Consider the following 454988-nt stretch of genomic DNA (forward strand, 5'->3'; position numbering starts at 1 on the left):
TTCGCGTCGGACTCGCGGGTGCCGGGGAACCAGCCGGCCGCGCCGGACATGGTCATCGACGAGATCCAGCACTCCCCCACCGCCGGTGACGACGCCGAGTTCGTCGAGCTCTACAACCCCGGCAACCAGGCCATCGACCTGTCCGGCTGGAACCTGGCCGGCGGCATCGCCCTGACCATCCAGCCCGGCACCGTGATCCTGCCGCACGCCACGATGACCTTCATCAGCGACGACCCGACCTTCCGCAGCACCTACGGCTCCACCGTCTTCGTCGGCGACCGCTACGACAACAACCTCGCCCCCAGCGGCACCCTGACCCTGACCCGCCCCGACGGCACCACCGCCGACACCGTCAGCTACGGCGGCACCGGCTGGCCGACCTCCACCACCGGCCAGTCCCTGGAGCTGACCAACCTCACCGCCGACAACAACGACCCCGCCAACTGGCAGCTCTCCACCGGCTCCGGCACCCCCGGCTCCACCACCGGCGCCCCCACGGTCACCGCCCCCGGCACCCCCACCATCGGCACCGCCACCGCCGGCAGCGCCTCGGCCACCGTCCGCTGGACCGCCCCGACCGACGACGGCGGCTCGGCCATCACCGGCTACTCGGTCAAGGTCCTCAACAGCGCCGAGCAGCAGGTCGGCGTCCTGCGCCCCACCGGCGGCAGCGCCACCAGCCTGACCGTCACCGGCCTCACCAACGGCACCGCCTACCACTTCCAGGTCGCCGCCACCAACAGCGCCGGCACCGGCACCTACTCCAGCTCCTCCAACACCGTCACCCCGGCCGCCACCACCGTCCCCAGCGCCCCGATCATCGGCACCCCCAGCCAGGGCGCCGCCGGCGGCTCCCTGACCGCCATCGCCCGATGGTCCGCCCCGACCAGCACCGGCGGCTCACCCATCACCGGCTACCAGGTCTACGCCCTGCGCATGAGCTCCTCCGCCGCCGACGCCACCGTCGTGTCCACCACGACCTCACCCATCCTCGGCGCCAGCGTCCGGCAACGCTCCTTCACCCTCACCGCCGGCAACTACCGCTTCGAAGTCGTCGCCATCAACGCCGTCGGCACCAGCCCACGATCCGCCCGCTCCACCAACATCGTCCCCCGCTGACGCCAGGCCGACCGGGCCGGGACTCCGGCCCGGCGGTCAGGCGCAGCGGGGGTCGGCCAGCGTGTCGCGGAACGCGGCGAGCCGGTCGCCGCTGAGCGTCCAGCCCCGGCCCCCGGTCGAGTTCCACACGCAGCCGAACCACACGTTCCGCGTCGCCAGGAGCGCCTCGCCCATGTCCGCGATCGACCGGGCGCTGTAGCCGTTGTACTCGGCGACACCGAGGGGCATCCTCCGGTGGCCGCGCGCAGCCAGGTAGTCCGATAGCGCGGCGACGCGCTCGGCAGGCTTCCGGTCGCCGGGACTCGTCCGGGTACCCGACTCGTAGGTGTCGATGCCGAACCAGTCCCAGAGGTGGAACAGGTCGTCGGGGCAGTACGACGCGAACACGCCCTTCTGGTTGTCCAGCAACCAGCCGTTGAGGATCGGCCCGACCTTGAGCCGGCCCCGCCGGAAGGCGGGCAGCAGCTGCTTGCTGGCGGCGGCGTACTCGGCGCCGGTCAGGTCGCCGTACGGCTCGTGCCAGAACGACACGGCCGTCGCCAGGTCGTACGACGCCAGTCGGGCCGCGGCGCGCTCGGCCACGGCGTTGTACCTGCCGCTCACCGCCCCCGCGGCGTCACCGCCGACCTTGTAGGAGATGACCGGGAGCAGGCCGGCGTCGTGGGCCTGCTCGACGAGCTTGAGCTGGCTGTCCGCACCGTCCGCGAGGTCGGCGTAGATCCGCCGGGCACCGAGGCCGTGGCCGACCTCCCGGACCCGCCGGTGCCAGGCATCGGCCGGTGCACTCATCCCGATGAGGGTCGTCCCGGACCGGATGACAGGCCGGGGACCGAGTCGGCGCGGCCGGCCCTGCCGCTGCCGGGTGGCGGTCGCCGCCGCCGCCGGGGGCAGCGGTCTGGACGTCGTCGCGGCGGTCAGCGTGCCGGCGGCGCCCAGGAGGGCGCCGAGGCGAAGGGCGTTGCGGCGGTCGAGGGGGCTCCGAGAAATCGTCTCCACGGGCGCTCACCGTAGCGAAGTCGGCTCCGCGGACGTCGGAGGGTCGCCCCGGCGTGTGACGTGGCGCACGGTGCGGGCACTGACGAGGGGCCGCGGCCGGTCGGCCGCGACCCCTCGCGCGCGCGTTCCCTCAGGTCACCGTCACCTGCCGGGTGGCCGAGCTCGTCCGGCCCCAGTTGTCGGTCACGACGAGCGTGATCGTGTAGGTCCCGGCGGCGGTGTAGCTGTGCGACGACGTGGTGCCGGTGCCGACCGTGTCGGCCGACCCGTCACCCCACTTCCAGGTGTAGCTGCGGATGCCGCCGTCGCTGTCGGTCGTGCCCGCGGCGCTCACCGAGCAGGTGCGCCCGGTGCAGGTCGGCGTCGCGAACACCACCGTCGGCGGGTTGTTGCCGGCCGGCTCGGCCAGCGTCGTCACGCTCTGCGTGACCGGCGCACTGCTCCGGCCCCACTTGTCGAGCACCTTCAGCGTCACCGTGTAGGTGCCCGCGACGGGGAAGACGTGCGACTGGCTGGCCGACGTACCCGTCGTGTCGGCGGTGCCGTCGCTCCAGCTCCACACGTAGTTGCGGATGCCGTCGCCCGTGTCGGGGTCGCTGCTCCCGGTGGCGCTCATCACGCAGGTGGTGAGGGTCGAGCACGTCCCCGAGGCGATGACCGCGGTCGGCGCGTTGTTGCTCGCCGGCTCGGTGATGGTCACGTCGTGCGACACCGTGGTGGCCTTGCCCCACACGTCGGTGACGGTGAGGGCGACCGTGTAGGTCCCCGCCGTCGCGTAGGTGTGGGCCGGGCTCGCCGTGGTGGTCGGCGTCGTGCCGTCTCCCCAGTTCCAGGAGTACGTGATCGCATCGCCCTCGGCGTCCGCGGTCCCCGAGCTGTTCATCTGGCACACGGTGAACGACGTGCAGCTCGTCGTGAACTCCACGTGCGGCGCGCTGTTGCCCGCCGGCTCGGAGAGGGTGAAGGTCTTCGAGGTGGACGCGGCCTTGCCCCAGCCGTCCGTCGTCGTCAGCGTGATCGTGTAGGTACCGGCGCCGGCGTAGACGTGCGCGGCCGGCGAGGCGCCGGTGCTCGGCGTCGTGTTGTCACCCCAGTTCCACGAGTAGTTGATGACGTCGCCGGTGTTCGGGTCCGTGGTGCCCTGGCTGCTCACCGCGCAGGTGAGGCCCTGGCAGCTCTGGGCGAACGTCGGCACCGGAGCGCTGTTGCCCGAGGGCTCGGTGATCGTGACGTTCTGCGCCGCCGAGGTGTTGGTCGCCTTCCACTCGTCGGTCACGGTGAGGGTGACCGGGAAGGTGCCCGGGGCGGTGAACGTCTTGGTCGGGAGCGGCCCGGTGGCGGTCCCCTGGGAGCCGAAGTTCCAGGAGTACGTCAGTGACGCGGTGTTCTCGTCCGTCGACCCGCGGCCGTCGAACGTGCACACGTTCTTGTTGCAGGTGTAGGTGAAGCTGGCCACCGGCGGGTTGTTCGAGGGCTGGCTGACCACGATCCCGGTGGAGATCCGCTCCGTGCCGATCTGGTTGTGGACGTCGACCGGGCGGACCCGCACCGTGTAGGTGCCGGCCGGGATGACCGGCGTCGTGTACGAGTAGTTCGACCCGGCGCTGCCCGGGCTGTTGAGGAACGCGGTGCGGTAGCTCGCGGTCGTGCTGGTGAACGTGCCCGTCGAGCTCATCCACTGGCCGGCGGCGTTCACGACGCCGACCTGGACCGACGCGATGCTCGCGTAGGCGTCCGCCGCGTCCTCCGCCCGGCCGGTGACCACGATCGTGCCGCTGTTGAAGGTCGCGCCGCTCTGCGGCTGCCCGAGCGTGTCGCTCAGCGCGGGAGCACCGTCGTTCGGGTAGGCCGCGTAGGTCGCGGTGGCGCCGGTGGTCGACGGGTCCTGCTGGCCGGCCGAGTCGACGGCCACGGCCGTGAACGTCCAGTTGCCCTGGGTGGGCAGGGTCCGGGCGAGCGTCCAGCTGGTGCTGGTCGCACCCGGGTTCGCCAGGGTCGCGTTGAGCGACGCCACAGCTGCGGCCATGGATCCGTCCGGCTGCAGGTAGCGACCGGTGTCGCGGTCCTGCAGGGACACCTTGACGCTGGCCACGCCCCTGTCGTCGGTGGCGGTGCCCGAGAGGCTGATTCCCAGGGACTCGTCGGTCGGCGCGGTGAACGCCATGGTCGTGTCCGGGGGCAGGTCACCGGAGATCTGGGCGTTGACCGTCAGCCTGCCCTGGTTCGCCGAGGCCGTCGTGAGGTCGCTGTCGTCGGTCGCCCGCACGGTGAACGAGTAGCTGCCCGGCGACAGGTTGAACGGCGTCGTGTAGCTCCAGTTGTACGTCGAGCCACTGATGTCCACCGGCGAGATGCGGTAGCTGCCGGCCGTGACCGACGTGCCCCACGTCCCGTCGTTGCTCAGCCGCTCGCCGGTGCTGTTGTTGCGCAGCGTGATCTCGACGTTCTTCAGCCCCTCGTCGTCGGCGGCCGTGCCGGCGAAGGTGAGCTTGCCGCCGGGCTCGACCGTCACGGGCGGGACCGTGAACGGCGGGGTCATCGCCGCCGGCTGGTTGATCGTCACGCTCGGGGCGACGGCGTTGGAGTCGACGGTCCAGTCACGGGTCGCGCTGCGCAGGTCGGACTGTCCCGTCGTGTCGATCGCGGTCGCGCTGCCACGCCAGACGCCCTCGTGCGGCAGCGTCACCTCGTAGGACCACGTCGCGTTGGTCGCCCCGATCACGTCCGGCGTGCCGCGGAAGGTGTTGTAGATCGGGCTCACGGTCCCGTCGTCCTGGAGGTAGCGCTCCTGGTCGTCGCGGAACCAGTACGTCAGCGAGTTGACGCCCTTGTCGTCGACCGCGGTGCCGGTCACGGTGAAGGTGGTCGACGTCTGGACACCCGACGGTCCGGTGATGTTGGTGGTCGGGGTCTGGTCGTCGACACCGAACGACTCGAACTTCTTGGTCGCCTTCGTGCTGTCGCCCGTGCCGCCAGTCGCCGCGGTGAACGCCTGCGCGGAGACCAGCATGTTGCGGTTGGTCGTCACGAGCCGGTTGTCGAGGTGCCAGCTCCGGGTCGTGCCGGTGCCCGGGTCGAGCGTGGCGTTGACCGTGGTCGCCGTCCTGGTCCAGGTGTTGTCCGCCGCGAGGTACTGGCTGCTGTCCCGGTCCTGGATCTGGACCTGGACGCGACCGACCGTGCCGCTGGTCACCCGGGCGGTGCCGGTGATGGTGAACGGCGTGTTGTTGGCGACGACACGTCCCTCGATCGGCGCCGTGATGGTGGTGTCCGGCAGTGCCGGCGGGTACGTCACGCTGTTGAAGTCGTAGAAGCCCACCCGGCCGGTGCGGACGCCGCCCTGGAACATGCCGTCACCGCCGATGAACAGGCCGCGCGGCGTGGCCTCCATGGCCTTGTTGCCCTCGAACGAGTTCGACCCGCCGGTGGGGTTCCACTCGAGCGCCCGACCCGTGGCGGGCGAGACAGCGGCGATGTGGTCCCGCCGTACGACCTGGTCGCCGAGCCCGTAGCCGGCCAGCCCCTGGCCGGTGCCGTAGCCGACGTTCTGCAGACCCGGGTACGGCAGGTCCGCCGACGGGGAGTCGATGAACTGGAAGTGCCCGCCGAGGTAGACGGCCTGCTCGGTGATCGCCACCGAGTAGATGCTGTCGAAGTGCCGGGCGATCCAGAGCGGTTGCACGTCGGAGTTCTGCAGCGCGCTGCCCGTGAGCGGGAAGGCGATCGCCGTGTCGCTGATCGGCGGCGCGTCACCTCCGGACCCGCTGGTCACCACGAAGTAGGAGTCGTCCGGCGAGATGTCGCCGTTGTAGATGCGCGTGACGCCACCCACTCGAGCCAGGTTGTCGTCCCACAGGCGGCTGCGCCAGGGCAGCAGCTGCTTGGTCGCGGTGTCGATGATGCCCATGCCGTAGCGGTCCTGGCCGTTGATCTGTCGGCCGGTGTGCACGACGAGCAGCTTGCTGCCGTCATGGGTGAGCTTGAGCTGGGGCACGCCGAGGGCCCCGTTGACGCCGATCCCCCCGGTGATGTCGTTGGTGAATACGGTGTCGACCGCGCCCGAGGCCGTGTTGACCGCCGCGAGCGCGCTCTTGACCGCGCCGTTGATGCGGGTGAACCGGCCGCCGACGTACAGCGTCGAGTTGCTGGCGGCCAGGGCGGTGACCTGGTTGTTCGTGTTCTTGGTGAAGTCGAAGCTCGCGAGGGGCGCACCCGTCGTCAGGTTGAGGCTGGCCACCTTCTGCGCGGCCGCGCCACCGACGGTGTTGAAGTCGCCGCCCACGAACAGCTTGCTGCCGTCCGGCGTCGCCTCGACCGCGGCGACGCCGCCGTTGAACGTCGGGCGGAACGACGCGTCGACCAGGCCGGTCTGGTAGTTGTAGCTCGCCAGACCCGCCTGGTTGTACGTCTGGGTGTTGGTCCCCGAGTTGTTCTGGATGGACGTGAAGCTGCCGGCGATGAAGACCCGGTTCAGGCTCGGCACGACCTCGATGTCCCAGATCTCGCCGTTGCCGATGATCGGCGTGTTGGTGCGGGGCTTGTCCGGGACCAGGTGGGTGTGTCCCGGGACGCCCGTGCTCGTCGACGCGGTGACCGTGACCGTGTGGCTCACCGTGGTCGACTGCGCGCCCTGGTCGTCGGTGACCACGAGGGAGATCGTCTGGGTGCCCGAGGTGGCGTAGGTGTGCGTCGTCGTCCGGCCGGTGCCCGTCGCGCCGTCACCGAAGTCCCACGCGTAGGAGGCGATGGTGCCGGGAGCGGTGTCCGTGGAGGTGGACGCGTCGACCGTGCACGTGGCCTGGGGGCAGCTGGTGGTGAAGGCGGCGACCGGCGCCACGTTCGGGTCGGCGTTCGGGTCCGGCCGCAGCACGACCGTCCACATGGTCGCCTTGGCGCTGGCGACGGCGGCGGTCGCGGTGACCCCGGCGCTCGACCCGACAGCCGAGGGAGCGCCCGGGTCGGTCGTCATCGAGGTGATCCGGCCGGCGCCGGTGCCGAGGGCGATGCTGCGCTGGGTCTGGCCGGAGGGGGTCGTCCAGCCGGTGGTGAGCGAGGACGACTTGTCCGCCCAGTACGACACGACGTAGGAGCCGGCCGAGGCGACCGACCCGCCGGGCGTGGTGTGCGTCGCCCGGCTGACGGTCTCCGCCGCGGACGCGAAGGCCGGTGACTCGGGGGCGGCACCGTCGTACGCGACCAGGCTGATCGCCGACTTGGTGGTCGCCGAGAAGGCGACGGCGGCGTTCTTGCCGGCGTCGTTCGCCACGGCGACCCGGGTGTAGAGGATCGTCTCGGTGTCCGTGCTGGCGAGCCTGGTCCCCAGCCGGGTCCAGCCGGCGGGGTCCGTCGTGACCGACGCCAGCGCCTTGTTGCTGGTGACGAAGAGCAGCATGACGTCGCCCTCCCGCACGGTCGCCGGGATCGTCACCCGGGCCGTGGGCTGGTTGAACGTCGCCTGGGTCCCCGCGCGGAACGAGATGGTGTCCACCGCCGTCGCGGGGGCGGCTGCGAAGCCGACCACCAGGAGGGCGGCGGTCACGGCGAGCGCGACCAGGGCCGCGATCCTGCTCCGGATCCGGCGGCTGCTTGTTGAACCCATCATCACTGCGCTCCCTCGGGACGTGCTCGTGGCGCGCTCCCCGTCCGGGGGGTGGCGCCTGTGGCCTGCGATGGAACCTAGGCAACTTCGCGGAGGGGTTCGGGGGTTGTCGGCGGGCTATCCCCGAATTCGGGGAATTGCCCCGGAGGCCCACGGTGAGCGCCCGCCCGACGGGTCTGATGGCGTCCGATCCGGCCGGACGGCCGGGGAGACGGGAGGCAGCCATGGGAGACGTAGCCACGACCTCCGGCGCCGTGCTCGCGGCCGGCTTCCTGGTCGGCGTCGTCGTCGGGCTCACCGGCATGGGCGGCGGCGCCCTGATGACGCCGGCGCTGATCTTCCTCGGCGTCGGCAACGCTCCGACGGTGGTGACGGCCGACCTCACGGCCGCCGCGCTCTACAAGACCGGCGGCGCCGTCGTCCACCACCGGACGGGGTCGCCCGACCTGGCCCTGGCGGGCTGGCTCGTGCTCGGCTCGGTCCCGATGGCGCTCGCCGGGCCGTTCCTCATCAATTGGGCGGCGCCGCCGGGCGAGCTGGACCGGGTGCTCAAGCTCTGCATCGGGTTCGCGCTGCTCCTCGCGGCGCTGACCTACGCGCTGCGCCTCTACCTCAACCTGCGACAGATCCGCAGCGGACGAAGCGTCGCCACGGCGGCCCCGCGGCCCCGGCCGCTCCCCACCGTGCTGGTCGGCGCCGCCGGCGGCCTGCTGGTCGGCATCACGAGCGTCGGCTCCGGCTCCGTCATCATGATCGCGCTCCTGATGCTGTACCCGGGACTGTCCGCGGTCCGCCTGGTCGGGACCGACCTCGTCCAGGCGGTGCCCCTGGTCATGGCCGCCGCGATCTCGAACATCGCGCTGCACGGCCTCACGTGGAGCATCACGATCCCGCTGGTCCTGGGATCCGTGCCCGGCACCGTGCTCGGCAGCCTCATCGCACCACGGGTGCCGCAGTCACTGATCCGGCGCGGCATCGTCGTCGTGCTGACGATGTCGGGCGTCGCCCTGCTGGACAAGGCGGGCTGGGCACCGCTGGGCGCCGGCGAGGACGACACCCACCCGGTCGCCGTGGTGGTCGTCGGCGCCCTGGTCGCACTCGCCCTCCCGGTCGTCTGGGGCGCCCTGCGGCGGTCGACCGGGCTGCCGGCGTTCGGGTCGCCGACGGCCGAGCAGGTGGCGGACCCGGCGTACCGGCCGGGCGGCTGGCGGGCACCCCGAGGTCCGCTGGCCGCCCTCACCGAGGCCCCGGACATCCCCAAAGTCGGGGCAGTCCGGCTCGTGGAGCCCCCGACAGAGGGCGAAGCGGTCTGAGATGTCAGGAAGTCGCCGTCCGCGTCAACTGGGAGTCACCATGCGTTCACGCACCGTTCTCGTCCTCGTCGCTGCCTTCGCGCTCGCCCTGTCGATCTGCTCGATCGGCGTGCGCCCGGCCGACGCGGCGACGGCACGGGTGGCGCCTGCAGCGACGGCCGCCGCGGCGACGGCGGCACCGTCCGCCGACCGGATGCCGGGCGACGTTCCCACCAAGAAGACGCCCTGGGTGCTCGACGGCGAGGTCACCAAGATCGTCCAGGTCGGGACCACGATGGTCGCCGGCGGCCTGTTCACGCAGGTGACCGACCCGATGAACGGCACGCCGTACACGCGGCAGAACCTCTTCGCGTTCGATGCCACCACCGGACTCGTCAGCCAGACCTTCAACCCGACCGTGGACGGCCAGGTCCAGCAGCTGCTGCCCGGACCCACCGACTCCACCGTGTACGTCGCGGGCGACTTCGACAAGATCAACGGCAAGGGTCCCAGCCACCTCCAGCTGCTCGACATCAACACCGGCCAGGCCGTGTCGACCTTCAAGCCGCCGAGCACGAACGGCGGCATCGAGACGATGGAGCTGCTCCCCGGCAACCGGCTGTTCATCGGCGGGTTCTTCAACCGGATCGGCGGCGTGGCCCACGGACAGCTGGCGACCCTGAGCGCGACCACGGGCGCCTTCGACCCGTTCCTGGACATCGCGGTGGCCGGCCACCACAACAACTCCGGATCCGGCGCGCAGGCACCGGTCGGTCCTCGCGAGTCGGGTGTCACCCCGGCGGGCGACCGGTTGATCGTCGTCGGAAACTTCCGGACGGTCGGCGGGCTGGCCCGCGACCAGGTGGTCATGATCGACCTGACCGGCGCCACGGCCGCGGTGTCGGCGACCTGGAACACGACGCTCTACACCCCCATCTGCTCTCCGTCGGCCTTCGACAGCTACGTGCGCGACGTGGAGATGTCACCGGACGGGTCCTTCTTCGTGATCGCAGCGACCGGCGGGCCCCACAGCGGCACCCTGTGCGACACCGCCGCGCGGTTCGAGACCTACGCGAGCGGCACCGCGCTCACCCCGACGTGGACCGACACCTCAGGCGGCGACACGCTCTGGGGCGTCGAGGTGACCCAGTCGGCGGTGTACGTCGGTGGGCACGAGCGCTGGATGAACAACCCCAACGGCTCCGACAGGGCCGCACAGGGCGCCGTTCCCCGGCCCGGCCTCGTGGCGCTGGACCCGCAGACCGGGATCCCGCTGCGGTGGAACCCGGGCCGCAACCCGCGCGGCGAGGCGGCGTACGAGATCTACGAGACCGACGCCGGCGTGTGGATCGTGAGCGACACCGACTGGGTCGGGAACCGCCGCTACCAGCGCCCGCGCTTGGCCTTCTTCCCCTACAGCGAGGGGTACAACACCGCGTCGAAGAGCACGGGCACGCTGCCCGGCAACGTGTACGTCGGCGCCCCCCTGGCGTCCAGCAACGTGCTCTACCGGGTCGACGCCGGCGGCGCAGCGATCGCCTCGACCGACAACGGGCCGGACTGGAGCGCGGACACGACCGCGGCCCCCAGCTCGCTCCACAACACCGGCAGCACGGCGGCGACGCAGACCGCGCTGACCGCCGCGAGCCTGGTCAACGTCCCGGCGTCGACGCCCCTGGGGATCTGGACGTCCGAGCGGAACGACCCAACGGGCGGCAACGAGATGCAGTGGAGCTTCCCGGTCGCCGCAGGGACGAGCACGCAGGTGCACCTGTTCTTCGCCAGCCGGTCGAGCGCCACCCGCCGGTTCAACGTCCTGATCGACGGGGTCACCAAGCTCGCGAACTACGACCCGAACGCCGACCCCGGCGTCAACAAGGGCACCATGAAGTCGTTCGACATCACCAGCGACGGCACGGTGAACGTCGACTTCACCCACGTCACGGGCAACCCCGTGGTCAACGCGATCGAGATCGTCAACACCACGGCCGGGTCCAACGCGACCCGGGCCAGCGTGGTCGACTTCGACGGGACCACGGTGCGGTCGCGCGGCGACGTCAGCACCGGCACCTTCGACTGGAGCAACGTGCGCAACGCCGCGATGATCGGCCGCACGCTGTACTACGGCCAGACCGACGGGATGCTCTACCGGCGGTCGTTCAACGGCACCAGCTTCGGCGACCCGACACCGGTGAACCCGTACATCGACCCGTTGTGGAACACCGTCGAGACGGGCAGCGGGCCGGCCGGCCAGACCTACACCGGCGTGCTGCCCACCTGGTACACCCAGCTCAGCAGCGTCACCGGGATGTTCTACGCCAACGGCCGGATGTACTACACCCGGAGCGGCCAGAACTCGCTGTTCTGGCGGTGGTTCTCGCCCGACAGCGGCATCGTCGGCGGCATCGAGAACACCGTCTCCGGCGGCAACATCACCTGGAGCAGCGCGAAGGGGATGTTCCTCGACGGCAGCACGCTGTACGTGGTCAACGGCACCAACGGACAGCTGCTCCGGATCCCCTTCACCTCCGGCGCACCGAGCGGGACGTCCTCGGTCGCGAACGCGACGACCGACTGGCGTGGCCGGGCGACGTTCCTCGCGTCGGTGCTCCCGAACGTGGCGCCCTCGGCCGCCTTCACCTCGAGCTGCGCCGCGCTGTCGTGCACGTTCGACGCCGGCGGCTCGCGCGACGGCGACGGCACGATCACGTCGTACGAGTGGACGTTCGGCGACGGCGGGGAGGGCGGCGGGCCGAGCCCGCAGGAGGACTTCCCGGCCACCGGCTCGTACGACGTGACGCTCACCGTCACCGACGACGGTGGCCTGACCTCCTCGGTCACCCACCAGGTGTCGGTCGTCAAGCCCAACGAGCCGCCGACGGCCGCCTTCACGACCCACTGCGACTACCTCGACTGCCACGTCGACGCATCCTCATCGAGCGACGTCGACGGCACCGTGACCGACTATGCCTGGGACTTCGGCGACGGGACGACCGGGACCAGCAGCACGGCGGACCACCGCTACGCCGTGCCCGGCACGTACACCATCACGCTCGTGGTCACCGACGACCAGCACGCGACGGACGACGCGTCGTCGCGCCAGGACGTCGTCGCCGCCCCCGAAGCCAGCACCGTCTCGTACGTCGGCGGAGCGGTCACCCAGGGCAACACCACCACCCCGAACGTCACGACCCCGGCGGCGACCGCCGCCGGCGACCGACTCGTGGTGGTGCTGTCCCTCAACGCGAGCAACCGGGTCCTGGCGGCGCCCACCGGCGTGACGGACTGGACGGTGCTCGGCACCACGACGTCGGGCAGCATGCAGACGCGCGTCTACACGAAGATCGCGACGGCCGGCGACGCCGCGAAGAAGGTCACCGTCGGGCTCGACCTCGCCGCCAAGTACACGATGACGGTGGCCGACTACTCCGGCGTCCGGCCCGGTGCGCTGGTCCACGCCGACCTCGCCGAGACCGTGAACCGGGCCTCCCACACCACCCCGACGGTCGACGCACCGGCGGGCTCGTGGGTGCTGTCGTACTGGGCGGACAAGTCCGCGGCGACCACCGGCTTCATCCTGCCTGCCGGGGTGACCCCCCGCAACGCCGGCTGTGGAACGTCCTCCGGGCACATCTGCAGCACGTTCGCCGACTCCGGAGGCGCCGTGCCCACCGGGTCGTACGGCGGTCTCACGGCGACCGCGGACACCGCGAACGCCACCGCGACGACCTGGTCGATCGTGCTCCGGACGGTCGCCCCCGACCAGGCACCGACCGCCGCCTGGACCTCCAGCTGCGACGGCACCGTCTGCGACTTCGACGGCCGGACGTCGGCGGACCCGGACGGCTCGATCGTCTCCTACCACTGGGACTTCGGCGATGGACAGGCAGCGGACGGGTCGACCGCCACGCACGACTTCGGAACCTCGGGGTCGCGCGACGTCGTCCTCACCGTCACCGACGACGAGGGCGTCACCGGGTCGTCGACCCGCACGGTGGTGGTGGTGCGGAACAACGCCGCGCCCACCGCGGCGTTCACCGTGGACTGCACGTTCGTCCGGTGCCACTTCGACGCGAGCGGGTCGTCCGACAGTGACGGGACCCTGTCGTCCTACGCCTGGGACTTCGGTGATGGTGCGACCGACGTCAGCGGTGCCTCGGTCGACCACGCCTACGCGGCGGGGGGAAGCGTCACCGTGACGCTCACCGTGACCGACAACGACGGAGGCCAGGGGTCCGCGACCCGGGCGGTCGCGCCGGTCGCGGCCAGACCGATCGCTGCCGTGGGGTCGACCGCCAACCAGGGCAACGTCTCCACGCCGAACGCCGTCGTGCCTGCCGGGACCCAGGCGGGCGACCGTCTCCTGATGGTCCTGAGCCTGAACGACGCGACGCGGGTCGTGGGGGATCCGAGCGGCGTGACCGGCTGGACCCTGGTCGACGGCGTGACCTCGGGGACGATGCGGACGCTGATGTACTCCCGGACCGCACAGGCCGGCGACGCGGGGCGGACCGTCCGGTTCTCGATGGACGCCGCGGCCAAGTACACGCTGACGGTGGCTGCCTACTCGGGCGACACCCTGGAGCCCAGGATCGCCCGGACGGCCGAGACGACGGTCCGTAATGCTCACACCACGCCCGAACTCGATGCGGCCGCCGGCGACTGGGTGGTGTCGTACTGGGCGGACAAGTCCTCGGCGACCACGACCTTCGCGCTGCCGTCGACGGTCACGTCGCGCCAGACCTCGTGCGGAGCCAATGCCGGGCACGTCTGCAGCGTGCTGGCCGACTCCGCGGGTCCGGTGCCGGGCGGGACCTACGCCGGCGTGACCGCGACCGCGGACGCGGCGTCGGGCGCCGCGACCATGTGGACGATCGTGCTGCGGCAGGCGTCCTGATCCATCGACCCGGGAACCAGAGAGAGGCGGACACCCGTGCCACAACAGATCGTGCTCATCGCCTGCGACGTCGTCGCCATCGTCCTCGTGACGACGATGTACTTCCGACGACACCAACGCCGGGACCTCGTGCTGGCCTACCTCGCGCTGAACGTCGGGATCCTCAGCGTGACGACGACCTTGACGTCCGCCTCGGTCGGTGCAGGTCTCGGCCTCGGGCTGTTCGGCATCCTCTCCATCATCCGGCTGCGCTCGGACAGCATCACCCAGGAGGAGATCGCGTACTACTTCGTGGCACTGGCGCTCGGCCTCCTCGCGGGCGTCCCGACGAGCCCGTCCTACGTGGCACCGCTCCTCATCGGGCTCCTCGTCCTCGTCATGTACGTCGCGGACCACCCTCGGCTCCTCCCCCGCAGTCGGCGCCAGCTGCTGACGCTGGACTCGGCCATCGCCGACGAGGCCGTCCTGCGGGCCCATATCGAGACCCGGCTGGGGTACGACGTGCGCCACCTCATCGTGCAGGAGGTCGACCTCGTGCGGGACGTCACCCTCGTCGACGTCCGCTACCGGCCGGGTGGCCACCACGCGGCGGTCAGGAACGGGGTGGCCACGTTGATCACCCCCGACCACGTCGGGACGACGCTCTCCGGCGAGCGACGGTGACGGGCATGTCCACGCGGGGCGGCGTGGAGGAGACCCTCGCGCGGCTGGCCCCCGTCACCCTCGAGGAGGTGCTGGCCAGCGCGGCGCTGCAGACACGCGTCGACCGCAAGTACCTGGTCCCGCTCGACGTGTTCGCGGCGGTGCTCGAGCAGGTGGCCGGCCACTTCTCGGTGCTCGAGATCGGAGGGCGTCGCCTGTTCCGGTACGAGTCGATCTACTTCGACACGCCGGACCGGGCGACGTACCACCAGCACGCGCACGACCGGCCCGGACGGGTGAAGGTGCGCACCCGGGCCTACCTGGACACCGGCGACTGCCAGCTGGAGTTCAAGCGCGTCGGCAGGCGCGGCGAGACCGTGAAGGAGCGCTACCCGTACCCCCTCGACGACCGTCACCGTCTGGATCGCTCTGCCCGGTTGCTGGCCGGCGACTGGGTCGGCGAGGCCGTCAGCGCGGCACTCCTGGAACCGGTGCTGACGACGACCTACCTCCGGACGACGCTGGTCGACGGCGACGCGCGGATGACCTGCGACCTCGACCTGCGCTTCGAGGATCGACGCGGATGTTCCTACGGTCCGCTGGACCGGCTGGTGGTCGTGGAGTCGAAGACCCGCGGCGCGCTGTCCCGGCTCGACCGCTTGCTCATCGCCGAAGGACGCCGCCCGGTACGGCTCAGCAAGTACTGCGTCGGCATGGCGGTGCTGGATCCCGCACTGCCGGCGAACCGCTGGAACCGCGAGCTGCGCACCTGGTTCGACTGGACGCCCCGGCGGCCCTGGGAGTCCGCCCCGCCGGTCTGCCCGGCGCCGCCGCCCCGCCCGCGGTGGGCCCGGCTGCACGGCGGAGCGTCCGCAACGCAACCCGCGCTCCCGGGTGGTGGTGTGCAGCAGGCGGAGATCGCCGGCGGCAGGCTGAGGACCAGGCTCAGTGCCCCTCACCGGCCTGCCGGAGCTCCCTGAGGGCCGCGACGGCCGCCAGCTGGGAGTCGACGCCGAGCTTGCGGAGCACGGCCCGCACCTGGCTGCGCACGGTGGTCTCGGAGACGGCGAGGCGACCGGCGATCTCACTGACGGTCGTGCCTTCGTAGAGCATCCCCAGCACCTGTTCCTCGCGAGGACTGAGACTCTGCAGCCGATCACGCAGATCGTGGCGCCGCTCGTCCAGCCTGCGCCAGCTGTGGACGAGGTCGGCGCGCTTCCGGGCGGTGAGCGGCGTTCCTCCACGGGCCACGACCTGGAGCGCCTCCACCATGCCGGCCAACGAGGTCGAGCCCGGGAGCACGGCGCGCGCACCGGCTTCGAGGGCGCCGCCCCACTCCGGCCCCTCGGCCGCGTCGGACATCACCACCCACGGCCGCCGACAGGCGGGCCCCAGCTCGCGCATGTCGCGCAGCACGGACCCCGAGGCGAGGTCGCCGATGAGCAGGACGACGTCGGCACGCCGGAGCAGCGCGGGGTCCACGAGGTCGTTCCTGCCGGTGCGCAGCGAAGCCGCGAGCATCCACCACGGGACCGACGTGGTCGGGACGCCGCGATGCCCCAGGGCGGCGGCGACCGTCTGCGCGACGAGCGTGAGCTCGCAGGTGACCACGACCGACGGCGCGGCCGAGGGCGCGGCCGACCGCCCCGAGCGGTGGTCGCGAGTGCGCACGGCTCCGGGTGAGGCTGACGTGGGGCGCCCGTCGGGGCGCCCTTCTGACTGGACCATCGAGGTGGATCGTGACGGTGAATCGACATCCGATGCGTTCCGGGGCGCTAATCCGCCCATAATTGGGGATCCGACCCGGCAAACGGGCGGACTGCATTCGTCTTTAATTGCCTCCTCCACCCTTTCGGCGGCGCCTCATACTTTCGGGTGAAGTCCATCCCCCCGCTATCCCGGGAATGCAGTTCTTTTGGAGTTTCGAGCCCCTGACCTCGGGGAACTGCGAGACTAAGGGGACATGGACGTCGCACGAATGCCGGGATCACAGTCATGTCATTAACTCGACAATTCAACTCTTCCGGACGATTCGGTCCGGATTCTCCCTCACCAAATTGGGGTAAAGAACCCCGAACTGCCCAGACGGTCGCGGTGGGCGCAAAATACTCCGGCTGTGGGTATGGGACGAATCTCGACAAGTGCGCAAGGCCAGGGTCCGGGGGTAAGGCTCGGGGCCTCGGCGGCCGCTGAGCAGGGCTGGGAGCGATCGGGGCGTCGTCGCGCCGAGGCGCCGCGTCGGCAGGACGTACGCATGCAGGGCCGTCGCCCGTGGGGGGCTCGGGACAAGGGGGAGCGGGGAAGTATGGAGCGTGGTTGGCGGTTGCGGTTCGTCCGGGGGGGCGAGTGGTTCGCCCCCGCGCTTGCGACGGTGGTGACACCACTGCTGGTCCTCCCCCTGGTGGTGGGGGGCTACCAGGACGCGAGCGACTTCGCCGCGGCGGCGGTGGTCGTCACCGCGGCCGTGGAGGTGCTCGCCGCGCTCCTCCTCTACCTGCACTGGAGGCTGACCGGCGGCCGAGCGAGCTGGCTGGTCCTGGCGCTCGTCGCCGTCGCCGTCCAGTCCCTCGCTCTGGCAGGCTCGATCGTGGCGCACCCGAAGGTGGTCGAGAGCCACCCGGTCCGGCTCCTCCTCAGCCAGGTCCTGCTCGCGGCGATCCTGCTCGCGGTCGCGCTCCTCGCCCGCCACCACCGGCTCCGCGTGGATCCCCTGCTCGCCGGGACGGTGCTGGGCGGCGTGGTCGTCGTGACCCGCTACGTGCTGGTCAACTACACGGCGCCCGCGCACCTCTCGCCCACGGCGGTCAACGCCCTCACCGCCGTCGTGCTGGTCGTGGACGTGGCGATCGTGGTGGCGGTCTTCACCCTGGCCGTCGCGCCCCGGTGGGTGCGGGTCCGGCTGACCATCGCGCTGACACTCCTGGGCGTGGGTCACGTCGCCGCCTACCCTGCCCCGCGCGGCGTGGTCGAGAGCAGCGTCGCCATCTTCGCGACCCTGCTCGGCGCGACCACCCTGCTGACGCTGGCCCTCGCGCTGCTCCGGTCCTCGTGGTCGGACAACCGCGCGGCGCTCGAGACGCTCCGGAGCAAGCTCGAGGAGGCCGAGGCCGGCGCCCGCGTCGAGCAGGCTCGGCTGCACGAGCTGCGCGCCACGATCTCCGGCCTGGGAGCCGCCTCCCGGCTCCTCCATCACGAGTCGTCGGTGTCGCCGACCCATCGGCGCAAGCTCGAGAGCATGGTCGACGCCGAGATGGGACGCCTGCAACGACTCCTCACCGACGGTGCCACGGGCCCAGTCGCGCCTGTGGACATCGATGCGACGATCGAACCCATCGTGCTGCGCCACCGGACCCGCGGATACCCGATCCGGTGGAGTCCGGGCGGCGACCGGGCGATCGCCCGCTCCGACCAGGTCGCAGAGGTGGTCAACGTCCTTCTCGAGAACGCCATCCAGCACGCGGGCGGCGCGGGCGCGTCCGTCGAGACGCGTCGTGTCGACCACGTCATCGAGGTCGTGGTCTCCGACACCGGACCGGGGGTGTCGAGCGCGGTCCGCTCCCGGATCTTCGAGTGGGGGGCGCGTGGTCAGGGATCGCACGGCCAGGGGATCGGCCTGAACGTCGCCCAGCAGCTGATCCAGGACCTGGGCGGCTACCTCAGGCTGATCGACTCCGAAGCCCCCGGCGCGACGTTCGTGCTGGGCCTGCCCGCGGAGGAGCGGTCGTGACGCAGACGATGGCACGCAGCGAGGTCCGCGTCCTGATCATCGACGACCACGCCCTGTTCGCGGAGTCGATGGAGCTCGCCCTCTCCCTGGAGGGGTACGACGTGCGACGCCTGCCCCAGCCGCAGACAGCGGGATCGCTCAACGGGCTGCTGGCAGCGGCGATCAGGACCCGGCCGCGGATCGTGCTGCTCGACCTGGACCTCGGCGAGCACAACGACGGGACCCGGTTGATCGCGCCGCTGGCGACCGCCGGCGCCCAGGTGGTGGTCGTCACCGGGTCCGCTGACCGGTCGCGCTGGGGCGAGTGCCTGCGGTACGGAGCGCGCAAGGCGATGCCGAAGACGATGGCGCTCAACGACGTCCTGTCGGTCGTCCGCCGCATCAACCAGGGCCTTCCCGTGATGGACAGGACCGAGCGCGAGGAGCTGCTCCGGCTCTGGCACGATCAGCGGCAGGAGCGCGAGGCGATGGTCGCCCGGCTGATGTTGCTGACCAAGCGCGAGCAGGAGGTCCTCGTGCACCTGATGAAGGGTCGTCAGGTGCGCGAGATCGCGGCGCTGAGCGTCGTCTCGGAGGCGACCGTGCGCACCCAGGTCAAGTCGATCCTCGCCAAGCTGGAGGTGTCCTCGCAGCTGGCAGCGGTGGGCCTGGCGAACCGCGTGGGATGGCACGCCGTCTCGCGACTGTCGGCCTGACGGCCCCGGCCGGCTCCTCGCCGCCTCCGCGATCGGCCACCGAATCGCGAACTGCTCGTGGACGTGCCTCATTTCAGGCATGTAGAACCCCCTGCGTCCCTCCTAGTTTGGGCTCATCCCGGAGCCAAGGAGCGCCGCATCGTGACGACCACCGCACCTCTCGCAGATCCACTCCTCGCTGCCCCTCTCGAGCTTCTCGAGTCGGCGCCGGACACTGCCTTCCGGCCCACGGAGATCCGGCGGCGAGCGAGTAGGTCCAAGGTCGTCCCGTTGTGCGCGCTCGCCCTCCTGGACAGCGTCTCGGTCGCCATCGCGGTCCTGATCGTCGGCCCGAGCGGCCCTCTCCCTTCCACCGGCCGGGAGGCCGGAAACGTGGTGACGCTCGGCCTGCTGTGGCTCATCCTGCTGATGTGTTGCGCGGCCTACGCGCAGTCCCGGGGGCATCGCGGCCCGGCCGTCGTGCGCGCCGGCGTCGTCCTCGCCCTCCTGTGCTGGTCGCTTCCCACGGTGGTCGCGGTGACGGCAACCCCCGAGCAGCTGATCGTGCTCACGGCGCTCCTGACGCTGTTCGGCCTGGTGACCAGGTCGGTCGCCGACGCGCCGTGGAGTCGCGCGCTCCTGTCGTCCGCCGGAGCCCGGGTCGTGGTCGCCGGCGAGCCGGACGAGGTCGACCGGGCCGTCTCGGAGCTGCGCCGGGTTCCGGGCGAGCGCTGGGACGTCGTGGGCACCTGCGTCGTCGGACCGTCCGCGTCGCCTTGCGACGATGATGGGGGTGGCGGCCTGGGGCTGCCCGCCCCGGACAACATCGTGCGGGCGATCGTCGCCGCGGACGCGGATGCCGTCGTCGTCCTCCCGTGCCGCGAGCTGGACCCCGCTCGGCTGCGCCGGCTGGGGTGGCAGCTCGAGGCCACCGGCACCCGCGTCTACGTGGGCACCGGACTCCTCGACGTCGCTCCGTCCCGCGCGGCGCTCGTCTCGGCGGGCGACCTCAGCCTCCTGCAGCTGCGGGCGCCGTCCGGACGACTGGCGCGGCTGGTGAAGGCCACCATGGACCGGGCGGGTGCCGCGCTGCTGGTCGTCCTCCTCGGCCCGCTCCTGCTGTGTGTCGCGGCGGCCGTGCGCCTGGACAGTGCCGGGCCCGCCATCTTCCGTCAGGTCAGGGTGGGCCGCGACGGACGCGAGTTCACGTTGTACAAGTTCCGCACGATGACCGTCGGCGCCGACGCCGTCGTCGACGAGCTCGCCGAGCGCAACGAGTCCGAGGGCGCGGTGCTGTTCAAGATCCGCCAGGACCCGCGGATCACCCGCACCGGCCGCCTCCTCCGCCGCTACTCGATCGACGAGCTGCCCCAGCTGGCCAACGTGCTGCGCGGCCAGATGGCGCTCGTCGGGCCGCGTCCGGCACTTCCGGGGGAGGTGGCGCGCTACGACATCGATCCACGCCGGCGGCTCGCCGTCCGCCCCGGGCTCACCGGTCTCTGGCAGGTCTCCGGCCGCTCGGACCTGTCCTGGGAGGACACCGTCCGGCTCGATCTCCACTACGTGGACAACTGGTCCCTCGGGACCGATCTCCGGATCCTGCGCCGCACGCTGCACGCGGTCTTGGCCCACGACGGCGCGTACTAGCGCCTGGTGCCTTCCGGGCGCGGCCACGGGCAGCTGACGTCACCGGCGACCGCGGCATGCTCCACGGCGTCGTGCAGCGCATCCGCGAGCTCGGCGAGCCGGACCGAGGCGGGCAGCACCCGCACGTGGACCGGGGCGAACCCCTCGAGCCACGTCGCGGGCGGAGGCGTCGCGGTGACGACCACCCACGGCATGGCGGAACCGGCCAGCACGCCGTCGGCGTACGCACGGCAGTCGGGACTGGCCAGGTCGGTCACCAACAGGCCGGCGTGGGCGTCCGGGGCCACGGGATCTGCGCCCTGATGCCAGCTCACGAGCTCGAGGCCGAAGTCGCCGAGCGACGCGCACAGGACGTCCGCGACGAGGGTCTGGTCCGATGCGACGACGATCCGGGGCACGGACGGCTCGTTCACCACGCGATCACCTGTTCAAGCAAGAGGGCGGTCGCGACCAACCCGGGCGAATGACCCCGATCTTGATGATGCCCGCGTCCCCGTCGCTCGACCATCGTAGTTCAAGAAGATCCAGATTGCGCCCCCCGAGAACCGCTCACCAGCCGCTGCACGCTCCTGGGAGGGAGCGGGCGGTTCCTCCACCTGGGAATGTCCCCCGTCCCGGCTGGACACCGCCCGGAGCTCGAACGCCGGTCCAACGACCGGCCTCGTGGCCCGCTGCGGCTGGTGAGCCTCGGCGCTCGTCGTCGGCGTGCAGGAATGATTGACGTTTCGACGGGGCACGCACAGGGTGTCGCTCGGCGGCGAGCGACGCGTGCCTCGGACGTCCTGACCCGGTCGTTCTGCCCAGGAGGCCTCGAGTCCCGGAAGGAGCGAGCCCCCATGACCGACGCGTGCGACAGACGGCTCCCGGTCGCGCCGCGACCATGACCAGCCGCGGTCGACCACTCCGCGTGCTCGTGATCGACGACCACGAGCTGTTCGCCGAGGCCCTCCGCAAGGCGCTGGAGTCCGAGAGCCCCACGGTGCACCGGCTCCTGCCCACCGACATCGCGAAGATGATGGCGGCAGCTCCCGCCGACGTCCGTCGGACCGGCGGCGACTACGACCTCGCCCTGCTCGACGTCGACCTGGACGGGTTCGGGGACGGCTCGAGGCTCATCGCACCGCTGGCCGAGGCGGGCACCGTGGTGGTGGTCCTGACGGGATCCGCCGACCGGGCCCGCTGGGGTGAGAGCGTTCACCTCGGCGCAGCGAAGGTGATCTCGAAGTCCGCATCGCTCGACGAGGTCAACGCCATCGTGCGTGGAGTCCGCGACGGCGCCCCCTTGGCGACTCGGTCCGAGCACGAACAGCTGCTGCGGGCCTGGTACGAACGCAAGCTGCGCGAGGAGCAACTCTGCCCGCGGCTCGAGAAGCTCTCGCCAGCCGAACGCGACCTGCTGCGCCAGCTCACGCTCGGCCGGACCTTCAGCGAGATCGCCGCGGCTCAGGACCTGTCGCCCGCGAGCGTGCGGACGCAGCTGAACGCCATCCTCAGCAAGCTGGAGGTCTCCTCGCAGATCGCGGCCGCGGGCCTCCGCAACGGGGCGGTACGGCGTCGGACCTGACTCCCCCGGGGTCCCAGGGTCGGGTCCACGGTCCTACTCGTCGGTCTCCACGCCGCCGGCGTCCTCGTTGCACTCGATCTGCGGTGGCTCCTCGCCGGGGAAGGCGAACACGCTCATCGCGCGAAAATGGTCGCCCGCGGACCCTCGGGGAGCCGGGCGGTGTCGGGTGTGGGCTGGTAGTCCCTGGCGAAAATGTCGTGATTCCGCCCCGCGATGCGCAGAAACGTCAGGGACTACCCGGCCGTGCGGTCCGCGTAGGCCTTCGCGGCGGTGTAGACCGAGTCCACGTAGGACTGGGCGTGGTTGTAGGAGAACACCGCGTCGGCCCATCCCGAGCCGGTGGTCAGGTCGTGGCCGTCGGCGCAGAGGTAGAGGACGGCGGCGTACGCCGCGTCGTCGAGGTCGTTCGGGTCGGCGGCGCCGTCCCCGTCGCCGTCGGCGCCCCAGGTCTCCCAGGTCGAGGGGATGAACTGCAGCGGTCCGACCGCGTGGTCCCAGTGCGGGTCGCCGTGCCAGGCGGTCGTCTCGGGCGTGGCCGGGATCGCGGCGTACCGGTGGCCGTCGAGCGCGGGGCCGAGGATCGGCGTGGACGAGTGCCCGTCGTCGCCCAGGGTGCGGCCGCCGATGGTGCCGTGCTGCGACTCCACCCAGCCGATGCCGGCCAGCGTCGTCCAGCCGACGTCGCAGCCGCGCGGCTCGGCGAGCTGTGCGTTCGCATAGGAGCGTACGGCGGTTGCCGGGATGCCCGCACGGGCGGCGGTGTCGGCCACCCACTGCGGGTCGACCCGCTGCGGCCCGACCGGCTTGCCCGGCTGCACCTCACCGTGGGCCTGCGCCGCCGGAACGGGTGCTTGGACGTACTGCCGGTCGGACACCACGTACGACGGCGCGGACAGCACGGTCTGCGAAGCGAGGTACCCGAGTCCCGCGACGACCACCAGACCGGTCGACAGGGACGCGATGGTGCGGGCAGGACTCATCCGAAGCGGCCGTGCACGTAGTCGCTCGTCCGGGGGTCCCGCGGGCTCTGGAGCATCGCACCAGTATCCCCGTGCTCGACGATGGTGCCGGGGGTGCCCTGCGATGCGAGATGACGATGACGATCGAGGTGCCGGGACGCCACGAGCCCGACTCCGTCCGCACACCTTCGCGTGCACACTAGGGTCGGAGGGCAGGCGGCATGGGGATCGGAGGACCGGTTCCACGGTGGTCCCGGGCGTGGAAGGCTCGCTGACGGACAGCGGGGCCGGAGAGGTGGCGATGACCGAGCAGCGACCGGCGGAGCCCGCCCGCGAAGGGACCGAGCTGACCCTGCTCCGGCTGACTGCGGACATCGCCGAGGAGCTGGTCGGGATCGACGGGCTGGACCGGGCAGCGCAGCACACGGCGGACCTCGTCGCGCGCCGCGGCGTCGCTGACGTCGTCGGGCTCTCGGTCCACTCCCGTCACGGCCCGGCGCGCCGACTCGGGTCCAGCGACGCCGGCCTCGCTGCCCTCGACCGTGTCGCATCCGCGTCCCTGATGACTCCCCGGGACGTGCTCCTGGCCGACGGCGAGGTGCTCGTCCTCCCGGCCACCCGCGAGGAGGCGCGATGGCCGGAGTGGGCGGCGGCAACGGCCACCGCCGGCCTGCACTCGGCGCTCTTCGTCGGCATGCCCCCAGCAAGGACCGACGTGACGGTGCTGGAGCTGTACGGGCGCCGGCCCGGGGCGTTTCCCCCCGCCGCCACGAGGGCGGCGAGCCACCTCGCCCACCAGATCGGCCTCCTGCTCCGACACGTCGATCGCGCCACGAACCTGACGGTCGCGCTGAACTCGCGCGGCGTGGTCGGGCAGGCCCAGGGCATGCTGATGGAGAGGTACGAGCTGGACGGCGACCAGGCGATGGCCGTGCTGCGCCGACACTCCCAGGAGACGCAGCTGAAGCTGCACACCGTGGCCGAGCTGGTCGTCGCCGGTCGCCGGCTCCACGCCGGGCGCGCCGACGACCCGTCCGCACCGCCACGCTGACGACGGATTCCACAGCAGATCAAGGGTCAGCCAGCGATCCCGGTAGCGCCGTTGCGGGGAACGCCTGATTTGACGCGCCTTTCACGATTTTTTTGCACAGGGGTGGCGTCATGGACCCGACCAAGGGAGCACTCGATGCACGCTCAGGCCACGATGCCGACGACGCTCCACGCCGCGGTCGCCGCGCGACGCGCGCTGCGGTCCCTTCTCCGCCCTCGCTGGGGAGCCCCAGCCGTCGCCGGGCTCATGGCCGGGTGGCCCCTCGGAACCGTCGGTGGAGCCGCCTTCACGCTCACCCCGTCCGCCGCCGACGAGGGAGCACGACCGTGCCTGGCGATGCCGGACTGATCCGGATCGCGCTGGTGGAGGACCAGCCGCTGTTCGCGGAGGCCTTCGACATCGTCCTGACGCACGCAGGCCATGTCGTGCGCCGGGTGTCGCCGAGGTCGTCCTCGGTCGACCGCGTCGCCGCCGAGGTGCTGCGCCAGAAGCCACACGTCGCGCTGCTCGACCTGCCCCTGGAGCCCACGGACGGCGCGCACCTCGTCTGTCCCCTGGCGCTCGCCGGTGTCGCCGTGATCGTCGTGACCGCCACCACCGACCCGGCGCGGCACGGCGAGTGCCTCCACCTCGGCGCGCGGGCGGTCGTGACCAAGTCCGCGCACCTGGAGACGGTCCTGAGCCGGATCCGCGACGTCGGGGCGGGTCGGCCGGCAGTGTCGCACGAGCAGCGCACGACCCTGCTCACCTGCTACCGGAACGAGCAGGCTCGCGACGCGAGGTCAGCCGCGCTGCTCCAGACGCTGAGCCCTCGCGAGAGCGAGGTCCTCGGGGAACTGATGCGAGGCACCAGTGTCGTGGAGATCGCCCGGGCTGCGTTCGTGGCCGAGGCCACGGTCCGGGCGCAGGTCCGCGCGATCCGGGTGAAGCTCGGCGTGCCTTCCCAGCTCGGAGCCGTCGGTCTCGCGTTCCGGGCCGGATGGCGACCGCCAGGACCCTCGCACCCATGGCCCGCGTCCGCACATCCGTGACCCGGCACGGGTCGGTCGCGTCTGCCGGGCCTGCCGGTGGGGCCACGGATCCGCTACGGTGTGGCGGGAACCCCTGAGCGTCGCGGATGGCAGCCACCTCAGCGGAGGGAACGCCGGAGTGCACGGTCGCCGGCCGAGCTGAGGAAGCATCATGGAGCGGTGCGGCGCGAACGTCGGTCCGTCGGCACGTGGTCCGCGATCGACCTCGTTCCGGATGTCGCCGTGACGCCCGCCGCCGAGATCCTGATCTCGCTCATGGACGAGGTCAGGTCCGAGCTGAGCCTGCCGGAGCTGCTGTGCCGGGATGCGTGCCGGCGCCTCCCCATCTCGGCAGCGGGTATCGCTCTGATGAACCGCGACGGCGTCATCGAGCTCGTCGTGGGTTCCGACGAGCGGGCCACCGAGCTCGAGGATCTCCAGCTCACCCTGGGTGAGGGTCCGTGCGTCGACTCCTTCGCGACAGGACGCCTCGTGCTGCATGCAGACCTGTCGGCCCCGGGTTCCGACCGGTGGCCGGCCTACACCCCCGCTGCCCTCCAGAAGGGGGTCCGCGGGCTGTTCTCGTACCCGCTGCGGATCGGTGGCATCCGCCTCGGCGTGCTCGACCTGTACCGCGACCAGCCCGGCCTGCTCGACGATGCCGACCTGAGCCTCGCGCTGCACTACGCAGACGCCGCGGTCATGCTCGTGCTCTACCTCCAGACCGGGGACCACGACGGCACCGGCGGCGAGCCGGACGCCCTGGCGATCGGCCGGCTGGAAGTGGAGTTCGAAGGACATCCCGAGGTCCACCAGGCGACCGGCATGGTGTCGGTGCAGGCAGGCGTCGGGTTGACCGAGGCGCTCCTGCTGCTCCGCGCGCGAGCCTTCGCCGACGGCCGATCGGTCGCCGAGACCGCTCGCGGTGTCGTCGACAGAGTGATTGTCTTCTACTGAGCAAACCGTCGGCCACCACCGACACGGAGAGGAGAACGCGTTGTCCCGAGAACAGCTGTTGGCCGCGACGTTCGTCGAGCTGGCGGACACGATCGGCGACGACTTCGAGGTCCTGGACTTCCTCCAGAACCTGGCGACCAGATGCACCGAGATCCTGGGCGCCACGGCTGTCGGGGTGATCCTGGCCGACCAGCGCGGCACCTTGCAGTTGGTCGCGTCGACCACCCACACCTCCCAGGTGCTGGAGCTGGTCGCGATCGCGATCTCGGAGGGGCCGTGCCTGGATGCCTGGCGCTCGGGTGCTCCGGTCGTCAACGTGGGCTCCGAGGAGGCGGCGCTGCGCTGGCCCCGCTTCACCCGGGAGGCTCGCAGCCTGGGGTTCGCGTCCGCCCAGGTGGTGCCGATGCGGATGCGGTCAGACGTGCTGGGCGCCCTGAACCTGCTGTACCACGAGCCGACCGTGTTGGGCCCCGACGACGTGGCGGTCGCGCAGGCGCTGGCAGGGGTGGCCACGATCGGCCTGCTCCAGGAGCGGACGCCACGGCAGAAGGAGATCCTCGCCGAGCAGCTCCAGACGGCCCTGGCCCTGCGGGTGGTGGTCGAGCAGGCCAAGGGTGTGGTGGCCGAGCGCACCGGCCTCTCCGTCGAGGACAGCTTCGACCGCCTCGCAGTGCTCGCGCGGCGGCAGGGACGACCGTTGAGCGACGTCGCCACCGACGTGCTGGCCGGGCTCGTGGAGGTCCTCGCCCTGGACGAGGAGCGCAATTGACTCCTCCGTCGAGCCCGCGGTGACGGGCCGGCCGGGCTGCCGCGCGTTATCCTGAACGAGCGGTCAGAGAGGTGCTGCGCCCGGGTTTTGTCGAGCAAGGGGGCCCAGGCCAACGCATGACGCAGCATCGAGAGGTCTCCATCAGCCTGCTGGGCGAGCTCGAGGTGGTCCGCCTCGACGGCACCACCGTCCCGGCTGACGAGTGGCGCACCGGCAAGACCATGGACCTGCTCCGGCTGCTCGCTCTCAGCAATGCGCGGCCCGTACGCGTCGACAGCCTGATCGGCAAGCTCTGGCCCGACGCCGCGCCCGAGCGGGCCGGCGCGAGCCTGCGCACCGCATCCAGCCAGATCCGACGCGCGATCCAGCACCAGTGCATCGAACGCTCACCGGACGGCCTCGTGCTGCGCGACGCGTGGGTCGACGTCGGGGCGTTCGAGGAGGCCGCCCAGCGCGTCAAGGCCGCGGACCACCTCGGTCAGCACGCCCGGGTCCTCGAGGAGGCGCGGGTCGCTGAGCGCCTCTACCGCGCGGACTTCCACGCCAACGACGACGACAGCGACTGGGCGCGCGCCGAGCGGGAGCACCTGGTCCTGATCCGGCTGGAGCTCGTCGCTGACGCTGCGGCGGCCGCGATCGAGCTGGGCTCGTTCCGCGAGGCGCTGGAGCTGGCCGGGACGGCCGCGCGGATCGACCGGGTGTCGGAGTCCGCCCACCGGACCCTCATGCGTGCGTACGCCGAGCTCGGTGACATCGGCAGCGCCCTACGCGTGTTCGAGACCTACCGCGCCTACCTGGCCGACGAGTTCGGCGCGGATCCGTCGTACCAGACCCGCGACCTGCACCTGAGGTTGCTGCGGGGCGGCACCTCCTGACCACGACGACCCCGCCGACGGGTGTCTCGCGGCCCGGGCGTCGTGCTCACCGGGGCCCGACACGCCCGTCAGGCAGGACCGTCACGACGCCGTGACCTCCGCATCCGACCTCAGGATGCAGAACTCGTTGCCCTCCGGGTCTGCGAGCGTGACCCAGCCGGACCCGGGCCCGTGGATCCCGCGGTGGTCCTCCACGACCGAGGCGCCGTGGCCGACCAGGGTCTCGAGCTCCTCGTCCCGGGTGGCGGCGCGCGGGCGGAGGTCGAGGTGCAGCCTGTTCTTCACCGACTTCTGGTCCGGCACCTCGATGAAGAGCAGCCGGTGACCGGTCTCGGGGTCGCGGATCATGCACTCCACGTGACCGGGCAGGTTCGGGTCCCCCTCGAGGTCGACGTAGCCGAGCACCGGCTTCCACCACTCCGAGAGCTCGTAGGCGTTGCGACAGTCGATGGTCGTGTGCGCGATGAAGGTCGTCATGCCGCCAGCCTCGCGGTGACCGCGGCTCGCCTCAACCGGTTTGGGGCGCGACCTACCGCCTCGTCCTCGACCGCCGCAGCAGGAACGGCGGCACCATCACCGTGAGCGCCAGCGCGATCGCGGCGACCCAGGCCGCCGCGGTCGCCTGGCCGGAACGCCCACCGGTCAGCTGCAACGGTGTCGCCGTCGCGCCAGCTGCCGTGCCCGTCGCAGGATCGACGGCACCACCCGTCGTACCGCCGGTCAGTGGATCGATCGCGCCGGGCGCGTCACCACCGGCCCCGGTGCCGCCACTCCCCCCGGTCGCACCGGGTCCGCCTGCTCCTCCGGTGCCGCCGCTGGTGCCGGTCCCCCCGCTCGCGCCGGTGCCGCCCCCGCTGTTGGTGGTGGTGCAGTCCGACCCGATCCTGTCGCACTTGCTCGGCATGGGCGCCGACTGGAGGATGTCGAGCGCCGGGTTGTCGCAGTCGCTGATCGACGGCGACCTCACCGCTCCCGGGATCCGCTTCACCTGGTCGAACCCGGCCAGCACCAGGTTCTTGGGAAGCGGCGAGTAGCCCAGGATGTCGGCCTTCTGCTGCCCCGCACACAGGAAGTAGTTGATGAACGTCGAGAGGGTCTTGCCCTTGTCGGCGTTGAACGGCGAGTCCGTCGACGTCGGCACGACCATGTAGCTGTAGCTCGACATCGGGTACGTGCGCGGGTCCCGGTTCGTGTACACCGACTCGAGGTTCTGGGTCAGGTCGCTGTTGATCTTCGCGCCGGTGAGCGCGACCGCGACGTTGCCGGCCGTGGGCTGCGAGTAGTAGCCCGCCTTGTTCAGCAGCGACACGACGGGGAAGTCGATGCGCTTGGCGTAGGCGTACTCGACGTACCCGATCGAGCCGGCGCCGTACGACGCGGAGACGTAGTTCGCGACGCCGTTCGAGCCGACCTGGGCCTTGGAGCTGCCGAACGACGGGTAGAACGACACGCTCGGGCAGTCGCTGCCCGACAGGTGCAGCTCGGACCGGATGAACGGGCAGTAGATGCTGTTGGCCTGGCTGCGCATGTACAGCGAGAACTGCGCGGACGCGCCGGCGCCGTCCGACCGCACGACCGGAATGATCGGGATGTCGGGCAGCGGCTTGCCGTAGTCCTTCTCGATGGCCGGGTCGCTCCACCGCGTGATCGCTCCGGTGAAGATCTTGGCGAGGGTGGTGCCCGACAGCCGCAGGTCGCGGACCCGCTGGCCGCCGACCGTCAGGTTGTACATGAACGAGGTGCCGCCGGCGACGATCGGCAGGTAGGCGAAGTCGCGGCTGGGCACCTCGGCCTGCTGCCCCGGCTCGGGCGGGTTCTGGAACGGGATCTCGGTGTTGGCGAAGTCCACGGTGCCCTGGATGAACTGCGACCGGCCGTCGGTCGACCCGGTGCCGGCGAAGTTCACGACGACGCCGGAGGCGCGGACGTCGGCGCGCCAGGCGTCGACGGCGACCTGGCTCCAGGTCGAGCCGGCGCCGGAGATCGGCACGTAGCTCTCGGACGCCTGGGCGGGCACGGGGGCGAGGAGCGCGCCGACGAACAGCACGACGGCGATGATGCGCTTCACGACATGTCTCCTTCGAGGGAACCGACGTTCACGGCGTTCGGCGCGGGTGCGAGCCCCGCGGTGACGGCCAGGCGGCGCTGCTGGCGCCGACTCAGGTGGCCCGGCGGCTTGCCGCCGATGACGCGGGCGAGGCCGAACAGCACGACGACCAGCACCAGCAGGACGACGGCGGCGCCGAACGCCCGGGCGATGGCCTGGTCCAGCGGCAGCCGCATCTCGTTGAACACGAACAGCGGCAGCGAGACCTGCGGCCCGTGGAAGGCGTCGTAGTTGAGCTCGGAGGTCGACCCGGCCACCAGCAGCACCGGCGACGTCTCCCCGATCACCCGCGCGACGCCCAACAGCACCGCGGTGACGAGTCCCGACCGCGCGGTGGGGAGGACGACGCGGCGCACCGTCTGCCACTGGGTGGTGCCGAGGGCGAGCGACGCTTCCCGCAGGCCTCCCGGCACCAGCCGGAGCACGACCTCGGCGGTCGTGACGACGACCGGGATCATGCTGACGCATAGCGCGAGCGAGGCGGCGAAGCCGCTGCGCTCCTGGCCGAACTTGAGGATCAGCATCGAGTAGATGAACAGGCCGGCGACGATCGTCGGCACCGCACTCATCGCCTCGACCACGGTCCGGACCACCCGGGCGAGCCGGCCGCGCACCTCGCTGAGGTAGACCGCGGTCGCGATCCCGAGCGGCACGCTGGCGATCATCGAGATCGCGACCTGCTCGAGGGTCCCGACCATCGCGGCCCAGATGCCGCCCTGGTCGAGCGACGCGTCCGGGCCGATGTACGCCGTCGTGTCGTGGTAGAAGTTCACGTGCTTCAGGGCCGTCCAGCCCCGCACCGCCGTGAACACCACGATGCCGGCCAGGCAGGCGACCAGGATCGCGCCCGCCGTCGTGACCAGCGCCCCGACGATCCGGTCGACGACCGCGATCCGGTCCAAGGTGGTCGCGCTCGCGGCGGCGAGCAGGACGAGGAAGACGGCGTACCAGCTGAGCCAGAAGCCGATGGTCCCCGTGATCGGGAGCAGCTGCTGGTACATCAGCCACACCAGCGCGAGGGCGCCGAACGCGGCCGAGCCGACGTGCAGCACCAGCTCGGTCGAGACGCCGCCGACCTTGACCTTGCGGGGAGCCGTGGCAGCCATCAGATCTCCGTCGCCGAGCCGGAGCGGGACCGGCTCACCACGATGCCGGCGAGCGTGTTGATCACCAGGGTGAACAGGAACAGCACGAGGCCGGCGCCGAGCAGGCCGGACAGCGCGACGCCGCCGGACTCGGAGTAGCGCGACGCGATGTGCGAGGCGATCGTGTTGGTGCCGCTCTGCAGCGGGTGCGTGGTGAACTCGAACATCGGCGAGATCACGGCGTACACGACGATCGTCTCGCCGAGCGCCCGCCCCAGGCCGAGCATGATGCCGCCGACGATGCCGCTGCGGCCGAACGGGATCACGACGGTCCGGATCATCCCCCACCGGGTGGCGCCCAGGGCGATGGCGCCCTCGCGCTCGCCGATCGGCGCCTGCGCGAAGACCTCGCGCATGATCGAGGTGACCGTGGGCAGCACGACCACGCCGACGGCGATGCCCGCGATGAACGCCGAGGACGTGTACGACGACGGCGAGTCCGGGGTGTTCACGCGCAGGAACGGCAGGACGGGACCGAAGTGCACCGAGATCCACTGCGCCACCGTCAGCAGGTGCGCCTGGAGGAAGAACAGCGCCCACATCGCGTAGATGATCGACGGCACCGCGGCCATCAGGTCGACCAGTGTGATGAGCGAGCCCTTGATCGAGCGGGGTGCGTACTCACTGATGAACAGCGCGGCGCCGAAGCCGACCGGCACGGCGACCACGAGGGCGAACAGGCCGATCAGGAATGTGCCCCACAGCAACGACGCGATGCCGAACGTGCCGGCCTCCGGCAGCCACTGCCACTCGGTGATGAACGAGAGGCCCTGCTGGTGCAACGCCGGCCAGGCGCCGATCAGCAGGAACAGTCCGATCAGACCCATGACGACGAGCGTCGAGATCGCGGCCGAGCGCGCCGCCACGACGAACGTGACGTCCTGGGGCGTCGGGCGCGCCGAGATGACGCGGCGGGTGGCTGCCGTCCGGACCGGCGGGTCGACTGAGATCGTCATCCGAAACGGCCGTTCACGTAGTCGGAGGTCCGCTCGTCCTGGGGCCGCTCGAAGATGTCCTCGGTCCGGCCCTGCTCGACGATGTAGCCGGGCTTGCCCTCGGCCGCCAGGAAGAACGCGCAGTGGTCGGAGACCCGGTGCGCCTGCTGCATGTTGTGCGTGACGATCACGACCGTCACCTCGCCCGCGATCGAGCGGATCGTCTCCTCGACGCGACGGGTGGAGGTGGGGTCGAGCGCCGAGCACGGCTCGTCCATGAGCAGCACGTCGGGGCGTACGGCGAGGGCGCGCGCGATGCACAGCCGCTGCTGCTGTCCCCCGGAGAGCGAGGAGCCCGGCGTACCCAGGCGGTTCTTGACCTCCTCCCAGAGACCGGCACTGCGCAGGCTGCGCTCGACCAGGTCGTCCGAGGTGCTTCGCCGGGTCCTGCGGCCGGTGAGCCTGAGCCCGGCGAGCACGTTGTCGTGGACAGACATGGTCGGGAACGGGTTGGCCTTCTGGAACACCATCCCGATCCGGCGCCGACTCTCGATCGGCCGCAGCTCCGGGTCGTAGATGTCGTGGCCGTCGAGGAGCACCTGCCCCGCCAGGCTCGCCCCCGGGACCAGCTCGTGCATCCGGTTGAGGATGCGCAGGAATGTCGACTTGCCGCACCCGGACGGGCCGATCAGCGCGGTCACCTCACCGGCGGCCATCGCCAGGTCGACGTCCTCGAGCACCTGGTGATCGCCGAACCAGGCGCTCACCCGCTCGGCGACCAGGGCCGCGGGCAGGCGCGGCTGCGCTGCCGGAAGGACCAGCGTCGCGTCGTCCGTCATGGTCATGGATTCGCCTTTCGTCACAAGGTGTTGGGGAGCAGGACGGCGAGGTTCTCGAAGACGTTCCAGAGGATCGCCAGGAGCACGGGGACGGCGCCGATCCAGACCGCGCGGACGTCGAACCTCAACGCCCCCCAGGTCACGAGCGCGGTCACGAGCAGCAGCAGCTGGGCCCACAGCAGGAGCGCCACACCGCGGCCGGAGCTGCCGGCTCCCGGGGCGTCGTCCGCCGTGGCGGCCGTCCCCGTCGACGCCGGCTGTGCCGTGCCGTCGAGCTGCGCTGTGACGGTGAGGCTGCGGCTGGGGGTGATCGCCGGGTCGGACGTGATCAGCGTCAGTCGGGCGGGAACCTGCTCGATCTCGGTCGCCGGGGCGTCGGTGGTGCGCACCAGGTCGACGACGTAGGTGAACTGGCCCTGGCCGGTGGTGACCAGGATCCGGTCACCCGGCTCGAGCTGGTCGAGGTTCCGGAACGGCGCGCCGAACGTCGCCCGCCGCCCCACCAGGACCGAGACACCGGTCTGGCCGGGCAGCACCGAGTCGGGCTCGAGGCCGGGACCGCCGATGGTCTGCTCGGACGCGCTGCCCTCGACGAAGACCTGCTCGACCCCGATCCGCGGGATCTCGACGATGCCGAGCGGGGTGCCGTCGGGGATCACGCCCGCGACCGGGACCGTCGCCTGCGCCAGCGTCTCGTCGAGCTGCTGGTACAGGACGTCCTGGCTCCGGTTGGCGGCGAGGCCCGACCCGACGAACAGGTACAGGCCGAACGCCGCGAGCAGCAGGGTCAGCGTGATCAGCCCGAACGCCACCACCGTCGCGCCCGTCACCTCGAACGGCTTGCGCGGCGGACGCGCCTTGCGGGGCCGGCGCGGAGCACTCATCCCCCGGCGCGGCTTCGGGGCACGACCCTGCTGGACCTCCTCGCTCAGCGTCGCAGCCACTGCGGCCCCCGGCCGGTCCGGCTCAACCAGAGCACCAGCGGTCCGGTCGCCAGCGCGACGAGCGCGACCAGCCCGAGCACCGGCAGCGTGAGCATCCGGCCGCCGGCGGCCTGCGGACCGACCGTCAGCATCGTCGGGCCGAGGTCGCCGTCGGCGGTCTTCGGACCGGTCGTGCTGCCCGTGGGCTCGTCCGACCTGGGGGCGGGCCCTGCCGTGATCGGCGGGGCGCCGCCCCCTCCACCGGGGGGTGCACCCGGCGGGTCTGTGGAGTCACCACCGTCGCCGCTCCCGTCGCCGCCGCCGTCGTCGCCGAGGTCTGTCCATCCGGCGAGGACGGCCTTGCGGGCCTCGGCGACCTGGGCGACCAGGTCCTGGGAGAGGGGCGCGTGGCCGGGCGGCAGCATGCCGACCTGCTCACCGGGCTGCTGGCCGGCCCGGGCGACGTACGCCAGCAGGTCGGCCATCTCCTGGCGCTCGTCCTTCGGCGCCCTGGTCGAGAAGGCGCCGGAGATCTGCAGGGACAACGGGTAGCTGCCCGCAGTGTCGTCCGTCGGGTCGACGGCCCGGGTCACACCGTCCGCGCCGACGGTGCCGTGCTTGATCGCGGTCAGCATCGCGGCGTCGGTCGGCTTCACGTACCGGCCGTCCGCGTTCTCGAGCGCCGCGGTCGAGAGCTGGAACCGCGCCGCCGACGCAGCGTCGATGATGCCGATCACCTCGCGTCGGCCCGGGTTCTGCCGGGGTGGCTTGGTGACGACGTTGACGCCGCCCTCCTGGGTCACGATCGCGCCGGGGAACTGCGCGAGCGAGAGCTGGCGCGAGAGCGTGTCGAGCTCCTGGATCGGCGCGTACGTCTCCGACATCAACGGGTCGAGCAGCGGGAAGCTCGCGAACGGCAGCGCGACCTTCCGGTAGTTGGCGTTGACCGTCATGCCCCACGGGTCGGGCTTGCCGGCGATGAACTCGCGGGCATCCTTGTCCGCCTCGATCCAGCGGGTCAGGGCGAGCGTGGTGTCCGACAGGTCGCCCAGGATCAACGGGTGGTTGCCGGGCGCACCGCCCGGCCAGGCGACGCCCGGATTGAGCTCCTTGAACTCGGGGTCACGGAAGAGGTTGACCGGGTTGTCGATCACGGCCGGGTTGCCGCCGGACCGGTAGGAGCCGGTGATCAGCTTGGCGACCAGGCGCGGGTTGAGCTTCATGTCCGTGACCGGCTTGCCGTTCGCGTCGTCGATCTGGAACGCGACCACCATGCCGGTGACCGAGAGCGGCGCGTAGACCACCCCGCGGCCGTCGGCCGCATCAGCGTCGAGGGGGTCGATGACGAGGCCCGCGTCCGTCGTACCGGAGGCGACGTCGGAGCGGGTCTGCGGCTCACCGATCGCGGTGTAGTCCACGAGCACCTTGTCGCTGGCGAGGGTGCAGGTCTTCGCCCGCCAGCTCGCCATCGCGCGCGCAGCGACGGGGCTGCCCTCGACCCGCAGGGAGGCGCCAGTGAGCGGGCACGCGTCGTCGACCGGCAGGAACGTCAGCGGTACGACGGTGCGCCGCTCCCATGCCCAGGGCGCGTCCATCAGGTCCTCGGTGGCACCCTGCGGGCGGCCGTAGTTGGGGACCACGACGATCGAGCACGGCGCGGTCACGTCGCAGCCGAGGCCCGCCGACTCGCGCTTGGTGAACAGCTGGATGGAGACCTGGCCGGTCCCGTCGGCCGCAGTGACGTTGTCCTGCCAGTTGGCGGGGCCGTCGGGTGTCGCGTCGTAGGGATCGGTCTGCCCGGGGTAGGTGAACGGCAGGACCGTCGGCACTGCCGGGTTGGAGTCCGTGGCGTCGACGCCACGGAAGCCCGGCGATCCGTAGCAGTCGCTCGAGCTCGCGGGGTCGGATCCGCGGCACTCGTAGACCCGCACCGGGTTCTCGGTGTTCACGTCGAGGGAGTCGCCGGAGTTCTGCAAGCGGTCCGACGAGCTCGGGAGGAAGCCCGCCCACGACACGACCACCGTCTGGTTCACGAGGTCGGTGGTCCTGGTCACGGTGACGGTCGCGCCGTCACCTCCCCCCGGCGCCGGCACGGTCACCGGCCCGGGCTCCTCCCGCGTCGGCGCCGGCGGCGCCGCGGCCCATCCCGGGACGACCGGGAGGAGAGCCGCGACGGCAAGCACCGCAGGGATGGCTCGGATGCACCCAATCCGCATGGTCGTCTGCTTTTCCTTCTCGTGGTGGGCATCGCGGGGTGGCGGCGAGGACCGCCACCCCGCGATGCCGGGTCAGCTCCGTCGGTCAGCTGGGCTGACCGCAGTAGCGCGACGCCGAGGTGTCGTCACCGAGGGGCGTGTTGCCGAACGGGATGAGCAGCTCGTCCGCGTGCTGGCAGAGGAAGCCACCAGCCTTGAAGATCGACTTCAGCCCGTCCGGCGCGTCGTTGCGCACGGCGTTGAAGAAGATCCGGCCGAAGGACGCGCTCCCGCCGGTCGTGAACGCCGGGTTCAGCACCTGGTAGGTGACACCGTTCAGCGTCGATGTCGTGGTCGGGGCGGTCATGGTGTTGACGAACCCGATGTGGGCGCCACCCCGCAGGTCCTGGATGCCCGGCGGCTCGTTGACCTGGGCGGCCCACTTGGTCACCGCGTAGGGCAGGATCCCCTGGGGGTCGCCCGCCATGCTCTCACCGTCGTTCTGCTGGCCGTCGAACACCGTGGGCAGCCCGGCGCAGCCGGCCTGCACGTTGTTGAGGTTGGTGCCGATCGCCTGGAGGAAGAAGGTCAGCGTCGCCGCGGACGCCGGCGGCAGGTAGACGTGGATGTCGCCGGCCTGGCCGCCCACCTCGCTCCAGTCGGTGGTCGTGCACTCGAAGATGTCCTTGAGCTGCGTCGTGGTCAGGGGGGTGGTCGGCGCGTACGCGTTGCCGATCACGCCGTAGCTGACCGCGTCGCGGCTCTGGGCGTAGAACGTCAGGTTCGCCTCGGCGGCGGCCGTGCCCTTTGCCCGGCTCGAGCGGACGAAGTCGACGCAGTACTCGCTCGGGTCGACCGTGCTCTTCTGGTTGAGCGTGATCGCCGTGACGCCGGCGTTCGCGCCGTTCGGACGGGCCACGGTGCAGCCCGGCTTGGTGGTGATGTTCTCGCCGGCAGCACCCGTCACCGGGTTGATCGCGTCGTAGGACGCGATCACCCGCGTCGGAGCCGGAGACTGCGCGTTGTACTTGTCGGCGAGGTTGTTCGTCAGCTCGGCGAACGCGTCGGCGCCGACGGCGGAGTAGATCTGCGCTGCGGTCTTGCCCGCCGGCGGCGTTCCCGGCTGGCCGGGCACCGGGTCGGCGGTCGCGGCGCCGGTGCCGGCCAGCGCGAGCGAGGCGGCCGCGCCGGCCACCGCGAGGACGGAGACGAGACGTCGGTTCATCGGGAGTCCTGTTCTGGAGGAGGATCGGGTACGGCGGCTCATCACTTCACCTGCAGCAGGGCCAGCGAGACGCGCCTCGCGCTCAGCACCTTCACCGAGACCGTGTGCGAATCGGCGGCACCGAGGGCGAGCTTCTTCACGATCGTCCCGGTCTTCGCCGCCTTCGTGTTGAAGGTGGTCTTCTTGCCATCGACCACGACCTGGGCCTTGCCGGCCTTCGGTCCGGTGCTGAAGGTGATGACGACGTGGTCGCCGACGACGGTCACCGTCGCGGAGGAGCCCTTCTTCGTGCTCGCGATGCCCTTCTTGCCCGGCGCCTTGGCGAACGCGTAGGTCTTCCAGCTGCCGGACTTGGTGACCCGCTTGTCGGTCCAGCCGTACTTGCCGGCCTCGAGCGCACCGTCGGGCACGTCCAGGCGGCCTGTCGGAGCGAGCGCCACACCGCGGAACTCGGTGTTCGCGTCGGCGGTCGCCAGCACCGTGGGGTTGCTCGGGTCGAAGGCGTTGCCGGCGCCGTTCGGGTCGGTCAGCGCCAGCAGCTCGGTCGGCGTGGTGACGGCCAGGCTGACCTGGCCGCCGGAGACGTCCGCCACCAGGCCGGTCGCGCCCTCGACGTCCACGTGGCCGGCGCTGGCCCACCTCGAGCCGTTGTACCGGTACTTGTCGACGGTGCCGCCCCGCTCCGAGGAGTTCGCGAGGTAGAGCGTGTCCAGCTCGGTCCCCGCGAAGTCCGCCGACGTCAGGTTGAGGAACGCGTAGCCGTAGGTCAGGAGATCCTCCGGCAGGCCGGTGAGGTCGGTGAGCGTCGCCGAGCCCTTCGGTGTGCCGGTTCCGACCGCGGCGAGCCGGTTCGCCAGGATGCCGCTGGCGAACAGCTGGCCGCCCTGGACGGTCAGCGCGCCGAGGTTCGCGGTCGCGCCACCGGCGATGGAGGTGACCGTCCCGGAGCCGATCGCGGTGGTCAGCACGCCGCCGTCGCCGCCGGCCGCCCAGACCTGCTTGCCGTTGGTCACGGCGGAGCGGATGATCGCCGGCCCGCCGGAACCCAGGGTGGTGCTGGTGTCGAGCTCGCCGTCGGCGTCGACCACGCCGACGACGCGGGCGACCGAGGCGGGGTCCGACGCCGTCAGCGACATCCCACCGGGACCGGTCGTGCCCGGTGCCGCGGCGTACCCGGTCAGCGCGAGGAGCCTGCCGTCCGGGGAGTTCGTGATCAGGCCCTCGGACCGGGACTGGCCGGCCGCGGTGAGCGGCTTGTTCGCGCCGGCGGCGGCGGTCGGGAGCGCCACGCTCGAGACCGCGTCACCGTCGGGGGTGAACTCGTCGAGGAACACCGGCGCCGCGGCGTTGCTCAGCGCGGAGGCACCGTCGCCGACGCGGTAGACGACCAGGTTGCCGCCGGTGAACTTCGCAGCCTGGGCCTGGGTGGACGACAGCAGCGGGACGGCGGCCACGGCGAGGGACAACGCCGCGGTGACACCGAGGATGCGCAGGGGTGTGCGCATGGAGACCTCACTTCGACAGAGGGACCGGACACCCGAGAGAAACCCAGTAAATACACTGGATTGGTCGAAATAATGTGGTTAACAGGCCCGACGGTCAAGCGACTCGTCGAAAAAGTCCACGTCCGGCGGGGCGAGGGGACGAGAAAGGCCCGGACGGTCTACTCGAGGTAGTCCGTCCGGGCCATGCCGGTGCTCGGGTCGGTGCTACTCGGCGCCGTGCGCCGCGATGAACGCGAGGATCCGCTCGGCCAGCTCGGGCCGGCACACGACGACGTCGGGGAGGTAGACGTCCTCCTGGTTGTACGCCAGGGGTGAGCCGTCGACGCGCGAGGTGAACAGGCCGGCCGCGCGGGCAACCGCGACCGGCGCGGCGGAGTCCCACTCGTACTGACCGCCGGCGTGCACGTAGGCGTCGGTGACGTCGCGGGTCACGGAGATCATCTTCACGCCGGCCGAGCCCATCGGGACCAGCTCCGCGTCGAGATCCTCCGCCAGGGCGTGCACGAACGCCGGCGGCCGGCTGCGCGAGACCGCGATCCGCGGGCGGTCCGAGGTCGAGGGCGGCACCACGGGCGGCGTACCGGTGTTGAACGTCTCCCCGAGCACGGGCTGCGCCACGGCTCCGGCGACCAGGTCCCCGTCCTGCCAGAGCGCGACGTGCACGGCCCAGTCGTCGCGCGGCACCTCGGAGAACTCGCGGGTGCCGTCCAGCGGGTCGACGATCCAGACCCGGCTGCTGGTGAGCCGCACCTTGTCGTCCTTGCCCTCCTCGGAGAGCACGGCGTCGTCCGGGCGGTGCCGGGCGAGCAGGTCCATCAGCAGCTCGTGCGCGGCGCGGTCGCCGGCGTCCTTCAGCTCGCGTCCCTCGAGGCCCTCGCCGCGGACCTCGAGCAGCCGCTCCCCCGCGACGGTCGCGAGCCAGGTCGCGAGCACGTGGTCGTCGGTAGCGGCTTCGGCGGGCGGGTTTCCGGGTTCGAACGTCATGCGGGCACCTTACGAGTTGAAGCTCTGCTGGGTGCGCTCGAGACCATCGGTCACCAGCGACTCGACGGCGTCCGCCGCCTTGTCCACCTGGAACGGCAGGATCTTCTTCTCGCTCGACGAGTAGCTGGACAGCACGAAGTCGGCGACGTCCTGGCGACCCGGCGGCCGGCCGATGCCGACCCGGACCCGGGCGAAGTCGCCGGTGCCGAGCGAGGAGCGCATCGAGCGGAGCCCGTTGTGGCCGTTGTCGCCGCCGCCGACCTTCACGCGCATGGTGTCGAAGGGGATGTCCAGCTCGTCGTGGACGGCCACGATCCGCTCCGGCGGCACCTTGTAGAACGTCGCGAGCTGCTTGACCGGCCCGCCCGACTCGTTCATGTACGACCGCGCCTTCATGAGGACGACGCGCGGGCCGGGCGTACCCGGGGCGCCGAGCCGTCCCTCGACGACCTCGGCCCGTCCGGACTTGTGCGAGCGGAAGGGCGCGCCCATCCGCTGGGCCAGCTCGTCGACGACGAGGTAGCCCACGTTGTGGCGGTGGCCGGCGTAGGAAGGGCCGGGATTCCCCAGCCCGACCACCAGCCACACCGGCGTGGAGTCGGCCACGGAGTCCCGGCCCTTTCTCGTGAACAGGCGGAGGATCACCCCTCCGACGCGGCCTCGCCCTCGGCAGGAGCGTCGCCCTCGGCGCCGACCTCGTCGACGTCGTTGTCGGACTCGTCGCGCTCGATGCCGGCCTCGGCCTCGGCCTCCTCGAGCTCGGCCTCCAGGGCCTCCTGCGACTGCTGCTCGGTGATGTTCACGACCAGCGCCTCGGGGTCCAGGAGCAGGGTGCTGCCGGACGGCAACTTGAGGTCGGAGGCGTGGATCTGGGTGCCTGCGGCGGCGCCCTCGATGTCGACCTCGATGAACTCGGGGATGTGGGTCGCCTCGGCCTCGATCTGGATCGTGGCGTTCTCGGTGACGACCAGCGTCTCGCGGACGGCCTCGCCCACCAGGTGGATCGGCACGTCGACGGTGACCTTCTCGCCCTTGACCACGGCGACGAAGTCGATGTGCTCGAGGTGGCGCTTGATCGGGTCGATCTGGACCTGCTTGGTCAGCGCCAGCTGGGTCTTGCCGTCAATGTCGAGCTCGAGCAGCGCGTTCGCGCCGCCGTGCTTGAGCGCCATCATGGTGTCGTGGCCGGGCAGGGTCACGTGGATGGGGTCGTTCCCGTGGCCGTAGATGACGGCGGGAACCTTGTCCTCGCGACGGATCCGGCGGGCGGCGCCCTTGCCGAACTCGGTGCGGGACTCGGCCTTGATCTTCTCGGACATGGGGTGCGGCTCCTCGTGCGTCTTCGTGCGGACTGAGTGGTGGCGGTCTCGGGGCCTCGGCACGATCGTGGGGGCGCATCCGGAGATTCGGCCAGCCCTGTCGATCACGGAGCTCTCACTCCCTCGCCGAGGCAACCGCACAAGACTAACGGCCCGGCGCGCGACGCGCGAATCCCGACGCCCGCATCCGCCGTAGGGTTCGGACCGTGAGCCTGACCCTCGCCGAGGCCCGGGAGCGGGCCGCCGTCGTCTCCGCCGTGTCGTACGACGTCGACCTCGATCTCACCGATCCCGCGGCGGACCGCTTCGGGTGCCGCACCACGGTCCGCTTCACCTGCTCGGCGCCCACCACCTTCCTGGAGCTCACCGCAGCCACCGACCTCGCGGTGCTGCTCGACGGCCGCGCCGTCGAGCCGGCGTACGACGGTCGCCGGCTGCACCTGACCGGCCTCCACGGCCGCCACGAGCTGACCGTCGCGGCGTGGCTGCCGTTCGTCACCGACGGCGAGGGGATGCACCGCACCGTCGACCCGGCCGACGGCGAGACCTACCTGGGCGCCTACCTGGGCCTGGACGTCGCCCAGCGGCTCTTCTGCTGCTTCGACCAGAACGACCTCAAGGCGCCGGTGGCCATCAGCGTCTCCGCCGACCCGGCGTGGACCGTGCTCGCCAACGGCCGATCGGTGCGCGAGGCGGGCGGGCGCTGGGAGTTCGCGGCCACGCCCCCGATCCCGGTCGCGCTGGTCTGCGTGGTCGCCGGGCCGTTGAAGTCGGTGCGGTGGAGCCACGCCGGGCTCCCCTTCGGCTGGCACGCCCGCGCGTCGCTGGCCGACGAGCTCGACCGCGACGTAGCCGAGCTGCGCTCGGTGACCGAGGCGTGCTTCGACCACTACGCCCGGATCTTCGAGGAGCCGTACCCCTTCGACTCCTACGACCAGGTCTTCGTCCCCGGCCTGAACTGGGGCGCCCAGGAGCAGCCGGGCTGCGTGATCTACCGCGACGAGCTGCTGCCGGCCGGCCGGCTGTCCGAGGAGAGCCGGCTGCTGCGCGCCTCGGTGATCGCCCACGAGATGGCCCACATGTGGTTCGGCGACCTCGTCACGATGACCTGGTGGGAGGACTCCTGGCTGCAGGAGTCCTTCGCCGACTACCTCGGCTACCGGGTCGCGGGTGAGGCGGCGGGGTACGCCGGGGCACTGCTCGGGCACGAGGCGAGCCGCAAGCCCGCGGCGTACGACGCCGACGAGCGCCGGTCGACGCACCCGGTTGCGGCCGATCCCGACGACGTGCCGGACGTCGCGGCTGCGGCCACCATCTTCGACGCGATCTCCTACGCCAAGGGCAACTCGGTGCTGCGCCAGCTGGTGACCTGGCTCGGCGACGAGACGTTCCTGCGCGGCGTGAACACGTACCTGACCCGTCACCGCTTCGCGAACGCCACGCTGGCCGACTTCGTCGCGGCCCTCGACCAGGCGTCCGACCGCGACGTCCGCACCTGGGTCGAGGTCTGGCTGCGGCGGACCGGGTTCGACACGCTCCGGGTCGAACGGGACGGCGACGTCCCGGTCGTGCACCGCGACGGGGTGCGGCCGCACCGGGTCCGGGTCACGGCGTACGACGACACCGGGGTCGAGACCGCGAGCCGGTACGTCGACCTGGGCGACGAGCCGGTGCCGCTCCCGGACCTGGCGGGCCGGGTGGTCGTCCCCAACAGCCACGGCGAGACGTTCGCCAGGATCGTCCTGGACGAGCACTCGTGGCGCGCGGTCACGACCGGCCTGTGCCGCATCGACGACGACCTGGTGCGGGCCGTCCTGTGGACCATGCTGTTCGACCGCGTGCACACCCGCCATCTGGCGCCGCTCCCCTTCGTGGACGTCGTCGAGCGGCAGCTGCCCGGCGAGAGCAGTGCCACCCTGGTCGCCGCCGTGCTCGCGCGCACGCTCGGCCGGGTGCTGCCGCTGCGGGTCCCGGCCGCGTCGGCCGCCGGGACGCTCGAGTCGCTCGCGAGCGCCTGCGCGACCGGGCTGATGCACGCGACGAGCCAGGACCTGGCCGAGGCGTTCGCCGACGGCTTCGCCGCCACCACCCACGACGCGGCCACGCTGGCCGGGTGGCTCGACGCCGGCGCGATCGGGGAGCTGCAGCTGACGCCGGCGGTCCGCTGGCGGGTCGTCCGGCGGCTGGCCGGGCTGGGCGCGGCCGACGCGGCCCTCATCGAGGCCGAGCGACGGCGCGCACCGGGCCTCGACGCCGAGCTCGGGGCCGCCGCCGCGCGGGCGGCGCGACCGACGGCGGAGGCGAAGGCCGAGGCCTGGGCGGTCGTCACCGACCCCGCCGTCGGCAACCGGGTGCTCACCGCGGTGCTGGGCGGCCTCTGGTCGCCCGAGCAGGCCGGCCTGGTGGCACCGTACGTCGACCGCTACCTGCGGGAGGCGCCCGGCTGGAGCGAGCGCGGCGCAGGCTTCGCGCAGGTGGTCGGGCAGGCGCGTCCGGCGCTGCCGCTCACCGCGGCGCAGCGGGAGCTGCTGCACGAGCAGCTGGCCGGCGACGTGCCGACCGTGCTACGTCGGTCCTGGTCGGACTGGGCCGACGACCTGGGCTGAGCGCCCGACCGGGCCCTACGTGTTGCCGTCGAACATCGAGGTGACCGAGCCGTCCTCGAACACCTCACGGATCGCGCGGGAGACCAGCGGAGCGATCGACAGGCAGGTGAGCTTGTCGAAGATGCGGTCCGGCGAGATCGGCAGCGTGTTGGTGACGACGACCTCGGCGGCCGGGCTGTTCTTGAGCCGGTCGACCGCCGGGTCGGAGAGGATCGCGTGGGTCGCGGCGATGATCACCCCGGCCGCACCCTCGGCCATCAGGGCGTCCGCGGCCTTCACGATGGTGCCGCCGGTGTCGATCATGTCGTCGACCAGCACGCACATCCGGCCGCTGACGTCACCGACCACGCGGTTCGCGACGGTCTCGTTGGGGCGGTCGATGCGGCGGCTCTTGTGGATGAAGGCCAGCGGAGCCCCGCCGAGGCGGGACGACCAGCGCTCGGCGACCTTGATCCGGCCGGCGTCCGGCGAGACCACCGCGAGCGGCTGGTCGCCGTACTTGTCCCGGACGTAGTCGGCGAGGATCGGCAGCGCCATCAGGTGGTCAACCGGCCCGTCGAAGAAGCCCTGGATCTGGTCCGCGTGCAGGTCGACGGTGATCAGCCGGTCGGCGCCCGCGGTCTTGAACAGGTCGGCCATCAGCCGGGCCGAGATCGGCTCACGGCCCTTGTGCTTCTTGTCCTGGCGCGCGTACCCGTAGAACGGCATCACGACGGTGATCCGCTTGGCCGACGCGCGCTTGAGGGCGTCGACCATGATCAGGTGCTCCATGATCCACTCGTTGATCGGAGCCGTGTGGCTCTGGATCACGAAGGCGTCGCAGCCGCGGACGGACTCCTCGTACCGGACGTAGATCTCGGAGTTCGCGAACTCGTACGCCGACTGCGGGACCAGGTCGGTGCCCAGGAGGTCCGCGACCTCGTCGGCGAGGTCGGGATGTGCCCGACCGCTGAAGACCATGAGGTTCTTCTCGGTGGTCTTCTTGTATCCGGTCACGGTTGGGGCTCCCTCGATCGCCGGCGCAGTCCACTCAGGATTCTGCCACGCCCTGTTCAGCGTCCCCACGGTCGGCCAGTGCTGCCTCGGCCGCCTCGGCCTGGGGAGTTCCGGCCCGCCTGTCCAGCGCCCAGCCCTCGATGTTGCGCTGCGGGCCGCTGGACACCGCGAGCGCGCCCGGCGGCACGTCCTGCCGGACGACGGTGCCCGCGCCGGTCGCGGCGCCGTCCCCGATCTCCACCGGGGCGACGAAGGTGTTGTTCGAGGCGGTCCGGGCCTGCCGGCCGACCCTGGTGCGGTGCTTCCGCACCCCGTCATAGTTGGCGAAGATCGTGCCGGCCCCGATGTTCGTGCCCTCGCCGATCTCGGCGTCGCCGACGTACGAGAGGTGCGGGACCTTGGCGCCGTCGCCGATCGAGGCGTTCTTGGTCTCGACGAACCCGCCGATCTTGCCGCCGGCCCCCAACGTGGTGCCGGGGCGCAGGTAGGAGAACGGGCCGACGGCGGCCCCGGCGCCGATCACGGCCAGCTCGCCGTGCGTGCGCACGACGCGGGCGCCCGGCCCGATCTCGCAGTCCTTGAGCGTGCAGTCCGGGCCGACGACCGCGTCCTCGGCGACGCTCGTCGCGCCCAGGAGCTGGACGCCGGGCAGCACCGTGACGTCGCGTTCGAGCGTCACGTCCGCGTCGATCCAGGTGGTGGCGGGGTCCATCACGGTCACGCCGTCGCGCATCCAGCGGCCCACGATCCGGCGGTTCATCTCGGCGCCCAGCCGGGCCAGCTGGGCCCGGTCGTTGACACCCTCGGTCTGCATGACGTCGTCGATGGGGTAGGCCCCGACGGTGAGCCCGTCCTCCCGCGCGATCCCGATCGCGTCGGTCAGGTAGTACTCGCCCTTGGCGTTGTCGTTCCCGATCCGCGGCAGCGCCTCGAGCAGGAACTCCGCGTCGAACGCGAGGATCCCGGAGTTGATCTCGCGCACCTCGCGCTGCGCGGGCGTGGCGTCCTTCTCCTCGACGATCGCCTCGACGTCGCCCTCCGCGTTGCGCAGCACCCGCCCGTAGCCGAAGGGGTTGTCGACGATGCCGCTCAGGATGCTCACCGCGCCCTGCGATGCCTCGTGCTCGGCGGCGAACCAGCGCAGCGACGCACCCTCGAGCAGCGGCGTGTCGCCGTACGCCACCAGGACGGTGCCGCTCACGTCACCCACCGCCTCGACGGCCATGCGTACGGCGTGGCCGGTCCCGAGCTGCTCGTCCTGCACGGCCAGGACGGCGTCGGGCTCGAGCTCGCGGATGTGGCCAGCGACCTGCTCGCGCTGGTGCCCGACCACCGCGACGATCCGCTCCGGCTGCATCTCCCGCGCGGCCACGAGCACGTGGCCGATCATGGTGCGGCCCGCGATCGGGTGCAGGACCTTCATGGTCTTGGACCTCATCCGGGTGCCGCCGCCAGCGGCGAGGACGACGACGGTCAGGTTGTTACCCACGCAGCTTTCCCCTCAGAGTCCGGTCGACCCACTCTAGGGGAGGTCACGCGCCCAGGTCTGGCCGACCAGGTCGTGGCCGAAGCTGTGGTGGGGCTCCTCGGCGACCACTCGAAGCCGGCCGCCTCGTAGATCCGTCGCGCGGTCACCAGGACGCTGTTGGTCCACAGCGAGATCCGGCTGGAAGGCGCATGTCGGCTGGTAGCCGGTGTCGCGGGCGCGGCGCACCGGTCCACGAGCGCGGCGCCGACGCCGTGGCCGCGACGGGCCGGCAGCGCCGTGCGCGCCGCGACCGCTCTGCTCCCCGGGTAGGAGTCGAACCTACGTCGCTAGTCCTGATTCAAAGTCAGGCGGGCCCTGCCGGCAGACCAACCGGGGATCGCTTCCCCAGACGGCCCGGCCGGGCGGAGCCCGGCAGACCAACCGGGGTCGGCTGGCAACAGGCTAGGCCAGCGGTGCCCCAGCCACCTTCTTGGCCGGTGATTCGGTCGCCCAGCCACCGCCGGCCCGGGCCGCGCACGGCCAGCGGTGCCCCAGCCACCTCTTCGCCAGCAGATTCGGTGGCTCAGCCACCGCCGGCCCGGGCCGCGCACGGCCAGCGGTGCGTCAGCCACCTTTTCCCCCGCAGATTCGGTGGCTCCGCCACCGCCAGCCCACCGCCAGCCCGCGGCCGGCCCGGTCACTCCGGCCCGACGCGACTAGCCTCGGAGCGTGGACCTCCCCGTCATGCCACCCGTTCAGCCGATGCTCGCGAAGTCGGTCAAGGGCATCCCCGACCCCGGGAAGTTCGGCGGCCTGAGCTTCGAGCCGAAGTGGGACGGCTTCCGCTGCCTGGTGTTCAAGGACGGCGACGAGGTCGAGCTGGCCAGCCGCAACACCAAGCCGCTGACCCGCTACTTCCCCGAGGTCGTGACGGCGATGCAGGAGCAGCTGCCCGAGCGGTGCGTGCTGGACGGCGAGCTCTTCGTCGCGATCGGCGAGAAGCTCGAGTTCGAGGTGCTCCAGGAGCGCATCCACCCCGCGAAGTCCCGCATCGACATGCTCGCCGAGAAGACGCCGGCGTCGTACGTCGCGTTCGACCTGCTCGCGCTGGGCGACGAGTCCTACACCGACCGGCCGTTCGCCGAGCGCCGCGCGGCGCTCGAGGATGCGCTCGGGGCGCTGCCCGGCCCGTGCTACCTGACTCGCACCACCACCGACCCGGCGCGGGCCGAGAAGTGGTTCCACCAGTTCGAGGGGGCGGGCCTGGACGGCGTGGTGGCCAAGCCGCTGGGGACGGCATACCAGCCCAACGCCCGGAGCATGCTCAAGATCAAGCACGAGCGCACGGCCGACGTGGTGGTCGCCGGCTACCGCGAGCACAAGACCAGCACCCCGGAGCGGCCGCTGCTCGGGAGCCTGCTGCTCGGGCTCTACAGCGACGGCGAGCTCCAGCACGTCGGCGTCAGCGCCAGCTTCACCGAGAAGCGGCGGGCGGAGCTGATCGAGGAGCTCCAGCCGCTCGTGGTCCCGATCGAGGAGCACCCCTGGGGGCGCTGGCAGGAGTTCCTGACCGCGAACCCGGACCGGGTGCCGGGCACCCAGAGCCGCTGGAGCCAGGGCAAGGACCTGTCGTTCACGCCGTTGCGGCCCGAGCGGGTGCTCGAGGTGGCGTACGACCACATGGAGGGCCGGCGCTTCCGGCACACCGCCCAGTTCCGCCGCTGGCGGACCGACCGCGACCCGGAGTCGTGCGGCTACGACCAGCTCGAGGAGCCGGTCTCCTACGATCTGGCTAGGATCCTCGGCGTCGACCAGGGAGGTCTGTGATGTCCGAGAACAGCAACACCGAGCGCTACGACGTCGTCCTCCTGATCGAGCAGGCGCTGTCCGCGCAGGACGCGGCGCAGGTGCACTCGCTCCACGAGGGGCTGGACCAGCCCGTGACCTACCACGTGCTGCTCCCCCTCGAGGACGCCGCGGCCCGGATCGAGTCCGCGATGGGCTCCCTGACCGCCGGGGACATGCTCGCCTCCCCGACGATGCCGATGAGCGAGGTGGACCTCGAGGCGGTCCGCAAGGACTGCGAGGACCGCTCGCACACCGAGCTCGCCCAGAGCCTCGAGGCGCTCCGCGCCAGCGGCGCCGTCGCGCGCGGCCAGGTCGTCGGCGACCCGCCGATCGACGCGCTGGCGGCGAAGGTCGCCGAGGTCGACGGCCGGGAGGCGATCATCCTGACCCGGCCGCACGTCGTCTCCGAGTTCTTCCACCTCGACTGGACCTCCAAGGCCCGGCGTCGGCTCGGCGTCCCGATCCTCCACCTCCTGGAGCACGAGACCTTCGACGAGCAGGCCGAGGGGTACGGCGACGAGGGCGTCACCGGGCTCTGAGGGGTTCAACCCCGCCGTTACGATCGCGGAGTTGCCCGCGGACGGAGGATCGGTGAAGTTCACCCAACGACTCGAGGACGGCGCGCGCGCGATCGCCCGGGCGAAGCAGGCCATCGGCCGCGACCTCGCCGCGGACGGACCCGAGGTCGCCTACGCCCGTGTCCTGGACGGCGAGCACCTCTGGGTGGCGGTCCGCGCCGGCGACGGCCGGCCCGCGCTCCAGGACCCCGACACCGGCGACCTGACGACGGCCGAGCCGCTGCACGGTGAGGACCCGGCGTACTCCTCCGCGCGCTGGCGGCTCGGCGACGTCCTGCCCGAGACCGACGCCGCCGAGGCACGGCTCGTGGTCGTCCGCGAGTCCGGAGGCAAGCCCGCGCCGCTGCGAGCGGGGCCACCTCCCCCGGACAGCAGCCTGCGCATCCCGCCGACGCCGGACGGTCGCTGGCGGTTCCTGGTCGTCACCGACGACCACGGCCTCCTCCGGGTACGCCGGACCCGCGCCGCTCGCGTCGCCCGGCTGCTCGATGTCGCCACCGACGGCATGTCCGTCCGCCTCCGGATCAGTCCCCCGGAGCCGGGCCCCGAGCCGTTGCTGCACTTCGTGCGCACGGACGGCTCGGTCGCGCACTCCGTGGCGATCGAGGCCGACGGTGACGAGCTCGTGGCGACGCTGGCCGCGTCCGACGTCCCCGCCCAGCAGGGCGGCTACCGGATCGCGGTCGGAGCCACCGAGGACCCGGTCACCGTGGCCCGACTGACCAACGACCTGACCGTCAACGACCCGGCCGTCGTGCTGCTGCCCTTCCTCCTCGATCCGGACTCCGACCTGGTCGCCGGGCGGTTCCTCTTCTCCGACCAGGGCGTCCTGCGGTTCGGGCGCAAGGTCACGCTGCAGGGGGAGTCCGCGTGAAGATCACCTTCCTGGTCCTCAACCTCGACGGCGGCGGCGGCACCGAGCGGTCCGTGGTGACCCAGGCGAACGCGCTCGCGGCGCTCGGCCAGGACGTCACGATCCTGAGCGCGCTCCAGGTCAGCGACAGCCCGCACTACGCGGTCGACCCGGCGGTCTCCATCCGCCGGCTCGTCGACCTCCGCGACCCCGAGGCTCCCCGCACGGAGGACGACGCGGTCGACGCCGGGCTCGCCCGGTCGACGGGTGAACGCGGCTCGCTGCTGGTGCCGGATCGCTGGGACGCGCAGTTCAGCGCGTTGACCGACGCGATGTACGAGCACGCGCTGCCGGAGCTCGACAGCGACGTGGTCGTCAGCGTGACCCCGGGCCTGCTCGCAATCGCCGTCCAGCTGCTGCCGAGTCACGTCGCGGTCGTCCACCAGGAGCACCGATCGTCGTCGGACCGTACGTCCGGGCTCGAGCCGCTGCTCACGTTCGCGCCCCGCGCGGACGTCGTGGCGCTGCTCACCCGCAGCGCACGCGACTGGCTCCTCGACACCCTCGGGCCGGTCGCGCCCGATACCGTCGTCGTGCCGAACCCACTCCCTCAGGGCTTCAAGCCCCGGGCCACGCTCGAGTCCCGGCTGATCGTCGCGGCGGGGCGCTTCGTCGCCGAGAAGCAGCTGACCAAGCTCGTGGAGGCGTTCGGCGAGATCTCCGATCGGGTGCCCGGCTGGCGGCTGCGGATCCTCGGGTCCGGCCCCCAACGCCTGGACCTGATCCGGCTGGTGCGGCGCCTCGGGCTCTGGGACCGCGTCGAGCTGCCCGGGCAGAGCGCGGACATGCCCTCGGAGTGGGCGGCGGCCAGCATCTCCGCCCTGCCGTCCCGCAGCGAGGGCCTGCCCCTGGTCGTCCAGGAGGCGATGGCGGCGGGCGTCCCCGTCATCGCCTTCGACCACCCGTCGGGGTCCCGGGCGGTGATCCGGCACGAGGTCAACGGCCTGCTGGTCGGCCCGGGCGCCCTGTCGGGGCTCGCCACCGCGCTGCTCCGGCTGGCCACCGACGACGCCCTGCGACACCGGCTCGGCGAGAGCGCGATCGAGAGTTCCCAGCAGTACGCCGCCGAGACGATCGCGCGGCGGTGGCTCTCGATCTTCGAGGGCGCGGTCGGCCGCCGGGCCCGGGACCCGCGACGGATCCACCAGCGCGTGACCGAGCTCGCCGGCGTGCCCTCGACCGTCGCCGACCGCCCCGCGGCGGCGACCGACCTCACCCCCGGTGAGGCGCGGGCCATGGCGGTCACGTGGGCCGTCCAGTGCGCCGAGCGCGCCGCCCGACGCTGGTTCGCCGTCCCCGCCCACGGCGACGAGCCCACGACGGTCGTCGTGCCGATGGCCGCGCGGTCCGCGTACCTGGCCGAGCTCGGTGGACCCGGGGCGCCCGCCTGGCTGAGCCTGGTCGACAGCGCCGGCCACGGCTGGCCGGAGCGCCGCGGCCGCATCGCCGAGCTCGCCGCCGACCTCGCGCCGGAGCGCACCGGCCGGGTCAGCCTGGAGCCGTGGCCGATGCTGGACGACGGGTGGCCCGGCGTGCTGTCCAGCGGTTGCCGTATCGACGTCGAGTTCTGGGAGGAGGCCCCGGACGGCGGCCTGATCTCGGCCGGCCCCAACGCCTACGCGAACCGGCTCCCGGCCGACTTCGAGACCGTCGAGTCCGAGATCGAGGGCGTGCGCGCACGCACGCTGCCGCTGATGGCGCAGCCCACGGTCCGCGACTGCACGTTCCCGATCGACGCGGTCTACACCTGGGTCGACGGCGACGACCCGGAGTGGAACGCCGCCCGGGAGGCGCGGCTCGCGGAGGCGACGGGGGCGGCCCTCGAGCGCACCTCGAGCGGGCGCGCCCGGTTCGTCAGCCGCGACGAGCTGCGCTACTCGCTGCGCAGCGTGCACCTGTTCGCGCCCTGGGTCCGCACGATCCACCTGGTGACCGCCGGGCAGGTGCCTGCGTGGCTGGCCGACCACCCGCGGATCAACGTCGTGCACCACCGCGAGATCCTGCCGCCCGAGGCGCTCCCGACGTTCAACTCCCACGCCATCGAGAGCAGCATCCACAAGATCCCGGGCCTGGCCGAGCACTTCGTCTACCTCAACGACGACTTCCTGATCGGCCGGCCGCAGCCGCCGCAGCGGTTCTTCGACCCCTCGGGCCACACGGCGGTGTTCTTCTCCAACCACAACCTCGGCATCGAGGGCGACCCGGACGCCGCGCCGTGGCTGAAGGCGGCGTGGAACAACCGGCGGCTGCTGCGCGAGACCTTCGGTGTCGTCAGCACCCACAGCCTCGCGCACGCGCCGTACGCGCACCGCCGGTCGGTCCTCGAGGAGATCGAGGCGCGGTTCCCCGAGGAGATCGGCCGGACCGCGCGCTCGCCGTTCCGCGCCGGGGACAACGTCTCGCTGCTGTCCTCGTTCGCCCAGCACTACGGCCTGGTCACCGGGACCGCCGTGGTGGGCGACGCCAGCAACTCCTACGTCGACATCAGCGCCAACGACGTCGTCCGGAAGCTGCGCCGGCTCAAGGACCGCGAGCAGGACTTCATCTGCCTGGGTGACCACCACGACCACGCCCTGGCGCCGGGCACGCTCCAGGAGGTCCTGGACGAGTTCTTCACCTTCTACCTGCCGGTGCGCGCGCCGTGGGAAAGGCCGGACTGAGAGGCTCCGGCAGCTAGAGCACGAACCGGCTGCTCGGCCACAGCTCGGCGAGATCCGCGTCGGGGAACCGGGCCGCGGCCGCTCGGTAGGTGTCGGCGAAGTGGGTCGCCACCCGACGCACGACGTCGTCGGGCAGCGCCGACACCGCCTTGCCGGAGGAGACGTTGGACTTCTTCTCGAAGTCCGGCGCGCGGAACGCGATGCCGACCAGGTCGCAGATCGCCCGCACCCCCTCCTCGCAGAACAGCTGCTCGTAGAGGCCGTAGTGGATCTCGTCGTCGCCCCACACGGACTCGAGGTTCCGCATCGTCACCTCGTACCGCGAGAACTGCTCGTACCGGGGGTCGTCGAAGAGCCGCTCGACCATCTTGTCGGCGGACGCCGGGAAGCGCGCCGGCCGCCGGCCCTCCTGCATCCGGATCTGCGACCAGATCCGGTCGACCGGGTCGCGCATCAGGAAGAGCGCGACGGTGCGCACGCCGCGGGTCGCGAACCCGTCCCGGATCGAGGCCAGCCGCTCGGCGGGCAGCGCGGCGTACTCCGGGGTGACGTCCGCCGTGGCGCGGAAGCGCGGCCGACTGTGCAGCAGGCCGGCGAAGTAGTCGAAGTAGAACTTCGGGTCCGCGATCATCGCGGCGCGGTGCAGGTGCACCGGGTCGGCCGGCTCCCCGCTGCGCAGCTTGTCGAGCTCGGCCTGCGCCATGTCGAGGTTGCGCCCGAGCCACGGGTCGTCGGCGAGGTCGCTGCTGTCGAAGACGTGGTACTCCTTGCGGTATCCGCGCACGAACTGCGGTGACCGGGCGAGGTAATGGTGCACCCACGTCGTGCCGGCCTTCTGCGCCCCGACGCCCAGCAGGAACGTCGTCGGGCGGCGGTCGGCCTTCACCGCTTCCAGGGAAGCCGGGAGCCGCCCGGGCCCGACTTCTCGACCTCGCCCCGGAGCCGCTCCACCTCGTTGCGGCGGCGGTTCAGGCGCTTGCGCAGGTCGGCGTTCCTTGCCTGCAGGTCGCGCCGTCCGACCGCGACGGCCCGGTTGGTGTGGTCGAGCGCGATCGCCTCGGCGTACTGGTGGAGGACGACGTACCGCTGGTGCACGTCCTCCAGGGTGGCGATCGCGCCGTCGTCGTACGGCGCGTCGACGAGCGTGTTGCACGCGTCCCAGGCCGAGGTCGCCTGCTCCCGCAGCTCGGGGATGGTGTCCACGTCGTCCCAGCTGATCTTGCTGCGGTACAGCTTCGCGTCGATGAAGTCGTCGACGTCGTGGTGGTCCGAGCCGGACAGGTCGGCGTTGAAGCTCATCCCGAGGTGCCGCTGGGCCTGCCCCATCGCCGTGCGCCAGTCCTCGAGCAGGTCGGTGTAGCGCACGAACGTGCGCTTGCGCGATCGCGTCGCCACCTCGGTCTCGTACGCCGAGTTGACCCAGCCGGCGAGGTTGGCGGTCTGGCGGGTGCGCCGGAACTCGTCGGTCTGGTTCGACAGGTAGTAGGTCTCGCGCGACTGCAGGACCTCGGTCGGGTGCCGGAGCATCGTCAGGTACGACAGCTCGATGCCGAGCTCGTCGGCGACGCCCGTCCAGAGCTCGTGGGCCCAGAACGCGCGCGGATCCTTGATGACCAGCTGCCCGCCGGGCCCGACCTCGGCGACATGCTCGGCCAGCCAGGTGCGGAGCTCCTCGCGCACCTCCGGGGCGGCCGCTGCCTCGGCGACGTCGGCGGCGGCCCGGGGCCGGGCGTCGTTGGTGCGCGCCGGGATGCTGTTGAGCAGCCGCTTGTGGAAGTCAACCACCCAGATGGGCTCGTAGAAGCCGCGCGGGTTCGTCTCGTCGGCGGGCATCTCCGGCTGCGGCACGTGCAGGCCGAGTCGCTTCAGGGCGCCGGCGACGGTGCTGGTGCCACTCCGGCCGGAGCCGGTGACGACGACGAGACGGACACGGCTCTCCGGTGGTGCTTCGGACACTGGATTCCTCGCGACTCAGGTGGGACGACGCCCCAGCCTAGATCAGCCGAGACCCCGGAAGGACAACGCGTGCCAGCGCGGGCCGACAGGAGCGATCTCGACCCGCCGCGGGTCGAGGCCGTCGTGTGGGGCGTCGCCCCGGACGATCGCGACCTCGAGGCGCGACTCGGACAGGCCCTCGGCCAGCCCCTCGCCCCACTCGACCACGGTCACGGCGTCGTCGAGGGACGTGTCGAGGTCCAGGTCGTCCAGCTCGTCGAGACCGCCCAGGCGGTAGGCGTCGACGTGCACGAGGTCCGGGCCGCCGATCAGCGACGGGTGCACGCGGGCGATCACGAACGTCGGCGAGGTGACGTCACCCCGCACGCCCAGCCCCGCGCCCAGGCCCTGGGTGAACGTGGTCTTCCCGGCGCCCAGCTCGCCGCTGAGCACGATCAGGTCGCCCTTCGTGAGCTGGCCGGCCAGCGAGCGGCCGAGGGCGCGCATCGCGTCGGCGTCGGGGACCTGGAAGGCGTGCGTGCGCAGCGGGCGGCGCAGCTCGACGAACGGCTGCTCCCGGCGGATCTCGCGGAAGCCCTGCCGCTCCCAGAAGCGGATCGTGGCCGGGAGCTCCTCGCGCGCGACCACCGTGAGGTCCTCGGCGTCGCCCGCCGCCTCGACCGCGGCCTCGATCAGCGCGGCGGCGACACCGTGCCCCTGCGCGTCGGGGTGCACGCCGAAGCGGCGGAGGTACGTCGTGCTGCCGACCGGGTCCAGCACCAGCGCACCGACCGGCTCGCCGTCGAGGCAGGCCAGCAGCCCGCCGTTCGCCGCCAGCCTCCGCGCGATCGAGTCCTCGGTCTCGGACAGGGCGGCCGCCGGCGGGTCCAGCTCGGGGCGGGCGGCGAAGGCCGCCCGCACGACCGCCAGCACCTGCGCCGCCGACTCCGGGCCGACGCGGCGAACCTCGAGCGTCACGCGCCGACCCCCGCCGCCGCGAGCAGCTTGTCGAGCTCGCCGTCCACCTCGTCGTACCGCTCGAGGATCACCATGTGCCCGGCGCCGTGGCACTCCAGGAGCGTGGAGCCGTCGATCCGGCCGTGCAGCTTGCGGCTGTGGCCGATCGAGGTGAGCTTGTCCTCGGTGCCGCAGATGATCGTGGTGGGCACGTTCGCGAGGACGCCGACGTGGTCGAACTTGTCGAGCTGGCCGAAGCCCGGGAAGAACTCCGCGACCACCTCGAACGGCGTGGCCGCGAGCATGCTGTCGACGAACTCGACGTACGACGCCGGCACGTGGTCGCCGAACGCCAGCTGGTCGGTCGCCACCAGCGCGACGTTGCGCCCGAGCCGGCGCAGGCCGTCGACGGCGCGATGGCCGCGAGCCAGGGTCGCCACCCCGCGGTGCATCGCCCCGGAGCCGGCCCAGGTCGGCATCATCGGGAACAGGATGCGGCTCGGGTCGAGTCCACCCGCGGTCGTGGAGATCAGCGAGGTGCCGACGATCCGGTCGCCGAAGAGCTCCGGGTGCTGCTGGGCCAGCGCGACGATCGTCATGCCCCCCATCGAGTGGCCGACGAGCACGACCGGGCCGTCGGGCACGACCTCTTCGAGGATCCTCACCAGGTCCTGGCCCAGCTGGTCGATGGTGGCGTGGCCGATCGGGGACCGGCCGGAGCGGCCGTGCGACCGCTGGTCGTAGTAGACCGACCGGATCCGGCCGCGGTAGTGCTCCCGCTGGAAGTGCCAGCAGTCGAGGTTCAGCGAGTAGCCGTGGCAGAACACCAGCGTAACCGCCGAGTCGGCCTCGTCGACCTCGACGTGCAGCGGGGTGCCGTCCTCGGCGACGACCGTCACCGGGTCGGCGCGCAGGCTGCCGAACGCCGGTCGCTCGCCGGGCGAGCGCCGGGCGATCCGGCGGCGCTGCTGGGCGGCGACGCCGGCGCCCGCGGCCGCCAGGCCGAGAGCGGTCGCCGTAGCGCCGATCAGGTGGGTGCGGGTCCTCACTGGTCCGTGTACCTCCGGGTCGGTCGGCCGCCGATCCGCGTGACGATCTCGTAGGAGATGGTGCCGGCGGCCTCGGCCCAGTCCTGGGCGGTCGGCTCGCCGTGGGTGCCGGGGCCGAAGAGGACGACGTCGCTGCCGGCCTCGGGGGTGTCGCCGTCGAGGTCGACCACGAACTGGTCCATGCAGACCCGGCCGCGCATCGCCCGCTGCTTGCCGTCGACGAGCACGTGGGCGGCGTTGCTGGCGTGCCGCGGGATGCCGTCGCCGTACCCGACGGGCACGAGGCCGACGGTGGTGTCGGTGTCCGCGATCCAGGTGTGGCCGTAGGACACCCCATCACCGGCGTGGATCTGCTTGGTCATCGCGAGGGTGGCGCGCGCGGTCATCGCCGGCACCAGGCCGAGGTCCGGCGTCCGGCCGGGCGCGGGGTCGAGACCGTAGGACGCGAGGCCGAACCGCACCAGGTCGAACCGGCTCTCCGGGCGCAGGATGCCCGCGGCGGAGTTGGCGAGGTGACGGACCTCGGGGGTGAGGTCCGCGGCCAGCTCCAGGGCTTGCTCGAAGGCTCGCTGCTGGGCGTCGTTCGCGGGGTGGTCGGGCTCGTCGCTGGCGGCGAAGTGCGACCAGAGGCCGGTGATCCGCCAGCTGCCGTCCGCTTCGCCCTGCTGCGCGCGCCGTACGACGTCGGGCCAGTCGGCGAGCGCGGCGCCGCCGCGGGAGAGCCCGGTGTCGACCTTCAGCTGGACCCGGGCGGGCCGGCCGGTGGCGGCGATCTCGTCGAGCTCGGCCACGCCGTAGGCGGTGACGTCGATGCCGGCGTCGATCGCGGCCGCCCAGTCCTCGCCCGGGACCGTGAGCCAGCAGAGGATCGGCCCCCGGTCGCCGGCGCTCCTGAGCGCGAGCGCCTCGTCGATGGTGGCCACGCCGAGCCACTCCGAGCCCGCCGCGCGCGCGGCCCGCGCCACCTCGAGCATCCCGTGGCCGTAGCCGTCCGCCTTGACGACGGTCATCGACGGCACGCCGGTCAGCTCGCGGAGGGTGCGGACGTTGTGCCGGATCGCGGCGAGATCGACGACGATCTCTGCACGCGCGACCGGGCTCATGGCCCCGATTCTCCCATCACCGGGTCGGCAGGCCCCGCACGGCGTCCGGGATCGCGTGTGCGACGTCGCTCGCCACCAGCGGTCCGCCCCGGCTCGCCAGGGTCGCGGCGGCACCGTGCAGCCAGGACCCGACCGAGGCGGCGTCGTACGGCGAGAGCCCGGTGGCGAGCAGCGCCCCGACCAGCCCGCCGAGCACGTCGCCCGCACCCGCGGTCGCGAGCCAGGCGGTGCCGGTCGTGGTGACCCGGGTCCGGCCGTCCGGGTGGCTGACGAGGGTGTGCCGGCCCTTGAGGAGGACCGTGCAGCCGTACTCCTCGGCCGCCCGCCGCGCGTGGTGCAGCGGCCGGGCCTCGATCTCGTCGCGGTCGACGTGCAGCATCGCGGCCAGCTCGCCGGCGTGGGGGGTGAGGACGGCGTCGGGGGGCGGAGCGGTCAGGTGGCGGAGGGCGTCGGCGTCGATGACGAGCGGGACGCCGTCCCCGAGCGCCACGGCCAGCTCCTCCTTCGCGTCCTCTCCGCCGCCGGAGCCCACCACCCAGGCCTGCACGCGTCCGGCGCCGACCACCTCGGGGTGGACCTCCCGGACGGTGTCGGCGGCCTCCCCGACGTACCGGACCATGCCGCAGAGACCACTGGTGGCGCCGGCCACGCTGAGGAGGGCGGCGCCCGGGTACTGCGCGCTGCCCGCGCGGATCCCGACCACGCCCCGGGTGTACTTGTGCGCGTCCGGCGTGGGCCGCGGGAGCAGCCGCGCGACGTCGCCGGGCTGGAGCGCCTCGACCTGCGCCTCCGGGAGCTCGAGGCCGAGGTCGACGAGGTGGACGACACCGCAGGCGGCGGCGGCCGGGTCGACGAGGTGCGCGACCTTGTGGGTGCCGAACGTGACGGTCACGTCGGCGCGGACGTGCGCACCGTCGAGCTCGCCGCTGTCGACGTCGACGCCGCTCGGCGTGTCGACCGCGACCACCGGGACGCCCTCGACTGATCGCAACGCCTCCTGCGCGTCGTCCCCGAGCCCCGGCCGACCGCCGATCCCGACGATCCCGTCGATCACGAGATCGGGTCGTCCGCCTCTCGCACCTGTATGCGCCGCCGTGGGGCGGACGACCCGGCCGCCGGCGGCCCCCAGCGCCCGGACCCCCTGCTCGTGCGCCCGATCCGACAGCAGCCACGCCTCGACCTGCACGCCCCGGCGGGCGAGCAGCGACCCGGCGTACAGCGCGTCGCCGCCGTTGTCCCCGGACCCGACCAGCAGCAGCACCCGTCGGCCGTACGCCGTCCCGAGCAGGTCGATCACGGCGTACGCCAGCCCGGCCGCGGCCCGCTGCATCAGCGCGCCCTCCGGCAGCGTGCGCATCAGCGCCGCCTCGGCCGCCCGCACCTGCTCGACCGTGTGCGCGCTCCTCATGGGCCCGACGTTAGCCGCGATCAGGCGGACTCGAGCACGACCACGGCGCTGGCGATGCCGGCGTCGTGCGACAGCGAGAGGTGCACGGCGGCGACGCCGAGCTCGGCGGCGCTGGCGGCGACGGACCCGCGGAGCGAGAACAGCGGCCGACCGGAGGACTCCGACACCACCTCGGCGTCGTGCCAGGCGAGGCCGGCGGGGGCGCCGAGGGCCTTGGCGAGCGCCTCCTTGGCGGCGAACCGCGCGGCGAGCGAGGCCAGCGGGCGTTTGGCCTCGGACTCGGTGAACAGCCGGGCCGACAGCCCCGGGGTCCGCGTCAGGGACTCCCCGAAGCGCTCGATGTCGACGACGTCGATCCCTACGCCGATGATCACTACTCGACCGTGACGGACTTGGCGAGGTTGCGGGGCTGGTCGACGTCGTGGCCCATCACCGTCGCGAGCTCGCACGCGAACAGCTGCAGGGGTACGACGGCGACCAGGGGCTGCAGCAGCACCGGGACCCGCGGCAGCCGGATCACGACGTCGGCGTACGGCGTGATCGCGTCGTCGCCCTCCTCGACCAGGCAGATGGTGCGGGCGCCGCGGGCGCGCACCTCCTGGATGCCGCTCACCATCTTGTCGCGCAGCTGGTCCCGGCCGGCCGGCGGCACGACGCAGAGCACCGGCAGCCCGTCCTCGACCAGCGCGATCGGGCCGTGCTTGAGCTCGCCGGCCGCGAAGCCCTCCGCGTGCAGGTACGCCAGCTCCTTCAGCTTGAGCGCGCCCTCGAGCGCGACCGGGTAGCCGGCGTGCCGGCCGAGGAACAGCACCGACCGGGTGTCCACGTGCTCGCGGGCCAGCGAGTAGATCGACGGCGCCGACGACAGCACCGAGGCGATGTGGTCCGGCATCGCCTCCAGCTGGCGCATCACCTGCGAGATCTCGTCGCCGTACCGGGTGCCCTTGACCTGCGCGAGGTACAGCGCGAGCAGGTAGCACGCGACCAGCTGGGTCAGGAAGCCCTTGGTCGAGGCGACCCCGATCTCCGGTCCGGCGTGGGTGTAGATGACCGCGTCGGACTCACGCGGGATCGTGGAGCCGTTGGTGTTGCAGATCGCGAGCACCTTCGACCGCTGCTCCCGCGCGTGCCGGATCGCCTGCAGGGTGTCCGCGGTCTCGCCGGACTGGCTGATCGCGACGACCAGCGTGGAGTAGTCGAGGATCGGGTCGCGGTACCGGAACTCCGAGGCCAGCTCGACCTCGACCGGGATCCGGCACCAGTGCTCGATGGCGTACTTGGCCACCATGCCCGCGTAGAACGACGTGCCGCACGCGATGATGATGATCTTGTCGACGTCGCGGAGCTCCTGGTCCGAGAGCCGCATCTCGTCCAGCTGCAGGTGGCCCTCGGGAGTACGACGGCCCAGCAGGGAGTCGGCCACGGCGCGCGGCTGCTCGAAGATCTCCTTGCGCATGAACCAGTCGTGGCCGTCCTTCTCGGCCGCCGACAGGTCCCAGTCGACGTGGTAGCGGCGCCCCTCGGAGGGCGAGCCGTCGAAGTTGCGCACGTCGACCGCGGTGCGGGTGATCGTCACGACCTGGTCCTGGCCGAGCTCCATCGCCTCGCGGGTGTGCTCGATGAACGCCGCGACGTCGGAGCCCAGGAAGTTCTCGCCCTCGCCGATCCCCACGACCAGCGGCGAGTTGCGTCGCGCCGCCACCACCCGCGACGGGTCGAGCGCGTCGACCGCCACCAGCGTGAAGGCTCCCTCGAGGCGGCGTACCAGCGCGAGCATCGCCTCGGTCAGGTCCGCGCCGCCGAGCACCTCGAGCTCCAGCAGCTGCGCGGCGACCTCGGTGTCGGTCTCCGACAGCAGGTGGTGGTCGCCGGCCTCGAGCTCGGCGCGCAGCTCGGCGAAGTTCTCGATGATGCCGTTGTGCACCAGCGCGACCCGGCGCTGCGGCCCCGCGTGCGGGTGCGCGTTGACGTCGTTGGGCGCGCCGTGCGTGGCCCAGCGGGTGTGCCCCATGCCGATCGTGGTCGCGGGGAGCGCGTCATCGGCGATCGCCTTCTCGAGGTTCGCGAGCTTGCCGGCCCGCTTCTCGGTCGCGAGCGCCCCGTCCACGACCAGCGCGATCCCGGCGGAGTCGTAGCCCCGGTACTCCAGGCGCCGGAGCCCCTCGACCACCACCTCCTGGGCGCCCTTGTGACCCACGTAACCCACGATCCCGCACATGGGCCTCACTGTATCGACGGCCCCCTGCAAGAATCGCGGCCATGTCTCCGAACGGCGGTGCGCACGAGGAGTCATCGCCGTACCTCGAGCTCGACCGCTCCGCTTGGGCGGCACTGGCCGCCGAGGTGGAGAACCCGCTCACCGCGGAGGAGATCCGTCAGCTGCGCGGCCTCGGCGAGCAGCTCGACCTCGACGAGGTCCAGCAGATCTACCTGCCGATGTCCCGACTGCTGAGCATGTACGTCGAGTCCGCGGGCCGGCTCTACCGCCGGCAGGAGGAGTTCCTGCACCAGGTGCAGCCGCAGCGGACACCGTTCGTCATCGGTCTCGCGGGGTCGGTCGCGGTCGGCAAGTCCACGACCGCGCGCGTGCTGCAGCAGATGCTCGCCCACTGGCCCGAGCACCCCAACGTCGCGCTCGTGACCACCGACGGCTTCCTCTACCCGAACGCCGAGCTCGAGCGCCGCGGGCTGCTCCAGCGCAAGGGCTTCCCGGAGTCCTACGACCGCCGCGCCCTGCTCCGCTTCGTGGTCGACATCAAGTCCGGCAGGGACGAGGTCGAGGCCCCGGTCTACTCGCACCTCACCTACGACGTGCTCCCCGACGAGAAGGTCGTCGTGAAGCGGCCGGACATCGTCATCATCGAGGGGCTCAACGTCCTCCAGCCGACCCGGGTGCGCGAGGACGGCCGCGCCGGCCTCACGCTGAGCGACTTCTTCGACTTCTCGGTGTACGTCGACGCCGGCACCCGCCACATCCGGAACTGGTACGTCGACCGGTTCCTGCGGCTGCGCGAGACCGCGTTCCGTGACCCGGAGTCCTACTTCTCCAAGTACGCCGCCCTGTCGCACGACGGTGCGGTCGACGAGGCCACCCGGATCTGGGACACCATCAACGGGCCCAACCTCTCGCAGAACATCCTGCCGACCCGGTCGCGCGCCACGCTGGTGCTGCGCAAGGACCGCGACCACTCGGTGCGCTACGTCCGGCTCCGGAAGCTCTGAGCGCCAGATCGAGGCCACCCTCGGTGGTCGAGTAGCGAGCGCCAGCGAGCGTATCGAGACCCGGTGACCCGGCAGCCCGCCCGCGAGTCTCGACACGCCGCCGCTCGTCCGTCGCGACGGCTACTCGACCGACGAACAAGCCCGCAGCCCGGTAGCGACCGACGAGCGCCGCTCGGCTCAGAGCGCGAGCTGGCTCCTCACGACCTCGGCGAGGCGGTCGGCGACCGACTGCGCCTCGTCCTGGGTCGGCGCCTCGACCATCACCCGCACCAGCGCCTCGGTGCCGGACGGTCGCAGCAGGATCCGGCCGGTCTCACCGAGCGCGGCCTCCTCCTCGGCCACCGCGGCCGCCAGCACGGCGTCGTCGTCCGCGCGCGCCTTGTCGACGCCGGGGACGTTCACCAGCACCTGCGGCATCCGGGTCATCACCGACGCGAGCGAGGCCATCGACTCGCCGGTCGCGGCCATCCGCTCCAGCACGTGCAGGGCGGTGAGGATGCCGTCGCCGGTGGTGGCGTACTCGCTCATGATCACGTGGCCCGACTGCTCGCCGCCGAGGGAGTAGCCGGACACCTTCATCGCCTCGAGCACGTAGCGGTCGCCGACCTTGGTCTGGCGTACGCCGATGCCGGCCGCCCGCATGGCCTGGACGAAGCCGAGGTTGCTCATCACCGTGGCGACGACGGTGTTCTTCGCCAGGTGCCCGGTCTCGGCCATGCCGAGCGCGAGGATCGCCATGATCTGGTCGCCATCCACGTCGTTGCCCGCGTGGTCGACCGCGAGGCAGCGGTCCGCGTCGCCGTCCAGGGCGAAGCCGACGTCGGCGCCGTGCTCCAGCACCGCCGCCCGCAGCGGCCCGAGGTGGGTCGACCCGCAGCCGTCGTTGATGTTGAGGCCGTCGGGCTCGATGCCGATGGCGATCACCTCCGCGCCCGCGGCAAGCAGCGCGGCCGGACCCGCCCGGTACGCCGCGCCGTGGGCGCAGTCGAGCACGACCTTGATCCCGGTGAGGGGCTTGTCGATGGTCGAGACGAGGTGCTCGACGTACTCCTCGACGGGAGTGGCGTACGGCGTCACCCGGCCGATGTCGCCGCCGAGCGGGCGCTCCCACGGCTCGTCGAGGTGCTGCTCGATCTCACGCTCGACGGCGTCGTCGAGCTTGTGCCCGCCGCGGGCCAGGAACTTGATGCCGTTGTCCGGCATCGGGTTGTGCGAGGCGCTGATGACCACGCCGAGGTCGGCACCGAGCGCCTGCGTCATGTACGCGACGGCCGGGGTGGGCAGCACCCGCAGCCGGACTGCGTCCACGCCGGCCGACGCCAGGCCGGCGACCACGGCGTGCTCGAGGAACTGTCCCGAGATGCGCGTGTCCCGGCCGACCACGGCGAGCGGGCGATGGCCCTCGAACTCGCCCCGGCTGGCCAGGACCCGGGCAGCGGCAACGGAAAGGTCCAGGGCCAGCTCCGCGGTCAGCTGACCGTTCGCCAGGCCCCGGACCCCGTCCGTGCCGAAGATGCGCGGCATGCGCGTCGTACTTAGCGCTTCGAGAACTGAGGCGCCTTGCGGGCCTTCTTGAGACCAGCCTTCTTGCGCTCGATGACGCGGGCGTCACGGGTGAGCAGGCCGGCCTTCTTGAGCGACGGGCGGTTGGCCTCCACGTCGATCGCGTTCAGGCAGCGAGCCACGCCGAGGCGCAGCGCACCGGCCTGACCGGTGATGCCACCGCCGTGGATGCGGGCGATGACGTCGAAGCGGCCCTCGAGCTGCAGCGCGGCGAACGGCTCGTTCACGACCTGCTGGTGCAGCTTGTTCGGGAAGTAGGAGTCCAGCGCCCGGCCGTTGACGGTCCACTGGCCGGTGCCGGGGACGATGCGAACGCGCGCGACGGCCTCCTTGCGGCGGCCGGTGGCCGCGGCGGGGGCGATGGTCGCCGGACGGGCGGGGGTGTCAGCGGAAGGAGAGCTCTCCGAGCTGTAGGCGATGCCCTGCTCGTCGGTCTCGTAGGTCTCTTCGACCTCGGTGGTGTCGGCCACGATGTTCCTCACTCAGAATTTCTCGACGAATCAGACGATTACTGGGAGATCTGCTTGATCTCGAACGGAATGGCCTTCTGGGCCTGGTGCGGGTGGTTGGGCCCGGAGTAGACCTTCAGCTTCTTCAGCATCTGACGGCCGAGCTTGTTCTTCGGCAGCATGCCCCACACGGCCTTCTCGATGGCCTTGCGAGCGTCCTTCTCCAGGATCTCACCGATCGGGGTCGAGGACAGACCGCCCGGGTAACCGGAGTGGCGGTACGCCATCTTGGTGGTCTTCTTGTCGCCGGACAGGGCGACCTTCTCCGCGTTGACGATGATGACGAAGTCACCGGTGTCGGCGTGCGGGGCGAAGATCGGCTTGTGCTTGCCGCGCAGGAGGTTGGCGGTCTGCACCGCGAGGCGGCCGAGGACGACGTCGGTGGCGTCGATGACGAGCCACTCGCGCGTGATGTCGCCGGGCTTGGGGCTGTACGTGCGCACGGAGGAACTTCCTTCGTTCGTAGGGCCCGGGCGACCCTGTGCCGTCCGGGTGGTGGTGCGACGCCTTCTGACGAACACTGCCCGGCTGGTCCTGTGTGACGAGGAGTCCGGGTCTGCACCCCGATCCCGTGGCGGGTCGGAGCGCGGCAGGGGCGCGACTGACAAGAGTACGGGGGCGCGTCCGCGCAGGTCAAAACCGCAGTGCGCGGTCCGGGACGGGCCGAGGTTTCGAGACGCGGTTTCGCCAGCCGTTGAGTCGCAGTCTAAGTTGAGAGGGTGACTGAATCTCTCACCGTCCGCGACAACCGCACCGGACAGGAGTACGAGGTCCCGATCACCGACGGCACCATCAAGGCCGCGGATCTGGGACAGATCAGGACCGACGGCGACACGCCGGGGCTGGCCGTCTACGACCCGGGCTTCGTCAACACCGCGTCCTGCCGGAGCTCCGTCACCTACATCGACGGCGACAAGGGCATCCTCGAGTACCGCGGCTACCCGATCGAGCAGCTCGCCGAGAAGTCCTCGTTCCTGGAGGTCGCGTACCTCCTCGTCCACGGATCCCTCCCCACCAAGGAGGAGTACGAGTCGTGGGTGCACGAGATCACCTACCACACGTTCGTGCACGAGAACGTCAAGGAGTTCATGCAGGGCTTCCGCTACGACGCGCACCCGATGGGGATGCTGATGGCGTCGGTGGGCGCTCTCTCGACGTTCTACCCCGACGCGCGCAACATCAGCGACGCCGACAACCGGCACATGCAGATCGTGCGGATGATCGCGAAGATGCCGACCCTCGGCGCCTGGTCGTTCCGCCACGCGCAGGGCAAGCCGTTCGTCTACCCGGACAACGAGCTCAGCTACACCGCCAACTTCCTGTCGATGCTGTTCAAGATGAGCGAGCAGAAGTTCGACGCCGACGAGCGCCTGGTCAAGGCCCTCGACGTGCTGTTCATCCTGCACGCCGACCACGAGCAGAACTGCTCGACCAACGCGGTCCGCTCCGTCGGCTCCTCGCAGGTCGACCCGTACTCCGCGGTCGCGGCGGGTGTCGGCGCCCTCTTCGGCCCCTTGCACGGCGGTGCCAACGAGGCCGTGCTCCGGATGCTCAAGCGGATCGGCAGCAAGGAGAACATCCCCGCCTTCATCCAGGGCGTGAAGGACGGCAACGAGCGGCTGATGGGCTTCGGCCACCGCGTCTACAAGAACTACGACCCGCGCGCGAAGATCATCAAGAAGGCCTGCGACGACGTCTTCGAGGTGACCGGGGTCAACCCGCTCCTCGAGATCGCCCAGGAGCTGGAGAAGATCGCGCTCGAGGACGAGTACTTCGTCAAGCGCAAGCTCTACCCCAACGTGGACTTCTACTCGGGCCTGATCTACGAGGCCTTCCAGTTCCCGCCGGAGATGTTCACGGTCCTGTTCGCGATCGGCCGCACCCCGGGCTGGCTGTCCCAGTGGTCCGAGCTGGTCCAGGACAAGGAGCAGAAGATCGCGCGCCCCAAGCAGATCTACACCGGCGCCCGCACGCTGGAGTTCGTGCCCGCGTCGGAACGGTGGTCCTGAGCGAAGCGAAGTACCAACGGCCCGACGGGTCAGGGCCGGCGGTCGCTGCTGACCTCGCTAGCGTGAGGTCGGTGAACAAGCCTCCCGCCGGTGTGGTGCTCGACCTCGGCAACGTCCTCATCAGCTGGCAACCGGCCCTCGCCATCGCGGCGGGGGTCGGTGCCGACGAGGCCCGGCGGTTCCTGGACGCCGAGGACTTCGACTTCATGGCCTGGAACCACGAGCAGGACAGCGGCCGGCGGTGGGCCGACGGCGTCGCCGAGGTGCGCCGCACCCACCCGCACTGGTTCGAGCATGCGGAGGCCTACCTCACGCACTTCCCGGCCTCGCTCAGCGAGGTGCCGGGCTCGCTCGACGTGGTGCGCGACCTGAAGGTCGCCGGCGTCCCGGTGGTCGGCCTCACGAACTGGTCCGACGAGCTCTACTACCCGTACGCCGCCGAGCAGTTCGCGGTGCTCCGGCTGCTCGACGCCGTGGTCGTCTCCGGTGAGGTGAAGGTCGCGAAGCCCGACCCCCGTGCCTTCGAGATCGCCGCCGAGCGGGCGGGTCTGTCGCTGGACCGCCTCGCCTTCGTCGACGACAGCCCCCGCAACGTCGAGGCGGCCGCGGCGCTCGGCATGGACGCGATCCTGTTCACCGGGGCGCCCGGGCTGCGCACCGAGCTGCGCAGCCGCGGCCTCCCCGTCTGAGGCCCACGACCGGACCTACGACAGGACGCTGACCGTCCTCGACACGGGCCGGCCGCGGGACGGGTCGACGGTGATCCTGACCCGGTCCAGCTTCGCCAGGTGCCGCCTGGCCGCGGCGCTCAGATGCAGGGAGGCCGTGGCCGACCGCCCCGGCTTCAGCCCCACCGAGCCACGGGCGAGCAGCGTGCCGCCCGACCGCACCGTCAGCGCGCCCCGGCCGGGCATCGAGGAGACGATCCGCATCGAGAACGACGACCCCGAGACCCGGCCGGCGCCGACAAAGCCGGCGGTGTCCGCGCCGGGCTTCACGGTCACCGTCGCGCCGGCGCTGTTGTTGGCCGGGTTCGCGTCGGCCGAGGTCGACGTCACCGTGGCGACGTTCTCGACCGTCACCGGCTCGGTCGTGCCCATCCGCTCCGTGGTCGTCCGGTCGTGCAGGCACACCAGGTCGAGGGTGGCGTTCTGGGCGGACCCGCTCCGGTTGAAGAGCCGGAAGGCGCGCTCCTTGAGCCGCGGGTCGTTGCCCCAGTGCTGCACGCCCGGGGGCAGGTCGAAGGTCGCGACCACGCCCTTGGCGTCGTCGGGGCAGGTCACCTTGAACTGGTTGCCCTCGGCAGCGGTGTCGCCCGGCACCGAGACGGTGTCGACGACGTGGGTGAACCGCAGCTCGTGGGTGTGGCCGAGCACCGGACCGACGGTGGTGTGCAGGCAGCGCGCCGAGACCGTGGCGGTCACCGGCGAGGCGGCGTCGAAGGTGAACGTCCAGGTCCGGGCGTCCTGGTCGGTCTCCGACCCGACGAGGACGGCGGCGCCCGACGAGAGGTCGTAGCCCGGCGCGACCGGCACCGTCCCGGCACCGCAGGTCAGGGTCACCGAGGTACGGCCGGCGGGCAGCGCCTGGGTGGCGGTGGCCGGCGCCGCGTCGGCGAGCAGCGGGTGCCGGTGGCTGTCGCCGTGCCCGGTCTGGCGGTCGGCGGCCTCGGTCTGTCCCGGCAGGCAGACGATGAACGCCTTGGCCTGGACCCGGCCGGTCGCGTCGTTGCGGATCACGCCCTTCCAGGTGCTGATGCCGGTGCTCTGCGAGCTGAGGACCGTGACGTCCGAGAACGTGCCCGTGCCCTGGTCGACGTGGTCGATCCGGAAGTCGCCGTCGCTCAGGATGTCACCGGGGTTGCAGGCGAGCGTGACGCTCCGCTGCTGGCCGGGGTCCAGGTCCACCTGCACCTCCGGGTGGTACGGCGTCAGCCAGTGGTAGGCCTGCGGCTGCGAGGACGGGCCGGCGCCGGCGATGGGATTCGCGGTCACCGTCACGGTCATCGTGGTCGAGGCGCCGGCGGCGAGGTTGCCGACGCTGCACGTCACGACACCGGCCGCCTGCGTGCACGGGGCCGAGGCCGACACGAACGTCACGCCGCTGGGGAGCGCGTCGTGCACGACGACCCCGGTGGCGTCGTCGTTCCCGACGTTCCGGGCGGTCAGCGTGTAGGTGAAGGTGTCACCGCCGTGCGGCGTCGCGGTCGACGCCGACTTGGTGATCGTGACGTCCGGGGTGCCCGGCGTCGGGGGCGGCGTCGGCACGCAGGAGCTGCTCGGCAGCAGGTTCTGGTGCGTCTCGAAGCCCGACGCGAAGCTCTTGGCGATGACCTGGCCGATCGTGTGGCCGACCGAGCTGACCGTGAACGCCGCGTTCGGCGCCAGGATGTGGCCGCCCCAGGCGGACCCGTAGCTCATCGTCAGCGTCGTGGCGTCCGGGAAGTTCCAGATGATGCCGGGGTACGACGCCATCACGGTGTCGTTGACCTGGCTCGCGCCCGCCGAGACGTCCCACATCTGGCCGGCGAGGCTCACCGACGTGCCGGGCACGTTGATGATCGTGGTCGCGCTCCCGGGCACGTGGTAGCCGACGTGCTTGCCGGCCGCGAGGTCGGCGGCCTGGGCGGGTGTCAGGTCGAACACGTTCAGCGAGCTGTCCGTGCCGGTGAGGACCAGCGCCGGGTTGCCGCCCGCGGTGCCGTTGGTCACGGTGCCGGTCGCGGTCGCGGCGCCCCAGGCGGTCGACAGCGCGCGCAGCTGGCTGAACGCGGTGCCGAAGTCGACCGGGTTGCTGGCGAGGTAGCCGGCGCCGGCACCCCCGTTGAAGTTCACTCCCGACTGCGGCGTGACGTAGGCGCTGCCCTTCTGGAGGTTGTAGCTGCCGTGGCTGCCGGCGATCACCAGCGCGGCGGAGCCGGCCGGGAACGCCGACGCGAGCCGGGTCCCCACGGTCATGCCGCCGGCGCTGTGGTTGCCGCCGTACGCGATGGCGCCCTCGGACTCGGAACCGCGGGTTCCGCTCCCCTCGACGAACTCCGTCCATCCCGTCGCCGGGCCGAACGCGTTCGCGACAGTCGTGCACGAGACAGGCGTGCGCGCGTCCGCACCGCCCTCGCTGAGCTGCAGCACGGCGAGCGAGCCGAGGCAGCAGGCGAGAGCGGCCGCGAGAGCCGGAAGACGGAGCGCGCGAGGCGCGCGCGTGGACCCAGACATACGCATCGTGTCTACCCCCCAGTAGGTCAGCACCGACGACGGTGCCAGCCGCCGGGGCGGACTGCGGCCGGTTCGGGCAAACAGTCCCGCACCGGACTGGACCGGTCAGGAGCGCTGCAGGCGGCGTACGTCGGGGGAGAGCAGCGCGAGCAGGGACGAGCAGCCCATCACCAGGCCGATCACCACGAGCCAGGTGTCGAAGCCCACGACCGCCGCGATCGGCCCGACCAGCACCAGACCGAGAGGGCGCGCCACGAACGACCCGACCATGTCGAAGGAGTAGACCCGGGCGAGCTTCTCCTCGGGGATGTTCTGCTGGATCGCGACCTGCCACTGGACGTCGAAGACCTGCAGCCCGAAGCCGTGCAGGAACGCGCCCACCAGGATCGGCAGCAGGTGGTCGCTGAACGCCATCGCGAGCGGGAACGCCGCGGTCAACGAGAGCAGCGCGGTGCCGACGAAGAGGCTGCGGCGCGGCTCCCAGCGCAGGCACAGGAGGCCGCCGGCCACGAACCCGGCCATCAGCGTCCCGAGGGCGAGGCCCCACGACGACCGGCCGAACTGGTCCCCGATCACGATCGGGCCGAGCACGGACTGCGCGCCGCCGTAGAAGAGGTGGTAGAGCAGCGCCTGCCCGATCAGCAGCCACAGCCAGGTGTGCCGCAGGACCTCGCGGAGGCCGTCACCGAGGTCGTTCAGGAACGTCGGACGCGCGCCCTCCTGGCGGGTGTGCGGGACGTCGAGCCGGGAGAAGCAGTACGCCGCGATCGCGAACGTCGCGGCGTCGACGCCGATCGCCCAGCCGGAGCCGACCCCTGCGACGAGCACGCCGCCCACCGCGAACCCGACCACGCCGGCGCTGGTCTGGAGCAGCGCCCGCTGCGCCACGGCCTTCGCGACCAGCCCGGCCGGGACCGTGACCCGGGTCATCGCCGAGGCCGACGGCTGGCTCAGCGCGCCGAGGCAGCCGTTGAGCACCCCCATCGCGCCGAGCAGGGGGATCGTCGCCCACCCGCCGATCAGCAGCGCCGCGACCACACCCTGCGTGACCGCGCACGCCGCGGACGAGCCCTCGAGCATGAGCTGGCGCGGGACCCGGTCGCCGAGCACACCGCCGAACAGCACGGTGACCACGTCGGCAAGGGCGTACAGCGCGACGACGAGACCGAGGTCGGAGGCGGAGCCACCGAGGTCGAGCACCGCGAACGCCAGCGCCACCGGGGTGATGGTGTTGCCGAGCGTGCTGGTCGCGGTACCCGTGACCAGCAGCCGGAAGTTGCGGTGCCGCAGCGGCCGGTCCGTGCCCGCCGGTGCCGCGTCCAGGGTGCTCACCGGGACATGATGCTTCGCTGACGAACTATTCGTCAACGAACTAACGCCTAGGATGGCGCCATGGAGGGGGCCACCGAGGACTGGGCCGACCGGCACGTCGCGCGCTGGCGCGACCACTGGATCGACGTCCACTTCGAGGACGACGTCGAGGCGATCGTGGTGCGGATCGGACGCCTGACCAAGCACTTCCGGGCGGTCAAGCAGGAGGCCCTGATCGAGACCGGGCTGCAGGACTTCGAGTACGACACCCTGCACCTGCTGATGATCCGGGACACCCCGGGCCACGCGAGCCCGTCGGCCCTCGCCGCCGACCTGGAGATCAGCAACGCCGGCATGACCGGTCGCCTCGATGCGCTGGAGAACGCCGGCTGGATCCAGCGCCGGGCCGCCGAGGAGGACCGGCGCCGGGTCGACGTCGAGGTGACCCGGAAGGGCGCCCAGGTCTGGCGGCGGGCGATGGAGCTGCGCGGAGCGGGCGAGGACGAGGTCGTCCACGTGCTGACCCCCGACGAGCGCGCGACGCTCGCCATGCTGCTCAAGAAGATGACGCTGAGCGTCGAGGCCGACGAGTAGTTCTTCGGACGAGCCCAGCGACGTCTCAGGGTGGTCACAGCCTGGCCCCACACAGTTGAGACATGAACGACCAGCCCACCACCCCCCCGCCGGGCCAGAACCCCTACTTCTCGCACGACGTCCCGCTGGGACCGCCCCCGGAGGGTCCCCCGGCGATGACGCAGACCGCGCCGCTGCCCGCCCAGCGCCGGCCGCGACGCGCGGGCCTGGCGGCCACGGTCATCGCCACCGCCGTCGTCGTGGGCGGCGTGGCGGGTGTCGGCGGTGCCGCCGCCTGGAACGCCCTCGACGACAACGGGACGGCGAACGCGGGCAGCGCGGCGACCCCCACCACCTCGCAGGTCGTGGACACCCCGGACTCCCCTGCGCCCAGCGGCTCGGTCGAGGCGGTGGCGGCCAAGGTGCTCCCCTCCGTCGTGAAGATCGACGTCTCCGGCTCGCAGGGATCGGGCTCCGGGTCGGGCATCATCCTCAGCTCGGACGGCGAGATCCTCACCAACAACCACGTGGTCGCGCTCGCCGGCGACGGCGGCTCCCTCGTCGTCTCCTTCAACGACGGCTCGACTGCGAAGGCCGACGTCCTCGGCACGGACCCGCTGACCGACACCGCGGTGATCAAGGCCCAGGGTGTCTCCGGCCTCACGCCCGCGACCATCGGCAAGTCCTCCGACCTCAAGGTCGGGGAGAGCGTCGTGGCGATCGGCTCGCCGTTCGGCCTCGACTCCACCGTCACCAGTGGCATCGTCAGCGCGCTCGACCGCCCGGTCGACGTGGGCTCGGACGGCCAGGGCAACAGCACGACGTACCCCGCCATCCAGACCGACGCGGCGATCAACCCCGGCAACAGCGGCGGCGCCCTCGTCGACCTGGACGGCAACGTCGTCGGCATCAACGCCTCGATCCGCACCGCGACCTCCTCGGAGAGCGAGGCCGGCTCGATCGGCCTCGGCTTCGCGATCCCGATGGACGAGGTGATGCCGGTCGTCGACCAGATGGCCAAGGGCGAGACCCCGACCCACGCCCGCCTGGGCATCCAGGTCTCCACCGCCGCCAGCCAGTCCGGTGCCCTGCTCACCGACGGCGCGGAGGTCCAGGACGTCACCGCCGGCTCCACCGCGGCCGACGCGGGCCTCACCAAGGGCGACGTGATCACCAAGGTCGACGACCACCTGATCACCAGCGCCGACTCCCTGGTCGCCACCGTCCGGTCCTACCGGCCGGGCGACAAGGTCACCGTCACCTACGAGCACGCCGGCGACACCAAGACCGTGACGCTCACCCTCGACTCGGACGCCGGGACGTCCAACTCCTAGGAACCCCCGAGCTCTTCTCTCCCCCGAGAAGGGAACAAGCGCCCCACCGGCATGCAGGTCCGTCTCCCGTCATGCCGGTGGGGCTCTTCCTCACGTCAGCAGGCGCTGGAACTCACCCATCCGCGCGACCGGCACGAAGCCGATCCCCTCGTTGACACCGACCATGGGCGCGTTCACCTCGGCGTTGTAGGTCGAGAGCAGCCGGATGCCGGGCGCCTCGGCCTCGAGGAGGCGCAGGTTGGCGACCTTCACCGCGATCCCGAGCCGGCGGCCGCGGGCGGCCCGCTCGACGAGCGTTCCCCACTGGTAGGCCCGCCCCGGCTCGTGCACGGTCGTCACGACCTGGGTGAACGCGACCATCCGGCCGTCCGGTCCCAGCGCCACCGAGTGGTACGACGTCCGTCCCTGTGCCGCGAGCATCGCCTCGGCCTCGCGGACCACGGCCGGGTCGGTGGTCGCGGGCTCGAGCGTGAGGTCGCCCGTCGGCGCCTCCGTCTCCACGAGCGCGTCGAGACGGGCCCAGTCGGCCAGCAGCTCGTCCGGGACCGGGCCGACCCACGACCGCAGCTCGTGGTCGCGGTGGTGCGGCGCCGCCTCGGCGGCGAGCCGCTCGAGGACGCCGTCGGCCACCGGCAGGCGCAGCACCCGCTTGACGTCGCCGAGCGCCAGGTCGTAGCCCGCACCGCGGGCGAGCTCCCGCCCCGGTGACCCGGCGCCGTCCGGCCCGAGGACGTACGGCCAGCAGGCGTTGCCGGTCAGCACGGAGCGGCCGCGCTCGCGGGCCACCTGCTCCAGGTGGGCGAGCATCGCGGTCGCGTACCCCTGCCGGGTGCGTCCCGGGGCCGTGTGCACACTGAGCTCGGCGCGGTCGAGGTTGTCGAGCATCGGCGTGCGGATCCAGCCCGCGCAGACGAGCTCCCCGTCGACGCGGCCCGAGAAGCCGGCCGACCACGCGCGGGTGCCCGGGCCCTGCATCAGCACGCGCACCTCCTCCAGCTGCCACGGCGCGCCGACGTCGTCGCCGGTCGCGTGCTCCGCGGCCAGGTAGACCGCGTGCCAGGCGTCCAGCTCGGCCCGGTCGCCGGCGTCCAGCGGCGTGACCACCAGGCCGCTCATCGGGTTCGCTGCACCCGGCCCTCGTCCCACACCGGTCCGTCCGACTCGTACACCTCGCCACCGGCGCCGTACACGAGGAACCGGTCGAAGCCGCGGGCGAACCACCGGTCGTGGGTGACCGCGAGGACCGTGCCCTCGAAGGCCTCCAGGCCGTCCTCGAGCGCCTCGGCGGACTGCACGTCGAGGTTGTCGGTCGGCTCGTCGAGCAGGAGCAGCGTGGCGCCGGACAGCTCCAGCAGCAGGATCTGGAAGCGCGCCTGCTGACCGCCGCTGAGGGACTCGAACCGCTGGTCGGCCTGGGCGCTGAGCTCGTAGCGGTCCAGGACCCGGCTGGCCTGCTCGCGGCCCATGCCGTCGCGGCGCTCGTCGCCGCGGTGCAGGATCTCCAGCAGCGTCCGGCCGATCAGCTCGGGGTGCTCGTGGGTCTGCACGAACCAGCCCGGGCGGACCCGGGCGCCGAGCCGGGCCATGCCCCGGTGCTGCACGGGCTCGATCACCGCGTCCCCGACCGGCTCGTGCTCCTTGTCGGGCCGGGTGCCGCCGGCGGCCAGCAGCCGCAGGAAGTGGGACTTGCCCGAGCCGTTGGAGCCGAGGACCGCAACGCGCTCGCCGTACCAGACCTCGAGGTCGAAGGGCCGCATCAGCCCGGTGAGCTCGAGGTTCTCGCAGACCACCGCCCGCTTGCCGGTGCGGCCGCCCTTGAGCCGCATCTTCACCTGCTGCTCGCGCGGCTGCTCGGTCGGCGGACCGGCCTCCTCGAACCGGCGCAGCCGGGTCTGGGCGGCCTGGTAGCGGCTTGCCATGTCGGCGTTGTACGCCGCCTTCTGCTTGTACATCAGCATCAGCGCACGGAGCTTCGCGTGCTCCTCGTCCCAGCGCTTGCGCAGCTCCTCGAAGCGGGCGAACCGCTCGCGGCGCGCCTCGTGGTACGACGCGAACCCGCCCGGGTGCGTCCACACGCGGTTGCCCGCGCTCCCGAGCTCGACGGTCACCACGCGGGTGGCGGTGTTGTTGAGCAGCTCGCGGTCGTGGCTGATCATCAGGACGGTCTTGTCCGACTCGCGGATCCGCTCCTCGAGCCAGATCTTGCCGGGCACGTCGAGGTAGTTGTCGGGCTCGTCCAGCAGCAGCACCTCGTCCGGCCCGCGGAGCAGGAACTCGAGCACGAGCCGCTTCTGCTCGCCCCCGGACAGCGTGCGGAGCTCGCGGTACTTCGCCCGGTCGTAGGAGACCCCAAGCGCGGCCGTCGCGCACACGTCCCAGGTGACCTCGAGGTCGTAGCCGCCGGCGTCGGCGTACTCCGCGAGCGCCGCGGCGTACCGCATCTGGGTCTTCTCGTCGTCGGTGTCCATCAGCGCGCGCTCGCACGCGTCGACGTCGTGTGCGGCGGCCCGGATCCGCGGCGGGGAGACGCTCAGCAGCAGGTCGGCCACGGTCGGGTCCTCACCGAGGGCGGCGCCGACGGCCTGGCGCATCACGCCGAGCCCGCCGGAGCGGGTCACGACCCCGGCGTGCGGCTGCAGGTCGCCGGTGATGATCCGCAGCAGCGTCGTCTTCCCGGCGCCGTTGGCGCCCACGAGCGCGACCTTGGCGCCCTCGCCCACCCGGAACGACACGTCGTCCAGCAGCCCTCTCCCGTCAGGGAGCTCATAGCGCACCCCGGCCACGTCCACGTGTCCCACGGGATCGATTGTCCGCGACCGGGCGCCGTCCGGCACCCCGTTTTGCCACGACGGCGCTCCTCCGGGTCTAGGTTGCGGCCGTGAGCCCGCGCATCGTCCTCGCCGCCGCCGTGGTCGTCGCCTCGATCGGCCTGGCCGCCCCCGCTCCTGCCGCCCCGGCTCCCGCGGCGCTCGTCGTCGGCCCCACCACGTTCACCGAGCCCGGCCCGTACGCCGTCGGCGAGCGGACCGCGAAGCTGCCCTCGGGCATCCCCGTCGAGATCTGGTACCCCGCCCGGGCCGCCGACGTCGCCGGGAAGCCGATGGGCAGCTACGACCTCGTCGACTGGCTGCCGCCGTTCCTCCAAGCACTGCTGCCGCCCGGCGCCTCGGTCGCCCATCCGTCCGGCGGGGTGCGCGGTGCGCTCGACGTGCCGGTCGCGCGGGGCTCGTTCCCGCTCGTCGTGTTCAGCCACGGGTACGCCGGGTTCCGGGACCAGTCGACGTTCCTGACGGCGGCGCTCGCGTCGTGGGGGTTCGTGGTCGCCGCCCCGGACCACCCGAGCCGCGACCTGACGCGCGTGCTCGGCGGTCCCGCCGGCGCCACCACGGACGTGCAGGACCTGCGGGCGACGATCACGCTGATGGCGGGCAAGGCGGCGAGGCGGTCGAGCGCCTTCCGCGACCGCGTCGACCTCACCCGGGTCGCCGCCCTCGGCCACTCGGCCGGCGGCAGCGCCGTCGAGAAGCTCGCCGCGATCGACCAGCGCGTCGACACCTTCATCGGCATGGCCGGCGCGTCGGTCGGCGCGCTCGACCAGAGCGCCACGGTCCCGCACAAGCCGGGGCTGCTGATCACCGGCAGCGCGGACACGGTCGTGCCGCTCGACGAGATGCTGACGGCGTACGCCGCGATGCACTCGCCGAAGCGGTTCGTGGTGCTCGACAACGCCGGGCACCTGGTCTTCAGCGACATCTGCGAGATCGGCGCGGACCAGGGCGGCCTGCTGTCGCTCGCCGCCCTGCTCGGCGTCCCGATCCCGGACAGCCTCAGGCCGCTCGCGACCGACGGCTGCTTCGCCCCCGACCTGCCGCCGACCGAGGCGTGGCCGGCGGTCGAGCAGGTCGTCATCGCGCAGCTGCGCAACGTCCTCGGCATCGACGCGACGGACGCCGGGCTGACCGGGCTGCCGGAGGCGTTCCCGGGCATCGTGTCCGAGACTGTGGCTACTACTCCTCGGTCTGCTTCGCCCAGAGGTTGATGCCGGCCTCGACCGCGTGCTCGTCGATCCGGCGCAGCTCGTCGTCGCTGAGCGCCGGGAAGGCCAGCGCGTCGAGGTTGGCGTCCAGCTGTTCGACCGAGCTGGCGCCGATCACCGCCGACGTGACGCGGCCGTCGCGGACGGCCCACTGGAGCGCGAGCTGGGCGAGCGACTGGCCGCGCTCCTGCGCGATCTCGTTGAGCCGGCGCACGTGCGTGAGGGTCGCGTCGTCGAGGTGGTCGCCGGGCAGCGTGGACTGGTGCCGCGCGGCCCGCGAGTCCTCCGGGACGCCGTCGAGGTAGCGGTCGGTCAGCAGGCCCTGGGCCAGCGGGCTGAACACGATGCAGCCCATCCCCTGCTGCTCGAGCTCGTCGAGCAGGTCCTCCTCGATCCAGCGGTTGAGCATCGAGTAGGACGGCTGGTGGATGAGCAGCGGCGTCCCGAGCTCGCGGGCGATCGACGCGGCCTCGCCGGTCTTCGCGGCGGAGTACGACGAGATCCCGGCGTACAGCGCCTTGCCCTGCCGGACCGCGTGGTCGAGCGCCATCATCGTCTCCTCGACGGGCGTCTCGGGGTCGAAGCGGTGGCTGTAGAAGATGTCGACGTACTCGAGCCCGAGCCGCCCCAGCGACTGGTCGAGCGAGGCGAGCATGTACTTCCGCGAGCCGCCGCCGCGGCCGTACGGCCCCGGCCACATGTCCCAGCCGGCCTTGGTGGAGATCACCAGCTCGTCACGCAGCCCGCTGAAGTCGTCGCGCAGGTAGCGCCCGAAGTTCTCCTCCGCCCTGCCGTACGGCGGGCCGTAGTTGTTCGCGAGGTCGAAGTGCGTGACGCCGCGGTCGAACGCCCGGCGCAGGATCGCGCGCTGGGTCTCCTCCGGCCGGTCGGTCCCGAAGTTCTGCCAGAGCCCGAGCGAGATCACCGGCAGCTTCAGCCCGCTCCGCCCCGTGAAGCGGTACTCCATCCCGGTCGCGTCGGTGTCGTACCTGTTCTCAGCCGGCTCGTAGGTCATGGCGCAGATGTTGCCACTGGGCTCAGGTTCCAAGCATGCGGAGGGCGAGCAGGCGGTAGTGGGCGGCGACCTCGTCGGGCGTCCACCGGCCCTCGTCGCGGTACCAGCGGGCCACGTCGATGCCGAGGGAGAGGATCGCGAGCGACGTCATGTGCGGGTCGGGCGTGCTGAACACCCCGGCCTCGACGCCCCGCTCGACGACCTCGCGGAGCACCAGGTCGATCTCGTGGCGGACGGCGAGGATCTCGCTGCGGTGCTCCTCGCTCAGCGCGGCGAGCTCGTAGTTGATCACCCGGGCACCGGTGTGCGAGACGGCGTGGTCGCGGACGAAGTCCTCGACGAGATCGCCGGCCTGGGTGAGCGGGTCCCCGGAGCGGGCGACCGATGAGCGCACCAGCTCCAGCACCCGCAGGTGCCCGGCGTGCGCGAGCTCGAAGAGCAGCTCCTCCTTGGAGCGGTGGTGCACGTAGAGCGCCGCCGGGCTCATGCCGGCCGTGGTGGAGATGTCCCGGGTGGTGGTGCCGTGGAAGCCGCGGGCGGCGAACGCGTCGACGGCGGCCCGGGCCAGCCGGGTCCGGGCATCGGGCAGAGGGGTGGACGCGCTCATCCCGGCCATGGTAAGCAAGCGCTTAGTCACACCGCAACCACAGGAGGACACGTGCAGGGACTCGGGGGCAAGGTCGCCGTCGTGACCGGAGCCAGCCGCGGGATCGGCCTGGCGGTCGCCCACCGCCTCATCGACGAGGGCGCCCAGGTCTGCGTGACCGCGCGGAAGCCGGACACGCTGGCGGAGGCGGTCGAGGCCCTCGGCGGCCCGCGGTACGCCATCGGCGTCGCCGGCAAGGCCGACGACGCCGCGCACCAGGAGGACGTCGTGCGCCGCGCGGTCGAGGCGTTCGGCAGCCTGGACCTGCTGGTCAACAACGCCGGCATCAACCCGGTCGCGGCGCCGCTGATCGAGTCCGACCTCGGCGCGGCCCGCAAGATGCTCGAGGTGAACGCCCTCGGTGCGCTCGCCTGGACGCAGGCGGCGTACCGCGGCTGGATGCGGGAGCACGGCGGCGCCGTCGTGAACATCTCCTCGGTGTCCGGCGTGAAGCCCGCCCCGATGATCGGGATGTACGGCGCGTCCAAGGCGATGCTGATCAGCCTCACCGAGACGCTCGCGGTCGAGCTCGGCCCGTCGATCCGCGTCAACGCCGTGGCGCCGGCGATCGTCAAGACGGCGTTCGCGACGCCACTGTTCGAGGGCCGCGAGGACGAGGTCGCCGCGCGCTACCCGCTGCGCCGGCTCGGCGTGCCGGAGGACGTCGCGGGCGCGGTCGCCTTCCTGCTCTCCGACGACGCCGCGTGGCTGACCGGCCAGACGATCACCCTGGACGGCGGCGTCACGCTCGCCGGCGGCCACTGATGGGCGCGCTCGCCGGCCGGGGCGTCGTCGTCACCGGCGCCGGCCGCGGCATCGGCCGCGCGCTCGCCGTCCGGGGCGCCCAGGAGGGCGCGCGGGTCGTCGTCAACGACCTGGACGCCGACAACGCCCGCGCGGTCGCCGACGAGATCGGCGGCACCGCGATCCCCGGAGACGTCACCGCACCGGACGCCCTCGTCGACGCCGCGATCGAGGCCCTCGGCCGGGTCGACGTCTTCTTCGCGAACGCCGGCATCGACGGGTCCGGTGGGCCGGACAGCCTCCAGGCTCCCGACGACGTCTGGGACCGGGTCATCGACGTCAACGTGATGGCGCACGTCCGCGCGGCCCGCGCGCTGGTCCCGCGCTGGCTCGCGGACGGGCAGGGCGGCCGGTTCGTCGTGACCGCGTCGGCGGCCGGGCTGCTGACGATGATCGGCAGCGCGCCGTACTCCGTCACCAAGCACGCCGCGGTCGCCTTCGCCGAGTGGCTCTCGGTCACGTACGGCGCCCGCGGCGTCGACGTGCACGCGATCTGCCCGCAGGGCGTGAAGACGCAGATGCTCGAGGACGCGGGCGGCCTGCAGGCGCTGCTCTCGCGCGACTCCGCGCTCGAGCCCGAGCAGGTCGCCGAAGCCGCCGTGCAGGCGATCGAGGAGGGCCGGTTCCTGGTCCTCCCGCACCCGGAGGTCGCGGGCTACTACGCCGTGCGCGCCTCCGACACCGAGAAGTGGCTGGCCGGCATGCGCCGGCTCCAGCAGAAGGTCGACGAGGCAGGAGCGTGGGGCTGATGACAGGGCCGACCGAGGAGACCCCGGGGCTGGACCTGGGCGCGTTCCGGGCTTGGTACGACGAGCAGCGACCCGGCGAGATCGCGGGCGACCTCTCGGGATCGGTGATCGCGGGCGGGCGCTCGAACCTCACCTACGAGCTCACCGACGGCGCCTCGTGGTGGATCGTCCGGCGCCCACCGCTCGGCCACGTGCAGGCCACCGCGCACGACATGAACCGTGAGTACACCGCGATGTCGGCGCTCGCCGGCACCGACGTCCCCGTGCCCGCGACGTACGCGCACTGCCCCGACCCGGACGTGATCGGGGCACCGTTCTACGTCATGGAGCGGGTGCTCGGCACGGCGTACCGCTCCTCCGAGCAGCTGGCGGCGCTCGGCGAGGAGCGCACCGCCCGCATCGCGGGCGAGATGGTCGACGTGCTCGCCCGGCTGCACACCGTCGATCCCGCAGCGGTCGGGCTGGCCGGGTTCGGCCGGCCGGCCGGGTTCCTGGAGCGCCAGGTCCGCCGCTGGGGTCAGCAGCTCGAGGGCTCGAGGACGACCGACCGGCCGGACGCCGAGGAGCTGCACCGGCGGCTCACCGCCCGGGTGCCCGTCGACGACGGACGGTGGGTCGGGATCGTGCACGGCGACTACCGGCTCGACAACCTGCTCACCGGCGACGACGACCACGTCAAGGCCGTCGTGGACTGGGAGATGGCGACCCTCGGCGACGTCCGCACGGACCTCGCCCTCCTGCTGGTCTATGACCGGCTGGCCTCGCTGCCGGCGGCCGGGCTGGTCTCCGACGTCGCCAACGCGCCCGGGTACCCGTCGGGCGAGGAGCACCTGGCGCGGTACGCCGCCGCCCGCGGGCGCGACCTCGGGGACATCGGCCAGGAGTTCGGCTGGCACCTCGGGCTGGCGTACTTCAAGCTCGCCGTGATCCTCGAGGGGATCCAGTTCCGCTTCCTGCAGGGCGCCACGGTCGGCGAGGGGTTCGACCAGATCGGCGCCGGCTTCGACCCACTGATCACCGCGGGGCTCGAAGCCCTCGGAGAGGACCACTGATGGACTTCAGCCACGACGCCCGGACGCAGGAGCGCATCGAGACGCTCGAGCGCTTCCTCGCCGAGCGCATCGCGCCCTCCGAGGCGACGTTCCACGAGCAGCTCGCCGAGCAGGACGACCGCTGGGAGTGGTCGACGGTCCCGGTGCTCGAGCAGCTCCGGCAGGAGGCCCGCGACCTCGGGCTCTGGAACGTCTTCCTGCCCCGGGAGCACGCCGACTCCCCCGGCCTCTCGAACCTCGAGTACGCCCCGCTCGCCGAGATCACCGGGCGCTCGCTGCACCTCGCGCCGCCGGCGCTCAACTGCGCGGCACCGGACACCGGGAACATGGAGGTGCTCTCGCTGTTCGGCACGCCCGAGCAGAAGGAGCGCTGGCTCAGGCCGCTGCTGGACGCCGAGATCCGATCGGCGTTCGCGATGACCGAGCCCGACGTCGCGTCCTCCGACGCCACCAACATCGCCACCCGCATCGAGCGGGACGGCGACGAGTACGTCGTCAACGGCCGCAAGTGGTGGATCACCGGCGCGATGAACCCGAACTGCCAGATCTTCATCGTGATGGGCAAGACCGACCCCGACGCCGCGCGGCACCGCCAGCAGTCGATGGTCCTGGTCCCGCGCGACACCCCGGGACTGACGATCAGGCGCGGGATGGAGGTCTTCGGGTACGACGACCACGAGCACGGCGGCCACGCGGAGCTGGTGCTCGAGGACGTGCGGGTCCCGGCGTCGAACCTGATCGGCGAGGAGGGGGCCGGCTTCGCGATCGCGCAGGCCCGCCTCGGGCCCGGCCGGATCCACCACTGCATGCGCTCGATCGGCGTGGCCGAGGCCGCGATCGACCTGATGTGCCGGCGGGCGGACAGCCGGGTCGCGTTCGGCCGGCCGATCTCCGCCCAGGGCGTGGTCCGCGACTGGATCGCGGAGTCCCGCGTCCGGATCGAGCAGCTCCGGCTGCTGGTCCTCAAGACCGCGTGGCTGATGGACACCGCCGGCAACCGCGGCGCGCACACCGAGATCCAGGCGATCAAGATCGCCACCCCGCAGACCGTGCAGTGGATCCTCGACAAGGCGATCCAGGTGCACGGCGCCGGCGGGCTCTCGCAGGACTTCCCCCTGGCCGCGGCGTACGCCGGCATCCGCACCCTGCGCTTCGCCGACGGCCCGGACGAGGTGCACAAGAACTCGCTGGCCAAGGCGGAGATCGCCCGGCACACGACGGGGCGCACGACCGATGGATGAGCAGGCACTGCTCGAGCGCGTCGCCGCGCTGCTCGCGGAGCACCCGCCCGCCTCGACCGAGACGATGGACTTCCTGCACGCACGGTTCGACGCCGGCCTCGCGTGGGTGCACTTCCCGGAGGGCCTCGGCGGGCTGGGCCTGCCGCGGTCGCTCCAGCCGGTCGTCGAGAAGGCGCTGCACGCCGCGGGGGCACCGGACAACGACCCGCGACGGATCGGCATCGGGCTCGGCATGGCCGCGCCCACGATCCTCGCGTTCGGCACCGACGAGCAGAAGCACCGCTACCTGCGCCCGCTCTGGTGCGGCGAGGAGGTGTGGTGCCAGCTGTTCTCCGAGCCGGGGGCGGGCTCGGACCTCGCGGGTCTGGCGACCCGAGCCGTGCTCGACGGCGACACCTGGATCGTCAACGGTCAGAAGGTGTGGACGTCCTCGGCCCACATCGCGGACCGGGCGATCATCATCGTGCGCACCGACCCCGACCAGCCCAAGCACGCGGGGCTGTCGTACTTCGTGCTCGACATGCACGACCCCGGGGTGGAGGTGCGACCGCTGCGCCAGATCACCGGTGAGGCGGAGTTCAACGAGGTCTTCCTGACCGACGCCCGGATCCCCGACGCCGACCGGCTCGGCGAGGTCGGCGAGGGCTGGAAGGTCGCGAACGCGACGCTCTCCAGCGAGCGGGTCGCGATCGGCGGCAGCGCCTTCCCACGCGAGTTCGGCATGGTGATGAAGGTCGCGGAGACCTGGCGGACCCGGCCGGAGCTGCGCACGGCCGAGACGCACGAGCGGCTGCTGCGCGGCTGGATCGACACCGAGGTCGCGCGCATCACGGCCACCCGGCTGCGGCAGAAGCTGGCCGCCGGCGTACCCGGCCCCGAGGGCTCCGCGATGAAGCTGTCCTTCGCGCGGATCAACCAGCAGCTCTCGGCGCTCGAGGTCGACCTGCTCGGCGACGACGGGCTGCGGTACGACAGCTGGGAGATGCGCCGCCCCACGCACGTGGACTTCTTCGGCAAGGACGCCGGCTACCGCTACCTGCGCGCCAAGGGCAACTCGATCGAGGGCGGGACGTCGGAGGTGCTGCGCAACGTCGTCGCCGAACGTGTACTCGGGCTGCCGACGGAGCACCGTGTCGACAAGGACGTGCCCTGGAAGGACCTGCCGCGATGACGACCACCTCCCCCGCGAGCGTCGACCTGCTGGCCGACGACGTCGAGCAGGACCTGCGCGCGTCGGTGCGGAAGGCGCTGGAGCGGCACGCGCCGGTCGAGCGGCTGAACGCCCTCTACGACGGCGCCGACGAGGTGACGGCGCCGCTGTGGTCGGCGTTCGTCGGGCTCGGCCTGCCCGGGCTCCTGGTGCCCGAGGAGCTCGGCGGCGCCGGCGCATCGGCCCGTGAGGCCGCGGCGGTGCTGGAGGAGCTCGGCCGGGCCGCGGCCCCCTCGCCGTTCCTGACCTCCTCGGTCGTGGCGACCACGGCGTTGGTCGCCCTGGGCGACACGACGATCCTGCCGGCGCTCGCGTCGGGCGAGCAGACCGCCGCGCTCCTGGTGCGGCCGACCGCGCGGCGGCACGGACCGGCGGCGCTCACCACGGTGGGCCTGCCCGCGGACGTCCTCCTGCTCCCCGACGGCGACGCGCTGTACGCCGTCCGCGGTGCGGGCGTCACGCCGGTCGGGTCGCTCGACATGACCCGCCCGCTCGCCGAGGTCGACCTCGCGGGAGCCGAGCGGACGCTGGTGTCCCCGGACGCCGCCGCGGCGATCGACCGGGCGCTGCTCACCGGCGCGGGACTGCTCGCCGCCGAGCAGGTCGGCGTCGCCCGCTGGGCGCTCGAGACCACGGTCGCCTACCTCAAGGAGCGGCGGCAGTTCGGCCGGGTCGTCGGCGGCTTCCAGGCGATCAAGCACCGGCTCGCCGACCTGTACGCCGAGGTCGAGCAGGCCGACGCCGCGGCCCGGTACGCCGCCGCGACGCTCGCCACCGACGACCCCGACGCACCCGTGGCGGTCGCCGTCGCGGCCGCCTTCTGCGGCGAGGCCGCGACGCACGCGGCCGAGGAGGCGGTGCAGTTGCACGGCGGTCTCGGCATGACCTGGGAGCACCCCGCGCACCTGCACCTCAAGCGGGCCAAGGCCGACGAGCTGCTGCAAGGCACGCCGGAGGCGCACCGCGCGGCGCTCGCCGTACTCGTGAACCTGCCCGGACCGGAGGCCTGACGTGGACCTGACCCTGACCGACGAGCAGCAGGCGTTCCGCGACCTCGCCCGCGACTTCCTCGACCACGAGGCGGTGCCGCACCGCACCCAGTGGGACCGCGACGAGTCCGTCGACCTGGAGATCATCGCGAAGATGGCGGAGATCGGGTTCTTCGGGCTCACCATCCCCGAGGAGTACGGCGGCCTCGGCGGCGACTACCTGACCTACGTGCTCGGCATGGAGGAGCTCGGCCGCGCCGACTCGGCGCTCCGCGGCATCGTCTCGGTCTCGAACGGGCTGTTCGGCAAGTCCGTGCTCGGGTTCGGCACCGAGGAGCAGAAGCAGGAGTGGCTGCCGCGGATCGCGTCGGGCACGTCCCTCGGCTGCTTCGGGCTGACGGAGCCGGACACCGGCTCCGACGCGGGCAACCTCACCTCGCGGGCGCGGCGCGACGGTGACGACTACGTCCTCAACGGGCAGAAGCTGTTCATCACCAACGGCACCTGGGCCGACGTGGCGCTCGTCTTCGCGCGCACCAGCGACGACGGACCCCGCGGTGTCACGGCGTTCCTCGTGCCGACCGACGCGGCGGGCTTCGAGGCCCGTGAGGTCAAGGGCAAGCTCGGCCTGCGCGGGCAGGCCACCGCGGAGCTGTTCCTGTCCGACGTGCGGGTGCCGTCCTCGGCCCGCCTCGGCGAGGAGGGCCAGGGCTTCAAGATCGCGATGACGAGCCTCGACAAGGGCCGCGTCTCGGTCGCCGCCGGCTGCGTGGGCATCGTGCAGGGCTGCCTGGAGACGTCGGTGTCGTACGCGACCTCGCGGACCCAGTTCGGCAAGCAGCTGGCCGGCTTCCAGCTCGTCCAGGCCCTGATCGCCGACATGTCCGTGGACGCGGACGCGGCCCGGCTGCTGGTCTGGCGGTGCGCCGACCTGATCGACCGCGGGGAGCCGTTCGGCACCGCCGCCTCGAAGGCCAAGCTGTTCGCGTCCGAGGCCGCCGTACGCGCCGCCAACAACGCGATCCAGGTGTACGGCGGCGCCGGGTACGTCGACGAGCACCCCGCCGAGAAGTACCTGCGCGATGCCCGCGTGATGACGCTCTACGAGGGCACCAGCCAGATCCAGAAGCTGCTCATCGGCCGCGCCGAGACCGGCGTGAACGCCTTCGTCTGACAGGAGAGAGCCGTGCCCCTCGACCCCGAGCTCGCCGTACTGCTCCAGCTGATCGCCGGCGCCGGGCACCCGCCGATGTCCCAGCAGACGCCCGAGGAGGCCCGTCGCGGCTTCCGGGCGCTGACGGTCGACATGCGCGACCCCGCATCGCTGCCCGCCGTCGCGTCGGTCGAGGAGACGACGGTCCCGGGTGGGTCCGGCGGCCGCCGGGCGCGCATCTACCGTCCCGACCTCGCCGGCCCGCTGCCGACCGTCGTGATGTTCCACGGCGGCGGATTCGTGATCGGCGACCTCGACACCCACGAGCTCAACGCCCGGACGCTGGCCACCGGCTGCGAGGCCGTGGTCGTGGCCGTCGACTACCGCCTCGCGCCGGAGGACCCGTTCCCGGCCGCTGTCGAGGACGCGGTCGCCGCCACCCGATGGGCCGCTACGCGCGTCGCCGAGCTCGGCGGCTCCGACCGGCTCGCCGTCGCGGGCGACAGCGCCGGCGGCAACCTGGCCGCCGTCGCCGCCCAGGCGATGCGGGACGAGGGGGTGGCGCTCGCCGGCCAGCTGCTGATGTACCCCGTGACCGACATGTACGGCCGGTACCCGTCGCAGACCGAGAACGCCGAGGGCTACTTCCTCGACCTCGACGCGATGATCTGGTTCGACCAGCAGTACGCCGGCCACCTCGCCCAGGCCGCCCGCGACGACCCGCGGCTGGCACCGCTGCACGGCCGCCTCGAGGGCCTGCCGCCCGCCGTCGTGGTGGTCGCCGAGTTCGACCCGCTGCGCGACGACGGCCTCGCGTACGCCGCCGCGCTCGCCGACGCCGGCGTACCGGTCGAGGTCCGCAGGTTCGCCGGACTCATCCACGGCTTCTTCGACATGAGCGCGCACTCCGCCGCGGCGCGCGCGGCAGCCGACGAGACCACCGCACTGTTCCGCAGGGTGCTGCACGGGTAGCCGATCGCTCGGTCCGGGCGACGGGTGGCCGGACTCCCTCGACGTTCCCAGATGCTCATCTCGCGCCCATGATGAGTGGTGGACGAGTGATGCTGGATCGGAGGGATTCCTGCGATGCGCGTATCAAGCACTTCCGCCGGGATCTTGGCTCTGGCGGCGGCCGTCGGCGTCGCCGCACCGGTGTCGGCGGACATCATCGGCACTCCCCATGACGACCGGATCCGCGGTACCGCGCATCACGACTGGATCGAGGGCCGCGCCGGAGACGACGTCATCCGTGGCCTCGGGGGGGCCGGACTTCCTGTTCGGCGATCCGGGCAACAACACCTTGCGGGGAGGTTCGGGGCTGGACTTTCCTCAACGGGTCGGGTGGCGACGACGCGCTTCACTTCGGTCGTGGTGGCGACTACGGCCTCGGGCTGAGTGGGTCAGACCGGATGTGGGGTGGTCCCGGCGGCGAACGGCCTCTGCAGGGAGGTCCGGGCCCGGACAGGATCTGGGGCAGGTCGGGCAACGATCGCCTGTTCGGCGATGCGGACAGCGACAGGATCTGGCCCGGTCGGGGCGCCGACAAGACCGATGCCGGCTTCGGCGATGACCGGATCGTCGTCCGCGCGGACGGCGACCCGGACGCGATCGAGTGCGGGCCGGGACATGACGTCGTGGTCTACCGCGTGCGATCGGAGGCGACCGACGAGCTGAGTGGCTGCGAGCACGTCATCGTGAGGCCGTGAGCGGCAGGTCATGGATCGAGCGCCCTGCTCGGCGTACCCGACGAGAGTGCCTTCTGCCGTGCGCCGGCACCCGGTGGGATGACGCAGATCGGCGCGCGGATCTCGGCCCGAGCGGATGCTCGGATCGCGACTGCAGATCCGTGCTGGCGGACGCGCACACGACGGCGTTCGAGTGCGGTCAGCGCACGGTGATCGTCCGGTCAACGCGAATGGTCTGCGTTCCTTGTTGGTAGAAGTGGTCGGCCGAACGTTGGTAGTCGACATCGACCGCCTTGAGGTGAGCAACGCCCCGTCGGGTCGGCGTCAGCGTGACGAAGAGGTAGTCACTGTGCGGTGCCACCCCGTAGTCGAAACGCATGGGTGGCTTGAACGCCTCGATGGTGCTGCAAACCGAGCCTGGGTCGTGCACCGAACCGATCGGCTCCTCGCCCCCAGCCATATGGCAGAGCCAGAACGTGGCATCAGCCTTGGCGGTATTGCTAGAGAACGTCGCGTCGAGCCCGTCAATCGTGACTTGCTCAGGGGAGCCGCTGGCCTGAGGGAAGATGACGGTCGTCGAGAGAGCCGCACCAGACAGAGGGAGCGGGTCAGAGCTGTAGGAGTCGCCGAGGCCACTGAATGCCGACGGGTGCGTCCACCAGCGCCACGCCATCGCGCCCGCCGCTACTAGTACGACTGCGACCATGGCCGCCAGGACGAGGTTGCGACGACGGCGCGCCCGGGCCGCAGGGTCCGAGGTTGCAGGCACACCCGTGGTGACAGACACGCACCGATCCTGTCATCGACCCACCCCGATCCCCGTGACGTCGTTGATTCCGACGACACCCGACCATCGGCGGATCCGCATCCTTCGAGACCGTGCCCGGATGCCGCCAGCGCTCCAGCAGCGAGCTCGGCTGGGACGTCGGGCCGCCGATGGTTGCCCTCGCGGGGTCGGCCGGATGGACTCGAAGCCAGGCGATCGTGACCAGTTCGGTCTCGTCGCGGCGGGTGGTCGCCGCCGGCTCCCGGCTTTCGGGTCCTGGCCCCGTGTCCGTGGCTTCCTGGCCGTGGGTGGTTGCGACCGACAGGGCAGCTACGGGAAGGGTGGGTGGGTGGTCGTCGCCGGTTCCCGGCTTTCCTGCGTGCGGTCCCGGGGGGTCGCGCCGGCTGTGGAAGCGGCTCGGAATCGTGACCTGTTCGTTACCCAGGACCCTGTGGAGCAAGGGGTTCTGGGCCTCTCGATGTCGGTGGCCGGTGCTTGAGTAGCACCATGACAGCGATGGCCACACCCCGGCACCGGGTCTCGGTCGCGGTCGCGCAGATGCGCGACCTGGCCGGCTCGGTGACCGATGCGTCGGTGTGGTCCATGGACGCCGCCGAGACCACCGCGACCCTCGTGGCGATCACCCGGCTGAAGGCGCAGGTCGCCGAGCTCGAGGCCCGGGTGGCCGAGCACGCCGACGACGAGACGGTGGACGCGTGGGCGCACCGGACCCGGCAGACCAAGCCCGTGGTGCTGGGCCAAGTGCGGCTCGGCCAGGCGCTGGTCACCCGGGGCCATGTCCGCGACGCGCTGGCCGCGGGTGACCTGGTGGTCGAGCAGGCCCGGGTGATCGTCGCCGCGCTCGACCAGCTGCCCGGCGACCTCGACACCGCCCTGGTGGGTCGGGCCGAGCGGCACCTGGTGGCCGCCGGCCGCGAGCACACCGCCCCGACACTGCGGATCCTCGGCAAGCGACTGATGGACGTGGTCGCCCCCGACCTGGCCGATGAGTACGAAGCGAAGCAGCTCGCCCGCGAAGAGGCCGACGCCATGCTGGCCACCAGGCTGGAGATGTGGGACGACGGGCACGGCAAGTGCCACGGCCGGTTCACGGTCCCGTCCTTCCACGGTGCCGCGCTGAAGAAGATGCTGCTCGCGATCGCCGCCCCCAAACGACAGGAACGGCCAGAACCCGGGGTTCCGCTGCGCCCCGGACCCGAACGCCGGGGCCGGGCGTTCTGCGAGCTCCTCGAGCGCTACCCCGCCCACCAGCTCCCCCAGACCGGCGGCGTATCCGCCACCATCGTGGTCACCATGACCCTCGACAGCCTGCTCGGGAAGCTCGAGCAGGCCGCACTCCTGGACACCGGGGAGAAGATCACCGCCTCGCAGGCCCGCCGGCTGGCCTGCGAGGCCGGGATCATCCCCGCCGTCCTCGGCGGCAACTCCGAGGTCCTCGACCTCGGCCGCACCCGCCGGTTCCACACCAAGTCCCAACGGACCGCGATCGCGATCCGGGACCAGCACTGCACCGAACCCGGCTGCGATTGGCCACCGGCGATGTGCCACGCCCATCACGACATCCCGTGGAGCCGCGGCGGACCCACCGACGTCGAGCACGGCCGACTCCTCTGCCCCAAGCACCACGCCAGGTTCCACCGACGGAACTAGACCGACCGGTCGGACGAAGCACCACCACAGACCGGCCGGCGGGCCGTCGTGCCCGCGAGCACCCAACGCCGCGAACCGCGCGAAGAGCTACGGATCCGGATGCGGAGTCCTCACCGAACCGGAGTCAGGTGCCGCCGCCACCAGTGCCGCCGCCCAGCCCGCGCTGATTGGAGTGAGGGCCATGCCTGTCCGCTGACCGTGAACCGAGGCGGTTGCGCCTGTCCAGTCGCCAGGCCGCGATGAGGACCAGGACAACCACAACGACGAGCACTATCCACAGCATGACGAACCTCCGCGTCCTGACCTCATCAGGGTGCTCCGTGAAGCGGCACCATGTCGATGGGCGGTTGCCCGGTCTTCGGCATCGTGGGCGCTGGCCGCTGACGTCAGCTACCTACGCGGAATCGCCGAGCGAGTTCGGCGCGAAGGCGCTCGACCAGCACTTCTGCCCGCGCCTCCATGACCTCGTCGACCCGGACCTTCTCGGAGAGTTCCATCGCCACCCAGACTCCATCGTCGAGACGACACTTCTCCCGACCCCGGTCGGTCAACGCGGCGATGAGGTCGTCTCGCGACGGTGTGACGCACCTCGGAACCGCGCTCGTCGCGGGCGATCCGGGCGCAGCAAGTCGCTCTCCTGACGACGCCGTGCAGCCGGTGTCGATCGCCCGGCTGTCGAGGGGTCTCAGATCGGGGCGCTCATCTCGTGCTGTCGCGCTGCTCCACGGAGTCGGTGAGGTGGGGGTAGGACCTGAAGGATGCTGAGGAAGGCGAAGACGAGGGTGTTGAACCCGACCCAGTAGGCGAGGGCGATGTACCAGTCGCTTGTCAGGACCGATGCTGGCAAGACGATCCCCCAGGCCAGCAACCACGGGGCCAGAAGGCCCGTGACGACTGGGCGCGGGACGTAGTTCCAGTCTGGCTTTCGTCCGCGGAGGATCTGCCCGATCGAGGTCACGAAGCATGCCTGGAGGAACGCCGCGTACCCGAGCTCCGGGAACATCGGTGCGGCCAGTGCCCGGCCCCGCCACCCAGCTCGCCACACTGTCACCAGGCGCTCGACGACGAAGATCATCCCGATGGCGAGCCAGAACGGCGACCACCGGAGGCTGTCGGCGGCCAGCAGACTCACCGCCATCAGCACGAGGTAGGACTGGAGCGCGAGCACGCCGTAGGCCAGGCCGAGCTGCTGACCCCAGTACATAGCCGTTGCCCGAGTCAGCCCGTACGCCGCAATGTTCTCCAGGGCGCCGCGGTGCCACCGCAGTCGCTGACGCCACAGGTCGCGCCAGGTCGTCATGATCTCGGTGGTCACCCGGCACTCCGGGGGGCAGGTCATCCGCGCTCCCAAGGTCTTCAGCGACAGGGTCAGCTCGTTGTCCTCGGTGAGCGCTTGGGTGTCGTAGACCTTCCCCGCCGGTCCGGGTAGCAGCGGACCTCGGCTCTCGGCGACCGCCCGTAACGCGTAGGCGCGGATCACTGAGGCCGTGCCGGTCAACACGAACACCCGGCCGAGCTTGCGACCGACGACGCGCTGGTAGCGGGTGTACTCGTTGCGCTGGTACTGGCCCAGGAGGCGCCCGCCGCGCTCGCCGTAGAACAGCCCGCCCACAGCGACGAGGTTCGGGTCGGCCTCGAGTCGCGCGAGCGCGCTCTCGAGGAACACCGGGGCGATGGTGGAGTCCGCGTCCATCACCAGCACCACGTCGCGTGGCTCCGCGTGCGGCAGGATGCGAGCCAGCTCCTGGTTCAGCGCTCCGGCCTTCTTCTCGGTGTTGCCGACGGTCTCGATGAACTCGACGCCGTGCTGTCGGGCGATCTCCACGGTGGCGTCGGTGCAGTTGTCGGCGATCACCACAACCCGGTCCGGAGGACGTGTCTGCGCGGCCAGGGACTCCAGCGTCAGCCCCAGGATCGCCTCCTCGTCGTGAGCCGGTATCAACACCGTGCACCGCACCGGTCTCCCGGCTGGCAGCTCCTCCGATGTCGGCAGTGCGGTCGGCGGCAGCGCGCTGGCCAGCCGCTCCGCGCTGACCAGCTGCTGAGCTAGAGGCCCCAGCATCATCCCGCGAACGCGGCGGACAGCCTTCGGGGGCGGGGGCGGGATGTGCCGGTCGGGGTCGAGCACCCGCATCACCGCGGCGGTCTGCAGCGCGGCCAGGCCGAAGAACGACGCCAGTGCCAGCAACGCTGCGGCCACCAGCACTGCGGCCCCCGGGTTGGCGAGCTCGACGTCCAGCGGCAACAACACCTGTCCCGGGTCGGCGTCGGCGTCCAGGTTGGCCGTCAGCAGCACCGCCACCGTGAGCAGACCCACGGCGAGAGCCGCCAGCCCGGTCGTCAGCCAACCGAACTGTGCCACGCGCCGCCGCAGGTTCGACTCGTCCACCGTCGCCAACCGCACGCAGTCCTCCTCTCCCGGGCCACCGTCGATCTTCGCCCGTCACCACCCCGCGACGGGTGACCTGAATCGGGTGACCTTGACCTGGATCGGCCAGATGTCCCGGGATCGTTGTCTCCGGAGAGAGCTGCTGGTGACCGCGCCGACAGGCGGCGAAGTGCTCGCCCCGCCAGGGCAACCACCGCTCACGTCCGCCGGTGGAACTGGACCTTGCCGGCGGCGAGGTAGGCGGTGCGGTCACGGGTGTCATGGACATTCGCGGGGTGCCGGGGCAGAGCAGCACGCCGTCGCGGACGCTGGTCTCGCAACGACCTCGACGGCCGATGTCGAGAACCGTGTCCCGGCTCCGTCCCAGGGACGTGCCACCACAATGGGGCGCACGAACCCGAGGGGAGAACCCACGATGAAGTACCTGCTTCTCAAGCACTACCGCGGCGCGAAGCCGATCGACTGCGCGCCGATGGACGAGTGGACGCCGCAGGAGGTCTCGGACCACATCGCCTTCATGCGCCACGTCGCCGACGAGCTCCGGGAGCGCGGCGAGTTCGTGGACGCCCAGGGGCTGTCGCCGGAGGGCACCTTCGTGCGGTACGACGGCGAGGGCCGGCCGCCGGTCACCGACGGGCCGTTCGCGGAGACCAAGGACCTGATCGCCGGCTGGATGGTGATCGACGTCGACTCCGTGGAGCGCGCGCACGAGGCGGCGGCCTTCCTGTCCTCGGCGCCGGGACCCGGCGGCGTGCCGATCCGGGAGTGGATCGAGGTGCGGCCCTTCATGGAGGAGCCGCCGATCGTCACCGAGTGATGGACGAGCTGGTCCGGGACCTGGCGCCCCAGGTCCTCGGTGTCCTCGTCCGGCGCGGAGCTGACTTCGCGGCGGCCGAGGACGCCGTCCAGGAAGCCCTCGTCGAGGCGGTACGCCGCTGGCCGGACGCCCCGCCCGACGACCCGAAGCCATGGCTGATCACCGTCGCCTGGCGGAAGTTCCTCGACGCGACCCGGTCCGACACCGCCCGGCGCACCCGGGAGGAGCGGCTGCACGAGGAGCCGGCGCCGGGTCCGGCCGAGGACCAGGACGACACGCTGGAGCTACTGTTCCTGTGCTGCCACCCGTCGCTGACGCCGACGTCGGCGGTCGCCCTGACGCTGCGCGCGGTCGGTGGCCTGACGACCGGGCAGATCGCGGAGGCGTACCTCGTCCCCGAGACGACCATGGGCCAGCGGATCAGCCGCGCCAAGCGCACCGTCGCGACCGCGGGCGTCGGCGCACCCGGCGACCTGGGCCGGGTGCTCAAGGTGCTCTACCTCATCTTCAACGAGGGCTACTCCGGTGACGTCGACCTCGCGGCGGAGGCGATCCGGCTGACCCGGATGCTGTCCCACGCCAGTCCGGAGCCGGAGGTCGGCGGCCTGCTCGCCCTGATGCTGCTCCACCACGCCCGCCGCGCCGCCCGCTGGGGCGCCGACGGCGCGCTCGTCCCGCTCGCGGACCAGGACCGCTCCGCCTGGGACACCACGCTGGTCGCCGAGGGCGTCGAGATCCTCCAGGCCGCGCTCGCGCAGGACCGCCTCGGCGAGTACCAATGCCAGGCCGCCATCGCGGCCCTGCACTGCGACGCCCGCTCGGCGGCCGAGACCGACTGGACGCAGGTCCTCGAGTGGTACGACGAGCTGCTGGCCCTCACCGACTCCCCCGTGGTCGCGCTGAACCGGGCCGTCGCGGTCGGTGAGGCCGACGGGCCGCTGGCGGGACTCCGCGAGCTGACGAAGGTGCCGGCCGACGTACCACGGCGTACCGCCGTCAACGCGTGGCTCCACGAGCGCGCCGGCGACCTCACCACGGCCGCGACCCTCTACGCCGAGGCTGCGGGCCTCGCGACGAACGCCGCCGAGCGCGACCACCTCACCCGGCAGGCCGCCCGGTTGCGGCACCCGGGCTAGGGACGAGTCGCCTGCACGAACGTGACCGGTCCGAAGCGGTGGTCGAGCCGGGCGACCTCGCGGGCGTCCTCGAACCCCGCCTCGGCGAGGAGCAGGGGGATGCCGTCGTCGAGGTTGGGCGCCACGAGCTCGGCCGGCACCACCCGCGAGCGGAGCGGGCCGGTGAGGTGCCGCAGCGCATGGCCGCGGCCGTGCCCGTGCCCGCCCGTGCCGTGGTCGTCGCCGGCGCCGTGCCCCGCACCGCCGAAGTCGAGGATCGTGAGCCGTCCACCCGGCCGGAGGACGCGGAACGCCTCCCGGGCGAAGCCGCGACGCCCGTCCTCGTCGACGTGGTGCAGCGCGAGGGACGAGACCACGTGGTCGAGCGAGGCGTCCGCGGCCGGGAGCCGGTCGGCGTAGCCCTGGCCGAGGTCGAGGGAGACCCGGCGCCGTCGGGCCTTGCGCGCCGCCCTGCGCAGGGCGGCACCGTCGGGGTCCAGCCCGCTCACCCGGGCGGTCGGCTCGGCCGCGAGCACGGCGAAGGACAGGTTGCCGGTGCCGCAGCCGACGTCCAGGACGGCCTGGCCCGGCCCGATGCCCGCGATCTCGGCAACTCGCCGGTGCAGTGGACGGACGGCGGCGGCGCGGGTGAGGACGTCGTAGAACGGGAGCAGCCAGCCCCGCCCGGCACCGGGCAGGAAGCTGCGCCCGCGCTCCTCGGGGGTGCGGTGGTCGACGACCCGGACCTCGTGCGGGGATGTCATCGGTACTCCTGTGATAGGACTGGAGGGATCTCTGCAGTCTTGGACATCTTGCGGTTCACCGGCATCACAAAGGTGGGAAGTGGTGGGACATTCTTCGGTCGGCGGCGCACGGCCGAACGCCAGCCTGCGCACGGTGCGCCCGGACGGGACGCCGGTCTACCGCCACGACCACCACCCGGGCCGGCCGCCGGTCGCGGTCGTGCGCGTGGACGACCCCGCGCACGGCGGCTGGCAGCCACCGGAGCGTCCGCACGCCCACGACTTCCTGTCCCTGATGTACGTCGAGTCCGGCCGGGGGTCGATCACCGTCGACGGCGCCGAGCGGCCACTGCGTCCGGGAGAGGTGCACGCGCTGTCCCCGGGCCAGGTCGTCGGACTCACACCGGCCGCCGAGCTCGTGGAGTGCCGGGCCTGGTCGGTCGCGTTCACCCCCGACGCCGTGCCGGCGCTGGCGACCGTGTCCCCGCTGACCTGGGCGAACCACCCCGTGCTGGCGCTGTTCGCGGCCGGCGCGGGGCACGGCGTGGTCCCGGCGGCGGACCGCACCGCCTGGACGGCGCGGTTCATCGAGCTGGCCGACGAGCTCGACCACCCCGAGCGGCTGGCCGCCCGGGAGGCCGTCGCCGGCCTGCTCACCCGGATCCTGGTCGCGGCCGCGCGACTCGCCCCGGCCGGGTCGCACGCCCCGGACCCGCTCGTCGAGCGCGTCTTCGACGAGATCGAGGCACAGTTCCGCGAGCCCGTCTCCGCCGCGGACGTCGCCCGCGCCCTCGGCTACACGCCCGGGCACCTCACCACGATCGTGCGCGAACGGACCGGCCGGCCGCTGCTGGAGTGGATCACCGAGCGGCGGATGACCGAGGTGCGGCGGCTGCTGCGCGAGACCGACCTGCCGCTCGGGGTCGTGGCGAGCCGGACCGGGTTGCGCGACGCGAGCTACCTGGTCCGGCGGTTCCGGGCTCGCTACGGCACGACCCCCGAGCGGTGGCGGCGCAGCCAGCGAGTCCGCTGACCCCGCCGGCTCACCCGGTGAGCAACACGACCGCCGCACCGGTGACGGCCGCGGCGACGAGCAACCCGGTGGCGAACGACCGCCAGCCCGGCGCCCCGGCGAGCACGGCGGCCACCAGGCCCGCGAACACGAAGGTGACCGCGAGCGCGACGTCCCAGGCGCCGTACCACCAGATCCAGCTGAGCAGCAGGCCCGTGGCCACGCCGATCAGCGCACCCGGCAGCCAGCTCGGTCGGGGTCGTTCCGGGACGTTGAGCTCGCGCACGACTCGATCATCCGTCACCCGGCCGCGCGTGTCTCCAGCACCCGGAAGCCCTTCGCGCTGGCGAGCCGCTCGGTCGGGAAGCCCTGGTCGGTGAGCCAGCGCTGCAACGAGTCCGCGCCGAGGTTCTTGCCCACCACCAGCACGGCGCGGCCGCCGGGCACCAGCCGCGGCAGCCAGGTGAGCAGCAGCTCGTGCAGCGCGTCCTTGCCGATCCGGATGGGCGGATTCGACCAGATCTCGTCGTACGTCGCGTCCGCGGGCACTCCCCCGGGGGTCGAGGCGGTGTAGCGGTCGGCGAGACCCAGCGTGGCGGCGTTCTCGTTCGCGAGCAGCACCGCCCGCTCGTTGACGTCGACGCCGGTCACCGAGGACCCGGGCACCGCGGCCGCGATGGCGAGCCCGATCACGCCATACCCGCAGCCGAGGTCGAGGATCCGGCCGGGCGCGGGCGGCTCGGTCTCGCGGAACAGGATCGACGTACCGATGTCCACGCGTCCCTGGGCGAAGACCCCCGACCCGCTGGTGAGCGGGAGCTCGTGGCCCCACACGGACGCGGAGACCGGGGCGCGCCGGAACGCGACCGAGGGGTCGGCGCTGAAGTAGTGCTCGTCATCCACCGGCGACCCGCTTCGCCCTGGTCTGCTCGGCCCGCGCCGCCAGCTCCTCGTCGGCCGGGTAGGCCACCTCCTCGAGCGTCAGGCCGTGCGCGTGCACGACCGCGACCGCGGGGTCCCGCGTCTGCGCGCGCAGGATCTCGCCGGCCCAGGCGACCGGCTTGCGGCCCTCGGCGACCGCGATCATGCAGCCGACCAGCGAGCGGACCATGCTGTGGCAGAACGCGTCGGCTCGGACCGTGCCGACGACGACCCCGGCGCCGTCGCGCGCCCAGGACAGCTCCTCCAGCGTGCGGATCGTCGTCGCGCCCTCGCGCTGCTTGCAGAACGACGCGAAGTCGTGCCGGCCGACCAGCAGCGCGGACGCCGCGTTCATCGCGTCCACGTCGAGCGGCCGCGGCCAGGCGAGCACGTGGGAGCGGACGAGCGGGTCGACCACGGCGGGCCGGTCCGCGATCCGGTAGGCGTACCTCCGCCACAGCGCACCGAAGCGCGCGTCGAAGTGCGCCGGCGCCTCCACCGCGGCCCGGATCCGTACGTCGGGCGGCAGGATGCCGTTGAGCCGGCGCACCAGCAGCTCGGGAGCCGGCGGGTCGTCGAGGTCGGTGTGCACCACCTGGCCGCGCGCGTGCACGCCGGCGTCGGTGCGACCCGCGCACACCACGGCGATCGACGGCACCCGGAGCACGGTGGCGAGCGCGCGGGTCAGCTCGTCCTGCACGGTCCGCAGCCCCGGCTGGGCTGCCCAGCCGTGGAAGTCGGTGCCGTCGTAGGCGAGGTCGAGCCGGATGCGCACGACAGCCGATCCTAGAGGCGTCAACGCCGCACGTGATGCCGCCAGGCGGTCGTGGCGGCGAACAGGAGCGCCCACGCGACGAGGGCCGGGCCCCAGGGCGTCCCGATGCTCCCGGCGTGGTCCGGGTACACCGCGGACACGACCCCGAACCATCCGGTGGTGAGCACCACGCACGCCGCGCTCAGCCCGGCGCCGGGCCACCGGCCACGGACTCCGGCGGCCACCGCCGCTGACACGAGGACCACGGCCAACGCCAGCGCCGCCTGGGTCGGCCAGTGGTCGATGCCCCACGTGTCGTCGTCGGTCGGCGGCCGCCCGGACCGGTAGCCGTCGACCATGTCGACGGCGAAGACCGCGGCCGGGACGAGCAGCACGGCCGTGAGGACCGTCAGCGCCGGGTCGAGTCGCACCGGTCCGGCAGGCAGGCGCAGGCCCGCCAGGCGCAGGACCGCGTAGGCGTTGCCGACCAGCAGCACGGCCGGCACCAGCTGCACGAGGGAGCCGCTCGCCACCGCCGTCACGCCCAGGGCCAGGCCGACCAGCCCCACCTGGACCGCCGGGAGGACCAGCACCGGCCGGACCACGAGCGCGGCGAAGGCCGCCCCGACGAGGAACGTGTAGAGGACGCCCCACCCGGTCTCGAGCAGGTAGCTCTCGTAGAACCCCGGGGTCTTGTCCAGGGGGACCGACAGGTCGATCAGGCCGAAGAACACGAAGGCCCAGAGGACCGCCGACACGGCGGCGAGCAGGCGTGCAGGGATCACGAGCCGGAATGCTAGAGGCGCTCCCCCGCCACCCACACCCCGGCGACGTCGGCGGGCGTGCCCAGCGCGAAGACCTTGGCCAGCGCGTCCTCGGGCGAGGCCGCGTGCCGCAGGCCGACGTCGAGCGGGTTGCCGGGCCCCGGCGCGATCCACACCGCGTCGAACTCCCTTCCCACGCCCAGGTCGCCGACCTCGAGGCCGAGCGCGAGCGCCCCGGCGCGGGTGGCGAGGAAGAGTAGGTGGGCCGGGGTCAGGAGCAGTCCGTCGGGCCCGAGCAGCGCCTGCATGAACGAGGCCTGCAGCCCCTCCTTGAGCATCGAGAAGCCGGTGCCGGCGCCGACGTCGGACCCGAGCGCCACGCGCACGCCGTGCTCGACGTGCCGGCGCAGCGGGAACAGCCCGCTGCCGAGCGCGGAGTTGCTGCTGGGGCAGTGCGCGACGGCGGCGTCCCGGCCGGCCAGGAGGACGAGCTCGTCGTCGGTGGCGTGCACGTTGTGGGCGAGCACCGAGCGCTCGGTGACCAGCCCGTGCGCATCGTACGTCCCGACGTAATGCAGGGCGTCGGCGAACAGGGCGTTGACGGCGGCGACCTCGGCCGGGTTCTCGTTCACGTGCGAGGTGAACCAGGTGCCCGGCTCGTCCTTGAGCACGGCGGCGCAGGCGTCGAGGGTCGCCTCGGAGGTCGAGTACGAGAAGCGCGGCGTCACGGCGTACCGGGTGCGGCCCTCGCCGTGCCACCGGGCCGCGAGGGCACGCGCCTCCTCGTAGGCACGGTCCGGCGTGGTGAGCAGCGGCTCGGGAAGCGCGCGGTCGCTGACGACGAGCCCGGAGGTGACCCGCAGCCCGACCCGGCTGACCTCCGCGAAGAGGGTGTCCACGGCGGGCGCGAAGTGCGAGCCGAACACCAGCGCGGACGTCGTGCCCGCGGCGACCAGGCCGCCGACGAACTCGCGGGCCACGGCCTCGGCGTACGACGGCTCGGCCAGCCGGCACTCCTCGGGGAGCGCACAGCGCTCCAGCCACTCCAGCAGCGGCAGCCCGAGCGACCCGATCACCCGGACCTGGGGGTAGTGGACGTGGGTGTCCACGAAGCCCGGCAGCAGCACGCCGCCGCGCAGGTCGAGCACCTCCTCGTCCGGGAACGTCGCCCGCAGCGACCCGTAGGCCCCGCGGGCCGTGATCACGCCCTCGGTGACCAGCAGTCCGGCGTCCTCGCCGTGCCGCAGCGTGCCCCCGGTGAACGGGTCCTCCGGGGTGTCCATCACCCGGGCGCGGACCAGGGTCATGGCGCCACGAGCGCGAGCTCGCGCAGCATCGCCCCGGCCACGGAGAGCGCCACGACCGCGGGCTCCTTGCCGGGCAGCGACGGGTCGCCGATCGGGCACGTGATGGCGTCCACGACTGCGGCGTCGTGTCCCTCGACCAGCAACCCGGACCGGAACCGGGACCACTTCGCCGCCGACCCGATCAGCCCGATCGGGCCGAGGTGCCCGCACCGCAGCGCGGCGTCGCAGATCGCGAAGTCCTCGGCGTGGTCGTGCGACATCACCAGCACGTGGGCGCCGCCGGGCACCGACCCGAGGACCAGCTCCGGGACCGGCGAGTGGTGCACGTGCACCGACGCCACCGCGTCGGACAGGCAGCCGAGCCGGTCGTCGGTGAGCTGGTCGCGGCGCGAGTCGACGAGGTGCAGCTCCAGGTCGTGGCGGGCCAGGATCCGCGCGAGCTCGAGCCCGACGTGGCCGACTCCGAAGACCGCCACGGCGGGTACGACGGGCAGCGGCTCGAGCAGCAGCGTGACCTCGCCGCCGCAGCACTGGCGGCCGTGCTCCGTGCGCGCCTTGTCGCTGAGCGAGATCGTCATCGTCTCGGGCGCGGCCCCGGCGGTCCCGGCCAGCATCGTCCGCGCCCGCGCGATCGCCGTCTCCTCGAGGTTGCCGCCGCCGACCGTGCCCCACGTGGCGTCCGGCGAGACGACCATCTTCGCGCCGGCGTCGCGGGGCGCGTGGCCGCGCGCGGACACCACCGTCACCAGGACGCCCGGGACCCGCTCGCGGCGCAGTCTCGCCACCGCGTCCAGCCAGCTCATCGGACCAGAACCTCGGCGGACGACCGGGCCCGCTCGAGGGCCCAGTAGACCGCCTCGGGGGTCGCCGGGGACGCCAGCTCAACGCTGGTGCCGGGCGGACCGAACGCGGCCGCCGCCTGGCGCAGCGCCTCGCGCACCGAGAACGCGAGCATCAGCGGCGGCTCGCCGACGGCCTTGGAGCCGTAGACGGCACCGTCCTCGTGCGCCATCGGCAGCAGCGTGACGTGCAGCTCCGGCGGCATCTCGCTGAAGCTCGGCAGCTTGTAGGTGCTCGCCGCCTGGGTCAGCAGCCGGCCGTCGGCGTCGTCCCAGCGCAGGTCCTCCAGCGTCAGCCAGCCGGCGCCCTGCACGAAGCCGCCCTCGATCTGCCCGACGTCGACGAGCGGCGAGAGGCTGTCGCCGACGTCGTGCACGATGTCGACCCTGCGGGTGGTGTACGCGCCGGTGAAGCCGTCGACCTCGACCTCTGCCGCGGCCGCGCCGTACGCGAAGTACTTGAACGGGTGCCCGGACATCAGGGCGGCGTCCCAGTGGATGCCCTCGGTCCGGTAGAAGCCGGCGGCCCAGAGCTGGATCCGCTGGAGGTACGCCGAGCGCACCCGCTCCTCCCACGTGTCGCCCGCGACGCCCTCGAGCCGCGCGAGGATCTGGTCGCACGCGTCCTTCACCGCGCCGCCGTTGAGGTCGGCGCTCGAGCTGGCGGCGGTCGCGGACGTGTTGGGCACCTTGTCGGTGCGGGTCGGCGCGAGCCGCACCCGCTCGAGCGGTACGCCGAGCGCGGTGGCGGCGACCTGGATCATCTTGGTGTGCAGGCCCTGGCCCATCTCGGTGCCGCCGTGGTTGATCAGCACCGAGCCGTCCTTGTAGACGTGCACGAGCGCCCCGGCCTGGTTGAACGCGGTGAAGTTGAACGAGATGCCGAACTTCACCGGCGTGACCGCCAGGCCGCGCTTGGTGTGCGGGTGCGCGGCGTTGAACGCCTCGACCTCCGCGAGCCGCTCCCGCACCCGGCCCTCGACGACGACCTGGTCCCAGGCCAGGCCGGCCCGCTCGGGGTGCCGGACCGGCTGGCCGTACGGCGTGCTCTGGCCCTCGACGTAGAAGTTCCGGCGGCGCAGCTCCATCGGGTCGACCCCGAGCCGGGGCGCGCAGCGGCCCAGGATGTCCTCGATCACGAGCATCCCCTGCGGTCCGCCGAAGCCACGGAACGCGGTCTGCGAGGTCTTGTGGGTGCGGGCGACCCGGCCGTGCGCACGGACGTGCGGGATCCAGTAGGCGTTGTCCACGTGGCAGAGCGCCCGCGCCAGCACCGGCTCGCTGAGGTCGAGCGACCAGCCGCCGTCGGAGGTGAGCGTGACGTCCAGCGCCTGGAGGCACCCGCCCTCGTCGAAGCCCACCTGCCAGGTGGCGTGGAACCCGTGCCGCTTCCCGGTCATCGTGATGTCCTGCTGGCGGGTCAGGCGGAGCCGCACCGGGCGGCCGGTGAGGGTCGCGCCGAGCGCCGCGACCGCGGCGAACCCGTGCGGCTGCATCTCCTTGCCGCCGAAGCCGCCGCCCATCCGCAGGCACTGCACGGTGACGTCGTGGCTGTGCCGGCCCAGGACGTGCGCCACGATCTCCTGGGTCTCGGTCGGGTGCTGCGTGCTGGACTGGACGAACACCTGCCCGGCCTCGTCGACCAGGGCGAGGGAGGCATGGGTCTCCAGGTAGAAGTGCTCCTGCCCGGCCATCTCGGTGACGCCGGAGAAGACGTGCGCGGCGCTCGCCAGCGCCGCCTCGACGTCGCCGCGCTCGACCGTGGGCCGGGCGCCCTGGAAGCTCTCCGCCGTGATTGCGTCGGTCACGCTGACGATCGCCGGCAGCACGTCGTAGTCGGCCTGCACCGCCGCGGCGCCGAGCCGCGCGGCCTCGAGGGTCTCGCCGAGCACCCAGCAGACGGCGTGCCCGCGGTACATCACCTCGTCGGGGAACAGCGGCTCGTCCTGCTTGATCCCCGCGTCGTTGACGCCCGGCACGTCGGCCGCGGTGAGCACCCGCACCACGCCCGGCACGTCGTACGCCGGCGCCACGTCGAGCCGGGTGACCCGGGCGTGCGCGTGCGGAGCCTGGACCGGGTGGGCGTGCAGCAGCCGCGGTGTGCGCAGCACCAGGTCGTCGGTGAAGAGCGCGGCCCCGGTGACGTGCAGCGCGGCGCTCTCGTGCGTCAGCGGCAGGCCCACGCTCGCCCTCATGCCGCGACCTCCGCCCACAGCTTGCGGAGCGACTGGCCGAGCATCGCGGCGCGGTACGCCGCGCTCGCGCGGTGGTCGTCCATCGGCGTCCCCTCGCCGGCGAGCACTGCGGCCGCGTCGTCGGCCGTCGCCTCGGTCCAGGGCCGGCCCTCGAGCGCGGCCTCGGTCGCCCGCGCGCGGATCGGTGTCGCGGCGACCCCGCCCAGGCCGATCCGGGCCCGGGTGACGACGCCGTCGGTGACGTCCAGCGCGACGGCGACGGCCACGCTGGAGATGTCGTCGTACCGGCGCTTGGAGATCTTGTGGAAGGCCGTCAGGCCCGCGAGCGGCCGCGGCACTCGCACCGAGCGGATCAGCTCGCCCGGCCGCAGCAGGGTCTCGCGGTAGCCGGTGAAGTAGCCCGCCAGCGGCACCTCACGGTCGCCGTCGGCCGAGCTGAGCACGAGGGTGGCCTCGAGGGCGAGCAGCGCCGGCGGGAGGTCGCCGATCGGCGAGGCGGTCCCGAGGTTGCCGCCGATCGTCGCGCCGTTGCGGATCAGCCGCGACGCGAACTGCGGCCACACCCGGTCGAGCAGCGGCACCGCGCCGTCGAGCGCCCGCTCGACCTCGCTGAGCGTGAGGGCGGCGCCGATCTGGATCGGGTCGAGGCTGACCGCCCGCAGCTCGGGCAGCCGGTCGACCGCGACGACGTACGCCGGCCGGGCGCCGCGCAGGTTGACCTCGACGCCGACGTCGGTGGCGCCGGCGAGGACGGTCGCGTCCGGGTGCCCGGCGAGCAGGCCGAGCGCCTCCGCGAGCGACGCCGGCCGGACGAACTCGCCCACGCCGTCCGCGAGCCGGGTGGCGGCCGGAGCGGGCGCCGGGGAGGTCCGGCGGACGGCGAGCGGGTCGGCGACGTCGGGGTCGCCGAGCGCCCAGGCGGCGTCGCGGATCGGCCGGTAGCCGGTGCAGCGGCACAGGTTGCCGCTCAGCGCGTGGAGGTCGAAGCCGTTGGGGCCGTGCTCGTGGTCGGCACGGCCGTTCGCCCGGCGGCCGGCCCGGTAGTACTCGGCGGCCATACTGCAGACGAAGCCCGGCGTGCAGTAGCCGCACTGCGACCCGCCGCGGTCGGCGAGCTCGCGCTGCACCGGGTGCAGGTCGCCCGGGTCGCCGAGCCCCTCGGCGGTGACGACCTCCTGGCCGTCGAGCGCCGCGGCGGGGACCAGGCAGGAGTTGAGGGCGGTCCACGCGCTGCCTGCGCCGTCGCGGCCGTCGGGGCGGGCGACCAGGACCGAGCAGGCGCCGCACTCACCCTCGGCGCAGCCCTCCTTCGCGCCGGTCAGCCCGAGGCCGCGCAGGAAGTCCAGCGCCGTGCAGTGCACGGGCGTGCCCGCCAGGGGTCGGGTCGTGCCGTTGACGGTGACCTCGGCCATCTCGCCTCCCACGCGCGTCGACGTCCGCATGGTTTCGAGTCACCACGGCCCGCCGGTTGTCCATGCCGAACGACGATCCGCCGGTACCCACTCTACGTGACCGGGGTCACATGTGCAGCGATGCGTGCCGGTTGACGTCCTTGTAGAGCAGGTACCGGAAGCGTCCCGGGCCGCCGGCGTAGCAGGCCTGCGGGCAGAACGCGCGCAGCCACATGAAGTCGCCCTCCTGGACCTCGACCCAGTCCTTGTTGAGCAGGTAGACCGCCTTGCCCTCGAGCACGTACAGGCCGTGCTCCATCACGTGCGTCTCCGGGAACGGGATGGCGCCGCCGGGCTCGAAGCTGACGATGTTCACGTGCATGTCGTGGCGCACGTCGTCGGGATCGACGAAGCGCTGGGTCCCCCACGCGCCGTCGGTGCCCGGCATCGGCTGGACCGGCACGTCGCTCTCGTGCGTCACGAAGGCATCCGGCAGGGCGACCCCGTCGACGCGCTCGTAGGCCTTGCGGATCCAGTGGAACGTCGCATTCGCCTCCGCGTCGTTGCGCAGCGCCCAGTCGGTGCCCGGCGGCAGGAACGCGTAGCCGCCGGACTCCACGCGGTGCAGCACCCCGTCCAGCGTCAGCGAGACGGTGCCGCCGACGACGAACAGCACGCCCTCGGCGCCGGTGTCCGGCTCCGGCGCCGCGCTGCCGCCCCCGGGGGCGACCTCGACGACGTACCAGCTGAACGTCTCGGCGAAGCCCGACAACGGCCGGGCGATCACCCACAGCCGGGTGTTCTCCCAGTGCGGCAGCCGGCTGGTGACGATGTCGCGCATGGTGCCGCGCGGCAGCACGGCGTACGCCTCGGTGAAGGCCGCGCGGTCGGTGGTGAGCTCGGTCTGGCCGGGCAGTCCGCCGGTCGGCACGTAGTACGTCATGCGCCCCTCCTCAGCAGCCGGCCGCGCGGGTCGGCCGCCAGGTCGATCGGTGTGCCGCGCAGCCAGGTCTGCCGGACGGTGCCGGTGAGCGTACGCCCGTCGTACGGCGAGACCGGGTTCTTGTGCTGGAGGGCGGAGGCGTCGACGCGGAACGCCTCGTCGGGCGCGAGCACGCAGAAGTCGGCGTCGTACCCGACCGCGATCTCGCCCTTGCCGGCGAGCTCGACCCGGCGTGCGGGCGCCGTGGACATCCAGCCCACCACGTCGGCCAGCCCGTGCCCGCGCTCCCGCGCCGCGGTCCACACCAACGGCAGCGACAGCTGGAGCGATGCGATGCCGCCCCACGCCGCGCCGAAGTCGCCGCGCTTGAGGTCGGCCGTGCAGGGCGAGTGGTCGGACACCACGAAGTCGATCTCGCCGGTGGCCAGCGCCGCCCACAGCCGCTCCCGGTTGGACGCTCTCCGGACCGGCGGGCAGCACTTGAACTCCGTGGCCCCGTCCGGCACGTCCTCGGCCGCGAGGACGAGGTAGTGCGGGCAGGTCTCCACCGAGACGCCGCTCCCGCGCAGCGACGGCAGCGCGTCGGCTGCGCTCAGGTGCACGACGTGGGCGCGGCCGCCCGTCGCGCGTGCGGTGGACACGACCAGCTCGACCGCACTCCGTTCGGCCTCCGGCGGGCGGGAGGTCAGGAACCCCTCGTACGGCAGCCCGGACGCCTCCCGCACCAGGGCACCGTCCTCGGCGTGCACGATCATCAGCGTCCCGAGGCGGGCGGTCTCCGCCATCGCCGCGAGCAGCTGCGAGGGGTCGAGTGGCGGGAACTCCGCGACCCCGGAGTCCAGGAGGAAGCACTTGAAGCCGTACACGCCGGCCTCGTGCAGGGCGGCGAGGTCTCCGACGTTGCCGGGCACCGCGCCGCCCCAGAAGCCGACGTCGACGTGCACCTGGTCGCGCGCGACGTCCTGCTTCACCGCGAGCGCGGCGACGGTCGTCGTCGCCGGGATGCTGTTGAGCGGCATGTCGACGATCGTCGTGACGCCCCCGGCAGCCGCGGCGCGGGTGGCGGTCGCGAAGCCCTCCCACTCGGTGCGGCCGGGCTCGTTGACGTGCACGTGGGTGTCGACCAGGCCGGGCAGCAGCACCTCGTCGTCGGCCAGCACGACGGTGTCCGGCGCCGAGAGCTCGTCGTACGCCGCCACCTCGGCGATCCGGCCGTCCCGGATCCCGATCGCCGCCGCCCGCTCCGCACCACCGACGACCGCGCGCCGGGCCCGGACGACGGTGTGGAGCTCAGCTGCCACGGTAGGTGGAGTAGCCGAACGGGTTGAGGAGCAGCGGCACGTGGTAGTGCTCGTCGCCGCCGACGCGGAACGCGACCGCGACCTCGGGGTAGAACGCGTCGGCGCCCAGGTAGCTGCCGGTGTCGAAGACGAGGGTGTAGTCCCCCGGCGGCAGGTCCGCGGCCAGGCTCGCGACCCGTCCGTCGCCGTCGGTGACGCCCGCTCCGAGGAACGCGCCGCCGGACTCGAGCCGGACGGCGACGCCGGCGGCGGGGCGACCGCGGCTGGTGTCGAGGACGTGCGTGCTCAGGCTGGCCATCAGAGGATCTCTCCCAGTCTCAGCAGGGCGATCTGCCGCAGCTGCTCGACGGTCTCGGCGCGCTCGGTGGCGTCGTCGTTGCCGAGCCGGCGCTCCAGCTCGGCGAGGATCTCGCGGGAGTCGCGGCCCGCCGCGCGGATCAGGAAGACCCGGTCGAACCGCTCCTCGTAGGCGCGGTTCCCGTCCGCCAGCCGCTGCAGCACCTCGGCGTCCGAGTGGTCGACGCCGGACTGCTCGCGCTCGGAGCGCGCCGCGTCGTGGCCGGCGCCGGCGCGCTCGCCGATGCGCGGATGGCGGGCCAGCGCCGCCTCGAGCTCGGCGTCGGTCAGGCTCGCCGCCGACGCGGAGGCCAGCGCCAGCGCGGCATCCCGGTCGCCGTACGGGCGCCCGGCCAGCATCTCGTCGAGCCAGCGGGGCACGTCGAGACAGGCGGTCAGCGCCGCCCGCGCCTCGTCCTCGGTCAGCTCGTCGAACCTCATCGGTCGTCCCGGGTGACGGTGGCCTCGATCAGGCCGTACGGCCGGTCCGCCGCGACGAAGACCTCGCCGGGGTTGTCCAGCCCGAAGGGGCTGAGGTCCACCAGGAAGTGGTGCTTGTTGGGCGCCGCGAACGAGACCTCCGCGATCCCGTCGTGGGCCTCGAGCACCGCGCGGCCCATCGCGTACAGCGTCTCCTGGAGCGCGTGGCTGTACGTGGTCGCGAAGGTCGACGTGATCAGGCCCCGCACCTCGTCGTACGACGCGTCCCAGTCGGCGGGGTCCGTGCGGTGCCGCCAGGTCGCGTCGAGGGAGGTGGCGAGGATGCGGTCGTCGGCCTCGGGAAGCGTCGTGTAGTCGTCGCGCAGGAAGCCCTTGAACTCCGAGCCGGTCGACTTCAGGATCACCAGCCCGCCCAGTCCGGAGGCGACCACCACACCGTCACGGGTGCGGTCGACCACCGCCAGCCGGGTCTCCTGGCCGCGGCGGACGAACGTGTGGTCGTGGCCCTGCCCGTCGACCTCGACCCGGTCCCACGCGTACTCCTCGACCGAGACCCGCGCCCCGCTCGCCACCGGCGTCGCGTCCAGCAGCCGCTCCGACAGCGCGAGCGCGTAGTCCTCGGGCGAGGAGACGCCGTGCTTCCTCGCATACGCGAACGCGGTGTTCTTCTGGGTGTCGGTGGGCAGCACGTCCGACTGGTCGCCGGCCACGTGGGCGGCGGCGAAGTCACCGCGCAGGGAGGTCGAGACGTTGAGGTCCCGGATCTCGTGGCGCGGGGTGTCGCGGATGATCCGGACCACGCGGGACTCCGCCTTGCCGTACTGGTTGGCGCCGAGCACGATCCCCATCGCTCATCCCTCCCCTGTGTCGTCGGCGTCGTCGAACGCCCCGCACGCGCGGCCGCGCCGGAGGAAGTCCGCCAGCGCCCGGTCGGTCGCCGGCTCCTCGAGCCGTGAGCCGGCCGGGCGCCCCGCGCGGTAGAACGCGAAGGTGGCGGCGTACCGGGTCGGCAGCTGGGCGGGGTGCAGGTCCCAGCCCTGGTAGAAGCCGCGCTCGAGCGACCGGCGGACCAGGCGCAGGTGGGTCTCCCAGCCGAGGCGCACGGCGTCCGCGTCGCCGATCGGGAGGATGTTGGTCGACCCGTCCGAGAGCCGGACGCCGGTGCCGGCGGCCGCCGCCTGCATGACCGCCTTCGCGTGGTCGGCCGCTGGGTGGTCGAGCGCCTGGTGGGCCGCGGCGATCCCGACGTACGCGCTGTAGTCGTAGGTCCCGTAGTGCAGGCCGGTGCACCGTCCGTCGGCCGCGTGGATCATCCGGGCGACCAGGGCGGTCCCGTCCGTGCCGAGGATCGACTGCGGGGTCTCGACCTGGATCTCGAAGCGCAGGCTGCCGGGCTCGAGGGCGAGCCCGGTCTCCAGGTGCCCGGCGGCGTGGACCATCGCCTCGACCTGGTCGACCGAGGTCACCTTCGGCAGCGTCACGACGAACCCCGCGGGGAGCGGACCGCCGCCGGTCAGGGCGTCCACGAAGCCCGCCAGCGTGCGCAGGCCGCGGTGCCGGGTCGGCCGCTCCAGGCTCTTGAACCGGATGCCGTACGACGGCGGCGCGGTGCCCGCCGCGATCGCGGTCCGGAGCGCCGTCGCGGCGGCGCCGACGGCGGCGTCCTCCGCGTCGTCGGGCCGCGTGCCGTAGCCGTCCTCGAAGTCGATCCGGAGGTCGTCGACCGGCCGGGTCCGCAGTCGCCAGCGAACCCGTTCCAGCAGGCGGCGGTCGTCGCCGATCAGCTCGAGGAAGAGGTCCTCGTGCTCCGCGAGCGTGGCGAGTGCCTGCTCGCCGTACGACACCGCCGTGCTGGCGTCGAACCGGTCGGCCGGCACGTAGACGGTGTGCACCGGCTGCGGCACCCCGGTGCCGCCGGGGTAGCAGCGGACGAGCTCGGCGTCCGCCCGCTCGAGCCGGGCGTCGAGCTCGTCGGTGAGCCGCGCGAGCTCCAGGGGCGCCATGAGCGCACCCTAGTCCGTTGCACTGCTGCCTAGGCTGATGTCGTGAGCACCCCCGCGATCGTGCTGATCGGCGCCGAGCACCCCCACGACCTGCGCGGCGCGTTCGGCCGCTACGAGCAGGAGTACGACGTCCGGCTCGCGCGGTCCTGCAAGGAAGCCCTGCTGGAGACCCACGACGTCCTGAGCTCCGGCGGGACGGTGGCGATGTACGTCTCCGAGTCGGCGGTCCCCGACGCGGAGACCGTCCTGCACGCCTTCCACAAGCTGCGGGAGAAGGTGCCGACCGCCCGCCGGGTGATCGCGGCGCACTGGGACCGTTTCCTCACCGACGCCCCCGGACTCCGGCCGGGCATGGCGACGGGCAAGTACGACGCGTTCCTGCTGATGCCCCGCGGCGTGCGCGACGAGGAGTTCCACAACGCGATCACCGACCTGCTCTCGGACTGGGGCTCGACGGTCCCCGACCCCGAGGTCGTGTCGGTCAAGATCGTCTCGCCGGTCCACGACGGGCTCACGCTCGCGATCCGCGACTTCCTCGACCGGATGGGCATGCCGAGCGCGGTGTACCCGCCCGACTCCGGCGGCGGCCGCTACGTGCTGGGGATGTGGGAGGGCGAGCCGGCGTACCCGCTCGTGTTCGCCCTCAACCGGCCGGTGGTGGCGGCGACCTCGGTCCGCGACGTCGCGATCGCGCTGTACGGCGCCCCGACCGAGCTCGACCTCGACCACGTCGTCGACGTCGCGGTCGTCGGTGGCGGCCCGGCCGGCCTCGCGGCCGCGGTGTACGCCGCGTCCGAGGGCCTCTCGACGGTGATCCTGGAGGCCGAGGCGATCGGCGGTCAGGCGGGGACCAGCTCGATGATCCGCAACTACCTCGGCTTCCCGCGCGGCATCTCGGGCATGCGGCTGGCCCAGCGTGCCCGCAACCAGGCGCTGCGCTTCGGCGCCCGGTTCTTCACCGGCCAAGTGGTCGACGAGCTCCGGCCCGGCCACGACCGCGAGCCGCACGTCCTCTGCACCGAGTCCGGCGAGGTCCGCGCCCGGTCCGTGGTGATCGCGAGCGGTGTCGCGTACCGCAAGCTGCGCGTCGACCCGATCGAGGAGCTGGTGGGGATGGGCGTCTACTACGGCGCCGCGATGACCGCGGCCCGCGAGATGGAGGGGCAGGACGTCTTCGTGGTCGGCGGCGGCAACTCGGCCGGGCAGGCCGCGATGCACCTGGCACGCTTCGCCCGTTCGGTCACGATCCTGGTCCGCCGGCCGGCGCTGGCGGAGACGATGTCGGCGTACCTGGTCGGCGAGATCACCTACAACAGCCGGATCTCGGTCCGCACCTGCACGGCCGTGGTCGACGGTGGCGGCGACGGGCGGCTCGAGTGGCTCCAGCTCGAGGACGTCAGGACCGGCGAGCGCGAGCGGGTCGCGGCGTACGGGCTGTTCCTCCTGCTCGGCGCCGAGCCGCACTGCGACTGGATCCCGCCCGGCATCGCCCGCGACCCGCGCGGCTTCGTGCTCACCGGCCGCGACGTCCCGCGCGAGCACTGGGCCGACGGGCTGCCGCCGGCGGAGCTCGCCACCACGGTGCCGGGCGTCTTCTGCGCCGGTGACGTCCGCGCGGGCTCGATGAAACGGGTGGCCTCCGCGAGCGGCGAGGGCGCGTCCGTCGTACCTCTCGTGCACGCGTGGCTGTCGCCCGAGCCCGCCTGACAATCCCTCACATTGGGGTATTCCTAAACCCGCCCCGGCGGGTCGATAGTCGAGAGGTCCTTGCGACTCGCCTCCCCTGTCCCTCCGACCGTCGCGAAGCGGGCCGCGCCTCACTCACCCGCATGGAGGCGCTGTGCATCCCCTCCCCCGGCTCCGAACCGTCGTCATCTTCACGAGCCTGGTTCTCGCCACCGCGTCGTTCCAGACCTCTGCTGCCCGTGCCGTGCTTCCCCCGTCCGCCGACACGCTCGTGTCGGTCGGCAGCCCGGACGGCCCGTTCTCGGCCAACAAGCAGAACGAGCCCGCCATCACGCACGACCCGACCGACCCGACCGTCCTCGTCGCCGGCGCCAACGACAACATCGACATGGAGGCCTGCAATGCCGGGCCCGATGACGACTGCCCGTTCACGCCTGGCGTGGGAGTGTCGGGCGTCTACTTCTCCTTCGACTCCGGCTCCTCGTGGCAGCAGCCGACGTACCAGGGCCTGACCGCCCGCGGGTGCACCGGCGAGCCCGGCGACGACGACCCCGAGTGCACCCCGGAGGCCGGCGACATCGGGACGCTCCCGAACTACGCCGAGCACGGCCTGGCCTCCGACGGCGACCCCGCGTTGGCGTTCGGGCCGAAGCCCGCGACCGGCGGTGGCTTCAGCTACGCCCACGGCGCCCGGCTGTACTACGCGAACCTCACCTCCGCCGTTCCGGGAGCGGCGCCGTTCAAGGGCTTCGAGGCGATCGCGGTGTCGCACAGCGACGACACCCGCGCGGCGGCGTCCGGCAGCAACGCCGCCTGGAGCGACCCGGTCATCGCCAGCAAGCAGAACAGCGCGCTGTTCTCCGACAAGGAGCAGATCTGGGCGGACAACGCGGCCACGAGCCCACACTTCGGCAACGTCTACGTCTGCTACGCCGGCTTCCGCTCGGTGCCGGGCGCGAGCCAGCCGCTGTTCGTGCTGACCTCACGGGATGGCGGGTCCAGCTGGACACAGAAGCAGGTCAGCTCGGCCGCCAACAACACCCACAGCCAGCAGGGCTTCGGGCGCAGCGGCTGCACTGTACGTACCGACTCTCACGGCGTCGTCTACGTCTTCAGCTACGCGTTCGGCGTCGGCTCGCCCGGCCTGGGACGCATTCAGATGGTCCGCTCGACCGACGGTGGCCACACCTGGACCCGGCCGACGACGGTCCAGACCGCCTACGACACCTGCTCGGAGGTCGAGCCCTCCATCGGCCGCTGTGTCGAGGACGGCGTCGCCGGTGCCCGCGACGACCTCTCCCCGTCGCCGTCGGTCGACATCGCCAACGGCGCTCCGTCGGGTCAGGGCGCGACCGACCGCATCGTGATGAGCTGGGTCGACGGCCGGACGCTGAACCACGAGCAGGTCATGTTCGCGTCCTCTGACAACGGCGGGGGCCGCTGGTCGCCCGCGCGGCCCATCGGGTTGCCCGGCCAGCGCGGGTACTACTCGGCGCCGGCGATCTCGCCGGACGGCATGGAGGTCTGGGTCGTCTACAACGCCTGGCTCGAGCCGTTCAAGGACAGCGCTGTCGGACCGCAGAACGACCGTCCGCTCGTGGGCGTGATGCTGCACGCCGACTCCACAGCGTCCGGTGTCGGGTCCTTCAGCCTGGTGCACCAGGGCCGGGACGGCGACGCCCGCGGCTCCAGCCAGAACAACCTGGCGGCCGAGTTCCTCGGCGACTACGTGTACGCCACCGCGACCAACACCTACGGCGCAGCGGTCTGGAACGACGTGCGCAACGCCGCAGACTGCCCGGAGATCGACGCCTACCGTCAGGAGCTGCACGACATCGCCGTGTCGACCGGCGCGCAGACGTCGGAGGCCGAGGAGCCTCGAGGCGAGGCGGCGCGCGAGCGTACGCAGGAGAGGGAGTTCGGCCAGCCGCCGGACGTGCAGATGCAGTGCGACCCGCGGTTCGGCAACACCGACATCTACGGAGGTGCCTGGTCCAACCCCTAGGAGCCCAGCTCCGAGCGGTACGGCGGGTCCGCGCCGGGTCGTGACACGGTCACCGCCGCGGCGCGGGCGGCGTGCGCGAGGACCTCCTCGATCTCGGCGGTGCCGAGCCCGGCCGGCGACCGGTCCCACAGCGCATCGATGACCGCCGCGCCGAAGGTGTCGCCGGCGCCGATCGTGTCCGCGACCTCGACCGGGAGCGACGCGACCTCCACCGTCCGGTCCGCGCCCACCCAGGTCGCGCCCTCGCCACCGCGAGTCACCACCACGGCCGCCGGGCCGAGCGCGAGCAGGTGCCGCGCCGCGGTCTCGATGTCGAGCTGCGGGTACAGCGCCGCCAGGTCCTCGTCGGAGGCCTTCACCAGGTCGGCGACGGCGGCCATCCGCTCGACCCGCCCGACCAGGTCGGGCCCGGTGCCGGTGATCGCGGGCCGGGCGTTGACGTCGTAGCTGATCGTCGACCTCCCGTGCAGCCCGGTCAGCAGGGCCAGCACCTGGCTGGCGCCGGGTTCGAGCACGGCGCCGATCGAGCAGACGTGCACCGCGACCGGCTGCCCGGGCTCGACCTCCCCGATCCGCCAGTCCAGGTCGAACTCGTACGACGCCGCGCCGTCGGCACCGATCGTGGCCGCGGCGGTCGCGGTCCGGTCCAGGACCAGCGGGTCGCCCGCGAGCTCCACGCCCGCCCCCGCCAGGTGGTCGGCCAGCAACCGGCCACGGGGGTCGTCGGCCCAGGCGGTCACGAAGCGCACCTCCCGCCCGAGCCGGCTCAGCGCCACCGCGACGTTCGCGGCGCTGCCGCCGGCGTACTCCGTGGTCGACCCGTCGGCCGCGTGCACGATGTCCACCAGGGACTCCCCCACCACCAGCACGTCACGGTCCATGGGCATGTCTCTACCATGCGGGACATGCAGGTCTTCGCGCTCGACGACGCCTCGGGCGTCCCGCCGTACGAGCAGCTGCGGGTCCAGGTCGCCTCGCGCGCGGCGTCCGGCGAGCTCCCGGCCGGCACCCGGCTGCCGACGGTCCGCGCGCTGGCCGCGGAGCTGCACCTGGCCGTGAACACCGTCGCCAAGGCCTACCGGGCCCTCGAGACCGACGGCGTGATCACCACCGAGGGCCGCCGCGGCACCTTCATCGCCTCCGCGCACGACTCCGCCGCAGCACACGACGCCGCGGCGACGTACGCCGCCCTCGCCCGCCACCAGGGCCTCACCCTCCCCGAGGCCCTGAACCTCGTCGAGCGGAGCTGGTGACCGGTCCCCCGGTCGAAATGACACCGGCCCGCCAGAGCAGGTGCTCTGACGGGCCGGTGGGTGAGTACGGCGAGAGGGCTCAGGCCTTCTCGTCCTCCTCGGTGCTCTCCTCGACTGCCGGGGCCTCGTCCGCGACGGGCTCCTCCTCGGCGACGACGCTCTCCTCGGGCGACGCCTCCTCGGTGAGCTCGGTCGGAGCGTCGGCCGCGGTGTCCTCGGCGACGGTCTCGTCGACCACGGTGTCCTCGACGAGGGCGTCCTCGGCGACGGTCGACGTGGCGGTCTCGGCCGGAGCCGGGGCAGCCTCCGCGGTCTTCTTCGCCTTCGGGGCCGACGGCTTGTACGCCTCGGTCACCAGCTCGATCACGGCCATCGGCGCGTTGTCGCCCTTGCGGGGACCGATCTTGGTGATCCGGGTGTAGCCACCGGGACGCTCCGAGAACGTCGGCGCGATGTCCGTGAAGAGCGTGTGCACGACCGACTTGTCGCGGATGGTCTTGAGGACCTCGCGACGGTTGTGCAGGTCGCCCTTCTTCGCCTTGGTGATCAGCTTCTCGGCGTGCGGGCGCAGCGCGCGAGCCTTGGCCTCGGTGGTGGTGATCCGGCCGTGCTCGAAGAGCTGGGTGGCCAGGTTCGCGAGGATCAGGCGCTGGTGGGACGGGCTACCGCCGAGGCGGGGACCCTTGGTGGGCTTGGGCATTGCGTCTCTCTCATCTCTCCGGCCGTGTCAGGTACCGGGGTAGACGACCCGCGGGTGCGGGTCGATTTGGGATCAGTACTGCTCGTCCTCGACGAAGGCGTCGTCGTCGTCATCGCCGTACGCCGCGAGCGCGGCGTGCGGGTCGAAGCCGGGCGCGCTGTCCTTGAGGGACAGGCCCATCTCGACCAGCTTGGCCTTGACCTCGTCGATCGACTTCGCACCGAAGTTGCGGATGTCGAGCAGGTCCTGCTCCGAGCGGCTGATGAGCTCACCCACGGTGTGGATGCCCTCGCGCTTGAGGCAGTTGTAGGAGCGGACGGTGAGCTGCAGGTCCTCGACCGGGAGGGCGAGGTCGGCCGCGAGCTGCTCGTCGACGGGCGACGGACCGATGTCGATGCCCTCGGCCTCGACGTTGAGCTCACGGGCCAGGCCGAACAGCTCGACCAGGGTCTTGCCGGCAGAGGCGATCGCGTCGCGGGGCCGGATCGACGGCTTGGTCTCGACGTCGATGACCAGCTTGTCGAAGTCCGTGCGCTGCTCGACACGGGTGGCCTCGACCTTGTAGGTGACCTTGAGGACCGGGCTGTAGATCGAGTCGACCGGCATCCGGCCGATCTCGTTGTCCGCGCCCTTGTTCTGGACGGCGGACACGTAGCCGCGGCCACGCTCCACGACCAGCTCCATCTCCAGCTTGCCCTTGTCGGACAGGGTGGCGATCTTCAGCTCGGGGTTGTGGACCTCGACACCGGCCGGCGGCGCGATGTCCGCGGCGGTGACGTCACCGGCACCGGACTTGCGCAGGTACATGGTGACCGGCTCGTCGTGCTCCGAGGAGACGACCAGGCCCTTCAGGTTGAGGATGACCTCGGTGACGTCCTCCTTGACGCCCTCGATGGTCGAGAACTCGTGGAGGACGTTGTCGATCTTGATGCTCGTGACCGAGGCACCGGGGATCGAGCTGAGCAGGGTACGGCGGAGCGAGTTGCCCAGCGTGTAGCCGAAGCCGGGCTCCAGCGGCTCGATCACGAACCGCGAGCGGAACTCGTCGACGGACTCTTCCGACAGGGTGGGGCGCTGTGCGATGAGCACTTGTTCTTTCCTTTCCGGACCCACCCGCTATTTGACGGGCCCGAACATGCTGACGACGGAAGGTGGGTGGGGGTGCCCCGCCGAGCCGGGACACCCTCCTGTGTCACTTCTTCGAGTAGTACTCGACGATGAGCTGCTCCTGGACCGGGAGGTCGATCTGGGCCCGGACCGGGAGCTGGTGGACGAGGATGCGCATCCGCGACGGGATGGCCTCGAGCCATGCCGGGACGACGCGCTCGCCGTGGGTCTCGCGAGCCACGATGAACGGGGTCATCTCCAGCGACTTCTCACGCACGTCGATCACGTCGTGAGCGGCAACCTGGTACGACGGGATGTCGACCTTCTTGCCGTTCACCTTGAAGTGACCGTGCACGACGAGCTGGCGGGCGTGGCGACGGGTCCGGGCGAAGCCGGCGCGGTACACCACGTTGTCGAGGCGGCACTCCAGCAGCTGGAGCAGGTTGTCGCCGGTCTTGCCGGAGCGACGCGAGGCCTCGGTGTAGTAGTTGTGGAACTGCTTCTCCATCACACCGTAGGTGAAGCGCGCCTTCTGCTTCTCACGAAGCTGGAGGAGGTACTCGCTCTCCTTGATGCGGCCGCGGCCGTGCTGGCCGGGGGGGTACGGGCGACGCTCGTAGGACGAGTCGCCACCGACGAGGTCGACGCCGAGACGGCGCGACTTCCGGGTCATGGGGCCGATGTAACGGGCCATTTCTACAAGTCTCCTGTTCTCGGTCGCGGGTCAGACGCGGCGACGCTTGGGCGGGCGGCAGCCGTTGTGGGGCGTGGGCGTGACGTCCTGGATGGTGCCGACCTCGAGGCCGATCGCACCCAGGGATCGGATCGCCGTCTCGCGGCCCGAGCCCGGGCCCTTCACGAAGACGTCGATCTTCTTCATGCCGTGCTCCATCGCCCGGCGGCCCGCGGCCTCCGCGGCCATCTGCGCTGCGAACGGGGTGGACTTGCGGGAGCCCTTGAAGCCGACGGTGCCGGCCGAGGCCCACGAGATCACCGCACCGGTCGGGTCGGTGATCGTGACGATCGTGTTGTTGAACGTGCTCTTGATGTGGGCTTCGCCCGTCGCGACGTTCTTCTTCTCCTTGCGGCGCACCTTCTTGGCGCCGGCCGCGGTGCGGCTCTTGGGAGGCATGCAGTTATCTCCTGAAGTAGCTGGTCTGGTGGTTGATCAGACGGCGTTCGGTGGTCGAGTAGCAGTTCGCGAGGTACGAGCGAACGGCGTATCGAGACCTACTTGGCCTTCTTCTTGCCGGCAACCGTGCGCTTCGGACCCTTGCGGGTGCGAGCGTTGGTCTTGGTGCGCTGACCGCGGACCGGGAGGCCCTGGCGGTGACGGCGACCCTGGTAGCTGCCGATCTCGATCTTGCGACGGATGTCGGCCTGGACCTCACGACGGAGGTCACCCTCGATCTTGAAGTTGCCCTCGATCTCGTCACGGAGCTTGACCAGCTCTTCGTCACCCAGCTGGTGGACGCGCAGGTCCGGGTTCACACCGGTGGCCTGCAGGACCTGCTGGGCGCGAGTACGGCCGATGCCGTAGATGTAGGTGAGTGCGATCTCGATGCGCTTGTCGCGCGGGAGGTCGACACCAACGAGGCGTGCCATGTGGCGGTTTCCAATCGGTTGTTCGCAGCGGTTTCGGTCGTGTCGCGCCCCGGCCTCGTGTGTCCGGGCTCCGGCCGTCTGCTCCGGAGGTGTTTCGCACCGTCGTACGACGGGCTAGCGATCACGTTGTGGTGTTCAGTTGTGCTGTTCAAACATGTGTGACCCCGCTTCGCGGGCTCACACGGCGCGCTCCCCTTCGGGCATCCCTGACTTCGTCAGGTCTGCCCTCGTGGAGCTTCAGCCCTGGCGCTGCTTGTGGCGCGGGTTCTCGCAGATCACCATGACGCGGCCGTGGCGACGGATCACCTTGCACTTGTCACAGATCGGCTTGACGCTCGGCTTGACCTTCACTGTCAGGCCCTTTCGTTCGGCTGCGGATGTGCTTACTTGTAGCGGTAGACGATCCGACCCCGGGTGAGGTCGTACGGCGAGAGCTCCACCACCACGCGGTCCTCGGGGAGGATCCGGATGTAGTGCTGGCGCATCTTGCCGCTGATGTGGGCGAGAACCTTGTGACCGTTGCTCAGCTCGACGCGGAACATGGCATTCGGAAGGGCCTCCACGACGGTGCCCTCGATCTCGATCACGCCTTCTTTCTTCGGCATGTCCTCCACAATCTGTTGATCGGTTGTCTACCGTGACCCGGGAACCTCCGCCCCCTGGTGGGACGGTGGACCTCGTGAAGCCGCCAGTGGACCTCATCCCCGGGCACGCGCACGAGCCACTCCGAGGAGTGATTCGGTTGGTGTTCCGGGCAGCCGCGAGGCACCACGAAGCAGACCCACGTTGGGCCGACATGCCAGTCTAGTCGCAAACGGCGGCGAAACTCTAATCCGCCGGGGTCACGCCAGCAGGCGCAGCGTGTGCTCGCGAGCGGGGCTCGCACCCGGCTCGGTCCCGGTGAACGCACCGGCCACCGGGTGCACCATCACCTCGTCGACGCCGTACGTCGCGGCGAGCTCCTCGATCCGGGCCCGTGCGCGGTCGGGGGCGCCGATCACCCAGCGCTCGGCCATCGTCTCGAGCAGCTCGAGGTGCGCCTGCGGGAGCTCGACCTTCTCGGCCTCCTCCACGAGGCGCTGCGGGAGCAGCTCCTGGCCGGTGCGCAGGGCCAGCATGGCCTGGAGCTGCGGCAGCGCGAGCCGGGCCGCCTCCTCCTCGGTCTCCGCGACCACGGCGTTCACGGTCAGGAAGGTCTGTGGCTGCGCCAGCTCCGGCGACGGCCGGAAGCTGTCGCGGTAGAGCGCGAGCGCCTCGGCCGTGCCGCTGCCGGAGAAGTGGTGCGCGAAGACGTACGGCATCCCCTTCTCCGCGGCGAGCCGCGCCGAGTAGTCGGAGGAGCCGAGCAGCCAGATCGCGGGCACGGACGTCGCGCGCGGCGTCGCGCGCAGCGGGTAGGTCCGTCCCTGGATGCCGAGCCCGACGCCCGAGGGCTCCATCATCGCGAGCACGTTGTCGACGTACTCGGGGAACCGGTTGACCGCCTCGTCGCTCACGCCGCCGGCACCGTGGCGGAGGGCGTACGACGTGACCGGGTCGCTGCCGGGGGCCCGGCCGATGCCGAGGTCGATCCGGCCCGGGAACGCCGCCTCGAGCAGCGCGAACTGCTCGGCGACCACCAGCGGGGCGTGGTTCGGCAGCATCACGCCGCCCGAGCCGACCCGGATGCCGGACGTGGCACCGGCCACCAGCCCGATCAGCACCGGCGGGTTCGTCGCGGCGACCGCGGGCATGTTGTGGTGCTCGGCCAGCCAGTAGCGGCGGTACCCGAGCTCGTCGGCCGTCCGCGCCAGCGACAGCGTCGCCGAGACCGCGTCGGCCGTGGTCTGGTCGCTGCGGACCGGGACCAGGTCGAGCACGGACAGGACAGGACGGCGTTCGCTCACTCCTGGGCAACCGCGGCGGGAGGGCCTGCTATTCCGGCCCGGCCTCGTCCGGCGACCGCAGCGAGCTGGTGCGCTCGGCGATCTCGTCGGCCGACATGTTCCGCGACCGGGCCAGGCTGGCGATCGCCGTGACGGCCAGGGTCACCACGATCACGCCGAGGCTGGCCAGCGCGGAGATCTCGGGCACGTCGAGGGGCTCGCCCCCGTTGATGAACGGCAGCTCGTTGGTGTGCAGCGCGTGCAGGACCAGCTTCACCCCGATGAACGCGAGCACGAACGCGAGCCCCAGCGACAGGTAGATGAGCCGCTTCAGCAGTCCGCCGAGGAGGAAGTAGAGCTGGCGCAGGCCCATCAGCGCGAAGACGTTCGCGGTGAACACCAGGTAGGGCTCCTGGGTGATGCCGAAGATCGCCGGGATCGAGTCGAGCGCGAACAGCAGGTCGGTGGTGCCCAGCGCGATGATCACGATCAGCATCGGCGACACGAAGCGGGCGCCGTCGACCCGGTAGAACAGCTTGAGCCCGCGGTACTCCTCGCCGACGTTGAGGTGGCGCTGGGCGAACCTCACCACCCGGTTGTTCTCCGGGTGCTCGTCCTCGTGGCTGCGGTAGCTCCGCACCAGGGTGACGGCCGTGTAGACCAGGAACGCGCCGAACACGTAGAACACCCACGCGAAGTTCTCGATCAGCTGGTAGCCGAGCGCGATGAAGATGCCGCGGAAGACCAGCGCCAGGATGATGCCCACCATCAGGGCCTCCTGCTGGTACTCGCGGGGCACCCGCAGCGCGGCCATCAGCACGATGAACACGAACAGGTTGTCGATGGACAGCGAGTACTCGGTCAGCCAGCCGGCGTAGAACTGCACCCCGAGGTCGTGGCCGTGGGAGATCCAGATCCAGGCGCCGAACACGACGGCGGCGCCGATGTAGACGCTGAGCGCGACGATGCACTCGCGGAACGACGGCTCGTGCGGATCGCGGGCGATGACGACGACGTCGAACAGCAGCACCGCGCAGGTGACGCCGATCGTGACGGCCCATTCGATGGTGGAGATCTCCACGGTTGTGCTCCTGAGGCAGGGGACGAGTGAACGTCAGGAGTCTCTTCCGCCGTCAGCCGACGACCCACGGACCCGGAGCATGCTCGTGTTGACGAGTCCGCAGCGAAGGAATACTCCCCCCTGCGGTACCCATCCTGACACAGCTAACCGCGGCCGCCGTACTCGACGCCCAGCGCGGACAGCGCCGCCTCGCCCCCGTCGAGGGCCGTCAGCACCCAGGTGCCGGTGCTGGTCAGCGTGAAGGTGTGCTCGAAGTGGGCGGCCCAGCTGCCATCGTCGGTGACCACGGTCCAGTCGTCCTCGAGGAGCGTGGTCTCCTTGGTGCCGAGGGTGACCATCGGCTCCACGGCGAGCGCCAGGCCCTCGACCAGCTTCGGTCCCCTGCCGGGCCGGCCGTAGTTGGGCACGTTCGGCGGCTGGTGCATGGCCGTGCCGATGCCGTGGCCCGTGTAGTCCTCGAGGATGCCGTAGCGGCCCTGGCCGCGGACGTGGCGCTCGACGGCGTGGGAGATGTCGGTGACCCGGCCGCCGAGGTGCGCGGCCGCGATGCCGCGCCACATGGCCTCCTCGGTGACCCGCATCAGCTCGGTCACCTCGGCGGGCACCGCTCCGATCGCGACGGTGATCGCCGCGTCGCCGTGCCAGCCCTGGCCGGCGTCGTCGGCGACGATCGCACCGCAGTCGATCGAGATCACGTCGCCGTCGGCCAGCACCCGGCCGCCCGGGATGCCGTGCACGACCTCGTCGTTGACCGACGCGCAGATGGAGGCGGGGAAGCCGTGGTAGCCCTGGAAGGACGGGACCGCTCCGGACGAGCGGATGTTGTCCTCCGCGAGGGCGTCCAGCTCGGCGGTCGTGACACCGGCGCGGACCTGGCCGCGCAGCAGCTCGAGCGTCCGGCCGACCACGAGACCGGCCCGTCGCATCGCGTCGATCTGCTCCGGCGTCTTGATCTCGACACCACGGTCGAAGAGGGTCATCGCTGCCTCACCTCCCCCCTGGGTCTGGGCACGCCCGCCGCGGCTCGCTCGACCACCATCGGCGGGTCCGCCCCCGGGTCCCGGCTCAGGACTCCGGGACGACGTCGAGGGCGTCGAAGACTCGGGCGGTGACCTCGTCGACCTCACCCATGCCGTCGATCTCGACGACGATGCCGCGCTTCTTGTAGACCTCGATCAGCGGCTCGGTCTGCTCGAGGTAGACCTCCTGGCGGCGACGGATGACGTCCTCGGTGTCGTCCGCGCGACCCTCGACCTGCGCCCGCTGGAGCAGCCGGCTGACGATCTCGTCCTGGTCGACGGTCAGGCAGACGACCGCGTCGAGCTGGTGCCCGGTGAAGCGGATCATCCCGTCGAGCTCCTCGACCTGGGCGAGGGTGCGCGGGTAGCCGTCGAGCAGGAACCCGTTGACGGCGTCCGGGTCGTCGATGCGGTTGCGGACCATCAGGTTGGTGACCTCGTCGGGGACGTACTCGCCGGCGTCCATGTACCGCTTGGCCTGGATCCCGAGCTCGGTGCCCTCCGAGACGTTGGCGCGGAAGATGTCGCCGGTCGAGATCGCCGGGATCTTGAAGTGATCGGCGATGAACTTGGCCTGCGTTCCCTTCCCCGCACCCGGGGGGCCCATGATGATCAGTCGCATGTCAGCGCAGGAATCCTTCGTAGTTGCGCTGCTGGAGCTGGCTCTCGATCTGCTTCACCGTGTCGAGGGCGACGCCGACCATGATCAGGATGCTGGTGCCACCGAACGGGAAGTTCTGGTTGGCGCCGATCACGGCGAAGGCGATGAGCGGGATCAGGGCGATGAGACCGAGGTACAGCGCACCCGGCAGCGTGATGCGGGACAGGACGTAGGACAGGTAGTCCTCGGTCGGCTTGCCCGCCCGGATCCCGGGGATGAAGCCGCCGTACTTCTTCATGTTGTCCGCGACTTCCTGCGGGTTGAAGGTGATCGAGACGTAGAAGTAGGTGAAGAAGACGATCAGGGCGAAGAAGGTCAGCATGTACAGCGGGTGGTCGCCGCGCACGAGGTAGTCGTTGATCCAGGTCGCCCACTTGTTGTTGGGGTCGTTGTTGAACGACGCGAGCATCGCCGGCAGGTACAGCAGCGACGAGGCGAAGATGACCGGGATGACGCCGGCCTGGTTCACCTTCAGCGGGATGTAGGTCGAGGAGCCGCCGAACATCTTGCGGCCCACCATCCGGCGGGCGTACTGCACCGGGATCCGGCGCTGGGCCTGTTCCACGAAGATGACGGCGGCGATGATCACCAGTCCGATGACCAGCACGATGCCGAGGGTCCAGTAGCCCTTCGACTTCTGCACGGCCCACAGGGAGGCGGGGAAGCCGGAGACGACCTGGGTGAAGATCAGCAGCGACATGCCGTTGCCGATGCCGCGCTCGGTGATCAGCTCGCCGAGCCACATGATCACGGCGGTGCCGGCGGTCATCGTGACGACCATGACGAGGAACGTCGCGGTGCTGTCGTCGTGGAGGAGGTTCTCGTTGCAGCCCTGGAGCAGGGCGCCGGAGCGCGCGAGGGCCACGATGCCCGTCGCCTGGAGGACCGCGAGGCCCAGCGTCAGGTAGCGGGTGTACTGGGTGATCTTCGTCTGGCCGGACTGGCCCTCCTTCTTGAGGGCCTCGAGGCGCGGGATCACCACGACCAGGAGCTGCAGGATGATGCTCGCGGTGATGTACGGCATGATGCCGAGCGCGAAGATCGTCAGCTTGAGCAGCGCGCCGCCGGAGAACAGGTTGACCAGGCTGTACAGGCTGGCGTTGGAGCCACTGTTCGCGAGGTCGATGCAGGACTTGACGTTGGCGACGTCGACGCCAGGGGTCGGGATCTGGGATCCGAGCCGGAAGATCGTGATGATCAGCAGGACGAACAGCAGCTTCCGCCGCAGGTCCGGGGTCCGGAAAGCGTTCGCGAACGCGCTCAGCACGAGTTCCTCTTTCTCCAAGCGTGAAGCGGCCCCCGCGACTCACTCACGAGGACCCGGGGAAGCCTAACAGGACGCTGGGCGTCCCCCGAATGCGCGTCGGGCGCGACGCCCCTGTGCTTGCACAGGACCGTCGCGCCCTCAACGTTGGAACGGGTCACCCGCGGCTCACACCGTGGTGACGGTGCCGCCGGCGGCTTCGATCTTCTCCTTGGCGGAGCCGGAGAACGCCTGGGCGCTCACCTGGACGGCCACGGACAGGTCGCCCTGACCCAGGACCTTGACCGGGTGGCCGTCGCGGACGGCACCCTTGGCCACGAGGTCGTCGACCGTGACGGTGCCGCCCTCGGGGAAGAGCTCGCCCAGGCGGTCCAGGTTCACGACCTGGAACTCGACCTTGAACGGGTTCTTGAAGCCCTTGAGCTTCGGCAGCCGCATGTGGATGGGCATCTGGCCGCCCTCGAAGGCGGACGGGACCTGGTAGCGGGCCTTGGTGCCCTTGGTACCGCGGCCCGCGGTCTTGCCCTTCGAGCCCTCACCGCGACCCACGCGGGTCTTGGCGGTCTTGGCTCCGGGGGCCGGACGCAGGTGGTGGAGCTTGAGCGTCATGTCAGTCGACCTCCTCGACCGTCACCAGGTGACGGACGGTCTGGACCATGCCGCGGATCTCCGGGCGGTCCTCCTTGACGACCACGTCGCCGATCCGCTTGAGACCGAGCGTGCGCAGCGTCTCGCGCTGGTTCTTCTTGAGGCCCACGAGGCCCCGGTCCTGGCGGACCTTGAGCTGAGCCATCAGGAGGACACCTCCTCGGAGACGCCCGCGGGCACCTCGGCGCGCGCCTTCAGCAGCGCGGCGGGGGTGACCTGCTCGACCGTGAGGCCACGGCGGGCCGCGACGGCCTCGGGCTGCTCGAGCATCTTCAGGGCCTCGACCGTCGCGTGGACGATGTTGATCTGGTTGGACGAACCGAGCGACTTGCTCAGGACGTCGTGGATGCCGGCGCACTCGAGCACCGCACGCACCGGGCCACCCGCGATCACACCGGTACCGGGAGCGGCCGGACGGAGCAGGACCACGCCCGCCGCCTTCTCGCCCTGGACCGGGTGCGGGATGGTGCCCTGGATGCGCGGGACCTTGAAGAAGTGCTTCTTGGCCTCCTCGACACCCTTGGCGATCGCCGCCGGGACTTCCTTCGCCTTGCCGTAGCCGACGCCGACGAGACCGTCGCCGTCGCCCACGATCACGAGGGCGGTGAAGCTGAAGCGACGACCACCCTTCACGACCTTGGCGACACGGTTGATCGCAACGACGCGCTCGATGTAGGCGGTCTTCTCCGCGCCCTGGCCACGACGATCGTCGCGTCCGCCACGGCGCTCGCCACCGCGCTGTCCGCGCTGGGCTCCGCTCATGAGACTGTTCCTCTTCTCTTCCAAGCTTGAAGTACGGGGTACACGGGGTGTCCCCGTGCGTGTGCGATCAGAAGCTCAGGCCGCCCTCACGGGCGCCGTCCGCCAGGGCCGCGATGCGACCGTGGTACTTGTTGCCGGCCCGGTCGAAGACCACGCCGTCGATCCCGGCCGACTTGGCCCGCTCGGCCACCAGCTCGCCGACCTTCTTGGCCTTGGCGGTCTTGTCGCCGTCGAAGCCGCGCAGGTCCGACTCCATGGTGGACGCCGACGCGATGGTCTTGCCCACCAGGTCGTCGACGACCTGGACGGTGATGTGCTTCGACGAGCGCGTCACGACGAGGCGCGGACGCTCCGCCGTACCCGCGATCTTCTTGCGACCACGGACCTGACGACGCAGGCGCGACCTGACGCGCGACGCGGTGTGCTTGTTGTTCGAAAGCGAGATCGCCATGGTCACTTACCAGCCTTTCCGACCTTGCGGCGGATGTGCTCGCCGGCGTACCGAACGCCCTTGCCCTTGTACGGCTCGGGCTTGCGCAGCTTGCGGATGTTCGCGGCAACCTCGCCGACGAGCTGCTTGTCGATCCCCTGGACGCCGAGCCGGGTCGGGCCGTCCACCGTGAAGGTGATGCCGTCCGGGGCGTTGAAGGTGATCGAGTGGGAGTACCCGAGCTGGAACTCCAGCTGGGTGGGGCCCTTCGACAGGACGCGGTAGCCCACGCCCACGATCTCGAGCTTCTTCTCGTAGCCCTCGGTGACACCGACGACCATGTTGTTGACCAGGGTGCGGGTCAGGCCGTGGAGGGCCTTGCTCTCCCGCTCGTCGTCGGGGCGCTTGACGTCGAGGACGCCCTCACCCTGCTCGACGATGATCGGTGCCGCCACGGTGTGGGACAGGGTGCCCTTGGGGCCCTTGACCGTCACCTGCGGGCCATCGATCGCGACGTCCACGCCAGACGGGACCGCGATCGGAAGCTTGCCAATGCGCGACATGCTCTTCTACTCCTTCGCAGTTCTCGTCGTCACCAGACGTAGGCGAGGACTTCCCCACCCACGCCCTTCTGGTTGGCCTGGCGGTCGGTCAGCAGGCCCTGGCTCGTCGAGATGATCGCGACGCCCAGGCCGCCGAGCACCTTCGGGAGACCCGTGTGCTTGGCGTAGACCCGGAGACCGGGCTTGCTGATCCGGCGGACGCCCGCAATGGAGCGCTCGCGGTTGCGGCCGTACTTGAGGGTGATGGTGAGCGTCTTGCCCACCTGGCCCTCGGCCGGGTCCTTCACCTCGAACGAGGTGATGTAGCCCTCCTGCTGGAGGATCTCCGCGACGCCCTGCTTCAGCTTGCTGTACGGCATGGTCACCGCGTCGTGGTACGCCTGGTTGGCGTTGCGCAGACGGGTCAGCATGTCTGCGATCGGGTCAGTCATCGTCATGATGGAGTTTCTTTCTCGTCGTGGTTTCGCCCACCGCGCCCATCTCCTGGGCTGTCCGGGCGACCTTCAACGTGTGTGAGGTGATTACCAGGAGGACTTGGTGACGCCGGGAAGCTCGCCACGGTGTGCCATCTCCCGGAGGCAGATGCGGCACAGGCCGAACTTGCGGTAGACGGCCTTGGGCCGGCCGCAGCGCTGGCAGCGGGTGTAGCCGCGCACCGCGAACTTCGGCTTGCGAGCGGCCTTGACCCTGAGAGCGGTCTTCGCCATGTCAGTTCTCCTTGCTCTGCTGGAAGTTCAATCCAGCCTGAAAGCTCGACTTCGTCATCGCCTCAGGCCTCCTTGAACGGGAAGCCGAGCTGCTTCAGCAGCGCGCGACCCTGCTCGTCGTTGGTGGCGGTGGTGACGATCGTGATGTCCATGCCCCGCGAGCGGTCGATCCGGTCCTGGTCGATCTCGTGGAACATGACCTGCTCGGTGAGACCGAACGTGTAGTTGCCCCGGCCGTCGAACTGGTTCGGGTTCAGGCCGCGGAAGTCGCGGATGCGCGGGAGCGCGAGCGAGAGCAGCCGGTCCAGGAACTCCCACATCCGGTCGCCGCGCAGCGTGGTGTGCGCACCGATCGGCATGCCCTCGCGCAGCTTGAACTGCGCGATGGACTTGCGGGCCTTGGTCACGAGCGGCTTCTGCCCGGTGATCGCGGTGAGGTCCTTGACCGCACCCTCGATCAGCTTCGAGTCACGAGCCGCCTCGCCGACGCCCATGTTGACCACGATCTTGGTCAGCCCGGGCACCTGCATGACGTTCGCGATGTCGAACTCCGAGCGCAGCGCGGGCAGGATCTCCTCGCGGTACCGCGTCTTGAGACGCGGCGTGACCGCGGCAGAAGCGGTGGTCTGGGTCTCGGTCATCAGATTTCCTTGCCGGTCTTGCGGGAGATGCGCACGGAGCGCTCCGCCTCGTACGTCGAGCCGTCGGGACGACGCTTGGTGACCTTGTCGCGGCGGAAGCCGATGCGGGTCACGCCGTCGCCGTCGACGAGCATCACGTTGGACACGTGGATCGGGGCCTCGGCGGTGATGATGCCGCCGGTGGTGCCGGCGCGGCCGCCCTGGTTGACGACCTTGGTGTGCCGCTTGATGCGGTTGACACCCTCGACGATCACCCGCTGCTCCTCACGGAGCACCTGGATGACCTTGCCCTCGGCGCCCTTGTCCTTGCCGGCGATCACCTTGACGGTGTCGCCCTTCTTGATGTTCACGGTCTTCTTGGCCATGGCTCAGAGCACCTCCGGCGCGAGCGAGATGATCTTCATGAACTTCTTCTCGCGCAGCTCGCGACCCACCGGGCCGAAGATGCGGGTGCCGCGCGGCTCGCCGTCGCTCTTGAGGATGACGGCGGCGTTCTCGTCGAAGCGGATGTACGAACCGTCCGGACGACGACGCTCCTTGACGGTGCGCACGACGACCGCCTTGACGACGTCACCCTTCTTCACGTTGCCACCGGGGATCGCGTCCTTGACGGTGGCGACGATGACGTCACCGATACCGGCGTAGCGGCGACCCGAGCCACCGAGAACACGGATGCAGAGGATCTCCTTCGCACCGGTGTTGTCGGCGACCTTGAGTCGCGACTCCTGCTGAATCATTTCTTCTCCTATGTCGTGCCGGTTCTCAGTGCCTCAACGGCAGTGAGCCTGGCCGAACCCTGGGTTGAATTCCGGGCTGCGCCCGGGGGGATTACTTGGCCTTCTCGAGGATCTCGACGACGCGCCAGCGCTTGGTGGCGGACAGCGGGCGGGTCTCCATGAGGAGCACGCGGTCGCCGATGCCGCACTCGTTGTTCTCGTCGTGCGCCTTGTACTTGCTGGTCCGGCGAAGGACCTTGCCGTACATGGCGTGCTTGACGCGGTCCTCGACGGACACGACGACGGTCTTGTCCATCTTGTCGCTGACGACCAGGCCCTCGCGGACCTTGCGGGCGTGGCGGTCAGTTGCCTGAGCCTGCTCGCTCATGCGGCACCATCCTCGTTGCTGTCCTGACCCGGAGCGGTCCGGATGCCGAGCTCGCGCTCACGCACCACGGTGTAGATCCGGGCGATGTCCTTCTTGACCGTGCGGAGCCGGCCATGGCTCTCCAGCTGGCCGGTGGCCGCCTGGAAGCGGAGGTTGAAGAGCTCCTCCTTGGCCTCGCGCAGCTTGGCCTCCAGGTCGACGGCGTTCAGCTCGTCGAGCTCGTGCGACTTGGTCGCCATCAGAATTCACCTGCCTCACGGGAGACGAAGCGGCACTTCATCGGGAGCTTGTGCATCGCGCGGCGCATCGCCTCGCGGGCAGTTCCCTCATCCACACCGGAGAGTTCGAACATGACACGGCCGGGCTTCACGTTGGCGATCCACCATTCCGGGGAACCCTTGCCGGAACCCATCCGGGTCTCGGCAGGCTTCTTGGTCAGCGGGCGGTCCGGGTAGATGTTGATCCACACCTTGCCGCCGCGCTTGATGTGACGGGTCATCGCGATACGGGCCGACTCGATCTGGCGGTTGGTCACGTAGTGACCCTCGACCGCCTGGATCCCGAAGTCGCCGAACGCGAGGCGGGTGCCGCCCTTGGCCGCACCGGTCCGCTTGGGGTGGTGCTGCTTGCGGTGCTTCACACGACGGGGCATCAGCATGTCGTCAGCCCTCCTGGGTCTCGGCCGGGGTGGTGGCCTGCGCGGTGTCGCCACCGGCCGGCGCCTCGGTCACGGCAGGAGCGTCGCCGCCGCGGTCCGCACGCGTCGGACGGTCGCCGCGCGAGCCACGGCTCGGACGGTCGCCGCCACGCTCGCCACCACGCTGGGGACGGCCACCGCGGCCGGGAACACCGGCGCGGGCGGCAGCCTGGGCCTGGCGCTCGGCACGGGTGCCGGCGACCTCGCCCTTGTAGATCCAGACCTTCACGCCGATCCGGCCGAAGGTCGTGCGGGCCTCGTAGAAGCCGTAGTCGATGTCGGCGCGCAGCGTGTGCAGCGGGACGCGGCCCTCGCGGTAGAACTCGGTGCGCGACATCTCGGCGCCGTTGAGGCGGCCGGAGCACTGGATCCGGATGCCCTTGGCACCCGAGCGCATCGAGGTCTGCATGGCCTTGCGCATCGCGCGGCGGAACTGCACGCGGCCGCTGAGCTGCTCGGCCACACCCTGGGCGACCAGCTGCGCATCGATCTCGGGGTTCTTGACCTCGAGGATGTTGAGCTGGACCTGCTTGCCGGTGAGCTTCTCGAGCTCACCGCGGATGCGGTCGGCCTCGGCGCCGCGGCGTCCGATCACGATGCCCGGACGAGCGGTGTGGATGTCCACCCGCACCCGGTCCCGGGTGCGCTCGATCTCCACCTTGGCGATGCCGGCCCGCTCCATGCCCTTGGAGAGCAGCTTGCGGATGGCGACGTCCTCGCCGACGTACGACTTGTAGAGCTTGTCGGCGTACCAACGGCTCTTGTGGTCGGTCGAGATGCCGAGGCGGAAGCCGTTCGGGTTGATCTTCTGGCCCATCAGGCCTTCCGTCCCTTCTTCTCTGCCACGACCGCCGCCGGCTGGACGGCCAGCGTGATGTGGCTGGTGCGCTTGTTGATGCGCGTCGCTCGGCCCTGGGCGCGCGGGCGCCAGCGCTTCATCGTCGGGCCCTCGTCCACCTGGGCGACGGAGACGATCAGGTCACCGCGGTCGAGACCCTCGGTGGTCTCGGCGTTGGCGATCGCGCTCTCGAGGACCTTGTAGACGGTCTCGGAGGCGGCCTGCGGCGCGAACTGCAGCAGCGACAGGGCATCGTCGACGGGCAGGCCGCGGACCATGTCGACGACACGGCGGGCCTTCATCGGGGTGATCCGCGTGTAACGCGCGCTGGCGAACGCGCCCGGCTGGTCGCCGAGCAGCGACTCGCGGCGCGAGCTGACGCGCTGGCGGTCGGTGGTGCTCATCGACGGCGCCCCTTCCGGTCTTCCTTGACGTGCCCGCGGTAGGTGCGGGTGGGAGCGAACTCCCCGAGCTTGTGGCCGACCATCGCGTCGGTCACGAACACCGGGACGTGCTTGCGACCGTCGTGCACGGCGATCGTGTGACCGATCATGTCGGGCACGATCATCGACCGGCGCGACCAGGTCTTGATGACGTTGTGCGAGCCCTTCTCGTTCTCGGCGTCCACCTTCTTCTGCAGGTGGTCGTCGACGAAGGGGCCCTTCTTCAGGCTGCGAGGCATCTCAGTTACTTCCTACCCTTGCCGGACTTGCGACGGCGGATGATCTGGGAGTCGGAGGCCTTGCGCTTGCGCGTACGGCCCTCGGGCTTGCCCCAGGGCGAGACCGGGTGGCGGCCACCGGAGGTCTTGCCCTCACCACCACCGTGCGGGTGGTCGACCGGGTTCATGACCACACCACGGACGGTCGGGCGCTTGCCCTTCCACCGCATGCGGCCGGCCTTGCCCCAGTTGATGTTCGACTGCTCGGCGTTGCCGACCTCGCCGACCGTGGCGCGGCAGCGGACGTCGACGAAGCGCATCTCGCCCGAAGGCATGCGCAGCGTCGCGCGGCTGCCCTCACGGGCGACCAGCTGGGCGCTGTTGCCGGCGGAGCGGGCGATCTTCGCACCGCCACCGGGCCGCAGCTCCACGCAGTGGATCGTGGTGCCGACCGGGATGTTGCGCAGCGGCAGGTTGTTGCCGGGCTTGATGTCGGCGTTCGTGCCCGACTCGATCCGGGTGCCCTGCGCCAGGTCCTTCGGCGCGATGATGTAGCGCTTCTCGCCGTCGGCGTAGTGCAGCAGCGCGATGCGCGCGGTGCGGTTCGGGTCGTACTCGATGTGCGCGACCTTCGCCGGGACACCGTCCTTGTCGTAGCGACGGAAGTCGATGATGCGGTACGCGCGCTTGTGACCGCCGCCCTGGTGCCGGGTGGTGATCCGGCCCTGGTTGTTGCGGCCGCCCTTCTTGGGCAGCGGACGCGTCAGCGACTTCTCCGGAGTGGTCCGGGTGATCTCGACGAAGTCGGCGACCGACGAGCCGCGACGGCCCGGGGTAGTCGGCTTGTACTTGCGGATAGCCATGTGTCTTCAGTCCTCGTTCCAGCGCCCGGTCAGGAGACCGGACCTCCGAAGATGTCGATGCGGTCGCCCTCGGCGAGGCTGACGATCGCGCGCTTGGTGTCCTTGCGCTTGCCGAGGCCGTTGCGGGTACGGCGCGTCTTGCCGGCGCGGTTGATCGTGTTGACCGACGTCACCTTGACGTTGAACACCTTCTCGACCGCGATCTTGATCTCGGTCTTGTTCGCGTCCGGGTGCACCAGGAAGGTGTACTTGTTCGCGTCGAGGAGGCCGTAGCTCTTCTCGGACACGACCGGCGCGAGCAGGATGTCGCGGTGGTCCTTGTGCAGGGTGCTCACTTGGCAGCCTCCTCAGTGGCCTTGGTCGCGCCGCCCACGAAGGCGTCGAACGCGGCCTTCGTGAAGACGACGTCGTCGGAGGCCAGCACGTCGTAGGTGTTCAGCTGGTCGACCGCGACGATGTGCACCTCGGGCGCGTTGCGCAGCGACAGCCAGGTGACGGTGTCGGCGCGGTCCAGCACCACGAGGAAGTTGCCGCGCTCCGAGACCGACGCCAGCGCCTTGAGCGCCGCCTTGGTCGACGGGGCGTCGGCGCTGATCAGCGAGTCCACGACGTGGATGCGGTCGTTGCGCGCCCGGTCGGACAGGGCACCGCGCAGGGCGGCGGCCTTCATCTTCTTGGGGGTGCGCTGGTCGTACTTGCGCGGCTGCGGTCCGTGGACGGTGCCACCGCCGGCGAACTGCGGGGCGCGGGTCGAGCCCTGGCGGGCGCGGCCGGTGCCCTTCTGCTTGTAGGGCTTGCGGCCACCGCCGCGGACCTCGCCGCGGGTCTTGGTGGCGTGCGTGCCCTGGCGCGCAGCGGCCTGCTGGGCCACGACGACCTGGTGGATCAGCGGGACGTTCAGCTCGACGTCGAAGATCTCCGCGGGCAGGTCGACCTTGGCCTTCTTCGGGGCGGCGGTCTTCTTGGCGGCGGTCTTCTTCGCTGCCGGCTTCTCGGTGGCCGTGTTGTCAGAGTTCGGCATGCTCAGGCCTCCTTGCCAGAAGTGACGGAGTTCTTGGCGGCCGAGCGGAGGACCACGAGTCCACCCTTGGGGCCGGGGACCGCGCCCTTGAGGAGGATCAGGCCCCTCTCGGTGTCGACGGCGTGCACGGTGACGTTCTGGGTGGTGACGGTGTCGCTACCCATCCGGCCGGCCATGCGGACGCCCTTGAACACACGACCCGGGGTGGCGCAGGCGCCGATCGAGCCCGGCTTGCGGTGGTTGCGGTGGGCACCGTGCGAGGCGGACACGCCGTGGAAGCCGTGCCGCTTCATGACGCCGGCGAAGCCCTTGCCCTTGCTGGTGCCGGTCACGTCGATCTCCTCGCCGGCGGCGAAGGTGTCGACGGCCAGCTCCTGGCCGACGGTGTACTCCGTGGCGAGGGCGGTGCGGATCTCCACCACGTGGCGGCGCGGGGTGACCCCGGCCTTGCCGAAGTGGCCCGCCTTGGGCTTGGTCACCTTGCGGCCGTCGATCTCGCCGTACCCGACCTGGACGGCGTTGTAGCCGTCGGTCTCGGGCGTACGAACCTGGGTGACCACGTTCGTGCTGGCGGCGATGACGGTCACGGGGACGACGCGGTTGTTCTCGTCCCAGACCTGGGTCATGCCGAGCTTCTCGCCCAGCAGGCCCTTCACGTTGCGTTCGAAAGTCATGTCGTCGAACCTCAGAGCTTGATCTCGATGTCGACGCCGGCAGGCAGGTCGAGGCGCATCAGCGAGTCGACGGTCTTCGGCGTGGGGTCGATGATGTCGATGAGGCGCTTGTGGGTGCGCATCTCGAAGTGCTCGCGGGAGTCCTTGTACTTGTGCGGCGAGCGGATGACGCAGTACACGTTCTTCTCGGTCGGCAGCGGCACCGGGCCGGCGACCTTGGCACCCGTGCGGGTGACGGTGTCCACGATCTTGCGCGCCGAGGTGTCGATCACCTCGTGGTCATAGGCCTTGAGCCTGATGCGGATCTTCTGTCCCGCCATAGGTCTCTCTCGTCCTCACTCGTTCAGTACCGCGTGCGTTGTGTCCGGGACGTCCTCCGGCTTGAGTCGGTCCCCGTTCCTTCTTCTCCCACCGCTCCCCCTCCGACCCCCGCGGTCGGGCGTGTCGTCCTCGTGGAGCGCGACACGAGACCGGGATCTCGAGTTGGTGGGTGGTGGTGCCCGGCCAAGCCGGACGAATCGGGTCTCCAGGTTCGGTGCGGCGCACGCCAGACCACTGTGCCTGTGATGGCAGAACCATCGGGAGACGCGATTCAGTAGTCAAGCTGTGTGCCGTACCCCGGCAACCCGCCGAAGCAACCGGACCATCTTGACAGAGATCGCGCAGCAGGCCAAATCCGGCGACGAAGACTCGGACGGAAGCTAGAACGCGTTCCAGAAACCGGGCTATCGTGCCGCATGATCATCGACCTGCCGGAGGGCGTGGACCCCATCATGCACGTCTGGGGCGACATGGTCCCGCACATCGGCGTCGCCGCCTCGCGGTTCTCGATGAGCGTCTACGAGCACACCACGCTCGGTCTCCGCGAGTTCGAGGCGGCGCGGCTGCGGATCGCCCAGGTCAACGGGTGCCTGTTCTGCCAGGACTGGCACACCGAGCGCGACGGCGTGACGGTCGAGGACACCTTCCCCGCGGCCGTCGAGGGCTGGCGGACCAGCCGGGACCTCGACGACCGGGCCCGGCTCGCGGCCGAGTACGCCGAGCGGTACGCGCTGGACCACCACGGGCTCGATGACGCGTTCTGGACCCGGATGAAGGCCCACTACAGCGACCGGGAGATCGTCGAGCTCTCGATGTGCCTGGGGTCCTGGCTGGCCTTCGGGCGGCTCAACCGCGTCCTCGGGCTCGACGCCGAGTGCGTGCTGCCGAGCGGCTTCGCCCACCGCTAGGCCGGCCCCGACCACTAGGTTGATCCCGTGTCGGGGGATCGGTCCTACCCACCGCCGGGCAGTCCGCCGCCCGGCGGGCCGCCCCCGCCCGGATGGATGCCACCGCCCGCGCCGCCGCGCCAGGTCTGGGCGCCGTCCCCGCCGAGCGGGTCACCCGGCGTTCCTCGCGGGATGCTCGGCGCCGCGCACAAGCCCGGCGCGATCCCGTTGCGACCGCTGAACCTCGGGGACATGTACGACGCGGCGTTCCGCATCATCCGGTTCAACCCCCGGGCCACCGTCGGCTCGAGCGTGCTGGTCGCGGCGGTCTCCATGGCGCTGCCGGTGCTGCTGACCGCGATCCTGACGTTCGCCGTGGACCTCACCTCCGACGGCTCGGGCGACCTCTCGACCGGTGAGGCGATCGCGATCGCAGGCACCACCGGCTCGTTGCTGCTCGGCAGCGTGCTCCAGTCGATCGGCCTGCTGCTGGTCACCGGGATGGTCGCCCACGTGGTGTCGGCGGCCGCGATCGGTCGCCGGCTGACCCTGGGTGAGGCCTGGGCCGCGACGCACGGCTCGCGATGGCGACTGGTCGGCCTGACCCTGCTGCTGGGCCTGATGGTGCTCGGCCTGCTGGCCGCGTACGGCGCGGTCTGGGTGGTGCTCGCCCTGGTCGCCCCCACCTGGTTCCTCGTCGTCTTCGGCGTCGTCACCGCGCCGGCGTTCCTCGCCTTCCTCGTGTGGTGGTGGGTGCGCGTGTACTACCTGCCCGTCCCGCCGCTGATGATCGAGCGGATCGGGATCACCGCCGCGATCGGCCGGGCGTTCCGGCTGACCCGCAGGCAGTTCTGGCGGACGCTCGGGATCGGCCTCCTGACGCTGGTCGTCGCCGGGATCGCCGGCAGCCTGCTGGCCCTACCGTTCACGATCGCCGCCCAGATCGTGCCCCTGGCGATGTCCGGCAGCCAGTACTTCGCGATCGTGACCGTGGTGCTCACCGCGCTCGGCACCGTCGTGCAGGCGGCGTTCGTGACGCCGTTCAGCGCCGCGGTCACCTCGCTGCAGTACCTGGACCAGCGGATGCGCAAGGAGGCGTACGACGTCGAGCTGATCGCCCGGGCCGGCATCACGTGACCATCGAGCCGCCCCTCGATCCCTCCGCCGACGAGGCCCGCCACCTGCTCGAGCGCGAGCTCGTGCACCCGGAGTACCACCGGCACGACGTGCTCGGACAGCTCCTGGACTGGCTCGACCGGTTCGTCGCCGGCACCGTCGACGCGGCCTCGGCCGCACCCCCGCTGTCGACGTTCCTGGCGATGGTGGCCTTCCTGCTCCTCGCGCTCGCGCTCGGGTGGCTGCTCTCGCGGGCCCGGCGAACCGCGCGCGCCGAGCGGACCGGCGCGGTCGTCGCGTCCGACGAGGTCCTGAGCGCTGCCGAGCTGCGCCGCCGCGCCGAGCTGGCGCTGGCGGCGGGCCGGAACGCGGAGGCGGTGGTCGAGGGGTTCCGGGCGCTCGCCGTGCGCCAGGTCGAGCGCGGGTGGCTCGACGACCTGCCCGGCGCCACCGCGCACGAGGTCGCAGCTGCGGTGGGCACCGCGCACCCGGAGGCACGCGCCCGGGTCGACCGGACCGCGGCGCTCTTCGACGAGGTCCGGTACGGCGACCGCCCCGCCTCCCGCGACCAGGCGGCCGACGTGCTCGCCCTCGACGACGCACTGGCGGGCCGCTCGTGAGCTGGGTGCGCCGGCACCGCGCGCTGCTCCTCGTCCTGACCGGCCTCGTCGTGGCGGTGGCGATCGTGGCCGTCACCGACGCCCGCACCACCAGCGGTGGCCGGCTCGACCCGGACAACCCCGACCCGGCCGGCGCCCAGGCGGTGGTCCGGGTGCTCGCCGACCAGGGGGTCGACGTGACCGTCGTGCGCGACGCGGACGCACTCGACCGGACGGCGGTGGACGCGGACACGACCGTGGTGGTCACCTCGACCGACCAGCTCGGGCGCAGCACGATCCGGCGGCTGCGGACCCACACCGCGGACGCGACCCTGGTGCTGGTCGAGCCCGGCCCCGGCACCACACGTGCCCTCGGGGTGAAGGCGCCGCCCTCCGCGGTCACGATGACCGAGGCGCGGCCCGCGGACTGCGACGAGCCGCGCTACGACGGCCTGGACGTCGTGGTCGACCGCGGCGTGGAGTACCCCGTCGACGGCAGCTGCTTCGGCGGCCTCCTGGCCGAGCCCGCCGCGGGGACCGTGCTCCTCGGCGCAGGCGACGCCCTGTCCAACGACCAGGTGCTGCGCGCCGGGAACGCCGCGGTCGCCCTGCGCCTGCTCGGTGAGCACCCGCGCCTGGTCTGGTACGTGCCGAGCCTCGACGACCTGGTGGCCGATGACGGGGTCAGCCTCGCGACGCTGCTGCCCGACTGGCTCCGGCCGGCGCTGTGGCTGGGGCTGCTGACCGTGATCGCCCTGATGCTGTGGCGGGGCCGCCGGTTCGGCGCCCTCGCCACGGAGCCGCTGCCGGTGGTCGTCAAGGCGATCGAGACGACCCGGAGCCGCGGCCGGCTGTACCGGAAGGCCGGCGACCGCGGGCACGCGGCCGCCGCCCTGCGTGCCGCGGCCCGCGAACGCGCCGCGACCCGGCTGCGCCTCGGCGCCCACCCCGACCCGGCGGTGCTGGTGCGCGAGCTCGCCCGCCAGACCGGCCGTCCGGCCGAGGACATCGAGCGGCTGCTCGGACCGACCGCGCCGGCACCCACCACCGACCACGACCTGATCACCCTGGCCAGCAGCCTGGCCGAGCTCGACCGAGAGGTACGCCGACCATGACCGAGATCTCCTCCGGTGACGCCCGTGAGCGGCTGGCCGCCGTACGCGCCGAGGTCGCCAAGGCCGTCGTCGGCCAGGACGCCGCGGTGTCCGGGCTCCTCGTCGCCCTGCTGTGCGGCGGGCACGTGCTCATGGAGGGCGTGCCGGGCGTCGCGAAGACGCTGCTCGTGCGCACGCTCGCCGCGGCGCTCTCGGTGGACACCCGTCGGGTGCAGTTCACCCCGGACCTGATGCCGGGCGACATCACCGGCTCGATGGTGATCGACAGCAACTGCGGCGAGCTGAGCTTCCGCGAGGGCCCGATCTTCACGAACCTGCTGCTCGCCGACGAGATCAACCGGACGCCGCCCAAGACGCAGTCCGCCCTCCTGGAGGCGATGGAGGAGGGCCAGGTGTCGGTCGACGGCGTCTCCCGGCAGCTGCCCCGGCCCTTCCTGGTGGCGGCGACCCAGAATCCGGTCGAGTACGAGGGCACCTACCCGCTGCCCGAGGCCCAGCTGGACAGGTTCCTGCTCAAGGTGGTGCTGCCGATCCCCGACCGCGAGGCCGAGCTGGAGATCCTGCACCGGCACGCGTCCGGGTTCGACCCGCGCGACGTCGCGGGCGCCGGTGTGACAGCCGTCGCCGGGGCCGACGACATCGACGCCGGACGCCGGGCGGTCGCTGCGGTGCAGGTCTCCCCCGAGGTGACCGGCTACATCGTCGACATCGCCCGGGCGACCCGGGAGTCGCCGTCGCTGAGCCTGGGCGTGAGCCCGCGCGGTGCCACCGCGCTGCTGCGCTCGGCGCGGGCCTGGGCCTGGCTGACGGGTCGCGACTTCGTGACGCCAGACGACGTCAAGGCGCTCGCCCACGCGACGCTGGTGCACCGGCTCGGCCTGCGGCCCGAGGCCGAGCTCGAGGGCGTCGACGTCGCCCAGGTCCTCGCGTCCGCCCTCGGCTCGGTGCCGGTGCCGCGGTGATGGCGGGCTAGTGGCGATCACCGGCCGGGTCCCGCTGCTGCTGCTCCTCGGAGTGGTGGCGGTCGCGCTGCGCCCTTCGCAGGGCACCGTGTGGCTCTGGGTGCTCGCCGTGGCGCTGCTGGTGGGCGCGGACCTGCTGCTCGCGCCGTCGACGTCCGCCCTGTCGATGGTCCGGCCGCCGGTCGGGACGGTCCGGCTCGGCCACCCGGCCGAGACGCGGTTGCTGGTGGTGAACGAGTCCGGGCGCCGGGTCCGCGGGCGCCTGCGCGACGCGTGGCAGCCGACCGCAGGAGCGTCGGGCAACCGGCACCGCCTGGCCCTCGACGCCGGCGACCGCGCGGTGCTGCGGACTCCGCTGCTGCCCCGCCGGCGCGGTGACCTGCGCGCAGTCGGGGTGACGGTGCGGCTGCGCGGCCCGCTCGGCCTGGCGTACCGGCAGCGCACCCGGGTGGTCGAGGGCGCGGTGCGCTCGCTGCCGCCGTTCGAGTCGCGCAAGCACCTGCCTAGCCGGCTGGCCCGGCTCCGCGACCTGGACGGGCGCGCCGCCGTCCGCGTGCGGGGGCAGGGCACCGAGTTCGACTCGTTGCGCGAGTACGTCCGCGGCGACGACGTCCGCTCGATCGACTGGCGGGCCAGCGCGCGGAACCGCAACGTGGTCGTGCGCACGTGGCAGCCGGAGCGCGACCGGCGGGTCGTGCTGGTGCTCGACACGTCGCGTACGTCGGCGGGCCGGGTCGGCGACGTGCCCCGGCTCGACTCCGCGATGGACGCCGCGCTGCTGCTCGCCGCTCTGGCCGCCCGCGCCGGTGACCGGATCGACTTCGTGGCCGGCGACCGCCGGGTGCGCAGCCTGCTGCGCTCGGCCGGCGCGCGCGACGTCGCCGCGAACCTCCAGGAGGCGATGGCCGACCTCGAGCCGGAGATCGCCGAGGCCGCCTGGGGCCAGCTCGCCGGCGCGGTCACCGGGCTCGGCCGCCAACGCGCGCTCGTCGTGCTCCTCACGCCGCTGGAGCCCGCCGCCGTCGAGGAGGGCCTGCTGCCGGTGCTGCCCGCGCTGACCCGTCATCACCGGGTAGTGCTCGCCTCGGTGCGCGACCCCGCGCTCGAGGAGCTCGCCGCGGGACACGCGTCGCTCGACGAGGTGTACGACGCCGCCGCGGCCGAGCAGGCGATCGGCCGGCGGCGCTGGACGGCCGACCTGCTGCGCGCCCTCGGCGTCGACGTGATCGACGCCGACGCCGAGCGACTGCCGCCGGCGCTCGCCGACCACTACCTCGCCTTGAAGGCGCGGCGCCTGCTCTAGACCTGGGTCGCCACCCGGTCCTCCAACAGCGTCGCGTCGAGGTCGCCGGTCTGGCCGCGGTGGAAGGCCTGGCGGCCGAGCACGAAGACGTACGCAAGGAAGACGCACTCGGCGAGGACCCCGATGCCGATTCGGGCCCAGGTGGGCAGTCCCGACGGGGTCACGAACGCCTCGATGCAGCCGCTGACGAACAGCACCGCGACCAGCCCCAGGGCGACGGTGCCGGCCGTCCGGCCCTCACGCGCCAGGGACTGGGTGCGGGTCAGCCCACCGGGCTCGACCCACGACCAGAAGAGCCGGAGACCGACACCACCGGCCACGAAGACGGCCGTCAGCTCGAGGATGCCGTGCGGGAGGATCAGTCCCCAGAAGTGACCCGCATGGCCGTGCCGGATCATGATCGAGCCGATGATCGCGAGGTTCGCGATGTTGTTGAAGAGCAGGTAGACCACCGGCAGCCCGAGCACCCCCAGCGCCAGGCAGAGCGCGGTGACCCACGCGTTGTTGACCCAGACCTGCGCCGCGAAGTGACTGGCGGCGTACTCGCTGTAGTAGTCCTCGAAGTCGTGCGAGACAAGCTGGTCGACCTCGTCCGGCGACAGCAGGCTCTGCTCGACGTTCGGGTGGTGCAGCAGCCAGAGCATCATCACCGCGGTCACGGCGACGCTGCCGGCGATCGTGCCCAGCCACCACCACCGGAGCCGGTAGAGAGCGGCGGGGAACCGCTCCGCGAAGAACGTGCGTACGCCGGCCCAGGTGCTGGCGCGCGAGCCCGCGGCCCGGTTGCGCGCCCGGGAGAGCAGCGAGGACAGGTGCGCGACCAGCGAGGGGTCCGGCGCGGAGGTGCGGACCACGGAGAGATGGGTCGCGACCTGCTGGTACCGCTCGACCAGCTCGTCGGCCTCGGCACCGGACAGCCGGCGCCGCCCGGTCAGCTCCTCGAGGCGGTGCCACTCGGACGAGTGCGCGGCGACGTACGCGTCCAGGTCCATGCGGGGAGCCTAGGCCGCACGCACCCCCGAGAGGCAGGCGCCGCACTCCTAGACTGACCGCGTGGCGGCCCACGAGTTCGCGACCCTCACGACCGACGACCTGGTCACGGGCGAGGCGGTCGCGCTCGACCTGCCCCCGGCCAGTCTGGGCTCGCGGATCGGATCGGGCCTGATCGACGTCGTCGTCACGTTCACGCTGCTGGTCGCGCTGGTCGTCGGCCTGGCGATCGCGGCGATCCACACCGACGACGCCCTGGTCGAGGTCGCGTCGCTGGCGGCGGTGATCGTCTCCTTCCTGGTCTTCCCGACCGCGCTGGAGACCCTGACCCGCGGCAAGTCGCTGGGCAAGATGGCCTTCGGACTGCGCGCGGTCCGCGACGACGCCGGCCCGATCTCCTTCCACCACGCGTTCGTCCGCGCCCTGGTCGGTGTCGTCGAGATCTACGTGTTCTTCGGGAGCCCGGCGTTCTTCTCGGCACTGCTCAGCCCGCGCGGCAAGCGCCTCGGCGACTACGCGGCCGGCACGTACGTCGTCCGCGAGCGGGTCCGGCTGCGCCTCGTCCCGCCCGCCGCGATGCCGCCCCAGCTGGCGTCGTGGGCGCGTTCCGCGGACCTCGCCGCGCTGCCCACCGGGCTCGCGCTCGCCGTGCGCCAGTTCCTCGGGCGGCTGCCCACGATCGACCCGGCCTCGCGGGCCGCGATCGGTGGCCGGCTCGCCGAGGCGGTCGCCGAGCACGTCGCACCGCCACCGCCTCCCGGGACCCCGGCCGACGTGTTCCTCGCCGCGGTGATCGCCGCCCGCCGGGAGCGGGACACCGCCCGGCTCGCACGCGAGGCGGACCTGCGCCGACGGCTCACCACGCGTCGATGACGGAGGGGACGACGAGGGCGTTCCGGCACGTACTCGCGCACCTGCGCCCACCGGTCCAGACGGCTGAGCGAGACCATCTTGTGACGTGCCCGGGCTGGACAGCGTCCTTCCCGTCGTGGGAGCGTTCCCACTGAAATGTGACGTGCGTTACGTAAACGTTACGGCCCGTCCTTGACGGGCCCGGACGTAAACGTTTGCATCGTCTCCGACGGAGAGCGGGTTCCGGGCACAACGCGGACCCAACGACGGACCTGCTGAGAAACGCAGAAGGGAATGCACGCATGCGATCACGCAACACGCGCCGGGGGTTGGCAGTCGCTGCCGCTCTCGCGACGGGACTGGTTCTCGCCGGCTGCGCCAGTAGCGACAGCGGCGGCGGCGACGCCGTCAGCGGCACCTGGCCGGGTGACGGCAAGGCCGAGTGCAAGGGCCTCGAGCAGCTCGCCGACTTCGGGGACCTCTCGGGCAAGGAGATCTCGGTCTACACCTCGATCGTCGCTCCCGAGGACAAGCCCCACATCGACTCGTGGAAGCTCTTCACGACGTGCACCGGCGCCACGCCGAAGTACGAGGGCTCCAAGGAGTTCGAGACGCAGCTGAAGGTGCGCGTCCAGGCCGGCAACCCGCCGGACATCGCGTACGTCCCGCAGCCGGGCCTGCTGCAGACCCTGGTCGGCACCGGCAAGGTCGTCGAGGCGCCCTCGCAGGTCTCGGACAACACCGACAAGTGGTTCGGCGAGGACTGGAAGGCGTACGGCAGCGTGGACGGCAAGTTCTACGCCGCCCCGCTGGGCGCCAACGTCAAGTCGTTCGTCTGGTACTCCCCCAAGATGTTCTCCGACAACGGCTGGGACGTCCCCAAGACGTGGGACGACATGCTCGCGCTGTCGGACAAGATCGCGGCCACCGGCATCAAGCCGTGGTGCGCCGGCATCGAGTCCGGCGAGGCGACGGGCTGGCCGGCCACCGACTGGCTCGAGGACGTGCTGCTGCGCTCCGCCGGCCCGGACGTCTACGACCAGTGGGTCAGCCACGACATCCCGTTCAACGACCCGAAGGTCGCCGACGCGCTCGACGAGGTGGGCGGCATCCTGAAGAACGACAAGTACGTCAACGGCGGCATCGGTGACGTCTCGTCGATCGCCACGACGGCGTTCCAGGACGGCGGCCTGCCGATCCTCGACGGCAAGTGCGCGATGCACCGCCAGGCGTCGTTCTACGCGGCCAACTGGCCGGAGGGCACCGACGTGTCGGAGAACGGCGACGTCTTCGCGTTCTACCTCCCGACCATGAGCGAGGAGTTCGGCAACCCGGTCCTCGGCGGTGGCGAGTTCGTCACCGCGTTCTCCGACCGTCCCGAGGTGCAGGCCTTCCAGACCTACCTCTCGACCGACGTGTGGGCGAACGAGAAGGCCAAGGCCTCCCCGAACGGCGGCTGGGTCAGCGCCAACAAGGGTCTCGACATCAACAACCTGGCCAGCCCGATCGACCAGCTGTCCGGCGAGATCCTGCAGGACCCGAACGCGGTCTTCCGCTTCGACGGCTCCGACCAGATGCCGGCCGAGGTGGGCGCGGGCTCCTTCTGGAAGGAGATGACGAACTGGATCACCGGCGAGAGCACCAAGGACGCCCTCGACAACATCGAGTCGTCCTGGCCGTCGTGATCGACGCGTGACCACGGCCGGGTCGCGAGCGCAGACGTGCTCGCGGCCCGGCCCCCGTCGTACCGCCATCATCCGGATCCACCCGGCCGCTGAGCCGCCGCTCGCCGGCCCGTAGCCATCGGGAGTGCCTGTATGTCGACAGGTGAGAAGTTCGCCCAGATGTTCATCGCGATCGCCCTGTTCTTCGTGGTCGTCGCGGTGATCCTCCTGCTGACCCAACGGATGCGGAGTCGGACCGGAGAGGTCGTCCAGGCTGCCGCGTTCGTGCTGCCCGCTGTGGCGCTGATCCTCCTCGGCCTGCTCTACCCGGCGGTCACCAGCATCTACCAGTCGCTCTTCGACCAGACCGGCAGCAACTTCATCGGGCTGGACAACTACAAGACCGTCTTCACCGACTCCGAGCAGCTGACGGTGCTGCGCAACACCGCGGCCTGGGTGATCCTGGTGCCGCTCTTCTCCACCGCCATCGGGCTGATCTATGCGGTGCTCGTCGACCGGTCCCGCTTCGAGAAGTTCGCCAGGGCCCTGATCTTCCTGCCGATGGCGATCTCGCTCGTCGGCGCGTCGATCATCTGGAAGTTCGTGTACGACTACAAGGACTCGAGCCAGACCCAGATCGGGATCGCGAACGCCGTCCTCAAGGGCCTCGGCCTCGACACCTACAAGTTCATCCTCAACGACCCGTGGAACACGCTGTTCCTCATCATCGTGCTGATCTGGGTCCAGACCGGGTTCGCGATGACGATCCTGTCGGCCTCCATCAAGGCGATCCCCGACGACATCGTCGAGGCGGCCCGGCTCGACGGGGTGGGCGGCGTCAAGATGTTCCGCTACATCACGATCCCGAGCATCCGGCCGGCGCTGATCGTCGTGCTCACGACGATCTGCATCACGACCCTGAAGGCCTTCGACATCGTCCGCACGATGACCGGCGGCAACTTCAACACCAGCGTGCTCTCCTACCAGTTCTACCGGGAGTACTTCATCTCCACGAACCAGGGCCTGGCCACGGCGATCGCCACCGTGATCTTCCTGCTCGTGATGCCGATCGTCGTCTACAACGTCCGTCAGATGCGCAAGCTGGAGGCACGATGACCGCCACGAACCCCGACGTCGCCGAGCTCGGCGCTCAGGGAGCTGCTCCCGGGCCGGAGCCGGTCTCCACCAGCGCCCGCAAGGCGCTCAGCTCCCCGTGGGCCTCCCTGGCAGCGATCGTCATCGCGGTCGTCTGGACGATCCCGACCCTCGGCCTGTTCATCACGTCGTTCCGCCCGGAGAGCGACATCACCTCCAGCGGCTGGTGGACCTTCTTCACCAACCCGACCGTGACGTGGTCCAACTACGACGAGGTGCTGCACGGCAGCGACACCAACCTGGTGACGTACTTCGTCAACTCGCTGGTGATCACGATCCCCGCCGTGATCATCCCGATCAGCCTCGCCACCCTCGCGGCGTACGCGTTCGTGTGGATGAAGTTCCCCGGACGCGACTTCCTGTTCGTGGCGATCTTCGCCCTGCAGATCGTGCCGATCCAGGTGACGCTGATCCCGCTGCTCAAGCTCTACGTGCACCCGCCGCTGAACCTGGTCCCGCTGGCCGGGCCGGACGCTCCCGGCGGGGGCTTCTACACGCTGTGGCTCTCCCACACGATCTTCGCGCTGCCGCTGGCGATCTACCTGCTGCACAACTTCATGAGCCAGATCCCCGGCGAGCTCATCGAGTCCGCCCGGGTCGACGGCGCGGGCCACGTGCAGATCTTCACCCGGATCATGCTGCCGCTGATGGCGCCGGCGATCGCGGCGTTCGGCATCCTGCAGTTCCTCTGGGTGTGGAACGACCTGCTGGTGGCGATCACGTTCGGCGGCCCCAACACCTTCCCGCTGACCGCACGGCTCGCCGAGCTGTCCGGGACGCGCGGGTCGGACTGGTTCCTGCTGTCGGCGGGTGCCTTCGTCGCGCTGGTCGTGCCGCTGATCGTCTTCGTGTCGCTCCAGCGCTACTTCGTGCGCGGGCTGCTGGCCGGAAGCGTCAAGGGCTGACCGGGGCGTCAGGTCGTCGAACCCGACCCGGACGCGATGTGCTCCGCGAGCCAGTGGTAGGACGCCTTCGGCGTCCGGGTCAGGTCCGAGGGGTCGATGTGCACGATGCCGAAGGTCTTGGTGTAGCCCTCGGCCCACTCGAAGTTGTCCAGGAGCGTCCAGACGATGTACGCCCGCACGTCCGCACCGGCCGCCCGCGCCCGCTCCGTGGCGGCGATGTGGTCACGCAGGTAGCCGATCCGGTCCTGGTCGTCCAGGCTGGCGTCCGGGTAGGCCGCGCCGTTCTCGGTGACCAGCACCGGGAGCCCGGTGCGCCGGTGGGTGTCGACCAGCAGCTCCTCGAGCCCGATGGCGTCGACCTCCCAGCCGATGTCGGTGCGCGGCTCCCGGACGACGAACGAGACCGGGGTCGCGCCGGGGTACGCCTCGACCTCGGGGTGCCGGGCGAGCGACGGATCGGCCAGGGTGGGGCGGAACGGCGTGTAGTAGTTGACCCCGATCCAGTCGGCCGAGCCGCGGACCAGGGCCAGGTCGCCGTCGCGCACGAGCCGCGGGTCGGCGAGCTCGGGGGCCACGCGCAGCAGGCCCTCGTCGTACGCACCGTCGACGAGGGGGCCGACCCAGACCCGGTTGCGGACCGCGTCGAGCTCGTCCGCCGCCTGCGCGGCCTCCGCGGTCTCGGGCCAGTACGGCGCGAGGTTGTGCACGATGCCCAGGTCGGACACCCCGGCGTCGTGGAGACGGGCGGCGGCGAGACCGTGCGCGAGGTTCAGGTGGTGGGCCGCACGGTGGCCGGCGCCACCCTCCTTGCGCCCCGGCGCGTGCACGCCGGCGGAGTAGCCGAGGTACGCCGCGCACCACGGCTCGTTGTGGGTCGCCCAGACGCGCACGCGGTCGCCGAGCCGGTCGTGGACGACGCTCGCGTAGTCGGCGAACGCCTCGGCGGTGTCGCGGTTCAGCCAGCCGTCCCGGTCCTCCAGCTCCTGCGGGAGGTCCCAGTGGTAGAGCGTCGCGGTCGGGCTGATGCCCCGTGCCAGGGCCGCGTCGACCAGCCGGTCGTAGTGGTCCAGGCCGCGCTGCTCGACCCGGCCGGTGCCCTCGGGCACGATCCGCGGCCAGGCCACCGAGAAGCGGTACCACTGGGCCCCGGAGCCCGCGACCAGGTCGAGGTCCTCGGCGTACCGGTGGTAGGAGTCGCAGGCCACCGAGCCGTCCCGCCCGTCCCGGACCGCGCCCGGGCGGGCGGCGAAGGTGTCCCAGATCGAGGCGCCCCGCCCGTCCTCGGCGGTGGCCCCCTCAATCTGGTACGCCGCGGTCGCGACGCCGTAGGACAGCCGGGAACCGTCGGGGAGGTGCTGGGTCATGCGCTTCACCCTAGTGGCTCGGCGGTCTTTTTGGGAGCGCTCCCAGCATGACCGGCATCAAGGACGTCGCCCGCGAGGTCGAGATGTCGACGGCCACCGTCTCCCGCGCGCTGAGGGGCCTGCCCGGCGTGTCCGAGGAGACCCGGACCCGGGTGATGGAGACCGCGCGCCGGCTCGGCTACGTGCCGTCGCCGAGCGCCGCGGGCCTGGCCAGCGGGCAGACCCGGACCGTGGCGGTGATCGTCCCGTGGGTGACCCGCTGGTTCTTCGCCGCGGTCGTGCAGGGAGCCGAGGAGGTGCTCCGCGAGCACGGCTACGACCTGCTGCTCTACAACCTGGCCGGCGACGAGTCCGCCCGGCACCGGGTCTTCGAGACCAGCCTGCTGACCAAGCGCGTGGACGCGGTCCTGGTGCTGAGCCTGAAGCCCAGCCTCGACGAGCTGGGCCGCCTGGACAAGCTCGGGCGGCCGGTGACGATCGTCGGCGCCGACGTGCCGGGCTGGGCGACGGTGCGGATCGACGACGAGCAGGCAGCGCGCACCGCGACCCAGCACCTGCTCGGCCTCGGCCACTCGCGGATCGCCTACGTCGGCGGTGCGCTCGAGGGCGTCCTCGACTTCACCGCCCCGGCTGCGCGACTGTCCGGCTACCGGTCGGCGCTCGCGGAGGCCGGCCTGCGGCACGACCCCGCGCTCGAGGCCGACGGCGAGTTCAGCGTGGCCGGCGGCTCCCGTGCGGCCCACGACCTGCTGGAGCGTGCGGACCGGCCGACGGCGATCTTCGCGGCGTCCGACGAGATGGCCTTCGGGGTCCTCCGGACCGCCCGCGAGGTCGGGCTGCGGGTGCCCGAGGATCTCTCGGTGATCGGGATCGACGACCACGAGATGGCGGAGATCTTCGACCTGACGACGGTGGCGCAGCCGGTGCACGAGCAGGGCCGCGTGGCCGCGCAGCAGGTGCTCACCGCGCTCGAGGGCGCGCACTGGCTCCCCGAGCAGGTCCTGCTGCCCACCCGGCTCGTGGTCCGGCGTACTACCCGGGCACCCGGGAGTAGCGCAGGTCGGTGATGTCGCGGCCGGCCGCGAGGCCCTTCCGCTCGAACTTGGTCACCGGGCGCTCGGACCAGCGCTCGGTGACGCCGCCCTCGAGCAGCGGCTCGGCGTCCAGCACCTCGACCATCTGCTCGGCGTAGTCGCCCCAGTCGGTGGCCAGCCGCCACTCGGCTCCGGGCGCGAGCCGGGTCGCGGCGAGGCGGGCGAACGCCGGCGTCACGAGTCGCCGCTTGTGGTGCTTCTTCTTGTGCCAGGGGTCCGGGAAGAAGGTCCACAGCCCGGCGAGGCTCTCCGCCTCGACCAGGTGCTCCATCGACCAGACCGCGTCGACACTGAGCATCCGGACGTTCTCCAGCGCGGCCTCGCCGATCCGGGCGAGCGTGTCCGCGACGCCGGGGCGCCAGACCTCGAAGGCGACGACGTCGTGGTCGGGACGGGCGGCCGCGAGCGCGACCGTCGACTCGCCGATCCCCGAGCCGATCTCGACGACGAGCGGCGCCGTACGCCCGAACATCCCCGCCAGCGTGAAGCCGGGGTCGTCCACCGCCTCGTCGGGCAGCCACCACCGCTCGGCGTACGCCGCCCACGCCTGCGCCTGCCGCGGGGTGAACCGGGCGCCGCGCCGCGAGTAGGTCAGCACCTCGCGCATCGTCCGACCGTCGTCGGTCAGCTTGTGGTGCGGGCGTGCGGGTCGGACGCGCTGTTCGGCCATGTCGTCTATCTTCCCCACCATGATCGATCGCGCCCGCATCGCCGCCCTCCGCGCCACCGAGGAGGACCGGTTCGCCGACCTCCATCCCCGCTCCGCCGCGCTCGCGGAGGAGGCCCGCGGCCCCCTGCTCGCCGGGGTGCCGATGCCCTGGATGACCCGGTGGCCGGGCCGGTTCCCGCTGTTCTTCGACACCGCGGCCGGGGCGCGGCTCGTGGACGTCGACGGCATCGAGTACGTCGACCTCTGCCTCGGGGACACCGGCGCCATGACCGGCCACGCGCTGCCCCAGGTCACCGACGCGATCGCCGCCCGCGCGGCCCGCGGCATCACCACGATGCTGCCGTCCGCGGACGCGGTCTGGGTCGGCGAGGAGCTCGTGCGCCGGTTCGGGCTGCCCTCCTGGCAGCTGGCGATGTCGGCGACCGACGCGAACCGCTTCGTGCTGCGCTTCGCCCGCCACCTCACCGGCCGGCCGCGGGTCGCGGTCATGGACTGGTGCTACCACGGCACCGTCGACGAGACCCTGGCCGTGCTCGACGGCGACGCGGTGGTGGCGCGGCCGGGCGCGCTCGGCCCGCAGGTGCCGGTGTCCGAGACGACCGCGGTGGTGCCGTTCAACGACGCCGACGCGCTCGACCGGCGGCTCGCGGTCGGCGACGTCGCGTGCCTGCTGATGGAGCCGGCACTGACGAACATCGGCATCGTGCTGCCCGAGCCCGGCTACCTCGACGCGGTCCGCGAGATCACCCGCCGGTACGGCGTGCTGCTGGTGGTCGACGAGACGCACACGCTCTGCGCGGGTCCCGGTGGCGCCACCGCTGCCTGGGGACTCGAGCCCGACCTGCTGGTGGTCGGGAAGCCGATCGGCGGCGGGGTCCCGTGCGCGGCCTACGGCATGAGCGCCGAGGTGGCGGGCCGGCTCTCGGGCCCGATGCTCGGCCACGAGATCGACGTCGCCGGCGTGGGCGGCACGCTGACCGGCAACGCGCTGGCGCTGGCGGCCATCAGGGCGACCCTGTCGACCTGCCTGCGCGAGGAGGACTTCGCGGTCGCCGTACCCCTGGCGGAGCGGTTCGCGGACGGCGTGGCCGGCGTGATCGCGGACGCCGGCCTGCCGTGGCACGTGCAGCGGCTCGGCTGCCGCGCGGAGTACTGGTTCTGCCCGCCTCCTCGCGACGGCGCCGCGGCCGCGGCCGCGGTCGACGAGGAGCTCGAGGGCCTCCTGCACCTGTGGTGCCTGAACCGGGGCGTGCTGCTGACGCCGTTCCACAACATGGCGCTGTTCAGCCCGCACCACACCCCCGCCGACGTGGACCGGCACACCGAGGCCTTCGCCGAGGCACTCGCTGCCCTGCTCTGCTGACGCCGAGTCGGCGCAGTCTCAGCTGAGACTGCGCCGACTCGGCGGGCATCCGGACACACAGAAGGGCCCCGACCGCCTTGCGGCGGCCGGGGCCCTTCTGGTCAGTGCTGGATCAAGCCGGGTGGGTCTGGATCACTTGGTGATCTTGGTGACCCGGCCGGCGCCGACGGTGCGGCCACCCTCGCGGATCGCGAAGCGCAGGCCCTCGTCCATGGCGATCGGCTGGATCAGCTCGACGGCCATCTCGGTGTTGTCGCCCGGCATGACCATCTCGGTGCCCTCGGGCAGCGTGACGACGCCGGTGACGTCCGTGGTCCGGAAGTAGAACTGCGGACGGTAGTTGTTGAAGAACGGCGTGTGGCGGCCGCCCTCCTCCTTCGAGAGGATGTAGACCGAGGCCTCGAAGTTGGTGTGCGGGGTCGTGGTGCCCGGCTTGATGACGACCATGCCGCGCTCGACGTCCTCGCGCTTGGTGCCACGGAGCAGCAGACCGACGTTCTCACCGGCCTGGCCCTCGTCGAGCAGCTTGCGGAACATCTCGACACCGGTGACGGTGCTCTTCTGCGAGCCCTCGCGGATGCCGACGATCTCGACGTCCTCGCCGACCTTGACGATGCCGCGCTCGATACGACCGGTGATGACGGTGCCACGACCGGTGATCGTGAAGACGTCCTCGACCGGCATGAGGAACGGCTTGTCCGTCTCACGCTCGGGGGTCGGGATCGACTCGTCGACGGCGTTCATCAGCTCCATGATCGACTCGCCCCACTTGGCGTCGCCCTGCAGCGCCGGGAAGGCGGCAACGCGCACGACCGGGATGTCGTCGCCCGGGAACTCGTACTCCGAGAGGAGCTCGCGCACCTCCATCTCGACGAGCTCGATGAGCTCCTCGTCGTCGACCATGTCGCACTTGTTGAGCGCCACGACCAGGGCCGGCACGCCGACCTGGCGGGCGAGCAGCACGTGCTCACGCGTCTGCGGCATCGGGCCGTCGGTGGCGGCGACCACGAGGATCGCGCCGTCCATCTGGGCCGCGCCGGTGATCATGTTCTTGATGTAGTCGGCGTGACCAGGGCAGTCGACGTGCGCGTAGTGGCGCGCCTCGGTCTGGTACTCGACGTGCGCGATCGAGATCGTGATGCCGCGCTGACGCTCCTCGGGAGCCTTGTCGATCTCGTCGAACGCCGAAGCAGCGTTGAGATCGGGGTACTTGTCATGCAGCACCTTGGTAATCGCCGCGGTCAGCGTCGTCTTACCGTGGTCGATGTGACCGATGGTGCCGATGTTGACGTGCGGCTTGGTCCGCTCGAACTTCGCCTTAGCCACTGGGGCTCCTCCTGTGTGGGTTGTTACTTGACTCGTACAAGTTGTTGCAGCCGAGGGTCCTGACGAGGGTTACTCGCCGCGGACCTTCTTGATGATCTCGTCGGCGATGTTCGTGGGAACCTCGGCGTACGAGTCGAACTCCATCGAGTACGAAGCCTGGCCGGAGGTCTTGGACCTCAGGTCGCCAACGTACCCGAACATCTCGGACAGCGGCACGAGGGCGTTGATGACCATGTCACCGTGACGCTCCTCCTGTGCCTGGATCTGGCCGCGTCGGCTGTTGATGTCGCCGATGACCGTGCCGAGGAAGGTCTCCGGCGTGGTCACCTCCACGGCGAACATCGGCTCGAGCAGCACGGGCTTCGCCATGCGGGCGGCCTCCTTGAAGGCCTGGTTGCCGGCGATCTTGAAGGCCAGCTCGGAGGAGTCGACGTCGTGGTAGGCGCCGTCCTCGAGCGTGAACTTCACGTCGACCATCGGGTATCCGGCGAGCACGCCGAACTCCATGGCCTCCTGGCCACCCTGGTCGACCGACGGGATGTACTCCTTCGGCACGCGGCCACCGGAGACGTTGTTGACGAACTCGTAGCCCGCACCGGTGCCGGTCTCGGGGTCGATGTTCGGACCGAGCGAGATGACGACCTTCGCGAACTGACCCGAACCACCGGTCTGCTTCTTGTGCGTGTAGCTGTGGCTCTTGACCTCCTTGCGGAGGGTCTCGCGGTAGGCCACCTGCGGCTTGCCGACGGTCGCCTCGACGCGGAACTCGCGCTTCATCCGGTCGACGAGGATCTCCAGGTGGAGCTCGCCCATGCCGGCGATGATCGTCTGACCGGTCTCCTCGTCGGACTTGACCGTGAAGGTCGGGTCCTCGTCTGAGAGGCGCTGGATCGCGGTGCCCAGCTTCTCCTGGTCGCTCTTCGTCTTGGGCTCGATCGCGACCTCGATCACCGGGGCCGGGAACGTCATCGACTCGAGGACGACCTGGTTCTGCGGGTCGGACAGCGTGTGACCGGTCTTGGTGTCCTTCAGGCCCATGACGGCGACGATCTGGCCGGCGCCGACCGACGCGATCTCCTCACGCTTGTTCGCGTGCATCTGGTAGACCTTGCCGATCCGCTCCTTGCGGCCGTTGACCGAGTTGACCACGGTCGAGCCGGCCTCGAGCTTGCCGGAGTAGACCCGGACGTAGATCAGCTTGCCGAGGTGCGGGTCGGACGCGATCTTGTAGGCCAGGCCGGAGAACGGCTCGTCGTCGGACGGCTTGCGGGAGATCTGCTCCGCCTCGTCCTTGACGGAGTGGCCGATGATCTCGCCGATGTCGAGCGGCGAGGGCAGGTACTTCACGACCGCGTCGAGCAGGGGCTGGACGCCCTTGTTCTTGAACGCCGTGCCGCAGAGGACCGGGTTGAGCTTGTCGGCGAGGGTCGCGCGACGGATCGCGGCCTCGAGCTCCTCGACGGTGAACTCGCCCTCCTCGAGGAACTTCTCCATGATCGCGTCGTCCGCGTCGGCGAGCGTCTCGAGCAGCTTCTCGCGGTACTCGGCGGCCTGCTCGGCCAGCTCGGCGGGGATCTCCTCGACGGTGTAGTCCTCACCCATCGTGGTCTCGCCGCGCCAGGTGAGCGCGCGCATGCCGACCAGGTCGACGACGCCGAGGAAGTCGGACTCGGCGCCGATCGGGAGCTGGAGGACCAGCGGAGTGGAGTTGAGGCGCTCGACCATCATGTCGACGCAGCGGAAGAAGTCCGCACCGGTGCGGTCGAGCTTGTTGACGAAGCACATCCGCGGCACGGCGTACTTGTTCGCCTGGCGCCACACCGTCATGGTCTGGGGCTCGACACCAGCGACACCGTCGAAGACCGCGACCGCGCCGTCGAGGACGCGCAGCGAGCGCTCGACCTCGGCGGTGAAGTCCACGTGGCCGGGGGTGTCGATGATGTTGATCTGGTGGTTCTTCCACCAGCAGGTCGTCGCGGCGGACGTGATGGTGATGCCGCGCTCCTGCTCCTGCTCCATCCAGTCCATCGTGGCAGCGCCCTCGTGGACCTCACCGATCTTGTAGGTGATGCCGGTGTAGAAGAGGATGCGCTCGGTGGTGGTGGTCTTGCCGGCGTCGATGTGCGCCATGATGCCGATGTTGCGGACCTTGTTGAGGTCCGTGGTGATGTCGACAGCCACTGTCTGTGCGTTCCTTAGAAAGTAGGAAGTGCCGGTGGGCGGGAGCGACGTACGCCGCTCCCGCGCAGATCACCAGCGGTAGTGCGCGAAGGCCTTGTTGGACTCGGCCATCTTGTGGGTGTCCTCGCGCTTCTTCACAGCGGCACCGAGGCCGTTGGAGGCGTCGAGGATCTCGTTCATCAGTCGCTCGTGCATGGTCTTCTCGCGACGGTCAGCCGCGTAGCCGACGAGCCAGCGCAGCGCGAGCGTGGTGCCGCGCGTGCCCTTGACCTCGATCGGGACCTGGTAGGTCGCGCCGCCGACGCGGCGGGACTTGACCTCGATGGCCGGCTTGACGTTGTCGAGCGCACGCTTCAGCGTGACGACCGGGTCGGTGCCGGTCTTCTCGCGGCAGCCCTCGAGCGCGGTGTAGACGATCCGCTGAGCGACCTGCTTCTTGCCGTCCTGCAGCACCTTGGAGACGAGCTGGGTGACCAGCTGCGACCCGTAGACCGGGTCGACGTCGATCGGCCGCTTCGGAGCGGGACCCTTGCGCGGCATATCAGCTCTTCTCCTTCTTGGCGCCGTAGCGGCTGCGAGCCTGCTTGCGGTTCTTGACGCCCTGGGTGTCGAGGGTGCCGCGGATGATCTTGTAGCGGACGCCGGGGAGGTCCTTCACCCGGCCGCCGCGGACGAGCACGATCGAGTGCTCCTGGAGGTTGTGACCGACACCCGGGATGTAGGCGGTGACCTCGACGCCGCTGGACAGGCGCACGCGGGCGACCTTGCGCAGGGCGGAGTTCGGCTTCTTCGGGGTGGTCGTGTAGACGCGCGTGCAGACGCCTCGGCGCTGCGGCGATCCCTTCAGGGCAGGCGTCTTGTTCTTCGACACCTTGTCCTGGCGGCCCTTGCGGACCAGCTGATTGATGGTGGGCACCTGTGTGGTTCCCCTTCTTTTCGGCTCTCAGTACGAACGCTCTGCTCGCACGGTGTGCTGCTGCGTGTCCGGGTGGTGCGATCCCAACCGGCGCCGCTCTACCCCCGAGGTCGGGCGTGTCGCCCGGCCCCACGTTCAGCGAGAACTCGCGGTCTCGCCAACGGGGATTTCCGTGCCGGAGTCGGGAACCTGTCCTCCCGACTGCCTCCGGGCACGCGCAACGGCCTGGTTGTCCCAGACACGAGGAAAAAGACTACCTGTGGGCTCAACCGCATGCAAAACGCTGCGAGCACCCCCGCGGAGCCGCGCGTAGACGGCCAGCGCCAAGAGTACTCCCGCGACGGTGAGGGCGCCGCCGATCATCAGGCTCCAGCGCGCCCCGAGGTGCTGCCCGACCCAGCCGATGATCGGCGAGCCGAGCGGCGTACCGCCCATCACGATCGTCATGTACAGCGCCATCACCCGGCCCCGGATGGCCGGGTCGGACTCGAGCTGGAGCGTCGCGTTCGCGGAGTTGAGCAGGGTCAGCGTGCAGAACCCGATCACCGGGCAGAACAATGCGAACGCGAGGTACGTCGGAAGCACGCCGGCGACCATCTCCGCGACGCCGAAGCCGAGCGCGGCCACGACCAGCAGCCGCAACCGGATCCGGACCCGGCGGGCGGCCATCAGCGCACCGGTCAGCGACCCGACCGCCATCGCGGAGCCCAGGATGCCGAACTCACCCGCACCCTTGCCGAACACCTCGGTGGCCATCAGCGCGGAGGTGATCTGGAAGTTCATCCCGAAGGTGCCCGCGAAGAACACCATGATCAGGATCATCACCATCTTGGGCTGGCTGCGGATGTAGCGGACCCCCTCGATCAGCATCCCCGGCGTCCGGGCGCGGAGCTCGGGGGTGTTGAGCAGCGCAATGTTCATCCGCTGCAGCTGGGCGATCACCGCGAGGTAGGACACCGCGTTGATGAGGATCACCCAGCCGGTCGCCTCCGCTCCCCCGCCGAGCGCACCGATCATCAGGCCCGCGAGACCGGGCCCGAGGATCCGGGCGGCGTTGAAGCTCGCCGAGTTGAGCCCGACGGCGTTGGTGAGGTCGTCCTGGCCGACCATCTCCGAGACGAACGACTGGCGCGCCGGCGCGTCGAACGCGGCGCCGATGCCGAACAGCAGCGCGATCGCGTAGACGTGCCACGTCTGGGCCACGCCGAGCACGGCGATCACGCCGAGGACGAGCGCCGCGACCGCCATCGTCGCCTGGGTCAGCTGGAGGAGGCGACGCTTCGGGAAGCGGTCGGCCACCACGCCGGCGTACGGGCTCAGCAGCAGGACCGGGAGGAACTGGAGCCCGGTCGTGATGCCGAGCTCGGTGCCGCTGTTGCCGGGGAGACTGAGCACCAGCCAGTCCTGCGCCACCCGCTGCATCCAGGTACCGGTGTTCGACACCGCACTACCGGCCAGGTACAGCCGGTAGTTGGGGTTGCGGAGGGCGCGGAACGTCGGGCTCGTCGCTATCAGTCCTTCCGGGCGATGTTCTCGATGATGGGGGCGGCCTTGCGGAGGACGGCGCGCTCCTCGGGCGTCAGCTCGCGGAGCCGCTGCGAGAGCCAGGCGTCCCGCCGGTCGCGGTCGGCCAGCAGCCGGGCCCGGCCGGTGTCGGTGATGGCCACGACCACCTGTCGGCCGTCGGTCTCGTGCGGCCGGCGTTCGACGTCGCCGCTCTGCTCGAGGCAGTTGACCGTGCGGGTCATGGACGGGGGCTGGACCCGCTCGCTGCTCGCGAGCTCGCCGATGGTCAGCGCGCCGCCGTTGCGGAACAGGCAGCCGAGCACCGCCATCTGGTTGAGACTCAGCTCGTTGTCGGGGTGGCGCTCGTTCGCGAGTCGCCGCCGCAGGCGCATCACGCTGAGCCTGAGCTCCGAGGCGAGCCCGCCGTCGGTGCGCGCGGCCTTCTCCACTGTCGGCATATCGTTAGCATAACTCATTACCTGTGCTAAGTATTCCGGTCCGGGGTGGTAGGTCCGGCCTGGAGGGTGGGCGGCGGCGTGGGCCGCTCGCTGTCGGCCCCCGAGGTCACGGCTTCACCAGGGGATGCGGTCGAACCCGCCCTTCCATGGCCTTCCCACCGTGGGAAGTGCAGGCTTCCCTGCTGACCATGGTGAAGCTGCGACACCGGGGACCGGCCGGCGACACCAGCTGCGATCACTCCGCAACGCACGAGCCGGCGCACGCCGCGGGTGGTGGCGTACGCCGGCTCGGCGGCGGTGGGTGAGCTGGGGTCAGGTGAGCCAGCTGGTGATCGGGTGGATGAAGAAGTAGAGGACGAACATGGCGGCGACGACCCACATCAGCGGGTGGATGCCGGCGGCCTTGCCGCGGACCAGCTTGATGAACACGTAGGCGATGAAGCCGGCGCCGATGCCGACCGTGATGGAGTACGTGAACGGCATCAGCACGATGGTGAGGAACGCCGGGATGGCGATCTCGAGGTCCTCCCAGTCGATGCCCCTCACCTGCTGCATCATCAGGAAGCCGACCAGGACCAGGGCGGGGACCGCGGCCTCGGAGGGGATGATCGCGACCAGCGGCGCCAGGAAGATCGCGAGCAGGAACAGGATGCCGGTCACGACCGAGGCGAGGCCGGTGCGCGCGCCCTCACCGACGCCCGACGCGGACTCGATGTAGGACGTGTTCGACGAGACGCCGGCGGCACCACCGGCGGCCGCGGCGATCGAGTCGACGACCAGGATCCGCTGGGTGTTCGGGGGCGTGCCGTCGGGCTGGAGCAGGCCGGCCTCGGCGCCGATCGCGGTCATCGTGCCCATCGTGTCGAAGAAGTCGGCGAGCATCAGCGTGAACACGAACAGCAGCGCGGTGACCACGCCGGCGTTCTGGAACGAGCCGAGCAGGCTGAAGTGGCCCACGGTCCCGAAGTCCGGCGTGTCGAAGATCTTGTCCGGCCAGGCGGGAGTGGTGAGGCTCCACGCCTTCGGCTCGCCGATCGCCTCGACGATGATCGCGAGGATCGTGGTCGCGACGATCGAGATCAGGATCGCGCCCTTGACGTGGCGCACCCACAGCGCGATCACGAGCAGCAGGCCGACGGCGAAGACGAGCACCGGCCAGCCGGAGAGCTGCCCGGTCTCACCGAGCTGGACCGGGACCGTGGTCTGCGCGGCGTCCGGGATGCGGTGCACGAAGCCGGCGTCGACGAAGCCGATCAGTGCGATGAACAGGCCGATGCCGACCGAGATCGCCACCTTGAGCTGGGCGGGTACGGCGTGGAACACCGCCTCCCGGAACCCGGTCAGGACCAGGACCAGGATGACGAGGCCCTCGATCACGACCAGTCCCATCGCGTCCGCCCAGGTCATCTGGCTGGCGATCGCGAACGCCACGAACGCGTTCAGGCCCAGACCGGTGGCGAGCGCGAGGGGGTAGTTCGCGACCACGCCCATGAGGATCGTCATCAGACCCGCGACCAGCGCCGTACCGGCGGCGATCATCGCGAGGTTCGGGACGGTGCCGCCGCCCAGGAGGTTGCCGTCCTGGTCCGGCGCGTAGCCGAGGATGAGCGGATTCAGCACGATGATGTAGGCCATCGTGAAGAACGTGACCAGCCCGCCCCGGACCTCACGGCCGACGGTCGAGCCCCGCTCAGTGATCTTGAAGTAGCGATCGATGCCGCCGCCGGCGGCCAGGGTCTGGTTGCTCACGGGCCGCAGCATCCCAGAATCGGAGCCCGTCGACTAGCGTGGCGCGCGTGGAGTTCGACGAGGAGCAGCCGAGGACGCACGAGTTCGGCAACCGGACGTTCTTCGTGGCCGACGTCGAGCCCCTCGACGTCGACGGCGTCCGGACCGTCGAGGTCGGTACGGCGCTCTGGCTGATCGGCTTCCTCGCCCTGCTGCCGTTCTACGGCCGGCTCGAGGACTCCGGCAACGAGTGGTGGCTGTGGACCTGCCTGGCCGGCTTCGGCCTCGGCCTGTTCGGCCTGGAGTTCTGCCGCCGGCGGCGCAAGGCACGCACCGAGGTGCGCGACGCCGAGACCGCCTAGCAGAGGCCTAGAAGAGCTCGATCTCGTCGGTGCTGACGGTGTCGAAGACCGGCTCCGGGAGCGGCACCGGCTCGTGCTTCTTGGCGAGCCGCACCTCGCTGTGCGCACCGCAGCCGTGGTCGAAGGAGACGATCCGGCCGTCGTCGTTCGCATCGCCGTTCGCGCAGACCCCGAACGTCTCGGCGAGCGGACCGGCGATCCGCATCAGGAAGCCGCAGGTCGTGCACGAGTCCGGGGCGGAGCGGGCCACCGGGGCCTCGGGGCCACCGTCACCGTCGTACCAGCGCTGGGCGGCGAGGTCGCGGCCCTCCGGTGACAGCGTCCGGACCCGGCCCAGGCCGAGGTCCTTGGCGACCGCCCGGACCTGCGCCTTGTCGTCGGCGTCGAGCGGGTCGTCGCCGAAGGAGTACGCCGGGACCAGGCGCGGGTCGTCGTCGTCGACCGGCAGCAGGTCGCCCGGGGAGAGGTCACCGGGCTTGATCCGCTCGCGGTAGGGCACCCACGCCGGAGCGACGATCGCCTCGTCGCCGGGGATCAGCACGACCTCGTCGACGGTCACCGCCTTCTGGCGGGGTGCGCGGGCCACGGTGACGGACCAGCGCCAGCCGATGTATCCCGGCCGCTCGCAGGCGAACAGGTGGGTCACCACTCGCTCGTCCTCGACCAGGTGGCCGAGGTGCTCACCGACGTCCTCGGCCGGGACGTTCTCGAGGAGCGCGGCGCGGGCGGCGTCGACCGCCGCCACCGTGGCGGAGTCGGGCTTGGCGCGCGCGATCGTGGTCACAGACGAAATCATGACCCATGGGGGATGGCGATGTCAGGTCGGGTGGCCACCGACCGGGCAGGATGGACTCATGACGGACCTGCCGGACCCCACGGCGCCCGCCGGCTCGAAGGTCGCGCGGGGTCTCGGCGCCACGGCCCGGGCGACCCGTCGGGCGGGCCGCTTCACCATGCGAACGGCGAAGCGCGCGGCCGACGCCCAGGGCGCCGGCGAGTCCGGCCTGTCGCGGCTGATCCAGATGCACTTCTTCAACACCGCCGGCGACGCCGCCGTCGCGATCGCGCTGGCCGGGACACTCTTCTTCACGGTGCCCTCGGGCGAGGCGCGCGGCCAGGTGGCGCTGTTCCTGGGCCTGACGATGCTGCCGTTCGCCATCGTGGCGCCGCTGATCGGGCCGTTCCTCGACCGGTTCGCGCACGGCCGCCGCTGGGCGATCGGCGCGACCATGGCGATCCGCTGCTTCCTGTGCTGGGTGCTCGCCGGCGCCGTGCACACCGACTCCAGATGGCTGTTCCCCGCGGCGCTCGGGGTCCTCGTCGCGTCCAAGGCGTACGGCGTGACCCGCGCGGCCGCCGTACCCCGCCTGCTGCCGCGGGACTTCACCCTGGTCAAGGCGAACGGCCGGGTGTCGATGTCCGGCATCGTCGCCGTCGCGATCTCCGCGCCGATCGCCGGGCTGGCGTCGCTGGCCGGGCCGGAATGGGTCCTCCGCTACGCCTTCCTGCTGTTCCTGGTCGCCACCGTCACCGCCATCCGGCTGCCGAGCCGCGTCGACTCGAGCGCGGGCGAGGGCGACCTGGTGCTGCGCGGCGACGCCGGCAGCGCCCGGACCGGCAGCATGCGGATCCCCCCGGCCGTGTCGTACGCGCTGCGCGCGAACTGCGGGCCGCGGTGGATGTCGGGATTCCTGATCATGTTCATGGCGTTCCAGCTGCGGGAGAACCCGATCGACGGCTGGAGCACCGAGGTCCTGACCGCGGTCGTGGTGGGCGGCGCCGCGACGGGCAACTTCCTCGGCGTCGTCGCGGCGTCCGTGCTCAAGCAGATCAACCCGGCGGTCACGGTCTCGGCCGTCCTCGTGGCCGACCTCGCCGTCGTCGTCTTCGGCTTCCTCCTGTACGGCGTGCTCGCGCTGCTGCTGCTCGGCCTGGTGGCCGGGCTGGGACAGGCGCTCGCCAAGTTCTCCCTGGACGCGACGATCCAGCGCGACGTGCCGCACCGCGTCCAGGCCAGTGCGTTCGCCCGGAGCGACACCACGCTGCAGCTGGCGTGGGTCATCGGCGGGTTCGTCGGCATCGCGATGCCGATCGACCCGCCCCGGCTCGGCCTCGGCGTCGCGGTCGCCGTGCTCGCGGCGTGGGTCCTGTTCGTCCTGACCCGCCACTCGCCGCGGCTCCGCCGCGAGATGGCCACCGGGAGCTAGAGCTCGAGCTCGTCGGCGAGCGCGCGGAGCAGCTTGGCGGTCGGCTTCGCCGTCTTGGGGTCCGGGTACCGGCCGTGGCGGTACGCCTCGCCGGCGCCGTCGAGCAGCCGGATCAGGTCCTCGACGATGGTCGCCATCTCGTCGGGCTTCTTGCGCTTGGCGTCCCGCTGGTTGCGGCTCACCGAGGCGGGCCGGTCGAGGACCCGCACCTGGAGCGCCTGCTCGCCGCGCCGGCCCTGGGCGATGCCGAACTCGACGCGGGTGCCGGGCTTGAGGGTGTCGATGCCGTCGGGCAACGCGTCGGCGTGGACGTAGACGTCCGGGCCGTCCTCCTGCGACAGGAAGCCGAACCCCTTGTCGGTGTCGAACCACTTCACCTTGCCAGTGGGCACGGGTCTGTCCTCTTCCTGCGTACGGGGGATGCTGCTGCAGCGACCGAGTCTAGAGGCGTTCGTTCATCGATCCCGAACGGAATCCGCGGGGATCGACGCCGGCCTCGTCGAAGCCGGCGGCGCGCACGCCCGCGAGCAGCCGCTCCTCGACGTCGGGGGCGAGCGGGAGCAGCCCGGCGTCGATCTCGACCGACGCCCGGGCGCCGAGGTCGCGGACCCTCAGGTCGACCGGCCCGGCACCCAGTGCGGACCGTACGGCGGCCTCGGCGCGCTCCACCCGGCCGAGGCGGTACGGCGTCACCTCGACGCCGTACGCGACCCGGGACGACAGGCACGCGGCCGCGGGCTTGTCCCAGGTCGGCAGGTCCCAGCGCCGGGACGCCTCCCGGACCTGGGCCTTGGTCAGCCCGGCGTCGCGCAGCGGAGCGATCGCGCCCCGCTCGGCGGCGGCCCGGATGCCCGGCCGGAACCCGGCCACGGCGTCGTCGGCGTTCGTCCCCGTGGCGACGTGGGCGAGCCCGCGGTCGGCGGCGATCGGCCCCAGCACCTCGATCAGCTCGGCCTTGCAGAAGTAGCAGCGGTCCGCACCGTTGGCGCGGTAGCCCTCGCGCTCCATCTCGTGGGTCTGCGGGGTGAGCACCTCGACACCGAGCGAGGTCGCGAACTCCCGCGCCGGGTCGCGCTCCACCTGCGGCAGCGAGTGGGAGTAGCCGGTCGCGGCGACGACGTGCTGCGGCCCGAGCGCCCGGACCGCGGCCGCGAGCAGGAAGGCGCTGTCCGCGCCGCCGCTGTAGGCGACCAGCACGGAGCCACGCTCCCGCAGGTCGGCCTCGAGGGCGTCGAGCCGCAGCTGCAGGAGGTGGTCCTCGAGCCAGGCCGGGAACGCGCCGAGGTCGTCGAGCACGACGTGCGTGCCGGCCGCCAGCAGCTCCTCACGGGTGCAGCCGCCGGTGAGCACGGAGACGCTCAGCGCCCCGGCGGCCAGCGCCCCCTCGACGTCGTGGACGTGGTCGCCCACGTAGATCGTGGCTCCCTCGCGGCGCAGCACGTCGGCCTTGCCGACACCCCACACCCAGCCCTCGAGGTGGTCCACGTCCAGGGCGAGGTGGTCGAGGTGGAGCCGGGCGTTGGCGGGGTACTTCCCGGTCACGACCAGCACCCGGCCCGCGTGCCGGCGTACCGCCTCGATGGCCTCGTGCGCGCCCGGGAGCACGGGCGTGCCCGTGATCGCGTGGTCGGGGTAGAGCGCGCGGAACCGGTCGCCCGCCGCCGCGATCGCGTCGGGCGCGAGATACGGCTCGAGCAGGAGGTCGAGGGGCGGCCCGAGCTTCGCGGTCATCTCGGCGACCGGGAACTCCACGCCCAGCTCTGCGCCGAGGGCGTGCAGCACCTCCGCGAACCCCGGTGCGGTGTCGATCAGCGTCATGTCGAGGTCGAAACCGACGACGAGGGGCGCTGACTGCATGTCCCCAGCCTAGGGAACGAGGTGTTGAGTTCCGAAACGCCTGTCACAATGAGTGGCTCACGTGACAGCAGTGTTCGAGGGGGAACCGTGCGAGCGAGGGCCGCGACCGGTGCAGCTGCGCTGGCGGTCGCCCTCGGCGTCTTGGTCCCGGCGCACCCGGCCACCGCCGCGCGCGGCGAGGAGCTCTACCTGGTCACGCTCGAGGGACCCGGCGCCAGCGGGCTGCTGGGCAGCCTCTCGCTGAGCGCCGAGCAGGACCGGGTGCTCACCGCCGTCGGCGCTCCCGAGCCGGTCTACCGGTGGACCACCGCGCTCAACGGCGTCGCCGTACGCCTCACCGCCGGGCAGGCCGCTGACCTCCGGCGGAACGCCGAGGTGGCGCTCGTGGAGAAGGACGAGGTGCGCCCGCTCGCCGGGCGGACCGGCCGGGCCGGGCTCGTGCCGGGGCTGCCGTCGCGCGACCGGGGCGGCGCGGGCGCGGTGATCGGCGTCGTCGACACCGGGATCGCGCCGGAGAGCCCGGTGTTCTCGACCGTGTCCGGCCTCGGGCGGGCACCGCGCGACTTCCACGGTGCCTGCCAGCCCGGCGACGGGTGGGCGACCGACACCTGCACCCGCAAGCTGGTCGGCGCCCGCTGGTTCGTCGACGGCTTCGGCGCCGACCGGGTGCGCTCGTCGGAGTCGCTGTCTGCGCGCGACGACGACGGCCACGGCACCCAGGTCGCCTCCATCGCCGCCGGCGACTCCGACGTGCCCGCGCGGGTCGCGGACCAGCACCTCGGCACGTACGCCGGGGTGGCGCCGCAGGCCCGCCTCGCGATCTACAAGGCCTGCTGGACCGCCCCCGACCCGCGTGACGACGGCTGCTCCACCGCCGACCTGGTGAGCGCGATCGACGCGGCCACCCGGGACGGAGTCGACGTGCTGAACCTCTCGGTGGGCGGGCCGGCCGGCTTCGACACCGTCGAGCGCGCGCTGCTCGGCGCGGCCGAGCACGACGTCGTGGTCGTCGGTGCGGCCGGGAACTCCCCCGACCGGGTCGCCGCCCACGGGTCGCCGTGGGTGACGACGGCCGGCGCGACCACCGGGCCGGTGCGCGAGGGCCGCGTGGTGCTGTCCGACGGGAGGTCGTTCACCGGCGCGATGGCCTCCGCGGACCGGGTCTCCGGCAGGCTGGTGATCGGCGCCGACGCCGCCGCCGAGGACTCGACGAGGAGTGCGGCCCGGGTCTGCACCCCCGGCAGCCTGGACGCCTCGGAGGTCGCGGGCCGGGTGGTCCTGTGCGACCGCGGCGCGATCGGCCGGGTCGACAAGTCTGCCGCGGTCGCGCAGGCGGACGGCGCCGGCATGGTGCTCGCCAACCGCGGCCCGGGATCCGAGGTCGCCGACTTCCACACCGTCCCGACGGTCCACGTCGACGCAGTCGCCGGCCGTGCCCTGCGCCGGTACGACGGAGCTGTGCGGCTGGTCCCGCTCGGCGCGGAGCGGACCCCTCCGCACGTCGCCCGCTGGTCGAGCACCGGCGACCCGTCCGGACCGGTCCTCAAGCCCGACCTGGTCGCGAACGGCACCGGGGTCCTCGGCGCGGTGCCCGGCGATGACGCGTGGGACCTGGCGTCCGGGACCTCGGTCGCCTCCGCCGTCACCAGCGGGGCGGCCGCCCTGCTGGTCGCCCGGCATCCCGACTGGGCGGCCGCGACGGTCCGGTCGGCCCTGGTGACCACCGCCCGCCGGGTCCCGGGCACCGCCGTGCTGAGTGCCGGTGCAGGCCGGGTGGTCGCCGACCCCGCGCTCCGCCCCGGCCTGGCGTACCAGGTCGCACCCGGCGACTACCGCGCCTGGCTGACCGGCACGCTGACCGGAGACCTGAACACCCCGTCGATCCTGCTCACCGGGAGCGCGGACACCGCCGTTCGCACGATCACGAACGTGACCGGCCGGCGGCTCTACTTCTCGTCGCGGGCGACCGGGTTCGTCCACCACCGGGTGCGCGTCACCCCGGCGGCGGTCCGGCTCGGCCCGGGCGAGAGCGCGAGGTTCACCGTCACGGTCGGCCGCACCTCCGTGCCGCAGCCGGACGACGACGGCTGGATCACGTGGCGCGGCGCGACCGGGACCGTGACCCGGATCCCCGTCGTGATCTCGCGCTGACCAGCAGCACCCCGGCCGGGCGGTCGCGCCAATTGACCGTCGAGTGACGCGAACTGGCTGGAATCCGGGCCGGATCACGACCAGTTCCCGTCACTCGACGGGAGATGACCGGCCTCAGGACAGGCCGAGGGCCCGCGCGGACTCCTCGCGCATCTGGACCTTGCGGATCTTGCCGGTCACGGTCATCGGGAACTCGTCGACGACCATCACGTAGCGCGGGATCTTGTAGTGCGCGAGCCGGCCGTCGACGAAGGCACGGACGGCGTCCGCGTCGAGCGGCTCGGCGCCGTCGCGCAACTTGATCCAGGCGCAGAGCTCCTCGCCGTACTTCTCGTCCGGTACGCCGACGACCTGGACGTCCTCGACGTCGGGGTGCTGGTAGAGGAACTCCTCGATCTCGCGGGGGTAGATGTTCTCCCCACCGCGGATCACCATGTCCTTGATCCGGCCCACGATGGTGCAGTAGCCGTCCTCGCGCATCTCGGCGAGGTCGCCGGTGTGCATCCAGCCGTCGGCGTCGATCGCCTCGGCGGTCTTCTCGGGGTCGTCCCAGTAGCCGAGCATCACCGAGTAGCCGCGGGTGCACAGCTCACCCGTCTCCCCGCGCTCCACCGTCGCCCCGGACACCGGGTCGACGATCTTCACCTCGACGTGCGGGTGGACCCGGCCGATCGTGGCGGTACGCCGCTCCAGGTCGTCGTCGGAGCGGGTCTGGCAGGAGACCGGCGACGTCTCGGTCATGCCGTACGCGATCGACACCTCCGCCATGTGCATGTCGTTGACGCAGCGCTTCATCACCTCGACCGGGCAGATCGAGCCGGCCATGATGCCGGTGCGCAGCGACGACAGGTCGTGCTCGGCGAACGTCGGGTGGTTCTGCATCGCGATGAACATCGTCGGCACGCCGTACACGCCGGTGCAGCGCTCCTCGGCGATCGTGCGCAGGGTGATCTCGGGGTCGAAGCCCGGCGCGGGGATCACCATCGTGGCGCCGTGGCTGGTGCAGCCGAGGTTGCCCATCACCATCCCGAAGCAGTGGTAGAACGGCACCGGGATGCACAGGCGGTCCTGCTCGGTGAAGCCGATCAGCTCGGTCGTGAAGTAGCCGTTGTTGAGGATGTTGCGGTGGCTGAGCGTCGCGCCCTTGGGGTAGCCGGTCGTGCCGGACGTGTACTGGATGTTGATCGGGTCGTGCGGCGACAGGGTCCAGGTCACCACGTCGGCGAGCGACCCCTGCGCCGAGGCCAGGGCGTCCCACTCCGGCGAGCCGAGGTAGACGACCTGCTCGACCGGGGTCTGGTCGACGACCTCGGTGACCATCGCGCGGTAGTCGCTGGTCTTGAACGAGGGCGCCGAGACGAGCAGCCTCGTGCCCGACTGGTTCAGCGCGTACGACAGCTCGTGGGTCCGGTACGCCGGGTTGAGGTTGACCAGGATCGCGCCGATCCTGGCGGTCGCGTACTGGGTCAGGGTCCACTCGGCGCAGTTGGGCGACCAGATGCCGACCCGGTCGCCCTTGCCGATCCCGGCGCGGACGATCCCGACGGCGAGTGCGTCGACGTCGCGGTCCAGCTCCGCCCAGGTCCACCGCCGGCCGGACGCCACGTCGACGAGGGCCTCGCGCTCGCCGTACGCCGCGACCGTGCGCTCGAGGTTCGCGCCGATCGTCTCCTCGAGGAGCGGCGGCTGGGTCTCTCCGGCGGCGTAGGACTCCATGGAGGCGAAACTACGCCTGCCTCCTGAAGACCTGGTACTGCACGCCGTTGGAGAACGCGGTGCTCTCGGCCAGGGTCAGCTTCACCTTGTCCTCGGCGTCGTCCGGGAACAGCCGGCGGCCGCTGCCGAGGATGACCGGGAAGACCGTGAGCCGCAGCTCGTCGACCAGCCCGGCCACCAGCAGGCTCTGCGTGAGGGCGATGCTGCCGGTCACGTTGATCGGCCCGCCGTCGCCCTCCTTGAGCGCCGCGACGTCGTCGAACGAGATGACCGTGGAGTTGTTCCACTCGGGGTCGGTGACGGTCGAGGACACGACGTACTTGGGCATCGCGTTGAACTTCGCGAAGTAGTCCATCGTGGGCCAGACGGCCGCGAACGCCTCGTAGGAGCGGGCGCCCAGCAGGAGGGCCGCTGCCTCCTCCTGCTCGCGGGCCTTGGCCTCGTAGACGGCCGGGTCGGGCTCGACGTCGAGCGTCCAGCCGGTGTGCCGGTAGCCGGGCTCCCCGCCGGGCGCCTCGGCGACGCCGTCGAGGGAGACGAAGTGGGTGGTGACCAGGGTGCGCATCGGAGTTCCTCCCGTGGGTATGGATCTGTCAGCAACTCCACGAACGGGTGTGCCCCGGTACGACAGGTCGGGTCAGGACTTCTGCTCGGCCATCCGGACCAGGGCCTCGAGCGCCTTCGGGGTGTCACCCGTGACGATCGGCCCGACGTCGGCGGCACCGGGCCCGGAGAGGTGCGTGCGCACGGTGACCTCCGAGCCCGTGTCGGTGGCCTTGACCTCGTGGTCGATGTGGATGACCAGGTCACCCATCGTGACCCGGTCCAGGAACCGGCTGTTCGGCTCGACGATCTCGAGGACGAACGGCGCCTCGAGGCCACCGACGAGGGTCATCGTCCCCGCGGCGCCCTCGGCGAAGTGGCCCTCCATGCAGACCTGCTGCACGGACGGGTCCCAACAGTGCCAGCTGCCGACGTCCGACCACAGGTGCCAGACGTCCTTCGGAGATGCGCTCGTCGTGACGGTGCCCTCGTACTCGAAGCTCATAGAGGCACGCTACGCATCCGCCTCCGTCGCGGGAAGGCCGCGGGAACCACCGGGTCGAGATAGTTCTGGACGCCGTGGTCGGCCGCACACGAAGCGATGGGCCCCGCCGATCCCTGGGGATCGACGGGGCCCATCACGTCATCCGCGTGTCAGCTGGCCTTCGGGGTGTGGACCCGAACGATCATCACGCCGTTCCTCTTGACCTTGAGCACCGTGATCGTGGTCCCGGTCTTCGGCGGGTTCACGCCGATCCAGCCCGGCTTGTACGAGCCGGGGTGGTCGGCCGCACCGTGCTTGTCGCGCGAGTGCCACCAGGTCTGGGTGTCGTCGAACTTCGACACGGCCTTGCGGGCGGGGAGGTTGACCTTCTCGCCGTTCAGCCAGACCGTCTGGGCGTCGGTCTTCCTGACCCCGAACGTGGAGTCCAGCGTCTGGACCTTCGTCCGGAGCAGCTGGTCGCCCAGGTGCACCAGACCCGGGTGGGCGTCGACCGGGAGGATCTGGCCCTCGCCGGGGTGGTCACCCACGTTGTTGTCGCTGTACTCGGTGTTCCAGTACGAGATCAGCGCGCCCGGCTGGAACTTCAAGAAGTCCACCCAGTTCGACATCTTCAGGCTGTGCACGTTGCGGAAGTTGTAGACGTGCGACAGCAGGTTGTCGTTGCCGACGTACTGGCGGTTGTCGACGATGTAGGCGTTCATGAACGACTGCATCTCGTGACCGGTGGTGGTACGGAAGCCGTCGAGCGTCCAACCCTCGTCGGTCTCGGCGGTGCCCAGGGTGGTGCCGTCGAGCGCCACGTTGTCGACCCGCAGGCCGGTGCCGGCGACAGCCGGGTCCGTGACGTAGTGGAACCGGACGCCGGTCGCGTCGGCCGGGATGTCGGCGGTCAGGTCGGCCCACTCGCCGTCCGTGGTGCCCGACGTGCCGTTGTTGTCAGCGGCGTCACTGAGGTTCGTCGGGACCGGCGCCCAGTCCGAGCTGGCGGTCTTCGACTCGACGTACCAGTAGTCGTAGTCCTTCTCGGTGTCGTAGCTGACCTCGGCGGTCAGCTGGCCACCAGCGGCGACGTCGTGGGCCATCGAGGTGCTGATCTCGTTGCCCTTGTCGCTGTAGAAGTACTTCGTCCCGCCGTCAGCGGCCGGGTCGCCCAGGTCCAGCGGGACCTGGCGGTTCGGCAGCATGACGAGCGCGGCCTTCTTGCCGGCGCTGTCGGACGAGTTCGGGTTGATCCGGAACGTCTCGTTCTTGCCGAGGCCGACCTTGCGGTAGTTCAGCCAGCCGAGCTGCAGCTTCTCCCAGGCGCCGAAGGACTGCGGCCGGTCGCCGATGCCCTGGTCGCGCTTGGCGGTGCCGCGGGACTGCGACATCAGCGACCAGTGCTCGACGGTGTTCGAGGCGCCACCGGTGTTGCCGGAGGTGTCGTACAGGTCCGGCAGGCCGAGGTCGTGGCCGAACTCGTGCGCGAAGACGCTCAGGCCGCCGTTCTCGGGCTGGATGGTGTAGTTGCCGACCCACACTCCGGTCGGGTTGTTCGGGATGTCGACCTTCGCGCCGTTCGGGTCGGACAGACCGCCCTCACCGACGTTGACGCCACCGAACTTGCCGCCGTCCGTCGGGCCGGTGCCGTAGGGCTCGATCTGCGCGAAGGACTTGTGGCTCCAGATGGCGTCGTTGCCGTACAGCGGGTCGCCGTCGGCCTCGTCGCCGCCCGCGTGGACGATCTGGAAGTGGTCGATGTAGCCGTCCGGCTCGTTGAAGTTGCCGTCCCCGTCGTAGTCGTACCGGTCCTGCTGGTCGAACGACTTGAGGTAGGCGGTGATCTCGTCCATGGTCTTGCCGGCCCGGAGCTGATCGTCGACCCAGATGGCGAGGGCGTCACGGATGAGGAAGTACGTGCTGCTGCACACGATGTCGCCGCAGTAGTCGCGTCCGTAGCGGGCCTCGTTGAACGGGACCTTCACCCAGTCGGTGACCGTGCCGTCGATCGAGTAGTGGCCCGAGGACTGCTGCTGGTAGAACTCCTTCATCCGGTTGAAGTAGAGGTTCTGGTAGTGCGACTGGTCGTAGTCGGGCTGCCAGTTGGTGGAGTTGTCCACCTTGCGGTCCGGCTTCGGGATCTGGTTGTGCAGCGGGCCGTCGACGCGCTGGGCATCGTCCGACTGGCCGGGGTACGCCGAGTGCTGGGTGTTCCCGAACTCGGCGAGCACGACGAAGATCTTGTCGGTCTGCTCGGGGGTGCCGACGCGGCCGTACTTGCCCTTGCCGAGCTTGACCGAGTCACCGGTGCCGCCGGTGCGGATCTGCTTCTCGAGCGCGGCCCGGTTGCGCTCGTCGTACTTCTTCTCCCACGGCTGGTCGAAGACGTCCGAGACGACCTTGCCGAGGGCGGGTGCCCCCGGGTCGGCGTACCGGTCCGTGTCGGACGGCGCCGCGCCGGCCTGCGGGGTGGTGAGCGACAGCGCTGTTGCCGCCGCGATGAGGGTTGCGGTCGCCGAGGCGGCGACGCGGGTCCTTCGCAAGAGATGCCTCCTGAGGTGTCGGGGCGTGGTCCGCCCGGGATTCCTGGCAGAGTCCGACACCGGATCGCAGTGCCGAGTCACTGGTCAGGGGGGAGCAGTTGACACGGCCGGACGCGCCGAGCGGAAGAGCCGGGCCCGTTCGTTATCGGACCGTGACCAAAACCGGGAGATGTCCCGCTCAGGGCTCCCGCGCGACCGACATGATCCGGTCACCGAACCGGACGTGGTCGCCGTCGAGCAGCGTCGTCGGCCGCCCGGCGGTGAGATCGCGCGCGACGCCCTGGCGCAGCAGCACCGATCCGTTCGTGGATCCGCGGTCCATCACCACCAGCACGCCGTCCGCAACGACCTGCAGCTGCGCGTGGGTCTTCGAGAGCGACATGTCCTCCGAGCGCAGCGCGACGAGGTGCCCGGGCCTCTCCCCGGACCGCGGCTCGGGCTTGCGGCCGACCAGGGTCAGACCCTCGACGACGAACGACTCGCCCGAGTCGAAGCTGACCCGCCACCGCGCGACCGGTCCCGGAGCGTCGGGCACCAGCGGGTAGCCCAGCTGCTGCTTCGGCGGGACCGCCTCCCGCACGGCGGCGCGGTGCTGCGGCGCGGCCGCAGGGGCCGGCCCGGGCGGAGTCACCGGCGGAGCCGGCGGAGGAGTCGCCGGTGGGGGCACCAGTCGCATCGCGGTGAGGTTCACGACGTGCCGAGGCCCCACCTCGACCTCCTCCGGCTCCTCGGGCGCCGGGCGTACGTCGAGCACCTCCGAGCCGCACACCCGATCGTGCCAGCCGTGCCGGCGCCCGCTCGGGTCCATCGCCGCGGTCCAGGCGAGGGTCGCGGTCCCGAGGCCGAAGGTCGGCAGCGTGGCGAGCCCCAGGACCAGCTGGCGCAGCAGCGCGGGACCGGCGCCGATCGGGCCGCCGGTGCCGACGCCGAGGACCCGGATGCCGACCACGGCGTTGCCCGGGGAGCTGCCGGTGAGACCGAGCACGACGGCGAACCCGGCGTACACCACCAGCACGACGGCCGCGACGGTGGCGACGCCCGCGACGACCCGGCCGTCGTCGACGAGGTAGCGCCACGCGAGGTACGCCGCGACCGCATCGATCGTCCACGCGACCAGCCGGTCGACCGCGAACGCGTAGAACCGGCGGTCCAGGTCGGCCGGTTCGTCGGGCCGGGGGCTCACGGGTTGACGACCTGGATGCTCACTCCGTCCCCGAGGTCGAGCACGGCGCCGGGGATCAGCTGGACGGCGACCCCGGCCTTGAGGTCCTCGGGCGGCAGCCCCGGCTGGACGAGGAGGGTGCCGTTCGTGGAGCCGAGGTCGGTGACGACGGCGGAGCCGTGGTCGGCACCCGACCCGGGACGGATCTCGAGGTGGGTCGCGGAGATCTCCTGGTGCGGGCTGTCCACGCGGACCTGGCGCGACTCGTCGCCGGCGCCGGCGCGGGTCTCCGGCGCCCGACCGACCAGGACGACGCGGTCGACGTCGACGGCGTGGCCGCCGGAGAACAACAGCCGGGCGACCGGCCGGGCCGTGACGGCGGGGGCCGGGGGCTGGCCGGGGATGCCGGGCAGCGCCCGCTCGGGGGTCGGGGTGCCACCCTGGGTGAGGCCGTCGTGGTCGACGTCGATGCGGGCGTCCTCGTCCTGCCACTCGGCGGACGCGATCCGCACCAGGCCACCGGACAGCACCAGGTCCTCGGCGCCGTGCTCACCGGACACCTCGAGGTGGATCCGGTTGACACCGGCGATGGTGCGCTCCACCCAGGTCGTCGCGGAGTCGCCGTCGACGTGCACGACCTCGTCGCCGGCGGCGAAGTGCGCGTACGCAGCGCCCCGGAGCACCACCCGGGTCTCGGCGCCGTCGCGGCTGACGAGCACGAAGCCCGGCAGGTCGCGCAGCCCGGCGGAGATCAGCGCGTCGAGGGTCTCGTCGAAGCCGGCACCGTCGTCGACGAGCTCCCAGACGCCCGCCACCCGTGCCTTCTCCGACGGCGGCAGCACGACGACGGCGTTCTCGCCGAAGATGCCGAACCAGTCGCCGCCGCGGTAGGACCAGCTCACGAGCCGCCCCCCAGCTTCTCCTCGAGGCTGGCGCGCTGGCGCTCGGCGTCGTAGGCCTCGTCGGCGCCCTCGGCGGAGATGCCGACGACGTCGACGACGACGGCGGTGGCGTTGTCCTCGCCGCCGGCGACGACCGCGGCCGCGACCAGCCGGTCGGCGGCGTCCCGCGGGTCGGCCGCCTCCCCGAGGATGGTGGCGATCGTGTCGTCGTCGAGCATGCCGCTGACGCCGTCGCTGCAGAGGACGATGCGCTCCGCCTCGGCCAGGGGTACGACGAAGTAGTCGGCCTGCACGCCCACGTCGTCGCCGAGGGCCCGGGTGATGACGTTCCGGTCCGGGTGGGTCGCGACCTGCCCGGGGGTGATCTGCCCGGCCTCGACGAGCTCCTGGACCAGGCTGTGGTCGGTGCTGACCTGGTCGAGCCGGCCGTCGCCGAACCGGTACACGCGTGAGTCGCCGAGGTTCGCGAGCAGCCAGGCCGGGCCGCCGGCCTCCTCGACGAGGAGCGCCGCGACCACGGTGGTCCCCGCGCTGCGGCGCCGTTCGATGCCGTGGCGCTCCTGCTCGTCGGCGAACTCCAGGATCCGGCGCTGCGCCGCGTCGAGAGCGCCGGCCACGGCGTCCCGGCCGCGGGTCGGGTCGTAGCCGGCCTCGGCCATCCGGCCGAACTCCTCGACCGCGATCGCGCTGGCGACGTCACCGCCCGCGTGGCCACCCATGCCGTCCGCGACGACGTACACAGGCGGTACGGCGAGGTAGGCGTCCTCATTGACCTCGCGGACCCGCCCGACGTCGGTCGCAGCACCGTGGTGCAGCTCGACCTGCCTCATCCCGCGCACCCTGCCGGTAATTTGGGAGGGATGTCCACGGGATACCGCTCTCTCGCCGACCAGCTGCGCAGCTGGCCGGACGACCGGCTGTCCCGCCTGCTCATCGACCGTCCCGATCTCGCCACACCGGCCCCTCACGACTCAGGCCAGCTGGCGTCACGTGCGGCCACCCGGTCCTCGCTGCTGCGCGCGCTCGACCAGCTGACACACGCCGAGCTCAGTGTCCTAGATGCCCTCGTGGTCGCCGGCCAAACCACCGGACCCGCGCTCGCGGCGCTCGTCGACGCCGCCCCGGCCTCGGTGGAGGCCGCGGTGGACCGGTTGCTCGGGCTCGCGCTCGCGTGGGAGACACCGCAGGGTCTCCGGGCGCTGAGCGGGGTCGCCGACGCGCTGTCACTCAGCGGGCTGCGGCCGTTCTCCGCCGAGGCGCCGGCGCAGGAAGAGGTGCGCCGACGGCTCGGCGAGCTGTCGGAGCCGGCCCGGGCGCTGCTGGAGCACGTGCTGGCGTCGGGCGGCGAGGCGACGACCGGCACCTCGCGGCACACGGTGCTCCCCGAGGACGCGGAGACGCCCGCGGAGGAGCTGCTCGCGCGCCGGCTGCTGGTGCCCCGCGGAGGCGGCGTCGTGGTGCTGCCGGGCGAGGTCGGTGTGGCGCTGCGGGGTGGCCGGACCACCACCGAGCGCGTCGACGACGTGCCGGAGCCGGCCACCTCGGAGCGGGCGGAGTCGCTGGTCGACCGGGCCGGTGCGGGCGCGGCGTTCGAGGCGGTCCGCCGCGTCGAGCTGCTGCTCGACCACTGGGGGCTCCACCCGCCGGCCGCGCTGCGCAGCGGGGGCCTGGGCGTCCGCGACCTCAAGGCGACCGCTGCCGAGCTGCACGTCGACGAGCCGACCGCGGCGACGCTGATCGAGACGGCGTACGCCGCGGGGCTGCTCGCGACCGCCGCCGACCCGGACGGCAACCCGGTCTGGATCCCCACCGACCTGTACGACCAGTGGGTCCAGCGGCCGGTCGTGGAGCGCTGGGCGACGCTGGTCGCCGCGTGGCTGGAGAGCCCGCGGATGCCGGGACTGGTCGGGGGGCGCGACCCGGCCGGCAAGGTGTGGAACGCGCTCGCGCCCGAGCTGGCCGGGGTGCACCAGGCCGAGAGCCGGCGGATGGCGCTCGCGGAGCTGGCCGCGCTGCCGCCGGGGACCGTGCTGGCGGCCGGCACCGGCGTCCCGTCCCTGGTCAAGCGGGTCGCGTGGGTGCGCCCGCGCCGGCCGCGCACCCGCGCCGACCAGGTCGTGTGGTCGCTGGAGGAGGCGGCGGTGCTCGGGCTGGTCTCGCTCAACGGGTTGACGTCGTACGGCCGCGCGTTCCTGGCCGGCGACCGCCCGGTCGCGGAGAAGTCGCTGGCCGCGCTGCTGCCCGAGCCGGTCGATCACGTGCTGCTCCAGGCGGACCTCACGGCGGTGGCCCCCGGGCCGCTGGAGTCGCAGCTGGCCCGCAAGCTGCAGCTGGTCGCCGACGTCGAGTCCCGCGGCGGGGCGACCGTCTACCGGTTCACGCCCGGGTCGGTGCGGCGCGCCCTCGACATGGGCTGGTCGGCCGCGGAGGTGCACGAGTTCGTCGCGTCGGTCTCCCGGACCCCGGTCCCCCAGCCGCTGTCGTACCTCGTCGACGACACCGCCCGGACCTTCGGCACCGTGCGGGTCGGCCACGCCGAGGCGTTCCTGCGCTCCGACGACGAGGCCGCGCTGACCGAGCTGCTGCACCACCCCCGTGCCGGGACCCTCGGGCTGCGACGGCTGGCGCCGACCGTCCTGGTCGCCTCGACGCCGTTGGACGTGCTGCTCCCCCGGCTCCGCGACCTCGGCGCCGCTCCCGTGGTCGAGGCCGCGGACGGCACCGTCCACGTCGCCCGGCCCGACGCCCTGCGCGCGCGGACACCGAGGGAGCACCGCGGCCGCGCCGTCCGCTCCGCGCGGGACGCCGCCCACGTCTCGCACGCCGTGACCGCGATCCGGGCCGGGGACCGCGCGGAGTCCGCCCGCCCCGAGGCGCCCGCGGCGTCGCTGTCGCCCAGCGGCTCCATGGCCGCGCTGCGCGAGGCGGTCGAGTCGCGGTCGACGGTGCTGATCGGGTACGTCGACAACCACGGCACCACCTCCGAGCGGCTCGTCGACCCGCTCCGCGTCGAGGGCGGCTCGCTGACCGCGCACGACCACCGCAGCGACGACGTGCGAACCTTTGCCGTGCACCGCATCACGACGGTGCGGCCGGTAGACGCCTGATCCGTACGATTGAACAGTGGACTTCCTCAAGTACGCCGAGGCCTCGGCCGCGCTGCTGAACGCCGACCTGTCGCAGGTCGACGGCCTGACGGCGTACCTCGAGGGCCGCGACCGGCTCCGCGAGCGGGCGACCGACCGCGACTGCATGCTGCTGCGGAAGTTCCAGCGCGAGCTGCGGCCGGTGTTCGAGGCCGGCCAGGCGGACCGCGTCTCCGAGGTCGTCGGCGGCCTCAACGAGCTGATGTCCCGGCACCCCATCACGCCGCGGATCTCCGACCACGAGCACGGCGACCTGCACCTGCACGTCGCGACCGACAACGCCACCGTCGCCGACCTGGTGGTCGGTGAGTCCCTGCTCGGCCTGGCCACGCTGGTGTGCGACCTCGGCCCCGACCGCCTCGGGGTCTGCTCGGCCGCGCCGTGCACCCACGTCTTCGTGGACACCTCGCCCAACCGGTCCCGCCGCTACTGCTCCGAGCGGTGCTCCTCCCGTGCCAACGTCGCCGCGTTCCGTGCGCGGCAGAAGGCGGGCGTCGTCTCGTGACCCACGACGGTCCCCTCATCGTCCAGTCCGACAAGACCCTGCTCCTCGAGGTCGACCACGAGCGCGCGGCCGACTGCCGCAAGGCGATCGCGCCGTTCGCGGAGCTGGAGCGGTCGCCCGAGCACGTGCACACCTACCGGCTGACGCCGCTCGGGCTCTGGAACGCGCGCGCCGCGGGGCACGACGCCGAGCAGGTCGTCGACACGCTGCTGGAGTACAGCCGGTACGCCGTACCGCACGCGCTGCTCGTCGACGTCGCCGAGACGATGGCGCGCTACGGGCGGCTGCGGCTCGAGAAGCACCCCACGCACGGCCTGGTGCTGGTGTCGAACGACCGGCCCGTGCTCGAGGAGGTGCTGCGCGCCAAGAAGGTCGCCGGGATGGTCGGGGCGCGGCTCGACGACGACACCGTGGTCGTGCACGCGTCCGAGCGCGGCAACCTCAAGCAGGCGCTGCTCAAGATCGGCTGGCCGGCCGAGGACTTCGCGGGGTACGTCGACGGCGAGGCCCACCCGATCGCGCTCGACGAGTCCGAGTGGCACCTGCGCACCTACCAGCGCGAGGCGGCGGAGTCCTTCTGGCACGGGGGATCCGGCGTCGTCGTGCTCCCGTGCGGCGCCGGCAAGACCCTGGTCGGCGCGGCCGCGATGGCGGAGGCGAGGGCGACGACGCTGATCCTCGTGACGAACACCGTGTCCGCGCGGCAGTGGAAGGACGAGCTGGTCCGGCGTACCTCCCTGACGGAGGACGAGATCGGCGAGTACTCCGGCGCCGTCAAGGAGGTGCGCCCGGTCACGATCGCGACGTACCAGGTGCTGACGACGAAGCGGAAGGGCGTCTACCCGCACCTCGAGCTCCTGGACGCCCGCGACTGGGGCCTGATCGTGTACGACGAGGTGCACCTGCTCCCGGCGCCGATCTTCCGGATGACCGCGAACCTCCAGGCCCGGCGGCGGCTCGGCCTGACCGCGACGCTGGTGCGCGAGGACGGCCGCGAGGGCGACGTGTTCTCGCTGATCGGCCCCAAGCGCTACGACGCGCCGTGGAAGGACATCGAGGCGCAGGGCTGGATCGCACCGGCGGACTGCGTCGAGGTGCGGGTGTCGCTGCCCTCGTCGGAGCGGCTGGTCTACGCGACCGCCGAGCCCGAGGAGCGCTACCGGCTGGCGTCCTGCACGCACCACAAGATCGACGTGGTGCGCCAGCTCGTCTCGTCGCATGCCGGCCAGCCGACGCTGGTGATCGGGCAGTACATCGAGCAGCTCGACGAGCTCGCCGCCTCCCTGGACGCGCCGGTGATCAAGGGCGAGACCCCGGTGCGCGAGCGCCAGCGGCTCTTCGACGCGTTCCGCTCCGGTGAGGTGGGGCTGCTCGTGGTCTCGAAGGTCGCGAACTTCTCGATCGACCTGCCCTCCGCCGAGGTCGCGATCCAGGTGTCCGGCTCGTTCGGCTCCCGGCAGGAGGAGGCCCAGCGCCTCGGCCGGCTGCTGCGGCCCAAGACCGAGGGCCGGTCCGCGCACTTCTACACGATCGTCTCCCGCGACACCGTCGACGCCGACTTCGCCCAGAACCGGCAGCGGTTCCTCGCCGAGCAGGGGTACGCGTACCGGATCGTCGACGCCGAGGACCTGCCTGCCTGAGTCCGGCCCGGCCCCGGATTCCTGCACCGTCGGAGCCCGGCGGGCCCTACGCTGCGCGCATGTCCCAGCAGCAGGCGCCGCAGCCGACGGGGTGGATCCGGCTGACCGTCGCGGGCAACTCCCTGACGAGCAACATGATCCGGCCCGCGATCAGGTTCAACGGCTACCCCGTGCACGCCGGGTACGGCGAGTCGACGCACCCGGTCCCGCCCGGCCGCTGGCACGTCGACGCCCGCTGCCAGTGGCTGCGCGAGTACGGCCAGGCCGAGCTCGACGTCGACGTCGCCGAGGGGCAGGCCGTGGACGTCTTCTACGCGCCCCCGTGGCACCAGTTCTCGCGGGGACGGATCGGGCTGGCCCACCAGCAGCGCCCGGGGCTCTGGGTGTTCGTGGTGACGATGCTGTTCGTGCTCCTGATCGTCGTCGGAGCGATCCTCCTCAGCCTCTGACGAAGACCGTCCGCTCGAACCGCGACCTGCCCAGCTTGAGCTTGAGCGTCAGGGCCTCGCGGCCCTCGGCCACGGCGTCCTTGCGGGTCGGGATCCGGAGCGCGACCTGGGTCCGGCCGGCCTTGAGCTCGTCGAACACGTAGGGGTGGTAGGACCACAGCGGCTTGGTGAGGTCGAGGTCCTCGCCGAGGTGCGAGCGGAGCCAGGTGCGGGACACGTCGCCCGCCGCCGCGTTCGGCGCCGGTCCGCGAACCACCCGGCCGGTGACGAACAGGTCGTAGTCGACCGGCCGCGAGAGCGTGACCTGCCACTCCGCGCGATCGCCCTCGGCGACCGTCCGCTCGACCGGGCGGACGGTGATCCGCGGCGTCGGGTCGTCGTCGAGGACGGTGAGGTCGCCGACGTACGCGTCGGTCATCATGTTGCGCACCGCCCACGTCGAGACCTGCGTGATCAGCTTCGCGAAGTCGTCGCGCCGGTCGGCCTGGTAGCTGATCGGGATGCTGCCCGAGGTCTGCCCCGGCGCCAGGTCGATCGTGAACCGCTGGATGTCGCCGACCTGCTGGCCGACGGTGACCACGGAGAACCGGGCCGGGCGGGTGACCGCGCCGCTCACCGTGAACGGCAGGTGCGCGGTGGCCGTGCCCGGGCCGTCGCCCTCGGGGATGCGGACCCGGCCGACGTCGATGGTCGGCAGCCGCTGCTCGGGTACGTCGGCCAGCGCGGCCGGCGCCGTGCCGAGGTCGGCCACCCACACGCGGCCGCCGTCACTTGCGCTGACCAGGTCGACCTGGGTGATGCGGGTCAGGTCGACGCCGGTCGCGCCGGAGGGGTCGACCATCAGGGTCTGCGCCCAGAGCTTCTCGGTGCCGAGGCCCTGGCCGAGCCCCGGCAGGGTGCCGCCGCCGACGGGGGTCAGTACGGCGGCGTCGCCGTCCGCGTCGGTGACCCGGGCCCGCAGGTCGACGTCCCCCGCTTCCGGGTCCACGATCGTGCGCAGCGCGAGCCGGCTCGTGCTCAGGTCGAGGGGGTCGTCGAGGACCATGCCGCCGGACTGGCCCGCCGCCGTCCAGCTCATCTCGAAGAACTCGCGGGGCACCAGCCGCTCGTACTGCTCCGGCCAGTGCGGGTGCACCCCGGCCCAGTCGATGCCGTAGGTGCAGGACGAGCGCTTCGTGGAGTCGTTGACGCCCTGGCACATCCGGGTGCTCGCGCCGTCGGCGAGGTCGAGCGGGGCCGTGCCACCTGGGGTGCGCACGTCGCGGCCGCCCCCGACCGCCTCGCTGAGGACCTGGGCGTCACCGATCGAGGGCACGGTCGCGCGGGAGCCGTCGAACAGCGGCAGCACGGCCTGGTCGTCGTCCGCGAACAGGTGGACCGCGCCGGCGACGTACGCCGTCCCGACCGACTGCTGCTCCGCCGGCGTGAGACGGTCGGGGTTCTTGGTGCCGCACTCGTCGCGCTTCGCGCCGTACCAGTCGTCCCAGGCCGGCGCCTGGGCGAGGCCCGGCGTCCACTCGGTGTTGAAGTAGTTGTGGTTCGCGCCCATCACCAGGACCGAGCTCTTCAGGGACGTGTCGCCCGTCGTGAGATCACGGGAGACGTCGGTGAACCGCTGGCCCTGCAGGTCGCTCACGTCGCCGTCGCAGAACGGCAGGAGCGTCACCGTCGGGACGAACGGCGCGGTCTGGGTGCCGAAGTTCGTCGGCGCGATCAGCACCTGGCCGACGATGCGGTACGGCGCGGTCAGCGGGATCTGGATCGAGGCCCGGTCGACGCCCTCGCCGCCGCGGCTGTGCCCGACGAGCACCACGCGGCTGAGGTCGACCTGGTGGTCGGCGGCGAGGCCGACCCAGTGGTCGAGGTGCCGCTCGACGATCTGGGCGCGCGCGTCGGCGCCACCGTCGGGGAGGCGGTAGTCCTGTGCGTTGATGCCGTTCACGCGGATCGACACGGTCGCGTAGCCCTGGGATGCCAGCACCCGCTGGATGTAGTCGTACCCGAGCTGGCTCGGGATCTCCTTCATCGGCGGCTGGCACGGCCACGAGCCCTCGTCGCCGGAGTCGCCGGGGTCGTAGCAGACGCTGTGGCGGCCGTGCAGGAACAGCACCAGCGGTCGCGGGCCGGTCGGGGCGTCGGCCGCCGGCTCGACGACGTGGCCGACCATCTCGATCGGCTCGGGCATCCCGGCGAGCTTGACCGGGTCGAGCTGGTAGTCGCTGGTGGCCACGGCGTACGGGCCCGGGCTCGCGGGGTCGTCCGCGAGTGTGACCGTGCCCGGGAGGTCGAGCGCCTTGCCCGTCGGCGTGCTCCGGGAGGTGACGCGGGCGCGGTCGTCGCCCGGGTCGTCCAGCCGGTCGCCGGAGAGCAGCACGTCGAGGTCCGCCGGGTCGGGGCGGGTCGCCGAGGTGACGACCGCCTGGACGGTGCGCCCGTCCGCGGCGATGGTCGGGGCCCCGAGGAGCATCCCGGCCGGCCCGACGATGGTCGGCCTGTCGCTGCTCAGCGGGAACCGGCCCGGTGAGCGCCAGGCGACCTGATACCGGTCGCCGCCCAGGGACTGGACCTGCCAGCTCCCCCGGTCACCGGCCACCGTGGCCCGGTCAGGGGCCGCGGCACCCCCGGTGGCGGCGACCGTCGAGGCCGTCGGCGCCAGGATGGTGGTGAGGGCCGCGGCGAACGCGACCAGAACGGCGCCGGTGCGCCTGCGTGCTCCCATGCCGTGCATCATGCCGGTCTCCGCCCTCCACGTCCTGCTGATGATGCACGTACGACGCGCCACGCGCGGATCCGGTTGCAGTCCGCGCCGGCGTCGGCCGGTTTCCGGGTTCCGCCACGACGGCCGGCAGAGCGGTGTCTCCTGGGTGTATGAGCATCCGTACCTTCGTCGCGACCCTCGCGATCGTGCTCGCCGGCCTCGTCTCGGTGCCGGCGCACGCGGCACCGCCGACCGACGTCAGCCTCCGGCTCACCCACCCCTGCACGCGCACCTCGAGCGGCAGCTGCATCCGCGGCGGCGCGTTCTGCCCCCAGGCGAGCTACGGCCACAGCGGCTGGGACGCCCGCGGCCGGCGGTACGTCTGCAAGGGCGACCACACCCACCCGCACTGGATGAGGCCCTGACGCCGCGTCCCAGCGTTCGGCGGCGTTTCGGCCGCACGCCGGGTCCGACCTAGGCTGGCTGACCGTGAAGGTGTTGTTGCTGGAGAACATCCACCCGGTCGCCGTCGAGATCCTCGAGGCGCGCGGCTTCGACGTGGAGCTGCGGACCGGGTCCCTGTCCGAGGACGAGCTGATCGGCGCGCTGCCCGGGGTCCAGCTCCTCGGGATCCGGTCCAACACCCACCTGACCCCGCGGGTGCTCGACGCGGCCTCGGACCTGCTGGCGGTCGGCTGCTTCTGCATCGGCACCAACCAGGTCGACCTGGTCGCGGCCGCCGAGCGCGGCATCGCGGTGTTCAACGCGCCGTACTCCAACACCCGCAGCGTCGTGGAGCTCGTGATCGGCGAGATCATCGTGCTGGCCCGGCGGCTGGCCGAGAAGACCGAGAAGATGCACGCCGGGGTGTGGGACAAGTCCGCCAAGGGCAGCCACGAGATCCGCGGGCGCACACTCGGCATCGTCGGCTACGGCAACATCGGGACCCAGCTGTCGAACCTGGCCGAGGCGATGGGCCTGCGGGTGATCTTCTTCGACACCGCGGACCGGCTCGCGCACGGCAACGCCCGCCGGGTGACCAGCCTCGACGAGCTGCTCGCCGAGGCCGACGTCGTGAGCATCCACGTGGACGGCAGGCCCGGCAACGCCGGGATGTTCGGCGCCGAGCAGTTCGCCAGGATGCGGCCGCGGAGCCTGTTCATCAACGCCTCGCGCGGCATGGTCGTCGACGACGTCGCGCTGCGCGAGAACATCCTGTCCGGCCACATCGCCGGCGCCGCGCTCGACGTCTTCCCGGTCGAGCCCAAGGCGCAGGGCGACCCGTTCGAGTCCGCGCTGCGCGGCCTCGACAACGTGATCCTCACCCCGCACGTCGGCGGCTCCACCCAGGAGGCCCAGGAGGAGATCGGCTACTTCGTGGCGGGCAAGCTCGGCGGCTTCGCGCTGGAGGGCCGCACGGAGCTCTCCGTCAACGTCCCCGCCGTCCAGGCCCCGCAGCTCACCGCCGGCCACCGGATCGGCTTCCTGCACGTCAACGTCCCGGGCGTGCTCGCCAGCGTGAACGGCGTGCTGGCCGACGCCGGCGCGAACGTCACCGGGCAGTACCTCTCCACGCGCGGCGAGCAGGGGTACGTCGTGACCGACACGCTCGACCCGCTGCCCTCCGACGCCCTCGCCAAGCTCGCCGAGGCCGAGCACGCCATCTGGCTCCGGACCTGGGACGCGTGAGCTGCCCGGGTCCGAGCCTGCGAGGACCCGGAACAACAGCCAGGTCGAGGGTGTGCGTCCACAGCTCGACCGTTGCGGCCCGACGTACTGTCGTGGCGTGAGGGCGGTACGAGAGAGGCTGGGCCAGCAGCTGTTCCTGCGCGTCGCGGGACCGGACGGCGCGGCGCACGCCCAGCGGATCCACGGCACGCCCGGGCCGCGGTGGTTCGAGCCGGACAGCCCGATCGCCCGGGTGCACGGCGACGCGGCGATGTTCATCGGCGGGATCCGCGCCGTGCTGCTGCAGACCCTCCACCCGGCCGCGATGCGCGGCGTCGCGGAGCACTCCGGCTACCGCGGCGACATGTGGGGGCGGCTGGCCCGCACCAGCCGGTTCATCGCGGTCACCACGTTCGGGACCGTCGAGGACGCCGAGCAGTCGGTCGCGATCGTGCGCGCCATCCACGACCGGGTCACCGGCACGATGCCCGACGGGTCGACGTACTCCGCAAGCGACCCGCACCTGCTGGGCTGGGTGCACGCGGCCGAGGTGGACAGCTTCCTGCGGGCGCACGACGTGTACGGCGTGGAGCCGCTCGTCGGCGCCGAGCGGGACACCTACGTGGCCCAGAGCGCGGAGATCGCCGCCCGGCTCGGCGTGGTCGACCCGCCGACGACCGAGGCGGAGCTGGCCGAGGTGCTGGCGGCGTACCGGCCGGAGCTGCGCGGCACGCCCGAGGCGCGCGAGGCGGTCGCGTACCTGGTGCTGCACCCGGACCTGCCACTGCTCGCGCGGGCGCCGTACGGCGTGCTCATCGCGGCCGCCGTGGGCCTGATGCCGCGGTGGACCCGGCGGCCGCTGCGGCTGCCCTGGCTGCCGGTCTCGGAGCGGACCGTGGTGCGGGTGCTCGGGGGGCTCGCCACCGGGACGATCCGGTGGGCGATGACTCCCGGCCGGGACGAGCGCGTCTTGAGGAAAGCCTGAACCTTCCTTGCACGGCGGTCCGGACGGGGCTCCCTACGATGAGGCCCATGCGCTCCCCCGCTCGCCGCGTCCGCGCCGTCCTGGTGCTGCTCGTCGCGCTCGTCGCGACGCTGGCCGCCGCCGGTGCCGGCACGCCGGCGCAGGCCGCGGGCGACAAGGGCATCGTCAACGGGGGCATCACCTGTCCGCCCAAGCACTCGAAGTGCCCGGGTCTGAAGCTCCTGTGGTTCGACAGGAACTGGACCTATCTCGGCCAACGAAAGCTCGGCACCGGAGCGCACGGCTACTCCCTGACGCTTCCGGCCGGCACCTACCACCTGCAGTTCGTCGATCAGCGGCCGGCGTACGACGTGACGAAGTACGCGCCGACCGACACCCAGGTGACGGTTCGCCCGAACGACCTCACTGTCCGGAACGTGACGATGCAGGCGGGCGCCGTCATCACCGGCACAGCCAGGAACGGCCACGGTAGGCCGCTGGGCGGTGCCACGATCGTCGCGGCCAGCAAGGGCCAGCAGTCCTTCTCCACCCAGGCCAACGGCAAGGGCCAGTTCGCCATCGGCGGTCTCCCGCAGGGCCAGTACTCCGTCTTCACCTTCGACAGGTCGAAGACCTGGGTGGGCAAGAGCAGCTGGGCTGGAGCGGTGAAGCCGGGCTCGCCCAAGAACATGACCATCACGCTCACCAAACGGGCGGGGCAGATGACCGTCTACCTCTTCTCGCCGAAGGGTCTCCTGAAGCAGAAGACGACCCTCACCGTGACCAGCAAGCAGACCGGCCAGTGGTGGTCGGCGACGTCCGGCAACGGCACCTTCGTGTTCAAGGGGTTGTACGCAGGGGGCTACAACGCCGAGTTCAAGGGGGCGGGTCCGTGGCTCGCGAAGACCGGCGCGGTGCAGAAGGCCGACGTGAAGCCCAACGGCTTCACGTCCGGCAAGTTCAACGTCACGCGGCACGGGGCCTGGGTCGAGGGCAATGTCGTCGACGCATCCCAGACCGGTCGAACCCTCCAGGGCGCGAGGGTGCAGGTCTGGTCGAGCACGGGGAGCGAGCTGGGTGATGCCACCACTGACCAGAACGGCTACTTCCAGGTCACCGGACTCATCTACACGCAGTCGGATGTGACCATCATCGTGCAGCCCGGACCCGATTCCGACTATCTCGGGACGGAGCCGAACCGCTGCCAGTACGTCAGGACCGAGCACGCCGACTTCGACGTCACCGAGAACGAGCACAGCTTTGTCGGCGACCTCGGCATCGATCGCCTGTCTCCGCAGACCAAGCCGGGTTGTGAGGCCTAACCGATGACCATGTCGTCGTCGCCCCAGTAGGCGCGCATCGACGTGATCTTCCCGTCGTCGTCGAAGGCCATCACGTCGAACGGCGCAAGGGTGTAGGTGACCCCGTCCGCGAACGTCTGGACCTCGAAGTGGAACGCCGCACCCCCGCCCGCGACCCGCAGCGTGATCAGCCGGGTCTTCTGCTCCAGGCCCTCGAGGCCGGAGTAGAAGGCGGTGATCGCCTCGGCGCCGGTGAGCACGTCGGACCCGACCGGGTCCTCGACCGTCGCACCCTCGGCGTACAGCGCGGCGATCTCGGCGGCGGTGCCGGTCGCGACCAGGCGTACGTACTCGTCCACGACCTCGCGGATCCGCTCCTTGCTCGCGGTCATCGGTTCCCCCTGATTTCTGCAACACGTTCTATTGGTCTGGCACACCGTAGCGCCCCGGGTGCCGACCCTGCTTCCATGTCCGTCGTGGACCTCCTGCCGGCCTGGCCGCTGCCCGGCGCCCGCGAGCTCGGCGCGCAGCTCGTGGCGTCGTACGCGCACCCCGACCGCGGCTACCACGACTCCCGCCACCTCGCGGAGGTGCTGGAGCGGATCCACGAGCTGGCGAGCCATGACGAGGACTTCGACCGGATGGCGGTCGTGCTCGCGGCGTGGTTCCACGACAGCGTGTACGACGCCCAGCCGGACGCGGAGAAGCGCTCGGCCGCCTGGGCCGCGGAGGCGCTGCCGACGATCGTCGACCCGGCGACCGTGGCCGAGGTGGTCCGGCTGGTGCTGGTCACCGAGCACCACCGCCCCGCCGACGACGACCGCAACGGCTGCACGCTCTCCGACGCCGACCTGGCGATCCTGGCGGCGCCGCGGGACCGGTACGACGAGTACGTCGCCTCGGTGCGCCGCGAATGGGCGCACCTCTCCGACACCGACTTCGCGGCCGGCCGTGCGGCGATCCTCCGGGACCTGCTCGACAAACCGCACCTGTTCCAGACCGCGTACGCCCGGGCCACCTGGGAGGTCACCGCCCGGGCGAACGTGGCGGCGGAGCTCGGCGCGCTGGTCGGGTAGTCCCTGCCCGAAATGTCCTCCAACCGGCCTGCGAACGACATTTTCGTCAGGGACTACCGGTCTTGCGACGCCGGAGGCCGGCCTCGCTGAGCAGCCGCACCAGCTCCCGGGACGAGATTGCGGTGGCGCCGGCGGCCACCACCTGGTCGTACGACTCGGCGGGCACGTCGTAGTGGTCGCGGTCGAAGCCGCGCTCGGGGATGCCGATCACGCGGGCGAACGCGTGCAGCTCGTCGTACGACACGTCGCTGGCCAGGTGCGACCAGAGCCGGCCGTGCCCGGCGGCGTTCGGCGGGTCGATGTAGATCATCCGGCAGTGCGCTGCGCGCGCTCCGTCGCGTCGTCGAGCAGCAGCCGCCACGAGCGGACCAGGCCGGCGTCGACGTAGGACCGGTACGACGCGCCGGTGCGCGCCTGGCGCTCGAGCCGGAACTGGCGGACGCCGGCCCGGACGAACCACGGCACCTGCTCGGCGACCAGGCCGCCGCCGGGCATCAGGGTGCGGGCCACCAGGGGGTCGCCGGCGACCAGCGCGAGGAGCTCGTCGTACCCCGCCTCCAGGCCGCGCGGCGAGCCCGCCGAGCAGACCGCGACCAGGTCGGGCAGGTCCGCGAGCCGGCGCCAGGAGCGGCGCAGGTCGAGGGTGTCGTCGACGGCCCGGCCGAAGGTCCACGGGACGTTCGGCAGCTGGCCGGCGAGGTAGCCGCACACCTCGGCGTCGACCTCGAGGTCGGCGTCCAGGAACTCGAAGGACACCCCGGTGGCGCCGGATCCCAGGTAGTCCTCGGCCAGCCCGACCAGCCGGGTGAGCTCGCCCCCGGTGGTGCTCCAGGTGTCGTTCAGGCGCAGCACCACGAAGACCGGGAGGTCGGTCTCGCGGCAGGCGGCCGACACGGTCGCGGGCTCGGGCGACATGCCCTCCGGTGTCGCGAGGTGCAGCCGGTCGGCGCCGCCCTCCTGCGCGCCGGGGACGTCACGCGGGTCCAGGACGGCGACCTCGAGGAGCGAGGTGTCCATGCGGGCATCGTAGGTCCGCCGGCCGGGCCACGGACGGAGCCGCGCTGGCCCGGTCGCCTTTCCGGCGAGGGGCATGATGGGGGGATGGACAACACCCTGCTGTTCGACGCGCGCGCCCGCGTGCTGGCCGACCTGCAGGCCCGTCAACAGGCGACCGCTCCGGCGGTGTCGGCGCTCGAGGACGCGGTGTCCCAGCGCAAGTGGTGGGCGGAGCAGTGGCCGGAGGGTGCGCAGTACGTCGCCGGGCTGGTCGCCCAGGACGTCCAGGACGCCCTGTTCGAGACCGTCGGCCGCTGGCCGCTGTGCCTGGACTGCGGTGACCGCGCCCCCGTGCACGCGCTGTACATCCAGCCCGACCTCGGCGGCCCCGACCCGGTGTGGGTCTGCGAGGAGACCGGCGACGTCGTCGCCCCCCTGGGCGGGCTGTGAGGGTCTATCCCTCCGAGCCCACCTGGATCCACATCGTGTAGCGGTCCGCCCGGTACACCGTCCGCGACACCTCGACGACCTTCTCGCCCGAGAGCCCGCGACGCGAGTGCCGCAGCACCGGGCCGCCCGTCTCCATCTCGAGCAGCTTGGCCTCCTCGTCGCCGGCGACGTCGGCGTTCACCGAGTCCTCGGCCCAGGTCGGCCGCAGGCCGCGCGACTCGAGCGCGTCGTACAGGCTGGTCGGCATGCCGCTCTGCAGGAAGCCCGGGATCAGCACCTCGTTGAGGTAGGCGTCCTCGACGCACATCGGCTGGCCGTCGGCGCGGCGCAGGCGCCGCCAGTGGATGACGGCGTCGCCCTCGGTCACGTTCAGCGCACGGGCGACACCGGGTCCGGCCTGCTCGCGGCGGGCCAGGAGGGTCTGTGACTCGCCCAGCAGGCCGCGGCGCGCCATCTCCTCGGTGTAGCTCGTCAGCCGGCTCGCGGCCCGACGGGGGCGGGCGACGAACGTGCCCCTCCCCGGGATCCGCTCGAGAAGGCCCTCGACGACGAGGGCATCCATGGCTTGTCTCACGGTCATGCGGGCGACCCCGAAGCGGTGCACCAGCTCACGCTCGCTGGGTGCAGGTGAACCGGGTGCCGCCCCCGTGACGAGAGTGCGCACGTATTCGCGCACCTGGACGTGCTTGAGCGCACGCCCCTCAGTCACCAGCAACTCGTCCACAGGGGGAAATGTAGGTGGCCTAGCCCGGTTTCGTCCCCGGATCGGCGAAACCGCCGGCGCGGCGGCCCCGCCCGCGGTCAGTCGGTCGCGATCGCCCTCAGTACGTCGAGACGCGCGGCCCGGCGCGCCGGGAAGACCGCCGCGAGCACCCCGATGACCACCGCCAGCGCCAGGAACACGGCGAGCTGGCCGTACGGGACGCTGATCACCTCGAGCCCCTGGTCGCGCACGGCGTACATGAGGGCGACGCCGAAGCCGATGCCCAGCAGCACGCCCAGGACGGCTCCGAGGACGGCGATCACGACCGACTCGAGGGTGATCATCCAGCGCAGCTGCCGTCGACTGACGCCGATCGCGCGCAGCAGGCCGACCTCCCGGGTGCGCTCGATGACCGACAGCGCGAGCGTGTTGACGATCCCGAGCACCGCGATCACCAGCGCCAGGCCGAGGAGGGCGAAGATCATCAGCACGAACTGGTCGATCGGCTCCCGCTGCTCCTGGGCGAACTCGGCCTGGTTCTTGACGGTCACGACCGGCAGGTCGGCGACGACCGCGTCGAGCCGGTCCTGGATGCCGGCCGAGTGGTCGGTGAAGACGATGAGGACGTTGTCGCTCTCGGTGAAGCCCGCGGCGCTGAGGTCGTCGAGGGTCATCAGCACGGGCGCCACCACGATCGGGTTGTCCTCGAAGATCCCCGCGATCCGGTAGGTCCGCTCGCCGACCGGCACGTCGAGGTCGACGTGGTCGCCGACCCCGAGGTCCTCGTCGTCGGCCCAGGACCGCTGGACCAGGACCGAGCCGGTGGCCAGCCCGTCGGCCGCGCCGTCGCTGACGTCGAGCTCGAGCGGGCCGACGTCGCCGGGGGCGAGCGCGGACACCGACATCCGGTCGCCGTTCCGCTCGACCTGCTTGAACCGCTCGCGGACCACGCGCCGGACGCCGTCCACCTGCTCCATCTGGTCGCCGATGGCCGGGGTGAACTCCGAGCCGATCACGTTGCTGACGACGTAGTCGCCGACGAAGTTCTCCTCGATCGACCGGTCCACGCTGGCCTTGGCGGAGTCGCCGACGATCGCCATCGTGCAGGCGAGCGCGAGGCCGATCATCAGCGCGGAGGCGGTGGCGGCGGTCCGCCGCGGGTTGCGCAGGGCGTTCTGTCCCGCCAGGTGGCCGACGGTGCCGAACAGCCGGGCGTACACCGCCCGGGCGACGGCCAGGAACGGCCGCGAGATCACCGGGCTCGCCGCCGCGACGCCGAGCAGGATCGCGAGGATGCCGCCGCCGGTCTGCCAGCCGCCGTGCGGGAGGTCGCCGAACAGGCCGAACCACAGGCACCCCAGCCCGAGCGCCACCAGCACCGCACCGGCGACGAACCGGCGGCGCAGCGACGACTCCGGGAGGGCCACGTCGTCGCGGAGCGCCTGGACCGGGGCGATCCGGGCGGTGCGCCGCGCTGGGAGCCACGCGGCGGCCATGGTGACCACGATGCCGACGGCGTACGCCGCGAGGAACGTGCGCGGCGCGAAGATCAGCGGCTGCCCGGACAGGTCGAGGCCGAAGTTCGCGAACAGGGCGCGGATGCCCATCGCGAGCAGGACACCGAGGCCGAGGCCGACGGTCGAGCCGACGACCCCGAGCACGAAGGCCTCCAGCTGCACCGACCAGGTGACCTGCCGCTTCGAGGCGCCGAGGGCGCGGAGCAGCGCGAGCTCCCGGCTGCGCTGGGCGACCAGGATCGAGAACGTGTTGACGATCAGGAACGCGCCCACCACCAGCGAGATGCCGGCGAAGATCAGCAGGAACGTGGTGAGGAACGAGATCGCCTTCAGCAGGTCGGAGGCGGACTCGTCGGCCGCGTCGTCCCCGGTGACGGCCTCGGTGCCGTCGGGCAGCTCGGCCGCGACCGCGTCCCGCAGGTCGCCTTGGCTGACGCCGTCGCCGGCGGTCACCCACGCGTCGGTGTAGACGTCCTGCCCGCCCAGGAACAGGTCCTGCGCGGTCCGGGTGTCGAACGCGGCGTACGTCGCGCCGTTGAGCGACCCGCCGCCGGGGAACCCGGCGATGCCGACCAGCGTGGGTTGCAGCCGGGTCGGCGGCTGGAGGGTCTCGCCGGGCTCCGGCACGGACGTCGTGGACGGGATGATCGTGACGGTGTCGCCGACGGCGTACCCGGCCCGCTCGGCGGTCCTCTCGTCCAGGACCACCTCCCCTCGCCCGTGAGGCTCGTGACCGTCGACGATCTCGAGGCCCTCGAGCCCGTGGCCGGCCGGCGCGTCGGACCAGTTGCCGCCGATCGCCGGTGGGCCGAAGCCGCTGACCACCTTGCCGTCGTCGCTGACGACGAAGACGCCGATCGCGCTGACGTTGCCGTCTACCCGGGCCGCGCCCGGGACGTCGCGGAGCTTGTCGAGGAGACTGGCGGGGAGCGTGACGCTGGACGGCGCACCGTCGGCCGTCGTACCGCCCTCGGGGCGGACCACGACGTCGCCGACCGTGGAGGCGAAGAGCGCCGTGAAGCTGCGGTTCAGGGTGTCGGAGAAGATCAGCGTGCCGGCGACGAACGCGACGCCGAGCACGATGGCGAACGTGCTCATCAGCAGGCGCACCTTGCACCCGAGCAGGCTCTTGAGGGCGGCGCGGATCATGCCGTCGGCTCGGGCGCCTGCTCGGCCATCCGATTCATGACGTCGAGGACCTGCTCTCGGGTCGGGCTGCGCAGCTCGTCGACGACACGGCCGTCGGCGAGGAACACCACGCGGTCGGTGTACGCCGCCGCGACCGGGTCGTGGGTGACCATCACGATGGTCTGCCCGTGGTCGACGACGCTGCGGCGCAGCAGCTCCAGGACCTCCGCGCCGGAGCGGGAGTCGAGGTTGCCGGTCGGCTCGTCGGCGAACACGATCCGGGGCCGGCTCGCCAGCGCCCGGGCCACCGCGACCCGCTGCTGCTGGCCACCGGAGAGCTCGCTCGGCTTGTGGCTGAGCCGGTCCGCGAGGCCCACGGTGTCGACGACCGCGTCGTACCAGGCGTGGTCGGGGTGCCGCCCGGCGATCGCCATCGGGAGCTTGATGTTCTCCTCGGCAGTCAGGGTCGGGACCAGGTTGTAGGACTGGAACACGAAGCCGATCTCGTCGCGCCGCAGCCGGGTCAGCGCCTTGTCCTTGAGCCGGGTGATGTCCTGGTCGCCGATGAACACCTGGCCGGCATCGGCGGTGTCGAGGGCAGCGCAGCAGTGCATCAGCGTGGACTTACCCGACCCGCTCGGTCCCATCACGGCGGTGAACTCGCCGGCCGCGAGGTCGAGCGTCACGTCGTCCAGCGCGCGGACCAGCGCCTGCCCGGTGCCGTAGGTCTTGGTGAGGTTGCGGACGCGCGCGGCCGGCGGCGAGCTGGGGGGAGCCTCGGTCATGGGGCCAAGCCTCCCGTGCAACAGGTCCTCACGCCACGGGAAATGGTCCCGTCCCGTCCCTGATTTCACCCTGACGGGGTCGAACACGTGTTCGATCCCGGCGTATGCTCGATGCATGGACTTCCAGGGCTCGCTGTTCGAAGCACCGGCCGTCGACGCACCGACGTTCGACGCGATCACCCGCCGCACCCTGACGCGCGGCGCCTGGGTCGACGTGTGCCCGGCCTGGCTGCCCGAGGCGGACGAGGTCTTCGCCACGCTCGTCAGCGACGTCCCGTGGCGGGCCGAGCGGCGGCAGATGTACGACCGGGAGGTCGACGTACCCCGCCTGCTGCACACGTACGGCGTCGGCGAGGCGCTCCCGCATCCCGCGCTCGGCCGGGCCCGGGGCGCCCTGTCGGCGTACTACCGGCCCGAGCTGGGCGAGCCGTTCGTGACCGCCGGGTGCTGCTACTACCGCGACGGCCGCGACAGCGTCGCCTGGCACGGCGACACGATCGGCCGCGGCCGGACCCAGGACACGATGGTCGCGATCGTCTCCCTCGGCGACCCGCGCCGGCTCGCGCTCCGGCCGCGGCTCGGCGGCGGCTCGATCTCCGTCGAGATGGGGCACGGCGACCTGCTGGTGATGGGCGGCTCCTGCCAGCGCACCTGGGAGCACGCGGTGCCCAAGGTCGCCCACGCCGGGCCCCGGATCTCGGTCCAGTTCCGTCCGATCCACGTGGCCTGAGTGAGCTGCCCGGCCCGAGCCTGCGAGGGCCGGGAGCAGCAGCCAGGTCGAGTAGCCGCGCGAGCGAGGAACGAGCTCGCGACCGGCGTACCGAGACTGAGCTGCCCCGGCCCGAGCCTGCGAGGGCAGGGAGCCAGCAGCCAGGTCGAGTAGCCGCACGACCGACGCAGGAGGTCGTGACCGGCGTACCGAGACTGAGCTGCCCCGGCCCGAGCCTGCGAGGGCAGGGAGCCAGCAGCCAGGTCGAGTAGCCGCACGACCGACGCAGGAGGTCGTGACCGGCGTATCGAGACTGAGCAGCAGCCCGATCGCGACCGAGGACCATGCCGAGACATCGTGTGACTTTCCGCGACGCGGGTACCACCCGGTCATGACCACCCTTTCCGCCGCGGAGACGATGCGCTTCGGTCCGCTCCGGATCGCGTTCGACGGTCGCGTGCTGCGGCCGCGTCCGTGGACGGAGGCCCAGTCGGTGTGGGCGGCGGAGATCCTCGCGAGCGCGCCACCCGGCCCGGTCCTCGAGCTGTGCTCCGGTGCCGGGCAGATCGGGCTGCTCACCGTCGTCGGGTCCGGCCGGCCGCTGGTGTGCGTCGACCTCAACCCGGCCGCGTGCGAGTGGGCCCGGCACAACGCGGAGCAGGCCGGCCTCGCGGACCGGGTCGAGGTACGCGAGGGGCCGATGGACCGGGTGATCGAGGACCCGGAGCGGTTCGCGCTGGTGGTCGCGGACCCGCCGTGGGTACGACGGGAGGAGGTCGGTCGCTACCCGGAGGACCCGGTGGTCGCGATCGACGGCGGCAGGGACGGCCTGGACGTCGCGTGGTCCTGCATCGAGGTCGCGCGCCGACACCTGGCACCCTCCGGGACGCTGCTCCTCCAGCTGGGCACGGTGGAGCAGGTCGACGCGCTCCGGGCCCGCCTGCGCGGTGGCGGCTTCACGATCACCGAGGTCCGGTGGTGCGACCGAGGCGTGCTGGTCCGTCTCGACCTCACGTAGGGCGGAGCTTGGCCGGCAGCACCCTGTGGGTCCCGTCGCACCAGGGGAACGACGCCGACCGGTCGCACCGGCAGACCGCCGTGACCGGCCTCGTCGTCTCGTGGGGCACGCCGTCGGCGTCCTCGATGGTGTGCTTCCCGCGCAGCAGCATCGGACCGCCGGGGCAGACCACGACGTCCGGGTGCTCGAAGTGCGTTCCCGCGGCGCTCACGCGACCTCCTCCTCCACGCCCCACCGGGCGAGCATCGTCCGGGCGAACCGGTCCTCGAGGTCGAGGCAGGTGAAGGCCCCGAACCACAGGTCCTCCTCGAGCTCCGGCTCCTCCTCCAGCAGGGCGGCGCAGATCGTCCGGACGGCCAGCTGCTCGTGCACCGCGTCCGCCTCGACGTGCTCGGCGTAGTAGTCGACCATCTCGGCCGGGAACCCCAGCCGCTCCAGCCCCTGCGCCATCCGCCGCGACGGCAGCGAGCTGGTCGCCTCGAACGCCGCGAGATGGCCGAGCGCGGCGCCGCGCAGGCGCCGGTGCAGGCCGAACATGCTCAGCGCGTTGTTCTGCTCGAGCACCTCGAGCGGCACCAGGTGCAGATAGGCGTCGTACGCCGGCTCGAGGCCGCTCGCCCGCATCCCCTCGGCGAACAGGTGGTGGTGGAGCCGGTTCGGGTCACCGGCGCCGTACTCGTCGTACTGGAGCTCCATGAGCGCGGCCTTGGCGCGCACCCCCAGGCGCGGCACCACCCAGGCGGTCGGGTCGGCCTCCTTGAGGTGGTACAGCGAGCGGAGGCGGAACAGCTCGAGCACCTGCTCGCGGTCGGCGTCGCGGTGGACGTGCCGGGCCAGCGAGGGGCCCTCGTGCCCGTCGATCCAGTCGAAGACGTCCTCCACGAAGGACAGTCCCTCGGGTGCGGTGAACCTGTCCCGGAGCCGGTTCTCGAGGTCGTGCTCGAGGACCCGGCGCACGCGGATCAGCTGCGGGTCCCACTCCAGCTGCTCGGGGACCTCCCCGAAGCCGCGGTAGTGCAGCTCGTGCAGCACCCACAGCGCGAGCGCGGCGTCCTCGCCGGTCGCCGTGGGCGCCGCCGCGAGCACGGCGTAGAAGTCGTCGATCCCGGACCGGAGAGCACCGAGGAGCTCCTCGGTCAGCGGCCCGCGGGGGTGTGGCAGGTGCATGTCGCGGGAGTACCCACCCCCGCGGCCGGCACACCCAGCACACTCGCCGGTCGAGCAGCGAGCGCCAGCGAGCGTGTCAGCCCCCCGGTCGATACGCCGGTCGCGCCCTCCTTCGTCGGTGGCGCGGCTACTCGACCTGGCGCCCGGCTCAGAACTGCACCTGCGGGGCGTTCTCCTGCCCGGCGGGTGCCTCGTAGAAGTCGCGCTTGTGCACGTTGGCGATGCCGGTGAACAGCATCCAGGGGATCGTCTGGGTCAGCTTGTTCAGCGTCGCGACGGCGTCGTTGTAGTACTGGCGGGCGAACGAGATCTGGTTCTCGGTCTCGGCCAGCTGACTCTGCAGCTCGAGGAAGTTCTGGTTCGCCTTGAGGTCGGGGTAGTTCTCCGCGACCGCGTTCAGGTTGACCAGCGCGCCCTGGAGCCGGGCGTCGGCGGCGGCCTTGGCCGGGACGTCGTCGCCCTTCGCGGCGGCCTGGACCCCGGCCCGCGCGGCCGTGACCTCCTCGAAGACGCCCTTCTCGTGCGCGGCGTACCCCTTGACGGTCTCGACCAGGTTCGGGATCAGGTCGGCGCGCCGGGTCAGCTGGACGTCGATGCCGCCCAGCGCCTCCTGGGCGCCGATGTCGCTGGTGCGCAGCTTGTTGAAGCCGGCGATGACGAAGCCGACCACGGCGACGAGCAGCACGACGATGACGATGATGGCGATGAGCATGTGAACCTCTCAGATGGGTGGGACGAGCCGGGTGGTCACCAGGAGCCGCCGCCCCCGCCGCCGCCTCCGCCACCGCCGGAGAACCCACCGCCGCCGCCGGACGACGACGACTTCTGGGTGGCTTCGTAGGAGGAGATCGCGGAGCTGACGGTGGAGTTGAAGTCGCTGACCATCGACGATACGGCGGTGCCGACCGCGGCGGCGCCGTAGTAGCCGGGGAAGTACGACGGGACCGGTGGCTCCGAGCCCATCTCGACCCGGTACTTCTCGGCCCACTCGTCGGCACAGCCGAAGGCGACCGCCCACGGGATGTAGGCCGTGTAGAGGTCCTTGCGGGCCGCGAAGTCGAAGCGTTCCTCGGCCGACGGGGTGGACAGGATCCGGCGGAAGCCGCCGGCGCGCGACCAGACCTCCCGGCCGGCGCGGGTGCGGCGGGTGCCGGCGCCGGTCGCCGCCAGGCTCGCGCCGAAGATCACGAACAGGCCGGGGATCAGCCCGAGCAGGGTCATCTCGAACGGGTTGAACCAGACGATGGCGCCGACGACGAGGAGCAGGCCGCCGAGGACGAGACCGCCGCGCCCGCCCAGCCCGCTCTTGACCATCAGGCCCTGGCTTCGCGCCCAGGTCCGGGTGTTCTCCTCGAAGTCCTCGATCTCGGTCTTCAGCCGCTTCCCCGCGGTGACGTCCTTCGGGGTGGCGCTGAAGGACTCGCCGGGCCCGCCGAGCAGGTGGGCGACGCTGCCGGTCACCGGGTCGAGGCCGGACCAGCCGTCCGCGCCGTTCTTGTCGGTGATCGTCCAGGTCTCGTTCGACCGGTTCAGGTCGATGGCGCCCTTCTCCGCGGCATACAGCAGCGTGGCGACGTACTGCTCGGAGTCGACGTCCTCGCTGACGAGGTAGGCCGCCTGCGCAGGCCCGACGCCCTCGGGCGGGGCGTACATCAGTGGGAACTGCGGGTTCCGCTCGCGGGCGCGCCGGGCCAGCACGTAGCCGAGCAGGCCGGCCAGCACCGAGAAGACGAGCACCGCCAGCAGCGCGACGACGCTGGTGCTGAGCACCTGGTCGAACCGGGGCGTCCACGGCACCTTCGTGCCGGGCGGCGGGGTCGCCATGTCCAGGCCGGCCTTGACCGTCACCGGCGTGTTCGGGTCGAGGGCGCCGGTCTGCACGTGGAGGGTCTCGGTGCCCTCGCCCTTCGCCCGGCAACCACCGGTCTGGCCGGCGCCGACCGCGCACTGCACGTCCTGGGCCGCGGTGGGGAGGGTGACGGTGAGGTCGGCCTGCTCGATGGTCTGCAACCAGCCGCCGGGCACGAGGTTCCAGTAGAACTGCGTCTGGTGGCCGCCGGAGCCCTCGGTGAGGACCCCGTCGATGGCGTAGCTGATCTCGTAGACGTGCTCGCCGGGCGAGACCGTGGCGTCGGGGTCGCCGATCCGCACGTTGAGGTAGCGGTCGTGACGGACCGTGGTCTCCTCGGTCGGCACGTCCCCGCCGTCCATGGTGACCTCGACGTCGTGCGGGACGAAGCGCAGGTGGGAGTCGTTCTGGTAGGTCTTGTCGAAGTACCGGAAGATGCCGTGCTTGCCGGACGGGAAGTCGACCGTGAGCGTCTCGACGACGTCCATGTCCCCCTGGTCGTCGACGTCGAAGGTCGCGACGTACGACGTGATCGTGGTGTCCTCGTCGCTGGCGCCCTCGTCGTTCCAGGTGTAGAACGCGGCCGGCGCGAAGAGCAGGAGCAGCAGCACCGCGAGACCGACCAGGTATGCCACCACTCGCTTCATGAGCCGGAGCCTAGGGCCGGGGCGGCTCGCGGCGTCGGAAAACCGCGTGCTCGGTGTCGGTGGCCCCTGTTTGACTGGACACGATGAGCGCTCCGACCTCCACCAGGCCCACCCTCGCCTCGTTCTGGCACGACCTGCCGCGTGAGGGGAAGCTGCTGCTCTCGGTGGTGGTCCTGGAGTTCGTCGGCACCGGGCTCGTGCTGCCGTTCCACGTCGTCTACCTCCACGAGGTGCGCGGGTTCGACCTGGGGCACGTCGGGCTGCTCCTCGGCCTGCCGCCGCTGGTCGGGTTCCTCATCGTCGGGCCGGGCGGCTCCGCGATCGACAGGTTCGGCGCGCGCCGGATCCTGATGGGCGCGCTGGTCCTGCAGGTGGTCTCGAACACCCTGCTCGCGTTCGCCGGCACCGAGTACGCCGCCGCGTTCGCGCTCCTGCTGTCCGGCGCCGCGTTCGGGGTGACCTGGCCCGGCTTCCAGAGCCTGGTCGCGACCGTCGTACCCGTCGACCTGCGGCAGCGGTACTTCGGCGTGAACTTCACGCTGCTCAACCTCGGCATCGGGATCGGCGGCATCCTCGGCGGGCTGTTCGTCGACGTCGAGCGGGTGGCGACGTTCCAGGCGATCTACCTCGCCGACGCGGTGTCCTACCTGCCGGCACTGTTCCTGCTGACGGTGCCACTGCGGCACGTCGCCGGCCGGGTCGAGCACCCGCAGGGCCAGGCGCCCGCGAAGGTGAGCTACCTCGAGGTCGCACGTCGTCCGGCGGTCGCCACGCTGATGCTGCTGAGCTTCGTCTCCTCCTACGTCGGCTACTCCCAGCTGAACGCCGGCATGCCCGCCTTCGCCCGCGCCGTCGGCGAGGTGTCGACCCGGGGTCTCGGCCTGGCGTTCGCGGCGAACACCCTCGTCATCGTGGTGCTGCAGCTGTTCGTGCTGCAGCGCATCGAGGGACGCCGGCGTACCCGCGTCATCGCGGTGATGGGCGTGGTGTGGGCGGGATCCTGGCTGCTGCTCGGGGCGACCGGCCTGGTCTCCGGCACCTGGGGCGCGACGCTGCTGGTGGCCGCGTGCGCGTCGGTGTTCGCGTTCGGCGAGACGCTGCTGCAGCCGACGATCCCGGCGCTCGTCAACGAGCTCGCCCCCGACCACCTGCGCGGCCGTTACAACGCGCTCAGCTCCGGCACCTTCCAGCTGGCCGCGATCATCGCGCCGCCGGTCGCCGGCTTCATGGTCGGCCACGGCCTCGGCGCCCTCTACATCGCGACGCTGGTCGTGGGCTGCCTGCTCTGCGGCGCCATCGCGATCCTCCGCCTGGAGCCGCAGCTCACGCCCGAGGTGAACGGCGTGCGCAAGCGCCTCGTCGACGACCCCGCCGAGCTGTCCTCGCCGTCCTCGAAGACGATCAGCGCCGCGACCGACTGACCAGCCAGCGCAGCACCACCAGCGCGAGCAGCAGGCCCGCCGCCTGCTTCCAGTACGTCTTCAGGAGCACCGGAAGCACCGCCGCGCCGAGGTCCAGGGAGTCGTCCTGCGCCGGTGCTGGTGGCGGGGTCGCCGGCGCCTCCGCGACGTGCTTGGGTGCCGGTGTCTCGGGTAGTCCCTGCCCATTCGGTCGTTCGGAGGGCGTCTCGAGAGCATTTTCGTCAGGGAGTACGCCGCCGGGGGCACCCGAGAGGCGCTGCTCGAGGCAGGCGACGAACTGGCCGAGGAGCTTGTCGGAGACGTCCTGCATCACGCCGCGGCCGAACTGGGCGGGCTTGCCGGTGATCGACAGGTCGGTGACGACCTCGACGTCGGTGGCCGTCCCGGACCCGGCCATCGTCAGGGTCACCGTGGCGCCCGCGGTGCCGTTGCCGCGCTTGTCCTTGCCCTTGGCCTCGACGACGAACCGGTGCGCGGACTCGTCCTTCTCCACGAACGTGCCGGAGCCGTTGTAGACCAGGGCGATCGGGCCGAGCTTGACCTTCACCGAGCCCGCGAACGTGTCCCCGTCGACCGACGTGACGGTGGCACCGGGGAAGCAATCCGCCACCGACGCGATGTCGTTGAAGTGCGCCCACGTCTCGTCGACCGACGTCGGGACGGTGAACCGGTGGGTCAGGTCCATCAGGCGGCTCCGGCGGCCGCGAGCACCGCGCGCCGGGTGAGGACCCGGGCGAGGTGGCGGCGGTAGTCGGCGGCGCCGTTCAGGTCCGACGGCGGGTCGGTGCCCGCCGCGGCCTGCTGGGCGGCCGCGCGTACGGCGTCCTCGGTCGCGGGCTGACCGGCGAGCGCGTCCTCCACCGCCCGCGCCCGGACCGGTGTGGAGCCCATGTTCGTGAGCCCGATCCGGGCCTCCGCGATGCTGCCTCCGTCGACCCGGACGGTCGCTGCGACCGCGACGATCGGCCACTGGTGGGCGACCCGCACGAACTTCTCGTAGTGCGCGCCCCAGCCGGTGCGCTTGGGGATCCGGACCGCGGTGAGGATCTCGTCCTCGCCGATCGCGGTCTCGAACAGGTCGACGAAGAAGTCGTCGGCCGCCACGGTGCGGGTGCCGCCCGCGCCCTGGATCACGAACTCCGCGCCGAGCGCCAGCGCCGGTGCGCCGAGGTCCCCGGCCGGGTCGGCGTGCGCGAGTGCGCCGCCGAAGGTCCCCCGGTGCCGGACCTGGGCGTCCGCGAGGTGCTCGATCGCCTTCGCGACCAGCGCGGCGTGCTCCGCGACCAGCGGGTCCGACCCGACGACCGAGTGCGGCGTCATCGCGCCGACCACGATCGCGTCGCCGTCGTCGCGCACCCCGCGCAGCGACTCGATCTTGCCGAGGTCGATGATCATCTCGGGCGCGTTCAGCCGCATCCGGAGCACCGGCAGCAGGCTCTGCCCACCGGCGATGATCTTGGCGTCGTCGCCGTGCTGGGCCAGGGCCGCGAGCGCGTCCTCGACCGAGGTCGGCGCCACGTAGTCGAACGCTACGGGGATCATGCGCCCGCTCCTTCCGTGCTCGAGGTGCCCGGTTGCTCCTGGTTGCCCATCGCGCCGCCGCCCTCGCTCGTGCCGGATGCTTCGGCTTCGCCGAAGTGCGGCATCGCCGCACCCTCCGTCGAGCCACCGGCACCGGCCCCGTTGATCGCCCGCCACACCCGCTCGGGCGTGCACGGCATCTGGATGTCGTTGACCCCGAAGTGGCGTACGGCGTCGACCACCGCGTTCACCACCGCCGGCGTCGAGGCGATCGTCCCCGCCTCGCCGACGCCCTTGGTGCCGAGCGTGTTGGTCAGGCTGGGCGAGGTCGTGTGGTCGATGTCGAAGCTGATCGTGTCGGCCGCGGTCGGGAGCAGGTAGTCCACGAACGAGCCGGACACGAGCGTGCCGGACTCGTCGTACACCGCCTCCTCCCAGAGGGCCTGGGCGATGCCCTGGACCAGCCCGCCGTGCACCTGCCCGCTCACGATCAGCGGGTTGATGATGTTGCCGATGTCGTCGCAGCAGACGTACTTGCGCATCCGCAGCTCGCCGGTCTCGGTGTCGACCTCCATGGCGCACAGGTGGGTGCCGTGCGGGAAGTTGAAGGCCACCGGGTCGTACGTCGCGTCCGAGTCCAGCGACGGCTCGACCCCGTCCGGGAGGTTGTGCGCCGCGAACGTCGCCAGCGCGACCTCGCCGATCGCCATCCCCTGGTCCGTGCCCCGGACCGAGAACCGGCCCCCGGTGAACTCGAGGTCGTCGGCCGATGCCTCGAGCAGGTGCGCCGCGATCGGCTTCGCCTTCTCGATCACCTTGTCCGCGGCACGGACCAGCGCCTCGCCGCCGACCACCAGGGACCGCGACCCGTAGGTGTCCATGCCCTTGGGCGCCACCTGGGTGTCGCCGTGCAGGATCTCGACGTCCTCGAACGCGACCCCGAGGCGGTCGGCGACGATCTGGCTGAACGCCGTCTCGTGGCCCTGGCCGTGCGCCGAGGCGCCGGTCACCACCTCCACCTTGCCGGTGGCGAGCATCCGGACGCTCGCGTGCTCCCAGCCACCGGCGCCGTAGTCGAGCTGGCCCAGGACCCGGGACGGCGCGAGGCCGCACATCTCGGTGAACGTCGAGACACCGATGCCCAGCTGCACCGGGTCGCCCGACTCGCGCCGGCGCCGCTGCTCGGCCCGGAGCTCGTCGTACCCGATCATCTCCTTGGCGCGCGCCGTGGCGGCCTCGTAGTTGCCGGAGTCGTACTCGAGCCCGGCCACCGTGGTGAACGGGAACTCCTCGTGCTTGATCCAGTTCTTCTCCCGGATCTCCAGCGGGTCCACCCCGACCTCGACGGCGAGCTCGTCCATCAGCCGCTCGATGGCGTACGTCGCCTCGGGGCGGCCGGCGCCGCGGTACGCGTCGGTCCAGGTCTTGTTGGTGAGCACGGTCTGCACAGAGAAGTGGTAGGCCGGGAACTTGTAGATCGCGTTGAACATGAACGCGCCGAGCACCGGCACGCCGCCACCGACGATCGCGACGTAGGCGCCGAGGTCGGCGAGCAGCTCGACCTTGAGCCCGGTGACGGTGCCGTCCTTCTCGGCCGCGAGCGTGAGCTTCTGCCACTGGTCACGGCCGTGGTGCGCCGACACCAGCGACTCGGAGCGGGTCTCGGTGTACTTCACGGGCTTGCCGAGCCGGCGGCCGACCGCCCAGGCGATCCACTCCTCGGGCGTGGTCTGGAGCTTGCCGCCGAAGCCGCCGCCGACGTCCGGCGCGATCACCCGGATCTTCGACTCCGGTACGCCGGTCGTGGCAGCCAGGGCGAAGCGCAGGATGTGCGGGATCTGGGTGGCGGAGTACATGACGTACTGCTCCCCGGTCGGGTCGACGACGACCGAGCGCGGCTCCATGAACGCCGGGATCAGCCGCTGCTGGCGGTACTCCCGCTCGATCACGATGCCGTCGGCGCGGGCCTTGCTGATCGCGTCCTCGACCGGCGCACCGGTGCCCGCCTCGCCGGAGTCGAACACCCAGAGCGCGGACTTGTTGGTGCCGAGGTCGGGGTGGGCGAGCACCTCGTCGGCAGCGGCCGACTTGAGATCCAGGGCGGCCGGGAGCTCGTCGTACTCGACGTCGACGAGCTCGGCCGCGTCGCGGGCCTCGGCCGCGGTGCGCGCCACGACCACCGCGACGATCTCGCCGGCGAACGCCACCCGGTCCGCGGGCATCGGCGAGTGCGTCGGCGTGACCTGCTCCGGCGTGATCGGCCACGCGTTGATGTTGACCCCCAGCGTCTCGCCGAGCTCCGGTCCGGTGAACACGTCGACGACGTTGGTGGCCGCCTTGGCGGCGCTGGTGTCGATGCTGACGATCTTCGCGTGCGCGAACGGGCTGCGCACCATCGCGAGGTGCAGCATGCCGGGCAGCGTCAGGTTGTCGGTCCAGCGGGTGCGCCCGGTGATCAGGCGCTGGTCCTCCTTGCGCCGGCGGTCGCGGCCGATCTCGCGCTCGACCTCCTCCGAGGGGCGCTCCTGGGTGGCGGTCATGACGTCGCCCCCTGGGAAGCGGCGTGCTGCACCGCGCGCACGATGTTGTGGTAGCCCGTGCAGCGACAGAGGTTGCCCTCGAGCCCGAGCCGGATCTCCTCCTCGGAGGGGTTCGGGTTCGTGCTCAGCAGGTCGACGCTCTGCATGATCATCCCCGGCGTGCAGAAGCCGCACTGGAGGCCGTGGCACTCGCGGAACGCCTCCTGCACCGGGTGCAGCTGCCCGTCCCGGGCGAGGCCCTCGATCGTGGTCACCTCGGCCCCGTCCGCCTGGACCGCGAGGACGTTGCAGGACTTCACGCTGGTGCCGTTGAGGTGGACCGTGCACGCGCCGCAGTTGCTGGTGTCGCAACCGATGACGGTGCCGGTCTTGCCGAGCTTCTCGCGCAGGTACTGCACGAGCAGCATGCGGGGTTCGACGTCGTCGGAGACGTTGGCTCCGTCGACCGTGAGGCTGATCCGGGTCATGCAGCGCACGCTAGGCGCGGCGGGTTGGCTATACGTTGGCGGCGAGCTCCGGCGCGAGCTTCCGGGCGAGTACGGCGCGCGCGACCTCGGCCGCCTGGGTCCTGATCTCGGGGATCGCCGTGGACTCCCAGAGGGTGCCCTTCCGCGGCGGGCCGACGGCGTACAGGCCGGGGACGACGGTGCCGTCGGCGCCGAGCACCTCGCCGGCCGGCGTCGAGTCGAGGCCGAGCCGAAGCGGGTCGGGCACGATGAGGCCGCGCGCCTGGAGCGCCTGCAGGAGCGGCTCCCCGGACCGGCTGATGTCGGTGAGCGGGCCGGTGCAGTTGACCACGGCGTCGGCGAGGACCCGGTCGCGCAGGTCGGGCAGCACCAGCTCGGCCAGGCCGCCGACCTCGTCGACACCTCCGACGCCGCCGGCGGCGAGCGTCAGCCGGCCGTCGCGGAGATAGCCGCGGATCCGGTCCGCGACCTCGGGCGCCATCCGGTGCCGGCGCACCTCCCAGTCCCGGGCGTGGGCGGCCAGGAACCGCCGCCGCTGCTCGAGGTCGAGCCGTCGCCAGATCGACTGCGTCTGCGGGCGCAGCCCGTCGACGACGTTGCGCCAGTCGACGCCCTGGCTGCGGGCGGCCTCGACCTGACCGCGCACGAAGGCCGCGATCCCGTCGGCGGTCAGCGGCCCCTCGGGCACGTGGCTGACCCAGGCCGTCGACTGCTGCTCGATGTGCGCGTGCGGCAGCAGTCCGTGCCGGCTGACCATCACCGCGCGCCGGCGCGGCTCGTCCTCGAGCAGCGTGATCGCGGTGTCGATCGCGGTGAGGCCGGTCCCGACGATCACCACGGTCGCGTCGCCCGGCAGCGCCCGGATCGCGGCGAGGTCCCAGGGGTCCGCGAGGTGGCCGGGCAGCCCCGCGAGCTCCGTCAGCGGCTGCGGCCTCTGGTTGCCGTGGGCGAGGACCACGGTCGCGGCCGACGTGGAGCGGTCCCGCGTGCGCACCTCGAAGCCGCCGGGCACCGGGACGATGTCGTCGACCCGGCCGGCGCTGATCGTGAGCCGGTGGTCGGCGACGCCGGCGAGCGTGTCCTGGAGGTACGCCGCGAACTCCATCCGCGGCAGGAACCCGAGCGGATCGGGGTCCCGGCCGGCCCGGACCGCCCAGTCGAGCAGGTCGGACGGCACGTCGGCGTACGCGCTCATGTGCCGCGCGCGGACGTTGAGGAGGTGCCGCGGGTCGGACGTGCCGTAGGCGATGCCGCGGCCGAGCACACCGGTCGCCTCGTGGACCGTCACCGCGAGCGACGAGTCGCCGGTGCTCGACAGCAGCTGGAGCGCCGTGAGCACGCCGCTCGCGCCGCCGCCGACCACCGCGACCCGGTGCCGGTCCGGCACCCCGGCCGCCGTCACTGACTGCTCCACCTCGACCACACCGCCCATGCCTTAAGAGTAGTAAACGAGTCCAGTTAAACCGGCATCGACCCGCTCAGAGCAGCTCGACCACCTGCCCCGCGCGCCCGTGCGCGACCAGGTCGACGACGGTGCGGACGACCGCGCCGACCGGCACCAGGGGGCCCAGCCGAGCCCGCTCGTCCTCGCCGAGGGCGGCCCACTCCACCTGGGCGCGGGGCAGCCCGATCCAGCCCGGGACCACCGCCATCACCCGGGCGCGAGCCGCGGTCCCCGGGTCGGAGAGCGCGGTGGTGAGACGGATCAGGCCGGCCTTGGCCGCGGCGTACTCCGGCGAGCCGTAGCCGTCGGTCCCCACCGCCGCGCTGGAGGCGACGTTGACGACCGCGCCCACGCGGCGCGGTCCCCGGCGCTGGTCCAGGCCCTCGAGGAAGAGCTGGGTGAGCAGCATCGGTGCGCGGAGGTTGAGGTCGAGCGTGCGCGACCAGGCGTCGTACGGCGCCGCGGGGTACTGGTCACCGGCGGTCCAGCCGCCGGCGTTGTTGACGAGCACGTCCGCGCCGCCGAGGTCGCGGGCGCGGTCGGCCAGCGCGCGCAGGTCGGCCTCCTCGCTGACGTCGGCCGGGAACGCCCACCCGCCCACGCGCTGCTCGCGCACCAGCCCAGCGGCCTCCTCGGCGGCCGCCGGGTCCCGGTCCGCGACCAGCACCGCCGTCCCCCGGCGCGCCATCGCCACCGCGACCTCGCGACCGAGCCCGGCCCCGGCGCCGGTGACGACGGCCAGCGCGTAGCGCAGCTCCACTAGCGCCGGGCGGCGGCGAGCCGCCCCTTGAGCAAAGGGACGGCGGGGTGCGGGGTGCCCGCCAGCCGGGCCAGGCAGACCTCGACGACCTCGGTGTCGTACGGCGCGAGGTCGCTGTAGCGCACCACCGCGTCCGGCTGCGGGTCGGCGAGCAGGGCCTCGCGGACCGCGACCGCGACGTACTCGGCGAGCTCGGTGAGGGCCGGGGAGTTGGTCCCGGGCAGCAGGTCCCCGCCGTACGCGTCGACCGCGGCGGCGACCCGGCCGCCGCGGAGCAGCGCGAGCACGAGGTCGACGTCGGTCGCGGCCGGCATCATCAGCCGGTAGGGGCGTGAGGCGAGCTGGCCGCCGAGCGCGGCCCGCAGGTGTGACACCTCGGCCTTCAGCGTGGACAGCGTGACGGCCTGGTCGCCGTACACGAGGGCGTGCAGGTGCTCGAGCGAGAGGCCCTCGGGGTGGATGGCGAGCAGCGCCAGCACCTCGGTCTGGCGCCGGTTGAGCAGCAGCCGCTGGCCGTCCAGCCAGGTCTCGGCGGTGCCGAGCAGCCGCATCACCAGGCCGGGCTCGTCCTGCTCGTCGAGCACGGCCGGACCGGCGTGGGCGCGCGAGGCTGGCATGGCGGTCTCGATGAGCCGCGCGAGCACCCGGGCCGTGGCCAGGCCGATGGGGTGCGTCCGGTCCCAGGTCGTGGAGATGTCGATGACGCCGAGCTGGGTCCCGGTGACCGGGTCGTGCAGCGGCGCGGCCCAGCAGACCCAGTTGTGCACGATCGAGGCGTAGTGCTCGGCGCTGAACACCATCGCCGGCGCGGCGAGCCGGTTCGCGAGGTCGAGCGCGTTGGTGCCGACGGACTCGTCGTCCCAGCGCCCGCCGGCCACGAAGTTCACCGTCTCCGCCTTGCGGCGCATCACGCGACCGCCGTACGTCCACAGGATGCGGGTCTCCGGATCGGTGACCGCGACCACGAGGTCGCCGTCCTCGGCGGTACGCCGGAGCTCCGCCTCGACCCGGCCCACGGCGGTCTGCAGCGGCGAGCCGTTCCAGTAGGCCGCCGTCTCGGCCTCGTCGGCGAGCGGCGCCTCACGGACGTCGGTGGTGATCGCGGCCTCGGACCTGGTCCAGCTGGTCAGGATCTCGGGGCGGACGCGCAGGGTGCCGTCCGCATGCTCCAGGAACGCAGTCCAGGCGCGAACCGTGTCCATCCTGCGGGTCTGGAGCTCGCTGCGAGCCATGCGGTCGAAGGTAGCACCGGGAGCGTGACGCGGATCACCCTCAGTGGAGGTCGCGGTGGATGCGTCCCTCGAGGGTGCCGAGCCGCTCTCCGGACCCGCCCCAGCGGCCGGCGACGATCTCCGCGGCGATGCTGATCGCGGTCTCCTCCGGCGTCCGGGCACCGAGGTCGAGCCCGATCGGGCTGGAGAGCCGGGCGATCTCCTTCTCCTCCAGCCCCGCCTCGCGCAACCGCTCGAGCCGGTCCTCGTGGGTGCGCCGGGAGCCCATCGCGCCCACGTAGGCGATCTCCGGCAACCGCAGCGCCACCTCCAGCAGCGGCACGTCGAACTTCGGGTCGTGGGTCAGCACCGTGACCACCGTGCGGCCGTCGACCCGGCCCGCCTCGGCCTCCGCCGCCAGGTAGCGGTGCGGCCAGTCCACGACCACCTCGTCGGCCTCGGGGAACCGGCTGTTCGTCGCGAACACCGGCCGCGCGTCACACACCGTCACGTGGTAGCCCAGGAAGCTGCCGACCCGGGCGACCGCGGCCGCGAAGTCGATCGCCCCGAACACCAGCATCCGCGGCTTCGGCGCGAACGCCCACACGAACACCCGCATCCCCTCACCGCGACGCTCGCCGTCCGGGCCGTAGCCCAGCGTCGCGTTGTGGCCCGCCGCCAGCAACCCCAGCGCGTCGTCGTGGACCGCATCGTCCGCGCGCGGCGACCCCAGCGACCCGGCGAGCGGCTCGTCCGGGCGCACGACGAGCCGGCGGCCCAGCCAGGCCGGGTCCGGGTGCTCGATCACCGTCGCCAGGGCCACCGGCCGGCCGGCCTCGACGTCCTCGGCGATCTCCCCGAGCTCGGGGAACGTCTCCCGGTCCACCTTCTCGACGTACACGTCGAGGATCCCGCCGCAGGTCAGCCCGACCGCGAACGCGTCGTCGTCGGAGACGCCGTACCGCTCGAGCACGGGCGTGCCGGACTCCACCACGGACTGGCCGAGCTCGTAGACCGCGCCCTCGACGCAGCCACCCGAGACCGAGCCCACCGCGGTCCCGTCCGGACCGACCAGCATCGAGGCGCCCGGCGGCCGCGGCGCGGACTGGAACGTCGCGACCACGGTCCCGACCCCCACCGTCTCCCCCGAGCGCCACCACGCCAGCAGCTCGGGCAGCACGTCACGCACGGGAGACCACCTCCACCAGCTCGGCGAACGTCGCGAGGGAGTGCCCGGCGACGAAGTCGTCGCAGTGCGGCAGGGCCGCGACGACGCCCTGCTGGACCGGCTCGTAGCCGGCCTTGCCGCGGTGCGGGTTGACCCACACGACCCGGTGCGCGATCCGCCGGAGCCGCGCCATCTGCTCGCCGAGCATGGTCGGGTCACCGCGCTCCCAGCCGTCGCTGAACACCACGACCACGGCGCCGCGGGCCATCCCGCGCTGGCCCCACCGGTCGAGGAAGAACCGCAGCGTCTCGCCGAGCCGGGTGCCGCCGGACCAGTCGGGCACGGTCTCGCCCGCGGCCACCAGCGCCCGCTCCGGGTCGCGGACCCGCATCGCGCGGGTGACGTGGGTGACCCGGGTGCCGACCGTGAACGTCTCGACCGACCCCGACGACCCGGCCGCCTGGGTGAACCGGTGCGCGAGGCGGAGCAGTGCGTCGGCGTACCCGCTCATCGATCCGGAGACGTCGACCAGCAGGACCACGCGGCGCGGCCGGGTGCCGCGGCGCCGCCAGGCGATCTCGGCGGGCTCGCCCATCCGGCGCAGCGAGGCGCGCAGGGTGTGCGAGGCGTCGACCCGCCCGCGGTGCCAGCGCTGGTGCCGGGCGGTACGCCGGACCGGCGGGCGCGGCCGCAGCGTGGCGAAGAGACCGACCAGGCGGTGCTTCTCGGCGGCCGAGAGCGCGGCGACGTCGCGGTGCCGCAGCACCTCGGTGTCGCTGGCCGTGGCTCGCACGACCTCCTGCTCGTCGGAGTCCGCCGCCCCGGTCCCCTCGTCGAGGGGCAGCCCCGAGAACGCGGGCGCCTCCACCCGCTGCTTCGGCCGGGGCAGCGGGAGGCCGTCCCGCGAGCCGAAGTACTCGTGGAACACCTGGTCGTAGCGCGCCAGGTCGTCCGGGCCGGCGCAGAGGGTGGCCCGGCCGGCCAGGTAGGCCGCGCGCCGGTCACCGGCGCCCAGCACCGCCGTCGCCGCGAGGAAGCCCTGCGCGCGGTCGTGCGTGACGGGGACGCCGGCGGCGCGGAGCGCGCGCGTGAAGGCGAGCAGAACGACGTCCGGGTCCCTCATGGCCGCAGCATCTGGTCGAGGGCGTGGCGGACCCGCTCGGAGTCCTCGCGGTACTTCACGAGCGCGCCGAGGGTGGCCGCGGCCGTCTCGATGTCGATCTCGGCGGTGCCGAGGTGGTGGAGCGCGCGCGCCCAGTCGAGCGTCTCCGCGACGCCCGGTGGCTTCTGGAGGTCGTCCCGGCCGCGCAGCTGCTGGACGAGCTCGACCACCTGCCGGCGCAGCGTCTCGGACACCTCGGGCGCCCGGCTGCGGAGGATCTCGACCTCGCGCTCCAGGCCCGGGTGGTCGATCCAGTGGTACAGGCAGCGCCGCTTCAACGCGTCGTGCAGCTCCCGGGTTCGGTTCGAGGTGAGCACGACGATCGGCGGGGTCGCGGCGCGCACGGTGCCGAGCTCGGGGATGGTCACCTGGTAGGTCGAGAGCACCTCGAGCAGGAACGCCTCGAACTCGTCGTCGGCCCGGTCCACCTCGTCGACCAGCAGCACCGCCGGGCTCTCCTGGAGCGCCCGGAGCACGGGACGGGCGAGCAGGAAGCGCGCGTCGTACAGGCTCTTCTCGGCCTCCTCGACGCTCTGCTCGCCGCGAGCGGAGCCGGCAGCCTCGAGCGCGCGCAGGTGCAGGATCTGGCGCGGGAAGTCCCAGTCGTAGAGCGCCTGCGTGGCGTCGATGCCCTCATAGCACTGGAGCCGGACCAGCGGCAGCTCCAGGCTCTCGGCGATGGCCTCCGCGAGCGCGGTCTTGCCGGTGCCGGGCTCGCCCTCGAGCAGCAACGGCCGCTGCATCTCCAACGCGAGGAAGGCCACCGTCGCGAGCGCGTCGTCGGCGAGGTAGCCGGTGCCGCCGAGGCGGTCGGCCACGGCTGCAGGGGACTCGAGGGCCATGCAGCCAAGGCTACGCGGGGCCCGTTGGTCAGGGGTTGGGGCGATCGACGTCGCGGCCCGACGCCAGGTCGGCGCACTCGACGACCTCGACGTCGTGGCTCGCGAGGTACCCGCGCGCACCCCGGTCGCCGTCGGTCTCGGCGACCACGCCCGCCCAGTGGTCGCGGCCGATCACCACCGGGTGCCCGACCTGTCCGTCGTACGACGCGCGCCGGAGCGTGGCGGCCGAGGGGGGCGGGTCGAGGAGCCGGCGGACGACGTCCGCACCGACGTCCGGCAGGTCGACGAGGGTGAGGACCACCGCGTCGGCGTCCGTGCCGTCGACCGCGACGAGGCCCGCGCGGAGCGAGGCGGACATGCCCTCGGCCCAGTCCGCGGCGACGACAGCGGTGGCACCGGTGCCGTCGAGCAGCGGCAGCGCGTCCTCGGCCCCGGCGCCGAGCACGGCCGTCACCTGCGAGCACCCGCCGTCGGCCAGCGCGCGCACGGCGGCGACCAGCCACGGCTCGCCGTACCGGTCCCGCACCAGCGCCTTGGGCATGCCCATCCGCGAGCCCGCCCCCGCGGCGAGGAGCAGCCCGGCGACCGTCACCCGAAGGCCTGGTCGTAGAGCGCGGCCAGGTCGGCGGAGTACGGCGCACTGAACCCGCACACGGTCACCTGGCCGTCGCTCGCGCTCACGAGGTACCGCCCGCCGTCCTCGAAGTGCACCGCCCCCACGAGGTCCTGGAGCGCCTCCTCCGGCGCCTGCACGCGGACCAGGTCGGTCGGGCCGCCGGCGTACCAGTGCCCGACGGTGAGCGTGACGACCCGGCCAGCCAGGGCGGTGACGGTGCCGTCGAAGGCCAGCGACTGCTGCGCGAGGGTCTCGGCGTTCGGCACCATGCACCTCGCGTCGTACGTCGCCGGGCTGGGCGCGCCGAGCTCGGTGACCGTGGTGTGGTCGGCCGCCGTCGGCGGCGCGGCGGGGTCGTCGTCGTGGCTGACGACGGCGAAGACGCCGACACCGGCGATGATCAGCACCGCCGCGGCCGCGACGAGCCAGGTGAGCGGGCCGCGGTTGCGGGTGCCCGTCGCCCGGTTCTCGGTGGTCAGCTCGGTGCTCATGACGTCCTCCACGAGTCGGGTCGCCCGCTCGGGGCCGGCCGGCGGGAGGGAGGAGGCCGGGTCGGCCGCCCGCAGGCGGTCGCGCAGTTCGTCGTGCTGGTCGTCGTGCTGGTCGGTCACGGTCTTCTCCCCTCTCTCGACTCCTCATGTCCGGACGCGGCGCCGTTCTTTCGCAGCAGGTCCGCGAGCTTGCCGCGCGCCCGGTGGAGCCGGATGCTCGCGGCGTTCGCCGTGATGCCCAGGACGGTGGCGATCTCCGCCGGCGCCAGCTGCTCCCACGCCCACAGGCGCAGCAGCTCGGCATCGTTCGGCCGCAGCGCGGCCACCGCGGCGGCGAGGTCCTCGTCGCGCTCCTCGGGACCCGGCAGGGCCTCGGCCGGCGGGTCGATCGCGGCGACCTTCGCCGCCACCCGCTCCTGGCGGCGCGCGGACCGCTCGGCGTTCCGCAGGCACATCCGGGCGACGCCGTACACCCACGGCAGCGGGTCCGGGGGGAGGTCGTCGGCCCGCCGCCAGCACACCAGCAGCGTCTCGGCGAGCACGTCCTCGGCGGTGGCGGCGTCGGTACGACGGGCGAGGTATCGGCGCACGGGCTCGATCAGCCCGGGCGCGACCTGTTCGAAGCGTTCGCGGCGGCTCTCGTCCACGGCCACCACTCTGCCCCACCCCCGCCACTCCCGTTGAACCGGCCGGCGGGAGACGGCGAACGGCCCCAGTCCCGGGGGACTGGGGCCGTTCGAACGGTGCTACGTGGAGCGGGTCGGACTCAGAAGTCCATGCCGCCCATGCCGCCGGACGGGTCGCCCATCGGGGCGGACTTCTCCGGCTTGTCGGCGACGACGGCCTCCGTGGTGAGGAAGAGCGCCGCGATGGAGGCGGCGTTCTGCAGCGCGCTGCGGGTCACCTTGGCGGGGTCGATGATGCCCGAGGCGATCATGTCGACGTACTCGCCCGTGGCGGCGTTCAGGCCGTGACCAGCGGTCAGGTTGCGCACCTTCTCCGCCACGACGCCGCCCTCGAGGCCGGCGTTGATCGCGATCTGCTTGAGCGGGGCGTCGGAGGCGAAGCGCACGATGTTCGCACCGGTCGCCTCGTCACCCTCGAGCTCGAGCTTGTCGAACGCGGTGGCCGCAGCCTGCACCAGGGCGACGCCGCCACCGGCGACGATGCCCTCCTCGACGGCCGCCTTCGCGTTGCGAACGGCGTCCTCGATGCGGTGCTTGCGCTCCTTGAGCTCGACCTCGGTGGCCGCGCCGACCTTGATGACCGCAACACCGCCGGCCAGCTTGGCCAGGCGCTCCTGCAGCTTCTCGCGGTCGTAGTCGGAGTCCGACTTCTCGATCTCCGCACGGATCTGGTTGACGCGACCAGCGATCTGGTCGGCGTCGCCCGCGCCCTCGACGATGGTGGTCTCGTCCTTGGTGATGACGACCTTGCGGGCCTGGCCGAGCAGCTCGATGCCGGTCGACTCGAGCTTGAGGCCGACCTCCTCCGAGATGACCTGGCCGCCGGTCAGGATCGCGATGTCCTGCAGCATGGCCTTGCGGCGGTCACCGAAGCCCGGTGCCTTGACGGCGACGGACTTGAAGGTGCCGCGGATCTTGTTGACGACCAGCGTGGACAGGGCCTCGCCGTCGGTGTCCTCGGCCAGGATCAGCAGCGGCTTGCCCGACTGCATGACCTTCTCCAGCAGCGGGAGCAGGTCCTTGACCGACGAGATCTTCTGGTTGGCGATCAGGATGTAGGGGTCCTCGAGGACCGTCTCCATCCGCTCGGGGTCGGTGACGAAGTACGCCGAGATGTACCCCTTGTCGAAGCGCATGCCCTCGGTGAGCTCGAGGTCGAGCCCGAAGGTGTTCGACTCCTCGACGGTGATGACGCCTTCCTTGCCGACCTTGTCCATCGCCTCGGCGATGATCTCGCCGACGGTGGTGTCAGCGGCGGAGATCGACGCGGTGGCGGCGATCTGCTCCTTGGTCTCGATGTCGATCGCCATGCTCGAGAGCTGCTCGGACACGGCGGCGACGGCGGCCTCGATGCCGCGCTTGAGGCCCATCGGGTTCGCACCCGCGGCCACGTTGCGCAGACCCTCGCGGACCATCGCCTGCGCGAGGACCGTCGCCGTGGTGGTGCCGTCACCGGCCACGTCGTCGGTCTTCTTGGCGACCTCCTTGACCAGCTCGGCGCCGATCTTCTCGTAGGGGTCCTCGAGCTCGATCTCCTTGGCGATGCTCACACCGTCGTTGGTGATCGTGGGGGCACCCCACTTCTTCTCGAGAACGACGTTGCGGCCCTTGGGGCCGAGGGTGACCTTGACGGCGTCGGCGAGCGTGTTCATGCCTCGCTCGAGACCGCGCCGGGCCTCCTCGTTGAAAGCAATCAGCTTGGGCATAACTCCTGCGATTCCTCACGCTTAGAGTTCGTGGATCCGGCTCGATGGGTTGCCCGCGACGGACGGCCCCGCTGACCCGGCGAACCCTTTCTCGCCGGCGCGGCGGGCCTCAACTGGCACCGATCCGGTTGTCACTCTCGCTAGGAGAGTGCCAGCGTCATGTTTAGCACTCGACCCCTGCGAGTGCAAGAAGCGGGGCCCTTCAGCACAGCCGGGCGGCGGACCTCACCAGGTCTTCGGGTAGGCCCGGGCGGCGACGGCCTCGGCGAACGGCAGGGCGTTCAGCGGGAGGACGTCGAGGTACAGGCCCGGCTCGGTCAGCTCGACCTCGCTGACCACGAGGCGGTCCCGGTAGCGCATCATGTCGACCCGGCCGTAGACGATCTCCTCGCCCAGCAGGTCGACCACGGTGGCGATCGCCTCGGCCGCCAGCGACGCGGCCTGCTCCCCCAGCTCGACCGAGCGCGAGCTGCCGCCGTACTGCTCGTGGACCCGGATGTCATTGGCGCTCGGGGTCTTCTGCGCCTGGCTCACGGGCCGGCCGCCGATCACGAAGACGGAGATCTCGCCCTCGGTGTGGATCGACTCGACCAGCGGCTGCACCACCCAGGGACCCTCGTGACCGTCCTTCGGAAGCCAGACCCGGCCGTCCGTGACGACCTCGAGGCCACGGCCGCCGGCGCCGACCCGCGGCTTCACCACGGCCAGGCCGAACCCGTCGGCGGCGGCGCGTACGTCGAAGATGGTGTCGGCCGCGACCGTCGGGACGACCGGGAGGCCGGCGTCCTGGAGCTCGATCAGGTAGCGCTTGTCGGTGTTCCAGCGGAACACCGACGCACCGTTGAGGAGCGTCGGGCCGACACCGGACGCCCAGCCGAGGAACTCCCCGAGCCGGCCGTCGTAGTCCCAGGCCGAGCGGACCGCCACGACCTCGGCGGTGCCCCAGTCGACGCCGAGGTCGTCCCAGACAACCCACCGGCTCGCGAGGCCGTGCGCGGCGAGCGCCGCGTCGAGCGCGCCGTGGCCGGGCTCGCCCTCGGCCCACTCGCGACTGGTCGCGAGCAGGACGAGTGGCACCTGGGCCTCACCGCGATGCTCCATGGGCAAATGCTAAGCGGTGGCTCAACTGCTGTCGCGGACGACCAGACGGGTGGACAACATCCGTGCGGCGTGATCGCGCTCGGGCGCGGCCATCGTCTCGAGCAGCAACGCCACCATCTCGCGGCCCATCCGCTCCGGGGACTGGTGCACCGTCGTGAGCGGTGGATGGGCCGACTGGGCGATCGGCGCGTCCTCGAAACCGACCACCGCGACGTTCTCCGGCACCCGTCGGCCGGCGTCGCGGAGCACCTGGAGGGCGCCGACCGCCATCAGGTCGTTCGCACAGAAGACCGCGTCGAGGTCCGGCGCCCGCTCGAGCAGCGCCCGCATCGCGTCGGCGCCGCTCTGCTGCCCGAAGTCGCCACGCTCGACGAGCCGTTCGTCGACTGCGCGCCCGGCGGCGGCCAGCCCGGCGACGTACCCCTCGTAGCGCGAGCTGCCGGCGACCATGTCGGTCGGGCCGGCGATCGTGGCGATCCGGCTGCGGCCGCGCTCGACCAGGTGCGCCACCGCGAGGCCGGCGCCCTGCACGTTGTCGACGTCGACGGAGCCGTTCGCGACGTCCTCGCGGGGGCGGCCGCCGACCACCACGGGTACGCCGTGCGCACGGATCCGCTCCGGCAGCTCGTCGTCGTCGTGGAGGGAGAGCAGCAGCACGCCGTCGACGTGCTGCCGGGTCAGGTAGCGGTCCAGCCCGCCGCGCCGCTCCGACGCCTGGGCGAGGAGCAGCACCAGCTGCCGGTCGGCCGCGCCGAGGGCGGACCCGATGCCGCGGACGATGCCGGCGAAGAACGGCTCGCCGAAGACCCGCTCCTCCGACTCCGCGATCACCAGGGCGACGGTGTCGGTGCGGCGCTTGACGAGGGCCCGGGCCGCGGCGTTCGGGACGTACCCGAGCTGCTCGATGGCCTCCTCGACCGCCTGCCGGGATCGCTCGGAGACCTTCTCGCCCCCGTTGATCACGCGGGACGCGGTGCCCCGGCCGACGCCGGCGAGGGCGGCGACCTGCTCGAGGGTCGGCTGGGTCATGGCGCCAGTATCCCGTCGAGCAGCGGGCCCGGGACGTCGAGGAGTTCCCGGGCCCGCCACACGGATGGGCCCGCCGCGGAACCGCCGTTCGCGGCAGGCACCCCCACACGTCCGGCCAGGGCCATCATGCGGTCCACCCCCGGTCGGTCGTGGTGAGTGGGAGCGTTCCCATTGCGCTCACTCTGGCCGCTGGCGACGACCCTGTCAAGGGCTCCGGAGCCGGTGGCCGAACGGCACGTCGACGTCCATCCCGAACGCCTCACGCGTCCGTTCGGGCAGGTCCGGGTGAACGGCAGCTGTCGATTCTGTCGGGCCTCGCCCGTCATCGCGGTGACAGACTCATCCCACGTCGAGAGGAACCACCATGACCACCTACGCCGTTCTCCTCCCCGGTGACGAAGCCACCTGGGAGTCCGCCTCCGAGGAGCAGCGCGCCGCGATGTACGCCCGGCACGGCGAGTTCGCCCGGCTCCTCGGGGAGCGCGGTCACCAGGTGACCGGCGGCGCCGAGCTCACGCACTCGCGCAACGCCAAGGTCGTCCGTGCCAGCGGCGTCACCGACGGGCCGTACGCCGAGACCGTCGAGCAGCTCACGGGCTTCTACCTGGTCGAGACCGACGACCTGGACGACCTGCTCGAGGTCGTGCGCGTGCTGGCCGGCACCGACGGCGCGATCGAGGTGCGCGCGACCGTCGACAACAACGGAGGCGCCGCCTGACCGAGGAACAGCTCGCCGCGGTGCTGCGGGACGAGTGGGGCCGGTTGCTGGCCCTGCTGGTCGCGCAGTTCCGCCGGCTCGATCTCGCCGAGGACGGCCTCGCCGACGCCTTCGAGGCCGCCGCGCGGACCTGGACGGTGCCGCCGGACAACCCGCCCGCGTGGCTGCTCACCGCTGCCCGCCGGCGGATCGTCGACCGGCTGCGCAGCGAGGGCGTCGCGGCCCGGAAGCTGCCGATGCTCGCGGTCGAGGCGTCGGTGCAGGAGGAGGCGCAGGCGTTCATGGCAGATGCCGGTGAGACCGTGGTCGACGAGCGGCTGCGCCTGGTCCTGCTCTGCGCGCACCCGTCGCTGCCGCGGGAGTCGGCGGCGGCCCTGACGCTCCGGCTGGTGCTGGGCGTGCCGACCGACGACATCGCGCGGCTGTTCCTGGTGCCGACGCCCACGATGGCCGCCCGGCTGACCCGAGCGCGCAAGAGGCTCGCCGGCGAGTCGTTCGCCGTACCCGGTGACCTGGCTCCTCGGGTGGCGGTGGTGGCCGACGTCGCCTACCTGGCGTTCACGACCGGCTACGCGCCCGGCTCGGGCCCCGACGTGCTGCGCGCGGACGTGGCCGGCGAGGCGATCCGGCTGGTGCAGGTGCTGCGTTCCGTGCTGTCGTACGTGGACACCGAGCTGGACGCGCTGCTCGCGCTGATGCTGCTCCAGCACTCGCGCCGGGACGCCCGGGTGGACGGTGACCGGCTGGTGCTGCTGCCGGACCAGGACCGCAGCCGCTGGCACACCGCCGAGATCAGCGCCGCGCTCGACCTGCTGCGGCCGTGGGTCGACGCGGCACCCTCGCCGTACCTCCTCCAGGCGCTGGTCGCGGCCGAGCACGCGATCGCGCCGACCGCCTCCGCGACGGCCTGGGACCGGATCGCGGCGCGCTACGAGGAGCTCGAGGAGCTCACCGGCTCGCCGGTCGTCCGGCTCAACCGCGCGGTCGCGGTCGCCGAGGCGTCCGGCCCGGCCGCGGGGCTCGCGCTGCTCGACGGGCTGGTGCTCCCCGGCCACCGGCTGCCCGCCACCCGCGCCGAGCTGCTCACCCGGCTCGGTCGGTCCGCCGAGGCCGGCACGGCGTACGACGAAGCCATCGGCCGCTGCTCGAACCTCGCCGAGCGCGCCCACCTCATCGAGCGCCGCGCCCAGCTGTGACGCGGGATCAGCAGCCGCCCGCGACCGCCGGGATCACCGAGATCTGGGTGCCGTCGGGCGTGGGCGTGGCCAGGTTGTCGAGGAAACGCACGTCGTCGTTGTCGACGTAGACGTTGACGAACCTGCGCAGCTCGCCGGACTCGTCGAGGATCCGGCCCTTGATGCCGCTGTAGTTCCCGTCGAGGTCGTCGAGAACCTCGGCGAGGGTCGCGCCCGAGGCGGTGACCTCGGACTCGCCCCCGGTGTAGGTGCGCAGGATGGTCGGGATCCGGACGGAGACTGACATGCGAGTCCCTTTCAGGCGAGGCCGGTGGCGGCGAAGGCGGCGTACGTCGGTGCGATGGTGGCCGCCGGGGCGACCGAGCCGGAGACGGCGTCGAGGGTCTTGAGCCCGTGGCCGGTGTTGATGACGACGGTCTCGAGGGACGCGTCGAGCTGGCCGGTCTCGACGAGCTTCTTGAGTACGGCGACCGTCGTACCGCCGGCGGTCTCGGTGAAGATGCCCTCGGTGCGGGCCAGCAGCACGATGCCCTCGCGGACCTGGTCGTCGGTGACGTCCTCGACCGCGCCGCCGGTCCCGCGGCAGATGTCGAGCACGTAGATGCCGTCGGCGGGGTTGCCGATCGCGAGGCTCTTGGCGATGGTGTCCGGCTTGACCGGCCGGATCGCGTCGACGCCGGCCTTGTAGGCGACGGAGACCGGCGAGCAGCCCTCGGCCTGCGCGCCGAAGACCCGGTACGGCTTGTCCTCGACCAGGCCGAGCGCGATCAGCTCCTGGAACGCCTTGTGCACCTTGGTCAGCTGCGAGCCGCTCGCGACCGGGATCACGATCTGGTCCGGCAGCCGCCAGCCGAGCTGCTCGGCGATCTCGTAGCCCAGGGTCTTCGATCCCTCGGCGTAGTACGGGCGGACGTTGACGTTCACGAACGCCCAGCCGTCCTCCTCGCCGGCGATCTCCGAGGCGAGCTTGTTCACGTCGTCGTAGTTGCCGTCGACCGCGACCAGCGAGTCGGTGAAGACCGCGCTGTTGACCTGCTTGGGCTGCTCGAGGTTGCTCGGGATGAACACGACGGTCTTGATGCCGGCGCGGGCGCCCGCGGCGGCGACGGCGTTCGCGAGGTTGCCGGTCGAGGGGCAGGCGAAGACCTTGGCGTGCAGCTCGCGAGCGGCGCTCAGCGCGCAGGCGACCACCCGGTCCTTGAAGGAGTTGGTGGGGTTGGTGGAGTCGTCCTTCACCCACAGGTCGGCGATGCCGAGCTCGGCGCCGAGGTTGTCCGCCTTGAGGAGCCGGGTGAAGCCGGGCTCCATGTTCGGGCTCTGCTCGATGTCGGACGGGACCGGCAGCAGCGCCTTGTAGCGCCAGATGTTCGCGGGTCCGGCCTCGATCTGCTCGCGGGTGACCTCGCCGAACTCGTAGGCGATCTCCAGCGGGCCGAAGCACTCCGGACACGCGTAGAAGGGCCCGAGGTCGACCCGGTGGCCGCACTCGCGGCAGGACAGGGCGACGGCGTTGCCGAACGCGCCCTCACGGGTGGTGGATGCCTTCTCGACGACAGCGGCGCTCATGAGTCCTCCTTCTCATCTTCCCCGGCTGCGACGGTCGCGCCGGGCGGAATTGGCACCGTTTCCGCGAACCGCTTCCCGATGTTCCGGGCGGCGGAGGCTCGCGGCGGTTGCCGGGACTTCACAGGGCCGTATCCCTCTGTCCCTCTGGATGAGCTGTCAGGAACTGTACGCGGGCCGTCTCAGCATGTGCACACCGCATCCGCATGCTGGACGTGCGAACGCGGTAGTCCCTGCCGAAAATGTCGTCGACACGGCGTGTCGAGAGCATTTTGGGCAGGGACTACGCGGACGTCAGGCGGCGGCGGTGGCGCCCCGAGCCTCGGAGGGGGCGGGGACGAGGGCGCCGCGGACGACGTCGAGCACGTCGCCGACCACGTGGACCGTGACCGACTCGAGCACGTCGGCGGGCACGTCGTCCAGGTCGGGCTCGTTGCGCAGCGGCACGAAGACCTCGGTGAGTCCGTTGCGCTGGGCGGCGAGCAGCTTCTGCTTGAGGCCACCGATGGGCAGCACCCGGCCGTTGAGGGTCACCTCGCCGGTCATGCCGACCTCCGAACGCACCGGGCGACCGGTCGCGAGGGACGTGAGCGCGGTGACCATCGTGATGCCCGCGGACGGTCCGTCCTTGGGCGTCGCGCCGGCCGGCACGTGCACGTGGATCGCCTTCTCGAAGAACGCCGGGTCGACGCCGAGCTCGGCCGCGTGGGCGCGGACGAAGGACAGCGCGATCTGCGCGGACTCCTTCATCACGTCGCCGAGCTGGCCGGTCAGGGTCAGTCCGGCGGTGCCTTCCGACGCGGACGCCTCGATGAAGAGCACGTCGCCACCGAGACCGGTGACCGCGAGACCGGTCGCGACACCCGGGACCGAGGTCCGCTCGTGCGTCTCCGGCGTGAACCGTGGCCGCCCGACCAGGCCCTTGAGCTGGGGTACGTCGATGTCGACGTGCGTCTCGCCGGTCGCCAAGCGGGTGGCCGCCTTGCGCAGCGCCTTCGCGAGCAGCCGCTCCATCTGGCGTACGCCGGCCTCGCGGGTGTAGCTGGCGGCCATCTCGCGGAGCGCCGCGTCGGACACGCTCACCTCGTCGGCGGTCAGCGCCGCCCGCTCCAGCTGCCGGGGCAGCAGGAAGTCGCGGGCGATCGCGACCTTGTCGTCCTCGGTGTAGCCGTCCAGCGTGACCAGCTCCATCCGGTCCAGCAGCGCGGACGGGATCTGCTCGACGACGTTGGCGGTCGCGATGAACAGCACGTCCGACAGGTCCAGGTCGAGCTCGAGGTAGTGGTCGCGGAAGGTGTGGTTCTGCGCCGGGTCCAGCACCTCGAGCAGCGCCGCCGCCGGGTCGCCCCGGTAGTCCGAGCCGACCTTGTCGACCTCGTCGAGCAGCACGACCGGGTTCATCGACCCGGCCTCCTTGATGGCCCGGACGATGCGGCCGGGGAGCGCGCCGACGTACGTCCGCCGGTGCCCACGGACCTCGGCCTCGTCGCGGACGCCGCCGAGGGCGACCCGGACGAACTTCCGGCCCATGGTGCGGGCGACGGACTCGCCCAGCGAGGTCTTGCCGACTCCCGGAGGCCCGGCGAGCAGGATGACCGCGCCGGAGCCGCGGCCGCCGACGACCTGGAGGCCACGCTCGGCACGCCGGGCGCGCACGGCGAGGTACTCCACGATCCGCTCCTTGACCTCGTCGAGGCCGTGGTGGTCGGCGTCGAGCACGGCGCGCGCCGCCACGACGTCGTTGACGTCGTCGGTCGTCACGCCCCAGGGCAGCTCGAGCACGGTGTCGAGCCAGGTGCGGATCCACGCCGCCTCGGGGTTCTGCTCGCTGGAGCGCTCGAGCTTGTCGACCTCCTTCAGCGCGGCCTCGCGGACGCCGTCGGGCAGGTCGGCGGACTCGACCCGGGCGCGGTAGTCCTCCGCGCCCTCGGGCTCGCCCTCGCCGAGCTCCTTGCGGATCGCGGCGAGCTGCTGGCGCAGCAGGTACTCGCGCTGCTGCTTCTCCATGCCGTCGCGCACGTCCTCACCGATCTTGTCGGTGAGCTCGGCCTCGGCGAGGTAGTCGCGGGTCCAGCCGATCAGCTTCTCGAGCCGCGACTCCACGTCGGGGTCCTCGAGGAGCTCGCGCTTGCGGTCGATGGAGAGGTACGGCGCGTAGCCGGCCGCGTCCGCGATCGCCGCCGGGTCGGACATCTGGTGCACGGTGTCGATGACCTGCCAGGCCTCGCGGCGCTGGAGCACGGCGACGACGAGCCGCTTGTACTCCTCGGCGAGCTCACGGGCGTGGTCGGTGACGACGTCGTCGACCGGCTCGACCTCGACCCACAGGGCGGCACCGGGACCGGAGACGCCGCTGCCGATGCGGGCGCGGGGACCGGCCTTGAGGACGGCAGCGGGGCTGCCGCCGGAGAATCGGCCGACGCGCTCGACGGTCGCCACGACGCCGTACGACGCGTAGCGGTCCTCGAGACGCGGGGCCACCAGGACCTGGCTGTCGCTGCCGGCGCGGGCGGCGTCGATCGCGGCGTGCGCGGCGTCGTCGAGCTCCAGCGGCACGACCATGCCGGGCAGGACGACCAGGTCAGAGACGAAGAGAACAGGCAGCTTCAGGGACATGCCTCCAGAACGCCCCGGGTGCGGCCGGTGTTCCGGAGAGGCCCTCCTGTTCGCTCAGGACGAACGCGCGTCGGCCGTGAGCCGCCGGAGCAGGTCGAGCACTCCTTCTGGTCCGCGGACCACGACATCGGCGCGCTCGGCCAGCGCGCTCACCTCGTCGGAGGCCGAGCAGACCAGCAGCGTCGGCATCCCCTCCTTGGCCAGGGCGGCGACCGCCTCGAACGCCTCGACGTCGCCGAGGTCGTCGCCGGCGAAGAGGAACGCACCGGCGCCCACCTCCTCGACCAGCGCCTCCACGGCCCGACCCTTGTCCATGCCGGGCGCCCGCACCTCGATCACGTTCCGGCCGGGCTCGAGGACCAGCCCGTTGCGGTCCGCGAGGTCGCGCAGGGGCCCGAGCAGCCGCTGGAACGCCGCGTCGGGATCGGCCATCCGCCGGGTGTGCACCGCGTGGGCGAGGCCCTTGTCCTCGACCCAGGCGTCCGCGGCGTCGGCGTTGCGGAGCGTGCGCGGGAGGTCCCGCAGGAACGTCGCCAGCCCCTGCGGCGGCCGGGGCGAGACGATCCGGCGGCGGGTCGAGCTCCACCGCTCGTTGCCGTACTGCCCGAACAGGTAGAGCTCCTTGCCGTGGTCGCCGATGGTGTTGCCGACCGCCTCCAGCCCGCCGAGGTCGAGGGCCTGGCGCGCGGGGCGCCCGGTGATCACCGCGACGGCGGCGACCACGTCGGCGAGGTCGACGAGGACGTCGCCCGCCTCCGCGTGGATGTGCGCGCGCTCCGGGTCGTCCACGATCGGGGCGAGTGTCCCGTCGAAGTCGAGTCCGACGACCGCCCGGTCGGCGGCGCGCACGAGCGCGGCGTACTTGTGCTCCCCCTCGGGCGAGGTGAACTCCATGCCTCCCAGCCTGTCACCCGGAGGTGAGGTCAGGACAGCGGCCCCGTGAGGATCACGGTCAGCCGGTCGAGCCGCATCGGGTCGACGGCGGGGGCGGTGCGCTTGATGCCCAGGTCGAGGGCGAGCTGCTTCGCGGCGGCCTTGAGCTTGGCCGGGTAGTACACCGTCGTCGCCGGGATGGTGCCGTACCAGTTGTCGGAGCCGACGACCTGCCAGCCGATCCCCGTGGCCCGCTCGCCGACCTGTCCGGCGAGGCCGGTGATGCCGGAGTTGTTGTAGACCTCGACGTAGACCTTGCCGCGCTGCACCTTCGGCGGCTGCGGCTTCGGATCCTTCGACGGGGTGAACGTCGGGGACGGCGTCCCGGTCGGGGTGCCGGTCGGGGTGCCGGTCGGAGTGTCGGAGACGGTGGTGACCTCGCGCTCGGTCGGCTCCGCGCCTCGGGTCGCGACGAAGGCGATGCCGGCCATCGCCACGGCGATCACGCTGAGCATCACGACCGGGGACGGCATCGCGACGCCGCGCTGGTTGCGGGTGCGCACCTCAGACCTCGAAGCCCAGGCGGCGCGCCGACCGCTGGCGCTGGCGGGCGGAGCGGAGCCGACGCAGCCGGCGGACCAGCAGGGGGTCCGCCTCGAGCGCCTCGGGGCGGTCGATCAGGGCGTTGAGGACCTGGTAGTACCGCGTCGAGGACATGTCGAACTTCTCCCGGACCGCGGTCTCCTTCGCGCCGGCGTACTTCCACCACTGGCGCTCGAAGTCGAGGATCTCGCGGTCGCGGTCGCTCAACGCCGGCGTGGCGTCGGCAGCGCCACCGAGAGCGTTCGCGGCGTCCATGCGGTCCTCCGGGATCACGTCCTACAAAGCAGGTCAGGCTTCACTGTAGGTGACGAACCACAACGATGTCATTCGCCTCGCGGGCGCGTCGCTAGTCTCGCCCCATGACGACCCGGTGGGGCATCCTCGCGACCGGCAGGATCGCGCACACGTTCGCGCGCGACCTGGCACTGGTTCCCGGTGCGGAGCTGGTCGCCGTGGGCTCGCGCCGGCCCGAGAGTGCTCGCGCGTTCGCGGCCGAGCACGGCGGCACGGCGTACGGCTCCTACGAGGAGCTGGTGGCGGACCCCGCCGTCGAGGTCGTCTACATCGCCACCCCGCACGCCCTGCACCTGGACAACGCTCGGCTCTGCCTCGAGGCCGGCAAGCACGTGCTCTGCGAGAAGCCCCTCACGCTGACGGTCGCCGAGGCCGAGGAGATGGTGCGGCTCGCCGGCGTCCACGACCGGTTCCTCATGGAGGCGATGTGGACCGCGTGCCACCCGGCCGTGATAGCGCTGCGCGAGCGGCTCGCGTCCGGTGAGCTCGGTACGCCGCGCCAGCTGCACGCCGAGCTGGGGTTCCGGGTCGACGCGCCCCCGGCGGACCGGATGCTCGACCCGGGCCTCGGCGCCTCCGCGCTGCTCGACATGGGGGTCTACCCCCTGACCTTCGCCCACCTGATGCTCGGCGAGGCCCTCTCGCTGGCCGCGACCGCCGAGCTCTCCGACCGGGGCATCGACCTCGACGTCGCGATCGCCGGCCGCTACCCGGGCGGCGCGCTGGCCACCCTGAGCGCGTCGATGACGTCGTGGTCCAGCCGTCGCGCCGGCATCGCGACCGACCTCGGGCGGATCGACGTCGACGACTTCCACCACCCCTCGCGGATCGTGTTCACGTCGTACACGACCGGGGACACCAACGACACCGTGGTGATCGGGGACCCGGAGGCGATCGAGCCCGGCCAGCCGCTCCTGGGCCGCGGGTACGCCCACGAGATCGTGGAGGTCGGTCGCTGCCTGAAGGCGGGACTGCGCGAGAGCCCGCTGGTCCCCCACGCCCAGACGCTGGCGATCATGCGCCAGATGGACGAGGTGCGCGCGCAGGTCGGCGTCAGCTTCCCCGCCTGACGCCGCGCCCGCCGTCAGCTGCGGAGGAAGGCGAGGACCGCGGCGACCCGGCGGTGCTGGGCGTCGTCGTCCGGCGCGAGGCCGAGCTTCGCGAAGATCCGCTGGGTGTGCTTCTCGACCCCGGCGAGCGACACCGTGAGTGCGGCGGCGATCGCGGCGTTCGACTTCCCCTCGGCCATCAGCGACAGCACCTCGCGCTCGCGCGGCGTGAGGTCGGCGATCGGGTCGCGGTGGCGGCCCATCAGCTGCCGCACGACCAGCGGGTCGAGCACGGTGCCGCCGGCGGCGACCGCGGCCACCGAGCCGAGGAAGTCGTCGAGGTCGCTGACCCGGTCCTTGAGCAGGTATCCGACGCCGCCCGTGCCGGCCGCGAGCAGGTCGTCGGCGTACGACACCTCGACGTACTGCGAGAGCACCAGGAGCTTCGCGTCCGGCCAGGTACGGCGCACCTCCACCGCCGAGCGCAGCCCCTCGTCGGTGTGGCTGGGCGGCATCCGGACGTCGACGATGCCGAGGTCCGGCCGCTCCTCGAGCATCGAGGAGACGAACGCCGGGCCGTCGCCCACGGAGCCGACCACCGTGTGGCCGGCCTCGGTGAGCAGGAGCTGGAGCCCTTCACGGAGCAGCAGCGAGTCGTCGGCGACCACGATCCTCATGCAGGGATCCTCGCGACCAGCGTCGTGCCGCCCCACTCCGGGGAGGTGATCTCGAGGGTGCCGTCGACGGCAGAGAGCCGCTGGCGCAGCCCGGCGAGGCCCAGGCCCTTGGCCGGGTGCGCGCCGCCGACACCGTCGTCCTCGACCCGCACCATCACAGTGCCGCCGTCGAGGACGACCGCGACGTCCGCGGACTTCGCGCCGCTGTGCTTGGCGACGTTGGTGAGGGCCTCGGCGACCACGAAGTAGACCGCGGTCTCCACGTGCGGCGGCAGCTGCTCCGGCACCTCGATCCGGCTCGAGACCGGCACGACGCTGTGCGTCAGCATCTCCTCGAGGGCGGCCGCGAGCCCCCGGTCGACCAGCAGCGGCGGTGCGATGCCGCGGGACAGCGAGCGCAGCTCGGCGACCGTCTCGCGGGCCTGCGTGAGCGCCTCGTCGAGCGTGGCGGCGGCGCGGTCGGGGTCGTCGGCGACCTGCTTCCTGGCCCGGCCGAGGTCCATGGTCAGCCGCACCAGCCGCTGCTGGGGCCCGTCGTGGATGTCGCGCTCGAGCCGGCGCAGCGACTCGGCCTCGGCCAGCCGGGCGGCGTCGCGGCTGTCCTCGACCCGCACCACCTGGTCCTGGAGCTCGGCGCGGCTGCACAGCAGCACCGAGGCCAGGCTGGAGTGGATCAGCGCCGCCACCCGCATCGCGAACGGCAGGGTCACCAGGAGCAGCACCCCGATCGCGAGGTTGAGGAGGCTCTCGGCCGTACGCCCGCTGCCGAGGCCGATCAGCTCGGCCAGGCCCTCGTCGTCCGGGTTGTCCGGGATCCACATCTGCCAGAACCAGTAGGTCAGGCCGGTCAGCATGGCGGCCCACCACACCACGGCGACGGCGAACGCGAGCGTCCCGGTCACCAGGCCGACCAGCGACCAGACGACGTCCAGCCACGACTGGGGGTCCCGGAGCGGGGTCAGCATGCGGCGCCAGAAGCCGGAGCCCTCGGGTGCGCAGAGGTACCGCGGGCCGGGCGCCTCCTTGCCGAGCATGCCGCGCATCCGGATCCGCTCGAACCGCGCGAACCCGCGGGCGACCATGACACCGACCGGGATCAGCAGGACCCCGCCGATCAGGATCGACAGCGAGACGCCGAGCGCGATGTCGACCAGCACGACGACGAACGCCACCAGGGCGATCACGAACGCCGACAGGTTGTAGCCGGTGTCGTACAGGACACGTCGGACGCCGCGGGGTCTTGCGGACGCCGCGATCGGGAACTGGGTGGGCATGCTGACCGTCTCCGTCATGCCGACAACGCTAGGAACGCCGCGGCCTCGGCACGATCCTGCCAGCCCGACGACCTCGGTCGTGCGAGCCCGACACCTCGCACGCGGACTAGGGTGACCGTCGTGGGTGCACCCGGCTCTGCAGACCTCGTCATCGTCGCGAACCGCCTCCCCGTGGACCGCGTGGAGGAGCCCGACGGCTCAGCGGGCTGGCGGCGCTCGCCAGGGGGCCTGGTCTCGGCGCTCGAGCCGGTGATGCGTGAGAACGACGGGATCTGGATCGGCTGGCCGGGCGGCACCGAGCAGGACCTCCAGCCGTTCCAGGACGACGGCCTCGACCTGGTGCCGATGACGATGACGGCCGAGGAGATCTCCGACTTCTACGAGGGGTTCTCGAACGCGACCCTCTGGCCGCTGTACCACGACGTGGTCGCCAAGCCGGAGTTCCACCGGAAGTGGTGGGACGCCTACGTGTCGGTCAACCGCCGCTTCGCGGAGCGCGCCGCGGAGGTCGCCGCCGAGCACTCGACGGTGTGGGTGCACGACTACCAGCTGCAGCTGGTGCCGGCGATGCTGCGCGAGCTGCGCCCCGACCTGCGCATCGGGTTCTACCTGCACATCCCGTTCCCGCCCAACGAGCTGTTCTCCCAGCTGCCGTGGCGGCGGCAGCTCCTGGAGGGGCTGCTGGGCGCGGACCTGGTCGGCTTCCAGCTCAGCGGTGCCGCCCAGAACTTCATCCGGCTGGTCCGCAGGCGCGTCGGCCACAAGACGCACCGCGACCTCGTCTACCTGCCCGACGGCCGGATGGTGCGCGCGGCGGCGTTCCCGATCTCGATCGATGCGACGGCGTACGAGGACCTGGCCCGCTCGCCCGAGGTCACCGAGCGCGCCAAGGAGATCCGCGAGGCGGTCGGCAACCCGCGCCGGATCTTCCTGGGTGTGGACCGGCTCGACTACACCAAGGGCATCTACGCCAGGCTGCGCGCGTTCGGCGAGCTGATCGCCGAGGGGAGCCTCGACGTGGAGGACGCCGTGTTCGTCCAGGTCGCGACTCCGTCGCGCGAGCAGGTCGAGCAGTACCGCATCCTCCGCGACGACATCGAGCGCCTCGTCGGCCGGATCAACGGCGACCTCGGGAAGATCGGACAGCCGGTCATCCACTACCTGCACTCGTCGTATCCGCGCGAGGAGATGGCGGCGTTCTTCCGGGCCGCCGACGTCATGGTCGTCACGCCGTTGCGCGACGGGATGAACCTGGTCGCGAAGGAGTACGTCGCGTGCCGGTTCGAGGATGACGGCGCGCTCGTGCTCTCGGAGTTCGCCGGCGCCGCCGAGGAGCTGCGGCAGGCCTGGCTGGTGAACCCGTACGACATCAACGGCATGAAGGCGGCGCTCCGGGAGGCCTACGACGCCGACGGGCGCGACCTCGCCCGGCGGATGCGGGCGATGCGGAAGACCGTCACGCAGCACGACGTCTCCGCCTGGGCGCGGTCGTTCCTGCACGAGCTGTCGTCGGTGCGGCCGTCGCACGGCAAGACGGTCCGCCCCGCGAAGCGCTCCTGACCCGTAGTCTCCCGCCATGGACCTGGTGCCCAAGCCCGACCAGCTGGTCGCCGCCGCGGGCAACGTGGCCCACGTCGTGATGTACGGCGGGCTCGCCGATCTCCGCCCGATGCCGCGCACGCTCATCGACGAGGGCACGCTGCGCGAGGTGTACCACTACCGCCCCGCGGTGAATGTCCGCGCCCAGGGCGACCCGGTCCTGCTGGTCACCCCACTGGCCGCGCCGGCGATCTGCTTCGACCTCCGGCGCGGCTGCTCGGTGGTCCAGCACTTCGTCGAGGGCGGGCGGCCGACGTACCTCGTGGAGTACGGCACCGTCTCGTTCCGCGACCGCAACCTCGGCCTCGAGCACTGGGTGGAAGAGGTCGTGCCTACGGCTGTGCGCGAGGTGTCCGCCCACGCCGGCGGGCGCCCCGTGCATGTGGTCGGCTGGAGCCTCGGCGGCATCTTCGCGATGCTCGCGGCCGCGGACGCCCCCGACCTGCCCATCGCGTCGCTGTCGGTGATCGGCTCCCCGGTCGACGTCACCAAGGTGCCGCTGGTCGCGCCGCTGCGGCCGCTGCTCGACCTGACCCGTGGGCACGGGCTGGTGACGCGCGCCTACCGCGCGGCCGGCGGCGCGCCCACGCCGCTGGTCCGGTGGGCGTTCCAGCTCTCGTCCTTCCAGAAGCTCGTCACCAAGCCGATCGCGATCGCCACCCACCTCGACGACGCCGACTTCCTGGCGCAGCTCGAGGCGGTGGACCGGTTCACCGCGCAGATGACGGCGTACCCGGGACGCAGCTTCGGGCAGCTCTACCACCGGTTCGCGAAGGGGAACGCCCTCGCGGCGGGCTCGGTCCTCGTCGGCGCCCACGAGGTCTCGCTCGCCGACATCAAGGCACCCGTCCTCGTCTTCGCGGGCGCCACCGACGGCATCGCCCCGGTCGCGGCGGTCAGGGCCGTCGTGCCGCTCCTGTCCGGCGCGCGGGACGTCCGCTTCGAGATCGTCCCGGGCGGCCACCTCGGCATGCTCACCGGCCGAGCCGCGCGGGGTACGACGTGGCGGGTGCTGGACGAGTGGATCGAGCAGTGGTCGGGCACCGACGACCCGCAGGGCGTCGTGCCGAGGAAGAAGCCCGCGACGCGCAAGAAGGCGGCCCCCGCGAAGAAGGCGGGCCCCGCGAAGAAGACTGCCGCGAAGAAGACTGCGGCGAAGAAGCCCGCCCCGTCCACGGAGAGCATCGGCTCGAACCCGAGCCGGCGCTACGGGTCCGGGGGTTCGCGGGCGCTCTCCCGCTGAGGCCCGCTAGTTTGCGGGCATGCCAGCGACCGACAGCCTGCCGCGCTCCGTCCGGGTGGGCTACGGGTCGGGCTCCGTGGCCACCGGCGCCTTCGGCACGGTCCCGGGCCTGATGCTGCTGCCCTACCTCACCGACAGCCTCGGCATCGCCGCGCTCGCGGCCGGGTTCATCGTGTTCCTCCCCAAGGCGTGGGACGTCGTCCTGAACCCGGTCGCGGGCCGGATCAGCGATCGGACGGTCGACCCGCGCGGCCCGCGCCGGCCGTGGTTGCTGCGCGCCGGCCTGGGCCTGGCGGCCGGGTTCGCGCTGCTGTTCGCGGCTCCGGACATGGCGGTGGGACTCGAGGCGCTGTGGGTGCTCGCGCTCTTCCTGGCCTGCGCGACGGCGTACGCCTTCTTCCAGGTGCCGTACGTCGCGATGCCCGCCGAGCTGACCGCGTCGTACGACGAGCGCACCCGGCTGATGACGTGGCGGGTCGCGATCCTGGCCTTCACGATCATGCTCGCCGGCGCGACCGCGCCGGCGATCCGCGACGCGGTCGGTGGCCGGGCCGGCTACCGGGTGATGGGCGTCGTGATGGCCGTGATCATCCTGGTCGGGGTGGTCAGCGCGTACGTCGGGACCCGCCGCGCTCCGGTCACCGCGCCGCAGCCGGGCGCCGGTGGCCTGCGCGACCAGCTGCGCATCGTCGCGACCGCGCGGGACTTCCGCTGGCTGCTCACGACGTTCGTGATCCAGGCGCTCGCCACCGGTTGCATGCTCGCCGGCGTCGACTACCTCGCGAGGAACGTGCTGGGCAAGGACGGGGCCTCGACGATCCTGTTCGTCTGCTTCGTCGGCCCCGCCCTCCTGCTCACGCCCGCCTGGGCAGCGATCGGCACCCGCATCGGCAAGAAGAGCGGGTACGTCGCCTCCTCGGCCTTCCTCGCCGCCGGCGCCCTGCTCGCCGCGACGGCGCAGGTGGCGCCGGCCGCGCTGGTCTATCTCGCGGTCGTGCTCGTCGGCGTCGGGTACGCCGGCTGCCAGGTGTTCCCGATGGCGATGCTCCCGGACGCCGCGGCGGTCGACGCCCGGCGCACCGGCTCCAACCGGGCCGGCGTCTACACCGGCGTGTGGACCGCCGGCGAGACGCTGGGCCTCGCGCTCGGCCCTGCGATCTTCGCGCTCGTCCTCGCGATCGGCGGCTACCGGTCCTCGACCGACGACGAGCACGTCCTCCAGCCCGACTCCGCGCTCACCGCGATCACCCTCGGCTTCTCGGTGCTGCCGGCGGTGCTGGTCCTGGCCAGCCTGTGGTGGCTGCGGAGGTACTCGCTGAGCGCCGACGAGGTCGATGAGAGCGTGCCGGCATGAGCGACGCCCTCGCCCGCCTGCGCGAGATGCAGGCCGCCGACCTCCCGGTGCACGGCGGCCGCACCCTGGCCTACGTCTACGACTCCGGGCTGCCGGACGTCGACCGCATCGGCCGCGAGGCCGTCGCGGCGTACGCCGGCTCGAACGGCCTCGACCCCACGGCGTTCCCGAGCCTGCTCCAGATGGAGAACGACCTGGTCGGATTCACCGCGGACCTCCTGGACGCACCCGGCACCGCGGTCGGCACCGTCACCTCCGGCGGCACCGAGTCGTGCCTGCTCGCGGTGCAGTCGGCCCGCGACAGCCGCCCGGACGTCGAACACCCGCGCATGGTGGTGCCGTCGACCGTGCACGCGGCGTTCCTGAAGGCCGCGCACTACTTCCGGGTCGAGGCCGTGGTCGTGCCGGTCGGACCCGACTTCCGCGTCGACCCGGCCGCGATGGCCGCCGCGCTCGACGACGACCTGCACCGCACCGTGCTCGCGGTCGTGTCCGCGCCGTCCTATGCCCACGGGGTCGTCGACCCGGTCAGCGAGGTCGCGGCCACGGCGGCCGAGCGCGGCCTCCGCTGCCACGTCGACGCGTGCATCGGTGGCTGGGTGCTGCCGTACGCCGCCCGACTGGGTCGCCCGGTCCCGCCGTGGACGTTCGCCGTCGACGGCGTCACGTCGATCTCGGTCGACCTGCACAAGTACGCCTACGCACCCAAGGGCACGTCGGTCCTGCTGCACCGCACGTCGGAGCACCGCCGCCCGCAGTACTTCGCGCACGCCGACTGGCCGGGCTACACGATGCTCAACTCCACGATGCAGTCCACGAAGTCGGGCGGGCCCCTGGCCGGCGCGTGGGCGGTGGTGCGGTCGCTGGGCGACACGGGGTACGAGCTCCTCTCCCGAGAGGTCTTCGAAGCCGTCGACCGGATCGTGGCAGGCGTCGCCGACATCGCTGCCCTGCGCCTGGTCGTCCCGCCCGACTCCACCCTGCTCGCGCTGGCGACCGACGCGACCTGCGACCCGTTCACCGTCTGCGACGAGATGGCCGCGCGCGGCTGGTACGTCCAGCCGCAGATGGGCCACGGCGGCTGGCCCGCGACCATCCACCTCTCGGTCAGCGCGGCGACGAACGCGCACGTGGACGAGCTCCTCGGCGCGCTCCGCGAGGCGGTCGCGGCGGCCGTCGCCGCGGGGCCGGTCGGCGTCGACCCCGGCGTCGCCGCGTTCATCGAGGCCCTCGACCCGGCGATCCTCTCCGAGGAGGACTTCGACGGGCTGCTGGTCGCCGCGGGCCTGGTCGGCGCCGGCGACCGGCCGGGCGGCCTGGCGCTGCCCGACCGGATGGCCGAGGTGAACGCGATGCTCGACCTGGCCTCGCCGCGGATGCGCGAGGCGCTCCTGGTGGCGTTCCTCGATCGCCTCCAGCGCCCGAACCGCTAGCCGGCGAGGGCAACCACGGTGTCGAGGTCGTAGCTCCCCGCGTCGGTGCCGAGGCCCGTCGCCACCTGCGCGGCCGTCGCGCAGCCGAGCCGGGCAGCGGCCCCCAGGTCGAGACCCAGCGACAGCCCGCGCAGGAACCCGGCGGAGAACGCGTCGCCGCAGCCGGTCGTGTCCACCACGTCGATCGGGTACGCCGGCACCTCGATCACCTCGTCCGCGGTGACGACCAGGGCGCCCTTGCTGCCCTGGGTCACCGCCACGCAGCCGGCGCCCGCGTCGACGAGCGCGCGGGCGCCGTCGGCCAGTGACGAGGCGCCGGTGAAGCCCAGCACCTGCTCGTCGTTCGGCAGCAGGTAGTCGGTGTGCGGGAGCGCGTCGCCGATCCAGGCCAGCAGGTCCGGGTCGCCCGGTGCGAGGATGTCGAGCGAGGTCACGGCACCGGTCGAGCGCGCGTGGGCGAGCAGCTTGCCGGCCGCCTCGCCGCCCAGGAACTCCGGCCCGCCGAGGTGCACGTGCGTGATGCCGTCCAGGTCCGCCAGGTCCAGGTCGTCGAGGGTGAAGGCGCCGTTCGCGCCGATGCAGTGCCACGCCGGGCGGTCGCCGTTCGGGCGCACCGGGATCACCGACGCCGAGGTCTGGTGGCCGGGCTTGCGGACCAGCCCGCTCACGTCCACGCCCTCGCGGGACAGCAGCGCGAGCAGGGTGTCCGCGATCGGGTCGGTGCCCACGCCACCGAAGGACAGCACCTCGGCGCCGAGCCGGCTGAGCACGACGGCGGTCCCGCCCGCGGTACCTGCCGGGGACATCCGGATCGTCTCGACCAGCTGGCCGTCCGAGCCGTCCGGGATCGACCCGATCCCGATCACGTGGGTGTCGAGGACGTGGACGCCGACGGTGGCGATCTTCATCGGGGGTTCTCCTGGGTCGTGCCGTAGCTGGTCTGCAGGGCCTGGGTGATGACGTCGAGCTGCTGCTGCTCGGTGAGCAGCCGCGGGGTGCCGAGCGCGGTGGCGCGGTGGTGGAGGGCAGCGAGCCACTCGAGCAGCAACGCGTTCTCCACCGCCTTCGCGAGGGTGGCGCCGACCGCGACGGAGCCGTGGTTGGCCATCAGCGCGGCCTGCCGGCCGTGCAGCGCGGCGAGCACACCGTCGGCGAGCTCGGGCGTCCCGAACGTCGCGTACGGCGCGACGCGCACCTCTCCGCCCAGCAGCAGCTGCTGGTAGTGCAGCACCGGCAGCTCGACGAGGACGCACGCCGCCGCGGTGGAGTACGGCGCGTGCGTGTGGACGACCGCGGCCGATCCGCTGCCGGCGTGGACGCACAGGTGCAGGTCGAGCTCCGAGGTGGGGACGAGTGTGCCCTCGAGCACCTCGCCGGTCGGGGACACGACGGTCACGTCGTCGGCGACGCACTCGGCGAGCACGACACCCGTGCCGGTGATCGCGATCCGGTCGCCCTCGCGGGCCGAGACGTTGCCTGCGGTCCCGATGAGGAGTCCCTCGGCCGCCAGCCGCCGCGACGCGGCGGCGACCTGCTCACGCAGGCTCACTGCCTGACCCCCTTCAGGCCGGCGGGGGTGGCGTAGCGCTCGAGGTAGGCGGTCATCATCGTGATGCCCTCCTCGACGAGGCGCTGGTTCCCGGCGTCGTCGTGCTCGTAGGCGAGCTGGAAGACGCGGTCGCCGACCTCGACGGCCAGGGTCGCGATCTCGAGGTCGATGTCGGGCCGGGCCAGGCCGGAGCCGACGGCGTACTCGAGCAGCATCTTGGCGGTGCTCGCGTTGTGCTCGCGCCCGAACCGGTACACGGCGAGGTTGGTCCGGCCGCGGAGGTAGATCTCCACGAACGCGGGGCGGCGGCGGTAGACCGCGACGTACGCGCCCATCGTGGTGCGCACCAGCGACCCGACCGACAGCACCTCGAGCGCCGCCAGGTCGTCCGCGACCTGCGTGTCCATCTCGTCCATGTCTCGTTGGGCAAGCGCGAGGAGGACGTCCTCCTTGTCGGCGAAGTACTGGTACAGCGAGGCGACCGGGGCGCCGGCGGCTTCCGCGATGTCGCGGGTCGTCAGGGCCTCGACGCCCCGCTCGACCACCAGCCGCGCCGCCGCGTCGAGGAGACCCTCGACGCGGCGACGGCTGCGCTCCTGCCGCGGGACCCGTCGCTTCGGGGATGTGGTCGGGGTCGCAGCCGCAGGCATGGCGACGAGTGTAGGGTACGAAACCGAATCTGACACACGTTCACATTCAATCCCAGGAGCAGCCATGACGCTCACGCGCCGATCCCTCCTCGGCAGTGGCGCCGCCACCGGAGCCCTGCTCGGCACCGGCGCCCTGCACGAGGCCGTCGCCGCCGCCTCACGGCAGGGCTCCCTGCCGAAGCAGGTCGACGCGGTCGTGGTCGGCGGCGGCATCTCCGGGCTCGTCGCCGCGCGCGAGCTCGCCCGCACGGGGCACGACGTGCTGCTGCTCGAGGCCCGCGACCGGGTCGGCGGCCGGGTGCTCAACCACCACCTGTCCGGACCGGGCACCCACGGCGCGACCATCGAGTCCGGGGGCGCGTTCATCGGCCCGACGCAGGACCACATCGCCGCCCTGGCGAAGGAGCTGAAGGTCCCGACGTTCCTGGAGTACAACACCGGGTCGAGCGTCTACGTCTCCTCGACCACCGGCCGGATGGAGTACTCCGGGACCGTGCCGCCGGACCCGACGATCCTCCCCGACGCCGCCGTGCTGCTGCAGCGGATCGACAACATGGCGGCGGAGATCGACGTCGCCGCGCCGTGGACGCACCCGAGCGCGGCCGAGTGGGACGCCCAGACGCTCGGCGAGTGGATCCGCGCGAACGCCGTCAACGGCGAGGGCGTCGAGAACCTCATCGAGTGCTGGACCCAGCCCGGCTTCGGCGCCGACCCCAACGAGCTCTCGCTCCTCTACGTCCTCTGGTACGTCGCGTGCTCGGGCAACGAGCAGAACCCCGGCACCTTCTCGCGCAACTCCGACACCGCGGACGGCGCCCAGGAGCGCCGGTTCGTCGGCGGCTCGCAGCTGATCCCGCTCGGCCTGGCGAAGAGGCTCGGCGACATCGTCACGCTGCGCGCGCCGGTGCGGAGGATCGAGCAGAAGGACGGCCACGTCGTCGTGCACAGCGCCCGCGGCGTGGTCCGGGCGAGGCGCGCGATCGTCGCCGCTCCCCCGCCGCTGGTGCTCGACATCGACTGGTTCCCGAAGCTGCCGGCCAAGCGGCTCCAGCTCCTCCGCCACCTCGACATGGGCCAGCTGATGAAGTGCGACGCCGTCTACGCGAAGCCGTTCTGGCGCGAGGCCGGGCTCAACGGCTTCGGCATCAACGACTCCGGCGCGTGCCGGGCCGTCTTCGACAACTGCCCGAAGGAGGGCGAGCCCGGCGTGCTGCTCGCGTTCGTCGGCGGCGGGACCTGGCGCCAGTACGGCGTGCTGTCCCGGGCCGAGCGCAAGCAGGCCGTGCTCGAGGGGTTCGCCGCGATGTTCGGCGACGAGGCCCTGCACCCGATCGACTACGTCGAGCACGACTGGACCGAGGAGCGCTGGACGACCGGCGGTCCGGTGGCCAACTACGCGCCGGGCACGATGCTGCAGTTCGGCTCGGCGATCCGGAGGCCGTTCGGCCGCGTGCACTGGGCGGGCACCGAGACCTCGACGTACTGGACCGGCTACATGGACGGCGCGGTGCGGGCCGGCGAACGCGCCGCGATCGAGGTGGGGGAGCAGCTGTGAGGCGGCTGCTCCCCGTGCTGGTCGCGGCACTCCTGGTGGCCGCTCCTGCGGCCGCCGTACCTCGAGAGAAGTGGGACACCCAGGTGTTCTCGCTGGTCCCGGCGCCGGGCTACCCGGCGTACGTGCACGTGCACACGAACGGCCGGGTGTACGCCGGCACCTACATCTCGTCGGGCAGCACGGTGCCGTCGAGGGTGTTCGAGTGGACGAAGGACGGCGCCCTGCTGCGGTCCTGGCGGGTGCCCGGCCAGCACCTCGACGAGGACCACGGCGTGCAGGTCGCGAACCAGACGAGGAGAGGGCGGCTGGTTCTCCTGGAGACCTCGACGAGGTCGGTCCTCACCCTCGACGTGACGACCGGGAGGTTCCGCCGGGTGGCGACCTTCCCGGAGGGCGCGATCCCCAACTATGCCTCGTGGGGCCCGGGCGGCGCGCTCTATGTCACCGACTACGGCCAGGGCGTGATCTGGCGGCTGCCTCACGGCTCGCACACGCCCCAGCGGTGGCTCGAGTCGCCGGCGCTGGCGGGCGCGATCGAGTTCGGCACCACCGGCATCCGCTACCGCCCCGGCCGGCACGACTTCCTCATCACCCAGCAGACCGTGAGCGACGGCAGCGACCTGCCGACCAACGGGGCTCTCTACCGACTGCCGGTCCGAGACGACGGCTCGCCCGGAGAGCTCGAGACGCTGTGGACCTCACAGCCCGGCGATCTGCCGGACGGCTTCGGCATCGGGCGGTCCGGCCACCTGTACGTCGCCCTCGCCGGGCTGTCGAACCAGCTCGTCGAGCTGACCGCAGCGGGAGAAGAGGTGGCGCGCTTCCCGGACGCGCCGCTGACCGGAGACAACGGCTCGCCGATCCCGTTCGACACCCCGTGCAGCGCGACGTTCCTCGGCAAGCGGGTGCTGGTCGCCAACCAGTCCGCTGTCGAGGGCGACAGGACCCACCAGGCGATCCTCGACGTGTACGTCGGCGAGGCCGGGCGGGCGCCGTACCTGCCGAGGCGCGCGACCCTCTAGCCTCCCGGCATGGGCGGCGCACTCGCGGGACTCGTCGACAAGGGCCTGATGGCGCCGGACTGGGCCGAGGCCCTGGCGCCGGTGGACGACCGGATCGGCGCGATGGGCCGGTTCCTGCGGGAGGAGAACGCCGCGGGCCGGGGCTACCAGCCCGCCGGCGACCGGGTCTTCCGGGCGTTCCAGCGGCCGCTGTCCGAGGTCCGCGTGCTCGTCGTCGGGCAGGACCCGTACCCCAACCCGGGCCACCCGATCGGCCTGTCCTTCGCCGTCGACGCCCACGTGCGGCCGCTGCCGCCGAGCCTGGTCAACATCTACACCGAGCTGCGGTCCGACCTCGGCATCGAGCCACCGCCGCACGGCGACCTGACCGCGTGGGCCGACCAGGGCGTGATGCTGCTCAACCGAGCACTGACCGTGCAGCCGCACAAGTCGGCCGCGCACCGCGGCAAGGGCTGGGAGCCGATCACCCAGTGCGCGATCGAGGCGCTGGTACGCCGCGGCGGCGCGTGCGTTGCGATCCTGTGGGGCAGCGACGCCCGCAACCTCAGGCCGATGCTCGGCGCGGTCCCGGTGGTCGAGTCCCCGCACCCGTCGCCCCTGTCGGCGTACCGCGGCTTCTTCGGCTCCCGGCCGTTCAGCCAGGTGAACGCGCTGCTTGAGCAGCAGGGCGGCGAGCCGGTGGACTGGCGGATCCCGGCGGCCTGACCAGCGGGACCTTCGCGCGTTCCGGCTGCGCGGGTGCCGCATCGCCTGGCACCCGGGCTGGACTAGGGGTCTGGTCCCGGCGCCAAAGGGAATACAGTTGAAGATACAACCAGTTGAGGTGAACATGACCGACCGGATGCCTGCCCTCTACATCGGCCACGGTGCGCCGCCGCTCCTCGACGACCCGACCTGGTCCGGCCAGCTCGCGGCCTGGGCGCAGGACCTGCCGCGCCCGAAGGCGATCCTGATCGTCAGCGCGCACTGGGAGTCCGCGCCGGTGATGCTCTCCGCGAGCGGCGCGCCCCTCGTCTACGACTTCGGCGGCTTCGACGAGAAGTACTACCGGATGACCTACGAGACGCCGGACGCGTCCGCGCTCGCCGCCCGCGTGGCCGCGATGATGCCGGCGACCGAGCCGGTGCACCAGCACGCCAGCCGCGGCCTCGACCACGGCGCGTGGGTGCCCCTGCGGATCATGTACCCCGAGGCCGACGTCCCGGTGCTGCAGCTGTCGCTGCCCACCCAGGACCCGGTCCGGCTGCTGGCACTCGGCGAGCGGCTCCGGCCGCTGCGGGACGAGGGCGTGCTGATCATCGGATCCGGCTTCCTCACCCACGGCCTCCCCTTCCTGACCGAGTGGCGCATCGACGCGGCCGCCCCGGGCTGGTCCACCGACTTCGACGCGTGGGCCGGCGAGGCCCTGGCGCGCGGCGACGTCGACGCGCTCGCCCGCTACCGCACCGAGGCGCCCGGCATGCCGTACGCCCACCCGACCGTCGAGCACTACACGCCGCTCTTCGTCACCCTCGGCGCCGCCACCGACCCCGAGTCCCCCGGCCTCCAGGTCATCGACGGGTTCTGGATGGGGCTGTCGAAGCGCTCGCTGCAGGTTGCCTGACACGTCGGGTTTCACCGGCTGACCGGAGAAACCCGACCGACACGCCGGGCACCATCGGCGTGTCCGTCGGGTTTCCCCGGACAAGTTCAGCCCGCGGTCACCGCGTCGAGCTCGACCAGGTCGTCCTCGGAGGGCCGCCAGCGCAGCGCCGCGGCGTTCGCGCGGACCTGGTCGCCCGAGGTCGCACCCGAGATCACCGAGGCGACCGCGGGCTGGGCGGCGAGGCCGGCGACGGCCACGTCGAGCGGGGTGAGGTCGCGCGCCGCGGCGTACGTCTCGAAGGCCTCGATGCGGTCCCAGTCGGCGTTCCTCAGCCACGAAGACCGGGCCGGGTCGAGCGCGGCGCGCGATCCCGCCGGCGCATCGGCGCCGCGCTTGTACTTGCCCGTCAGCAGGCCGTACTCCAGCGGGAAGAATGGCAGCAGGCCGAGGCCGAACTGCGTCGCGGCCGGCACGACCTCCGCCTCGACCGTGCGGTCGAGCAGCGAGTAGCGGTTCTGCACCGAGACGAACGCCTCGAGGCCCGCGGAGCGGGCCGTCCAGGCGGCGTCGGCGACCTGCCAGCCGGCGAAGTTCGAGCAGCCGACGTACCGCACCTTGCCCTCGCGGACCAGGTCGGTGAGCGCGGACAGCGTCTCCTCGATCGGCGTCACGCCGTCGGGCTCGTGCAGCTGGTAGAGGTCGACGTGGTCGGTCCTCAGCCGCCGCAGGGACGCCTCGACCGCACGGCGTACGTAGCGGCGCGAGGCGCGTGCGCCGAAGTCGGCACCGTTCGCGCCACGCATGTCCATGCCGAACTTGGTCGCGACCACGAAGTCGTCGCGCTGCCCCTGCAGCGCCTCACCGAGCAGCTCCTCGCTGGCGCCGGCCGGATCGCCGTAGATGTCCGCCGTGTCGAGCAGCGTCACGCCGACGTCGCGCGCCGCGGCCAGGATGCCGCGCACGCCGGCCAGGTCGACGCGCCGCCCGAACGCGTTGCAGCCGACACCGACCGCGCTCACCATGAGTCCCGAGCTGCCCAGCGGGCGGTAGGTCATCTCCACGGCAGCGACAGTACGTCGCGGTGTCACACCCAGTACGTGTCGTGGCGGAGCATGAATTCCGCGCGCTGCTCCTCGGTCATCTGCTCGCCCCTCGCGAGGGTCTCGAAGTAGTCCTCGCGCGGGCCGCCCGGCGCGAACATCAGCAGCATCGACGCCCCGCCACCACCGCGGAAGCCGTGCAGCCCGCCCTCGGGCACGTAGAGGAAGTCGCCGCTGCGCGCGGTGACCCACTCGCGCCCGTCGTACAGCCGCACCTCGCCGGAGAGCACGTAGAACTGCTCGGAGATGGCCCGGTGGAAGTGCGGGTCCGGCCCGGTCTCGGCGTCGCCGAAGGTCCAGCGGTAGAGCCCGAAGCGGCCCGCGGTCTGCTCGCCGGTGGCGAGGTACTCGCACGTCCCGCCGCCGCGGTAGGTGATCTCGGGCGGCTCGTCGTCGCGCCGGATCCACGCCGAGACCTCACCGCCCTCGCCGTGGTAGGTGTCGGGCGGGTACGGCCGGGGCAGCGACATGCCCCCAACGTACGACGGTCAGCGGATGCCGGTCTTCCGCATCATCCGCAGCCCGCCGAGCATCCCCTTGACGTACTTGTCGTAGTCCTGGCCGGGCTTCGCGCCCATCACCTGCTTCTTCAGCACGGCGAGGTTCTGAACGTCGGTGTACTTGAGCATGCCCTGGTCACCGTGCCGCGCGCCGACGCCGGACTGCTTCACGCCGCCGGACGGCGTGCCCTTGGAGGCGAACGCGGTCGCGAGGATGTCGTTGACGTTGACGTTGCCGGACTCGATCCGCCGGCCGACCTGGCAGGCGGTGCTCACGTCGCCGCCCCAGACCGAGGCGTTGAGGCCGTACTCGGTGTCGTTCGCGAGCGCGACCGCCTCGTCGACGGTCCGGTAGGAGTGCAGCGCGACGACCGGGCCGAAGGTCTCGGTGACGCCCGCGAGCATGTCCTTCGTGACGCCCTCGAGGATCGTCGGCTCGAAGAACGCCGGGCCGAGGTCGGGCCGCGGCCTGCCGCCGGTGAGCACCGTGGCGCCCTTGGCGACCGCGTCGTCGACATGCGACTTCACGCGCTCCATGTGGTCGGGAGAGACCAGCGAGCCCATGTCCGGACCGAAGTCGTACGCCGCGCCGATCGTCAGCGCCTCCGTGGCCGCGACGAAGCGGTCGCGGAACTCGGCGTACCGCGACTCGGGCAGGTACATCCGCTCGATGTGCATGCAGATCTGCCCGGTGTTGCCGAACGCACCGAAGATCGCGCCGTGGACGACCTCGTCGAGGTTCGCGTCGTCGAGCACGATCATCGGGTTCTTGCCGCCCAGCTCGAGGCAGCAGCCGATCAGGTTGCGCCCGGCCCGCTCGCCGATCACCCGGCCGGTCGCGGTCGAGCCGGTGAACATCACGTAGTTCGCGTTGTCGATCAGCGTCGGGCCGACGTCCGGGCCTTCGCCGCACACGACCTGGAAGAGACCTTGCGGCAGGCCGGCCTGCTCGAGCATCTGCACGCCGTACAACGGCGACAACGCGGTCTTGTTGTCCGGCTTGAGCACGATCGCGTTGCCGGCCATCAGCGCCGAGATGGAGTCGGAGATGCCGGTCGCGAACGGGAAGTTCCAGGGCGCGATGATGCCGACGACGCCCTTGGGCTGGCGGATCTCGGTGGACGTCGACAGCAGCGGCACCGGCCCGCCCCGCTTGACCGGCGCGAGCAGCTTGGGCGCCCGCTTGAGGTAGTGGCTCATCACCATCACCGGGTCGCAGGTCTCCTCGATCGCCATCCGGCGGTTCTTGCCGCTCTCGGCCTGGATCAGGTCGGTGGTGGTCTGCGCGTTGTCGAGGAACAGGGTGTGCGCGCGCTTGAAGACCGCCAGCCGCTCCTTGAGCGGGCGCGCCGCCCACTCGGCCTGCGCCGCCCGCGCGGTCGCGAACGCCTGCTCGATGTCAGCGGGCGTCGACTGCGGCAGCTCGACGAGGAGGTCACCGGTGTAGACCTCGGTCAGCTTCCACGAGCCCCCGCTGGTCGACGGCACGCGGGCGACCAGGCCCTGGAGGAACGAGTCGGTCAGGGAGGCAGGTCGCTGCAGTGTCATGTCCTAGTGCCCCTTGGATGAGATACGGCCGAGCACGAGGTCGGCGCCGCGCTCACCGATCATGATGGCGGGCGCGTTGGTGTTGCCGCCGGTGATCGACGGCATGATCGACGCGTCGCAGACCCGCAGGCCCTCGACGCCACGGACCCGGAGGTCCGGCGTGACGACCGCGAGCTCGTCCACGCCCATCCGGCAGGTGCCGACGCCGTGGTAGACCGACGTGGCCCGGTTGAGGATCGCGTCCCGCAGGTCCTGGTCCTGGAGCGCGGCGCCCGGGTGGATCTCCTCCTTGACCGCGCCCTTGAACGCCGGGCTCGCGAAGATCTCGCGGGCCATCTCGGAGCCCTCCGCGAGCACCTCGAGGTCGGCGGGGTCGGAGAGGTACTGGAAGTCGATCAGCGGCGACGCCGTCGGATCCGCGGACGCGAGCCGCACGGTGCCGCGGCTCCTGGGGTAGATCAGCGTGGCCAGCACCGTGAGCGCCGTCCGCTTGTCGACGTCGTGGCGGATCGGCTCGTCCTGGTTGGGCGAGACGTAGGCCCACGGCAGGAGGTGCAGCTGGAGGTCCGGTACGCCGTTGGCCTGCGACGTGCGCAGGAACGCGACGGACTCGAAGACCGAGTTCGCGAGGAAGGTCCGCCCGGGCCGCAACGTCTCCATCAGCACCCCCTTGGCGAAGTACGCCGGGGTGCCGCGCATCTTCGTCGACGTGACGTGGAAGGTCAGCGCGTGGAACAGGTGGTCGTGGAGGTTGTCGCCCACGGGCAGGTCGCCGAGCACGTCGATGCCGTGGTCGCGCAGGTGCTGCGCGGGTCCGATGCCGGACAGCATCAGCAGCTGCGCGGAGCCCACGAAGCCCGCCGAGAGGATGACCTCCCTACCGGCGCGGACGGTGCGCTGCGAGCCGTCCTTGTCGGTGACCTCGACGCCGGTCGCGCGGCCGTTATCGATGACGACCTTGCGGACCAGCACCTCGGTCTGCAGCTCCAGCGTCGGCACGTCGAGGTGGTGGAGGTACCCGCGGGACGCCGAGTAGCGCAGGCCGCGCGCGGCGTTCTGCTGCATCCGGCTGACGCCCTCCTGCGAGGCGGCGTTGTAGTCGTCGAGCACGGGCACGCCGAGTGCCTGCGACGTCGCCTCGAGGAACTGCAGCGAGCCCTCCTGCGGGATGCCGTTGCGGGTCACCTTGATCGGGCCGCCGGCGCCGCGGTAGTCGTTCGCGCCGTCCTCGAAGTCCTCCATCCGGCGGTACGCCGCGTTGACCTCGTCGGCCGACCAGCCGGTGTTGCCCTCGGCGGCCCAGGAGTCGTAGTTCGCACGGTTGCCACGCACGTAGACCATGCCGTTGATCGAGCTCGAGCCGCCGACCACCTTGCCGCGCGGCACCGGCATCCTCCGGTCCAGCATGTGCTTCTGCGGCGTGGAGTAGAGGCCCCAGTCCACGCGCGCCTTGAGCTTCGGCTCGGCGTGCATCGGCCCGATCATCCCGGGCTTCTTCACGAGGTACTGCTCGTCGCTCTTGCCGGCCTCGAGCACGATCACGCTCGCCCCGGACTGCGCGAGCCGGCCCGCGATCGTGGCTCCGGAGCTCCCGGAGCCGACCACGACGTAGTCGGCCTCGTTGCGGTACGACGACTTCTTCGCCACGTGCTACCTCTGCTTCACATACCGAGAGAATGTGCGGATCGCCATACTGTAACAAGTTCTAGTTCTCCAGCGCGAGAGGATGCAGCGGTGAAGATCCTGTCGATCCAGTCCTCGGTGGCGTACGGCCACGTCGGCAACTCCGCCGCGGTCTTCCCGCTCCAGCGGCTGGGTCACGAGGTCTGGCCGGTCCTCACCGTGCACTTCTCCAACCACACCGGGTACGGCGCCTGGCGCGGCCCGCTGCTGGCCCCCGAGGACGTGCGCGAGGTGATCGCCGGGATCGACGACCGGGGCGTGCTGGGCGAGGCGGACGCGGTGCTGTCCGGGTACCAGGGCGACCCGGCCGTCGGGGGCGTCATCCTGGACGCCGTGGCGCGGGTGAAGGAGCTGAACCCTAAGGCCGTCTACTGCTGCGACCCGGTGATGGGCGACGTCGGCCGCGGCATGTTCGTGCGGCCGGGCATCCCGGAGTTCATGCGCGACACCGTCGTACCGCAGGCGGACATCCTCACGCCGAACCACTTCGAGCTCGACTTCCTCGCCGGCCGCTCGACCTCGACCCTGCCGGACATCCTGATCGCCGTCGACGAGGTCCGCGACCGCGGCCCGCGTGACGTGCTGGTCACCAGCGTCATCCACGGCGACGTGCCGGACGGGAGGCTGGACATGGTCGCGGTGTCCGGCGACGGCGCCTGGGCCGTCGAGACGCCGCTGCTCCCGATCACCCCGAACGGCTGCGGCGACGTGACCGCCGCGCTCTACCTCGCGCACCTGCGCAGCACCGGCTCCGCCCCGACCGCGCTCGCGCGGGTCGCCGGCACCGTCTTCGCCGTCCTCGAGCAGACCATCGCGGCCGGCACCCGCGAGATCCAGCTGGTCGCGGCGCAGGACGCGATCGCCGACCCGCCGGCGACGTTCGAGGTGCGGCGGCTTCGCTAGCCGTACGGCCCGCTGGACGGACCGCCAGAGCCGGCTCGGGCGACAGCCTCCGCTCACGACGCGCATGTACCGCTCCATCCCGATGACGACCTCGGGGTGCGCGTTCAGCACGTGCAGCAGCGCCGTCGTCCCCGAGCGGGCGAGACCGGCGAGGAAGAGGAGCCGTGGCGTGGTCACCGAGGAGGCAGCCTCCGACGACCGCCCCCGCACCTTCGGGTCGGGACGAGAGCCGGTGACAGGAATCGAACCCGCGACATCGTCTTTACAAGAGACGCGCTCTACCAACTGAGCTACACCGGCAGCGCGCACATCCTAGGAGACGGTCAGCTCATCCCGCCGTCGTGGGCGATGATCGCGCCGGTGACCATCCGCGCGGCCGGCGACGCCAGCCAGACGATGGTCTCGCCGATCTCCGCCGGCGTGATGGCGCCGCCGGGGAGCATCATCATCAGCCGGTCCGCGACCCGGGTGTCGAGGTCGTCGGTGAGCTTGTGGAACACCTGCTCGACGATCGGGGTGTCCACCGTGCCGGGGCAGATCGCGTTCACGCGGATGCCCTCGGGTGACAGCTCCAGGGCGAGCGCCTTGGTGAGCTGCGTGAGCCCGCCCTTGGCGGCGGCGTACGCCGTGGCGTACGGCTGGGCGACGTTGCCGGCGACCGACGAGACGTTCACGATGTTGCCGCCGCCGGCACGGATGTGCGGCAGCGCCGCCTGGATGAGGAAGAACGGGCCCTTGAGGTCGACCGCGTGCACGCGGTCCCACTCCTCCTCGGTCACGGTCTCGATCCGGCCGAACTGGACGATGCCGGCCACGTTCGCCAGCACGTCGATGCGGCCGTGCACCGCGCAGGTCTCGATCGCGGCGTCGACCGCGGCCCGGTCGCCGACGTTGCAAGGCACGTAGGTCACGCCGTCCGGGACGGTGTCGTTGATGTCCAGGCCGAACACGGTGTCCCCGAGGTCGCGGAACAGCTCCGCGGTGGCGCGGCCGATGCCGGAGGCGGCCCCGGTGATGACGACGACGCGGTTGCCAGGCTGGTTCATGCGAGCCCCTTCAGAGGGTGATGGTGAGGTGGTGGTCGAGGTGGCCGGAGCGACCGATGCCGAAGCGGCGCTCGAGGAACTTCCAACCGCGCTCGCCGCCGATGAAGGTGTCGACGTAGGTGCCGGTGATGATCGGCTGGAGCGGCACGTCGGGCAGCGCCTGGAACACCAGGTACGTCGACGTCACCGTCACGGTGCCGTCCGCGGCCGGCTCGTCGAAGGTGGTGTTCGCGACGACGTGCTGGGTGCCGGGGGTCCCGTCGTCGTGGAGCCTGACCAGGCCGGCGTACAGCCGCTCGACCTCGGCGGCACCCGTGGCGATCGTCGTGCCGTCCTCGGTCCTCAGCACGGCGTCGCCCATCAGGACACCGACGCCCGCGAAGTCACCGGCGTCGATGAGCCGGCAGTACGTCGCGAGCAGGCCGCGGATGCGGTCGCCGTCGGTGAGCTGCACGGACGGGACGGTACTAGAACAGGTTCTATTTGGGAACTTGAACGATGGTTGAAGTTCCGTCAGGGTGGAACGCATGACGCAGCTGACCATCGGGCACCTCGCCGAGCGCGCCGGGGTGGCGACCTCGGCCATCCGGTTCTACGAGTCCAGGGGGCTGATCTCCTCGGTGCGCACCACCGGCAACCAGCGCCGCTACGAGCAGTCCACGCTGCGGCGGATCGCGTTCATCCGAACGGCGCAGCGCGTCGGCCTCTCCCTCGAGGAGATCGGCGAGGCGCTGGCCACGCTCCCGGACGGGCGGACGCCGACCAAGGCGGACTGGAGCCGGCTCAGCCAGGCCTGGCGGCCGCGCCTCGACGAGCAGATCGAGCGGATCCAGCGGCTCCGCGACCGGCTCGACAGCTGCATCGGCTGCGGCTGCCTGAGCCTCAAGACCTGCGCGCTCAGCAACCCCGGTGACGAGATGGCGGGCCACGGGCCGGGCCCGGTCTTCCTGGAGCCGAGGGGCGCTCGCCGGTGACGCTCCTGCACGAGCCGCACCACGACGGCTCGCCGCTGTACGTCGCCGACGACGCGCCCGCGCCCGGAGCGGAGGTGCTGGTCCGGCTGCGCACGAGCGCCGCCGACCCCGTGGACCGCGTGTGGGTGCGCACGTCGTACGACGCGGAGCCGACGTACCACGCGTGCGTGGAGTCGTCCCGCGACGAGCACACGGTCTGGTGGGAGGCCCGGCTGCCGGTCCACAACCCCGTCACCCACTACCGCTTCCTGCTGGCGACGTCGGCGACCGACGGGCCGGGCCGGCAGCGCTGGCTGACCAGTGCCGGCGTGGTGGAGCACGACCCACCGGACGCGTTCGACTTCCGGCTCAGCTCGCACCGCCCGCCGCCGGACTGGGCGCGGGACGCGGTGGTCTACCAGGTGTTCCCGGACCGGTTCGCGCGCTCGGCGGCCGCGGGCGAGCACGAGGTCCCGCCGTGGGCCGAGCCGGCCGGCTGGGACGACGAGGTGGTGTTCGAGCTCTCCGACCCGCGCACGCCGCTCCAGTACTTCGGCGGGGACCTGGACGGGATCACCGAGCACCTCGACCACCTCGCCCGGCTCGGGGTGACGGTCGTCTACACGACGCCGGTCTTCCCCGGCGAGAGCAACCACCGCTACAACGCCTCCACCTTCGACGAGATCGACCCGTGGCTCGGTGGCGACGCGGCGTACGCCCGGCTCGCGGCCGCCGTGCACGACCGCGGCTGGCGGATCCTCGGCGACCTCACCACCAACCACACCGGCGACACCCACGAGTGGTTCGTCGCGGCCCGGGACGTGCCCGGGGCCCCGACGCGGTCCTTCTACCACTTCCTGCCCGACGGCTCCTACGAATGCTGGATGGGGTACGCCACGCTCCCCAAGCTCAACCACGCCGATCCGGCGCTGCGTGCCGCGATGGTCGACGGGCCGGGGTCCGTGGTGGCGCGGTGGCTGCGGCCGCCGTTCGACCTCGACGGCTGGCGCATCGACGTCGCGAACATGACCGGCCGGCTGGGTGCGGTCGACATCAACCACGAGGTCGCGCGGCTGGTCCGCCGGACCGCGGAGGCGGAGCGCGCGGACGCGTTCGTGATCGGTGAGCACAACCACGACGCCTCGGCCGACCTCGACGGCGACGGCTGGCACGCGACCATGAACTACTCCGGGTTCTCCTGGCCGGTGTGGTCGTGGCTGCGCGACCCGGGCTCGCCGGCGAGGCCGTTCGGGCGGCCCGTGCCCGTGCCACGGCGCGACGGCCCGGCCGTGGTCCGCGGCCTGCGCGAGTGGCAGGGCCGGTACGGCTGGCGGGCGACGACCGCGTCCTGGAACATCCTCGGCTCCCACGACAGCGCGCGGATCCGCACCCTCACCGGCTCCGGGGCCGCGCACCGGGTCGCGGCCGGGCTGCAGTTCGCGCTGCCGGGCGTGCCGATGCTGTTCGCCGGTGACGAGATCGGGCTCGAGGGCGTGACCGGGGAGGACGCGCGCCGGCCGTTCCCGTGGGCGCACCCCGAGGCGTGGGACGACGCCACGCTCGCGACGTACGCCGGGCTCGCGCGGCTGCGTCACGAGCAGCCGGCGCTGCGCCGCGGCGGGATGCGGTGGGCGCACGTCGGCGACGACGTGCTGGTGTTCGCTCGCGAGCACCCGGCCGGGTCCGTCCTGGTCGCCGCGCGCCGCTCGGCCGCGCCCGCCGTGGACCTGCCGGCGGGTCCGCTCGGCTTCGCAGGCGGCACGCTGCTGCTGACGACCGGCGCCGACGGGGACCTGGCCGAGCGCGACGGCGTGGTCACGGTCCCGGCCACCGACGGACCGGCGGTGTCGTTCTGGAGGCTCTAGCCTGAGCGGCATGCGGATCGTCGCGAACCGTGCCGACCCGGCGCTGCTGACCCTGCCGTGGTCGCTGCCGCTGGACCAGTGGACCGAGCACGTCGTGCAGCTGCCGCGCGGCCTGTCGCGGCACGTGGTGCGGATCGTCCGGCTCGGCGACGCGACGTACGCGGTCAAGGAGACCACCGAGGAGATGGCGTTCCGGGAGTACCGGACGCTGCGCGACCTCCAGCGGATCGGGCTGCCCGCCGTGCACCCGCAGGGCGTCGTGACCGGCCGGCTCGACGCGCACGGCGAGGAGCTGCCGTCCGCGCTGCTGACCCAGCACCTGCAGTTCTCGCTGCCGTACCGCAGCCTCTTCGCCCACGGCCTCAGCGCCGACAGCCTGCCGGCCCTGGTCGACGCGATGGTGGTGCTGCTGGTCCGGTTGCACCTCGCCGACTTCTACTGGGGCGACGTGTCGCTCTCGAACGTGCTGTTCCGCCGCAACGCCGGCGGCTTCGCGGCGTACCTCGTGGACGCGGAGACCGGGGAGCTCAAGACGAGCCTGTCCCGACAGCTCCGCGAGTACGACCTGACCGTCGCGACCGAGAACGTCTTCGCCGAGCTGCTCGACCTGCAGGCCAGTGACTCACTGCCCCACGAGGTGCCGGCCCACGACGTGGTGGCCCTGCTCGAGGACCGCTACCAGGCGCTGTGGGACGAGCTGACCGCGGCCGAGCAGTTCTCCCCCCACGAGATGTGGCGGATCGAGCAGCGGGTCGCCCGCCTCAACGAGCTCGGCTTCGACGTCGACGAGCTCGACATCGTCACCGACTGGGACGGCGAGCAGATCCGGATCCAGCCGAAGGTGGTCGAGGAGGGCCACCACCGCCGCGAGCTGCAGGCGCTGACGGGGCTGAACGTCGAGGACGCGCAGGCGCAGCGGCTGCTCAACGACATCGCGTCGTTCACCGCGCACTTCGACCTCGGCCGCGAGGACCGCAGCCTGGTCGCGAACCGCTGGCTCACCGAGATCTACGAGCCGGTCATCGACCTGGTGCCGCCCGAGGCCCGCGGCAAGCTCGAGCCGGCCGAGATCTTCCACGAGATCCTCGTGCACCGCTGGTACCTCTCCGAGCAGGCCGGCCACGAGGTCGGCATCTTCGAGACCGCCCGCGACTACATCGACCGGTACCTCATGGAGAAGCCCGAGGAGCAGCTCGCCGCCGACGAGTGACGCCGACCCGGCGCAGTCTCAGCTGAGACTGCGCCGGGTCGGCGTCAGGGACGGCAGACCCGGCAGGGCGTCAGGTGCCCGTTGCTCTCCCCCACCGGGTGCAGGTCGGCGCGGTGCGCGATCAGCGCGCAGTCGCGGCGGTGCATGGTGGTGCCGTCGCCGGCGGTCACCGGCAGCGCCGAGACGTCGACGCCGTCGTCGCGCAGGTTCGCCGAGCGCGAGGTGACGTCCGCGAGGAGCAGGAGGGTGTCCGCGAGCCGGCGCTGCGACTCCTTGGCGTCGGCCGCCAGCCGGGCGAGCCACGCACCGAAGTACAGGAAGCCGCCGGTGAAGGTGAGGCCGAGGCCGAGCAGGCCGCCGGAGACCAGGTAGGACAGCTGGTCGTACTGGTACGGCGTGTTGGCCGCGCCGTACCAGCCCAGCACGATCACCACGAGCCCCAGGGGCACCAGGATCGCGCCCGCCCAGAACAGCACCAGCTGCAGCAGCTGCCAGTGGTTGTCCTTCAGCGGCGCGGCGCCGGACGCGGAGCCGGTGCGGCTCCCGGCCCGCGGGAGCCCGACCGAGAGCCGTTCGGCGTCGGAGGAGGCGACCGGGGTCGTCATGTTCATGGTGGTCATCGGTCAGGCCTTTCGGAGGTCGGGCAGGCCGCTGTCGAGGCCGTGCGGGCAGGAGCCGGCGCCACCGAGGGCGATCACGCCGATCCTGCGGAGCCAGGTGCCGCCGACGGCGGCGAGCGCGATGCCCCCCATCAGGATCGCGCCGGGGATCGAGTAGAGCGGGGGCAGCCCGGAGCCGGTGAGCTGGCTGGGCGGCAGGTCGCCGTCGGCCGCGGGCGTGTCCCCACCCGAGGCCGGTCCGGGCGCGGTGGCGGACGGGGTGCCGCCGCCCGCGGAGGTCGGGCCGGACGACGCGCCGCCGCCGGCGTTGCCGGTCGTGCCCGGGTCGTTGTCCGGCACGGTGGTCGGAATGATGATCCCGTCCGCGGTCTCGACCTGGGTCGTCGCGGTGGCCAGCGTGATCACGACCCGCGGGGACAGTCCGGAGATCGCCTGGAGCGTGCTCTTGAGCTCCTTGGGGTCGTTGGGCAGCTGGTTGATCAGGTCGTCGATCGGCAGCTGGTGCAGCTGCTTCATCAGCGTGGAGGTGTCGATCTGGATCTGCAGCGCGGAGATCGCGCTGCTGGCCGTGTCGCCCTTCTTGTGCAGCTCGGGCTTCGGGAGCACCAGCTTCAGGCCCAGCTGCGCCAGCGCGGCGGCCGCCTGGTCCGGGATCGCCGGCGCGTCCCCGTGCTGCGGACCGGCGCTGTAGCCGGACGGCCCGAAGGAGAACTCCTGGCCGGCGACCGTCATGCCGCCGAGCACCGACCGCCCGGACGCGGTGTTCGCGGACCCGTCGCTGCCGCTGGTGCTCGTGGCGACGATGCCGTCGAGCGTGACCAGTCCGCCGAGCAGGGCGACGTCGCCGAGCGCCGCTCGGGAGACCGTGGTGACCTTGCCGTCCTCGACGACGTTCTGGCTGGACGAGGTGTAGCCCTCGAGGTCGACCAGCGCGGCGAGCTCCGGCGGTACGCCGGGGGTCGTGGGCGCCGGGTCGTCCGCCGGCGCGTCGGCCGAGGCGCTGGACCCGCCGGTGATGGCGGCGCCGAACTGCTGGAGCAGGTCGCCGGCCGACGGGACCCCGGGGAGACCGGGAAGAGTGGGGGCGCCGGGCGTACCTTCGCCCCCACTCCCGTTCCCACCGTCCTTGCCCCCGCCGTCCTGCACCTGGCCGTCGGGGGAGAACCCGGCCTGGGCGATCGTCCTGGTGTCGCTCGCGCTGGTGCGCATCACGGCACCGGGGAACGGCTCGTCGGCCTGCTGCTGCTCGCCGGAGGGCTGTCCCGAGTTCACCTGCACCGGGTAGCCGTTCTCGAACAGCTGCGGCGGCAGGTTGAGCTGCTCGCCGAACGTCTTCGCGCCCTCGCCGACCGGGTCGCCCGGCCACAGCCAGCTGGCCCGGCCCGCCGAGCTGCCGGAGTCGGCCTCGACCTTGGTGTAGCCCATCTCGACCTCGAACTGCGGGTTCGCCGGGATCGGGATGGTGGGCTCGTAGAACTCCATCTTCACCGGGCTCGCCATCGCGACCGAGCTGTACCCGAAGGCCTGGTCCGCAGCGGACGCCGCGGGCGCGCCCGCCGACACCGGCAGAACGATGCCGGCGAGCGCTGCGGCCGAGATGGGGATGAGGATCCGCTTCATGCTGCGCCTCCGAGGATGACGTCGGACATCGTGTCGAGAATCTCCGTGGGCTCACCGGTGGCCACGATCCGGCCGCCGGTCATCACCGCCGCGTAGTCCGAGACCCGCAGCGCCGTGCGCGCGAACTGCTCGATGCACAGGATCGAGACGCCGCTCTGCGCGATCTGCGCGACGGTCTCGTACAGCTCGTCGACGATCAGCGGCGCGAGGCCCATCGACAGCTCGTCGAGCAGCAGCAGCGCCGGGTCGGAGGCGAGCGCCCGCGACATCGCGAGCATCTGCTGCTCGCCGCCCGACATGGTGCCCGCGAGCTGGTGGCGGCGCTGGTGCAGCCGCGGGAAGTAGGAGTACGCCGTCTCGAGGACCGCGTCGATCGCGACGCCGGCGTACGACATCAGCGTGAGGTTCTCCTCGACCGTGAGGTTCGGGAACACCGACCGGCCCTCCGGGACCGTGCACAGCCCGAGACGGGCCAGCTCCTCCGGCGCCGCACCCTGCACGTGCACGCCGCCGAGGTGGATGTCGCCGGACGTCGCCTTCTTCTGCCCGCTGACGACCTTGACCAGGGTGCTCTTGCCGCCGCCGTTCGGGCCGAGGAGCGCCATCACGGCGCCCTTCGGGACCTTGAGGTCGACACCGCGGAGCACCTCGATGCGGCCGTACGCCGCGTGCAGGTCGACGATCTCGAGGATGGGGACGGTCATCGCACGACCTCCAGCTCCTGGGTGAGGTCGGACGGCTCGGCAGCGGGCTCGGCGTCGGAGTAGCCGAGGTAGGCCTGCTGCACCTGGGGGTTCGCACGGACCTCGCCCGGCGGCCCGGAGGCGATCACCCGGCCGAAGTCGAGGACGTGGATGTCGTCGCAGACCGACATCACCAGGTCCATGTCGTGCTCCACCATCAGGATCCCGCGACCCTCGGCGGCGAGCTGGGCGAGCAGCTCGCCGAACGCGTCGGTCTCGGACTCGTCGAGGCCGGACGACGGCTCGTCGAGGAGCAGCAGCTTCGGCTCGCTGGCCAGGCAGCGCGCGAGCTCCAGCAGCCGGGCGGTGCCGGTGGGGATCGAGTCGGCGCGCTCGTCGGCGTACGCCGCGATGCCGACCTGCTCGAGCAGGCCGTCGACGTCCGCTTGGGCCGGGCGGACCAGGCCGCCGATCCCGCGGGCGATGTCGCGGGCGACCCGGACGTTGTCGCGGACGGTGAGCGAGCCGAACGCCTCGAGGCGCTGGAAGGTGCGGCCCATCCCCCGGCGGGCACGGCGGTGCACCGGCAGCCGGGTGATGCTGCGGCCGTCGAAGCGGACCGTGCCGTGGTTGGGCTTCTGGAGCCCACTGATCACGTTGAAGCAGGTGGTCTTGCCCGCGCCGTTGGGGCCGATCAGGCCGGTGATCCGGCCCGCCTCGGCGGTGAAGGCGGCGTGGTCGACCGCCGTCACCCCGCCGAACTGGACGACGACGTCGTCAACCTCGAGCAGCGACATGCGCGCCCACCTCCTCGTCCTTCGTGCTGTCCGCCGTGCTGTCCGTCGTGCTGTCCTCGGGGAGGCCCGCGGAGACGTCCTCCCGGATCGTGATCTCGTTGAGCGGCACGGCGTTCTCGGCACCGTCGTCGGCCCGGCCGCGCGGCAGCGGCAGCACGGGCACGACCGCGCGCACCCGGTCGCCGAACCTGCGGTCCAGCAGCCGGCCGACGGTGAACAGCTGGTTGGCGAGGCCGTTCGGGTCGCGGCCGAGGGCCACGGCGCCGAAGCCGAGCACCGCGAACACCAGCCCGGCCAGCTCGGGCCGGCTGCTCTGCAGCACCGGCAGCAGCATCAGTCCGACGCCACCGAGCGCCGCGCCGGTCACGGAGGTCACGCCGCAGACCACGGCGAGCAGCAGCAGCGGGAGGCTGTTGAACAGCTGGAAGTCGGCGGCGCCGATGGTCCCGCGCAGGCCGGCGAAGAGCCCGCCGGCCAGGCCCGCCATGCCGGCGGACAGGCCGAAGAGCGCCACCCGGAACCACCGCATGTCCAGCCCGAGCGTCCCGCACGCGGCCGGGCTGTCGCGCATCGCGATCAGCACCCGCCCGAGCGGGCCGCGGCGCAGGAGCAGCAGGAACAGCGCCATCAGCACGAAGAACGTCGCCATCACCAGCACGTAGCCGCCGAGGGAGTCGAAGGACCGGCCGAGCACCGAGAGCCGGTCGGCCTTGAGGGTGCCGTTGTAGCCGAACGCGAAGTCCGCCTGGAACACCATCTTGTCCATGAGCACGCCGAACGCCAGCGTCGACAGCGCGAGGTAGAGGCCGGTCAGCCGCAGCACCGGCAGCGCGACCAGCGCGCCGACGATCGCGGCGATGAGCGCGGACAGGAACAGGCCGTACAGGTTGGGCTCGTCGAGCTTGGCGTAGGCGAGGGCCCCGACACCCGCGAAGGTGAACTGCGCGAGCGACACGTGGCCGCCGAACCCGGTGAGCAGCACCAGCGAGAGCATCACCATCGCGTACGTCGCGGCGGTGCCGACCAGCAGCAGGTTGGCGTCGGACATCGCGACGGTGAGGAACGCGACGAGGGCGATCAGCGCGATCCCCCAGCCGATCGACCTGGGGAAGGACGGCAGCGGCGCGGACACGATGCCCTTGACCTGGCCGATCCGCAGCTGCGCCTGCGGCATCAGGATGATCACGACGAAGAGGAACAGCGCGGGCACGACCGCCCGCAGACCGGCCAGGTTGCCCTGGCTGGGCAGGTAGGCGACCGCGAAGGACTGGAGCACGCCGAGGCCCATCGCGCCCACGAACGTCAGCGGCAGGCTCTTGAGCCGGCCGAGCATCGCCGCGGCGTACGCGTTGATGACGAGCAGCGTCAGGTCGAAGTACGACAGCCCGATCACCGGGGTGAGCAGGATCCCGGCGAGCGCGGCGAGCGAGATGCCGATCGCCCAGGACAGCGACGCCACCCGGTCGGGCTTGCCGCCGAACAGCTGGAGCAGAACCGGGTTGTCGACCGAGGCCCGCATGGCCGTGCCGATGCGGGTGCGGTTGAGCAGCAGGTAGAGCAGCGCCGCGACCACGGCCGAGAGCACGATCGTGATGATCTGGTGGGCGGTGACGTAGGTGCTGCCGATCTGGACGCCCTTGTCGGGCAGGAACGGCGGGAGCGTCCGCGGCGCCGGCGGCCAGATGTACTGGGCGACGCCGATCAGGCCGACGAACAGGCCGACGGTGACCACCAGCGAGACGCTGACCGGGCCCTCACCGAGGCCCCGCGTGACGAACCGCTGCACGAACCAGCCGATGCCCGGCGCGACCACACCCAGGACGAGGATCAGCGCGAGCCAGGTCGGCATCCCCTGCCGCTGGCTGAAGTCCCAGAACGTGAAGGCCATGACCATGCCGAACGCGCCGTGCGCGATGTTGAAGACCCGGGTCGTCGTGTAGGTCAGCACCAGTCCGCTGGCCGCGATGGCGTACGCCGCGCCCGTGAAGAGGCCGAGGATGGTGAAGGAGAGGATCGTGGACATCGTCTAGTTCCCGTTCAGGAGCGGGCCGCACTGGAAGCCGGCCGGGGAGACCTGGCTCCACTTGCCGTCGTTCAGCTGGAACACGGAGCCACAGTTGGCGGTGGTCTTCTGGCCGACCTGCTGGGGCACGTGCAGCCCGTTGCCGGTCCAGTTCTTGACCTTGCTGAGCGCGCTCACCAGCGCTGCGCGGGTGAGCTTGCCGCCCAGCGCCACGGCCTGCTCGACGAACAGGCGAGCGGCGGACCAGGCGTAGAGGCCGTAGTAGTTCGGCACCGCGCCGGGCTTCACCTGCTGCAGCCACGCGCGGTAGAGCTGCATCTCCTTGACGCTGTAGTCGTCGAACATCTTCGTCGTCGACCAGGTGTAGACGCCGTTGCCGTTGTCGCCGGCCTGGTCGACGAAGTTCTGGTCGTAGATGGTGGCGTCCTGGACGAACGCGTCGAGGTCGAGGCCCTGCTGCTGCATGGCGTCCAGGAGCTTCACGGTGTTCTGGTACGGGCCGATGTAGACGACCAGCTTGATGCCCTTGTCCTTCATCTGCTGGACGTACGGCGCGTAGTTGAACTCCGAGACGTCGATGCCCTGGTAGTAGTCGACCTTCCATCCCGCCCGGTTGTAGGCGTTGCGGAAGAAGGCGGCGTTCACCGCCGCGGCGCCGGCGTTGATGTAGAGCAGCGCCGCGTGCTGCGTCGCGTCCTTCATCTTCGACAGGAAGTACCGCGGCATCGCGCCGTTCACCAGGCCCGGGTCGACGGCCTGGGCGGCGAAGCAGGTCGAGCAGTCGCGGCGCTCGGGGGTGGTCGTGGTGGAGCGGATGTCCGGGAGCCCGCAGGACTGCGCCGGGCCCGCGCCGCCGGAGTCGAAGGCCGACATCGACCCCACCGCGGCGAACGCGTCGTCGCAGGCCTTGGTGTAGGCCTGCTGGTCCGCGCCGGCGTCCGCCCGGCTGTCGAGCAGCTCCACGTCGAGCTTGCGACCGCAGATGTCGCTGGTCGAGTTGAAGTACGCGGCGTACGCGCGGGTCGCCTGCTGGGCGGACTCGAAGATGCCCGGGACCGGCCCGGAGATGTCGGCGACGTTCGCGATCGTGATCGTCTTGTCGGTGATGCCGGTCTGGTTCTTGAAGCCGTTGCAGGAGCCGGCCCTGGTGCTGCCCGTCGCGGCGTTGTCGCCGGTGCCCTGGGTGCCGCCGGCCGGTGCGTCGGAGCCGCCGCCGGTGCTCCCGCCTCCGGTCGTGCTGGTGCCGCCCCCGGCGGTGGAGCCGGGGACGGAGCCGCCCGGCGACGTCCCGCCGTCGGAGCCACCCGCCGCGGTGCCCGCACCGCCGACCGCCTGCCCGCCGGTGGCGCTCGCGACCGTGCTCGGGTCGAGCTGCGAGCCGCACGCCGCGAGCGCGACGCACAGGGCCGCGGCGGCGACGATCCGGAGCAGGCTACGCATCGGTTTCCCTCCCCGAGCGCTGACGATTTCTGCCGTTCCAACGACCGGTGGGGGGCGAGGTGACGCGGAGCACAGTCCGGCGGTCCACAGTGTCTAGGCCTCAGCTGCTCGTCGTACCGCTGCAGGTGTACTTGGTGCCGCCGACCGGCACCCAGCGGCCGTGCTCGAGCTGGATGAACCGCCAGCACTCGCCGGTGTGGTGCGGGCCGACGTGCTGGGGCGAGTGCATGCCGTTCGCGGTCCAGTCGTCGACCTTGCGGAGGTCGGAGACCAGGCTCGCGCGCGTCAGCTTGCCGCCGAGGGCGGCGGCCCGCTCGACGAACAGCCGGGCGGCCGACCAGGAGAAGAGCCCGAAGAAGCTCGGCTCGGCGCCGGGCTTCACCTGCTGGAGCCAGCTCATGTACAGCTGGAGCTCCTTGTTGCTCGAGGCCTCCTCGAACGGCGTGAAGTTGATGAACAGCGTCGTGCCCTCGACCGCGTCGCCGCCGCTCTTCACGAAGTCGGTGGTGTACGCGGTCGGGTCGAGCATGAAGACCTCGGGCTTGAAGCCCTGCTGCTGCATCGCCTGGGCGAGCCGCACGAACTGTGCCGTGGCGCCGATCATCTGGACGTACTCGATGCCCTTGTCCTTCATCTGCTGGACGTACGGCGAGTAGTTGAACTCCGAGATGTCGATGCCCTGGACGTAGTCGAAGTGCATGCCGCGCTTGTTCATCGCGGCGACCTGGGTCTTGCCGTTCTCGGCGGCGGCGCCCGCGTTGATGTAGAGCATCGCGGCGTGCGCCGCGGCGTCCGGGTGGTTCTTGATCACGTAGTCCGGGACGGCGTTCTGGAACTCGTTCGCCATCGTGGACTGGGCACCGAAGCAGGTGGTGCACGCCTGACGGTCCGCGGTGACCGAGGCCGACCGGATGTCGGGCAGGCCGCAGCCCTGCGCGGTGCTCGCGCCGCCGGAGTCGAACGCCGACATCGACCCGACCACGGCGAACGTCTCGTCGCAGGCCTTGGTGTAGTTCTGCTGGTCGGCCGCGGCGTCGGTGCGGCTGTCATACGCCTTGAGCTCGAGCTTGCGGCCGCAGATGTCGCTGGTGGCGTTGAAGTACGCGACGTACGCCTTCACCGCGTCCTGGCTCGCCTCGAAGAGGCCCGGCACCGGCCCCGACACGTCCGAGCTGTTGCCGATCGTGATCGTCTTGTCCGTGATGCCGGTCTGGTTCTTGAACCCGTTGCACGAGCCGGCCCTGGTGCTGCCGGTCGCCGCGTTGTCGCCGGTGCCCTCGGTGCCGCCCCCGGAGCCGCCGCCCGTGGTGGTCGTCGACCCGCCGCCGGTGGCGGTCGTCCCACCGCCCCCGGTCGAGCCGGGGACCGACCCGTCCGGCCCGGTGGCGGTCGACCCGTCGGCGCCGACGACCTGGCCGTCGGAGTTGACGGTCGTGCCGTTCACCTGGGCGACGGTGTCGGGATCGAGCTGCGAGCCGCAGGCGGCGAGCGAGAGCGCGACGAGCACGCCGACGGACGCCACGGCGGCGCGGGAGAACGGGACCACGGGGCCCTCCACACAGATCTAGAACACGTATCAGTTCTGGACCAACGACGCGGGCGCGGAGAGGTGACGCTCGCCACCCCGGGAGCGCCGATCTGGCTATCCCTCCGGATAGGTGAGCGGCACCCAGCTCCCCGTCTGGTAGGTGCCGTCGGTCTGGAGCGTGACCCACTGGATGCCGGCCGGCCGGCCGTCGCGGTAGGTCACGAGGCTGATGCCGGCGGGCCGCCGGGGCTTGCTGCCGAGCGCGATGGCGTACGCCGCGCCGCCCGCGGTCCCGGTCGTGTACGTGTAGCCGACCTCGCCGTCCGGGCCCTCCACCCGGTCCGGCCCGGCGCGCACGTGGGTGTGGCCGGCGAGCACCAGGTCGGCGCAGCCACGCTCCAGCGCCGGCGCGCCGAGGTCCGCGTCGTGGACCAGGATCGTCGTCACCCGCACGTCGGAGTCGCAGGCGGCGTCGGCGATCCGGTCCGCGACCTCGGAGAAGGTCAGGCCGGTCTCGTCGCGCCAGTTGCCGAGGCCGCTGGAGCGCGGGTCGTCCACGCCGAGCAGCGTCGTACCGGCCGGACCGGGCACCACGTCGCCGTCGAGCATGGTCCAGTCGTGCTCGGCGAGGTACTCGTGCACGAAGTCGCCGTGGTCGTGGTTGCCCGCGACACCCCAGCGGTCGAGCCCGTCGAACGCGGCGCTCACCGAGTCGAGCGAGAACGCCTCCCAGCTCTTGCCGGAGGAGGTGTCGTCACCGCCGTCGAACACGGCGGTGGCGCCGCCGGCGTCGGCGATCGCGCGCGCGACCTGGTCCATGCCGATGTTGTCATGCCGGTCCGAGACGAACGCGACGACCGTGTCGCCCTCCCGCGGGTCGCGCAGCGGCAGGTCCACGGCGCGCTCGGCGGCGTCGGCGTAGAAGGTCTTGCTGGTGTCGTAGGTGTCGATCGCGCTCTCGATCAGACGCTGCGTCGAGGCGGTGGTGACGTCGCCGCGCACCTCGACGCCCTCGAGGCCGTCCGGGAGCGGTACGGCGGGTCCGAGGAACGCCGTCAGCGGCTCCCAGTCCTCCCCCGCCTCGACGGGGTCCTCGCCACCGGACCAGGGCTGCCACAGCGCGAGGGCCAGCAGCAGGGCGACCACCAGCGCGAGCATCGCCTGCGGCAGCCCCACCCGGGCGGCCAGCTGGCGTCGGCGTACCGGACCCACGAGCACCCAGACCGCGACCGGGACCAGGCCGATCACCGCGCCGCGGATCAGCGCATTGACGGCCATGCCCTGCACGACGTCGGTGACCTTCTCGACCTGGCCCTCGGGCTGGCTGGCCAGCAGCGCGTAGCGCTGCACCAGGTCGTCGACCGAGGCGGCGTCGGTCTTGCCCAGCCGGATGTCGACGCCGACCGGGCTGCCGCTGTCGACGCGCACGTCCGGCACGACCGGCCCGGTGTGCAGCACCGCCGAGCCGCTGAGGTCCGGCGTGATCACGGCGTCGTGGCTGGCCACGACCGTCGTCCGGCTGGTGGTGAGGAACAGCAGCAGCGCGGCCAGCACGGCGCAGCCGAACCAGACCCCGACCAGGGACAGCCCGTGAGCGACCTGTCGGCGGGTCTCGACACGCCGGTCGCGACCTCGCGAGCTCGGTCCCGCGGCTCGCTCGACCACCATCAGTGGGTCCGCTGCCGCGTCCCCACTAGCGGCGCGCCTCGGCGATCGCGTAGAGGGCGATGGACGCGGCGACGCCGGCGTTCAGCGACTCCAGCGACGAGGCCATCGGGATCGAGACGAGCTGGTCGCAGGTCTCGCTGACCAGGCGGCCCAGGCCGTTGCCCTCGGAGCCGACGACGACCACGAGCGGGCCGTCGCCGAGATCGAGGTCGGGAAGGCTGACGTCGCCGTCCGCGGCCAGGCCGACCACCATCAGGCCGGCGTCCTGGTACGCCTTGAGCTGGCGGACCAGGTTCACCGTCTGCGCCACCGGCGTCCGGACGGCGGCGCCGGCGCTGGTCTTCCAGGCGGAGGCGGTCATGCCGGCCGAGCGGCGCTCGGGGATCAGCACCCCGTGGGCGCCGAAGCCCGAGGCGCTGCGGACGATGGCGCCCAGGTTGCGCGGGTCGGTGACCGAGTCGAGCGCGACGATCAGCGGCGGCTCGCCGTTCGCGGCGGCCGCCTCGAGCAGGTCGTCGGGGTGGGCGTACTCGTACGCCGGGATCCGCGCGGCCAGGCCCTGGTGCACCGCACCGCTGGTCATCCGGTCGAGCTCGTTGCGGGTGACCTCCATCAGGCTGAGGCCGCGGTCGGCGACGATGCCGAAGGCCTCGCGCAGCCGGGCGTCGCGCTCGGCACCCTCGGCGACGTACACGCCGGTCACCGGCACGCCGGCCCGCAGCGCCTCGACGACGGAGTTGCGCCCCGCCACCCACTCGGCCTCGGTGCCCGACTTGCGCTTCGGCCTGCGGGCCGCGGACTTCTCCGCGCGCTTCGCCGACTTGTGCGCCTGGTGGTACTCCCGGTCCTTGGCCTTGGGCGTCGGGCCCTTGCCCTCGAGCCCGCGACGCACCCGGCCCCCCGACCCCGCGGTCGGGTTGCCCTTGCTGCTCTTGCGGATCGCGCCCTTGCGCTGCGAGTTGCCTGCCACGTCAGTGTCCTTTTCGGTGGTCGAGTAGCCCGTGAGGAACGAGCGGGCGTATCGAGACCCCAGCCATTACTTCGTTCCTGCTTCCAGTGACCACGTCGGGCCGTCGGGGGTGTCCGTGATCGCGATGCCGGCGGCCTTGATCTGGTCGCGGATCGCGTCGGCGGTGGCGAAGTCCTTGTCCGCCCGCGCCCGGGTGCGCTGCTCGAGCAGGCCGCGGACGAGCACGTCCACGGCGTCGGTGAGCCGCTGGTCGTCGCTCGAGGCCGGGCCCCAGGCCGGGTCGGCCGGGTTCAGCCCGAGCACGTCGAGCATCGCGAGCACCTGCGCGGCCTGCGGTGTCGGGTCGTCGGCCCGGTTGCCGGCCCGGACGACGTCGAAGAGCACGGCCAGCGCGGCCGGCGTACCGAGGTCGTCGTTCATCGCGGCGACGAACGCCTCGGGCAGCTCGCCGGGCTCGACGGTGCCGGCGCGCTCGAGGAAGCTCTCGATCCGGCGGAACCCGACCGCCGCCTCGTCGAGCGCCTCGAACGAGAACTCGACGTGGCTGCGGTAGTGGGCGGCGACCAGGTAGTAGCGCAGCTCGATGCCGCGGTACTTCTGGAGCACCGCCGGGATCGTCAGCGAGTTGCCGAGCGACTTGCTCATCTTCTCGCCCGCGGTGGTGATCCAGGCGTTGTGCATCCAGTACGACGCGAACGGGCGGCCGGCCGCGCGGGACTGGGCCTGCTCGTTCTCGTGGTGGGGGAAGCGGAGGTCGACGCCGCCGCCGTGGATGTCGAACGCGGGACCGAGGTACTTGCCGGCCATCGCGGAGCACTCGATGTGCCAGCCCGGGCGGCCGGGACCCCAGGGGCTCGGCCAGGCAGCCGTCTCCGGCTCGGACTCCTTCTTCCAGCCCTTCCACAGCGCGAAGTCGCGCGGGTCGCGCTTGCCGCGGGGGTCCGCGTCCTCGGCGGCCTCCATGTCGTCGATGCGCTGGTGGGTGAGCTCGCCGTACTGCGGCCAGGAGCGCACGTCGAAGTAGACGTCGCCGGAGCCGTCCTCGGCGGCGTAGGCGTGACCCTTGGCGATCAGCTCCTGGATGAGCACGATCATCTCCGGCACGTGGCCGGTGGCGGCCGGCTCGTACGTCGGCGGCGCGACGTTGAGGGCGTCGTACGCCTGGTCCAGCTGACGCTTCATGCGGGCGACGAGCTCGTACCAGCGCAGGCCCTGGTCGGCCGACTTCATGAGGATCTTGTCGTCGATGTCGGTGACGTTGCGGATGAACGTCACGTCGTAGCCGAGGTGGCGGAGCCAGCGCTGGAGGACGTCGAAGTCGACCCCGGAGCGGACGTGGCCGACGTGCGGCTCGGACTGCACCGTGAGACCGCAGACGTAGACGCCCGCCTTCCCCTCCTCGAGGGGGACGAAGTCACGGACTTCGCGGGTCGCAGTGTCGTACAGCCTGAAGGTCACCGGCCAAGTCTAGGGTTTGCGGGTGCGCCGCCTGACATCCGCGATCGTCGCCTCCGCGCTGCTCGTGCCGGTCGCCACGCCTCCAGCCGACGCCGCCCCCGCGCGAAGGATCGCCCACACCCAGTGGGACTCGCCCGCGGAGCTGCGATCGGGCGCGGCGAGAGACGTGCGCGTCGCGGCGGGACGCGTCTCGCTCGCGACGGGTTCGGCGTCGGGTACCTGGACCTCGCCGTGGGCGGCGCCCGGGTTCGCACTGACCCGGCTGATCGCCTCGTGGTCCGCGCGCACGCCCGGCGACAGCTCCCTGCGGGTCCAGGTGCGCGGCCGGTCCGGTTCGCAGCTCTCGAGCTGGGACACGCTGGCGACCTGGGCCGCCGGCGACAGGTTCGTGCGGCGTACGACGTCGTCCGGACAGGCCGACGACCTCGCCTCGGTGAACGTCGACACCTGGGTCGTGCCCGACGGCGTCTCGTCGTACCAGCTCCGGGTCACCCTGCGGCGGGCCGCCGGCCAGGCTGCCTCGCCGTCGGTCGACGCGGTCGGTGCAGTGGCGACGCGGCTGCCCGACGTCTCCACGGTGCCCACGTCGCGGCCGGGGGTCGCCCGCGGGATCGTGCTCGACGTGCCGGCGTACTCGCAGATGATCCACCGCGGCGACTACCCGGAGTACGGCGGCGGCGGCGAGGCGTGGTGCTCGCCGACGTCGACCTCGATGGTGCTCGGCTACTACGACGCGCTCCCGCGCCCGGCCGCCTACGCGTGGGTCGGCGACCGCCCCGACCCGTGGGTCGACCACGCCGCGCGGATGACCTACGACTACGACTACGAGGGCACCGGCAACTGGCCGTTCAACACGGCGTACGCCGCGAACCTCGCCGGCCACGCGTTCGTCACCCGGCTCCGGTCCCTCCGGGAGGCCGAGACGTACGTCCGGGCCGGCATCCCGCTGGTCGCCTCGATCGCGTTCGGCCGCGGCGAGCTCGACGGCGCCCCGATCTCGTCGACCGACGGGCACCTGCTGGTGATCGTGGGCTTCACCGCGTCCGGTGACGTGGTCGTCAACGACCCTGCGGCGGCGTCCGATGCCACGGTGCGGCGCACCTACGACCGCGGGCAGTTCGAGAACGCCTGGATCCCGACGTCCGGCGGCACCGTCTACGTGATCACCGACGACGAGCACCCGCTGCCCTGACCGCACCTAGACCCCGTACCCGCCGTCCACGTCGAGCTTCTGGCCGGACACGAACCCGGCCCGGTCGGAGGCGAGGAAGCAGACGGCCTCCGCGATGTCGTGCGCGGTGCCGAACCGGCGCATCGGGATGTTCGCCCGGGTGATCGCGAGCGCCTCCTCGGACAGCTCCCCCGACGAGATGAGCCGTGCGGCCATGCCGTCGGTGAGCATGCCGGGGCCGACGGCGTTGACGCGGACCCCGTAGCGGCCCTCCTCGGCCGCCAGCGCCCGCACCATCGCCTCGACCGCCGCCTTGGGGGCCGAGGACAGTCCGTCGCGGACCGGGAAGCGTGTCGTCGCGGCGGTCGTCACCGCGACGATCGAGCCCTCCCACTCGCGCAGGTGCGGCAACGCCGGCTGGACGACGGCGAAGAACCCGGCCGCGTCGGCTGCGAGCTGGGCGGCCATCGTCACCGGCGCGACGGAGGAGAGGTGCGCCATCGGGACGTGCGGGCCGGCCGCGTAGACGAGCGTGTGCAGACCACCGTGGTCGGCGACGACGGCATCCACGACGGCGGTCGCGTCCGCGGCCGCCAGGTCGAGCTCGTACGCCGAGGCGTGCACGCCCCACTCGCGGGCCGCCTCGACCGCGGCGGCGCCGGCCGCCGGGTGCGAGCGGAAGGTCACCGCCACGTGCGCGCCGCGCTGTGCCAGCAGCCGGGTGATGGCCAGCCCGAGGCCCCCGCTGCCGCCCACCACGAGCGCCGCGCCCGTCCGTCCGCTGAAGTCGCCCACGGTTGCTCCCCTCAGTCCGTCGCCTTCACGTGGATCGTGTGCCAGCCGGTGGCGCCGTCGGGGACCGCCCCGTGGACCTCACCGGTCTGCACGGTCCCATCCTTGCCGGTCGCCCGCACCCGCAGCACGCGTTCCCCCGGCTTGAGGTCGAGCGTGACGGCCCACTGCACCCACGTGTCGTCGCTCGGCACCCGTCCGAGCCCGGCGGGCTGCCAGTCCCCGCCGTCGACGTTCACCTCCACCCGCTCGATGCCGGTGTGCTGCGCCCACGCGACGCCGGCGACGCGGGCGCCCGTCGCCGCGATGTCGGTGTAGTCGCGCGGCACGTCGATGCGCGAGGAGATCTTCACGGGTCCGAGCTCCGACCAGCCGCGGTCGGTCCAGTACGCCGAGATGTCGGCGAACCGCGTCACCCTCAGGTCCACCACCCACTTGCACGCGGACACGTAGCCGTAGAGCCCCGGCACGATCGTGCGCACCGGGAAGCCGTGGTCGACCGGCAGTGGCTCGCCGTTCATCGCGACGGCGAGCATCGCGTCGCGGTCGTCGGTCAGCACGCCCAGCGGGGTGCCGCAGGTCCAGCCGTCGTCGGACGTCTGCAGCACCGCGTCCGCGCTGTCCTGCACCCCGGCCTCGCGGAGCAGGTCGGCGATCCGGACCCCGCTCCACCAGGCATTGCCGATGAGCGGGCCGCCGACGTCGTTCGAGACGCAGCAGATCGTCACCCAGGCCTCGGTGAGCTGCCGCGCGATCAGCTGCTGGTAGTCGAGCACGATCTCGCGGTCCACGAGGCCGTGGATGCGCAGCTGCCAGTCCTGGGGCCGGATCGCCGGCACGTAGACGGCGGTGTCGATCCGGTAGAAGTCGTCGGCGGGCGTCAGCCACGGCGTCATGTCGGGTACGTCGACGCGCGCGCCGGCCGGCACCCGCGGCACCGTGACTCCGGGAAGTCGCAGCAGCCGCCTGGCCTCCTCGACCTGCCGCCGGCCGAGGCCGACCGCGCGTCCGACCGCGCCGGCGGTCACGCCCAGGGCGCCGACCACCCCGACCCGGAGCAGGAAGCCGCGGCGGGTGTGCGCGGCCGCTCCGGGGTCGCCGCGGTGCTCGGAGCCCGCTGAGCCCTCTGCTCTGGTGAGGGGCGCGATCAGCAGGGCCAGGCAGGCGAGCCAGGTGAAGAACCCGACCACGAGCGCGACGGCGTCGACGGGGGACGCGCCGCGCTGCGAGCCGACCGCCACCGCGCCGACCAGCGCGAGCCCCGCGTACACGGCGATCGCCGCCCACCACGCCCGGCGCGCGAGCAGGCCCGCCATCGCGAACAGCAGCGCCAACAGCACCAGCACCGTGACGACCAGCAGCGTCTTGTCGTGCCGGCCGACCAGCTGGATCGCCCGCTCGACGGCCGGTCCGGGCGTCAACCGGATGACCAGCTCCGCGACCGCGCTCACCGGGTCGTCGCGGGTGGTGAGCACCATCGCGACGCAGTAGCTCGCGGCCAGCCCGGCGAACCCGGCCAGCAGGCCGGCCAGCGCCCAGGCGCCGCGAGAGGTCCTCACCCGCCGATTGTGGCCCAGCGGGCGGCAGGGGCGGCCGCTCGGGCATGATCATTCTGTGACGGAACGGATCGGCATCGGCACCGACGTGCACCGCCTCGTCGACGGCGTCCCGATGCACCTGGCCGGGCTGTCCTGGCCGGACGAGCCGCAGGGCCTCGAGGGCCATTCCGACGCGGACGTCGCCGCGCACGCCGCGTGCGACGCGTTGCTGTCCGCGGCCGGTCTCGGGGACCTCGGGTCGAACTTCGGCACGTCGGACCCGGCGTGGGCCGGCGCGTCCGGGACGGCGCTGTTGGAGGAGACAGCCGCCCGGGTCCGGGCCGCGGGCTACGAGATCGGCAACGTCGCCGTCCAGGTGATCGGCAACCGGCCGAAGGTCGGCCCGCGCCGGGCGGAGGCCGAGGCGGCGCTGGGCGGCGCCGTCGGCGCACCGGTGAGCGTCTCCGCCACCACGACCGACGGCCTCGGCCTCACCGGTCGCGGCGAGGGCGTGGCCGCGATCGCGACCGCCCTGCTCACGTCCTGACCCCCCTCAGGCGGCCGCCTCCTTGCGGCCACCGACGTGCACGACCCCGTCGACGACTCGGACGTCGTAGGCCGGGACCGAGACGTGGTCGTCGTCCAGGCACCTGCCGCTGCGCAGGTCGAACGCGTGCTTGTGCGTGGGCGAGGCCACGAACGGCACGCCGTCGCGGACGCCGACGATGCCCCGCGCCATCGTCGACGCCCTCGCGTACGGGTCGTGGTTGCCGAGGGCGTAGACCCGGTCGTCCGGGGTCCGGAAGAGCGCGACCGCCTGGCCGTGCACGAGCGCGGTCGCACCGCGCTCCACCTCGAGCTCGGCGACCCGGCAGACCGGTTGCCACATGCGGAGAAACGTAGGGGCGCGGTGTCACGCCGCTGTTTCGCCGTGTGACATCCGTGAAAAACTCGGCGGGTGCCTGCCGCCGTCGTGATCCTCGCCGCGGGCGCCGGCCAGCGGGTCGGCGCCGGCGCCAACAAGGTGCTGCTCCCCCTCGGTGAGCTGCCGGTGCTCGCCTGGTCGGTGCGCGACGCGCTCGCCCTCGACGGCGTACGCCGGGTGCTGGTCGTGGTGCGTCCGGGCGAGCTCGACGTCGTGGCCGCGGCCCTGGCGCCGTACCTGGGCGAGGCCGAGGTCGGCATGGTCGAGGGCGGCCCGACCCGGCACGCGTCGGAGTGGAACGCGCTGGTCGCGCTGCGCCCGGAGATCGAGGGCGGGCAGCTGGACGTGGTCGCGATCCACGACGGCGCCCGGCCGCTCGCGGGTCGGCAGCTCTTCTCGGCGACCATCGCCGCCGCGCGCGAGCTCGGCGGCGCGATCCCCTGCGTCCGCCTGTCCGGGCTGCTCGCGCTCGACGGCCGCGAGCTGCCCGCGGAGCTGGACGGCGTGCAGACGCCGCAGGCCTTCCGGGCGGCCGAGCTCCTGGCGGCGTACTCCCGGGCCGAGGCCGACGGCTTCGACGGGACGGACACCGCGACCTGCTGGGCCCGGTACACCGACCTCCCGGTGGCGGCGGTGGCGAGCACGCCGGCCAACCTGAAGATCACCTTCCCCGAGGACCTGGATCTCGCGCTCAGGCTCGGGTGAGTTCGGCAGCAAGCGTTGGTAGATGGGGAAAACCCGACGCCTGAAGGCTCTGCCGGTGCCTCCCGCGTGGGAGCGGGCCTCAGCTCGCCGAGGAGGGCGGCCGCTGACCGTGTCGCCGCACCTCAGGTGGCGGCTGCTGCCGGTGTCTCCATGCACCGGCCGGCCCGGCCTGTCGTGGGGACGCTGCCTCGCGTCCGGAAGGCTAGGAACCCAGCTCAGGCGCGGGCCGGGTCCAGGCCGGCCTTCTCCTCGGCGGTGTGGCCCGGGTGGTGGCGCCACGGGAAGACCCACCGGAACAGGCTCAGGCCGCGGCGGTGGCACCAGCAGTCGTCGGCGCAGCCGCACGTCATCGCGCCGAAGTGCTCCGCGACCCGGTTGCCGGCAGCGACGAGCAGGTAGGCGCCGACCAGCAGCAGCGCGATGCGCTTCACGAGAGCACCGCGAGGAGCTGGGCGGTGGTGGGCGAGCCGCTGGGACCGTCGGGGGTGCCGTAGACGCGGCAGGCCAGCCCGACGGACTCGCCCCCGGTGGCGAACGGGTCGGTGCCGTCGATGCGGATGGTCGGTGAGCCGAGAAAATTCAGCTCCTCGGCCTGTTCGGGCGTCTCGACCCGCAGGTGCTCCACGGCCGCGTCGTCGCGGCCCAGCGTTCGCAGGACCCGGGCCAGTCGCTCCTCGGCGACTATCCAGTTCGGGCAGCCGTCGAAGTACAGCAGCTGGACACGCACCGGGGGTTCCTCCTCGTGTTCCTGGTCAGCACTCCACTGTGCCACCGGCACCGGTAGGGGCACGGCGCGGCGACTTTCCCATGACACCAACGCTTGCTGCCGAACTCAGGCTCGGGTGAGCGCCTCCAGCACGCGGACGTCCTCCTCGGAGCCGACCCGGCGGGCGGCGGGCGGGGCCTCGACCAGCTCGACCGGGTAGCGGCGACGGAGCTCGGCGACCAGCGCGACCAGGTCGGTCGACGGCAGGCCCCCGAGGGATGCGACGACCGTGGCCGGCAGCACGACCGGCGACGCGACGGCGACCAGGCCCTCCCGGTCGAGGGTCGCGCCGACCAGGCCGTCCTCGACGACCTTGACGGTGTCGGTGACCGGTCGGACGCCGACCACGACGGCCGCACGCTCGACGGCGCGGGCGACGCACTCGGCGATGAAGGCCGGCGGCGTCATCGGGCACAGCGGGTCGTGCAGCACGAGCGGCTCCTCCGCCTCGACGAGCGCCGCCCACGGCGTGCCGGTGTCGATGGGCGTGACCCCGGCCTCGCCGAGCGCCCAGGCCGCGGCTGCCACCAGCGCCTCGCCGTGGATCAGCGCGAACGGCAGGTGGCCGCGGTCCTGCTCCAGGACCGCGCCCAGCGCGGGATGGGGGGCGTCAGGGTCCACGGTGCCCAACCTACAAAGACGACCCGTCATGACGACGAGGCCCCCGGATCGCTCCGGGGGCCTCGTCGGTGGAGATCAGGAGGCGAGCACCTCGTCGAGGAGGGCCTCGGCCTTGTCCTCGTTGGTGTGCTCGGCCAGCGCCAGCTCGGAGACGAGGATCTGGCGCGCCTTCGCCAGCATCCGCTTCTCGCCGGCGGACAGGCCGCGGTCCCGCTCGCGGCGCCACAGGTCGCGCACGACCTCGGCCACCTTCATCACGTCACCGCTGTGCAGCTTCTCGAGGTTCGCCTTGTAGCGACGCGACCAGTTGGTCGGCTCCTCGACGTGCGCGGCACGGAGGACGTCGAACACGCGGTCGAGACCATCCTTGTCGACGACGTCGCGGACACCGACGAGATCGAGGTTGCAAGCGGGTACGCGTACGACCAGGTCCTGCTGGGCGACGATCCGGAGTACGAGGTACTCCCGGTCCTCTCCCTTGATGGTCCGCATCTCGATGTCCTCGATGATCGCGGCCCCGTGATTCGGGTAAACAACCGTCTCGCCGACAGTGAAAGTCATATGTCAGGTACCCCTTCCTAGGTGTCCATTCTAACACGCGTCCGAAGCGGCTCCGACCGCGTTTGCGCAGGTCAGGGGCACAATGCGGGCTTGACAGAACGCGGGTCCATGTGGTGGCGACCCTCCCGTCGCGCCGAATCCCGCACGGTTGAGCGGGTCTGGCTGATACTGCGGGGTATGTCGCCGACCCTGCGCCGCCGGAAGGACGCCACCGCCGCCCCCGATGCCGCGTCCCCCTCTCGCGAACGGCGCCGCACCCTGTCGCACACGACCCCGGTGCTGCTGCTCCGCGCCGCCCACCCGCGCCAGGCGCTGATCACCGCGGGCGGCCTGGCGATCGCCGCCGCGATCAGCGGGCGGCCCGGCCGCGAGGTGGGCCTGGTGCTCGCGACGGTGCTGGTCGGGCAGGCGATCCTGGGGTGGCACAACGACCTGGTCGACCGCCGCCGCGACGCCACCCGGCTGCCCAGCGGCAAGCCGATCGCGGACGGCTACCTCGACCCGGGCACGGCCTGGTTCGCGCTGATCTGCGGGGTGCTGCTCGTCGTACCCCTCTCCATCCAGAACGGCGTGCCGGCCGGTGCGGCGTACCTCGCCTCACTCGCGGTCGGTCTGGTCGGCAACGTCGTGCTGCGGCGCGTCTGGCTCTCCTGGCTGCCGTGGGCGGCGGCGTACGCGCTCTACCCCTTCTTCCTGTCGTACGGCGGCTGGGGCGGCGACGCGACCGGCAACCCGCCGGAGGTCCCGCTGGTGGTGCTGGCCGCGCTGCTCGGCGTCGGTGTGCACGTGCTGTGCGCGCTGCCGGGCCTGGTCGCCGACCACGAGGACGGCATCCGGCACCTCCCGCTGCGGATCGCGATGCGCATCGGCGCCACCCGCCTGCTGGTGCTCGCGCTCGCGTGGACGGTGCTCGACCTGGCTGCCCTGCTGGTCGTCGCGAACAGCGTCGGGCTGGCTCAGTAGGCAGGTCCGCCGACCGCTAGGCTGTGGTCCGCACATCGCCGCAGTCGACCGTGAAGGCATTGAAGATGCAGCTCCGCATGTCCGCCCGCGTGCTCGCCGCCGCCGGGGCGCTCGCGCTCGCCACCGTCCTCAGCTCGTGTGGCTTCGACTACGCGACCGACCGCGTCTACACGCCCGGTGCTGGTGTGAACGACCGGGACGCCATGGTCGACGTGCTCGGTGCGGTCGTCGTCTCGGCGCAGGACGGGTCCGGCACCCTGATCGCGTCGTTCGCGAACAACGACCAGGAGAACACCGCCACGGTGTCCTCGATCGCGGGCACCGGGGACGACTCGGACGTCAAGGCCGACTCCTTCCAGCCGATCCAGGTCGACGCGGGCCAGCTCTTCAACCTCGCCACCGACGGCGGCGTCGTGCTCACCGGCGACGCCATCTCCTCGGGCGGCCACGTGATGCTCGAGATCGGCTTCGGCGACGGGGACAGCGTCGAGCTGGACGTGCCGATCGTGCCGCCCTGCTACGAGTACGAGGGCCTGGACAAGTCCGGCGACGGCTCGGCCGCGACCGAGGACTGCACGGTCGAGTCGCGCGACGCGGGCCAGTAGCCGTGAGCCACACCCTGGTCCTGCTCCGCCACGGCGAGAGCGAGTGGAACGCCAAGAACCTCTTCACCGGCTGGGTCGACGTCCCGCTCAACGACAAGGGTCGCGCCGAGGCGGTCCGCGGCGGCGAGCTGATCCGCGAGTCGGGGCTGCTCCCCGACGTCGTGCACACCTCGCTGCTGCGCCGTGCGATCAACACCGCGGCGATCTCGCTCGACGTCGCCGACCGGCACTGGATCCCCGTGCGCCGGTCGTGGCGCCTGAACGAGCGGCACTACGGCGCGCTCCAGGGCAAGAACAAGAAGGAGACCCTCGACGCGTACGGCGAGGAGCAGTTCATGCTCTGGCGCCGGTCGTTCGACGTACCTCCCCCGCCGATCGAGGACGACGGGGAGTGGTCGCAGGCCGGCGACCCGCGGTACGCCGACCTCGGGCCCGAGATGCCGCGCACCGAGTGCCTGAAGGACGTCATCGAGCGGTTCCTGCCGTACTGGGAGTCCTCGATCGTCCCCGACCTCAGGGCCGGCCGGACCGTGCTCGTCGCGGCGCACGGCAACAGCCTGCGCGCCCTGGTCAAGCACTTGGACGGCATCGGCGACGAGGACATCGCCGGCCTCAACATCCCCACCGGCATGCCGCTGGTCTACGAGCTCGACGACGCCATGCGGCCCACCGTCACGGGCGGCCGCTACCTCGACCCGGAGGCCGCCGCTGCGGCTGCCGCCGCCGTGGCCAACCAGGGTCGCTGAGCAGCGTCGAGCGACGAAGTCGCTCGATGGGGCGCAACCGTCAGGCGCCGACCGAGGCAGGGTTCTCGCCGGTGACGACGAAGACGACCCGGTTCGCGACCGAGACGGCGTGGTCGGCGATCCTCTCGTAGTACCGGCCGAGCAGCGCCACGTCGATCGCGGCCTCGACGCCGTGCTCCCAGTCCGCGGAGAGCATCTCGGCGAAGGTGGTGCGCCGGAGGTCGTCCATCTCCTCGTCGGCGTGGACGAGGGACCGGGCCTCCTCGACGTCGCGGTCGATGATCACCTTTGACACGCGACGCACCATGTCCTCCGCGACCTCGGCCATCCGCTCGATGGTCGGGCGCATCGGTCCGGGTACGGCGACGTTCGGCACGCGCAGCCGGGCGATCTTGGCGACGTGCACCGAGAGGTCGCCCATCCGCTCGAGGTCGCTCACCATCCGCAGCGCTGCGACCACGACCCGCAGGTCGCTGGCGACGGGCTGCTGGAGCGAGAGCAGCAGGAACGCGGAGTCCTCGACCCGCTCCCGGGACCGGTCGATCTCGACGTCACCGCTGATCACTCGCTCCGCGATCGAGGGGTCGCCGCTGAGCAGCGCCTCGGTCGCGAGGCGGACGGACGTCTCGACGTCGCCGCAGATCCCGGCGAGATCGTGGAAGATCGCGTCGAGCTGTTCGTGGAAGGCCTCTCGCATGGGCCCGAGCCTAGGTGGGCCAGGTGTCCAGCCGAGGCTGCAGCGTGAACGCCGGGTGAATATCTGGTAGGTCATCCTCGCCTGGCGGGCTCCGGGCGACCTGGCTCGTACGATTGCGCTGTGGATCCGACGACGCAGGCGTTCCTCGCCGCGCTCATCGGAGCCGTTGTCGCCGGCGGCGCCGTGCTCGCGTGGCACGTGAGCGACCGCCAGCAGCACACCGCCGGACCCGTCGAGGAGCCGGTCGTCCCCGTCGGCGTCGCCACCGTCCTCTCCGTCCTGCGCAGCAGCGCGGTCCTCGTCGACGACAGCGACGTCGTGCTCAAGGCCTCCGCGCCGGCGTACGCCATGGGCCTGGTGCGCGGCACCTCCCTGGCCTCGGAGGAGCTCGCCGAGCTGGTGCGGCAGGTACGCCGCGACGGCCAGATCCGCGAGACCGAGCTGTTGATGAGCCGTGCCGGCACGTCGGCCCGGCACGTGACCGCCCGCGTCGCGCCCCTGGGTGCCCGGATGGTGCTGGCGCTGGTCGAGGACCGGACGCGGGAGCGCCGCGTCGAGGCCGTGCGCCGCGACTTCGTCGCCAACGTCAGCCACGAGCTGAAGACCCCCGTCGGCGCGATCCGGCTGCTCGCCGAGGCCGTCCACGACGCGGCCGAGGACCCGGAGGCGGTCAAGCGGTTCTCCGACCGGATGCTGACCGAGAGCGACCGTCTCTCCAGGCTGGTGCAGCAGGTCATCGAGCTGTCCCGGCTGCAGGGCGACGAGCCGCTCGACGCGCCGATGCCGGTGGACGTCGACGAGGTCATCAAGATCGCCGTCGACACCAGCGCGATGGATGCGGACTCCAAGCGGATCTCGATCGTCTCCGGCGGCACGCCGCACCTGGAGGTCTTCGGGAACGAGGAGCAGGTGACGGCCGCGGTCGCGAACCTCGTGGCCAACGCCGTGTCGTACTCCGAGTGCGACGCCACCGTCCTGGTCTCGACCAAGAGCGACGGCGACATGGTCGAGGTCTCGGTCGTCGACCAGGGCATCGGCATTCCCGCCGGCGAGATCGACCGCATCTTCGAGCGGTTCTACCGGGTCGACCCGGCCCGGCACCGTTCCACCGGTGGCACCGGCCTCGGCCTGTCCATCGTCAAGCACGTCGCGGCCACCCACGGCGGGGAGGTCCGGGTGTGGTCCGTCGAGGGCCAGGGATCCACGTTCACCCTCACGCTCCCCCGACACATCTCGGCCCGAGAGATCCAGGAGGCAGGCCGATGACCCGCGTACTCGTCGTCGAGGACGAAGAGAGCTACAGCGACGCTCTCGCCTACATGCTGCGCAAGGAGGGCTACGAGGTCGCGATCGCGGCGGACGGCAATGCCGCGCTGATCGAGTTCGACCGCAACGGTGCCGACATCGTGCTGCTCGACCTGATGCTGCCGGGCCTGCCCGGCACGGAGGTGTGCCGCCAGATCCGGCAGACGTCGAGCGTGCCGGTGATCATGGTCAGCGCGAAGGACGACGAGGTCGACAAGGTGGTGGGCCTCGAGCTCGGCGCCGACGACTACGTCACCAAGCCGTACTCACCCCGGGAGCTGGTCGCCCGGATCCGGGCCGTGCTGCGGCGCGGCCAGGAGCCCGACCTGGCGCCCGCGACCCTCGAGGCCGGGCCGGTGCGGATGGACGTCGAGCGGCACGTGGTGACCGTGGACGGTGCCGCGCAGCGGCTGCCGCTCAAGGAGTTCGAGCTGCTGGAGATGTTCCTGCGCAACCCCGGGCGCGTGCTCACCCGCGGCCAGCTCATCGACCGCGTGTGGGGCTCCGACTACGTCGGCGACACCAAGACCCTGGACGTGCACGTGAAGCGGCTGCGGGCCAAGATCGAGCCGGACCCCAGCGAGCCGAAGTACCTCGTCACCGTCCGCGGGCTCGGCTACAAGCTCGACCTCTGATCTCGGGGCGGGCGGTTGGCGGGATCCCCGGCTAACCGGGGATGTTGGCGCTTGGCGGGCATTGCAACGCCCCAAAAGCGAGGGGATCCCCGGTTGACCGGGGATCCCTGTGACGGGTGGGACTGGCAGCAAGTCGCGGATACGCGTCCGATTTCCGCGTGTCTGGTGTCGGTGGTGATCCCTAGGCTGGCTCCTGTGACCAGTACGACGACCCCGCCCTCCGCCCCCGACACCAACACGCCACCGGCCTGGCTGCCGGTGACGGCAGTCGCGGTGACGCTGGTGTTCTGGGCGTCGGCGTTCGTCGCGATCCGCCACCTCGCGGACGACTTCTCCCCCGGCGCCCTGAGCCTCGGCCGGCTCGCGGTCGGCGCGGTGTGCCTGGGCGTCGTGGCGCTCAGCCGCGGCCTGCCGCGGCCCACCGGCCGGCAGTGGGTGTCGATCCTGAGCATCGGCGTGCTGTGGTTCGGCGTCTACAACGTCGCGCTCAACGCCGGCGAGCGCCGGGTCGACGCCGGCACGGCCGCGATGCTCATCCAGGTGTCCCCGGTGCTGATCGCGCTGCTGGCCGCGGTCTTCCTCGACGAGCGGTTCACGCTCTACCTCGGCCTGGGACTGGCGCTGGCGTTCGCCGGCGTCGGCCTGATCAGCCTCTCGATGACCGGCAGCGGGGGCAACGACGTGGTCGGCGTGCTCCTCTGCCTGCTGTCCGCGGTCGTCTACTCCGTCAGCCTGATCCTCCAGAAGCCGCTGGTCGCCAGGCTCCCCGCCATCCACGTCGTCTGGCTCGCGTGCACGGTCGGCGCGGTCGTCTGCCTGCCGTTCGCGCCGACGTTCCTCGACGAGGCCGCGGACGCGCCGGCGTCCTCGCTCGTGTGGATTGTCTACCTCGGCGTGTTCCCGACCGCGATCGCGTTCACGACCTACGCCTACGCGCTGCGCCACATGAGCGCCAGCAGCCTCGGGGTCACGACCTACCTGGTCCCGCCGATCACGATCGTGATGGGCCTGGTCTTCCTCGACGAGGCGCCGCCCGCGATGGCGTACGTCGGGGGTGCGCTCGCGCTCGTCGGCGTCGCCGTGGCCCGGCGCAAGCCGCGCACCGTCGCCGACGAGGTCTCGCCGCCCGCCTGACCTGCCATGATGCGCGGGTGGACGTCGTCGCGTACGCGCTGGCCGGTCTCGTCGCGGCCCTGCACCTGTACTTCCTGGTCCTGGAGATGTTCCTGTGGAACAAGCCCGCCGGGCGGAAGGCCTTCGGGCTCGACCCGGAGTTCGCCGACGAGACGAAGGTGCTGGCCGCGAACCAGGGCCTCTACAACGGCTTCCTGGTCGCCGGCCTGGTGTGGGGCATCGCCGGCCAGCGCGACGACGTGCTGGCGTTCTTCCTGGCCTGCGTCGTGGTGGCCGGCGTGTTCGGCGCCGTGACGGTCAGCACCCGCGTGCTGTTCGTGCAGGCGGTCCCGGCAGTGCTCGCGCTCGGAGCCCTCGCCCTCGCCCAGTGATCCCCCGCTACGAGGGGTCGACGCCGGACTCGAGCCAGCCGCGGAACGCCTCGAGGTTGTGGGTCGGCTCGCCGCGCAGCTTGCGCCACTCCCACTCCTTGCGGATCGAGGAGGCGAAGCCGAGCTCGAGGATCGCGTTGAACGACTCGTCGGCGTAGGTCAGCACCGAGCCGAGCAGCCGGTCCAGCTCGTCGGGCGTGACCGCCGCGAGCGGCAGCCGGCCGTCGAGGTAGATGTCGCCGAGCCGGTCGACGGCGAAGGCCACGCCGTACATGCGCAGGTTCCGCTCCAGCAGCCAGCGGTAGACGCGCTCGTGGTTCTCGTCCGGCTTGCGGCACACGAACGCGTGCACCCCCAGCGCGTGCGATCCGACGTCGAGGCGGACCGCGATCTGCAGCTTCTTCTCGCCGGGCAGCGAGAAGGAGAACACGCCGTCGGCGACCTCCTCGAACTCCACCTCACTCGCGGCGAGGTGGTCGCGGATCACCTGCTGCGGATCGGATGAGCTCACACGGTCTCCCTGAGGTCGGCCCGGGCCCGACCGTAGACCTCCAGGACGCGCTCCGCGGTGCGCTCCCACGAGAACCGCCGGGCCTGCTCGAGGGCGCCTGCCTCGAGGCGGACCCGCAGCGCGTCGTCCTCGACCACCCGCCGCAGCGCGTCGGCCCAGGCGACCGGGTCGTGCCCGTCGACGAGCAGGCCGCTGCGGCCGTCGCGGACCACGGTCGTCAGGCCACCCACGGCGGCCGCGACCACCGGCGTGCCGGTCGCCTGGGCCTCGACGGCGACCAGGCCGAAGGACTCGTTGTACGACGGGACCGCGACGAGCGTCGCGGCTGCGCACCATCGCGCCAGCTCGTCCTGGGCGACCGGCGGGACGAACCGCACCACGTCCTCCAGGCCCAGCTCGCGGGACAGCTGGGCCAGCGACTCGGGGTGCTCGAGCCCGCTGCCGGACGGGCCGCCGACGACCGGCACCACCAGGCGCGAGCGCAGCGACGGCGTACGCCGCAGCAGTTCGGCGACCGCGCGCAGCAGCACGTCGGGCGCCTTGAGCGGCTGGATGCGGCCCGCGAACAGCAGCACCGCCGCGTCGGCGGGCAGACCCAGCCGGGCGCGCACCGTGGCCCGGTCCTGCGGACGGAACACGTCGAGGTCCACCCCGGGGTGGACCACCTCGACCCGCGACGGGTCGGCGTCGTACAGGTTGATCAGCTGCTTGGCCTCGAGGTCGGTGTTCGCGATCAGCATGTCCGCGGCCTCGACCACCTGCTCCTCGCCGATGATCCGGGCGACTGGCTCGGGGGTGTCACCGGCGGCGAGCGCCTCGTTCTTGACCTTGGCCATCGTGTGCATCGTGTGCACCAGCGGCACGCCCCAGCGGTCGCGGGCGAGCGCCCCGACCTGGCCGGAGAGCCAGTAGTGCGAGTGCACGACGTCGTAGTGGCCCTCGGGCTGCGCGGCCTCGGCGCGCAGCACCTCGCGCGCGAACGCGCAGAGCTGGCCGGGCAGCTCGGCCTTGGTCAGCCCCTCGAACGGGCCGGCGTGCACGTGCCGCACCGTCACCCCGTCGCAGGCGGGTACGACGGGGTCGAGCGCGGAGCTCGTCGAGCGGGTGAAGATGTCGACCTCGATGCCCCGGGCGGCCAGCCGTCGGGACAGCTCGATCACGTAGACGTTCATGCCGCCGGCGTCACCCGTGCCCGGCTGGTCCAGCGGGGACGTGTGCAGGCTGATCATCGCCACCCGCCGGATCGACTCGTCCACGACCATGGAGAACATCCGACCGGTCCGGTTGATTCCCGCCTCAGGCGGCGTGGGAGCCGCGGGACCGTGCGACCGGCTCCGGCCGGCGCGCGAGCGCGGCCACGGACACGACCACCGCCGCGACGCCGGCGACCGCCAGCACGCCCTGGTCGTCGAGGCTGTCCCGGAGCACCTGGAGCACCGAGCCCACGAGCGCGAGGAAGCAGACGGCGACCAGGCAGCGCAGCCACACCGCGCTCCGGCTCACCAGGCTCGCGCCGGCACCGAGGACGGCCACCGCCAGCAGCACCGCGCCCGGCCACGCCAGGGCGTCCACCCAGGGGGCGACGACCCAGCACAGCCCGCCGAGCAGGCCGGCCACCGCAGCCGCTGCACGCATCGCACCCACCTCCTCCGAGCAAGGACACGGTCGGGATCGCGGGTCAGTGTGCCACGGCATCCCGGGCCCGACCAGAATGGCGCCCATGGACCAGACCCGCACCGCCGTCGTGACCGGGGCGAGCAGCGGCATCGGCGCCGCCACCGCCCGCCACCTCGCCCGCGCCGGGTTCCACGTGTTCTGCGCCGCCCGGCGTACCGACCGGATCGAGGCGCTCGCCGCCGAGATCGGGGGTACGCCGGTCGCCTGCGACGTCACCGACGAGCAGTCGGTCGCGGGGCTGGCGCGGGCCGTCGGGGACCGGCTCGACCTGCTCGTCAACAACGCCGGCGGCGCGTTCGGGTCCGGCCCGGTGGCCGAGGCGGACAGTGACGACTGGCGCCGCACCTTCGAGGTCAACGTGATCGGCCTGGTGCAGGTGACCCGCGCGCTGCTGCCCGCGCTGCTGGCCAGCGGCGCCGGCACGATCCTCAACGTCGGGTCGACGGCGGGCCGGATCGCCTACGAGGGCGGCGCGAGCTACACGACCGCCAAGCACGGCACCCAGGTCGTCAACGAGACGCTTCGCCTCGAGCTCTACGACCAGCCGGTCCGCGTCATGGAGATCGCGCCCGGCATGGTGAAGACCGAGGAGTTCGGCCTGGTGCGCTTCAGGGGCGACCGGGAGAAGGCGGAGGCGGTGTACGCCGGCGTCGCCGAGCCGCTCACCGCCGACGACGTCGCCGAGACGATCACCTGGATGGCCACCCGGCCCCCGCACGTGAGCATCGACGAGCTGGTGATCCGGCCCAAGGCGCAGGCCGCCCAGCACAAGGTGCACCGCGTCGTCTGAGAGAGTGGCCCGCATGCAGACCATCGGACTCCTCGGCGGGATGAGCTGGGAGAGCAGCGCGGCCTACTACGAGGGCCTCAACCAGGCGGTCGAGCAGCGGGTCGGCGGTCTCGCCTCCGCGAAGACCGTGATGACGTCCGTCGACTTCGCCGAGGTCACCGCGCTCCAGGCCGAGGAGCGCTGGGACGAGGTCGCCGAGATCCTCGCGGGCGCGGCCCGCGGCGTCGAGGCGGCCGGTGCCGACTTCCTCCTGCTCTGCACGACGACGTTCCACCGGGTCGCGGACCAGGTCGCGGAGGCCGTCCAGATCCCGCTGCTGCACCTCGCCGACGTGGTCGCGGACGCGTGCCGGGCCCAGGGCCTGTCCGAGGTCGGGTTCCTCGGCACGACGTTCGCGATGTCGCGCTCGTTCTTCACCGACCGGATCGCCTCGCACGGGCTGACCGTGCACGTGCCCGACGAGCGGCACCACGAGACCGTGAACCGGGTGATCTACGAGGAGCTCGTGCACGGCAAGGTGCTCGACTCCTCGCGCCGGACCGTGGTCGGCCTCATCGACGAGCTCTGGGACGCCGGCGCCGGTGGCGTGATCCTCGGCTGCACCGAGCTGGAGCTGCTGGTCCGCCAGGCCGACGCCGACATCCCGGTCTTCCCGTGCACCACGCTGCACGTCGCGGCCGCCCTCGACCGCGCGCTCGCCTGACCGACTAGATCAGCAGCTCCGCGATCCGCGCGAGGTCGGGCGTGAGGTGCTGCTCCGCGACCCGAGCGCGCGACCCGCACAGGTCGAAGTCGTAGACGTACCGGTCCGGCTGCGGGTCACCGCCCGGCACCGTCGTGAGGTCGACCCGGTCGACGAGCCCCGACAGCTCCCGCGCCCGCGGGTCGTCACCTTCGAGGTCGAGCTCGCCGCCGGCCCGCAGCCCGCCGAACCCCCCGGTGCGGCGCACCGCCACCCGGCGGCCGCTCGCGACACCGACCTCCGACCACGCGCGGCGTACGGCGTCGGCGTGCTCGCCCGCCGCCGCCACCGTGGCGGCCGCGAACCCCGCGAAGTCGGTGTCCGGCCCCACCGCGCCGCCAGTCAGCGCGTCGTACCAGACCCGGCCCGCGCCGTCCCAGGTCGTGCCGCCGATGGCGACGGCGGCGAGCTGGAAGGCACGGTTCGGGATGCCGGAGTTGACGTGCACGCCGCCGTTGTCGTCGTCGGTGTCGACGTAGTCGGCGAGGTTGCCCACCTGCGGGTCCTTGCCGAGCGCGGGGTCGTCGTACGCCGTGCCGGGGTTCGCCATGTCGCGCAGGGCCCGTGCCCGGACGCCGGGCAGGAAGATGCCGGCCCCGATCAGCCAGTCGGCCTCCGCCGGCGACTGGCCCAGCAGCCGCTGCTTGAGGCAGGAGGCGAAGACGTCCGAGACCGACTCGTTCAGCGCACCGGGCTGGCCCTGGTAGCGCAGCCTCGCGGTGTGCTCGGTGACCGCGTGGGTGAGCTCGTGGCCCAGGACGTCCACCGGCCGGGTGAACCGTCCGAAGACCTTGCCGTCGCCGTCGCCGAAGACCAGCTGGGTGCCGTTCCAGAACGCGTTGTCGTAGTCGCTGCCGTAGTGGACGGTCAGGTCCACGCGCGCACCGCCGCCGTCGTACGACGCGCGGCCGTAGACGTCCGCGAACAGCGCGAGCGCCCCCGTGATGCCGTCGGCGGCCTCGTCCACGGCCGCGTCACCGGAGGCCGGCTCGCCGGCGGAGCGGACCGTGCGGCCGGGCAGGGTCGTGTCGTGGTCCGCGGCGTGCACGACCCAGGCCGGACCGCCCGGGGCCAGGGCCGTGCGGCCCTCGAGGTGCAGCGCGGTGCGTCGCCCCCGCAGCGTCTCGTCCACGACGAGGCTCTCGGGGGCCACCCGGCTGAGCAGGTACGGCGGCACGAACCGGCAGTGCGTCACCCCGACAGTGTCACCACAGGTGCAGGCGAGCGGAAGGCTCGCGCACCACGATCGCGTCGGTGTACGCCGTCGGACCGGTGTCGAACCGGACGTAGACCGACCAGGACATCGGCAGCCCCGGGATCGAGCTCATCTCCCAGTCGTAGCTGCAGGTGCTGACCAGCGGGACCGTGGTGGCGTCGGAGAAGTCGCTGGCGTTCGAGATCGTCACGCTGGTGGCGCCGACGGGCGGGCGGACCGAGAGCTGCACGTCCGGCGTGGGGGTCTCCGTCGCACCGCCGTTGATCGTCACGCCGACGGCTCCGCTGCAGCTGTCCCCGCCGACCGGCGCGGACCGGGCCGCGCCCTTCCCGGAGCCGTTGCCCGCCACCACCACGCAGCGCAGCAGCTTGCCGGCGTCGGCGGCTCCGACCGTGTACGTCCGGCCGTTGGCGATGGTGTCACCGTTGCGCTGCCAGAGGTAGAGGTAGGTGATCACCAGGTCACCGGTCCAGGTGCCGGGGTCACAGGTGAGCACCTGCCCGACCGCGGCCGAGCCGGTGATCGCGGGCCGGGTCGCGCTCGCCGGTGCGTGCCCGGACGGCCCGGCGACCTGCGTGCCGGCCGACGTGGAGGCGGTGCTGCCGGAGTCGTTGACCGCGGTGACCGTGCACGTCAGTGTCTGGCCGACGTCCTCGGAGAGGACGACGTACTGGGGCGCGGCGGTCTGCGGGATGGGCGCGCCGTTGCGCGACCAGGAGTAGCGGTACGTCGACGGGTTCCCGGTCCAGGTCCCGGTGCCGCAGGTCAGGGCGGTGCCGACGACGCCGCTGCCGGTGACCGCCGGGACGGCCGTCGCGGTGGGGACGCCGGTCGAGCCGCCACCACCGCCGCTGCCCGGGACGGTGAGGGGGAAGGTCGCGAGGGCGCCCTTGCCGTAGCCATTTGCCACGACGACCAGGCAGACGAGCGCCTTCCCGGAGTCGGCCGACGTGACCGGGTACGTCGTGGCCGTCGCGCCGGCGACGTCCGCGCCGTCGCGCTGCCACTTCGTCGTGTAGACGAGCTCGGGGATGCCGCTCCAAGACCCGGCGTTGCAGGTGAGCGTCTGCCCCACCGCGGCCGTCCCGGTGATCGTGGGCGGCACGTCGTTCGACGGCGCGTGGCCGGACCAGCCCGTGACGGTCGCCGGGGCCGAGGTCGCCGACACCGGGCCGGCGGGGTTGGACGCGGTGACGGTGCAGGCCAGGGTCCCGGAGAGGTCACCGGAGAGCACGGTGTACGACGGCCAGGTCGCCCGCGCGATCGGCGTCCCGTTCAGCTTCCACTGGTAGGCGTAGGTGTTGCCGCTGCCGGTCCAGGTGCCCTGTGTGCAGCTCACGACGGTGCCCGGCGACGCGCCGCCGAGAACCTCGGGCGCCGCGGTGTTGGTGGGCAGGCCCGTCCCGACGACCACCGGGGCCGAGGTCGCGGGGCTGCTCGCCGCCGAGGTCGGCGTCGAGGCCGTGACGGTGCAGGTCAGGCTCTGGCCGTTGTCGGCGGCGACCACCGTGTAGGTGTTCGAGGCGCCGACCGGTGTCGTGCCGCGCTTCCACTGGTAGGTGAAGGTGTTGCCCGTGCCGGTCCACGTGCCCGGGTCGCAGGTGAGCACCTGCCCGACCGCGGGGCTGCCGGTGATCGTCGGGAGCACCGTGTTCGTCGGCCCGCCCGGGTCGCCGCCGCCGGCACCGACGGTCACGGCAGCCGAGTCCTTCACGGTGTTGCCGTTCGCGTTGCTGGCCCGCACCCGGCAGGTCAGCTTGGCGCCGTCGTCGTCCGCGACCACGAGGTAGGAGAGGCTGGTGGCCGAGGGGATCGCCGTCCCGTCGCGCAGCCAGCTGTAGGAGTAGAGGACCAGGTCGCCGCCCTCGTCCCAGGTGCCCTTGTCGCACGTGAGTCCCTGACCGACCGCCGGCGTACCGAGGATTCTCGGGGCGGTGACGTTCGCCGGCCCGTCGCCGGTGCTGCCGCCGCCGCCGTTGCCACCGCCACCGCCGCCACCGCCGCCACCGTTGCCGCCACCGTCGCTGCCGCTGCCGCCGCTGCCGCCGCTGCCGTTGCCGGGCCGGACGCCCTTGGCCCAGAACGTGTAGCCGCCGGTGTCCCAGCGCTGGATCCGGTTGTTGTCGGTGTCGGCGATGAACAGGTTCCCCGACAGGCCGCCGCCGTCCTGCGCGTGCTGGGCGATGGCGCTCGGTCCGTTGAGGCGCCCCGCGGCGCGGCTGGCCCGCGGCGGGTGCCCCAGCGTGCGGTAGAGCGAGAAGTCGTGGTTGGCGTCCAGCAGGTAGAGCGCGTTGTTCGCCATGTCGCTGACGGTCAGCTGGCCGTACTTGTCGACCGCGAGGCCGGCGGGCGCCGGCTTCGCGCCGCCCGACGGCCGCCGGAGGGTGTAGGTGTGCGTGGGCCTCGAGGAGCTGCGCAGGGAGCCCGCCTTGAAGGCGAGCACCTTGCCCTGGTCGGGGACCGCGACGTACACGAACGCGGGGCGGCCGGCCTGCGGGCCGCCGTACGTGATGCCGCGCGGCCGGCCGGGCAGCCCGACGGTCGCGACCAGGTCACCGTTGCGCGCGTACACCGACATGCTGTCGTGGCAGCGGTTCGCGATGTAGACCCGGTTGCCGTTCGCGGTGATGCCGCCGTAGCGCGACGCCGGCGTGCTCGAGTCGCACGAGCGCACCGGGTCGTGGTCGAAGTGCGCCTGCACGCTCCCGGACGGGCCGAGGAGGGAGAACCCGGTCTCGTAGTCGACCCAGATGTCGCCGCCGTTCGTGACGAAGAGCCCGTCGACGGCCTCGTCCTGGTCCAGCGGTACGCCGCCCTTGAGCTTGCCGCTGGACGAGACGCGGACCAGCTTGCCACCGGTGGAGAAGCCGACGTACGACGTGCCGTTGGGCGCCACCCCGATCGCGGTGGGGCTGTCGGAGGTCGCGGCGCTGGCGGCGTCCGGGGTCGCCAAGCTCGCGGTCCCGAGCCCCGCGCAGATCATGGCAAGGCCGACAAGGCGACCCAGGGGGGCTTGGGCGCGCACGCGCCGAGACTAACCGGGCGAGGGCCCTCCGACGGACGGTCTGCGGGGGCTGACTGGACCGCTTTTCAGGCCGGCGCGCGGTCCGGCGGGAACCCGCCGGTCGCGACCGGGCCCCACCGGTCGACCGTGATCCGGATCAGCGACTTGCCCTGGCGGCGCATCGCCTCGCGGTACTCGTCCCAGTCGGAGTGCTCGCCGGCGATGCAGCGGAAGTACTCGACCAGGCCGTCCTCGGCCTCCCGGCCGGGCATGTCGAGCACCTCGGCGGTGCCGTCGACCTGGACCCACGCGTCGTCCCACTCGTCGGAGAGCACCAGCACGGTGGCGGCCGGGTCGCGGCGCAGGTTCGTCGCCTTGGCGCGGTCGGGGTACGTCGAGATCACGATCCGCCCGTCGGCGTCGACGCCGCCGGTCACCGGGGAGACCTGCGGCCGGCCGTCCCCGCGGGTGGTGACCAGGACCAGGTGGTGCCGGATGCGGACGAAGTCCAGGAGCTGCTGGCGGTCGACGCGGTCGTTCGTGGCGATCCTCGGCATGCCGCCACTCTAGGCAGGCTCAGTGCCGGGGCACGACCGCCGCGGAGCTCGCCTGGTCGGACCCGGACGGGTTGGTGCCGGTGACCAGGCAGGTGAGCCGGTGCCCGCGGTCGTCGCCGAGCACCTCGTACTGGTCCTTCTCGGAGCCGCCCAGCGCGGCGCCGTCGCGGCGCCACACGTAGCCGAGGACCGGCGCGTTCCGCCACCGGCCGGGGTCGCAGAAGAGCACGGTGCCGACCGTGGCCTTCCCGACGATCCGGGGACGTGCGACGTTCTCGGGACGGCCGACGTGACCGGTGCCGCCGCTGCCGTCGTCGACGGCGACCGGGTCGCTGAGCGCGACCTTGCCGGCGCCGTTCCTGTTCACGGCCGCGACCCGGCAGGTCAGGTCGTGGTAGCGGTCGTTGTCGGTGACGAGGTACTCCGGCGCGTTGGTCCCCGGGAGCAGCTGCCCGTCGCGCAGCCAGCCGCGCAGGTACGACGTCGGGTGCCGGCCGGTCCACGTCCCGTTGCTGCACCGCAGCACCGAGCCGGACCGGGCGGCGCCGCTGATCGCCGGACGCTCGAGGACGTACGGCGGCGAGTGGGCTCCCGGGATCGGGAACGCCTCGCTCGAGGTGGGTGCGGAGCTCGCGCCGCTCGCGGCGTGCGCGGTCACCGTGCAGGCCAGCTCGGTGGACACGTCCGCCGACGTCACTGTGTGGTCGAGGTCGTGGGCGCCGGGGATCGGCAGCCCGCCGCGCAGCCAGGCGACGTCGTACGACGCCAGGGCGGCGTCCCAGGCCCCCGGGTCGCAGCTGAGCACCCTCCCGGCGTACGGCCGCCCGGTGATGCGGGGCAGCCCGGCGTTGACCGGTGCACCGGGGTCACCGGGCGCCTGGGCGTCGGCCATCCAGTCGGTGGTGCCGAGGTGGTCCCAGTGCTGGATCCGGCCGTTGCCGGTGTCGGCCACCCAGAAGCCGTCCCGGAAGCTGCCGTCGGCGTTGTCGAACGCGGTCGCCCGGTCGAGGTACCCGCGGTCCGAGGCGGCGTCCGGCGGGTGGCCGAGGGTGCGGTAGTACCAGTAGTCCTCGGGGCCGTTGTAGAAGTGCACGGCGTTGTTGGCGACGTCGACGACGGCGAGCTGGCCCTTCTCGTCGGCGGCCAGCGGGCCCGGCGCCGGCTTGCGGTAGCCGGAGAACCGCTTGATCACCAGCGTGCGGGCGGGCTGCGGCTCCGAGCGCAGCGACGCGGTGTTGTAGGCGTAGACCTTGCCCGCGTCCGGCACCGACACGTACATCCGTGCGGGCAGGCCCTTCACCGCCGGCGCGAGGGCGACGTCCCGCGGGTACGCCGTGCCCGGGAGGTCGACGCTCGCCAGCAGCTGCCCGTCGTGGCGGTAGATGCCGACCGTCGCGACGCAGCGGCCGGCGACGTAGACCGCGTCCCCGGTGACCTCGAGGCCGCCGTACCGCGCGGGGTCGTGGGCGCGGTCCACCGGGCAGGACCCGCCCGCCTGGACCGCGAAGTGCGTGAGCACCGTGCCGTCGGTCGAGAGCTCCGACACGCTGGCGCCGTAGTCGACCCAGACGTTGCCGTCGGGCCCGACGTCGAGGCCCGTGACCGGCTCGTCCTGGTCGAGCGGCACCGAGCCGGCGTACTCACCGGTGGCGCTGAGGCGGAGCAGCCGGTCGCCGGCGGCGTACCCGACGTACGACGTGCCGTCGTCGGCGGCGGCCACCGCGATCGGCCGCCCGGTCGACACCGCGACGGCGGGCTCGGCGCGCAGCGCGACCAGGCCTCCGACCACCAACGTCGTCGCGAAGCCCCCCGTCAGCGCACGCCGCAGCGCTCCCCCCACGTGTCCGAGGGTAGGTGTCCGGCCGCTCTCCCCGTGGCGCTTTCCGTCAGGTCGCGGCCCGTCGGGTTTCTCCGGCTGACCGGAGAAACCCGACCGACACGCCGGCGCGGTACGGCGTGTCGGTCGGCTTTCCCACGACAAGTTCCGGCGCGCCGGGCCGACTGCCGTCCACAGGAGGGTGCCGACGCACGGCTGTCCCCAGGTCCGGATCCGGCTCGGTACGGCGTCCCGGCATCGCGGGATCTCCACCCCATGATGAATTCACCCCGGATCGTCCTGCGCGACGACAACCTGATGACCACCGCCGACCTGCTGGCGCTGGGCTACCACGACAAGGCGATCGCCCGGCTCGTCAAGCGCGGGGAGCTCGTCCGGATCCGCCAGGGCGCCTACACCTACGCGGCGCACTGGGAGCAGCTCGAGGAGCGTGGCCGGCACGACCTGCTCTGCCGGGCGGTCCTCCGGAGGGCTGTCAAGCCCACCCTGTTGGCCGGGCCCACGGCCGCGCGCGTCCTCGGTGCGCCCACGTGGGACCTCGGCGAGGAGATCCACATCAACAGCGTCGATCGCAAGGCTGACCGACGCAACGCCGGACGTCGTCCCCATCGCGGAGACCTGCGCGTCGAGGACACCACGATCCGGTCGGGGCTCCCGGTGACCTCGGGCACCCGGACCGCGCTCGACCTGATCGAAATGACCGACGAGGAGCATGCCCTGGTGGTGATCGACGGACTGCTGCGCGCCGGCGAGACCACCCTCGGCCTGCTCGAACGGCGAGCCCCGGGCATGCGCTACGACCCGAGGTCCCTCGCCGTACCTGTCATCCTCATGCATGCGGACGGTCGCCACGAGTCCGCCGGCGAGACGCGCACAGCGGTCATGCTCCGCCGAGCCAACCTGCCCAGACCAGACCCGCAGTACGCCGTCCGCGACGGCTCCGGCCGCGTCGTCGCCTGGCTCGACTTCGCGTGGCCGAAGCTCGGGGTGTTCCTCGAGTTCGACGGCAAGGAGAAATACCTCCGCCATCGCCGCCCGGGCGAGAGCGTCACTGACTGCGTGCTGCGCGAGAAACGGCGCGAGGAGCTGATCTGCGGCCTGACCGGCTGGCGCTGCATCCGGATCACCTGGGCCGATCTCTACCGGCCGCAGCTCGTCGTCGCTCGGATCGTGGCGGCGATGCGGGGCGAGAACTGGGTCGCCTGAAGCCGAGCTTGTCCGCCGAAACCCGACGGACACGCCGTGGGCTGTCGGCGTGTCCGTCGGGTTTCTCCGGCTGACCGGAGAAACCCGACGTGTCGGGCGTCACCCAACACCGACGATGAGGGCGCGGAGCGCCCCAACAACTAGACTCGATCCTCGTGCCTACCACCGCTCGCACCGATCTGCGCAACGTCGCCATCGTCGCCCACGTCGACCACGGCAAGACCACCCTCGTCGACGCGATGCTCCGTCAGGCGGGCGCGTTCACCGAGCACCAGGCCGAGAGCGTGGCCGAGCGGGTGATGGACTCCGGTGACCTCGAGCGCGAGAAGGGCATCACGATCCTCGCGAAGAACACCGCCGTGCACTACGCCGGACCGGCCGCCGAGGGCAAGCCGATGGTCATCAACATCATCGACACCCCCGGGCACGCCGACTTCGGCGGCGAGGTCGAGCGCGGCCTGTCGATGGTCGACGGGATCGTGCTGCTCGTCGACGCGTCCGAGGGCCCGCTGCCGCAGACCCGCTTCGTGCTCCGCAAGGCGCTGAACGCCGACATGCCGGTGATCCTCGTGGTCAACAAGACCGACCGTGGCGATGCCCGGATCGCCGAGGTCGTGGACGAGACCTACGAGCTGTTCATGGACCTGCTCGACGAGAGCCACAGCCAGGACGCGCTCGACTTCCCGGTCGTGTACGCCTCCGGCCGCGCGGGCGTCGCCGGCCTGACCGCCCCGGAGAACGGCGAGCTGCCGGACTCCGAGGACCTCGAGCCGCTGTTCAAGACGATCCTCGAGACGATCCCGGCCCCGACGTACACCGAGGGCGCGCCGCTGCAGGCGCACGTCACCAACCTCGACTCCTCGCCGTTCCTCGGCCGCCTCGCGCTGGTCCGCGTCCACGAGGGCAACCTGAAGAAGGGCCAGCAGGTCGCGTGGATGAAGCGCGACGGCACGATCAAGAACGTCAAGGTCACCGAGCTGCTCGTCACCGAGGGCCTCGAGCGCAAGCCGGGCGAGACCGCCGGTCCCGGCGACATCGTCGCGATCGCGGGCATCCCGGAGATCACCATCGGCGAGACCCTCGCCGACCCGGAGAACCCGGTCGCGCTGCCGCTCATCCACGTCGACGAGCCAGCGATCTCGATGACGATCGGCACCAACACCTCGCCGCTCGTCGGCCGGGTCAAGGGCGCCAAGGTCACCGCCCGCCTCGTGAAGGACCGGCTCGACTCCGAGCTGGTCGGCAACGTCTCGCTGCGGATCCTCCCGACCGAGCGCCCCGACGCGTGGGAGGTGCAGGGCCGCGGCGAGCTGGCGCTGGCGATCCTCGTCGAGCAGATGCGCCGCGAGGGCTTCGAGCTCACCGTCGGCAAGCCGCAGGTCGTCACCAAGGAGATCGACGGCAAGGTCCACGAGCCGACGGAGCGGCTGACCATCGACGCCCCTGAGGAGTACCTCGGCGCGATCACCGAGCTGCTCGCCACCCGCAAGGGCCGGATGGAGCAGATGGTCAACCACGGCACCGGCTGGGTGCGGATGGAGTTCGTCGTGCCGGCGCGCGGCCTGATCGGCTTCCGCACCGAGTTCCTGACCGACACCCGCGGCACCGGCATCGCCCACCACATCTTCGAGGGCTACGAGCCCTGGGCCGGCGAGATCCGCTCGCGCAACAACGGCTCCCTGGTCGCGGACCGCAAGGGCGCGGCCACGGCGTACGCCATGACCTCGCTGCAGGAGCGCGGCGTGATGTTCGTCGAGCCGACCACCGAGGTCTACGAGGGCATGATCGTCGGCGAGAACTCCCGCGCCGACGACATGGACGTCAACATCACCAAGGAGAAGCAGCAGACCAACATCCGGTCCGCGACCTCCGACAACTTCGAGAAGCTGATCCCGCCGCGCAAGCTCTCCCTCGAGCAGTGCCTGGAGTTCTGCCGCGACGACGAGTGCGTCGAGGTCACGCCCGAGCAGGTCCGGATCCGCAAGGTGATCCTCGACCAGAACGAGCGCGCGAAGATCGCCGCGCGGGCGCGCAAGTCGAAGTAGGTAGGGTCGCCCACCGTGAGCCACCCCACCTACGACCAGCTGGTCGACCTCCCGGCGTACGTCGAGCAGCCGGTGCCGATCGCGTTCGAGGACGTCAACGGGCACCTCAACGTGCGGCACTACACCGGCATCGCGAGCGAGGGCCTCGACGAGTCGCTGGTGCCCCTCGGGATCCCGCAGAGCTGGCCGGCGCAGGGCCACGCCTGCTTCTCGGCCGAGCACCACCTCACCTACCTCGCCGAGCTGCGGACCGGCGACCGGATGTCGTCCCGGGTGCGGCTGCTGGGCCGGTCGGAGCGGGCGGCGCACGCGCTGGTCTATCTGCTCGACGACACCCACCGGCGGCTGAGCTACGTCATGGAGGAGGTCTTCCTCCACATCGACATGGCGACCCGGCGTACGGCGCCGTGGCCGGAGGACGTCGCGGCGGCGCTGGACAAGCGCATCGCCGAGGACGGCGCGCTCCCCTGGGACGCGGACACCAAGGGCTGCCTGAAGCTGCGCTGAGGCTCACCCGTCTCCGGTGAGGCGGCGGGCCGCCGTCCTGGGCGACACTGCGGGCGTGACCGTCCCCGTGCGACGGCTGCCCGACGACGCGGCGGCCGCGTTGACCGCAGTCGACCTCGTGGTCGGCGCCGTCGCGGTCACGGCGCACCTCGCGGAGTCGACGATCCGCACCCTGCGCCTCGCACCGCTGGTCGCGCGGGGCGCCCGCCCGTTCCTCGACATCGGCCGGACCGTGCGCGAGCGCGTCGTCCGCGAGGCCGACGCGCTCCTGCCGTTCCTGGTCAACGCGGCGGTACGGCGGTACGTCGACGTGGACGGCCTCGTCGCGACCGTCGACCTCGACGCGGTCGCGCAACGCCTCGACGTCGAGGCCGTGATCGAGCGGGTCGATCTGAACGCGGTGGCCGCGCGGATCGACGTCGAGGCGATCCTCGACCGCCTCGACCTGACCGACACGGTGCTCACCCGCGTCGACATGAAGGTCGTGATCGACCAGGTGCTGGCCCAGATGGACCTGCCGGTCCTGGTCGAGGGCGTGCTCGACGAGATCGACCTGCCCGACATCATCCGCGGCTCGACCGGCGCGATGGCGTCCGAGACCGTCCGGGGCGTCCGGACCCAGGGCGTGAACGCGGACGAGGCGGTCACCCGCGTCATCGACCGCCTCCTGATGCGGCACCGGCCCCTGACCGACGGGGTCGAGTGAGCATGTCCGACCACGAGCTGTCCGCGATCCCGAAGGACGCGCGCGCGTTCCAGGGGCACCGCGCCGGCATCGTGACCCGGGTGCTCGCCGCGGCGATCGACAGTGCCCTGGTGGGCCTGGTGCTGGTCGCGGCGTACCTCGGCTTCGCCGGGCTGGTCTTCCTCCTCGATCCCCGCGGCTTCACGTTCCCCGACACGAAGCTGTTCCGGAGCCTGCTGATCGGCGCCTTGGTCCTCGGCCTCTACCTCACCGTCGCGTGGGCGGCCGGCGGCCGCACCTACGGCAACCTCCTGATGGGCCTGCGGGTCGTCGGCGTGTACGGCGGCGACGTCGGCTGGGTCCGGGCGCTGCTGCGCGCGGCGTTCTACGTGCTGTTCCCGATCGGGCTGCTCTGGGTCGTGCTCGACCCGCGGCAGCGCTCCATCCAGGACCGGGTGCTGGCGACGTCGGTCGTCTACGACTGGCAGCCCCACAAGCCGCGCTGACTCCGACACAATCGACCCGTGCTCCTCGACGTCCAGCTCGACGCCCGTCCGGACCTCGCCGCGGACCGCGCCCGCGACCTGGTCGCCGCCGGGGTCGCGGGCCTGTTCACGTTCGAGGGACCGCACGACGTGTTCCTCCCGCTGGCCGCGGCGGCGGGAGCGGTCCGGACGGACCTGATGACCAACGTCGCGATCGCGATCCCGCGCAGCCCGATGCATCTCGCGCACACGGCGTACGACCTCCAGCTGATGTCGGGCGGCCGGTTCCGCCTCGGGCTCGGGTCGCAGGTCAAGCCGCACATCGAGCACCGGTACGGCGCCACGTGGAGCCGGCCCACGGACCGGATGCGGGAGACCGTGCAGGCCGTGAAGGCGATCCTCCGCTCCTGGCAGCACGGCACCCGCCTCGACTTCCGCGGGGAGTTCACGCGGCACACGCTGATGCCGCCCACGTTCGTCCCCGGCCCGAACCCGTACGGCGTCCCGCCGGTGCTGCTGGGCGCCCTCGGACCGCTGATGACCCGAACCGCGGCGGAGGTCGCCGACGGGCTGCTGGTGATGCCGTTCCACAGCCACCGGCACTTCCGGGAGCGCACGCTGCCCGCCGTCGACGCCGGGCTGGAGGCGGCCGGCCGCAGCCGGGACGGCTTCGCGATCCTGCCGCAGGCGATCGTCGCCATGGGGCGCACCGAGGAGGAGCTCGCGGCCGCCTCGACGGGCGTGCGCGGCCTGCTGGCGTTCTACGGCTCGACCCCGGCGTACCGCCCCGTGCTCGACGTCGAGGGCTGGGCGGAGGTGCAGCCCGAGCTCAACCGGCTGTCCAAGGAGGGCGACTGGGAGTCGATGCTCGGACTGGTGACCGACGAGATGCTCACGACGCTCGCGGTCCGCGGCACGCCGGAGGAGTGCGCGGCCGAGATCGAGCACCGGTTCGGCGACGTGGCGGAGCGGGTCTGCGCCTACTTCCCCGGGTACGACGCGCCGCTCGACCAGGTGGGCGACCTGGCCGCTGCGCTCAGGTGAGGCGCCGGCGGTTCTGCGGCGACGTCGCCTGGATGGCCACGCCGGCGAACCCGAGCACGAGCAGCAGCACGGTCGCCTTGGAGAGGTACTCCGGCAGCAGGCCGGAGATCGGGAACGTCAGCGCGTGCGCGATCAGCGCGAACGGCACCCACCGGGGCGTGGTCCCCGCGCGCAGCAGCGCGATCGCCAGCAGCACCTCGCCGAGGTAGAGGCCGGCGAGCCAGGCGTACAGGAAGATCGCGAGGCCGGCGTCGGACGCGACGTCGTCGAGGCCCTGGGCCTGGATGGTCTGGGTGTTCACCAGCGCCCGGAAGAAGCCCATCAGCATCGCGAAGCCCGCGGTCCCGATGAAGCCGACCTCCAGGACCACCGCGGCGATGACGCCGATCGTCCAGCCGCGGCGCTGGCACAGCGTCATGATCGCGGGCAGTCCGAGGGACAGGCAGATCGAGGAGATGAACAGGACGACCGCGGCCGCCATCCACTGGCCGCCCTGCTCCTGCACGATCCGCAGGGACTCCGCCGAGCTGTCGGACTGGGGCAGCAGGAAGCCACCGAGGCCCAGCGCGAGCGCCCCGGTGAGCAACAGCGCCGCCGACACCGGCAGCCAGTCCATCCGCACGAGCCGAGGGTAGGACCATGCGGGCACCCGTGACCCGGAAACGCGGCAGTGCGTCAGCCCACCAGCCCGGTCAGCCGGTGCACCTGGTCGATGTCGGCGCTCGTGGGGATCAGCTGGACCTCGTCGGCGCCGAGGTCGGCGACCCGCTCGAGCAGCTCCACGAGCTGGCCGGGGGTGCCCGCGAACCCGGCGGTGGCGGCGAGCGCGTCGACGTACTCGGCGGGGATCCAGTTCATGTAGTGCCGGAGGTGCCGGTGCACCTGCTCGCGGGCGGAGCCGTCGCCGTCGTCGACGGCGAACCAGAAGGACGTGGTGAGCCGCGGCGCCGGGCGCCCGGCGTCGCGCCACGCGTCCCGCGCGAGCGTGAAGACCTTCGCCATCCCCGCGAGGTCGAGGTCGAGCGACATCCCGGCCAGCCCGTCGGCCCAGGCCGCGGCGCCGCGGATCGTGCGCGGGCCGAGCGTGCCGACGAGCAGCTCGGGGCCGCCCGGCCGCACCGGCGGCGGGCCCACGGGTCGTACGGCGTCCACGACGCGCTCGCCCGCCCACACCCGTCGCATGGTGGCGACCCGCTCGGCGAGACCCGCGATGGTCCGCGTGCCGAGGTCGGCGTCCGCGGCGCGGTAGTCCTCGTCCCGGCCGCCGACGCCGAGCCCCACGGTGAGGCGGCCGCCGCTGAGCCGGTCGCCGGTCGCGAGCGCCTTCGCGAGCGGCACCGGTGCGTGCAGCTGGGGCACGACCACCGTCGTCACCAGCCGGACCCGCCGGGTCCACGCGGCGGTGGCGCCGAGGAGCGTGAGCGCGTCGGGGTTGTCGAAGGCCATCCGCTCCCCGAAGCACAGCGAGGACCACGGGCCCTCGTCGACCGCGACGGCCCACCGTTCGAGGGTGTCGGCAGCGGCCCAGAGGTCCGGCTCCATGACCGGCAGCGTCATCCCCACGTCCACCTGCCCAGTCTGGCGGAGTCGAGCCGCTGGCGTCGGGCCATGTCCTCACGCGTCGGGGGTGCGTTGGTCGCGATGTTCGCGCTCGTCGTGGTGGTGGCGACCGGCCTGATTGTGGGTCGACCTCCGGCACGAGGTCGACGAGACCGCGTCCCGGACGGCCCACGACCCCGGCACCGCCGCCCCGAGTCCGACCGCCACGCCCACCGTCGCGGCGACCGTCCACTCGCTCTGGATCGGCGACGGCTACACCGCCCAGTCGTGCGGCGCGGCCCGGAGGCTCGGCTGGGAGTGCACGCTCGACGCGGAGCACGGCACCGGCTTCCTCAGTGACGGCGTCGCCTTCGACCCGGACAACGAGACGCTGGCGGACCGGCTGCCCGGGCTGCCGCACCAGGAGCCCGACGTCGTGGTCGTCGACGCGACGGACAGGTCGTCGACCCGGACGGCCAGATCCTCGTCGACACCGCCCTCGCCGACCAGATCCGGGCCTTCGACCTCGCCGTACCGGTGGCGAAATAGAGGTAGTCCCTGACGAAAATGCTGTCGACGCGCCGCGTTGACGACATTTTCGGCAGGGACTACCGGAGTGGAGCGCTACTTGATGGAGAAGACCTTGTCGTTGACGTCGAAGAAGTAGTTGTCGACGGAGCGGACCATGATCCAGGCCGTCCGGGTATTCCTCTTCGGCAGCTTCACGGTCGCCTTGCCGTCGTTCGCGGTCCTCTTCGCGAGGACGGTCGTCCAGCTCTGGCCGTCGTCGGTCGAGAGCCGGATCTGGACGTCCTTGGCCAGCTTCCGCGTGCCGTTGACCTTCCAGGTGACGTCGACCTTCTTGCCGCCCTTGACCGACGCGCCCTTCTCGCCGAACGACGAGACCAGGAACGGCCCGGCGTTCGGGTCGACCTTGATGGTCACCTGGTCCCAGCCGACACCGCCGCCCTGCGGCACCCGGTCACGCGCGGTGAGCCGGAAGTGCATGGCGTGGGGCGTCATGCCCGGCGTGCCCTTGTACGACGCCGTCGGCAGGAACTCCGAGTAGCAGTTGAGCGGCCGGCGCGGGACCGGGACGTACGGGTCCGTGACGATCTTCACCTTCGGGCACTTGCCGGTCTTGGCGTTGGTGGCGCCCGCCAGGATCTGCGCCATGTCGGGGAACGTCCGGGTCCGGTCCGCGTCGGTGGCGAGGTTCTCGCCGGGCGACTCGTACTCGAGCGTCGCCTTGTCGGTGACGTTGGCGTATACGCCGAAGACCCGGAACAGCGGTCCGAAGATCTTCTTGTTGGCCACCAGGGCGGTGCCGTCGTGGCGCCGGGCGTCGTCGTTCTGCTCCCACAGGTAGATCAGCGGGTCGCCGTCGGCGTCCGTCGCGGAGCCGGTCAGCGTGAACGGCGTCCGGGTCGGGATCGTCCTGCTCGCCGGGGCGGTGACCACCGGGTCGTGGTTGTCGATCGGGTTCACCTGGAAGCCGGTGTTGCCCGGCTCGCCACCCTTGGCGGTCTCACCGACGTGCACGTACGAGGCACCCGGTGCCGTGACCTGGAGGTCCGGCTCGTCCGTGCGGTCGCTGTCGTTGGTGTACGGGTCCGGGTCGCCGGCGAACATCACCTGGAAGCCACCGAGGTTCGGCTCGGTGAGCGTCGCCGGGTAGGTGCCCTCGTCGGTGTAGATGAGGGCGTACGGGTCGTAGCCCCAGCCCGCGACGGTGACGTCCTTGCCGACCAGCGCGGAGAGCTGGGTGGCCATGTTCGCCGCCGTGTACGCCGAGGCGCCGGTCGTGGTGCCGACCACGAACGACTTGGTGCCGACCGCGCCGGGGAACCCGACCGTGACGGTGTCGCCGTTCTCGAGGCCGCGGAACGCGACGTCCTGCACCTCGACCGGGTCGGCCGCGGGGCTGCCCGTGTACCTGTTCACCTCGGTCAGGGTCCGCTGCGAGAAGTACGGGTCGGTGTGCGGCTGGAGGTTGTCCTGGCGGCAGATGCCGGCGTACGCCATCACCGACGAGCCGGAGCCCGGCTCGACACTGGTGGTCGACTCGCGGTTGCCACCCGAGCAGTTCCACTGGTTGCCGTTGAAGGTGTGGTTGCCGCCGAACTCGTGGCCCATCTCGTGGGCGACGTAGTCGATCGCCATGAAGTCACCGGTCGGGTCCGGCAGGCCGGTGCAGCCCATGCCCTTCTCGATGCTGCCGACCACGCCGAGGCCGGCGATGCCGCCTCCGTTGACGCCGAGCATGATGTGGCCGATGTCGTAGTTGGAGGCGCCGATCAGCTGGCCGAGCACGATCTGGTTCCGCTCGAGCGTCCCCACGTCGCAGTAGGCGATCTGGCCCTGCACGTAGCCGCCGTTGGCCGTCGCGTCCGGGTCGTCGACCCAGCAGGGGTTGGCACCGCACGGACCGTCGGGGCCGGTGGCCATGGCGTCCGTGGCGAAGTTCAGCTTGTCCTCGCCGTTGACCAGCTGCATGTTGATCGCGAGGTCGTCGTTGTAGATCTGGTTCACGCGGTTCATCAGCGTGACCTTCTCGGCCATGACGTTCTCGGCGCCGAAGTAGGCCGCGTACGTCGGATCGGTCACCAGCGCCAGCCGATAGACCTTCTGCTGCACCATCCCACCGACCGGCGCCTTGGCGGCGCCCCGGCGGGCGATGGCCTTCTGCACGTCCGGCATCTCGCGCTCGACCATCTGCTGGGCCTGCTTGCCGAGCGAGCCGCCGTAGTAGCTCAGGTGCGTCGTCGTGCCGCGGAGGTTGTACGCCGGGTCGACGTACCAGGAGCTCTGGCCGCCGGCCGGCCGCACGCTCGCGTGGAAGCCCATCGGCGTCAGGTCCATCGCCACCGAGGTGCCGCGGTGGTCGAGGGAGCGGCCCGACCAGGTCTGGATCTCGGGGTGCGCCGCGGCGAGCTTCGGCTGCATCAGCGAGGTGCGCTGGACGGCGAAGTGCTCGACACCGCCGGTCGGCGTCGGGATCGCGATCTCCGCGCTGCCGTCGGCACCGGCGGCGGGCGCGTCGGCGAGGGCCGAGCGGACCTGGGCGGTGTCGACGCGGAACGCCTCGAAGTGGTCCGGGCTGACCCGCACGTGCGGACCCGATGGTCGGAACCCGTCGAGCGAACGGAACATCGCGCCGTCCGGTGCGGCGTTCGCCGAGGTGCTGCCCGGCAGCACGGCAACGGCGAGCGCTGCTGCGGCCAGAGCGGCAAGGGATCTGAGATGACGCGGCATGGCACTCCCTCGTGGACCGAGCCCGCCCGACCGGACGGAACTGGCACTCTAGCCGCGGACGTCCTCCGTGACACCTCTACTTTCGGGGGAAACAGTCCAGCGTCCGAGCAGGGTTCCCGCATGTTCGAGCAGGAGATGGAGCTGCAACGGGACGTCCACCGGTGGGCCCTGGGTGATGCGGGGGTGCTCGCCGCCCACCAGGCGCGGCACGATCGTCGCGCAGAGCTCGTCCACGGCGCCGGCGGCCAGGAGGTCGCGGAGCAGGTGCGGCCCGCCTTCGCAGAGCAACTGGGTGAGCCCGCGCTCGGCCAGCCGCTGCTTGAGCAGGGGGAGGTCGACCCGCTGCGACCCCAGCACGAGGACGTGCTCGTCGCCGAGCAGCCCGCTGGCCTCGTCGAGCAGCTCGGCGGAGGCGCAGGTGGCGAGCAGCACGGAGCCCGGCGTACCGCCGCGCAGCAGGTCGGGCACGTGGCCACGCCGGCTGACCACCACGGTCGGCCTGTCGACCGGCGCGTAGCCCTCGACCCGCGCCGTTCCCGCGCCCACCAGGATCGCGTCGGCCAGGCTCCGCAGCTGGTGGTAGACGACCTTGTCGACGGCGTTGTTGATGGAGCCGCTGCGGCCCGACTCGCCGGTGGCCGCGCCGTCGAGCGTCTCGACCATGTTCACCCGCAGCCACGGGTCCGCGGGGGCGGCGTACAGCTCGGCGAGATCGGCTCCCGGGTCGAGGTCGGGCCCGACGAGGACCTTCACCACTCCCACCTCGCCACCCAGTAGCGGACGCCGTACGGATCGCCCTCGTAGTCGACGCTACAGGCGCAGCCGGCCGGCACGACGCCGTCGAGCTGCGCGATCGCCTCGGTGTCGGCCCAGAGCTCGCGGGCCAGGTCGGCGTCGATCCCGGAGAACGCGCCGGCGCGCAGCCGGCTCCCGAGGTCGTCGTCGAACGGGATCGCTCGCTCGTCGACGTAGCCCGGCGAGGTGTCGACGCGCTTGGCCGAGCCGTTGCCGACCACGAGGTACGACGGGTGCGCCGCCGTCCGGGTGGTGGTCCGGAGCAGGTGGTCGGCGACCCGCCGACCCTGGGGGCCGGCGATCACGGTCACCTCGGTGCCGAGCCACCCGACGGCGTCCAGGCAGGCGGCCCGGATGTCGGCCACCGGGTCCTCCAGGCCGGCGTACTCGGGCAGCAGCGCGAGCACGCCGGGCACCAGCACCGCCCTCACGCCAGGCCCCGGATCGCGCGCAGCGGGGGACGGCGGCCGGCGATCGACCAGGCCATGTCGACCAGGTGCCGGGTCTCGCGGACCTGGTGCACGCGGTGGATCCGCGCGCCGGCCATCGCGGTGATCGCGGTGGCGGCGTAGGTGCCGTGCATCCGCTCGCCCGCCGGCAGCCCGAGCGTCTCGCCCACGAAGTCCTTGTTCGAGACCGAGACCAGGACCGGGTAGCCGGTCGCCACCATCTCGCCGATCCGGCGCGTGACCTCGAGGGAGTGGAAGGTGTTCTTCCCGAAGTCGTGCGCGGGGTCGATCACCACGCTGCGCGGGTCGACGCCCGCGGCGACAGCACGCTCGGCCAGCCCGACCGTCGTCTCGATGCAGGCGGCCACGACGTCGTCGTACTCCTGGCGGAACGGGTCGGTGCGCGGGCTCAGGCCGCCGGCGTGCGTGCAGATGACCGCGGCGTCGTGCTCGGCGGCGACCGCCACCAGGTCGGGGTCGTGGCCGCCCCAGGCGTCGTTGATGACGTCGGCCCCCTGCTCGAGGACCGCCCGCGCGACCTCCGCGCGCCAGGTGTCGACGCTGATCACCAGGTCCGGGTACGCCGCGCGCACGCGCCCGACGAAGGCCGCCACCCGGTCGATCTCCTCGGCCGCGTCCACGTGCGGGCCGTAGCCGGCCCGGACACCGCCGATGTCGACGATGTCCGCGCCCTCCTCGACCACGAGGCGGACGCGCTCCCAGGCCTTGTCCTCGGCGTACGTCGCGCCCTGGTCGAAGAAGGAGTCGGGGGTCCGGTTCACGATCGCCATCACCAGCGGCAGGTCGTCGGTGAAGGTGCGGTGACCGAGCTTGAGGTTCACGGAATCCCCGGCGGCGAGGTGGGTGATGGGGTAGGCATGGGCGGCCGAGCCGCCCGAACAGGAGAAGAGTATGCAGACAGAGCCCGTCGTCCCCGACCTGGACCCGGCCGAGGTCGACGCACTCCTGGACGCGGCGGACACCTTCTACCCCCTGCTGGCCGCCACCACCGAGCGGTACGCCGAGGACCGCGCCGCGCTCCGGCGCGTGGTGACCGACCTCGCCTGGCAGGCACGCGCCCGCGGCCGCGCGGTCCCGCCGGTGCCCGACGAGCTCACCGGCCACGCGCAGCGGGTCGCGCGCTACTACGCGGGCCAGCGACTCCGGTTCGACTTCCGGTTCCGCGAGCTCCAGCGGGTCATCGAGCCGTGGCTCGGGTCCGGCGACGCGCTGCTGACCGCGCTGGCCGGGTTCGCTGCCCTCGGGCGCGGGGAGCCGATGGGCCGCGCGCTGGTCGAGAGGTCGCTGGCGGCCGCCGACGCCGACGACAAGTCCCGCCACGTGTGCCTGCACGCCCTGTGGTTCAGCCGCGATCGGGAGGACCTCACCCTGCTCCTCGCGCTGTCGGAGGAGATGCTCGCGGCCGGGGCCGGCGGGGCGAACGCGCACTACCGCCGGGCCGGCGCCCTCCGGCGCCTCGGTCGGTACGACGAGGCGATGGTCGAGATCGAGCTCGCGATCGAGCGGCACGGCAGCGGGGACACCGCGGTCCACCAGGACTACGTGCGGGAGCGTGAGCTGATCCTTGCGGTGGCGGCCACCGCCGGCGTCGCCGAGGCCACCGTGGCCCGGCTCGCCGGCCTCGAGACGCGGCTGGACGAGCGGCTCGGCAAGGCGGAGGACCTGGTCAACGACAGCCTGCTGCGCACGATCGAGATCCTCGGCCTGTTCCTCGCGCTCACCGGCTTCGTTGTCGGGACGTCGACGGCCGCGGTGAAGTCGTCGGACTGGTGGCAGCTCGTGGTCGCCATGGGGCTGCTGGTCGCCGGGTCGGCGGCCTTCCTCCTCATGATGCGCTGGGTCGTGAGCTCCCAGCGCGAGCGCTGACCAGACCGCTCCCCCGAATCCGCCCCACTCCGGACGGAATCGAGGTCTAATCAGCCATGTCCACCTCACAGGGGGAGCCTCGCCGAGGCAGAGGGCGGCCACGCACGCCGGGCGCCGAGAAACGCATCATCGACGCCGCGCTCGAGGAGTACGGCGAGCACGGCTGGTCGGGCTTCACGATGGACGGCGTCGCGCGCCGGGCCGGGGTCGGGAAGTCGACGGTCTACCTGCGCTGGCAGGACAAGGACACCCTGCTGACCGACGCGGTCGGCACCAGCAGCGGGCAGCTGGGCGCCGTGGACACCGGCTCGCTGCGCGGCGACCTCCACCAGGTCGCGGTGAACCTGTTCGAGCACTTCCGCGAGCCGGCGGGCTGGGCCACGCTCCGGATCACCATCGACACCGCGGGCGCCCCGCAGCGGCTGGGCCGCTTCTCCGAGGCGGTCGCCGACGTCCAGGTGGACAACATCGAGAGGATCCTGCAGCGGGCCGGAGCGCGGGGCGACAAGATCGAGGGCGTCTCCCCGAACGCGGTCGCGGAGTGCATCTACGGCTCGGTCATCATGCAGACGCTCGGCTTCCGTCTCGAGGACCGGGAGCTGGACGCGCAGGAGATCGACAGGCGCGCGACCGAGCTGGTCGGGGTCGTCATGGACGGCGCACTCAGCGGTGCCACGAGGACGGACGGGTAGCGCCCACGCGGAGGTCCCGGAGCACGTCCAGGACGTAGTCCTGCTCGAACATCACCTCCTCCCAGGTGAAGCGCGCCACCCGCTGCCCGAGCCGCACGAACGAGGTGTACCGGCGTACGTCCCGGCGCAGGCCGGCGCGGTCGGCGTGGAACTCGAACGAATCGGCCTCGATGACCAGCGCCCGGGCCCGGTCGTGGAGGTCGACGCGGCCCACCCGCCCCACCCACTGCTGCGGCTCGACGTCCAGCCCGGCGTCGATCGCCAGCGCCCGGAGCACGGACTCGAACGGGTTGTCCGCCCGGTCGTCGGCACGCTCGACGACCCGCAGCGCCCGGCGACGACCGGTCCGGGGTGCGTGGCCGGCGACCGCGAGGAGATCGACCCGGTCCAGACCCGCGCGCAACGCCGAGTCGGCGACGGCCAGCGCCACGTCGAACGGGTAGGTCCGCGCGCAGTCGACGACCGTGCGGAGGGGCTCGGTCACCCCGCGGCTCACGTCCTCGCGCCGGAGGTCGGCCCAGTGCAGCTCGACGCCGTCGCTGTCGAGGCGACAGCTGCGCCGCGGGACGGTCACGCACGGAAGCGCGGGCGGCAGCTTGAGCTTCCACCCCCAGTGCTGGGCAGCGCTGAGGTGCGAGACGACGCCCCCGAGGCGGGCAGCCGCAGCGCGCGCGTCGTCCACTCCGGGCAGCGCCCACCGGCGTGGGCCGACCCGGACGACCCGTCCCGCACCGACCGCCGACCGCAGCCGACGGCGGCTCGTGCAGCGCAGCAGCTCCTGCGTCGTCGCCACCCCGCCGAGCACGGTGATCGCCTCGACCGCGTCCATGCCGGTCTCCTGCCCCGTCGACCGGTGGTACGGCGCGTCGTCCACAGGCCGATCTCGTGGGCAGTTCACCCGCACGACGCGGAGGTCAGAGCGGGGCGCCGAGCCCGAGCCCGCGAACTGCCCCGGGATTCGGCCGCTACCGGCCGAGGAACCGGCGTACGGCGTCGGCCAGCGCGGCGGCGTACGTCTGGCGTCCGTGCGGGCTGGTCATCCGGTGGGCGTCGGAGGCGTTGCGCATGTTGCCGAGCTCGACCATGACCGTGGGGATGTTCGAGAGGTTCAGGGTGCCGAGGTCGGAGCGGAAGTCCAGTCCGTCGCCGCCGGCGATGTAGTTGGCTACCCGGAGACCGTGCGTCTTGAGCGCGGCGCGGGTGTCGATCGCGAGCCGCTTCGAGGGCCGGTAGATGTCGTGGGTCCAGGGCCGGCGATCGGTCGGCGCGATCACGTGGAAGCCGCGCGCTCCGGCGGCGTACGACCCGTCGCCGTGCACCGAGATCTTGGCGTCGGCGTGGACCTTGTTGCCCGCGCGGCCCCGATCGTCCACGCAGGGGCCCCAGCGGCGCTCGCTGTTGGTGTCGCGGGTCAGCCGCACCTTCGCGCCGAGCCGCTCGAGCCGCGCCTCGAGGGCCCGCGAGACCCGCCACGCGAAGGTCGCCTCGGGGTAGCCGCCGTTGGTGGCGGTCCCCGTCGTGTTGCAGGGCTTGTCGAAGCCGCCGGCGGGGACCGGGCGGTTGATCTCGCGCGGGAAGTTGTGGTTGCCGAGCTGGTGGCCCGGGTCGATGACGACCACCCGGCCCTCCAGCGGCCGCCCCGCGCCGGCGTCGGCGGTCGCGCCGTGCACGGGCGACGCCACGCCGCCGACCAGGAAGGCGGCGGCCGCGAGCCCCGCGACGGCGTACCTCACTCGTAGCCCAGGATCTCCCGGCGCTTCTCGCCCCAGGCCAGCGCGGAGGCGATGGCGTCCTCGAGGCTGAGCTCGGTGCGCCAGTCGAGCAACCGGGCCGAGCGGTCGACGTTCGCGAACGCACCGACGGCGTCGCCGGGCCGCGGCGGCGCCTCGCGGACCGGCACCTCGTGGCCGAAGACGTTCTGGAACGCCGTCACCAGCTCACGCACGGTGACGCCCTCGCCGGTGCCGACGTTGATGATCACGCTCGGGGCGGCGGCCTCGGCGATCACCTCGTCGAACTTCTCGATCGCGCGGACGTGCGCCCGCGCCAGGTCCCACACGTGGATGTAGTCGCGGATGCCGGTGCCGTCGCGGGTCGGGTGGTCGACGCCGGTGATCGTGAACGCGTCCTTCTGCCCGCGCGCGGCCATCACCAGCTGGCCGAGGACGTGCGACGGCTCCTTGGCGTAGATCCCGGACTCGAGGTCGGGGTCGGAGCCGATCGGGTTGAAGTAGCGCAGGATGATGGCGCGCAGGTCGGTGGCGACCGCCATGTCCTGGAGGATCTGCTCCATCATCCGCTTGGTCCGGGCGTACGGCGAGGGCGGGTCGAGCGCGTCGTCCTCGGTCACCTCGAAGTCGTCCTTGGTCGCATAGAGCGATGCGGAGGAGGAGAACAGCACCCGGGTCTTGCCGAGGTTGTTGAGCTCGTCGAAGAGCTCGAGTGACTTGGCGACGTTGTCGCGGTAGTACTCGTAGGGCAGCTCCACCGACTCCGGCACGACGATCCGGGCGGCCATGTGGATGGTGGCCTCGATGTCGGGGTGCTCGTCCACCACCCGGCGCAGCAGGGCGCGGTCGGCGATGTCGCCCTCGTAGAAGGTCCGGTCGCGGACGAAGGCCAGCGGACCGGTCAGGAGGGAGTCGAGGATGACCGGGGTGTGCCCCGCCTCCTCGAGCGCCTTCGCCGTGACCGACCCGATGTAGCCGGCGCCGCCGGTGACCAGAACCTTCATGCGGGCCACCCTAGCCACCGCCCGATGGTCTGTACCGGCACCCCCGAGGGCTCAAGTCGGCGTCCGGGCCGCCGATGGAGAGGGCATGACACGTTCTCTCGGGTCGTGGCTCGCCGCGCTCCGCAGGCAGCCCGCGGAGGCAGAGCTCCTCGAGCGCGGACGCGGCTGGGAGCCGCTGCCCGAGGACGTCGCGGAGTGGATGGGCGCCAAGCCCTTCGACCTCGAGCAGAGCGCCTAGCGTCGCCACCCCGGGTCTCGGCCGATGAAGCCGAGCATCCGGGTCTGCACGTCCGCGTCGGCCGGCACCTCCACGCGCGCGCCGTACTGACCGCTCGACCGCATCGCCTCCTCGATCGGCACCATGCCCTCGAGCAGCGCCGCGCACGTCGCCGGGTCGAGGGTGTCGTCCTGGCCGGTCGCCCGGGCGAGGTCCCAGGTGTGCATGAAGACGTCGGCCGTGTAGATCATCTCGACGAGGTCGCCCAGCGACCGGCCGCCGAGGTACGGGTCGTCGACGAGCACGCCGGCGTCCGGTCCGTCGAGGAGCGCCTGCACGGCCGCGGCGTGGGCCTGCCAGGCGGCGGCGGGATCGGCCAGGTCGACCGGTCCCAGACCGGGCAGCCCGCGGGAGTCGAGGAACTCCGGCAGCCACGTGACGAGGTGGCCGACGACGTCGCGGGCGCGCCAGCCGTCCACCGGCGCGGGCGCGTCCCAGTCGGTGGTGCCGAGGACCTTCGCGGTGAAGACGCCGGCCACCGCGCGGTGGTGCTCGGCGGGGGTCATGCGAGGAGCCGGTCGAGCTTGGCGTAGCCCTCGGTCACGCCGACGTCCATGCCGCTGGACAGGATGAGATCGCGCACCTCGATCGTCTCGACGACCGACGTACCGACGATCCGGCAGCGGCCGCCGGGCAACTCCTCGAACGTCATCGTCTCGAGGCTGACGCCGTCCGGCGCGCCCTCCCAGGTGAACGTCTGCACGATCCGCTCGTGCGGCCGGACCTCGTGGAACGAGCCGTAGAAGCCGGTGTCGAGGCCGTCCGCCTCCCGGGTGTTGCGGTAGGCGTAGTGACCCCCGGTGCGCGCGTCCCACGCGGTGATCGTCGTGTCGATGCTGTTCGGCCCGACCCACCGCGCGAACAGCTCGGGGTCGACGTGAGCGTGGAAGACCCGCTCCGCGGGAGCGTCGAACTCCCGGGTGATCCGGATGACCGGGAGGTCCGGCACCGCCTCGATCGTCGTCTCGCTCATGACGCGGCTCCTTCGGCATCGGCGGGCGTGTCGAGATCCTGGGCGAGGACGGCGTCGAGGCGGCGGTACCGCTCCTCGGCCTCCCGGCGGTAGCGCTCGATCCACCTCGTCATCAGGTCGAGCACCTCCGGCTCCAGGTGCACCGGGCGCCGCTGGGCATCCCGGCTGCGGCTGACCAGGCCCGCCTCCTCGAGCACCTTGAGGTGCTTGGAGACCGCCTGGACGGTCACGTCGTACGGCGCGGCGAGCTCGCCGACCGACGCGTCCCCCGCGGACGCGAGCCGCGCGACCAGGTCGCGCCTCGTCGGGTCGGCCAGGGCCTGGAACACCCGCGAGAGCTGGTCCGTCATCTGCCGCCTCCTCAACCTGTCAGTTGAGCATCGACCCTGGCACGACCGTCCCAGCATGTCAACCGATCGGTTGCACACGGAACTTTCGGCGAATCGCGAACAGGTCGCGCGACGCCGACCCGGCCGCACGGTCCAGTTCTTCCTCGACGGGCACCCGGTCGGGAGCCCGGTTCCGGTCACCGCCGGCTCGGTCGTCGGACCCGGTGGCACCGGCGGGCCGGCAACGCCAGCCGGGTCGCGGTGCGCTACCGCTCCCCCTGACCGGAGCGGCTGGCACAATCCGTCCATGCCGACTGCGCTCATCACCGGGATCACCGGCCAGGACGGGTTGTACCTGGCCGAGCTCCTGCTCGCCAAGGGGTACGACGTGCACGGCGTGATCCGCGGGCAGAACAACCCGAAGCTCGACCTGGTGCGCGACCTGGTCCCCGACGTACGCCTGCACAACGGCGACCTGACCGACATGTCGAGCCTGATCCGGGCTTTGCGCGACTCCGACCCCGACGAGGTCTACAACCTGGGCGCGGTCTCCTTCGTGGCGTACTCGTGGGAGAACGCCCAGCTCACCACCGACGTCACCGCCAAGGGCGTCCTCAACATGCTCGAGGCGGTGCGGCTGCACACCGGCGACAAGCCGGCCGGGATCCGCTTCTACCAGGCGTCCAGCTCCGAGATGTTCGGCAAGGTCCAGGAGATGCCCCAGCACGAGCGCACGCTGCTGTGGCCGCGCTCGCCGTACGGCGTGAGCAAGGTGTTCGGCCACTACATGACGATCAACTACCGCGAGTCGTACGGCATGCACGCGTCGTCCGGGATCCTCTTCAACCACGAGTCGCCGCGGCGCGGGCCGGAGTTCGTGACCCGCAAGATCAGCGAGGCCGTCGCCCGGATCAAGCTCGGGCTCCAGGACGAGCTGGTGCTCGGCAACCTGGAGGCGGAGCGGGACTGGGGCTTCGCGGGCGACTACGTCGAGGCGATGTGGCTGATGCTGCAGCAGCCGCACGGCGACGACTACGTGATCGCGACGGGCGAGACGCACTCGATCCGGGACTTCCTGGACGCGGCGTTCCGGCACGTCGGGATCGAGGACTGGACGCCGTACGTCCGCCAGGACCCGCGGTTCATGCGGCCCGCCGAGGTGGACCACCTGATCGGCGACGCGAGCAAGGCCCGGGAGGTCCTGGGCTGGAAGCCGAAGGTGTCGTTCCACGAGCTGGTCGCGCTGATGGTCGAGGCGGACCTCTCCGCCACCCGGCAGGGCTGGTAGATGACGCTCGCCTTCATCACCGGCATCAGCGGCCAGGACGGCAGCTACCTCGCCGAGCGGCTGCTCGCCGAGGGGGTCGAGGTGCACGCCCTGGCGCACGCGCTCGAGCCGCCGCCCGAGGCGCCGGGTGTCGAGCTGCACCGCGGCGACCTGACCGACTCCGACGAGGTGCGGGCGCTGCTGGTCGACCTGGCGCCCGACGAGGTCTACAACCTCGCGGCCCTGAGCTCGGTCGCCCGCTCGTGGGAGGAGCCGGACCTCACAGCGCGGGTCAACGGGCTCGCGGCGGCGGCGCTGCTGGACTCCGCGCTGCTGGTGCAGGAGAAGCAGGGCCGGCCGGTGCGGTTCGTGCAGGCGTCCAGCGCGGAGATCTTCGGCGAGCCGGACCGCAGCCCGCAGGACGAGTCGACGCCGGTCCGTCCGGTCAACCCGTACGGCGCCGCGAAGGCCTTCGTCCACCACATGGTCGACGTCTACCGCCACCGCGAGCTGCACGCCGTGAGCGCGATCCTCTACAACCACGAGTCGCCGCGCCGGCCCGACCACTTCGTGACCCGCAAGATCACCTCGACGGCCGCGGCGATCGCGCAGGGCCGTGCGGACGTGCTGGCCCTCGGCAACCTCGACGCGCGGCGCGACTGGGGCTGGGCGCCCGACTACGTCGACGCGATGGTGCGAGCGGCGCGCGCCGACGTACCCCGTGACTACGTGGTGGCGACCGGCGTCGGCCGCTCGGTGCGCGACTTCGTCGCGGCGGCGTTCGCGCGGGCCGGGCTCAGCGACTGGGAGCGGTACGTCGTGGTCGACCCGGAGTTCGTGCGGCCGGCGGACCCGACCGAGCTGGTCGGGGACGCGACCCTCGCCAGGACCGCGCTCGGCTGGTCACCGACCGTCGGGTTCGACGAGATCGTCGGGCGCATGGTGGACGCCGACCTGCGTCAGGAGCGGAGCGCCTCCGTGCGGCCGTAGTCGTCGTCGAGCCGGCAGATGTCGTCCTCACCGGTGTAGGAGCCGCGCTGGACCTCGATGATCACGAGATCCTCGTCGTGGAGGTTCGAGATGCGGTGAGCGGCACCCACCGCTACTTCCACCGTGTCGCCAGGAAGCGCCACGACCGTGCGACCGTCCAGCAGACACGTAGCGACCCCGGACACCACGATCCAGTGCTCGGCTCGGTGCGCGTGCGTCTGGTACGAAAGACGCTGGCCGGCGCGCACCTCGATGCGCTTGACCTTGTAGCCCTCGCCCTCGTCAAGCACCTGCCACGTCCCCCACGGACGTACTTCGAAGTCACCCATCACTGCAAGTCTCCCCCCTTGCGCCTGGCTTGTCACCCGGCAGTACCCGAACGCTAGCGGGACAGCGGAAGGCCTCTGGCCGGATTGCGGAAATCCTGAGATCGGCAGAACGCCTAGCGCCGAGTGAGCGAGGACAGCGCAGGGCGGACGTCGGCGAGGTAGACGAAAGCCGCGATCGTGAACGCCAGGTTCACGATGCCGAGCGGGCCGCCGAAGACGACCTGCGCGGCGAGCCCCAGTCCGAGGATGATCGTCCAGGCGGGCTTGGTGAGCTTGTTCGCAGCACTGTAGGCCTCCGCGGAGTACAGCAGCGAGTTCACGAACGCGAACAGCTTGACGGCAAGCAACACCAACTCGACGATCGTCATCAAGCCCATCTCAGCCTGGAACACCTGCAGCACTGCTCCAGCCTAATGGGTCGCACCCGCTGGTCGAGGCGCAAGTGAAGCGAGGTTCGAAACCACCGCCAGGCGAACGACCCGCCGCCTCGACGTGGTGTCGAGCCCATCCGGTCCGCAACATCGGCGTCGTGCGAACTAGCCGCCATGTCCCTCACCCCTTGACGCAGACAACGCGACGGGCGACGAGACCTCCACCGCTCACCGTCGGATACCAGATGGAGCGCAAACGCCTCGGACCCGAGACGTCGGTCCCGGGCCCGAGGCGATCGATCAGAACAGCGTCAGCTGCTCATCGTCTCTTCAGTTGCCGACCTTCGAGGCCGCGTCGGTGGTGGCCGAGGCGGCGTTCGAGGCGGTCTTCTTGGCCGCGGTCGCGGTCGCCTTGGCGCTGCTCTTCGGCGCGGTCGAGGACTTCTTCGCGGTGGTCGACGCCTTCTTCGCGGTCTTCTTGGCCGTGGTGCTGGTGGCCTTGCTCGCCTGCGTCTTGGTGGTCTTGGCCTTGGCCGTCGTGGTCCTGGCGGACTTCACGGTGGCCTTGGTGGACTCCTGGTTGCGGATCCTGCCGACCAGGATCTCGCCGCGCTTGGCGAGATCGGCGTAGGTGTCACCCACCGACGCGACGTTCTCGTTCAGGGCGCTCTGCAGCTCGGCGACACGCGCCTCGATCGCGGTCCGGCGCGCCTTGGCGTCCTTGGACAGCGCGTCGACGCGGGCGCTGACGACCGTCGCCGCCTGGTCGCGGAGCGCCTTCGGCTCGAGGTCCAGGCCGGTGACCCGGGCCTGCACGTCCTTCTGGACGCCGGCGAAGCGCTTCTGCACGTCGGCGACGTACTCGCGCACGAAGCCCACGGCGAGGTCGGTGACCCCGACCCCGGCGTAGATCGGGCGAGTCGCCTCGGTCTTGATGTCGAACTTGGCCTTGGCCATGTCCATCTCCTTCGGTTGGGTTGTCACTCGCTGCCCTTGTTGAGGGCGAGGAACGACGCGTAGACGTCCAGCAGGGACTGCTTCTGCCGCTCGGTGAGCTGGCTGTCGCCGAGGATCGCGAGCTCCACGGAGCCGCCGACGCCGCCCTCGGGATGGACGATGCCGGCCCGCAGGTAGAGCTGTTCGGCGGAGATCCGGAGAGCTTTCGCGATCTGTTGGAGCACCTCGGCGGACGGTCGGCGCAGTCCACGTTCGATCTGGCTCAGGTACGGGTTCGAGACCCCGGCCTGCTCGGCGAGCTGCCGGAGCGACAGGTGGGCGGCCACCCGCTGCTCCCGGAGGTAGTCACCGAGCGACTCGACGGTCTTGCCGACCTTGCCCTTTGCCACGCCTTCATCGTGCTCGCTCGTGCTAGCAACAGCAAGCACTCACGGTGTGCCTTGACTCACAACCGCCCGGTTTTGCCTGACAATTCAAGGGTTTCGTGTGCTAGCAGGCGCAATCAGAGCAGCGGCCGGATCTCCCCGACCGGTTGGCCACCACCGAGCAGCAACGCCTCCCCGGTGCGCCGCACCGCAGTCCCGTCGACGTCGGGCTCCGCATCGACCCCCGACTTCCGCAGCGCAGCCGCCATCAGCACCGGCCGCGCCCGGGCCGCCCCGTCGTCGGTCTTGAGCGCGAAGGCGCGGCCGTCGCGCAGGGCGACGACGTAGCAGGACTCCGCCCCCGCCTTGCCGATCGCGCCCGGGATCGCCTCCAGCAGGATGCGCTCGTCCCGCCCGGTGCCCGAGACGTGCGCCGGGTGTCGGCGGACTGCGTCGGCGACCCGGCGCTCGGGCCCGTCCTCGGCCACCGCGAGCCGGCGGAACGCACCGGCGAGGCCGACCAGCGAGGTCGGCAGCAGCGGCGCCCCGCAGCCGTCCACGGCGACGAGTGCCGCGCGCTCCCCGGTCAGCTCCTCGAAGGTGGCACGGATGCCCTGCTGGAGCGGGTGGTCTGCCTCCAGGTAGGTGTCGGTGTCCCAGCCGTTCACGACGCAGGTCGCGAGCATCGCCGCGTGCTTGCCGGAGCAGTTCATCTGCAGCGAGGTGCGCCCGCCCCCGGCGCGGAGCACGGCGTCGCGCTCCTCGTCGTCGAGCGGGTAGTCGGGCGGCGTCTGCAGCGCGGACTCGTCCAGACCGGCCGACGCCAGGATCCGCTGGACCGCCTCGAGGTGGAAGGGCTCGCCCGAGTGCGACGCACACGCGAGCGCGAGCAGGTCGGGTGGCAGGTCCAGCCCGAGACGGACCATGCCGACCGCCTGGAGCGGCTTGTTGCAGGAGCGGGGCAGCACCGGCTCGGACACCGCGCCGACGGCCCAGTCGACGGCGCCGTCGGCTGCGAGGGCGACCACCGACCCGTAGTGGTGACCCTCGACGAACCCGGATCGGACGAGCTCTGCGACGACGGGGGCAGGTACTGGGCTGGACATGGCCGCAGGGTAACGAGCGGGCGTTTGGCAGGATTGCCCGCGTGCCCCTGCCCCCCGTCCCGCAGTACTGCCCCTCGCCGCGCGAGCTCGACGACCTCGAGCTGCTCGTCACGGGCGCCCTGGTGCCGACGGTGGTCTTCAACGAGCCGGGCAGCATGGTCACGCTGGAGCTGCCGCCCGCCGTCGCGGAGCTCGCGGCCGAGGCGGGTGCCGTCGAGCTCGTCGACCCCGAGGGACTGCCGCTCGCGCAGGTCGACGTGCCGGCCGGCACCATCGAGCCCCTGACCCACGCGCAGTACGGGCCGTTCCGCGGCTACTACCTGAGCCCGGCCCAGACCCGGGACCGGTACGCCGGACGCACGTTCGTCCCGCTCGTCCACGCCCTCACCCACCCGCAGCTCACCGCCCTCGCGACCGTCGGGCCGGTGGTGCTGCTGCCCCTCGTCGGCCACGGCACCCCGGAGCTCTCCCCCGTCGCGCTGATCCGGGCCACGCTCGCCGCAGCGACCCACCTCCCGGACGCGGAGGTCGTCGCGATCCCGCTCGCGTCCCGCGGCGACGCCGACGTCGACCACGACCTCGGCGTCCAGGTGGTCGCCAACTACGCCGGTGACGACCCCGTCGTCGGCGTCACCGAGGACCCGTCGGGCAGCTTCACCCCCGAGATCGCCGCCATCGTGACCGCCGACCGGCCGGCGCCGGAGGACCAGGGGCTGGTGCTGTTCTTCACCGGCCTCTCCGGGAGCGGCAAGTCGACGCTCGCCCGCGCCCTCATGGACCGGCTGCTCGAGCACGGCGGCCGCACGCTCACCAGCCTCGACGGCGACGTCGTACGCCGGAACCTGTCCGCCGGGCTCTCCTTCTCCAAGGAGGACCGCGAGACCAACATCCGCCGGATCGGCTGGGTGGCCGCCGAGATCGCCCGCCACGGCGGAGTGGCCGTGTGCAGCCCGATCGCGCCGTTCGACGAGACCCGCAAGCAGGTCCGGGCGATGGTCGACGACGCCGGCGGCGCCTTCTTCCTGGTGCACGTCGCCACACCGTTGGAGGAGTGCGAGCGGCGCGACCGCAAGGGCCTGTACGCCAAGGCACGACGCGGCGAGATCCCCGAGTTCACCGGCATCTCCTCGCCCTACGAGGAGCCCGAGGACGCCGACGTCCGCGTCGACACGACCGGCCGCAGCATCGAGGAGGCCCTCGACGACGTCCTGGTCGCGCTGCGCGACTCCGGCCACCTCGACCTGCTCTCCCCACCCGACCCGGTCGAGGACCCACTCCTCGACGGCCGAGTCGCGAGCGCCAGCGAGCGTATCGAGACCACACCACCGCCCCCACCCCTCGGTGGTCGAGTAGCGAGCGCCAGCGAGCGTATCGAGACCACCACGCCGCCCCCCGACGATCCGGCAGCAACTGCCACGCCGAATGTCGGTGGTCGAGTAGCGAGCGCCAGCGAGCGTATCGAGACCCATCCGCAGCAACCCGAGCCCGTCGACGCCGGCCTGGACATCCTGGGCGCGGAGCAGGACGACGAGAAGCACGCCGACGCGGCCGCCGGCTTCGAGCCGCGCGTCCGATCGGCGCCACCCTCGGCGCCGAGCACCAGCACCGGTGGCCACGAGCCGCCGCTGCGGATCCTCTACATCTGCACCGCCAACATCTGCCGCTCGCCGTTCATGGAGCTGCTGTCCCGGGACCTGGTCGGGCCGCACGCCGGCGCCACGTTCGCGAGCGCGGGCACGCACGGGTTCGACTCCCGGCCGATGCCCGACGAGATGGCCGCGACGCTGATCGGGCGCGGCGTGCCCGGCGTGGCCCAGTTCCGGAGCCGGCCCTTCACGAGCGACCTGATGCTGAACGCCGACCTCGTTCTGACCGCCGAGACCGCGCACCGCCAGTTCATCCTCGACGACCACCCGGCGACGTTCCGCAAGGTGTTCACGCTCGGCCAGTTCGCGGAAGCGGTGCGGATGGCGCCGCCCGGGCTGGCCGGGCGAGCGCTGCTCGACACCGTCGCCGAGCGACGCGGCACCGCCAATGCCGATTTGGACGTGGCCGACCCGTTCGGGCAGGGTCCGGACGCCGCCGAGGCGTGCGCCAGGTCCCTGGAGGACCTGCTGCGCGTCGTGCTGCCCGCCCTGACCGGATCGAGGAAGATCAGCCCATGAGTGACGTGCTCACCACGACCTTCTTCTCGATCCTCGCAGCCGGCTTCTTCGTCGGCATCGTGGTGGGCCTGACCGGCATGGGCGGCGGCGCGCTCATGACACCGGCGCTGATCTTCCTCGGTGTCGGAGACGCGGCCACGGTCGTGACCGCCGACCTGACCGCGGCGGCGATCTACAAGTCGGGCGGCGCGATCGTGCACGCCCGCGAGGGCTCGCCGAACTTCTCGCTCGCCAAGTGGCTGATCCTCGGGTCGGTGCCGCTGGCGCTGCTGGGGCCCTGGATCATCCATGCCGTCGCCGGGGGCGAACCGGAGTCGATCGACACCCTGCTCAAGGAGTGCATCGGCTTCGCCCTGCTGCTGGCCGCGTCGACGTACGCGCTCCGCCTCTACATCAACCTGCGCCGGGTCCGGCGGGGCGTCGGCGACGCCGACCCCAACCCGCCGATCCGGCCCCTCCTGACCCTGCTGGTCGGCGCCGTCGGCGGCCTGCTGGTCGGCGTCACGAGCGTCGGTTCGGGCTCGGTCATCATGATCGCGTTGCTGATGCTCTACCCGGGCCTCTCAGCGGTGCGCCTGGTCGGCACCGACCTCGTCCAGGCGGTGCCCCTGGTGCTCGCCGCCGCCATCTCCAACATCGCGATCAACGGCCTCGACTGGTCGATCCTGGTCCCCCTCGTGCTCGGGTCGGTGCCGGGCACGATCCTGGGCAGCCGGATCGCCCCTCGCGTGCCGCAGTCGGTGATCCGCCGCGGCATCGTGATCGTGCTGACCATGTCGGGCGTGGCCCTCCTCGACAAGGCCGGTTGGGGGCCCCTCGGCAAGGAGGAGACGCACCCGGGCCTGATCGGCGGCATCGGCATCGCCATGGTCGTGCTGCTGCCGCTCGTATGGGGCCTGATCCGCAAGACCCAGGGCCTGCCGATGTTCGGCTCGCCCACCGTCTCGGAGCTCGACGGGGACTTCCCGCGCACCGACCACGAGACAAGACGCCGCGCCCGCCGGGCCTGACCCGTCGTATCGTCGGACCGCGAAGTGAACCAGATCACTCCACTTCGGCGGCGCTTCGTGCCCGGACGTCTCCGGCGGCTACGATGACGGCTGCTGTCCCGACGAGAGGTCCCCAGTCAGTCATGACCGAAACCCATGCCGACTACCGGCTGAGTCAGCTCGACCAGCTGGAGGCGGAGTCGATCCACATCTTCCGTGAGGTCGCCGCCGAGTTCGAGAGGCCCGTCCTCATGTTCTCGGGCGGCAAGGACTCCATCGTGATGATGCGGCTCGCCGAGAAGGCCTTCTACCCGGCCAAGATCCCGTTCCCCGTGCTCCAGGTCGACACCGGGTACGACTTCCCCGAGGTCCTCGCCTGCCGGGACAACTGGGTGAACCGGCTCGGTGCCCGGCTGATCGTGGCGAGCGTCGAGGAGGCCATCAGGGACGGCGTCGTGGTCGACGACGGCAAGACGAGCCGCAACCGCCTCCAGATCGGCACCCTCCTGAACGCCCTCGAGGAGGGTGGCTTCACCGCCGCCTTCGGCGGCGGGCGCCGCGACGAGGAGAAGGCCCGCGCCAAGGAGCGCGTCTACTCCCACCGTGACGAGTTCGGCCAGTGGGACCCGAAGATGCAGCGCCCCGAGCTGTGGAGCCTCTACAACGGCCGCATCCACGAGGGCGAGCACATGCGGATCTTCCCGATCTCCAACTGGACCGAGCTGGACATCTGGCACTACATCGGCCGCGAGGGCATCGAGATCCCGTCCATCTACTTCTCGCACCAGCGCCGCGTGTTCGAGCGCGACGGCATGCTGCTCTCCGAGTCCGAGCACAACCCGACCCGGGGCAACGAGACCGTCGAGGAGCGGACGGTGCGGTTCCGCACCGTCGGCGACCTGACGCTGACCGGCTGCGTCGAGTCCGAGGCCGACACCATCGACAAGATCATCGACGAGATCGCCGTCGCGCGCGTCACCGAGCGTGGCGCGACCCGTGGCGACGACCGGTTCTCCGAGGCAGCCATGGAGGACCGGAAGAAGGAAGGCTACTTCTGATGAGTGACCTCACGAAGGCCGAAGTGGCCGAGCAGACCCGGGAGATGGACCTCCTCCGGTTCGCGACCGCGGGCTCCGTGGACGACGGCAAGTCGACCCTGATCGGCCGGCTCCTGCTGGACTCGAAGTCGATCTTCGAGGACCAGCTCGAGGCCGTCGAGGCGACCAGCCAGTCCAAGGGCTACGACTACACCGACCTCGCGCTGCTGACCGACGGTCTCCGCTCGGAGCGCGAGCAGGGCATCACCATCGACGTGGCGTACCGCTACTTCGCGACGCCGACCCGCAAGTTCATCATCGCCGACACCCCGGGCCACGTGCAGTACACCCGGAACATGGTCACCGGCGCCTCCACCGCCGACCTCGGCCTGGTGCTCGTCGACGCCCGCCAGGGTCTGACCGAGCAGTCCCGCCGCCACGCCGTGCTGCTGTCGCTGCTGCGCGTCCCGCACCTCGTGCTGGCGATCAACAAGATGGACCTCGTGGACTTCTCCCAGGAGATCTACGAGAGGATCCACGCCGAGTTCACGCAGTTCGCGACCAAGCTCAACATCCCGGACCTCTCCGTCATCCCGATCTCAGCGCTGGCCGGCGACAACGTCGTCAACCGCTCCGAGAACATGGCGTGGTACTCAGGCCCCACGCTCATGCACCACCTCGAGCACGTCCACGTGGCGTCCGACCGCGACCTGCAGGACGTCCGGTTCCCAGTCCAGTACGTCGTGCGCCCGAAGTCCGACGAGCACCACGACTACCGCGGCTACGGCGGCATGGTGGCCGGCGGCGTCCTCAAGCCCGGCGACGAGGTCGTCGTGCTGCCCAGCGGCATGACCTCCAAGATCGCCGGCATCGACCTCTTCGACCAGGAGGTCACCGAGGCCTTCCCGCCGATGTCGGTCACCGTCCGCCTCGAGGACGACGTCGACGTCTCCCGCGGGGACATGATCGCGCGGGTCAACAACGCGCCGAAGCCCTCTCAGGACATCGACGCGATGATCTGCTGGATGACCAACGAGCCGCTGCGCCCGCGCCAGAAGCTCGCCATCAAGCACACCACGCGGACCGCCCGGGCGCTGGTGAAGGACATCCAGTACCGCCTGGACGTCAACACCCTGCACCGCGACCAGGAGACCAAGGAGCTCGGCCTCAACGAGATCGGCCGCGTCCAGCTACGCACCACGGTGCCGCTGCTGTGCGACCCGTACTCGAAGAACCGGACGACTGGCTCCTTCATCCTGATCGACGAGGCGACCGGCGTCACCGTCGGCGCGGGCATGATCAACAGCGGCAGCTGAGCTGGTAGGACAAACCAGAAGGGCCCTCGCAGATCGCGGGGGCCCTTCTCGTTGCTCTTACGTCAGTCTGTCAGTTCTCCAGGTCGACGGTCACAACGTCGATGCTCGTGTTCGGAACGCACAGCGCCCACACCTTCAGCGTGTCTGTGGGCTGGGCGTTGCTCAGCACGATCCAGCCGTCGAGGCGCGGCGTACCGTCGTCCTTCATCTTCGGCTCGCCGGTGCCCCAGTCCATGCGGCCCGGGAACGACGACGAGACGAGGAAGCTGTCCTGCGACTCGGTGCCCTCGGGGTTGGAGTTGGACACGCTGCCCTGCACGCCACCCGCGATCGCGGTGTAGGTCTGGGAGACAGCCGGGTCGTCCGCGCAAGCCACGGTCGCGGAACTGGTACCACCGTTCACGTAGTTCTCGACGCGGTAGACAGCGCCGGCGAGGCCGTTCGCTCCGGTGGCGCCCGTAGCGCCCTGAGGGCCGGTTGCGCCCGCCGGACCAGGAACAGTGGAAGCCGGGCCAGCGGGCCCGGCGGGGCCAGCGGGGCCCTGCGCACCAGCAGGTCCCTGCTCGCCGGCAGGTCCCTGCTCACCCTTGATGCCGTCCAGGACACCGTCCTTGATCTGGCTCTTCCCGACGCTGTTGGGCGACAGTTCGCGGGATCCGACGGCATTCGCCTCGAGCTTCGAGCCCGAGACGGAGGCGTCCTTGATGCGGGACCCGTCGATCATCTTCGCCGCGACCGCGCCGCTGGCGCCGCCCACCGCGAACAGTCCGGCGGCCGCAACGACCGCGATCCCTGACTTCAAACTGCGCTGCATGGATTTCCCCCAAGCTCATTCTTCGTTGGATGACGTGCGCACGCTAGGTGGGGCGTTCGAGCGGCGGGCACGATCCGCGAGATCGCCCGAAGCGGTTGACAATGTCAATGGTCGCTGGGCTCCATCACCGATTTCGGGGAAATTCTTCGCAAAGTGCTCAAGTCCACGGTCAGGGTTGCCGACGTAGCCAAGGAGAACCACGGTGCGCCTGCTCGCCGCGGACGTCCCGGTGCGCCCAAATCACCCCGATCCGGCGCCCTACTGGTCTAGATCTCCGGCAGGTCTGGCCTAGACCACTCTGGTCGCGCGAGCGTCCCCAGACGCGAAACCGCCCCGGACCGTGGCGGTCCAGGGCGGCTCCGGGCAGATCAGATCGCGACGACGACCTCGGCGACGGTGCCGACCGAAGCGTGCACCTTCTTGTCCACTGGCTCCGACTTGGGCGCGAGCGTGCGCAGCGTCCAGTCGCCGTCGCCGGCGAAGAACCGGAAGTGCCCGGTCGCCGAGGTCGGGACCTCGGCGGTGAACTCCCCCGTCCGGTCCAGCAGTCGCACGTAGGCGTTGCCGACCGGCTCACCGCCGCGGACCACCTGGCCTTGGACGATCGCCTCCTTCTTGACGTCGATGCCGTCGAGCGATAGGCCGCCCTCAGTTGCTCCGCACATGATTTCGTTCCTTTGTTGGGTTCGGAGTGGTCTCGATACGCTCGCTGGCGCTCGCTACTCGACCACCGAAGGGGGTTCATGAGGTCTCGCCGGTCGACCACCGAAGGGGGTTCATCAGGCCTCGCCGGTCGACCACCGAAGGGCGCTGATCGGGCCTCGCCGGTCGACCACCGAAGGGCGCTGATCGGGCCTCGCCGGTCGACCACCGTAGGGCCTTGATCGGGCTCCGGCGGTCGATCACCGTAGGACGCTGATCGAGCTCCGCCGGTCGACCACCGAAGGGCCTTGACCGGGACTCGCCGGTCGACCGCCGAAGGGCGGTGGTCAGGCCTCGCCGGGCTCGTCGCCGAGGGCGATCGGGACGCCGACCAGCGAGCCGTACTCGGTCCAGGAGCCGTCGTAGTTCTTGACCGACTGGTGGCCCAGGAGCTCCTTCAGCACGAACCAGGTGTGCGAGGACCGCTCCCCGATCCGGCAGAGCGCGATGGTCTCCAAGCTGTCGTCCAGGCCGGCAGCGCCGTAGATCTCGCGCAGCTCGTCGTCGGACTTGAAGGTGCCGTCGTCGTTGGCGGCCTTGCTCCACGGCACGTTGATGGAGGTCGGGACGTGGCCGGCGCGCTGCGCCTGCTCCTGCGGCAGGTGCGCCGGCGCCATGAGGCGGCCGGCGTACTCGTCGGGGCTCCGCACGTCGACGAGGTTCTTGACACCGATGGCGGCGACGGTCTCGTCGCGGAACGCGCGGATGCTCGCGTCCTGCTCCTGCGCCGTGTACGACGTGGTGTCCCGGCTGGGCACCTCGTCGGTGAGCTGGCGGGAGTCCAGCTCCCACTTCTTGCGGCCGCCGTCGAGCAGCTTGACGTCCTGGTGGCCGTAGAGCTTGAAGTACCAGTAGGCGTACGCGGCGAACCAGTTGTTGTTGCCGCCGTACAGCACCACGGTGTCGTCGTTCGCGACGCCGCGGCTCGAGAGCAGGGCCTCGAACTGCTGCTTGTTCACGAAGTCGCGGCGGACCTGGTCCTGCAGGTCGGTCGTCCAGTCGAGCTTGATGGCGCCCTTGATGTGGCCCTTGTCGTAGGCGGTGGTGTCCTCGTCGACCTCGATCAGCACCACCTTCGGGTCGTCGAGGTGGTCCTCCACCCACTGGGCGGTGACGAGGGAGTTCTCGCGGGTCATTGCATCTACCTTTCTTGTGCGCCGAGGAAGGGGCGCGGGGTCTGGGGTCAGTGCGCGGTCGCGCGCTTGAGGAGCAGGTACATCTCGCAGCCGAGGCAGAAGCGGAAGACGGCGTTGAGCAGTGCCGCCACCAGCGCGAGGCCGACGGCCACGTAGCCGACGACGTCCACACCGCCGAGGAAACCGAGCAGGCCGACGACCGCGAACCCGAGACCCACCGCCTGGGCGAACCGCGGCGGCGCCGGGTCCTCGAGCTCGGTCGGCGGTCCGAGGCGGGGACGCACGAGGGTGCGGAACAGCCAGGAGTACGGCGTGTGCTGCACGCCGCGGGCGGCGCCCACCGCGAAGACAGCGGTCTGGGCCGCCAACAGCACGAGCGCGGCAGCGGCCGGGGCCAGCAGCAGCGCCAGCACCAGGACGAGCGCGGTGATCGTGGCGGCGAACTGGGGACCGCGAGGGTCGATGCCGGCCGTGGTGCCGGTGGTGGCGGCGGTGCTGGTCGTGGACATGTCTCTCCTGCTGACGGGGGCGGTGCCGGGCGGTTGCAGGTCGCGGCACGCCCAGCGGCGGCTTCCGTCCTGAGTTTAGTCGACTAATCCAGTAGGGATAAGGGAGAAGAGCGCGCGACCGTGCGTCAGCGCATTCGACACAGCGACGAGCGCACGCGGCAGTGGTCGACCGCCCGGCGCCTGGTCAGCAGTGTCGTGGACATGGCTCCCACAGTAGGGAAGGACCTACGCCGCCACCCACTCGTCGTCTCGACACGCGAGACAGCCATCCACGATGCGGACATCAGGCCCACCCCAGGGCGGCGAGCACCTGCTCCTTGCGCGGCGCCCCGGTCGCCCGGGTGACCTCGCGACCGACACTGTCGAGCACCAGCGTCGTCGGGGTGCGCAGGATGCCGAGGGCGCGGACGAGGTCCAGATGGTGCTCGGCGTCGACCTCGACGTGCGCGACGCCCGGCACGGCCCCGGCGACGTCCGTCAGGGTGCGGCGGGTGGCCCGGCACGGCGCGCAGAACGCCGAGGAGAACTGGAGCAGCGTGGCCCGCTCCCCGAGCTCCGCTGCGGGGACCGCGGCGGTGAGGAGGGACCACGGGGTCTCGATACGCTCGCTGGCGCTCGCTACTCGACCACCGACATCAGCCGCTCGACCGCCGATGTCATCGACGCCCGATGCGCGATCACCGGCATCTGTGGTGCTCGCTGCTCGACCACCGACGCCGCGGGTGCCGCGGAAGCGGCCGTCGGTCAGCAGCCGGTAGCCGCCGAAGGCCAGCGCGGCCACGACGGCAACGAGGACGACCCAGGCTCCCGTGCTCACATGGGGGGCAACGCGGAGATCTGCGAACCCATTCCGACGCGACCTGCAAGGGTGTGCCGGTGGCAGCACCGACCGTGACCCGTCGACACCTCGCGCTTGCGCTCGCGCTGTACGGCGTGTTCCTGGCCCTGGTCCTGCTCGCACCGACCTCCGGCCCCCAGTCCACGAGCGCCGGCTGGGTCGCCGACCTCGTGATCGGCGCCGGCGTGCCGGAGCGGATCGCGACCGGGATGCGGGTCGAGTTCGTGCTCAACGCCGTCATCCTGATGCCGGTCTCCGCGCTCGGATCGCTGCTCTGGCCGCGGACGACCTGGCGCGACTGGACGGCGTACGCGTTCGTCATCGCCGGCGCCGTGGAGCTGTTCCAGGGCCTGTTCCTCCCGGCGCGGTCGGCCACCTTCATCGACGTGGTCGCGAACACCCTGGGCGGACTCGGCGGCGCTGCGGTCGTCGCGGCCTGGCGGGAGATCAGCCGCCGGCGAACGGCGGGAGGAACTCCACCGACGAGCCCGGGGCCACCAGGACCGCCCCCGGATCCTCGGCGTTGACCGGGCGGTCACCGACCAGGGTCGAGCAGATCTGCAGCACGTCAGGCAGTCGGGTGCCCGGGTGCAGCTCCACCGCACGGCGGACGACCTCCGCGAGGGTGATCGGGCCGTCCACCTCCAGGCTGTCTCCGGCGACCCCGGCCGCAGAGCGGGCGGAGGCCCAGTAGTGGACTTCGATCGGAGCGGCGGCCATGGTTCGGTATTCTTCCCGACCAGACACACCGGCCGAAGCCCAGCGTTGCGTTTCGGTCTCCCCGTCCGTCGGGAGGAGACCAGTCATGAGCACGCTCCTGCTCCTCACCAGCGCCCTGCAGCCTTCCGCCGAGGTGCTGCCCGGTCTCGCCCTGCTCGGCCACCAGGTCCGCATCCTGCCCGCCGAGGGCAGCGCGCTCCTCGAGGCGCCGGACGCCGACCTGCTGCTGGTCGACGGCCGCCAGGATCTCGCCCACGCCCGCGACCTGTGCCGGCTGATCCGCACGACCGGCACCGACGTCCCGGTGCTCCTGGTCTGCACCGAGGGCGGGCTGGCCGTCGTCCACCACGACTGGGGCATGGACGACGTCGTCCTGCACACGTGCGGGCCCGCCGAGCTCGAGGCGCGGATCAAGCTGGCGATCGGCCGGCTGGCCGCCCAGCGCGACGCCGACGACCCCGAGTCCCACGTCATCCGGTCCGGCGAGGTGCTGGTCGACGACGCGACGTACACCGCCAAGGTCGGCGGGCGGCCGCTCGATCTGACGTTCAAGGAGTTCGAGCTCCTCAAGTTCCTCGCCCAGCACCCGGGCCGGGTCTTCTCCCGCCAGCAGCTGCTCCAGGAGGTCTGGGGCTACGACTACTTCGGGGGCACGCGCACCGTCGACGTGCACGTACGCCGGCTGCGCGCGAAGCTCGGCCCGGAGAACGAGACGCTCATCGGCACCGTGCGCAACGTCGGCTACCGGTTCGTGCTGCCGACCAAGGAGCACGGCGGGACGGCCGCGAGGGACGGATCAGAGCCCGAGGAGAGCGCGCGCGTCTGAGGCCGGCATGGGCGTCCGCTGGGCGACCGCGGCGGCCGCGACCGCTCGCTCGACGAGCTGGGCGTTCCGCTCCACCGGGACGCCACGGGCGAGGGTCAGCACGTCCTCCATCCCGACGCGCAGGTGGCCACCCATCGACAGCGCGGCCAGCATCACCGGCAGCGTGCTGCGGCCGATGCCGGTCGCCGACCAGCTCGTGACCTCGGCCGGGAGCATGCCGACGGCGGCCACGAGCGCGGGCGCCGTGCCCGGCATCCCGCCCGGCACGCCCATCACGAAGTCGCAGTGCACGCGGCCGCCGTACGGCAGGCCGTAGGTGTCCAGCAGGCGGTGGACGGCGTGCACCTGGCCCAGGTCGAACAGCTCGAACTCCGGCACCACCTCGCGCTCCTGGCTGAGCTGGTAGAGCTCGCACACGAAGGGCCACGGGTTGGAGAAGACGTCGTCACCGAAGTTCGTGGTGCCCATCGTGAGGCTGCACGAGTCGGGCTGGGCGTCGAGGACCTTCAGGCGCTCCTCGAGCGGGTCGTGCACGGAGCCACCGGTCGAGAGCTGCACGACCAGGTCCGTCTGCTCGTGGAGTGCCTGGACGGTGTCGCGGAGCCGGGTCCGGTCGAGGGTGGGCCGGTGCTCGTCGTCGCGGATGTGGACGTGGATCATCGCGGCCCCGGCCGCCTCGCACTCCTGGGCGGTCCGGACCAGCTCCTCGAGCGTCGTGGGCAGCTGCGGGCAGTCCGCCTTCGCTGTCTCCGCCCCGGTCGGGGCGACGGTGATCAGGACCTGGCTGGGTGACGTCGTTGGCACGCAGGCATCGTGCCAGACGCCAGACTGGGCGGGTGCGAGCAGTGATCCAGCGGGTGCTCCGGGCCAGCGTGACCGTCGACGGGGCGGTCGTCGGGGCGATCGACGAGCCGGGGCTCCTGGTCTACCTCGGCGTCACCCACGACGACGGCCCCGGCGAGGTCGCCTGGACGGCGCGCAAGATCTGGGAGCTGCGGCTGCTCCGCGAGGAGAGGTCGGCGTCCGAGGTGGACGCCCCGGTGCTCGTCGTCAGCCAGTTCACGCTGTACGGCGACGCGCGGAAGGGCCGCCGGCCCACCTGGCAGGCCGCCGCCCCGGGCTCGGTCAGCGAACCGGCGTACGACGCAGTCTGCGCGGAGCTCGAGCGGCTCGGCGCCCGGGTCGAGCGCGGCGTCTTCGGCGCCGACATGCGGGTCGAGTCGGTCAACGACGGCCCGGTCACCCTGGTCCTCGACCGCGAGGCGTCAGCGCCGTAGCGCCAGCACCACGAGCACCAACGCGATCAGGCCGACCAGCACGATGCCGGCGGTCTCCAGGACCAGCCGGCGACGATGCGCAGCGATCGGATCCAGCTTGCGGCCGCGTCTGGCCACGGACCCTCACCTCCCCCGAAGATCTGAGCGACGCCAGAATCTCATCCTTGCGTCGCGATCGCGAGCAATTCGGCTCGTGGCCGTGTGAACACCACGTGACGCCGCCCGTAGGGTCGGACCGTGGACACCATCCAGCGGGTGGCGGCGGCGGCCGAGGCGCACGACGGCGCCGCGCCGCTCGACGAGGCGACCTGGCTGGCGCTCCGGCACCATCCCGACTCCGTCCGGTCGTGGGTGCGCGACGACGGCTTCGCGCTGCTGATCGGCCCGGACCTCAGCGTGGTCGTCGACCCGGCCGCTCGCGGTCGTGGCCTCGGACGGTCGCTGGTCGACGAGGCCCTCCCGACAACCGGTGAGGTGCGGGCCTGGTCGCACGGCGACCACCCGGCCGCCGCCGCGCTCGCGCGGTCACTCGGGTTCGAGCGCGTGCGTGAGCTCTGGGTGATGCGGCGCGACATGACCGTCCCGCTGCCGGCGTACGACTCCGAGCGGATCCGGAGCTACCGACCCGACGATGCCGGCGAGCTGGTCCGGGTGAACGCCGCGGCGTTCGCCCACCACCCCGAGCAGGGCTCGATGGACGCCGAGAACCTCGCCGAGCGGATGGGCGAGCCCTGGTTCGACCCGGCCGGCCTGCTCGTGGCGACGGACGGCGACCGGATGCTGGGCTTCCACTGGACCAAGCAGCACTCGGCCGAGCTGGGCGAGGTGTACGTCGTCGGCATCGACCCCGCGGCTCAGGGTCGCGGGCTCGGCAAGACGCTCACCCTGGGCGGCCTGCACCACCTGGCATCCCGGGGCGTCGCCGAGGTGCTGCTGTACGTCGAGTCGGACAACGCTCCTGCGGTCGCGCTCTACTCGGGCCTCGGGTTCGGCCACGCCCAGCCGGACACGCACGTGATGTACTCCCGACCTCGTTGAGGCTCACGGATGCGCGACCACGGACCGGTACACGATGAGCTCCACCCGGAGGCGATGCGGCAACGGGAGGCCACGAGCCGCGACCGCGGCGGCGTACGCCTCCAGCGCGGTCACCAGCCGCTGCTCTGCCGCCTTCAGGGCTGCTCGACTGTGGGGCACCTCACGCATCGTGTGGCACGTCTTCCTCGCATCGTCGATGTCGAGCATCAGCAGCCGGAGGTCGACCGGTCGTTGCACTGTCGTCACAGGTACTAGTCAGCATCGCCCAGGAGGGCATGGCCCGCTGCTGGAGCCAGGGTCCCCGATTCACGGTAGGCCGCAGGGCTCATCGGCCCGCGGGCGACCGGTCGAGGGTTCTGCTCTCGGCCTCTAGCTGCTCGCGCCGGGACGTCGTCAGTGCTGGCCGGTGATCGTCTCCGTGATGATCCGAGATCAGCGCAGCGGACGGACGTGCAACCCCACCTCGGGGTCGACGAGGACCTCCTGGGCCGCGGGCATGCCCTCGACCGTCAGCTGTGCGTCGAGCGGGACGTTGCGCTTGACCATCGCCAGCGCGATCGGGCCGAGCTCGTGGTGCCGGGCCGAGGTGCCGACGAAGCCGACGACCTTGTCGCCCAGGAGCAGGTCGGCGCCGATGGTGGGCAAGCGGTTCTCCGACCCGTCGAGGTGCAGGAGGGTCAGCCGCCGGGGCGGCCGGCCGAGGGTGTGCACGCGGGCGACCGTCTCCTGGCCGCGGTAGCAGCCCTTGTCGAGGTGGACGGCGGGGCCGACCCAGCCGGCCTCGTTCGGGATCGTGCGGTGGTCCGTGTCGAGGCCCAGCCGCGGCTCGCCGCGCGCGATGCGCAGGGCCTCGAACGCCCACAGGCCGCAGGCCGGGCCGGCCGCCTCGGCGTACGCGGTGAGCTGGTCGCGCGGGACCAGCTCGTAGCCGGCGTACGGCCCCTCGCCGGCGGCGGACGGGCGCCATGTCACGGCGAGTGCATCGGTCACGTCGGCGACCTCGACCCGCATCATGAACCGCATCCGGTCCAGGAACTCCACGAGCGCCGCGGCAGCGCCGGGCTCGGTGTGGGCGGTGAAGGACTCGCCGTCGTCGTACCCGAAGAAGGCGTGCTCGACGTGGCCCTGGGGGCTGAGGATCAGGACGCCGGTCCACACCTTCGGCGGCAGCGTCTCGAGGTGCTGGGTGGTCAGGGAGTGCAGCCAGGTCAGCCGGTCCGGGCCGCTGACCCGGAGGACGTCGCGGTGCGAGAGGTCGACGAAGCCGTCGCCGCCCTCGAGGGTGCGCTGCTCGCCGTTGAACGACCCGTAATGGGCCGCGACGTCGCGGTCGCTCCCGTCCGCGGCGACGGCGCCGGGCAGGTCCAGCAGGGGGCTACGCATCCTTCTCACACTCCACACAGTTGCCGAACACGGCCAGGTGGCCGATGTCGAGCACGAACCCGTGCTCGCCGCGGAGCCGCTCCGCGAGCGGCGCCACCTCGTCAGGGTCAACCGAGATGACCTTGTGGCAATTCCGGCAGACCAGGTGGAAGTGCTCGTGGTCGGTGACCGAGTGGTACGTCGGGGCGCGGTCGGACAGGTGGGTGTGCCGGACCAGTCCGAGCTCCTCGAGCACCTCGAGCGTGCGGTAGACGGTCGAGACGTTGACCGCGCTGGACTGCGACTGGACCTCGGCGAGGATCTCGTCGGGAGTGGCGTGGCCGAGCTTCTCGACGGCCTGGAGGACGAACTGCCGCTGCGGCGTCAGCCGGTAGCCGAGGCTGTGCAGACGGGCCGCGAGGTCCTCGCTCATGCCTGCCTCATGACCCGATCACGACTCGTTCACCGCGACCTCACTGGCGCACCAGCCGCGCCCACAGGTGCGGCTGGAGCCCCTGGCCCATCGCGGCCATGTCGAAGGCGTACAGGAGGTCACCCTCGACGTTCCCGTACAGCCTCTTGCCGCCCGTGTACTCCTTGGCCGTCTCGGTGCGGACCACCGCGTCGGTGGTCAGGTCGAGCTTGCCGTCCCCGGCCTCGCCGTACCAGATCTCGGCGAAGCCGGTGTTGTGCGTGAGCAGCAGCTCGACGTGGCCACCCGGCTTGCACCGGAGGAAGCCCGCCTCCTGAGCAGCCTCCCGGACCTTCTCGCCGTGCTCGTCGACGATCCACGACCGGGAGAAGTAGTGGAAGAACGGCCGGCCGTCGTGGGTGAAGACGAGCTCCTGGCCGTACTCGAACTTCTCGATCGTCGGGTAGTCGCCGTGCCCGCGCCCGCCCCAGCGCCCCAGCAGCCAGGCGACCGGGCCGCAGTCGGGATGGAGGTTCTCGGGGAGCTCGAACGGCATGCCTTCACTCTAGAGGCGGCGCGCCTCCCGCATGACCGAGGTGGAGCGGGGGAACACTTGGCCAGGAGGTGAGTGCCATGGCAGGTCCCCACGATCCCGAGATCGCCGAGTGGATGGGCATGGACACCGACCGGGAGGCCGAGATCCTCTCCCTGCCGGGTACGCCGGCCGCCGCGTAGCCTGATCGCGTGCGCCCACTCGTTGTCAAGGTGACCTGCGGCTCCGACGACCCGGAGCGCTGCAACCAGGGGCTGACCGTCGCCGCGACCGCGCTGACCGCGGGCGCCGAGGTGAGCCTGTGGCTGACCGGGGAGGGCGCGTGGCTCGGCGTGGCCGGCCGCGAGTCGTTCGAGCTGCCGCACGCCGCGGCGCCGGCCGGGCTGGTCGGGGCGGTGCTCGCCGGGGGGCGGGTGACCGTCTGCACCCAGTGCGCGGCCCGTCGCGGGATCACCGAGGAGGACGTGCTGCCCGGCGTACGCATCGCAGGCGCCGCGGCGTTCGCCGAGGAAGTGCTAGCGCCGGACGTGCAGGCGCTCGTCTACTAGCTCCACGCGAGCACGCGGGACCCACACCCGCGAGCGCAGCGGCGGCAGCGCCGGCGGGTTGCACCGCCGGCAACGACGGACGGCGGTGAGCAGCGCGGCGTGCTCGGGCGTGCGGGTCCGACCGCCCACGACCAGCCGGACCATCCGGAGGTTGTGCTTGACGCAGGTCATGCAGGTGCAACGCGGCACCGCCGCTGCCGTCACGGTCGGCTTCGGGATCGACTGCACACCCGCCCCACCAACCCCTAGGCTCTCGGCTGATGGACGACAACGACGCCAGCACCACGCGGTGGTGGCAGCGCAAGCAGGAGGCCCCGGCGGCGCCCGAGGCCTCGGCCCCGAGCGCGCCCCCGCCGGCCGTGCGCACCCCGGCCGACCTCCAGGCGGCGATCGAGCGCGCGGCCGAGCTGCGCCGGCGCGCCGAGCAGGCCGCCGCCGAGCAGGCCGCCGAGCGGCTGGTCGCCGAGGAGGCCGCCACGGCCGCCCACCGGGCGCGCGTCGAGGCCGACGAGCAGGCCGCCGAGCACGCCGCGAAGGCGCAGGAGGCGTACGACGCCCGCCGCGCCGCCGAGGAGCAGGGCGCCGCGCACGCGGCCGAGCGGGAGCGGCTCGAGGCGGCCGCCACCGCCGCCGTCCAGGCGCGCGCCGAGGCCGAGGAGGCGGGCCGCAAGCTCGTCGAGACGGCCAAGGTCGCCACCGCCCTCAGGCTCGCCGCCGAGCAGGCGGCCGCGCAGCAGGCCGCCGAGCGGGCCGAGGCCGAGGAGAGCGCGCGGCTCGCCGCGGAACGCGCCGCCGCAGCGGAGACCGCGCGGGCGTCCGCCGAGGAGGCCGCTCGCGCACAGGCCGAGCGCGCCACCGCCGACACCCGGGCGCGCGCGGAGGCGGACCGAGCGGCCCGCGAGGCCGCGGAGACCGCCCGCCAGGCACATGCCGACCGCGAGGCCGCCGAGGCGCGGGTGCAGGAGCTCGCCGAGCAGGTCGCGCAGGCCGCCGAGGAGCGCGCCGCCGCCGAGCGCGCCGCGGCCGCGCGGGTCGAGGAGCAGGAGGCGGCGTACGCCGAGCGGCTGGCCGCGCTCGGCCACCGCCTCGACGAGGTCGAGCAGGCAGCGAGCGAGCGCGCCGAGGCACAGCAGGCGGCGCACGCCGAGCGGCTCGCGGCGCTGGCCGCCGAGCACGACGAGGCGCTGGCCACGGGAGCGGCAGCCCGACAGGCCGCCGACGAGCGGGCGGCCCAGCAGGCCGAGGCCCGGGCCGCCGCCGAGGCCGCGGCCGCGGAACAGGCGACCGGCCGTGCCGCCTCCGACGAGGCGGCCGCCGAGCAGGCCCGCCGCGCCCAGGAGGCCCACGCGGCCCGGGCGGACGCCGAGGACGCGGCCCGCACCCACGCGGAGCTGGCCGCCGCGGCTGCCGCGGCCCGGGAGACGGCCGACGCCGGAGCCCGCGAGGCAGCAGAGACCGCACGCCAGGCACACGCCGACCGTGAGGCCGCCGAGGCCCGGGCCGCGGAGCTCGCCGAGCAGGTGGCCGCAGCCCGCCGCGAGCACGAGGACTTCGTGCTGGTCTCGCGGGAGGCCCGGGCCGCGGCGGAGCAGGCGGCCGCCGAGCAGGCCGCCGCGCGGGAGGCCGCCGAGGCGAAGGCCACCGAGCAGGCCGAGGCGCGCGCCGCCGCGGACACGGCCGCCGCCGAGCACGCCCGGCTCGCCGACGAGGCGCACAGCTCGCGGCTCGAGGCCGAGCAGGCCGCGCATTCGCAGGCCGCGACCGCCGAGCAGGCGCAGGCCGCGCGCACGGCGGCCGAGGAGGTCGCCCGCGACCAGGCGGCCGCCACCGCCCGGGCCGCCGCGGCCGAGGAGGCCGCGCACCGCACCGCCTCCGAGCTCGCCGAGGCGCTGCGCACCGCCCACGAGGCGCGGATCGCCGCCGACGAGAACGCCCGCACGCACGCCGACCGCGCACGCGAGGCGCACGAGGCGCGGACCACCGCGGAGACCGCGGCCGCCGAGGCCGCCTCCGCCCGGGAGGCGGCCGAGGCCACCGCCCGGTCCCACGTCGAGGCGGCCACCGAGGCCGTCGCGGCACGCGAGGCCGCCGAGCGAGCCGCGCAGGAGGCCGCCGCCCGCGCCGAGGAGGCGCAGTCCGCGCGCGAACAGGCCGAGATGCGGGCCCGTGAGCAGGCCGAGGCCGCCGCCCAGGCGGCCACCGACCAGACCTCCGCGCACCAGCGCGCCGAGCACCAGGCCGAGCAGGCCCGGATCGCCCACGACGCCCGGGCCGAGGCCGACGTGGCCGCCGAGGCGCACGCCGCCGCCCGCGAGGCCGCCGAGCGGGCCGCCGCACAGGCACTCGAGCAGCGCCGCGCGGCCGAGGAGGACGCGAGGGCGCACGCCGAGCTCGCCGCCACGGCCGCCACGGACCGTCAGTCCGCCGAGGCGCAGCTCCGCGACGCCCTCGCCCGCCTCGACGAGGCGGTGCAGGCGCGTGAGGCCGCCGAGCGCCAGGCCGCCGAGCAGGCGCGGCTCCGGGGCGAGGCCGAGGAGGCCGCGGCGCAGCGGGCCGCGGACCGCAGCGCGGTCGAGGCCGCCGTACGCCGCCAGGCCGAGATCGCCGAGGCCGCGATGGAGGAGCGCGTCGCCGCGGAGGAGAAGGCGCGCGACCTCGCGGTCGAGCTGGAGAAGGCCCGCGCGGAGCTGCAGGAGCTGCAGGCGAAGAAGGGCTTCTTCCGCCGTTAGGTGAGCGCGGCCTTGAGCTTGGCGGCGATCGCGGCGTTCGCGGCCCGGCTGGTCCGGCCGACGCCGACCACGTTGAAGAAGCCGTGGATCTGGTCCGCGAACCGGCGCAGCTCCACGTGCACGCCCGCCTCCGCGAGCTTGCGCGCGTATGCCTCGCCCTCGTCGCGGAGCGGGTCGTAGCCGGCGGTCACGACGTACGCCGGGGCGAGGCCGGCCGGCAGGTCCGCGTAGCGCGGCGAGACGCGGGGGTCGGTCGGGTCGGTCCCGACGATGTAGCTGGCGTTCGCCAGGTCCATGAAGGCCCTGGTCAGGTAGAAGCCCTCCGCGAACGACGCCGCGCTGTCGGTCTGCCGGACCGCGTCGGTGGCCGGGTAGACCAGCAGCTGGAAGGCCAGCGGCAGGCCGCGCCGGGCCGCCTCGATCGCCACCACCGCGGCCAGGTTGCCTCCCGCGGAGTCCCCGCCGACCGCGAGGCGCCCGGGGTCCGCGCCGACCTCGGCGGCGTGGCCGACCAGCCAGCGGTGCGCGGCCAGCGCGTCGTCGTACGCCGCCGGGAAGGGGTGCTCCGGCGCGAGCCGGTAGTCGACCGCGAGCACCCGCACCCCCGAGCGGTCGGCGAGGAACCGGCACGCGGCGTCGTGGGAGTCGAGGTCGCCGTACATGAAGCCGCCGCCGTGGAAGAACAGCAGCAGCGGGCCCGACCCCCGCGAGGTGGCCGGCGTGTAGAGGCGGGCGGGCAGGTCGCCGACGACCAGGTCGCGCACGGCGACGGCCGCCGGGCGACCGCCGGTCATCCGGGTGTGCCGCAGGATCGCCTCGCGGCCCTGCGGGATCGGCAGCGTCTCCGCGCCGACCTCGCGGGTGACCCGCTGGAGGCGCAGCATCAGCTGGACGTCGGCCGCCAGGACCTGGCCGTCGTGCACGACCCGGCGGCCGGCCAGGATCCGCTGGGCGCGCTCCGGGAGGCCGAGGGCCGCACGCAGTCCGAGGGTCTCGAGACGTTCCCGGGTGGTCACGGTCGCAACCTACCGTTCACCCGGCGGTGCCAGACTGGGAGGCATGTCCCTCGAGAGCCTGCCGTCGACGTCCGTCCACGGCGAGGGCGTGCCCGAGGAGACGTTCGACGTCGAGCCGCCGTACGTGCCGGACCACGAAGCGCTGAAGGCGGTCGAGAAGTTCGAGGACCGGTTCCTGGACCGGGAGCTGTCCTGGCTGCGCTTCAACCAGCGGGTGCTCGAGCTGGCCGAGGACCCGCACCTGCCGCTGCTGGAGCGGACCCGGTTCCTGGCGATCTTCACCAGCAACCTCGACGAGTTCTTCATGGTGCGCGTGGCCGGCCTCAAGCGCCGGATCGCGGCCGGGGTCGCCGTACCCGCTGCGTCCGGCCTGATGCCGACCGAGGTGCTGGAGCTGATCTGGTCCACCACGCGCGAGCTGTCCGAGCGGCAGGCGCGGGTGTTCCGCGACGACATCGTGCCCGCGCTGTCGGAGGCGGGCATCGAGCTGGTGCGCTGGGACGACCTGGACCGCGAGGAGCAGAAGCAGTCCAAGCGGCTGTTCCGCGACCGGGTCTTCCCCGTGCTGACGCCGCTGGCCGTCGACCCCGCGCACCCGTTCCCCTACATCTCCGGGCTGTCGCTCAACCTCGCGGTGCTGCTGCGGAACCCGCGCACCGGCAAGGACCACTTCGCGCGGGTCAAGGTGCCGCCGATCTTCGAGCGGTTCGTGCCGGTCGGCAACCAGCGGTTCGTGCCGCTGGAGGACGTGATCGGCGAGCACCTGAAGCGGCTGTTCCCGGGCATGGAGGTGCTCGAGGTGCACACCTTCCGCGTCACCCGCAACGAGGACCTCGAGGTCGAGGAGGACGACGCCGAGAACCTCCTCGCCGCGCTCGAGAAGGAGCTGCTGCGGCGCCGGTTCGGCCCGCCGGTGCGGCTCGAGGTCGAGGAGTCGATCGCGCCGCAGGTGCTGGAGCTGCTCATCTCCGAGCTCGGCGTCTCGGAGGAGGAGGTGTTCAAGCTCCGCGGGCCGCTGGACCTGCGCGGGCTGCACAACATCGCCGACCTGCCGCGGCAGGACCTGAAGTACCCGGCGTACCTGCCGACGACCCACGAGCGGCTGGCCGAGGTCGAGTCCGCCGCTCCCGTCGACGTGTTCAAGGCCGCCCGGCGCCATGACGTGCTCCTGCACCACCCGTACGACTCCTTCGCCACCAGCGTGCAGCGGTTCCTCGAGCAGGCCGCGGCCGACCCGCACGTGCTCGCGATCAAGCAGACGCTGTACCGCACCTCGGGTGACTCCCCGATCATCGACGCCCTGATCGACGCGGCCGAGGCCGGCAAGCAGGTGCTGGTGATCGTGGAGATCAAGGCGCGGTTCGACGAGCAGGCGAACATCCGCTGGGCGCGCAAGCTCGAGCAGGCCGGCTGCCACGTGGTGTACGGCCTGGTCGGCCTGAAGACCCACTGCAAGCTCTCGATGGTGGTGCGCGACGAGCCGGACGGCATCCGCCGCTACACCCACATCGGCACCGGCAACTACAACCCGAAGACCTCGCGGCTCTATGAGGACCTCGGGCTGATCACCGTCAACCAGCGGATCGGCGAGGACGTCGCCCACCTGTTCAACAACCTGTCCGGGTGGTCGCGGAACGCGACGTACGACGAGCTCCTGGTCGCGCCGGACTCGATCCGCGACGGGCTCGTCGAGCGGATCCACCGGGAGATCGCCCACCACCAGAACGGCCAGCCCGCGCGGATCCGCCTGAAGGCGAACTCCGTGGTCGACGAGGCGATCATCGACGCGCTGTACCTCGCGTCGCAGGCCGGCGTACCGGTGGAGCTGCTGGTGCGCGGCATCTGTGCGCTGCGCCCCGGCGTACCCGGGCTGTCGGAGACGATCGCGGTGCGCTCGGTGCTGGGCCGGTTCCTCGAGCACAGCCGGATCTTCTGGTTCGACAACGGCGGCGAGCCCGAGGCCTGGATCGGGTCGGCGGACATGATGCACCGCAACCTGGACCGGCGCGTGGAGGTCCTGGTGCGGCTGCCGGGCGAGGACGAGATCGCGGCGGTCGGCGGCCTGCTCGACCTGGCCTTCGACCCGGGCACGAACGCCTGGGAGCTCGACAGCGAGGGCGGCTGGACCCGGAACGCCGGCCAGGTGCACCTGCACGAGCGGCTGATCGAGCGGCAGCGCCGTCGCCGTTAGCCGCGCCCTCACTTGCACGATCCCGCACGCCACCCCCTAGTCTGTTGCGCGTTCTCTTCCTCCTCCTCAGGAGTTATCCGTGGGTTTGCGAATCCGGCCCGTCGACACGTCCTTCTACGACCTCTTCACCAGGGCTGCCCAGCACCTCGTGCTGGGTGCCGCCCTGTTGGCGGAGATGCTCAGCGAGACGGCCGACCACCAGGACGTGGCACGCCGCATGCGCGAGGCCGAGCACATCGCCGACGAGACGACCCACGAGCTGATCCGCAAGGTCAACACGACGTTCGTGACGCCGTTCGACCGCGAGGACATCTACGCGCTGGGCTCCGGTCTCGACGACGTGATGGACATGATGGACGAGGTCGTCGACCTGATCCTGCTGTACGAGGTCAAGGTGCTGCCCCCGGAGCTGTCGACCCAGGTCGAGGTGCTCCAGCGGTGTGCCGAGCTGACCGCGGCCGCGATGCCGAACCTGCAGGCCATGCAGTCGCTCGAGGAGTACTGGATCGAGATCAACCGGCTCGAGAACGCCGGCGACAAGAACCACCGGCGTACCCTCGCCAAGCTCTTCAGCGGTGAGTTCAAGACCATCGAGGTGCTCAAGCTGAAGGACATCGTCGAGTCTCTCGAGGAGGCGATCGACGCGTTCGAGAAGGTCGCCAACATCGTGGAGCAGATCGCGGTCAAGGAGTCCTGACCGCATGGACCTCGCGATCGTCATCGCGGTAGTCGTCGTCGCCCTCTGCTTCGACTACACGAACGGTTTCCACGACGCGGCGAACGCCATCGCCACCTCCGTCTCCACCCGGGCGCTGACGCCGCGGATCGCGCTGACGCTCGCCGCGGTGATGAACTTCGTCGGCGCGCTGCTCGGCCAGAAGGTGGCCCACACCGTCGCCGAGGTCATCTCCACACCCCCGGGCGACCACGGGCTCGTCGTCGTACTGGCCGGGCTGCTGGGCGCGATCTCGTGGAACCTGATCACCTGGTACTTCGGCCTGCCGTCGTCCTCCTCGCACGCGCTCATCGGCGGTCTGGTCGGCGCGGCGCTGGCCGCGGGCGCGGCCTCGGGGGCGAGCGTGAACTGGCCGACGATCATCGACAAGGTGCTGATCCCGATGGTGCTCTCCCCGATCTTCGGCTTCGCCGCGGCGTTCCTCGTGATGCTCGCCATCATGTGGATCTTCCGGCGCCGGAACCAGCACCGGGTCCACCGCGGGTTCCGCGCCTCCCAGACCGTCTCCGCGGCGGCGCTCGCGCTCGGGCACGGCCTGCAGGACGCGCAGAAGACGATGGGCGTCATCTTCCTGGCGCTGACCACCGCGGGCTACTACGTCGACTCGGCGGGCAACCCGCAGGAGAACCTCCCGCTCTGGGTCATCGTCGCGGCCGCCAGCGCGATCTCGCTCGGCACCTACTCCGGTGGCTGGCGGATCATGCGCACCCTCGGCCGCCGGATCATCCACCTCGACCCCGCCCGTGGCTTCGCGGCGGAGTCGGTAGGCGCGAGCGTGCTGTACACCACGGCGTTCGTCTTCCACGCCCCGATCTCCACCACCCACACCATCACCTCCGCGATCATGGGCGCCGGCGCCACCAAGCGCTTCTCCGCCGTCCGCTGGGGTGTCGCCCGCTCGATCGTCGCCGCCTGGGTCCTCACCTTCCCGATGGCCGGCCTCGTCGCCGCCGCCTGCTACGAGGTGCTGCACGCCGCGATCGGTCAGTAGGTCTCTGGTCGTCCGGGCGGGTAGTCCCTGCCCGAAATGCTCTCCACGGGGTCCAATCACGACATTTTCGTCAGGGACTACCCCCGAGGTCAGGCGATCCGGTGCGCGAGCAGGCGGGCCCGCAGGGCCGAGCTGAGCGCCCGGCGACCCGCGACCGTCGTGGTCTCGATCCATCCCTCAGGTCGCTCGACGGTCCAGCGACGGTGGTGCGGAGGCCGGTCCGCGGCTCGGTCGTACGCAGCCTTCAGCCGGCGGATGAACGCCGTCGGGTCCGCGACGTCACCCGCCACCATGATGGCTCCCTCCAGCCCGTGCGATCGGAAGGCCTCGTCGCGGTCGACGTCCTTCTCCCGGCGGGAGCGGGTGAGGTGGAGCGCACCGTCGTACTGTCCGAAGACGCCCGACCGAGGATCGAGCAGGTCGGGCGTCCCGATGTGGTTGCCCTCGAGATCGAACACGGGCACGTTGTAGAGAGGCGGCGGGAGCTCGGCGTCCAGCACCCACACGTGCCCCATGCCGACCTCGCGCGGCGACCAGGCGTTCTCCGTCGCCAGCGGGATCGCCTCTCGTGCCTTCGGCATCCCCGTCCACCCGCGAAGGTTCGCGCCGTACGCCAGGACCTCGTCGATCGACACCGCATCGTGGAAGCACGCCATCGACAGCGCGATCGCCGCATCGCGCGCGTCCCGGGCGTAGCGCATCTCGAACCACGTCGACCGCACCGCGGTCGTCACCCGGACCCCGTCGACCATGACCAGGTCCCTCGGCGCGAGTCGCTCCTCGCTGGTCGCGAAGAACCGTTGCTGCCGGGACCAGCGATTGCCGCCGATGGCCAGCGTCACCGGTCGCGTCCGGCCGCCTCCCCAAGGCGTGCCGTCGAACCAGGTCGAGCCCATCCATCCCAGTGCGGCCCAGCCGGTCACCCCGCCCCACTCCTGCGGCAACGCGGCCGCCGCCTCCACCACCCGCTGGTCGACCGTCGACCCGTCCACGGAGGAGGGCACGCGGAAGCCGTGGCTCGACGCCCGCCACCGCGGGCCGCGTGCCGCGCCGGGTCGCGGCCCACGCAGTCCCTGGGGGTCGACGGGCAGCGGGACCACCACCCGCCGCGTCACCCCCGAGAGATCCATGCCGGGACTCTTCCCGGTTTCCTGTGGGGCCTGGATCGTCCTCCACAGGCCGCCCCGGATTCGGGCTAGTCCCTGGCGAAAATGTCGTCAGCGGGCCCGATCCACAGCACTTTGGTCAGGGACTACCGCGATCGACTCACCCGAAGCGACCCGAGATGTAGGCCTCGGTGGACTCCTCGTCCGGGTTGGTGAACATCTTGTTGGTGGGGTTGAACTCGACGAGGTGGCCGGGCTCGCCGGTGGCCTTGAGGTTGAAGAAGCCGGTGTCGTCGGAGACGCGGGCGGCCTGCTGCATGTTGTGGGTGACGATCACGATCGTGTACTCGGACTTGAGCTCGTGGATCAGGTCCTCGATGGCGGAGGTGGAGATCGGGTCGAGGGCGGAGCAGGGCTCGTCCATCAGCAGGACCTCGGGCGAGACGGCGATCGCGCGGGCGATGCAGAGGCGCTGCTGCTGACCTCCGGAGAGGCCCATGCCGGGCTTGCTCAACCGGTCCTTGACCTCGGTCCACAGGTTCGCGCCCTGGAGCGAGCGCTCGACGATCGCGTCGGCGTCGGACTTCGAGATCTTCTTGGAGTTCAGCCGCATGCCAGCCAGGACGTTCTCGTAGATCGACATCGTCGGGAACGGGTTCGGGCGCTGGAAGACCATGCCGATCTGCCGGCGTACGGCGACCGGGTCGATGCCGGGCTCGTACAGCGACTGCCCCGAGACGATGACCTTGCCCTCGACGCGGGCGCCGGGGATCACCTCGTGCATGCGGTTCAGCGCGCGGAGGAAGGTCGACTTGCCGCAGCCGGACGGGCCGATGAACGCGGTGACCGCCTTCGCGCGGATGGTCATGTTGACGCCCTCGACGGCCTTGAAGTCGCCGTAGTAGATGTCGAGGTCGGAGACGTCGATGCTCTTGGCCATGTGATTCTCTCTTCGGTGCGCTCAGCGGCGCCGGTCGGACTTGGGGGCGTAGATCTTCTGGAGGATCCGGGCGGCGAGGTTGAGGATCATCACGATCCCGATCAGCACCAGCGCCGCACCCCAGGCGCGTGCGTAGCCCGGCGGCGGCCCATCGGTGCCGAAGGCCGGCACCCCGGGCGAGCTGTACTGGCTGAAGATGTAGACGGGCAGCGTCATCATCCGGCCGTTGAACAGGTTCATGTTCACCGAGTCGGTGGCGCCCGCCACGATCAGCAGCGGCGCGGTCTCGCCGATCACCCGCGAGATCGCCAGGACGATGCCGGTCACGATCCCGCCGAACGCGGTCGGCATGACCACCTTCACGATGGTCCGCCACTTCGGCACGCCCAGGGCGTACGACGCCTCGCGGAGGTCGCTCGGCACCAGCCGCAGCATCTCCTCGGCCGAGCGCACGACGGTCGGGATCATCAGCAGAGCCAGGGCGATCGAGCCACCGAAGCCGATCCGGATCGCCGGCCCGAAGATCAGCACCAGCAGGGCGAGCGCGAAGAGCCCGGCGACGATCGACGGGATGCCGGTCATCACGTCGACCAGGAACGTCGTCACCCGGGCGAGCCGGCTGCCCTTGCCGTACTCGACCAGGTAGATCGCGGTGAACAGGCCGATCGGCACCGAGATGACGGTCGCCGCCAGCGTGACCAGCAGCGTGCCCATCAGCGCGTGGTAGATGCCGCCGCCCTCGCCGACGACGCCGCGCATCGACTCGTTGAGGAACGACAGGCTGATCGCGCCGAGGCCGTTCTTGAGCACCAGCCAGACCAGCCAGATCAGCGGGACCAGCACGGCGACGAACGCGCCCCACACCAGGCACGTCGCGAGCCGGTCGGCCGCGGCGCGGCCGCCCTCGACCACGCGCGACCAGGTCGGCATGCCGATGACGAACAGGAGGCCGGCGAGGATGGCGCCCCCGACGACGCTCCAGCCCATCACCATCGTGAGCAGGCCGGCGACGGCCAGCGCCATCGCGCCGATGAGGACGGCGGCCCAGCGCGGCAGCTGCGGCTGGACGAGCCCGGCGGTGACCGACTCGAAGTCGTGGTCGAGAGGAGTCGTCGTCATCGCGTCACGTTCCGCTCGCTGCGCGCGACGATCAGCCGCGCGATGAAGTTGACCACGAAGGTCACGATGAACAGCACGAGACCGGTGGCGATCAACAGCGACTGCCGGTCCGGGGTCGCCTCCTTGTAGTTCGCCGCGATGTTCGAGGCGATGGTGGCGGGGTTGCTGTTCGAGATCAGGTTCAGCGTCACGACCGGCGTCGCGGAGAGGACCATCGCGACGGCCATCGTCTCGCCCAGCGCGCGCCCGAGGCCGAGCATCACGCCCGAGACGACGCCGGACTTGGCGTAGGGGAACACCGCGAGCCGGATCGTCTCCCAGCGGGTGGCGCCGAGCGCCATCGCCGCCTCCTCGTGCAGGCGCGGGGTCTGGGCGAACACCTCCCGCGAGATCGCGGTGGTGATCGGGATGACCATGATCGACAGCACGATGCCTGCCGTCAGCATGGTCCGGCCGGTCACCGACGGCGGGCCGGCGAAGAACGGGATGAAGCCCAGGTTGTCGTACAGCCAGTTGATCGAGGGCGTCATCCAGTGGGCGAGCGCGAGGCCGCCCCAGAGGCCGTAGACGACCGACGGGATCGCGGCGAGCAGGTCGATCACGTAGGCGATCGGGCCGGCGATCCGCGGCGGCGCGTAGTGCGAGATGAACAGCGCGAGCCCGACCGAGAACGGGATCGCGATCACCAGCGCCACGACCGCGGCCAGCACGGTGCCCCAGACCAGCGGGCCGACGTACGACCAGAAGTCGTCGGCGGGGCGGTAGATGTCCGCGGGAGCGCTGAGCCCGGGCAGCCCCTCGACGACGAGGAAGACGGCCACACCGGCGAGCGCGACCATGATGAGCATCGCGGCGAGGCGGGCAGTGCCCGAGAAGAGCCGGTCGCCCAGGCGGACGACCGGCTTTCCCGTTGCTTCAGTGGATGAGAGCACGCGGCATCCGTCAGCTGGCCGAGATCGCGCCGACGATCTCCTGCGCCTTCGCGGCGATCGACGCGTCGAGCGGGGCGGAGCCGGCCTGCTGCGCCGCAGCCTGCTGACCCGCGTCCGAGACGATGTAGGAGAGGAAGCCGCTGACGAGGTCCGCCTCGTTGGCGTCGTCGTAGTGCTGGCAGGCGATCAGGTACGACGCCAGCAGCACCGGGTAGGCACCCGACTCGGTCGTGGTGCGGTCGATGTCGTAGGTCAGCATCGTGGCCGTCGCGGTGGGCGCCGGCTTCGAGACCGCGAGCGCCTTGGCGGCACCCTCGGCGGACGGCGCGACGTACTCGTCACCGACCTTGACCGAGGCGATGCCGAGGCCCTGGGCCTGGCTCTCGTCGGCGTACCCGATGGTGCCCTCGCCGCCCTTGACCGCGGCCACGAGACCCGAGGTGCCCTCGGCGGCCTCGCCGCCCTTGATCGGCCACACGCCGTCGGGGTCGTAGGACCAGGCGCCGCCGCCGGCCTTGTTGAGGTAGTCGGTGAAGTTCTGCGTGGTGCCCGAGTCGTCGGACCGGTGGACCGGCGAGATCGCCGTGTCGGGGAGGTCGGCGTCGTTGTTCTGGCCGGCGATCGCCGGGTCGTTCCACTTCGTGATCTTGCCGTCGAAGATCTTCGCGAGCGTCTCGGCGTCGAGGTCGAGCGTGTCGACGCCCGGCAGGTTGAAGACCACCGCGATCGGGCTGACGTACGCTGGGACCTCGACCGGGTCCTCGTCGCCGCACTGCTTCTTGGCCGCGCTCAGCTCGCCGTCGTCGTCGGTGAGGTAGGAGTCGGACCCGGCGAACGCGTAGGCGCCGGAGTTGAAGCTCTCGCGGCCGCCGCCCGAGCCGACCGGGTCGTAGGTGATGGTGGCGTCGGGGTTGTCGGACTGGAAGCCGGCGCGCCACGCCTGCTGGGCGGAGTCCTGGGCGCTCGAGCCGCCACCGGCGAGCTCGCCGCTGAGGCCCGTGGCGCCGCCGGTGTCGCCGCCAACGGTGCCGCCGTCGGTCTCGTTGCTGGCACCGCAGCCGGTGAGGACGAGGGCGAGGACGGCGATGCCGGGCACCACGGCCCGGCGGATGGAAGTGCGGATCACTTCGGAGCTCCCTGAGTTCTTCGTCTGATGCTCTGTCGCTAGCGAAGTTAGGGAGCGCAGGTGGACGGCTCCGGGGTCGACGGTGAACGGGCGGTGAACTCGAACCGCCCACTCAGCGACACCGTGTCGGTGCTGAGACGGCCATCACGTGAACAAGGGTCGGGACCCTTGACGTCAGTGGATCTGGTGCACCTCGGTCGCGACGACCTTGCCCTTGCGGAGGTGGGCGACGAGCAGGCCGCCGGGGTCGAGCTTGGCGTCCTCGAGGCCGAGCGCGTCGAACACCGCCGGGAGCACCGGGCGGTGGCTGCAGACGACGACCCCCTCGTCGCGCTGGGAGAGGTCGTCGGTGATGGTGAGGACGCCGTGGGCGGTCGCGTCCTCCTCGCTGAGGCCGTCGTCGAGCTCGAGCTTCCAGCCGGTCACGTCGGAGTAAGGGCCCAGGGTCTCCACGCAGCGGGTGCTGCTCGAGCTCACGAGCCGCGTGACGTCGTACGCCGCCAGCACCGGGATCAGCCGCTGCGCCTGCTGCCGCCCCGCCTGGAGCAGCGGGCGGAGCCGGTCGTCCTGGCGGCGCCACGCCTTGCGGGACCTGGCGTCGGCGTGCCGCAGGACGATGAACGCGTGCGTCTTGCGGCGCCTGGGGTACGCCGTGCGCAGCGTGTCCAGGTCGTGCTCGTAGCTCAGCCGCTTGCACGCCTCGGCGTACGGCACCCACTCGACGTGGTCGATCTCGTCGTTGGGGCGGTAGCCGCTCACGTCGTCGGAGCCGACCACCCGGCCGACCCAGTACGACACCGCCTTCATGCGGCCGCCGGCCACCGGGTAGCGCTGCCCCGGCAGCGGCGGCCCGAGCCGGACTCGCAGCCCGGTCTCCTCGGCGACCTCCCGCACCGCCGCGGACGTCACGTGCTCGCCGGGGTCCAGCTTGCCCTTGGGGAACGACCAGTCGTCGTACCGCGGCCGGTGGACGAGGAGCACGCGCTTGCCCGGGCGGAAGACCACGGCACCGGCAGCGAGGACGTCCTTCGCGGGCATGCGGCTAGTCTCACACGGTGCGCAGACGCCTGACGATCACGATCGTGGTCGCCCTGGCGGTGGCGCTGGTGGCCGTGGTGGCCGTCGTCGGCCTGCGCTGGTGGCAGGACCGCGACCGGACCGAGCTCGAGCGAGCCACGGCGTACGCGCCGGCCGACGCCGAGCGCCTCTCCTGGACCGACTGGGCGGCCGTCCGCTCCGCCCTGGGCGCGCACCTGGATGCGTCGTCGTCCGGCTCAGAGCTGCAGTCGTTCCTCGACGACGGGTTCGACCGGGACCTGACCTCGACGTCGGCGCTGGTGCAGTCCGCGAAGGTGCTCCAGGCGCGCTTCGGCTTCTCCCCCGCGACCGCCGAGTGGGAGCTGTTCAGCCAGTCCGAGCAGGGTGCGGTGGTGATCGTCCGGATGCCCGACGACGCCGACCTCGGCGCGGTCGGCGACGACCTCGCCCACGGCGGCTTCACCCGGCCCGCGACCGGGGAGACCGACGGCGAGGTCTGGCTCGGCGGCGACGCGCTGCTGCCGACCATCGGGGCGGACCTGACCCCCGAGCTGCAGTACGTCGCGCTGGACGCCGCCGAGCACCTGGTCCTCACCAGCGACAACGAGGCGTACCTCGAGGACGTCGTCGGCTCGCTCGGCGACAGCGCCCTGCCCGACGGCGTGCAGGAAGCTATCGCGGCGTCCGGCGAGCCGCTGTCGGCGTCGATCTACGACGGGCCGTACACCTGCTCGGCGCTGGCCATGAGCCACGCCGACCGGTCGGACGAGCAGGAGGCGGAGCACCTGATCACGCAGGCGGGGGAGGTCAACCCGGTCGACGGCTTCGCCATGTCGGTCCAGCCGGGCGGTCACGTCCGGGTGGCGATGGCCTTCGAGAGCGACGACCAGGCGCGAACGAACGCCGACAGCCGCGCGGCGCTGGCCAGCGGCCCGGCGCCCGGCCAGGGCGGCGACTTCGCCGACCGGTTCTCGGTCGCCTCGGCGACCGCCGACGGCAACGTCGTCACGCTCGACCTGCGGCCCACGCAGGGCAGCTACGTGCTCTCGGACCTGTCGACCGGACCGGTCCTCTTCGCGACCTGCTGACCGCGGTCAGCTCCTCACCAGCCGGGAGATCGCGTCGACCGCCTCGGCGACCTTGGCGCGCGCCTCGTCATCGCCCGCGCGGGCGGCGTCGACCACGCAGTGGTTCATGTGCTCCTCGAGCAGGCCGATCGAGACGGCCTGGAGGGCCTTCGTCATCGCGGCGACCTGGGTGAGGATGTCGATGCAATACTTCTCGTCCTCGACCATGCGCTGCAGGCCACGAGCCTGGCCCTCGATGCGCCGCAGCCGCTTGAGGTAGTCGTCCTTGCGGTGGATGTAGCCGTGCTGGTGATCCGCCATTCCTCCAGCATACCCGGGAGGGGTATACGGGGACGGGTCTCACGCCTCCTGACGAGGCTCCGGGACGACCCCGAGGATCTGGTCGATCTGTCCTTCGGAGAGGTGGTCGTCGGACTCGCTCGCCGCGATGATCAGGTTGGTGGTGAGCTCCACCTCCCCGAGGAGGTCGGAGTCCTCGAGGGTCACGTCGAACTGATCGTGCACCTCATCACTCCTCATGTGCATGCCGGCAGAACCTCCTCGCTAACGAAAACGTTGCCCGACGGTCACGGGTACCAAACGCCCGGCACCCGGATTTGGCCCGTCCGGGCCATGCGACATCCCCCACATGGAAGCGCGGGACGCACAAGAGGCCCCACCCCTAAGGGTGAAGCCTCTTGCTGAAGTCTCAGGTCAGCAGGCCCGAGAGCTCTCCGCGATCAGATGGCGCGAACGTTCTCCGCCTGCGGGCCCTTGGGGCCCTGCGTGACGTCGAACTCGACCTTCTGGTTCTCGTCCAGGGACTTGTACCCCTGGGACTGGATCGCCGAGTAGTGAACGAAGACGTCGTCGCCGCCGTCCTCCTGCGCGATGAAGCCGAAACCCTTCTCCGCGTTGAACCACTTAACAGTGCCCTGAGCCATGTGCTCGATACTCCTTAGTCGGGGCGAGAACCGCCACTTCGACGGTCCGCATCAGATGCGGTGGTGACACGTCGCTCCGACTTTGCGTGAGCCCACGAAAGAAGAAACGCCGTTGGATCACAAACTCCGCGGGCGTCAGACCTGCTGGAACTTGCACCTTCTGCGAGGCACACGTTACCAATGCCTGCCCCGGAGCAAACCATCCGCGACCGGAAATCTCATCAGTCGCGATGATGGCGGGGCGACGCAGGCGTGACTGCCGGGCCTCGCATTCACCGTCGAGTGACGTGAACTGGCTGGAAATCAGGCTGGAAAGCAGCCACCTCGCGTCACTCGACGGGAGATCGCGGCTCGTGCGGGTGGTTGTCAGGACCGGTTGGGCGGATCAGAGTGGAGAGGTGGCATCCGCAGCGTCGGAGGAGGTGCTCTGATGACACAGACAACGACCGACCGGACCGACCGGCCCGACCGGATCGAGGCGACTGACCGGACCCGCCGGACCGACCGGGTTGCCGCGAGTAGCCGGGGGTTCCGGCTGGCGGCACGTGACCGACGGGCGGTACGACGGCGGATCCGCCGCATCGACGCGCTGTCGGCCCAGCTCGGCCAGCTGCACCTGGTCCGCGGTGTGCTCGAGGACGCCGGTGATGTCGTCGGCAGGGGCTGGGTGCAGGGTGCCTGGTTCTCCGTCGACGTCGGCGGCCGGACCCGGGTCCTGACCGGCGCCGGCATCGGCCTGGTCGCCGACCATCCGGTGACCGGCGCCTGCCTGGTCGGCGCCGTCGTGCAGGCGGGCGGAGGTCCCCGTGCAGTGCGCTCGCAGCCGGTGCAACGAGCACTGGACCTGCTCTGGCACACGCTCAAGGAGGTCCGCGACCAGCCGGTGCGCTGGTGCCCCGGCCCGCCCGCCCGCACGCTGCACGTACTCGACCTGACCCACTGGAACGACGCTCCGGACCGGACCCGCGAGGATGTCCTCGAGCTGCTACGGGCGTCCGTGACGGCGGTCGGCGCCCAACAGGACCGGTGTCGCGCCGAGCAGGCGACGCTGGCTCCCTCCCTCGGCGAGCGTCGGTGAGACGGAGGCGCTGCCCGTCCGGATCATGCCGGTGACGTTGCGACGCGCGGTCACCTCAGGACCGCTGGACCGGCGGCACCTCACGGACGCCGCTCGGCGACGCCCGGCGGCAGGTCGTCGAGACAGACTGCGACCAGATCCGCCGCGTGCTGGCGGTCCTGGTAGACCTTCCAACCCCTGTCGAACGACACCAGCAACAGATCGCCGGCGGCGGTGCGGATCAGCGCCGAGGACGGGATCGCCCCTGAGCCGAACCCGCGCGTCGAGCAGTGATGCCGCTCGATCGCCTGGCGCACCGGGTCGGACGACGTGGTCGGGCTCGGCTCCTGCGGACCGGTGCTGATGGCATCGAGGCGCGTGAGCAGCACGACGGCCAGCATCACGCCCAGAGCGGCACCGACGATCAGGCCGCTCAGGACGCGGCTGGTGAGGTGGACGGGACGTGAGAATCTCGCGTTCAACGTCTCTCTCCTGTAGGTGACGGAACGAGGACCCCCCGTGGTCCCGCTCCCATTCGGCACAACGCACAAGGCGCCGATCCGTGACGGGTCATGACCGAACTCAGGCGTGGTGCTGCTCACGGCTCAGGCGGCTCCAGCGGCCCACCAGCTCAGCTGGACACAGCAGTCGGGCGGCCTGACCCGGCCGCCGCACCGCTACGGGACCCTGACTCCCCAGTCGGGCTGGTAGCCGACGGTGAGCCGCTGGCGGCGGGTGCCGTCGACGTCGGCTCGCATGACGTACGCCGTGCCGGAGGCGTTGTTGGTGAACGCCATGAATCGCCCTGACGGCGACGGCGAGCCACCGGTGTCGCCGTGGCGGGACGCGAACCCCGGGTAGACGATCAGACGTGGCCCCATCACCCCGGTGAAGTCGCCGCGGTCCTGCTCGGTGTAGCCGAACTGGCCGGTGGGTCCGAAGAACAGGTCGGTCCACATCAGGTAGCCCGAGGAGTCGGCACCCGACTGCATGACCTGCGCGAACTCGCCGGTGTCAGGGTGGTACATGGAGATCGCCCAGTCGTAGTAGCAGTCGTTGGTCTTGACGGCGATCTGGGAGCGGCCCGCGACTTCAGGGGACCAGGCGAGGTAGTCGTAGACGAAGAAGGAGTCCGAGCGCAGCGGGGGGTCCTCATCGCAGTACCCGCCCGTGCCGTAGCCGGTGACCACCCGCGGGACCGCGTTGCGGCCGGTGGACGGGACCAGCATCAACGCGCTGGCGGGGTCGGGGTTCGCGGTCGCGGACCCGCCGTACGCGATCGTCCGCCCGTCGGGTGACCAGGTGACTCCTGATGAGGCGACCGTGCCGGGGGCGGTGACGGCGCGCTTGCCGCTGCCGGTCGCGGTCATCACCCACACCGCCCGTCGCCCGTCGACCTCGTGGATGTAGGCGATGCGTCGCCCGTCTGGTGACCACTCGGGCCGGTAGTTCTTGCCCGCGGACGTCAGCTTCACGATGCCCTTCCCGGTCGCGGTCATCGTGTAGATCTGGTTGGCCCGTACGAACGCGATCCGGCCGTCCGCCCCGGGCGCGGTGGCGTGCGCAGCGGGCCCGGCCATCAGCGTCGGGGTCGCCGCGACCAGGGTGCCCAGGACCAGGACGCCAGCGGATACGAGTGATCGGAATCGACGCATGACGAGACCTCCTGAGCTCCTCTCGGCGAACGTAGGCCCTGGGCCCACGTCTCGGCATGCTCAAGATGCGGTACAGGACCCGGGAGTCTCGCCGGCTGGAAAGTGCAGTCGGCGAGCGCGCGGCGGCGGCCGCGAAGGCCGGGGCCGTCACTGGCGCCGCACGAGCCCGTCGAGGATGAGCTCGAGTCCCCAGGTGAATTCGTCACCGAAGTCGTAGCCGGGCCGCAGGTAGTAGCCGGTGGCCATCTCCACCAGGTGGGGGTACTCGCCGGTCTTGAACCGCTCCATGATCGGCTCAGCCACGTCGCCAACGGAGTCGGCACCGTCGAACGGCAGCCCGGCCTCCTGGAGTGCGAACCCGTACACGTAGCTGTCGAGCAGCGCGTAGGCGTGCGCCGTCAGGGCCGGTGAGAACCCTGCACCCCGCAAGGTCGCGATCACGGCGTCGTGGTGCCGCAGCGTCGCCGGACCGGGACTGGTCCGTGACTCCATCAGCCCGATGGCCCACGGGTGGACTCGCAGGACGGACCGGGCCGAGTCCGCCCGTCGACGGATCTCGGTACGCCACTCGCCACCGGCCGCCGGCAGCTCGATCTCGCTGAACACGAGGTCGACGATGCCGTCGAGGATCTCGTCCTTGTTGGCGACGTAGTGGTACACCGACATCGGCTTCACGCCCAGGTGCTGGGCAAGGGAACGAATGGTCAGCGCGTCGATACCGCCCGCGTCGGCAACCGCCATCGCGCCCTCCAGGACGCGCTCCCGGTTCAGCCGCGGTCGCTCCCCGGCTTCCTCGCTCGAACCGTCAGCCATCAGGTGCGTACCCCTTCGCGTCGCCGGCGCCCATAGCGCTTTCGTACATAGTACGATAGCGTGCCGTACTAAGTACGAAACCCATCGACACGAGGACCGTCATGAACCGCACACCCCGAGCTCGGACAGCAGTCGCCCCATCAGCCGGAGGAGGGTGCGCAGCCGCCGACGACCAGATGCGGGCCGTGGTCCAGGACCGGTACGGGACCGCTGCCGTCCTCCGGCTGGAGAACATCGCTCGCCCGGAGGTCGGCGACCAGGAGGTCCTGGTTCGGGTGCACGCGGCTGGGCTGGACCGCGGCACCTGGCACCTGATGACCGGCAAGCCCTACCTGATGCGGGTCGCGGGCCTCGGCTTCCGAGGACCCAAGGACCGGGTGCCCGGGCGTGACCTGGCCGGCACGGTCGCCGCCGTCGGGTCCGGCGTGAGCCGGTTCGAGGTCGGGGACGAGGTGTACGGCGTCGGCCGCGGGTCGTTCGCGGAGTACGCCGTGGTCCGCGCGGACAGGCTCGCCCCCAAGCCGACGATCCTGTCGTTCGAGCAGGCCGCCGTCGTACCGGTCTCGGCAGCGACCGCCCTCCAGGCACTGACCGACCACGGCCGTCTCGAGCCGGGGCAGCGGGTGCTGGTCATCGGCGCGTCCGGCGGCGTCGGCAGCTACGCAGTCCAGCTCGCCAAGGCACTCGAGGCGGAGGTCACCGCTGTCGCGAGCAGCGGCAAGCTCGACCTGGTCCGCTCACTCGGCGCAGACCACGTCATCGACTACACCCGCGAGGACTTCGCAGACAGCGGGCAGTACGACCTGGTCCTCGACATCGCGGGCAACCCGGGGCTGCGCCGACTGCGCCGGGCGCTCACGCCGACCGGCACGGCCGTGATCGTGGGCGGTGAGGACGGTGGGGACCTGACCGGGGGCATGAACCGCACCTTGCGCGCGCTCGTGCTCTCGCGATTCGTCAGCCAGCGGTTCGCGAACTTCATCAACAAGGAACGGGCCAGCGACCTCGACCGGCTCACGACGTTCATCGACGCCGGCCAGATCACCCCGAGCATCGACCGGGCCTACCGGCTCGACCAGGTCCCGGAGGCGATGGGCCACCTCGCGGCCGGGCAGGTCCGGGGCAAGGTCGCGATCATCATCTGAACAACAGGGCGCTTGTCCGGCACCCGGACGACTCAACTCGGCCCGCTGCCTCAGATCGGCGGCCGAGGGTCGTACTGGATGCCTCGGCGCACCTCGCGCGCACGGTCAGGTCCGGCGAGGCGTGCGACGAGGTGGAGCGCCATGTCGATGCCGGCAGAGACCCCCGCACTGGTGATGAGATCGCCGTCGTCGACGAAGCGGGCGTCGACGTCGGTTCGGACCGTCGGATCGAGCTCGGACAGCAGGTTGAGTGACGCCCAGTGGGTCGTTGCCCGCCTGTTCGTCAGGAGGCCGGCAGCGGCGTACACCTGGCTTCCCGTGGACACCGACGTCATCAGCGAGGTCGTTCCTCTTCGTGAGCGGACCCAGTCGAGGTGTTCCGCGTCCTGCTGGAGCCTGCACGTGCCCTCGCCACCCGGGTGAATGAGGACGTCGAGGTGCGGCGCGTCCTCGAACGAACGCTGGGCTCCGATGCTCAGGCCCTTCGCGCCAGTGACGGGGGTGCCGTCGAGGCTCATGGTGGCAACGGCCCACCCGTCCTCGGGGTGAAGGAGGGTCCAACAGGCGAGGACCTCCCACGGGCCGACAGCGTCGAGCTCCTCGACCTGGTCGAAGAGAAGCAGCCCGATGTGGCGGACGGTGGGCTGGTCGGTACTCGCGTCGGTAGTCGAGTCGGTGTCGGTGTGCTCGGTCATCAGGGTCTCCTGCGGTTCGTCGATCGGGCCGTCTCCCAGCGTGGGCACCGCGTGGGCAGGTCGCCCCGCGAAGCCGCTGTTCCCGCCCCACATCTGGAAGCTCAAGCCCCTCGTGTCCGGTACCGCCGTCATGCTCGGCGTCTCCGCCATCTTGGTGGGCGCCGTGTTCCTGACCTCGATCTTCCTGCAGACCGTCCTCGGCTACTCCGCCCTCCAGACCGGGCTCGTGTTCCTGCCCTTCGCGGCCGCGCTGACCATCGGCACGGTCGTCGCCCGACACCTGCTCAACCACGTCTCCCCGCGGGGCATCGCCACGGTCGGGCTGCTCATCGCCGTGCTCGCCTCCGGATGGCTCTCCGCCGCCGACGCCACCTCTGAGCTCGCCACTGGCATCCTTCCCGGCCTGGTTCTCCTCGGGTTCGGGATCGGGATGGTGTTCGTCCCCGTCACCGTGACGTCGATGACCGGGATCCCGGCGTCACACGCCGGTGTCGCGTCCGGGTTCTTGATGACCGGCCACGAGCTCGGTGCAGCGTTGGGGGTCGCCATCCTGTCCGCCGTCGCGACATCGGCGGGAACCCTCACCACCGCCGCGGGCGCAGCCGATGCGTTCTCGGCCGGATTCATCGGAGCGGCCGTCATGGCAGCCGGCGTCGCCGTCTTCGCTGCCGTCCGCATGCCCGCCGACCACGCCGTTGGCGGCGGCCACCTGCACATGCACTGATGTCCGACCACCGTCGGACGCTGGCGGCCGGGTCGTCCGCCTCACGGCGGCGCATACAAGTGCGAGAGGCGGACGACCCGATCTCGAGGCCGGCCCGTCCACTCATTGGCGGAGATACCGGGCACACGTGACGCGCCGCCCGCCGCGCCTGTCCCCCCGCACGTCGGTGTCGGTGTCCTCGCCACGGCGACGGTCCGTTGGACCTGCTGGCCCAGTCGATCCGACCGCATCTCCCGTCACCGCTCCCGTCACCACGCGGGGCCGCTTCCCATTCGGGCTCCGAGGGCGACGCGGCGGCAGCATCAGAGCATCAGTACACATTGACCGACGAGGGCATGTCCCTGGTGCCCGGCGAAGAGCCGGCCTTCATAGACGATCCGTGGATCGCGGAACGGAACCACTTCGGATGACGAGAGGAGCGTCCGAGCCGGAGGCCGCACGGCCTTCGGAATCTGCTCTCCCAGAGGTCGAGCTTCCCGATCTCGGGTATGCGGATCTGTTCGGCGTGACAGTCGAGGAGATCGCGGGCTGCTCGGCCTGCCAGGCCGCGATGCCCTCGGACCGTGGTCGCCTCGATGCCGTCGAGCGTCGACCACTCGGCGCACCCTCGGTAGTCGTCCAACAGCACGCAGGACGTCGTCACTCGTCCAGCCTTGCTCCACCTGAGGTCGTTCGCCAGGGCTCGCCCTTCTCGAGCATGTAGCGACGCCAGGCGTAGCGCCAAGGGATGACGGCCGCGATGACGACCACGAACGAGCAGTTGACGAGAACCGTGGTGGTCGCGGCGTCCAGGTCGCCGGCAATGGCCGTTGGGAGTGCGACCACGGACAGCCACAGGACCTTCCAGGTCGTCTCCAGCAGGAGCAGTGGGAGCAGCTTGGCCGGGTAGCGCACGCCCAGGAGCGCGAACAGCGACATCGCGGTGAGAACGCATACGGTGACGCCCTCGTACAACGGGAGCGTGTGCGCATCTGGAAGCAGTGGCCACTTCACCACCACGAGCCCAAGGCCCATGAAGAGGTAGCCGGCACGCATCACGTTCAAGCGACGCACGGACAAGCGGGAGGCGGGAACGACCTCAGTTGGGCGACTGGTCGTGCCGACGGTTGGGCCGGTGGTTGAGCCGGTGGTTGTGCTGGTCATGGAGATCTCCTGGGTAGGTGAGGGCTACGGCTTGCGGCTGCCAGTCGTCGGCGAGGAGCGCGTAGCCGACGGTGTCGCCGAGAGTCGAGGGTCGAAGCGCGAGCCGATCGGTGCGGATGGTCCGAGTCAGGGCGGCCGCCAGCGGTTCGTTCGCGGTGCTCCCGCCGTGGTTGGTCGTCGCTGGGGTTGTCGTGCCTGTTGTCGTGCTCATGCCGGTGCTCCTGCGAGCGCGTAGGCGGTCGGGCTGCCGAAGTCGTCTGCTTGACGAGCGTCGAGGTCGGCAGCGGATGGCCCACTCGGCGACGGCGAGGTTGATGACCCAGCCGGCGCCCTTTGCGAGGTCGTCTCGGACGTTTCCGGTGCCGAACAGTGCGCCGCCCAGCGGTTCGGTGAACACCTGGGTCCCGGCTGCGAGGGCGATGGCGTAGGCGCGAATCATCCAGGCACGATGGGCGGGAATGTTGCGCGCTCGGGCGGCCCGTACGCCGAGAACGATGGCGGCCACCATTGCGGAGACGAAAAGCAGCCGCAGCGCGTAGAGGACATCCCCGGTGCCGGGCTTCCGGGTGTACATCAGCGTCATCCACAGCGCCGAGCCCGCGACCATCAGACCGGCCACGGCGAGGACGTGTCCTGAACGCCGGTGCCAGGTCAGGTGCTTGCGTCGGAACCGAGGCACGAGCTGGAGGACGCTGCCCAAAGCGAAGACAGCGGCGCCGGCGATGTGAACGACGAGCGCGACCGGGAAGCCGGTGAACCGTGCGTCCGCAGGGATGGCGGCGGGGCCGCCAGCCAGCTGGATGAGGCGCAGCGTGCCTGCGGTGAGCGGGATGGCGCTCACCGCGACGAGCGCGACCGGTACCAGCCAGCTCGCCTGGGGTCGGGCTCGAACCCCTGACATGGTGCTGCGGGCCGGGTCCGGTATCGCGGCGGAGTTCATCGGTCACCACCGGCGACGTCCCCAGTGTCGTCTGCTGGGCCTGGGTCGATTCGGGCAATCGAGATGAGAGGCATCCCGAAGTCGCGAAGTCGGGCGAGCATGCCGTGCAGGGCGGCCTGGTCTGCCACGGGGCCGCGTAGGACCGTGATGACGCCCTGCCCAGCGCTTGCCTCGCTGTCCCGACTCGGGTTCGGGACGCTGGTGAGAGTCATGCCGTCGAACCACGCCAACCACCGTTCGTGTAGACGCCCTTCGAGGCGGATCTCGTACAGACCGGGCTCGTGGTGGCCAACGGGTGGGGTGTTCACGGGAGTGCTCCTCTTGCTGGTCCTGACGGTTCCAGCGACAGCTGAAGTCGTCCTGATACCGCAAGCTAGGAGCGGGAGCGGTGAGTGGTCGTCACATCATGTGGTGACCCGGGTGGTGACCTTTGCCGCCCGCGTGAGCCCAGAGCCTCAAGGCCGGTGTTCCCACTTTCGGCAACACCGCGGACTCGTGGGTTACACCCGGCTTGCTGTCGGCGTGCCCCTGGACCTTCTCGGCATCCTCGACATGGACGCCGGGGTGTGACAGGCACTCCTCGTGCCCGGCGGCCTCCTCGAAGCGCTGGTACCAGCCATCTGGTTGATCACGAAGGTCTTCCAGCCCCCTCCTCGCGCGCAATCAGCCGCGGCCCCGACATTCGCAGCAACCCCTGGCAGCGGAGCCACGCAGCCACGTCGACGAGTGTCAGCGGGCCCCGGAGCGCCCCAGTAGGCCGAGCTGGTGGGCACGGCTGATCGCGGCGCGCCGGTTGTTGACGCCGAGCTTGGTGTAGATGTGCTTGGTGTGGGTGCGGACCGTGTTCAGGGACACGACGAGCTGGCGTGCGATGGCGGGCCCGTCGAGGTCTGAACCGAGCAGTCGAAGCACGTCAAGCTCGCGGTCGCTCAACGGGTCCACCAGCCCCACCCCAGGTTCGACAGGCGCCGCTGGTTCGGGCGACGGCGCAGCCTGGGAGCCGGCGCCGCGGGCCATCGCGCTCGCGGCACTACCGGCCATCACGGCATTCAGCAGCACCTGGACGTATCCGGGCTCGGCTTGGGCGGTCGAGAGCTCGCGAAGCAGCGGCGTCAGGGCGGACGCGGCGTCGACGAAGACCCGGACCCAGCCGTCGGCTTCGGCGAGGTTGACCGCGTGACGAAGCGCCTCGAGCGCCGCGCCCCGTTCCCCGGTCGCGTCGTATGCGATGGCTCGGAGCACCTCGAGCTCGATGACCGACCCGACCCGGCCGCCGTCGGCAGCTGCGGCAACGAGACGGCCCAGGAGGGCAATCGCGGCGTCCAGGGGCACCGGGGACCCGGTGCTGGCGTGCTCTGCCAGCAGCACCCGGGCGAGGGTGATGTGCTCGTACTCGCGGAAGTAGGACAGCTCGTCGTCCACCGCGACCCCGAGGTCACGCGCCCACGCACGCGCACCGGCCAGGTCGCCACTGGCGGCGAGCACACGCGCGCGGGACGCGTAGACCGGTTGCACGTTCGGGGAGTAGTCGCCGACGTAGACCCGCTCGGCCTCCTCGAGAAGCTCGAGGGCTGCGCCCAGGTCACCCTCGGCGGCCCGCAGTCGGGCCATCCCGACTCGCCACCGGTACGGGTTCTGTGGAAGTGCTGCTGACTCGCCGAGCTCGTCGGAACGACGCAGGTACTCGGCAGCGGCGACCAGGTCGTTGCGGTACCAGGCCATCCGGCTCAGGCCGACCAGCATGTCGGCGGTGCCCCGCATGACACTGGCCCCGGGCGGGGTGTTGGCCTCGGCCAGCCCGAGCGCGTGGGCGAAAGTCTGTTCGGCGTCGCGGAGCCGGCCCAGGCGCAGTTCCATGTCCGCCATCGCGATGGAGCAGCCCAACACGTCCGCGATGTGTCCGGCCCGGGTCAGGGCCGGGATGGACCGCGCATAGCTCGCGTGCGCTGATGCGATGTCCCCGGTCGACCAGGACGCCAGGCCGGACAGCGCCGCTGCTGCCCCGACCGCGAGGTCGTCGCCGTCAACGGCGACGTCGATCGCGCGTTGCGCGCGGGCAATGGCAGCGGGCGGGTCGCCCCCGAGGAGCGCGAGCGCCGCCCGGTACATCTCAACCGCGGCGGGGACCCGGGCGAGCTCGCCGTGGTCGACGACCACGAGGTCCGCCTCCGCCTTGCTGAGCAGGTTCTCGACGTGGTCGAGGCGCTGGTCCACGCCCTCGAACTGGTTGCTCGACATCAGCCCGCCGATGAGTGCGATCGCGAGGACCGGCCGGTTGCTCAGCACCTCGTCTGGCAGCCGGTGCGCCCACCGGCTCAGGAGGTCCTCGCGCCGATCGCGACCCAGGGCTCGAAAGGAGCTCTCGATGAGATCCGCTGTCCGGTCGAGGTCACCGGCCTCCAGCGCGTGCCGGACAGCGGCCTCGACGTGGCCGGCTTCGGCGTACCAGTCGGCGGCTCGCCGGTGCAGCTCGGGCACGTCGCCGGGCCGTTCCTCGAGCAGGTGGGACTGGAGCACGTCGCCGAACAGGTGGTGGTATCGGTACCAGGTGCGGCGCCCGTCGAGCGGAACGAGGAACAGATTCTCCCGGTCCAGCAGGTCGAGCATCGCCTTGCCGCTGCGCCCACCTGCAGGTGGAGGAGGGCTGACCGCGTCGCAGAGCGGTCCGGTGAGTCGCGCGAGGATGGAGGTGTCGAGCAGGAAGCGGCGTACGTGGTCGGGTTGGCGGCTGAGGACCTCGTCGGCGAGGTAGTCGACCACGAAGCGGTCATCGCCGGCGAACCCGGCGATGAAGGCGGACTGGTCGTCGCGGTCGCGCAGCGAGATGGCGGCGAGCTGGAGCGCCGCCACCCAGCCCTCGGTTCGCGCCTCCAGCGAGGTGATGTCGGTCGCGGTCAGTCCGAAGCCGTGGAGGTCGTTGAGGTAGGAGGCAACCTCGTCGCCTGTGAAGCGGAGGTCGGACGCACGGATCTCCACAAGCTCTCCGCGTGCTCGCAGCCGCGACAGCGGCAGTGCGGGATCGGCGCGGGTGCTGATGACCAGCCGTAGTTGTGGCGGCATGTGGTCCACGAGGAACGTCATCCCCGCCGCGACCTCGACACTGTCAGCGAGGTGGTAGTCGTCGAGGACCAGCGTGACATCGCCAGACTGGACGCTGAGCTCGTTCACCACCCCGGCGAGCACGGACTCGACCGAAGCCTGCCCCGACTGCAGCAGGGTGAGTGCGGCATCACCGGAGCCCGGGACCGCCCGGTCGAGGGCCATAAGGACGTAGGTCCAGAACGACGTCGCGTGACGGTCCCGGCCGTCGAGTGACACCCACGCGACGGGGTGTTCGCTCGCTGAGGTGTCCGGTTTGTTGCTCATCCAGGCCGCGAGGAGCGATGTCTTCCCGAACCCGGCGGGCGCAGAGACCAGCGTGACCGGCGAGCCGGACACATGCTCGAGCATGCCGGCGAGCCGAGGCCGCGCGATGACGTCGCGTCGTGGACTCGGCTGGAGCAGCTTCGTCTCCATCAGAGGGTCGGCCATGCGGCTCCCTTCCCGGGCGTCGGACCCGACGCCCTCCCGAGCGTAGGGCCCGAACAGGGTCCTCGGCGCGGGGTCGACCAACGACTCGACGCCCGCCGCGTCAGTGCGCGGACTCGGATGTGCTGGCGTGGGTGTGCATCCGTTCGCCGGGGCGGCCGAAGATGCTGAGGACCTCGGCGGGGCCCTCGCCGGTGCTGCCGAACCAGTGCGGCACCTGGGTGTCGAACTCGGCGGCCTCGCCGACGCCCAGGACGATGTCCTGGTCGCCCATGACGAGTCGCATCTGCCCGGACAGCACGTAGAGCCATTCGAATCCGTCGTGAGTGCGCGGCTTCGGCTCCGACTGGGACGTCGGGATGACGATCTTCCACGCCTGGATGCCACCCGGGTGGGTCAACGGAAGCACGGTGCGCCCGTTGACCCTGCGTGGCTTCAGCCGGATGCGCGGGTCCCCCACCTCCGGGGCGCCGACCAAGTCGTCGATGGGCACCCGGTAAGCCTGCGCCAGCGGAAGCAGAAGCTCCAGGCTCGGGCGCCGCTGCCCGTTCTCGAGCCGCGACAACGTGCTCTTCGAGATGCCTGTCATGTGAGCAACCTCGGTCAGGGTTACACCCCTCTGCTCACGCACCCGCCGCAGTCGAGGACCGACCAGGTCCAGTGCCGCCGCCATCGACGACATGGCACCTGAGGTGACAGAGGAAACCGGGTTGGCGGCGGCGCTCCGAGTCGTTGCCATGGAGACATTGCACCGCGCTGTTCCCGGAATCAGCAACAGGTGTTGTCGTCAGCCTGTAACGGGGTCACTCTCGTGACATGAACACATACGACGTGGTGGTAGTCGGTGGAGGCGCTGCCGGCCTCTCAGCAGCCCTGGTCCTCACCCGCGCCCGCCGGCGCGTCGCAGTCGTCGACGCGGGCCAGCCGCGCAACGCACCCGCCGCCCACATGCAGGGCTTCATCGGCTCCGACGGCCTCCCGCCGTCCGAGCTCCTCGCCGCGGCCCGCGTCGAGGTCGCCGGCTACGACGGCCACCTGATCTCCGGAACGGTCGCGTCCATTACCGCCTGCCCGCCCGCCAACGCTCACACCCGCCGCGGGCTCGAGGTCAGGCTCGCGGACGGCTCCTCGCTGACGACGCGTCGCGTCCTTGTCACGACCGGGCTCCGCGACGACATCCCGGACGTCCCCGGCGTGCGGGAGCGGTGGGGACGCGATCTGCTCCACTGCCCGTACTGCCACGGCTACGAGGTCCGCGACCAACCTCTCGGCGTCCTCGCAGACGCCGACGGCGACACCGAGACGCTCGAACAGGCGCTCGCCCACACCCACCTGGTTCGGCAGTGGTCCGACGACGTCGTGTTCTTCGCCAACGGCCAGACCGTGAGCGCCGCGGCACGCGAAGAGCTCGTCGCACGGGCCATCGGCTTCGTGCCGGAGAAGGTCACCCGCCTCGTCGTCGACGAAGACCGCCTCACCGGCGTCGAGTTCGCCGACGGACACTTCGTGCCGCGTTCAGCGGTGTTCGTCCGCCCACGGTTCGTCCCCAACGACATCCTGCTCACCGACCTCGGCTGCGCCACCAACACCACCGGGTGGGTCGCGGTCGACGCGACCGGTCGAACCAGCGTCCCGGGCGTGTGGGCGGCCGGCAACGCCGCGAACCCGCGCGCTCAGGTCGTCACCGCCGCCGGGGAAGGATCCGCGGCCGCCATCGCCATCAACAACGACCTCGTCGACGAGGACCTCCCCATCGCGGTCACCAACTTCCGACTCGGCCTCCCCATCATCTGAGCCCCTCGTCCGAGCTCATCTCTGACTCAGTCCCACAGACACGCGGCGCCGGGCGCACAGGTCCGGACCAGCACCCCGCTGGCCCGGCGTTCCACCCTCGACTCCGAAGGAGCTTCACCATGTCCGACCCCACCCCCTACGCCGACGTCAGCTCGTCCGCCGGGGCGGCCCGACCGGTCGGGCCGCCCTCCAAGCACCAGCTCGCGCTGATGATCTGGATCGCGGTCTTCCCGACCCTCACGGTGCTGAACCTGACCATCGGCCCGTCGCTCAAGGACACGAACCCGGTCCTGCGGACGTTCGTCCTGGCGACCATCGCGGTCCCCATCGTCATCTACGGGCTCATGCCGCGCCTGCACAAGGCCCGCGGCCACTTCCTCGCCCGCCGCGCCGCCTGAGTGGCTCACCCGCCGCGGACCATCCTCAACGCGGAGCGACACCAGCGCCCCCGGTTCCACTCCTGTGGAGCCGGGGCCGTCTCACGTCCGCCCGACTCGCGCTGCCGGAGCTCGACCCGGAAGAGATCACCACGCGGCTCACCACGTCTGGTGACGACCGCTCACCACTTCGCCACCTAGCTTCGCGGACCAGAGAAGCACCCGCTCGATCTCCGAGAGGCACGACCATGGACAGGCTCACCGGCGGCATCACTGCCCCGCATCACACGACCTCCCCGCCAGTCGTTCGGCCAGACTCCAGCGTGCCTCGGACCGCCCGAATCGTTGGCGTCCTCTTCCTTGCGGGCTACTTGGCATACGGCGTCGGCAGCCTGATAACGCAGGGCGTCGTCGACTCCGCTGACCGCAGCGGCTCCACCGCGTTGTTCGCCACCGGCGCCACGCTGATGCTGCTCAACTCGGCATTCGTGATCAGCATCGGTGTACTGATGTTCCCGATCCTGCGCCCCCACAACAAGGCCATAGCTGCCGGCTACCTGGGCACGCGGATCTTCGAGGGCGTCGTTCTGGCCATCGGAGTCGTGAGCCTCATCGTCCTCACCGGCTCCGACGCCATCGACGCGAATGCCGTTTTCTACAGCCTCGCCGAGGCCGGGCTCGGTATCGGAAGCCTCTTCTTCTGCGCCCTCCTCTTCCGCACCGGGCTCGTGCCGCGTTGGCTCGCCGGCTGGGGTTTCATCGGCTACGCGTGCTTCGTCGGGGGCAACCTTCTGGAGCTGTTCGGCGTCGCGGGCGCAGGGGTCGTCGGCGCCATCCCCGGTGGCTTGTTCGAGTTGATGTTCGCCATCTGGTTGATCGTCCGAGGGTTCGCCTCCACTGCGACCGTCCGCTCGCACTCGAGCACCTGACTGACGGGGCGTTCCCCTCCAGTCGGACGCGGCCGGCGTACTCCATTCGACGGAGTCAGCGGTCGAGGAATCACCACCCAGCTCACCACGTGTGGTGAGGACTGCTCACCACGTCGGTTCCTACGTTCACAACCAACAGGCAATCCCACAGCCGCAGCCGCGCAGCCCGACAGACAACTCGGAACGGGCAACACCACCGCCGGCCACCACACCTGAAAGGCACGACCATGAACCGAATCACCCGCGCCATGGCGATGGCCAGCGCGAGGCACCCGTGGCGCACGATCGCGAGTTGGGTATTCGCCCTGGTCGCCGTCTTCTTCCTCGCCGCCGTCGGCGGCGGCACGTTCGTCGACGACTTCTCCGCACCCGGCAGCCAAAGCTCCCGAGCGATGGACCTCGTCAACAGCAACTTCCCCGAGGCCGCCAAGGGCAACGCCCTCGTCGTGTTCGAGGCACCGGACGGCACCACCCTCGAAGAGGACCAGGCAGACGTCACCGCCGTCCTGGAGAAGGTCGCCGGGCTCGAGCACGTCGCGTCGGTCACCGACCCGTTCCAGGCCGGCACCGTCTCAGACGACGGTCGCATCGGCTACGCCGTGCTGACCCTCGACGTGCCGGAGCGTGAGATGGGCAAGCCCGCCTTCACCACGCTCTCGGAGGGCGTCACCAACATCAACGCCGAGGACGTTCGGGTCGAGCTCGGCGGTGACGCGGTGTTCCTCAACGCCGAGGACAGCAGCTCCGGCCACGTCGGCATCGGCCTCCTCGTCGCTCTCCTGGTCCTCCTGGTCGTATTCGGCACGTTCGTCGCCGCGGTGCTGCCCATCGGGCTGTCCCTGGTCGCGGTCGGGGCCGGCATCGGCGGCATCACTCTGATGGCCGGGTTCATGAACGTGTCCGTCTCCGCCATCCCCGTCGCCGGCCTCGTCGGTCTCGGTGTCGGGGTCGACTACGCCTTGTTCGTCGTCGCCCGCTACCGCGAGAACCGCACGGCCGGTCGCGACAACAAGGCCGCGCTCGCGGCCGCGATGGGCACCTCTGGTGCGGCCGTCGTGTTCGCCGGCGGCACCGTCGTCCTCGCCACCTCCGCGCTCGCCATCACCGGCGTCGGTGTCCTGACCTCCATCGGCCTGGCGACCGCGATGATGGTGTTCTCCTCCGTGGTCGCGGCCATCACCCTGCTCCCCGCCCTTTTGAGCCTGCTCGGTGACCGCATCGACAAGGGCCGCATCGGCCGCCACCACCGCCCCGTCAAGGCCGTCGAGGACACCGCCTGGTGGCGCTTCGGGCACCGCGTGTCCGCCCGCCCATGGCCGTACCTGCTCGGCTCTGTCGCGGTCCTTCTGGCCATCGCAGCGCCGGCACTGTCCATGCAGACCGCGTTCCCCGCCGCCGGCGACGCACCGGAGGAGACCACCCACCGCCAGGCCTACGACCTGCTCACCGACGGGTTCGGGGAAGGGATCAACGCACCCCTGCTGGTCGTCGTCGACCTCAACTCCGGCGGCGTCGATGCGGCCGGCGTGGAAGACGTGACCGACGACATCGCATCGGTGCCCGGCATCGTCTCGGTCAGCGACCCGCAGACCTCCGAAGACGGGGACACGGTCGTGTTCACTGCCACCCCGACTACCGGACCGGCCGACCCGGAAACCTCGGCCACCATCGACCAGGTCCGCGACGTCATCCCCGGCAACGTCTACATCTCCGGCATCACCGCGGTCACCGACGACCTCAACGCCCAGCTTTCAGCGAAGCTGCCGCTGTTCATCGGCGCCGTCATCGCCGTGTCGTTCCTGCTCCTGATGCTGGTGTTCCGCTCCATCGCGGTCCCGGCCAAGGCGGCTGTGATGAACCTGTTGTCCATCGGCGCCGCCTACGGCGTCATGGTCGCGGTCTTCCAGTGGGGCTGGGGTGCTGCGGTTCTCGGCCTCGACGGACCGACGCCCATCACGTCCATCATCGTCGTCATCATGTTCCCGATTCTGTTCGGGCTCTCGATGGACTACGAGGTGTTCCTGCTGTCGCGCATCCGCGAGGAGTACGACCGCACCGGCGACAACACCGAGTCGGTCGCCCGCGGTCTCGCGGGCACGGGCCGGGTAGTGACCTCCGCGGCGCTCATCATGGTTGCGGTGTTCTCGAGCTTCATCTTCAGCCCGGTCCCGTCGCTGAAGATGCTCGGCCTCGGCCTCGCGGTCGCCATCTTCCTCGACGCGACCGTCGTGCGGATGATGCTCGTCCCCGCGACCATGGCACTGCTCGGCAAGGCCAACTGGTGGCTCCCTGCATGGCTCGACCGGCTCCTGCCGCACGTGGCCGTCGAGGACCACGAGCAGACGGCGCCGACCACGTCGCTGAACGGGACCCCGTCCGAGCCGAGCGAGCTCATCGCTCGCTGAACAATCAAGACACGCCGCCCTTCGAGTCCTCACTCGAAGGGCGGCGCACTCACGTGCCCGATGCTGATCTCGACGCTCAGTCCACAGCTTGGTGAGGGCCTACTCACCTGCTGGCTGTGCCGCGTCAGCGGGCGACTCTCAGGTATCGACGGTGTTTGCGCCGCCACTTCACCAGACCTGCGTGAGTTAGTTCCGCGGCGCCTCATTCGATCGTTTTCCGCACAGTCCGCAACTCGGCGGACGTCGCTCGCGTATCCCGCTCGAGGGCGCCTTCCCAGGACTCACGGCCGCGGTTCGCGACGGAGACGGCGCCGAGCTGGCGAACCTACAGGCTCGGCTCTCGGCGGCTGTCCTCGCAGCCGAGCCCTGCTTTCGGGTTCTCGCAGCTGGCGTCGGCCGCGGCCGGGCGTTCCTTTGTTCAGCCTGGACGTTGCACCGTCGCCGCGCTCATGCTGGCGTCGGCGCTGGATAGACCTGGTACCCGCGGATGCGTTGAGCCATAGGTCAATCAACCTGGCGACTCAGGGTGCGTCGTTCGGACGGCCGGGTGGCGTACTCGACCGCGAACGAGGGGAATGGCTCGTGAGGGTCCGCCCGCGCTGTACGGCGTGGTTCTCCCGACGAGGGGCCAGTTCGGGGGCCAGGAGCCGGACGAGACCGGGAGGTCGACGCGAACCGAACGTATGCGCCGGTCCCGTGCTGCTGCTCCGTCGGCAGGGTGCCCCTCGTCCGGGCGGGGCTGTGGAGGCCCGCCCGGAGCGGACGGACAAACCGTCGACTCCGGGCGGAAGCACTCCGGCGGCTAGGAGGTGAAGGTCTTGCTTGCCGTGCTGGCGTTGAACACGCTGTCGCCGGCGTACGAGACGCTGACCGTGTGCGTGCTTCCGGTGGGGAACGTCGCGGTGAACTGAGCCTTGCCCACTGCATTGAGGGCGAACACCTGTGGTGCCTGGGTGTCGACCACGAAGGTCACGGTGCCGGACGGGACTCCCGTGGCGGGCGCGACGGCCGTCAACGCGACGGCGATCGTGGACTTGCCAGGGGTCGTGGTGCTCGGCGTGACCGTGAGTGTGCTCAGGCTGGCGGCCTTCGCGACCGTGACGTCCACCGTGGACGTGCTGGCCTCGAAGGCTGACGAACCCGCGTAGGAGGCGGTGATCGTGTGCTTGCCCAGCGGCAGACCGCCGGGGATCGTCAGCTTGGCTGTCTCGGTCGTGCCGACGAGGACGAGGGCCGCCGTTCCGAGCGTGGTCGTCCCTTCCTTGAAGGTCACCGAGCCGGTCGGCTTGGCCGTTCCGGACGTCTGCTTGACCACCGCCTTGAGCTTGACGTCCTGACCGGGGCCCGGCGCCGGTGTGCTGCTGCTGGCCGTCGTGGTCGTGGCGGTCTTGCCCACCGCGATCGTGATGCTGAGCGACGTGCTGGACGTGAAGTCGGTGGACCCGTTGTACGTCGCGACGAACGTGTGGTTGCCGGCGGTGAGCGCCGTGAGATCGAGCTTGGCCGTCTGCACCGTGCCGACCAGCGCGAGGTCGGCCGTACCCACGGTGACCGTACCTTCCCGGAACGTGACGGTTCCCGTCGGCTTCGAGGTGCCGCTGACGGGCTTGACCACGGCCTTGAGCTTGGCCGTGCCGCCGACGCCGATGGCCGGTGTGCTGGTCGTCAGCTTGGTGTTCGTCGGTGATGCAGCAGCCGCGGGTCCCACGACTGCGAACGTCGATGCGGCGACAACGCCGGCACCGAGGAGAGCGAGCCAGCGGCGGCTCGCGTGCATGGCGAGGCTCACGCTTCTTCCCTTCCGTCGGGCGCTGGCTCGCGGGCGAGCCGAACGCATCCCTCCGTCCACATGTCAGGAGCGGTAGTCGGTCGCCGTGGACGCGCGCGACAAGTCCCATCAACACATCCCGCGCCATCGCTGCCGACGGATCCGCGGGAAGATGGCTGATCTTGGGTACGCCCGGCGCAGGCGCAGTGCCTCGCCGACCACTGCCTCCTGTCGAGGACGCGCCGGACGTAGAGCACGACGGCGTCGACCATCCCGGACGCCGTGGCGCCGTGCCGCTCGAGGTCCTGTTCGAGGCTGGCGACGCGATGGCCGCGGACCCGGACACCCGCCGGGCGGCCATCGGCCACGTGCTCGACGACGACGCGACAGGATCGCCAAGCCGCGCGGAGCCGCACGTTCGCCTGCCGGAAGCGACCAGGAGCGCCGGCGCGACAACCTCCCGAACCTGCTTCCTTCTGCACGACTGTCCGCTGGCGGAGCAGGGCTACATGGTGGCGGCTTGAAGCGAGGTGGACGAAGTGCCGGACGTCACGGTCGCCTGACGGCGGCCGTGGACCCCGGACGGTCCATCCGCGTGCTGAAGGCTATGGTTCTCGTGGCTCAGGGTGGGGCAAACCACACGGATGTTCTCCTGAGGTTTCTCCCGACTAATCCCCTGATCCCCCGGGCCCCTAGCTCAATTGGCAGAGCGGTGGACTTTTAATCCATGGGTTGTGGGTTCGAGTCCCACGGGGCCCACCGCTGGCGAACCGGTCTACTCCACTCGGTGAAGTTGCCGGGAACCGCTCGCGCACGAAAGCCCGCTACCCCTAACCTCACGGCTGTTGAACCGTCGGTGACCCGAGACGCCGGCGGTTCACTCTATTTCCGGCCGATGTCGGCTGGTCCCGGCTGGACCAGACCACGACGGTCGCGGCATAACGCCGCCGCGGTGGGCGGCGTTCTCCGCGTGGCAGACGGATCCTGCTGCAGCCGCCCGGTCTCCGGAGGACGGGGCGGACGGGGGTCGGCGAGCGCCCGCGGTCACGCGGGCGCTTGCCGTGTCCTCGGCAGGTCGATCCAGTAGCGGCGCTTGCCCTTGCGGATGTCCTCCTGGACGCCGCCGGCCCGCTCGATCACGCGCCACGAGGCGACGTTGTCGTCGTCCGCGGTGATCAGCACCCGCTCGAGCCCGAGCGCGGCCGCCTCCTCCAGCGCGAGGGCGAGCGCCCGCGACGCGTGGCCCTCCCGGCGGCGCGAGGGTCGTACGCCGTACCCGATGTGGCCGCCCTCCTCGAGCAGCCAGGCGGTCAGCCGGTGCCGGAGCGCGAGGTAGCCGACGAACTCGTCCCCGTCGGTGATCCAGAAGTAGGTGCAGGGCACCCGGTCCTCGGGCAGCTCGGCGTCCGGATCGGCCTGGGCGAGGAGGTACTCGATGACCTGTGCGGCGCCGGCCTCGCTGGTGTCCAGGTCGTCGAAGGCCCACAGCCCGGAGCCGTGCATGAAGTCCCCGGCCTCGGAGAACTCGGCGACGGCCTCGGCCCAGGAGGCGCGGAGGCGGAGGCTGGGGCGGGCGAGACTGGTCATGCGACATTCCAGCAAATGGAACGTGTTCTAGCATCTCATTTCGTGGCTGGATACGTGCGCGACGAGATCACCGACGACGAGCTGGACCGGCAGAAGGAGCTCTACGTCCCGTTCACCGAGGCGGTGCGGGCGCTCGTGGACGCCACGATCCGCACCGAGGTGGACGACGACGAGGTGCGCGCCGTCCAGGCGGAGGTCGAGGCGCTGACCGAGCGGCTGCGCCGGCGCCAGCTCGCGGGGGCGTACGGCGTCCGCTTCAGCAGCAACGGACGCGGCCGACCATGGGGCAACCCGGTGGTCGGCATCCGCAACCCCGCCGCGCCGCCCGTGCTCGTCGAGCGCGACCCCGCCGGCAAGGCGTGGGCCAGCTTCCACCTCGGTGCGGCGTTCGAGGGCCCGCCGGGACTCGTGCACGGCGGCGTCTCCGCGATGGTGCTCGACCAGCTGCTCGGCGAGGCGACCGGGGCGGGCGGGAAGCCCGGCATGACCGGGACGCTCACGCTCCGCTACCGCCGCGGCACCCCGCTCGGCGACCTGCGCGCCGAGGCCTGGATCGAGCGCTCCGAGGGCATCAAGACCTGGGCGCGGGGCCACCTGATGGACGCGGACGGCGTGACCGTCGAGGCGGAGGGCCTCTTCATCCTGCCGCGCTGGGCGCGCGAGCGGACCGAGCCCGAGAACCCGCGCTACTTCGAGTAGGCGTCAGACGCGCTGCTCTGCGTTGACCCCACGCTCGCGCGAGTCCGTGAGCCGCGCCTCCTCGGCCGCCTGGGCCTCGAGCTCGGCGCGCCGGGTCGTCTCGAGCAGCGCCCGCGCGGCGTCGTACGCCCCCGGGTCGGACACCAGGTCCGCAGCGCCACGCTTGAGCCGCCCGAGCGCGCTCCGCGCGAAGATCTGCTGCTCGGTCGTCGTGCGCTCGGAGCTGCCGCGGCCGATGAACGAGACGGCCCAGTGCAGCAGCGCGGTGATCCGGTTCTTGAAGCCGGTGATGTAGATCAGGTGCAGCGCCAGCCACATCAGCCAGGCGATCACGCCCGTGAACCGGAGCTTGCCGATCAGCGCGACCGCGCGGAACCGGCTGATGATCGCCATCGAGCCCTTGTCGAAGTAGTGGAACGGGCCCTGCGAGGGCTTCGACTTGAGCCGGTGGTCGATCTCCTTGGCGGCATACTTCGCGCCCTGGATCGCGACCTGCGCGACGCCCGGCAGGTTGTCGAGGGCGATCATGTCGCCCACCACGAACACCTCGGGGTGCCCGGGCAGCGTGAGGTCCGGGTTGACGGCGATCCGGCCGGCCCGGTCCAGCGGCGCGCCGGTCTGCTCGGACAGCGTGCGGCCCAGCGGGTTCGCCGCCACGCCGGCGGCCCAGATCTTGGTGACGCTGTCGACGCGCTCGACGCGGCCGTCCTTGAACTTCATCTCGATGCCGCGCTCGTCGACGTCGGTCACCATCGCGCCCAGGATCACCTCGACGCCGAGCTTCTCGAGCTCCTCCTTCGCCTTGGCGCCGAGCTTCTGGCCGAACGGCGGCAGCACCTGCGGCGCGGCGTCGACCAGGATCACGCGGGCCTCCCGGGAGTTGATCGCCCGGAAGTCCTTCTTGAGCGTGCGGTGGGCGAGCTCGGCGATCTGGCCGGCCATCTCCACACCGGTCGGGCCGGCGCCGACGACCATGAACGTCAGCAGGTGGTCGACGTTCTCGCCGCGGGTCGCGCCGATCTCGGCGAGCTCGAACGCGCCGAAGATCCGGCCGCGGAGCTCGAGCGCGTCGTCGATGTTCTTCATGCCGGGGGCGAACTCGGCGAACTGGTCGTTGCCGAAGTACGACTGGCCCGCGCCGGCGGCGACGATCAGCGAGTCGTACGACGTGAACGTCTCGCGGCCGAGCACCTGCGAGGTCACCGTGCGGGCCTCGAGGTCGATGCCCGTCACCTCGCCGAGCAGCACCCGGGCGTTGTGCTGGCCGCTGAGGATCTCGCGGGTCGGGGGCGCGATCTCGCCCTGCGACAGGATGCCGGTCGCGACCTGGTACAGCAGCGGCTGGAACAGGTGGTGGGTCGTCTTCGCGATCATCGTGACGTCGACGTCGACCTGGCGGAGCGCCTTGGTGCCGAACAACCCTCCGAACCCGGATCCGATCACCACGACCTGGTGACGGGTGGACGAGCCAGCTGCCTCGATGGCTGCCATGGGAGACCTCTCATACGCGCTGTGGACCGTGTGGGGACAACACCCCTGCGGTACCCCATTGTTCCGCCGGGACCACCACGGCGCGCAATCGGGGGCGTCTCCTCGGTCACACGGATACCGGACCTGTCACGCCGGGCCGTCCAGACCAATCAAGGGCGCGCGGCGGGCGACGTTTCGCAGTGAAAATCGGCGGGTACACGAGCCGTCGATGGCATCGCCGCCAACAACAGCTCGTCGGACCGGAGACCACGATTCCGCTGAACAGGCCCGCCCTGTCGTTGGGCACGGGGCCCCGCGGTGTGCAGGACGCACGCCGCTGGGTGGTCGAGACCTGCCATGACATCGGTCGCAGCGACCTGGTGGAGTGCGCCGAGCTCGGCGTCTCGGAGCTCGTGACCAACGCCCTGCTGCACGCCGAGCCGCCGCTCACCGTCCGGGTCCGCGGCACCCGCGAGCACCCGCGCGTCGAGATCCGGGACGGCACCGTGGAGCTCCCGGTGCTGCCCGGCGCCGACCCGCACGGCGACGACGACCTGCTGCTGACCTTCGGGCGCGGGCTGAGCATCGTCGCGCGCTGCTCGGCCGCCTGGGGCGTCGAGGTCGAGGAGGACGGCAAGATCCTCTGGTTCGTCCCCTCCCCGCAGAGCGGCGACGAGATGGTGCCCGGCGTGGTGACCGGGGAGCCGGCGGCACCCGCGCGGGAGCCGTCCCCGGACGAGATCCAGATCGACGTCGTCGGCGTACCGCTGCGCGCGTTCATGGAGTTCCAGCGGCACTACCGCGAGCTGCGTCGCGAGGTGCGGCTGCTGGCGCTCGCGCACGAGGACGAGTACCCGCTGGCGCGGGACCTCGCGGACCTGTTCGGGCAGCTCGAGACCGACCTGCGCGAGGGGATCGGCGCCCGGCAGATCGACGAGGCGCTCCGGTCCGGCACCGCCGCGACCGACCTGCACGTCGCGATGCCACGACCGACCGCTGCCACGATCGGCCGGTTCCTCGAGCTCCTCGACCTGGCCGACGCGTTCTGCCGCGAGGAGCGGCTGCTCTCGCTGGCCCGCACGCCCGACCAGCAGCAGTTCCAGCGCTGGTTCCTCGGAGAGTTCGTGCGGCAGGAGAAGGGCGAGCCGCCGGTCGCGTGGCAGGATTCGCCCGTGTCCAGGCGGCAGAGCAGCGTCTCGTGAGCGACGGCCCCACACCGCGGCTGCTGGCCGCGGTGGCGGTCGGGGGCGCGCTCGGCGCACTGGCCCGGTGGGGGCTCACCCAGGCCTTCCCCGCCTCGGCGGACGAGTTCCCCTGGGCGACGTTCGGCATCAACGTGGCCGGCTCGTTCGTCCTGGCGCTGCTGCCGGCGTTCGTGCTCGTACGCCGGCACCGCGAGCTCGCCGTCGGGCTCGGACCCGGCGTGCTCGGGGGCTTCACGACCCTGTCGGCGTACTCCGAGCAGACGCGGGCGCTGCTCGACGCCGAGCGGACCGGCGTCGCGCTCGCCTACCTGCTCGGCACCCTGGCGACCTGCCTGGTGGCCGTCGCGGTCGCCGACCACTGGTCGACGCTCGCGGACCGCAGGACGTTCGAGGAGGAGGGCGGCGACGAGTGACGGCCGTCCTCGTCGCCCTCGGCGCCGCGGCCGGCGCCGCGCTCCGGTTCCTCGTCTCGTCGCGGCTCGACGGCCACTGGCACCGCGGGACCCTCGTCGTCAACGTCACCGGGTCGTTCCTGCTCGGGGCGTTCTCCGCGCTGGCGCTGTCCGGCGATGCGACGGCGCTGCTCGGCACCGGCTTCTGCGGCGGGTTCACGACGTACTCCTCGTTCGCCGTGCAGACCCACGGGCTGGGCGTACGCCGCGGGGCGGCGTACGCCGGCGCGACGATCGTCCTGGCGCTCGCGGCCTGTGGCCTCGGCTTCTGGCTCGGGGGTCAGGCGTAGCCGAGGTCGTGCAGCCGGTCGTCGTCGATGCCGAAGTGGTGGGCGATCTCGTGGACGACGGTGATCCGGACCTCCTCCTCGAGCTCCTCGACCGACCCGCACATGTCGAGCAGGTTGTTGCGGAAGACGAAGATCCGGTCGGGGAGCTCCATGAGCGGGTCGCCCCAGCGCTCGGTCAGCGCGATGCCGTCGTAGAGGCCGAGGAGGTCCGGGTCGTCGTCCGGGGCATCGTCCTCCACGAGGACCACGACGTTGCGGACCAGCCGGGCGATCTCGTCGGGGATGCCGTCGAGGGCTCGGTCCACGAGGGCGTCGAAGTCCTTCGGGCTCATCTCGACCGGCATGCGCCCATTGTGGCGGGTCAGTCCGCGGCCACCCACGCGCGTACGTCGGCGGCCAGCCGGGCCAGCAGGTCGTACCCGTGCCCGGTGCCGACGGGCGCGAACCGGCTGCCGCGCGGCGCGTGCGCGACGATCCGTCTCGCGCCGCGCACCTGATCCGGACCCTCATCCCGCGCCATCGCCACCAGCACCGGGACGTCGATCGAGCGGCCGCCGCCCACCAGCTCCATGCCGGGCCAGTCGACCGGCCCCGACAGGTCCACCGCGGCGTCGATGCCGTCGAGGGTCGAGGCGGCCATCAGCGCGACCGATCCCCCCATCGATGCCCCGACGACCACGACTCGGTCCGCGTGCATGACCCGGCGCGCGTGGCTGACCGCCACCCGCACGGCGGCGGTGGGGTCCACGCCGCGGTGACAGCGCGCGCCGCCGTACTGGCACAGGTCGACCGCCAGGACGGCGATCCCCGGCTCCGCCACCAGGTCCGGGACGTGCTCGAGCCAGCCGCACAGGCCGTTCCCGTCCGTCTGGTGGAGGAGGACCGCGACCGTGCGGCCGCGGCCCGCCGAGACCGACGGGATCGAGCCCACCCCGGGGTCGTGCAGCACCCGGTAGTGCAGGTCCGCCTCGACGGCGCTCGCCGGCTGCGGACCGCAGCGCCCGAGCGGCCCCCGGATCGTCTGCCAGGGTTGCTCGGTCACGCTGGGCGACGGCGTGGGCACCGGGGTCGGCGCTGCTGCCGGGGCGTCCTCGCCCGAGCCGCACCCGCTCAGGAGCAGCAGGGCCAGGAGCAGTGCGGCGCGTCTCATGGCCCCGAGACTAGTACGACTCCGTACTATTCAGCCATGGATCTCCCTCCCCGACAGGTCGGCGCGGCCGACGGCAACGTCGTCCTCGACCTGTTCGTGCTCCAGCAGCGGATCGGGGAGCTGATGGAGCTCGCCCTGACGGGCACCGCGGTCCGGCCCGCGGAGTACGCCGTCTACAGCCAGCTCGGCATCGCGGCCATGACCCCCCGGGATCTCGCGGCGCGCCTCGGCGTCACGCCGTCGACCCTGACCGGGCACCTGGCCGCCCTCGAGCGGCGTGGGCACACCCGGCGTACCGCCAACCCGACCGACGCCCGCTCTGCGGTCGTCGAGCTGACCCGGGACGGACGGGCCGCCCTGGCCACCTGCCGGCGCGGCTTCCGGCGGATGCTGACGATGCTCGAGTCGGCGTTGCCCGTGCCGCCCGAGCAGATGCGGGCCCTGCTGCTGGAGATCGACGGCGCGGCCGCAGCCGTGGTCACGGCCCTGAGATGAGTGATGCCCCGGATCTCGCGATCCGGGGCATCGGCTGGCGACCCCGACGGGACTCGAACCCGCGGCCTCCGCCGTGACAGGGCGGCGCGCTAACCAACTGCGCTACGGGGCCAGGTTTGCTTCCTGCGGAAGCGGTGGAACTCTAACCCACCCACTGCCGAGCGTCCCAATCGGCGGTGGATCCGGCCGTCGCCGTGCGCCACCATCCCGACATCCCGGGCGAGGACGTCCCGGCGTGGTCAGCCGCCCCACCGCTTCTCGGGGGACAGGAAAACGATGGGGCGGTACGTCCATGGTAGGCACGCCACGGCCGACGAAACTCGTCCGAACGACCCAGCCCCCGGCGACCTGATCGCCGAGGGCCGGGGCCAGCTTGGTCGCCCTGTGCGAGTGTTCTGCGTGATGAGGCACCCGAGAGTGGTGATCGTGAACTGACGCGCTTCTTGTTCCCGGTTACGACTCGGCTATGAGCGGTCCGACGGATCTGTCTCGCCGGGGCGCCCGACGTCGGCGTCCCCGAGTGGGACCTCGAACGCGTGCTCGAACATCCACAGGACGGCCTGGCTGCGGCTGGTGACGCCGATCTTCCGGTACGCCGACCGGACGTAGCTCTTCACCGAGTTGATGCTGAGGTAGATGTCATCGGCAATCTCCTGGTTGGTCTGTCCGGCCACGACGCCAGCCAGGACGTCGAGCTCCCGGCGCGTCAGCCCGTGGATCGACGTGTGGCGCTCCGGACCGCTCGCCTGATCGGGCGCGGGGCTCGGCGGACCGCCCGCGGCGGAGGCCGAGTCGAGGATGGCGGTGAGGATCTCGTCCGCGGTCGACCGGATCGACACGAACCGACTGACTCCGTGCGCTCGCGCCAACGCGCGCAGCCTTTCTGCCGCAGCCTCTTCACGGTCGTGCTCGATCCCGGCGACGACCGCATTGCCGGCGACCAGGTGGCGCAGGTCGTCCCCGCCGCCTTCGAGAGCGCACAGGTCGTAGAGCACCACGTCGAGCGAGCAGAGATGCCCGTCCTGGGTGGACACGTCCCGGACCTCGACCAGATCACAGTGTCGGCGAAGGGCGTCGGCGAACCCCGCTCTGACGATGTCGAACGGACTCACCACCGCTGCCGTGACCGGCTTCCCCACAACCAGCAGTTTTGCCACCCGCCAGCGAATCGAAACCGGCGTGGAACGCAGTTCCAGGGCCATGTCGGCGGAGCACCCCCAACGGGATTCGAACCCGTGCTACCGCCGTGAAAGGGCGGGGTCCTGGGCCGCTAGACGATGGGGGCCGGACTGCACGGAGAAGCATAGGGTCGGCCGTCCGGACGCTCCAAAGACGCGGACGCCGTTTTCACCGGCCCTCGACGACTGTTGTAGGGTGACCGTCGCTCGGGCAGGTAGCTCAGTTGGTACGAGCGTCCGCCTGAAAAGTGGAAGGTCGGCGGTTCGACCCCGCCCCTGCCCACGAGCACGCAGGGCTCTGACCTGCCAGAAGGCCCCCGCCGGGTTCCCGGCGGGGGCTCTTCACATCCCGCACCTCGCTGTGAGGTCGGTCGGGCTTCGTGGTCCGTCGGGCGCGCCGCGGTCCCGAATCAGGTCACTCCCGGGCCCGGGTGCTCGCTTCGCGCAGCTCGCCGCACACGCCGGCGACCGCCGCGCTGAGCCGCTGCACGGCGTCGTCGAGAGCTCGGATCGACCGGCGCTGGTCGGCGGGAAGCTCGTCGATCTGTCCGCGCAGGAGCTCGGAGTGCCCCACCACGACCGTCAGCGGGGTGCGGAGCTGATGATTGATCGACGCCGCGAGCAGCACGAGGTCGTGGTCATCGGGACGGCCCGCCGGACTGTCACTGGCGTCGCGACACTGCTCGTGCCCGGGCTCGACCTCTGAGCGGCGGGGCGACTCCCCCGCCCTCATGGCATCGGCTCGGCAGTGTCTGCCGGTCGTGGTGCAGCGCTGGGGGTGATGGGGGACGGTTCGAGCCCGAGCTCCACGGCGCCCACTCCTTCTACTGGTGTGATTCGTTCCAGGACGGTCGGTACCAGTTCAAGGCTCGCTCCTCGTCGTGGGCCGCACCACCAGGTCGCCACGCACGCAGCGCCTTCCGGTCCCGGTGCCGCGCAATGCGGACACCGAACAGCCCCGGCCCTGCAGAGGATCGTCGGCAGCCGGGGTGTTGGTCGAGGACGGCGGCGGCGCCCGGCGACGGACCTGCTCCTCGGTGCGCACTGCTGGGGCCGCCAGGGCTATGGGACTATTCAGTCCATAAAGCGCGGGCATCGCGCGGAACTATCCGGTCAGCGCTGCGCCGCACCCCGCGCCTTGGGCGCTCGTCGTTGCAGACCCGAATGCTGTCGACGAGCAGGGCGCACTGCCGGGGGCCCATCCCGCGGCGGCGGGAGCGAGTCGTTGGTGGCACCGAGGAGGGCGTACGACGTTGGGGACGTGGTTCGGGGCGAGCTCGCGCCCGGTCGCCGGAGCCAGGTGCTCGACGCACGGGTCACGGTCCCAGGGCACGTGCGTGCCGGGTCCGTGCGACAGATCGCATGGCCGTGTCACGGCTCCCAGACGCTGTCGTGTCCAAGGCTGAGCGGACCGGCGTCGGGGACCGGGCGTACAGGCGACGCGCGCTGGGCCCGGAGGCGGCGGAGCGCCTGATCTCGGACTCCTACTTTCCCGTCCGCGTCCTGCCCCAGGGAGCGCCCGAGGAGTTCGTGATGGAGACGGCCGAGGCCCGGATCGGTCGGGTCACGGCGGCGGTGATCTCCATCAATGCCGCGGCCAGGATCATCACCGCCGAGACTGACCACGTCAGGGTGATGATGACGCTCCGCGGGCGTTCGGTGTGGTACGGCAACGCAGAGGATGCCATCGTCGCTCGCTCCGGAGATGGCGTCGTGCTCAATGCTGAGCAGGCCGCCGACACCTGGTTGTCGGACGGTTGTGCCTGCTTGTGCGTGATGGTGCCGCAGGAGGCCCTGCACCAGGAGCTGGAGGCGCTCAGCGGGCGTCCGCTCGGTTCCCCTCTTCGCTTCACCCCGCGACTTCGACTCAAGGACGGCTCGAGCGGTCTGCTGGCGCCGGCGCTGAGGCTTCTGGTGACCGGACTCCACGACGCGGACTCTGCGTTCCGTTTCCCGCGAGTCGGGCGCCATGTGGAGGGCCTGGTGCTGGACGGACTGTTGTTGGGGCACCAGCACAACCACTCGAGCCTGCTGGACCGGCCGACCCGGGTGGGGAAGTCGCCCGTCGCCCGTGCCGTCGAGCTGTTGGAGGAGCATCCGGAGCTTCCGTGGACCACCGTGGCTCTCGCCCACGACGTGCACCTGAGTGTGCGGGCCCTGCAGGAAGGGTTTCGTCGTGAGCACGACCTGACGCCGATGGCCTACCTGCGCGCGGCGCGGCTTCGCGAAGTGCACCGAGACCTGGCGGACGCAGTGCCCGGCAGCATTCGGGTGCGGGACGTGGCGCTCCGGTACGGGTTCGTCCACCTCGGCCGGTTCGCCGCGGCCTATCGGCAGCAGTTCGGGGAGAAGCCCTCCACCACACTGGCCCGCGTTCCGTAGCGGCGGCCCGGAGAAGCGTCAGGCGGTCCGCTCGTGCGGCACCTCGAGCCGCGGCACGCCGCCGAGGCCGAGCCGGTAGCGCACGTGGTCTGCGTACTGGTCGAGCGTGCGGTAGAGCACCTGGTGCGCCGACCAGGGCAGCGGCTCGGCGCCGTCGTACCAGCTCTCGCCGAAGGCGATCCACACCGGCGTCCAGTCCGCGGCGTCGTCCCAGGCGCCGCGCTTGCCGATCAGCAGCCGCCGGCGGACCTGGAACGCCCGGCGCGGGCCGTCGTCGCAGATCGGGGCGGTCGCGACCGGCCAGAGCCGCAGGTCGAGGGACATCAGGTGCACCTCGAGCTGGGGCAGCACGCGAGGATCGACCAGGACGGTCGCCACGTTCTCGTGCGGCTCGCGCATCATGACCGCACGCTCCCCGCACCACCCGGCCGGCGTCAACCCTCCGTTCGGGCGAGGCCGGTGGCGGTCAGTCGCGCAACCGGGCGTAGCCGTGCTGGAGGAAGTCCGACATCGCCGAGACGGTGAACACCGCGGCCCAGGTCCTCGCCGCCCGGGGGGCGAGGGCGAGCCCGGCGACGTACGCCGTGCCGATCCACACGCCCAGGCAGAAGGGGCAGGTGATCAGCTCGCCCACCGTGTGGCGCAGGCCGTGCTCGCCGCGCGCGGACTCCCGGTGCTCGGCGTTGCCCGCCGGCCCCTCGAACTCCGTGAACGGCGCCCGGAGCGGGCTGGTCACCGAGCCACGGGCGACCAGCCGGCTGAGCTTGTGGGTCGCGACGCCCCCGAGGACCAGGTCGCGGACGGCGTACCGCTCGGGCAGGGCGGTGCCGCTCCGACGTGCGTACGCCGTGACCGCTGCGGAGGCGAGTGCGTAGGTGGCGAGGCTGCCCGAGAACCCGGGCAGGTCGACGTCGGCGTCGGGGTCGTAGTCGCGCATGCGCACCGGTGTCCCGTACGGCGGGTGTTCACGCGTGTGAGGTGCGCCGCGCGCGGTTGCCGGCGCGCCGATGGACCCGGGCCACCGCGGCCGGCGGTGCGTCAGCCACCCTTCGCCCGGCGGATTCGGTGGCTATCCCACCGCTGGCCCGGGCCACCGCGGGCCACCGCGGGTCGGCGGTGCGTCAGCCACCTTTTCGCGACCAGATTCGGTGGCTAAGCCACCGCTGGCCCGGGTGACCTCGCGCCACCGCGGGCCGGCGGTGCGTCAGCCACCCTTTGCCCGGCAGATTCGGTGGCTATCCCACCGCCCGCCGGCGGCGGAGGCCGAGCGCGGCGGCACCGGCGGCGACCAGGCCCACGCCGGCGCCGGCGCCGAGGATCCAGGCGTACGGCGGTCCGTCGCCGGGCGCGGGGTACGCGACCGCGGAGCCGGGTGGGTGCGCCGGGCCGGTGACCTGCCGCAGCCGCTCGACCCGGGCGGGTCCGGCGTGCGCCGTACCGCCACACAGGTTCGCGGTCAGCTCGCGGTCGCCGTTCGCGTAGACGACGTACTCCTGGTCGACGGTCATGTTCTCCAGGCCGCACGAGGCCCCCGACACCGCCGAGGTCACCCGCGCGTTCACGGGCGCGTCGCCCTTGAGCACCTCGTCGACGTCGAAGTGGTAGGTCGCGGGGTCGCCGCTCGACATGATCACGCGCCGCGGCGGCGGCTCGACCTCGGTGAGGGTGCCCGTGAACACGACGTCGGCATCCTGCAGGTGCTGCTCGGTCGAGCCGACGACGCACGAGCACGCGAGCGCGGCGGCCGGCGTCATCGCGACCAGGGCGAACGCGGCGAGCAGGCCGGCGAGCAGGGTCCGCAGGGTCGTCATGCGGGTACGACGCGGGCGACGACCCGGCGGTTCCTCACTTCCGCAGCATCTCCGCGAACGCCGGGCTCAGCAGGCCGCCGGCGGAGTTGTCCGGCACGGGCGGCAGGTCGAGTCCGCCGTACGCCGGGGAGCCGTCGGCCTTGCCGTACCGGAGCCACGTCTCGGCGGGCCCCTGTCCCTGGCCGGGGACGGACCAGTCGCAGACGCCGTGCGGGAAGGTCGCCTCCAGCGTCGCCCACTCCGCGTCGCTGAACGGGACGAGCATGAAGGAGAAGTCGTCGCGGACGAGCGGCTTCAGCCGGCAGGCGACGTTGTCGTTCGCGACGGGTCCGCCGGCCTCCTGGCGCGGGGTCGAGAGCCGGGTCTGGAGGACCTGGAGCTCCGAGACGTCGCAGGCGTCGGCCGCCTGGGCGACCACGCAGCGGTCGGTGACGTCGGCCGGACGGTCGGCGGCGACCTTGTCCGCGAGCGGCTCGCGGGAGCCGTCCGCCTCGACCGCGGCCAGCCAGCGGTCCATCGCGACCAGCGCCTCGTTCGCCCAACTGACGTCCCCGATCAGCGGCGTCGGGCCGAACCACATCACCCGGTTGTCGGTGTTGCCCTGGTCGGCCATCAGCCGCTCCTGGGTCCAGAACGCGTGCGCGTAGTCGTGCGCGACGCCGGGGTCGGGACCGCCGTGGTTGATCATCGCCACCTCGTCGAGGTGGTTGGCCTCGTTGATCAGCCCGGTGCGGTAGGCGTTCGCGATGGCCCCGGGGTCGCCGGTGATCCGCGTCGGCGTCGGCACCGCGTCGACGTCGAGGCCGCCGAGCTTGGCGTTCAGGTCCACGAACTGCGCGGCCGTGATCGTGCCCGCCTTCAGCGCGGACAGGCCGTAGAGGACGCCGTCGTTCGAGAACGGGATGCCCCCGAAGCCGTGCCCGGCCGCCTTCTCCTGCGGCGTCCACACCGACTCCGGGCGCCGGCCGAGCTGGTTGACGAGCAGGTCGAGGACCGAGCAGCGGACGCCGCCGGGGTTGGTCTCGGAGTCGTAGCGGGTCGACGGGTCGCCGGCGACCGGGTCGACGGTGCCGGAGCACGCGTTCTCGGGGTTCAGGGCCGCCTTGAACAGGCCCTCGTCGGCGACGACCGCGTTCAGGTGCGAGGCGTGGCCCTCGACCTGGGCCATCTGCGGCTCGGTCCACACGACGCCCGGCGCCCAGCGCGACGGGTCCTCGAAGTAGAGCCGCAGCAGGTGGTAGTCCGCGAACTGCGCACCCGCGGTGAAGGTGTCCGGGTAGGAGCAGCTGGTGATCAGGCCCTGGTAGATGCCCGGGTAGGCGTTCGCCACGGTGTGCTGGGCGATCGAGCCGCCCGAGCAGCCGGTGCCGATCGTGTACCGCAGCGCGCCGTACCGCTCCACGAGCCGCTCCTTGGCCATCAGCACCGACTCGGCGTTCATCGCGACCGAGCAGTTGTGGCCGGTGTTGTCGAGCGCGGTCGACAGCACGGCGAAGCCCAGGCCGATCGCGGTCACGTAGCTCGGCGTGACGCCCGGCGCCCCCTCGAGGGTGCCGGAGTAGTCGGCGGTCGGTGGCGAGCCCGGGGCGTACGACGCGCCGCAGCCGCCGCCGTGGGTCACCAGCAGCTTGTGGTTCCACTGGTCCTGGGGCGCCCACGCCCGCCAGGGCGAGCCGGGACGGAACAGGGTGAGGATCGTGTACCGGTCGCGGTCCTGGAACCCCTGCTCGCGGCGTACGACGAACGGCACCTCGACGCCCTCGTCGGTGGTCGTGGTCGCGACGTCGGAGGGCGGGTTCTCCGGGTCGTAGGGCTGCAGGTCGGTGGTGAGCGGGTCGGTCGACCGGTAGAGGTAGTCGTAGGTCGCCGGCTGGTCGCACAGGTCGTCGACCGCGCCCTCCTGGCAGCGGTAGTGCTGCGTCTGCGGGCCCGAGAACACCGGGCCGCCGTTCGGGTGGTTCACGACCGCGATCCGGCCGGCGCGGGCACCCGGCGCGCTCGCGCGCAGCACGGTGCGGCCGACGTCGAGGCCGGTGACCAGCCCCTCGAACCGGCCGTCCTCGCGGACCGCGAAGCGCTTCGTCACATCAGTGCCGCCGGCCATCACCCGGACGTCGCCGGGTTCGACGTGCTGCGGGACCTGCACGGCGACGAGCACGTCGCCGCCCGACACGAGGTCGGCGCGGTTCGACAGGACCTGCACGACCAGGCGTGGGTGCGCCGCGGCCTCGGTGGGCGGGGCGACCACGAAGGGCACGACGAGGGCGATCAGCAGGAGCAGGCGCAGGCGCATGTGACGTCAACGAACGGCGTCACCGCATGTAACGCGGGGTCACGCGGGGTCGTCCAGCGCGAGCAGCTCACGCACCCGCGGCACCACCTGGGTGCCGTAGAGCCGGATCGACTCGAGCCGCTCCTCGTGGGGCAGCGTGCCGACGGCGTACTTGAGCTGGAACCTCGACAGCCCGAGCGTCCGCATCGCCCACGCGATCTTCGTCGCGACGGTCTCCGGTGCGCCGACGAACAGCGCGCCCGTGGGGCCGGCGCTCTGCTCGAACTGGAGGCGGGAGTACGGACCCCAGCCGCGCTCCCGCCCGATCTTCGTGAACGCCGCCGCCTGGTGCGGGTACAGCTGCTCGCGCGCGAGCTCGTCGGTGGCCGCCACGTGGCCCGGGCTGTGCATCGAGATCGGCCGGGTGCCGTGGCCGTAGTGCTCGAGCGCCCGGTGGTAGAGCTCGACCAGCGGCACGAACTGCTCGGGCGAGCCGCCGATGACGGCCACCACCAGCGGGAGGCCGTACGACGCGGCGCGGGCCACGGACTCCGGCGTACCCCCGACGCCCACCCACGCGGCCAGCCCCTGCTCGGTGCGGGGGTAGACCCGGACCTCCTCCAGCGGGGGCCGGACCGAGCCCTCCCACGAGACCGGCTCCTCGGTGAGCAGCCGCGCGAACAGGTCGAGCTTCTCGGAGAAGAGCCGCTCGTAGTCGTCGAGGGAGAGGCCGAAGAGCGGGAACGACTCGGTGAAGGAGCCGCGACCCAGGGTGACCTCGGCGCGACCGCGCGAGACGGCGTCCAGCGTGGCGAACCGCTCGAACACCCGGATCGGGTCGTCGGAGCTGAGCACGGTGACCGACGTGCCGAGCCGGATCCGGCGGGTGCGCCCGGCGATGGCGGCCAGCACGACGTCCGGGGCGCTGACCGCGAAGTCCGGCCGGTGGTGCTCGCCGACCCCGAAGAAGTCCAGGCCGACCGCGTCCGCCAGCTCGGCCTCGGCCACCACCTGGCGGACCGCCTCGGCCTGGCTCAGCGGCTCGCCGTCCGGGCCGAGTGCGACGTCGCCGAAGGTGTCGAGCCCGAAGGTCGGGTCGTGGGGCGTGCCGAGCAGTGAGAGGTCCATTGCGTCATCATCGGACAATGACTCGGCGTGTGCTGCTCCTGGCCCTGCTCCTGACGCTCCTCGTCGGGGCGGTGCCGGGTGCGGCCAGCGCGGAGGCGATGCGCCTCCGGGCCGCCGTGCGCGCGCTCCCCGTGGCCGCCGAGACACCCGACGGCTACGACCGCGACCTCTTCCGGCACTGGGTCGATGCCGACCACGACTGCCAGGACACGCGCGAGGAGGTGCTGGTCGCGGAGTCGCGGGTGCCGGTCGACGGCTGCACGGTCAGCACCGGCGAGTGGTTCTCCTGGTACGACCGCGAGACGTGGACGCAGTCCTCGGACGTCGACATCGACCACCTGGTGCCGCTCAAGGAGGCCTGGGACTCCGGCGCGCGCGGCTGGGACGCCGAGACCCGCGAGCGGTACGCCAACGACCTCGGCGACGCCCGCGCGCTGGTCGCGGTCACCGACAACGTGAACCAGTCCAAGGGTGACCGGGACGCCGCCGAGTGGCTGCCCGAGTTCAGCGTGTGCCGGTACGTGCGGGACTGGACGGCCATCAAGCTGCGCTGGGGGCTGGCCGTCGATCCCGCCGAGAAGACCGCGCTCCGTCACCGGGCCCGGCACTGCCGCAACCGGGTGGTCGACTTCGCACCCGCGGGCGCCGGGCGCGGGGTAGGAATGGGGACATGACCTCGGACGGGAGCGACGCGAGCCGGTACTTCGCGCTGATCCCCGACGGGCTCTGGGTCTTCGACGACCAGGGCGTCACCACCTGGGCGAACGACCGGATGGCCGAACTGCTGGGCCGGCACCCCGACGAGATGGTCGGGCTCTCGGTGTTCGACACGCTCGACGAGCAGGGCCGCAAGGACTTCGCCGGCAGCCTGGCGGAGATGGTGCGCACCGGACAGCCGCGCGACAACGTCGACTCGTACTTCGTGCGCCCGGACGGTACGGCGGTCTGGGGACTCGTCAGCTTCCGCCCGGTGCTCGACGACCAGGGCCGGCGCACCGCCTGGCTGCACCGCGTCACGCCGTACACCGAGCGCAAGGAGCTGCTCGACGCGCTCGAGTCGCGCGAGCACCAGCTCGCCATCGCGCAGCGCATCGCCCACATCGGCAGCTGGTCGTGGGACGTCGAGCCGGACCGGGTCACCGCGTCCGAGGAGACGTTCCGGATCTTCGGCGTGGAGCCCGGCGCGCTGGACACGTTCGCCGACTACGTCGCCCTCATCCATCCCGACGACCGTGAGCTGACCGAGAAGTCCGCCGCGGCGGGCGACGGCGAGGAGTACTCCTTCGACCACCGGGTGATGCGGCCGGACGGTCAGGTGCGCTGGATCCGCGAGCGCGGCATCGTGGAGCGGGACGACGACGGCGAGCGGGTGCGGGTGAGCGGCACCTCGCAGGACATCACCGAGCTGCGCGCCGCCGACGAGCAGGCCGCGGAGGCCACCCGGCGGCTGGTGCTCGTCCAGCAGATGGCGATCGCGGCCAACCGGGCCGACACCCTGCGGGAGGCGCTGGCGGTCGCGGCTGCCGGGGTTCCCGAGCACACGACGTGGGCGGGTGTGTGCGCCTACTTGTACGACGCGCCCGGCGAGCCGGAGCTCCTGGACATCCGCGGCGAGCTCCCGGTCCAGTGCGACCCCGTGCTCGCCGAGCGGGCCCGGCTGAGCGGCGAGATCACGATCGGCACGCCGTCGGCCATGGCGGACTCCCACAGCCTGGTCGCGCTGCCGGTGAGCATCGGCTCCGAGGTGATCTGCGTGATCGAGCTGATCGCCGACGAGATCCCGCCGGACGAGGACTCCTATCAGCTGATGCGGCAGATCGCCGGGCAGCTGGGCGTGGTCGCCGAGCGCGAGCGGAGCGCCGCCCAGCTCGCCGAGGCGCGCGACGACGCGATGGAGGCGTCCCGGCTGAAGTCGGAGTTCGTCGCGACCATGTCGCACGAGATCCGCACGCCGATGAACGGCGTCATCGGCCTCACCGACCTGCTGATGCGCACCACCCTCGACGAGCACCAGCGCAAGCTGACCGAGAACCTCCAGGGTGCGGGGCTGACCCTGCTCGGCATCATCAACGACATCCTCGACCTCTCCAAGATCGAGGCCGGGAAGCTCGAGCTCGAGGAGGTCGACTTCGACGTGCGGCAGGTCTTCGACCAGGCCGCGTCCGTGCTCGGCGGGCCGGCGCACGAGAAGGGACTCGAGCTGGTCGTGGCGTGCTCACCCGACGTACCGCGGCAGGTGCGGGGCGACGCCGTCCGGTTCGGTCAGATCGTCACGAACCTCGGGTCGAACGCCGTGAAGTTCACCGACCGCGGCGAGGTGCTGATCCAGGCACGGGTCGAGGCCCACAGCAGCACCGACGTCGTCCTGCGGGTCGACGTCACCGACACCGGCGTGGGCATCACCCCCGACCAGCGGGGGCGGCTGTTCGAGGCGTTCACCCAGGCCGACCCGTCGACGACCAGGCGGCACGGGGGGACCGGGCTCGGGCTCGCGATCTCGCGGCAGCTGGTCGAAGCGCTCGGCGGCGAGATCTCCGTGACCAGCGAGCTCGGCCGGGGCAGCACGTTCTCGTTCACCGCACGGCTCGGCGCCGCCGCGGGGACCGCGGCCGCGCCGCCCGCAGGCGACCGGGAGCTCCAGGGCCGGCGGGTGCTGGTCGTCGACGACAACAGCACCAACCGGCTGATCCTGACCGAGCAGCTGGACGCGTGGCAGATGCGCTCGGTGGCCGTGGCGTCCGCCGCCGAGGCGCTCGCCACGCTGCGCGAGGCGGCCCGGTCGGGGCAGCCGTTCGAGGTCGCGGTCCTGGACCTGGTGATGCCGGACACCGACGGGCTCGAGCTGGCCGCGCGGATCCGGGCCGAGCCCTCGCTCGCCGCGCTCCGGCTGCTGCTGCTGACCTCCGACCAGTCGGTGACCCGCAAGGAGGTCGAGGACGCCGGCATCCGGACGTCGCTGAACAAGCCGGTGCGGCACACCGAGCTGCGGGCGACCCTGCTGACGCTCCTCGGCGGCGCCGCCAGCGCGCCCGCGCCGCGGGAGAAGACGACACCGGGGCTGGGCATCCGGGTCCTCGTCGTCGAGGACAACCGCGTGAACCAGCTGGTCGCGACCGGCATCCTGGAGAACCTCGGCTGCACCGTGGACCTCGCCGACGACGGCGTCGCGGCGGTGGAGCTGCTGACGAGGCCGCACGAGTACGCCGTGGTGCTGATGGACTGCCGGATGCCCCGGCTCGACGGCTTCGACGCGACCCGGCGGGTCCGCGAGAGCGAGCAGGCCGGCCGGCGAGTGCCGATCATCGCGATGACGGCGTCCGTGCTCGAGGGCGAGCGGGAGCGCTGCCTGGCGGCGGGGATGGACGACTACCTCACGAAGCCGGTGGACGCCGCCGAGCTCGAGCGCGCCCTGCGCGCGTGGGTCCGGGCGCCCGCGCCGGCAGCGGATGCCCTCCCCCAGGTCGAGCCGCTGCCCGCGCCGCGCACCACCACCGAGCGCGGGGTCCTCGACCCGGACCGGATCACGATGCTCGACGAGCTGCGCAAGGACGGCGTCAGCTTCTTCGAGCGCACCGCGGCGTCGTTCATGGGCCGGGTCGGCAGCCAGCTGGTGGCGATCCGGGAGGCGGTCGACCGGGACAGCCCGACCTCGCTGCTGACCTCCGCGCACCAGCTCAAGGGCAGCGCGCTGAACCTCGGGCTCCCCCGGGTCGCGGCGGCCGCCCAGAAGCTCGAGTCGCTCGGCATCGCCGGCACCACCGAGGGCTCCCGGCAGCTGCTGCGCGACCTGACCGCCGAGGTCGAGATCGCGGTCGCCGCCCTCCAGCGGGCGACGACCGGACGCCCTTGAGGTTCGAGCGCGCCGGCCGGCGCCGGCCGGTCGACCTGGTCGTGCCCGGCTCGACGCTGGCCGAGGTGGTGGCGCCGTACGCCGCGGCCACCGGCCCGTCGTCGGTGTCGCTCGCCTCCGGTCCGGACCGGCTGGTGGCGCGGTACGACGGCGCCGCGGCCTGGCTCGAGGTGACCAGCGGTGGGCGCACCAGCCGGCACCGGTCCCGGCGGCACGCGCGCGCGGAGGGTGCCCGCGAGGTCGGGCTGGCGCTCACCGGGACCCACGCGACGGTGCTCACCCGCGGTCCCGGCCCGTGGCTCGCGCGCGGGCGGGTGGACCTGCGCGACCGGATCGACACCCGCTCCGAGGAGTGGCTGGCCGGCCTGACCTCCGACGCACCCGTGGCCGGCCGGTTCGGGCAGTTGGGGCTGCGGGACGTCCGGCTGGTCTCCGGTGTACCGGACCGCGTGGTGCTCTCCGCGACCAGCGCCGGCCCGGGGTTCTTCGACACCGCGCACACGTCGCTGTGGGAGCTGGAGCCCCGCAGCCTCGGGCTCACCCATCTCTCCGACGTCTTCTTCCGGCGGCCGGACCGGCCCGGGGTCTACGGCGACCACGCGACGCACGTGCTGCGCGACGGCGACGGCTGGCTGGTCGCGACCAGCACGTGGGGCGACTTCGACCGGCGGACGCCGGCCGTGGCGGTCACGCTCGCCCGGACCACCGCCGACCTGCTGTCCGGGGTGCACCTGCTCGACACGACCCCGCTCCCGCTGCCGGTCGACGGGCTCCGGTCGGTGGGCGTCTGGGACCCGCACCTCGTGCACACCGGGGACGAGTGGCTCGTGGGCTTCGTGAGCGCGACCAGGTTCTTCCGGTTCCACCCCGCGGTCGCGGCGGGGCCGGCTCTCGACGCCCTGGCGCTGCGCGGTGCCGCGACCGACCTGACCCAGACCGAGGGCACCACGCTCACCCGGCTGGACGGGGAGTGGCGGGTGCTGGCCAGCGACGGCAGGGCGAAGCAGTACCCCGTGTTCGACCTCGCGATGGCGCGCACGGGCAGCCTGGACGCGCCGTACCCCTCGAACATCCCGTGGCCGACGCTGGTCCCGGACGGCGACGGCTGGCTGCTCGTGGGCTTCAACGGCCGCCGGTCCGGCGGGCCCCTCCCGGGGTACGGCACGCACGGGGACGCCGTCTTCGCGAGGTCGGTGGCCGGGGGTTAACGTGTGAGTCAGGACACGGCGCCACCCCTGCCGTGCCCCACCTCGCCACACCATCCCGTGGCCGACCACAGAAAGCAGGGCCATCCATGTCTGCGTCCCCCTCCGTCGACGTGTTCGACCTCGGCTCCGAGCACGAGCAGGTCGTCTTCGCGAACGATCCCGCCAGCGGGCTGCGGGCCGTGATCGCGATCCACTCGACCGCCCTCGGTCCCGCCCTCGGCGGCACCCGCTTCCACCCCTACGCCTCCACCGCGGACGCGGTGACGGACGTGCTGAACCTCTCGCGCGGGATGTCCTACAAGGCCGCCCTCGCCGGGCTCGACCTCGGCGGCGGCAAGGCCGTGATCATCGGGGACCCGAGGACGGCGAAGTCGGAGCCGCTGCTGCGGTCCTACGGCCGGCACGTGCAGTCGCTCGGCGGTCGCTACTACACCGCGTGCGACGTGGGCACGTTCTCGGCGGACATGGACGTGATCGCGCGCGAGTGCTCGTTCGTCACCGGCCGCACCGTCGCGCACGGCGGTGCGGGCGACAGCTCGGTCCTGACGGCGTACGGCGTCTTCCAGGGCATGCGCGCGAGCGCGGCCGCCGCCTGGGGCGGACCCTCGCTGGAGGGCCGGACCGTCGGCGTCGCCGGCGTCGGCAAGGTCGGCCACCACCTGGTCCGCCACCTCGTCGAGGAGGGCGCCGCGGTGATCGTGACCGACGTCGACCCGTCCGCGGTCGAGCGGGTGCGCGAGGAGTTCCCGTCGGTCCAGGTCGTGCCGACCACGACCGCGCTGGTGGCCTCGCAGCTCGACGTCTACGCCCCGTGCGCGCTCGGTGGCGCGATCACCGACGAGGTCGTCGAGACCCTGAGCGCGAAGATCATCTGCGGCGCGGCGAACAACCAGCTCGCCCACGCCGGCATCGAGAAGATGCTCGAGGAGCGCGGCATCCTCTACGCGCCCGACTACTGCGTGAACGCCGGTGGCCTCATCCAGGTCGCCGACGAGCTCGAGGGCTTCTCGTTCGAGCGGGCGCAGCAGCGCGCCACCGGGATCTACGACACCACCCGGATGGTCTTCGAGCTGGCTGCCTCGGACGGCGTACCGCCCGCCATCGCCGCGGACCGACTGGCCGAGCGTCGGATGCGCGAGGTCAGCCAGCTGCGCGGCATGTGGCTGACCCGCTGACGCCACGCGTCGGGTTCCTCCGGTCAGCCGGAGGAACCCGACGACACGCCGGGTGTGACTGAGATCAGTCGCGCGAGTCGGAGTAGTCCGACCACTTCTCGAGCACTTCCGGCTCGAGCTGGTCGGTGTCGTCGTTCGGGCTCTGCCCGTGCAGCTCGTTGGCCAGCGCCCCGAAGTCCGTCTCGTGAGTGCGGTACTTCAGGTCGCGTGCGACCTTCGTCTGCTTCGCTTTTGCTCGGCCGCGCCCCATAGGGTCAGCCCCCTCGCACACTCGGCCGGGGCTCGATGGCGCCCGGACTGTCTCATAGAGTTCTCGTGGCCCCAACGCTACCTGTTGGGTGGGTGTTCCCGCACATCGGATCGCGGAAGATCACCAACCGGGATGCTGACCGACCAGCTCCACCCGGCCGCCGACCCCGGGATCGGTCGAGCCGGCGACGTGGACCTCGCCGGCCACCCAGGCCCGGACGCCGTGCTCGCCGAGCACCGCGACCGCGGCGTCCGCGTCCTCGGGCTGGGTGAGGGCGACCATGCCGACGCCGCAGTTCAGCGTCAGCTCCAGATCCGATTGGGGCACGTCGCCGACCCGGCGGACCAGGTCGAAGACCGGCTGCGGGGTCCAGGTCGAGCGGTCGACGCGGGCGCCGAGCTCGACCGGCATCACCCGCTCGAGGTTCGCCGCCAGGCCACCACCGGTGACGTGCGACATCGCGTGCGTCCGGGTCCGGTCGGCGAGCGCGAGGCAGGCCTTCGCGTAGATCCGGGTCGGCTCCAGCAGCTCCTCGCCGAGCGTGCGGCCGAGCTCGTCGACGTGGCGGTCCAGCGACCAGCCGGCACCCTGCCGATCCGGGGGGCCGAGCAGCACGTGCCGCACGAGCGAGTAGCCGTTCGAGTGCAGGCCCGAGGACTCCATCGCGACGACCACGTCACCGGGTCGGACCCGGCCGGGCCCGAGGAGCCGGTCGGCCTCGACCACGCCGGTGGTCGAGCCCGCGACGTCGTACTCGTGCTCGCCGAGGAGCCCGGGGTGCTCTGCGGTCTCGCCGCCGATCAGCGCGCAGCCGGCCTCGACGCAGGCCTCGGCGATGCCCTTGACGATCGCCGCGATCCGCTCGGGCACGACCCGGCCGGTCGCGATGTAGTCGGTCAGGAACAGCGGCTCGGCCCCGCAGACGACCAGGTCGTCCACGAGCATGCCGACCAGGTCGAAGCCGATCGTGTCGTGCTTGTCGAGCGCCTGGGCGATCGCCACCTTGGTGCCGACGCCGTCGGCGGAGGTCGCGAGCAGCGGTCGCTCGTAGTCCTTGAGCGCGGAGGCGTCGAAGAGCCCCGCGAAGCCACCGATCCCGCCGATCATCTCCGGACGCCGCGCCTTGTCGATCCAGACCTTCATCAGCTCGACGGCCTTGTCGCCGGCCTCGATGGAGACGCCGGCGGCGGCGTAGGCGTTCTCGGACGCAGGCTCGGGCACGGGCTGGGACACGGGGCTCCTACGGGTTGTTGAGGACGGGGAGCGCCTTGCCGAGCGTCGGCGCCTGGAGCGAGCTCTCGAGCAGGTGCTTCCCGAGCAGGCTCTCGTCCGGGAGTGCGATCGGGTACTCGCCGGTGAAGCAGGCGCGGCAGAGCCGGTCGTCGGTCTGCCCGGTCGCGTCGATCATGCCGTCCAGCGAGATGTAGCCGAGGCTGTCGGCGCCGATGCTGGCCGCGATCTCCTCGGGCGTCAGCCCGTTCGCGATCAGCTCGGCACGGGTCGCGAAGTCGATGCCGTAGAAGCAGGGCCACTTCACCGGCGGGCTCGAGATGCGGACGTGCACCTCCCGCGCGCCGGCCTCGCGGAGCATCCGCACCTGGGCGCGCTGGGTGTTGCCGCGGACGATCGAGTCGTCGACGACCACGATCCGCTTGCCGCGGATCATGTGCTCCAAGGCGTTGAGCTTGAGCCGGATGCCGAGCTGGCGCAGCGTCTGGCTGGGCTGGATGAAGGTGCGGCCGACGTACGCGTTCTTCACGAAGCCCTGGCCGAAGGGGATGCCGGACTCCTCGGCGTACCCGGCGGCGGCGGGCGTGCCCGACTCCGGGACCGGGATGACCAGGTCGGCCTCGACCGGGAACTCACGGGCCAGCCGGCGGCCCATCTCGACCCGGGACTCGTGCACGCTGCGGCCGCTGATGGTGGCGTCCGGGCGCGCGAGGTAGACGTACTCGAACACGCAGCCCTTGGGCTGCGGCTCAGCGAACCGGTGGGACCGGAGGCCGTTCTCGTCGATCACGAGCATCTCGCCGGGCTCGACCTCGCGGACCACGCTCGCGCCGATGGTGGCGAGCGCGGCGTCCTCGCTGGCGACGACCCAGCCCCGCTCGAGGCGGCCGAGGACCAGCGGCCGGATCCCCTGCGGGTCGCGCGCGGCGTACAGGGTGTTCTCGTTCATCCACACGAAGCAGAACGCGCCCTCGAGCTGCGGCAGCACCTCCAGGGCCCGCTGCTCCAGGGAGGTGTCCGGGTGGTGCGCGAGCAGCGCCGTGACCAGGCCGGTGTCGTTGGTCGAGGACTCGAGCGGCCGGGTGTGCAGCTCCAGCTCGTCCTCGGGACCGGGGAGGTCGGTGACCATCCGCTGGAGCTCGTGGGTGTTGATCAGGTTGCCGTTGTGGCCGAGCGCGATGGAGCCGTCGGCGGTCGGGCGGAACGTCGGCTGCGCGTTCTGCCAGGTGCTGGCACCCGTCGTGGAGTAGCGGGTGTGCCCGATCGCGAGGTGGCCGTTGAGCGAGGCCAGGGTCGTCTCGTCGAAGACCTGCGAGACCAGGCCCATGTCCTTGTAGACGAGGATCTGCCGGCCGTTGCTGACCGCGATGCCGGCCGACTCCTGGCCGCGGTGCTGCAGCGCGTAGAGGCCGAAGTAGGTCAGCTTGGCGACGTCCTCGCCGGGTGCCCAGACACCGAAGACGCCGCACGCGTCCTGGGGTCCCTGCTCGTGCGGGTCGAGGGCCGCCGTCAGACGGCCGTCCCCACCCCTGCGGGGGTTGCTCTCGAAGGGCACGGCCAAAAGTCTAGAGGTGTTCTCCTCGGCGTGTCCCATCCACGTCCTGCGTCGTTGGGATGCCGAGACCGCTCAACGTGGCCGACGTAACATGGGGGGCCGCGCCCACGAGACGAACGAGGACCGATGTCAGGGGAGACCGATGCTCGTCCTGCCACCAGCGGGGGGGCGACTCAGTGGTCGGACGCGCCGTCCCGGGATGCGCTCCAGCTGATCGCCGAGGGCGTGACCAAGGTGGCCGGCTTCGGCATCGCCGCGATCAGCGTGGTCCGCAGCGACGGCAAGCTCGAGGTGATGGCCGTCGCCGGCAGCGACGAGGCGGGCGAATCCCTCAAGGGCCGGCGTACGCCGATCGACCAGCTCTCCCGTGAGATCGCCAAGGCCGACGACTGGGGCCTGTTCCGCTTCGTCCCGCACGAGCGGCTCGACGCGAGTGCCGGCGAGCAGTGGGGCTGGGTGCCGGACATCGACCCGATCGACGACGCTCCCGACGCTTGGCACCCGCTGGACCTGCTGACCGCGCCGCTGTACGACGACGGCGGCGTGCTCCGGGGCACCCTCGCCATCGACCTGCCCGTCGACGGCCGTCGCCCCGGCGAGGGGCAGCGGGCGGTCCTGAACACCTACGCCGAGCAGGCCCGTCAGGCCGTCATCGTCGCGCTCGAGCGGGAGATGCTGTCCGAGCAGGTGCGGATGGCCGAGACGGCCCGCCGGATCGTCCGCCGCGCGACCGCGCAGCTCAGCATGGACCGGGTCGTCGAGGACAGCCGGGAGGCGCTGGTCGAGGGCTTCAACGCGGCCGGCATGTGGCTGCAGACCTTCGACCAGGACGGCCACGGCGCGATCTACTCCGCCGTCGGCCGCGAGATCGAGCTGAGCCCGGCGATGGTGCAGATCGCTGAGACCGCGGCCCGGATCGCCTGGGAGCAGCAGCAGCCCGCGGTCGTCGCCCCGGACCGTCCGTTCGGTCCCACCATCACCGACGAGCAGGGCGAGCTGATCCTCGCGTTCCTCGCGGAGATCGGCGTCCAGTCGCTGCTGTTCACCCCGCTCGGCGCCGGGCCGGAGTGCCTCGGCAACCTGGTGCTGACCCGGGTCGAGGGCGCGGCCGACTGGACAGAGGCGGAGGCCACCAGCGCCCTGGACATCGGCCACGACCTGGGGCGCGCGATCCTCAACGCCCGCACCTTCGAGCGCGAGCACCAGCTCGTCGAGGAGCTCCAGGAGCTCGACACCTACAAGGGCCAGCTGATCGCGACCGTCGCCCACGAGCTCAAGAACCCGCTCACCTCCGTGATGGGCCACCTCGAGATGCTCGAGTCGTCCCCGGACTTCTCCGGCACCACCAGGAGCTCGCTCAACGCCATGGAGCGCGGCACCCGACGGATGGTGCGGGTCATCGACGACCTGCTGCTCCTGTCGAAGGTCGGCGACGCCGACAACCCGGTGATCCCCGTGCGCGTCGACCTCCGCAAGATCGTGGACGAGGCGGTCGACCTGATCACGGTCGCGGCCGGCCAGAAGGGCCTCGCCGTCCGCATCGACGCTCCGGACGAGCCGGTGCTCGCGCTGGGCGACGCCACCGAGCTCGACCGGGTCTGCGCGAACCTGGTCAGCAACGCCGTCAAGTACACCCCCGACGGCGGCGCGGTGACCGTCTCGCTCGCCCGTGCGGAGGGCGAGGTCGTCCTGACGGTCGCCGACGAGGGCATCGGCATCTCCGAGGCCGACGTCGCGCGGCTCGGCACCGAGTTCTTCCGCTCATCGAACCCGGAGGCGGTCGCCCAGCCCGGCACCGGGCTCGGCCTCGCCATCGTCAGCCGCGTGGTCGCCCGCCACGGCGGGCGGATGTCGATCCGGTCGGCGCTCGGCGAGGGCAGCACCTTCCGCGTCTTCCTGCCGTCCGGCTGAACCGCCCCTAGACTCCCCCCGATGCCCGACGCCGATTTCGTGCGTCCGGTCCGCGGGTCCCGCTGGTCGGACAGCCAGTCGAGAGACGCCCTCCAGGCGATCGCCGAGGGTGTCTCCGAGATCGCCGGTTTCGACCTGGTCGGCATCTCCGCCGCTCGCGACGACGGCTACCTCCACACCCTGGTGGTCGTCGGCCCCGAGGAGGCCCGCGCGACGCTCCTCGACAGCCTCGCGCCCACGCAGGCCCTGCTCGACCAGCTCGCGCTCGCCGAGGACTGGGGCCCGCTCAAGTGGATCCCGCACGACAAGCTCATCCTCGACATCGACACGTGGGGCTGGTTCTCCGACGCGCCGCGCGAGAACGTGCCGGACGGCGCGTGGCACCCGGAGGACTCGCTGGTCGCGCCGCTGGAGGACGACGACGGCCGGTTCCTCGGCTTCCTCGGCATCGAGCTCCCCCGTGACGGCCTGGTCCCGGACGCCGAGAAGCGCCGGCAGCTCGAGGTGTACGTGCGGCTGGCCACCCACGCGATCAGGGCGGCGCTCGAGCGGGAGCGGCTCGCGGAGCAGGTGCGGCTCGCGACCGCCGCCGCCGACATCGTCCGGATGGCGTCCGGCAGCGACACGGCCGACGAGATCCTCGCCGTCTGCGGCCGCGAGATCACCAAGGGCTTCCGGGCGGACTCGCTGTGGCTGCAGCGGATCGGCCTCGACCGGCGCTGCGCCGGACCCTTGTACGTCGACGGCGGCCCGACCGTGCGGCTGCCCGCCGGCGTCCGCGCCCTCGTGACCGCGCACGCGCAGCGCGCGTGGGAGCGCCAGTGCGTCGGCGTCATCGCTCCCGAGCGGCCGGTGCCGGGCGCGCTGGCGGCCGACCAGGTCGAGACCGTGCTCGAGTTCCTCGCCGGGGTCGGGGTCGAGTCGCTGATGTTCGTGCCCATCGGCGCGGGCCCCGACTGCTTCGGCGTGATCGGGCTGACGCGGGGTCACCGCGGCGCGGAGTGGAGCGAGACCGAGGCCGCGACCGCGCTCGAGATCGCCCGCGACCTGGGTCGGTCGATGCGGGAGCACGAGCTCGTCAACGAGCTCCGCCAGGTCTCGGACTACCGCGCCCGGATGGTGGCCACCGTCGCCCACGAGCTGAAGAACCCGGTCAGCGCCGTGCTCGGGTACGCCGAGCTCCTCGACGGCGACCCGGACCTCGGCGAGTCCTCGCGCACGGCGGCCGCCGCGATCCGGCGTGGCGGCGAGCGCCTGGCCCGCGTGGTCGACGACCTGCTGGTGCTGCACAGCACCACGGAGACCGAGCCGGTGACCGGTGCCAGGGTCGACCTCGGCGCGCTGGCCCGTGAGGTGGTCGAGCTCAACGCCGCGCTGGCGGCCGGCCTCGGGATCGACCTGCGCGTCGCCGTACCGGACGCGCCGGTGGTCGTGTGCGGTGCCGACGGCGAGATCGAGCACGTCGTCTCGAACCTGGTGAGCAACGCGCTGAAGTACACCGACCGGGGCGGCTCGGTGGTGGTCACCGTCGCGGTCCTCGGGGACGAGGCCGAGCTCACCGTCGCCGACGACGGTATCGGCATGTCGGCCGAGGACTCCGCCCGCGTGTTCGAGGAGTTCTACCGCTCGTCCGACCCCGCCGCGACAGCCAAGCCCGGCACCGGGCTCGGGCTGGCGATCGTCCGGCGGGTCCTGGAGCGGTACCGCGGCCGGATCGAGGTCGAGTCGGAGCTCGGCCGGGGCAGCACGTTCCGGGTCGGGCTGCCGCTCGGCTGAGCTGCCGGGCCTCGACCCCCGGGTCACATCCGGCGCTCGCCCTGCGCGATCGCCTCCCGGATCCGGGTGTAGGTCCCGCACCGGCAGATGTTGCGGATCCCGTCGAGGTCCGCGTCGGTGATCGACCGGCCGTCCCGGCGCACCTTCCGCACCAGCGCGACCGCGGCCATGATCTGCCCGGGCTGGCAGTAGCCGCACTGCGGGACGTCGCGGTCCAGCCAGGCCTCCTGCATCGGGTGCAGGTCGGCGCCGACCGTGTCCGGGAGGCCCTCGATGGTGGTGACCTCGTCGGTCGGGGCCAGGTCGCCGACGCGCACCGAGCACGGGTTGAACGCGCGGCCGTTGATGTGCGAGGTGCACGCCTTGCAGACGTTGATGCCGCAGCCGTACTTCGGCCCGGTCACGCCGAGCAGGTCTCGTAGCACCCAGAGCACGCGCACGTCGTCGTGCACGTCGACGGTGACGCTGCGGCCGTTGAGGATGAAGGTCTGCGGGGGCATGTCAGTACACCTTCCTCAGTCCGTTGGTCGGCGACTGCGGGATCGGAGGGACCACCGGCTTGGGCCGGAAGCGCAGCGGGTCGCGGTGGTTGACCGGGAAGTACGCCGGGACCTCGCCGACCGCTCGCGCGTAGGCGCACGCGACCGCGGCGAACGTCGCAGCCACTCCCGCCTCGCCCGCCCCGCCGGGCTGGCCGCTGTCGGACGGCATCACGACGACCTCGACCTCCGGCGGGGTGTTCCACTGCCGGGTGTAGAAGTAGTTGTCCCAGCTGGCCTCGAGGAAGTGGCCGTCGCGCAGGTGCAGGCTCGACGTCAGCGCCAGCGCGATGCCGTCGTTGATCCCGCCCTGCATCTGGGCCTCCAGGCCACGCGGGTTCACGACCAGCCCCGCGTCGATCGCGAACACGACCCTGGTCACGCGCGGGCCGCCGACGCCGTCGCGGATGTCCCGCTCGGTCTGCCGCGGCCGGCAGTCGATCTCGATCAGGCACGCACTGGCGCCCTTGTACTCCTTGTGGATGGCGATGCCCTGCGCCGTGCCGGCCGGCATCGAGCGACCCCACCGCCCGATGTCGGCGACCTTGTCGAGCACCGCGCGGACCCGGTCGCTGCGCAGCTGCGCGCGGCGGAACTCGTACGGGTCCTGCTTCATCGCCTTCGCGAGCTGGTCGACCATCAGCTCGCCCGCGGCGCGCACGTCGGGAGAGTAGATGTTGCGCATGCTGCCGGTGTTGAACCGGTCGTCGGTCTCGACGAGCGTCTGCACGACGGCGCCGAAGTCGTACGGCACCTCCTGGGTCAGCTCGAAGACCGTCTCGGAGAACCCGAGGTTGCCGAGCCCGGTCGGCAGGTCCGCAGCCATCGCGGTGACCAGCTCCCCGAGCCCGTGCCGGAAGTCGGTCTCCACGCTGGTGTGCGCCTGCTGGAACGACAGCACCTGGTCGCCGGCCACCACCGCGCGCACCCGGCTCGTGGCCATCGGGTGGCCCCGGCCGACGCGGGCGTCGTCGGCGCGGTGCCACATCAGCTTGACCGGCTTGCCCATCGCCTGCGAGATCTTCGCGGCCTCGAGCGCGCCGTCGAAGAACAACCGCCGGCCGAAGGAGCCGCCGGCCTGGACGACGTGCACGGTCACGGCGTCCTGGCTCATCCCGAGGGCCTCGGCGATCCGCTGCTGCGCGGTGATCGGGGACTTGAGGCCCGACCAGATCTCGGCGCGGTCGGCCCGGACGTCGGCGACCGCGGAGTTGGTGTCCATCGCGGAGTTGCTGCGGAAGTAGAAGAGCACGTCGAGCTCGAGGGTCCGCGCGAGCGGGGTGTCCGGGAGCGACGGCAGCGGCTGCTCCGCCGCCTTCAGCTCGGCCACGATGTCGTCGTCGGAGAGCCCGGCCACCGGGCCGTCGGCCCAGTCGACGTGCATCGCCCTGACCGCGTCGATGCACTGGCCGAAGGTCTCGGCACGCACGGCGACCCCGGTGTCGACCAACGCCACGTCGGTCACGCCCGGCATCGCGAGGACCTCGGACCGGTTGCGCAGCCTGCGCGGCGTGCCGTTCAGCGTGGGCGCCCGGCACACCATCGTCGGCAGCGCGCCCTCCACCTGCAGGTCGGTCGCGTACTGCTTGCGACCGGTCACGGCCTCCAGCGCGTCGACCCGCCGCTGCCCGGTGCCGACCACCCGGAACTCGGCCGGGTCCTTGAGCCGGACGTCGACCCGGCGGGTGGTGCGGCTCGCGGCCGCGCGGGCGAGCTGGCCGTACGTCAGCGAGCGACCGTCGGGCGCCTGGATCACGCCGCCCCTGGCGACCAGGCTCGCGACTGTGTCGCCGAGCTGGACCGCGGCGGCCTCGAGCAGCGCGCCCTTGGCGACGGCGGCGGCGACCCGGATCGGGGTGTACGTCGAGATCGTGGTGTTCGAGCCGCCGGTGAGCTGGTTCCACAGCAGCTCGGGGCGGGCGTCGGCGAGCGTCACGCGGACCTTGTCCAGCGGCAGCTCGAGCTCCTCGGCGATCAGCATCGCCGTGGAGGTGGTGATGCCCTGCCCGACCTCCATCCTCGGCAGCTCGAAGGAGGCGGTGCCGTCCTCGTGGACGGCCACCGTGATCAGGTCGGCCGTGGGCATCGTGGCCTCGGTGAGCATGTCGTTGAGGTCGTAGCCCTCGGCCGGCTGCGGGGTGCCGGGCACGGCGTGCGCGGGCGCGGGGAGCAGGTCGGCGGCGGCGACGAGCGTCGTGCCGCCGATCACCCAGCCGACGAAGGAGCGTCGTCCGACGGAGACCGTCGTGAAATCAGTCGTCACACGGGGTGCAACGACGCCGCGTGACCGCCGTCACGCGGTCGCGGCGACTATCCGAGATTGCGGAGCAGCAGCGCCTCGGCCAGCACGACGCGCTCGAACTCGGCGAGGTGCAGGCCCTCGTTCGCGCCGTGCGCCCGGGTGTCCGGGTCCTCGACGCCGGTCACCAGGACGCTCGCCTCGGGGAACGCCTCGAGGAACTCCGCGATGAACGGGATCGAGCCGCCGACCCCCATGTCCACGGGCTCGGTGCCGTCCCAGGCCTCGGTGAACGCGGCCCGCGCGGCGTCGTACGCCGGGCCGGTCGCGTCGATCTGCGTCGCCTCGCCGGTGTCGACGAGGGTGGTCGTGAGCGTGGCGCCCCAGGGCACGCTCGCCTCGAGGTGGCGGACCAGGCAGTCGAGCGCGTTGGCGGTGGTGTCGCCCGGCGCGATCCGCATCGAGATCCGGGCCCGAGCCGCGGGGACGAGCGTGTTGCTGGCGCCGGCCACCTTGGGGCCGTCCAGGCCGGTGATGCTGAGCGCCGGCCTGGTCCAGAGGCGCTCGACGGTCGAGCCGCAGCCGATCCACTCGATGCCGGGCGCGGCTCCGGACTCCGCGCGCAGCCGCTCCTCGGGGTACTCGACGTCGGCGGCCGGGCCGGCGTGCAGACCGGCGACCGCGACGTTGCCCTGGTCGTCGTGCAGCGTCGCGAGCACCCGCGCGAGGGTCATCAGCGCGTCGGGGACCAGGCCACCCCACATGCCGGAGTGCACGGCGTGGGTGAGCGTCCGGACCTCGACGTCGAGCCGGACCAGGCCGCGCAGGCTGGTGGTCAGGGCGGGCACGCCGATGTCCCAGTTGCCCGAGTCGGCGATCACGATGACGTCCGCCTTCAGGCGGTCCTGGTACTCGGTGAGCAGCGCGGTGAGGGTCTCGGAGCCGATCTCCTCCTCGCCCTCGATGAACATCGTGACGCTGACGGGCAGGTCGTCGCCGTGGACGCGGAGCGCGCCGAGGTGGGCGGCGATGCCGGCCTTGTCGTCCGCGGCCCCGCGGGCGTACAGCCGGTCGCCGCGCTCCGTCGGCTCGAACGGCGGGGAGTCCCAGTCGGCGTGGTCGTTCTCGGGCTGCACGTCGTGGTGCGCGTAGAGCAGCACGGTCGGCGCACCCGCGGGGCCGGCCTTGTGCGCGATCACCGCGGGCAGACCGCCCTCGATGCTGACGATGTCGACCTGGTCGAAGTTCTCGGCGCGGAACAGCTCGGCCACCGCCTCGGCGCTGCGGCGGACCTCGTCGTGGCGGGCGGGGTCCGCGCTGACCGACTCGATCCGGACCAGGTGCTCGAGGTCCGCGCGGACGCCGGGGAGGACGGCCTGGACGCGGTCGCGCATGTCGCTCATGCCGCCAACCTATGCCAGCGGGAGGTACGGCGAGAGATCGGCCCGCTCGCCGCTGGCACGCAGCCGGCCCGCCGCCTCGGCGTCGTGCCAGCCGAGCTCGCCGGTCGCCAGCGCGAGCCAGGTCGGGGCGTCCATCTCGACCACGGCGGGCGGCGTGCCTCGGGTGTGCCGGACGCCCGGGATGACCTGGACGGCGGCGTACGGCGGGACCCGGACCTCGACCGAGTGGCCCGGCGCGCGCTGCTCCAGGACGGCCATGAAGTGCTTGGTGAGCAGCCGGAGGTCGCCGTCCTCGAACGCGGCCGCGAGCTGCTCGGGAGTGGCGATGCGGAGACGCGCCGGCATCAGGTGCGGTCCCCGGGGTAGGGCTGGAGCACGGAGAACCACAGGTAGGTGCTGCGCTCGGGGTCCCGGCCCCGGGTCGTGTCCATCCAGCGGGTGACGACGGCGTCCAGCTCGGCCGCGAGCTCCAGCGCCTCCTCCCGGGTGAGCCGGACCGCCTGCTCGGTGACCGTGCGGAAGGTCTTCGGGTCCCGGCCCTCGTCGCTGTACGCCGCGTCGACGACGTGGTGCCCCCAGCTCGCGGCGTGCTGGCGGAACACGACCGACGCGGCCTGCCCGCCCGGCTGCTTCTCGAGGTCGGTGAGGTTGATCGACACCCCGTCCGGCGAGGCCGGCCGCCAGACCCGATCGCGCTTGTCGCGGGCGGCCTCGGGGTCCTCCTCGACCAGGCCGTACTTGGCGAGCTGGCGCAGGTGGAAGCTCATCTGGTTGGCCGGGAGGTCGAGCTCCCGCGCCAGGTCGGCGGCGCGCATCGGGCCGCTGGCCGCGAGCTCGGTCAGGATCCGGTTCCGCACCGGGTGTGCGATCGCCCGCAGCATCTTGGGGTCGTGGACCGCCTGGCTGCGGTTGGGGTAGGTCACGCCGGCCAGCCTACCGCGAATCCCGCACGAACCATTGCGCAACATCAGTTGCGCACTATATGTTGCGGATGTGCCGTCGTACCGCTCGCTCGCCCGCAACCCTGACTTCACCGCGCTCTGGGTCGGCCAGACCGTGAGCGAGATCGGCAGCCGGATGACGATGTTCGTCTTCCCGCTGATCACGTTCGCGATGACCGGGTCGGCGGTGCTCGCCGCGGCGGCCGAGGCGCTCTACCTGCTGGGGGTCGCCGGCACGCTGCTGCCGGCCGGCGTCCTCGCCGACCGGTACGACCGGCGCCGGATCATGATGATCGCGAGCGGCACCGGCGTCGTCCTCTACGGCTCGCTCGCGGTCGCGGGGATGCTCGGCGGGCTCACCGTGCCGCACCTGTTGGCCGTCGCGCTACTGACCGGCGTCGGCGCGGGCCTGTTCGCGCCCGCCGAGATCTCCGCGGTCCGGACCGTCGTCCCGGCCGACGAGCTGCCGACCGCGCTGAGCCAGAACCAGGCCCGCCTGCACGTCGCCTCCCTGCTCAGCGCTCCGCTGGGCGGCGTGCTCTACGCGATCACGCGGTGGCTGCCGTTCGCCGTGGACGCCGTGACGTTCGCGGTGTCCTTCGTCCAGCTCGGCCGGATCCGCGCCGACCTCTCCCCCGAGCCGTACGACGGTCCGCGCCGGCGGCCGCTGCACGACCTGCGCGACGGGGTGCGGTTCGTGGCGTCGCGCCCCTTCTTCCGGGTGCTCACCGTCTGGAGCGGCCTGGCCAACCTGGCGGTGAACGCGCTGTTCTTCGTGGCGATCCTGCGGCTGATCGAGGGCGGGTTCGGGTCCTTCCAGATCGGTCTGGTCGAGGCCGCGGCCGGGCTCGCCGGCCTCATCGGCGCCGTGCTCGCGCCGTGGGTGATCGAGCGGATGGCGACCGGCTGGCTCACGGTCGCGATCGCCTGGTGCTTCGTGCCCCTCGTCGTACCGATGGCGCTCTGGAACGAGCCTGGGGTCGTGGCGGCCGCGATCGGGCTCGGGATGCTGCTGAACCCCTCGGGCAACGCCGGCATCGGGTCGTACCGGATCGCGGTCACCCCGCCGGAGCTGCTCGGCCGCGTGCAGTCGACCTCGCAGTTCGTGTCGTGGTCGATGATGCCGCTGGCCCCGGTCCTCGCCGGCGCCCTGCTCGCGACCGTGGGCGGCCGGACCTCGATCCTCGCGCTCGGCCTCCTCACCGCGCTGGTCGCCTGCATCCCGACGTTCTCCCGCTCGGTGCGGGCGGTCCCGCGGCCCGACCGGTGGGAGCGCTACGAGGTGCCGGTCCCGGCTGCCTGCGCCTGAGCGAACCGGGATGCCGCCGATGCGACCGCCGCGCGCAGCTCGTCCGGCCCCTCGACCTCGAACGCCGCGTCCATCCGTGCCAGCACCATCAGTGGCCAGTCCAGGGTGTCGGTCGGCATCCACACCCGGCACCACCCGGCGCCGTCCGGGGTGACCGTCGCCCAGCGGCCGATGTCGGCCTCGACGACGGCGGCGGGCAGCGCGATCCGCAGGCGCACGTCGTACCGCGTCGCCATGGAGCGGATGCCCGCGGTCACGAACGACGGCGCATCCTCCGCGGGCAGCTCCCGGGGCCGGAAGCGCTGCCCGCTGGTCGTGACGTCCGCGATCCGGTCGACGCGGAACGAGCGCCAGTCCTGGCGGTCGCGGTCGTAGGCGACGAGGTACCAGCGGTGGCCGACCGAGACGAGCCGGTGCGGCTCCACCCGGCGCCGGCTGGCCTCACCGCCCCGGGCGACGTACTCGAACGCCACCGGCTCGTCGTCGCGGCAGGCCTGGGCGAGCGTGGTGAGGACGCCCGCGTCGAGGGTCGGGCCGCCGGCCCACGGGACGCCGTCGGTCTGCGAGCGCAGCGCGTCCATCCGCCGGCGCAGCCGCGGAGGCATGAGGGCGATCACCTTCGTCAGCGCCTGGAGCGAGGTGTCCTCGCCGCTCGAGGTCGCGGTCCGCAGCGCCACCGCGATCGCGACCGCCTCGTCGTCCTCGAGCAGCAGCGGCGGCAGCTGGCCGCCGGCCCGCAGCTGGTACCCGCCGGCCACGCCCCGCACGGCGTCGACGGCGTACCCGAGCTCGCGCAGCCGGTCGATGTCGCGGCGCAGCGTCCGCGGGCTGACCTCGAGCCGCTCCGCCAGCTCCCCGCCCGGCCAGTAGCGGTGGGTCTGCAGCAGCGAGAGCAGCCGCAGCATCCGCGCGCTCGTACTCATGCTCCCGACCGTATCCCCGTATTGAGGTCAGGTCCCGGCCGCATTGGCGTAGTCCCTGCCGAAAATGTCGTGATCGGGCCCCGCCGAGGACATGGTGGGCAGGGACTACCGTGCTCCGGTGACCCAGAGCGACGGCGAGGAGCTGGCCACCTGGCTGGAGGAGCTGGGGTTGGTGGACCAGCTCGCGGAGGCGGGACTGCCGACCTTCACCCGGGACGCCGGGGGGCGGGCCGTGTGGACCGAGCCGGACCGGCTCGAGGAGCTCGAGCGCGAGCTGCGCAGCGTGGGTGAGGAGCCCGAGCACGCCATACCCGTCGGGCTGGTCGTGCTCCGCCGCCAGGCGCGGCTGCGCACCCAGCTGCTCGCCACCTCGTGGCACACCTACGAGTCGCTGGGGGCGATGCGCGGGACGTCGGTGGACGCCACGCGGTTCGCGGTGCACAAGGCGGCCGCCGAGCACCGGCTGCTGGTGGTGCCGGTCGAGGAGCGGGCCGTCGTGCCGGCGTTCCAGCTCGGCCCGGACGGCGAGCTGCGCGCGGAGCTCGCCCCGGTGATCGGGCCGCTGCTCACCGCCGGGATGGACCCGTGGCGGGCGTGGGCCTGGCTGACCCAGCCGGCCGCGCTGACGCTCGGCCGCGCACCGGAGCAGGCGGCCGCGAGCGACCCGGACCTGGTGCGGGTCGCCGCGGAAAGACTGGCGGAGAGGCTGTCGCACCGGGCGTAGTGCGCTCGTGGACCAGCTGAAGGCAACCCACTCACCCGGGAGCTCACCATGACCACGATCGCCCTCACCCCCCGCTCAGCCCGGCCAGGTGCGCCAGCGTCCGGGCCCACGCGTCGGAGTCGGGGTCGACCACCACGAAGTGGTCGCCCTCGACCTCGACCAGCTCGGCGGCACCGCCGGCCGCGCGGGCGGCCTCGACGTACGCCCGCGACTGGCTGACCGGCACCGTGTCGTCGTCCCGGCCGTGGACGCACCAGACCGGCACGCCCAGCGGCACCATCCGGACCGGGTCGACACCCGCGTCGGCCGGGCCGGGCGGTCGGCCGAGGAACCGCTCGACCGCGCCGCCGCCGAGCCCGTCGTCGTACGCCGCCCGCAGGTCGAGCACCCCCGCCTGGCTGACCACGTGCGTGAGCCCGCCGCCCGCCGCCGCCCACGTCGCGAGGTGGCCGCCCGCGGAGTGGCCGATGCCGACGACGACACCGGCGCCGACCGGCAGCGCGTCGATCGCCGCCCGTACATCGGCGAGCGTGTCCGCGGCCCCGGTCCCGCGGCGGTACTCGATCGCCCAGGTTGCCCACCCTCGCCCGACCAGGCTCGGGACCAGCGGCCGGGCGTACTCGATGCCGTACTCGGGCTTCCAGAAGCCGCCGTGCACCAGCACCGCGACGCCGCGCGGCTCGCCGTCGGGCAGGGTCAGCTCGGCGTACTGCGCCGGGTCGTCACCGTAGCTGTGGCGTCCAGGGCTCACGGGCGATCCGGATCGGTCAGCCCAACGCGGCCGGCAGCGTGGCCGTCCAGGCGTCGCGCAGCTCGGCGAGGGGCACCTCGAACTCGCCGTCGACGGCGAGGACGTCACCACCGGTCACGCCCAGCGGGATGATCGGAACGCCGTGCCGGGCCGCCAGCTCGACCAGCCGCTCCGCCTCGCCGTCGGGCACGGTCACCAGCACCCGGCCGGTGGACTCGCTGAACAGCCCGACGAACGCGTCGCCGTCCATCGAGACCGAGGCGCCGACGTCGTGGCGCAGCGCGCACTCGACCAGGGCCTGGCCGAGACCGCCGTCGGAGAGGTCGTGGGCGGAGGTGAGCAGGCCGACGCCGTCGTGGAGGAGCCGGGCCAGGGTGGCCTCGCCCTCCAGGTCGACGCGCGGCGGCAGCCCGCCGAGGTGGCCGTGCACGACGTGGGCCCACTCCGACCCGGACAGCTCCTCCCGGGTCTCGCCGAGGAGGAACACCCGCTCGCCCGCCGCCGACCACGCCGACGGCGTACGCCGGGTGACGTCCTCGATCACGCCGAGCACCGCCACGACCGGGGTCGGCAGGATCGCGGTCTCGCCGGTCTGGTTGTACAGCGAGACGTTGCCACCGGTGATCGGGATGCCGAGCACCGAGCACGCGTCCTTGAGCCCGCGGCAGGCCTCCGCGAACTGCCACATCACCGCCGGGTCCTCTGGCGAGCCGAAGTTGAGGCAGTCCGAGATGGCGAGCGGGGTGGCACCGCCGGTCGCGACGTTGCGGTAGGACTCGACCAGCGCGAGCTGGGCGCCTGCGTACGGGTCGAGCAAGGCGTACCGGCCGTTGCAGTCGGTCGACACCGCGACGCCGAGGTTCGTCTCCTCGTCCACGCGGATCATGCCGCTGTCGCTCGGCTGGGCGAGCACGGTGTTCCCCCGGACGTAGCGGTCGTACTGGTCGGTGATCCAGGACTTGTCGCAGAGGTTCGGGCTCGCCACGAGGGTGAGCAGCGTCTTGCGCAGGTCGTCGCCGGACGCGGGCCGCGGCAGCGACTCGGCGGCGTCGGCCTGCAGGTCGTCCTGCCAGTCCGGGCGGGCGAACGGGCGGTGGTACGTCGGGCCGTCGTGCGCGACCGACCGCGGCGGCACGTCGACGACCCGCTCCCCGTGCCAGTCGATGTGCAGCCGGCCGGTGTCGGTGACCTCGCCGACGACGACCGCCTCGACATCCCACTTCGCGCAGATCGCCATGAAGGCGCCGACGTCGCCGGGCTCGACGACCGCCATCATCCGCTCCTGCGACTCGCTCATCAGGATCTCCTCAGGAGCGAGCGTGGAGTCGCGCAGTGGCACCCGGTCGAGCTCGACGTGCATGCCGCCGTCGCCGGCCGAGGCGAGCTCGGAGGTGGCGCAGGAGAGCCCGGCGCCGCCGAGGTCCTGGATGCCGGCGACCAGGCCGGCGGCGAAGATCTCCAGCGTGCACTCGATGAGCAGCTTCTCCATGAAGGGGTCGCCGACCTGGACGCTGGGGCGCTTGGCCGGGCCGTCGGCGTCGAACGTCTCGGAGGCCAGCACTGAGACGCCGCCGATGCCGTCACCGCCGGTGCGGGCGCCGTACAGGATCACCTGGTTGCCGACGCCGCTCGCCTTGGCGAGGTGCAGGTCCTCGTGGCGCAGCACCCCGACGCACAGCGCGTTCACGAGCGGGTTGCCGAGGTAGGTCTCGTCGAAGACCGCCTCGCCGCCGATGTTCGGCAGGCCCAGGCAGTTGCCGTAGCCGCCGACGCCCGCGACGATCCCGGGCAGCACCCGGCGGGTGTCGTCGGCATCCAGCGGGCCGAACCGCAGGGGGTCCATCACGGCGACCGGGCGGGCACCCATCGCGAGGATGTCGCGGACGATCCCGCCGACGCCGGTCGCGGCGCCCTGGTACGGCTCGACGTACGACGGGTGGTTGTGGCTCTCCACCTTGAACGTCACCGCGTAGCCCTGCCCGACGTCGAGGACCCCGGCGTTCTCACCGATGCCGGCCAGCATCTTGCCGGCCGGCGTCTCCTGGCTCAGCTCGGAGAACTGCTTGAGGTGGACCTTCGAGCTCTTGTACGAGCAGTGCTCGCTCCACATGACCGAGTACATCGCCAGCTCCGAGCTGGTCGGCCGGCGCCCGAGGATCTCGCGGATCTCGGCGTACTCCTCGGACTTGAGGCCGAGGTCGGCCCACGGCTGGTCTCGCTCGGGGTCCTGGGCGGCGACGGCGACGGTGTCGAGCACGGCAGCAATCTACCGGCCGCGTCACCGCGGCCCGCAGGGTCATCCACCCAGGGCCGGGAAGTCGATGGTCACCAGGTTCACGTCGGTCGGCAGCCCGGGCCCCGGCAGCCACTTCCCGGGCAGCTGTGCGCCGGGCACGACGACGCTCGCGAGCTCGTCGGGGACGTGCAGGCCGACCTGGGCCTGGTACGGCGCGGCGCCGTCCCGATGCACCTGGAGGATCAGGCCGGACGCGGGCAGCCCGGCCTGCGTGAGCTGGCCGAGCGGGAACACCGCCGACACCTCGACCGTGCACGGCCGGCCGTCGCGGATGATCTCCTCGTAGGTGTACGTCCCCTTGTTGGTCGTGACGACGCCGCTGGTCCCGTCGTCGCTCCGCAGCAGGATCGGCGCCGGCGGCACCTCGTGCTCGAGGTCCAGCGCGATGTCCTGCGGGTCGTCGGGGTCGACGCGCACCGCGACCGCGGCGCCGCGCTCCATGAGCTTCGGCAGGTAGACCTGCGGGACCGGGTGGGTGCAGACCGCGGTGTAGGAGTCGGAGCCGTCCAGCGGCACGACCTCCACCGTGACCTTGCAGACGATCCGCGCGCCGAGGCCCTGCTCGGCTCGGCCGGTGCTCATCGACGTCGTGTCGACGTCCTTCACGTTGCCGCGCGCGAGCACGCCGGTCTCGATCAGGTGCTGGTCGACGCCACCCAGGGCGCCCTTCGCCTTCTTGAACAGACCCACGACGCGGCGCTCCTCTGACCCGAGGGATCGGTCCGAGAGCCCGACCGTCGGGCACCTCAAACTAGTCCAGTCGGGGCCGACCTGCGCCGGCTACTTCAGGAGCCCGTCCGCGACGACCTCGAGCATCGGGCGTACGGCGGCCGGGTCCAGATCGCTGTTGTCGGCGATCGTGGCCACTCCGCCGACCAGGCGGGTGACCTGGATGACGTCGACGCCGTCGCGCAGCGCCCCGTGCGCACGGAGCTCGTCGAGGACGCGGCCGTTGGACTCGGAGAGCACCTGGCACTTGGTCCGGATGGGCGAGACCGGGTCGCCCATGGCGGACGTCAGCTTGGCCGGGCCGCCCTTGTGCTGGCTGATCAGGCCCACGTAGTCCTCGAACCAGTGGATCAGCAGGTCGCGGTCCGAGCCCTCGTAGGTGAGCGCCTTGTCGGTGGTCTCGGTGACCTTGTCGACCCACGACTGCATGATCGCGTCGAGGAGGTTCTCCCGCTTGGGGAAGTGCCGGTAGAGGGTGCCGGGGCCGACTCCGGCCCGCTTCGCGACCTCGTCGAGGGAGGCGTCGTACCCCTGCTCGCGGAACACCTCGCGCGCGACCTCGACGATGCGGTCGTAGTTGCGCCTGGCATCGGCACGCACGAAATCTCACCTCAGGGGTTGCTAAACGGAGACACTCTCCGTATTGTTCTTCAGGAAGCGGAGTCATCCTCCGGATCTACTGTACCTCGGCCCCTCGGGCCAGAACAGGACCTCACCACATGTCTCTGAACGCAACCTCCCCGGCCCGGGAGCTGCCGACCGACCTGCCGCCGAACGCCGGCCGCGTGGCCGCCGGCATCGCGATCGTCCTGGTCGCCCAGCTCATGCTCGTGCTCGACGCCACCGTCGTGAACGTGGCCCTCCCGCGCATCGGCGCGGACCTCTCCTTCGGACCCGCCTCGCTCTCCTGGGTCCTCAACGCCTACACCCTTGCCTTCGGCGGCCTCCTGCTCCTCGGCGGTCGGCTGGGCGACGTCCGCGGCCGGCTCCGGCTCTTCGAGATCGGCCTCACCGTGTTCGTCATCGCCTCGGCGCTCGGTGGGCTCGCCCAGACGCCCGGCCAGCTGGTCGCCGCCCGGGCCGCCCAGGGCGTCGGCGCCGCGATGGCCGCACCCAGCGTCCTCGCACTGCTGACCACGAGCGCTCCCGACGAGGCGGCACGCAACCGCGCGCTCGCGCTCTTCGGTGCCGTGTCCTCCGGTGGCGCCTCGATCGGCCTGCTGCTCGGCGGCGCGCTGACCGACGTCGGCTCGTGGCGCTGGACGCTGTTCATCAACGTCCCGATCGGCATCGCCGTACTTCTGCTGGCGCCGCGGTTCGTCACCGAGACCCGGCGCCGCCCCGGGAAGTTCGACGCGGTCGGCGCGCTGACCGCCACCCTCGGCGCGGTGTCCATCGTCTGGGCGCTGATCGGTACGCCGGAGCACGGCTGGCTCTCCGCCCGCACCATCGGCGGCTTCGCGCTCGGCCTGGTCCTGCTCGCGGTCCTGGCCCGCACCGAGGTGCGTCACCCGCACCCGCTGATCCAGCCGCACCTGGTGCGCAACCGGAACCGGGTCGCCGCGCTCGCGGTGATGGCCCTGATGATCGGCGCGAACCTGTCGATGTTCTTCCTGGTCGTGCAGTACGTGCAGCGGGTGCTCGGCTTCGGCCCGATGGCCTCGGGCGTCGCGTTCCTGCCGTTCAGCCTGGGCATCTTCGCGATGTCGCGGGTCACGCCGCGCCTGATCGGCACGCTCGGCCCGCGCACGATGATCCTCGTCGGCTCGGGCGCATTGGTCGTCGGCTACGCCTGGCTCAGCATGCTCGGCACGACCGACACCTACTTCGGCTCGGTGTTCGGCCCGATGACCATCGCCGGTCTCGCGACCGGACTCGTGTTCATGCCGATCACGGCGATCGTGCTCGGCGGTGTCGAGCCGGAGCACGCCGGCTCCGCGTCCGGCCTGCTGCAGACCACGCAGCAGCTCGGCAGCGCGGTCGGCGTCGCGGCCATCGTGTCGGTGTACGCCGCCGGCGCGGTCCCGGGCGAGTTCGTGCCCGGCCTGAGCGCGGCCTTCCTCACCTCGGCGGCATTCGCCGCCGCGGGCCTGCTGGTCGCGACCTTCGTGCTGCGACCGGCGCCCCGGCAGGCCAAGGTCGGCGTGGTCGAGTCCGACGAGGACCTCGTCGAGGCGGTGGCCGCCGAGGCGGCCTGACCACCGGCGCGTGGACTCAGCCGGCCCCTGCGAGAGCGGGGGCCGGCGTCCATGCGTAGCCGTCCCACCACCAGTGGCCGTCGGTGCTCACCAGCGGCACTCCCTCCACCGGGTCGGCGTGGAAGTGCGGCACCAGGCCGAGGAACGGCTCGACGCTCCAGCTGTCGTCACTCATGATCGTCTCTCCCCCCGCAGATGCGGATCCTCCTCTCACCAATGTGAGCTCATCGGGGGCGGTCGGCGCCGACTTGAGGAAACCTTGCGCGAACTTCGAGCCCGTCATTGTCGGCGATCCCTGTTACTGGTGTGACTGTTGAGGTTATGGTGGCCGGGCTTCCCCGCACCCTTGGAGTTCCGTATGTCTCGCCCGGCTCGCACCCTGCTGCGCCGCACCTGTGCCCTGCTCACCGGCGGCGCGCTCGCCGCCGCCACGCTCGTGGCGCTCTCGACACCGGACGGTGACGCCGTACCGGCCGCGAAGACCGCCCGCCGGGCGAACGTCGTGACGCCGGGCAGCCTCACCGGCTACGGCTTCGACCAGTGCCACACCCCCGACCAGGCGCAGATGGACCGCTGGCTGCAGAGCTCGCCGTTCTGGGCGGTCGGCGTCTACATGAGCGGCGCCTCGCGCGCGTGCCGTGACCAGCCGAACCTGACACCGGGCTGGGTGAGCGCGCAGCTCCGCAAGGGATGGCGGATCCTGCCGATCACCCTCGGGCCACAGGCGTCCTGCCAGCCGCGATTCCCCCGGTACGGCGACGACCCGACGATCATCCCCAGGCCCGGTGCCGACGGCCGGTACGGCAAGGCCCGCAAGCAGGGCAGCGCCGAGGCGGCCAGGAGCGTCGGGACGGCCCAGGAGCTCGGCATCGTCGCGGGCAGCACCCTCTGGTACGACCTCGAGGGCTTCGACCTGCGCAACACCCGGTGCCGCGAGTCGGCGCTGGCGTTCCTCAGCGGCTGGTCCTGGCAGATCCGCCAGCTCGGGTACGTCTCCGGCGTCTACTCCAGCGCCGGCTCGGGCATCAAGATGCTCGACGACGCCCGGTACAAGAAGCGCCCCGACGTCGCGCTGCCGGACCAGATCTGGGTGGCCCGCTGGGACGGTCGCGCGAACACCGACACCGAGGCGCAGTACCTGCGCTCCGACGGCTGGCGCCCGCACGCCCGGATCAAGCAGTACCAGGGCGGCCACGACGAGACGTGGGGAGGCGTCACGATCAACATCGACCGCAACTTCGTCGACGTCGGCACCGGGTCGGTCGCCGTACCGGAGAACCACTGCGGCGGCGTGAAGATCGCCTACGGCGTCTACCCCGTGCTCCAGCCGGGCACCGGCAACAACACGCCGCCGGCCGCGAAGGTGCAGGTCGTGCAGTGCCTGCTGCACGAGCAGGGGCTCTACAACGGCAGGGTCAACGGGATCTACAACGCCCGCACCCAGGCCGCCGTCCAGGCCTGGCAGACCAAGAAGGGCTTCCCGGTCTCGACGACCTGGAACCGGCGGAACTGGATGTCGCTGCTGGTCGCCGGCGACCGCCCGGTGATCAAGTTCGGGTCTGCCAGCCCGGCGGTGCGCCGGGTGCAGCGAGCACTCAACGCCGTCACGGACCGCTCGGTCCCGATCCGGGCCACCGGCGTCTTCGACAGCCAGACCACGACCGCGCTCGCGGCGTACCAGGACCGGGTCGGCCTCGACCCGAACGGTGTCGTCGCCGCGCCCACCTGGAAGGCGCTGGCGGCCGGTCGGCGGGGGTAGTCCCTGGCGAAAACGTCGTAGAACCGGTCGTTCGACGACATCCTGGGCAGGGACTACCCGGCCGGCGGGCCGACCAGGAGGGCGAGCCCGGTGAGGGCCAGCACCGCGACGAGGCCGGCGATCGCGCCGCGGACGGGGTTGCGGACCAGCCACGCGACGAGGGCCTCGACGCGACCCGAGGGAGCCGAGCCGCGCAGCCGCCACGAGGACCCGAGGGCGGAACGCCGCTCGGCGTACCTCTCGAAGACGACCGTGCAGAACGGCGGGACCGAGGCGGCCAGGCCGAGCAGCAGCCGGCCGCGCGACCAACGCTGATCGACGGCCAGGAGGAGGGTCGTGAGGCAGTACGCCACGAACACGATCCCGTGCAGCATCCCGAAGACCCGGACGCCCACGTCGGTGACATCGGTGTACTTGAGCACCATGCCGGTGAGCAGCAGCGCCCAGGTGACCGCCTCGGCGACGGCGACGCGGCGGAAGAGGCTCCCGGGGTCCTCGAGCGGGCTCATGAGAAGACGGACTCGGCGAGGCTGGTGAAGAAGCCGAGCCCGTCGGTGCCGGCGCCGGTCAGCGACTCGACCGCGTGCTCGGGGTGCGGCATCAGGCCGACCACGTTGCCGCGGTCGTTGGTGATGCCGGCGATGTCGCGCAGCGAGCCGTTCGGGTTGTCGCCGAGGTAGCGCGCGACGACGCGCCCGTCCCCCTCGAGCCGGTCGAGGGTCTCGTCGTCCGCGACGAACCCGCCCTCGCCGTTCTTGAGCACGATGGTGACGACGTCACCCTCGGCGTACGCCGAGGTCCACGGCGTGCGGTTGTTCTCGATCCGCAGCGACTGGTCGCGGCAGACGAACTTGCGGTGGTCGTTGCGGATCAGCGCCCCGGGCAGCAGGTGGGACTCGCAGAGGATCTGGAACCCGTTGCAGATGCCGAGCACCGGCATCCCCCTCCCGGCGGCGTCGATGACCTCGGTCATCACCGGGGAGAAGCGCGAGATCGCGCCGCAGCGCAGGTAGTCGCCGTACGAGAAGCCGCCCGGCAGCACGACGGCGTCGACGCCCTGCAGGTCGTGGTCGCCGTGCCAGAGGGCGACGGCCTCGTGGCCGCCGACGCGGACCGCGCGCTGCGCGTCGACGTCGTCCAGCGAGCCGGGGAAGGTGACGACCCCGACCTTCACGCCCCCTCCTCCACGCGGACCGTGAAGTTCTCGATGACCGGGTTCGAGAGCAGCGTCTCGGCCATCTTCTCGACCTCGGCCAGCACGTCGTCGGTCACCTCGCCGTCGAAGGCGAGCTCGAACCGCTTGCCCTGACGGACGTCGGTGACCCCGGAGAACCCCAGCCGGGGCAGCGCACCGTGGACGGCCTTGCCCTGGGGGTCGAGGATCTCGGGCTTGGGCATCACGTCGACGACGACTCGGGGCACGCGCCCAGTCTAGAAGACTGCGGCAGACTGTCCGCATGAGCATGCCCACCGGACTGCCCGGCGCCAACCCGCTCCGTCTGGAGTACCCCCAGTCGCTGGCCGTGTACGACGACTACGCGGCCGCACAGAAGACCGTCGACTTCCTCAGCGACAACAAGTTCCCGGTCCAGCACCTGATGATCGTCGGCACCGACCTCAAGCGGGTCGAGCGGATCACCGGGCGCCTGACCACCGCTCGGGTCGCCCTCGGCGGCGTGCTGTCCGGCCTCTGGCTCGGACTCTTCGTCGGGCTGATCTTCTCCTTCTTCGTCGACGACAGCATCCTCGCGATGCTCGTGTCGACGATGCTGCTCGGCGCCGTGTTCGGCGTGACCTGGGCACTGCTCGGCTACGCGCTCACCCGCGGCCAGCGCGACTTCTCGTCGGTGACGCAGGTCGTCGCCACCCGCTACGAGGTCCTCGTCGAGCACAAGGTCGCCGCCGACGCCCGCGAGCTGCTCGCCAAGCTGCCCGGCGCGCTTCCCAACCCGTTCCAGTGACGCCCCGGTCGGAGCACCCATGACCCACACCACCGCCCACATGTCGGTGTCCCTCGACGGCTTCGTCGCCGGCCCCGGGCAGACGTACGACGACCCGCTGGGCCGGGGCGGGATGGCGCTGCACACGTGGCACATCGGGTCCGACCTGCACGAGGTCGACCAGCGCTGGACCGACCGGCTGCTGCGCGAGCGCGGCGCGTACGTGATGGGGCGCAACATGTTCGGCCCGGTCCGCGGCGGCTGGGACACCTGGGACTCGGAGTGGCGCGGCTGGTGGGGCGACGAGCCGCCGTACCACGCGCCGGTGTTCGTGCTGACCCACCACGAGCACGCGCCCATCGAGATGCAGGGCGGCACGACGTTCCACTTCGTCACCGGTGGCATCGTGGAGGCGCTGCGGCTGGCCCGCGAGGCCGGTGACGGCGACGTGGACGTCGCCGGCGGTGCGTCGGCGGTGCGACAGGTGATCGCCGCGGGCGAGCTCGACGAGCTCACCCTCGACATCGTCCCGGTGGTGCTCGGCGACGGCGAGCGGATCTTCGACGGCAGCGTGCGGCCCGCGCTCGAGCAGCTCGAGGTCGAGCACTCACCGCTCGCGACGCACGCGCGCTACCGGGTCAGCTGAGCTCGCGCTTGAGGATCTTGCCGGTGGAGGTCATCGGCAGCGCCTCGACGAACTCCACGACGCGCGGGTACTTGTAGCTCGCCATCTGCTCCTTGCCCCACGCCACCAGCTCGTCCTCGGTGATCGCGGCGCCGCCGTTCAGGATCACGACCGCCTTGATCTCCTCGCCATGGCTCTCGTGGGGTACGCCGATGACCGCGGCCAGCGAGACGGCCTCGTGGGTCATCAGGACCTCCTCGATCTCGCGCGGGTACACGTTGTAGCCGCCACGGATGATCATGTCCTTGGACCGGTCGACGATGTAGTACCAGCCGTCCTCGTCGCGGCGGCCCAGGTCGCCGGAGCGGAACCAGCCGTCGCGGATCGCCTCGTCGGTGGCGTCGGGCCGGCCGTAGTAGCCCTTCATGATGTTGTGGCCCTTGATCGCGATCTCGCCGATCGCGTCCTCACCGGTCACCTCGTTCCACTCCGGGTCGATGAGCTTCATCTCGACGCCCGGGATCGGCGCCCCGACCGAGCCGACCCGCACCGGCTCGCCGTACTTCGAGAACGACGCCACCGGCGAGGTCTCCGAGAGGCCGTAGCCCTCCAGGATCGTGACGCCGAACTTCCGCTGGAAGTCCTTGTGCACCTCGACCGGCAGCGCCGAGCCGCCTGCGACCGCGACGCGGAGGTTCTGCGCGAGGGCCGAGACGTCGAGGTCCGGGTCGTCGGCGAGCGCACCGAGCAGACCCCAGTACATGGTCGGAACTCCGGCGAAGAACGAGATCTCCTCCTTCAGCATCAGCTGGAGGGCGGCGTGGGCCTCGAAGCGCGGCAGCATGACGACCGTGCCGCCGTAGGCGAAGGCGCCGTTCTGGCAGACCGACTGGCCGAACGAGTGGAACAGCGGCAGCACGCAGAGATAGGTGTCCGGGTGCTCGGCGCTCGCGCCGAACAGCGCCTCGCCGGACAGCGCGTTGTCGCGCATGTTGCGGTGCCGCAGCTCGGCGCCCTTGGGCTGACCGGTCGTCCCGGAGGTGTAGAGGATCACCGCGGTGTCGTCCTCGTCGGTGCCGACGGTCTCGAACTCACCGGACTGCACCGCGAGGGCCTGGGCCAGTGTCTCGGTGCCCGCGATCGGCGACGGCGCACCCAGGTCGGCGGTGATCGTGAAGAAGTAGCGGCAGTCGTCGGCCTGCTGGAAGCCGGCGTAGCCCTCCTGCGCCATCGGCAGATCCGGGGTGCCCTCGAAGCAGAAGTAGGCCTTGGCGTCCGAGTCGTTCAGGTGGTAGCCCACCTCCCGGCCCTTGAGCAGCACGTTGAGCGGTACGACGGTGGCGCCGGCCTTCAGGATGCCGAAGTAGACCACCGTGAAGTACGGCAGGTTCGGGCAGGTCAGCGCGACCTTGTCGCCGGGCTGGATGCCACGGGCGACGAGCAGGTTCGCGACCATGCTGGCGAACGAGTCCACCTCGGCGTACGACATGCGCGTGTCCCCGAGGACGATCGCGGTGCGGTCGGGGTACTGCGCGGCGCTGTCCTCGAGCAGGGACGCCAGGTTGTACGTCGTCATGCGTGCAACCTACTGCGAGATCACGCTCGCGGCCCGGCGCAGGTCGGCACGGACGGCGTACGGCGCGAGCAGCCGGAGGGGGAGGACGGTGTCCACCGTCGCCGTGACCTCACAACCGGTCGCCGTCTCCGCGAAGTCGAGCGTCAGCGCCGCGCTGATGCCGTGCCAGGTGCCGCGCTCGGTCCACCGGCGGGGCCGGTCGAGCTCGGTCGTCTCCATCAGCGGGCGGAGACCGGGACGGGTCACGTCCACCCAGGTCTGCCCGACCCGCGGCTCGCCGTCGACGTCCGCGACGCGGGCCAGCGACGACTGCCACTCGGCCCGGTTGCGCGGGTCGACGAGGTAGTCGAAGGCGACCTCGCGCGGCACCGGGAACGCGACGACTACCAACGCTCTCCCGTCAGGAGCTCGTACGCCTCCAGGTAGCGCGACCGGGTCTGCTCGACGACCGCGTCGGGCAACGGCGGCGGGGGCTCGCCGGAGGAGCGGTCCCACCCGGACTCCGGCGAGAGCGCCCAGTTCCGCACGATCTGCTTGTCGTACGACGGCTGCGACCGTCCCGGCCGCCACTCGTCGGCCGGCCAGAAGCGGGACGAGTCGGGCGTGAGCACCTCGTCGGCGATCACGGTCGTCCCGTCCGCCCGGGCGCCGAACTCGAGCTTGGTGTCGGCCAGGATGATGCCGCGCTCGCGGGCGATCTGCTCGGCCCGGCCGTAGACCGCGAGTGTCAGGTCGCGCAGCTCCGCCGCCCGGTCGGCGCCGATCGTCCGGACCACGGCGTCGTACGACACGTTCTCGTCGTGGTCTCCGAGATCGGCCTTGGTGGCGGGGGTGAAGACGGGCCCGGCGAGCCGGCTGCCGTCCTCCAGGCCCGCCGGCAGCGGGATGCCGCAGACCTCCCCGGTCGCGCGGTAGTCGAGCAGGCCGGAGCCGGTGAGGTAGCCGCGGGCCACGCACTCGACCGGGTACATCTCGAGCCGCTCGCAGCGCACGGCGCGGCCACGCACGGACGCGGGCACGTCGGTCGAGACCACGTGGTTGGGCGCCAGGCCCGCGAGCTGGTCGAACCACCACAGCGACATCCGGGTCAGGATCTCGCCCTTGTCCGGGATCGTCGTCTCGAGGACGAAGTCGAAGATCGAGATCCGGTCGCTGGCGACCATCAGCAGGTCGCCGTCCGGCAGCTCGTAGAGGTCGCGCACCTTGCCGCTGTGCAGGTGGGTCGCGCCCTCGACGGTCGGCGCGGGCGGGATGTTGAGCACGGGATCACTCTAGAAGGACCGCTGTTTGATGTATTCCTATCGGGTTACTGTAGTTCCGTGCATCCCGACTTCCTGATCGTCGGCGCCCCCAAGGCGGGAACCACGGCGCTGCACGCCGCACTGTCCCAGCACCCCGAGGTGTTCGTGACGACGCCGAAGGAGCCGAAGTTCTGGCTCTGCGACGGCGCCCCTCCCCCGGCCTGGCGCGGGCCGGGCGACGCCCACTCGCAGCGGGAGTGGGTGTGGCGGGCGGACGAGTACGCCGCGCTCTTCGCGCCGGCCCGACCCGGACGGGCGCGCGGCGAGAGCACGCCGTTCTACCTCTGGAGCCGCGGCGCGCACCGGCGGATCGCCGAGGCGCTGCCCGACGTACGCCTGATCGCCGTCGTGCGCGACCCGATCGACCGCGCGTACTCGAACTGGATGCACCTGTGGTCCGACGGCCTTGAGCAGGTGGCGGACTTCGACACGGCGTTCGCCCTGGAGGACGAGCGCGTGCGCGCCGGCTGGGCGCCCTTCTGGCGCTATCGCGAGCTCGGACGGTACGGCGAGCAGCTCGACCACCTGGTCCGGTACGTCGATCCCGATCGGGTGCTGGTGATGCGGTACCGCGACATCGTCGACGACCCGCCGGCCGCGGTGGACCGGGCGTGCCGGTTCCTCGGCATCACGCCCGGGATGGTCGCGACGATCCCGCGCGACAACGCCCGGTCGTTCGTCGAGCCGGGCTGGCGGCCGCGGGTCCTGGGCCCGGCGGTGCGAGCGGGCGCCTGGGCGGGCCAGTTCGTGCGACCCGAGGTGTGGCGACGCGCGAGCGAGCCGTTCGTGCGCCGGTTGACCGGCCCGGGAGCCGGTCCGCGCCCGCGACTGAGCGAGGAGCAGCGGGCGCGACTGCTCCCGGCGTTCGCCGACGACGTCGCACTGCTCTCGGAGCTGACCGGCGAGGACTTCTCGGACTGGCTGTCGACCGAGAGCCGCGGCTCGTTCGACGAGCGGCGCAAGGGCGCCTAGCGCACCAGCGTCACCAGGTCGTGCGCGCCGTCCGGACGGGCCGCCTCGACGTAGAAGCGGGTGCGCCCGTCGGGCAGCGGTACGGCCGACGCGTAGCGCCACGCGCCGTCGGAGAACGGCGAGGCCACCGGGTCCTCGTCGTCGGCGACCAGCCGGATGCCGTCCCACCGGGCGACGCCCGTGGTCTCGTGCCAGTTCGACGCGGCATCGGGCCGGCCGTCGTACAGGACGGTCAGCGGCTGCTGCGCGACGACCGCGGTCACCCGGGCACCGCGGGCGTCCCACCTGCCCGGGCGGCCGGCGAGCACCTCGCCCTGGTCGTCCCACGCCAGCCCGTCGGCGCTGGTGAGCAGGCGCGTGGCCATCCGGTCCTCCTGGCCGGCCTCGGTGAGCGGGTGGCAGCACAGCCACATCCGCCAGCCGCCGGGCGTCTGCTCGACGACCGGGTCCTTCACGGCCAGCGCGTCGTCGCCCGGCAGCACCACCTGGCGCTCGCCGGACGGCAGCCCGTCGGGCGACGCGGCCGTGAGGCTGTCGACCCACCAGTGCTTGGAGTCCGGTGTCGCGCAGGACAGGTAGAGGCGCCAGCGGCCGTCCGGCAGCGCGACCAGCACCGGGCGCTCGAAGGACTCGCACCCCAAGGCCTTGCGATGCACCTCCGCGACCGGCTCGAACGTGACGCCGTCGGCCGAGCGCGCCACCACCACCGACACGCCGCGACCCTCGGTGAGCGGTCGCCGGACCCGGTAGGTCAGCCAGAAGGTGCCGTCGACGAGGACCGCGCTCGCGGCGCCGGCCCAGTTGCCCGGGCCGGCGTCCGGCGCCGGCACCACGACCCGGACGCCCTCGTCGTACGACGGGACAGGGGGCAGCGTCTCCACGGACATGCGACCAGCATAGTCGACTCTTCCAGTCGACTATGGGACCGGCTGCCGGAGCAGGTCCGGCCGATGCCGGGGGTGCCGGTGAGGGCGCGCCCCGGCGTTTGGCACAGTGAGGCCCATGCCGGAGTCAGCTGACGAGGTCTACGCCCGGGTCCTGGCCGCCGCAGCGGACGGGCGACTGCCCGTCCCCGCGATGAGCAGCTGGGACATCTACCCGTGGGAGAGCGTCTGCGGCGCCGTGGTCCCGAAGCAGCTGCGCGCGCCGGGGACCGAGCAGCCCCGGGAGGGCGAGCCGGGCGGGAAGCCCTGCTGGGCCTGCGACGGGTTCTCGCCGGAGCGGATCGTCTGGGAGGACGAGCACTGGGTGCTGACGTCGGAGCCGGAGCCGAGCGGCCTCCCGCTGGTGCTGGTGCTGTGGACCCGGGAGCACTACGACGTCGGGGACTTCGACGACGAGCACGCCGCGGAGCTCGGCCGGATCGCGAACCGGCTGGTCCGGATCGTGGAGGCGATGCCGGGCATCGGCCGCGTGCACGTCAACCGCTGGGGCGACGGCTCCTCGCACTCCCACGTCTGGTTCTTCGCCCGTCCGCAGGGGTTCGACCAGATCAAGGGGTCCTACGCCGTGGAGTGGGACGAGATCCTGCCGCCGGTCCCCCAGGACGTCTGGCGCGCGGACCTGCACACCGTCGCGACCAAGCTGGCGAACTGGGGCGGCACCGCCCGCGCCTAGTACCGGGTCCGGAACTCCGTCCCCCCGGTGTCGGACGCCGGCCGCGCCTCGACGTGGTCGACGTGCGCGAGGCTCGGGCCGTCGCCGGCCCAGCGGACGAAGTCCTCGACGGCCCCCTCGTCGCCTTCGACGTGGATCGCGACCGAGCCGTCGGGCTCGTTGCGCACCCAGCCGGCGACCCCGAGCCGGGCGGCCTCGCGCTCGGCGTACATCCGGAACGAGACGCCCTGCACGCGGCCGGTCACCGTGAGGTCCATGGCAGTCCGCATGCCGCCATCCTGCCGCGGGAACCCTGACCGGATGGACGACGAGGGGGCGCACCCGGAGCGCTGGCGGATCCTCGCCGTCTCCCTCGTCATCGGGTTCATGGCCCTGCTCGACGTCACGATCGTCAACGTCGCGATCCCGTCGATCCAGTCGGGGCTGGGTACGTCCGCCGCGACCGTGCAGTGGGTGGTGTCCGGCTACGCGCTCGCCTTCGGCCTGACCCTGGTGACCGGCGGCCGCCTCGGGGACGCGTACGGCCGGCGCACGATGATGCTCATCGGGCTGGCCGGGTTCCTCGCGGCCAGCGCCGGCGTCGGGCTCGCCCCGACGGCGATCTGGGTGGTCGTCGGCCGGCTCGTGCAGGGCGCGAGCGCCGGCCTGCTGACCCCGCAGAACTCCGGGATCATCCAGGAGCTGTTCCGGGGCCGGGAGCGGGCGCGCGCGTTCGGGATGTTCGGGCTCGTGGTGTCGATCTCGTCGGCCACCGGACCGGTGCTCGGCGGGCTGATCATCGCGGTGTTCGGCGAGGAGCACGGGTGGCGCTACATCTTCCTGGTCAATGTGCCGATCGGGCTGGTCGCGATGGTCGCGGTCTGGCGGATGGTGCCGCAGCGTCCCCGCGACCAGCGCGAGACCGGAGCCCGGCTCGACCTGGCCGGCGCGGCCCTGCTCGGCATCACGGTGCTGTGCATCCTGCTGCCGACCGTGAACGCCGAGGGCGGCCACCTGCTGCCGCTGGTGCTGCTGCTCGCCGTGCCGGTCTTCGGCTGGCTGTTCGTGCGCCGGGAGGCCGGGCTGGTACGCCGGGGCGGCGCACCGCTGCTCGACGTCGGCCTGCTGCGGCGTACTCCCGGCTACGCGAGCGGCGTCGCCGTCGGGACCCTGTACTTCACCGGGTTCACCGGCTTCTTCCTCGTGCTGTCGGTCTACTACCAGGACGAGCTCGGGGTGTCGGCGCTGCAGGCGGGTCTGCTCCTGTGCCCGTTCGCCGTCGGGTCCGCGATCACCGCGCCGCTGTCCGGACGCGTGGTGTCGGACCTCCACCGCCGGGTCACCGTGGCCGCGATCTCGGTGATGATGGCGGGCGTCGTGCTGGTGGCGGTGCTCGTGCCGGCGGTCGTGACCGACCGGCTGTGGCTGGTCGCGGTGCCGGTGACGTTCCTGGCCGGTCTCGGCGGCGGAGGTGTGGTGTCGCCGAACATGACCCTGTCCCTGGAGGACGTGCCGCCCCGCATGGGCGGAGCGGCCGGCGGCGCCCTCCAGACCGGCCAGCGGATCGGCTCCTCCATCGGAGCCGCGCTGTCGATGACCGTCTACCAGTTGACGCTCTCAGCGGTCGACGGCGGCGCGGCGCTGCGGGCCGCTCTCGGCACCGGGCTGGTGCTGCTGGCGGCCGCGCTCGCGGCCGCGGTCGCCGCGGCTAGAGGATCGCGCCCGGCGAGTACGCCGCAGCCGCAGGATGCCGCGCCGTGACCTCGGCGACCCGGCGTACGACGGCCTCGACCTGGTCGACCGCCGCACCGGTGAAGGTGATCGGCTCCGCGACCAGCGTCGTGAGCTGGTCGGCGGTGAGGCCGAGGCGCTCGTCGGCGGCCAGCCGCGCGAAGACGTCGTTCTCGGCCTGGCCCTTGCGCATGTCGAGGGCGGTGCGGACCGCGGCCTCCTTGATCGCCTCGTGCGCGGCCTCGCGGCCGACGCCGTTGCGGACCGCGGCCATCAGCACCTTGGTGGTCGCCAGGAACGGCAGGTAGCGGTCCAGCTCGCGCTGGATCACGGCCGGGAACGCGCCGAACTCGTCGAGCACGGTCAGGAACGTCTCGAACAGGCCGTCCGCCGCGAAGAACGCGTCCGGCAGGGCGACCCGGCGTACGACGGAGTCCGAGACGTCGCCCTCGTTCCACTGGTCGCCGGCGAGCTCGCTGACCATCGAGAGGTGGCCGCGGAGCACGACCGCCAACCCGTTGACCCGCTCGCAGGAGCGACTGTTCATCTTGTGCGGCATGGCCGACGAGCCGACCTGGCCCTCCTGGAAGCCCTCGGTCACCAGCTCGTTGCCGGCCATCAGCCGGATCGTGGTCGCCAGGTTCGAGGGGCCCGCCACCAGCTGCACGAGCGCGGAGACCACGTCGAAGTCGAGGCTGCGCGGGTAGACCTGGCCGACGCTGGTCAGCACGTGCTCGAAGCCCAGGTGGTGCGCGACCCGCTCCTCGAGCTGCTGGAGCCGCGCGGTGTCCCCGTCGAGCAGGTCGAGCATGTCCTGCGCGGTGCCCATCGGGCCCTTGATGCCGCGCAGCGGGTAGCGCGCGAGCAGTTCCTCGACGCGGGCCAGGCCGATCAGCATCTCGTCGGCGATCGTCGCGAATCGCTTGCCGAGCGTGGTCGCCTGCGCCGCTACGTTGTGGCTGCGCCCGGCCATCACGGTGGCTTCGTGCTCCGCCGCCAGGCGGGCAAGACGGGCCAGGGTCGCGACCGCGCGGTCGCGGACCAGCGCGAGCGACTGCCGCACCTGGAGCTGCTCGACGTTCTCGGTGAGGTCGCGGCTGGTCATGCCCTTGTGGATGTGCTCGTGACCTGCGAGCGCCGAGAACTCCTCGATCCGCGCCTTCACGTCGTGCCGGGTCACCCGCTCGCGGGCCGCGATCGACGCGAGGTCGACCCCCTTCTCCCCGAGCTCGACGACGCCCCGGTACGCCTCGACGACACCGTCCGGCACCTCGATGCCGAGGTCGCGCTGCGCCTCCAGCACCGCGACCCAGAGCTGCCGCTCCAGCACGACCTTGTGCTCCGGCGACCAGATCTGCGCGAGCCCGGCGGACGCGTAGCGGGTGGCGAGGACGTTGGGGACGGTCACGGGGCGTCATTCTCCCATGCGCGTCGAGTCACGATTCGACGTGGGCGGCGATGTCGGAGCGGTGCTGGGCGCCGGGGAACGAGATCGCGGCGACACCGTCGTACGCCGAGGCGCGGGCCGCCTGCACGTCCCCACCGGTCGCGACCACGGCGAGCACCCGACCGCCCGCGGTGACCAGGTCGGCGCCGTCGAGGGCGGTGCCGGCGTGGATGACGTGCACCCGGTCGAGCGACCCGGCGGCGTCGGTGCCGGTGATCACGTCGCCCCGCGAGGCCGACTCGGGGTAGCCGGCCGAGGCCATCACGACCGCGACGGCGGCGCCGTCCTTCCACACCGGCGCCGGCACGGACGCGAGGGTGCCCGTCGCGGCGCCCATCAGCAGCGGGGACAGCGGCGCGTCGAGGAGTGCCAGCAGCGGCTGGGTCTCCGGGTCGCCCCAGCGCGCGTTGAACTCGATCACCCGGGTGCCGCGCGAGGTCAGCGCGAGGCCGGCGTACAGGAGACCCGAGAACGGCGTGCCGCGGCGCGCCATCTCGTCGACGGTCGGCTGGAGCACGTCGCGCAGCACCTCGCCGACCAGGCCCTCGGGCGCCCACGGGAGCGGGGTGTAGGCGCCCATCCCCCCGGTGTTGGGGCCGGCGTCGCCGTCGAAGATCCGCTTGAAGTCCTGGGCCGGCTGCAGCGGGTAGACGGTCGTGCCGTCGGTGATCGCGAACAGCGAGACCTCGGGGCCGTCGAGGTACTCCTCCACCACCACGCGGTCACAGCCGGCGGCGTGTGCGAGCGCGTCCTCGCGGGAGCTCGTCACCACCACGCCCTTCCCGGCAGCGAGGCCGTCGTCCTTCACGACGTACGGCGGTCCGAACCGGTCCAGGGCCGAGGCGACCTCGCTGACCGAGGAACAGAGGACAGCTGCGGCCGTCGGCACCGAGGCGGCCTCCATGACGGCCTTGGCGAACGCCTTCGACCCCTCGAGCTGCGCGGCGGCACCGGACGGGCCGAACACCGCGATCCCCTTGTCGCGTACGGCGTCCGCGACCCCCGCCACCAGCGGGGCCTCCGGACCGACCACCACGAGGTCGACGCCGAGGGACACCGCGAGCTCGGCGACGGCCGGGCCCGACATCGGGTCGACGTCGTGGAGCGTCGCGACGGCGGCGATGCCCGGGTTGCCCGGGGCGGCGTGCACCTCGGTGACGCCGGGGTCGTGCGCGAGCGCGCGGGCGAGGGCGTGCTCGCGGCCGCCGGTGCCGATGACGAGGGTCTTCACGTGCGACAACCCTAGGTGCGGCGGTCGATGGACTCGGAGTAGGCCGAGGGGCGATACCGCAGGATCGGGTCGTCGGAGAGCTCGATCCCGTCGACGACGCGGGCCGGGTCGAACACGACCGGGTCCTGGTCCGGCAGCTCCCCGGTGACCTCGATGGTCCCGCCGAGCAGCTCGCGAGCGTGCTTCCAGACCGACACCGCGCTGTGCGGGTCGTCGCCGTCGCCGGCGACCAGGAGGCGTACGTCGAAGCGCACCGGCCCGTTCGCGAGCCGGGCCGTCATCTCCTCGAACAGCCGGTCCCGCCCGGCGTACGTCCCGCTCGGCGGCCCGGCGTGCTGCGCGACGAACCGGTAGCGCACCCAGCTCAGGTGGTCGTCGGCGTCGCGCCAGCCGTACGCGTGGATCGGGTAGTACGTCGGCTGGGTGAAGCTCGCGTGCGAGGCGACCGCCTTGCTGCGCAGGCCGTCCAGCATCGCGCCCGCCATCCGGGGGTGCCGGAGCATGAACAGCGGGACCAGCACGGGCTTGCGCGACGCCTCGGTCATCGCGACGAACTCTTCCGGGCTGTCGGTCGGGAACCGCCGCGCGGTCTGGCCGAGCAGGTCGGTCTCCGTGCCGTCGGGGAGCCGGAACTTGACGGCCATGCCCCGGATGTCGGGCGCCTTGTCCGGCACCTCGGCGTCGCCGCCGGCGTTCGACCAGCGCACCAGCACCGGCACCGGCTCACCCGTCAGGTGCCCGGCGCGGCCGAGGGCCGCGGCCTCCGGGGTGGCGGTGAAGGTGCCGGCGTAGAAGCGGCCCTTCGCGTGCAGCGTGCGGTGCCGGTCCGGGCCGCGGAACGCGGCGCGCAACCGGTCGATGGCGACGACGGGGTCGAGCATGTCCCGGACGCTAGTGGGTCAGACGAGCTCGTGTCTCACGACGGTCGCTTCGCGCGACGGCCCGACGCCGACGGCCGAGATGCGTGCTCCGGACATCGCCTCGACGGCCTCGACGTACGCACGCGCGTTCGCCGGCAGGTCCTCGAACGTGCGCGCGGCGGAGAGGTCCTCCCACCAGCCGTCGAGGTACTCGTAGATCGGTACGGCGTGGTGGAAGTCGGACTGGTTGACCGGCATCTCGTCGTGGCGGGTGCCGTCGACGTCGTAGGCCACGCACACCGGGACCTTCTCGAGGCCGGTCAGCACGTCGAGCTTGGTGAGCACGAAGTCGGTGACGCCGTTGACGCGGGCGGCGTACCGGGCGATGACCGCGTCGTACCAGCCGCAGCGGCGCGGCCGGCCGGTGGTGGTGCCGTACTCGGCGCCGACCTTGCGCAGGTGCTCACCGGCGTCGTCGTTCAGCTCGGTCGGGAACGGGCCCTCGCCGACGCGCGTCGTGTACGCCTTGACGATGCCGATCACCTGGTCCAGCCGGGTCGGCGGGATGCCGGAGCCGGTGCAGGCGCCGCCCGAGGTCGCCGACGACGAGGTCACGAACGGGTAGGTGCCGTGGTCGACGTCCAGCAGCGTGGCCTGCCCGGCCTCGAGCAGCACGATCTCGTCGCGGTCGAGCGCCTGGTTGAGCAGCAGTCCGGTGTCGCAGACCATCGGGGCGAGCCGCTCGGCGTACGCCCGGAGCTCCTCGACGGTCTCGTCGACGGTCGCGGGCCGGCGGTTGTAGATCTTGGTGAGCACCTGGCCCTTGAGGTCGAGGACGCCCTCGACCTTCTGGCGCAGGATCTTCTCGTCGAAGATGTCCTGGATCCGGATGCCGATCCGGTTCATCTTGTCGGCGTACGTCGGCCCGATGCCGCGCCCGGTCGTGCCGATCCGGCGCGAGCCGAGGAACCGCTCGGTGACCTTGTCGAGGGTGCGGTTGTAGTCGGCGATCACGTGCGCGTTCGCGCTGATCCTCAGCCGCGACACGTCGACGCCGCGCGCGACGAGGCCGTCGAGCTCCTCGAACAGCACGGCCAGGTCGACGACGACGCCGTTCCCGATCACCGGGGTGCACCCCGGCGTGAGGATGCCGCTCGGCAGCAGGTGCAACGCGTACTTCTCGCTGCTGCCGTCCTCCTGGCCGATGACGACCGTGTGGCCGGCGTTGTTGCCGCCGTTGAACTTCACGACGTAGTCGACCCGGGAGCCGAGGAGATCGGTCGCCTTGCCCTTCCCCTCGTCGCCCCACTGGGCACCGATGATGGCGATGGCGGGCATGTGCTGCCTCCTGCGAAACGAGAGAAGCTCCGGCACAACAGCACCGGAGCTCTTGCGGCCAGAGGCTACCAAAGGGTGACCAGACCGTTCGAACGCTCGGATAGGGTCCGCCACGTGGACCCCCTCCTCGTCATCACCAACAGCGAGGCCGGCACCGCGGACGAGGAGAACCTGGCCGCTGCGCTGGCCGTGCTGCGCGAGCGCACGTCCGTGGAGGTGGCTGCGACCTCCAACCCGGGCGAGCTGGACGGCGTCCTGCACCGCGCCGGCTCGCGACCGGTCGTCGTGGCCGGGGGCGACGGCAGCCTGCACGCGGTGATCGCGGCGCTGCACCGCCGGCGCGACCTCGAGCACACCGTGCTCGGGCTGCTGCCCCTGGGCACCGGCAACGACTTCGCCCGCGGCATCGGCATCCCCCTCGACATCGAGGAGGCCGCGAACGTCGTGCTCCGCGGCCGCTCCCGGCCGATGGACCTGATCGTGGACGAGGTCGGCGAGGTGGTCGTCAACAGCGTGCACGTCGGCGTCGGCGCCGAGGCGAGCCGGCGGGCCGTGGGCCTGAAGGAGCGGCTGGGCAGGTTCGGCTACCCGCTGGGTGCGCTGCTCACCGCGCTCGACCCGCCGCTGGTCCGGCTGCGGGTGGAGGTCGACGGCGAGGTCGTCACCGACCTGGACGACCCGGTCCTGATGGTCGCCATCGGCAACGGCTCGTCGGTCGGCGGCGGCACCGAGCTGACGCCGGACGCCGACCCGAAGGACGGCCTGGTCGACGTGCTCGTCTCGCGGTCGACGGGACCGCTGGCCCGGGTGCTGTACACCGTGCGGCTCGGGTTCGCGACCCACCACCACCGCGAGGACGTGTCGTACCGCCGGGGGCGCACGGTCTCGGTCTCGGGAGGCCCGTTCTGGTGCAGCGCGGACGGCGAGATCTACGGCCCGGAGCGGCAGCGGACCTGGCACGTCGAGCCGGCCGCCTACTCGATGCTGCTGCCCTGAGGCGGACCTGGGCAGCTCAGATCCAGCCGCGCCGGGCCGCCTCGACGCCCGCCTGGAAGCGGGAGTCGGCGCCGAGCTCGCTCATCAGGTCGGCGACCCGGCGGCGCACCGTGCGCAGGCTGATCCCGAGCTTGCGGGCGATCTGCTCGTCGCGCTCGCCGGCGGCGAGCTGCTGGAGCAGGAAGCGGCGGCGGTCCGGGCGCCCGGCGACACCGCCGGCGGGTACGGCGGCGCGCTCCCAGAGCAGCTCGAACCACTGCGCCATCGCCTCCACGACCCCCCGCTGCCGGACGACCGCGAGCGGCATGTCGGCGTACCCGAGCGGTTCAGGGAGGACGACGTGCGAGTCGCCGATCACCAGCATCCGGGTGGGGACCTCGGGGAGCACGCGCACCTGCTCGCCGACCGCGGCCCGGGCCGAGAGCACCTTCGGGTCGCCGACCGCGTGCACCGGATAGATCGCGCGGGACGCCCGGCCGCTCCCGCGGAGCGCCTCGCCGACGAGCCCGGCCATCCGGTCCTCCCGGGGTCCACGCCACTGGTCCGGGCGCAGCCACAGCAGGTCGCCGCTGCTGCCCAGGACCAGCGACCGCACCAGATCGTAGATCTCGGCGCGGTCCGCCGCGGTCACGACCTCGCCGTCGATCGGCAGGCGGCCCTCGTGCTCGGACGGCACCGCCCGCCCCTCCTCCGCAGCGAGCAGCCCGACCGCGTCGGTGATCCCCTCCAGCTGGCGGCGCAGGCGCTGGGCGTGCACCGCCTGACCGGCCACCAGGATCCGCACCGCCTCGGCCGGGGGCTCCACGACCAGCTGGTCGCCGTCGCGCCGCACGATCCCCGCGCGCAGCAGCGGCGCGATCTGGTCGAGCAGCTCCGCGGGCGTGCGCAGCATGGACGCCGCGAGCCGCTCCAGGTCCCGGCCGGACTGGCTGCGTAGCCGCTGGTAGGTGCGGTCCACCTGCGCCGAGAACCCCAGCGCGGTGAGGACGGACGTCGAGCCGGGCCGGGGCATGGGCGCAGCGTAGCCCGATTGGCAGGTTGGTGACAGCGTCCTCTTGTCCCCCGATGGCAGGGACCGGTCAGTGCGACGATGCGCGCGTCGCGTCGACGGTCGCGCGCCTCTCGGGGCGCGACGGTCCCGCCACGACCCACATCGGGGGATCGGTCGTGCCGGGGGACGCACAGGACGGGGGCGCCGGTCCGCCACTCGGCGGCGGTTCCGGCGCCCTTCTCCTGGTTCGGTAGCGTGCCGCTGTCCCCGAACCCCCACAGCAGGAGCTGCGACCGCGATGGCACGAGGCAACCAGGGCGACCCCACCGACTGGGTGACCCGGGCGGCCGACGACACGATCCGCCACGCCCAGCAGCAGTACGGCGAGGGTCTCGCCGGGCACGTCATCACCTGCGCGTCGGGGGCGAGCCCGAGCGGGCCGATCCACCTCGGCAACCTGCGCGAGTTCATCACCCCCCACTTCGTCGCCGAGGAGATCCGCCGCCGCGGGATCGCCGTACGCCACCTGCACAGCTGGGACGACTTCGACCGCTTCCGCAAGGTCCCGGCGGGCGTCGACCCCTCCTGGAGCGAGCACATCGGCCGGCCGCTCTCGGCCGTCCCCGACCCGTGGGAGTGCCACGACTCCTGGGCGGAGCACTTCAAGGCACCGCTGCGCGCGGCGCTCGCGGAGCTGGGCGTGGAGATGGAGGAGGTCTCGCAGACCGAGCAGTACCGCGCCGGCGCCTACACCGAGCAGGTCCTCCACGCGATCCGGCACCGCGACGTCATCGAGGAGGTGCTGGCCCGGCACCGCACCAAGAAGGCGGAGCCGGCACCGGAGAACGAGCAGGAGGCCGAGGCGCTGGCCGACTCCGTCGCCGACGACGAGGACGACCAGCCGAGCGGCGCTGGCAACCTGGCCCGGTTCCCGTACAAGCCCTACTGCCGCCAGTGCGGACGCGACACCGTGGTGGTCACTGCGTACGACGACGAGACGACCGACCTCTCCTACACCTGCACCTCGTGCGGCTTCACCGGCGTCACCAACGTGGCGACCCAGCACGAGGGCAAGCTGGTGTGGAAGATCGACTGGCCGATGCGTTGGGCCTACGAGGGCGTCGACTTCGAGCCGGGCGGGCTCGACCACTCCACCCCGGGCTCGTCGTACACCGTCGGCAAGGAGATCGTGAAGCGCGTCTTCGACTTCCGGGCGCCGTCGTACGTCGCCTACGCCTTCGTCGGCTTCGCCGGGGTGCAGAAGATGTCGTCCTCGGCCGGTGGCGTGCCGACGGCCGCCGACGCGCTTACGATCCTCGAGGCGCCGATCCTGCGGTGGCTCTACGTCCGCCGGCAGCCCAAGCAGGCGTTCAACATCGACTTCGGCGCCGAGGTCGTGCGCCTGTACGACGAGTGGGACGCGCTCGGCAGGAAGGCCGCCGATCCCTCGCGGCGCGATGCCCAGGTGCTCGCGTTCGAGCGGGCCTCGGCGACCTCGAGCGCGGGGACCCTGCCGACCCCCGCCGTGGTCGCGCCGTTCCGGTTGCTCTCGTCGGTCGCCGACGTCACCGCGGGCAGCGCCGAGCTGATCAGCCGGATCGTCGGCGACGTCGGCCACGAGCACGCGGCGGTCGAGGACCTCGAGCCGCGGCTGACCAAGGCGATGACGTGGGTGTCGGACTACGTGCCGAGCGAGGACCGGACGACCGTCCGGTCGTCCCCCGACACCGAGCGGCTGGCCGCGCTCAGCGAGGACGAGGAGATCTGGCTGCGCCAGCTGCTCGACCGGCTGCCGGACCAGCTCGAGCTGGACTCGGTCACGGCGCTGATCTACGGCGTGCCCAAGCTGGCGCGCGGGCTCGGCCTCGACGACGCGCCGACCGACGAGGTGAAGCAGGACCAGAAGGACTTCTTCCGGCTGCTCTACCACCTGCTCGTCGATGCCGACCGCGGGCCGCGGCTGCCCACGCTGTTCCTCGCCCTCGGCGCCGAGAAGGTGCGGGCCCTGCTCACTCCTCGCTGAGCAGCTCCGCGTAGCCGGTCGGGCTGGAGTCGCGCAGGAACTCCGCGCAGCGCTCCCACTCGGCGTCCTCGCCGATCGCGCGGGCCGCGAGGGCGAGCAGCGCCAGGCAGGTGAGGAAGCCGCGGTTCGGCTCGTGCTCCCACGGCACCGGTCCGTGGCCCTTCCAGCCGTTGCGGCGCAGCAGGTCCAGGCTGCGGTGGTAGCCGACGCGCGCGTATGCGTAGATCGTCACCGGGTCGTCCTCGGCCTCCGCGGCGAGGGTCGCCAGCGTGGCCCAGGCGAGCGGCGACTCGGGGTGCCGGCGTACGACGTCCATCGCGTCGGCGCCCGGGACCAGGTCGGCCGCGGCCGGGTCCTCGGGGAGGTGCGTGGGCGGGGGTCCCGCCATCAGGTCCGATCCGCTGAACGAGCTCATGGGAGCAATTGTCCACGGTCGGGTGTTAGGTGGACCCGTGACCCAGTCAGCTCCCCCCACCACCACCGACCCGACCGGCGGGAAGGAGCCGTGGCCGGCGCTGTTCGCGCTGTGCATCGGCTTCTTCATGATCCTCGTCGACACCACGATCGTCTCGGTGGCGACACCGGCGATCATCGAGGACCTGCACGCCAGCGTGAACGACGTCGTCTGGGTGACCAGCGCCTACCTGCTGGCCTACGCCGTACCGGTGCTGATCACCGGCCGGCTGGGTGACCGGTTCGGTCCCAAGAACCTCTACATGCTCGGCCTGACGGTCTTCACGCTGGCGTCGCTGTGGTGCGGCCTGACCGGCTCGATCGAGATGCTGATCGCCGCGCGCGTCGTGCAGGGCCTGGGCGCCTCGATGATCACGCCGCAGACGATGGCGATCATCACGCGCATCTTCCCGCCCGAGCGGCGCGGCGCGGCCATGGCGCTGTGGGGCGCCACCGCGGGTGTCGCCACCCTGGTCGGCCCGATCCTCGGCGGCGTGCTCGTCGACGGCTTCGGCTGGGAGTGGATCTTCTTCATCAACGTCCCGGTCGGCCTGGTCGGCTTCGTGCTCGCGCTGCGGCTCGTGCCGAAGCTCCCGACCCACAGCCACCAGTTCGACTGGCTCGGCGTCGCGCTCAGCGGCGCCGGGATGTTCCTCCTCGTCTTCGGCATCCAGGAGGGCCACCAGTACAGCTGGAACGCCACGATCTGGGCGACGATCATCGCCGGCCTCGTGGTGCTCGGCCTCTTCGTGCTCTGGCAGTCCCGCAACCGCAACGAGCCGCTGGTGCCGCTCGGGCTGTTCCGGGACCGCAACTTCTCGCTGGCGAACGTCGCGATCTCGGTGATGGGCTTCTCGATCACCTCGCTGTCGATCCCGATCATGATCTGGGCGCAGGTCGTCCGTGGCCTGAGTCCGACCCGGTCCGCGCTGCTGCTGGTGCCGATGGCGCTGATGACGCTCCTGCTCGCGAAGTTCGTGGGCGGCCTGACCGACCGGCTGCACCCGCGGCTGCTCACCGCGTTCGGCTTCGGCTGCCTGTTCGTCGGCCTGTTGTGCCTGACGTTCGCGATGACGCCGGACACCTCGATCTGGTGGACGGTGCCCCCGATGCTCGTGTTCGGTGTCGGCAACGCGTTCGTCTGGGCGCCGAACAGCGCGACCGCGACCCGCAACCTGCCGGTCCAGCTGGCCGGCGCCGGCTCGGGCGTCTACAACGCCACCCGCCAGGTGGGCGCGGTCCTCGGCTCGGCGGCGATCGCGGTGCTGATCGACTCGCGGCTCGCGGCCGAGGGCCTGCCGTCGTTCAGCGGGGCCGAGGGCTCGGGCTCCGGCGCTCCGCTGCCCCCGGCCGTCGCCCAGGCCTTCAGCGACGCGATGGCCACCGCGGTGCTGCTCCCGGTCGCGGCGTTCGTGCTCGGCTTCCTCGCGGTGCTGTTCTTCGAGAAGCCCCGCCACTCCGGCTACACCGGCGTACCCGCCGCCGGGTCTGCTGCGACGTCCTCGGCCGACTGACCAGCTGGACCTCAGCCCAGCGACTTCCCCGCGGAGCGGAGGTTCTCGCACGCCTCGACGACGCGGGCGGCCATGCCGGCCTCGGCGGCCTTGCCCCAGGCACGGGGGTCGTAGGACTTCTTGTCGCCGACCTCGCCGTCGACCTTGAGCACGCCGTCGTAGTGCTGGAACATGTGCCCGGCGACGGGGCGCGTGAAGGCGTACTGGGTGTCGGTGTCGACGTTCATCTTCACGACGCCGTAGTCGACGGCCGCGCCGATCTCCTCGGCGGACGAGCCGGAGCCGCCGTGGAAGACCAGGTGGAACGGCTTCGAGCCGGGCTCGAGGCCGAACTCGGTGACGACCGCCTCCTGGGCCTCCTGGAGGACCTCGGGACGCAGCTTGACGTTGCCCGGCTTGTAGACGCCGTGCACGTTGCCGAAGGTCAGCGCGGTCATGTAGTAGCCACGGTCGCCGTACCCGAGCGCCCGGGCGGTGGCGATGGCGTCGGCGGGGGTCGAGTAGAGCTTCTCGTTGATCTCGTGCGCGACGCCGTCCTCCTCGCCGCCGACCACGCCGACCTCGATCTCGAGGATCACCTTGGCCTTGATGCAGCGGTCGAGGAGCTCCTCGGCGATGTGCAGGTTCTCCTCCAGGGGTACGGCGGAGCCGTCCCACATGTGCGACTGGAAGAGCGGCGCCTCGCCACGCGCGACCCGCTCCTCGGAGATCGCCAGCAGCGGCCGGACGAAGCCGTCGAGCTTGTCCTGGGGGCAGTGGTCGGTGTGCAGCGCGATGTTCACCGGGTAGTTCTTCGCGACCTCGGCGGCGTACGCGGCGAACGCGACCGAGCCGGCGACCATGTTCTTCACCGTCGGCCCGGAGAGGTAGTCCGCGCCACCGGTGGAGACCTGGATGATGCCGTCGGAGCCGGCCTCCGCGAAGCCCGCGAGCGCCGCATTGAGGGTCTGGGAGGACGACACGTTGATGGCGGGGAACGCGAAGCGGTTCTCCTTGGCCGTGTCGAGCATCTCGGCGTACTTCTCGGGAGTCACGATGGGCATGCTCCGACCCTACTAGCGTCGAGCCGTGGTGCTCACGGGTCGGACGGCGGATGCGGACGCCGCGATCGAGGAAGTCTCGCGGCTCCTGACAACGGATCGGCCGCCTGCTCCGTCCTCCTGACATGGACACCGACATCCGCGACGAGATCGAGCACTCCTTCGGCGACGGGCCGGCGCACCCGCCCGTCGAGGACCAGCTGGCGGCGGGCCGGCGGGCGCTGCGGCGACGCCGGGGTCTCGTGGCGACGGCCGCGTGCGCCGCGATCGTGGCGCTCGGCGCGTCGTACGCCGTCGCCGGCTCCGGGGCGCGCGACGACGCCGGCACGCACATCGCGAACGACCCGACGGGCTCGGCCTCCCCGACGGCGTCGCCCTCCGACGCGGGCCGGGAGGACGACGTCCCGCTCCGCTACGTCGACGGGAAGCTGCAGCTCCGGCCCGGGGTGGTCGTGCACCAGCGCATCGAGAACCCGTACGACTACCAGCCACCGAAGGGGTCAGACGCCCTCGATCTCACCTGGCGCGGCCAGCGCAGCTGGGTCCTCGCGGACCACACCGGCCGCGGCTTCGGCTACAGCGCGACCGTGCCGAGCAACGGCTGGGCGAGCTTCGCCGCCTGGGTCGCCGACCAGGTGGGTGCGGCCGTGCCCGGTGACGACGGCTGGCCCGAGACCGTCCGGCTCGACGACCGGGATGAGGTGGTCGCAGCCGCCGGCGCGCGGATCGTGCAGCGCACCGACGAGCCCCGTCTGGGCGAGAGCTTCGCTTCGCCGGGGACGCGCACCGGCGCCGCGGTCGTCACCGTCGACGGCGACGAGAGGTCCTACTTCGTGGTCTGGCGCGTCGTCGACGGCGAGCTGGACGTGATCACGACGCCGCCGCGGGATGTCGTGGGCGCCACGTTCGAGGAGCTCCTGACATACGCCCGGGCGCAGTACGCCTCGGGCGAGGGCCTCCGGTGAACCGCTCGGCCCGGGACGCGGCGTTCACGGAGTTCGTCCGGGCCCGGCGCACCCACCTGCGCCGGATCGCCTACGCGATCTGCGGCGACTGGCACCGCGCCGACGACCTGGTGCAGACCGCGCTGGTCAAGCTGTACGTCGCCTGGCCGCGGCTGGACCGCGAGGGCCGGGAGGAGGCGTACGTCCGCACCATCATCGTGCGCGCCGACATCGACGAGCACCGGCGGTCCTGGCGGCGGGAGCGGGCCGGCCTGCCCGAGGTCGAGCGGCCGGCCCGGGAGGAGCTGCCGGCAGAGGAGCGGTCCGCGCTGTTCGACGCGCTCCAGGCCTTGCCCACGATGCAGCGGAAGGTCGTGGTGCTGCGGCACTGGCTCGGCCTCTCGGTCGAGGAGACCGCGCACGAGCTGCGGATCAGCCAGGGCACGGTGAAGAGCCACTCGTCCCGTGGGCTGGCGGCGCTCAGGGAGACGCTGGCGGCTCGGGACTGAGTGTCCACCCGGTCACGAGCCGCCCCGCCAGGCCGCGCCGTCGGAGAGGTCGGCGTGCTCGCGCACCCAGGCGTGCATCGCGATGGCGGCGGCAGAGGACGCGTTGATCGACCGCGTGGAGCCGAACTGCGCGATCGAGAAGGTCCCGTCGCACGCCGTCCGCGCGCCCTCGGACAGCCCGGGACCCTCCTGGCCGAAGAGGAAGCAGACCCGGCGCGGCACCGTCGTCGTCTCGAGGTGCAGCGACCCCGGCAGGTTGTCGATGCCGAGCAGCGTCAACTCCCGCTCGTGCAGGTACGCCGCGAGCGCCGGCACGTCGGGGTGGTGGCGGACGTGCTGGTACCGGTCGGTCACCATGGCGCCGCGGCGGTTCCACCGGCGGTTGCCCACGATGTGCACCTCCGCGGCGAGGAACGCGTTCGCGGTCCGCACGATCGTCCCGATGTTGAAGTCGTGCTGCCAGTTCTCGATCGCGACGTGGAAGTCGTGCCGCCGCGTGTCCAGGTCGGCCACGATCGCCTCGACCGTCCAGTACCGGTAGCGGTCCACGACGTTGCGCCGGTCGCCCTCCGCGAGCAGCCGCGCGTCGTACTGCTCCCCCTCCGGCCACGGCCCCTCCCACGGACCGATGCCGACCTCGGGCGGACCGTGCGGCATCGGGTCGTACGGCGCGCGCTCCTCCACGGCGGACACGGTAGGGGATGCTTCATGTCGCGTTCACGTCCGACGGGTACCGTTGTGACGTGATTCCCGCCCTCGTCCCGGCACCGTTGCTGCTGGGCATGGACTGGATGGACCCGAACTGGCTGCTCGACCAGTTCGGCGGGGCCTTCTACTGGATCAGCCTGGTCATCCTGTTCATCGAGTGCGGGCTGTTCTTCCCGTTCCTGCCGGGCGACACGCTGCTGTTCGCCCTGGGGTTGTTCCTCAACTCCGGCCGGATCGACGTGTTCGGCACGCCGCCGGTCGTCGAGGTCCTGATCGCGTTCGTGCTGCTGACGGCCGCGGCCTTCCTGGGCAACGTGGTCGGCTACGAGATCGGCCGGGCGATCGGGCCACCGCTCTACGAGCGCAACGGCCGGCTGCTGAAGAAGAAGTACTTCGACCAGACGGCCGCGTTCTTCGACCGGCACGGCAACAAGGCGCTGGTGATCGGCCGGTTCGTGCCGTTCGTCCGCACCTTCATCACCGTCGTGGCGGGCGTGACCCGGATGGACCGCCGCCGGTTCTTCCTGTGGAGCGCGGTCGGTGCGGTGCTGTGGGTCGGCAGCATCCTGTTCGCCGGATTCACGCTGGGCCACGCGTTCCCGAGCCTCGGCGAGAACATCGACAAGGCGATCCTGGTCATCCTCGCCTTCACGGTCGTCCCGATCGCCTGGGAGCTGTGGCAGCGCAGGCGGCACCGCTCGCGGCGTCGGGCCGACCCGAAGACCTCCGGCGAGCCGACCGCGGCCGAGACCACCGAGGTCTGACTAGGCCCCCCGCGCCGCGTCGAGCTGCACCTTGGTCAGCACCGCGCGCACCTCGAGCCCGGCGTCGGCCAGCGGGTTCTCACCGACCGGGCTGCGGTCGATCGCGCACACCACGACCTCGACCGTGGCGCCGGCCGCCCGCAGCGCGTCGGTGGCCTCGCGCACGGCGCCGCCCGTGGTGATGACGTCCTCGATCAGCGTCACCCGCCGGCTGGCGACGTCCGGGCCCTCGGCGAGCTTGCAGGTGCCGTACTCCTTGGCCTTCTTGCGCACGAAGAGCGCCGGGCGTCCGGTCAGGCTGCTCACCATGGTCGCGATCGGGACCCCACCGAGCTCGAGCCCGCCCAGCAGGTCCGTGTCCGGCGGCAGCAGCCGGACCATCTCGCGCGCGACCCGCAGCAGCAGCTGGGGGTCGGCCTCGAAGAGGTACTTGTCGAAGTACTCCGTCGCCTGCTGTCCCGAGCGGAGCGTGAACTCCCCGGTCAGGCGGCAGATCGCGTCGATGTCGGCTGCCAGCGTCTCGTCCACGGGCCCGACAATATCGGCGCTACTGTCGGCCGCATGCTCGCCCACCGTCTCGACGGCATCCCGCCGACGATCTTCTCGGCGATGTCCGCGCTGGCCGTCCGGACCCAGTCGGTCAACCTGGGCCAGGGGTTCCCGGACGTCGACGGCCCGCCCGAGGTGATCGCCCGCGCGGTGCACGCGCTGGAGAGCGGGCTCAACCAGTACGCACCGGGCGCCGGCGTGCCCGCGCTCCGCCAGGCGATCGCCCGCCACCAGCTGCGCCACTACGGGATCGAGCTCGACCCGGACAGCCAGGTCGTCGTCACCACCGGTTGCACCGAGGCGATCGCGGCCGCGCTCCTCGGCCTCGTGAACGAGGGCGACGAGGTGGTCGTGCTCGAGCCGTACTACGACTCCTACACCGCGATGATCCAGATGGCGGGCGGCGTACGGCGCCCCGTCACGCTGCGGGCGCCACACTTCCGGCTCGACGTGGACGAGCTGCGCGCGGCGGTCACCCCGCGGACCCGGTTCGTGCTGCTGAACACCCCGCACAACCCGACCGGCACCGTGCTGACGCGCGAGGAGCTGCAGGCCGTCGCCGACGTCGCGCGCGAGCACGACCTGGTGGTGATCACCGACGAGGTCTACGAGCACTTGGTCTTCGACGACGGCGAGCACGTCCCGATAGCGACCCTGCCCGGGATGTTCGAGCGGACGCTGACCCTGTCGAGCGCGGGCAAGTCCTACTCCTTCACCGGCTGGAAGGTCGGCTGGGCGACCGGGCCGGCCGAGCTGGTGAGTGCCGTGCTTGCCGCCAAGCAGTGGCTGACGTTCACCTCCGGCTCGCCGCTCCAGCCGGCCGTGGCGTTCGCTCTCGACGAGGAGCCCGACTTCCCGGCCGCGCTCGCGGCCGACCTGCAGGCCAAGCGGGACCTGCTCTGCGCGGGGCTCGCCGACGTCGGCCTCGACGTGCGGGTGCCCGAGGGCACCTACTTCGCCACCACCGACATCTCGCACCTCGGCTGGGACGACGGCACGGCGTTCTGCCTCGCGCTACCCGAGCGGGCAGGCGTCGTCGCGATCCCGACCCGCGGGTTCTACGACTCCGACGCCGGCCGACATCTGGTGCGCTGGGCGTTCTGCAAGGAGCGCTCGGTGATCGAGGAGGGGCTCAGCCGGCTGGCGGCCGCGGACCTGGCGGCCGGCTGAACCACGCCCGGGCCTCCGGGCGCAGCAGGAGGGCGAGGGTCACCACGCTGGCGACCAGCGTCAGCGCGAGGAGGAACGCGCCGATCGCCGTACCGATCAGGGACAGCGCGGCCGCGGTGGCCGTCGAGACGATGAGCACGACGCGCGCCCACTCGGTGCGCCGGAGCACCAGGACCGCCAGGACCGCGGCCGAGGCGCACCACAGCACGATCCCCGCGATCATCGCGAAGGTGACGCCGACGAGCAGGTCGTCGGACACGCCCTGGGTCGCGAGCTCCGGGTTCTGCCGGTGCACCTCGTCGAGCAGCGTGTCCGGCTCCAGCGCGAGCAGCACACCGGTGGCGATCATCCCGAGCGCGGTGAACCCGGTGGCGATCCAGGTCAGCGTGCACGCGACGGTCACGCCGGCCGGCCGCGGCTGCGCCGGCGCCGTAGGCACCGGGACGCCCGCCCGGGGCTGCGCCGTTGCCGGCACGGAGGCCGCGGCCGGTACGGCGGCCGCCTGACGGGTCACCCCGTCGAACCAGTCCCGGGCCGGCTGCAGCCACAGCATCACCGCCGAGGCCGCCACCAGCGACGACACGAAGCCGCCGGTCACCATGCCCGTGAAGAACAGCGGGACCGCGAGCACCGTGAGGCCGAGCCGGGCGCTGCGGCTGCGCCGGAGCACCTGGTAGCCGAGGATCGCCGCCGCGGTCGCGCACCCCGCCGCCACCATCGCGAGGGTCCGGATCGCCGACAGCACCCCGTCGACGCCGACCCCGAGGTCGCTGCCCGGCGGCTCGGCGAGGAACTTCTCGACCGACTGCCGGGTGTCGAGCGTGTGCAGGCCGGCGAGCCGGTCGAAGACCAGCAGCACGACGAAGGCGGAGCCGACCATCGTCAGCCACGCGACCAAGGTGACCTGGCGCGGGCGGCTGTTCGGGGTCGGCTCGCTCACGGGTCCCATTGCATCACGGGCGCGCCCGTGGGACGCACTCGCCGACGGGTCGTGGTCAGTCCGCCAGCAGCAGCAGCCCGTCCCCGTCGGGCGCGCGGTCCACGGTGACGCCGGAGCCGTCGGCCACCTCGCCGGAGATCAGCATCTTCGCGAGCGGGTCGCCGATCGCGCTCTGGATCAGCCTCCGCAGCGGGCGGGCGCCGTACGCCGGGTCGTAGCCGGTGTCGGCCAGCCAGCGCCGGGCGTCGTCGGTCACGCTGATCGTGATCCGGCGGACGGCGAGCCGCTTCTCGAGCAGGCCGAGCTGCAGGTCCACGATGTGGGTGAGCTCGTCCTGGGTGAGCGCGTCGAACAGGACCACCTCGTCGAGCCGGTTGAGGAACTCCGGCTTGAACGCCGCGCGGACGGTCGCCATCACCGACTCGCGCTTCTTCTCCGGGTCCAGCGTGGGGTCGACGAGGTACGCCGAGCCGAGGTTGCTGGTCAGGATCAGCAGCGTGTTCCGGAAGTCGACCGTGCGGCCCTGGCCGTCGGTGAGCCGCCCGTCGTCGAGCACCTGGAGCAGGATGTCGAAGACCTCGGGGTGGGCCTTCTCGACCTCGTCGAGCAGCACCACGCTGTACGGGCGCCGGCGGACCGCCTCGGTGAGCTGGCCGCCCTCGTCGTACCCGACGTAGCCCGGGGGCGCGCCGACCAGCCGCGCGACGGAGTGCTTCTCGGAGTACTCGCTCATGTCGATGCGCACGATCGCGCGCTCGTCGTCGAACAGGAAGTCCGCGAGCGCCTTGGCGAGCTCGGTCTTGCCGGTGCCGGTCGGGCCGAGGAACAGGAACGAGCCGGTGGGCCGGTTCGGGTCGCTGATGCCCGCGCGGGAGCGGCGCACGGCGTCGCTGACGGCGGTGACCGCGGTGCGCTGACCGATCAGCCGCTCGCCGATCACGTCCTCCATCGTCAGCAGCTTGGCGGTCTCGCCCTGGAGCATCCGGCCGGTCGGGATGCCGGTCCAGGCCTCCACGACCTCCGCGATCTGCTCGGCACCGACCTCCTCGCCGACCAGGGGGTCGACGGTGGACGTGGCGGTCTGGGCGGCGTGCTCGAGCGCCTTCTCGAGCTCGGGGATCTTGCCGTAGAGGATCTCGCTGGCCTCGTCGAGCCTGCCCTCGCGCATCAGCTTGTCGGCCTGCACGCGCACGGTGTCGAGGCGGCGGCGCAGTTCACCCTCGCCCTCGAGCGAGGACTTCTCCCGCTCCCAGCGGGCCTCGAGCGCGCGCAGCTCCTCCTCGCGGTCGGCGAGGTCCTGCTGCAGGACGTCGAGCCGCTCCCGGGAGGCGTCGTCGTGCTCCTTCTGGAGTGCGAACTCCTCCATCTTGAGGCGCTCGACCTGCCGGCGGAGCTGGTCGATCTCCTCGGGCGAGGACTCGATCTCCATGCGCAGCCGCGAGGCCGACTCGTCGATCAGGTCGATCGCCTTGTCGGGCAGCTGGCGGCCGGTGATGTAGCGGTCGGACAGGGTCGCGGCGGCGACGAGCGCGGCGTCGGTGATCCGGACGCCGTGGTGGGCCTCGTACTTCTCCTGGATGCCGCGCAGGATCTGGATGGTGTCCTCGACGGTGGGCTCGCCGACGAAGACCTGCTGGAACCGGCGCTCCAGGGCCGGGTCCTTCTCGATCCGCTCGCGGTACTCGTCGAGCGTGGTCGCCCCGATCATGTGCAGCTCGCCGCGGGCCAGCATCGGCTTGAGCATGTTGCCGGCGTCCATGGCGGAGTCGCCGCCGGCGCCCGCGCCGACCACCGTGTGCAGCTCGTCGATGAAGGTGATGATCTGGCCGCCGGCGTCCTTGATCTCCTCGAGGACGGCCTTGAGCCGCTCCTCGAACTCGCCGCGGTACTTCGCGCCGGCCACCATCGCGGCCAGGTCCAGGCTCAGCACCCGGCGGCCCTTGAGGGAGTCGGGCACGTCGCCCGCGATCACCCGCTGGGCCAGGCCCTCGACCACGGCGGTCTTGCCGACGCCGGGCTCGCCGATCAGGACCGGGTTGTTCTTGGTGCGCCGGGACAGCACCTGCACGACCCGGCGGATCTCGGCGTCGCGGCCGATGACCGGGTCGAGCCGGCCCTCCTCGGCGGCCTGGGTGAGGTCGACGGAGTACTTCTCGAGTGCCTCGTACGTCGACTCCGCGTCCTCGCTGGTCACCCGGCGGTTGCCGCGCACGGCGGTCAGCCCCTCGCGCAGCCCGGCCTCGGTGATGCCGACATCGGCGAGCAGCTTCTGGGCCGAGCTCTCGGTGCCGGCGATCGCGATCATCAGGTGCTCGGTCGCGACGTAGTCGTCCTTCATCCCCGCGGCGAGGTCCAGCGCGCCGGCGAGCACCCGCGTGAGCGCGGCCGACGCGGCGGGCTGCTGGACGGTGGCGCCGCTCGCGGTCGGCAGCGAGCCGAGCGTGGCCTCGGCCCGGGCGGTCAGGTCGGCGGCGTCCACCCCGGCCTTGGCGACCAGGTTCCGCGCCGTACCGTCCTCCTGGCGCAGCAGGGCGACCAGCAGGTGGATCGGCTCGGTGTGCGTGTTGCCGGCGGTCGTGGCGGCGAGCTGGGCGGCCTCGATGGCCTCCCGGCTGCGGGTCGTGAACTTCTCGGCCCCGAACTGGCTCATGGGTGTCATTCTCCTGCGCGATGGTCGGCTCGGACACCACCGGTGCCCGACACCTGGTTCAACGGATCCAAAGTTGAGTCTGTTCCACTCAACTCTGAGAATTTTCGTGTCCTGCCGCCCCCGGAGTCCGCCGAGCCCTAGTCTCGGCCCATGCTGGCCCACGGGGTGCACGCCGCCCTGGTGATGGCCGGCCTGGCCGGGCTCGGGCCACTGCTGGCGCCGACCCTCGCCCTCCACCGACGCCCCGCGGCATGACGGCGCCGCGCGTGGTGCTGGTCGACGACACCGAGGACCTGCGCCTGCTGATGCGGATCGCGCTGCGGCGCGCCGGCTACGAGGTCGTGGGCGAGGCGGGCGACGGTGCCGCCGGCATCGAGGTGGCCCGGACGGAGCTGCCCGACCTGGTGGTGCTCGACCTGTCGATGCCGGTGATGGACGGGCTCGAGGCGCTGCCGCACATCCGGGCGGCGCTCCCCGACGCCACCATCGTCGTGATGTCGGGCTTCGGCTCGGCCCAGATGGGCGAGAAGGCGATCGCCGGTGGCGCAGACGGCTACCTCCAGAAGGGCGCGCCGCTGGCATCGGTCGTCGCGTACCTGGGCGCGGCGATGGACCGGCGCGGAGGGGTCACCACCGAGCTGCTCACCACGGCCCAGGTCCGGCACGGCACGCTGACGCCCCAGCTCCGCGACGTGCGGCCCGCCGACGTCGTCGTCGCAGTGCTCGCCGGGCGGTACGACGCCGGGGTCGAGGTCACCGACGAGCGGCTGGTGCACGCCGACCCGCTCCGGTTGGAGCAGATGCTCAACAACCTGCTGTCCAACGCGCGCAAGTACGGCCGCCCGCCCGTCGACGTCCGGGTCCGGCCCGCCGGACCGTGCGTCGCGATCGACGTGGCCGACCACGGCGACGGCGTACCGGAGCACTTCCGGGACCGGCTGTTCCAGGAGTTCGAGCGTGCCGACACCAGCACGGTCACCGGCGCCGGCCTCGGCCTGCACGTCGTCCGCACGCTCGCCGAGGCCCAGGGCGGCACCGCGACGTACGCCCCCGGACCCGCCGGCGGCGCGGTGTTCACGATCGAGCTGCCGGCGGTCTGAGCTCGTCGCGGCCCCGGGTCTCTGTCCCACGCCTCTGTCCCGCGCCCGAACGACTCAGCGGTTGCGGCGCCAGACCACCACGGACTGACCGGGGACGGGGGTGTGCAGCACCGGCAGCTTGTTCGCGGGCCCGTCGGTACGCCGCGTCGCGAGCGCCTGGCGCAGCGCCTCGCGGGTCGCGTCGAGCTCGGCGACGAGCTCCTCGTTGCGCGCCGCCAGCGCGAGGACCCGGTTCTGCAGGTCGAGGATCCGGCGGACCCCCTCGATGCCGATGCCCGCGGAGGTGAGCTCGGAGATCTGGCGCAGCAGGTCGATGTCACGCGGGGAGTAGCGGCGACCGCCACCCCCGGTGCGCCCGGGGGTGATCAGGCCCATCCGCTCGTAGGTGCGCAGCGTCTGCGGGTGCAGCCCGCTGAGCTCCGCGGCGACGCTGATCACGAAGACCGCGGCGTCGGGGCCCGGCGGCTCGAACGGGTTGCTCGGCACGGCGTCAGGCCTCCTCGAACAGCCTCGAGCGCAGCGGCTTGTCGGCGGTCGCGGACCGGTAGGCCTCGACGGCCTCGCGGGCGGCTGCGTCGAGCACGGCGGGCACCTGGACGTCGACGGTGGCGAGCAGGTCGCCCTTCGTGCCGTCGGACCTGGTCGCGCCCTTGCCGCGGACCCGGAAGGTGCGCCCGTTGGGCGTGCCGGCCGGGACCTTGAGCGTCACCGGTGCCCCGCCGAGGGTCGGCACCTTGATCTCCGCGCCGAGCGCGAGCTCGTCGAAGGAGACCGGTACGTCGAGGGTCAGGTTGTCGCCCTTGCGGCCGAACAGCCGGTGCGGCGAGACCTTGACCGTGACGAACAGGTCGCCGGCCGGGCCGCCGTTCTCGCCAGCCGCGCCCTTGCCGCGGAGCCGGATCCGCTGGCCGTCCTTGACGCCCGCGGGGATGCGGGCCTGGATCGACCGGGCGGACATCCCGCGACCGCTGCCGTGGCAGGTGGGGCAGGCCTCGTCGTAGACGAGCTGCCGGCCACCGCACATCGGGCAGGTCTCGTTGATCGAGAACGCGCCGCCGGCCGACGCCACGACGAACCCGGCGCCCTCGCACTCCGGGCAGACCCTCGGCTTGGTGCCGGGCTGGCCGCCGGTGCCCTTGCAGTCCGGGCAGGGTGCGTCGGAGGTCAGCCGCAGCGAGATCGTCACCCCGTCGAGGGCGTCCTCGAAGCTGATCGTCGCCGCGGTCTCGACGTCCGCGCCCTTCTGCGGGCGGACGGTGCGCTGCTGGCGCCGGCCGCCGAAGAGGTCGCCGAACATGTCGCCGAAGCCGCCGCCACGACCGGCCTGCTCGCGCAGCAGGTCGTCGAGGTTGAAGCCACCGCCGCCCTGGCCGCCGCCGCCGCCGAAGCCGCCACGGAACGCACCGGAGCCGTAGAGCTCACGCATCTCGTCGTACTTGGTGCGCTTCTCCGGGTCACCGAGGACGTCGTACGCCTCGGCGACCGACTTGAACTTGTCGTGCTTGGCGGTGTCGCCGGGGTTGGAGTCGGGGTGGTTGGCGCGCGCGAGCTTGCGGTAGGCCTTCTTGATCTCGTCGGCCGTCGCGTCCTTCTTCACACCGAGCTCGGCGTAGAAGTCCTTCTGGGCCCAGTCGGCCCGGAAGCCGTTGTCAGTGCTGCTCATCGCGCACCTCCCTCCCCGTTCCTGGCTGTCTCTGTCACGGTTGCTTCGTTACTCGCTGCTGGCCGGATCGACCACGAGGACCTGCGCGGCGCGTACGACGCGTTCGCCGATCCGGTAGCCGGCCTTCGCGATCACCTTGCAGGTCGTCACCTCGACCTCGGGGTCCTCGCCGATGTGGCTGAGGGCCTCGTGGATCGTGGGGTCGAACGCGTCGCCCGGTTCGCCGAACTTCGTGAGCCCGACCCGCTCGACGGTGCGCTCGAGCTGGTCGGCGACCGCCTGGAAACCGGGGTCGAGGTCGCCGTGCTCGCGGGCCCGGTCGACGGTGTCGAGGACCTCGACGATCGGGGCGAGCGCGGCGTACGTCGCGTTCTCCTTGACCAGCTCGCGGTCCCGCTCGACCCGGCGCTTGTAGTTGACGAACTCCGCCTGGAGCCGCTGGAGGTCGTCGGTCCGCTCCGCCAGTGCCCGGGCGGTGCGCGCCAGCTCGTCCTCGGGCTCCGGCTCCGGCTCGGGCTCGGGCTCGAGGGCCGGCTCCCCGGCCTGAGGAGCAGGGGTCTCCTGCTCCTCGGGCTCGGGGATCAGCTGCTCGTCCTGGAACGGCTCGGTCACTTGGCCTCGTCCTCGGGGCCCTCGTCGACGATCTCGGCGTCGACGACGTCCTCGTCCGACTCACCGGTGGAGCCGTCCGACCCGCCTGCCGCTGCGGCGTCAGCCTCCGCGGCGGCGTACATGGCGGCGCCCATCTTCTGGCTGGACTCGCCGAGCTTGGTCACGCCGGCCTGGAGCTCCTCGGCGGTCGCGTCCTCCTTCTCGAGGATCACCTTGAGCGCGTCGACGTCGGCCTGGACCTCGGTCGTCACGTCCTCGGGCAGCTTCTCGCTGTTGTCGGCGAGGAACTTCTCGGTCGTGTAGACGAGCTGGTCGGCCTGGTTGCGGACCTCGACGGCCTCGCGACGCTTGGCGTCCTCCTCGGCGTACTGCTCGGCCTCGCGGACCATCCGGTCGATGTCGTCCTTCGACAGCGCGGAGCCGCCGGAGATCGTCATCGACTGCTCCTTGCCGGAGGCCTGGTCCTTCGCGGTCACGTGCACGATGCCGTTGGCGTCGATGTCGAAGGTGACCTCGATCTTCGGGACCCCCCGCGGCGCCGGCGGCAGCCCGGTCAGCTCGAAGTTGCCGAGCGGCTGGTTCTGCGACCACATCTGGCGCTCGCCCTGGGCCACCTTGATCTCGACCGACGGCTGGTTGTCGTCCGCGGTGGTGAAGATCTCCGACCGCTTCGTCGGGATGGTGGTGTTGCGCTCGATGAGGGTGGTCATCACACCGCCCTTGGTCTCGATGCCGAGGCTCAGCGGGGTGACGTCGAGGAGCAGCACGTCCTTGACCTCGCCCTTGAGGACACCGGCCTGCAGCGCGGCGCCGACGGCGACGACCTCGTCCGGGTTGACGCCCTTGTTGGGCTCCTTGCCGCCGAGCAGCTCCTTGACCAGCTCGGTGACCGCGGGCATGCGGGTCGAGCCGCCCACCAGGACGACGTGGTCGATCGCGGAGACCGCGACGCCGCCGTCCTTGAGGACGTTCTGGAACGGCGCCTTGGTGCGGTCGAGCAGGTCGGCCGTCAGCTTCTGGAACTCGCTGCGGGTCAGCTTCTCCTCGAAGTGCAGCGGGCCCGACTCACCGTGCGTGATGTACGGCAGGTGGATGGTGGTCTCGGAGGACGACGACAGCTCGATCTTCGCCTTCTCCGCGGCCTCCTGCAGCCGCTGCTTCGCGATCTTGTCGGCACCCAGGTCGACGCCGTTGTTGTCCTTGAACTTCTTGACCATCCAGTCGACGACCCGCGAGTCCCAGTCGTCACCGCCGAGGTGGTTGTCGCCCGAGGTCGCCTTGACCTCGACGACGCCCTCGCCGATCTCCAGGAGGGACACGTCGAAGGTGCCGCCACCGAGGTCGAAGACGAGGATGGTCTGGTCGTCACCCTTGTCCAGCCCGTAGGCCAGCGCCGCCGCGGTCGGCTCGTTGACGATGCGCTGGACGTTCAGCCCGGCGATCTCACCGGCCTCCTTGGTGGCCTGGCGCTGGGCGTCGGAGAAGTACGCCGGGACCGTGATCACCGCGTCGGTGACGGTCTCGCCGAGGTACGCCTCCGCGTCCCGCTTCAGCTTCTGCAGCACGAACGCGCTGATCTGCTGCGGGGTGAAGGTCTTGTCGTCGATCTGCTGCTTCCAGTCGGTGCCCATGTGGCGCTTGACCGAGCGGATGGTCCGGTCGACGTTGGTCACCGCCTGGCGCTTGGCGACCTCACCGACCAGCACCTCTCCGGACTTGGCGAACGCGACGACCGACGGGGTCGTCCGGGCGCCTTCCGCGTTCGCGATGACGGTGGGCTCGCCGCCCTCCAGGACGGCGACGACGCTGTTCGTCGTGCCGAGGTCGATGCCGACCGCTCGTGCCATGGTGCTACCTCCGGGGAAATTGGGTCTGCGCTCTGTGGTCCGGAGCCATCGTGCCGCTCTGCCGGCCCTGGCTCCAAACTAGTTGAGTCCGATCGACTCAACTTCTATCACTCGACTCAACGCAGCCCGGCGGCGGGGTTGTTCCCGGATCAGCCGACGAACTTCGCGACCAGCGGTTCGCGGACCAGGCCGGGCACCTCGGCCAGCGGGAACCACCGCGCCTCGTCGGTCGTGCCGCCCACCTCGGCGGCGAGGTCCCCGCCGGTGACGGTGCCCTCGTAGACGACCCGCACGTTCTTCTGGAAGCGGTCCCCGGCCGGGACGTACCGGCGCTCCGGCGGCGTCACGCGGGTGTCGACGCCGAGCAGCCGGCCGAGCACGACGTCGTACCCCGTCTCCTCGCGGACCTCACGGACCGCACCGTCCTCGAGCGCCTCGTGCAGCTCCACGCCGCCGCCCGGCAGCGTCCAGGTCGGGACCTCGGGCTCGTTCCAGAGCGCGAGCAGCACGAGGCCGTCGCGGACGATCACGGCGTACGCGCCGAGGCGGGTGTCGTAGTCGGTGAACTCCATGCGGGAATGATCCGGCCCCCGAATGGTGATTGCACAGGTATGACCGTCCCGACCATCGCCCTGAACAACCAGACGACCATCCCCCAGCTCGGCTTCGGGGTCTTCCAGGTCCCGCCCGAGGAGACCGCCGAGGTGACCGGGCAGGCGCTCGAGGTGGGCTACCGGCACATCGACACCGCGCAGATGTACGGGAACGAGGCCGGCGTGGGCGAGGCCCTCCGGAGCTCGGGCCTGCCGCGGGAGGACCTCTACGTCACCAGCAAGCTCAACAACGGCTTCCACGAGCCGGACGACGCGCGTCGCTCCTTCGACGAGACGCTCACCAGGCTGGGACTCGACCGGATCGACCTGTTCCTCATCCACTGGCCGCTGCCGACCCGGTACGGCGGGGACTTCGTCTCCACGTGGCGCGCGCTCGCGGAGTTCGTGGAGGACGGGAGGGCGACCTCGATCGGCGTCTCCAACTTCCAGCCCGACCACCTGGATCGGATCGTCGACGAGACCGGCGTCGTCCCGGCCGTCAACCAGATCGAGGTGCACCCGTACTTCGGCAACGAGGCGGTCCGCGCCGCCTCCGCGAAGCTGGGCATCGCCGTCGAGGCGTGGTCGCCGATCGCCCAGGGCGCTGTCCTCGACGACGAGGTGATCACCGGGATCGCCGCCGCGCACGGGCGGACCCCGTCGCAGGTGACGCTGCGCTGGCACGTCCAGCGCGGCGACATCGTGTTCCCGAAGACGACCCATGTCGAGCGGATGCGAGAGAACTTCGAGATCTTCGACTTCTCGCTCACCGCCGACGAGATGGCCGCCATCACCGCGCTCGACCGGGGCGAGGACGGCCGGCGTGGGCCGAACCCGGACACCATGGACTGGATCCCCGAGTGATCGCCGCCCCGCTCGTACAGCCAGCGGTCAGGCGTCGAGCGCGCGGCCCCACTTCTCCAGGAGGTGGGCGAGCCGGGCCCTCTCCAGCTCGTCCAGCAGGCCGACCAGACGGTGCTCGTTGGCCAGGTGGGCGTCGAACGCGCGATCGATGAGGTCCCGTCCGGCGTCGGTCAGCGCGACCACCCGGCCCCGGTGGTCGCGGTCGCTGACCCGGCGGGTCACCCACCCCTGCTCGACGCAGCGGTCCACCCGCTTGGTGACCGCCCCCGAGGACACCATCGTCCAGCGGGCCAGGTCGCTGGGCGCCAGCTCGTACGGCGCGCCCGCCCGGCGGAGCGTCGCGAGCACGTCGAACTCGCCCTCGCCGAGGCCGTACTCGCCGTACACCGCGACCAGCTCCTCGGTCAGCCGCCCGGCCAGTCGGTGCAGCCGGCCGATCACGCCCTGCGGGGAGACGTCCAGGTCCGGGCGCTCCCGGTGCCACTGAGCCATGATCCGGCCGACGTGATCGAGGTCGCGCTCCTCGCCTGCTGCCATGGCTGGAATATATCTCACTCGGAAACTATTATGTCTTCCGTGGAAACCGGCTGGCGCACGCTGAGCCTTGCCGCCCTCGCCCCGATCGCGTGGGGATCGGGCTACTACGTCACCGAGACGTTCCTCCCGCCGGACCGACCGCTGTTCGGCGCGATGGTCCGGGCGCTGCCGTTCGGACTCCTCCTGCTGGCCTTCCGGCCCCGGCTCCCGCACGGCATCTGGTGGTGGCGCGCGCTGGTCCTCGGCACGCTCAACATCGGGGCGTTCTTCGCGCTGATCTTCGTGGCGGCGTACCGCCTGCCCGGCGGCATGGCCGCCACGCTGACCGCCACCGCACCGATCATGGTCATGCTGATCGCCTGGGCCCTGGTGCGCGAGCGGCCCCAGGTCGCCTCGCTCGCGGGTGCCGCGGTCGGCGCCGTCGGCGTCGCGCTGCTGGTGCTGCGCGCGGACTTCACGGTCGACCCGGTCGGCGTCGCCGCGTCGTTCGGCGCCGTCGCCATGTCCTCGCTCGGCTTCGTCCTCGTGAAGCGCTGGACGCCACCGGTCGACCTGCTCACCTTCACCGCCTGGCAGCTGGTCGCCGGCGGGCTGGTGCTGCTGCCGATCGCGCTGATCGTCGAGGGCGCCCCGCCGCCGCTGGACGTCTCCGCCGCGGGCGGGTTCCTCTACCTCGGCCTCGCCGCGACGATCCTGGCGTACGTCGTGTGGTTCCGCGGCCTGCGCAGGCTGCCGGCGGCGGCCGTCTCACTGGTCGGCCTGCTCAACCCGGTCTCCGGCACGATCATCGGCATCGCACTCGCGGGCGAGGCGTTCGGCGCCACCCAGGCGCTCGGCATGCTGCTGGTCCTCGGCGGCATCGTCGCCGGCCAGCCGGCGGTCATCTCGAAGCTCCGCCGCACCCCTCGGGCGTCAGCCGATCGTCACCCGGATCTCGTTGGACTGGAGTCCGCTGTCGGAGTCGACGACGCGGAACCGGTTGGGTCCCGGCTGGCTGGTCTGCACGGGGATCTGGAACGCCTCGCCGCTCACGGAGCCGGTCGCCGGGAAGTCCTGCCATGACCCGTCCTGGAACCGCTGCACCGTGAGGATCGCGCCCTCGCCGCCGGGGTAGACGCCGGTCAGGTTGAACTGCTCCATCGGTGCCGCCTGCGTCGTGGACGACGACAGCGAGATCTGCTTGCGCGAGGACTTCGTCGCGGTCGGCTTGTTGCTCGGGGTGCTCGAGGCGGTGGACGACGACTCGTCCTCCGGAGCGAGCGTGATCTGCGGGGCGGTCTCGCTCGGCGTCTTCTGCGGCCTCGGCAGGTACATCGACCGTCCGCCACTCGAGCTGCCGCTGTCGCTCCCACCGTCCAGGCCGAGCACCTTGGTGCCGGCCAGCACGACGAGCCCGAGGATCAACCCGACGGCGACCGTGACCCCGATGAGGGCAGCCAGACCTGCGGCGATCGGGTGCTCGGGACCCTCGGGCAGCTGCTCGGACATGGGCCCATTGTTGCTCAGCGCGGCGTCAGCACCACGACGGGGATCTCGCGCTCGGTCCACCCCGTGCTCAGAGGCCCCGCTTCCAGACGATCTCCTCGTGCAGCTTGCGGCTGCGCCAGCCGTCCGGCGTCCGCACGAGCGTGTGGTGGTAGAGCCCGCCGAACTCGACGACCTTCTCGCCCCCCTGGCCGCCCTCCCCGTCGGACACCGTCATCGGCATCGGGTTGTGGAAGTACGCCGTGGCGACCGCCTCGTCGCCGCTCCGCCCGTCCTCGGGGAAGGTGATCGCGACCTGGGCGAGGGAGTGCATCCGCTTCGGGAAGAACGCCGGCAGCACCTCGGCCAGCCAGCTCTTCACGGAGGGGTAGGTGTCGGCGATGCCGCCGGACTCGGTGTAGTCGATCTCGGCATCCGGGGTGAAGACGCTGTCGAGCAGGTCCCACTCCCCCGTGTCGATGCCGCGGGTGTACCGGATGAGCACACCCTCGATCTCCATCCGGTCGCTGATCTCCTGGAGGTCCACGGTCGAACTCTGGCACAAAACTGGAACACGTTCTAGTGTGAGCGCATGCGATTCAGCTACGCCGAGGCGATGACGCAGGCGACGTACTACGCACCACTCGCCCAGGCGGCGGAGGCGGCCGGCTACACGAGCATGACGGTGGCCGACAGCGTGATCTACCCGCAGGACTCCGACTCGAAGTACCCCTACACCGACACCGGCAACCGGGAGTTCCTCGACGGCAAGGAGTTCATCGAGACGATGGTGCTGTGCGCACACCTGTTCGCGCACACCACGACGCTGCGATTGACGCCGTTCGTCCTCAAGCTCCCGATCCGCCCGCCGGTGCTGGTCGCCAAGCAGGCCTCGTCCCTGGCCTTCCTCTCGAACAACCGACTCGGGCTGGGCGTCGGCATCTCGCCGTGGCCCGAGGACTTCGATGCGATGGGCGTCGACTGGGCCAGGCGCGGCAAGCGGATGGACGAGTGCATGGACATCCTGCGCGGCCTGACGACCGGCGAGTTCTTCGACTACCACGGCGACTTCTACGACGTCGACGCGCTGAAGCAGTGCCCCGGCGCGACGGAGAAGATCCCGCTCCTCGTGGGCGGGCACGCGGACGCGGCGCTGCGCCGCGCGGTGGTCAAGGGCGACGGCTGGATGCACGCCGGCGGCGACGGCGAGGAGCTCGACCGGCTGCTGAGCCGCCTGGCGGAGATCCGCGCGGAGGAGGGCGACACCCGTGACGACTTCGAGGTGCACGTGATCTCGTACGACGCCTACACCCTCGACGGCATCAAGCGCCTCGAGGACAAGGGCGTGACCGACTGCATCGTCGGGTTCCGGGTGCCGTACATCAAGGGCCCGGACACCGAGCCGCTCGAGAAGAAGGTCGAGCACCTCGAGAAGTACGCCGAGCAGATCATCCACAAGCTCTGATGTCCGACCTGACGAAGCCGCTCCAGGACGCCATCGCCGAGGCCGAGAAGCTGATCGAGGGCGCCCCCTTCATCCGCACCGAGCAGGACCTGCTCGAGGGCTACGACTACCTCGCCGGCCGGATCCGGATGGCCATGCAGATGGCCTTCGACCACGACCTCGACCGGCCGGTGTTCATCAACCCCACCCACCAGTACTCCCGCCAGGGACTGGACAACCCGGACGCGATCTACTTCAACGCCTACCTCGAGGAGGGTGTCGAGTACGTCGTCCGCGGGGTGCGCGGCACCAGCGCCGACCTGTCCTTCCAGGTCATGGGCGGGGCGTACACCGCGGACTCGGCCGCGACCTCGATGCTCGCCTTCGACGACCGCGAGCTCGACATCGAGGACGACGGGTCGTTCGAGTTCACCTACGTCGCCGAGCCTGGTGCGAAGACGATGATCGTGCGCGAGGTCTTCAACGACTGGGACACCGAGACCCGTGGCCGGCTCTGGATCGAGCGCACCGACACGGTAGGCGTCGCCGCGAAGCCGCTGACCCGCGAGCGGCTTGCGCGGAGGTACGAGGTCGCCGCGAAGCTGCTCACGGGCTCCATCCAGACGTGGTTCGCCTTCCCGCAGTTCTTCGAGCGCAAGGAGCCGGTCAACCGGCCGACCGCACCGCAGTCGACCCCCGGCGGGCTCTCCTCGCAGCGCTCCTCGATCGGGCACTACGAGCTCGCCGACGACGAGGCGCTGATCGTCACGGTTCCCGAGTGCACCGACTGCTCGTACCAAGCCATCCAGATCGGGTCGGACTGGTACATCTCGACCGACTACGAGACCCACCAGACCTCGCTCACCAAGGCGCAGGCGGTCGTCGACCCGGACGGGAAGATGCGGTTCGTGATCTCGGAGCAGAACCCCGGTGTCGCCAACTGGCTCGAGTGCCTCGGCCACCGCACCGGCTCGCTGATGCTGCGCTGGCAGCGCATCGAGCGCGACCTCGGCCCCGCCGACGGCCCGGTCACCGAGGTGGTCAAGGTCGCCGACGTGCCCGACAAGCTCCCGTACTTCACCCCCATCACCACCGAGGAGTACGCCGCGCGGATCGCCGCGCGACAGCGCGCGGTGGCCCGAAGGATGATCAGCTGACGGATTCCACGCGGCGGGCGGCTCAGACCTTCGACAGGATGCCCGCATCGACCGGGAGTGCCACACCCGTGATGTAGCGCGCCTCGTCCGAAGCGAGGAAAAGGACGGCGTTGGAGACGTCGCGTGGCTCGACCCACGGCACCGGCAGCGCGTTCGTCGCGGTCGAGACGTCGACGATGTCCTCGCGGCCGGGAGACTCGAGGTCGGGCCGGAACATGCGGAAGATCTCGTCGTTCATGATCATCGGCGTGTCCACCTGGGTCGGGTTGACGCTGTTGACCCGGATCCAGTGCGGCGCCAGCTCGTTGGCGAAGCTCCGCATCAGGCCGGTCACGCCGTGCTTGGCGGCCACGTAGTGGGCGAGGTTCGGCGTGCCCTGCAGACCGGCGGCCGAGCTCGCCAGCACGACCGAGCCGCCGCGACCTGCGGCGATCAGGTGCGGAACCGCGGCCTTGACCGTGTGCCAGGTGCCGGTGAGGTTGATGTCGATCATCTCCTGCCAGGCGGCCTCGGAGATCTCGTGTCCCGGCGCATAGCTCGCGATGCCGGCGTTGGCCACCACGATGTCGAGCCCACCCAGGCTCTCGATCCCGGCCCCCAGCTGGCGGTCCAGCACGTCGAAGTCACGGACGTCGACCTCGGCTGCGTGGACCCGGCCGCCCGCGGCCCGCACCAGCTCGCAGGTCTCCTCGAGGTCATCGCGACTCGCCATGTCGTAGCTCACGGAGGCGACCGGGGCGCAGATGTCGAAGGCGATGATCGACGCGCCCTCCTCGGCCAGCCGCACCGCGTGGCTGCGCCCTTGTCCCCGGCCCGCGCCGGTCACCAGAGCGACCTTCCCCTCCACTCGTCCCATGCTCGAGCCTCCTTCGTCAGCGGACGCCCACGATCGCCTCGGCGATCGAGAGGTATCGGTCGAGCAGCGGGTCGAAGCTCAGCGGAGCCTCGGGGCGGTACCACGTGGCCACGCCGGCGCACATCGAGGTGATGGCCCGGGCCGCGTCACCCGGGTAGGGCGTGTCGAAGACACCGCTCGACACTCCGAGGTCGATGACCCCGTCGAGCATCACCTGCAGCTCGTCGCGCCGCTCGAGGTACTTGCGGCGGTTGCCCGGCTCCAGGCTGCGCAGCTCGCTCGTGGAGACGATCGCGCCCTTGCGCCGGTACACGTGGAACAGCAGCATGCTCGACACCAGGGCGTCGAACTGCGCACGCGGGTCGTCCGCGGCCTCCGCGACCGCGAACCGGCTCCGCTCGATCAGCTCGTCGACGATCACGGTCATCAGGTCGAAGAGGATGTCCTGCTTCGACTTGTAGTGGTGATAGATCCCGGGCACGGACAGCCCGGAGCGGTCGGCCAGCTGGCGCGTGGTCGTCCCGTGGTAGCCCTTCTCGGCGAACACGTCGAGGGCGGCGCTCAGCACCCGCGGCAGGTCCTGCTCGTGGTAGATGCGCCAGTCCTCATACGCGTCCGTGGGCAGGACCGTCGAGGCGACATCCGAACCGTTGCGCTTGTTGGCGAAGTCGATCATCCACTTCAACGCCTGGACGTCGTCGACGGCGCCCATGCTCGCGACCCGCCGCGGTGCCGCGCCCTGCAGGATGCGCTTGATGGGCACCTCGAGGCGCTTGCCCGTGCGCGTGTGGGGCAGGCCCGGGACCACGATGATCTCGTCGGGGACATGACGGCGCGAGGTGCGCCCCGCGATCGTCTCGACGATCCGCGAACGCAGCTCGGCCTCGTCCCCGACCGGGTCCACCACGACGAACAACGGCATCCAGTAGCCGCCTTCGGGGAGCTCCACCCCCACCACCAGGCTGTCCGTCACCTCGGGCAGCGACTCGACGGCCTCGTAGATCTCGGCGCTGCCCAGCCTGACGCCGTTGCGGTTGAGCGTCGAGTCGGTACGCCCGTGGATCACGATGGTCCCGCGCTCGGTGACGGTGATCGAGTCCCCGTGTCGCCACACCCCCGGGAACACGTCGAAGTACGCGTCGCGGTAGCGCTCGCCCTCGGGGTCGTCCCAGAACGCGATCGGCATCGACGGCATCGGCCGGGTGATGACCATCTCGCCGGTCTCGCCGTCGGGCAGCCGATTGCCCTTCTCGTCCCAGACCTCGAGGGCGACGCCGAGCGCCGGCCCACTGATCTCCCCGTCGTACACGGGCAGGTTCGGGGCGCTGGCGACGAAGATGCCGACGATGTCGGTGCCGCCGCTCATCGAGCCGACCTGGAGATCCCGACCGACATGGTCTCGAACCCACTGGTTGCTGCTGGCCGGCAGCACCGAGCCGGTGACACCGATCAGCTGGAGTGCCGACAGATCGAGGTCGCGGCCGGGCTCGACGCCGTCGCGGGCGCTGGCCTGGAGATAGCCCGGACTGGTGCCGAACACGGTGACGCCCAGGTCCTGCACCACCCGCCACAGCAACCCGGTGTCCGGGTGCGTCGGGCTGCCGTCGAAGAGAACGATGGTCGCACCGTGCAGCAGCCCGCAGATCTGGGCGTTCCACATCATCCAGTTGGGCGTGGTGAACCAGAAGAAGACGTCGTCCTCGCCGAGGTCCATGTGGAAGCCGGGCGAGACCAGCTGCTCGAGCAGCGCCCCTCCGTGGCCGTGGACGATTCCCTTGGGTCGCCCGGTCGTTCCCGAGGTGAACAGCACCCACAGCGGATGGTCGAACGGCACGTTGATCGCGGCGTTCACCGGCTTGCTGAAGCGGTGGAGCTGTTCCCACGTGATGTCGCACGGAGTGGTGTCGTCCCGTGGCACGCCACCGGTCTCGATCGAGACGACGAGCGCATCGACCGGGAGCAGCACACGCAGCTCGGCCACGGCCTCACGACGATCCTGCTGCAACCCCTTGAACAGGTAGCCCGTGCCCGCGATGAAGACGGTCGGGTCGAGCTGCCCCAGGCGGTCCATCGCCGCGGCCGGCGCGTAGTCCATACCGGTCTGGGACCACACCGCCCCCAGGGTGGCGGACGCGAGGAAGGCGACGACACCCTCGATGCAGTTCGGCAGGTAGGCGACCACGCGATCGCCCTCACCGACACCCCGGTCGGCCAGGCCACCGGCCACCGCCGCCACCTGCTCCCGGAGCTGCCCGAAGGTGATCGACTCACGATGCCCGTCGTCTCGCACCAGGACGATGGCCGTCCGGTCCGCCGCCCCGTTCTTGAGCATCTCGCGGGCGAAGTTCATCGACGAGCCCTGGAACCACCGCGCGCCCGGCATCTCGTGCGCCGAGAGGACCTCGGTGGCCTTCGCCCCGAAGTCGACACCGAAGTACCTCGCCACCGACTCCCAGAACCGCGCTGGCTCCGAGGCCGACCACGCCTGCAGCTCGCGGTAGTCGCGCGGGTCGGCGAGCGTGACGATCCCTTCGGTCCCGAGCCATCGGGCGAAGTCGACCACCCGGGAGCCGTCGATCTGCTCCGCCGTGGGAGCCCATCCAGGTTCACCGCTCACGTCCGCACCTCCGCTCTCACTCCGGTACCTCGCCGTCTCGCTGGTCATCGGCGGTTCGGCAGCAGCGAGCCACGGGTGATCACGACATCGATCGCAACGGCAAGGATAAGGACGCCTCCGGTCGCGAAGCTCTGAACCTCGGTGGACAGGCCCAGGAGCTGGACACCGTTGTTGATGGACCCGATCACCAGCGCACCGAGCAGCGCGGCCCACACGGTGCCGCGGCCACCGAAGAGACTGGCGCCACCGACGACGGCGGCCGCGATCGCGTTGAGCATGAGTGGCCCGCCGCCCGAGGAGTTGGAGACGGCCAGGAGCCGGGACGCCTCGACGATGCCGGCGACCGCGGCGCAGACCCCGAGCACCAGGAACGAGTAGACGACCATGCGGGAGACGGGGATACCTGCCCGCTGCGCTGCCTCCCGGTTGCCGCCGACGGCGTACAGGTGGGTGCCGTAGCGGGTCCGGCTGGTGAAGTACCAACCGATGAGGAGCATGCCGACCAGGATCAGCACCGGGAGCGGGAGTCCGCGGCCCTCGCTCAGGACCGCGACGGCTCCGAAGACCGCGGCACCGCTGACGACCGCCGGCACCCCCAGCCACAGCAGGGCGGACGAGGTCGCCGAGGCGTCGCGCCCCCGGTGGCTGCGATAGCGCGCCACGCAGAAGAGCAGCCATCCGACACCGGCGATCGCAAAGCTCCATCCCGCCGGGACGTAGGTCGAGGAGATCTTGGCGTAGTCGGTGCCACCGATGTTGATCGCGAACTCCGGCGGCAGCACGACCAGCAGGAGTCCTTGGAGGATGACCATGCCGCCCAGCGTCACGATCAGCGAGGGCACCCCGAAGATGATGACCAGCGCCTCGGCGAGCACGAAGAGCAGACCGACGACGACGCCACCGCCGATGGCGACCCACAGCGGCCAGTCGCTCTTGATGGCCAGCTGGGCGGTGACCGTCGCACACACTCCCGACAGCATGGCCGACGACAGGTCGATCTCACCGACGAGCAGCACGAACACCACGCCGAGCGCCAGGATCGCGGTCGTGACGATCTGCAGCGTGAGGTTGGTGATGTTGGTCGTGGTGAGGTACGCCGAGTTCTGGGAGTAGAAGTAGAGCCAGATCAGTCCGAGGACGATCAGGACGGGGATGCTGCGGTACGGACCGCTGAGGCCCGCGACGATGCGCCCGCGCAGCGGCGTGGGCAGGTCGCCCGGAGAGGCCACGGACACGGGCACCGCCGACTGCTGGACGCTCATCGGTCTCCCTCACTGGGTCGGGGGGCGTCATGGGCTCCGGTGATCGCGGCGACCAGGTCGCCCGAGGAGTACTGGCCGCGCGCGAACTCGGCCACCTTGCTGCCGAGTCGCATGACCACGATGCGGTCCGCCACCTCCTGGACGTCCTTGAGGTCGTGCGAGATGACCAGGACCCCTCTGTTCTGCGACCTGAGGCGGACGATCAGCTCGAGCACCTCGGTGCGCTGCGAGACCCCCAGGGCGGCGGTCGGCTCATCCAGGAGGACGAGGCTCGGGTCCGAGATGAGCGCACGGCCGATGGCGATGCCTTGACGTTGCCCGCCCGAGAGCCCGCCGACGGGCGTGCTCATCGAGCGAACCCGGACGGCGAGGCTGTCGAGGACGGTGCGCGCCGCCGCCTCCATGCGGTGCCGGTCGAGCGGCCGGCCGCGCAGGAGACTGCCGGTCAGCTCCTGACCGAGGAAGACGTTGCGAACCGCGTCCAGGTTGTCGCACAGCGACAGGTCCTGGTAGACGGTGTGGATGCCGGCGGACTGCGCGGCTCGGGGCGTCTCGAGTCGTACCGGCTCACCACCCACCCGGATCTCACCCGAGTCGGGGTGCTCCACCCCGGAGATGACTTTGACCAGTGTCGACTTCCCGGCTCCGTTGTCCCCGACGAGGCCGACGACCTCGCCGCGGTACAGCTCGAGGTCGACCTCGTGCAGCGCTCGAACGCCACCGAAGTACTTGGAGACGCCGCTGAGCTCGAGCAACAGCTCACCACGGGTCGCGGGTACGGCGCTGGCGTCCGCAGCCACCTCAGGCATGGGTCTTCCTCTCGTGGTGCGGGGTGGCCGCCCGGTGGGCGGCCACCCCGGATCGTGGTGGGTCAGCCGACCTTTGCCTTGCACGTGGGAGTGTCGGCAGCGGGACCACCGTCACAGATCTGCTCCCACGTGAAGATGCCGAGGTCGACGGCCTGCTGCACGACCTCGCCCGGGTCCTTCCCGTCCTCGAGGTGGATCAGCGTGGTGTCCAGCTTCGCGGTCGGGATGTCGTCGGTGCCGTTGTTGACCGAGTCCTTGACGAGGTCGGACGGCGGGTCCTCGCCGTTGATCGCGGCCAGCGCGATCTTCGCGGCCGCATCAGCCTCCACGGAGAATGCCTTGAGCACGTCGTCCTGCTGGTCGCCGGTCAGCATGTACTGCAAGCCGGTGAGCTCGGGGTTCTGACCGCCGTACACCGGGATCTCGACGCTCTTGCCCTGCAGGGCCGCGATGATGCCGGACGCGTTGCCGTCGTAGAACCCGAGGAACACGTCGATCTGGTTCTGGGTCTTCGTCAGGCACTGCTCGGCGGCCTGCTGCGCGTTGTCGGGCGCCCAGTCCTTGATGTAGTCCTCACAGACGACCTGCACGGTGCCGTCGTCGATGAGGGGCTGCAGGACCTCGTTCTGGCCGCGCAGCATCTCGGTCGTGTACACGTCGCCCTTGTTGCCGTACTGCCGGGCCAGGTCGACCGTGCCGTCGCCGAAGACGCCGGCATCGACCTGGCTCTTGAAGTACTCGCCCTGCTGGAGCCCGACCTTGTACGGGTCGAAGATCACCTGTGCATACATCGGACCGTTGAGCGGCGGGTTCTCGTAGCCGATCACCGGGACGTTGGCGGCGCCGGCTGCCTGGAGCAGGCCGGCGCTCGTGTTGGGGTCCGCGGCCACGACGACCAGGGCCTTGGCCCCGGCAGAGATCGCCGCGTTCGCCTGGGACAGCTGGGTGGCCGAGTCCCCTCCGCCGTTGACGAACTTGACCTCGATGTCGGGGTCCAGCGCCTCGAGCGCCTTCTTGAAGTCAGGCCCGTCCTGCTCGATGTAGCGGGTCGGCGTCGTGTTGGGCGCCATGAAGTAGACGAGCTGCTTGCCGCCCGAGGACGAGCCGCCATCCGAGTCTCCATCGTCCCCGCCACAGGCGGCCGCCACCAGGCTGAGCCCGCAGAGGATCGCCATCATGCCGACGGCCGACCCCCTCCTCTTGCTGCTGACCTTCATCACTTCTCCTTTGACGATGCACCCCGGACCTCGTGGTCCGGGTGTGAGTGAGTGCTGTGATGGCAGCCCTCATCGGATGACCGTGCGCGGCTGGTTGGAGCGCGCCGTTCACGGCCGGTGGTGCAGAGCCCCGAGAGACCCGTGGGGACCTGACGCCGCAGCGTCAGGACGGTGAGATCCCGGCCTGGTCGGCGGTGATCTGTAGTGCCAGGTGCTTGGAGTAGATGCGGACCCAGGCGAGCGGGCCGCCCATGTACCAGAACCCGTCCTGGCCGGTGCGGCGGTAGAGGCCTCCGATCTCCCCGTCCGCCCCGACGCCCAGGACGAGCGGCAGCTTGTCGGCCACCTCACTGCCGAACAGCCGCCGCGCCGTCTCGCGCATGTTGGAGTAGCCGGTGGCCAGCACGACGAGGTCGGCGTCCAGCTCGCGACCGTCCGCAAGCCTGATCCCCGACTCGGTGAACTCCGCGAGGCCGGAGCCCTGGGCCAGCGCGATCCGGCCGGTGGCGATCAACCCGGACGCGCCGACGTCGATGTAGTAGCCGCCGCCCTTGGCCAGGGCGAAACCCATCAGGCCGGTGCCGTCGGGGCCGTCGTTGAGCTTGAAGCCGACCGCCTCGAGCGAGGAGAGGAGCGCGGCGTCCTTCTCGGCGGTGTCCTTGACTCCCTGCTTGGCGGCTTCGAGCACGAGCGGCCAGGGAAAGGCGCTGGCCAGGAGGTCCGAGCACTCCGTCGGGGGGCCGGCCTCGGTGAAGTTGGCGCCGAAGATCGCCGGGATCCCGTGCACCTGACTGATGATGTGGGTCGAGGACCGCTGCACCAGGGTGACGTCGGCGCCTGCCTCGTAGAGATCCTGCGCGATGTCGTGGCCGCTGTTGCACGCCCCGACCACGACGGCCTTCCTGCCCGACCAGTCACCGCCGGAACCGTGCCGGCTGGAGTGGTAGACGGTGCCCTCGAACCGGTCCCTCCCGGGGAAGTCGGGCACGTTGGGCTCGCCGGCTGCTCCGGTGGCGAGGACGACGTCGCGCGTCGTGATCGTGCGTTCGCCCTGCGGCGTCTGCACCGTCAACGTCCACCGGCGCGAGGCCTCGTCGTACGCCGCAGCCGTCATGTCCGCCGAGCACCAGACGTTGAGCTCCATGGCCTGCGCGTAGAACTCGAACCAGTCGGCGATCTTGTCCTTCGCCGAGTAGATCGGCCACGACTGCGGGAACGGCAGGTAGGGCAGGTGGTCCGCCCACACCGGGTCGTGCAGCACGAGGGAGTGGTAGCGCTTGCGCCAGCCGTCGCCGATCCGGCCGCTCTTCTCGAGGACCAGCGCGTCCACGCCCATGAGGCGGAGGTTGGCCGCGAGTGCGAGACCGCCCTGACCGGCACCCAGGACGACCACCTCCGGATCCCGGTCACGGTACGCCGCGGATGCCTCTCGCTGGTCCTTCCAGTTGCGCTGGGTGGTGGCGCCGACCTCATGCCGGGGACCCGTCGGCCGGCGCGCGCCGAGCGCGCGCTCGTGCCCCTTCAGGTCCTCCATCCCGGTCATCACGGTCCAGGCCCTCCACACACCGTCGACCTGTCGGATGCGCGCGACACCGCGGCACCACGCCTGCGGCGTCTGGAAGGTGAAGAAGCCCTCGATCGTGCCGCCGCCGTCGTCCTCCGCGACGAACCGCGGACCGAAGTCGGTGACCACGGTGAGGTCGGTGACGCCGGCGCGCTTCAGGTGGTCGTCCAGCAGGCCCGAGATCCGCTCGGTGCCGTGGTAGGTCCCGAGGTCCCAGCTCAGCGCCAGCAGGTCGCGCCACCAGCAGTCGGCGTCGAGCAGGCCCAGCACTGCGGCCCCGTCCCCGTCCTGCATCGCCTTCCCGAACGCGTCCGACCAGCTCCGGAACGCGGCCGCCACCTGACCCGGCGACGACTCCACTCCAACCGTCACGGCAACCCTCTCTGGCTCCACGGCGGTTGAACACTGCGGCTGATCAACCGACCGAGCGATCGCTCGGTTGCGAGAGTGTTGCACACGTCACAACGCCTGGGAAGTCCTCTCCAGAGGGAACTTCGGCCCGCTCCCCCGGCGGATCTGCCCCGCGGGGAGCGCACCGCTCGACCAAAACTGAAACAGGTTCTACTCTGGGCGCGTGACCACAGAGCTTGGATACGCCGACTCCCACGACACCTCGATCGAGGAGCGGTACGCCGCCGTACCGCTGCTGAGCGGAAAGGTCCTGGTCGTCTCCGGCATCGGCCCGGGCCTGGGCCGCTCGCTGGCCGAGGAGGCCGCGAGGATGGGCGCGGACCTGGTCATCGCCAGCCGCACCGAGTCCCGGCTCCTCGAGCTGCAGGCGGAGCTCGAGGGCCACGGCGGCAAGGTGGTCAGCGTGGTCGCCGACGTGACGGACGAGGACTCGCGGGTCAACCTGCGGGACCGGACCCTGGAGGCGTTCGGCCGCGTCGACTGTGTCATCAACAACGCCTTCACGATCCCGCCGATGGACCCGATCACCCAGATCGAGCCCCGCAAGCTCGCGAAGGTCAACGAGACCAACGTGTTCGCGCCGTTGCGTCTCTCGGCGCTGTTCGCCGACGCGCTCGCGGAGAGCAAGGGCTCGATCATCATGCTCAACTCCTGCGTGGTGTTCTCCTCGCAGCCCGAGTACGCCGGCTACAAGCTGTCCAAGGGCACCCTCGAGCACCTCGCCTCCTCGCTGGCCACCGAGCTCGGACCGCGCGGGATCCGCGTGAACAGCGTCGCGCCGTCGTACATCTACGAGGACGTCAACCGCGGCTACTTCGACTTCCTGGCGGCCGTCGAGGAGAAGACCCATGAGCAGGTGTACGCCGAGAAGGCGGCGCCGACCGACCTGAAGCGACTGGCCTCCCCGCAGGAGGTCGCCCGGGCCGCGCTGTTCCTCGCCTCCGACCTCGCATCGGCCGTCACCGGCCAGATGCTGACGGTCGACTGCGGCGAGTTCCACGACTGACATGTCCGACAACGTCATGACCCGGGAGCGCCCGGACGTCGGCAGCTACGAGGACATCGTGGCCGCCGCCGTCCGGACCACGGGCATGAGCGACTTCGGC

446 protein-coding genes, 6 tRNA genes, 1 pseudogene and 1 riboswitch (1 of these 454 running past the window's edge) are annotated in these 454988 nt (G+C 71.9%); of the genes and pseudogenes, 168 read left to right on the forward strand and 285 right to left on the reverse strand.

What is annotated here, in order from left to right:
- Positions 1–1119: fibronectin type III domain-containing protein (locus N538_RS29430; protein ID WP_197025238.1), on the forward strand; the 1119-nt coding region annotated here is incomplete at its 5' end.
- 36 nt (positions 1120–1155) lie between these two features.
- Here the strand turns inward: N538_RS29430 and N538_RS0104460 are convergent.
- Positions 1156–2115, reverse strand: a complete 960-nt coding sequence (locus N538_RS0104460) for a hypothetical protein (RefSeq protein ID WP_028636303.1) — start codon at positions 2113–2115, stop codon at positions 1156–1158.
- A gap of 130 nt (positions 2116–2245) precedes the next feature.
- Positions 2246–7717 carry a PKD domain-containing protein gene (locus N538_RS27190; protein ID WP_155991964.1) on the reverse strand — a complete coding sequence of 1824 codons (5472 nt, stop codon included), beginning with the start codon at positions 7715–7717 and terminating at the stop codon, positions 2246–2248.
- Between the two features lie 221 nt (positions 7718–7938).
- On the opposite strand from N538_RS27190, the gene N538_RS23840 reads away from it, so the two are divergent.
- From N538_RS23840 to N538_RS23855, 4 genes are read left to right on the forward strand one after another with little or no spacing between them, the layout of a single operon-like run.
- On the forward strand, positions 7939–9027 hold the full coding sequence (locus N538_RS23840; protein ID WP_081790281.1) for a sulfite exporter TauE/SafE family protein: 1089 nt from the start codon (positions 7939–7941) through the stop codon (positions 9025–9027).
- A 40-nt stretch (positions 9028–9067) separates the two neighbouring features.
- A complete protein-coding gene (locus N538_RS27195; protein ID WP_051548773.1) occupies positions 9068–13903 on the forward strand; it encodes a PKD domain-containing protein in 4836 nt (1611 codons plus the stop codon).
- Positions 13904–13939: 36 nt separating this feature from the next.
- Positions 13940–14566, forward strand: a complete 627-nt coding sequence (locus N538_RS23850; protein WP_231496134.1) for a DUF4956 domain-containing protein — start codon at positions 13940–13942, stop codon at positions 14564–14566.
- A 5-nt stretch (positions 14567–14571) separates the two neighbouring features.
- On the forward strand, positions 14572–15525 hold the full coding sequence (locus tag N538_RS23855; RefSeq protein WP_051548776.1) for a polyphosphate polymerase domain-containing protein: 954 nt from the start codon (positions 14572–14574) through the stop codon (positions 15523–15525).
- On the opposite strand, the gene N538_RS23860 is transcribed toward N538_RS23855, so the two are convergent.
- Positions 15491–16216, reverse strand: coding sequence for a response regulator transcription factor (locus tag N538_RS23860; protein ID WP_051548777.1), 726 nt, complete (start codon positions 16214–16216; stop codon positions 15491–15493). The genes N538_RS23855 and N538_RS23860 overlap by 35 nt on opposite strands.
- Positions 16217–16916: 700 nt before the next feature.
- Between N538_RS23860 and N538_RS0104495 the strand changes: the two genes are divergently transcribed.
- The 3 genes from N538_RS0104495 to N538_RS23865 all read left to right on the forward strand — a co-directional run bounded on the left by N538_RS0104495 (position 16917) and on the right by N538_RS23865 (position 20593).
- Complete coding sequence (locus tag N538_RS0104495; RefSeq protein ID WP_155991965.1) at positions 16917–18272, forward strand: sensor histidine kinase; 1356 nt, start codon at positions 16917–16919, stop codon at positions 18270–18272.
- On the forward strand, positions 18269–18967 hold the full coding sequence (locus N538_RS0104500) for a response regulator (protein WP_231496135.1): 699 nt from the start codon (positions 18269–18271) through the stop codon (positions 18965–18967). The genes N538_RS0104495 and N538_RS0104500 overlap by 4 nt, the downstream gene beginning before the upstream one ends.
- Positions 18968–19237: 270 nt before the next feature.
- Positions 19238–20593: an exopolysaccharide biosynthesis polyprenyl glycosylphosphotransferase gene (locus N538_RS23865; RefSeq protein WP_051548779.1), complete on the forward strand. Its 1356-nt coding sequence runs from the start codon at positions 19238–19240 to the stop codon at positions 20591–20593.
- Here the strand turns inward: N538_RS23865 and N538_RS0104510 are convergent.
- Positions 20590–21006, reverse strand: coding sequence for a hypothetical protein (locus N538_RS0104510; protein ID WP_155991966.1), 417 nt, complete (start codon positions 21004–21006; stop codon positions 20590–20592). The two genes, N538_RS23865 and N538_RS0104510, sit on opposite strands and share 4 nt — an antisense overlap.
- Positions 21007–21440: 434 nt before the next feature.
- Here N538_RS0104510 and N538_RS0104515 point away from each other — a divergent pair, with 434 nt between their 5' ends.
- Entirely contained in the window at positions 21441–22157 is a 717-nt protein-coding gene (locus N538_RS0104515; RefSeq protein WP_081790285.1) for a response regulator, read from the forward strand.
- A gap of 233 nt (positions 22158–22390) precedes the next feature.
- Here the strand turns inward: N538_RS0104515 and N538_RS0104525 are convergent, their stop codons facing one another.
- Positions 22391–23137, reverse strand: a complete 747-nt coding sequence (locus N538_RS0104525) for a lytic murein transglycosylase (protein ID WP_028636308.1) — start codon at positions 23135–23137, stop codon at positions 22391–22393.
- Positions 23138–23417: 280 nt separating this feature from the next.
- Here N538_RS0104525 and N538_RS0104530 point away from each other — a divergent pair, with 280 nt between their 5' ends.
- From N538_RS0104530 to N538_RS0104555, 5 genes are all read left to right on the forward strand, one after another.
- Positions 23418–24167: an ANTAR domain-containing protein gene (locus N538_RS0104530; RefSeq protein WP_155991967.1), complete on the forward strand. Its 750-nt coding sequence runs from the start codon at positions 23418–23420 to the stop codon at positions 24165–24167.
- 326 nt (positions 24168–24493) lie between these two features.
- Positions 24494–25198, forward strand: coding sequence for a response regulator transcription factor (locus tag N538_RS0104540; protein ID WP_028636311.1), 705 nt, complete (start codon positions 24494–24496; stop codon positions 25196–25198).
- A 222-nt stretch (positions 25199–25420) separates the two neighbouring features.
- Positions 25421–26134 (forward strand): GAF and ANTAR domain-containing protein, encoded by a 714-nt coding sequence (locus N538_RS0104545; RefSeq protein ID WP_028636312.1) that lies wholly within the window; start codon positions 25421–25423, stop codon positions 26132–26134.
- Positions 26135–26174: 40 nt separating this feature from the next.
- Positions 26175–26903 carry a GAF and ANTAR domain-containing protein gene (locus tag N538_RS0104550; protein ID WP_036569508.1) on the forward strand — a complete coding sequence of 243 codons (729 nt, stop codon included), beginning with the start codon at positions 26175–26177 and terminating at the stop codon, positions 26901–26903.
- Positions 26904–27019: 116 nt separating this feature from the next.
- Positions 27020–27778 (forward strand): AfsR/SARP family transcriptional regulator, encoded by a 759-nt coding sequence (locus N538_RS0104555; protein WP_028636314.1) that lies wholly within the window; start codon positions 27020–27022, stop codon positions 27776–27778.
- An 81-nt stretch (positions 27779–27859) separates the two neighbouring features.
- On the opposite strand, the gene N538_RS0104560 is transcribed toward N538_RS0104555, so the two are convergent.
- From N538_RS0104560 to N538_RS0104615, 12 genes are all read right to left on the reverse strand, one after another.
- Positions 27860–28255, reverse strand: a complete 396-nt coding sequence (locus N538_RS0104560) for a VOC family protein (protein ID WP_028636315.1) — start codon at positions 28253–28255, stop codon at positions 27860–27862.
- Positions 28256–28307: 52 nt separating this feature from the next.
- Entirely contained in the window at positions 28308–29846 is a 1539-nt protein-coding gene (locus N538_RS0104565) for a phosphate ABC transporter substrate-binding protein PstS (protein ID WP_028636316.1), read from the reverse strand.
- Positions 29843–30991, reverse strand: coding sequence for a phosphate ABC transporter permease PstA (gene pstA, locus N538_RS23870; RefSeq protein ID WP_081790287.1), 1149 nt, complete (start codon positions 30989–30991; stop codon positions 29843–29845). The genes N538_RS0104565 and pstA (N538_RS23870) overlap by 4 nt, the downstream gene beginning before the upstream one ends.
- Positions 30991–31986 (reverse strand): phosphate ABC transporter permease subunit PstC, encoded by a 996-nt coding sequence (pstC, locus tag N538_RS0104575; RefSeq protein WP_081790288.1) that lies wholly within the window; start codon positions 31984–31986, stop codon positions 30991–30993. The genes pstA (N538_RS23870) and pstC (N538_RS0104575) overlap by 1 nt, the downstream gene beginning before the upstream one ends.
- The gene (gene pstB / locus N538_RS0104580) at positions 31983–32759 is read right to left on the reverse strand and encodes a phosphate ABC transporter ATP-binding protein PstB (protein ID WP_442937145.1); all 777 of its coding nucleotides are present in this window, start codon (positions 32757–32759) and stop codon (positions 31983–31985) included. The genes pstC (N538_RS0104575) and pstB (N538_RS0104580) overlap by 4 nt, the downstream gene beginning before the upstream one ends.
- A 65-nt stretch (positions 32760–32824) precedes the next feature.
- Positions 32825–33748: a sortase gene (locus N538_RS23875; protein WP_051548785.1), complete on the reverse strand. Its 924-nt coding sequence runs from the start codon at positions 33746–33748 to the stop codon at positions 32825–32827.
- Entirely contained in the window at positions 33733–35826 is a 2094-nt protein-coding gene (locus tag N538_RS0104590) for a substrate-binding domain-containing protein (protein ID WP_028636319.1), read from the reverse strand. The genes N538_RS23875 and N538_RS0104590 overlap by 16 nt, the downstream gene beginning before the upstream one ends.
- A gap of 202 nt (positions 35827–36028) precedes the next feature.
- Complete coding sequence (locus tag N538_RS0104595; RefSeq protein WP_028636320.1) at positions 36029–37147, reverse strand: substrate-binding domain-containing protein; 1119 nt, start codon at positions 37145–37147, stop codon at positions 36029–36031.
- A gap of 41 nt (positions 37148–37188) precedes the next feature.
- Positions 37189–38652 carry a hypothetical protein gene (locus N538_RS0104600; protein ID WP_028636321.1) on the reverse strand — a complete coding sequence of 488 codons (1464 nt, stop codon included), beginning with the start codon at positions 38650–38652 and terminating at the stop codon, positions 37189–37191.
- A 204-nt stretch (positions 38653–38856) separates the two neighbouring features.
- Positions 38857–39636, reverse strand: coding sequence for a 3'(2'),5'-bisphosphate nucleotidase CysQ (locus tag N538_RS0104605; protein ID WP_051548787.1), 780 nt, complete (start codon positions 39634–39636; stop codon positions 38857–38859).
- A gap of 9 nt (positions 39637–39645) precedes the next feature.
- Positions 39646–40281: an aminoacyl-tRNA hydrolase gene (gene pth / locus N538_RS0104610; protein WP_231496136.1), complete on the reverse strand. Its 636-nt coding sequence runs from the start codon at positions 40279–40281 to the stop codon at positions 39646–39648.
- Positions 40278–40955: a 50S ribosomal protein L25/general stress protein Ctc gene (locus N538_RS0104615; protein ID WP_028636324.1), complete on the reverse strand. Its 678-nt coding sequence runs from the start codon at positions 40953–40955 to the stop codon at positions 40278–40280. The genes pth and N538_RS0104615 overlap by 4 nt, the downstream gene beginning before the upstream one ends.
- A gap of 206 nt (positions 40956–41161) precedes the next feature.
- On the opposite strand from N538_RS0104615, the gene pepN reads away from it, so the two are divergent.
- On the forward strand, positions 41162–43561 hold the full coding sequence (gene pepN, locus N538_RS0104620) for an aminopeptidase N (protein WP_028636325.1): 2400 nt from the start codon (positions 41162–41164) through the stop codon (positions 43559–43561).
- 15 nt (positions 43562–43576) lie between these two features.
- Here pepN and N538_RS0104625 read toward each other — a convergent pair whose 3' ends face one another.
- From N538_RS0104625 to N538_RS0104635, 3 genes are all read right to left on the reverse strand, one after another.
- Entirely contained in the window at positions 43577–44557 is a 981-nt protein-coding gene (locus N538_RS0104625) for a ribose-phosphate diphosphokinase (protein WP_028636326.1), read from the reverse strand.
- Positions 44558–44591: 34 nt separating this feature from the next.
- Positions 44592–46046: a bifunctional UDP-N-acetylglucosamine diphosphorylase/glucosamine-1-phosphate N-acetyltransferase GlmU gene (glmU, locus tag N538_RS0104630; RefSeq protein ID WP_028636327.1), complete on the reverse strand. Its 1455-nt coding sequence runs from the start codon at positions 46044–46046 to the stop codon at positions 44592–44594.
- A 297-nt stretch (positions 46047–46343) separates the two neighbouring features.
- Positions 46344–46422: transfer RNA gene (locus N538_RS0104635), tRNA-Gln, on the reverse strand.
- 332 nt (positions 46423–46754) lie between these two features.
- Between N538_RS0104635 and N538_RS0104640 the strand changes: the two genes are divergently transcribed.
- The 4 genes from N538_RS0104640 to N538_RS0104655 are packed head-to-tail and all read left to right on the forward strand — an operon-like array spanning position 46755 to position 52024.
- The gene (locus N538_RS0104640) at positions 46755–47852 is read left to right on the forward strand and encodes an ATP-dependent DNA ligase (protein ID WP_028636328.1); all 1098 of its coding nucleotides are present in this window, start codon (positions 46755–46757) and stop codon (positions 47850–47852) included.
- Positions 47852–48412, forward strand: coding sequence for a hypothetical protein (locus N538_RS23880; RefSeq protein WP_051548788.1), 561 nt, complete (start codon positions 47852–47854; stop codon positions 48410–48412). The genes N538_RS0104640 and N538_RS23880 overlap by 1 nt, the downstream gene beginning before the upstream one ends.
- Before the next feature lie 31 nt (positions 48413–48443).
- Positions 48444–49325: a hypothetical protein gene (locus tag N538_RS0104650; protein ID WP_155991969.1), complete on the forward strand. Its 882-nt coding sequence runs from the start codon at positions 48444–48446 to the stop codon at positions 49323–49325.
- Positions 49322–52024, forward strand: coding sequence for a stealth conserved region 3 domain-containing protein (locus N538_RS0104655; RefSeq protein ID WP_028636330.1), 2703 nt, complete (start codon positions 49322–49324; stop codon positions 52022–52024). Before N538_RS0104650 ends, N538_RS0104655 begins: the two co-directional genes overlap by 4 nt.
- A gap of 13 nt (positions 52025–52037) precedes the next feature.
- Here the strand turns inward: N538_RS0104655 and N538_RS27200 are convergent, their stop codons facing one another.
- Genes N538_RS27200 through glmS form a run of 8 tightly spaced genes read right to left on the reverse strand, consistent with a single transcriptional unit; the run spans position 52038 to position 60694 of the window.
- Positions 52038–52910: a sulfotransferase gene (locus N538_RS27200; protein ID WP_051548790.1), complete on the reverse strand. Its 873-nt coding sequence runs from the start codon at positions 52908–52910 to the stop codon at positions 52038–52040.
- A complete protein-coding gene (locus N538_RS28310; protein WP_028636331.1) occupies positions 52907–53980 on the reverse strand; it encodes a sulfotransferase family protein in 1074 nt (357 codons plus the stop codon). Before N538_RS28310 ends, N538_RS27200 begins: the two co-directional genes overlap by 4 nt.
- 42 nt (positions 53981–54022) lie before the next feature.
- Positions 54023–54937, reverse strand: coding sequence for a tRNA (adenosine(37)-N6)-threonylcarbamoyltransferase complex ATPase subunit type 1 TsaE (gene tsaE / locus N538_RS27865; RefSeq protein ID WP_081790290.1), 915 nt, complete (start codon positions 54935–54937; stop codon positions 54023–54025).
- Positions 54934–55965: an alpha/beta fold hydrolase gene (locus N538_RS0104675; protein ID WP_028636333.1), complete on the reverse strand. Its 1032-nt coding sequence runs from the start codon at positions 55963–55965 to the stop codon at positions 54934–54936. The genes tsaE and N538_RS0104675 overlap by 4 nt, the downstream gene beginning before the upstream one ends.
- On the reverse strand, positions 55962–57068 hold the full coding sequence (gene alr / locus N538_RS0104680) for an alanine racemase (protein ID WP_028636334.1): 1107 nt from the start codon (positions 57066–57068) through the stop codon (positions 55962–55964). Before alr ends, N538_RS0104675 begins: the two co-directional genes overlap by 4 nt.
- Before the next feature lie 16 nt (positions 57069–57084).
- Positions 57085–58476 (reverse strand): bifunctional ADP-dependent NAD(P)H-hydrate dehydratase/NAD(P)H-hydrate epimerase, encoded by a 1392-nt coding sequence (locus N538_RS0104685; RefSeq protein ID WP_028636335.1) that lies wholly within the window; start codon positions 58474–58476, stop codon positions 57085–57087.
- A gap of 20 nt (positions 58477–58496) precedes the next feature.
- The gene (locus N538_RS0104690) at positions 58497–58850 is read right to left on the reverse strand and encodes a holo-ACP synthase (RefSeq protein WP_028636336.1); all 354 of its coding nucleotides are present in this window, start codon (positions 58848–58850) and stop codon (positions 58497–58499) included.
- Positions 58850–60694 carry a glutamine--fructose-6-phosphate transaminase (isomerizing) gene (gene glmS / locus N538_RS0104695; RefSeq protein WP_028636337.1) on the reverse strand — a complete coding sequence of 615 codons (1845 nt, stop codon included), beginning with the start codon at positions 60692–60694 and terminating at the stop codon, positions 58850–58852. Before glmS ends, N538_RS0104690 begins: the two co-directional genes overlap by 1 nt.
- Positions 60695–60735: 41 nt before the next feature.
- Between glmS and coaA the strand changes: the two genes are divergently transcribed.
- The gene (gene coaA, locus N538_RS0104700) at positions 60736–61698 is read left to right on the forward strand and encodes a type I pantothenate kinase (protein ID WP_028636338.1); all 963 of its coding nucleotides are present in this window, start codon (positions 60736–60738) and stop codon (positions 61696–61698) included.
- 177 nt (positions 61699–61875) lie between these two features.
- Here the strand turns inward: coaA and glmM are convergent, their stop codons facing one another.
- From glmM to rplM, 3 genes are read right to left on the reverse strand one after another with little or no spacing between them, the layout of a single operon-like run.
- Positions 61876–63222, reverse strand: coding sequence for a phosphoglucosamine mutase (gene glmM / locus N538_RS0104705; RefSeq protein ID WP_028636339.1), 1347 nt, complete (start codon positions 63220–63222; stop codon positions 61876–61878).
- Positions 63223–63233: 11 nt separating this feature from the next.
- Entirely contained in the window at positions 63234–63731 is a 498-nt protein-coding gene (gene rpsI / locus N538_RS0104710) for a 30S ribosomal protein S9 (protein ID WP_028636340.1), read from the reverse strand.
- A gap of 38 nt (positions 63732–63769) precedes the next feature.
- A complete protein-coding gene (gene rplM, locus N538_RS0104715) occupies positions 63770–64213 on the reverse strand; it encodes a 50S ribosomal protein L13 (RefSeq protein ID WP_028636341.1) in 444 nt (147 codons plus the stop codon).
- Positions 64214–64489: 276 nt separating this feature from the next.
- Here rplM and N538_RS0104720 point away from each other — a divergent pair, with 276 nt between their 5' ends.
- Both N538_RS0104720 and N538_RS0104725 read left to right on the forward strand, forming a co-directional pair.
- Positions 64490–65779 carry a citrate synthase gene (locus tag N538_RS0104720; RefSeq protein ID WP_028636342.1) on the forward strand — a complete coding sequence of 430 codons (1290 nt, stop codon included), beginning with the start codon at positions 64490–64492 and terminating at the stop codon, positions 65777–65779.
- Between the two features lie 71 nt (positions 65780–65850).
- Positions 65851–66468, forward strand: a complete 618-nt coding sequence (locus N538_RS0104725) for an HAD family hydrolase (protein WP_036569514.1) — start codon at positions 65851–65853, stop codon at positions 66466–66468.
- A gap of 15 nt (positions 66469–66483) precedes the next feature.
- Here N538_RS0104725 and N538_RS0104730 read toward each other — a convergent pair whose 3' ends face one another.
- Together N538_RS0104730 and N538_RS0104735 are read right to left on the reverse strand one after the other, a co-directional pair.
- A complete protein-coding gene (locus N538_RS0104730) occupies positions 66484–68994 on the reverse strand; it encodes a choice-of-anchor A family protein (RefSeq protein ID WP_028636344.1) in 2511 nt (836 codons plus the stop codon).
- 105 nt (positions 68995–69099) lie between these two features.
- Complete coding sequence (locus tag N538_RS0104735; RefSeq protein WP_051548792.1) at positions 69100–70326, reverse strand: MFS transporter; 1227 nt, start codon at positions 70324–70326, stop codon at positions 69100–69102.
- A 60-nt stretch (positions 70327–70386) separates the two neighbouring features.
- Here N538_RS0104735 and N538_RS0104740 point away from each other — a divergent pair, with 60 nt between their 5' ends.
- Together N538_RS0104740 and N538_RS0104745 are read left to right on the forward strand one after the other, a co-directional pair.
- Positions 70387–70899: a MarR family winged helix-turn-helix transcriptional regulator gene (locus N538_RS0104740; RefSeq protein WP_028636346.1), complete on the forward strand. Its 513-nt coding sequence runs from the start codon at positions 70387–70389 to the stop codon at positions 70897–70899.
- Between the two features lie 62 nt (positions 70900–70961).
- Complete coding sequence (locus tag N538_RS0104745; protein ID WP_028636347.1) at positions 70962–72212, forward strand: S1C family serine protease; 1251 nt, start codon at positions 70962–70964, stop codon at positions 72210–72212.
- Between the two features lie 90 nt (positions 72213–72302).
- Here N538_RS0104745 and N538_RS0104750 read toward each other — a convergent pair whose 3' ends face one another.
- Both N538_RS0104750 and N538_RS0104755 read right to left on the reverse strand, forming a co-directional pair.
- Positions 72303–73328: a GNAT family N-acetyltransferase gene (locus N538_RS0104750; RefSeq protein WP_028636348.1), complete on the reverse strand. Its 1026-nt coding sequence runs from the start codon at positions 73326–73328 to the stop codon at positions 72303–72305.
- Positions 73325–75010 carry an ABC-F family ATP-binding cassette domain-containing protein gene (locus tag N538_RS0104755; protein WP_028636349.1) on the reverse strand — a complete coding sequence of 562 codons (1686 nt, stop codon included), beginning with the start codon at positions 75008–75010 and terminating at the stop codon, positions 73325–73327. The genes N538_RS0104750 and N538_RS0104755 overlap by 4 nt, the downstream gene beginning before the upstream one ends.
- An 80-nt stretch (positions 75011–75090) precedes the next feature.
- Here N538_RS0104755 and N538_RS0104760 point away from each other — a divergent pair, with 80 nt between their 5' ends.
- On the forward strand, positions 75091–76251 hold the full coding sequence (locus tag N538_RS0104760; protein ID WP_028636350.1) for an alpha/beta hydrolase family protein: 1161 nt from the start codon (positions 75091–75093) through the stop codon (positions 76249–76251).
- Here N538_RS0104760 and mgrA read toward each other — a convergent pair.
- Positions 76220–77263, reverse strand: coding sequence for an L-glyceraldehyde 3-phosphate reductase (mgrA, locus tag N538_RS0104765; protein ID WP_028636351.1), 1044 nt, complete (start codon positions 77261–77263; stop codon positions 76220–76222). The two genes, N538_RS0104760 and mgrA, sit on opposite strands and share 32 nt — an antisense overlap.
- A 22-nt stretch (positions 77264–77285) precedes the next feature.
- Positions 77286–77870: a TetR/AcrR family transcriptional regulator gene (locus tag N538_RS0104770; RefSeq protein WP_231496137.1), complete on the reverse strand. Its 585-nt coding sequence runs from the start codon at positions 77868–77870 to the stop codon at positions 77286–77288.
- A 51-nt stretch (positions 77871–77921) separates the two neighbouring features.
- Here N538_RS0104770 and N538_RS0104775 point away from each other — a divergent pair, with 51 nt between their 5' ends.
- The 10 genes from N538_RS0104775 to N538_RS29660 all read left to right on the forward strand — a co-directional run bounded on the left by N538_RS0104775 (position 77922) and on the right by N538_RS29660 (position 86813).
- On the forward strand, positions 77922–78674 hold the full coding sequence (locus N538_RS0104775; protein WP_028636353.1) for an SDR family oxidoreductase: 753 nt from the start codon (positions 77922–77924) through the stop codon (positions 78672–78674).
- Entirely contained in the window at positions 78674–79462 is a 789-nt protein-coding gene (locus tag N538_RS0104780; protein WP_028636354.1) for an SDR family oxidoreductase, read from the forward strand. Before N538_RS0104775 ends, N538_RS0104780 begins: the two co-directional genes overlap by 1 nt.
- Positions 79462–80514: a phosphotransferase family protein gene (locus N538_RS0104785; RefSeq protein WP_028636355.1), complete on the forward strand. Its 1053-nt coding sequence runs from the start codon at positions 79462–79464 to the stop codon at positions 80512–80514. The genes N538_RS0104780 and N538_RS0104785 overlap by 1 nt, the downstream gene beginning before the upstream one ends.
- Positions 80514–81755 (forward strand): acyl-CoA dehydrogenase family protein, encoded by a 1242-nt coding sequence (locus tag N538_RS0104790; protein WP_028636356.1) that lies wholly within the window; start codon positions 80514–80516, stop codon positions 81753–81755. The genes N538_RS0104785 and N538_RS0104790 overlap by 1 nt, the downstream gene beginning before the upstream one ends.
- Positions 81748–82926, forward strand: a complete 1179-nt coding sequence (locus N538_RS0104795; RefSeq protein WP_028636357.1) for an acyl-CoA dehydrogenase family protein — start codon at positions 81748–81750, stop codon at positions 82924–82926. The genes N538_RS0104790 and N538_RS0104795 overlap by 8 nt, the downstream gene beginning before the upstream one ends.
- Entirely contained in the window at positions 82923–83975 is a 1053-nt protein-coding gene (locus N538_RS0104800) for an acyl-CoA dehydrogenase family protein (RefSeq protein ID WP_028636358.1), read from the forward strand. Before N538_RS0104795 ends, N538_RS0104800 begins: the two co-directional genes overlap by 4 nt.
- 1 nt (position 83976) lies before the next feature.
- On the forward strand, positions 83977–85128 hold the full coding sequence (locus N538_RS0104805) for an acyl-CoA dehydrogenase family protein (protein WP_028636359.1): 1152 nt from the start codon (positions 83977–83979) through the stop codon (positions 85126–85128).
- Positions 85129–85140: 12 nt separating this feature from the next.
- A complete protein-coding gene (locus N538_RS0104810; RefSeq protein ID WP_028636360.1) occupies positions 85141–86079 on the forward strand; it encodes an alpha/beta hydrolase in 939 nt (312 codons plus the stop codon).
- 114 nt (positions 86080–86193) lie between these two features.
- Positions 86194–86502, forward strand: a complete 309-nt coding sequence (locus tag N538_RS29655; RefSeq protein ID WP_197025239.1) for a hypothetical protein — start codon at positions 86194–86196, stop codon at positions 86500–86502.
- Positions 86503–86516: 14 nt separating this feature from the next.
- Complete coding sequence (locus N538_RS29660; protein WP_051548793.1) at positions 86517–86813, forward strand: hypothetical protein; 297 nt, start codon at positions 86517–86519, stop codon at positions 86811–86813.
- Between the two features lie 178 nt (positions 86814–86991).
- Here N538_RS29660 and N538_RS0104820 read toward each other — a convergent pair whose 3' ends face one another.
- Positions 86992–87579, reverse strand: a complete 588-nt coding sequence (locus tag N538_RS0104820; RefSeq protein ID WP_028636361.1) for a hypothetical protein — start codon at positions 87577–87579, stop codon at positions 86992–86994.
- Positions 87580–88074: 495 nt separating this feature from the next.
- On the opposite strand from N538_RS0104820, the gene N538_RS27210 reads away from it, so the two are divergent.
- Entirely contained in the window at positions 88075–89229 is a 1155-nt protein-coding gene (locus N538_RS27210; RefSeq protein WP_028636362.1) for an HNH endonuclease signature motif containing protein, read from the forward strand.
- Positions 89230–89914: 685 nt separating this feature from the next.
- On the opposite strand, the gene N538_RS0104835 is transcribed toward N538_RS27210, so the two are convergent.
- The gene (locus N538_RS0104835) at positions 89915–91633 is read right to left on the reverse strand and encodes a glycosyltransferase family 2 protein (RefSeq protein WP_081790294.1); all 1719 of its coding nucleotides are present in this window, start codon (positions 91631–91633) and stop codon (positions 89915–89917) included.
- A gap of 400 nt (positions 91634–92033) precedes the next feature.
- Between N538_RS0104835 and N538_RS0104840 the strand changes: the two genes are divergently transcribed.
- Complete coding sequence (locus N538_RS0104840) at positions 92034–92435, forward strand: YciI family protein (protein WP_028636364.1); 402 nt, start codon at positions 92034–92036, stop codon at positions 92433–92435.
- Positions 92435–93571: an RNA polymerase sigma factor gene (locus N538_RS0104845; protein WP_028636365.1), complete on the forward strand. Its 1137-nt coding sequence runs from the start codon at positions 92435–92437 to the stop codon at positions 93569–93571. Before N538_RS0104840 ends, N538_RS0104845 begins: the two co-directional genes overlap by 1 nt.
- Here the strand turns inward: N538_RS0104845 and N538_RS0104850 are convergent.
- Positions 93568–94314: a class I SAM-dependent methyltransferase gene (locus tag N538_RS0104850; RefSeq protein WP_028636366.1), complete on the reverse strand. Its 747-nt coding sequence runs from the start codon at positions 94312–94314 to the stop codon at positions 93568–93570. The two genes, N538_RS0104845 and N538_RS0104850, sit on opposite strands and share 4 nt — an antisense overlap.
- An 82-nt stretch (positions 94315–94396) precedes the next feature.
- Here N538_RS0104850 and N538_RS0104855 point away from each other — a divergent pair, with 82 nt between their 5' ends.
- Positions 94397–95326: an AraC family transcriptional regulator gene (locus tag N538_RS0104855; RefSeq protein ID WP_051548795.1), complete on the forward strand. Its 930-nt coding sequence runs from the start codon at positions 94397–94399 to the stop codon at positions 95324–95326.
- Between the two features lie 10 nt (positions 95327–95336).
- On the opposite strand, the gene N538_RS0104860 is transcribed toward N538_RS0104855, so the two are convergent.
- The 14 genes from N538_RS0104860 to N538_RS23905 all read right to left on the reverse strand — a co-directional run bounded on the left by N538_RS0104860 (position 95337) and on the right by N538_RS23905 (position 108500).
- Positions 95337–95591: a hypothetical protein gene (locus tag N538_RS0104860; RefSeq protein WP_028636368.1), complete on the reverse strand. Its 255-nt coding sequence runs from the start codon at positions 95589–95591 to the stop codon at positions 95337–95339.
- A 14-nt stretch (positions 95592–95605) separates the two neighbouring features.
- Positions 95606–96208 (reverse strand): class I SAM-dependent methyltransferase, encoded by a 603-nt coding sequence (locus N538_RS0104865; protein ID WP_028636369.1) that lies wholly within the window; start codon positions 96206–96208, stop codon positions 95606–95608.
- Positions 96201–97001, reverse strand: coding sequence for a tRNA pseudouridine(38-40) synthase TruA (gene truA / locus N538_RS0104870; RefSeq protein ID WP_028636370.1), 801 nt, complete (start codon positions 96999–97001; stop codon positions 96201–96203). Before truA ends, N538_RS0104865 begins: the two co-directional genes overlap by 8 nt.
- Before the next feature lie 20 nt (positions 97002–97021).
- Complete coding sequence (locus tag N538_RS29230; RefSeq protein ID WP_028636371.1) at positions 97022–97765, reverse strand: hypothetical protein; 744 nt, start codon at positions 97763–97765, stop codon at positions 97022–97024.
- Positions 97766–97776: 11 nt separating this feature from the next.
- Positions 97777–99051, reverse strand: coding sequence for a guanine deaminase (locus tag N538_RS0104880; RefSeq protein WP_028636372.1), 1275 nt, complete (start codon positions 99049–99051; stop codon positions 97777–97779).
- Complete coding sequence (xdhC, locus tag N538_RS0104885) at positions 99048–99854, reverse strand: xanthine dehydrogenase accessory protein XdhC (RefSeq protein WP_028636373.1); 807 nt, start codon at positions 99852–99854, stop codon at positions 99048–99050. Before xdhC ends, N538_RS0104880 begins: the two co-directional genes overlap by 4 nt.
- Positions 99851–102085 carry a xanthine dehydrogenase molybdopterin binding subunit gene (locus tag N538_RS0104890; RefSeq protein ID WP_036569634.1) on the reverse strand — a complete coding sequence of 745 codons (2235 nt, stop codon included), beginning with the start codon at positions 102083–102085 and terminating at the stop codon, positions 99851–99853. The genes xdhC and N538_RS0104890 overlap by 4 nt, the downstream gene beginning before the upstream one ends.
- A complete protein-coding gene (locus tag N538_RS0104895; protein WP_028636375.1) occupies positions 102082–103527 on the reverse strand; it encodes a xanthine dehydrogenase small subunit in 1446 nt (481 codons plus the stop codon). Before N538_RS0104895 ends, N538_RS0104890 begins: the two co-directional genes overlap by 4 nt.
- Positions 103528–103603: 76 nt before the next feature.
- Entirely contained in the window at positions 103604–104419 is an 816-nt protein-coding gene (locus N538_RS0104900; protein ID WP_028636376.1) for a bifunctional allantoicase/(S)-ureidoglycine aminohydrolase, read from the reverse strand.
- Positions 104416–105720 (reverse strand): allantoinase AllB, encoded by a 1305-nt coding sequence (allB, locus tag N538_RS0104905; RefSeq protein WP_028636377.1) that lies wholly within the window; start codon positions 105718–105720, stop codon positions 104416–104418. Before allB ends, N538_RS0104900 begins: the two co-directional genes overlap by 4 nt.
- Complete coding sequence (gene uraH / locus N538_RS0104910) at positions 105710–106018, reverse strand: hydroxyisourate hydrolase (protein WP_028636378.1); 309 nt, start codon at positions 106016–106018, stop codon at positions 105710–105712. The genes allB and uraH overlap by 11 nt, the downstream gene beginning before the upstream one ends.
- A complete protein-coding gene (uraD, locus tag N538_RS0104915; protein ID WP_028636379.1) occupies positions 106018–106497 on the reverse strand; it encodes a 2-oxo-4-hydroxy-4-carboxy-5-ureidoimidazoline decarboxylase in 480 nt (159 codons plus the stop codon). Before uraD ends, uraH begins: the two co-directional genes overlap by 1 nt.
- Positions 106494–107345: a factor-independent urate hydroxylase gene (gene pucL, locus N538_RS23900; protein ID WP_036569523.1), complete on the reverse strand. Its 852-nt coding sequence runs from the start codon at positions 107343–107345 to the stop codon at positions 106494–106496. Before pucL ends, uraD begins: the two co-directional genes overlap by 4 nt.
- A 3-nt stretch (positions 107346–107348) precedes the next feature.
- Positions 107349–108500, reverse strand: coding sequence for a DUF6986 family protein (locus N538_RS23905; RefSeq protein WP_051548797.1), 1152 nt, complete (start codon positions 108498–108500; stop codon positions 107349–107351).
- A 42-nt stretch (positions 108501–108542) separates the two neighbouring features.
- Here N538_RS23905 and N538_RS0104930 point away from each other — a divergent pair, with 42 nt between their 5' ends.
- The gene (locus tag N538_RS0104930; RefSeq protein WP_036569525.1) at positions 108543–110207 is read left to right on the forward strand and encodes an FAD-dependent oxidoreductase; all 1665 of its coding nucleotides are present in this window, start codon (positions 108543–108545) and stop codon (positions 110205–110207) included.
- 133 nt (positions 110208–110340) lie between these two features.
- Positions 110341–112191, forward strand: coding sequence for a sialidase family protein (locus N538_RS0104935; RefSeq protein WP_028636381.1), 1851 nt, complete (start codon positions 110341–110343; stop codon positions 112189–112191).
- Here N538_RS0104935 and N538_RS0104940 read toward each other — a convergent pair.
- Positions 112188–113078 (reverse strand): PfkB family carbohydrate kinase, encoded by an 891-nt coding sequence (locus N538_RS0104940; RefSeq protein ID WP_231496138.1) that lies wholly within the window; start codon positions 113076–113078, stop codon positions 112188–112190. The genes N538_RS0104935 and N538_RS0104940 overlap by 4 nt on opposite strands.
- Before the next feature lie 18 nt (positions 113079–113096).
- Between N538_RS0104940 and N538_RS0104945 the strand changes: the two genes are divergently transcribed.
- Positions 113097–113444, forward strand: coding sequence for a GntR family transcriptional regulator (locus N538_RS0104945; RefSeq protein ID WP_028636383.1), 348 nt, complete (start codon positions 113097–113099; stop codon positions 113442–113444).
- A gap of 79 nt (positions 113445–113523) precedes the next feature.
- Here the strand turns inward: N538_RS0104945 and rplQ are convergent, their stop codons facing one another.
- The 33 genes and pseudogenes from rplQ to rpsJ all read right to left on the reverse strand — a co-directional run bounded on the left by rplQ (position 113524) and on the right by rpsJ (position 132675).
- Positions 113524–114144: a 50S ribosomal protein L17 gene (rplQ, locus tag N538_RS0104950; protein ID WP_028636384.1), complete on the reverse strand. Its 621-nt coding sequence runs from the start codon at positions 114142–114144 to the stop codon at positions 113524–113526.
- A gap of 72 nt (positions 114145–114216) precedes the next feature.
- Positions 114217–115233, reverse strand: coding sequence for a DNA-directed RNA polymerase subunit alpha (locus N538_RS0104955; protein ID WP_028636385.1), 1017 nt, complete (start codon positions 115231–115233; stop codon positions 114217–114219).
- Positions 115234–115336: 103 nt separating this feature from the next.
- Positions 115337–115945: a 30S ribosomal protein S4 gene (gene rpsD, locus N538_RS0104960; protein ID WP_028636386.1), complete on the reverse strand. Its 609-nt coding sequence runs from the start codon at positions 115943–115945 to the stop codon at positions 115337–115339.
- Between the two features lie 30 nt (positions 115946–115975).
- Positions 115976–116383, reverse strand: coding sequence for a 30S ribosomal protein S11 (gene rpsK, locus N538_RS0104965; RefSeq protein ID WP_028636387.1), 408 nt, complete (start codon positions 116381–116383; stop codon positions 115976–115978).
- Positions 116384–116481: 98 nt separating this feature from the next.
- Positions 116482–116856 (reverse strand): 30S ribosomal protein S13, encoded by a 375-nt coding sequence (rpsM, locus tag N538_RS0104970; RefSeq protein WP_028636388.1) that lies wholly within the window; start codon positions 116854–116856, stop codon positions 116482–116484.
- 237 nt (positions 116857–117093) lie between these two features.
- On the reverse strand, positions 117094–117207 hold the full coding sequence (rpmJ, locus tag N538_RS0104975; protein ID WP_011757308.1) for a 50S ribosomal protein L36: 114 nt from the start codon (positions 117205–117207) through the stop codon (positions 117094–117096).
- Between the two features lie 32 nt (positions 117208–117239).
- Positions 117240–117461 carry a translation initiation factor IF-1 gene (gene infA / locus N538_RS0104980; protein WP_011757309.1) on the reverse strand — a complete coding sequence of 74 codons (222 nt, stop codon included), beginning with the start codon at positions 117459–117461 and terminating at the stop codon, positions 117240–117242.
- A 237-nt stretch (positions 117462–117698) separates the two neighbouring features.
- The gene (locus tag N538_RS0104985) at positions 117699–118715 is read right to left on the reverse strand and encodes an LLM class flavin-dependent oxidoreductase (protein ID WP_231496139.1); all 1017 of its coding nucleotides are present in this window, start codon (positions 118713–118715) and stop codon (positions 117699–117701) included.
- A gap of 55 nt (positions 118716–118770) precedes the next feature.
- Positions 118771–119802 carry a TerC family protein gene (locus N538_RS23910; protein ID WP_051548799.1) on the reverse strand — a complete coding sequence of 344 codons (1032 nt, stop codon included), beginning with the start codon at positions 119800–119802 and terminating at the stop codon, positions 118771–118773.
- 143 nt (positions 119803–119945) lie between these two features.
- Entirely contained in the window at positions 119946–120782 is an 837-nt protein-coding gene (gene map / locus N538_RS0104995; RefSeq protein WP_028636390.1) for a type I methionyl aminopeptidase, read from the reverse strand.
- An 85-nt stretch (positions 120783–120867) separates the two neighbouring features.
- Positions 120868–121443 carry an adenylate kinase gene (locus N538_RS0105000; protein WP_028636391.1) on the reverse strand — a complete coding sequence of 192 codons (576 nt, stop codon included), beginning with the start codon at positions 121441–121443 and terminating at the stop codon, positions 120868–120870.
- A gap of 1 nt (position 121444) precedes the next feature.
- A complete protein-coding gene (gene secY, locus N538_RS0105005) occupies positions 121445–122749 on the reverse strand; it encodes a preprotein translocase subunit SecY (RefSeq protein WP_028636392.1) in 1305 nt (434 codons plus the stop codon).
- Between the two features lie 165 nt (positions 122750–122914).
- Entirely contained in the window at positions 122915–123355 is a 441-nt protein-coding gene (gene rplO, locus N538_RS0105010) for a 50S ribosomal protein L15 (RefSeq protein WP_028636393.1), read from the reverse strand.
- A 1-nt stretch (position 123356) separates the two neighbouring features.
- Positions 123357–123539 carry a 50S ribosomal protein L30 gene (gene rpmD / locus N538_RS0105015; protein ID WP_028636394.1) on the reverse strand — a complete coding sequence of 61 codons (183 nt, stop codon included), beginning with the start codon at positions 123537–123539 and terminating at the stop codon, positions 123357–123359.
- On the reverse strand, positions 123539–124156 hold the full coding sequence (rpsE, locus tag N538_RS0105020) for a 30S ribosomal protein S5 (RefSeq protein WP_028636395.1): 618 nt from the start codon (positions 124154–124156) through the stop codon (positions 123539–123541). The genes rpmD and rpsE overlap by 1 nt, the downstream gene beginning before the upstream one ends.
- Before the next feature lie 67 nt (positions 124157–124223).
- Positions 124224–124607, reverse strand: coding sequence for a 50S ribosomal protein L18 (rplR, locus tag N538_RS0105025; protein ID WP_028636396.1), 384 nt, complete (start codon positions 124605–124607; stop codon positions 124224–124226).
- A gap of 2 nt (positions 124608–124609) precedes the next feature.
- On the reverse strand, positions 124610–125149 hold the full coding sequence (gene rplF, locus N538_RS0105030; protein ID WP_028636397.1) for a 50S ribosomal protein L6: 540 nt from the start codon (positions 125147–125149) through the stop codon (positions 124610–124612).
- 29 nt (positions 125150–125178) lie between these two features.
- A complete protein-coding gene (rpsH, locus tag N538_RS0105035) occupies positions 125179–125586 on the reverse strand; it encodes a 30S ribosomal protein S8 (protein ID WP_028636398.1) in 408 nt (135 codons plus the stop codon).
- An 84-nt stretch (positions 125587–125670) separates the two neighbouring features.
- Entirely contained in the window at positions 125671–125856 is a 186-nt protein-coding gene (locus N538_RS0105040; RefSeq protein WP_028636399.1) for a type Z 30S ribosomal protein S14, read from the reverse strand.
- 62 nt (positions 125857–125918) lie between these two features.
- Complete coding sequence (gene rplE / locus N538_RS0105045; RefSeq protein WP_028636400.1) at positions 125919–126497, reverse strand: 50S ribosomal protein L5; 579 nt, start codon at positions 126495–126497, stop codon at positions 125919–125921.
- Positions 126497–126862: a 50S ribosomal protein L24 gene (rplX, locus tag N538_RS0105050; RefSeq protein WP_028636401.1), complete on the reverse strand. Its 366-nt coding sequence runs from the start codon at positions 126860–126862 to the stop codon at positions 126497–126499. Before rplX ends, rplE begins: the two co-directional genes overlap by 1 nt.
- Positions 126863–126865: 3 nt before the next feature.
- A complete protein-coding gene (gene rplN, locus N538_RS0105055; RefSeq protein WP_028636402.1) occupies positions 126866–127234 on the reverse strand; it encodes a 50S ribosomal protein L14 in 369 nt (122 codons plus the stop codon).
- Positions 127235–127325: 91 nt separating this feature from the next.
- Positions 127326–127601, reverse strand: a complete 276-nt coding sequence (gene rpsQ, locus N538_RS0105060; protein ID WP_028636403.1) for a 30S ribosomal protein S17 — start codon at positions 127599–127601, stop codon at positions 127326–127328.
- Positions 127598–127840: a 50S ribosomal protein L29 gene (gene rpmC, locus N538_RS0105065; RefSeq protein WP_036569531.1), complete on the reverse strand. Its 243-nt coding sequence runs from the start codon at positions 127838–127840 to the stop codon at positions 127598–127600. Before rpmC ends, rpsQ begins: the two co-directional genes overlap by 4 nt.
- Positions 127840–128259, reverse strand: coding sequence for a 50S ribosomal protein L16 (gene rplP, locus N538_RS0105070; protein WP_028636405.1), 420 nt, complete (start codon positions 128257–128259; stop codon positions 127840–127842). The genes rpmC and rplP overlap by 1 nt, the downstream gene beginning before the upstream one ends.
- Positions 128260–128263: 4 nt before the next feature.
- The gene (gene rpsC, locus N538_RS0105075) at positions 128264–129115 is read right to left on the reverse strand and encodes a 30S ribosomal protein S3 (protein ID WP_028636406.1); all 852 of its coding nucleotides are present in this window, start codon (positions 129113–129115) and stop codon (positions 128264–128266) included.
- The gene (rplV, locus tag N538_RS0105080) at positions 129115–129540 is read right to left on the reverse strand and encodes a 50S ribosomal protein L22 (protein ID WP_081790296.1); all 426 of its coding nucleotides are present in this window, start codon (positions 129538–129540) and stop codon (positions 129115–129117) included. Before rplV ends, rpsC begins: the two co-directional genes overlap by 1 nt.
- Positions 129537–129818: a 30S ribosomal protein S19 gene (gene rpsS, locus N538_RS0105085; RefSeq protein ID WP_028636408.1), complete on the reverse strand. Its 282-nt coding sequence runs from the start codon at positions 129816–129818 to the stop codon at positions 129537–129539. The genes rplV and rpsS overlap by 4 nt, the downstream gene beginning before the upstream one ends.
- A gap of 5 nt (positions 129819–129823) precedes the next feature.
- Positions 129824–130660, reverse strand: a complete 837-nt coding sequence (rplB, locus tag N538_RS0105090; RefSeq protein WP_028636409.1) for a 50S ribosomal protein L2 — start codon at positions 130658–130660, stop codon at positions 129824–129826.
- 29 nt (positions 130661–130689) lie between these two features.
- A complete protein-coding gene (rplW, locus tag N538_RS0105095) occupies positions 130690–130995 on the reverse strand; it encodes a 50S ribosomal protein L23 (RefSeq protein ID WP_028636410.1) in 306 nt (101 codons plus the stop codon).
- A 2-nt stretch (positions 130996–130997) separates the two neighbouring features.
- Positions 130998–131681 (reverse strand): annotated as a pseudogene (gene rplD, locus N538_RS23915) (50S ribosomal protein L4); the annotation flags it as partial.
- A gap of 2 nt (positions 131682–131683) precedes the next feature.
- Positions 131684–132355: a 50S ribosomal protein L3 gene (rplC, locus tag N538_RS0105105; protein WP_028636411.1), complete on the reverse strand. Its 672-nt coding sequence runs from the start codon at positions 132353–132355 to the stop codon at positions 131684–131686.
- Between the two features lie 11 nt (positions 132356–132366).
- Entirely contained in the window at positions 132367–132675 is a 309-nt protein-coding gene (gene rpsJ, locus N538_RS0105110; RefSeq protein WP_008360994.1) for a 30S ribosomal protein S10, read from the reverse strand.
- A gap of 417 nt (positions 132676–133092) precedes the next feature.
- Between rpsJ and N538_RS0105115 the strand changes: the two genes are divergently transcribed.
- From N538_RS0105115 to N538_RS0105140, 6 genes are all read left to right on the forward strand, one after another.
- Positions 133093–133584, forward strand: coding sequence for a carboxymuconolactone decarboxylase family protein (locus tag N538_RS0105115; RefSeq protein ID WP_028636412.1), 492 nt, complete (start codon positions 133093–133095; stop codon positions 133582–133584).
- A 171-nt stretch (positions 133585–133755) separates the two neighbouring features.
- A complete protein-coding gene (locus tag N538_RS28870) occupies positions 133756–134700 on the forward strand; it encodes a hypothetical protein (RefSeq protein ID WP_028636413.1) in 945 nt (314 codons plus the stop codon).
- The gene (locus N538_RS28875; protein ID WP_051548802.1) at positions 134697–135299 is read left to right on the forward strand and encodes a DUF4129 domain-containing protein; all 603 of its coding nucleotides are present in this window, start codon (positions 134697–134699) and stop codon (positions 135297–135299) included. Before N538_RS28870 ends, N538_RS28875 begins: the two co-directional genes overlap by 4 nt.
- Positions 135296–136393, forward strand: a complete 1098-nt coding sequence (locus tag N538_RS23925; protein WP_051548803.1) for a DUF4350 domain-containing protein — start codon at positions 135296–135298, stop codon at positions 136391–136393. Before N538_RS28875 ends, N538_RS23925 begins: the two co-directional genes overlap by 4 nt.
- Positions 136390–137355: an AAA family ATPase gene (locus N538_RS0105135; RefSeq protein WP_028636414.1), complete on the forward strand. Its 966-nt coding sequence runs from the start codon at positions 136390–136392 to the stop codon at positions 137353–137355. The genes N538_RS23925 and N538_RS0105135 overlap by 4 nt, the downstream gene beginning before the upstream one ends.
- A 10-nt stretch (positions 137356–137365) precedes the next feature.
- Positions 137366–138658, forward strand: coding sequence for a DUF58 domain-containing protein (locus tag N538_RS0105140; RefSeq protein WP_028636415.1), 1293 nt, complete (start codon positions 137366–137368; stop codon positions 138656–138658).
- On the opposite strand, the gene N538_RS0105145 is transcribed toward N538_RS0105140, so the two are convergent.
- Positions 138655–139650 carry a stage II sporulation protein M gene (locus tag N538_RS0105145; protein ID WP_028636416.1) on the reverse strand — a complete coding sequence of 332 codons (996 nt, stop codon included), beginning with the start codon at positions 139648–139650 and terminating at the stop codon, positions 138655–138657. The genes N538_RS0105140 and N538_RS0105145 overlap by 4 nt on opposite strands.
- A 61-nt stretch (positions 139651–139711) precedes the next feature.
- On the opposite strand from N538_RS0105145, the gene N538_RS0105150 reads away from it, so the two are divergent.
- From N538_RS0105150 to N538_RS0105165, 4 genes are all read left to right on the forward strand, one after another.
- Positions 139712–140521, forward strand: a complete 810-nt coding sequence (locus N538_RS0105150; RefSeq protein WP_028636417.1) for an RDD family protein — start codon at positions 139712–139714, stop codon at positions 140519–140521.
- Between the two features lie 281 nt (positions 140522–140802).
- Positions 140803–142185, forward strand: coding sequence for an ABC transporter substrate-binding protein (locus tag N538_RS0105155; protein ID WP_028636418.1), 1383 nt, complete (start codon positions 140803–140805; stop codon positions 142183–142185).
- A gap of 132 nt (positions 142186–142317) precedes the next feature.
- Positions 142318–143280 (forward strand): carbohydrate ABC transporter permease, encoded by a 963-nt coding sequence (locus N538_RS0105160; RefSeq protein ID WP_028636419.1) that lies wholly within the window; start codon positions 142318–142320, stop codon positions 143278–143280.
- Entirely contained in the window at positions 143277–144224 is a 948-nt protein-coding gene (locus N538_RS0105165; protein ID WP_028636420.1) for a carbohydrate ABC transporter permease, read from the forward strand. The genes N538_RS0105160 and N538_RS0105165 overlap by 4 nt, the downstream gene beginning before the upstream one ends.
- A gap of 8 nt (positions 144225–144232) precedes the next feature.
- Here the strand turns inward: N538_RS0105165 and N538_RS0105170 are convergent, their stop codons facing one another.
- Complete coding sequence (locus tag N538_RS0105170; protein WP_028636421.1) at positions 144233–145588, reverse strand: GH1 family beta-glucosidase; 1356 nt, start codon at positions 145586–145588, stop codon at positions 144233–144235.
- A 47-nt stretch (positions 145589–145635) separates the two neighbouring features.
- Here N538_RS0105170 and N538_RS0105175 point away from each other — a divergent pair, with 47 nt between their 5' ends.
- Positions 145636–146655: a LacI family DNA-binding transcriptional regulator gene (locus N538_RS0105175; RefSeq protein ID WP_028636422.1), complete on the forward strand. Its 1020-nt coding sequence runs from the start codon at positions 145636–145638 to the stop codon at positions 146653–146655.
- Here N538_RS0105175 and trmB read toward each other — a convergent pair.
- A complete protein-coding gene (gene trmB / locus N538_RS0105180; RefSeq protein WP_036569534.1) occupies positions 146621–147352 on the reverse strand; it encodes a tRNA (guanosine(46)-N7)-methyltransferase TrmB in 732 nt (243 codons plus the stop codon). The genes N538_RS0105175 and trmB overlap by 35 nt on opposite strands.
- A gap of 19 nt (positions 147353–147371) precedes the next feature.
- On the opposite strand from trmB, the gene N538_RS0105185 reads away from it, so the two are divergent.
- Positions 147372–148715 (forward strand): aspartate aminotransferase family protein, encoded by a 1344-nt coding sequence (locus N538_RS0105185; RefSeq protein WP_028636424.1) that lies wholly within the window; start codon positions 147372–147374, stop codon positions 148713–148715.
- Between the two features lie 132 nt (positions 148716–148847).
- Here the strand turns inward: N538_RS0105185 and tuf are convergent, their stop codons facing one another.
- The 7 genes from tuf to N538_RS0105220 all read right to left on the reverse strand — a co-directional run bounded on the left by tuf (position 148848) and on the right by N538_RS0105220 (position 156863).
- Entirely contained in the window at positions 148848–150041 is a 1194-nt protein-coding gene (gene tuf, locus N538_RS0105190) for an elongation factor Tu (RefSeq protein WP_028636425.1), read from the reverse strand.
- 69 nt (positions 150042–150110) lie between these two features.
- Positions 150111–152222, reverse strand: a complete 2112-nt coding sequence (fusA, locus tag N538_RS0105195; protein ID WP_028636426.1) for an elongation factor G — start codon at positions 152220–152222, stop codon at positions 150111–150113.
- A 69-nt stretch (positions 152223–152291) separates the two neighbouring features.
- Positions 152292–152762, reverse strand: coding sequence for a 30S ribosomal protein S7 (gene rpsG, locus N538_RS0105200; RefSeq protein ID WP_028636427.1), 471 nt, complete (start codon positions 152760–152762; stop codon positions 152292–152294).
- A gap of 1 nt (position 152763) precedes the next feature.
- Positions 152764–153138, reverse strand: a complete 375-nt coding sequence (rpsL, locus tag N538_RS0105205) for a 30S ribosomal protein S12 (RefSeq protein ID WP_028636428.1) — start codon at positions 153136–153138, stop codon at positions 152764–152766.
- 135 nt (positions 153139–153273) lie between these two features.
- Complete coding sequence (locus N538_RS0105210) at positions 153274–154653, reverse strand: MFS transporter (RefSeq protein WP_028636429.1); 1380 nt, start codon at positions 154651–154653, stop codon at positions 153274–153276.
- Entirely contained in the window at positions 154650–155102 is a 453-nt protein-coding gene (locus tag N538_RS0105215) for a MarR family winged helix-turn-helix transcriptional regulator (protein ID WP_051548805.1), read from the reverse strand. The genes N538_RS0105210 and N538_RS0105215 overlap by 4 nt, the downstream gene beginning before the upstream one ends.
- A 312-nt stretch (positions 155103–155414) precedes the next feature.
- A complete protein-coding gene (locus tag N538_RS0105220; protein WP_051548807.1) occupies positions 155415–156863 on the reverse strand; it encodes an NCS2 family permease in 1449 nt (482 codons plus the stop codon).
- Positions 156864–156898: 35 nt separating this feature from the next.
- Here N538_RS0105220 and N538_RS0105225 point away from each other — a divergent pair, with 35 nt between their 5' ends.
- The gene (locus N538_RS0105225; protein ID WP_197025240.1) at positions 156899–157192 is read left to right on the forward strand and encodes a DUF2530 domain-containing protein; all 294 of its coding nucleotides are present in this window, start codon (positions 156899–156901) and stop codon (positions 157190–157192) included.
- 7 nt (positions 157193–157199) lie between these two features.
- Here N538_RS0105225 and N538_RS0105230 read toward each other — a convergent pair whose 3' ends face one another.
- Entirely contained in the window at positions 157200–157988 is a 789-nt protein-coding gene (locus N538_RS0105230) for a DUF3027 domain-containing protein (protein ID WP_155991971.1), read from the reverse strand.
- A gap of 58 nt (positions 157989–158046) precedes the next feature.
- On the opposite strand from N538_RS0105230, the gene N538_RS0105235 reads away from it, so the two are divergent.
- Positions 158047–159399, forward strand: coding sequence for an MFS transporter (locus tag N538_RS0105235; RefSeq protein WP_028636434.1), 1353 nt, complete (start codon positions 158047–158049; stop codon positions 159397–159399).
- Here the strand turns inward: N538_RS0105235 and N538_RS29435 are convergent.
- Both N538_RS29435 and N538_RS0105245 read right to left on the reverse strand, forming a co-directional pair.
- Positions 159396–159791 (reverse strand): cold-shock protein, encoded by a 396-nt coding sequence (locus tag N538_RS29435; protein ID WP_028636435.1) that lies wholly within the window; start codon positions 159789–159791, stop codon positions 159396–159398. The genes N538_RS0105235 and N538_RS29435 overlap by 4 nt on opposite strands.
- Positions 159792–159840: 49 nt before the next feature.
- On the reverse strand, positions 159841–161256 hold the full coding sequence (locus N538_RS0105245; protein WP_028636436.1) for an HAD hydrolase-like protein: 1416 nt from the start codon (positions 161254–161256) through the stop codon (positions 159841–159843).
- 87 nt (positions 161257–161343) lie between these two features.
- Between N538_RS0105245 and N538_RS0105250 the strand changes: the two genes are divergently transcribed.
- Positions 161344–163407 carry a S8 family serine peptidase gene (locus tag N538_RS0105250; protein ID WP_028636437.1) on the forward strand — a complete coding sequence of 688 codons (2064 nt, stop codon included), beginning with the start codon at positions 161344–161346 and terminating at the stop codon, positions 163405–163407.
- 114 nt (positions 163408–163521) lie between these two features.
- Here the strand turns inward: N538_RS0105250 and N538_RS0105255 are convergent, their stop codons facing one another.
- From N538_RS0105255 to N538_RS0105285, 7 genes are all read right to left on the reverse strand, one after another.
- On the reverse strand, positions 163522–165123 hold the full coding sequence (locus N538_RS0105255; protein WP_028636438.1) for an AMP-binding protein: 1602 nt from the start codon (positions 165121–165123) through the stop codon (positions 163522–163524).
- Positions 165124–165133: 10 nt separating this feature from the next.
- Positions 165134–165688 (reverse strand): dihydrofolate reductase family protein, encoded by a 555-nt coding sequence (locus tag N538_RS0105260; RefSeq protein WP_028636439.1) that lies wholly within the window; start codon positions 165686–165688, stop codon positions 165134–165136.
- Positions 165689–165760: 72 nt separating this feature from the next.
- Positions 165761–166171: an SRPBCC family protein gene (locus N538_RS23930; RefSeq protein WP_051548809.1), complete on the reverse strand. Its 411-nt coding sequence runs from the start codon at positions 166169–166171 to the stop codon at positions 165761–165763.
- Positions 166172–166320: 149 nt separating this feature from the next.
- Positions 166321–168693 carry an immune inhibitor A domain-containing protein gene (locus N538_RS23935; protein WP_051548810.1) on the reverse strand — a complete coding sequence of 791 codons (2373 nt, stop codon included), beginning with the start codon at positions 168691–168693 and terminating at the stop codon, positions 166321–166323.
- 178 nt (positions 168694–168871) lie between these two features.
- The gene (locus tag N538_RS0105275) at positions 168872–169876 is read right to left on the reverse strand and encodes an RDD family protein (protein ID WP_028636440.1); all 1005 of its coding nucleotides are present in this window, start codon (positions 169874–169876) and stop codon (positions 168872–168874) included.
- The gene (locus N538_RS0105280) at positions 169873–170757 is read right to left on the reverse strand and encodes an FHA domain-containing protein (RefSeq protein ID WP_028636441.1); all 885 of its coding nucleotides are present in this window, start codon (positions 170755–170757) and stop codon (positions 169873–169875) included. Before N538_RS0105280 ends, N538_RS0105275 begins: the two co-directional genes overlap by 4 nt.
- The gene (locus N538_RS0105285; protein WP_036569539.1) at positions 170754–171587 is read right to left on the reverse strand and encodes a PP2C family protein-serine/threonine phosphatase; all 834 of its coding nucleotides are present in this window, start codon (positions 171585–171587) and stop codon (positions 170754–170756) included. Before N538_RS0105285 ends, N538_RS0105280 begins: the two co-directional genes overlap by 4 nt.
- Before the next feature lie 30 nt (positions 171588–171617).
- Here N538_RS0105285 and N538_RS0105290 point away from each other — a divergent pair, with 30 nt between their 5' ends.
- Genes N538_RS0105290 through N538_RS0105305 form a run of 4 tightly spaced genes read left to right on the forward strand, consistent with a single transcriptional unit; the run spans position 171618 to position 176497 of the window.
- Entirely contained in the window at positions 171618–173864 is a 2247-nt protein-coding gene (locus N538_RS0105290; protein WP_028636442.1) for a helicase C-terminal domain-containing protein, read from the forward strand.
- A gap of 16 nt (positions 173865–173880) precedes the next feature.
- Positions 173881–174408 carry a CGNR zinc finger domain-containing protein gene (locus tag N538_RS0105295; protein ID WP_028636443.1) on the forward strand — a complete coding sequence of 176 codons (528 nt, stop codon included), beginning with the start codon at positions 173881–173883 and terminating at the stop codon, positions 174406–174408.
- Positions 174405–176048 carry a DNA repair helicase XPB gene (locus N538_RS0105300; RefSeq protein WP_028636444.1) on the forward strand — a complete coding sequence of 548 codons (1644 nt, stop codon included), beginning with the start codon at positions 174405–174407 and terminating at the stop codon, positions 176046–176048. Before N538_RS0105295 ends, N538_RS0105300 begins: the two co-directional genes overlap by 4 nt.
- A 59-nt stretch (positions 176049–176107) precedes the next feature.
- Positions 176108–176497: a hypothetical protein gene (locus N538_RS0105305; RefSeq protein ID WP_028636445.1), complete on the forward strand. Its 390-nt coding sequence runs from the start codon at positions 176108–176110 to the stop codon at positions 176495–176497.
- Here N538_RS0105305 and N538_RS23940 read toward each other — a convergent pair.
- Entirely contained in the window at positions 176487–179216 is a 2730-nt protein-coding gene (locus tag N538_RS23940; RefSeq protein ID WP_155991972.1) for a hypothetical protein, read from the reverse strand. The genes N538_RS0105305 and N538_RS23940 overlap by 11 nt on opposite strands.
- 149 nt (positions 179217–179365) lie before the next feature.
- Between N538_RS23940 and N538_RS23945 the strand changes: the two genes are divergently transcribed.
- From N538_RS23945 to N538_RS0105330, 4 genes are all read left to right on the forward strand, one after another.
- A complete protein-coding gene (locus N538_RS23945; protein ID WP_036569541.1) occupies positions 179366–179620 on the forward strand; it encodes a hypothetical protein in 255 nt (84 codons plus the stop codon).
- A gap of 64 nt (positions 179621–179684) precedes the next feature.
- A complete protein-coding gene (serA, locus tag N538_RS0105320) occupies positions 179685–180884 on the forward strand; it encodes a phosphoglycerate dehydrogenase (protein ID WP_028636446.1) in 1200 nt (399 codons plus the stop codon).
- Positions 180885–180981: 97 nt separating this feature from the next.
- Positions 180982–181848, forward strand: coding sequence for an oxygenase MpaB family protein (locus tag N538_RS0105325; RefSeq protein WP_028636447.1), 867 nt, complete (start codon positions 180982–180984; stop codon positions 181846–181848).
- Between the two features lie 47 nt (positions 181849–181895).
- Positions 181896–183149, forward strand: coding sequence for an MSCRAMM family protein (locus N538_RS0105330; RefSeq protein ID WP_028636448.1), 1254 nt, complete (start codon positions 181896–181898; stop codon positions 183147–183149).
- Here N538_RS0105330 and N538_RS0105335 read toward each other — a convergent pair.
- Entirely contained in the window at positions 183146–183520 is a 375-nt protein-coding gene (locus tag N538_RS0105335; RefSeq protein WP_028636449.1) for a nuclear transport factor 2 family protein, read from the reverse strand. The two genes, N538_RS0105330 and N538_RS0105335, sit on opposite strands and share 4 nt — an antisense overlap.
- A gap of 75 nt (positions 183521–183595) precedes the next feature.
- Between N538_RS0105335 and N538_RS0105340 the strand changes: the two genes are divergently transcribed.
- Positions 183596–184204 carry an HD domain-containing protein gene (locus N538_RS0105340; protein WP_231496142.1) on the forward strand — a complete coding sequence of 203 codons (609 nt, stop codon included), beginning with the start codon at positions 183596–183598 and terminating at the stop codon, positions 184202–184204.
- Between the two features lie 46 nt (positions 184205–184250).
- Here N538_RS0105340 and N538_RS0105345 read toward each other — a convergent pair whose 3' ends face one another.
- Together N538_RS0105345 and N538_RS23950 are read right to left on the reverse strand one after the other, a co-directional pair.
- Positions 184251–184514 (reverse strand): DUF4031 domain-containing protein, encoded by a 264-nt coding sequence (locus N538_RS0105345; protein ID WP_028636451.1) that lies wholly within the window; start codon positions 184512–184514, stop codon positions 184251–184253.
- Positions 184511–185221, reverse strand: a complete 711-nt coding sequence (locus N538_RS23950) for a copper homeostasis protein CutC (protein WP_036569543.1) — start codon at positions 185219–185221, stop codon at positions 184511–184513. The genes N538_RS0105345 and N538_RS23950 overlap by 4 nt, the downstream gene beginning before the upstream one ends.
- 84 nt (positions 185222–185305) lie before the next feature.
- Here N538_RS23950 and N538_RS0105355 point away from each other — a divergent pair, with 84 nt between their 5' ends.
- A complete protein-coding gene (locus N538_RS0105355) occupies positions 185306–185650 on the forward strand; it encodes a hypothetical protein (protein WP_028636452.1) in 345 nt (114 codons plus the stop codon).
- A 4-nt stretch (positions 185651–185654) separates the two neighbouring features.
- On the opposite strand, the gene N538_RS0105360 is transcribed toward N538_RS0105355, so the two are convergent.
- The 3 genes from N538_RS0105360 to N538_RS23955 form a co-directional block, all read right to left on the reverse strand.
- On the reverse strand, positions 185655–186359 hold the full coding sequence (locus N538_RS0105360) for a GntR family transcriptional regulator (RefSeq protein ID WP_231496143.1): 705 nt from the start codon (positions 186357–186359) through the stop codon (positions 185655–185657).
- Between the two features lie 92 nt (positions 186360–186451).
- On the reverse strand, positions 186452–189019 hold the full coding sequence (locus tag N538_RS0105365) for an ABC transporter permease (RefSeq protein WP_028636454.1): 2568 nt from the start codon (positions 189017–189019) through the stop codon (positions 186452–186454).
- The gene (locus N538_RS23955; protein WP_036569546.1) at positions 189016–189783 is read right to left on the reverse strand and encodes an ABC transporter ATP-binding protein; all 768 of its coding nucleotides are present in this window, start codon (positions 189781–189783) and stop codon (positions 189016–189018) included. The genes N538_RS0105365 and N538_RS23955 overlap by 4 nt, the downstream gene beginning before the upstream one ends.
- Before the next feature lie 115 nt (positions 189784–189898).
- Here N538_RS23955 and N538_RS0105375 point away from each other — a divergent pair, with 115 nt between their 5' ends.
- Positions 189899–190513, forward strand: a complete 615-nt coding sequence (locus N538_RS0105375) for an alpha-ketoglutarate-dependent dioxygenase AlkB (protein WP_028636455.1) — start codon at positions 189899–189901, stop codon at positions 190511–190513.
- A gap of 370 nt (positions 190514–190883) precedes the next feature.
- Positions 190884–191510: a methyltransferase gene (locus N538_RS0105380; RefSeq protein WP_028636456.1), complete on the forward strand. Its 627-nt coding sequence runs from the start codon at positions 190884–190886 to the stop codon at positions 191508–191510.
- On the opposite strand, the gene N538_RS0105385 is transcribed toward N538_RS0105380, so the two are convergent.
- The 4 genes from N538_RS0105385 to N538_RS0105400 form a co-directional block, all read right to left on the reverse strand.
- Positions 191503–191721, reverse strand: coding sequence for a CDGSH iron-sulfur domain-containing protein (locus N538_RS0105385; protein WP_028636457.1), 219 nt, complete (start codon positions 191719–191721; stop codon positions 191503–191505). The genes N538_RS0105380 and N538_RS0105385 overlap by 8 nt on opposite strands.
- The gene (locus N538_RS0105390; RefSeq protein WP_028636458.1) at positions 191718–192677 is read right to left on the reverse strand and encodes an iron-containing redox enzyme family protein; all 960 of its coding nucleotides are present in this window, start codon (positions 192675–192677) and stop codon (positions 191718–191720) included. The genes N538_RS0105385 and N538_RS0105390 overlap by 4 nt, the downstream gene beginning before the upstream one ends.
- Before the next feature lie 148 nt (positions 192678–192825).
- The gene (locus N538_RS0105395) at positions 192826–193389 is read right to left on the reverse strand and encodes a LemA family protein (protein WP_028636459.1); all 564 of its coding nucleotides are present in this window, start codon (positions 193387–193389) and stop codon (positions 192826–192828) included.
- A 35-nt stretch (positions 193390–193424) separates the two neighbouring features.
- Entirely contained in the window at positions 193425–195173 is a 1749-nt protein-coding gene (locus N538_RS0105400; RefSeq protein ID WP_028636460.1) for a DUF2207 domain-containing protein, read from the reverse strand.
- 83 nt (positions 195174–195256) lie between these two features.
- On the opposite strand from N538_RS0105400, the gene N538_RS0105405 reads away from it, so the two are divergent.
- A complete protein-coding gene (locus tag N538_RS0105405) occupies positions 195257–196594 on the forward strand; it encodes an MFS transporter (RefSeq protein ID WP_028636461.1) in 1338 nt (445 codons plus the stop codon).
- Here the strand turns inward: N538_RS0105405 and N538_RS0105410 are convergent.
- The 16 genes from N538_RS0105410 to N538_RS0105485 all read right to left on the reverse strand — a co-directional run bounded on the left by N538_RS0105410 (position 196575) and on the right by N538_RS0105485 (position 213338).
- Complete coding sequence (locus N538_RS0105410; RefSeq protein ID WP_028636462.1) at positions 196575–197279, reverse strand: SRPBCC family protein; 705 nt, start codon at positions 197277–197279, stop codon at positions 196575–196577. The two genes, N538_RS0105405 and N538_RS0105410, sit on opposite strands and share 20 nt — an antisense overlap.
- Positions 197279–198136 carry an FAD binding domain-containing protein gene (locus tag N538_RS0105415; protein WP_028636463.1) on the reverse strand — a complete coding sequence of 286 codons (858 nt, stop codon included), beginning with the start codon at positions 198134–198136 and terminating at the stop codon, positions 197279–197281. Before N538_RS0105415 ends, N538_RS0105410 begins: the two co-directional genes overlap by 1 nt.
- Complete coding sequence (locus N538_RS0105420) at positions 198133–200655, reverse strand: xanthine dehydrogenase family protein molybdopterin-binding subunit (RefSeq protein WP_028636464.1); 2523 nt, start codon at positions 200653–200655, stop codon at positions 198133–198135. Before N538_RS0105420 ends, N538_RS0105415 begins: the two co-directional genes overlap by 4 nt.
- A complete protein-coding gene (locus N538_RS0105425; protein ID WP_028636465.1) occupies positions 200652–201122 on the reverse strand; it encodes a (2Fe-2S)-binding protein in 471 nt (156 codons plus the stop codon). Before N538_RS0105425 ends, N538_RS0105420 begins: the two co-directional genes overlap by 4 nt.
- Before the next feature lie 28 nt (positions 201123–201150).
- Entirely contained in the window at positions 201151–202554 is a 1404-nt protein-coding gene (locus tag N538_RS23960; protein ID WP_051548818.1) for an FAD/NAD(P)-binding protein, read from the reverse strand.
- Positions 202555–202600: 46 nt separating this feature from the next.
- Positions 202601–203326 (reverse strand): SDR family NAD(P)-dependent oxidoreductase, encoded by a 726-nt coding sequence (locus tag N538_RS23965; protein WP_051548819.1) that lies wholly within the window; start codon positions 203324–203326, stop codon positions 202601–202603.
- Positions 203326–204558 (reverse strand): histidine kinase, encoded by a 1233-nt coding sequence (locus tag N538_RS0105440; RefSeq protein WP_028636466.1) that lies wholly within the window; start codon positions 204556–204558, stop codon positions 203326–203328. Before N538_RS0105440 ends, N538_RS23965 begins: the two co-directional genes overlap by 1 nt.
- A gap of 40 nt (positions 204559–204598) precedes the next feature.
- The gene (locus N538_RS0105445) at positions 204599–205726 is read right to left on the reverse strand and encodes an XdhC family protein (RefSeq protein ID WP_028636467.1); all 1128 of its coding nucleotides are present in this window, start codon (positions 205724–205726) and stop codon (positions 204599–204601) included.
- Positions 205719–206828: a vWA domain-containing protein gene (locus N538_RS0105450; RefSeq protein ID WP_028636468.1), complete on the reverse strand. Its 1110-nt coding sequence runs from the start codon at positions 206826–206828 to the stop codon at positions 205719–205721. Before N538_RS0105450 ends, N538_RS0105445 begins: the two co-directional genes overlap by 8 nt.
- Positions 206825–207709, reverse strand: coding sequence for an AAA family ATPase (locus N538_RS0105455; protein WP_028636469.1), 885 nt, complete (start codon positions 207707–207709; stop codon positions 206825–206827). The genes N538_RS0105450 and N538_RS0105455 overlap by 4 nt, the downstream gene beginning before the upstream one ends.
- A 28-nt stretch (positions 207710–207737) precedes the next feature.
- Positions 207738–208301, reverse strand: a complete 564-nt coding sequence (locus tag N538_RS29240; RefSeq protein ID WP_028636470.1) for a nucleotidyltransferase family protein — start codon at positions 208299–208301, stop codon at positions 207738–207740.
- Positions 208298–208936, reverse strand: coding sequence for a hypothetical protein (locus N538_RS29245; protein ID WP_028636471.1), 639 nt, complete (start codon positions 208934–208936; stop codon positions 208298–208300). The genes N538_RS29240 and N538_RS29245 overlap by 4 nt, the downstream gene beginning before the upstream one ends.
- Positions 208933–209463, reverse strand: a complete 531-nt coding sequence (locus N538_RS0105470; RefSeq protein WP_051548891.1) for an RNA polymerase sigma factor — start codon at positions 209461–209463, stop codon at positions 208933–208935. Before N538_RS0105470 ends, N538_RS29245 begins: the two co-directional genes overlap by 4 nt.
- A 119-nt stretch (positions 209464–209582) precedes the next feature.
- Positions 209583–211208 (reverse strand): chaperonin GroEL, encoded by a 1626-nt coding sequence (gene groL / locus N538_RS0105475; RefSeq protein ID WP_028636473.1) that lies wholly within the window; start codon positions 211206–211208, stop codon positions 209583–209585.
- A 225-nt stretch (positions 211209–211433) separates the two neighbouring features.
- The gene (locus tag N538_RS0105480; RefSeq protein ID WP_028636474.1) at positions 211434–212309 is read right to left on the reverse strand and encodes an ATP-grasp domain-containing protein; all 876 of its coding nucleotides are present in this window, start codon (positions 212307–212309) and stop codon (positions 211434–211436) included.
- A 21-nt stretch (positions 212310–212330) separates the two neighbouring features.
- On the reverse strand, positions 212331–213338 hold the full coding sequence (locus N538_RS0105485) for a LacI family DNA-binding transcriptional regulator (protein WP_028636475.1): 1008 nt from the start codon (positions 213336–213338) through the stop codon (positions 212331–212333).
- Positions 213339–213702: 364 nt separating this feature from the next.
- Between N538_RS0105485 and N538_RS0105490 the strand changes: the two genes are divergently transcribed.
- Positions 213703–214056 (forward strand): YciI family protein, encoded by a 354-nt coding sequence (locus N538_RS0105490; RefSeq protein WP_028636476.1) that lies wholly within the window; start codon positions 213703–213705, stop codon positions 214054–214056.
- A gap of 20 nt (positions 214057–214076) precedes the next feature.
- Positions 214077–215252, forward strand: coding sequence for an RNA polymerase sigma factor (locus N538_RS0105495; protein WP_197025241.1), 1176 nt, complete (start codon positions 214077–214079; stop codon positions 215250–215252).
- A 7-nt stretch (positions 215253–215259) separates the two neighbouring features.
- Here N538_RS0105495 and N538_RS0105500 read toward each other — a convergent pair whose 3' ends face one another.
- The 6 genes from N538_RS0105500 to N538_RS0105525 all read right to left on the reverse strand — a co-directional run bounded on the left by N538_RS0105500 (position 215260) and on the right by N538_RS0105525 (position 221162).
- Entirely contained in the window at positions 215260–215538 is a 279-nt protein-coding gene (locus N538_RS0105500) for a MoaD/ThiS family protein (protein ID WP_028636478.1), read from the reverse strand.
- A gap of 11 nt (positions 215539–215549) precedes the next feature.
- A complete protein-coding gene (gene thrC, locus N538_RS0105505; protein ID WP_028636479.1) occupies positions 215550–216818 on the reverse strand; it encodes a threonine synthase in 1269 nt (422 codons plus the stop codon).
- 9 nt (positions 216819–216827) lie between these two features.
- Positions 216828–216973, reverse strand: a riboswitch (SAM riboswitch).
- 136 nt (positions 216974–217109) lie between these two features.
- The gene (lon, locus tag N538_RS0105510) at positions 217110–219431 is read right to left on the reverse strand and encodes an endopeptidase La (protein ID WP_028636480.1); all 2322 of its coding nucleotides are present in this window, start codon (positions 219429–219431) and stop codon (positions 217110–217112) included.
- Positions 219432–219485: 54 nt separating this feature from the next.
- Positions 219486–220325, reverse strand: coding sequence for a trehalose-phosphatase (gene otsB / locus N538_RS0105515; RefSeq protein ID WP_028636481.1), 840 nt, complete (start codon positions 220323–220325; stop codon positions 219486–219488).
- 29 nt (positions 220326–220354) lie between these two features.
- Positions 220355–220867 carry a LytR C-terminal domain-containing protein gene (locus N538_RS0105520; protein ID WP_028636482.1) on the reverse strand — a complete coding sequence of 171 codons (513 nt, stop codon included), beginning with the start codon at positions 220865–220867 and terminating at the stop codon, positions 220355–220357.
- Between the two features lies 1 nt (position 220868).
- A complete protein-coding gene (locus N538_RS0105525) occupies positions 220869–221162 on the reverse strand; it encodes a DUF3263 domain-containing protein (protein ID WP_028636483.1) in 294 nt (97 codons plus the stop codon).
- A 104-nt stretch (positions 221163–221266) separates the two neighbouring features.
- Between N538_RS0105525 and N538_RS0105530 the strand changes: the two genes are divergently transcribed.
- Positions 221267–222271, forward strand: a complete 1005-nt coding sequence (locus N538_RS0105530) for a Gfo/Idh/MocA family protein (RefSeq protein WP_028636484.1) — start codon at positions 221267–221269, stop codon at positions 222269–222271.
- 14 nt (positions 222272–222285) lie between these two features.
- Here N538_RS0105530 and N538_RS0105535 read toward each other — a convergent pair whose 3' ends face one another.
- Both N538_RS0105535 and N538_RS0105540 read right to left on the reverse strand, forming a co-directional pair.
- Positions 222286–222927, reverse strand: a complete 642-nt coding sequence (locus tag N538_RS0105535; RefSeq protein ID WP_028636485.1) for a LuxR C-terminal-related transcriptional regulator — start codon at positions 222925–222927, stop codon at positions 222286–222288.
- Positions 222924–224219 carry a sensor histidine kinase gene (locus N538_RS0105540; protein ID WP_081790303.1) on the reverse strand — a complete coding sequence of 432 codons (1296 nt, stop codon included), beginning with the start codon at positions 224217–224219 and terminating at the stop codon, positions 222924–222926. Before N538_RS0105540 ends, N538_RS0105535 begins: the two co-directional genes overlap by 4 nt.
- Positions 224220–224321: 102 nt before the next feature.
- Here N538_RS0105540 and N538_RS0105545 point away from each other — a divergent pair, with 102 nt between their 5' ends.
- From N538_RS0105545 to N538_RS0105560, 4 genes are read left to right on the forward strand one after another with little or no spacing between them, the layout of a single operon-like run.
- On the forward strand, positions 224322–225761 hold the full coding sequence (locus N538_RS0105545) for a trehalose-6-phosphate synthase (RefSeq protein WP_028636487.1): 1440 nt from the start codon (positions 224322–224324) through the stop codon (positions 225759–225761).
- Between the two features lie 16 nt (positions 225762–225777).
- Positions 225778–227043 carry an alpha/beta fold hydrolase gene (locus tag N538_RS0105550; protein ID WP_028636488.1) on the forward strand — a complete coding sequence of 422 codons (1266 nt, stop codon included), beginning with the start codon at positions 225778–225780 and terminating at the stop codon, positions 227041–227043.
- A 19-nt stretch (positions 227044–227062) separates the two neighbouring features.
- Positions 227063–228397, forward strand: a complete 1335-nt coding sequence (locus N538_RS0105555; protein WP_028636489.1) for an MFS transporter — start codon at positions 227063–227065, stop codon at positions 228395–228397.
- Positions 228394–229830 carry a pyridoxal phosphate-dependent decarboxylase family protein gene (locus tag N538_RS0105560; protein WP_028636490.1) on the forward strand — a complete coding sequence of 479 codons (1437 nt, stop codon included), beginning with the start codon at positions 228394–228396 and terminating at the stop codon, positions 229828–229830. The genes N538_RS0105555 and N538_RS0105560 overlap by 4 nt, the downstream gene beginning before the upstream one ends.
- Here the strand turns inward: N538_RS0105560 and N538_RS0105565 are convergent.
- From N538_RS0105565 to N538_RS27220, 3 genes are read right to left on the reverse strand one after another with little or no spacing between them, the layout of a single operon-like run.
- Positions 229827–230738 carry a carbohydrate kinase family protein gene (locus N538_RS0105565; RefSeq protein WP_028636491.1) on the reverse strand — a complete coding sequence of 304 codons (912 nt, stop codon included), beginning with the start codon at positions 230736–230738 and terminating at the stop codon, positions 229827–229829. The genes N538_RS0105560 and N538_RS0105565 overlap by 4 nt on opposite strands.
- A complete protein-coding gene (locus N538_RS0105570) occupies positions 230735–231379 on the reverse strand; it encodes a class II aldolase/adducin family protein (protein ID WP_028636492.1) in 645 nt (214 codons plus the stop codon). Before N538_RS0105570 ends, N538_RS0105565 begins: the two co-directional genes overlap by 4 nt.
- Positions 231376–232029 carry a TetR/AcrR family transcriptional regulator gene (locus N538_RS27220; protein WP_028636493.1) on the reverse strand — a complete coding sequence of 218 codons (654 nt, stop codon included), beginning with the start codon at positions 232027–232029 and terminating at the stop codon, positions 231376–231378. Before N538_RS27220 ends, N538_RS0105570 begins: the two co-directional genes overlap by 4 nt.
- Positions 232030–232093: 64 nt before the next feature.
- On the opposite strand from N538_RS27220, the gene N538_RS0105580 reads away from it, so the two are divergent.
- The 4 genes from N538_RS0105580 (at position 232094) to N538_RS0105595 (ending at position 236209) form a co-directional block, all read left to right on the forward strand.
- The gene (locus tag N538_RS0105580) at positions 232094–233584 is read left to right on the forward strand and encodes a flavin monoamine oxidase family protein (RefSeq protein ID WP_155991975.1); all 1491 of its coding nucleotides are present in this window, start codon (positions 232094–232096) and stop codon (positions 233582–233584) included.
- The gene (locus N538_RS0105585) at positions 233581–234606 is read left to right on the forward strand and encodes a hypothetical protein (RefSeq protein ID WP_028636495.1); all 1026 of its coding nucleotides are present in this window, start codon (positions 233581–233583) and stop codon (positions 234604–234606) included. The genes N538_RS0105580 and N538_RS0105585 overlap by 4 nt, the downstream gene beginning before the upstream one ends.
- Before the next feature lie 9 nt (positions 234607–234615).
- On the forward strand, positions 234616–235311 hold the full coding sequence (locus N538_RS0105590) for a uracil-DNA glycosylase (RefSeq protein WP_028636496.1): 696 nt from the start codon (positions 234616–234618) through the stop codon (positions 235309–235311).
- Positions 235312–235435: 124 nt separating this feature from the next.
- Entirely contained in the window at positions 235436–236209 is a 774-nt protein-coding gene (locus N538_RS0105595; protein WP_028636497.1) for a dioxygenase family protein, read from the forward strand.
- Positions 236210–236295: 86 nt separating this feature from the next.
- Here N538_RS0105595 and N538_RS0105600 read toward each other — a convergent pair whose 3' ends face one another.
- From N538_RS0105600 to N538_RS0105615, 4 genes are read right to left on the reverse strand one after another with little or no spacing between them, the layout of a single operon-like run.
- Positions 236296–237246: an aldo/keto reductase gene (locus N538_RS0105600; RefSeq protein ID WP_028636498.1), complete on the reverse strand. Its 951-nt coding sequence runs from the start codon at positions 237244–237246 to the stop codon at positions 236296–236298.
- Between the two features lie 29 nt (positions 237247–237275).
- Positions 237276–237761 carry a cupin domain-containing protein gene (locus N538_RS0105605; protein ID WP_028636499.1) on the reverse strand — a complete coding sequence of 162 codons (486 nt, stop codon included), beginning with the start codon at positions 237759–237761 and terminating at the stop codon, positions 237276–237278.
- Positions 237762–237779: 18 nt separating this feature from the next.
- Entirely contained in the window at positions 237780–239339 is a 1560-nt protein-coding gene (locus N538_RS0105610) for a succinic semialdehyde dehydrogenase (RefSeq protein ID WP_028636500.1), read from the reverse strand.
- A gap of 3 nt (positions 239340–239342) precedes the next feature.
- Positions 239343–240986: a GMC family oxidoreductase gene (locus tag N538_RS0105615; protein ID WP_028636501.1), complete on the reverse strand. Its 1644-nt coding sequence runs from the start codon at positions 240984–240986 to the stop codon at positions 239343–239345.
- Between the two features lie 87 nt (positions 240987–241073).
- Here N538_RS0105615 and pdxY point away from each other — a divergent pair, with 87 nt between their 5' ends.
- Positions 241074–241925 carry a pyridoxal kinase PdxY gene (pdxY, locus tag N538_RS0105620; RefSeq protein ID WP_028636502.1) on the forward strand — a complete coding sequence of 284 codons (852 nt, stop codon included), beginning with the start codon at positions 241074–241076 and terminating at the stop codon, positions 241923–241925.
- 227 nt (positions 241926–242152) lie between these two features.
- On the opposite strand, the gene N538_RS0105625 is transcribed toward pdxY, so the two are convergent.
- The 3 genes from N538_RS0105625 to N538_RS0105635 all read right to left on the reverse strand — a co-directional run bounded on the left by N538_RS0105625 (position 242153) and on the right by N538_RS0105635 (position 243425).
- Positions 242153–242225 (reverse strand) — tRNA-Thr (locus N538_RS0105625).
- A gap of 23 nt (positions 242226–242248) precedes the next feature.
- Positions 242249–242971 (reverse strand): SDR family NAD(P)-dependent oxidoreductase, encoded by a 723-nt coding sequence (locus N538_RS0105630; RefSeq protein ID WP_028636503.1) that lies wholly within the window; start codon positions 242969–242971, stop codon positions 242249–242251.
- 10 nt (positions 242972–242981) lie between these two features.
- A complete protein-coding gene (locus N538_RS0105635; protein ID WP_028636504.1) occupies positions 242982–243425 on the reverse strand; it encodes a nuclear transport factor 2 family protein in 444 nt (147 codons plus the stop codon).
- A 73-nt stretch (positions 243426–243498) separates the two neighbouring features.
- Between N538_RS0105635 and soxR the strand changes: the two genes are divergently transcribed.
- Genes soxR through N538_RS0105650 form a run of 3 tightly spaced genes read left to right on the forward strand, consistent with a single transcriptional unit; the run spans position 243499 to position 246999 of the window.
- The gene (gene soxR / locus N538_RS0105640) at positions 243499–243945 is read left to right on the forward strand and encodes a redox-sensitive transcriptional activator SoxR (RefSeq protein WP_028636505.1); all 447 of its coding nucleotides are present in this window, start codon (positions 243499–243501) and stop codon (positions 243943–243945) included.
- Positions 243942–245789 (forward strand): alpha-amylase family glycosyl hydrolase, encoded by a 1848-nt coding sequence (locus tag N538_RS0105645; RefSeq protein WP_028636506.1) that lies wholly within the window; start codon positions 243942–243944, stop codon positions 245787–245789. The genes soxR and N538_RS0105645 overlap by 4 nt, the downstream gene beginning before the upstream one ends.
- A gap of 10 nt (positions 245790–245799) precedes the next feature.
- Positions 245800–246999: a DUF4032 domain-containing protein gene (locus N538_RS0105650; RefSeq protein ID WP_036569550.1), complete on the forward strand. Its 1200-nt coding sequence runs from the start codon at positions 245800–245802 to the stop codon at positions 246997–246999.
- 44 nt (positions 247000–247043) lie between these two features.
- On the opposite strand, the gene N538_RS0105655 is transcribed toward N538_RS0105650, so the two are convergent.
- The 10 genes from N538_RS0105655 to cysS form a co-directional block, all read right to left on the reverse strand.
- Positions 247044–247619 (reverse strand): hypothetical protein, encoded by a 576-nt coding sequence (locus N538_RS0105655; protein ID WP_028636508.1) that lies wholly within the window; start codon positions 247617–247619, stop codon positions 247044–247046.
- A 3-nt stretch (positions 247620–247622) separates the two neighbouring features.
- On the reverse strand, positions 247623–249239 hold the full coding sequence (locus N538_RS0105660; protein ID WP_028636509.1) for a choice-of-anchor P family protein: 1617 nt from the start codon (positions 249237–249239) through the stop codon (positions 247623–247625).
- A complete protein-coding gene (locus N538_RS0105665; protein ID WP_028636510.1) occupies positions 249236–249943 on the reverse strand; it encodes an ABC transporter ATP-binding protein in 708 nt (235 codons plus the stop codon). The genes N538_RS0105660 and N538_RS0105665 overlap by 4 nt, the downstream gene beginning before the upstream one ends.
- The gene (locus tag N538_RS0105670) at positions 249940–250719 is read right to left on the reverse strand and encodes an ABC transporter ATP-binding protein (RefSeq protein WP_028636511.1); all 780 of its coding nucleotides are present in this window, start codon (positions 250717–250719) and stop codon (positions 249940–249942) included. The genes N538_RS0105665 and N538_RS0105670 overlap by 4 nt, the downstream gene beginning before the upstream one ends.
- On the reverse strand, positions 250700–252742 hold the full coding sequence (locus tag N538_RS23975; protein ID WP_081790305.1) for a branched-chain amino acid ABC transporter permease: 2043 nt from the start codon (positions 252740–252742) through the stop codon (positions 250700–250702). The genes N538_RS0105670 and N538_RS23975 overlap by 20 nt, the downstream gene beginning before the upstream one ends.
- Positions 252743–252745: 3 nt before the next feature.
- A complete protein-coding gene (locus N538_RS0105680; RefSeq protein ID WP_028636512.1) occupies positions 252746–254182 on the reverse strand; it encodes an ABC transporter substrate-binding protein in 1437 nt (478 codons plus the stop codon).
- A gap of 100 nt (positions 254183–254282) precedes the next feature.
- The gene (locus N538_RS0105685; RefSeq protein WP_028636513.1) at positions 254283–255728 is read right to left on the reverse strand and encodes an ABC transporter substrate-binding protein; all 1446 of its coding nucleotides are present in this window, start codon (positions 255726–255728) and stop codon (positions 254283–254285) included.
- 96 nt (positions 255729–255824) lie between these two features.
- Positions 255825–257378 (reverse strand): metallophosphoesterase, encoded by a 1554-nt coding sequence (locus N538_RS0105690; RefSeq protein ID WP_231496144.1) that lies wholly within the window; start codon positions 257376–257378, stop codon positions 255825–255827.
- A gap of 25 nt (positions 257379–257403) precedes the next feature.
- Entirely contained in the window at positions 257404–258348 is a 945-nt protein-coding gene (gene rlmB / locus N538_RS0105695) for a 23S rRNA (guanosine(2251)-2'-O)-methyltransferase RlmB (protein ID WP_028636515.1), read from the reverse strand.
- Between the two features lie 66 nt (positions 258349–258414).
- The gene (cysS, locus tag N538_RS0105700) at positions 258415–259806 is read right to left on the reverse strand and encodes a cysteine--tRNA ligase (RefSeq protein ID WP_028636516.1); all 1392 of its coding nucleotides are present in this window, start codon (positions 259804–259806) and stop codon (positions 258415–258417) included.
- Between the two features lie 22 nt (positions 259807–259828).
- Between cysS and N538_RS23980 the strand changes: the two genes are divergently transcribed.
- Entirely contained in the window at positions 259829–260998 is a 1170-nt protein-coding gene (locus N538_RS23980; RefSeq protein ID WP_036569553.1) for a C39 family peptidase, read from the forward strand.
- Positions 260999–261004: 6 nt separating this feature from the next.
- Here the strand turns inward: N538_RS23980 and N538_RS0105710 are convergent, their stop codons facing one another.
- Together N538_RS0105710 and N538_RS0105715 are read right to left on the reverse strand one after the other, a co-directional pair.
- Positions 261005–261772 (reverse strand): SDR family NAD(P)-dependent oxidoreductase, encoded by a 768-nt coding sequence (locus tag N538_RS0105710; RefSeq protein ID WP_028636517.1) that lies wholly within the window; start codon positions 261770–261772, stop codon positions 261005–261007.
- 11 nt (positions 261773–261783) lie between these two features.
- Positions 261784–263328, reverse strand: a complete 1545-nt coding sequence (locus N538_RS0105715) for a molybdopterin-dependent oxidoreductase (RefSeq protein WP_028636518.1) — start codon at positions 263326–263328, stop codon at positions 261784–261786.
- 55 nt (positions 263329–263383) lie between these two features.
- On the opposite strand from N538_RS0105715, the gene ispF reads away from it, so the two are divergent.
- The gene (gene ispF, locus N538_RS0105720) at positions 263384–263854 is read left to right on the forward strand and encodes a 2-C-methyl-D-erythritol 2,4-cyclodiphosphate synthase (protein ID WP_028636519.1); all 471 of its coding nucleotides are present in this window, start codon (positions 263384–263386) and stop codon (positions 263852–263854) included.
- Between the two features lie 6 nt (positions 263855–263860).
- Here the strand turns inward: ispF and nirD are convergent, their stop codons facing one another.
- The gene (gene nirD, locus N538_RS0105725; RefSeq protein WP_028636520.1) at positions 263861–264196 is read right to left on the reverse strand and encodes a nitrite reductase small subunit NirD; all 336 of its coding nucleotides are present in this window, start codon (positions 264194–264196) and stop codon (positions 263861–263863) included.
- Between the two features lie 69 nt (positions 264197–264265).
- On the opposite strand from nirD, the gene N538_RS0105730 reads away from it, so the two are divergent.
- A complete protein-coding gene (locus N538_RS0105730; RefSeq protein WP_028636521.1) occupies positions 264266–264937 on the forward strand; it encodes an IspD/TarI family cytidylyltransferase in 672 nt (223 codons plus the stop codon).
- Positions 264938–265152: 215 nt separating this feature from the next.
- On the opposite strand, the gene N538_RS0105735 is transcribed toward N538_RS0105730, so the two are convergent.
- From N538_RS0105735 to N538_RS0105750, 4 genes are all read right to left on the reverse strand, one after another.
- Positions 265153–265368 carry a hypothetical protein gene (locus N538_RS0105735; RefSeq protein ID WP_028636522.1) on the reverse strand — a complete coding sequence of 72 codons (216 nt, stop codon included), beginning with the start codon at positions 265366–265368 and terminating at the stop codon, positions 265153–265155.
- Positions 265365–265664, reverse strand: a complete 300-nt coding sequence (locus tag N538_RS0105740) for a DF family (seleno)protein (RefSeq protein ID WP_028636523.1) — start codon at positions 265662–265664, stop codon at positions 265365–265367. The genes N538_RS0105735 and N538_RS0105740 overlap by 4 nt, the downstream gene beginning before the upstream one ends.
- Positions 265665–265769: 105 nt before the next feature.
- On the reverse strand, positions 265770–266324 hold the full coding sequence (locus N538_RS0105745) for a 2-C-methyl-D-erythritol 4-phosphate cytidylyltransferase (RefSeq protein ID WP_231496145.1): 555 nt from the start codon (positions 266322–266324) through the stop codon (positions 265770–265772).
- 75 nt (positions 266325–266399) lie between these two features.
- The gene (locus tag N538_RS0105750; RefSeq protein WP_028636525.1) at positions 266400–266885 is read right to left on the reverse strand and encodes a CarD family transcriptional regulator; all 486 of its coding nucleotides are present in this window, start codon (positions 266883–266885) and stop codon (positions 266400–266402) included.
- A 177-nt stretch (positions 266886–267062) separates the two neighbouring features.
- On the opposite strand from N538_RS0105750, the gene N538_RS23985 reads away from it, so the two are divergent.
- The 3 genes from N538_RS23985 (at position 267063) to N538_RS0105765 (ending at position 269199) form a co-directional block, all read left to right on the forward strand.
- Positions 267063–267848: a UbiA family prenyltransferase gene (locus N538_RS23985; RefSeq protein WP_051548823.1), complete on the forward strand. Its 786-nt coding sequence runs from the start codon at positions 267063–267065 to the stop codon at positions 267846–267848.
- A gap of 65 nt (positions 267849–267913) precedes the next feature.
- Entirely contained in the window at positions 267914–268453 is a 540-nt protein-coding gene (locus tag N538_RS0105760; RefSeq protein ID WP_028636526.1) for a hypothetical protein, read from the forward strand.
- Positions 268454–268455: 2 nt separating this feature from the next.
- Positions 268456–269199: a phosphoglyceromutase gene (locus N538_RS0105765; protein ID WP_028636527.1), complete on the forward strand. Its 744-nt coding sequence runs from the start codon at positions 268456–268458 to the stop codon at positions 269197–269199.
- Between the two features lie 40 nt (positions 269200–269239).
- Here the strand turns inward: N538_RS0105765 and phoU are convergent, their stop codons facing one another.
- A complete protein-coding gene (gene phoU / locus N538_RS0105770) occupies positions 269240–269896 on the reverse strand; it encodes a phosphate signaling complex protein PhoU (protein WP_028636528.1) in 657 nt (218 codons plus the stop codon).
- A gap of 120 nt (positions 269897–270016) precedes the next feature.
- Between phoU and N538_RS0105775 the strand changes: the two genes are divergently transcribed.
- The 4 genes from N538_RS0105775 to N538_RS0105790 all read left to right on the forward strand — a co-directional run bounded on the left by N538_RS0105775 (position 270017) and on the right by N538_RS0105790 (position 273341).
- Complete coding sequence (locus tag N538_RS0105775; RefSeq protein ID WP_028636529.1) at positions 270017–271162, forward strand: sensor histidine kinase; 1146 nt, start codon at positions 270017–270019, stop codon at positions 271160–271162.
- On the forward strand, positions 271159–271836 hold the full coding sequence (locus N538_RS0105780) for a response regulator transcription factor (protein WP_028636530.1): 678 nt from the start codon (positions 271159–271161) through the stop codon (positions 271834–271836). Before N538_RS0105775 ends, N538_RS0105780 begins: the two co-directional genes overlap by 4 nt.
- A 195-nt stretch (positions 271837–272031) precedes the next feature.
- A complete protein-coding gene (locus tag N538_RS0105785; RefSeq protein ID WP_028636531.1) occupies positions 272032–272970 on the forward strand; it encodes a DMT family transporter in 939 nt (312 codons plus the stop codon).
- A 17-nt stretch (positions 272971–272987) separates the two neighbouring features.
- Complete coding sequence (locus tag N538_RS0105790) at positions 272988–273341, forward strand: DUF1304 domain-containing protein (protein ID WP_028636532.1); 354 nt, start codon at positions 272988–272990, stop codon at positions 273339–273341.
- 7 nt (positions 273342–273348) lie between these two features.
- Here the strand turns inward: N538_RS0105790 and N538_RS0105795 are convergent, their stop codons facing one another.
- From N538_RS0105795 to N538_RS0105805, 3 genes are read right to left on the reverse strand one after another with little or no spacing between them, the layout of a single operon-like run.
- Positions 273349–273852, reverse strand: a complete 504-nt coding sequence (locus tag N538_RS0105795) for a YbjN domain-containing protein (RefSeq protein ID WP_028636533.1) — start codon at positions 273850–273852, stop codon at positions 273349–273351.
- On the reverse strand, positions 273849–275114 hold the full coding sequence (gene mshA, locus N538_RS0105800; RefSeq protein WP_231496146.1) for a D-inositol-3-phosphate glycosyltransferase: 1266 nt from the start codon (positions 275112–275114) through the stop codon (positions 273849–273851). The genes N538_RS0105795 and mshA overlap by 4 nt, the downstream gene beginning before the upstream one ends.
- Positions 275115–275148: 34 nt before the next feature.
- Positions 275149–275487 carry a hypothetical protein gene (locus tag N538_RS0105805; RefSeq protein WP_155991976.1) on the reverse strand — a complete coding sequence of 113 codons (339 nt, stop codon included), beginning with the start codon at positions 275485–275487 and terminating at the stop codon, positions 275149–275151.
- Positions 275488–275572: 85 nt separating this feature from the next.
- Here N538_RS0105805 and N538_RS0105810 point away from each other — a divergent pair, with 85 nt between their 5' ends.
- Positions 275573–276319, forward strand: a complete 747-nt coding sequence (locus tag N538_RS0105810) for an SDR family NAD(P)-dependent oxidoreductase (protein ID WP_028636536.1) — start codon at positions 275573–275575, stop codon at positions 276317–276319.
- 13 nt (positions 276320–276332) lie between these two features.
- Positions 276333–277022, forward strand: a complete 690-nt coding sequence (locus tag N538_RS0105815) for an aspartate/glutamate racemase family protein (protein ID WP_028636537.1) — start codon at positions 276333–276335, stop codon at positions 277020–277022.
- Positions 277023–277026: 4 nt separating this feature from the next.
- Here N538_RS0105815 and N538_RS0105820 read toward each other — a convergent pair whose 3' ends face one another.
- The 4 genes from N538_RS0105820 to N538_RS0105835 all read right to left on the reverse strand — a co-directional run bounded on the left by N538_RS0105820 (position 277027) and on the right by N538_RS0105835 (position 283678).
- Positions 277027–278256: a protealysin inhibitor emfourin gene (locus tag N538_RS0105820; RefSeq protein ID WP_028636538.1), complete on the reverse strand. Its 1230-nt coding sequence runs from the start codon at positions 278254–278256 to the stop codon at positions 277027–277029.
- Positions 278257–278266: 10 nt separating this feature from the next.
- The gene (locus N538_RS28885) at positions 278267–281302 is read right to left on the reverse strand and encodes a hypothetical protein (RefSeq protein ID WP_197025242.1); all 3036 of its coding nucleotides are present in this window, start codon (positions 281300–281302) and stop codon (positions 278267–278269) included.
- A 65-nt stretch (positions 281303–281367) separates the two neighbouring features.
- Positions 281368–281838 (reverse strand): PPOX class F420-dependent oxidoreductase, encoded by a 471-nt coding sequence (locus tag N538_RS0105830; protein WP_028636540.1) that lies wholly within the window; start codon positions 281836–281838, stop codon positions 281368–281370.
- A 19-nt stretch (positions 281839–281857) separates the two neighbouring features.
- The gene (locus N538_RS0105835; protein WP_155991977.1) at positions 281858–283678 is read right to left on the reverse strand and encodes a hypothetical protein; all 1821 of its coding nucleotides are present in this window, start codon (positions 283676–283678) and stop codon (positions 281858–281860) included.
- A gap of 252 nt (positions 283679–283930) precedes the next feature.
- Here N538_RS0105835 and N538_RS27225 point away from each other — a divergent pair, with 252 nt between their 5' ends.
- The 6 genes from N538_RS27225 to N538_RS0105865 all read left to right on the forward strand — a co-directional run bounded on the left by N538_RS27225 (position 283931) and on the right by N538_RS0105865 (position 289647).
- Positions 283931–284881 (forward strand): type IV toxin-antitoxin system AbiEi family antitoxin domain-containing protein, encoded by a 951-nt coding sequence (locus tag N538_RS27225; RefSeq protein ID WP_028636542.1) that lies wholly within the window; start codon positions 283931–283933, stop codon positions 284879–284881.
- Positions 284882–285036: 155 nt separating this feature from the next.
- Positions 285037–286926 carry a translational GTPase TypA gene (gene typA / locus N538_RS0105845; RefSeq protein ID WP_028636543.1) on the forward strand — a complete coding sequence of 630 codons (1890 nt, stop codon included), beginning with the start codon at positions 285037–285039 and terminating at the stop codon, positions 286924–286926.
- Between the two features lie 15 nt (positions 286927–286941).
- Positions 286942–287433: a thioesterase family protein gene (locus tag N538_RS23995; protein ID WP_051548825.1), complete on the forward strand. Its 492-nt coding sequence runs from the start codon at positions 286942–286944 to the stop codon at positions 287431–287433.
- 55 nt (positions 287434–287488) lie between these two features.
- Entirely contained in the window at positions 287489–288139 is a 651-nt protein-coding gene (locus N538_RS27230) for a hypothetical protein (RefSeq protein WP_051548827.1), read from the forward strand.
- Between the two features lie 2 nt (positions 288140–288141).
- Positions 288142–288624: an RDD family protein gene (locus tag N538_RS0105860; protein ID WP_051548829.1), complete on the forward strand. Its 483-nt coding sequence runs from the start codon at positions 288142–288144 to the stop codon at positions 288622–288624.
- Positions 288625–288642: 18 nt separating this feature from the next.
- On the forward strand, positions 288643–289647 hold the full coding sequence (locus N538_RS0105865; RefSeq protein WP_028636545.1) for a TIGR03617 family F420-dependent LLM class oxidoreductase: 1005 nt from the start codon (positions 288643–288645) through the stop codon (positions 289645–289647).
- On the opposite strand, the gene N538_RS0105870 is transcribed toward N538_RS0105865, so the two are convergent.
- Both N538_RS0105870 and N538_RS0105875 read right to left on the reverse strand, forming a co-directional pair.
- Positions 289640–290269, reverse strand: coding sequence for a hypothetical protein (locus N538_RS0105870; RefSeq protein WP_155991978.1), 630 nt, complete (start codon positions 290267–290269; stop codon positions 289640–289642). The genes N538_RS0105865 and N538_RS0105870 overlap by 8 nt on opposite strands.
- A 53-nt stretch (positions 290270–290322) precedes the next feature.
- Positions 290323–291216 carry an LLM class flavin-dependent oxidoreductase gene (locus N538_RS0105875; protein WP_028636547.1) on the reverse strand — a complete coding sequence of 298 codons (894 nt, stop codon included), beginning with the start codon at positions 291214–291216 and terminating at the stop codon, positions 290323–290325.
- Positions 291217–291325: 109 nt separating this feature from the next.
- Between N538_RS0105875 and N538_RS0105880 the strand changes: the two genes are divergently transcribed.
- Entirely contained in the window at positions 291326–291748 is a 423-nt protein-coding gene (locus tag N538_RS0105880) for a hypothetical protein (protein ID WP_028636548.1), read from the forward strand.
- Between the two features lie 62 nt (positions 291749–291810).
- Here the strand turns inward: N538_RS0105880 and N538_RS0105885 are convergent, their stop codons facing one another.
- From N538_RS0105885 to folP, 4 genes are read right to left on the reverse strand one after another with little or no spacing between them, the layout of a single operon-like run.
- Positions 291811–294441: a reprolysin-like metallopeptidase gene (locus N538_RS0105885; protein WP_036569562.1), complete on the reverse strand. Its 2631-nt coding sequence runs from the start codon at positions 294439–294441 to the stop codon at positions 291811–291813.
- A gap of 48 nt (positions 294442–294489) precedes the next feature.
- Positions 294490–295194, reverse strand: a complete 705-nt coding sequence (locus N538_RS0105890; RefSeq protein WP_051548899.1) for a dihydrofolate reductase family protein — start codon at positions 295192–295194, stop codon at positions 294490–294492.
- Positions 295191–295667: a hypothetical protein gene (locus N538_RS0105895; RefSeq protein ID WP_028636551.1), complete on the reverse strand. Its 477-nt coding sequence runs from the start codon at positions 295665–295667 to the stop codon at positions 295191–295193. The genes N538_RS0105890 and N538_RS0105895 overlap by 4 nt, the downstream gene beginning before the upstream one ends.
- A complete protein-coding gene (folP, locus tag N538_RS0105900) occupies positions 295664–296527 on the reverse strand; it encodes a dihydropteroate synthase (protein ID WP_028636552.1) in 864 nt (287 codons plus the stop codon). Before folP ends, N538_RS0105895 begins: the two co-directional genes overlap by 4 nt.
- 70 nt (positions 296528–296597) lie before the next feature.
- On the opposite strand from folP, the gene N538_RS27235 reads away from it, so the two are divergent.
- Both N538_RS27235 and N538_RS24010 read left to right on the forward strand, forming a co-directional pair.
- Positions 296598–297572, forward strand: a complete 975-nt coding sequence (locus N538_RS27235; RefSeq protein WP_051548831.1) for a hypothetical protein — start codon at positions 296598–296600, stop codon at positions 297570–297572.
- 56 nt (positions 297573–297628) lie between these two features.
- Positions 297629–298264: a TetR/AcrR family transcriptional regulator gene (locus tag N538_RS24010; RefSeq protein WP_051548832.1), complete on the forward strand. Its 636-nt coding sequence runs from the start codon at positions 297629–297631 to the stop codon at positions 298262–298264.
- Here N538_RS24010 and N538_RS24015 read toward each other — a convergent pair.
- The 3 genes from N538_RS24015 to galE all read right to left on the reverse strand — a co-directional run bounded on the left by N538_RS24015 (position 298236) and on the right by galE (position 300998).
- The gene (locus N538_RS24015; protein ID WP_051548834.1) at positions 298236–299138 is read right to left on the reverse strand and encodes a hypothetical protein; all 903 of its coding nucleotides are present in this window, start codon (positions 299136–299138) and stop codon (positions 298236–298238) included. The two genes, N538_RS24010 and N538_RS24015, sit on opposite strands and share 29 nt — an antisense overlap.
- A 91-nt stretch (positions 299139–299229) precedes the next feature.
- Positions 299230–299997, reverse strand: coding sequence for an N-acetylmuramoyl-L-alanine amidase family protein (locus tag N538_RS0105925; protein ID WP_081790307.1), 768 nt, complete (start codon positions 299995–299997; stop codon positions 299230–299232).
- On the reverse strand, positions 299994–300998 hold the full coding sequence (gene galE / locus N538_RS0105930; RefSeq protein WP_028636554.1) for a UDP-glucose 4-epimerase GalE: 1005 nt from the start codon (positions 300996–300998) through the stop codon (positions 299994–299996). The genes N538_RS0105925 and galE overlap by 4 nt, the downstream gene beginning before the upstream one ends.
- Positions 300999–301083: 85 nt before the next feature.
- On the opposite strand from galE, the gene N538_RS28320 reads away from it, so the two are divergent.
- On the forward strand, positions 301084–301236 hold the full coding sequence (locus N538_RS28320) for a hypothetical protein (RefSeq protein WP_155991979.1): 153 nt from the start codon (positions 301084–301086) through the stop codon (positions 301234–301236).
- Here N538_RS28320 and N538_RS0105940 read toward each other — a convergent pair.
- Genes N538_RS0105940 through N538_RS0105950 form a run of 3 tightly spaced genes read right to left on the reverse strand, consistent with a single transcriptional unit; the run spans position 301233 to position 302598 of the window.
- Positions 301233–301781: a maleylpyruvate isomerase N-terminal domain-containing protein gene (locus N538_RS0105940; RefSeq protein ID WP_028636555.1), complete on the reverse strand. Its 549-nt coding sequence runs from the start codon at positions 301779–301781 to the stop codon at positions 301233–301235. The genes N538_RS28320 and N538_RS0105940 overlap by 4 nt on opposite strands.
- Positions 301778–302248 (reverse strand): SRPBCC family protein, encoded by a 471-nt coding sequence (locus N538_RS0105945; RefSeq protein WP_028636556.1) that lies wholly within the window; start codon positions 302246–302248, stop codon positions 301778–301780. The genes N538_RS0105940 and N538_RS0105945 overlap by 4 nt, the downstream gene beginning before the upstream one ends.
- Complete coding sequence (locus N538_RS0105950) at positions 302245–302598, reverse strand: ArsR/SmtB family transcription factor (RefSeq protein WP_028636557.1); 354 nt, start codon at positions 302596–302598, stop codon at positions 302245–302247. The genes N538_RS0105945 and N538_RS0105950 overlap by 4 nt, the downstream gene beginning before the upstream one ends.
- A 286-nt stretch (positions 302599–302884) precedes the next feature.
- Here N538_RS0105950 and gmd point away from each other — a divergent pair, with 286 nt between their 5' ends.
- Both gmd and N538_RS0105960 read left to right on the forward strand, forming a co-directional pair.
- Entirely contained in the window at positions 302885–303865 is a 981-nt protein-coding gene (gene gmd / locus N538_RS0105955) for a GDP-mannose 4,6-dehydratase (protein ID WP_028636558.1), read from the forward strand.
- Positions 303866–304834 carry a GDP-mannose 4,6-dehydratase gene (locus N538_RS0105960; protein ID WP_028636559.1) on the forward strand — a complete coding sequence of 323 codons (969 nt, stop codon included), beginning with the start codon at positions 303866–303868 and terminating at the stop codon, positions 304832–304834.
- Here the strand turns inward: N538_RS0105960 and N538_RS0105965 are convergent.
- The 5 genes from N538_RS0105965 to N538_RS0105985 all read right to left on the reverse strand — a co-directional run bounded on the left by N538_RS0105965 (position 304804) and on the right by N538_RS0105985 (position 307962).
- The gene (locus N538_RS0105965) at positions 304804–305163 is read right to left on the reverse strand and encodes a phosphomannose isomerase type II C-terminal cupin domain (protein WP_036569566.1); all 360 of its coding nucleotides are present in this window, start codon (positions 305161–305163) and stop codon (positions 304804–304806) included. The two genes, N538_RS0105960 and N538_RS0105965, sit on opposite strands and share 31 nt — an antisense overlap.
- A 113-nt stretch (positions 305164–305276) precedes the next feature.
- Positions 305277–305564 (reverse strand): DUF2516 family protein, encoded by a 288-nt coding sequence (locus N538_RS0105970; RefSeq protein WP_051548835.1) that lies wholly within the window; start codon positions 305562–305564, stop codon positions 305277–305279.
- Positions 305565–305864: 300 nt separating this feature from the next.
- Complete coding sequence (locus N538_RS0105975) at positions 305865–306491, reverse strand: hypothetical protein (protein ID WP_028636562.1); 627 nt, start codon at positions 306489–306491, stop codon at positions 305865–305867.
- Positions 306492–306514: 23 nt separating this feature from the next.
- On the reverse strand, positions 306515–306880 hold the full coding sequence (locus N538_RS0105980) for a helix-turn-helix domain-containing protein (RefSeq protein WP_028636563.1): 366 nt from the start codon (positions 306878–306880) through the stop codon (positions 306515–306517).
- Between the two features lie 113 nt (positions 306881–306993).
- A complete protein-coding gene (locus N538_RS0105985; protein WP_028636564.1) occupies positions 306994–307962 on the reverse strand; it encodes an asparaginase in 969 nt (322 codons plus the stop codon).
- Between the two features lie 41 nt (positions 307963–308003).
- Between N538_RS0105985 and cysC the strand changes: the two genes are divergently transcribed.
- The 4 genes from cysC to cysN all read left to right on the forward strand — a co-directional run bounded on the left by cysC (position 308004) and on the right by cysN (position 313469).
- Positions 308004–310127, forward strand: coding sequence for an adenylyl-sulfate kinase (cysC, locus tag N538_RS0105990; RefSeq protein WP_231496147.1), 2124 nt, complete (start codon positions 308004–308006; stop codon positions 310125–310127).
- Entirely contained in the window at positions 310124–311137 is a 1014-nt protein-coding gene (locus N538_RS24020; RefSeq protein ID WP_051548838.1) for a sulfite exporter TauE/SafE family protein, read from the forward strand. The genes cysC and N538_RS24020 overlap by 4 nt, the downstream gene beginning before the upstream one ends.
- Positions 311138–311259: 122 nt before the next feature.
- Entirely contained in the window at positions 311260–312174 is a 915-nt protein-coding gene (gene cysD, locus N538_RS0106000) for a sulfate adenylyltransferase subunit CysD (protein WP_028636566.1), read from the forward strand.
- Positions 312174–313469 (forward strand): sulfate adenylyltransferase subunit CysN, encoded by a 1296-nt coding sequence (gene cysN, locus N538_RS0106005; RefSeq protein WP_081790308.1) that lies wholly within the window; start codon positions 312174–312176, stop codon positions 313467–313469. Before cysD ends, cysN begins: the two co-directional genes overlap by 1 nt.
- A 70-nt stretch (positions 313470–313539) precedes the next feature.
- Here cysN and N538_RS28890 read toward each other — a convergent pair whose 3' ends face one another.
- From N538_RS28890 to N538_RS0106030, 5 genes are all read right to left on the reverse strand, one after another.
- Entirely contained in the window at positions 313540–314226 is a 687-nt protein-coding gene (locus tag N538_RS28890; RefSeq protein ID WP_197025243.1) for a hypothetical protein, read from the reverse strand.
- Positions 314227–314651: 425 nt separating this feature from the next.
- Positions 314652–314948: a DUF1416 domain-containing protein gene (locus N538_RS0106015; RefSeq protein WP_028636569.1), complete on the reverse strand. Its 297-nt coding sequence runs from the start codon at positions 314946–314948 to the stop codon at positions 314652–314654.
- A gap of 324 nt (positions 314949–315272) precedes the next feature.
- On the reverse strand, positions 315273–316121 hold the full coding sequence (locus N538_RS0106020) for a sulfurtransferase (RefSeq protein WP_028636570.1): 849 nt from the start codon (positions 316119–316121) through the stop codon (positions 315273–315275).
- A gap of 47 nt (positions 316122–316168) precedes the next feature.
- Positions 316169–316630 carry a DUF4395 domain-containing protein gene (locus N538_RS0106025; protein WP_051548840.1) on the reverse strand — a complete coding sequence of 154 codons (462 nt, stop codon included), beginning with the start codon at positions 316628–316630 and terminating at the stop codon, positions 316169–316171.
- Between the two features lie 283 nt (positions 316631–316913).
- Positions 316914–317447: a TlpA family protein disulfide reductase gene (locus N538_RS0106030; RefSeq protein ID WP_028636572.1), complete on the reverse strand. Its 534-nt coding sequence runs from the start codon at positions 317445–317447 to the stop codon at positions 316914–316916.
- Positions 317448–317506: 59 nt separating this feature from the next.
- Here N538_RS0106030 and N538_RS24025 point away from each other — a divergent pair, with 59 nt between their 5' ends.
- Positions 317507–317995 carry a VanZ family protein gene (locus tag N538_RS24025; protein WP_197025244.1) on the forward strand — a complete coding sequence of 163 codons (489 nt, stop codon included), beginning with the start codon at positions 317507–317509 and terminating at the stop codon, positions 317993–317995.
- Here N538_RS24025 and N538_RS0106040 read toward each other — a convergent pair.
- Entirely contained in the window at positions 317916–318188 is a 273-nt protein-coding gene (locus tag N538_RS0106040; RefSeq protein WP_028636573.1) for a MoaD/ThiS family protein, read from the reverse strand. The genes N538_RS24025 and N538_RS0106040 overlap by 80 nt on opposite strands.
- 85 nt (positions 318189–318273) lie before the next feature.
- On the opposite strand from N538_RS0106040, the gene N538_RS24030 reads away from it, so the two are divergent.
- Complete coding sequence (locus N538_RS24030; protein WP_036569572.1) at positions 318274–319014, forward strand: response regulator transcription factor; 741 nt, start codon at positions 318274–318276, stop codon at positions 319012–319014.
- On the opposite strand, the gene N538_RS0106050 is transcribed toward N538_RS24030, so the two are convergent.
- A complete protein-coding gene (locus N538_RS0106050; RefSeq protein WP_036569575.1) occupies positions 318985–319818 on the reverse strand; it encodes a 3-keto-5-aminohexanoate cleavage protein in 834 nt (277 codons plus the stop codon). The two genes, N538_RS24030 and N538_RS0106050, sit on opposite strands and share 30 nt — an antisense overlap.
- A 32-nt stretch (positions 319819–319850) precedes the next feature.
- Between N538_RS0106050 and dtd the strand changes: the two genes are divergently transcribed.
- Positions 319851–320291: a D-aminoacyl-tRNA deacylase gene (gene dtd, locus N538_RS0106055; RefSeq protein ID WP_028636575.1), complete on the forward strand. Its 441-nt coding sequence runs from the start codon at positions 319851–319853 to the stop codon at positions 320289–320291.
- Here the strand turns inward: dtd and N538_RS29440 are convergent.
- Positions 320280–320408, reverse strand: a complete 129-nt coding sequence (locus N538_RS29440) for a hypothetical protein (protein WP_269320322.1) — start codon at positions 320406–320408, stop codon at positions 320280–320282. The two genes, dtd and N538_RS29440, sit on opposite strands and share 12 nt — an antisense overlap.
- A 120-nt stretch (positions 320409–320528) precedes the next feature.
- Between N538_RS29440 and mshD the strand changes: the two genes are divergently transcribed.
- On the forward strand, positions 320529–321329 hold the full coding sequence (gene mshD / locus N538_RS0106065) for a mycothiol synthase (protein ID WP_028636576.1): 801 nt from the start codon (positions 320529–320531) through the stop codon (positions 321327–321329).
- A 3-nt stretch (positions 321330–321332) separates the two neighbouring features.
- On the opposite strand, the gene N538_RS0106070 is transcribed toward mshD, so the two are convergent.
- From N538_RS0106070 to N538_RS0106085, 4 genes are all read right to left on the reverse strand, one after another.
- Positions 321333–321575: a hypothetical protein gene (locus N538_RS0106070; protein WP_155991981.1), complete on the reverse strand. Its 243-nt coding sequence runs from the start codon at positions 321573–321575 to the stop codon at positions 321333–321335.
- A gap of 186 nt (positions 321576–321761) precedes the next feature.
- Positions 321762–322712, reverse strand: a complete 951-nt coding sequence (ygfZ, locus tag N538_RS0106075) for a CAF17-like 4Fe-4S cluster assembly/insertion protein YgfZ (RefSeq protein WP_028636578.1) — start codon at positions 322710–322712, stop codon at positions 321762–321764.
- Complete coding sequence (locus tag N538_RS0106080; protein WP_028636579.1) at positions 322705–323124, reverse strand: Fur family transcriptional regulator; 420 nt, start codon at positions 323122–323124, stop codon at positions 322705–322707. The genes ygfZ and N538_RS0106080 overlap by 8 nt, the downstream gene beginning before the upstream one ends.
- A 40-nt stretch (positions 323125–323164) precedes the next feature.
- A complete protein-coding gene (locus N538_RS0106085) occupies positions 323165–323659 on the reverse strand; it encodes an FABP family protein (protein ID WP_028636580.1) in 495 nt (164 codons plus the stop codon).
- Between the two features lie 188 nt (positions 323660–323847).
- Between N538_RS0106085 and N538_RS0106095 the strand changes: the two genes are divergently transcribed.
- Positions 323848–324204: a DsrE family protein gene (locus tag N538_RS0106095; RefSeq protein WP_028636581.1), complete on the forward strand. Its 357-nt coding sequence runs from the start codon at positions 323848–323850 to the stop codon at positions 324202–324204.
- Between the two features lie 260 nt (positions 324205–324464).
- Positions 324465–326933 carry a hypothetical protein gene (locus N538_RS27240; protein ID WP_051548842.1) on the forward strand — a complete coding sequence of 823 codons (2469 nt, stop codon included), beginning with the start codon at positions 324465–324467 and terminating at the stop codon, positions 326931–326933.
- Here N538_RS27240 and N538_RS24040 read toward each other — a convergent pair.
- Positions 326930–327949, reverse strand: a complete 1020-nt coding sequence (locus N538_RS24040; RefSeq protein ID WP_036569579.1) for an alpha/beta hydrolase — start codon at positions 327947–327949, stop codon at positions 326930–326932. The two genes, N538_RS27240 and N538_RS24040, sit on opposite strands and share 4 nt — an antisense overlap.
- A gap of 43 nt (positions 327950–327992) precedes the next feature.
- Here N538_RS24040 and N538_RS0106115 point away from each other — a divergent pair, with 43 nt between their 5' ends.
- The 3 genes from N538_RS0106115 to N538_RS0106125 all read left to right on the forward strand — a co-directional run bounded on the left by N538_RS0106115 (position 327993) and on the right by N538_RS0106125 (position 331867).
- A complete protein-coding gene (locus tag N538_RS0106115; protein WP_028636583.1) occupies positions 327993–330140 on the forward strand; it encodes an RNA degradosome polyphosphate kinase in 2148 nt (715 codons plus the stop codon).
- A 79-nt stretch (positions 330141–330219) separates the two neighbouring features.
- Entirely contained in the window at positions 330220–330837 is a 618-nt protein-coding gene (locus N538_RS0106120) for a DUF47 domain-containing protein (protein ID WP_028636584.1), read from the forward strand.
- A gap of 4 nt (positions 330838–330841) precedes the next feature.
- On the forward strand, positions 330842–331867 hold the full coding sequence (locus tag N538_RS0106125; RefSeq protein WP_028636585.1) for an inorganic phosphate transporter: 1026 nt from the start codon (positions 330842–330844) through the stop codon (positions 331865–331867).
- Between the two features lie 89 nt (positions 331868–331956).
- On the opposite strand, the gene N538_RS24045 is transcribed toward N538_RS0106125, so the two are convergent.
- The 6 genes from N538_RS24045 to N538_RS0106155 all read right to left on the reverse strand — a co-directional run bounded on the left by N538_RS24045 (position 331957) and on the right by N538_RS0106155 (position 338128).
- Positions 331957–332997, reverse strand: coding sequence for a hypothetical protein (locus N538_RS24045; RefSeq protein WP_036569582.1), 1041 nt, complete (start codon positions 332995–332997; stop codon positions 331957–331959).
- Between the two features lie 136 nt (positions 332998–333133).
- Entirely contained in the window at positions 333134–333913 is a 780-nt protein-coding gene (pstB, locus tag N538_RS28895) for a phosphate ABC transporter ATP-binding protein PstB (protein WP_028636586.1), read from the reverse strand.
- Positions 333914–333934: 21 nt separating this feature from the next.
- Positions 333935–335032, reverse strand: a complete 1098-nt coding sequence (gene pstA, locus N538_RS28900; protein WP_028636587.1) for a phosphate ABC transporter permease PstA — start codon at positions 335030–335032, stop codon at positions 333935–333937.
- A complete protein-coding gene (pstC, locus tag N538_RS0106145; protein ID WP_028636588.1) occupies positions 335029–335964 on the reverse strand; it encodes a phosphate ABC transporter permease subunit PstC in 936 nt (311 codons plus the stop codon). The genes pstA (N538_RS28900) and pstC (N538_RS0106145) overlap by 4 nt, the downstream gene beginning before the upstream one ends.
- Positions 335965–335974: 10 nt before the next feature.
- Positions 335975–337090 carry a phosphate ABC transporter substrate-binding protein PstS gene (gene pstS, locus N538_RS0106150; protein ID WP_028636589.1) on the reverse strand — a complete coding sequence of 372 codons (1116 nt, stop codon included), beginning with the start codon at positions 337088–337090 and terminating at the stop codon, positions 335975–335977.
- 174 nt (positions 337091–337264) lie between these two features.
- Positions 337265–338128 carry an NUDIX hydrolase gene (locus N538_RS0106155; protein WP_028636590.1) on the reverse strand — a complete coding sequence of 288 codons (864 nt, stop codon included), beginning with the start codon at positions 338126–338128 and terminating at the stop codon, positions 337265–337267.
- A gap of 17 nt (positions 338129–338145) precedes the next feature.
- On the opposite strand from N538_RS0106155, the gene N538_RS0106160 reads away from it, so the two are divergent.
- Entirely contained in the window at positions 338146–339216 is a 1071-nt protein-coding gene (locus N538_RS0106160; protein ID WP_028636591.1) for a hypothetical protein, read from the forward strand.
- A 6-nt stretch (positions 339217–339222) separates the two neighbouring features.
- On the opposite strand, the gene N538_RS0106165 is transcribed toward N538_RS0106160, so the two are convergent.
- From N538_RS0106165 to cspE, 3 genes are all read right to left on the reverse strand, one after another.
- The gene (locus N538_RS0106165; protein ID WP_028636592.1) at positions 339223–339516 is read right to left on the reverse strand and encodes a metal-sensitive transcriptional regulator; all 294 of its coding nucleotides are present in this window, start codon (positions 339514–339516) and stop codon (positions 339223–339225) included.
- A gap of 39 nt (positions 339517–339555) precedes the next feature.
- Positions 339556–339720, reverse strand: coding sequence for a hypothetical protein (locus tag N538_RS0106170; RefSeq protein WP_231496148.1), 165 nt, complete (start codon positions 339718–339720; stop codon positions 339556–339558).
- A 215-nt stretch (positions 339721–339935) separates the two neighbouring features.
- The gene (gene cspE / locus N538_RS0106175) at positions 339936–340139 is read right to left on the reverse strand and encodes a transcription antiterminator/RNA stability regulator CspE (protein WP_028636594.1); all 204 of its coding nucleotides are present in this window, start codon (positions 340137–340139) and stop codon (positions 339936–339938) included.
- A 430-nt stretch (positions 340140–340569) separates the two neighbouring features.
- Between cspE and N538_RS0106180 the strand changes: the two genes are divergently transcribed.
- Positions 340570–341217, forward strand: coding sequence for a DUF6197 family protein (locus N538_RS0106180; protein WP_028636595.1), 648 nt, complete (start codon positions 340570–340572; stop codon positions 341215–341217).
- 80 nt (positions 341218–341297) lie between these two features.
- On the opposite strand, the gene N538_RS0106185 is transcribed toward N538_RS0106180, so the two are convergent.
- From N538_RS0106185 to N538_RS0106195, 3 genes are all read right to left on the reverse strand, one after another.
- Entirely contained in the window at positions 341298–341600 is a 303-nt protein-coding gene (locus N538_RS0106185; RefSeq protein ID WP_155991982.1) for a hypothetical protein, read from the reverse strand.
- 273 nt (positions 341601–341873) lie between these two features.
- Complete coding sequence (locus N538_RS0106190; protein WP_028636597.1) at positions 341874–342851, reverse strand: PD40 domain-containing protein; 978 nt, start codon at positions 342849–342851, stop codon at positions 341874–341876.
- Positions 342852–342998: 147 nt separating this feature from the next.
- Positions 342999–343664, reverse strand: a complete 666-nt coding sequence (locus N538_RS0106195) for a TetR/AcrR family transcriptional regulator (RefSeq protein ID WP_028636598.1) — start codon at positions 343662–343664, stop codon at positions 342999–343001.
- A 176-nt stretch (positions 343665–343840) separates the two neighbouring features.
- Here N538_RS0106195 and N538_RS0106200 point away from each other — a divergent pair, with 176 nt between their 5' ends.
- Positions 343841–344809: an NAD(P)-dependent alcohol dehydrogenase gene (locus N538_RS0106200; RefSeq protein WP_028636599.1), complete on the forward strand. Its 969-nt coding sequence runs from the start codon at positions 343841–343843 to the stop codon at positions 344807–344809.
- A 50-nt stretch (positions 344810–344859) separates the two neighbouring features.
- Here the strand turns inward: N538_RS0106200 and N538_RS0106205 are convergent, their stop codons facing one another.
- The gene (locus N538_RS0106205) at positions 344860–345504 is read right to left on the reverse strand and encodes a DJ-1/PfpI family protein (RefSeq protein WP_051548903.1); all 645 of its coding nucleotides are present in this window, start codon (positions 345502–345504) and stop codon (positions 344860–344862) included.
- Between the two features lie 40 nt (positions 345505–345544).
- Between N538_RS0106205 and N538_RS24050 the strand changes: the two genes are divergently transcribed.
- Complete coding sequence (locus N538_RS24050) at positions 345545–346228, forward strand: MFS transporter (protein ID WP_197025245.1); 684 nt, start codon at positions 345545–345547, stop codon at positions 346226–346228.
- 639 nt (positions 346229–346867) lie between these two features.
- Here N538_RS24050 and N538_RS0106220 read toward each other — a convergent pair.
- The 4 genes from N538_RS0106220 to N538_RS0106245 all read right to left on the reverse strand — a co-directional run bounded on the left by N538_RS0106220 (position 346868) and on the right by N538_RS0106245 (position 352578).
- Positions 346868–347263, reverse strand: a complete 396-nt coding sequence (locus tag N538_RS0106220) for a hypothetical protein (protein ID WP_051548845.1) — start codon at positions 347261–347263, stop codon at positions 346868–346870.
- A 43-nt stretch (positions 347264–347306) separates the two neighbouring features.
- Positions 347307–348311 carry a DUF2306 domain-containing protein gene (locus tag N538_RS27885; RefSeq protein WP_155991983.1) on the reverse strand — a complete coding sequence of 335 codons (1005 nt, stop codon included), beginning with the start codon at positions 348309–348311 and terminating at the stop codon, positions 347307–347309.
- Positions 348312–349040: 729 nt separating this feature from the next.
- Complete coding sequence (locus N538_RS0106240) at positions 349041–351842, reverse strand: LuxR C-terminal-related transcriptional regulator (protein ID WP_028636603.1); 2802 nt, start codon at positions 351840–351842, stop codon at positions 349041–349043.
- Positions 351843–351942: 100 nt separating this feature from the next.
- On the reverse strand, positions 351943–352578 hold the full coding sequence (locus N538_RS0106245) for a helix-turn-helix domain-containing protein (RefSeq protein ID WP_331279515.1): 636 nt from the start codon (positions 352576–352578) through the stop codon (positions 351943–351945).
- A 77-nt stretch (positions 352579–352655) separates the two neighbouring features.
- Here N538_RS0106245 and N538_RS0106250 point away from each other — a divergent pair, with 77 nt between their 5' ends.
- The 4 genes from N538_RS0106250 to N538_RS0106265 all read left to right on the forward strand — a co-directional run bounded on the left by N538_RS0106250 (position 352656) and on the right by N538_RS0106265 (position 357344).
- Positions 352656–353633 carry an NAD(P)/FAD-dependent oxidoreductase gene (locus N538_RS0106250; RefSeq protein ID WP_028636605.1) on the forward strand — a complete coding sequence of 326 codons (978 nt, stop codon included), beginning with the start codon at positions 352656–352658 and terminating at the stop codon, positions 353631–353633.
- A 119-nt stretch (positions 353634–353752) separates the two neighbouring features.
- A complete protein-coding gene (locus N538_RS0106255) occupies positions 353753–354031 on the forward strand; it encodes a hypothetical protein (protein WP_028636606.1) in 279 nt (92 codons plus the stop codon).
- 227 nt (positions 354032–354258) lie between these two features.
- A complete protein-coding gene (locus tag N538_RS0106260; RefSeq protein WP_036569586.1) occupies positions 354259–354939 on the forward strand; it encodes a DUF4386 domain-containing protein in 681 nt (226 codons plus the stop codon).
- Between the two features lie 227 nt (positions 354940–355166).
- Positions 355167–357344 carry an MMPL family transporter gene (locus tag N538_RS0106265; RefSeq protein ID WP_028636608.1) on the forward strand — a complete coding sequence of 726 codons (2178 nt, stop codon included), beginning with the start codon at positions 355167–355169 and terminating at the stop codon, positions 357342–357344.
- An 802-nt stretch (positions 357345–358146) separates the two neighbouring features.
- Here the strand turns inward: N538_RS0106265 and N538_RS0106270 are convergent.
- Positions 358147–359133 carry an Ig-like domain-containing protein gene (locus tag N538_RS0106270; protein WP_197025246.1) on the reverse strand — a complete coding sequence of 329 codons (987 nt, stop codon included), beginning with the start codon at positions 359131–359133 and terminating at the stop codon, positions 358147–358149.
- Positions 359134–359402: 269 nt separating this feature from the next.
- Here N538_RS0106270 and N538_RS0106275 point away from each other — a divergent pair, with 269 nt between their 5' ends.
- Both N538_RS0106275 and N538_RS0106280 read left to right on the forward strand, forming a co-directional pair.
- Positions 359403–359636, forward strand: coding sequence for a hypothetical protein (locus N538_RS0106275; RefSeq protein WP_028636610.1), 234 nt, complete (start codon positions 359403–359405; stop codon positions 359634–359636).
- A 162-nt stretch (positions 359637–359798) separates the two neighbouring features.
- Positions 359799–359871: transfer RNA gene (locus tag N538_RS0106280), tRNA-Lys, on the forward strand.
- A gap of 285 nt (positions 359872–360156) precedes the next feature.
- Here N538_RS0106280 and N538_RS0106285 read toward each other — a convergent pair.
- Positions 360157–360699, reverse strand: coding sequence for a GNAT family N-acetyltransferase (locus N538_RS0106285; RefSeq protein ID WP_028636611.1), 543 nt, complete (start codon positions 360697–360699; stop codon positions 360157–360159).
- A 42-nt stretch (positions 360700–360741) separates the two neighbouring features.
- Between N538_RS0106285 and N538_RS24065 the strand changes: the two genes are divergently transcribed.
- Positions 360742–361398, forward strand: coding sequence for a PaaI family thioesterase (locus N538_RS24065; protein ID WP_036569588.1), 657 nt, complete (start codon positions 360742–360744; stop codon positions 361396–361398).
- 3 nt (positions 361399–361401) lie between these two features.
- On the opposite strand, the gene N538_RS0106295 is transcribed toward N538_RS24065, so the two are convergent.
- Entirely contained in the window at positions 361402–362889 is a 1488-nt protein-coding gene (locus N538_RS0106295; protein WP_036569590.1) for an NAD(P)/FAD-dependent oxidoreductase, read from the reverse strand.
- Positions 362890–363188: 299 nt separating this feature from the next.
- Between N538_RS0106295 and N538_RS0106300 the strand changes: the two genes are divergently transcribed.
- From N538_RS0106300 to N538_RS0106310, 3 genes are read left to right on the forward strand one after another with little or no spacing between them, the layout of a single operon-like run.
- Complete coding sequence (locus N538_RS0106300; RefSeq protein WP_231496149.1) at positions 363189–364070, forward strand: ATP-binding protein; 882 nt, start codon at positions 363189–363191, stop codon at positions 364068–364070.
- The gene (locus N538_RS24070; RefSeq protein ID WP_051548850.1) at positions 364067–364486 is read left to right on the forward strand and encodes a fluoride efflux transporter FluC; all 420 of its coding nucleotides are present in this window, start codon (positions 364067–364069) and stop codon (positions 364484–364486) included. Before N538_RS0106300 ends, N538_RS24070 begins: the two co-directional genes overlap by 4 nt.
- Positions 364483–364815, forward strand: coding sequence for a fluoride efflux transporter FluC (locus tag N538_RS0106310; protein WP_028636614.1), 333 nt, complete (start codon positions 364483–364485; stop codon positions 364813–364815). Before N538_RS24070 ends, N538_RS0106310 begins: the two co-directional genes overlap by 4 nt.
- On the opposite strand, the gene N538_RS0106315 is transcribed toward N538_RS0106310, so the two are convergent.
- Together N538_RS0106315 and N538_RS0106320 are read right to left on the reverse strand one after the other, a co-directional pair.
- Positions 364806–365159 (reverse strand): metallopeptidase family protein, encoded by a 354-nt coding sequence (locus N538_RS0106315; RefSeq protein WP_028636615.1) that lies wholly within the window; start codon positions 365157–365159, stop codon positions 364806–364808. The genes N538_RS0106310 and N538_RS0106315 overlap by 10 nt on opposite strands.
- A 17-nt stretch (positions 365160–365176) precedes the next feature.
- The gene (locus tag N538_RS0106320; RefSeq protein WP_028636616.1) at positions 365177–365965 is read right to left on the reverse strand and encodes an alpha/beta hydrolase family protein; all 789 of its coding nucleotides are present in this window, start codon (positions 365963–365965) and stop codon (positions 365177–365179) included.
- 36 nt (positions 365966–366001) lie between these two features.
- On the opposite strand from N538_RS0106320, the gene N538_RS27245 reads away from it, so the two are divergent.
- Complete coding sequence (locus N538_RS27245; protein WP_051548852.1) at positions 366002–366460, forward strand: MarR family winged helix-turn-helix transcriptional regulator; 459 nt, start codon at positions 366002–366004, stop codon at positions 366458–366460.
- A gap of 35 nt (positions 366461–366495) precedes the next feature.
- On the opposite strand, the gene N538_RS0106330 is transcribed toward N538_RS27245, so the two are convergent.
- From N538_RS0106330 to N538_RS0106340, 3 genes are all read right to left on the reverse strand, one after another.
- Positions 366496–366572 (reverse strand) — tRNA-Asp (locus N538_RS0106330).
- Between the two features lie 352 nt (positions 366573–366924).
- Entirely contained in the window at positions 366925–367662 is a 738-nt protein-coding gene (locus N538_RS24080; RefSeq protein WP_081790315.1) for a helix-turn-helix transcriptional regulator, read from the reverse strand.
- A 10-nt stretch (positions 367663–367672) separates the two neighbouring features.
- Positions 367673–367745: transfer RNA gene (locus N538_RS0106340), tRNA-Glu, on the reverse strand.
- A 102-nt stretch (positions 367746–367847) separates the two neighbouring features.
- Between N538_RS0106340 and N538_RS0106345 the strand changes: the two genes are divergently transcribed.
- Positions 367848–367921, forward strand: a tRNA-Phe gene (locus tag N538_RS0106345).
- 132 nt (positions 367922–368053) lie between these two features.
- On the opposite strand, the gene N538_RS0106350 is transcribed toward N538_RS0106345, so the two are convergent.
- Positions 368054–368371, reverse strand: a complete 318-nt coding sequence (locus N538_RS0106350; protein ID WP_081790316.1) for a histidine kinase dimerization/phospho-acceptor domain-containing protein — start codon at positions 368369–368371, stop codon at positions 368054–368056.
- A 659-nt stretch (positions 368372–369030) separates the two neighbouring features.
- Between N538_RS0106350 and N538_RS27250 the strand changes: the two genes are divergently transcribed.
- Positions 369031–370020: an AraC family transcriptional regulator gene (locus N538_RS27250; protein WP_197025247.1), complete on the forward strand. Its 990-nt coding sequence runs from the start codon at positions 369031–369033 to the stop codon at positions 370018–370020.
- An 18-nt stretch (positions 370021–370038) separates the two neighbouring features.
- Here the strand turns inward: N538_RS27250 and N538_RS0106360 are convergent, their stop codons facing one another.
- The 5 genes from N538_RS0106360 to N538_RS0106380 all read right to left on the reverse strand — a co-directional run bounded on the left by N538_RS0106360 (position 370039) and on the right by N538_RS0106380 (position 375231).
- Positions 370039–370422, reverse strand: coding sequence for a hypothetical protein (locus N538_RS0106360; protein ID WP_028636618.1), 384 nt, complete (start codon positions 370420–370422; stop codon positions 370039–370041).
- Positions 370423–370486: 64 nt separating this feature from the next.
- A complete protein-coding gene (locus tag N538_RS0106365; RefSeq protein ID WP_028636619.1) occupies positions 370487–370957 on the reverse strand; it encodes a DUF1360 domain-containing protein in 471 nt (156 codons plus the stop codon).
- Positions 370958–371255: 298 nt separating this feature from the next.
- Positions 371256–371831: a hypothetical protein gene (locus N538_RS0106370; RefSeq protein ID WP_028636620.1), complete on the reverse strand. Its 576-nt coding sequence runs from the start codon at positions 371829–371831 to the stop codon at positions 371256–371258.
- Positions 371832–371865: 34 nt separating this feature from the next.
- Complete coding sequence (locus tag N538_RS24090; protein ID WP_051548856.1) at positions 371866–374124, reverse strand: DUF6351 family protein; 2259 nt, start codon at positions 374122–374124, stop codon at positions 371866–371868.
- 39 nt (positions 374125–374163) lie between these two features.
- Complete coding sequence (locus N538_RS0106380; RefSeq protein WP_028636621.1) at positions 374164–375231, reverse strand: LLM class flavin-dependent oxidoreductase; 1068 nt, start codon at positions 375229–375231, stop codon at positions 374164–374166.
- A gap of 17 nt (positions 375232–375248) precedes the next feature.
- Here N538_RS0106380 and N538_RS0106385 point away from each other — a divergent pair, with 17 nt between their 5' ends.
- From N538_RS0106385 to N538_RS0106400, 4 genes are all read left to right on the forward strand, one after another.
- Positions 375249–375905, forward strand: a complete 657-nt coding sequence (locus N538_RS0106385) for an HNH endonuclease family protein (protein ID WP_028636622.1) — start codon at positions 375249–375251, stop codon at positions 375903–375905.
- The gene (locus N538_RS27255; protein WP_051548858.1) at positions 375902–379081 is read left to right on the forward strand and encodes a PAS domain-containing hybrid sensor histidine kinase/response regulator; all 3180 of its coding nucleotides are present in this window, start codon (positions 375902–375904) and stop codon (positions 379079–379081) included. The genes N538_RS0106385 and N538_RS27255 overlap by 4 nt, the downstream gene beginning before the upstream one ends.
- Positions 379078–380289 carry a hypothetical protein gene (locus N538_RS0106395; protein ID WP_028636623.1) on the forward strand — a complete coding sequence of 404 codons (1212 nt, stop codon included), beginning with the start codon at positions 379078–379080 and terminating at the stop codon, positions 380287–380289. Before N538_RS27255 ends, N538_RS0106395 begins: the two co-directional genes overlap by 4 nt.
- Before the next feature lie 86 nt (positions 380290–380375).
- Positions 380376–381464 (forward strand): Glu/Leu/Phe/Val family dehydrogenase, encoded by a 1089-nt coding sequence (locus N538_RS0106400; RefSeq protein ID WP_051548859.1) that lies wholly within the window; start codon positions 380376–380378, stop codon positions 381462–381464.
- 64 nt (positions 381465–381528) lie between these two features.
- On the opposite strand, the gene N538_RS0106405 is transcribed toward N538_RS0106400, so the two are convergent.
- The 3 genes from N538_RS0106405 to purF all read right to left on the reverse strand — a co-directional run bounded on the left by N538_RS0106405 (position 381529) and on the right by purF (position 384499).
- A complete protein-coding gene (locus N538_RS0106405) occupies positions 381529–381714 on the reverse strand; it encodes a DUF3073 domain-containing protein (RefSeq protein ID WP_028636625.1) in 186 nt (61 codons plus the stop codon).
- Between the two features lie 120 nt (positions 381715–381834).
- Positions 381835–382947 (reverse strand): phosphoribosylformylglycinamidine cyclo-ligase, encoded by a 1113-nt coding sequence (gene purM, locus N538_RS0106410; RefSeq protein ID WP_231496150.1) that lies wholly within the window; start codon positions 382945–382947, stop codon positions 381835–381837.
- A gap of 7 nt (positions 382948–382954) precedes the next feature.
- On the reverse strand, positions 382955–384499 hold the full coding sequence (purF, locus tag N538_RS0106415; protein WP_028636627.1) for an amidophosphoribosyltransferase: 1545 nt from the start codon (positions 384497–384499) through the stop codon (positions 382955–382957).
- 126 nt (positions 384500–384625) lie between these two features.
- On the opposite strand from purF, the gene N538_RS27260 reads away from it, so the two are divergent.
- Positions 384626–386410 carry a sensor histidine kinase gene (locus N538_RS27260; RefSeq protein ID WP_081790319.1) on the forward strand — a complete coding sequence of 595 codons (1785 nt, stop codon included), beginning with the start codon at positions 384626–384628 and terminating at the stop codon, positions 386408–386410.
- Between the two features lie 21 nt (positions 386411–386431).
- Complete coding sequence (locus tag N538_RS27265) at positions 386432–388186, forward strand: sensor histidine kinase (protein ID WP_051548861.1); 1755 nt, start codon at positions 386432–386434, stop codon at positions 388184–388186.
- Positions 388187–388209: 23 nt separating this feature from the next.
- Here the strand turns inward: N538_RS27265 and N538_RS0106430 are convergent, their stop codons facing one another.
- From N538_RS0106430 to N538_RS0106450, 5 genes are read right to left on the reverse strand one after another with little or no spacing between them, the layout of a single operon-like run.
- Positions 388210–388686, reverse strand: coding sequence for a (2Fe-2S)-binding protein (locus N538_RS0106430; protein ID WP_028636629.1), 477 nt, complete (start codon positions 388684–388686; stop codon positions 388210–388212).
- A 1-nt stretch (position 388687) separates the two neighbouring features.
- Complete coding sequence (locus N538_RS0106435; RefSeq protein ID WP_028636630.1) at positions 388688–390988, reverse strand: molybdopterin cofactor-binding domain-containing protein; 2301 nt, start codon at positions 390986–390988, stop codon at positions 388688–388690.
- A 47-nt stretch (positions 390989–391035) separates the two neighbouring features.
- Entirely contained in the window at positions 391036–392367 is a 1332-nt protein-coding gene (locus N538_RS0106440; RefSeq protein WP_028636631.1) for a dipeptidase, read from the reverse strand.
- Positions 392368–392376: 9 nt separating this feature from the next.
- Positions 392377–392712: a sterol carrier family protein gene (locus tag N538_RS0106445; protein WP_028636632.1), complete on the reverse strand. Its 336-nt coding sequence runs from the start codon at positions 392710–392712 to the stop codon at positions 392377–392379.
- Positions 392712–393290, reverse strand: a complete 579-nt coding sequence (locus N538_RS0106450) for a winged helix-turn-helix domain-containing protein (protein WP_028636633.1) — start codon at positions 393288–393290, stop codon at positions 392712–392714. The genes N538_RS0106445 and N538_RS0106450 overlap by 1 nt, the downstream gene beginning before the upstream one ends.
- Positions 393291–393360: 70 nt before the next feature.
- On the opposite strand from N538_RS0106450, the gene N538_RS0106455 reads away from it, so the two are divergent.
- On the forward strand, positions 393361–394617 hold the full coding sequence (locus N538_RS0106455; protein WP_028636634.1) for an MFS transporter: 1257 nt from the start codon (positions 393361–393363) through the stop codon (positions 394615–394617).
- Here N538_RS0106455 and N538_RS0106460 read toward each other — a convergent pair.
- On the reverse strand, positions 394584–395540 hold the full coding sequence (locus tag N538_RS0106460) for a helix-turn-helix transcriptional regulator (protein ID WP_028636635.1): 957 nt from the start codon (positions 395538–395540) through the stop codon (positions 394584–394586). The genes N538_RS0106455 and N538_RS0106460 overlap by 34 nt on opposite strands.
- Before the next feature lie 118 nt (positions 395541–395658).
- Here N538_RS0106460 and N538_RS0106465 point away from each other — a divergent pair, with 118 nt between their 5' ends.
- On the forward strand, positions 395659–396264 hold the full coding sequence (locus tag N538_RS0106465; protein WP_155991984.1) for a hypothetical protein: 606 nt from the start codon (positions 395659–395661) through the stop codon (positions 396262–396264).
- A 64-nt stretch (positions 396265–396328) separates the two neighbouring features.
- Here N538_RS0106465 and N538_RS24110 read toward each other — a convergent pair whose 3' ends face one another.
- From N538_RS24110 to N538_RS0106485, 4 genes are all read right to left on the reverse strand, one after another.
- Positions 396329–397015, reverse strand: coding sequence for an alpha/beta hydrolase family protein (locus N538_RS24110; RefSeq protein WP_036569594.1), 687 nt, complete (start codon positions 397013–397015; stop codon positions 396329–396331).
- 16 nt (positions 397016–397031) lie between these two features.
- On the reverse strand, positions 397032–399272 hold the full coding sequence (gene purL / locus N538_RS0106475; protein WP_028636637.1) for a phosphoribosylformylglycinamidine synthase subunit PurL: 2241 nt from the start codon (positions 399270–399272) through the stop codon (positions 397032–397034).
- 39 nt (positions 399273–399311) lie between these two features.
- On the reverse strand, positions 399312–400001 hold the full coding sequence (locus N538_RS0106480) for a hypothetical protein (RefSeq protein WP_028636638.1): 690 nt from the start codon (positions 399999–400001) through the stop codon (positions 399312–399314).
- A gap of 90 nt (positions 400002–400091) precedes the next feature.
- On the reverse strand, positions 400092–400640 hold the full coding sequence (locus tag N538_RS0106485; RefSeq protein WP_028636639.1) for a TetR/AcrR family transcriptional regulator: 549 nt from the start codon (positions 400638–400640) through the stop codon (positions 400092–400094).
- A 119-nt stretch (positions 400641–400759) separates the two neighbouring features.
- Here N538_RS0106485 and N538_RS24115 point away from each other — a divergent pair, with 119 nt between their 5' ends.
- On the forward strand, positions 400760–402238 hold the full coding sequence (locus N538_RS24115) for an MFS transporter (protein WP_036569596.1): 1479 nt from the start codon (positions 400760–400762) through the stop codon (positions 402236–402238).
- 16 nt (positions 402239–402254) lie between these two features.
- Here N538_RS24115 and N538_RS28335 read toward each other — a convergent pair whose 3' ends face one another.
- Positions 402255–402413: a hypothetical protein gene (locus N538_RS28335; protein ID WP_155991985.1), complete on the reverse strand. Its 159-nt coding sequence runs from the start codon at positions 402411–402413 to the stop codon at positions 402255–402257.
- A gap of 183 nt (positions 402414–402596) precedes the next feature.
- Here N538_RS28335 and N538_RS27270 point away from each other — a divergent pair, with 183 nt between their 5' ends.
- Positions 402597–403997: a glycoside hydrolase domain-containing protein gene (locus N538_RS27270; protein ID WP_051548863.1), complete on the forward strand. Its 1401-nt coding sequence runs from the start codon at positions 402597–402599 to the stop codon at positions 403995–403997.
- A 53-nt stretch (positions 403998–404050) separates the two neighbouring features.
- Here N538_RS27270 and N538_RS0106505 read toward each other — a convergent pair whose 3' ends face one another.
- The 3 genes from N538_RS0106505 to purS are packed head-to-tail and all read right to left on the reverse strand — an operon-like array spanning position 404051 to position 405419.
- Positions 404051–404506: a DUF3817 domain-containing protein gene (locus N538_RS0106505; RefSeq protein ID WP_028636640.1), complete on the reverse strand. Its 456-nt coding sequence runs from the start codon at positions 404504–404506 to the stop codon at positions 404051–404053.
- The gene (purQ, locus tag N538_RS0106510) at positions 404503–405171 is read right to left on the reverse strand and encodes a phosphoribosylformylglycinamidine synthase subunit PurQ (RefSeq protein ID WP_028636641.1); all 669 of its coding nucleotides are present in this window, start codon (positions 405169–405171) and stop codon (positions 404503–404505) included. The genes N538_RS0106505 and purQ overlap by 4 nt, the downstream gene beginning before the upstream one ends.
- Complete coding sequence (gene purS, locus N538_RS0106515) at positions 405168–405419, reverse strand: phosphoribosylformylglycinamidine synthase subunit PurS (protein WP_028636642.1); 252 nt, start codon at positions 405417–405419, stop codon at positions 405168–405170. Before purS ends, purQ begins: the two co-directional genes overlap by 4 nt.
- Before the next feature lie 35 nt (positions 405420–405454).
- On the opposite strand from purS, the gene N538_RS0106520 reads away from it, so the two are divergent.
- The gene (locus N538_RS0106520; RefSeq protein WP_036569599.1) at positions 405455–405958 is read left to right on the forward strand and encodes a general stress protein; all 504 of its coding nucleotides are present in this window, start codon (positions 405455–405457) and stop codon (positions 405956–405958) included.
- Positions 405959–405977: 19 nt separating this feature from the next.
- Positions 405978–406583: a dihydrofolate reductase family protein gene (locus tag N538_RS0106525; protein WP_028636644.1), complete on the forward strand. Its 606-nt coding sequence runs from the start codon at positions 405978–405980 to the stop codon at positions 406581–406583.
- Here N538_RS0106525 and N538_RS0106530 read toward each other — a convergent pair.
- From N538_RS0106530 to N538_RS0106540, 3 genes are read right to left on the reverse strand one after another with little or no spacing between them, the layout of a single operon-like run.
- The gene (locus N538_RS0106530; RefSeq protein WP_028636645.1) at positions 406576–408138 is read right to left on the reverse strand and encodes a long-chain-fatty-acid--CoA ligase; all 1563 of its coding nucleotides are present in this window, start codon (positions 408136–408138) and stop codon (positions 406576–406578) included. The genes N538_RS0106525 and N538_RS0106530 overlap by 8 nt on opposite strands.
- A 9-nt stretch (positions 408139–408147) precedes the next feature.
- On the reverse strand, positions 408148–408528 hold the full coding sequence (locus N538_RS0106535; RefSeq protein WP_028636646.1) for an SRPBCC family protein: 381 nt from the start codon (positions 408526–408528) through the stop codon (positions 408148–408150).
- The gene (locus N538_RS0106540) at positions 408522–409400 is read right to left on the reverse strand and encodes a phosphoribosylaminoimidazolesuccinocarboxamide synthase (RefSeq protein ID WP_028636647.1); all 879 of its coding nucleotides are present in this window, start codon (positions 409398–409400) and stop codon (positions 408522–408524) included. Before N538_RS0106540 ends, N538_RS0106535 begins: the two co-directional genes overlap by 7 nt.
- 57 nt (positions 409401–409457) lie before the next feature.
- Between N538_RS0106540 and N538_RS0106545 the strand changes: the two genes are divergently transcribed.
- On the forward strand, positions 409458–410411 hold the full coding sequence (locus N538_RS0106545; RefSeq protein ID WP_036569601.1) for a sulfotransferase family protein: 954 nt from the start codon (positions 409458–409460) through the stop codon (positions 410409–410411).
- Here N538_RS0106545 and N538_RS0106550 read toward each other — a convergent pair.
- Positions 410408–411298, reverse strand: a complete 891-nt coding sequence (locus tag N538_RS0106550) for a hypothetical protein (protein ID WP_028636649.1) — start codon at positions 411296–411298, stop codon at positions 410408–410410. The two genes, N538_RS0106545 and N538_RS0106550, sit on opposite strands and share 4 nt — an antisense overlap.
- A gap of 115 nt (positions 411299–411413) precedes the next feature.
- Between N538_RS0106550 and N538_RS24125 the strand changes: the two genes are divergently transcribed.
- A complete protein-coding gene (locus N538_RS24125) occupies positions 411414–412028 on the forward strand; it encodes a hypothetical protein (RefSeq protein ID WP_051548866.1) in 615 nt (204 codons plus the stop codon).
- On the opposite strand, the gene N538_RS0106560 is transcribed toward N538_RS24125, so the two are convergent.
- Complete coding sequence (locus N538_RS0106560; protein WP_028636650.1) at positions 412025–412297, reverse strand: acylphosphatase; 273 nt, start codon at positions 412295–412297, stop codon at positions 412025–412027. The two genes, N538_RS24125 and N538_RS0106560, sit on opposite strands and share 4 nt — an antisense overlap.
- Positions 412298–412328: 31 nt before the next feature.
- Between N538_RS0106560 and N538_RS0106565 the strand changes: the two genes are divergently transcribed.
- Positions 412329–413768: an MFS transporter gene (locus tag N538_RS0106565; RefSeq protein ID WP_028636651.1), complete on the forward strand. Its 1440-nt coding sequence runs from the start codon at positions 412329–412331 to the stop codon at positions 413766–413768.
- On the opposite strand, the gene purB is transcribed toward N538_RS0106565, so the two are convergent.
- From purB to N538_RS0106585, 4 genes are read right to left on the reverse strand one after another with little or no spacing between them, the layout of a single operon-like run.
- Positions 413716–415146: an adenylosuccinate lyase gene (gene purB / locus N538_RS0106570; protein WP_028636652.1), complete on the reverse strand. Its 1431-nt coding sequence runs from the start codon at positions 415144–415146 to the stop codon at positions 413716–413718. The genes N538_RS0106565 and purB overlap by 53 nt on opposite strands.
- A gap of 28 nt (positions 415147–415174) precedes the next feature.
- Positions 415175–416416, reverse strand: a complete 1242-nt coding sequence (gene purD, locus N538_RS0106575; RefSeq protein WP_028636653.1) for a phosphoribosylamine--glycine ligase — start codon at positions 416414–416416, stop codon at positions 415175–415177.
- Positions 416417–416427: 11 nt separating this feature from the next.
- Positions 416428–417297, reverse strand: a complete 870-nt coding sequence (locus N538_RS0106580) for a catalase (RefSeq protein WP_028636654.1) — start codon at positions 417295–417297, stop codon at positions 416428–416430.
- Between the two features lie 18 nt (positions 417298–417315).
- Positions 417316–418614: an adenylosuccinate synthase gene (locus N538_RS0106585; protein ID WP_028636655.1), complete on the reverse strand. Its 1299-nt coding sequence runs from the start codon at positions 418612–418614 to the stop codon at positions 417316–417318.
- A gap of 114 nt (positions 418615–418728) precedes the next feature.
- Between N538_RS0106585 and N538_RS0106590 the strand changes: the two genes are divergently transcribed.
- On the forward strand, positions 418729–419610 hold the full coding sequence (locus N538_RS0106590) for a diacylglycerol/lipid kinase family protein (protein WP_028636656.1): 882 nt from the start codon (positions 418729–418731) through the stop codon (positions 419608–419610).
- Between the two features lie 16 nt (positions 419611–419626).
- Here N538_RS0106590 and N538_RS0106595 read toward each other — a convergent pair whose 3' ends face one another.
- The gene (locus N538_RS0106595; protein WP_028636657.1) at positions 419627–420622 is read right to left on the reverse strand and encodes a helix-turn-helix transcriptional regulator; all 996 of its coding nucleotides are present in this window, start codon (positions 420620–420622) and stop codon (positions 419627–419629) included.
- A gap of 277 nt (positions 420623–420899) precedes the next feature.
- On the opposite strand from N538_RS0106595, the gene lysS reads away from it, so the two are divergent.
- Positions 420900–422624 (forward strand): lysine--tRNA ligase, encoded by a 1725-nt coding sequence (gene lysS / locus N538_RS0106600; RefSeq protein ID WP_028636658.1) that lies wholly within the window; start codon positions 420900–420902, stop codon positions 422622–422624.
- Here lysS and N538_RS0106605 read toward each other — a convergent pair.
- Positions 422611–423039, reverse strand: coding sequence for a DUF3151 domain-containing protein (locus N538_RS0106605; protein WP_028636659.1), 429 nt, complete (start codon positions 423037–423039; stop codon positions 422611–422613). The two genes, lysS and N538_RS0106605, sit on opposite strands and share 14 nt — an antisense overlap.
- A 37-nt stretch (positions 423040–423076) precedes the next feature.
- On the opposite strand from N538_RS0106605, the gene N538_RS24130 reads away from it, so the two are divergent.
- Entirely contained in the window at positions 423077–424591 is a 1515-nt protein-coding gene (locus tag N538_RS24130; protein ID WP_051548869.1) for a DHA2 family efflux MFS transporter permease subunit, read from the forward strand.
- An 11-nt stretch (positions 424592–424602) separates the two neighbouring features.
- Here the strand turns inward: N538_RS24130 and fbaA are convergent, their stop codons facing one another.
- Positions 424603–425634: a class II fructose-bisphosphate aldolase gene (gene fbaA / locus N538_RS0106615; RefSeq protein WP_028636660.1), complete on the reverse strand. Its 1032-nt coding sequence runs from the start codon at positions 425632–425634 to the stop codon at positions 424603–424605.
- A 122-nt stretch (positions 425635–425756) separates the two neighbouring features.
- Between fbaA and N538_RS0106620 the strand changes: the two genes are divergently transcribed.
- Both N538_RS0106620 and N538_RS0106625 read left to right on the forward strand, forming a co-directional pair.
- Entirely contained in the window at positions 425757–426596 is an 840-nt protein-coding gene (locus tag N538_RS0106620; protein ID WP_028636661.1) for a hypothetical protein, read from the forward strand.
- Positions 426593–427084 carry a SigE family RNA polymerase sigma factor gene (locus tag N538_RS0106625; RefSeq protein ID WP_028636662.1) on the forward strand — a complete coding sequence of 164 codons (492 nt, stop codon included), beginning with the start codon at positions 426593–426595 and terminating at the stop codon, positions 427082–427084. The genes N538_RS0106620 and N538_RS0106625 overlap by 4 nt, the downstream gene beginning before the upstream one ends.
- A 12-nt stretch (positions 427085–427096) precedes the next feature.
- On the opposite strand, the gene N538_RS0106630 is transcribed toward N538_RS0106625, so the two are convergent.
- Entirely contained in the window at positions 427097–427741 is a 645-nt protein-coding gene (locus tag N538_RS0106630) for a TrmH family RNA methyltransferase (protein WP_036569721.1), read from the reverse strand.
- A gap of 86 nt (positions 427742–427827) precedes the next feature.
- Here N538_RS0106630 and N538_RS24135 point away from each other — a divergent pair, with 86 nt between their 5' ends.
- Complete coding sequence (locus N538_RS24135; RefSeq protein WP_231496151.1) at positions 427828–428556, forward strand: DedA family protein; 729 nt, start codon at positions 427828–427830, stop codon at positions 428554–428556.
- Here the strand turns inward: N538_RS24135 and pyrE are convergent, their stop codons facing one another.
- On the reverse strand, positions 428557–429084 hold the full coding sequence (gene pyrE / locus N538_RS0106640) for an orotate phosphoribosyltransferase (RefSeq protein ID WP_028636664.1): 528 nt from the start codon (positions 429082–429084) through the stop codon (positions 428557–428559).
- Positions 429085–429117: 33 nt separating this feature from the next.
- On the opposite strand from pyrE, the gene N538_RS0106645 reads away from it, so the two are divergent.
- On the forward strand, positions 429118–430275 hold the full coding sequence (locus N538_RS0106645; protein ID WP_028636665.1) for a pyridoxal phosphate-dependent aminotransferase: 1158 nt from the start codon (positions 429118–429120) through the stop codon (positions 430273–430275).
- Here the strand turns inward: N538_RS0106645 and N538_RS0106650 are convergent.
- Positions 430238–431215 carry a hypothetical protein gene (locus tag N538_RS0106650; protein WP_155991986.1) on the reverse strand — a complete coding sequence of 326 codons (978 nt, stop codon included), beginning with the start codon at positions 431213–431215 and terminating at the stop codon, positions 430238–430240. The two genes, N538_RS0106645 and N538_RS0106650, sit on opposite strands and share 38 nt — an antisense overlap.
- 55 nt (positions 431216–431270) lie before the next feature.
- Positions 431271–433865 carry an ATP-dependent chaperone ClpB gene (gene clpB, locus N538_RS0106655; protein WP_028636667.1) on the reverse strand — a complete coding sequence of 865 codons (2595 nt, stop codon included), beginning with the start codon at positions 433863–433865 and terminating at the stop codon, positions 431271–431273.
- A gap of 251 nt (positions 433866–434116) precedes the next feature.
- On the opposite strand from clpB, the gene N538_RS0106665 reads away from it, so the two are divergent.
- Positions 434117–434965: a response regulator gene (locus N538_RS0106665; RefSeq protein ID WP_081790325.1), complete on the forward strand. Its 849-nt coding sequence runs from the start codon at positions 434117–434119 to the stop codon at positions 434963–434965.
- 54 nt (positions 434966–435019) lie between these two features.
- On the opposite strand, the gene N538_RS0106670 is transcribed toward N538_RS0106665, so the two are convergent.
- The 5 genes from N538_RS0106670 to N538_RS0106690 all read right to left on the reverse strand — a co-directional run bounded on the left by N538_RS0106670 (position 435020) and on the right by N538_RS0106690 (position 439659).
- Entirely contained in the window at positions 435020–435451 is a 432-nt protein-coding gene (locus N538_RS0106670) for a heat shock protein transcriptional repressor HspR (RefSeq protein WP_028636669.1), read from the reverse strand.
- A gap of 4 nt (positions 435452–435455) precedes the next feature.
- The gene (gene dnaJ / locus N538_RS0106675; protein ID WP_028636670.1) at positions 435456–436628 is read right to left on the reverse strand and encodes a molecular chaperone DnaJ; all 1173 of its coding nucleotides are present in this window, start codon (positions 436626–436628) and stop codon (positions 435456–435458) included.
- Between the two features lie 48 nt (positions 436629–436676).
- Entirely contained in the window at positions 436677–437240 is a 564-nt protein-coding gene (gene grpE / locus N538_RS24140; RefSeq protein WP_081790326.1) for a nucleotide exchange factor GrpE, read from the reverse strand.
- Positions 437237–439087, reverse strand: coding sequence for a molecular chaperone DnaK (gene dnaK / locus N538_RS0106685; protein WP_028636671.1), 1851 nt, complete (start codon positions 439085–439087; stop codon positions 437237–437239). The genes grpE and dnaK overlap by 4 nt, the downstream gene beginning before the upstream one ends.
- A 149-nt stretch (positions 439088–439236) precedes the next feature.
- Complete coding sequence (locus N538_RS0106690; RefSeq protein WP_028636672.1) at positions 439237–439659, reverse strand: NUDIX hydrolase; 423 nt, start codon at positions 439657–439659, stop codon at positions 439237–439239.
- Positions 439660–439698: 39 nt separating this feature from the next.
- On the opposite strand from N538_RS0106690, the gene N538_RS0106695 reads away from it, so the two are divergent.
- The gene (locus N538_RS0106695; protein WP_028636673.1) at positions 439699–440544 is read left to right on the forward strand and encodes an aldo/keto reductase; all 846 of its coding nucleotides are present in this window, start codon (positions 439699–439701) and stop codon (positions 440542–440544) included.
- A gap of 27 nt (positions 440545–440571) precedes the next feature.
- Here N538_RS0106695 and N538_RS0106700 read toward each other — a convergent pair whose 3' ends face one another.
- Entirely contained in the window at positions 440572–441081 is a 510-nt protein-coding gene (locus N538_RS0106700; RefSeq protein WP_028636674.1) for a MarR family winged helix-turn-helix transcriptional regulator, read from the reverse strand.
- Between the two features lie 39 nt (positions 441082–441120).
- Between N538_RS0106700 and N538_RS24145 the strand changes: the two genes are divergently transcribed.
- Positions 441121–442143 (forward strand): EamA family transporter, encoded by a 1023-nt coding sequence (locus tag N538_RS24145; protein ID WP_081790327.1) that lies wholly within the window; start codon positions 441121–441123, stop codon positions 442141–442143.
- A gap of 493 nt (positions 442144–442636) precedes the next feature.
- Here N538_RS24145 and N538_RS0106710 read toward each other — a convergent pair whose 3' ends face one another.
- Positions 442637–443092 (reverse strand): nuclear transport factor 2 family protein, encoded by a 456-nt coding sequence (locus N538_RS0106710; protein ID WP_028636675.1) that lies wholly within the window; start codon positions 443090–443092, stop codon positions 442637–442639.
- 45 nt (positions 443093–443137) lie between these two features.
- On the opposite strand from N538_RS0106710, the gene N538_RS0106715 reads away from it, so the two are divergent.
- Together N538_RS0106715 and N538_RS0106720 are read left to right on the forward strand one after the other, a co-directional pair.
- Entirely contained in the window at positions 443138–444010 is an 873-nt protein-coding gene (locus tag N538_RS0106715) for a TIGR03619 family F420-dependent LLM class oxidoreductase (RefSeq protein ID WP_028636676.1), read from the forward strand.
- Entirely contained in the window at positions 444010–445146 is a 1137-nt protein-coding gene (locus N538_RS0106720) for a hypothetical protein (RefSeq protein ID WP_036569605.1), read from the forward strand. Before N538_RS0106715 ends, N538_RS0106720 begins: the two co-directional genes overlap by 1 nt.
- A gap of 22 nt (positions 445147–445168) precedes the next feature.
- Here N538_RS0106720 and N538_RS0106725 read toward each other — a convergent pair whose 3' ends face one another.
- From N538_RS0106725 to N538_RS0106750, 6 genes are all read right to left on the reverse strand, one after another.
- Positions 445169–446002 carry a mycofactocin-coupled SDR family oxidoreductase gene (locus tag N538_RS0106725; protein ID WP_028636678.1) on the reverse strand — a complete coding sequence of 278 codons (834 nt, stop codon included), beginning with the start codon at positions 446000–446002 and terminating at the stop codon, positions 445169–445171.
- 16 nt (positions 446003–446018) lie between these two features.
- Positions 446019–448619, reverse strand: a complete 2601-nt coding sequence (locus N538_RS24150) for an acetoacetate--CoA ligase (RefSeq protein WP_231496152.1) — start codon at positions 448617–448619, stop codon at positions 446019–446021.
- 44 nt (positions 448620–448663) lie between these two features.
- Entirely contained in the window at positions 448664–449881 is a 1218-nt protein-coding gene (locus N538_RS24155; protein WP_036569606.1) for a sugar ABC transporter permease, read from the reverse strand.
- Positions 449878–450690 (reverse strand): ATP-binding cassette domain-containing protein, encoded by an 813-nt coding sequence (locus tag N538_RS0106740; protein ID WP_051548872.1) that lies wholly within the window; start codon positions 450688–450690, stop codon positions 449878–449880. The genes N538_RS24155 and N538_RS0106740 overlap by 4 nt, the downstream gene beginning before the upstream one ends.
- A 62-nt stretch (positions 450691–450752) precedes the next feature.
- A complete protein-coding gene (locus N538_RS0106745) occupies positions 450753–451907 on the reverse strand; it encodes a substrate-binding domain-containing protein (RefSeq protein ID WP_028636680.1) in 1155 nt (384 codons plus the stop codon).
- 163 nt (positions 451908–452070) lie between these two features.
- On the reverse strand, positions 452071–453843 hold the full coding sequence (locus N538_RS0106750; RefSeq protein WP_028636681.1) for a flavin-containing monooxygenase: 1773 nt from the start codon (positions 453841–453843) through the stop codon (positions 452071–452073).
- 202 nt (positions 453844–454045) lie between these two features.
- Here N538_RS0106750 and N538_RS0106755 point away from each other — a divergent pair, with 202 nt between their 5' ends.
- Positions 454046–454888, forward strand: coding sequence for an SDR family oxidoreductase (locus N538_RS0106755; protein WP_231496153.1), 843 nt, complete (start codon positions 454046–454048; stop codon positions 454886–454888).
- Between the two features lies 1 nt (position 454889).
- Positions 454890–454988 carry the start of a sulfotransferase family protein gene (locus N538_RS0106760; RefSeq protein WP_028636683.1) on the forward strand. Its footprint extends 1059 nt past the window's final position, so 99 of the gene's 1158 nt are visible here — the first part of the coding sequence; it begins with the start codon at positions 454890–454892; its stop codon lies off the right edge, out of view.

Origin of the sequence: Nocardioides sp. URHA0032, from assembly GCF_000620645.1 — a bacterium.
In the GTDB taxonomy this organism is placed as follows: domain Bacteria; phylum Actinomycetota; class Actinomycetes; order Propionibacteriales; family Nocardioidaceae; genus Nocardioides.

Coding starts and splice junctions, on each gene's coding strand:
- N538_RS0106620 (WP_028636661.1), top strand. CDS start 425,757: ATGGACACCGACATCCGCGACGAGATCGAGCACTCCTTCGGCGACGGG.
- N538_RS0105255 (WP_028636438.1), bottom strand. CDS start 165,123: ATGGAGTCCTACGCCGCCGGAGAGACCCAGCCGCCGCTCCTCGAGGAG.
- N538_RS0105175 (WP_028636422.1), top strand. CDS start 145,636: ATGACCGGCATCAAGGACGTCGCCCGCGAGGTCGAGATGTCGACGGCC.
- N538_RS0106245 (WP_331279515.1), bottom strand. CDS start 352,578: ATGGCAACGACTCGGAGCGCCGCCGCCAACCCGGTTTCCTCTGTCACC.
- mshA (WP_231496146.1), bottom strand. CDS start 275,114: ATGGTCGTGGACGAGTCGATCCGGCGGGTGGCGATGATCAGCCTGCAC.
- N538_RS0106580 (WP_028636654.1), bottom strand. CDS start 417,297: ATGCTCGACCCCGTCGTCGCCATCGACCGGTTGCGCGCCGCGTTCCGC.
- N538_RS0106505 (WP_028636640.1), bottom strand. CDS start 404,506: ATGAGCCCGCTCGAGGACCCCGGGAGCCTCTTCCGCCGCGTCGCCGTC.
- N538_RS0104525 (WP_028636308.1), bottom strand. CDS start 23,137: ATGAGTCCTGCCCGCACCATCGCGTCCCTGTCGACCGGTCTGGTGGTC.
- N538_RS24045 (WP_036569582.1), bottom strand. CDS start 332,997: ATGGATCTCTCGGGGGTGACGCGGCGGGTGGTGGTCCCGCTGCCCGTC.
- N538_RS23955 (WP_036569546.1), bottom strand. CDS start 189,783: ATGACCGAGGCTCCCCCCAGCTCGCCGCCGGCCGCGCGCGTCCGCAAC.
- N538_RS27190 (WP_155991964.1), bottom strand. CDS start 7,717: ATGATGGGTTCAACAAGCAGCCGCCGGATCCGGAGCAGGATCGCGGCC.
- N538_RS0106115 (WP_028636583.1), top strand. CDS start 327,993: ATGTCCCTCGAGAGCCTGCCGTCGACGTCCGTCCACGGCGAGGGCGTG.
- rpsC (WP_028636406.1), bottom strand. CDS start 129,115: ATGGGCCAGAAGATCAACCCGAACGGCTTCCGCCTCGGCATCTCGACC.
- N538_RS0105600 (WP_028636498.1), bottom strand. CDS start 237,246: ATGACCTACCGCCCGCTGGGCAGCTCGGGACTCATGGTGAGCGCGGTC.
- N538_RS0106260 (WP_036569586.1), top strand. CDS start 354,259: ATGGACAGGCTCACCGGCGGCATCACTGCCCCGCATCACACGACCTCC.
- cysN (WP_081790308.1), top strand. CDS start 312,174: ATGAGTGACCTCACGAAGGCCGAAGTGGCCGAGCAGACCCGGGAGATG.
- N538_RS0106720 (WP_036569605.1), top strand. CDS start 444,010: ATGTCCGACCTGACGAAGCCGCTCCAGGACGCCATCGCCGAGGCCGAG.
- soxR (WP_028636505.1), top strand. CDS start 243,499: ATGACGCAGCTGACCATCGGGCACCTCGCCGAGCGCGCCGGGGTGGCG.
- N538_RS0105220 (WP_051548807.1), bottom strand. CDS start 156,863: ATGCTGCGGCCCGTGAGCAACCAGACCCTGGCCGCCGGCGGCGGCATC.
- N538_RS0104785 (WP_028636355.1), top strand. CDS start 79,462: ATGACAGGGCCGACCGAGGAGACCCCGGGGCTGGACCTGGGCGCGTTC.
- phoU (WP_028636528.1), bottom strand. CDS start 269,896: ATGCGAGAGGCCTTCCACGAACAGCTCGACGCGATCTTCCACGATCTC.
- uraH (WP_028636378.1), bottom strand. CDS start 106,018: ATGGCCAGCCTGAGCACGCACGTCCTCGACACCAGCCGCGGTCGCCCC.
- otsB (WP_028636481.1), bottom strand. CDS start 220,325: ATGGAGTTCACCTCGCCCGAGGGGGAGCACAAGTACGCCGCGCTCGTG.
- N538_RS23855 (WP_051548776.1), top strand. CDS start 14,572: ATGTCCACGCGGGGCGGCGTGGAGGAGACCCTCGCGCGGCTGGCCCCC.
- N538_RS0104745 (WP_028636347.1), top strand. CDS start 70,962: ATGAACGACCAGCCCACCACCCCCCCGCCGGGCCAGAACCCCTACTTC.
- N538_RS0105560 (WP_028636490.1), top strand. CDS start 228,394: ATGAGCGACGCCCTCGCCCGCCTGCGCGAGATGCAGGCCGCCGACCTC.
- N538_RS0105805 (WP_155991976.1), bottom strand. CDS start 275,487: ATGCGTGCAGCGGCTGCGGTGGCCGGCCTGCTCGGCGGGCTGTGCTGG.
- N538_RS0105750 (WP_028636525.1), bottom strand. CDS start 266,885: ATGACTTTCACTGTCGGCGAGACGGTTGTTTACCCGAATCACGGGGCC.
- map (WP_028636390.1), bottom strand. CDS start 120,782: ATGACCCTCTTCGACCGTGGTGTCGAGATCAAGACGCCGGAGCAGATC.
- thrC (WP_028636479.1), bottom strand. CDS start 216,818: ATGAGCGCCGCTGTCGTCGAGAAGGCATCCACCACCCGTGAGGGCGCG.
- N538_RS23985 (WP_051548823.1), top strand. CDS start 267,063: ATGTCGCCGACCCTGCGCCGCCGGAAGGACGCCACCGCCGCCCCCGAT.
- pstA (WP_081790287.1), bottom strand. CDS start 30,991: ATGGCTGCCACGGCTCCCCGCAAGGTCAAGGTCGGCGGCGTCTCGACC.
- N538_RS0104940 (WP_231496138.1), bottom strand. CDS start 113,078: ATGCCCATGGACCGTGACGTGCTGGTGGTGGGGGAGTCCCTGGTGGAC.
- N538_RS0105415 (WP_028636463.1), bottom strand. CDS start 198,136: ATGATCCCCGTAGCGTTCGACTACGTGGCGCCGACCTCGGTCGAGGAC.
- N538_RS0105960 (WP_028636559.1), top strand. CDS start 303,866: ATGACGCTCGCCTTCATCACCGGCATCAGCGGCCAGGACGGCAGCTAC.
- N538_RS0105285 (WP_036569539.1), bottom strand. CDS start 171,587: ATGAGGCAGGTCGAGCTGCACCACGGTGCTGCGACCGACGTCGGGCGG.
- N538_RS0106200 (WP_028636599.1), top strand. CDS start 343,841: ATGCGGGCCGTGGTCCAGGACCGGTACGGGACCGCTGCCGTCCTCCGG.
- N538_RS0105145 (WP_028636416.1), bottom strand. CDS start 139,650: ATGGACCTGGACGCGTACGTCGCCGCGCACTCGTCCGAGTGGCACCGC.
- N538_RS0105540 (WP_081790303.1), bottom strand. CDS start 224,219: ATGACGGAGACGGTCAGCATGCCCACCCAGTTCCCGATCGCGGCGTCC.
- N538_RS0106040 (WP_028636573.1), bottom strand. CDS start 318,188: ATGGCCGCCGCTCCGATCGAAGTCCACTACTGGGCCTCCGCCCGCTCT.
- N538_RS27265 (WP_051548861.1), top strand. CDS start 386,432: ATGCCCGACGCCGATTTCGTGCGTCCGGTCCGCGGGTCCCGCTGGTCG.
- N538_RS0105355 (WP_028636452.1), top strand. CDS start 185,306: ATGGACAACACCCTGCTGTTCGACGCGCGCGCCCGCGTGCTGGCCGAC.
- N538_RS0106445 (WP_028636632.1), bottom strand. CDS start 392,712: ATGCCGGCGCGTCTCCGCATCGCCACTCCCGAGCAGCTCGCGGCCGCG.
- N538_RS0105160 (WP_028636419.1), top strand. CDS start 142,318: ATGTCGACAGGTGAGAAGTTCGCCCAGATGTTCATCGCGATCGCCCTG.
- N538_RS0105215 (WP_051548805.1), bottom strand. CDS start 155,102: ATGCCGACAGTGGAGAAGGCCGCGCGCACCGACGGCGGGCTCGCCTCG.
- N538_RS0105690 (WP_231496144.1), bottom strand. CDS start 257,378: ATGGTGGTCGAGCGAGCCGCGGGACCGAGCTCGCGAGGTCGCGACCGG.
- N538_RS0105940 (WP_028636555.1), bottom strand. CDS start 301,781: ATGACCCCCGCCGAGCACCACCGCGCGGTGGCCGGCGTCTTCACCGCG.
- uraD (WP_028636379.1), bottom strand. CDS start 106,497: ATGAGGTTCGACGAGCTGACCGAGGACGAGGCGCGGGCGGCGCTGACC.
- rplE (WP_028636400.1), bottom strand. CDS start 126,497: ATGACCGAGACCCAGACCACCGCTTCTGCCGCGGTCACGCCGCGTCTC.
- lon (WP_028636480.1), bottom strand. CDS start 219,431: ATGTCCCTGAAGCTGCCTGTTCTCTTCGTCTCTGACCTGGTCGTCCTG.
- N538_RS0106630 (WP_036569721.1), bottom strand. CDS start 427,741: ATGCCGCACGGTCCGCCCGAGGTCGGCATCGGTCCGTGGGAGGGGCCG.
- N538_RS27210 (WP_028636362.1), top strand. CDS start 88,075: ATGGCCACACCCCGGCACCGGGTCTCGGTCGCGGTCGCGCAGATGCGC.
- N538_RS0106550 (WP_028636649.1), bottom strand. CDS start 411,298: ATGTCCGTGGAGACGCTGCCCCCTGTCCCGTCGTACGACGAGGGCGTC.
- N538_RS0104740 (WP_028636346.1), top strand. CDS start 70,387: ATGGAGGGGGCCACCGAGGACTGGGCCGACCGGCACGTCGCGCGCTGG.
- rpsM (WP_028636388.1), bottom strand. CDS start 116,856: ATGGCACGCCTCGTTGGTGTCGACCTCCCGCGCGACAAGCGCATCGAG.
- N538_RS0105650 (WP_036569550.1), top strand. CDS start 245,800: ATGCGGATCGTCGCGAACCGTGCCGACCCGGCGCTGCTGACCCTGCCG.
- N538_RS0105885 (WP_036569562.1), bottom strand. CDS start 294,441: ATGCCGCGTCATCTCAGATCCCTTGCCGCTCTGGCCGCAGCAGCGCTC.
- galE (WP_028636554.1), bottom strand. CDS start 300,998: ATGAAGGTTCTGGTCACCGGCGGCGCCGGCTACATCGGGTCGGTCACG.
- N538_RS0106195 (WP_028636598.1), bottom strand. CDS start 343,664: ATGGCTGACGGTTCGAGCGAGGAAGCCGGGGAGCGACCGCGGCTGAAC.
- N538_RS24080 (WP_081790315.1), bottom strand. CDS start 367,662: ATGGCCCTGGAACTGCGTTCCACGCCGGTTTCGATTCGCTGGCGGGTG.
- N538_RS0105135 (WP_028636414.1), top strand. CDS start 136,390: ATGACCGAGATCTCCTCCGGTGACGCCCGTGAGCGGCTGGCCGCCGTA.
- cspE (WP_028636594.1), bottom strand. CDS start 340,139: ATGGCTCAGGGCACTGTTAAGTGGTTCAACGCGGAGAAGGGTTTCGGC.
- rplV (WP_081790296.1), bottom strand. CDS start 129,540: ATGAGCACCACCGACCGCCAGCGCGTCAGCTCGCGCCGCGAGTCGCTG.
- N538_RS0105810 (WP_028636536.1), top strand. CDS start 275,573: ATGGACCAGACCCGCACCGCCGTCGTGACCGGGGCGAGCAGCGGCATC.
- N538_RS0105330 (WP_028636448.1), top strand. CDS start 181,896: ATGCGCTCCCCCGCTCGCCGCGTCCGCGCCGTCCTGGTGCTGCTCGTC.
- clpB (WP_028636667.1), bottom strand. CDS start 433,865: ATGAGCCAGTTCGGGGCCGAGAAGTTCACGACCCGCAGCCGGGAGGCC.
- N538_RS0104900 (WP_028636376.1), bottom strand. CDS start 104,419: ATGACGTACTACGTGCCGACCGGCGGACTGCCCGGCCAGACCGAGCTC.
- rpsH (WP_028636398.1), bottom strand. CDS start 125,586: ATGACGATGACTGACCCGATCGCAGACATGCTGACCCGTCTGCGCAAC.
- N538_RS0106700 (WP_028636674.1), bottom strand. CDS start 441,081: ATGGCAGCAGGCGAGGAGCGCGACCTCGATCACGTCGGCCGGATCATG.
- N538_RS23880 (WP_051548788.1), top strand. CDS start 47,852: ATGTCCGAGAACAGCAACACCGAGCGCTACGACGTCGTCCTCCTGATC.
- glmS (WP_028636337.1), bottom strand. CDS start 60,694: ATGTGCGGGATCGTGGGTTACGTGGGTCACAAGGGCGCCCAGGAGGTG.
- N538_RS0106350 (WP_081790316.1), bottom strand. CDS start 368,371: ATGAGGGCGGGGGAGTCGCCCCGCCGCTCAGAGGTCGAGCCCGGGCAC.
- N538_RS0106205 (WP_051548903.1), bottom strand. CDS start 345,504: ATGACCGAGCACACCGACACCGACTCGACTACCGACGCGAGTACCGAC.
- N538_RS23950 (WP_036569543.1), bottom strand. CDS start 185,221: ATGGACACCTCGCTCCTCGAGGTCGCCGTCCTGGACCCGCGTGACGTC.
- N538_RS0106745 (WP_028636680.1), bottom strand. CDS start 451,907: ATGAAGGTCAGCAGCAAGAGGAGGGGGTCGGCCGTCGGCATGATGGCG.
- N538_RS0106190 (WP_028636597.1), bottom strand. CDS start 342,851: ATGCGTCGATTCCGATCACTCGTATCCGCTGGCGTCCTGGTCCTGGGC.
- fbaA (WP_028636660.1), bottom strand. CDS start 425,634: ATGCCCATCGTGACTCCCGAGAAGTACGCCGAGATGCTCGACACGGCC.
- N538_RS0106180 (WP_028636595.1), top strand. CDS start 340,570: ATGACACAGACAACGACCGACCGGACCGACCGGCCCGACCGGATCGAG.
- N538_RS0105655 (WP_028636508.1), bottom strand. CDS start 247,619: ATGACCACCATGAACATGACGACCCCGGTCGCCTCCTCCGACGCCGAA.
- N538_RS0106320 (WP_028636616.1), bottom strand. CDS start 365,965: ATGAGACGCGCCGCACTGCTCCTGGCCCTGCTGCTCCTGAGCGGGTGC.
- N538_RS0106525 (WP_028636644.1), top strand. CDS start 405,978: ATGACCCACACCACCGCCCACATGTCGGTGTCCCTCGACGGCTTCGTC.
- N538_RS0104750 (WP_028636348.1), bottom strand. CDS start 73,328: ATGAGCGGCCTGGTGGTCACGCCGCTGGACGCCGGCGACCGGGCCGAG.
- N538_RS0106240 (WP_028636603.1), bottom strand. CDS start 351,842: ATGGCCGACCCTCTGATGGAGACGAAGCTGCTCCAGCCGAGTCCACGA.
- rpsK (WP_028636387.1), bottom strand. CDS start 116,383: ATGCCTCCCAAGAGCCGCACCGCGGCCGGCGCCAAGAAGGTGCGCCGC.
- N538_RS0105425 (WP_028636465.1), bottom strand. CDS start 201,122: ATGACCCGGATCAGCCTCACGGTCGACGGAGCCAACGTCTCCGACGAC.
- mgrA (WP_028636351.1), bottom strand. CDS start 77,263: ATGACCTACGAGCCGGCTGAGAACAGGTACGACACCGACGCGACCGGG.
- N538_RS0105590 (WP_028636496.1), top strand. CDS start 234,616: ATGGGCGGCGCACTCGCGGGACTCGTCGACAAGGGCCTGATGGCGCCG.
- N538_RS0105235 (WP_028636434.1), top strand. CDS start 158,047: ATGACGGACCTGCCGGACCCCACGGCGCCCGCCGGCTCGAAGGTCGCG.
- N538_RS0105680 (WP_028636512.1), bottom strand. CDS start 254,182: ATGCGTAGCCTGCTCCGGATCGTCGCCGCCGCGGCCCTGTGCGTCGCG.
- N538_RS0105390 (WP_028636458.1), bottom strand. CDS start 192,677: ATGCACCTGCCACACCCCCGCGGGCCGCTGACCGAGGAGCTCCTCGGT.
- rpsJ (WP_008360994.1), bottom strand. CDS start 132,675: ATGGCGGGACAGAAGATCCGCATCAGGCTCAAGGCCTATGACCACGAG.
- N538_RS24155 (WP_036569606.1), bottom strand. CDS start 449,881: ATGAGCGTCCAGCAGTCGGCGGTGCCCGTGTCCGTGGCCTCTCCGGGC.
- N538_RS0104560 (WP_028636315.1), bottom strand. CDS start 28,255: ATGACGACCTTCATCGCGCACACGACCATCGACTGTCGCAACGCCTAC.
- N538_RS0105535 (WP_028636485.1), bottom strand. CDS start 222,927: ATGAGGATCGTGGTCGCCGACGACTCGCTGCTGCTCCGTGAAGGGCTC.
- N538_RS27235 (WP_051548831.1), top strand. CDS start 296,598: ATGCAGACAGAGCCCGTCGTCCCCGACCTGGACCCGGCCGAGGTCGAC.
- N538_RS27260 (WP_081790319.1), top strand. CDS start 384,626: ATGTCAGGGGAGACCGATGCTCGTCCTGCCACCAGCGGGGGGGCGACT.
- ygfZ (WP_028636578.1), bottom strand. CDS start 322,712: ATGCGTAGCCCCCTGCTGGACCTGCCCGGCGCCGTCGCCGCGGACGGG.
- N538_RS0104890 (WP_036569634.1), bottom strand. CDS start 102,085: ATGAGGGCGAGCGTGGGCCTGCCGCTGACGCACGAGAGCGCCGCGCTG.
- N538_RS0106520 (WP_036569599.1), top strand. CDS start 405,455: ATGAGCATGCCCACCGGACTGCCCGGCGCCAACCCGCTCCGTCTGGAG.
- N538_RS0105230 (WP_155991971.1), bottom strand. CDS start 157,988: ATGATTTCGTCTGTGACCACGATCGCGCGCGCCAAGCCCGACTCCGCC.
- rplN (WP_028636402.1), bottom strand. CDS start 127,234: ATGATTCAGCAGGAGTCGCGACTCAAGGTCGCCGACAACACCGGTGCG.
- N538_RS0106530 (WP_028636645.1), bottom strand. CDS start 408,138: ATGACGACGTACAACCTGGCGTCCCTGCTCGAGGACAGCGCCGCGCAG.
- N538_RS0106385 (WP_028636622.1), top strand. CDS start 375,249: ATGACTCGGCGTGTGCTGCTCCTGGCCCTGCTCCTGACGCTCCTCGTC.
- pstA (WP_028636587.1), bottom strand. CDS start 335,032: ATGACGACGACTCCTCTCGACCACGACTTCGAGTCGGTCACCGCCGGG.
- N538_RS27270 (WP_051548863.1), top strand. CDS start 402,597: ATGTCTCGCCCGGCTCGCACCCTGCTGCGCCGCACCTGTGCCCTGCTC.
- N538_RS0105170 (WP_028636421.1), bottom strand. CDS start 145,588: ATGACCCAGCACCTCCCCGACGGTTCCCGGCTGTCCTACGGCGTCGCG.
- N538_RS0106020 (WP_028636570.1), bottom strand. CDS start 316,121: ATGACCCGCGAGAACTCCCTCGTCACCGCCCAGTGGGTGGAGGACCAC.
- N538_RS28870 (WP_028636413.1), top strand. CDS start 133,756: ATGCTCGGCGCCGCGCACAAGCCCGGCGCGATCCCGTTGCGACCGCTG.
- N538_RS24125 (WP_051548866.1), top strand. CDS start 411,414: ATGCCGGAGTCAGCTGACGAGGTCTACGCCCGGGTCCTGGCCGCCGCA.
- N538_RS0105760 (WP_028636526.1), top strand. CDS start 267,914: ATGCAGCTCCGCATGTCCGCCCGCGTGCTCGCCGCCGCCGGGGCGCTC.
- N538_RS0105335 (WP_028636449.1), bottom strand. CDS start 183,520: ATGACCGCGAGCAAGGAGCGGATCCGCGAGGTCGTGGACGAGTACGTA.
- N538_RS0106725 (WP_028636678.1), bottom strand. CDS start 446,002: ATGGGACGAGTGGAGGGGAAGGTCGCTCTGGTGACCGGCGCGGGCCGG.
- N538_RS0106460 (WP_028636635.1), bottom strand. CDS start 395,540: ATGAGTACGAGCGCGCGGATGCTGCGGCTGCTCTCGCTGCTGCAGACC.
- cysD (WP_028636566.1), top strand. CDS start 311,260: ATGACCGAAACCCATGCCGACTACCGGCTGAGTCAGCTCGACCAGCTG.
- N538_RS0105290 (WP_028636442.1), top strand. CDS start 171,618: ATGTCCACGGGATACCGCTCTCTCGCCGACCAGCTGCGCAGCTGGCCG.
- N538_RS0104795 (WP_028636357.1), top strand. CDS start 81,748: ATGGATGAGCAGGCACTGCTCGAGCGCGTCGCCGCGCTGCTCGCGGAG.
- N538_RS0106165 (WP_028636592.1), bottom strand. CDS start 339,516: ATGGCGGATCACCAGCACGGCTACATCCACCGCAAGGACGACTACCTC.
- N538_RS0104790 (WP_028636356.1), top strand. CDS start 80,514: ATGGACTTCAGCCACGACGCCCGGACGCAGGAGCGCATCGAGACGCTC.
- N538_RS24030 (WP_036569572.1), top strand. CDS start 318,274: ATGAGCACGCTCCTGCTCCTCACCAGCGCCCTGCAGCCTTCCGCCGAG.
- N538_RS0105185 (WP_028636424.1), top strand. CDS start 147,372: ATGATCGATCGCGCCCGCATCGCCGCCCTCCGCGCCACCGAGGAGGAC.
- rpsD (WP_028636386.1), bottom strand. CDS start 115,945: ATGGCCCGTTACATCGGCCCCATGACCCGGAAGTCGCGCCGTCTCGGC.
- N538_RS0105530 (WP_028636484.1), top strand. CDS start 221,267: ATGACGACCCGGTGGGGCATCCTCGCGACCGGCAGGATCGCGCACACG.
- N538_RS0105395 (WP_028636459.1), bottom strand. CDS start 193,389: ATGCTCATCGCCATCATCGTCATCGTCGTGCTGCTCGTCGCCGTGGTC.
- N538_RS0106645 (WP_028636665.1), top strand. CDS start 429,118: ATGCTCGCCCACCGTCTCGACGGCATCCCGCCGACGATCTTCTCGGCG.
- N538_RS0106595 (WP_028636657.1), bottom strand. CDS start 420,622: ATGCCCCGGCCCGGCTCGACGTCCGTCCTCACCGCGCTGGGGTTCTCG.
- N538_RS0105410 (WP_028636462.1), bottom strand. CDS start 197,279: ATGGACCTGACCCACCGGTTCACCGTCCCGACGTCGGTCGACGAGACG.
- N538_RS23905 (WP_051548797.1), bottom strand. CDS start 108,500: ATGGCGCCCCTGGAGCTCGCGCGGCTCACCGACGAGCTCGACGCCCGG.
- N538_RS0104605 (WP_051548787.1), bottom strand. CDS start 39,636: ATGACGTTCGAACCCGGAAACCCGCCCGCCGAAGCCGCTACCGACGAC.
- N538_RS0105455 (WP_028636469.1), bottom strand. CDS start 207,709: ATGGCCCTCGAGTCCCCTGCAGCCGTGGCCGACCGCCTCGGCGGCACC.
- N538_RS0105610 (WP_028636500.1), bottom strand. CDS start 239,339: ATGACACTGCAGCGACCTGCCTCCCTGACCGACTCGTTCCTCCAGGGC.
- N538_RS0104880 (WP_028636372.1), bottom strand. CDS start 99,051: ATGACCCTGGTCCGCGCCCGGGTGATGGACACCCCGGAGGACCCGTTC.
- N538_RS27885 (WP_155991983.1), bottom strand. CDS start 348,311: ATGAACTCCGCCGCGATACCGGACCCGGCCCGCAGCACCATGTCAGGG.
- N538_RS0104840 (WP_028636364.1), top strand. CDS start 92,034: ATGAAGTACCTGCTTCTCAAGCACTACCGCGGCGCGAAGCCGATCGAC.
- N538_RS0105440 (WP_028636466.1), bottom strand. CDS start 204,558: ATGGCTCGCAGCGAGCTCCAGACCCGCAGGATGGACACGGTTCGCGCC.
- N538_RS0106315 (WP_028636615.1), bottom strand. CDS start 365,159: ATGCCGGTCGAGATGAGCCCGAAGGACTTCGACGCCCTCGTGGACCGA.
- trmB (WP_036569534.1), bottom strand. CDS start 147,352: ATGGCCGAACAGCGCGTCCGACCCGCACGCCCGCACCACAAGCTGACC.
- N538_RS23930 (WP_051548809.1), bottom strand. CDS start 166,171: ATGAGCTTCGAGTACGAGGGCACCGTCACGACGAGCGCATCTCCGAAG.
- N538_RS0106125 (WP_028636585.1), top strand. CDS start 330,842: ATGGACCTCGCGATCGTCATCGCGGTAGTCGTCGTCGCCCTCTGCTTC.
- N538_RS0106080 (WP_028636579.1), bottom strand. CDS start 323,124: ATGAGCGAGGACCTCGCGGCCCGTCTGCACAGCCTCGGCTACCGGCTG.
- N538_RS0106025 (WP_051548840.1), bottom strand. CDS start 316,630: ATGTCCACGACCAGCACCGCCGCCACCACCGGCACCACGGCCGGCATC.
- N538_RS0105665 (WP_028636510.1), bottom strand. CDS start 249,943: ATGACCGTCCCCATCCTCGAGATCGTCGACCTGCACGCGGCGTACGGC.
- rpsG (WP_028636427.1), bottom strand. CDS start 152,762: ATGCCGCGCAAGGGTCCCGCTCCGAAGCGGCCGATCGACGTCGACCCG.
- N538_RS0105975 (WP_028636562.1), bottom strand. CDS start 306,491: ATGGCCAAGGCCAAGTTCGACATCAAGACCGAGGCGACTCGCCCGATC.
- N538_RS0106085 (WP_028636580.1), bottom strand. CDS start 323,659: ATGCCGTTCGAGCTCCCCGAGAACCTCCATCCCGACTGCGGCCCGGTC.
- N538_RS0106295 (WP_036569590.1), bottom strand. CDS start 362,889: ATGGCAGCCATCGAGGCAGCTGGCTCGTCCACCCGTCACCAGGTCGTG.
- rplB (WP_028636409.1), bottom strand. CDS start 130,660: ATGGCTATCCGCAAGTACAAGCCGACTACCCCGGGCCGTCGCGGCTCG.
- N538_RS0104595 (WP_028636320.1), bottom strand. CDS start 37,147: ATGAACCGACGTCTCGTCTCCGTCCTCGCGGTGGCCGGCGCGGCCGCC.
- N538_RS0106365 (WP_028636619.1), bottom strand. CDS start 370,957: ATGCGCGACTACGACCCCGACGCCGACGTCGACCTGCCCGGGTTCTCG.
- rplC (WP_028636411.1), bottom strand. CDS start 132,355: ATGACTTTCGAACGCAACGTGAAGGGCCTGCTGGGCGAGAAGCTCGGC.
- N538_RS0104685 (WP_028636335.1), bottom strand. CDS start 58,476: ATGAGGAGCGCGCACACGGTCGAGCAGGTGCGGGCGGCCGAGGCGGCG.
- N538_RS0105260 (WP_028636439.1), bottom strand. CDS start 165,688: ATGCGCACCCTGGTCACCACCCACTTCGTCTCCCTCGACGGCGTCGCC.
- N538_RS0106695 (WP_028636673.1), top strand. CDS start 439,699: ATGACCGTCCCGACCATCGCCCTGAACAACCAGACGACCATCCCCCAG.
- N538_RS24090 (WP_051548856.1), bottom strand. CDS start 374,124: ATGCGCCTGCGCCTGCTCCTGCTGATCGCCCTCGTCGTGCCCTTCGTG.
- N538_RS0105380 (WP_028636456.1), top strand. CDS start 190,884: ATGACCACCCTTTCCGCCGCGGAGACGATGCGCTTCGGTCCGCTCCGG.
- N538_RS0105945 (WP_028636556.1), bottom strand. CDS start 302,248: ATGAGCGAGACGACGATCGAGGCGGTGCCGGACCTCCCGGTCATCCGG.
- N538_RS0105580 (WP_155991975.1), top strand. CDS start 232,094: ATGACGCTCACGCGCCGATCCCTCCTCGGCAGTGGCGCCGCCACCGGA.
- coaA (WP_028636338.1), top strand. CDS start 60,736: ATGTCTCCGAACGGCGGTGCGCACGAGGAGTCATCGCCGTACCTCGAG.
- N538_RS0106380 (WP_028636621.1), bottom strand. CDS start 375,231: ATGGACCTCTCACTGCTCGGCACGCCCCACGACCCGACCTTCGGGCTC.
- rpsS (WP_028636408.1), bottom strand. CDS start 129,818: ATGCCTCGCAGCCTGAAGAAGGGCCCCTTCGTCGACGACCACCTGCAG.
- N538_RS0105400 (WP_028636460.1), bottom strand. CDS start 195,173: ATGAAGCGAGTGGTGGCATACCTGGTCGGTCTCGCGGTGCTGCTGCTC.
- N538_RS0105345 (WP_028636451.1), bottom strand. CDS start 184,514: ATGATCTACATCGACCCGCCGAACGCCGCCGGGCACGGCCGGCTCTGG.
- N538_RS0106370 (WP_028636620.1), bottom strand. CDS start 371,831: ATGACGACCCTGCGGACCCTGCTCGCCGGCCTGCTCGCCGCGTTCGCC.
- N538_RS0105815 (WP_028636537.1), top strand. CDS start 276,333: ATGCAGACCATCGGACTCCTCGGCGGGATGAGCTGGGAGAGCAGCGCG.
- lysS (WP_028636658.1), top strand. CDS start 420,900: ATGGCACGAGGCAACCAGGGCGACCCCACCGACTGGGTGACCCGGGCG.
- N538_RS0105040 (WP_028636399.1), bottom strand. CDS start 125,856: ATGGCGAAGACCGCTCTCAGGGTCAAGGCCGCTCGCAAGCCGAAGTTC.
- rplO (WP_028636393.1), bottom strand. CDS start 123,355: ATGACGCTCAAGCTCCACCACCTGCGTCCGGCCCCCGGAGCCAAGACC.
- N538_RS0106440 (WP_028636631.1), bottom strand. CDS start 392,367: ATGAGCGACATGCGCGACCGCGTCCAGGCCGTCCTCCCCGGCGTCCGC.
- N538_RS0105670 (WP_028636511.1), bottom strand. CDS start 250,719: ATGTCGCTGCTCGAGGTTGACGACGTCGTCGTCCAGTTCGGCGGGGTG.
- N538_RS0105660 (WP_028636509.1), bottom strand. CDS start 249,239: ATGAAGCGGATCCTCATCCCCATCTCGGCCGCAGCGCTCGCCGGCATC.
- N538_RS0106285 (WP_028636611.1), bottom strand. CDS start 360,699: ATGACCAGTCTCGCCCGCCCCAGCCTCCGCCTCCGCGCCTCCTGGGCC.
- rpsQ (WP_028636403.1), bottom strand. CDS start 127,601: ATGAGCGAGCAGGCTCAGGCAACTGACCGCCACGCCCGCAAGGTCCGC.
- N538_RS0105000 (WP_028636391.1), bottom strand. CDS start 121,443: ATGCGACTGATCATCATGGGCCCCCCGGGTGCGGGGAAGGGAACGCAG.
- dnaK (WP_028636671.1), bottom strand. CDS start 439,087: ATGGCACGAGCGGTCGGCATCGACCTCGGCACGACGAACAGCGTCGTC.
- N538_RS0106605 (WP_028636659.1), bottom strand. CDS start 423,039: ATGAGCTCGTTCAGCGGATCGGACCTGATGGCGGGACCCCCGCCCACG.
- N538_RS23840 (WP_081790281.1), top strand. CDS start 7,939: ATGGGAGACGTAGCCACGACCTCCGGCGCCGTGCTCGCGGCCGGCTTC.
- N538_RS0105965 (WP_036569566.1), bottom strand. CDS start 305,163: ATGGGTGACTTCGAAGTACGTCCGTGGGGGACGTGGCAGGTGCTTGAC.
- N538_RS0105480 (WP_028636474.1), bottom strand. CDS start 212,309: ATGGAGCATCGCGGTGAGGCCCAGGTGCCACTCGTCCTGCTCGCGACC.
- N538_RS0105450 (WP_028636468.1), bottom strand. CDS start 206,828: ATGAGGGACCCGGACGTCGTTCTGCTCGCCTTCACGCGCGCGCTCCGC.
- N538_RS0104615 (WP_028636324.1), bottom strand. CDS start 40,955: ATGTCCGAGAAGATCAAGGCCGAGTCCCGCACCGAGTTCGGCAAGGGC.
- N538_RS0106665 (WP_081790325.1), top strand. CDS start 434,117: ATGACGGCGCCGCGCGTGGTGCTGGTCGACGACACCGAGGACCTGCGC.
- N538_RS0105365 (WP_028636454.1), bottom strand. CDS start 189,019: ATGATCCGCGCCGCCCTCAAGAGCCTGCTCGGGTGCAAGGTGCGCCTG.
- N538_RS0106360 (WP_028636618.1), bottom strand. CDS start 370,422: ATGATGCGCGAGCCGCACGAGAACGTGGCGACCGTCCTGGTCGATCCT.
- N538_RS0105485 (WP_028636475.1), bottom strand. CDS start 213,338: ATGACCCAGCCGACCCTCGAGCAGGTCGCCGCCCTCGCCGGCGTCGGC.
- N538_RS0104530 (WP_155991967.1), top strand. CDS start 23,418: ATGACCGAGCAGCGACCGGCGGAGCCCGCCCGCGAAGGGACCGAGCTG.
- N538_RS0105405 (WP_028636461.1), top strand. CDS start 195,257: ATGAGCGCTCCGACCTCCACCAGGCCCACCCTCGCCTCGTTCTGGCAC.
- N538_RS0105245 (WP_028636436.1), bottom strand. CDS start 161,256: ATGCAGTCAGCGCCCCTCGTCGTCGGTTTCGACCTCGACATGACGCTG.
- N538_RS0105605 (WP_028636499.1), bottom strand. CDS start 237,761: ATGTCGCTGCCCCGGCCGTACCCGCCCGACACCTACCACGGCGAGGGC.
- rpmD (WP_028636394.1), bottom strand. CDS start 123,539: ATGGCTCAGCTCAAGGTCCGCCAGGACCGGGGCCTCGTGGGCCTCAAG.
- pstB (WP_028636586.1), bottom strand. CDS start 333,913: ATGGCCAAGAGCATCGACGTCTCCGACCTCGACATCTACTACGGCGAC.
- N538_RS0104800 (WP_028636358.1), top strand. CDS start 82,923: ATGACGACCACCTCCCCCGCGAGCGTCGACCTGCTGGCCGACGACGTC.
- N538_RS0106690 (WP_028636672.1), bottom strand. CDS start 439,659: ATGGAGTTCACCGACTACGACACCCGCCTCGGCGCGTACGCCGTGATC.
- N538_RS23975 (WP_081790305.1), bottom strand. CDS start 252,742: ATGTCCACGATCCTCTCCTTCACCATCCTCGGCCTCTTCACGGGCGCG.
- N538_RS0106565 (WP_028636651.1), top strand. CDS start 412,329: ATGGACGACGAGGGGGCGCACCCGGAGCGCTGGCGGATCCTCGCCGTC.
- N538_RS0106400 (WP_051548859.1), top strand. CDS start 380,376: ATGTCTGCGTCCCCCTCCGTCGACGTGTTCGACCTCGGCTCCGAGCAC.
- infA (WP_011757309.1), bottom strand. CDS start 117,461: ATGCCGAAGAAAGAAGGCGTGATCGAGATCGAGGGCACCGTCGTGGAG.
- N538_RS24115 (WP_036569596.1), top strand. CDS start 400,760: ATGTCTCTGAACGCAACCTCCCCGGCCCGGGAGCTGCCGACCGACCTG.
- N538_RS23960 (WP_051548818.1), bottom strand. CDS start 202,554: ATGGGCGGTGTGGTCGAGGTGGAGCAGTCAGTGACGGCGGCCGGGGTG.
- N538_RS0105305 (WP_028636445.1), top strand. CDS start 176,108: ATGTCCCAGCAGCAGGCGCCGCAGCCGACGGGGTGGATCCGGCTGACC.
- N538_RS0104895 (WP_028636375.1), bottom strand. CDS start 103,527: ATGCGGACGTCGACGCGCGTGGGAGGCGAGATGGCCGAGGTCACCGTC.
- N538_RS0105420 (WP_028636464.1), bottom strand. CDS start 200,655: ATGACCGCCACCCAGGAGCGCCCCTCGGAGGAGGTCGAGCGCGAGATC.
- N538_RS0105985 (WP_028636564.1), bottom strand. CDS start 307,962: ATGTCCAGCCCAGTACCTGCCCCCGTCGTCGCAGAGCTCGTCCGATCC.
- N538_RS29655 (WP_197025239.1), top strand. CDS start 86,194: ATGCGCGTATCAAGCACTTCCGCCGGGATCTTGGCTCTGGCGGCGGCC.
- N538_RS0105490 (WP_028636476.1), top strand. CDS start 213,703: ATGACCACCTACGCCGTTCTCCTCCCCGGTGACGAAGCCACCTGGGAG.
- xdhC (WP_028636373.1), bottom strand. CDS start 99,854: ATGAGCTGGCTGGACGCGGTGGCGAGACTGCGCCGCGAGCGGGTCCCG.
- N538_RS0104555 (WP_028636314.1), top strand. CDS start 27,020: ATGACGCAGCATCGAGAGGTCTCCATCAGCCTGCTGGGCGAGCTCGAG.
- N538_RS0104850 (WP_028636366.1), bottom strand. CDS start 94,314: ATGACATCCCCGCACGAGGTCCGGGTCGTCGACCACCGCACCCCCGAG.
- N538_RS0106015 (WP_028636569.1), bottom strand. CDS start 314,948: ATGTGCGGAGCAACTGAGGGCGGCCTATCGCTCGACGGCATCGACGTC.
- N538_RS29660 (WP_051548793.1), top strand. CDS start 86,517: ATGTGGGGTGGTCCCGGCGGCGAACGGCCTCTGCAGGGAGGTCCGGGC.
- N538_RS0106560 (WP_028636650.1), bottom strand. CDS start 412,297: ATGCGGACTGCCATGGACCTCACGGTGACCGGCCGCGTGCAGGGCGTC.
- N538_RS27220 (WP_028636493.1), bottom strand. CDS start 232,029: ATGCCTGCGGCTGCGACCCCGACCACATCCCCGAAGCGACGGGTCCCG.
- N538_RS0106715 (WP_028636676.1), top strand. CDS start 443,138: ATGCGATTCAGCTACGCCGAGGCGATGACGCAGGCGACGTACTACGCA.
- N538_RS0105555 (WP_028636489.1), top strand. CDS start 227,063: ATGCCAGCGACCGACAGCCTGCCGCGCTCCGTCCGGGTGGGCTACGGG.
- N538_RS24020 (WP_051548838.1), top strand. CDS start 310,124: ATGAGTGACGTGCTCACCACGACCTTCTTCTCGATCCTCGCAGCCGGC.
- N538_RS0105550 (WP_028636488.1), top strand. CDS start 225,778: ATGGACCTGGTGCCCAAGCCCGACCAGCTGGTCGCCGCCGCGGGCAAC.
- rplP (WP_028636405.1), bottom strand. CDS start 128,259: ATGCTGATGCCCCGTCGTGTGAAGCACCGCAAGCAGCACCACCCCAAG.
- pucL (WP_036569523.1), bottom strand. CDS start 107,345: ATGGGGATCGTGCTCGGCGCCAACCAGTACGGCAAGGCGGAGTCCCGC.
- rplF (WP_028636397.1), bottom strand. CDS start 125,149: ATGTCGCGCATTGGCAAGCTTCCGATCGCGGTCCCGTCTGGCGTGGAC.
- N538_RS27245 (WP_051548852.1), top strand. CDS start 366,002: ATGGATCTCCCTCCCCGACAGGTCGGCGCGGCCGACGGCAACGTCGTC.
- N538_RS0105950 (WP_028636557.1), bottom strand. CDS start 302,598: ATGACGGACCAGCTCTCGCGGGTGTTCCAGGCCCTGGCCGACCCGACG.
- N538_RS27195 (WP_051548773.1), top strand. CDS start 9,068: ATGCGTTCACGCACCGTTCTCGTCCTCGTCGCTGCCTTCGCGCTCGCC.
- dnaJ (WP_028636670.1), bottom strand. CDS start 436,628: ATGAGCAGCACTGACAACGGCTTCCGGGCCGACTGGGCCCAGAAGGAC.
- N538_RS23940 (WP_155991972.1), bottom strand. CDS start 179,216: ATGGGAGCACGCAGGCGCACCGGCGCCGTTCTGGTCGCGTTCGCCGCG.
- N538_RS24010 (WP_051548832.1), top strand. CDS start 297,629: ATGTCCACCTCACAGGGGGAGCCTCGCCGAGGCAGAGGGCGGCCACGC.
- N538_RS0106585 (WP_028636655.1), bottom strand. CDS start 418,614: ATGCCCGCCATCGCCATCATCGGTGCCCAGTGGGGCGACGAGGGGAAG.
- N538_RS0105595 (WP_028636497.1), top strand. CDS start 235,436: ATGACCGACCGGATGCCTGCCCTCTACATCGGCCACGGTGCGCCGCCG.
- N538_RS0105165 (WP_028636420.1), top strand. CDS start 143,277: ATGACCGCCACGAACCCCGACGTCGCCGAGCTCGGCGCTCAGGGAGCT.
- N538_RS27240 (WP_051548842.1), top strand. CDS start 324,465: ATGGACGACAACGACGCCAGCACCACGCGGTGGTGGCAGCGCAAGCAG.
- rplR (WP_028636396.1), bottom strand. CDS start 124,607: ATGGCGATCTCGCTTTCGAACAACAAGCACACCGCGTCGCGCGTCAGG.
- N538_RS0105630 (WP_028636503.1), bottom strand. CDS start 242,971: ATGAACCAGCCTGGCAACCGCGTCGTCGTCATCACCGGGGCCGCCTCC.
- N538_RS0106405 (WP_028636625.1), bottom strand. CDS start 381,714: ATGGGGCGCGGCCGAGCAAAAGCGAAGCAGACGAAGGTCGCACGCGAC.
- N538_RS0105500 (WP_028636478.1), bottom strand. CDS start 215,538: ATGTCAGTCTCCGTCCGGATCCCGACCATCCTGCGCACCTACACCGGG.
- N538_RS0105860 (WP_051548829.1), top strand. CDS start 288,142: ATGTCCGACCACGAGCTGTCCGCGATCCCGAAGGACGCGCGCGCGTTC.
- N538_RS0106265 (WP_028636608.1), top strand. CDS start 355,167: ATGAACCGAATCACCCGCGCCATGGCGATGGCCAGCGCGAGGCACCCG.
- N538_RS0105375 (WP_028636455.1), top strand. CDS start 189,899: ATGGACTTCCAGGGCTCGCTGTTCGAAGCACCGGCCGTCGACGCACCG.
- N538_RS0104600 (WP_028636321.1), bottom strand. CDS start 38,652: ATGCGCACACCCCTGCGCATCCTCGGTGTCACCGCGGCGTTGTCCCTC.
- N538_RS27255 (WP_051548858.1), top strand. CDS start 375,902: ATGACCTCGGACGGGAGCGACGCGAGCCGGTACTTCGCGCTGATCCCC.
- rplX (WP_028636401.1), bottom strand. CDS start 126,862: ATGGCCAAGAAGACCGTGAACATCAAGAAGGGCGACACCGTCAAGGTG.
- N538_RS0105340 (WP_231496142.1), top strand. CDS start 183,596: ATGTCCGTCGTGGACCTCCTGCCGGCCTGGCCGCTGCCCGGCGCCCGC.
- nirD (WP_028636520.1), bottom strand. CDS start 264,196: ATGTGGCAACCGGTCTGCCGGGTCGCCGAGCTCGAGGTGGAGCGCGGT.
- N538_RS0104845 (WP_028636365.1), top strand. CDS start 92,435: ATGGACGAGCTGGTCCGGGACCTGGCGCCCCAGGTCCTCGGTGTCCTC.
- N538_RS0106740 (WP_051548872.1), bottom strand. CDS start 450,690: ATGCCTGAGGTGGCTGCGGACGCCAGCGCCGTACCCGCGACCCGTGGT.
- N538_RS0106250 (WP_028636605.1), top strand. CDS start 352,656: ATGAACACATACGACGTGGTGGTAGTCGGTGGAGGCGCTGCCGGCCTC.
- N538_RS0106155 (WP_028636590.1), bottom strand. CDS start 338,128: ATGCCCGCGAAGGACGTCCTCGCTGCCGGTGCCGTGGTCTTCCGCCCG.
- N538_RS0105830 (WP_028636540.1), bottom strand. CDS start 281,838: ATGCCGAGGATCGCCACGAACGACCGCGTCGACCGCCAGCAGCTCCTG.
- N538_RS28335 (WP_155991985.1), bottom strand. CDS start 402,413: ATGAGTGACGACAGCTGGAGCGTCGAGCCGTTCCTCGGCCTGGTGCCG.
- gmd (WP_028636558.1), top strand. CDS start 302,885: ATGCCGACTGCGCTCATCACCGGGATCACCGGCCAGGACGGGTTGTAC.
- N538_RS0106255 (WP_028636606.1), top strand. CDS start 353,753: ATGTCCGACCCCACCCCCTACGCCGACGTCAGCTCGTCCGCCGGGGCG.
- N538_RS0105155 (WP_028636418.1), top strand. CDS start 140,803: ATGCGATCACGCAACACGCGCCGGGGGTTGGCAGTCGCTGCCGCTCTC.
- N538_RS0104730 (WP_028636344.1), bottom strand. CDS start 68,994: ATGTCTGGGTCCACGCGCGCGCCTCGCGCGCTCCGTCTTCCGGCTCTC.
- N538_RS0105115 (WP_028636412.1), top strand. CDS start 133,093: ATGATCATCGACCTGCCGGAGGGCGTGGACCCCATCATGCACGTCTGG.
- N538_RS0106430 (WP_028636629.1), bottom strand. CDS start 388,686: ATGCCCCCGCAGACCTTCATCCTCAACGGCCGCAGCGTCACCGTCGAC.
- N538_RS0104945 (WP_028636383.1), top strand. CDS start 113,097: ATGCAGGTCTTCGCGCTCGACGACGCCTCGGGCGTCCCGCCGTACGAG.
- N538_RS0104780 (WP_028636354.1), top strand. CDS start 78,674: ATGGGCGCGCTCGCCGGCCGGGGCGTCGTCGTCACCGGCGCCGGCCGC.
- rplQ (WP_028636384.1), bottom strand. CDS start 114,144: ATGCCCAAGCCCACCAAGGGTCCCCGCCTCGGCGGTAGCCCGTCCCAC.
- rpmC (WP_036569531.1), bottom strand. CDS start 127,840: ATGGCGACCAAGTCGCACGAGCTCGACGAGCTGAACGCCGTCGACCTG.
- N538_RS0105780 (WP_028636530.1), top strand. CDS start 271,159: ATGACCCGCGTACTCGTCGTCGAGGACGAAGAGAGCTACAGCGACGCT.
- groL (WP_028636473.1), bottom strand. CDS start 211,208: ATGCCCAAGCTGATTGCTTTCAACGAGGAGGCCCGGCGCGGTCTCGAG.
- pstC (WP_081790288.1), bottom strand. CDS start 31,986: ATGACGATCTCAGTCGACCCGCCGGTCCGGACGGCAGCCACCCGCCGC.
- alr (WP_028636334.1), bottom strand. CDS start 57,068: ATGAGCCCGGTCGCGCGTGCAGAGATCGTCGTCGATCTCGCCGCGATC.
- N538_RS0106220 (WP_051548845.1), bottom strand. CDS start 347,263: ATGCGTGCCGGCTACCTCTTCATGGGCCTTGGGCTCGTGGTGGTGAAG.
- glmM (WP_028636339.1), bottom strand. CDS start 63,222: ATGCCGCGCATCTTCGGCACGGACGGGGTCCGGGGCCTGGCGAACGGT.
- N538_RS28320 (WP_155991979.1), top strand. CDS start 301,084: ATGACACGTTCTCTCGGGTCGTGGCTCGCCGCGCTCCGCAGGCAGCCC.
- N538_RS27225 (WP_028636542.1), top strand. CDS start 283,931: ATGATGAATTCACCCCGGATCGTCCTGCGCGACGACAACCTGATGACC.
- N538_RS0104770 (WP_231496137.1), bottom strand. CDS start 77,870: ATGAGCGCGTCCACCCCTCTGCCCGATGCCCGGACCCGGCTGGCCCGG.
- N538_RS0105565 (WP_028636491.1), bottom strand. CDS start 230,738: ATGAAGATCGCCACCGTCGGCGTCCACGTCCTCGACACCCACGTGATC.
- N538_RS23945 (WP_036569541.1), top strand. CDS start 179,366: ATGAGCATCCGTACCTTCGTCGCGACCCTCGCGATCGTGCTCGCCGGC.
- rpsE (WP_028636395.1), bottom strand. CDS start 124,156: ATGAGCGGAGCCCAGCGCGGACAGCGCGGTGGCGAGCGCCGTGGCGGA.
- N538_RS0105525 (WP_028636483.1), bottom strand. CDS start 221,162: ATGGACGCCGCGAACGCTCTCGGTGGCGCTGCCGACGCCACGCCGGCG.